The organism is Tumebacillus algifaecis (genome assembly GCF_002243515.1).
GTDB classification, from domain to species: domain Bacteria; phylum Bacillota; class Bacilli; order Tumebacillales; family Tumebacillaceae; genus Tumebacillus_A; species Tumebacillus_A algifaecis.
Window position 1 is genome coordinate 606,221 of the sequence record NZ_CP022657.1, and the last position, 461,373, is coordinate 1,067,593.

General features: G+C 53.6%; 390 protein-coding genes, 3 tRNA genes, 7 pseudogenes, 3 riboswitches and 1 other annotated feature (2 of these 404 only partly in view). Of the genes and pseudogenes, 294 read left to right on the forward strand and 106 right to left on the reverse strand.

Annotation, left to right across the window (positions count from 1 at the left end; translation table 11 throughout):
- The 10 genes from CIG75_RS02785 to CIG75_RS02830 form a co-directional block, all read left to right on the forward strand.
- Positions 1–500 carry the 3' portion of a non-ribosomal peptide synthetase/type I polyketide synthase gene (locus tag CIG75_RS02785; RefSeq protein WP_172844397.1) on the forward strand. The gene continues 8,353 nt to the left of window position 1, outside the view, so 500 of the gene's 8,853 nt are visible here — the last part of the coding sequence; the start codon falls outside the window, past its left edge; the stop codon is at positions 498–500.
- 35 nt (positions 501–535) lie between these two features.
- On the forward strand, positions 536–1,807 hold the full coding sequence (gene fabD / locus CIG75_RS02790; protein ID WP_094235270.1) for an ACP S-malonyltransferase: 1,272 nt from the start codon (positions 536–538) through the stop codon (positions 1,805–1,807).
- Entirely contained in the window at positions 1,807–6,531 is a 4,725-nt protein-coding gene (locus CIG75_RS02795; RefSeq protein WP_094235271.1) for a beta-ketoacyl synthase N-terminal-like domain-containing protein, read from the forward strand. Before fabD ends, CIG75_RS02795 begins: the two co-directional genes overlap by 1 nt.
- Positions 6,528–11,399 carry an SDR family NAD(P)-dependent oxidoreductase gene (locus CIG75_RS02800; protein WP_094235272.1) on the forward strand — a complete coding sequence of 1,624 codons (4,872 nt, stop codon included), beginning with the start codon at positions 6,528–6,530 and terminating at the stop codon, positions 11,397–11,399. The genes CIG75_RS02795 and CIG75_RS02800 overlap by 4 nt, the downstream gene beginning before the upstream one ends.
- The gene (locus tag CIG75_RS02805) at positions 11,389–18,228 is read left to right on the forward strand and encodes a non-ribosomal peptide synthetase (protein ID WP_094235273.1); all 6,840 of its coding nucleotides are present in this window, start codon (positions 11,389–11,391) and stop codon (positions 18,226–18,228) included. The genes CIG75_RS02800 and CIG75_RS02805 overlap by 11 nt, the downstream gene beginning before the upstream one ends.
- 19 nt (positions 18,229–18,247) lie before the next feature.
- Positions 18,248–21,463 carry a non-ribosomal peptide synthetase gene (locus CIG75_RS02810; protein WP_172844398.1) on the forward strand — a complete coding sequence of 1,072 codons (3,216 nt, stop codon included), beginning with the start codon at positions 18,248–18,250 and terminating at the stop codon, positions 21,461–21,463.
- Entirely contained in the window at positions 21,460–28,584 is a 7,125-nt protein-coding gene (locus CIG75_RS02815; protein ID WP_094235275.1) for a type I polyketide synthase, read from the forward strand. Before CIG75_RS02810 ends, CIG75_RS02815 begins: the two co-directional genes overlap by 4 nt.
- Entirely contained in the window at positions 28,571–29,281 is a 711-nt protein-coding gene (locus CIG75_RS02820; protein ID WP_157729350.1) for a thioesterase II family protein, read from the forward strand. Before CIG75_RS02815 ends, CIG75_RS02820 begins: the two co-directional genes overlap by 14 nt.
- Before the next feature lie 405 nt (positions 29,282–29,686).
- On the forward strand, positions 29,687–30,409 hold the full coding sequence (locus CIG75_RS02825) for an NlpC/P60 family protein (protein ID WP_157729351.1): 723 nt from the start codon (positions 29,687–29,689) through the stop codon (positions 30,407–30,409).
- Between the two features lie 198 nt (positions 30,410–30,607).
- Positions 30,608–31,225 (forward strand): LysE family translocator, encoded by a 618-nt coding sequence (locus CIG75_RS02830; protein ID WP_407701279.1) that lies wholly within the window; start codon positions 30,608–30,610, stop codon positions 31,223–31,225.
- 55 nt (positions 31,226–31,280) lie between these two features.
- Here CIG75_RS02830 and CIG75_RS02835 read toward each other — a convergent pair whose 3' ends face one another.
- Positions 31,281–32,366 carry a ferritin-like domain-containing protein gene (locus tag CIG75_RS02835; RefSeq protein WP_094235279.1) on the reverse strand — a complete coding sequence of 362 codons (1,086 nt, stop codon included), beginning with the start codon at positions 32,364–32,366 and terminating at the stop codon, positions 31,281–31,283.
- A gap of 231 nt (positions 32,367–32,597) precedes the next feature.
- Between CIG75_RS02835 and CIG75_RS02840 the strand changes: the two genes are divergently transcribed.
- The 10 genes from CIG75_RS02840 (at position 32,598) to CIG75_RS02885 (ending at position 49,169) form a co-directional block, all read left to right on the forward strand.
- Complete coding sequence (locus CIG75_RS02840) at positions 32,598–32,984, forward strand: YmaF family protein (RefSeq protein ID WP_227874333.1); 387 nt, start codon at positions 32,598–32,600, stop codon at positions 32,982–32,984.
- 313 nt (positions 32,985–33,297) lie between these two features.
- The gene (locus tag CIG75_RS02845; RefSeq protein ID WP_094235280.1) at positions 33,298–33,957 is read left to right on the forward strand and encodes an NUDIX hydrolase; all 660 of its coding nucleotides are present in this window, start codon (positions 33,298–33,300) and stop codon (positions 33,955–33,957) included.
- A gap of 81 nt (positions 33,958–34,038) precedes the next feature.
- Entirely contained in the window at positions 34,039–35,277 is a 1,239-nt protein-coding gene (locus CIG75_RS02850; protein ID WP_094235281.1) for an MFS transporter, read from the forward strand.
- A 159-nt stretch (positions 35,278–35,436) separates the two neighbouring features.
- On the forward strand, positions 35,437–37,302 hold the full coding sequence (locus CIG75_RS02855; RefSeq protein ID WP_094235282.1) for an IucA/IucC family protein: 1,866 nt from the start codon (positions 35,437–35,439) through the stop codon (positions 37,300–37,302).
- Positions 37,299–38,537 carry an MFS transporter gene (locus CIG75_RS02860; RefSeq protein ID WP_094235283.1) on the forward strand — a complete coding sequence of 413 codons (1,239 nt, stop codon included), beginning with the start codon at positions 37,299–37,301 and terminating at the stop codon, positions 38,535–38,537. Before CIG75_RS02855 ends, CIG75_RS02860 begins: the two co-directional genes overlap by 4 nt.
- 14 nt (positions 38,538–38,551) lie before the next feature.
- Complete coding sequence (locus tag CIG75_RS02865; RefSeq protein ID WP_094235284.1) at positions 38,552–40,408, forward strand: IucA/IucC family protein; 1,857 nt, start codon at positions 38,552–38,554, stop codon at positions 40,406–40,408.
- A gap of 1 nt (position 40,409) precedes the next feature.
- A complete protein-coding gene (locus tag CIG75_RS02870; RefSeq protein ID WP_094235285.1) occupies positions 40,410–41,192 on the forward strand; it encodes an HpcH/HpaI aldolase family protein in 783 nt (260 codons plus the stop codon).
- Between the two features lies 1 nt (position 41,193).
- Positions 41,194–41,952, forward strand: coding sequence for a ParB N-terminal domain-containing protein (locus CIG75_RS02875; RefSeq protein WP_157729352.1), 759 nt, complete (start codon positions 41,194–41,196; stop codon positions 41,950–41,952).
- A 317-nt stretch (positions 41,953–42,269) separates the two neighbouring features.
- The gene (locus tag CIG75_RS02880) at positions 42,270–46,568 is read left to right on the forward strand and encodes an AAA family ATPase (RefSeq protein WP_094235287.1); all 4,299 of its coding nucleotides are present in this window, start codon (positions 42,270–42,272) and stop codon (positions 46,566–46,568) included.
- A gap of 156 nt (positions 46,569–46,724) precedes the next feature.
- Positions 46,725–49,169 carry an S-layer homology domain-containing protein gene (locus CIG75_RS02885; RefSeq protein ID WP_094235288.1) on the forward strand — a complete coding sequence of 815 codons (2,445 nt, stop codon included), beginning with the start codon at positions 46,725–46,727 and terminating at the stop codon, positions 49,167–49,169.
- A gap of 339 nt (positions 49,170–49,508) precedes the next feature.
- Here CIG75_RS02885 and CIG75_RS02890 read toward each other — a convergent pair whose 3' ends face one another.
- Both CIG75_RS02890 and CIG75_RS02895 read right to left on the reverse strand, forming a co-directional pair.
- A complete protein-coding gene (locus tag CIG75_RS02890; protein ID WP_094235289.1) occupies positions 49,509–49,901 on the reverse strand; it encodes a 2Fe-2S iron-sulfur cluster-binding protein in 393 nt (130 codons plus the stop codon).
- Between the two features lies 1 nt (position 49,902).
- Positions 49,903–50,367 (reverse strand): hypothetical protein, encoded by a 465-nt coding sequence (locus CIG75_RS02895; protein WP_094235290.1) that lies wholly within the window; start codon positions 50,365–50,367, stop codon positions 49,903–49,905.
- 142 nt (positions 50,368–50,509) lie between these two features.
- Between CIG75_RS02895 and CIG75_RS02900 the strand changes: the two genes are divergently transcribed.
- From CIG75_RS02900 to CIG75_RS03020, 25 genes are all read left to right on the forward strand, one after another.
- On the forward strand, positions 50,510–50,827 hold the full coding sequence (locus CIG75_RS02900) for a hypothetical protein (protein WP_094235291.1): 318 nt from the start codon (positions 50,510–50,512) through the stop codon (positions 50,825–50,827).
- Between the two features lie 61 nt (positions 50,828–50,888).
- Positions 50,889–51,707 carry a family 1 encapsulin nanocompartment shell protein gene (locus CIG75_RS02905; RefSeq protein ID WP_172844492.1) on the forward strand — a complete coding sequence of 273 codons (819 nt, stop codon included), beginning with the start codon at positions 50,889–50,891 and terminating at the stop codon, positions 51,705–51,707.
- 289 nt (positions 51,708–51,996) lie between these two features.
- Positions 51,997–52,593 carry a TerD family protein gene (locus CIG75_RS02910; protein WP_094235292.1) on the forward strand — a complete coding sequence of 199 codons (597 nt, stop codon included), beginning with the start codon at positions 51,997–51,999 and terminating at the stop codon, positions 52,591–52,593.
- A gap of 30 nt (positions 52,594–52,623) precedes the next feature.
- Positions 52,624–53,205 (forward strand): TerD family protein, encoded by a 582-nt coding sequence (locus tag CIG75_RS02915; protein ID WP_094235293.1) that lies wholly within the window; start codon positions 52,624–52,626, stop codon positions 53,203–53,205.
- Between the two features lie 78 nt (positions 53,206–53,283).
- Positions 53,284–53,865, forward strand: a complete 582-nt coding sequence (locus tag CIG75_RS02920; protein WP_094235294.1) for a TerD family protein — start codon at positions 53,284–53,286, stop codon at positions 53,863–53,865.
- Positions 53,866–53,928: 63 nt separating this feature from the next.
- Entirely contained in the window at positions 53,929–55,191 is a 1,263-nt protein-coding gene (locus CIG75_RS02925; RefSeq protein ID WP_094235295.1) for a TerD family protein, read from the forward strand.
- 26 nt (positions 55,192–55,217) lie between these two features.
- Positions 55,218–55,949, forward strand: a complete 732-nt coding sequence (locus CIG75_RS02930; RefSeq protein ID WP_094235296.1) for a TerC family protein — start codon at positions 55,218–55,220, stop codon at positions 55,947–55,949.
- Positions 55,950–56,046: 97 nt separating this feature from the next.
- The gene (locus CIG75_RS02935) at positions 56,047–57,201 is read left to right on the forward strand and encodes an HpcH/HpaI aldolase/citrate lyase family protein (RefSeq protein WP_094235297.1); all 1,155 of its coding nucleotides are present in this window, start codon (positions 56,047–56,049) and stop codon (positions 57,199–57,201) included.
- The gene (locus tag CIG75_RS02940; RefSeq protein WP_322348600.1) at positions 57,179–58,549 is read left to right on the forward strand and encodes a phosphoribosyltransferase family protein; all 1,371 of its coding nucleotides are present in this window, start codon (positions 57,179–57,181) and stop codon (positions 58,547–58,549) included. Before CIG75_RS02935 ends, CIG75_RS02940 begins: the two co-directional genes overlap by 23 nt.
- Positions 58,550–58,571: 22 nt before the next feature.
- A complete protein-coding gene (locus tag CIG75_RS02945; protein WP_094235298.1) occupies positions 58,572–59,705 on the forward strand; it encodes a cysteine protease StiP family protein in 1,134 nt (377 codons plus the stop codon).
- The gene (locus CIG75_RS02950; protein ID WP_094235299.1) at positions 59,702–60,517 is read left to right on the forward strand and encodes an HAD family hydrolase; all 816 of its coding nucleotides are present in this window, start codon (positions 59,702–59,704) and stop codon (positions 60,515–60,517) included. The genes CIG75_RS02945 and CIG75_RS02950 overlap by 4 nt, the downstream gene beginning before the upstream one ends.
- Positions 60,518–60,592: 75 nt before the next feature.
- Positions 60,593–61,261: a hypothetical protein gene (locus CIG75_RS02955; RefSeq protein ID WP_094235300.1), complete on the forward strand. Its 669-nt coding sequence runs from the start codon at positions 60,593–60,595 to the stop codon at positions 61,259–61,261.
- 12 nt (positions 61,262–61,273) lie between these two features.
- Positions 61,274–62,374 carry a toxic anion resistance protein gene (locus CIG75_RS02960; protein ID WP_094235301.1) on the forward strand — a complete coding sequence of 367 codons (1,101 nt, stop codon included), beginning with the start codon at positions 61,274–61,276 and terminating at the stop codon, positions 62,372–62,374.
- A gap of 295 nt (positions 62,375–62,669) precedes the next feature.
- The gene (locus CIG75_RS02965) at positions 62,670–63,230 is read left to right on the forward strand and encodes an FAD-dependent oxidoreductase (protein WP_094235302.1); all 561 of its coding nucleotides are present in this window, start codon (positions 62,670–62,672) and stop codon (positions 63,228–63,230) included.
- A gap of 119 nt (positions 63,231–63,349) precedes the next feature.
- Positions 63,350–64,030, forward strand: a complete 681-nt coding sequence (locus tag CIG75_RS02970; RefSeq protein ID WP_094235303.1) for a response regulator transcription factor — start codon at positions 63,350–63,352, stop codon at positions 64,028–64,030.
- Complete coding sequence (locus CIG75_RS02975) at positions 64,027–65,403, forward strand: sensor histidine kinase (RefSeq protein ID WP_094235304.1); 1,377 nt, start codon at positions 64,027–64,029, stop codon at positions 65,401–65,403. Before CIG75_RS02970 ends, CIG75_RS02975 begins: the two co-directional genes overlap by 4 nt.
- Before the next feature lie 70 nt (positions 65,404–65,473).
- The gene (locus CIG75_RS02980; protein ID WP_094235305.1) at positions 65,474–67,648 is read left to right on the forward strand and encodes an MMPL family transporter; all 2,175 of its coding nucleotides are present in this window, start codon (positions 65,474–65,476) and stop codon (positions 67,646–67,648) included.
- Positions 67,649–68,098 carry a hypothetical protein gene (locus CIG75_RS02985; RefSeq protein WP_094235306.1) on the forward strand — a complete coding sequence of 150 codons (450 nt, stop codon included), beginning with the start codon at positions 67,649–67,651 and terminating at the stop codon, positions 68,096–68,098.
- A gap of 167 nt (positions 68,099–68,265) precedes the next feature.
- Positions 68,266–69,333 (forward strand): Fe(3+) ABC transporter substrate-binding protein, encoded by a 1,068-nt coding sequence (locus CIG75_RS02990; RefSeq protein ID WP_094235307.1) that lies wholly within the window; start codon positions 68,266–68,268, stop codon positions 69,331–69,333.
- Entirely contained in the window at positions 69,333–70,979 is a 1,647-nt protein-coding gene (locus tag CIG75_RS02995) for an ABC transporter permease (RefSeq protein ID WP_094235308.1), read from the forward strand. The genes CIG75_RS02990 and CIG75_RS02995 overlap by 1 nt, the downstream gene beginning before the upstream one ends.
- Positions 70,976–71,623: an ABC transporter ATP-binding protein gene (locus CIG75_RS03000; RefSeq protein ID WP_094235309.1), complete on the forward strand. Its 648-nt coding sequence runs from the start codon at positions 70,976–70,978 to the stop codon at positions 71,621–71,623. The genes CIG75_RS02995 and CIG75_RS03000 overlap by 4 nt, the downstream gene beginning before the upstream one ends.
- Before the next feature lie 156 nt (positions 71,624–71,779).
- Positions 71,780–72,391 carry a class I SAM-dependent methyltransferase gene (locus CIG75_RS03005; protein ID WP_094235310.1) on the forward strand — a complete coding sequence of 204 codons (612 nt, stop codon included), beginning with the start codon at positions 71,780–71,782 and terminating at the stop codon, positions 72,389–72,391.
- 442 nt (positions 72,392–72,833) lie between these two features.
- Positions 72,834–73,478 carry a dTMP kinase gene (locus CIG75_RS03010; protein ID WP_094235311.1) on the forward strand — a complete coding sequence of 215 codons (645 nt, stop codon included), beginning with the start codon at positions 72,834–72,836 and terminating at the stop codon, positions 73,476–73,478.
- Between the two features lie 96 nt (positions 73,479–73,574).
- Positions 73,575–73,733: riboswitch (cyclic di-AMP (ydaO/yuaA leader) on the forward strand.
- A gap of 211 nt (positions 73,734–73,944) precedes the next feature.
- Positions 73,945–74,328 (forward strand): Na-translocating system protein MpsC family protein, encoded by a 384-nt coding sequence (locus tag CIG75_RS03015; protein ID WP_094235312.1) that lies wholly within the window; start codon positions 73,945–73,947, stop codon positions 74,326–74,328.
- A gap of 123 nt (positions 74,329–74,451) precedes the next feature.
- Positions 74,452–76,269, forward strand: a complete 1,818-nt coding sequence (locus CIG75_RS03020) for an APC family permease (RefSeq protein WP_094235313.1) — start codon at positions 74,452–74,454, stop codon at positions 76,267–76,269.
- 132 nt (positions 76,270–76,401) lie between these two features.
- Here the strand turns inward: CIG75_RS03020 and CIG75_RS03025 are convergent, their stop codons facing one another.
- On the reverse strand, positions 76,402–77,529 hold the full coding sequence (locus tag CIG75_RS03025; RefSeq protein WP_094235314.1) for an MFS transporter: 1,128 nt from the start codon (positions 77,527–77,529) through the stop codon (positions 76,402–76,404).
- A gap of 102 nt (positions 77,530–77,631) precedes the next feature.
- On the opposite strand from CIG75_RS03025, the gene CIG75_RS03030 reads away from it, so the two are divergent.
- Together CIG75_RS03030 and CIG75_RS03035 are read left to right on the forward strand one after the other, a co-directional pair.
- Positions 77,632–78,054 (forward strand): acyl-CoA thioesterase, encoded by a 423-nt coding sequence (locus tag CIG75_RS03030; protein ID WP_094235315.1) that lies wholly within the window; start codon positions 77,632–77,634, stop codon positions 78,052–78,054.
- 226 nt (positions 78,055–78,280) lie between these two features.
- A complete protein-coding gene (locus CIG75_RS03035; protein ID WP_094235316.1) occupies positions 78,281–79,924 on the forward strand; it encodes an MDR family MFS transporter in 1,644 nt (547 codons plus the stop codon).
- A 46-nt stretch (positions 79,925–79,970) separates the two neighbouring features.
- On the opposite strand, the gene CIG75_RS03040 is transcribed toward CIG75_RS03035, so the two are convergent.
- On the reverse strand, positions 79,971–80,738 hold the full coding sequence (locus CIG75_RS03040; protein WP_094235317.1) for a DODA-type extradiol aromatic ring-opening family dioxygenase: 768 nt from the start codon (positions 80,736–80,738) through the stop codon (positions 79,971–79,973).
- 130 nt (positions 80,739–80,868) lie between these two features.
- Positions 80,869–80,974: riboswitch (guanidine-I (ykkC/yxkD leader) on the forward strand.
- Positions 80,975–81,036: 62 nt separating this feature from the next.
- Here CIG75_RS03040 and CIG75_RS03045 point away from each other — a divergent pair.
- Genes CIG75_RS03045 through cls form a run of 3 tightly spaced genes read left to right on the forward strand, consistent with a single transcriptional unit; the run spans position 81,037 to position 83,151 of the window.
- Positions 81,037–81,375 carry a DMT family transporter gene (locus tag CIG75_RS03045; RefSeq protein ID WP_094238314.1) on the forward strand — a complete coding sequence of 113 codons (339 nt, stop codon included), beginning with the start codon at positions 81,037–81,039 and terminating at the stop codon, positions 81,373–81,375.
- Positions 81,376–81,377: 2 nt separating this feature from the next.
- Complete coding sequence (locus tag CIG75_RS03050) at positions 81,378–81,692, forward strand: DMT family transporter (protein ID WP_094235318.1); 315 nt, start codon at positions 81,378–81,380, stop codon at positions 81,690–81,692.
- 13 nt (positions 81,693–81,705) lie between these two features.
- Positions 81,706–83,151 (forward strand): cardiolipin synthase, encoded by a 1,446-nt coding sequence (gene cls / locus CIG75_RS03055; protein WP_094235319.1) that lies wholly within the window; start codon positions 81,706–81,708, stop codon positions 83,149–83,151.
- A gap of 232 nt (positions 83,152–83,383) precedes the next feature.
- On the opposite strand, the gene CIG75_RS03060 is transcribed toward cls, so the two are convergent.
- Entirely contained in the window at positions 83,384–84,532 is a 1,149-nt protein-coding gene (locus CIG75_RS03060) for an MFS transporter (protein WP_094235320.1), read from the reverse strand.
- 319 nt (positions 84,533–84,851) lie between these two features.
- Here CIG75_RS03060 and helD (CIG75_RS03065) point away from each other — a divergent pair, with 319 nt between their 5' ends.
- Positions 84,852–87,113, forward strand: a complete 2,262-nt coding sequence (helD, locus tag CIG75_RS03065) for an RNA polymerase recycling motor HelD (RefSeq protein ID WP_094235321.1) — start codon at positions 84,852–84,854, stop codon at positions 87,111–87,113.
- Between the two features lie 117 nt (positions 87,114–87,230).
- Here the strand turns inward: helD (CIG75_RS03065) and CIG75_RS03070 are convergent, their stop codons facing one another.
- Positions 87,231–88,733, reverse strand: a complete 1,503-nt coding sequence (locus tag CIG75_RS03070) for an MDR family MFS transporter (RefSeq protein ID WP_094235322.1) — start codon at positions 88,731–88,733, stop codon at positions 87,231–87,233.
- Between the two features lie 175 nt (positions 88,734–88,908).
- On the opposite strand from CIG75_RS03070, the gene CIG75_RS03075 reads away from it, so the two are divergent.
- Both CIG75_RS03075 and helD (CIG75_RS03080) read left to right on the forward strand, forming a co-directional pair.
- Positions 88,909–89,715, forward strand: coding sequence for a M15 family metallopeptidase (locus CIG75_RS03075; protein ID WP_227874335.1), 807 nt, complete (start codon positions 88,909–88,911; stop codon positions 89,713–89,715).
- Between the two features lie 412 nt (positions 89,716–90,127).
- Complete coding sequence (gene helD / locus CIG75_RS03080; protein ID WP_094235324.1) at positions 90,128–92,440, forward strand: RNA polymerase recycling motor HelD; 2,313 nt, start codon at positions 90,128–90,130, stop codon at positions 92,438–92,440.
- 79 nt (positions 92,441–92,519) lie between these two features.
- On the opposite strand, the pseudogene CIG75_RS03085 reads toward helD (CIG75_RS03080), so the two are convergent.
- Positions 92,520–93,446 (reverse strand): annotated as a pseudogene (locus CIG75_RS03085) (IS3 family transposase); the annotation flags it as partial.
- Positions 93,401–93,655, reverse strand: a complete 255-nt coding sequence (locus tag CIG75_RS21115; RefSeq protein WP_265415075.1) for a helix-turn-helix domain-containing protein — start codon at positions 93,653–93,655, stop codon at positions 93,401–93,403. The pseudogene CIG75_RS03085 and the gene CIG75_RS21115, both read right to left, overlap by 46 nt.
- A gap of 263 nt (positions 93,656–93,918) precedes the next feature.
- Between CIG75_RS21115 and CIG75_RS03095 the strand changes: the two genes are divergently transcribed.
- Positions 93,919–100,347, forward strand: a complete 6,429-nt coding sequence (locus CIG75_RS03095) for an amino acid adenylation domain-containing protein (protein WP_094235327.1) — start codon at positions 93,919–93,921, stop codon at positions 100,345–100,347.
- A gap of 353 nt (positions 100,348–100,700) precedes the next feature.
- Here CIG75_RS03095 and CIG75_RS03100 read toward each other — a convergent pair whose 3' ends face one another.
- Positions 100,701–107,078: a non-ribosomal peptide synthetase gene (locus CIG75_RS03100; protein ID WP_172844399.1), complete on the reverse strand. Its 6,378-nt coding sequence runs from the start codon at positions 107,076–107,078 to the stop codon at positions 100,701–100,703.
- A 512-nt stretch (positions 107,079–107,590) separates the two neighbouring features.
- On the opposite strand from CIG75_RS03100, the gene CIG75_RS03105 reads away from it, so the two are divergent.
- The 25 genes from CIG75_RS03105 (at position 107,591) to CIG75_RS03225 (ending at position 128,863) form a co-directional block, all read left to right on the forward strand.
- The gene (locus CIG75_RS03105; protein ID WP_094235329.1) at positions 107,591–108,382 is read left to right on the forward strand and encodes a hypothetical protein; all 792 of its coding nucleotides are present in this window, start codon (positions 107,591–107,593) and stop codon (positions 108,380–108,382) included.
- 13 nt (positions 108,383–108,395) lie between these two features.
- Positions 108,396–108,590 carry a YqzN/YkzM domain-containing protein gene (locus CIG75_RS03110; protein ID WP_094235330.1) on the forward strand — a complete coding sequence of 65 codons (195 nt, stop codon included), beginning with the start codon at positions 108,396–108,398 and terminating at the stop codon, positions 108,588–108,590.
- A 32-nt stretch (positions 108,591–108,622) separates the two neighbouring features.
- Positions 108,623–110,035, forward strand: coding sequence for a phage tail sheath subtilisin-like domain-containing protein (locus CIG75_RS03115; RefSeq protein WP_094235331.1), 1,413 nt, complete (start codon positions 108,623–108,625; stop codon positions 110,033–110,035).
- Positions 110,036–110,071: 36 nt separating this feature from the next.
- Positions 110,072–110,524, forward strand: coding sequence for a phage tail tube protein (locus tag CIG75_RS03120; protein ID WP_094235332.1), 453 nt, complete (start codon positions 110,072–110,074; stop codon positions 110,522–110,524).
- A gap of 84 nt (positions 110,525–110,608) precedes the next feature.
- Positions 110,609–111,046, forward strand: a complete 438-nt coding sequence (locus CIG75_RS03125) for a phage tail assembly chaperone (protein ID WP_094235333.1) — start codon at positions 110,609–110,611, stop codon at positions 111,044–111,046.
- A 172-nt stretch (positions 111,047–111,218) separates the two neighbouring features.
- On the forward strand, positions 111,219–115,064 hold the full coding sequence (locus CIG75_RS03130; protein ID WP_094235334.1) for a hypothetical protein: 3,846 nt from the start codon (positions 111,219–111,221) through the stop codon (positions 115,062–115,064).
- Positions 115,064–115,786 carry a LysM peptidoglycan-binding domain-containing protein gene (locus CIG75_RS03135; RefSeq protein WP_094235335.1) on the forward strand — a complete coding sequence of 241 codons (723 nt, stop codon included), beginning with the start codon at positions 115,064–115,066 and terminating at the stop codon, positions 115,784–115,786. Before CIG75_RS03130 ends, CIG75_RS03135 begins: the two co-directional genes overlap by 1 nt.
- A 13-nt stretch (positions 115,787–115,799) precedes the next feature.
- Positions 115,800–116,831, forward strand: coding sequence for an XkdQ/YqbQ family protein (locus CIG75_RS03140; RefSeq protein WP_094235336.1), 1,032 nt, complete (start codon positions 115,800–115,802; stop codon positions 116,829–116,831).
- A 14-nt stretch (positions 116,832–116,845) separates the two neighbouring features.
- The gene (locus CIG75_RS03145; protein ID WP_157729354.1) at positions 116,846–117,184 is read left to right on the forward strand and encodes a hypothetical protein; all 339 of its coding nucleotides are present in this window, start codon (positions 116,846–116,848) and stop codon (positions 117,182–117,184) included.
- Positions 117,181–117,633 (forward strand): DUF2634 domain-containing protein, encoded by a 453-nt coding sequence (locus tag CIG75_RS03150; protein ID WP_094235338.1) that lies wholly within the window; start codon positions 117,181–117,183, stop codon positions 117,631–117,633. Before CIG75_RS03145 ends, CIG75_RS03150 begins: the two co-directional genes overlap by 4 nt.
- A gap of 1 nt (position 117,634) precedes the next feature.
- A complete protein-coding gene (locus tag CIG75_RS03155; RefSeq protein ID WP_094235339.1) occupies positions 117,635–118,789 on the forward strand; it encodes a baseplate J/gp47 family protein in 1,155 nt (384 codons plus the stop codon).
- Between the two features lie 14 nt (positions 118,790–118,803).
- Positions 118,804–120,129 (forward strand): putative phage tail protein, encoded by a 1,326-nt coding sequence (locus CIG75_RS03160; RefSeq protein ID WP_094235340.1) that lies wholly within the window; start codon positions 118,804–118,806, stop codon positions 120,127–120,129.
- 41 nt (positions 120,130–120,170) lie between these two features.
- Positions 120,171–120,743 carry a hypothetical protein gene (locus tag CIG75_RS03165; RefSeq protein ID WP_094235341.1) on the forward strand — a complete coding sequence of 191 codons (573 nt, stop codon included), beginning with the start codon at positions 120,171–120,173 and terminating at the stop codon, positions 120,741–120,743.
- A gap of 11 nt (positions 120,744–120,754) precedes the next feature.
- Complete coding sequence (locus CIG75_RS03170; protein WP_094235342.1) at positions 120,755–122,146, forward strand: hypothetical protein; 1,392 nt, start codon at positions 120,755–120,757, stop codon at positions 122,144–122,146.
- 15 nt (positions 122,147–122,161) lie between these two features.
- Positions 122,162–123,658: a hypothetical protein gene (locus CIG75_RS03175; RefSeq protein ID WP_094235343.1), complete on the forward strand. Its 1,497-nt coding sequence runs from the start codon at positions 122,162–122,164 to the stop codon at positions 123,656–123,658.
- A 61-nt stretch (positions 123,659–123,719) separates the two neighbouring features.
- Positions 123,720–124,640, forward strand: coding sequence for a hypothetical protein (locus CIG75_RS03180; RefSeq protein WP_094235344.1), 921 nt, complete (start codon positions 123,720–123,722; stop codon positions 124,638–124,640).
- Positions 124,641–124,661: 21 nt separating this feature from the next.
- Positions 124,662–125,048 (forward strand): hypothetical protein, encoded by a 387-nt coding sequence (locus CIG75_RS03185; protein WP_094235345.1) that lies wholly within the window; start codon positions 124,662–124,664, stop codon positions 125,046–125,048.
- Positions 125,049–125,095: 47 nt separating this feature from the next.
- The gene (locus CIG75_RS03190; protein ID WP_094235346.1) at positions 125,096–125,419 is read left to right on the forward strand and encodes a hypothetical protein; all 324 of its coding nucleotides are present in this window, start codon (positions 125,096–125,098) and stop codon (positions 125,417–125,419) included.
- Between the two features lie 21 nt (positions 125,420–125,440).
- A complete protein-coding gene (locus CIG75_RS03195; protein WP_094235347.1) occupies positions 125,441–126,184 on the forward strand; it encodes an N-acetylmuramoyl-L-alanine amidase in 744 nt (247 codons plus the stop codon).
- Between the two features lies 1 nt (position 126,185).
- Entirely contained in the window at positions 126,186–126,566 is a 381-nt protein-coding gene (locus CIG75_RS03200; RefSeq protein ID WP_094235348.1) for a hypothetical protein, read from the forward strand.
- Between the two features lie 89 nt (positions 126,567–126,655).
- The gene (locus CIG75_RS03205) at positions 126,656–126,991 is read left to right on the forward strand and encodes a hypothetical protein (protein ID WP_172844400.1); all 336 of its coding nucleotides are present in this window, start codon (positions 126,656–126,658) and stop codon (positions 126,989–126,991) included.
- Positions 126,992–127,155: 164 nt separating this feature from the next.
- Positions 127,156–127,743, forward strand: coding sequence for a sigma-70 family RNA polymerase sigma factor (locus CIG75_RS03210; RefSeq protein WP_094235350.1), 588 nt, complete (start codon positions 127,156–127,158; stop codon positions 127,741–127,743).
- A 124-nt stretch (positions 127,744–127,867) separates the two neighbouring features.
- Positions 127,868–128,173: a hypothetical protein gene (locus CIG75_RS03215; protein ID WP_094235351.1), complete on the forward strand. Its 306-nt coding sequence runs from the start codon at positions 127,868–127,870 to the stop codon at positions 128,171–128,173.
- A 37-nt stretch (positions 128,174–128,210) separates the two neighbouring features.
- Positions 128,211–128,582, forward strand: coding sequence for a sigma factor-like helix-turn-helix DNA-binding protein (locus CIG75_RS03220; protein WP_227874402.1), 372 nt, complete (start codon positions 128,211–128,213; stop codon positions 128,580–128,582).
- Complete coding sequence (locus CIG75_RS03225) at positions 128,582–128,863, forward strand: hypothetical protein (RefSeq protein ID WP_094235353.1); 282 nt, start codon at positions 128,582–128,584, stop codon at positions 128,861–128,863. The genes CIG75_RS03220 and CIG75_RS03225 overlap by 1 nt, the downstream gene beginning before the upstream one ends.
- A 71-nt stretch (positions 128,864–128,934) precedes the next feature.
- On the opposite strand, the gene CIG75_RS03230 is transcribed toward CIG75_RS03225, so the two are convergent.
- Entirely contained in the window at positions 128,935–132,330 is a 3,396-nt protein-coding gene (locus CIG75_RS03230) for a ferritin-like domain-containing protein (RefSeq protein WP_094235354.1), read from the reverse strand.
- A 153-nt stretch (positions 132,331–132,483) separates the two neighbouring features.
- Here CIG75_RS03230 and CIG75_RS03235 point away from each other — a divergent pair, with 153 nt between their 5' ends.
- From CIG75_RS03235 to CIG75_RS03285, 11 genes are all read left to right on the forward strand, one after another.
- On the forward strand, positions 132,484–133,068 hold the full coding sequence (locus tag CIG75_RS03235; protein WP_094235355.1) for a TVP38/TMEM64 family protein: 585 nt from the start codon (positions 132,484–132,486) through the stop codon (positions 133,066–133,068).
- Positions 133,069–133,228: 160 nt separating this feature from the next.
- Positions 133,229–133,633: a FixH family protein gene (locus tag CIG75_RS03240; RefSeq protein ID WP_157729355.1), complete on the forward strand. Its 405-nt coding sequence runs from the start codon at positions 133,229–133,231 to the stop codon at positions 133,631–133,633.
- 147 nt (positions 133,634–133,780) lie between these two features.
- Positions 133,781–134,578, forward strand: coding sequence for a prolipoprotein diacylglyceryl transferase (gene lgt / locus CIG75_RS03245; RefSeq protein ID WP_094235357.1), 798 nt, complete (start codon positions 133,781–133,783; stop codon positions 134,576–134,578).
- Complete coding sequence (locus tag CIG75_RS03250) at positions 134,559–135,179, forward strand: SCO family protein (protein WP_094235358.1); 621 nt, start codon at positions 134,559–134,561, stop codon at positions 135,177–135,179. The genes lgt and CIG75_RS03250 overlap by 20 nt, the downstream gene beginning before the upstream one ends.
- A 160-nt stretch (positions 135,180–135,339) precedes the next feature.
- Positions 135,340–136,137: an undecaprenyl-diphosphate phosphatase gene (bacA, locus tag CIG75_RS03255; protein ID WP_094235359.1), complete on the forward strand. Its 798-nt coding sequence runs from the start codon at positions 135,340–135,342 to the stop codon at positions 136,135–136,137.
- A gap of 183 nt (positions 136,138–136,320) precedes the next feature.
- Positions 136,321–136,671 (forward strand): hypothetical protein, encoded by a 351-nt coding sequence (locus CIG75_RS03260; RefSeq protein ID WP_094235360.1) that lies wholly within the window; start codon positions 136,321–136,323, stop codon positions 136,669–136,671.
- 33 nt (positions 136,672–136,704) lie between these two features.
- The gene (locus CIG75_RS03265) at positions 136,705–137,352 is read left to right on the forward strand and encodes a PspA/IM30 family protein (protein WP_094235361.1); all 648 of its coding nucleotides are present in this window, start codon (positions 136,705–136,707) and stop codon (positions 137,350–137,352) included.
- Positions 137,353–137,450: 98 nt separating this feature from the next.
- Positions 137,451–138,200, forward strand: a complete 750-nt coding sequence (liaF, locus tag CIG75_RS03270; protein ID WP_227874403.1) for a cell wall-active antibiotics response protein LiaF — start codon at positions 137,451–137,453, stop codon at positions 138,198–138,200.
- Positions 138,197–139,285, forward strand: a complete 1,089-nt coding sequence (locus CIG75_RS03275) for a sensor histidine kinase (protein WP_094235363.1) — start codon at positions 138,197–138,199, stop codon at positions 139,283–139,285. The genes liaF and CIG75_RS03275 overlap by 4 nt, the downstream gene beginning before the upstream one ends.
- Positions 139,260–139,892 (forward strand): response regulator transcription factor, encoded by a 633-nt coding sequence (locus tag CIG75_RS03280; RefSeq protein ID WP_094235364.1) that lies wholly within the window; start codon positions 139,260–139,262, stop codon positions 139,890–139,892. The genes CIG75_RS03275 and CIG75_RS03280 overlap by 26 nt, the downstream gene beginning before the upstream one ends.
- Positions 139,893–140,151: 259 nt before the next feature.
- The gene (locus CIG75_RS03285) at positions 140,152–141,285 is read left to right on the forward strand and encodes an acyl-CoA dehydrogenase family protein (RefSeq protein WP_094235365.1); all 1,134 of its coding nucleotides are present in this window, start codon (positions 140,152–140,154) and stop codon (positions 141,283–141,285) included.
- A gap of 61 nt (positions 141,286–141,346) precedes the next feature.
- Here the strand turns inward: CIG75_RS03285 and CIG75_RS21575 are convergent, their stop codons facing one another.
- Both CIG75_RS21575 and CIG75_RS21580 read right to left on the reverse strand, forming a co-directional pair.
- The gene (locus tag CIG75_RS21575; RefSeq protein WP_407701280.1) at positions 141,347–141,583 is read right to left on the reverse strand and encodes an SH3 domain-containing protein; all 237 of its coding nucleotides are present in this window, start codon (positions 141,581–141,583) and stop codon (positions 141,347–141,349) included.
- A 105-nt stretch (positions 141,584–141,688) separates the two neighbouring features.
- Positions 141,689–142,123, reverse strand: a pseudogene (locus CIG75_RS21580) (M23 family metallopeptidase); the annotation flags it as partial.
- Positions 142,124–142,340: 217 nt separating this feature from the next.
- On the opposite strand from CIG75_RS21580, the gene CIG75_RS03295 reads away from it, so the two are divergent.
- From CIG75_RS03295 to CIG75_RS03310, 4 genes are all read left to right on the forward strand, one after another.
- Positions 142,341–143,633 carry an alanine--tRNA ligase-related protein gene (locus CIG75_RS03295; protein ID WP_094235367.1) on the forward strand — a complete coding sequence of 431 codons (1,293 nt, stop codon included), beginning with the start codon at positions 142,341–142,343 and terminating at the stop codon, positions 143,631–143,633.
- 26 nt (positions 143,634–143,659) lie between these two features.
- Entirely contained in the window at positions 143,660–144,880 is a 1,221-nt protein-coding gene (locus tag CIG75_RS03300) for an ATP-grasp domain-containing protein (protein ID WP_094235368.1), read from the forward strand.
- Between the two features lie 19 nt (positions 144,881–144,899).
- Positions 144,900–146,093, forward strand: coding sequence for an ATP-grasp domain-containing protein (locus tag CIG75_RS03305; RefSeq protein ID WP_094235369.1), 1,194 nt, complete (start codon positions 144,900–144,902; stop codon positions 146,091–146,093).
- 86 nt (positions 146,094–146,179) lie between these two features.
- Complete coding sequence (locus CIG75_RS03310) at positions 146,180–146,791, forward strand: TetR/AcrR family transcriptional regulator (protein WP_094235370.1); 612 nt, start codon at positions 146,180–146,182, stop codon at positions 146,789–146,791.
- A 20-nt stretch (positions 146,792–146,811) separates the two neighbouring features.
- On the opposite strand, the gene CIG75_RS03315 is transcribed toward CIG75_RS03310, so the two are convergent.
- Positions 146,812–147,135, reverse strand: a complete 324-nt coding sequence (locus CIG75_RS03315; RefSeq protein ID WP_094235371.1) for an ArsR/SmtB family transcription factor — start codon at positions 147,133–147,135, stop codon at positions 146,812–146,814.
- A 388-nt stretch (positions 147,136–147,523) separates the two neighbouring features.
- Between CIG75_RS03315 and CIG75_RS03320 the strand changes: the two genes are divergently transcribed.
- Positions 147,524–148,195 carry a GNAT family acetyltransferase gene (locus tag CIG75_RS03320; protein ID WP_094235372.1) on the forward strand — a complete coding sequence of 224 codons (672 nt, stop codon included), beginning with the start codon at positions 147,524–147,526 and terminating at the stop codon, positions 148,193–148,195.
- 291 nt (positions 148,196–148,486) lie between these two features.
- Here the strand turns inward: CIG75_RS03320 and CIG75_RS03325 are convergent, their stop codons facing one another.
- Positions 148,487–149,821, reverse strand: a complete 1,335-nt coding sequence (locus tag CIG75_RS03325) for a helix-turn-helix transcriptional regulator (protein ID WP_094235373.1) — start codon at positions 149,819–149,821, stop codon at positions 148,487–148,489.
- A 298-nt stretch (positions 149,822–150,119) separates the two neighbouring features.
- Between CIG75_RS03325 and CIG75_RS20560 the strand changes: the two genes are divergently transcribed.
- From CIG75_RS20560 to CIG75_RS03355, 7 genes are all read left to right on the forward strand, one after another.
- Positions 150,120–150,266, forward strand: a complete 147-nt coding sequence (locus CIG75_RS20560; RefSeq protein ID WP_157729357.1) for a hypothetical protein — start codon at positions 150,120–150,122, stop codon at positions 150,264–150,266.
- Positions 150,267–150,413: 147 nt separating this feature from the next.
- Positions 150,414–150,641, forward strand: coding sequence for a hypothetical protein (locus CIG75_RS03330; RefSeq protein ID WP_094235374.1), 228 nt, complete (start codon positions 150,414–150,416; stop codon positions 150,639–150,641).
- A gap of 133 nt (positions 150,642–150,774) precedes the next feature.
- Positions 150,775–151,188 carry a methylaspartate mutase subunit S gene (gene glmS, locus CIG75_RS03335; protein ID WP_227874336.1) on the forward strand — a complete coding sequence of 138 codons (414 nt, stop codon included), beginning with the start codon at positions 150,775–150,777 and terminating at the stop codon, positions 151,186–151,188.
- Between the two features lie 2 nt (positions 151,189–151,190).
- The gene (gene glmL, locus CIG75_RS03340; protein WP_094235376.1) at positions 151,191–152,594 is read left to right on the forward strand and encodes a methylaspartate mutase accessory protein GlmL; all 1,404 of its coding nucleotides are present in this window, start codon (positions 151,191–151,193) and stop codon (positions 152,592–152,594) included.
- Entirely contained in the window at positions 152,584–154,035 is a 1,452-nt protein-coding gene (locus tag CIG75_RS03345) for a methylaspartate mutase subunit E (protein WP_094235377.1), read from the forward strand. Before glmL ends, CIG75_RS03345 begins: the two co-directional genes overlap by 11 nt.
- 63 nt (positions 154,036–154,098) lie before the next feature.
- Positions 154,099–161,043, forward strand: a complete 6,945-nt coding sequence (locus tag CIG75_RS03350) for a non-ribosomal peptide synthetase (RefSeq protein WP_094235378.1) — start codon at positions 154,099–154,101, stop codon at positions 161,041–161,043.
- 203 nt (positions 161,044–161,246) lie between these two features.
- Positions 161,247–162,473, forward strand: a complete 1,227-nt coding sequence (locus tag CIG75_RS03355; RefSeq protein ID WP_157729358.1) for an MFS transporter — start codon at positions 161,247–161,249, stop codon at positions 162,471–162,473.
- A 61-nt stretch (positions 162,474–162,534) separates the two neighbouring features.
- Here the strand turns inward: CIG75_RS03355 and CIG75_RS03360 are convergent, their stop codons facing one another.
- The 4 genes from CIG75_RS03360 to CIG75_RS03375 form a co-directional block, all read right to left on the reverse strand.
- Positions 162,535–163,749, reverse strand: a complete 1,215-nt coding sequence (locus CIG75_RS03360) for an aminotransferase-like domain-containing protein (protein WP_094235380.1) — start codon at positions 163,747–163,749, stop codon at positions 162,535–162,537.
- A gap of 26 nt (positions 163,750–163,775) precedes the next feature.
- The gene (gene hppD / locus CIG75_RS03365; RefSeq protein WP_094235381.1) at positions 163,776–164,894 is read right to left on the reverse strand and encodes a 4-hydroxyphenylpyruvate dioxygenase; all 1,119 of its coding nucleotides are present in this window, start codon (positions 164,892–164,894) and stop codon (positions 163,776–163,778) included.
- Between the two features lie 30 nt (positions 164,895–164,924).
- Entirely contained in the window at positions 164,925–166,295 is a 1,371-nt protein-coding gene (locus CIG75_RS03370; protein WP_094235382.1) for an FAD-binding oxidoreductase, read from the reverse strand.
- Between the two features lie 307 nt (positions 166,296–166,602).
- A complete protein-coding gene (locus CIG75_RS03375; protein WP_172844401.1) occupies positions 166,603–168,387 on the reverse strand; it encodes an SgrR family transcriptional regulator in 1,785 nt (594 codons plus the stop codon).
- 115 nt (positions 168,388–168,502) lie between these two features.
- Between CIG75_RS03375 and CIG75_RS03385 the strand changes: the two genes are divergently transcribed.
- Positions 168,503–170,227 (forward strand): ABC transporter ATP-binding protein, encoded by a 1,725-nt coding sequence (locus CIG75_RS03385; RefSeq protein ID WP_172844402.1) that lies wholly within the window; start codon positions 168,503–168,505, stop codon positions 170,225–170,227.
- On the forward strand, positions 170,224–172,032 hold the full coding sequence (locus CIG75_RS03390; RefSeq protein ID WP_094235384.1) for an ABC transporter ATP-binding protein: 1,809 nt from the start codon (positions 170,224–170,226) through the stop codon (positions 172,030–172,032). The genes CIG75_RS03385 and CIG75_RS03390 overlap by 4 nt, the downstream gene beginning before the upstream one ends.
- Positions 172,033–172,200: 168 nt before the next feature.
- Here CIG75_RS03390 and CIG75_RS03395 read toward each other — a convergent pair whose 3' ends face one another.
- The 6 genes from CIG75_RS03395 to CIG75_RS03415 all read right to left on the reverse strand — a co-directional run bounded on the left by CIG75_RS03395 (position 172,201) and on the right by CIG75_RS03415 (position 176,947).
- Positions 172,201–173,844, reverse strand: a complete 1,644-nt coding sequence (locus tag CIG75_RS03395) for a b(o/a)3-type cytochrome-c oxidase subunit 1 (RefSeq protein ID WP_094235385.1) — start codon at positions 173,842–173,844, stop codon at positions 172,201–172,203.
- Between the two features lie 35 nt (positions 173,845–173,879).
- A complete protein-coding gene (locus CIG75_RS03400; RefSeq protein ID WP_094235386.1) occupies positions 173,880–174,347 on the reverse strand; it encodes a cytochrome c oxidase subunit II in 468 nt (155 codons plus the stop codon).
- Between the two features lie 39 nt (positions 174,348–174,386).
- Positions 174,387–174,554: a cytochrome c oxidase subunit 2A gene (locus CIG75_RS20565; RefSeq protein ID WP_227874337.1), complete on the reverse strand. Its 168-nt coding sequence runs from the start codon at positions 174,552–174,554 to the stop codon at positions 174,387–174,389.
- 195 nt (positions 174,555–174,749) lie between these two features.
- Complete coding sequence (locus CIG75_RS03405; protein ID WP_094235387.1) at positions 174,750–175,406, reverse strand: response regulator; 657 nt, start codon at positions 175,404–175,406, stop codon at positions 174,750–174,752.
- Complete coding sequence (locus tag CIG75_RS03410; protein WP_094235388.1) at positions 175,378–176,457, reverse strand: PAS domain-containing sensor histidine kinase; 1,080 nt, start codon at positions 176,455–176,457, stop codon at positions 175,378–175,380. Before CIG75_RS03410 ends, CIG75_RS03405 begins: the two co-directional genes overlap by 29 nt.
- 1 nt (position 176,458) lies before the next feature.
- Entirely contained in the window at positions 176,459–176,947 is a 489-nt protein-coding gene (locus tag CIG75_RS03415; protein ID WP_094235389.1) for a GAF domain-containing protein, read from the reverse strand.
- Positions 176,948–177,199: 252 nt separating this feature from the next.
- Here CIG75_RS03415 and CIG75_RS03420 point away from each other — a divergent pair, with 252 nt between their 5' ends.
- From CIG75_RS03420 to CIG75_RS03450, 7 genes are all read left to right on the forward strand, one after another.
- The gene (locus CIG75_RS03420) at positions 177,200–177,838 is read left to right on the forward strand and encodes a TVP38/TMEM64 family protein (protein WP_094235390.1); all 639 of its coding nucleotides are present in this window, start codon (positions 177,200–177,202) and stop codon (positions 177,836–177,838) included.
- A 144-nt stretch (positions 177,839–177,982) separates the two neighbouring features.
- Positions 177,983–180,700: an AAA family ATPase gene (locus CIG75_RS03425; RefSeq protein WP_094235391.1), complete on the forward strand. Its 2,718-nt coding sequence runs from the start codon at positions 177,983–177,985 to the stop codon at positions 180,698–180,700.
- 168 nt (positions 180,701–180,868) lie between these two features.
- Positions 180,869–182,368, forward strand: a complete 1,500-nt coding sequence (locus CIG75_RS03430; protein ID WP_094235392.1) for an argininosuccinate lyase — start codon at positions 180,869–180,871, stop codon at positions 182,366–182,368.
- A 28-nt stretch (positions 182,369–182,396) separates the two neighbouring features.
- Positions 182,397–183,458, forward strand: coding sequence for a PLP-dependent cysteine synthase family protein (locus CIG75_RS03435; RefSeq protein WP_094238316.1), 1,062 nt, complete (start codon positions 182,397–182,399; stop codon positions 183,456–183,458).
- Positions 183,433–184,677: an ATP-grasp domain-containing protein gene (locus CIG75_RS03440; RefSeq protein ID WP_094235393.1), complete on the forward strand. Its 1,245-nt coding sequence runs from the start codon at positions 183,433–183,435 to the stop codon at positions 184,675–184,677. Before CIG75_RS03435 ends, CIG75_RS03440 begins: the two co-directional genes overlap by 26 nt.
- A gap of 16 nt (positions 184,678–184,693) precedes the next feature.
- A complete protein-coding gene (gene ltaE, locus CIG75_RS03445) occupies positions 184,694–185,746 on the forward strand; it encodes a low-specificity L-threonine aldolase (RefSeq protein WP_094235394.1) in 1,053 nt (350 codons plus the stop codon).
- A 408-nt stretch (positions 185,747–186,154) separates the two neighbouring features.
- A complete protein-coding gene (locus CIG75_RS03450) occupies positions 186,155–186,658 on the forward strand; it encodes a hypothetical protein (RefSeq protein ID WP_094235395.1) in 504 nt (167 codons plus the stop codon).
- A gap of 67 nt (positions 186,659–186,725) precedes the next feature.
- Here the strand turns inward: CIG75_RS03450 and CIG75_RS03455 are convergent, their stop codons facing one another.
- The 5 genes from CIG75_RS03455 to CIG75_RS03475 all read right to left on the reverse strand — a co-directional run bounded on the left by CIG75_RS03455 (position 186,726) and on the right by CIG75_RS03475 (position 192,365).
- Complete coding sequence (locus CIG75_RS03455; protein WP_094235396.1) at positions 186,726–187,904, reverse strand: ABC transporter permease; 1,179 nt, start codon at positions 187,902–187,904, stop codon at positions 186,726–186,728.
- Positions 187,901–188,635 (reverse strand): ABC transporter ATP-binding protein, encoded by a 735-nt coding sequence (locus CIG75_RS03460; protein WP_094235397.1) that lies wholly within the window; start codon positions 188,633–188,635, stop codon positions 187,901–187,903. Before CIG75_RS03460 ends, CIG75_RS03455 begins: the two co-directional genes overlap by 4 nt.
- Positions 188,636–188,787: 152 nt before the next feature.
- A complete protein-coding gene (locus CIG75_RS03465) occupies positions 188,788–190,398 on the reverse strand; it encodes a gamma-glutamyltransferase family protein (RefSeq protein ID WP_094235398.1) in 1,611 nt (536 codons plus the stop codon).
- 15 nt (positions 190,399–190,413) lie between these two features.
- Positions 190,414–191,376 carry an ABC transporter ATP-binding protein gene (locus CIG75_RS03470; RefSeq protein WP_094235399.1) on the reverse strand — a complete coding sequence of 321 codons (963 nt, stop codon included), beginning with the start codon at positions 191,374–191,376 and terminating at the stop codon, positions 190,414–190,416.
- Positions 191,373–192,365: an ABC transporter ATP-binding protein gene (locus tag CIG75_RS03475; RefSeq protein ID WP_094238317.1), complete on the reverse strand. Its 993-nt coding sequence runs from the start codon at positions 192,363–192,365 to the stop codon at positions 191,373–191,375. The genes CIG75_RS03470 and CIG75_RS03475 overlap by 4 nt, the downstream gene beginning before the upstream one ends.
- A 186-nt stretch (positions 192,366–192,551) precedes the next feature.
- Here CIG75_RS03475 and CIG75_RS03480 point away from each other — a divergent pair, with 186 nt between their 5' ends.
- Genes CIG75_RS03480 through CIG75_RS03500 form a run of 5 tightly spaced genes read left to right on the forward strand, consistent with a single transcriptional unit; the run spans position 192,552 to position 197,087 of the window.
- Positions 192,552–194,105 carry an ABC transporter substrate-binding protein gene (locus tag CIG75_RS03480; protein WP_094235400.1) on the forward strand — a complete coding sequence of 518 codons (1,554 nt, stop codon included), beginning with the start codon at positions 192,552–192,554 and terminating at the stop codon, positions 194,103–194,105.
- 35 nt (positions 194,106–194,140) lie between these two features.
- Positions 194,141–195,097: an ABC transporter permease gene (locus CIG75_RS03485; protein WP_094235401.1), complete on the forward strand. Its 957-nt coding sequence runs from the start codon at positions 194,141–194,143 to the stop codon at positions 195,095–195,097.
- Complete coding sequence (locus CIG75_RS03490) at positions 195,094–195,993, forward strand: ABC transporter permease (RefSeq protein ID WP_094235402.1); 900 nt, start codon at positions 195,094–195,096, stop codon at positions 195,991–195,993. The genes CIG75_RS03485 and CIG75_RS03490 overlap by 4 nt, the downstream gene beginning before the upstream one ends.
- Positions 195,994–196,028: 35 nt before the next feature.
- Complete coding sequence (locus tag CIG75_RS03495) at positions 196,029–196,517, forward strand: chromate efflux transcriptional regulator ChrS (protein ID WP_094235403.1); 489 nt, start codon at positions 196,029–196,031, stop codon at positions 196,515–196,517.
- A 36-nt stretch (positions 196,518–196,553) separates the two neighbouring features.
- Positions 196,554–197,087 carry a chromate transporter gene (locus tag CIG75_RS03500; RefSeq protein ID WP_094235404.1) on the forward strand — a complete coding sequence of 178 codons (534 nt, stop codon included), beginning with the start codon at positions 196,554–196,556 and terminating at the stop codon, positions 197,085–197,087.
- Between the two features lie 44 nt (positions 197,088–197,131).
- Here CIG75_RS03500 and nfsA read toward each other — a convergent pair whose 3' ends face one another.
- Positions 197,132–197,869 carry an oxygen-insensitive NADPH nitroreductase gene (gene nfsA / locus CIG75_RS03505; protein ID WP_094235405.1) on the reverse strand — a complete coding sequence of 246 codons (738 nt, stop codon included), beginning with the start codon at positions 197,867–197,869 and terminating at the stop codon, positions 197,132–197,134.
- Between the two features lie 821 nt (positions 197,870–198,690).
- Here nfsA and CIG75_RS03515 point away from each other — a divergent pair.
- From CIG75_RS03515 to CIG75_RS03550, 7 genes are all read left to right on the forward strand, one after another.
- Positions 198,691–199,278, forward strand: coding sequence for a GNAT family N-acetyltransferase (locus CIG75_RS03515; RefSeq protein ID WP_094235406.1), 588 nt, complete (start codon positions 198,691–198,693; stop codon positions 199,276–199,278).
- A 1,033-nt stretch (positions 199,279–200,311) separates the two neighbouring features.
- Positions 200,312–201,544 (forward strand): sensor histidine kinase, encoded by a 1,233-nt coding sequence (locus CIG75_RS03525; protein WP_157729360.1) that lies wholly within the window; start codon positions 200,312–200,314, stop codon positions 201,542–201,544.
- Complete coding sequence (locus tag CIG75_RS03530) at positions 201,541–202,227, forward strand: response regulator (RefSeq protein WP_094235409.1); 687 nt, start codon at positions 201,541–201,543, stop codon at positions 202,225–202,227. Before CIG75_RS03525 ends, CIG75_RS03530 begins: the two co-directional genes overlap by 4 nt.
- Positions 202,228–202,357: 130 nt before the next feature.
- Positions 202,358–203,287 carry an ABC transporter ATP-binding protein gene (locus CIG75_RS03535; protein WP_094235410.1) on the forward strand — a complete coding sequence of 310 codons (930 nt, stop codon included), beginning with the start codon at positions 202,358–202,360 and terminating at the stop codon, positions 203,285–203,287.
- Between the two features lie 12 nt (positions 203,288–203,299).
- On the forward strand, positions 203,300–203,536 hold the full coding sequence (locus tag CIG75_RS03540) for a hypothetical protein (protein WP_094235411.1): 237 nt from the start codon (positions 203,300–203,302) through the stop codon (positions 203,534–203,536).
- Positions 203,515–204,519, forward strand: coding sequence for an ABC transporter permease (locus CIG75_RS03545; protein ID WP_157729361.1), 1,005 nt, complete (start codon positions 203,515–203,517; stop codon positions 204,517–204,519). The genes CIG75_RS03540 and CIG75_RS03545 overlap by 22 nt, the downstream gene beginning before the upstream one ends.
- 13 nt (positions 204,520–204,532) lie before the next feature.
- Positions 204,533–205,690, forward strand: a complete 1,158-nt coding sequence (locus tag CIG75_RS03550; RefSeq protein ID WP_094235413.1) for an ABC transporter permease — start codon at positions 204,533–204,535, stop codon at positions 205,688–205,690.
- Positions 205,691–206,226: 536 nt separating this feature from the next.
- Here the strand turns inward: CIG75_RS03550 and CIG75_RS03555 are convergent.
- Both CIG75_RS03555 and CIG75_RS03560 read right to left on the reverse strand, forming a co-directional pair.
- Positions 206,227–206,709 (reverse strand): hypothetical protein, encoded by a 483-nt coding sequence (locus CIG75_RS03555; RefSeq protein WP_094235414.1) that lies wholly within the window; start codon positions 206,707–206,709, stop codon positions 206,227–206,229.
- Between the two features lie 129 nt (positions 206,710–206,838).
- Positions 206,839–207,708 carry an SDR family oxidoreductase gene (locus CIG75_RS03560; protein ID WP_094235415.1) on the reverse strand — a complete coding sequence of 290 codons (870 nt, stop codon included), beginning with the start codon at positions 207,706–207,708 and terminating at the stop codon, positions 206,839–206,841.
- A gap of 88 nt (positions 207,709–207,796) precedes the next feature.
- Between CIG75_RS03560 and CIG75_RS03565 the strand changes: the two genes are divergently transcribed.
- A complete protein-coding gene (locus CIG75_RS03565; RefSeq protein ID WP_094235416.1) occupies positions 207,797–208,072 on the forward strand; it encodes a DUF1294 domain-containing protein in 276 nt (91 codons plus the stop codon).
- A 28-nt stretch (positions 208,073–208,100) separates the two neighbouring features.
- Here CIG75_RS03565 and CIG75_RS03570 read toward each other — a convergent pair whose 3' ends face one another.
- Entirely contained in the window at positions 208,101–209,240 is a 1,140-nt protein-coding gene (locus CIG75_RS03570; RefSeq protein ID WP_094235417.1) for a glycerate kinase, read from the reverse strand.
- Positions 209,241–209,402: 162 nt separating this feature from the next.
- Between CIG75_RS03570 and CIG75_RS03575 the strand changes: the two genes are divergently transcribed.
- The 6 genes from CIG75_RS03575 (at position 209,403) to CIG75_RS03600 (ending at position 213,574) form a co-directional block, all read left to right on the forward strand.
- Positions 209,403–210,617, forward strand: a complete 1,215-nt coding sequence (locus tag CIG75_RS03575; RefSeq protein WP_227874338.1) for an MFS transporter — start codon at positions 209,403–209,405, stop codon at positions 210,615–210,617.
- A gap of 140 nt (positions 210,618–210,757) precedes the next feature.
- On the forward strand, positions 210,758–211,132 hold the full coding sequence (locus CIG75_RS03580; RefSeq protein WP_172844493.1) for a VOC family protein: 375 nt from the start codon (positions 210,758–210,760) through the stop codon (positions 211,130–211,132).
- Between the two features lies 1 nt (position 211,133).
- Positions 211,134–211,796, forward strand: a complete 663-nt coding sequence (locus CIG75_RS03585; RefSeq protein ID WP_094235418.1) for an MOSC domain-containing protein — start codon at positions 211,134–211,136, stop codon at positions 211,794–211,796.
- Positions 211,789–212,271: an SAM-dependent methyltransferase gene (locus CIG75_RS03590; RefSeq protein ID WP_172844403.1), complete on the forward strand. Its 483-nt coding sequence runs from the start codon at positions 211,789–211,791 to the stop codon at positions 212,269–212,271. Before CIG75_RS03585 ends, CIG75_RS03590 begins: the two co-directional genes overlap by 8 nt.
- A gap of 54 nt (positions 212,272–212,325) precedes the next feature.
- Positions 212,326–212,667 carry a hypothetical protein gene (locus CIG75_RS03595; protein WP_094235419.1) on the forward strand — a complete coding sequence of 114 codons (342 nt, stop codon included), beginning with the start codon at positions 212,326–212,328 and terminating at the stop codon, positions 212,665–212,667.
- 88 nt (positions 212,668–212,755) lie between these two features.
- A complete protein-coding gene (locus CIG75_RS03600; RefSeq protein ID WP_094235420.1) occupies positions 212,756–213,574 on the forward strand; it encodes a DUF2785 domain-containing protein in 819 nt (272 codons plus the stop codon).
- A 56-nt stretch (positions 213,575–213,630) separates the two neighbouring features.
- Here the strand turns inward: CIG75_RS03600 and CIG75_RS03605 are convergent, their stop codons facing one another.
- Positions 213,631–215,760, reverse strand: a complete 2,130-nt coding sequence (locus CIG75_RS03605; protein ID WP_094235421.1) for a HelD family protein — start codon at positions 215,758–215,760, stop codon at positions 213,631–213,633.
- Positions 215,761–215,947: 187 nt separating this feature from the next.
- On the opposite strand from CIG75_RS03605, the gene CIG75_RS03610 reads away from it, so the two are divergent.
- The 9 genes from CIG75_RS03610 (at position 215,948) to CIG75_RS03650 (ending at position 228,192) form a co-directional block, all read left to right on the forward strand.
- Entirely contained in the window at positions 215,948–218,236 is a 2,289-nt protein-coding gene (locus tag CIG75_RS03610) for a M20/M25/M40 family metallo-hydrolase (protein WP_094235422.1), read from the forward strand.
- 204 nt (positions 218,237–218,440) lie between these two features.
- Positions 218,441–219,841 (forward strand): TerB N-terminal domain-containing protein, encoded by a 1,401-nt coding sequence (locus CIG75_RS03615; RefSeq protein ID WP_157729362.1) that lies wholly within the window; start codon positions 218,441–218,443, stop codon positions 219,839–219,841.
- Positions 219,834–221,171 (forward strand): ATP-binding protein, encoded by a 1,338-nt coding sequence (locus CIG75_RS03620; protein ID WP_094235424.1) that lies wholly within the window; start codon positions 219,834–219,836, stop codon positions 221,169–221,171. The genes CIG75_RS03615 and CIG75_RS03620 overlap by 8 nt, the downstream gene beginning before the upstream one ends.
- Positions 221,172–221,300: 129 nt before the next feature.
- A complete protein-coding gene (gene pyrH / locus CIG75_RS03625) occupies positions 221,301–222,044 on the forward strand; it encodes a UMP kinase (RefSeq protein ID WP_094235425.1) in 744 nt (247 codons plus the stop codon).
- An 85-nt stretch (positions 222,045–222,129) separates the two neighbouring features.
- On the forward strand, positions 222,130–223,191 hold the full coding sequence (locus CIG75_RS03630; RefSeq protein WP_094235426.1) for a MerR family transcriptional regulator: 1,062 nt from the start codon (positions 222,130–222,132) through the stop codon (positions 223,189–223,191).
- Positions 223,192–223,271: 80 nt separating this feature from the next.
- Positions 223,272–224,576 carry an amidohydrolase gene (locus tag CIG75_RS03635; protein ID WP_094235427.1) on the forward strand — a complete coding sequence of 435 codons (1,305 nt, stop codon included), beginning with the start codon at positions 223,272–223,274 and terminating at the stop codon, positions 224,574–224,576.
- A 138-nt stretch (positions 224,577–224,714) separates the two neighbouring features.
- Positions 224,715–226,904 (forward strand): DEAD/DEAH box helicase, encoded by a 2,190-nt coding sequence (locus CIG75_RS03640; protein WP_094235428.1) that lies wholly within the window; start codon positions 224,715–224,717, stop codon positions 226,902–226,904.
- Positions 226,905–227,115: 211 nt separating this feature from the next.
- The gene (locus CIG75_RS03645) at positions 227,116–227,409 is read left to right on the forward strand and encodes a YerC/YecD family TrpR-related protein (RefSeq protein ID WP_094235429.1); all 294 of its coding nucleotides are present in this window, start codon (positions 227,116–227,118) and stop codon (positions 227,407–227,409) included.
- A gap of 66 nt (positions 227,410–227,475) precedes the next feature.
- Positions 227,476–228,192: a geranylgeranylglyceryl/heptaprenylglyceryl phosphate synthase gene (locus tag CIG75_RS03650; protein WP_227874339.1), complete on the forward strand. Its 717-nt coding sequence runs from the start codon at positions 227,476–227,478 to the stop codon at positions 228,190–228,192.
- Between the two features lie 45 nt (positions 228,193–228,237).
- Here CIG75_RS03650 and CIG75_RS03655 read toward each other — a convergent pair.
- From CIG75_RS03655 to rseP, 4 genes are all read right to left on the reverse strand, one after another.
- Positions 228,238–228,314 (reverse strand) — tRNA-Pro (locus CIG75_RS03655).
- 27 nt (positions 228,315–228,341) lie between these two features.
- Positions 228,342–228,418 (reverse strand) — tRNA-Pro (locus CIG75_RS03660).
- A 38-nt stretch (positions 228,419–228,456) separates the two neighbouring features.
- Positions 228,457–228,533 (reverse strand) — tRNA-Pro (locus tag CIG75_RS03665).
- 147 nt (positions 228,534–228,680) lie between these two features.
- The gene (rseP, locus tag CIG75_RS03670) at positions 228,681–229,718 is read right to left on the reverse strand and encodes an RIP metalloprotease RseP (RefSeq protein ID WP_094235430.1); all 1,038 of its coding nucleotides are present in this window, start codon (positions 229,716–229,718) and stop codon (positions 228,681–228,683) included.
- A gap of 198 nt (positions 229,719–229,916) precedes the next feature.
- Here rseP and CIG75_RS03675 point away from each other — a divergent pair, with 198 nt between their 5' ends.
- The 7 genes from CIG75_RS03675 (at position 229,917) to CIG75_RS03705 (ending at position 238,979) form a co-directional block, all read left to right on the forward strand.
- On the forward strand, positions 229,917–231,059 hold the full coding sequence (locus tag CIG75_RS03675) for an AAA family ATPase (RefSeq protein WP_157729363.1): 1,143 nt from the start codon (positions 229,917–229,919) through the stop codon (positions 231,057–231,059).
- Between the two features lie 141 nt (positions 231,060–231,200).
- Positions 231,201–233,438, forward strand: a complete 2,238-nt coding sequence (gene pcrA, locus CIG75_RS03680; RefSeq protein ID WP_094235432.1) for a DNA helicase PcrA — start codon at positions 231,201–231,203, stop codon at positions 233,436–233,438.
- 23 nt (positions 233,439–233,461) lie between these two features.
- Positions 233,462–234,664 carry a bifunctional 3,4-dihydroxy-2-butanone-4-phosphate synthase/GTP cyclohydrolase II gene (locus CIG75_RS03685; RefSeq protein ID WP_094235433.1) on the forward strand — a complete coding sequence of 401 codons (1,203 nt, stop codon included), beginning with the start codon at positions 233,462–233,464 and terminating at the stop codon, positions 234,662–234,664.
- Between the two features lie 12 nt (positions 234,665–234,676).
- The gene (gene ligA / locus CIG75_RS03690) at positions 234,677–236,716 is read left to right on the forward strand and encodes an NAD-dependent DNA ligase LigA (protein ID WP_227874340.1); all 2,040 of its coding nucleotides are present in this window, start codon (positions 234,677–234,679) and stop codon (positions 236,714–236,716) included.
- Positions 236,713–237,228, forward strand: coding sequence for a TlpA family protein disulfide reductase (locus CIG75_RS03695; protein WP_094235434.1), 516 nt, complete (start codon positions 236,713–236,715; stop codon positions 237,226–237,228). The genes ligA and CIG75_RS03695 overlap by 4 nt, the downstream gene beginning before the upstream one ends.
- Positions 237,229–237,398: 170 nt before the next feature.
- A complete protein-coding gene (gene murA / locus CIG75_RS03700) occupies positions 237,399–238,679 on the forward strand; it encodes a UDP-N-acetylglucosamine 1-carboxyvinyltransferase (protein ID WP_094235435.1) in 1,281 nt (426 codons plus the stop codon).
- Between the two features lie 42 nt (positions 238,680–238,721).
- On the forward strand, positions 238,722–238,979 hold the full coding sequence (locus CIG75_RS03705; protein ID WP_094235436.1) for an IreB family regulatory phosphoprotein: 258 nt from the start codon (positions 238,722–238,724) through the stop codon (positions 238,977–238,979).
- Positions 238,980–239,051: 72 nt separating this feature from the next.
- Here CIG75_RS03705 and CIG75_RS20915 read toward each other — a convergent pair whose 3' ends face one another.
- Entirely contained in the window at positions 239,052–239,195 is a 144-nt protein-coding gene (locus CIG75_RS20915; protein WP_172844404.1) for a hypothetical protein, read from the reverse strand.
- A gap of 415 nt (positions 239,196–239,610) precedes the next feature.
- On the opposite strand from CIG75_RS20915, the gene CIG75_RS03710 reads away from it, so the two are divergent.
- Both CIG75_RS03710 and CIG75_RS03715 read left to right on the forward strand, forming a co-directional pair.
- On the forward strand, positions 239,611–240,603 hold the full coding sequence (locus CIG75_RS03710) for an MraY family glycosyltransferase (protein WP_227874341.1): 993 nt from the start codon (positions 239,611–239,613) through the stop codon (positions 240,601–240,603).
- A gap of 120 nt (positions 240,604–240,723) precedes the next feature.
- Positions 240,724–241,038 carry a YbjQ family protein gene (locus tag CIG75_RS03715; protein WP_094235437.1) on the forward strand — a complete coding sequence of 105 codons (315 nt, stop codon included), beginning with the start codon at positions 240,724–240,726 and terminating at the stop codon, positions 241,036–241,038.
- 234 nt (positions 241,039–241,272) lie between these two features.
- Here CIG75_RS03715 and CIG75_RS03720 read toward each other — a convergent pair whose 3' ends face one another.
- On the reverse strand, positions 241,273–241,803 hold the full coding sequence (locus tag CIG75_RS03720) for a helix-turn-helix domain-containing protein (protein WP_094235438.1): 531 nt from the start codon (positions 241,801–241,803) through the stop codon (positions 241,273–241,275).
- Between the two features lie 235 nt (positions 241,804–242,038).
- On the opposite strand from CIG75_RS03720, the gene CIG75_RS03725 reads away from it, so the two are divergent.
- Complete coding sequence (locus CIG75_RS03725) at positions 242,039–242,677, forward strand: FMN-dependent NADH-azoreductase (protein WP_094235439.1); 639 nt, start codon at positions 242,039–242,041, stop codon at positions 242,675–242,677.
- 77 nt (positions 242,678–242,754) lie between these two features.
- Here the strand turns inward: CIG75_RS03725 and CIG75_RS03730 are convergent, their stop codons facing one another.
- Complete coding sequence (locus tag CIG75_RS03730; protein WP_094235440.1) at positions 242,755–243,555, reverse strand: ion transporter; 801 nt, start codon at positions 243,553–243,555, stop codon at positions 242,755–242,757.
- Positions 243,556–243,631: 76 nt separating this feature from the next.
- Positions 243,632–245,164, reverse strand: coding sequence for a methyl-accepting chemotaxis protein (locus CIG75_RS03735; protein ID WP_193791328.1), 1,533 nt, complete (start codon positions 245,162–245,164; stop codon positions 243,632–243,634).
- A gap of 459 nt (positions 245,165–245,623) precedes the next feature.
- On the opposite strand from CIG75_RS03735, the gene CIG75_RS03740 reads away from it, so the two are divergent.
- Complete coding sequence (locus tag CIG75_RS03740) at positions 245,624–247,774, forward strand: putative bifunctional diguanylate cyclase/phosphodiesterase (RefSeq protein WP_172844405.1); 2,151 nt, start codon at positions 245,624–245,626, stop codon at positions 247,772–247,774.
- Positions 247,775–247,977: 203 nt separating this feature from the next.
- Here CIG75_RS03740 and CIG75_RS03745 read toward each other — a convergent pair whose 3' ends face one another.
- The 3 genes from CIG75_RS03745 to CIG75_RS03755 form a co-directional block, all read right to left on the reverse strand.
- Complete coding sequence (locus CIG75_RS03745; protein WP_094235443.1) at positions 247,978–249,453, reverse strand: protein adenylyltransferase SelO; 1,476 nt, start codon at positions 249,451–249,453, stop codon at positions 247,978–247,980.
- Between the two features lie 267 nt (positions 249,454–249,720).
- Complete coding sequence (locus tag CIG75_RS03750; RefSeq protein WP_094235444.1) at positions 249,721–250,281, reverse strand: GNAT family N-acetyltransferase; 561 nt, start codon at positions 250,279–250,281, stop codon at positions 249,721–249,723.
- Positions 250,282–250,496: 215 nt separating this feature from the next.
- Complete coding sequence (locus CIG75_RS03755; protein ID WP_094235445.1) at positions 250,497–250,895, reverse strand: hypothetical protein; 399 nt, start codon at positions 250,893–250,895, stop codon at positions 250,497–250,499.
- A gap of 118 nt (positions 250,896–251,013) precedes the next feature.
- Between CIG75_RS03755 and CIG75_RS03760 the strand changes: the two are divergent.
- Both CIG75_RS03760 and msrA read left to right on the forward strand, forming a co-directional pair.
- Positions 251,014–251,211 (forward strand): annotated as a pseudogene (locus CIG75_RS03760) (DUF6530 family protein); the annotation flags it as partial.
- A 241-nt stretch (positions 251,212–251,452) separates the two neighbouring features.
- Complete coding sequence (msrA, locus tag CIG75_RS03765; RefSeq protein WP_094235446.1) at positions 251,453–252,433, forward strand: peptide-methionine (S)-S-oxide reductase MsrA; 981 nt, start codon at positions 251,453–251,455, stop codon at positions 252,431–252,433.
- A 97-nt stretch (positions 252,434–252,530) separates the two neighbouring features.
- Here msrA and CIG75_RS03770 read toward each other — a convergent pair whose 3' ends face one another.
- The gene (locus CIG75_RS03770) at positions 252,531–253,172 is read right to left on the reverse strand and encodes a hypothetical protein (RefSeq protein ID WP_094235447.1); all 642 of its coding nucleotides are present in this window, start codon (positions 253,170–253,172) and stop codon (positions 252,531–252,533) included.
- Positions 253,169–253,834 (reverse strand): DUF3298 and DUF4163 domain-containing protein, encoded by a 666-nt coding sequence (locus CIG75_RS03775; protein WP_172844406.1) that lies wholly within the window; start codon positions 253,832–253,834, stop codon positions 253,169–253,171. The genes CIG75_RS03770 and CIG75_RS03775 overlap by 4 nt, the downstream gene beginning before the upstream one ends.
- A 265-nt stretch (positions 253,835–254,099) precedes the next feature.
- Between CIG75_RS03775 and CIG75_RS03780 the strand changes: the two genes are divergently transcribed.
- On the forward strand, positions 254,100–254,501 hold the full coding sequence (locus CIG75_RS03780) for a PH domain-containing protein (protein ID WP_157729364.1): 402 nt from the start codon (positions 254,100–254,102) through the stop codon (positions 254,499–254,501).
- A gap of 76 nt (positions 254,502–254,577) precedes the next feature.
- Here CIG75_RS03780 and CIG75_RS03785 read toward each other — a convergent pair whose 3' ends face one another.
- The 3 genes from CIG75_RS03785 to CIG75_RS03795 form a co-directional block, all read right to left on the reverse strand.
- Positions 254,578–254,802 (reverse strand): hypothetical protein, encoded by a 225-nt coding sequence (locus tag CIG75_RS03785; protein WP_094235450.1) that lies wholly within the window; start codon positions 254,800–254,802, stop codon positions 254,578–254,580.
- Positions 254,803–254,887: 85 nt separating this feature from the next.
- Positions 254,888–255,343, reverse strand: coding sequence for an SRPBCC family protein (locus CIG75_RS03790; RefSeq protein WP_094235451.1), 456 nt, complete (start codon positions 255,341–255,343; stop codon positions 254,888–254,890).
- On the reverse strand, positions 255,340–255,651 hold the full coding sequence (locus CIG75_RS03795) for a YciI family protein (RefSeq protein WP_094235452.1): 312 nt from the start codon (positions 255,649–255,651) through the stop codon (positions 255,340–255,342). Before CIG75_RS03795 ends, CIG75_RS03790 begins: the two co-directional genes overlap by 4 nt.
- Positions 255,652–255,767: 116 nt before the next feature.
- Here CIG75_RS03795 and CIG75_RS03800 point away from each other — a divergent pair, with 116 nt between their 5' ends.
- Positions 255,768–256,214 carry a hypothetical protein gene (locus tag CIG75_RS03800; protein WP_094235453.1) on the forward strand — a complete coding sequence of 149 codons (447 nt, stop codon included), beginning with the start codon at positions 255,768–255,770 and terminating at the stop codon, positions 256,212–256,214.
- An 85-nt stretch (positions 256,215–256,299) separates the two neighbouring features.
- Here CIG75_RS03800 and CIG75_RS20575 read toward each other — a convergent pair whose 3' ends face one another.
- Positions 256,300–256,926 (reverse strand): transporter, encoded by a 627-nt coding sequence (locus tag CIG75_RS20575; RefSeq protein ID WP_157729365.1) that lies wholly within the window; start codon positions 256,924–256,926, stop codon positions 256,300–256,302.
- Positions 256,927–257,067: 141 nt separating this feature from the next.
- On the opposite strand from CIG75_RS20575, the gene CIG75_RS03805 reads away from it, so the two are divergent.
- Positions 257,068–257,979 carry a MerR family transcriptional regulator gene (locus tag CIG75_RS03805; protein ID WP_094235454.1) on the forward strand — a complete coding sequence of 304 codons (912 nt, stop codon included), beginning with the start codon at positions 257,068–257,070 and terminating at the stop codon, positions 257,977–257,979.
- Between the two features lie 22 nt (positions 257,980–258,001).
- Here CIG75_RS03805 and bluB read toward each other — a convergent pair whose 3' ends face one another.
- Positions 258,002–258,661: a 5,6-dimethylbenzimidazole synthase gene (gene bluB / locus CIG75_RS03810; RefSeq protein WP_094235455.1), complete on the reverse strand. Its 660-nt coding sequence runs from the start codon at positions 258,659–258,661 to the stop codon at positions 258,002–258,004.
- Between the two features lie 67 nt (positions 258,662–258,728).
- Between bluB and CIG75_RS03815 the strand changes: the two genes are divergently transcribed.
- From CIG75_RS03815 to CIG75_RS21135, 17 genes are all read left to right on the forward strand, one after another.
- Positions 258,729–258,893 carry a hypothetical protein gene (locus CIG75_RS03815; RefSeq protein WP_157729366.1) on the forward strand — a complete coding sequence of 55 codons (165 nt, stop codon included), beginning with the start codon at positions 258,729–258,731 and terminating at the stop codon, positions 258,891–258,893.
- 70 nt (positions 258,894–258,963) lie between these two features.
- Positions 258,964–260,034 carry an FG-GAP repeat domain-containing protein gene (locus CIG75_RS03820; RefSeq protein WP_094235457.1) on the forward strand — a complete coding sequence of 357 codons (1,071 nt, stop codon included), beginning with the start codon at positions 258,964–258,966 and terminating at the stop codon, positions 260,032–260,034.
- A gap of 99 nt (positions 260,035–260,133) precedes the next feature.
- The gene (gene gatC, locus CIG75_RS03825) at positions 260,134–260,424 is read left to right on the forward strand and encodes an Asp-tRNA(Asn)/Glu-tRNA(Gln) amidotransferase subunit GatC (protein ID WP_094235458.1); all 291 of its coding nucleotides are present in this window, start codon (positions 260,134–260,136) and stop codon (positions 260,422–260,424) included.
- 6 nt (positions 260,425–260,430) lie between these two features.
- Positions 260,431–261,876, forward strand: coding sequence for an Asp-tRNA(Asn)/Glu-tRNA(Gln) amidotransferase subunit GatA (gatA, locus tag CIG75_RS03830; RefSeq protein WP_094235459.1), 1,446 nt, complete (start codon positions 260,431–260,433; stop codon positions 261,874–261,876).
- Positions 261,877–261,889: 13 nt separating this feature from the next.
- Entirely contained in the window at positions 261,890–263,335 is a 1,446-nt protein-coding gene (gene gatB / locus CIG75_RS03835) for an Asp-tRNA(Asn)/Glu-tRNA(Gln) amidotransferase subunit GatB (protein ID WP_094235460.1), read from the forward strand.
- 90 nt (positions 263,336–263,425) lie between these two features.
- The gene (locus CIG75_RS03840; RefSeq protein WP_094235461.1) at positions 263,426–264,352 is read left to right on the forward strand and encodes a diacylglycerol kinase; all 927 of its coding nucleotides are present in this window, start codon (positions 263,426–263,428) and stop codon (positions 264,350–264,352) included.
- Complete coding sequence (locus tag CIG75_RS03845) at positions 264,349–264,936, forward strand: cyclodeaminase/cyclohydrolase family protein (RefSeq protein ID WP_094235462.1); 588 nt, start codon at positions 264,349–264,351, stop codon at positions 264,934–264,936. Before CIG75_RS03840 ends, CIG75_RS03845 begins: the two co-directional genes overlap by 4 nt.
- 13 nt (positions 264,937–264,949) lie before the next feature.
- On the forward strand, positions 264,950–266,335 hold the full coding sequence (gene rlmD, locus CIG75_RS03850) for a 23S rRNA (uracil(1939)-C(5))-methyltransferase RlmD (protein ID WP_094235463.1): 1,386 nt from the start codon (positions 264,950–264,952) through the stop codon (positions 266,333–266,335).
- A 239-nt stretch (positions 266,336–266,574) separates the two neighbouring features.
- Complete coding sequence (locus CIG75_RS03855) at positions 266,575–267,702, forward strand: ABC-three component system protein (RefSeq protein WP_094235464.1); 1,128 nt, start codon at positions 266,575–266,577, stop codon at positions 267,700–267,702.
- Complete coding sequence (locus CIG75_RS03860) at positions 267,699–268,199, forward strand: three component ABC system middle component (protein ID WP_094235465.1); 501 nt, start codon at positions 267,699–267,701, stop codon at positions 268,197–268,199. The genes CIG75_RS03855 and CIG75_RS03860 overlap by 4 nt, the downstream gene beginning before the upstream one ends.
- Positions 268,162–270,108 carry a DUF3732 domain-containing protein gene (locus CIG75_RS03865; protein ID WP_094235466.1) on the forward strand — a complete coding sequence of 649 codons (1,947 nt, stop codon included), beginning with the start codon at positions 268,162–268,164 and terminating at the stop codon, positions 270,106–270,108. The genes CIG75_RS03860 and CIG75_RS03865 overlap by 38 nt, the downstream gene beginning before the upstream one ends.
- 532 nt (positions 270,109–270,640) lie before the next feature.
- Positions 270,641–271,447, forward strand: coding sequence for a hypothetical protein (locus CIG75_RS03875; RefSeq protein WP_094235468.1), 807 nt, complete (start codon positions 270,641–270,643; stop codon positions 271,445–271,447).
- Positions 271,448–271,558: 111 nt separating this feature from the next.
- Positions 271,559–272,416 (forward strand): DUF5677 domain-containing protein, encoded by an 858-nt coding sequence (locus tag CIG75_RS03880; protein WP_094235469.1) that lies wholly within the window; start codon positions 271,559–271,561, stop codon positions 272,414–272,416.
- A 417-nt stretch (positions 272,417–272,833) separates the two neighbouring features.
- Positions 272,834–273,214 carry a recombinase family protein gene (locus CIG75_RS21120; RefSeq protein ID WP_265415076.1) on the forward strand — a complete coding sequence of 127 codons (381 nt, stop codon included), beginning with the start codon at positions 272,834–272,836 and terminating at the stop codon, positions 273,212–273,214.
- Between the two features lie 75 nt (positions 273,215–273,289).
- Positions 273,290–273,778 carry a recombinase family protein gene (locus CIG75_RS21125; RefSeq protein WP_265415060.1) on the forward strand — a complete coding sequence of 163 codons (489 nt, stop codon included), beginning with the start codon at positions 273,290–273,292 and terminating at the stop codon, positions 273,776–273,778.
- An 87-nt stretch (positions 273,779–273,865) separates the two neighbouring features.
- Positions 273,866–274,090: a hypothetical protein gene (locus CIG75_RS21130; RefSeq protein ID WP_227874343.1), complete on the forward strand. Its 225-nt coding sequence runs from the start codon at positions 273,866–273,868 to the stop codon at positions 274,088–274,090.
- Between the two features lie 13 nt (positions 274,091–274,103).
- Positions 274,104–274,253 (forward strand): DUF4368 domain-containing protein, encoded by a 150-nt coding sequence (locus tag CIG75_RS21135; RefSeq protein ID WP_407701270.1) that lies wholly within the window; start codon positions 274,104–274,106, stop codon positions 274,251–274,253.
- 157 nt (positions 274,254–274,410) lie between these two features.
- Here CIG75_RS21135 and CIG75_RS03890 read toward each other — a convergent pair whose 3' ends face one another.
- Genes CIG75_RS03890 through CIG75_RS21140 form a run of 3 tightly spaced genes read right to left on the reverse strand, consistent with a single transcriptional unit; the run spans position 274,411 to position 277,251 of the window.
- Positions 274,411–275,211 (reverse strand): ExeA family protein, encoded by an 801-nt coding sequence (locus CIG75_RS03890; RefSeq protein ID WP_094234888.1) that lies wholly within the window; start codon positions 275,209–275,211, stop codon positions 274,411–274,413.
- Positions 275,204–276,559, reverse strand: a complete 1,356-nt coding sequence (locus CIG75_RS03895) for a DDE-type integrase/transposase/recombinase (protein ID WP_094234887.1) — start codon at positions 276,557–276,559, stop codon at positions 275,204–275,206. Before CIG75_RS03895 ends, CIG75_RS03890 begins: the two co-directional genes overlap by 8 nt.
- A 44-nt stretch (positions 276,560–276,603) precedes the next feature.
- On the reverse strand, positions 276,604–277,251 hold the full coding sequence (locus CIG75_RS21140; protein WP_227874229.1) for a DUF6431 domain-containing protein: 648 nt from the start codon (positions 277,249–277,251) through the stop codon (positions 276,604–276,606).
- Positions 277,252–277,327: 76 nt separating this feature from the next.
- Here CIG75_RS21140 and CIG75_RS20980 point away from each other — a divergent pair, with 76 nt between their 5' ends.
- Complete coding sequence (locus CIG75_RS20980; RefSeq protein WP_193791329.1) at positions 277,328–278,398, forward strand: hypothetical protein; 1,071 nt, start codon at positions 277,328–277,330, stop codon at positions 278,396–278,398.
- Positions 278,399–278,590: 192 nt separating this feature from the next.
- Here CIG75_RS20980 and CIG75_RS03910 read toward each other — a convergent pair whose 3' ends face one another.
- Positions 278,591–279,103, reverse strand: a complete 513-nt coding sequence (locus tag CIG75_RS03910; protein ID WP_094235470.1) for a P-loop NTPase family protein — start codon at positions 279,101–279,103, stop codon at positions 278,591–278,593.
- A gap of 497 nt (positions 279,104–279,600) precedes the next feature.
- On the opposite strand from CIG75_RS03910, the gene CIG75_RS03915 reads away from it, so the two are divergent.
- From CIG75_RS03915 to CIG75_RS03925, 3 genes are all read left to right on the forward strand, one after another.
- Positions 279,601–281,085, forward strand: a complete 1,485-nt coding sequence (locus CIG75_RS03915) for an Lsa family ABC-F type ribosomal protection protein (protein ID WP_094235471.1) — start codon at positions 279,601–279,603, stop codon at positions 281,083–281,085.
- A gap of 242 nt (positions 281,086–281,327) precedes the next feature.
- Positions 281,328–282,359 carry a Cfr family 23S rRNA (adenine(2503)-C(8))-methyltransferase gene (locus CIG75_RS03920; RefSeq protein ID WP_094235472.1) on the forward strand — a complete coding sequence of 344 codons (1,032 nt, stop codon included), beginning with the start codon at positions 281,328–281,330 and terminating at the stop codon, positions 282,357–282,359.
- Positions 282,360–282,869: 510 nt separating this feature from the next.
- On the forward strand, positions 282,870–283,862 hold the full coding sequence (locus tag CIG75_RS03925; RefSeq protein WP_157729674.1) for an alpha/beta fold hydrolase: 993 nt from the start codon (positions 282,870–282,872) through the stop codon (positions 283,860–283,862).
- A gap of 804 nt (positions 283,863–284,666) precedes the next feature.
- Here the strand turns inward: CIG75_RS03925 and CIG75_RS03930 are convergent.
- The 6 genes from CIG75_RS03930 to CIG75_RS03955 all read right to left on the reverse strand — a co-directional run bounded on the left by CIG75_RS03930 (position 284,667) and on the right by CIG75_RS03955 (position 290,421).
- Positions 284,667–285,320, reverse strand: coding sequence for an alpha/beta fold hydrolase (locus tag CIG75_RS03930; protein WP_322348601.1), 654 nt, complete (start codon positions 285,318–285,320; stop codon positions 284,667–284,669).
- On the reverse strand, positions 285,317–286,045 hold the full coding sequence (istB, locus tag CIG75_RS03935) for an IS21-like element helper ATPase IstB (RefSeq protein ID WP_094234918.1): 729 nt from the start codon (positions 286,043–286,045) through the stop codon (positions 285,317–285,319). Before istB ends, CIG75_RS03930 begins: the two co-directional genes overlap by 4 nt.
- Positions 286,042–288,000, reverse strand: coding sequence for an IS21 family transposase (gene istA, locus CIG75_RS03940; protein ID WP_227874344.1), 1,959 nt, complete (start codon positions 287,998–288,000; stop codon positions 286,042–286,044). The genes istB and istA overlap by 4 nt, the downstream gene beginning before the upstream one ends.
- 15 nt (positions 288,001–288,015) lie before the next feature.
- Positions 288,016–288,456, reverse strand: a complete 441-nt coding sequence (locus CIG75_RS03945) for a DUF1330 domain-containing protein (protein WP_094235474.1) — start codon at positions 288,454–288,456, stop codon at positions 288,016–288,018.
- Positions 288,457–288,516: 60 nt separating this feature from the next.
- Positions 288,517–289,125 (reverse strand): DUF2239 family protein, encoded by a 609-nt coding sequence (locus tag CIG75_RS03950; RefSeq protein WP_094235475.1) that lies wholly within the window; start codon positions 289,123–289,125, stop codon positions 288,517–288,519.
- A 303-nt stretch (positions 289,126–289,428) separates the two neighbouring features.
- The gene (locus CIG75_RS03955; RefSeq protein ID WP_094235476.1) at positions 289,429–290,421 is read right to left on the reverse strand and encodes an arsenic resistance protein; all 993 of its coding nucleotides are present in this window, start codon (positions 290,419–290,421) and stop codon (positions 289,429–289,431) included.
- 227 nt (positions 290,422–290,648) lie between these two features.
- Between CIG75_RS03955 and CIG75_RS03960 the strand changes: the two genes are divergently transcribed.
- The 4 genes from CIG75_RS03960 (at position 290,649) to CIG75_RS21145 (ending at position 297,774) form a co-directional block, all read left to right on the forward strand.
- Positions 290,649–291,191 (forward strand): bifunctional transcriptional activator/DNA repair enzyme AdaA, encoded by a 543-nt coding sequence (locus CIG75_RS03960; protein WP_094235477.1) that lies wholly within the window; start codon positions 290,649–290,651, stop codon positions 291,189–291,191.
- Between the two features lie 272 nt (positions 291,192–291,463).
- On the forward strand, positions 291,464–292,654 hold the full coding sequence (locus CIG75_RS03965; RefSeq protein ID WP_094235478.1) for an oxalate decarboxylase family bicupin: 1,191 nt from the start codon (positions 291,464–291,466) through the stop codon (positions 292,652–292,654).
- A gap of 176 nt (positions 292,655–292,830) precedes the next feature.
- A complete protein-coding gene (locus CIG75_RS03970; protein ID WP_157729367.1) occupies positions 292,831–297,141 on the forward strand; it encodes an RHS repeat domain-containing protein in 4,311 nt (1,436 codons plus the stop codon).
- Between the two features lie 15 nt (positions 297,142–297,156).
- Positions 297,157–297,774, forward strand: coding sequence for a hypothetical protein (locus tag CIG75_RS21145; RefSeq protein ID WP_227874345.1), 618 nt, complete (start codon positions 297,157–297,159; stop codon positions 297,772–297,774).
- Between the two features lie 439 nt (positions 297,775–298,213).
- On the opposite strand, the gene CIG75_RS03980 is transcribed toward CIG75_RS21145, so the two are convergent.
- Entirely contained in the window at positions 298,214–298,636 is a 423-nt protein-coding gene (locus CIG75_RS03980) for a DUF4362 domain-containing protein (protein WP_094235480.1), read from the reverse strand.
- A gap of 86 nt (positions 298,637–298,722) precedes the next feature.
- On the opposite strand from CIG75_RS03980, the gene CIG75_RS20580 reads away from it, so the two are divergent.
- Together CIG75_RS20580 and CIG75_RS20585 are read left to right on the forward strand one after the other, a co-directional pair.
- On the forward strand, positions 298,723–298,881 hold the full coding sequence (locus CIG75_RS20580; RefSeq protein WP_157729368.1) for a hypothetical protein: 159 nt from the start codon (positions 298,723–298,725) through the stop codon (positions 298,879–298,881).
- Between the two features lie 277 nt (positions 298,882–299,158).
- Positions 299,159–299,263 (forward strand): annotated as a pseudogene (locus tag CIG75_RS20585) (formylglycine-generating enzyme family protein); the annotation flags it as partial.
- A 45-nt stretch (positions 299,264–299,308) separates the two neighbouring features.
- On the opposite strand, the pseudogene CIG75_RS03985 reads toward CIG75_RS20585, so the two are convergent.
- Both CIG75_RS03985 and CIG75_RS21150 read right to left on the reverse strand, forming a co-directional pair.
- Positions 299,309–300,235: pseudogene (locus CIG75_RS03985) on the reverse strand (IS3 family transposase); the annotation flags it as partial.
- Positions 300,190–300,444: a helix-turn-helix domain-containing protein gene (locus CIG75_RS21150; RefSeq protein WP_265415075.1), complete on the reverse strand. Its 255-nt coding sequence runs from the start codon at positions 300,442–300,444 to the stop codon at positions 300,190–300,192. The pseudogene CIG75_RS03985 and the gene CIG75_RS21150, both read right to left, overlap by 46 nt.
- A gap of 109 nt (positions 300,445–300,553) precedes the next feature.
- Here CIG75_RS21150 and CIG75_RS03995 point away from each other — a divergent pair, with 109 nt between their 5' ends.
- Together CIG75_RS03995 and CIG75_RS21670 are read left to right on the forward strand one after the other, a co-directional pair.
- The gene (locus CIG75_RS03995; RefSeq protein WP_407701281.1) at positions 300,554–301,162 is read left to right on the forward strand and encodes a formylglycine-generating enzyme family protein; all 609 of its coding nucleotides are present in this window, start codon (positions 300,554–300,556) and stop codon (positions 301,160–301,162) included.
- Between the two features lie 170 nt (positions 301,163–301,332).
- The gene (locus CIG75_RS21670) at positions 301,333–301,806 is read left to right on the forward strand and encodes a hypothetical protein (protein ID WP_094235481.1); all 474 of its coding nucleotides are present in this window, start codon (positions 301,333–301,335) and stop codon (positions 301,804–301,806) included.
- A 452-nt stretch (positions 301,807–302,258) separates the two neighbouring features.
- Here CIG75_RS21670 and CIG75_RS04005 read toward each other — a convergent pair whose 3' ends face one another.
- Positions 302,259–302,807 carry a methylated-DNA--[protein]-cysteine S-methyltransferase gene (locus tag CIG75_RS04005; RefSeq protein ID WP_094235482.1) on the reverse strand — a complete coding sequence of 183 codons (549 nt, stop codon included), beginning with the start codon at positions 302,805–302,807 and terminating at the stop codon, positions 302,259–302,261.
- Complete coding sequence (locus CIG75_RS04010; protein ID WP_094235483.1) at positions 302,791–303,411, reverse strand: bifunctional transcriptional activator/DNA repair enzyme AdaA; 621 nt, start codon at positions 303,409–303,411, stop codon at positions 302,791–302,793. Before CIG75_RS04010 ends, CIG75_RS04005 begins: the two co-directional genes overlap by 17 nt.
- Positions 303,412–303,557: 146 nt before the next feature.
- Here CIG75_RS04010 and CIG75_RS04015 point away from each other — a divergent pair, with 146 nt between their 5' ends.
- From CIG75_RS04015 to CIG75_RS04045, 7 genes are all read left to right on the forward strand, one after another.
- Complete coding sequence (locus CIG75_RS04015) at positions 303,558–304,514, forward strand: DNA-3-methyladenine glycosylase family protein (RefSeq protein ID WP_157729369.1); 957 nt, start codon at positions 303,558–303,560, stop codon at positions 304,512–304,514.
- Positions 304,515–304,683: 169 nt separating this feature from the next.
- Positions 304,684–306,519, forward strand: a complete 1,836-nt coding sequence (locus CIG75_RS04020; RefSeq protein WP_157729370.1) for a DUF4135 domain-containing protein — start codon at positions 304,684–304,686, stop codon at positions 306,517–306,519.
- Positions 306,520–306,555: 36 nt separating this feature from the next.
- Complete coding sequence (locus tag CIG75_RS04025) at positions 306,556–307,113, forward strand: GNAT family N-acetyltransferase (protein ID WP_094235486.1); 558 nt, start codon at positions 306,556–306,558, stop codon at positions 307,111–307,113.
- A 134-nt stretch (positions 307,114–307,247) separates the two neighbouring features.
- Positions 307,248–308,096 (forward strand): DUF72 domain-containing protein, encoded by an 849-nt coding sequence (locus CIG75_RS04030; RefSeq protein ID WP_094238326.1) that lies wholly within the window; start codon positions 307,248–307,250, stop codon positions 308,094–308,096.
- 334 nt (positions 308,097–308,430) lie between these two features.
- Positions 308,431–308,913 carry a GyrI-like domain-containing protein gene (locus tag CIG75_RS04035; RefSeq protein WP_094235487.1) on the forward strand — a complete coding sequence of 161 codons (483 nt, stop codon included), beginning with the start codon at positions 308,431–308,433 and terminating at the stop codon, positions 308,911–308,913.
- Positions 308,914–309,068: 155 nt separating this feature from the next.
- The gene (locus CIG75_RS04040; RefSeq protein ID WP_094235488.1) at positions 309,069–309,569 is read left to right on the forward strand and encodes a GNAT family N-acetyltransferase; all 501 of its coding nucleotides are present in this window, start codon (positions 309,069–309,071) and stop codon (positions 309,567–309,569) included.
- Positions 309,569–310,192, forward strand: a complete 624-nt coding sequence (locus CIG75_RS04045; RefSeq protein WP_094235489.1) for an NUDIX hydrolase — start codon at positions 309,569–309,571, stop codon at positions 310,190–310,192. The genes CIG75_RS04040 and CIG75_RS04045 overlap by 1 nt, the downstream gene beginning before the upstream one ends.
- A gap of 26 nt (positions 310,193–310,218) precedes the next feature.
- Here the strand turns inward: CIG75_RS04045 and CIG75_RS04050 are convergent, their stop codons facing one another.
- Complete coding sequence (locus CIG75_RS04050; protein ID WP_094235490.1) at positions 310,219–310,800, reverse strand: GNAT family N-acetyltransferase; 582 nt, start codon at positions 310,798–310,800, stop codon at positions 310,219–310,221.
- A gap of 85 nt (positions 310,801–310,885) precedes the next feature.
- Between CIG75_RS04050 and CIG75_RS04055 the strand changes: the two genes are divergently transcribed.
- Positions 310,886–311,326, forward strand: coding sequence for a GNAT family N-acetyltransferase (locus CIG75_RS04055; RefSeq protein ID WP_157729371.1), 441 nt, complete (start codon positions 310,886–310,888; stop codon positions 311,324–311,326).
- 2 nt (positions 311,327–311,328) lie between these two features.
- Positions 311,329–312,270, forward strand: coding sequence for a DMT family transporter (locus CIG75_RS04060; protein WP_094235492.1), 942 nt, complete (start codon positions 311,329–311,331; stop codon positions 312,268–312,270).
- A gap of 292 nt (positions 312,271–312,562) precedes the next feature.
- Here the strand turns inward: CIG75_RS04060 and CIG75_RS04065 are convergent, their stop codons facing one another.
- Both CIG75_RS04065 and CIG75_RS04070 read right to left on the reverse strand, forming a co-directional pair.
- Complete coding sequence (locus CIG75_RS04065; protein WP_094235493.1) at positions 312,563–313,198, reverse strand: response regulator; 636 nt, start codon at positions 313,196–313,198, stop codon at positions 312,563–312,565.
- Positions 313,173–314,999, reverse strand: a complete 1,827-nt coding sequence (locus CIG75_RS04070) for a GAF domain-containing sensor histidine kinase (RefSeq protein ID WP_094235494.1) — start codon at positions 314,997–314,999, stop codon at positions 313,173–313,175. The genes CIG75_RS04065 and CIG75_RS04070 overlap by 26 nt, the downstream gene beginning before the upstream one ends.
- 307 nt (positions 315,000–315,306) lie before the next feature.
- On the opposite strand from CIG75_RS04070, the gene CIG75_RS04075 reads away from it, so the two are divergent.
- The 9 genes from CIG75_RS04075 (at position 315,307) to CIG75_RS04120 (ending at position 324,774) form a co-directional block, all read left to right on the forward strand.
- Positions 315,307–315,939 (forward strand): nitroreductase family protein, encoded by a 633-nt coding sequence (locus CIG75_RS04075; RefSeq protein WP_094235495.1) that lies wholly within the window; start codon positions 315,307–315,309, stop codon positions 315,937–315,939.
- 126 nt (positions 315,940–316,065) lie between these two features.
- Positions 316,066–316,611 carry a GNAT family N-acetyltransferase gene (locus tag CIG75_RS04080; protein WP_227874348.1) on the forward strand — a complete coding sequence of 182 codons (546 nt, stop codon included), beginning with the start codon at positions 316,066–316,068 and terminating at the stop codon, positions 316,609–316,611.
- A 75-nt stretch (positions 316,612–316,686) separates the two neighbouring features.
- On the forward strand, positions 316,687–318,192 hold the full coding sequence (locus CIG75_RS04085; RefSeq protein WP_094235496.1) for an aldehyde dehydrogenase family protein: 1,506 nt from the start codon (positions 316,687–316,689) through the stop codon (positions 318,190–318,192).
- 3 nt (positions 318,193–318,195) lie between these two features.
- Positions 318,196–318,645, forward strand: a complete 450-nt coding sequence (locus tag CIG75_RS04090) for a dual specificity protein phosphatase family protein (RefSeq protein ID WP_094235497.1) — start codon at positions 318,196–318,198, stop codon at positions 318,643–318,645.
- A 49-nt stretch (positions 318,646–318,694) separates the two neighbouring features.
- Positions 318,695–318,815, forward strand: a riboswitch (SAM riboswitch).
- 135 nt (positions 318,816–318,950) lie between these two features.
- A complete protein-coding gene (locus CIG75_RS04095) occupies positions 318,951–320,840 on the forward strand; it encodes a bifunctional homocysteine S-methyltransferase/methylenetetrahydrofolate reductase (RefSeq protein ID WP_227874349.1) in 1,890 nt (629 codons plus the stop codon).
- 14 nt (positions 320,841–320,854) lie between these two features.
- Positions 320,855–321,889 (forward strand): LLM class flavin-dependent oxidoreductase, encoded by a 1,035-nt coding sequence (locus CIG75_RS04100; protein ID WP_094235498.1) that lies wholly within the window; start codon positions 320,855–320,857, stop codon positions 321,887–321,889.
- Positions 321,890–321,994: 105 nt separating this feature from the next.
- Positions 321,995–323,095 carry a GGDEF domain-containing protein gene (locus CIG75_RS04105; RefSeq protein WP_172844407.1) on the forward strand — a complete coding sequence of 367 codons (1,101 nt, stop codon included), beginning with the start codon at positions 321,995–321,997 and terminating at the stop codon, positions 323,093–323,095.
- A gap of 181 nt (positions 323,096–323,276) precedes the next feature.
- Entirely contained in the window at positions 323,277–323,822 is a 546-nt protein-coding gene (locus tag CIG75_RS04110) for a YiiX/YebB-like N1pC/P60 family cysteine hydrolase (protein ID WP_094235500.1), read from the forward strand.
- Positions 323,823–324,180: 358 nt separating this feature from the next.
- On the forward strand, positions 324,181–324,774 hold the full coding sequence (locus tag CIG75_RS04120) for a TetR/AcrR family transcriptional regulator (RefSeq protein ID WP_094235502.1): 594 nt from the start codon (positions 324,181–324,183) through the stop codon (positions 324,772–324,774).
- Positions 324,775–324,946: 172 nt separating this feature from the next.
- Here the strand turns inward: CIG75_RS04120 and CIG75_RS04125 are convergent, their stop codons facing one another.
- Positions 324,947–326,269: a helix-turn-helix transcriptional regulator gene (locus tag CIG75_RS04125; RefSeq protein WP_157729372.1), complete on the reverse strand. Its 1,323-nt coding sequence runs from the start codon at positions 326,267–326,269 to the stop codon at positions 324,947–324,949.
- A gap of 244 nt (positions 326,270–326,513) precedes the next feature.
- Here CIG75_RS04125 and CIG75_RS04130 point away from each other — a divergent pair, with 244 nt between their 5' ends.
- From CIG75_RS04130 to CIG75_RS04155, 6 genes are all read left to right on the forward strand, one after another.
- The gene (locus CIG75_RS04130; RefSeq protein WP_094235504.1) at positions 326,514–327,803 is read left to right on the forward strand and encodes a helix-turn-helix domain-containing protein; all 1,290 of its coding nucleotides are present in this window, start codon (positions 326,514–326,516) and stop codon (positions 327,801–327,803) included.
- An 87-nt stretch (positions 327,804–327,890) separates the two neighbouring features.
- Complete coding sequence (locus CIG75_RS04135; protein ID WP_094235505.1) at positions 327,891–328,214, forward strand: nucleoside triphosphate pyrophosphohydrolase; 324 nt, start codon at positions 327,891–327,893, stop codon at positions 328,212–328,214.
- 4 nt (positions 328,215–328,218) lie between these two features.
- Complete coding sequence (locus CIG75_RS04140; RefSeq protein ID WP_094235506.1) at positions 328,219–330,426, forward strand: MrcB family domain-containing protein; 2,208 nt, start codon at positions 328,219–328,221, stop codon at positions 330,424–330,426.
- Positions 330,398–332,305 (forward strand): restriction endonuclease-like protein, encoded by a 1,908-nt coding sequence (locus tag CIG75_RS04145; protein WP_094235507.1) that lies wholly within the window; start codon positions 330,398–330,400, stop codon positions 332,303–332,305. Before CIG75_RS04140 ends, CIG75_RS04145 begins: the two co-directional genes overlap by 29 nt.
- A 77-nt stretch (positions 332,306–332,382) precedes the next feature.
- On the forward strand, positions 332,383–332,685 hold the full coding sequence (locus CIG75_RS04150; protein ID WP_227874350.1) for a LysM peptidoglycan-binding domain-containing protein: 303 nt from the start codon (positions 332,383–332,385) through the stop codon (positions 332,683–332,685).
- 152 nt (positions 332,686–332,837) lie between these two features.
- Positions 332,838–333,368, forward strand: a complete 531-nt coding sequence (locus CIG75_RS04155; RefSeq protein WP_094235509.1) for a hypothetical protein — start codon at positions 332,838–332,840, stop codon at positions 333,366–333,368.
- Positions 333,369–334,005: 637 nt separating this feature from the next.
- Here CIG75_RS04155 and CIG75_RS04160 read toward each other — a convergent pair.
- On the reverse strand, positions 334,006–334,542 hold the full coding sequence (locus CIG75_RS04160) for a histidine phosphatase family protein (protein WP_094235510.1): 537 nt from the start codon (positions 334,540–334,542) through the stop codon (positions 334,006–334,008).
- A gap of 97 nt (positions 334,543–334,639) precedes the next feature.
- On the opposite strand from CIG75_RS04160, the gene CIG75_RS04165 reads away from it, so the two are divergent.
- Entirely contained in the window at positions 334,640–334,939 is a 300-nt protein-coding gene (locus CIG75_RS04165) for a hypothetical protein (protein WP_094235511.1), read from the forward strand.
- 42 nt (positions 334,940–334,981) lie between these two features.
- Here CIG75_RS04165 and arsC read toward each other — a convergent pair whose 3' ends face one another.
- The 4 genes from arsC to CIG75_RS04185 all read right to left on the reverse strand — a co-directional run bounded on the left by arsC (position 334,982) and on the right by CIG75_RS04185 (position 337,707).
- Entirely contained in the window at positions 334,982–335,410 is a 429-nt protein-coding gene (arsC, locus tag CIG75_RS04170) for an arsenate reductase (thioredoxin) (RefSeq protein ID WP_094235512.1), read from the reverse strand.
- Positions 335,411–335,423: 13 nt separating this feature from the next.
- Positions 335,424–336,716 carry an arsenic transporter gene (locus CIG75_RS04175; RefSeq protein ID WP_094235513.1) on the reverse strand — a complete coding sequence of 431 codons (1,293 nt, stop codon included), beginning with the start codon at positions 336,714–336,716 and terminating at the stop codon, positions 335,424–335,426.
- Positions 336,717–336,912: 196 nt separating this feature from the next.
- A complete protein-coding gene (locus CIG75_RS04180; RefSeq protein WP_094235514.1) occupies positions 336,913–337,242 on the reverse strand; it encodes an ArsR/SmtB family transcription factor in 330 nt (109 codons plus the stop codon).
- A gap of 9 nt (positions 337,243–337,251) precedes the next feature.
- Entirely contained in the window at positions 337,252–337,707 is a 456-nt protein-coding gene (locus CIG75_RS04185) for an ArsI/CadI family heavy metal resistance metalloenzyme (protein ID WP_407701282.1), read from the reverse strand.
- A 378-nt stretch (positions 337,708–338,085) separates the two neighbouring features.
- Between CIG75_RS04185 and CIG75_RS04190 the strand changes: the two genes are divergently transcribed.
- From CIG75_RS04190 to CIG75_RS04235, 11 genes are all read left to right on the forward strand, one after another.
- Positions 338,086–339,414: a helix-turn-helix domain-containing protein gene (locus CIG75_RS04190; protein WP_172844408.1), complete on the forward strand. Its 1,329-nt coding sequence runs from the start codon at positions 338,086–338,088 to the stop codon at positions 339,412–339,414.
- A gap of 6 nt (positions 339,415–339,420) precedes the next feature.
- Entirely contained in the window at positions 339,421–339,549 is a 129-nt protein-coding gene (locus CIG75_RS21385) for a hypothetical protein (RefSeq protein WP_265415061.1), read from the forward strand.
- Positions 339,550–339,639: 90 nt separating this feature from the next.
- Entirely contained in the window at positions 339,640–340,308 is a 669-nt protein-coding gene (locus CIG75_RS04195; protein WP_094235517.1) for a C39 family peptidase, read from the forward strand.
- Positions 340,309–340,399: 91 nt separating this feature from the next.
- Positions 340,400–341,611, forward strand: a complete 1,212-nt coding sequence (locus tag CIG75_RS04200) for a DEAD/DEAH box helicase (protein WP_094235518.1) — start codon at positions 340,400–340,402, stop codon at positions 341,609–341,611.
- Between the two features lie 77 nt (positions 341,612–341,688).
- Positions 341,689–342,054: a hypothetical protein gene (locus CIG75_RS04205; protein WP_094235519.1), complete on the forward strand. Its 366-nt coding sequence runs from the start codon at positions 341,689–341,691 to the stop codon at positions 342,052–342,054.
- A 127-nt stretch (positions 342,055–342,181) separates the two neighbouring features.
- On the forward strand, positions 342,182–342,754 hold the full coding sequence (locus CIG75_RS04210) for a spore coat protein (RefSeq protein WP_094235520.1): 573 nt from the start codon (positions 342,182–342,184) through the stop codon (positions 342,752–342,754).
- A 194-nt stretch (positions 342,755–342,948) separates the two neighbouring features.
- Positions 342,949–343,374, forward strand: a complete 426-nt coding sequence (locus CIG75_RS04215) for a spore coat protein (RefSeq protein ID WP_227874351.1) — start codon at positions 342,949–342,951, stop codon at positions 343,372–343,374.
- A gap of 95 nt (positions 343,375–343,469) precedes the next feature.
- Positions 343,470–345,005, forward strand: a complete 1,536-nt coding sequence (locus CIG75_RS04220; RefSeq protein WP_094235522.1) for a hypothetical protein — start codon at positions 343,470–343,472, stop codon at positions 345,003–345,005.
- Positions 344,998–345,738 (forward strand): DUF6063 family protein, encoded by a 741-nt coding sequence (locus CIG75_RS04225; RefSeq protein ID WP_094235523.1) that lies wholly within the window; start codon positions 344,998–345,000, stop codon positions 345,736–345,738. Before CIG75_RS04220 ends, CIG75_RS04225 begins: the two co-directional genes overlap by 8 nt.
- Complete coding sequence (locus CIG75_RS04230) at positions 345,731–350,152, forward strand: coiled-coil domain-containing protein (RefSeq protein ID WP_094235524.1); 4,422 nt, start codon at positions 345,731–345,733, stop codon at positions 350,150–350,152. The genes CIG75_RS04225 and CIG75_RS04230 overlap by 8 nt, the downstream gene beginning before the upstream one ends.
- Positions 350,153–350,447: 295 nt before the next feature.
- On the forward strand, positions 350,448–351,776 hold the full coding sequence (locus tag CIG75_RS04235; RefSeq protein ID WP_094235525.1) for a helix-turn-helix domain-containing protein: 1,329 nt from the start codon (positions 350,448–350,450) through the stop codon (positions 351,774–351,776).
- Between the two features lie 117 nt (positions 351,777–351,893).
- On the opposite strand, the gene CIG75_RS04240 is transcribed toward CIG75_RS04235, so the two are convergent.
- Both CIG75_RS04240 and CIG75_RS04245 read right to left on the reverse strand, forming a co-directional pair.
- Positions 351,894–353,054: a winged helix-turn-helix domain-containing protein gene (locus tag CIG75_RS04240; protein WP_227874409.1), complete on the reverse strand. Its 1,161-nt coding sequence runs from the start codon at positions 353,052–353,054 to the stop codon at positions 351,894–351,896.
- Positions 353,055–353,117: 63 nt separating this feature from the next.
- A complete protein-coding gene (locus CIG75_RS04245) occupies positions 353,118–353,582 on the reverse strand; it encodes a hypothetical protein (RefSeq protein WP_094235527.1) in 465 nt (154 codons plus the stop codon).
- Between the two features lie 379 nt (positions 353,583–353,961).
- Here CIG75_RS04245 and CIG75_RS04250 point away from each other — a divergent pair, with 379 nt between their 5' ends.
- The 6 genes from CIG75_RS04250 to CIG75_RS04275 all read left to right on the forward strand — a co-directional run bounded on the left by CIG75_RS04250 (position 353,962) and on the right by CIG75_RS04275 (position 358,942).
- Positions 353,962–354,174: a hypothetical protein gene (locus CIG75_RS04250; RefSeq protein WP_094235528.1), complete on the forward strand. Its 213-nt coding sequence runs from the start codon at positions 353,962–353,964 to the stop codon at positions 354,172–354,174.
- Positions 354,171–355,613 carry a dynamin family protein gene (locus CIG75_RS04255; protein WP_094235529.1) on the forward strand — a complete coding sequence of 481 codons (1,443 nt, stop codon included), beginning with the start codon at positions 354,171–354,173 and terminating at the stop codon, positions 355,611–355,613. The genes CIG75_RS04250 and CIG75_RS04255 overlap by 4 nt, the downstream gene beginning before the upstream one ends.
- 3 nt (positions 355,614–355,616) lie before the next feature.
- Entirely contained in the window at positions 355,617–357,587 is a 1,971-nt protein-coding gene (locus tag CIG75_RS04260) for a dynamin family protein (RefSeq protein ID WP_094235530.1), read from the forward strand.
- A gap of 17 nt (positions 357,588–357,604) precedes the next feature.
- Positions 357,605–357,802: a hypothetical protein gene (locus tag CIG75_RS04265; RefSeq protein ID WP_094235531.1), complete on the forward strand. Its 198-nt coding sequence runs from the start codon at positions 357,605–357,607 to the stop codon at positions 357,800–357,802.
- Positions 357,803–357,919: 117 nt separating this feature from the next.
- Entirely contained in the window at positions 357,920–358,771 is an 852-nt protein-coding gene (locus tag CIG75_RS04270; protein ID WP_094235532.1) for an SPFH domain-containing protein, read from the forward strand.
- Between the two features lie 9 nt (positions 358,772–358,780).
- A complete protein-coding gene (locus CIG75_RS04275; RefSeq protein ID WP_094235533.1) occupies positions 358,781–358,942 on the forward strand; it encodes a type II toxin-antitoxin system antitoxin in 162 nt (53 codons plus the stop codon).
- A gap of 22 nt (positions 358,943–358,964) precedes the next feature.
- On the opposite strand, the gene CIG75_RS04280 is transcribed toward CIG75_RS04275, so the two are convergent.
- Positions 358,965–359,321, reverse strand: a complete 357-nt coding sequence (locus CIG75_RS04280) for a globin domain-containing protein (protein ID WP_094238329.1) — start codon at positions 359,319–359,321, stop codon at positions 358,965–358,967.
- A gap of 198 nt (positions 359,322–359,519) precedes the next feature.
- Here CIG75_RS04280 and CIG75_RS04285 point away from each other — a divergent pair, with 198 nt between their 5' ends.
- The 4 genes from CIG75_RS04285 (at position 359,520) to CIG75_RS04300 (ending at position 363,271) form a co-directional block, all read left to right on the forward strand.
- Positions 359,520–359,954, forward strand: a complete 435-nt coding sequence (locus tag CIG75_RS04285) for a MarR family winged helix-turn-helix transcriptional regulator (RefSeq protein ID WP_157729373.1) — start codon at positions 359,520–359,522, stop codon at positions 359,952–359,954.
- Positions 359,938–361,563 (forward strand): MDR family MFS transporter, encoded by a 1,626-nt coding sequence (locus CIG75_RS04290; protein ID WP_094235535.1) that lies wholly within the window; start codon positions 359,938–359,940, stop codon positions 361,561–361,563. The genes CIG75_RS04285 and CIG75_RS04290 overlap by 17 nt, the downstream gene beginning before the upstream one ends.
- Before the next feature lie 84 nt (positions 361,564–361,647).
- The gene (locus CIG75_RS04295; protein ID WP_094235536.1) at positions 361,648–362,214 is read left to right on the forward strand and encodes a DUF2087 domain-containing protein; all 567 of its coding nucleotides are present in this window, start codon (positions 361,648–361,650) and stop codon (positions 362,212–362,214) included.
- 97 nt (positions 362,215–362,311) lie between these two features.
- A complete protein-coding gene (locus CIG75_RS04300) occupies positions 362,312–363,271 on the forward strand; it encodes an aldo/keto reductase family protein (RefSeq protein ID WP_094238330.1) in 960 nt (319 codons plus the stop codon).
- Positions 363,272–363,366: 95 nt separating this feature from the next.
- Here CIG75_RS04300 and CIG75_RS04305 read toward each other — a convergent pair whose 3' ends face one another.
- Genes CIG75_RS04305 through CIG75_RS04315 form a run of 3 tightly spaced genes read right to left on the reverse strand, consistent with a single transcriptional unit; the run spans position 363,367 to position 366,024 of the window.
- Positions 363,367–364,995 carry a GMC family oxidoreductase gene (locus tag CIG75_RS04305; RefSeq protein WP_094235537.1) on the reverse strand — a complete coding sequence of 543 codons (1,629 nt, stop codon included), beginning with the start codon at positions 364,993–364,995 and terminating at the stop codon, positions 363,367–363,369.
- The gene (locus CIG75_RS04310) at positions 364,988–365,587 is read right to left on the reverse strand and encodes a gluconate 2-dehydrogenase subunit 3 family protein (RefSeq protein ID WP_094235538.1); all 600 of its coding nucleotides are present in this window, start codon (positions 365,585–365,587) and stop codon (positions 364,988–364,990) included. Before CIG75_RS04310 ends, CIG75_RS04305 begins: the two co-directional genes overlap by 8 nt.
- A 26-nt stretch (positions 365,588–365,613) precedes the next feature.
- Positions 365,614–366,024: a hypothetical protein gene (locus tag CIG75_RS04315; RefSeq protein WP_227874352.1), complete on the reverse strand. Its 411-nt coding sequence runs from the start codon at positions 366,022–366,024 to the stop codon at positions 365,614–365,616.
- A 128-nt stretch (positions 366,025–366,152) separates the two neighbouring features.
- Here CIG75_RS04315 and trmB point away from each other — a divergent pair, with 128 nt between their 5' ends.
- The 15 genes from trmB (at position 366,153) to CIG75_RS04390 (ending at position 383,460) form a co-directional block, all read left to right on the forward strand.
- Positions 366,153–366,824: a tRNA (guanosine(46)-N7)-methyltransferase TrmB gene (gene trmB / locus CIG75_RS04320; protein ID WP_407701283.1), complete on the forward strand. Its 672-nt coding sequence runs from the start codon at positions 366,153–366,155 to the stop codon at positions 366,822–366,824.
- A gap of 295 nt (positions 366,825–367,119) precedes the next feature.
- On the forward strand, positions 367,120–368,328 hold the full coding sequence (locus CIG75_RS04325; RefSeq protein WP_094235541.1) for a S8 family serine peptidase: 1,209 nt from the start codon (positions 367,120–367,122) through the stop codon (positions 368,326–368,328).
- A gap of 42 nt (positions 368,329–368,370) precedes the next feature.
- Positions 368,371–369,534, forward strand: coding sequence for a S8 family serine peptidase (locus CIG75_RS04330; RefSeq protein WP_157729374.1), 1,164 nt, complete (start codon positions 368,371–368,373; stop codon positions 369,532–369,534).
- A 319-nt stretch (positions 369,535–369,853) separates the two neighbouring features.
- Positions 369,854–371,044 (forward strand): S8 family peptidase, encoded by a 1,191-nt coding sequence (locus CIG75_RS04335; RefSeq protein WP_227874353.1) that lies wholly within the window; start codon positions 369,854–369,856, stop codon positions 371,042–371,044.
- Positions 371,045–371,278: 234 nt separating this feature from the next.
- Positions 371,279–372,223, forward strand: coding sequence for a DUF4097 family beta strand repeat-containing protein (locus CIG75_RS04340; RefSeq protein ID WP_094235543.1), 945 nt, complete (start codon positions 371,279–371,281; stop codon positions 372,221–372,223).
- Between the two features lie 151 nt (positions 372,224–372,374).
- A complete protein-coding gene (locus CIG75_RS04345) occupies positions 372,375–373,010 on the forward strand; it encodes a hypothetical protein (RefSeq protein WP_094235544.1) in 636 nt (211 codons plus the stop codon).
- A 247-nt stretch (positions 373,011–373,257) separates the two neighbouring features.
- Positions 373,258–373,524, forward strand: a complete 267-nt coding sequence (locus CIG75_RS04350) for a DUF6154 family protein (RefSeq protein WP_227874354.1) — start codon at positions 373,258–373,260, stop codon at positions 373,522–373,524.
- A 122-nt stretch (positions 373,525–373,646) separates the two neighbouring features.
- Positions 373,647–374,528, forward strand: a complete 882-nt coding sequence (locus CIG75_RS04355) for a cation diffusion facilitator family transporter (RefSeq protein ID WP_094235545.1) — start codon at positions 373,647–373,649, stop codon at positions 374,526–374,528.
- A gap of 178 nt (positions 374,529–374,706) precedes the next feature.
- A complete protein-coding gene (murC, locus tag CIG75_RS04360; protein WP_157729375.1) occupies positions 374,707–376,071 on the forward strand; it encodes a UDP-N-acetylmuramate--L-alanine ligase in 1,365 nt (454 codons plus the stop codon).
- Between the two features lie 105 nt (positions 376,072–376,176).
- On the forward strand, positions 376,177–376,734 hold the full coding sequence (locus CIG75_RS04365; RefSeq protein ID WP_157729376.1) for an RNA polymerase sigma factor: 558 nt from the start codon (positions 376,177–376,179) through the stop codon (positions 376,732–376,734).
- Positions 376,701–378,041, forward strand: coding sequence for a hypothetical protein (locus CIG75_RS04370; protein ID WP_094235548.1), 1,341 nt, complete (start codon positions 376,701–376,703; stop codon positions 378,039–378,041). Before CIG75_RS04365 ends, CIG75_RS04370 begins: the two co-directional genes overlap by 34 nt.
- A 133-nt stretch (positions 378,042–378,174) precedes the next feature.
- On the forward strand, positions 378,175–379,710 hold the full coding sequence (locus CIG75_RS04375; RefSeq protein WP_094235549.1) for a fumarate hydratase: 1,536 nt from the start codon (positions 378,175–378,177) through the stop codon (positions 379,708–379,710).
- A 145-nt stretch (positions 379,711–379,855) separates the two neighbouring features.
- Positions 379,856–380,095 (forward strand): YkvA family protein, encoded by a 240-nt coding sequence (locus CIG75_RS04380; RefSeq protein ID WP_094235550.1) that lies wholly within the window; start codon positions 379,856–379,858, stop codon positions 380,093–380,095.
- 48 nt (positions 380,096–380,143) lie between these two features.
- Positions 380,144–380,370: a binding site (T-box leader), on the forward strand.
- Between the two features lie 61 nt (positions 380,371–380,431).
- Positions 380,432–382,147 (forward strand): arginine--tRNA ligase, encoded by a 1,716-nt coding sequence (argS, locus tag CIG75_RS04385; RefSeq protein WP_094235551.1) that lies wholly within the window; start codon positions 380,432–380,434, stop codon positions 382,145–382,147.
- Between the two features lie 170 nt (positions 382,148–382,317).
- Positions 382,318–383,460: a two-component system sensor histidine kinase NtrB gene (locus tag CIG75_RS04390; RefSeq protein WP_094235552.1), complete on the forward strand. Its 1,143-nt coding sequence runs from the start codon at positions 382,318–382,320 to the stop codon at positions 383,458–383,460.
- Between the two features lie 89 nt (positions 383,461–383,549).
- Here the strand turns inward: CIG75_RS04390 and CIG75_RS04395 are convergent, their stop codons facing one another.
- Entirely contained in the window at positions 383,550–385,145 is a 1,596-nt protein-coding gene (locus CIG75_RS04395; protein WP_094235553.1) for a M2 family metallopeptidase, read from the reverse strand.
- 110 nt (positions 385,146–385,255) lie between these two features.
- On the opposite strand from CIG75_RS04395, the gene CIG75_RS04400 reads away from it, so the two are divergent.
- The 10 genes from CIG75_RS04400 (at position 385,256) to CIG75_RS04445 (ending at position 396,973) form a co-directional block, all read left to right on the forward strand.
- Positions 385,256–385,807: a hypothetical protein gene (locus tag CIG75_RS04400; protein ID WP_094235554.1), complete on the forward strand. Its 552-nt coding sequence runs from the start codon at positions 385,256–385,258 to the stop codon at positions 385,805–385,807.
- 355 nt (positions 385,808–386,162) lie between these two features.
- Complete coding sequence (locus tag CIG75_RS04405) at positions 386,163–387,509, forward strand: lamin tail domain-containing protein (protein WP_094235555.1); 1,347 nt, start codon at positions 386,163–386,165, stop codon at positions 387,507–387,509.
- Positions 387,510–387,704: 195 nt separating this feature from the next.
- The gene (locus CIG75_RS04410; protein WP_094235556.1) at positions 387,705–388,478 is read left to right on the forward strand and encodes an SDR family NAD(P)-dependent oxidoreductase; all 774 of its coding nucleotides are present in this window, start codon (positions 387,705–387,707) and stop codon (positions 388,476–388,478) included.
- 75 nt (positions 388,479–388,553) lie between these two features.
- Positions 388,554–389,621, forward strand: a complete 1,068-nt coding sequence (locus tag CIG75_RS04415; protein ID WP_094235557.1) for an HD-GYP domain-containing protein — start codon at positions 388,554–388,556, stop codon at positions 389,619–389,621.
- Positions 389,622–389,886: 265 nt separating this feature from the next.
- Entirely contained in the window at positions 389,887–390,597 is a 711-nt protein-coding gene (locus CIG75_RS04420) for a response regulator transcription factor (protein ID WP_094235558.1), read from the forward strand.
- Positions 390,594–391,607: a sensor histidine kinase gene (locus CIG75_RS04425; RefSeq protein ID WP_094235559.1), complete on the forward strand. Its 1,014-nt coding sequence runs from the start codon at positions 390,594–390,596 to the stop codon at positions 391,605–391,607. The genes CIG75_RS04420 and CIG75_RS04425 overlap by 4 nt, the downstream gene beginning before the upstream one ends.
- A gap of 76 nt (positions 391,608–391,683) precedes the next feature.
- Positions 391,684–392,385, forward strand: coding sequence for an ABC transporter ATP-binding protein (locus CIG75_RS04430; RefSeq protein ID WP_094235560.1), 702 nt, complete (start codon positions 391,684–391,686; stop codon positions 392,383–392,385).
- Positions 392,382–395,177 (forward strand): ABC transporter permease, encoded by a 2,796-nt coding sequence (locus CIG75_RS04435; protein ID WP_094235561.1) that lies wholly within the window; start codon positions 392,382–392,384, stop codon positions 395,175–395,177. The genes CIG75_RS04430 and CIG75_RS04435 overlap by 4 nt, the downstream gene beginning before the upstream one ends.
- 75 nt (positions 395,178–395,252) lie before the next feature.
- Positions 395,253–396,140 carry a nitroreductase family protein gene (locus tag CIG75_RS04440; RefSeq protein WP_094235562.1) on the forward strand — a complete coding sequence of 296 codons (888 nt, stop codon included), beginning with the start codon at positions 395,253–395,255 and terminating at the stop codon, positions 396,138–396,140.
- A gap of 5 nt (positions 396,141–396,145) precedes the next feature.
- Positions 396,146–396,973 carry an enoyl-CoA hydratase-related protein gene (locus CIG75_RS04445; protein ID WP_094235563.1) on the forward strand — a complete coding sequence of 276 codons (828 nt, stop codon included), beginning with the start codon at positions 396,146–396,148 and terminating at the stop codon, positions 396,971–396,973.
- Between the two features lie 179 nt (positions 396,974–397,152).
- Here CIG75_RS04445 and CIG75_RS04450 read toward each other — a convergent pair whose 3' ends face one another.
- The 3 genes from CIG75_RS04450 to CIG75_RS04460 all read right to left on the reverse strand — a co-directional run bounded on the left by CIG75_RS04450 (position 397,153) and on the right by CIG75_RS04460 (position 400,644).
- Positions 397,153–398,529 carry a hypothetical protein gene (locus CIG75_RS04450; protein WP_094235564.1) on the reverse strand — a complete coding sequence of 459 codons (1,377 nt, stop codon included), beginning with the start codon at positions 398,527–398,529 and terminating at the stop codon, positions 397,153–397,155.
- Positions 398,530–398,647: 118 nt separating this feature from the next.
- Complete coding sequence (locus tag CIG75_RS04455; protein WP_094235565.1) at positions 398,648–400,132, reverse strand: hypothetical protein; 1,485 nt, start codon at positions 400,130–400,132, stop codon at positions 398,648–398,650.
- On the reverse strand, positions 400,129–400,644 hold the full coding sequence (locus CIG75_RS04460) for an RNA polymerase sigma factor (protein WP_094235566.1): 516 nt from the start codon (positions 400,642–400,644) through the stop codon (positions 400,129–400,131). Before CIG75_RS04460 ends, CIG75_RS04455 begins: the two co-directional genes overlap by 4 nt.
- Before the next feature lie 167 nt (positions 400,645–400,811).
- On the opposite strand from CIG75_RS04460, the gene CIG75_RS04465 reads away from it, so the two are divergent.
- The 12 genes and pseudogenes from CIG75_RS04465 (at position 400,812) to CIG75_RS04510 (ending at position 411,861) form a co-directional block, all read left to right on the forward strand.
- A complete protein-coding gene (locus CIG75_RS04465) occupies positions 400,812–401,699 on the forward strand; it encodes a 5'-3' exonuclease (protein WP_094235567.1) in 888 nt (295 codons plus the stop codon).
- Positions 401,700–401,850: 151 nt separating this feature from the next.
- Entirely contained in the window at positions 401,851–402,684 is an 834-nt protein-coding gene (locus tag CIG75_RS04470; protein ID WP_094235568.1) for a hypothetical protein, read from the forward strand.
- The gene (locus CIG75_RS04475; protein WP_094235569.1) at positions 402,677–404,593 is read left to right on the forward strand and encodes a RecQ family ATP-dependent DNA helicase; all 1,917 of its coding nucleotides are present in this window, start codon (positions 402,677–402,679) and stop codon (positions 404,591–404,593) included. The genes CIG75_RS04470 and CIG75_RS04475 overlap by 8 nt, the downstream gene beginning before the upstream one ends.
- Before the next feature lies 1 nt (position 404,594).
- Positions 404,595–404,951: a nucleotide pyrophosphohydrolase gene (locus CIG75_RS04480; RefSeq protein ID WP_227874355.1), complete on the forward strand. Its 357-nt coding sequence runs from the start codon at positions 404,595–404,597 to the stop codon at positions 404,949–404,951.
- A gap of 19 nt (positions 404,952–404,970) precedes the next feature.
- Complete coding sequence (gene rlmD / locus CIG75_RS04485) at positions 404,971–406,491, forward strand: 23S rRNA (uracil(1939)-C(5))-methyltransferase RlmD (RefSeq protein WP_227874356.1); 1,521 nt, start codon at positions 404,971–404,973, stop codon at positions 406,489–406,491.
- Positions 406,492–406,736: 245 nt separating this feature from the next.
- Entirely contained in the window at positions 406,737–406,868 is a 132-nt protein-coding gene (locus CIG75_RS20985) for an FDLD family class I lanthipeptide (protein ID WP_193791330.1), read from the forward strand.
- 646 nt (positions 406,869–407,514) lie between these two features.
- Positions 407,515–407,646, forward strand: a complete 132-nt coding sequence (locus tag CIG75_RS20990) for an FDLD family class I lanthipeptide (protein WP_193791331.1) — start codon at positions 407,515–407,517, stop codon at positions 407,644–407,646.
- 821 nt (positions 407,647–408,467) lie between these two features.
- The gene (locus CIG75_RS04490) at positions 408,468–408,938 is read left to right on the forward strand and encodes a VOC family protein (RefSeq protein WP_094235570.1); all 471 of its coding nucleotides are present in this window, start codon (positions 408,468–408,470) and stop codon (positions 408,936–408,938) included.
- 512 nt (positions 408,939–409,450) lie between these two features.
- Positions 409,451–409,705 (forward strand): helix-turn-helix domain-containing protein, encoded by a 255-nt coding sequence (locus CIG75_RS21165; RefSeq protein WP_265415075.1) that lies wholly within the window; start codon positions 409,451–409,453, stop codon positions 409,703–409,705.
- Positions 409,660–410,586: pseudogene (locus CIG75_RS04500) on the forward strand (IS3 family transposase); the annotation flags it as partial. The gene CIG75_RS21165 and the pseudogene CIG75_RS04500, both read left to right, overlap by 46 nt.
- A gap of 529 nt (positions 410,587–411,115) precedes the next feature.
- Complete coding sequence (locus CIG75_RS21595) at positions 411,116–411,307, forward strand: NUDIX hydrolase (protein ID WP_407701271.1); 192 nt, start codon at positions 411,116–411,118, stop codon at positions 411,305–411,307.
- 8 nt (positions 411,308–411,315) lie between these two features.
- On the forward strand, positions 411,316–411,861 hold the full coding sequence (locus CIG75_RS04510) for a histidine phosphatase family protein (RefSeq protein ID WP_094238335.1): 546 nt from the start codon (positions 411,316–411,318) through the stop codon (positions 411,859–411,861).
- 633 nt (positions 411,862–412,494) lie between these two features.
- On the opposite strand, the gene CIG75_RS04515 is transcribed toward CIG75_RS04510, so the two are convergent.
- On the reverse strand, positions 412,495–413,310 hold the full coding sequence (locus CIG75_RS04515; protein ID WP_094235572.1) for a hypothetical protein: 816 nt from the start codon (positions 413,308–413,310) through the stop codon (positions 412,495–412,497).
- Between the two features lie 893 nt (positions 413,311–414,203).
- Between CIG75_RS04515 and CIG75_RS04520 the strand changes: the two genes are divergently transcribed.
- Positions 414,204–414,731 carry a GNAT family N-acetyltransferase gene (locus CIG75_RS04520; protein WP_094235573.1) on the forward strand — a complete coding sequence of 176 codons (528 nt, stop codon included), beginning with the start codon at positions 414,204–414,206 and terminating at the stop codon, positions 414,729–414,731.
- Positions 414,732–415,070: 339 nt separating this feature from the next.
- Here CIG75_RS04520 and CIG75_RS04525 read toward each other — a convergent pair whose 3' ends face one another.
- Complete coding sequence (locus CIG75_RS04525) at positions 415,071–415,949, reverse strand: GNAT family N-acetyltransferase (RefSeq protein ID WP_094235574.1); 879 nt, start codon at positions 415,947–415,949, stop codon at positions 415,071–415,073.
- Between the two features lie 568 nt (positions 415,950–416,517).
- Here CIG75_RS04525 and CIG75_RS04530 point away from each other — a divergent pair.
- From CIG75_RS04530 to CIG75_RS04535, 3 genes are all read left to right on the forward strand, one after another.
- Positions 416,518–416,844 carry a thioredoxin family protein gene (locus tag CIG75_RS04530; protein ID WP_227874357.1) on the forward strand — a complete coding sequence of 109 codons (327 nt, stop codon included), beginning with the start codon at positions 416,518–416,520 and terminating at the stop codon, positions 416,842–416,844.
- A 74-nt stretch (positions 416,845–416,918) separates the two neighbouring features.
- Positions 416,919–417,059, forward strand: a complete 141-nt coding sequence (locus CIG75_RS20925) for a hypothetical protein (RefSeq protein WP_172844410.1) — start codon at positions 416,919–416,921, stop codon at positions 417,057–417,059.
- Between the two features lie 113 nt (positions 417,060–417,172).
- Positions 417,173–417,700 (forward strand): GNAT family N-acetyltransferase, encoded by a 528-nt coding sequence (locus tag CIG75_RS04535; protein WP_094235575.1) that lies wholly within the window; start codon positions 417,173–417,175, stop codon positions 417,698–417,700.
- Positions 417,701–417,932: 232 nt separating this feature from the next.
- Here CIG75_RS04535 and CIG75_RS04540 read toward each other — a convergent pair whose 3' ends face one another.
- The 4 genes from CIG75_RS04540 to CIG75_RS04555 form a co-directional block, all read right to left on the reverse strand.
- Positions 417,933–418,343, reverse strand: a complete 411-nt coding sequence (locus CIG75_RS04540; RefSeq protein ID WP_227874358.1) for an NUDIX hydrolase — start codon at positions 418,341–418,343, stop codon at positions 417,933–417,935.
- 16 nt (positions 418,344–418,359) lie between these two features.
- Positions 418,360–418,866, reverse strand: coding sequence for a DUF6886 family protein (locus tag CIG75_RS04545; RefSeq protein WP_094235576.1), 507 nt, complete (start codon positions 418,864–418,866; stop codon positions 418,360–418,362).
- The gene (locus tag CIG75_RS04550; protein WP_094235577.1) at positions 418,850–419,557 is read right to left on the reverse strand and encodes a phosphopantothenoylcysteine decarboxylase domain-containing protein; all 708 of its coding nucleotides are present in this window, start codon (positions 419,555–419,557) and stop codon (positions 418,850–418,852) included. The genes CIG75_RS04545 and CIG75_RS04550 overlap by 17 nt, the downstream gene beginning before the upstream one ends.
- 106 nt (positions 419,558–419,663) lie before the next feature.
- Positions 419,664–420,404 (reverse strand): YwaF family protein, encoded by a 741-nt coding sequence (locus tag CIG75_RS04555; protein WP_227874359.1) that lies wholly within the window; start codon positions 420,402–420,404, stop codon positions 419,664–419,666.
- 119 nt (positions 420,405–420,523) lie between these two features.
- Between CIG75_RS04555 and proC the strand changes: the two genes are divergently transcribed.
- From proC to CIG75_RS04570, 3 genes are all read left to right on the forward strand, one after another.
- Positions 420,524–421,333, forward strand: a complete 810-nt coding sequence (gene proC / locus CIG75_RS04560) for a pyrroline-5-carboxylate reductase (protein WP_094235578.1) — start codon at positions 420,524–420,526, stop codon at positions 421,331–421,333.
- A gap of 4 nt (positions 421,334–421,337) precedes the next feature.
- Complete coding sequence (locus CIG75_RS04565; RefSeq protein ID WP_094235579.1) at positions 421,338–421,652, forward strand: hypothetical protein; 315 nt, start codon at positions 421,338–421,340, stop codon at positions 421,650–421,652.
- Between the two features lie 315 nt (positions 421,653–421,967).
- Positions 421,968–423,776: a DUF2334 domain-containing protein gene (locus CIG75_RS04570; protein ID WP_094235580.1), complete on the forward strand. Its 1,809-nt coding sequence runs from the start codon at positions 421,968–421,970 to the stop codon at positions 423,774–423,776.
- A 170-nt stretch (positions 423,777–423,946) separates the two neighbouring features.
- Here CIG75_RS04570 and CIG75_RS04575 read toward each other — a convergent pair whose 3' ends face one another.
- Both CIG75_RS04575 and tenA read right to left on the reverse strand, forming a co-directional pair.
- Positions 423,947–425,863, reverse strand: a complete 1,917-nt coding sequence (locus CIG75_RS04575; RefSeq protein WP_094235581.1) for an ABC-F family ATP-binding cassette domain-containing protein — start codon at positions 425,861–425,863, stop codon at positions 423,947–423,949.
- Between the two features lie 116 nt (positions 425,864–425,979).
- On the reverse strand, positions 425,980–426,660 hold the full coding sequence (gene tenA, locus CIG75_RS04580; RefSeq protein ID WP_094235582.1) for a thiaminase II: 681 nt from the start codon (positions 426,658–426,660) through the stop codon (positions 425,980–425,982).
- Positions 426,661–426,765: 105 nt separating this feature from the next.
- On the opposite strand from tenA, the gene CIG75_RS04585 reads away from it, so the two are divergent.
- On the forward strand, positions 426,766–428,025 hold the full coding sequence (locus CIG75_RS04585) for an MFS transporter (protein WP_094235583.1): 1,260 nt from the start codon (positions 426,766–426,768) through the stop codon (positions 428,023–428,025).
- Between the two features lie 31 nt (positions 428,026–428,056).
- On the opposite strand, the gene CIG75_RS04590 is transcribed toward CIG75_RS04585, so the two are convergent.
- Positions 428,057–428,287, reverse strand: coding sequence for a DUF3006 domain-containing protein (locus tag CIG75_RS04590; protein WP_227874360.1), 231 nt, complete (start codon positions 428,285–428,287; stop codon positions 428,057–428,059).
- Between the two features lie 183 nt (positions 428,288–428,470).
- On the opposite strand from CIG75_RS04590, the gene CIG75_RS04595 reads away from it, so the two are divergent.
- From CIG75_RS04595 to CIG75_RS04620, 6 genes are all read left to right on the forward strand, one after another.
- Positions 428,471–429,379, forward strand: a complete 909-nt coding sequence (locus CIG75_RS04595; RefSeq protein WP_094235584.1) for a ComEC/Rec2 family competence protein — start codon at positions 428,471–428,473, stop codon at positions 429,377–429,379.
- A gap of 126 nt (positions 429,380–429,505) precedes the next feature.
- Positions 429,506–430,378: an NAD-dependent epimerase/dehydratase family protein gene (locus tag CIG75_RS04600; RefSeq protein ID WP_322348602.1), complete on the forward strand. Its 873-nt coding sequence runs from the start codon at positions 429,506–429,508 to the stop codon at positions 430,376–430,378.
- 200 nt (positions 430,379–430,578) lie between these two features.
- Entirely contained in the window at positions 430,579–432,120 is a 1,542-nt protein-coding gene (locus CIG75_RS04605) for a DNA-binding protein (protein ID WP_094238340.1), read from the forward strand.
- A gap of 226 nt (positions 432,121–432,346) precedes the next feature.
- A complete protein-coding gene (locus CIG75_RS21170; protein WP_407701272.1) occupies positions 432,347–435,313 on the forward strand; it encodes an OmpL47-type beta-barrel domain-containing protein in 2,967 nt (988 codons plus the stop codon).
- 132 nt (positions 435,314–435,445) lie between these two features.
- On the forward strand, positions 435,446–436,963 hold the full coding sequence (locus tag CIG75_RS04615) for a carboxypeptidase M32 (protein ID WP_094235586.1): 1,518 nt from the start codon (positions 435,446–435,448) through the stop codon (positions 436,961–436,963).
- Positions 436,964–437,135: 172 nt separating this feature from the next.
- Positions 437,136–437,339, forward strand: a complete 204-nt coding sequence (locus CIG75_RS04620) for a cold-shock protein (protein WP_094235587.1) — start codon at positions 437,136–437,138, stop codon at positions 437,337–437,339.
- A 118-nt stretch (positions 437,340–437,457) separates the two neighbouring features.
- Here CIG75_RS04620 and CIG75_RS04625 read toward each other — a convergent pair whose 3' ends face one another.
- Positions 437,458–440,526, reverse strand: coding sequence for an efflux RND transporter permease subunit (locus tag CIG75_RS04625; protein WP_094235588.1), 3,069 nt, complete (start codon positions 440,524–440,526; stop codon positions 437,458–437,460).
- A gap of 428 nt (positions 440,527–440,954) precedes the next feature.
- Between CIG75_RS04625 and CIG75_RS04630 the strand changes: the two genes are divergently transcribed.
- Positions 440,955–441,599, forward strand: coding sequence for a YjbE family putative metal transport protein (locus CIG75_RS04630; RefSeq protein WP_227874411.1), 645 nt, complete (start codon positions 440,955–440,957; stop codon positions 441,597–441,599).
- 16 nt (positions 441,600–441,615) lie between these two features.
- Here CIG75_RS04630 and CIG75_RS04635 read toward each other — a convergent pair whose 3' ends face one another.
- Positions 441,616–442,500: a 4Fe-4S binding protein gene (locus tag CIG75_RS04635; protein ID WP_094235590.1), complete on the reverse strand. Its 885-nt coding sequence runs from the start codon at positions 442,498–442,500 to the stop codon at positions 441,616–441,618.
- Between the two features lie 69 nt (positions 442,501–442,569).
- Between CIG75_RS04635 and CIG75_RS04640 the strand changes: the two genes are divergently transcribed.
- Entirely contained in the window at positions 442,570–442,830 is a 261-nt protein-coding gene (locus tag CIG75_RS04640; protein WP_094235591.1) for a DUF1292 domain-containing protein, read from the forward strand.
- A gap of 67 nt (positions 442,831–442,897) precedes the next feature.
- Here the strand turns inward: CIG75_RS04640 and CIG75_RS04645 are convergent, their stop codons facing one another.
- From CIG75_RS04645 to rpsF, 5 genes are all read right to left on the reverse strand, one after another.
- On the reverse strand, positions 442,898–443,461 hold the full coding sequence (locus CIG75_RS04645) for an isoprenylcysteine carboxyl methyltransferase family protein (RefSeq protein WP_227874361.1): 564 nt from the start codon (positions 443,459–443,461) through the stop codon (positions 442,898–442,900).
- Between the two features lie 49 nt (positions 443,462–443,510).
- Positions 443,511–444,572, reverse strand: coding sequence for a type III polyketide synthase (locus CIG75_RS04650; RefSeq protein ID WP_094235593.1), 1,062 nt, complete (start codon positions 444,570–444,572; stop codon positions 443,511–443,513).
- Positions 444,573–444,702: 130 nt separating this feature from the next.
- A complete protein-coding gene (locus CIG75_RS04655) occupies positions 444,703–445,524 on the reverse strand; it encodes an MltG/YceG/YrrL family protein (RefSeq protein ID WP_094235594.1) in 822 nt (273 codons plus the stop codon).
- Positions 445,525–445,678: 154 nt separating this feature from the next.
- Positions 445,679–445,960, reverse strand: coding sequence for a 30S ribosomal protein S18 (gene rpsR / locus CIG75_RS04660; protein WP_087455294.1), 282 nt, complete (start codon positions 445,958–445,960; stop codon positions 445,679–445,681).
- Between the two features lie 32 nt (positions 445,961–445,992).
- The gene (rpsF, locus tag CIG75_RS04665) at positions 445,993–446,280 is read right to left on the reverse strand and encodes a 30S ribosomal protein S6 (RefSeq protein WP_094235595.1); all 288 of its coding nucleotides are present in this window, start codon (positions 446,278–446,280) and stop codon (positions 445,993–445,995) included.
- Positions 446,281–446,534: 254 nt separating this feature from the next.
- Here rpsF and CIG75_RS04670 point away from each other — a divergent pair, with 254 nt between their 5' ends.
- The 8 genes and pseudogenes from CIG75_RS04670 (at position 446,535) to CIG75_RS04705 (ending at position 453,716) form a co-directional block, all read left to right on the forward strand.
- Positions 446,535–447,482: an isopenicillin N synthase family dioxygenase gene (locus CIG75_RS04670; protein ID WP_094235596.1), complete on the forward strand. Its 948-nt coding sequence runs from the start codon at positions 446,535–446,537 to the stop codon at positions 447,480–447,482.
- A gap of 269 nt (positions 447,483–447,751) precedes the next feature.
- Positions 447,752–448,108: an arsenate reductase family protein gene (locus tag CIG75_RS04675; RefSeq protein WP_094235597.1), complete on the forward strand. Its 357-nt coding sequence runs from the start codon at positions 447,752–447,754 to the stop codon at positions 448,106–448,108.
- 149 nt (positions 448,109–448,257) lie between these two features.
- Positions 448,258–449,624 (forward strand): annotated as a pseudogene (locus CIG75_RS04680) (MATE family efflux transporter).
- Positions 449,621–450,676 carry a PucR family transcriptional regulator gene (locus CIG75_RS04685; protein WP_157729378.1) on the forward strand — a complete coding sequence of 352 codons (1,056 nt, stop codon included), beginning with the start codon at positions 449,621–449,623 and terminating at the stop codon, positions 450,674–450,676. The pseudogene CIG75_RS04680 and the gene CIG75_RS04685 overlap by 4 nt, the downstream one beginning before the upstream one ends.
- A gap of 88 nt (positions 450,677–450,764) precedes the next feature.
- Positions 450,765–451,874 (forward strand): ABC transporter ATP-binding protein, encoded by a 1,110-nt coding sequence (locus CIG75_RS04690; protein ID WP_094235599.1) that lies wholly within the window; start codon positions 450,765–450,767, stop codon positions 451,872–451,874.
- Between the two features lie 98 nt (positions 451,875–451,972).
- On the forward strand, positions 451,973–452,917 hold the full coding sequence (locus CIG75_RS04695; protein ID WP_157729379.1) for an ROK family glucokinase: 945 nt from the start codon (positions 451,973–451,975) through the stop codon (positions 452,915–452,917).
- A 65-nt stretch (positions 452,918–452,982) separates the two neighbouring features.
- Positions 452,983–453,420, forward strand: a complete 438-nt coding sequence (locus CIG75_RS04700; protein WP_157729380.1) for an HNH endonuclease — start codon at positions 452,983–452,985, stop codon at positions 453,418–453,420.
- The gene (locus CIG75_RS04705; RefSeq protein WP_094235602.1) at positions 453,417–453,716 is read left to right on the forward strand and encodes a hypothetical protein; all 300 of its coding nucleotides are present in this window, start codon (positions 453,417–453,419) and stop codon (positions 453,714–453,716) included. Before CIG75_RS04700 ends, CIG75_RS04705 begins: the two co-directional genes overlap by 4 nt.
- A 149-nt stretch (positions 453,717–453,865) precedes the next feature.
- Here CIG75_RS04705 and CIG75_RS04710 read toward each other — a convergent pair whose 3' ends face one another.
- On the reverse strand, positions 453,866–455,761 hold the full coding sequence (locus tag CIG75_RS04710) for a DUF2334 domain-containing protein (protein WP_094235603.1): 1,896 nt from the start codon (positions 455,759–455,761) through the stop codon (positions 453,866–453,868).
- Positions 455,762–456,033: 272 nt separating this feature from the next.
- Between CIG75_RS04710 and CIG75_RS04715 the strand changes: the two genes are divergently transcribed.
- From CIG75_RS04715 to CIG75_RS04725, 3 genes are all read left to right on the forward strand, one after another.
- Positions 456,034–458,388 (forward strand): immune inhibitor A domain-containing protein, encoded by a 2,355-nt coding sequence (locus CIG75_RS04715; RefSeq protein WP_094235604.1) that lies wholly within the window; start codon positions 456,034–456,036, stop codon positions 458,386–458,388.
- A 178-nt stretch (positions 458,389–458,566) separates the two neighbouring features.
- On the forward strand, positions 458,567–459,505 hold the full coding sequence (locus CIG75_RS04720) for a carbohydrate kinase family protein (RefSeq protein WP_157729381.1): 939 nt from the start codon (positions 458,567–458,569) through the stop codon (positions 459,503–459,505).
- A 148-nt stretch (positions 459,506–459,653) separates the two neighbouring features.
- Positions 459,654–460,607 (forward strand): phosphotransferase family protein, encoded by a 954-nt coding sequence (locus CIG75_RS04725; protein WP_094235606.1) that lies wholly within the window; start codon positions 459,654–459,656, stop codon positions 460,605–460,607.
- 15 nt (positions 460,608–460,622) lie between these two features.
- Here the strand turns inward: CIG75_RS04725 and CIG75_RS04730 are convergent, their stop codons facing one another.
- Together CIG75_RS04730 and CIG75_RS04735 are read right to left on the reverse strand one after the other, a co-directional pair.
- Positions 460,623–461,225: a CHAP domain-containing protein gene (locus tag CIG75_RS04730; RefSeq protein ID WP_094235607.1), complete on the reverse strand. Its 603-nt coding sequence runs from the start codon at positions 461,223–461,225 to the stop codon at positions 460,623–460,625.
- 74 nt (positions 461,226–461,299) lie between these two features.
- Positions 461,300–461,373 carry the 3' portion of an ABC transporter permease gene (locus CIG75_RS04735; protein WP_094235608.1) on the reverse strand. It continues 676 nt past the right edge of the window, so only the last 74 of its 750 coding nucleotides appear in the window; the start codon falls outside the window, past its right edge — the gene reads right to left on this strand; the stop codon is at positions 461,300–461,302.

Below are 461,373 nucleotides of genomic sequence, written 5' to 3' on the forward strand. Positions count from 1 at the left end.
TCGAGGTCATGCTCCGACCAGAGTTGAGAATGGCGATCGGCGAGTTGGGCGCTACGTATCGACTGGATTTTGCCGAGACGTTGCAAGCTCTGTTCGCCCTGTATCTGCAAAAAAGTTTGCAGCAAGACCAGATTCCGATCTGGCTGTTGGGAGATGCTGAGCAAATCGCTCGCGTCGATTTCAAGTTTGCAGGGGATATGGAACTGGCTCAAGTCTTCAGCGGTTTTGCGGCATCGCTGCCTAAACTGCGCGATTTCCAACCGCTTCGGACGCTCAATCTGACGGTGAATACGGATGGATTCGCACGAGTCGGCTTTGCGTATGAGCGCGGCTTGGATAGCCGCCGAGTGCTGAGAAAATTAGATTTTTACCTGTTTGCGGAAGAAAGCGATGGAAGTGTCCGCTTGACCATCGAATACAGCGGTCGCTTATCAGGCTCCGCACTGCGGAACCATTTGATGCGGTTTAAGAAACTGCTCAAGCTTGTGGCAAGTATGTGAAGAGAATAGCTACTGAATACGGGAGGGGCAACCTTATGAATAAAATCGTCGCGATGTTTCCGGGACAAGCGTCTCAATTTGTCGGCATGGGGAAATTTTGGATTGAAAATCACGAATCGGTTCGCCAGCGTTTTGCGGAAGCTTCGGAGATTCTGGGCTTTGATCTGGCCGCTCTCTGCTTAGGAGGGCCGGCCCTACAGCTCAATCAGACAGAAAACACGCAGGTGGCTTTGTTGACATCGAGCGTCGCCATGTTTGAAGTGTTCCAAAAAGAGACGGGCATCAAGCTCGATTATCTGGCGGGACACAGCATCGGTGAACTGTCAGCTTTGACGGCAGCAGGTGTGTTTCAGTTTGCAGACGGCGTGCGGATCGCGCGCGCCCGCGGTGAAGCGATGTCTTCCTGCAATGCTGGCGGGACGGCGAGCATGTCGGCGGTGACGCGGATTAAGGGCGAGCTGGTCGAAACGGTGGTTGCGGCGCTGGATGGTGCCGGCCACGATGTGCAGGTCGCCAACTACAACTCCCCGACGCAAACGATCTTGTCGGGAAGCAAAGCGGGTCTCGCCCTTGCAGGTGAGCAGTTGGAAGCATTGGGCGCAAGAGTGGTCGCACTGAACGTGAGCGGGCCGTTCCATAGCCGCTATATGGCGGACGCATCCGAAGCGCTGGCCAATGTGTTGCAGTCGGTCACGCTCGGTACGATGGCGATCCCGGTGATGAATGGACAGGAAGGCCGCCTGTACACGGCGCAAGATGATGTGAAAGCAGCACTGGTCAGCCAACTGACCGCGCCTGTGCGCTGGACCTCCGTACTCGATCAACTGTCGGCGCAAGGCGTGCGCAACTGGCTCGAAATGGGCCCTGGCACCGTCTTGAAAAAGCTGGTTTTGCAAACGGTGCCGGAAGCGAGCGCCTTTACGTACGATCAGGAAGCGGATCGTGCGGACTGGGTGGCTCAGGAAGCGAAGATTCGCGAGAGCATTCTGCAAGCGCCGAACGCAGTCGGTCTGTGCCTTGGCGCTGCGGTGAGCACGCGCAATCTCAACTGGGATGAGGCGGCATACCAAACAGGAGTGGTTCAACCCTATAAAGAGATTCAAGCGCTCCATGAAAAGATCGAACAGGAAAAGCGCCTCCCGGAAACGGCCGAGATGGTGCGGGCTTTCGCTTTGCTGAAAACCATTTTTCAGACGAAAGGTACACCGCTGCAAGATCAAGCGTATCGCTTACAGCGCATCGTCAAGCAAAGTGGCACCGAGGAACTGTTCCCTGAGCATCTGGAAGTGGTGGAGGGGGGACGATAATGGATCGTCCTACGCTTAAACTTGACGACCTGATCCTTGACGATTGGGAGGATGAGGAGCAGGACGAGGAACAGGCACCTGCTGCTGAGCCGCCCGACACGGACGAGCACGCCGTCGCCATTATCGGCATGGATGGCCGGGTCGGTCCTGCCGAAAGCCTCGAAGAATTCTGGGGACTTTTGACCGGAGAGCGGGAAGGAGTGCGCGACCTCCCAGCCGAGCGGCGCATCGATCTCGATGCGTTCTTGCAGGCAAAAGGTATCAAACTGCCGATTCAGGAGGACTTGTACCTGCGCTCGACCTATCTGCAAGATATTGCTGGCTTTGATGCGAACTTCTTCGGCCTCTCGCAACAAGAGGCGAACTTCATGGACCCCAACCAACGGATTCTGTTGGAGACGGCATGGAAAGCGCTGGAAGACTCCGGCTATGCCGGAGCGGAGATCAGAGGTTCGGACACGGGGACCTTTGTCGGCTATTCCTACGATTTCGGTGAAGATTACCGCCAGTTGCTCAACGTCTTGGCGCCGAATGCACCTGAAATCTCGGTGGCGGGCAATGTGAAATCGATCATCGCCAGCCGTCTCGCGTACCATTTGGATTTGCGCGGACCTGCGCTGTTGGTCGATACGGCCTGTTCCTCCGGCTTGATGGCGATGTATCTCGCTTGCCGCGCCATTCGCAACGGCGACTGCTCGATGGCGGTCGTAGGCGCGGTGAAAACGCAAGTGCTGCCCTTGCTCAATGATGGCAAAAGCGGATTTGGCATACGCGACATTCAGGACATTCACTCGGAAGACGGCCACACGCGGACGTTTGACGACAAAAGTGATGGGACGATCACCGCAGAAGGCTCTTTTGCCTTCGTGCTGAAGTCGCTGTCGGCGGCCAAGCGCGATGGCGATACGATTCGGGCTGTCATTTTGGGCGGGGCTGCCAATCAGGATGGCGCTTCCAATGGCATCACCGCACCGAACTCGGAGGCGCAAAAGGATCTGATCGCCCGCGCACTCGACGATGCTGGGATCTCAGCCGAGCAGTTGAGCTATATCGAAGCGCACGGCACGGCGACCCGACTGGGTGATCCGATCGAAATCAGCGGCATTCGTCAGGCATTGCGGCAGTTTACAGATAAAAAGCAATTTTGTGCGGTCGGTTCCTTAAAAAGCAACATCGGACACATGGACAACGCGGCCGGACTCGGGGGCATGGCGAAGTTGGTGCTGGCGATGAAAAACAGAGTGTTGCCCGCCAGCCTCAACTTTCAGGTGCCCAACCGCAACATCCAATTTGTTGACTCTCCGGTCTATGTGAACGACAGGACGACTGCGTGGTCGCACGATCCGTCCGAAGTATTGCGCGCGGGGATCAACAGCTTCGGTCTGAGCGGCACGAACTGTCATCTGGTTGTCGAATCGGCTCCCGTTGAGCCGAACCGTGTGTCCGGCGCGCTGAGTGCACCGCTCTTGCTCCCGTTGAGCGCCAAAACGCATGAGGCGTTGCGGAGCTTGGCAGCCGACTATCAGAAGCGGTTGCGTGATCCGAACGTGAATTTGGCCGATGCGGTCTTCACAGCGGCGCGCGGTCGCCTGCATCATCACATCCGCGCCGCGATTCGCTTCGAGACGCGCGAGCAGTTGTGCCACGCATTGGGGCTTGTTGCCGCACTCGGGACAGGGGCGGCAGAGGAGGCGGCCATCTGGTACGGAGCGCATCGCATCATCGAAAGCGAAGCGAAACGTCGCCGCCCGTCCGATTTGACCGAAAACGAACGGGAACAATTGGGCACTGAAGCGTTCGAATTGGTCAGCCAAGCGGGCGGTCAGATGACCGTAGACATTTTGGATCGCTGGGGCGAGCTCTACACGGCAGGCGCAGACCTGCCATGGGATCGTTTGACCAAAGGGTTGAACGCGCGGCGCATTCCGCTTCCGACCTATCCGTTCCAACATCGGCGTTGCTGGGTCGAAGCCGATCAGGTGGCACAGGAAGACGAAGGGCACGCACATCCACTGCTTGGCGCACCGCGCGCGAAGACGCTCGGACATACCGTCTACTGTCAGACTTTCAGCTGTGAGTCGTTCTGGGAGTTGGCAGAACATCGCGTGCAAGGCGTCGGGTTATTGCCGGGCACCGCGCTGGTCGAGATGATGGTGGAATGGGCAAACCAGTTCCACGGCGCAGAAGGTTTGCGTTTTCGCGATATCACCTTCCTGCAACCTTTTACCGTGCGGGATGGCATGACAAAAGAACTGCATTTGTTGGCGGAGGACGAAGACGGTCAGACGCGGTTGCGCTTTGCCAGCCTGTCAGCAGACGGGCAGTGGGCGGTGCATGCGGAAGGCGTGTTCCAAGAGGCAGGCAATTCGCCAAGCGGACCCGATCAGATCGATCTGCAAGCGCTGAACGTGGAACTGCACCACCCGATCGACACGAACGCAGCGGAAAATATGGATCGCGGCTTGATCGTCGGTGAACGCTGGTCTGGCTCCTGTGTCGGCGGTTGGCGGGACGAACAGGCGGCGCAATACCTGGTCGAACTCCATCTGCCGAAAGAGTACCGCACCGAAGGGGATGTGTATCATCTGCATCCAGCGCTGATGGATCTCAGCGTCAATTCGGTCAACCATCTCATGGATGAAAAAGAGCTGTACCTGCCGCTGTCCTATGGCGAGCTGTTGATTCACAGACAGTTGCCGACCCATCTGTTCGCGCACATGAAGAAGACGGGTGGCACGCAAGGTTCGAAGATTCACAGCTTCGATATTGCGCTCTATGACGCGCAAGGCTCGCTCGTTGTGGAAGTCAAAAACTATTGCATCAAATCGGCTTCTCAGGCCCTACAACGCGCCGACATCGCCGGACAGTACGGCTATGCGCAAAGCTTCCGTCCGTATGAGTTGCCGACGCAACGCGAGCTTCCTCCCGGCGCGGTAGCCATCGCAGGGAAAAAATCGAGCACATCTGACGCCTTGGCCGATGCACTGCGCAACCAAGGGCGCAAGGTGATCGAGCTGAACGCAGGTGTGGCGAACTGGAGCGATGCGCTGAACGCAGTGGCCTCAGAGGACTTGGCGCTTGCCATCTTTATGTGGGAGCCGACCGCAAGCATCGGGCAGGATGCGGAAGCTTGGCAGGTGGAAACGAATGAGGCGATTTTGCAAGGCTTCCGGTTTGTGAAAGCGTGGTCGCTTGCGAAACAGCGGACCAAGGCAGGTCTTGTCGTCCTCACGTATCGGGGCTGGTCGGTAGCAGAGCATGACCAGCACATCCATCCAGGACAAACTGCGCTCGGCGGGCTGTGGCGTGTCGGCAGTTTGGAGTTTCAATCGGACGGGATGCGATGCATCGATCACGATGGCAGCAACTCGATCGAGTGCTTGCTCGGAGAAATGGCCGATCGGGCACGACCCGCTTTTGTCGCCTACCGAAACGATCTGGCCTATGAGCCTGTCCTGATCGAGAGCCCGCTCCCCGCGAAAGCACCAGATGACGCTGTCCCAGGTGATGGGGTCTATGTGATCAGCGGAGGAACGGGCGGACTGGGCACGGAAGTTGCGGAGCTCCTGACTCGTCACGGTGCACGTCGCGTGGTGTTGTTCGGCCAACAGCAGGTTCCGCCGCGTGAGATGTGGGAGCAACTGGCCGCCTCTTCGGACGACCGACAAACAAGTCTCCGTTATGAAAGCTGGCTCAAGCTGGAGCAACGATTGGACGTGCTCGACGTTCGGGCGGTGCAGATTGAGGACGGTGCCCAAGTTGCGGCAACGCTGCGTGAGCTTCGTGCCGCACACGGGCCGATTCGCGGAATTTTCCACCTTGCAGGTCGGGCGGGAGACGGTTTCCTGTTGCAAAAGCAAGAAGAGACGTTCTTCAATGTCTACGCACCGAAGGCGGACGGCGCAGTCAATCTGCATCTGGCCACTTTGCAAGACCAACTCGACTTCTTTATCGTCTTTTCCAGCATTTCGTCCTTGGAGCTGTATCCCGGCCAAGGAGATTATACGGCGGCCAACCTGTTTCTGGACGCGCTCGCCACCTACCGACAGGGGATCGGCTTGCCAGGGCTCAGTTTACAGTGGCCAGCTTGGCGCGAGACGGGAATTGCAGCGCGGATGGGCGCGGTTGACCAAAGTCAGACCTTTGCCCCGCTTGACAGCCACGAGGCGCTCGGGCTTTTGGAGCGTGCGCTGTGGAACGGGGAACCACTGCCTGCTGTGCTGATGCCAGGTCAGAAACTTCGCAAGCAAGACACGGTAAACGAGCGGGCCAGACAGCCCGAATCGCGCAAAGGGTCTGTTGCCAATCAATCGAAAAAGGTCACGCTGCTCGGCGTGGCCGAACCGGATGAGATCGATCTCGCGGTGGCTGATCTGTGGGCGAGAACGCTCGCGATGAATGAATTGGATGCGGATGAGGGATTTGACAGTCTCGGCGGCAACTCGCTGTTAGCTTCGCAACTGTTCAGAGAGTACGAACTGCTCTATCCGGGCGTCATGCACATCGCCGATCTCTTTAACCACACGACCATCCGCGAGCAGGCGGCCTACGTGCGAGCGCAGACTGTCCCAGTGGAAGCTGTGGAAGAGGTTGCAGTGGCAGAAACCAGCGGTGACGTATCGGCGGACGACTTGGACGAACTGCTCGAGCTGGTATTGCGGGGCGAATTGACGGTGGAAGAATCTGCCGACAGACTATCTTTGGAAAGGGGTCGGGGTAAGTGACAGCACAACTGAAAAAGTACATTTTGACTCAGGTCGCCAATCAGCAATTGTCAAAAGAAGAGGCGAAGAGTCTCCTTTTGGATCTGGCCGAAGCAGAAGCGGCGGGCAATAAGGACATCGCGATCATCGGGATGGCAGGCCGCTTCCCCAGAGCGAAGGACGCAGAAGAATTTTGGCAACTGTTGCGTGATGGGGAGAACTGCATTCGGGAATTTCCTGCCGACCGGGTGAAAGACAGTGCGCACGTGCTGTCCAACCCCTATTTTGCAGAATTTATTCTGGGCAATGCGATCAAGCCGGAAGATCTCCCGCACATTCACGCGAAGGCAGGCTATCTGGACGAGATTGATAAATTTGATGCGGCGTTCTTCGGCATTCCGCCGACAGAAGCGCACTATATGGACCCCCAGCACCGCATGGCGTTAGAGGTAGCTTGGGAGGCGATGGAGGACGCGGGCTACGGCGGCGACGCGTTGGTAGGCAGCCGGACGGCCGTCTACATCGGGAAGGACAATACGAACTACCCGTACTATCGCCAGAGCTCGGAGAAGCATCCGATGCAGTTGACCGGGTCGTGGGAAAGCCTGATCGCCAGCCGTATCTCGCATCTCTTCGATTTTAAAGCGCCGTGCATGATGATCGACACCGCCTGCTCCGCAGGCTTGATCAGCGTGCATCTGGCGGCGCAGGCGCTGGTGGCAGGCGATTGTGAAATCGCGATCGCAGGCGGTGTGAACTTGTCGGTCAACGGGGAGATGAAAGCCCGTTATCTCGAAGGCGGCGCGAGCATGGGCGATGTGGAGTCGGGCGATAGCAAAATCCGCACGTTCGATGCGAAAGCGAACGGCACCGTCTGGGGAGAAGGTGTCGGGCTGGTCGTGCTCAAGCCGCTGCAACAGGCGATCGCCGATGGCGACCACATTCGGGCGATCATCAAAGGGAGCGCGATCAACAATGACGGCGCCTCCAGCAGCATCACGGCTCCGAAGGCGGAAACGCAGGAGGCTGTCATCATCGATGCTTGGAAGAAGGCGGGCATTCCTCCGGAATCGATCTCTTATATTGAAGCGCACGGCACGGGGACGGTGCTCGGCGACCCGATTGAAGTCAAAGGGTTGAGCAGTGCATTCCGCCGCTATACGGCACGCAAACAGTTCTGTGCGGTCGGTTCCTTGAAAACAAACACAGGACATATGGTCGGGGCGTCCGGTGTCGCTTCGCTGATCAAAGTCATCAAATCGATCGAACACAAACAGATGGCGCCGACGATCAATTTCGCGACGCCAAATCCGTACATCAATTTCCCGGAAAGCCCGCTCTACGTCAACGATGTCCTGCAACCGTGGGTCACCGATGGCACGCCGCGCCGTGCTGCGCTCAGCTCCTTCGGCTTTAGCCGCACCAACTGTCACATGGTGATCGAAGAGCCGCCGCAAGCTCAGGTGGCGGAAGCAAAACAGCCTCGCTATTGCCTGACCATCAGCGCCAAAAATGAAGAGGTCATGCAGGACTACCTACAACGCTATGCTCAATTTGTCGAAGGCGATGAGTGGAACGTAGCAGACCTCAGCTATACGAGCAACATCGGCCGCGGCCATTATGAATATCGCACCCTCATCGTGGCGGAGACGAAAGCAGAATTGCGCCACCGCTTGGCGCAATTGCTCGCTACGGACAGTGCGACCACCGCGATCGAAGGCGTGTACAGCGGCTATTATCGAATCGTCAGCGAGAAGAAAGAGCATCGCGAAGCAGGCGAGATCAGCAAGCATGAGCGTGTGAACCTGAGTAAGTCGGTCAATGAAAAACTGACCGCCTATCTGCAACAAGGTTCTAACGATTTGTCCGCTCTGGACGAGATCTGCAAGCTGTACGTCCAAGGGGCCGATTTGAAGTGGGAGTCCTTCTATCAGGGCGAAGCGCGACGCAGAATTCCGGCGCCCGTCTACCCGCTGCAAAGAACCAGATACTGGGCCAATCCGAAAATTAGCAAAGTGCGCCCGCAACAACAGGTGGCCTTGCATCCGCTGGTGGAACAGCAAGTCTCCAGTGCGGATGGGGAAATCTGCTACGAAACGACATTCCGCGTAAATGAAAAATGGGTCCTCAAGGACCATCGTATCGGCAACAAAGCGGTTCTGCCGGGCACCAGCTACTTGGAGATGGTGCGGTTTGCGGCAGCCAAAGCGCTCGGGACGGAAAGCGTGGAGTTTACCGATGTGTTCTTCCTCGCTCCTTTGGTGGTGGAAGACGGAGCGGAGGCGCTGGTGCGCTTGACGCTGACGAAAAACACGACCGGATTTGCCTTTGCTGTGAAAAGTCTCCACGGCTCGAACGACTGGATTCCGCATGTCGAAGGTCGGGTAGCGGGGATCGCCCAACAGCAGGAGCTGGCTGTGACCGACCTCGCCGCGCTGAAAAGCAAAGCCGATCAGGTGTTAGATCCCTATTTGGAAAAGAACAGCAACGAAGTCTTTACGTTTGGCCCGCATTGGGATACCACGCGTGCCGTCTGGCAGATCGGCACCGAAACGCTGGCCCGTCTGCAATTGCACGACAACTTGCAACATGAGCTCGATGTCATGCATCTGCATCCTTCCGTGCTCGACAATGCGGTCAACCTGACCAGCCAGAGCACAGGTACGTTCCTGCCGTTCATGTACAAAAAACTGCGCTTCTTCTCGCCGATGACGACTGAACTGTATACGCACATCCGCCTGCATACGGAGAAGACCAACAGCGAAACGATGACCTACGATGTCGATCTGCTGGACGGTGCAGGGAATGTGTTGGCGCAAATCAGCAACTACACGACGAAACGGATGCATGACTTCTCAACGCTTGGCAGTGCGGACGAATCGGGCGCCTGCTTGCAACTGGCTTGGGTGCCGCGTGGAGAAATCACCAATACTGCGACCGACTATGACGGTCCGTGGGCGTTGCTGGCCACCCCTGGCAAGCGAGCAATCGCCTTGGAACAGGCGCTTTCCGCTTCGGGCATCGAGGCGACCACCTACTATCTCTCGCCGCTCGCCGACGAGACAGGCGGCACGTTCACGCCCGATGAAGCAGGCTTGGATGCGATTTTGGCCAACGCCGAAGCGAGCGGGATCAAACGCATTCTGTTCGCCTGCGAGTACACGATGGAGGACGAAGAACGCGATCTGCTGTTGACCTCCGATGACGTGTTCCGCGCGCGTCGCCAAGTCGGTGTGGATGCGCTGTTCCATTTCTGCAGACGTTTGCTCAAGCGCAAGACGAAAGAGATGAACACGTTGAAAGTGTTGGTGCGTGATGCGTATGTTGCCGATGGCAGCGAGTCTGCAACTGCGCCGTTGTCTGCCTCCACCGCGGCGTTGGCCCGGGTTATCGGTCAGGAATATCGCCATCTGAACGTGGACATTCTCGATGTTTCTGGCGCGGTGTCCGCACTTGATGTCATCCGCGAAAGCTTCCAAGGCGCCGGGCTGCGTGCTCTGCGCACGACAGGCGTGTACGTCGAGGAAATGCGCCCGCACCGTGTGGCACTTACCTCTGAGTTGGAACTGGAAACGGACGGGGTCTATGTGATTTCCGGCGGTTTAGGTGGACTGGGTCTGGCGATCGCCGAATTCTTGGCCGACAAAGGCAAGGCGAACGTGTTGCTGCTCGGACGCAGTCAGATCGCAGCTGCTGAGGACTGGGCCGCTTTAGCCACCTCCGAAGACCTGAAAACGAGCGAACGCTACGACCGTCTCCAGCGCTTGCAGTCGCGACTCGGCGCGCTGGAATACAGAGCGGTCGATGTGACCGATGCTGTTGCTGTCCAAAAGGTACATCAGGAGATCGAAAACCGCTTCGGCACGATTGCCGGGATCTTCCATGCTGCAGGCGTGGCTGGCGACGGATTTATCATGCTGAAAGAAGAACGCCAATACCATGATGTGTTAAATCCGAAGCTCGAAGGTTCGATGAACCTGATGCGCATCCTGCCGAACAACGGCAAAAGCTTCATGGTGCTGTTCTCGTCGATCCTCGGGGTCACAGGCGGCGAAGGGCAAGGGGACTACAGCGCGGCCAACGCGTTCCTCGACTCTCTGGCCGACCTCGGCAGATCGGCTGGCTTGCAAGTGTCGGCGATGAACTGGCCGGAGTGGGACAACCTCGGCATGTCGGCCGGGTTGAACCAACAGCGGGAGAACACCGTGTTCCATTCGGTCGACACAGACGTCGATTCGGTTGTGGCGGCGCTGGCGTTCCTCGACGAAAGCCCGTTCACCCCGATCTCGGTGGAAGCCGGTATGAAATGGCTGGAAAACTCGATCGTCAACCCGCAACGCCGCGTACTGCCGTCTGCGCTAAACGCCGCACTGGGCGCGCAACTTGCCGAAAGCTTGCCGTTCCAATTGGCTCCCGAACTGCGGAAATTGCTGAGCGGTGCTCCGCAAGAAGTCGCCGCTGGAGCGGATGCGCAGCAGATGGAAATTCGAGAAATCACGATTCGCGGTGCGATGAATCCGACGGAGACGCAAGTGCTGCTCGGGAACGCGTTCGGCAATCTGCTCGGTTTGAACGAAATCGACATTTATGCGAGCTTCCAAGACATGGGCGGCAACTCGCTGATGACCACTCAGCTGTTGAAACTGATCGACAAACACTTCCCGGGGATGGTCGATATTTCCGACCTCTTCTCCTACCCATCGGTGAAAGAGATGGCCGATTTTATCGACGAAAGAACGGGCAAATCTACTTCCACCGAATCCGCTTCGACTGCGGATCAGCCGGACGAGGATGATCTGATGAGCTTGATTGAACAGGAATTGGAGGGGACGGAGTATTTGGATGAGTTCAAAGCTCATCTAAACGGGAGGAAAGAAGATGGCAAATGAGAAGGTTGACCTCAAGAAAGAGCTAACACGTTATCTTCTTGCCAAAGTGAAACAAAAAGATTTGGCACTCGATGTGGCGGTTGAGTATATCAAAGAACTGCAATCTATGTCTGGCCGCGAGTCGGAGTATATGGCGGTGGTGGGGTTGTCCTGCCGCTTTCCCGATGCGGACAATCCCGACCAGTTCTGGGAAAACCTCGCCGCCGGCCGCAATTCGATCGGGAAGTTTCCTGCTTCCCGATCGGAGGATTGCCGTCGCATCGGCGAAGATCCTTCCCAGTTTATGCGTGCGGGCTTTCTGGAGTCGGTCGATCAGTTCGACCCCGAATACTTTAACATTCCGCCCCGTGTCGCCGTCAAAATGGACCCGTACCATCGATTGCTGCTCCAAGTCCTCATCGAAACGATCGAAGATGCGGGCTATCATCGCGGACAGCTAAAGGGTCGCGACATCGGCGTGTTCATCGGGAACGACCATACGCACCGTCTTGTCAATTCCTACCTGTCTTTCTTGTCGGAAGCAGATTTCACCGTGCTGACCGGGTCTTGGACAGGCGTGCTGGCCAGCCGTCTCTCCTATCTGTTAAATCTTCGTGGGCCTGCGCTGGTCGTGGACACCGCCTGTTCTTCCTCGCTGGTCGCTTTGGATTCGGCGATCAAAGCGATTCAACAAGGGGACTGTGAATCGGCGCTGGTCGGCGGGGCCAACCTGTTGCTCACGCCGGGGAATTTTGGAGTGGACGATATTCAGTCCGATCAGTTCATCGTGCGGGCGTTTGACTACCGCGCCGAAGGCACCACTTGGGGCGAAGGCGTGGCGGCCGTCTATATCAAGCCGCTTTCAAAAGCGCTGGCCGACCGCGATCACATCTACGGTGTGATTCGCGGGGTGGCGCTGAACAATGACGGCGCTTCGAACGGGATGACCGCGCCAAACGCCAGAGCACAGCAGGATGTGCTGTCCAAAGCGTGGGAGCGGGCCGCGATTCCGCCGGAGACGATCTCCTATATTGAAACGCATGGCACGGGGACGAAACTGGGAGACCCGATCGAAATCAAAGGTCTGGCCGGAGCGTTTTCGAAACACACCAAAAAGCGCCAATTCTGTGCGATCGGCTCGATCAAAACGAACATCGGGCACACGGTCGGCGCAGCAGGCATGGCGTCGCTGATCAAAGTGCTGTTGTCACTTCGGGAGCAAGCACTGCCGCCCAGCCTCAATTTTAGTCAGCCCAATCCCTTGATCGACTTTTGCAACAGCCCGGTCTACATCCAAGATGCGCTGTCCGACTGGAAGGCAGGGGAAACGCCGCGCCGAGCTGGGATCAGCTCGTTCAGTCTGTCGGGAACGAATGCGCACGTTGTTGTCGAGGAAGCACCTGCCGATACGAGAAGCGCAGGAAGTGCGGGATGGCAGCTCCTGCCTTTGTCCGCACGCTCCGAGGAACTGTTGCGCGAGACGGTGCTGCGCTACCTGCAACATGTGCGCAAGCATGCCGGACTGCGTTTGGAAGACATATGCTTTACGGCCAGCACGGGACGGGAGCATGAGCCCGTTCGTGCCGCCTTGCTCTGTCAGGATGCGGAGGGACTGCGCGCTGGGTTGGAGTCTTTGTTCGAGACGCTGGCTTGCCGCGGTCAAGACGCAAGCAACGAGTCGGGCATCGTCAAGCAAGGGGACAAGTTCTCGCTCTTTTTATCGCCTGATGGAGCGGTTGCCCATCAAGAAGCAGATGCGGAAGCGAACCGTCTCCTCACCATTTTGAGCGCACCTGAAGCGAGCAACGAGCGGAACACATGGGAAGCGTTATCCACAAGCTATGTCAAAGGCGCCTATGTACATTTCGACGCGCTGTACGAAGGACAGGCGGTAAAGCGCTGTTCCTTGCCGCCCCGCGTGTTTAAGAACCAGCGCTATTGGGATGAAACGCCGAAGGAAAAGGTGGCAACCCGTTCCCGCGATGCTGAAAGCGAACAGGAGCAGGTGCTCGACCCCGCGCAGCTGTGGGCGGAAGCGCAAACGGCTGCCTCCCGCTTAGCGGAAGGGGAGGCGTCTACAGGCCAAGTCGAGCAGTTTGTGGCCTGGGTTTGGTCGGAAGTGCTCGGGTATCCGAAGATTCAGCCGGGCGATGATTATTACGCGCTGGGCGGCGATTCGGTGACCGGACTGCGGATCATCCAAGGGATTAACGTCACGTTTGGCGTGGAACTGCCGATTTCGGTGCTGATGGGAACTCCGGTTTTCTCCGGCTTCGTCCAGCGGCTGAAAGATGAATTTGGCGTTGACGAGAAAAACTTGTCGGCCATCCAGCAGGTTCGCGATCAAACGGCCTCACCAGCGGTGAACCGTGCAGAACCGTTCCCGCTGTCCCCGGCACAGAGCAACATTTTCCTGACGGCCAGCTTACAGCCGTCCTCGCTCAGCTACAACGTGACGGGAACGAAGCGGATGAGCGGTGGCGCAGAATTGGCTACGGTGGAGGCGATTTTGCACCAACTGATCGAGCGACATGACAGTCTGCGCACCTCGTTTTATCTGGATGGTGAAACGCCCGTGCAGCGCGTGCATGACCGTGTCGATTTCGCAGTCGAGCGCCGCGTGATCCAAGCGGACGATCAGAAAGCGCGGACGGAGCAGGTGCAGGACGAATTGAAAGAGTTTGTCCGGCCATTCGATTTGAGCAAGGCTCCTTTGATTCGAGCGAGATTTATCGAATTTGACGATGGCGAGTCCTATCTGGCCATCGATATGCATCATATCGTGACGGACGGAACTTCGATGGGCGTTCTGTTTCACGACTATATGACCATAGAGGCGGGCAGGAAGTTACTGCCGCTTACGATGAGCTATCAGGATGCGGTGGAGTGGCTGATCGGTCGCCAAGCCGAACCGCGTTTTATGAAACAGCGCCAATGGTGGATCGATCAATTTGCAGAGGGCGTTCCGACGTTGAATCTGCCGACCGATCAACATCGACCGACTGTGCGCGATTACCGAGGCGACCGGGTCTTCCATACGATTCCGAGCGAATTGACCCTGCAACTCAAGTCACTGGCGAAAACGTCGGGAGCGACTCTGTTCATGGTCTTGCTGGGCGCGTTCCATCATCTTTTGGCGCGTCTTGGCAACGAGCGAGATGTGGTGATCGGCACGCCCGTTTCGGGACGGACGCGGATGGAATTCCAAAGCTTGGTCGGCATGTTTGTCAACACCCTGCCGATCAGAACGACATCGCAGGAAGCGGACACGTTCCTCGAATTTTTGGGCCAGTTGAAAACCACCGTTTTGGGCGCTTATGAGCATCAGGATTATCCTTATGAATCGCTCCTTGAAGACATCAAGCCGGAACGCATTCCGGGACGCAATCCGTTGTTCGATGTGTATTTTGCACTCCAAAATATCGACATGGGATTGACCGGAAATGATGAGCAGTTCATCAGCTTCGAATCGGGAAGCTCCAAGTTCGACATGACGGTCAGCGCGCGGGAAACTGCCGATGGACTGCTGATCGAATGGGAATATGCGGAGTCGTTGTTCAACCGTCAGCGGATCGAGCGCATGGTGCACCAATTCCAAACACTGCTTGAAGCGATCGTCGCTAGCCCCAAGCATACGCTCGGCGAATTGGAGTTTATCGCAGACAGCGAACGCAACCTGCTCTTGCAGGAGTGGAATGAGACGGCGACCGCCTACCCGGGCGCGCGCGGGATTGTGCCGCTGTTTGAAGAGATCGTGGAGCGGCAGGGACAAGCGGTAGCGTTGCTCATGGATGAGCAAAAGATGAGCTACGCCGAACTGAACGCGCTCAGCAATCGGATCGCCAGAGCGATTGTTGCACAAGGAGCACAACCGGGCATGGCTGTGGCTTTGCTCTTTGAGCGCTCGTTTGACATGATCGCAGCGATCCTCGGCGTGCTGAAAGCGGGATGCCACTACGTTCCGCTCGATACGGGATATCCGGCCGTCCGTCTGCAGGACATGATGAAAGACAGCAAGGCCGCCCTGCTCGTGACACATCGTGCACTGGAAGCAACCGTTTTGGAAGGACAGGTCGGGGAACTTGCCGTGTTGAGTCTCGACCAACTGCCCGCTACGTTATCCGATCACAATCTGGGGATCGAATCGGACGGAGCAGACCTCGCGTACATCGTGTATACGTCTGGTTCCACCGGTGTTCCGAAAGGCACGCTGATCCGTCAAGACGGCGTGGTTCGCGTGGTGCGCGATGCGGGGTACCTCACCATCGCGCCAGAAGATGTCTTGTTGCAGTTATCGAACTATTCATTCGATGGTGCGACATTCGATCTGTTCGGAGCGCTGTTGAACGGTGCTAGTCTGGTCCTGCTCAACAAGCAGGAAGTGGTCGATCCCAAGCGGTTAGGTCAGGTCATTTCGCGACATGGCGTTTCGGTATTTTTCATCACGACGGCGCTGTTTAATGCGTTGGTGGATGCAAGTCCCGCATCACTGGACGGTGTGCGTGTGATCCTGTTTGGCGGGGAAGCGGCATCGTTGCACCATGTGCAGAAAGCGTTCGAACGCCTAGGCCCGAACCGTTTGTTCAATGTCTACGGTCCGACCGAGACGACGGTGTTTGCCACCTATTATCCGATCCAAGAACTGCGTGACGATGAGGCATTGCCGATCGGCAAAGCGATTGGCAACACCACGCTGTATGTGCTCGATGATCAGATGCGTCTGCAACCGATCGGCGTGCCAGGCGAACTTTACATCGGCGGTGCCGGGCTCGCGGTCGGTTATCTGAACCAGCAACAGCTCACAGCTGAACGTTTCGTCGAAAATCCGTTCCGAGCGGGCGACCGCTTGTATCGGACGGGCGATTTGGTCGCTTGGGGTGAAGATGGCTACCTCAGGTATCACGGTCGTCGCGACCAGCAGGTGAAGCTGAGAGGATTCCGCATCGAATTGCCGGAGATCGAAGCGGCGGCGCGCAAACATCAATCGGTGCGCGAAGTCTGTGCTGGCGTTTACGAAAGCGCGACCGGGGCGCGCACCTTGACCTTATGGGTCGTCCCGGAACAGGAGCAGTCATTCGATGGGGACGCGTTGCGTCAAGCGCTGTCACTGCTGCTGCCGGAGTATATGGTGCCAACCTTCGTCGTCACCTTAGATGTCCTGCCAATCAATAAAAACGGAAAAATCGACAAAGCCGCACTGCCAGCACCTGAGCTGCGCCCCGATGCGGAACGTCGAGAGCCGCGCAACGAGCAGGAAGCGTTGCTGGTCGAAATCTGGACCGGAGTGCTCGGCGTGACACCAGGTATCGACGATAACTTCTTTGCGCTCGGCGGCGACTCGATCAAAGCGATCCAAGTCGTGGCGAAAGTACAAGCGGCTGGACTCGGCCTCGAGATGGGCGAACTGTTTCAGTATCCGACCGTCGAATCGCTGGCCCCACACCTGCAAGCTCAGCGCCAAACGGAAGCGGAACAAGGCGCGGTCACAGGCCCTTGCGCCCCGACTGTGATCCAATCTGCATTTTTGGAGCAAGAGACCCGAGCGGATCACTTCACACAAGCGATGTTGATCCAAGGTGTGCCGAGCTTGGATCGAGCCAAGCTTCAGACCGCATTGACAAAGCTCTGCCAGCATCATGATGCGTTGCGAATTGCCGTTGCGACAGATGGTAGCATGCGTTTACGTGAGCCAGAAGAAGGAACGCTGTTCCATCTGGCCGACCTGCCTTCAGGCTTAGCGGAAAACGAACTGCGCGACGTGCTGGTTGAAGTTCAGCGTCAGATCGGTCTAGCGGATGGTCCGCTGGTCGTGGCTGCGATGAACGCTGAAGAAGGCAAACTTCTGCTCGCCATTCATCACATCGCGGTGGACGTCGTGTCTTGGAACTCCCTGTTGGAGGATTTGGTGTCCCTGTTAGCCACTCCTGACCAGCCACTGCCGCTGAAAACGACGCCATTGCCCGTCTGGACCCAGTCTTTGCATGAATGGGCACAAAACGGAGGCGCAACAGATGAATTGCTCTATTGGCGTGAAGTGGCGGCTGCGGCAGAAGCTGAGACTTTGCAAGACCGCGTAGAGACTTTCCGCCACGCTGAGACGGCAAGTGTCACTTGCACGATCGACGGCGAAACGGGTGGCGCTCTCTGTGGCGATGCGAACCGCGCTTATCATACAGAAACGGTGCACCTTGTGCTCTCCGTCTTAACGCAAGGTCTGTGCACATGGTTCGACTCTTCTGCACTGCTGCTCAACCTCGAAGGTCACGGGCGTGAAGAGTTTGCGACCGGACTCGATGTGAGTCGGACGGTCGGCTGGTTCACGAGCAACTATCCGGTCTTGTTCCGCACCGATGCGGAAGTGGGCGAGATGGTAAAAGCGGTGAAAGAGTCGATGCGCAGCGTCCCGCGCCGCGGATTTGGCTTTGGCGTTCTAAAAGCGCTGACTCCCGATTTGGCACCAGAAGATCGAGCCCTTTTTGATCAATTGCGTCCGATCGTCAACTTTAACTACCTGGGTGTCCAAGGCGGCCGCAATGAAGCGGGCATCACCGTTGAGACACTGCCGGGCGAGCTGACCGTCGATCCAAATGTGGAGAGCGCTTGGGCGCTAGATATTGTGGGAAGTCAGATCGGTTCGGCCGTCTCCTTGGAGATCAGATATCCCAAGCCGCTGTATCGTGCAGAGCAGATCGACGACTTGGTGGGGATCTTAACGAAAACGGCGAACGAAGTCGTTCAATTCCTGAGCGCACGTCAGGACGGAGAAAAGACAGCTTCCGATTTCTCGGTGACTCCGCTGCGGCAAGATGAGCTGGAGAGCATCTTGGACGATTTGGATCTGGATTTCTAGGAAGGAAAGGAGCAGGAACATGACTCGCAAAGAGAATATCCAAGATATTTACGGCCTGTCCCCGATGCAAAAGGGGATGTTGCTCAACCATGCGGTAGATCCGACATCTTCCGCCTATACTGAACAATTTGATTTCCGGATCGGCGGCGATGTCGATCCGGAGCGCATGGAGTGGGCGTTGAACCGGCTTTCCGAACGCCATGAAATCCTGCGCACCGTGTTTTCCTATCGCAAAACGGACGAGCCGCGCCAAGTGGTGCTGAAGTCGCGGCCGCCCGAATTTACCGTCATCGATCTGCGGGAGGAGCAAGCTCCGGAAGCGCTCGTCGAGCAATTTAAAACAGAGCAGCGGGAGAGAGGCTTTGATCTGAGCGCCGAAGTTTTGGTGCGCGGCGCCTTGTTGCGACTGGCCGACCAGAAATGGAGCTTCGTCTTCACCTTCCATCATATTCTGTTGGACGGCTGGTCGCTGGCTCCGCTCTTTCAGGAACTGTTTGGCTTCTATGCCAGCGCGACAGACGTTGAACAGCGTGCTGTACCGCCGTACGCCGATTACATTCGCTGGCTGCAAAAGCAGGACGAGACGCTTGCGGTCAACTATTGGCAGCAATATCTGGACGGCTATGAAAAAGCGGTCACGCTGCCCGCTTCCGCTGCGACCGATTCGTATGCGCACGCGACCCATCGCTTTCAGTTGCCAAACGAGCTGTCTGCCGAGCTGAGTGCGTTTGCACAAGCGCGCAACATCACGGTCAATACGATTTTTCAAACGGCGTGGGGCGTTGTGTTGCAAAAATACAACCACACGCGAGATGTCGTGTTTGGCAACGTCGTGTCGGGCCGTCCGACTGGGTTGCCCGGAATCGAAGCGATGATCGGTCTGTTCATCAACACCCTGCCGCTGCGCATCCGCACGGAAGCAGGGGACAGCTTTGCCACATTGTGCGCGAAGGTGCATAAGGCAAACTTTGACTCGTTCCCTTACGAATATTTCCCGCTGTACGAAATTCAAAGCCATTCCCAACTGAAAAATAACCTTTTGAATCATGTGGTGGCTTTTGAAAACTATCCGTTGGCCGACCAGCTTCGCGAACTGGGCTCCGATCAGGAAGGCGGTCTGCTGATCGAGCAGGTCAACGTGTTCGAACAGACCAACTACGACTTCCACATCGTGGTCAATCCGGGAACCGATTTTGTTGTGAACTTTACGTACAACGAACATCGCTATTCCAAGGAGACGATGGAGGCGTTGCAGCGCAGTCTGATCACGTTGCTAACAGCTGCCTCCGCCAACCCGGACCAATTGGTCGATCAGTTGGCGCTCTGCTCTGCAGAGGATCGCTCCCTCGTTCTCGAGCGCTTTAATGATCGTCGTCAGGACTATCCGGCCGAGCAGACGGTGGATCGTGTATTCCGCCAAGTAGCGGCTGCGAATCCGCAAAAGACAGCATTGGAGTGGAACGATCAATCGTTTACCTATGCAGAACTGGATGCATGGTCCGATCGGATCGCGCAACAATTGCGGGCAAAAGGTCTGGGGCCGAACAACACGGTCGGGCTCTTTGTACCGCGCTGCCCGGAGATGGTGGTCGGGATGCTCGGGATTTTGAAAACGGGTGCTTCGTTTGTTCCTTTGGACATGGCCAACACGGCAGAGCGGTTGCAGTACATGATCGGGGATGCTGGGGTGCAGGTGATCTGCACGCGCTCCGATTTGCGCGTACAGCTTCCACAAACTCTCGACTGCCTCCATGTCGATGAATTGAAGCAATCTTCTTCAGCGGAAGTGACCGAGGCCGCGCATCAGGCGGAGAGTCAGGCCTACCTGATGTATACGTCCGGCTCGTCCGGTCAGCCGAAAGGATGCAAAATTACGCACCGCAACATTTTGCGACTGGTGTTTGGCCCTGATTTTATCGACTTCGGGCCGCATCAGGTCATTCTGCAAACAGGCTCCCCCGCTTTTGATGCATCGACGTTCGAAGTTTGGGGCGCATTGCTGCACGGCGGCAAGCTGGTGCTGGTCGGTGAAGAGGATCTGCTCGATGCGGAGCGCCTCAAAGCAGCATTGGTGCGTCACGGGGTGCGCAGCATGTGGTTGACGTCGCCGCTGTTCAACCGCCTCTGTGAGGAAGATCCTGCGATGTTCGCTTCTTTGGAAAGTTTGATTGTCGGCGGGGACGCACTATCGGTCCGCCACATTCGCAAAGCGCAGGAACAGGCGCCAGGTCTGCGGGTGGTCAACGGATACGGACCGACCGAAAACACCACGTTTTCAACGACGCATCTGGTCACAGAAGCTGACCTTTCTGCCGAACGCATTCCGATCGGACGACCGCTGGCCAATTCTTCTGTCTACATTTTGGATCAAGGCTTGCAGCCGCTCCCGGTTGGCGCGATCGGTGAAATTTGCGTCGGCGGTGACGGTGTCGGCTTGGGCTATCAAAACAAACCGGAGCAGACAGCCCGCCATTTTGTGGCCGATCCGTTCGTTCCGGGCGGTCGGCTCTATCGCACCGGCGACCTTGGCCGCTGGCTGCCAGACGGGACGGTCGATTATATCGGGCGCACCGATTTCCAAGTGAAAATCCGCGGCTATCGGGTGGAGCTGGGCGAGATCGAACGCGCGTTGGAGAAACTGCCGAACATCAAAGAAGTGACGGTACAGGTCAAAGAGCTCGGACAGGATAAGCAACTCTGCGCGTACTACACGGCCGAAACGACCGTTGAAGTCAGCGAGTGGAGAAAAATCCTCTCCGCCAAACTGCCGCAGTATATGATTCCGTCGTTCTTCATCTTACTGGATACGATGCCGCTGACCTTGAACGGAAAGATCGATCAGCACGCGCTCCCCGACCCGGCATCAGCCCGTCAGGAAGCGCGCACACCGTCTCGCGCTCTCAATGCGGTGGAACGCTCGATCACCGACATCTGCGCGTCCGTCTTGGGCGTTCAAAGCGACGACATCGCACTCGATGACAATTTCTTTGAGATCGGGATCAACTCGTTGAACATGATCACGATCAACAATCGCCTCAAGGCGAAGTTCGAGAAGAACATTCCGCTGACGGCGATGTTCGAACATACCAGTGTGGCGCGGTTGGCCGAATATCTGGAGTCCGATGCAGGAGACAATTCGCAAGCGGAAGCAGCTCAAGCTGAAGAAGTCTCCAAATCGAGAGGCGTGTTAGTCAAAACGAGTGCATTGCTGCGCAGAAGGGAGGACAATTCGTGAAAATCAAAACGAGCTATTCCGGACTGGAGATCGCCGTCATCGGCATGGCAGGTCGCTTTCCCGGTGCGGAGAACGTGGCGAAATTTTGGGAGAATCTAGTCGGCGAGAACGAGTCGATCACGTTTTTTGAAGATGAGGAACTGATCGCGGCCGGTCTCGACCCGGAGTTGCTCGCCAAACCCAATTTTGTGAAAGCGAAAGGTGTTTTTCCTGATCTGGAGCGCTTTGACGCAGAGTTCTTCAACTACACGCCGCGCGATGCTGCGATCTTAGACCCGCAGGTTCGCGCCTTGCACGAAGAGGTGTACCATGCGTTGGAAGATGCAGGATACACGGCAGAGAACCAGCAGAACAGCATCGGTCTGTTTCTGGGGGCGACAGGCAACCTGACCTGGGAGTTGGAAACGTTACAAGCGGAGATGGAAAAAGGCGGGCACCGCTTTTCGACGACGCAGTTGAACGATAAAGACTTTGCCGCGACGCGCATCGCCTACAGTCTCAACCTGCACGGGCCGAGCATCACGATGCACAGCGCTTGTTCAACATCGCTGTACGCCATCGATTTCGCGTGTCGGCAACTTTTGACCGGGGCCTGCTCGATTGCGGTGGCTGGGGGTAGCGGATTTACCATCCCCAGTCACAACGGATACCTGTTCGAAGAGGGGATGATCAATTCCCCGGACGGTCACTGCCGCCCGTTCGATCAGGATGCGAAAGGCACCGTCGAAGGAAATGGCGTCGGCGCTGTCGTGCTCAAACTGCTCGACGATGCGATTCAGGATCGCGATCACATCTATGCGGTGATTCGCGGCACAGCTGCCAACAACGACGGCAACCGCAAAGTTGGCTACACGGCGCCGAGCGTCGAAGGCCAAGCGGAAGTGATCAAGCGGGCGCTGTTCATGGCCGACGTGCCTGCTGAAACGATCTCCTATGTGGAAACGCATGGCACAGGCACCAATCTTGGCGATCCGATCGAAGTGGCCGGTCTGAAAAAGGCGTTTCAAGGGGTCGAGACTGGTGCTTGCGGCATCGGTTCCTTAAAAGCGAGCATCGGGCATCTCGATGTGGCGGCGGGCGTTTCCTCGTTCATCAAAACCGCTTTGGCGTTGGAAAATCGGGTACTGCCCGCGAGCATCAATTTTTCCAAGCCGAATCCGGAGCTCGATCTGGAGAACAGCCCGTTTTATGTGGTGGACGCAACGAAGCAGTGGGAACGCAAAGCGGCCGATCCTGCCAATGACACGTACCATCCGCTCCGAGCAGGGGTCAGTGCATTTGGCATCGGCGGCACGAACATTCATGTGATTCTGGAAGAAGCGCCGGAGCGAGCCGCCTCGGACGCGGGGAGAGACTGGAACTTGTTCAGTCTCTCCGCGCATACCGATACGGCCCTGCAGAAGATGAAAGAGGAGTATCTCAGCTTTCTGCAGCGCGGAGGCGGAGCGGTGCATCCTGCCGACTTAGCTTGGAGCCAGAAGACTAGACAGCGTAATTTAGCGAAGCGCTTTACCTTGGCCTATCAGGGCATCGAGGATTTGGTGCGAGCTCTGGAGATGGACGCTGCAGAGGGCGACCAGTCCAAAGGGCAGTACACCACCGCTACTACAGCAAAACCGAACGTGTACTTCCTCTTCCCCGGACTGGGTTCGCAATATCCGGCGATGGCAAAAGACCTGTACGAAGCAGAGCCTGTGTTTCGGGAGGAGTTGGAAGCCTGCCTGAAAGTGGTCGAAGCGGCGGGCAACCATGACCTGCGACGGGTGCTGTTGAACCCGGTGGCGGGCGATGAAGAACTGCTGCGCGAAGTCGATTTGGCGCAACTCTCGCTCTTTGTGATCGAGTATTGCATGGCCAAGTTGCTGATCTCCTGGGGCGTTCAACCGTCCGGTCTGATCGGACACAGTCTGGGTGAATATGCGGCCGCATGTGTGGCTGGCGTGTTCACGCTGCCTGAAGCGATCAGCGTCGTGACGGCGCGTGGAAGCCTGATGAAATCGATGCCGCGCGGCGGAACGATGCTCAGTGTGAATGCGTCCGCCGAAGCGGTCGAGCCGTTGCTCAGTGCCGACCTGTCGATGGCAGCTGTGAACAGCAGCAGTCATTGCACCGTCTCTGGCCCCGTCGAATCGATCCTTGCGCTGGAATCGAAGCTGGCGGCGAACATGTTGAGCTTCCGCAAGATCCATGCGACTCATGCGTTCCACTCTCCGGTGATGGAAGGGGCGCGGGAGGCGTTTACCAAAGCGGTTGCTGACGTTGCGCTGAAGGAGCCGCAGATTCGCTATCTCTCGAATGTGACCGGAACCTGGATCACCAGTCAGGAAGCGCTGAATCCGTCTTACTATGCGGATCATATGAGCGGTTGCGTCAAATTCAGACAAGGCATGGAAGCGATCTTGAGCGATGAACGGGCGGTGCTCGTCGAAGTCGGGCCAGGGCGGGCATTATCGACCTTTGCGCGCCAGACGGAGGGACATCAGCCCCTGGGCATCGTCAACATGATCCGCCATCCACAGCAAGACGGGCCGGATGATATGGTGTTGGCCGAAAGCGTCGGGAAATTGTGGGGCCTCGGCGTGAAAATCGACTGGAAGGCCTACTATCAGGGACAAGAGCGCAATCGCATTCCGCTCCCGCTCTATCCCTTTGAGGGCCGGAAGTTCCCGATCGGTGGGGGCGTACAATTTGCGGACCTTCGTCAGGAGACGACGCAACAGATAGCTGCTGGGCAAGAGGCTTTCGATTCGTACAAGGGGTACGAGGAACAGGCAGGACAGACGGGTGGTGGGATCACAGCCGGACAAGTCCTGTGGGAATCGACGCTGTTGCCCGCATTGCACAATGTGGAGCAGAGCCGAACCTGTCTGGTGCTGACCGACACAATGTCGGAGGCAGAGCAGTTGATGAAAGAACTGCCGAAGTGGAGAAGCCTGATCTCGCGTCACGGCAGCCAGTATCGGTACGACGGAACGCTCGGCTCGGTCACCAGAAACACGAATGCGATCGATCTGCGTCTGTTGATTCAAGACCTGCGCAATCAGGCGTTGCTCCCGAACACCATTTTGCTGGTGCAGTCTACGGTTGAACAGACAGCAACCGCACTGCGGGCGCTCGTCCATGCGCTAGCCACGGAGTGGAAGGACAATCAGCCTGAAGTGGTCGTGCTGAGCCCGGTGACTCCACTTTCGAGCCATTCGGGTCTGGTCACGCTGGTGCGCGGTCTGTCGTCGGCTCATCCCAAATTGAGTCTGCGTTTGCTAGATGCGGGGTTGCCGTTGCAAGTCGAAGGGGCTGCGAAAAGCTATGCCACGCACTTGAAACGCGAACTGGCGTCAGACATCCGCCGACCGATCGTCTCCTATGTAAACGGATTGCGTCTCGTTCCGAAATATCGACCGATCGAGGTGGAGACGGAAAAAGCTGGGCAAGATCAAAACAGACATCTGGTGGTCGTAAGCCAACAGGAGAAGCTTCCGCAGGCGCTTGCACTGACCGAAAGTCTGAGCAAGCAGTTGGGCGCGCAAGTCCGTGTGTTGCCGTATCAACTAGCTCAAGCTTCGTTCGATGCGAGAACGGTCGCTCGTTTCGTCGAGGAACTGCGCGTCGCACAAGAAGAATATTTGACGCGACACAGCATCGCGGACCATGCGGATGCACACCGTCTCGTCGATGAGTATTCGGCACGCCTGACCTATGATTTTCTGAACACGGTGCTGCCGTTCGCGCCTGAGGCGACATTTACCAGACAGGAACTGGCGACAGGGCTCGGCGTGATCAACTCATTGGAGCGCTATGTCGATTACTTCCTGCACATCCTGCTGGAAGACGAACTTGTGCTGTCCAGTGCAGAGGGCAGCTACACCGTGACCGACCGCGTGCTGTCCCTGCGCGCGCCGCAAGCGATCCGCTCTGACATCGAGCGTTTGACGCCGCTGTTCACAGGTCAGCTCGACTTGCTGGAGCACTGCTTTGCCCATATGGGGCCAGCGTTGCGCGGCGATCTTCCGGCGCTCGGCGTGTTGTACCCAACAGAAGCCGGACAAGAAGATCTGCTCATCCGTTCCTACAAAGATTCGGTGCAGGAACAAGAGGACGAATTCATCAAAGAAATCTACGCAATGTTGCTGACGAAAATCGTCGGGCAGAAGAAAAAAATCCGCATCCTGGAAGCGGGCGGCGGTTATGGCGCGATCTTGCGCAAAGTTGCGCCGCTCTTGAAAGGGATCGAGGTCGAGTATTATTTTACCGACATCGGAAACACCTACATCCAGTCCTTCCAACAGTTTGCCTTGCAGGAACAGCTCGATTTCTTGCACTTCGGCCTGTTCGATGTGACCAAGCGGCCGGAAGAGCAGGGGCTTGATCCCGCTTCCTTCGATTTCGTTTTCGCGTACAATGCGGTGCACGCGACCGAATCGATTGCGGGCAGTTTGCGCAACCTGCAACGTCTGTTAAAACCGGGCGCGATCCTCTGCATGCTGGAGCGCACCCGCGTCCGCCGCTATGTCGATTTAATCTGGGGCTTGGCCGACGGTTGGTGGCATTTTGACCGGACGGAACGGGAATTGTCGCCGCTGATTGCAGTTGATGCTTGGGAGCGTCAGTTCGCAGCGCTCGGATTGAAACAGGTCACCGCGTATCCAGCCCAAGCCGATCTGCGTGAGCGTTTGGACGTCGGGATCATCTTCGGTCAAATGCCTGCCGATGTACAGATTGCACCGTATAGCGCGGGACAACAGGTCTTACCGCTTGTCTCCACAGCCGATGGTGCATCAATCGAAGCGAAACTGGGGAACGCGTTGCGCAATGTCCCTGCGCTCGATGGCATTATCGTCTGGGATCAAATCGGCGCTGGCGAGCGTGGGTTCGACTCGATCGTGCCTCGCGTTCCGCAGGAGGTGCAAGTGGCCGCTCGTGTGAATCGCGTTGCGGTGCAGTTCGGCTCCGAAGCCAACATCCCGGTCATCTCCGTCTCAGCTTTCCCGCGCGCGAGCCAATTCAATGCGATGCTGACCGAGTGGGCGGTCGCCCATGCGAAACTGGACGCCGCTACTAGCTCCTATCGCCTGTATCTGCCTGTGGACGGAGTGGTCAAGACAGAAGGCGTTCCACAGGTGATCAAAGCGATGATGGAATCGGGCATCAAACAGCTGGCGATCAACCCGGGGAACCATCCGTTCCTTTCCTTGAAGCAACTCAAGTCGAACAATGCGGATGAGCAACAAACGTCAGAGTTCCAGAACATGGAGCTTGTCGTTCGGAAAATTTGGAGCGATCTGTTCGGACGCGATGAGATCGACCTCGATGCGGATTTCTTCGAAATTGGCGGCGACTCATTCAAAATGATCCAAATGACTTCCCACTTAGAGCGTGAAGGCTACAAAGTGTTGATGAATGAAGTCTACAACTATCCGACGATCCGCTCGCTCGCCCGTTATCTGCACGATGACAGCCAGCTGAACAATCGACTGGAAACGGCAGCCGATGTGGAAGCGCGCCTGCATGAACTGACCGGCTTGCGTTGCCGTCTGGTGACAGACGCCGGAGCGGAAGCGCAGAATCTGCTGTTCGTGGAGCAAGGGACAGGCAATGTCGAGTTGGACACCGTGCGCAAACATCTGCGCAGTCTCGGCCTGCCGAGCGAACTGCTCCCGCATCATCTGTTTGTGCGGGATCTGGAGCAGCCGCTGCCAGAGCTTGCCGACCTGTTATCCACCTCGGAAAAAACCGTACTGGAGCAGCTACAAGGTCGCTTGAGCGCAGAACGAAACGCATTTGAGCAGGAGATCATCGGTCAGCCGATCACCAAACGCTACGGTCTGAGCAACACGCAGCGCATGCACTTCCGGGGCGAGACGCGTCTGCAACTGTACTTGATCGAGTTCTATGAGATGGTTGACATCGACATGCTCGAACAGGCCTTTAGCGATCTGGTCGGCAGTCATGGACTGCTGCGCAGCTGTCTGGAAAAGCGCTTGATCGGGTATCGATGGCGCGAGTACGCACCGCCGCAAAAAACGCCGCTGCCGAAGGTGGACTTGTCCGCCTTGACAGCAGAAGCGCAAGGGCGCGTGATGGATTGGTTGACCAACGAGGAATGGAGCGCCGACTTCAAAGTCTCGGGCAAACCGATGTACCATGTCAAACTGATCAAACAAAACGAGCAGCGCTACGATCTGTTTTTCCAGTTTGACCACTCGATTTTTGACATCTCGTCCGGTCAGATCATTCGCCATCAACTGTTGCAGCGCTATAAAGATCTGAAGCGCGGCGTCAAACGGGCGATGGACATTTCCACCGGATATGAGGAATATCTGGAGCAAATTCACCGCGGTCCGGTCGGGATCGATGCGGACGGACTGGCGGAAAAATTTGATCTGGCTCGCTACGGCAAATACTTGGGTATTGTCAAAGAACGGATCGACGAGCGCAAGCACCAGCGCATTGAGAAGGTGCTTTGCGAGATCGACCTGACTGCGTTCGACTTCACAGACGATGATGAAAACGGGCCGTATGAGATTGCATTGCAAATGTATATCCTCGTTATCTCGAAACTGCTGAACATCGATGCGGTGCCGTTCGTGCTGCTGTCCCAAAAGCGCCGTTACGGCGGCAAAAACTTCTCCGACGTCGTCGGCCTCGTGCTGGACGGTCTGCCGATGCTGGTTCCGGTCGATCGGGAACACCCGTCTCGCATGACCGGACTGATCCGCGAGCGCATGGATCTGGTCGGGAAGCACAATATCAATTTCATGAATCTGGTGCGCAACCTTCCGTCCTTGTTGAAGTGGGGCAAGCTGTACAAGAAGACAAAAGAAGGCTATGGCATCATGCATACCTCGCTCTTGTTGAACTATGCGGGCAACGCCGAAACGGAGTACGGGAAGATCTGGGAATACAGCTTGTCGCAACTGGATGGCGAAGATCAGGCGAAACTCGACTACGGTGATTTTTACGGACTGGTCAAAGGTCAGAAGGATAAACTGGAGTTTCTGATCTTGTGCAAGTTCGAGTCCGATGTGGAACGCGTCCGCCAGGTATTTAACGAGGAAATAGCGCACTTGATTGTGGCGCATGCAAAAAAAGAGACTGAGGGAGTCGCACATGGAACCGATTAATCTATTTTGTATTCCGTATGCGGGTGGTTCGGCCAGCGTCATTTACGGCAAATGGTCGCAAAAGCTCGACCCGTCGATTCAGGTGAAGCCACTTGAGTTAGCGGGACATGGCAGACGAATGTCGGAGCCTTTTTATCCGACGATGCAAGCGGCTGTAACTGACGTGTTGAACACGATACGGCCTCAGCTCACAGAACGTCCGTATGCGATCTACGCCCATAGCATGGGCACGATCATCGCCTACGAACTGGTGGCAGCCATTCGGGCCGCAGGTCTGCCCGAGCCGAGCACAGTCTTCCTGTCCGGTCGTCAGCCGCCGCATCACCAGTATGAAAACAAAAACATGCACCAGATGACCGATGATGACTTTCTCGAGGAAATTTGGAGCATGGGGGGAACTTCGCGTGAGGTGTTCGAATCGAAAGAGTGGCGTGCGTTGTTTCTCCCCGTCCTGCGCAATGATTATCGGATCATCGAGACCTACCGTTTTCAAGAGCCTGTGATCCGCACCAATGCCGATCTCGTGTTTTTTTACAGCGATCGAGATCATCTCGTATCCAAGCCTGGAATCTACGAGTGGGATCGTTATACGACCCAAGGCATCGAGCATCATGAGTTTCCGGGTGGACACTTTTTCTTGAACGATGCGTGGATGGAAATCTGTGCGCTGATCAACCAAAAGCTTCGCAACGGCTGAACGTAAAGCGCGCAAAAGCATGAACATGGAACCGCCAATCACTTGCCTTCAGGTGATTGGCGGTTTTTCTTTGCGGAGTATGGGGAATTGAAAGCGATCTGCAAGCTGTGTCGAGTTGGCGAAAAACGTACTGCAGACCATTCGAGCAATGACAGGTTGGGGGATTTGATGCGCGTGACTACCATCTCGACCAGTCTGGTCCTGATCGGCTGAGTGATCATTTTTGGAATCCGCATCGCAAAAGCTTCGCCAGTCGCTCGGTAGCGCGAACTGCTTGTTCGTCTTCACAATTCGGCAGTTGGGTAGGTTTTTTATTTATAATGTTGAATGTGGATAATATATATTGAAATCTCATTATGAAAATGATATATTCACAATATATTTAAAATGGGAGGGTTTTCACTTATGAAGAAGTTACTATCCTACGCACTGGCGGCAACGGTCGCGATGACAGCCATCGTTGGCGTCCAAGGTTTTACAACCCAAACAGCTTCGGCAGCCGATCCGCATGCGGTTAGTTTCTCAGGGATCACCGCATCGGCAGGGGTCAATGTTCGTTCCGGTCCGGGTACGGGCTACTCGATCGTTGCTTCCAAACCGGGCAATGTGACGGTACAATTCGCTGGGATCGAGTACGGCACGATCGTACCGGACGTCTTTCTGAACAAACCGGACCCGCGTTGGTACTACTATTTCGAGAACGGTGTGAAGCGCTACATCGCATCGGCTGTGGTCAATGGTAATGCGCCGACCTCCAAACTACGTCCGAAAGATCGCGCGATCGCGTGGGCGATCGATGCACAGGGCCGCACCGACTACAACGGCTGGTGCCAGATGTTTGTCGAGAACGCCTATGGTACGACCGGACAGTACGCTTCCGCTATTGCTGCGTCGAACAATTTGAACACTGGCAAATCGCTGGCGACAGCGCCGATCGGCTCGCTCGTCTTCTTCGCACCTGCGGCTGACAACGGATATTACGGTCACGTTGGGATCTACATTGGCGAAAACACGATGATCAACGGCCGACAGTCCGTGATCGCCGATAACATTGTGACTTCTTCTTATTTCTCCTCGCGCTATACAGGCTGGGGCAATCCACCTGCTTCTTGGCCAGGCCATAACTAAGCAAACGACGCGATCCCTTGGGGGTCGCGTTTTTTGATCCACAAAGGTCACCTGCACGCTGTGCTGTGACGCTTCGTCGGCTCAGATTTTCACAGGCCTTCCACTAAAAAGTGCTTCCACCTGACAGGTTCCCATGAGATACTCATGGTTATAGTTTATATCGATAACTGTAAAGTGGAGGGACAAGGCGTGTTCGAAATGTCTACGTTAGCTGCGTTTGTCGCGGTCGTGCTGGGTCTGTTTCTGATCCCAGGTCCCGCCGTTTTGCTCACCGCGACTCGTACGGTGCAAGGTGGGCGCAAAGCGGGCATCCTGGCGGGCCTTGGCATTGCCACGGGCGATCTGATCCATACGTTGTTCGCCGCCGTTGGACTGTCTGCGATTTTGCTGACTTCCGCCTTCGCGTTCAACTTTATCAAGTATGCAGGGGCGGCTTATTTGCTCTATCTGGGCATTCGGGCGCTACTTGAAAAGCCTGCTGACCCTACTTTGCCCAAGGTAGCGCAAGTGTCGCCGCTGCGAACGTTCGGGCAGGCGATCGTGACGGAGGTGCTCAATCCGAAAACGGCGCTGTTCTATCTGGCCTTTCTGCCGCAGTTCGTACATCCGGAGCGCGGGGCGTCGATTGCGCAGTTTGTGGTGCTTGGACTGCTCTTTGTGGTGATGGGCACGATCTATACGACGCTGATCGCATTGAGCATGCGTCCGCTCGGACGCTTGGTCAAGCGGGTCGCGTGGATCGGGCGCTGGAGCGGCAAGATCGTCGGGGCGGTCTATATCGGACTCGGGTTGAAGGTGGCATTGCAACAGCAATGAGCAAAGTAAAAAGGCTGTCCGCACCTGTACATGCAGGTGTGGACAGCCTTTTCAATTACTTGTTGGTGGAACTGGTCGCTGCGATATATTCGAAGCTCGGGCCAACAAACACGCCATCCAGTCCCGGATAGGGAGTCTGCATCAGAACGGCCGCCGTCTTGGAGACAGCGCTCATGTAGTCTGAACCTGGTCCCGGATAGGCGAGCAAGCTGGGCTGTCCATTGAACGCGTCATGCAAGGTGTTGAGCAGCTTGCTGTAGGCAAAGTTAAACTCCTCCAGCGCTTCGTAGGCAGGCGAACCTTGCGGCAGATCGGCCAGCTTGGTGTTGGTCTTGATGTTGTAGACTTGGCTCCAATCCACAGGGAAGGTCGGGCCGGTCGGAGCGTTCGGTTGGTCGCCCGCTTGATAGGTGCGTCCGAGCACGATCTGTTGAAAGCGGTAGTAGTGCGCGACCTGCTCTGGCTGATGGAAGTTTACATCATCACCGTTCCAGATCGAATCGTGAATGCCTTCCCCTTGTTCGACAATCTCATCGATCGCCAGCAGCGCCGTTTTCAAATCGGTCACCACGATGACCTCACCGCCATCTGCTGGATCATAGATGTCCGGAGTGACTTGACGCGAGGAGTCTTTGACAAAAAGCTCATTCGGGTAGCGTTCAGCCAAGTAGATAAATCCGTCCTTGATCGCTTGGTAAAACTCGCCGATCGTCGGATAGGTGTCGCCTTTGGCCAAGATCAGGCCTTCCCGCTTGCGGCGTGGAACTTGACTGACTCCCTTTTCTTGGGAAGCGGGCATCTCGATCTCCATAAACGTTTGAATCGCTTCAGGAGAGAACTTCATCAGGTTAGCTTCAAAGGCGGTCTCACCGTCCGGGAGATAGGCCGGATAGCTCGGAATGAAGCCTGGGGTGTTGACCTGCGGCACGCCGCCGATCGCATTGAGGAGATTGGCCGCCAGCGTCATGTGTAACATTTCCTGAACGGCGATGTTAAAAATGATCTGACCGGCTTGCTCATTGACCGAGTTCTGCGGGATGCTGAATACGGCAGTCAGATAGGTCGGGATCGTGGAGTGCTCCAGTTCAATTGCACTTTGCAAGTGGTCCTTCAGTTGTTCAATCGTAGTAATGGCCATCATGTCTCAACAGGGGTCGTACAAACCCCTGTTGCTACCCTCCTTCGGGATGTTGTTAATAAATAAATAAAATTATTAACATTATCATTTTGTATAACTATATCAATAATTTTCAACAATGTCAAAATTTATAGATGGAATTTGTGTGCGAAGAGAGAGGGCTGTCTGCGCCCTTCCCTTTCAGGAAGGCTCGGCATAATCTGCAGGAAGAGCAAGGGGGAAGGGGGGAAGAAGGTGGATCAAAACGTTTTTGGAATCGTCTATTGCTCGGGTCAGGAAGCGGAGGGCGAGACGCATGAGCATACGATTCTGTTGGCCACTTGGGATGGGCGCGCCGTGCATGTACACAATTTTGCGGGCACGACCTCTATTGATGTGCATCACGCCCACCGTTATGCGGGCAAGACCGCACCTGCGATCAGTGGGCGGCCACATACACACCGCTATGTGACGATCACCTCTGTTGACGATGGGCATCAGCACAAGATTGAAGGGGTCACAGGTCCAGTCGTTCCGTTGCCAGGTGGCGGGCATTATCACCTGTTTCACGGCGTTACAACTGTCAATGGAAGAACGCCACACCGCCATACGTACAGTGGACGCACAGGTGGGGAAGTGTAAAGGCCAGCAGCTACCTATCGCTGTCTGGTCGCTTGTTGCCGCCATCATTTGATCGCGATGATGATCGTGGGCTGACTGGAGGGTCGAGTGGTTTACCAGATGAATCGACCTCTCACAGCCCTTTTTCTTATGGCTGCGAAACTTGGGTCGCCAGGTCGTTTACATAGGGGAAGAATAAAATTGAAAACGAGCATGACCTTTTGGCGGGTAGAGCGAACGGCAAGATTTTGTTGGTGCCAGCGCTGGAGCAAAGTGGTAGACTAGGTTTACATTTTATTGGAAGAAGTTCGTGCGAAGAGAGGGTGCTTGCAGGATGAAAACGGAACTGTTTCAGTGCTTTGACGAGGAGATGAATCCGACCGAATGTTTGCCGCGGCAGGTGGTGCATCGCGAAGGGCATTGGCACCAGGCGATTCATTGCTGGGTTGTGGGGCTTGAGGAAGGGTCGAACAAACCGTACGTTTTGCTTCAGAAGCGCCATCCTGATAAAGATACATACCCGAATTACTACGACATCTCAGCGGCAGGACATCTGGTTGCCGGAGAGACGGTGGAGGACGGTTTGCGAGAGGTCAAGGAGGAGCTGGGAATCGAGATCGACCCCGCGATGCTGAGCTCTCTTGGCATGGTGAAAGAGGTGGCGGTGATCGCAGAGGACCTGATCGATCGGGAATTTTGCTTTGTGTACTTGTATGAAGCGAGCCTGCCATTTGCGGCCTACCGCTTGCAAGAGGAGGAAGTGATCGGGCTGTATCGCATCGACCTGTACGAGTTTGTGGAGTTGGTGAGTGCAGGCAGGGCTGAAACGCTTGGTGTGGGGATCGAACTCGATGGGCAGGGAAATTGGGTGGAGGTCAGCCGACCGATCACCTTTGCCGAACTGGTGCCCTTTTCGGCCGCCTATTTTGCTTTTTTGAACGAACATCTGCTTCAATTTGCAACGCGGAAGAAAAGTCTTCCTTTTCTGGACTAAGCGTGCTACGATGACTGTGAGAATCATTCTCAATGGAATGGAGCTATTCAATCGAGTCATGAGCAGGTGGGTTAATCGTACATGGGCACCCTAAAAATCGGAAATCGGGTTCAAAAAAATCGCCAACTCGCCTTTCATTATAAGAACTACAATTGGTTTCTCGCCGGAAGCTTTTTGTCAGAGACGGGTGACTGGTTGAATCGAATGGCGTTAAATTGGTTGGTGTTTACGCTGACCGATTCGCTCCTTTACATCGGGCTGGTCGAGTTTTGCAGGATGATTCCGATCCTGGTCTTCAGTATTTTTGGCGGGGTGGCGGCCGATAAGTGGGAACGGCGCAAGGTGATCATCGTGACGCAGCTCGGGGCGATGTGCACCACGGTGGCGCTCGGCTTTGTGGTACTGTCCGGCGTGAGTTCTTTTCTCTATCTCGCCATCTTTCTCTTGATCTACGGCATGTTTTTAGCGTTCGAAATTCCGGTGCGCAATGCGCTGATGCCCAATCTGATCCCCAAAGAGGCGATGACCAGCGGGCTGTCTTTTTTCAGCGCGACGCTCAATCTGTCCCGCATCATCGGACCTGCAGCGGCTGGTATCCTGCTGGGGGTCTGGTCGGCGCCAACGCTGATTTTTCTCAATGCGCTCAGCTTTTTGGTCAGCATCGGGACGCTGTTGATCATCCGTCCGGCCACGGACGGGGTGGTTGCGGTGCGCAAACAAAAATTTGGCGCGAGCATCAAGGAAGCGCTGTCCTTTTTTCGCACTCATTCGATCGTATTCAGCGTGTTCGTCTTGGGCATCGTGCCGATGATCTTCGGTTTTTCGTACTCGACCGTCATGCCCGCTTTTGCGAAAGATGTCCTGCAACTCGGCCCCGAAGGATTCGGTACGCTGATGTCGTTTGCGGCACTCGGGGCGATCCTCGCTTCGGTCGCCTTGGGCTTTGGGAGATACCCGTTGCCCAAAGGTTGGTTGATGTTGGTCTGCATCTTTCTGTTTGGCGGGGGCTTGGTGCTCGTTTCGCTGTCCAGCTCCTATCTGTGGGCGGTGCTGTCCATGTTTGCCATCGGCCTGTTCAGCCAAGCCTATCGCGTGATCGAGCGGGTGATCATCCAAGAGACGATTCCCGATCGACTGCGCGGACGGATTCTCAGTATTGTGATGATGGATTCAGGATTTATACCGTTTGGCAACCTGCTGATCGGGTTTCTCGGCGGGAAGGTCGGCACGGTGGCGACGCTGTGCACGATGGGTGTGATTTGTATGTTCGCTGTGCTTGGAGCGCTTCTCATCAAGCGCCAGATCACAACCGTTCAATAAGGGATTGTAAAAGCTGTTTGGATAAATCCAGACAGCTTTTACTTTTTTTCGGCAAATTTATTGACTTGAGAATTGTTATCAGTCATAATGTTGAGAATGATTATCAGTTGCAAGTGATATATTGTATGGAATTTGGTGCATAAGGTGGGACGTCAAACGATGAAGAGCGTAGCGAACGATAGCCTGCATCAGGTCGCAAGCGACATGGTGTTGGAGGATTTGGTCAATGCGGTACTGCAAGAGAATCTGTTGGGCATCGTCGAGCGGGCAGCTTTTGTGGAGCAACTGCCGGACGCTTGGGTGGACGCTTGGGGTGAAGTTGGCAGTTTCGACCGCAGCGATGCTTTTGCGGAGCGCTATTTGGTCGTCACGCTGGGCCAGCGTGGCATTCTGGCGATGCGAGTGCGGCCTCAGCGTTTCTTGCAGCAATACAAGCTGAGCCGCCTGCCGATCATTTTGGTCGGGGAGGACGGCGCACAGCAACTCGACCCGTTGCAGTTCATGCAGGAGTTGGCGCAGTTGGCCAGTGCGGAAGAGCGTGCGGAAGTCCTGCCGAACTTGGACGGGTTTCTGGCCGAGCTGCAAGATTCGGTGGAGCACACCGCCCTGTCCTTGGAAGCGGGGGAGCGCTTTCGCGCGCGCGCAAGCCACTCGCTGCTTGAGATGGAGCAGCTTTCCGCCTTGCGCGATCGACCGTTTCATCCGACGGCCCGGGCGAAGCGCGGTTTTTCAAACGAGCAGTACCGCGCCTACAGTTCGGAGTTTGGCCGTGCGTTCGAACTGGTCTGGCTCGCCTTGCACCGTGACTATGTACAAAAAGGGGAGCGTGCCGCCGCAGAGATTGCAGACTTTGCGCTGACCGAGCAGGAAAAGGGCCGCCTCTATCGCGCGATGGAGCAAAAAGGATTGTCGGCGCAAGAGTATCTGGCGATTCCGGTGCACCCGTGGCAGATGGAAGTGGTGTTGCCGCAGGTGTATGCGGAGGAGTTCAAAAGCGGTGTGCTGGTTGAACTCGGTGTGAGCACAGGCCGCTTTGTCGCCACCTCGTCCCTGCGCGCCTTATCGCGGGAGGAAGGCGGCGATCTGCATGTGAAGGTGCCGATCGGCATCTACTCGCTGGCCGCCCTGCGCATCTTGCCGCTGCGCTATCTGCACAACGCAGAACAGGCGCAGGGAGTTCTGCAGCAGGTGATCGAGGCTGACCCGCTCTTGAGCAACCGTCTTCAGCTCTGCGATGAAAGTCAGTGGTGGGGCTTTCACAACCCAGAAGAGGATGCGTTCGCAGATAAGCCAGGGCATCTCGCTTGTCTGATCCGTCAGTATCCGGCGCGCTTGCTGGAAGATGAGCAGTTGCAACTGCTCTCGATGTCATCGCTTGCCGTATTCGATCGGCAGGGACGGATGCCAGCTTTGGAAAGCGTGCTGGCTGTGCGTGGCGGGGACATGGCCGCCGAAGCGCTCCAGCTGTTCGGGGAGATCGCAGACTTTTTCATCGCGACGGTGGTGCAATGCTTCCGGTACGGCATGATGCCAGAGGTGCACGGGCAAAACGTGGTGCTGAGCTTCCGCGATGGACGCGTCGAAGGGATGTTGCTGCGCGATCACGATACGATCCGCCTCTATCTGCCGTGGCTGGAGCGCGAAGGGTTTGCAGATCCAGGGTATGTGGTGATGCCGGGCACGCCGAACAGCTTGCAAAATCGCTCGCCCGAAGCGCTGATCTCCTATTTCCAGACGCTCGGGTTGCAAGTGAATCTCTATGCGATCGCCGATGCGATCGCGCGCACTTATGGCGTGGCCGAAGCAAAGCTTTGGGCGGAGATGCGCCGCGCGGTGGAAAGCAGTCTGCAACAACAGCTGCCCGCCGATGTCAAGGCGGTGCTGGAAGCGACGCTGTTGCAACAAGCGACTTGGCCGACCCGCACGCTGATCGCACCCTTGTTGCGTCGAGTCGGCTCGGGCGGAGGAAGCATGCCTGCAGGTGTCGGGGAGACGGCCAACCCGTTGCTTGAGGCGGGAAAATGAGTTGGACCGCAGTACAGCGCCGCCAGAGCCTGCGCATTCTGTGGAGTGGGCAGTTTCTCGCGATCGCTGGACTGACCGTGCTCGTGCCGCTCTTGCCGTTTTATCTGCGCGAACTGGGCGCTACGGCGGGTGAGAACAGCTTTTGGACCGGGATGGCGCTGGCCGCTCCGGCGGTGACGCTCTGTTTGACCTCACCGCTCTGGGGGCGGGTCGGCGACCGTCATGGACGCAAATGGATGGTGGCGCGAGCGCTGTTCGGACTGGCGCTCAGCCTCTTCTTGATGGCAATGGTCCAGTCACCGCTCGCCTTGTTTCTCTGCCGCTTGTTGCAGGGGGCATGCGGTGGGGTTGTCGATGCCGCTTCGGCCTATGCGGCATCGGAAGCGCCCGAGGAAGAGCGCGGCCAAGTACTCGGAAAACTCCAAGGGGCGACGGCGGCCGGTTCACTGTTCGGGCCGCTGATCGGTGGACTGTTGGCCGATGTGATCGGTTTCCGGCAACTGTTGTTGCTGATGGCGGTGCTGACGGCGGCAAGCGGTGTTTTGACATCGGTCGCCCTGCGCGAATCGAAGCCGAAGCGGGTGGCGAAAAGCGAGCAAGGTAGGGTGCATCACTCTTTCACCCGCGTGTTTGTCGAGATGTTGCAACACCGACGCCTGCGGGCGTTTCTGATCGCCGGGCTGTTGGCACAGACGGGCATCTATGGGCTGGTCACCGCGTTTGCGCCGCATGTCGAACTGCTGCTTGGCAGTTCGGACAGGGCGGCCTCATGGGTTGGCATTTTGCAGGCGCTCACTTGGGGGGCGGGCCTGCTCGGTGCCGCCTGGTGGGGCAAGCGCAATGACAGGCACTCGATCGAGAACAATATGTTCTGGGCGCTGGCGCTGTGCGGCTTGAGCATCGCCCTGCAAGCACTGCCGCAGGAAGCGAGCGGACTCATTCCGCTGCGCCTGTTGCAAGGGTTTGCGTTCGCCGCTCTGTTGCAGTCGGTCTTTCTGGCGGTCGCACAAGAGACGGGACGGCAAAGCCGCGGTGAGCGGATCGGAGCGGCCAATTCGTTTCTGGTGCTCGGGCAGATCATCGGGCCCTTGCTCGGCGGTGTGTTAGGTGGAATTTGGACGACGGGCGCTGTGTTCGTCGCGATGGGCGCGCTGTTTATCGTCGGTGCGCTGTGCATGATGTGTGCGCGGATTCACATCCGCCCTTTAGGGTCGGACCGTTCAACTGCGCTGTAGAGAGGAGAAAGCAAATGACAGTACAAATCAATCAGGTGGACAGTGACCACGCCGATAACCCGGTGGCGGCCCTGCAATCTGTTCAATATGTGGAAGTGCGACGTCGAATTTTTCGTCAGTTGCTCGAATCGCTGATCTATGAAGGGGTGTTGCCCGCTGAAGAGACGGAGGTTGGGGGCGAGCCCGGCTTTGCGATCGAAGGGCGGACGGAAGGCGGCGAAGTGGTCACCTATTTGGCGCGCGGAAAGCGTAAGTTGACGTTCGATCGGATTCGCTTGAGCCGTCAGTATCCAATTTTGCGACAGGTTGGCAACGCGCTCTCCGAAGCTGAATCGCTGGCTCAGTTCCTGCTCGAAGTGCGAACGACGCTCGGTGGTGATCAGCAGATGTTGACGCACTTCATCAATGAGTTGGAGCAGACGCACGCCAAAGACACGCTGGCGCAGTTTTACCGTCACCAAAAGGGCATCTCGCTCCGAGATTGCGGGTATGACGAGATGGAAGGCAACGTGATGGACGGCCATCCCTACCATCCGAGTTACAAATCGCGGATCGGGTTTGACTTTGCGGACAACTATCAATACGGGCCGGAATTCACGCCCGACCTCTACCCGATCTGGGTCGCGGCCCACAAGAGCGCCACGCGCTTTTCGATTTCGAAGGAGTTGCACTACCCTGCGTTTTTAGAAGCGGAGTTGGGGTCCGAAACGTGGCAGGGCTTCACTGAGCAGGTGCGCGCGGCAGGGCAGTCGGTGGACGACTATTATTTCCTGCCCGTTCATCCTTGGCAATGGCAAAAGCAGGTCGTGACCGCCTGGATCGACGATCTGCGGGCGAAGCGCTTGATCGTGCTCGGTCCTGCCAAAGACGCGTACCGCCCTCAGCAATCGATCCGCACCTTGGCCAATCACAGTGCGCCACACCGTAGCTACATAAAACTTTCGATGAGCCTGATCAACACGTCCACGACCCGCGTGCTCGCGCCGCATACGGTGCAGAACGCCGCGCTCGTTTCCGACTGGCTGAAGCGGCTGGCGCTTGACGATGCCTTTTTGCGCGATGAACTGCGCACGATCATGCTCGGTGAGGTGATGGGCATCTCGTATGACCCACCTGTAAAGTCAGACCTGCTCCATGCGAAAACGTATGGCATTCTCGGCTGTATCTGGCGCGAAAGCCTGCACCGCCATCTGTTGCCCGGCGAAGCGGCGATCCCGTTTAACGCGTTGACCGCGCTCGATTTGGATGGGCGTCCGCTGATTGAGCCGTGGGTGAAGCAGTATGGCGCAGAAGCGTGGTTGCGTCAGTTGTTCACAATAAGCGTCTTGCCGCTCGCACACTTCCTGTACGCGCACGGCATCGCCTTGGAGACGCATGCGCAAAATGCGATTCTGGTTCATGAACAGGGCTTGCCGTCCCGCTTGGCACTCAAAGACTTCCATGACGGCATCCGCTTCTCGAAAGCGTTGCTCGGCAAGCCGAACGAGTTGCCCGCTCTGCATCGCACGCCGGAAGCGCACACGCGGATCAACGTCAACTCGTTTATCGAAACGGAGGATCTCGGACAGGTGCGCGACTTTATGCACGACGCCTTTTTCTTTATCAACATCGGGGAATTGGCCTTGGTGATAGATGAGTTCTACGGCGTGGAGGAAACCGATTTCTGGCGACTGGTGCGCGAGGTGCTGGAAGGCTACCAACAGCGTTTCCCAGAACTGAAGGAGCGCTTTGCACTGTTCGACCTGTTCACACCGATGATCGAAGTGGAGCAGTTGACCAAACGCCGCTTTTACCCGGACACGGAACTGCGGATGCACAAAGTGCCCAATCCGCTGGCAGTACCTGCCAACGTGGGACAGGGAGTGAAATAAGATGCTTCGCGAGAACGTATTGAAACGTAAACTTCAGCAGGGTGAGACTGTGTTCGGTCTCATCTGCTCCGTTCCGCATCCGACGATGGTCGAGATGATCGCGGCGGCCGACTATGATTTTGTGATCATCGACACCGAGCATGTGCTGATCAATCCGGAGACGCTGGAGAACATGTTGCGTGCCGCCGATGCGTCTGGAATCACAGCGTTGGTGCGCGTGCAAGACGCAGCTCCGAACACGATTTTGCGCGTGCTAGACGCAGGCGCGCACGGGGTGGTCGTCCCGCACGTCCGCACCAAGGAAGAGGCGGAGGCGATCGTCAAGGCGAGCCGTTACTATCCGCAAGGCATGCGCAGTTTAAATGGTGGCCGCCCCGCCGATTTTGCCAAAATCGATCTGCAAGGCTACTTGACGTATGCCAATGAGCAGGTGATGGTCGTGCCGATGATCGAAAATCGAGAAGGGGTGGACAACGCGGCCGACATCGCCTCGGTGCCCGGCGTGGACATGATTCTCGAAGGGGCGGCCGACCTGTCACAATCGTATGGCCTGCCGTGGCAGACCCGCTCGGAAACGGTGCAAAGCGCGCTGGCACAGGCGGCGGCTGCGGTGCGCGCACAAGGCGTTCCGTACTGTGCGATTCCGCGCGCGCTGGAAGATGTGGCGCTCTGGCAGGAACGCGGTGTCACCGCGTTTGTGCTGGGGGAGGAGCGCGGCACTGCGTTTCGCGCCTTGCGCACACATCTGAGCACATACCGCGATGCAGGGACGGGGAGGAGATAGGATGATCGGGGTATTATCCAATTTGCATTTGGTAAAAGCGGATGACATCTGCCTGCACGAAGCGCACGAATCGAAGCGGCTGCATCTCACCTCGGAGGCGATCCGCGAAGAGGGCGTGCTGCGCCATCCACCGCTTGCCGTGCGGATGCGCGACGGTCGCTGTCTGATCATCGACGGCGCACACCGCACCTGTGCGCTCCAGCAACTGGGCTGCCGCTACATCCCGCTGCAACTGGTGGAAGCGCACGACTTCACCTTGGAGGCGTGGCACCACCTCGTTCCGGTCGGCCCGTGGCTTGACGATCTGCAGCTCGACCCGACCTTGCAATTTACGACGGAGCGTCCGGACGGTCAGCCGTTGGCCGAACTGGTGAAAAGCGATGGAAGCGTGCTGTATCTCTCCTGTGGTGCAGAGGAAAACCGCTTTCAAGCCTGGCATCGGATCGTCGGTGCTTACAGCGAGGAGTACCGAGTCAACCGCCTCGCTCCGCACGCATCGTATCAGCTTGATGCGCATCACGTCGTGCTGCGCTATCCGGCGGTCCGCTTGGATGAACTGGAAACGGCGGTGTTTGCCGGACAGTTGATGCCGGCCGGAGTCACTCGATTTTCGGTGCGAGGCCGCCTGTTGAACCTGCGCATCCCGCTTTCGCTGTTGTTCGATGAAGAACGGGCGCATGAAGAGTGGGCAAAGCTGTGCATGTATTGGTCGAACACGTTGCGCCTCTATTCGGAAGCGGTCTATCTGTGCGAAGTGTAGAACTAGAAAACCATCAAGGAAATCGAAACGAACGTTGCCTACCTGTGATTTTGGGGGCTGCTCGAGCAACGAGGGCGTTTGTCTGCAATCTGGGAGCCTATCCGATATGGATAGGCTTTTTTGCTGAGCGTTTTTTCAGAGACTGAACACGACCTGGATTGAATAAGAGGGAGCGATGTTGAGGGGCGAGAAGTGCTTTTCATGCATCTTAAAGCGTTAGGTAGGACTAATAAATTCCCACTTCTGTGTTGAGAACATGTTATAGTAGTAAATGGAATTAGGATTTTTCTTCAATCATACTGTTAAGAGGTAGTGATATGTTTACTAACAGTGAAAAGCAGTTGACCGAATGGTTGCCGATGGCTCCCTTCGAAGAAAAAGCTTTTTTGCAAATCGCCATCACGCTATCTGAGATGGTGTACCGAATACATCGACAAAATGTGCGGATCGGGGGCTTGAGCCCTGCCAACGTTCGAATGAGTGCTGATCGAACGCTGGCGGAGCTATCCGAAACGGTAGAGATGCACGATATCTATCAAGCCCCGGAGCAGACGGGTCGAATCAATCGAACGCCGGACGGACGCAGTGATCTTTATTCGCTCGGTGTCATCTTCTATGAGCTGTTGACCGGAGTGTTGCCGTTTCAGGCGCAAGGGGAGACGAACTGGAGCTATCTACATATTTCTGCACCCCCGCGACCTCTGGGCGAGATGCGACCAGAGTTGGAGGGACCGCTGCAAGACATCGTCTTGAAGCTGTTGGCGAAGTCGCCAGAAGATCGCTACCAGAGCGCTTATGGGCTGCTCGCTGATCTGAAGCAGTGTGCGAGGATGCTGGAGCAAAATGGTGTGCTGATGCCCTTTCTGATTGGTCGCGTTGACGAAATCCGTGAATTCCGGCTGCCGCACAACCTGTTTGGACGGGATGAGCAAATGCAGTGGTTAGTAGCGGGCTTTGAGCTGGCAGCAGCGGGAAAAAGTGTGTTTCGATCGATCAGAGGTGTGGCAGGCATCGGTAAGACGGCGCTCATCAATCAGTTTCAAGAGACGGTGGCCAGACGCGGTGGTCGTTTTGTAGGAGGGAAAGGCGATCCTCGCGATCAGGACAGGCCATATGAGCCCGTGTTGCAAGCGCTGCGGCAATGGATAGAGGAACTCTGGAGCGAGCCGACCGATACGGTCGCCAGTCTGAAGGAACGGTTGAACGCGAGGCTAGGCGAGGAAGCGCAAACGATTGTAGCGTGTTGGCCAGAAGCGTGCGCATTGCTGGGTGATCCTGCAGGGGAGGCGCCAGCGTGTGGTCCAGCCGTTGCGGCCCGCTTTGGCGAGCTGCTGCCCGAGATGATCGGCTGTATGGCGGAAGGCGAGCAATCGCTGGTCCTGTATCTCGATGATCTTCAATGGGCGGATGTGAGCACGATTCGTCTTCTTCATCGACTTGCTCGCGACGAAGAGATAAAAGGCTTGATGGTGATCGGCGCTTCACGGGAGGAGGCAGATTCCAATTGGATCGCAGATACGGCCGACCAGACTGAGCTACCCCCTCTGCTCTATGAGGATGTGCGACTCTGGGTCTCCTCCGTCCTGCATGAGGATACGGCTCGCGCTCGCCTGCTAGCAAGATCGATGTACCTTCAGACGCAAGGAAATCCCCGTTCGCTGCGCCTGCTGCTGGAGAATTGGCGGAACGAGAAAAAGCTGATCTACGACGAAAAACAGCATCGGTGGATGTGGGATGCGGAAGTGACCAAGCGGATGAGCGAATCGGAGGAGAGCATTCGCTTGGTCAAAGCTGGCTTCAGCAGGCTTTCCGAAGAGACGAGAGCAATGCTTGCGATCGCCGCGGCGATCGGTCCTTGCTTTCCTCCTGAGATGCTCGCCGAAGTGAGTGGACATTCCCTCGAACAGACGCTTCATCTCTTGCAGGCGGCCGAACGAGAGGGGATGATCTGTTATGAAGAGCAAGCGAAAGATCGCCGCGGCGAGGAGCGCCTCTATCTGTTTTTGCACGATCAGGTGTGGCAGATGGCCGACAGCATCTATGCGGATCGCCGTGCCGACTGGCACCTGAAGATCGGTCGTCTGTTGCAGCGGCAAAATTCGAACTGGCACGATGACGCCCTCTATGAAACGATCGATCATCTTAATCTGGGCATGGCGAACATGTCGGATGGAGAACGGGCGGAGCTGGCTTGGCACAATTATCGGGCAGGAAGCAAAGCGATCTCATCGATTCAATATGCGAAAGCGAAACGTTATTTCGAAACCGGATTGCAGCTTGTGGAATCGGAAGTGTTCGAGTCGGGATCGCTCGTCTGTAAGCTCACGATCGAGTTGATCGAGTGTGAGCATATATGTGGGAACATCGAGCGGGCACAATCGCTTCTGCGCCGAGTAATGATTCATAAACAGAAGCTGAATCTGGAAGATCGCATCCGTGTCTACACCTATCTGATTCATCTGGCCACATATGATCAAAACGACAAAGCGGTGCAAACGGGGCGCGAGGCTTTGGCAGAACTTGGCTGGAAGCTTCCAGAGAAGGTTTCGACAGCGACTGTGATCAAGGAAGTCCTGCTGACACAGGCTGTCCTGTATCGGATGCGCGATAAGTTCGATCGACTGCCTCCGAATGAGGAGGTAGAATTTAAAGCTGTATCAGGTCTGCTTGTCGATCTGTTCACTCCACTCCTGATCCAGGATGACAAGTCGTTGATCGCACTGTACGCCAAATTTATTCGCTATGGTGCAAAAAAGGGGATTAATGAACCGTTCGTCTTGCTCCTTAGCGTCTATGAACTGCTACTGCAAAGAGGATTACCGCAATTTTTGGAAGGTTACTGTCCCATAAAGTTGGAACATCTGCAAGCTACTTCCCAGCTCAGCCAAAGATTTCAACCCAAACTCCCCTTTATGATCGGGTTTTCCAAGCAGTTGGAGAATCCGATCGAAGCTTCGATCTATCTGGAAAAATCGTTGCGCTTGGGAGTAGAGATAACAGACCCAGCGTTTGTAAACCTGGCGATTGCCATGTGCCTCCTCAACCACTGCGGAGATGTGCACGCGTTGTCCAAGCTGCTTGCCTACATGGAAAGGGAGCCTCGACCGTTCACTGTTGACAGGGTGCTCGAACTGATACAGGTTGCTAAAGCATATCTGGCAGCACTTCAAGATGCTAGCTTGCAAGACGCTTTCGTGGCGATTCCAGACCCGGATCGTATGGATCGAGCGCAGGATGAGGAAGACAACTTCAGCTGCGGCTGCAGGCTGGAGGTTGCGTATCTGTCGGGAAAATACAAGGAGGCGCAGTACTGGGCGAAACGCTGTCGAGAGAATGAACTGGCACCCGATTTGTTGCAAGTTCGCAAGCAGCGGTTGTACGAAGCGTTAACTTTTGCCGCATGTTACGTGGATGCGACCCCCGATGAACGCAAACGCACCCTTCGGATGCTTACGAAGCAGATGCGCTTGATGAGGAAGCGAAAGGGCTATTTGGGTGCTGATTCTGCCGCTCATCTGCTGATTCGCGCAGAGTGGAAGCGCATCTGCGGTGATCGACAGGAGGCGATGCAGGAATATGCAGCCACGATTGAACGGGCGCGGCAGGAAAAGCAGGGGCTTTTTGAGGCGATCAGCTATGAACGGCTTGCCGTTTGCTATCAAGAGGCTGGCAGTCGAACGGGCGTGACGATTTCGTTGATGGATGCTTGTACTGCGTACACGGTCTGGGGAATCACCGCCAAAGCGAAGCAGATCAGCAGCGAGCATGCTGATGTAAGTGGATACTTGTCAACGCCATTGGAGGCGCGGGCGACAGAGATGGAGAGAGAAGGTCAGGATCTTGTGAGGACTGATGAGAACAAGGTCGTTGACAGCCCCGCTTCGCTCGCGGAAGAAGATCTTCTCCATCAGATTGTCAGATGGTCGGTCAAGCCGAATGATCCCAATCTCCTGGAAAGTTTCCTGACGGCCACGCTCCGTCAAGCAGGGGCCGATCGAGGATTGGTGATCAGAAGTCTGAGCGGGAGTTTTCAAATTAAGGCGCAGACTGGGAGTGTCAATTGCGAAGGAGCTGCCAGCACCTACTCGGAAGCTGTGCTTCGCCATGTGCGGATGACAGGTGAAGCTTTGATGATCGACGATGCAGCTCGCAGCTATTTTCAGAAAGATCCCTACATTCGGCAGTGTGCACCACGTTCGATCATCTGCATGCCGATCGTCTTCCCGGGTAATCAACCTAGCGATCTGCTCTATCTGGAAAATACGCAGGTGACAGGCGTTTTCACGGAGACGACTCGAAACGTCCTCGAACTGATGATCACGCGGATGACATACCTGAGGGTGCTATCGGGCACAACAGCCGAAGCAGGAGGGGAGGTTCCTTTCCCTGTTGTGCAGCCCGAACCGCAAGCGCTGATCGAGCCGTTGACGAATCGTGAGACTGAGATCCTGATCGCCCTGTCGGAAGGGCTATCCAACCGAGAGATCGCAGAGAGATTCAACATTACCGAACCGACAGTGAAAACACATGCCTCCAACATTTATGGCAAACTCGGCGTGAGGCGTCGCGGACAGGCTGTGGTTCGAGCAAAGGAACTGCAACTGATCAGCAGATAATCGAAGTTCAACGCATCGAAAGCTGGGCCAATGGGTGCCCAGCTTTCTTTTTTTGCTATTTTTGCGGTCTACAACTTTTGGATGATACGATTTTTTCCCCTAAAGTCTATACTTTCACGAGTGTTATGGAAATCAAACAGCTAGGAGGATTGAGAGATGGGTCGTTTCGGGAGAAGGGGATCGCTAAGGAACTGGATCACCAGTGTCATGCTCATTTTTGCATTGTTGATCGGTTCGGTAGCGAATGCGGTTGCTTTCAAAGATGTATGCGAAAGTCACTGGGCCAGCAAACAGATTCAGGAGTGGCTAGACAAAGGGCTCGTAAAAGGGTATCAAGATGGAACTTTTAAACCGAACGGCAAGGTGACGAGAGCAGAATTTATGGTGCTCGTGAACGGCGGTTTTGGTTTTACCGAAGAGCAGGAAATTAACTTTTCGGACGTGAAAGCGGGAGCATGGTACGAAGGGGCTGTCAAAAAAGCGGCAGCTGCAAGCTACATCGACGGATACGAAGATGGCACCATGCGTCCCGATCAGCAGATCAGCCGGATCGAAGCGGCTGCTATCGTGGCGAAAATCGCCAAGCTACAAGGAAATGAAGCGGAGGCAGACGCATTTCAAGATGCGATCCCCAAATGGGGCAGAGCGGCTGTCGGCGCCATGAAGGAACATGGCTATATCATCGGCTATCCGGATGGAAGCTTCGGTGCAGCCAAGCCGATGACGCGCGCAGAAGCGATCGTCGTTCTCGACCGGGTCGTAAAGGATCAGGAAATCAAAGCGCCGGAAGTGTGGACGATCGACAAAGCGGGGACGTACGGTCCCGTTGAAGGAAAACAGGTCGTAGCAGGCGATGTCAACATCACGGCTGCCGGCGTGAAACTGCAAAATGTGACGATCAACGGGAAGCTGAACATCTCCGAGTCGGTCGGCGAAGGCGATGTCGAACTGAAAGGCGTCACCGTCAAGGGGGATTCCTTCATTCAGAGTGGAGGGGAGAACAGCATTCATATCGAAGACTCGGTTCTCGACACGGTGAAGGTTCTCAAGAAAACAGGCACGATCGGAATTGTCGTCAAGGGAGTCACGAAGATCGAAACCTTGAAGATCGATTCGCTCTCCATGCTGGATGTTGGCAAGAACGCAACGATCGAGGAGATTATCATCAACGCCGTTACCAATGTAATCGGTGAAGGAACGATCCATCAAGCGTTCATCAACATTTCGGGAGTCAGCTTCGAAAAAGCACCGACGATCATCAAGACGGCGGAAGGTGTTCAACCTCCGTCGATCAAGTCGACAACACCTGGTACAGGCAGTGGTGGCACTGGCGGCAGCGATGGTGGCGGCGATGGTGGCGGCGATGGTGGCGGCGATGGTGGCGGCGATGGTGGCGGCGATGGTGGCGGCGATGGTGGCGGCGATGGCGGTGGCGAAACGCCTCCCGATACCACAGCGCCCGAACTGTCGAACGTATCCGTTAAAGCTTATATTGGAACAGCGGTTTCGGCGACGAGCAATGAAGCGGGAAGCCTGTACTTGGTACCGCACGCGACAGAAGCAAGTCTCGCCGCCTTGATTGCAGCGACGGCAGCAAATAAAGGCACTACAGTGCCGGCCGAAGCTAACGTGTCGGTCGACCTAGGCACGACAGGTCTTGCAGCAGGAATCTATGTGGTCTACGCAGTCGATGCGGCTGGAAATCTGTCGGCGAAATCAGCAGATATCATCGTGGCACCTGTTGGGTATACACTCATTATGTCTGCACAGGATCTTGAAAACATGCGAATGGATCCGGACGGTAAGTTCATTCAGCTCATGGACATCGATTTCGAAGGCAACAACTGGGAGCCGCTTAATTTCTGGGGCACATATGACGGAAATGGTTACACAATTTCGAACCTGAAAATTGAAAATACTGCAGGCCAATTCGTGGGCTTCTTTGGATTTGTGGATCAACCGGATCAAGGTGCTGTGATCAGACAGGTTCAACTGTTGTCTGTATCGATCAATGGTAACGGTAACGGTAACGAATGGATCGGCGGCTTGGTTGGTTACCTCAAAGAAGGATCTGTAGTAGTAGACAGCCATGTCACAGGTAGTGTGACAGGAACAGGAATAGCAAAAGCAGTCGGTGGTTTGGTTGGTTATAATGAAGGCTCCATCACAGGCAGCTCTGCTTCAAGTGATGTAACTGGATATGACTCTATCGGCGGCCTTGTTGGCGAAAACCACGGTCAAATCACCAATAGCTTTGCCTCTGGAAATGTGGAAGGGCATACACGGGTCGGAGGCCTTGTTGGCAATAACTTCGGTCAAATCACCGAGAGCCATGCAACTGGTGCTGTAACTGGATTATTCAATAATGTTGGTGGTCTTGTCGGTTCCAGCGAGGGTGAGATTGTTGATAGCTATGCAACTGGGCATGTAAAAGGAGGAACGTTTGATATCGGAGGACTTGTCGGCACTAACCACGGTCAAATCACCAAAAGCTCTGCCTCTGGAAATGCGGAAGGGCTTAAACGGGTCGGAGGCCTTGTCGGCACTAACTTCGGTCAAATCACCGAGAGCGATTCAACTGGTACTGTAAGGTTGCTGTAACTAGATATTTCAATATCGGCGGACTCATCGGCTCTAGTGAGGGACCGATATCTGATAGCTATGCGGAAGGTGCTGTAACTGGAGATGACTAGGAAGATCTTTCCGAAGTGAAGGCAAAGAAAGTAGGCACCTTTGAAGCAGTCAATTGGTCGATCATCGAATCTGACAGCACCTGGGTCATCAAAGAAGGGAAGTACCCGATTTTAAGGTGGCAATTGTCGAGGGAAGCAGAATAAAAGGATTACGAATGGAACAGGCAACCTGTCGCCCGATAGCGGCAGGTTGCCTGTTCTTTGCTGTTCTTGAACTAAAGTGAATGCGGAACACAGGTGTACAAGCTTAGCAGCAGAAGCGGGCTTGGCAACTCAAGCGTAGGCCGCTTGTGCGTGACGCACTGAGCGTTTGCTGTTCGAGCGGCGTGGGCGGGCTGAGTTGCTCAGCCCCTGCTATCACTTGCACCGCACATTGGCCACAGGTGCCCTTTTGACACTTGTAGGCGATCGGTTGGGCTTGGCGCAATCCGGCTTGCAACAGCGTGGCACCGGAGAGGGCGGACACGACCAAGCTGCGCCCAGACTGCCGCAGTTTGATCGGGCGCGGCGGCGTGGCCACAGGCGGCACAGACGATGTTCGAGGCGCGAGACCATGCGAGGCAAGACGTTGGGCTACAGGTCGCGATTCCGGGCCACGCTTTGATTCGATCAGCGAGCCCACGGTCAGTTTTTTGCTCATCTCAGCCAACAGCTTTGATCGCAGGTTGCGGCTTCTCGGTTGGCACTCGTTTCAGCGACAGATTCGTCGTCTCCTCCATGCCCAGGTCATTCAACAGCGTCTGCAACTCTTTTTGATACGACGAGGCGGCGGCCCCTTGGCTGAATTCTAGCAGGCGTTTGGCGCGGGCGCTTTTTTGTGCAAAGGCCCACGCTTGGTACGCTTTGTTGTTCACATCGGCCACGCGCTTATGAACGGGTCGCAGCACCAGCGTCAACTGATCGACGTTGACCACGCGCACCGCGCCTTGCTCATCCATAAAGCCAAGTGAATAGAAGCGGTGTCCGGTGTAATCGACGCGCACGATCACCGCGTTGTCAAACTGGCTGCCATCGGCCAATGTGATCGATTCCGTCTCGATGCAACCGCCGATCTCTTTGCATTTTTCTAAGCCATTATAAAAATCAATCAGTCCGAAAAGGTTCATCTTCGGTACCTGCCTTTGTTGTATTTGAGAATGAATATCATTTACATCTATCTTAGCAAGAAACTGACCGTTTGTATATTCACAGAAAAAAATGGAAAGCATGGTATGGACGTAAGTTGCGAAGTCAAGGAAGGGTGAAACGATGCAGGAGATCGAGCAAATCTTGCAGATGTTGGAACGGGAGCGCGGGAGCATCCATACGTTCATCGAACACATGGGCATCATCATGAACAACACGGAAGACCCGCTGACCAAAGAGCTGCTCGCCCACCTGGTGGAAGAGGAAGAAGAGCACCTCTCACGCTTGGAACAACTGCTTCCGTTGCTTTCGGCAGCCGATTGGCAAGCGGGATCGACAGAAGCGGAGCGTGTGATGTCAGATGCCGAGCACACGGGCAGGCAGGTCGGAGTTCGTGAGAGCGGACGGACGCTGAGCGTGGGCAGCATGATTTCCTACTGATCCAAGGTCGCGACGTGAGGAGGAAGCTGAAGTGAGCATCGCAAGAGCGATTGATAATGACATGCCGCTGCGCGGTGATGATGAGGAACGCTTGTTGCACGAGTTGATTCAAGCGGCACGCCGCCAACTGGTCGGACGACGCTTTATTGAAATTTACGGTCCGCTGGGCGCTGGTGTGCAAGGCGTGCCTGCCGAAAGCTATGAACAGCAGGCCGAGCTGGCCGAAGTTGACCAACTCGGGGAAGAAGAAAATGAAGCGTTCGGCACAGGCGTTCGTCGGCAATTGACGATTCCGATCTTGTACAAAGATTTTATTTTGCATTGGCGGGATATCGAGTTGGCGCGGCAGTTGGAGACGCAAATCGACTTCAGTGCCGGTGCGGGCGCAGCAGCTGTGGTCGCCGCGAAAGAGGACGATCTGATCTTTAACGGCAATCAAGCGCTGGATATCGAAGGGCTGGTCAACGCCCGCGGCCGCCTGACCCATCTGATCGAAGACTGGGCGGAGCATGGCCGTCCCTACGCCGATGTGGTGCAGATGACGACCAAACTGGTCGAGGCAGGGCAATACGGACCCTACGCGATGGTCGTCCACCCTGTTCTCTACGCGAAGATGCTGCGCGTGCACCAAGGGACGAACGTGCTGGAGATCGAGCACATTCGCGAGTTGGTGACGGCAGGTGTGTTCCAATCTCCGGTGTTGCAAGAGAATTCGGGTCTGCTCGTCTCGGTCGGGCGCCAAAATTTCGATTTGGCCATCTCGGAGGATCTAAACGTTTCCTATTTGGGGGCTGAGCGCATGAACCATCCGTTTCGCGTCTATGAATGTCTGGTGCCGCGCATCAAACGTCCGTCGGCGATCTGTGCGTTTGCGCTCTGATTCTTGAAAAGCGACCGCTTGTCATCTCAAACAGGCAAGCTGTCGTTTTGCGCTGTGCAAGGCTGGCTGCAAACGAACGCGGTCCGGCCATTTTGCACGGTTTCGGACGCGTTTTGGACAGAGGCTGACCTATTTTTATCGAATCTAGATAAATACCGCTAAGATTTAAGGAATTATACGAAAATATGCCAAAATCTAGTGTGTATTTGTCGAACAGAATGTAGTACGATAGAACTAGAATTCGAAATCTCTCATTCTTGATTCGATGAGAAAAAGGAGGTGACCAAAGATGGCTATCTCGCTTGTAAAAGGTCAGAAAATTGACCTGACGAAGTCGAACGCAGGGCTGACCAATCTGATCGTAGGTTTGGGATGGGACCCCGTTCAACAAAAAAAGGGGCTCTTTGGTTTCTTAAAGGCGGAGGCGAACATCGACTGCGATGCGTCTGCACTGCTTTTGGATGCCAATGACAGGCTGACCAAAGACGGGAATCTCGTTTGTTTCTATAACAAAAAGAGCAAGTGCCAATCGGTAATCCACTCTGGAGATAACCTGACGGGTGAAGGGGATGGCGACGACGAGCAGATCTTTGTCGATCTGAAAAAAGTGCCGTCCGATGTAGCAAAAATCCTGATGGTGGTCAACATTTACGACTGCGAGAAAAGACGGCAGGATTTTGGCATGATTCAGAAGGCGTACATTCGCGTTGTCAATAGAGCGAACAATCAGGAATTGGTGCGCTTCAATCTCTCCGATAACTATTCGGGTAAAACGGCATTGATCGTGGCCGAAATCTATCGTCACGACGGCGATTGGAAGTTTAATGCGATCGGTGAAGGCGCTTACGCCGCGCATATCGACCTGTTGGCAGCGAAATACAAGTAACACTATTTTAAGGAAAAGGGGTTTTTCACAATGGCAATCTCTCTTTCGAAAGGTCAAAAAGTTGATCTGACTAAAACCAATCCGGGTCTGAGCAAAGTGATCGTCGGTCTTGGTTGGGACACCAACAAATATGACGGCGGCAACGATTTCGACCTCGATGCGTCCGTATTCTGCACGAACGGTGCGGGCAAAGTCAACTCGGAGAAAGACTTCATTTTCTACAACAATTCTCAAAACGAAAACGGCTCGATCGTACATACTGGTGACAACAGAACTGGCGAAGGTGAAGGCGATGACGAGGCGGTCAAAGTTGATCTGTCCGCTGTTCCGGCCGATGTTGAAAAAATCGCGTTTTGCATCACGATCCACGATGCTGATGCGCGCGGCCAAAACTTTGGTCAAGTCTCCAACGCATTTGTTCGCATCGTGAACGAAGCGACGAACGAAGAAGTGATCCGTTTCGACCTCGGCGAAGATTTCTCCGTGGAAACGGCAGTCACCGTTGGCGAATTGTACCGTCACAACGGCGAGTGGAAATTCAACGCGATCGGCAGCGGCTACAAAGATGGCTTGGCTGGCCTGTGCCGTGACTACGGTCTGAATATCGCGTAATCGTGTTCAACGAGAGGGGCCGTCTTATTTGCGGTCCCTGTTTTTCTAACATGTAAAGATGGAGAGCGAGGGAATTTTATGACGATCAGTCTTGCCAAAGGGCAACGAATTGACCTGACCAAAACAAATCCCGGTCTGAAAAAAGCGATCATCGGCTTGGGGTGGGACACCAACAAGTATACGGGTGGTCACGATTTTGATCTGGATGCCTCCGCTTTTTTGCTGCATGAAGACGGCAAAGCAAAAGGCATTCAGGACTTTATCTTTTACAACAACCTGACCGGAGGCAATGGGTCGGTCGAACATACGGGCGACAACCGCACCGGAGAAGGCGAAGGCGATGATGAACAGATCCGCGTCGATCTGAGTGCGGTTCCATCCAACATTCACCGCATCGGGATCACCGTGACCATACATGATGCGAATGCGCGCGGGCAAAACTTTGGACAGGTATCGAACGCCTTTGTGCGCGTCGTGGATGAAGAGACGAACCGCGAAATCTTGCGCTTCGATCTGGGCGAAGAGTTTTCCGTCGAAACGGCGGTCGTGATCTGCGAACTGTACCGTCACGGAAGCGAGTGGAAATTCCAAGCGATCGGCAGCGGCTTCTCCGGCGGTTTGCAGTCGCTTTGCAAGAATTACGGACTGGACGCGCAATAATTTGCGCGAGCAGGGGGTGGCGAAACTGTCACCCTCCATTCTTCATTTAAAGGGTGAACACAGATGACCACTACAGTTGTGAAAGGCCAGCGGGCCGATTTGACCAAGCATACGCCTGGCCTGTCGCAGATCACAGTTGGGTTAGGATGGCAAGCGGCCGCTCAGCTCGAACTTGATACATCGGCGTTTCTTTTGACAGCAACTGGAAAAGTAGCGAAAGATGAAGATCTCATCTTTTACAACAATCCTTCCACACCTTTTATCTCCTATCAAAATGCACAGGATCGACAGGATCAAAAGCAATTTAAGATCAACCTCAGCCTGATTCCGGCTAGCGTTGACAAGATCGCCTTTTCGTTGACCATCTATGATGGTGAGAAACGGGGGCAACATTTTAGCAGTGTACGCAACATGCACTTCCGCGTACAAAACGATGCAACTGGGCAGGAAATCCTGCGCTTTGACCTCGAAAATCTGTTCTCCGTTGAAACTGCGGTGGTCATCGGAGAGTTCTACCGATATAACGGCGAATGGAAGTTCAACGCGGTCGGGGCGGGCTTTTCTGACGGCCTGCACGCCTTGTGTGAAAACTTTGGCATTCAGGTTCAGGAAGAGCCGACATCAGCCCCGGAGCCTGCGCCAATGCCGAAAGCGGAACCGAAGCCAGCTCCCGTGCCAGTACTACCACCAACTCCAGCACCAACTCCGGCACCGCAGCCTGCGATCAACCTGACGAAAATCGTCTTGGAAAAACGCGGAGACAAGATCAACCTCGAAAAGAAATCGGGAAATCTGGGCGAAATCTTGATCAACCTCAACTGGAATCAAAAACAGTCGGGCGGCGGCTTTTTCCGGAAAAGTACGGGTATCGACTTGGATCTGGCTTGCCTGTACGAACTGAAAGATGGCCGCAAAGGTTTGATTCAAGCGCTTGGCAACAGCTTTGGTTCCCTGACCCGCCTGCCCTATATTGCGCTGGATGGCGATGACCGCACTGGCTCTGTCTCGTCGGGTGAGAACTTGCGTATCAACGGCAATCATCTCAAGGAGTTCAAACGCTTGCTCGTCTTCACGTTCATCTATGAAGGGGTCACGCGCTGGTCGGAAGCGGACGCAGTCGTGACGATCAAACAACAAGGCGGCCCAGACATCGTCGTCAACTTGAACGAACATGATAACCGCAAGGCGATGTGTGCGCTCGCGATGATTCAAAATGTCAACGATCAGACGATGAGCATCGAGCGCTTGGTACAATTTTATAAGGGACACCGCGAATTGGACCATGCGTACGGTTGGGGCATGGACTGGGTTGCCGGTCGTAAGTAAATACAATCACTTTGGAGGAAAGCAGCATGGATTGGTTCACAAATTTTGTTTCAAGCGCCATTGAGAATTATGGGCATTTCTTCTCTTGGGATGCGATCGTCGCAACCCTTTCCGATCCAGTAAGCTGGGGTATCATCGCAAGTTTGGTCCTGCTTGAAGGTTTGCTCTCGGCAGACAATGCGCTTGTGCTGGCTGTCATGGTCAAACATCTGCCGGAAGAACAACGCAAGAAAGCGCTGTTCTACGGGATTCTTGGCGCCTATGTGTTTCGCTTCTTGGCGATCGGACTTGGTACCTACCTCGTCACGTTCACCGCGGTCAAAGTGCTCGGTGCGCTTTATCTCCTCTATATCGCCTACACTGGATTGTTTAAAGGCGGCGATGATGAAGAACGGGAAAACAAACCGATGTCGTTCTGGAAGACTGTACTCATGGTCGAGCTGATGGATATCGCGTTTAGTATCGACAGCGTCGTGGCAGCTTTTGGTCTGAGCAATGAAGTTTGGGTCTTGTTCCTCGGCGGTATTCTTGGCGTCTTGATGATGCGTGGCGTCGCACAAGTGTTCCTCAAACTGATCGACAGGTTCCCGGAATTGGAACAAGCTGCGTTTATCCTGATCGCAATCATCGCGGCGAAGATGTTCATCGCTGTGTTCGGCTACCATGTTCCGCATGTCGCATTCTTCGGAATTTTGATCGCTGTGTTCGTAGGTACGATCATCTACAGCTCCCGTCGCAAATCGAAACATGCGCAGTAAGACTCCATAAGGAGATCATGAAGAATGAATCCCTCATGTTTGAGGGATTATTTTTTTCCAGAGGCTGTTGCTCGTCAGACAGAAGGGAGGCGATTTGTTGCGGTATTTCAACTATCTATCACCAGAGGAAGAACAGGCGGTATTTCACAAGCCTCCTACATCATTCAACAATGCTTCGAGCCGAGAGATTCTCTCTTATGCAGCAGGGGCTGCCCTCTACTCACCTGCGACTCGTTTGACGATTGCAGATGATCTTGTGAACCGAAAATATGAAGGGCTTGTGTCGATGGTGTTTGATCTGGAAGATGCGATCGGAGATCATCAAGTGGCAGAGGCGGAGGAGTCTCTGCTGAAGCACATCGACAGCTTAGCGTCCGCGATCGAACGCGGTGTGTTGCCACAGAGCCACGTTCCACTGCTGTTCATCCGTGTCAGGAACCCGGACCAGCTAAAAAGACTGATCGTTCGGTTCGCGGAACAGATCGTCCTGATCACAGGCTTTTTCTTTCCGAAGTTCTCGCCGCAAAATGGCTGGGAATATTTCCAGATCCTCGACGAGTACAATCGGCAAAAATCGACCGATGCGCCGACGCTCTATGGATCACCGATTCTGGAGAGTGCGGATGTCATCTATGTGGAGCGGCGGGCGGAAACGCTCCTGGGCAGCAAAGCGATCCTCGACCATTTCCCAGATTATGTGCTCAACGTGCGGGTCGGGGCAACCGATTTTTCCAGCCTGTTTGGCGTTCGGCGCAGTGTCCACCACACCATCTACGAGATTGCGGCGATCCGGGATTGTCTTGCCGATATCTTGAATGTGATGGGACGGGCTGAGGACGGCTATGTGATCACGGGTCCGGTGTGGGAATATTTCTCCACCAAGCAGGCGGAGACGATCGCAGGCGATGAACGCATTGCCTGCCTGGCGCGGAGCTATGGCTTGGACCCGAAGACACAGGCCGAGTATGGATTGATTCGCGAAGTCTTGCTCGACAAAGAGAACGGCATGGTCGGGAAAACGATCATTCATCCGAGCCATCTCAAGATCGTCCAATCATTATTTCGCGTCACACATGAAGAATATCTGGACGCGCTCAGCATTTTACAAAACCATGATGGCTACACGGGCGTAATCAAAAGCGAGTATGCCAACAAGATGAATGAAATCAAGCCACACCTGAGCTGGGCCAAACGAATTCTTGCCAAAGCTACTGTATACGGGGTGTTACATGAGCAGGAAAACAGCAACTGACACGACAAGTCAACAGGACAAGCATACGTATGACATCATCGGTGATCTGCAGGTGCAGGTGACCGTCACGGAAAATCCGTTCGATCTGCCGCTGGATGCAATGTTTGCGATGGCAGCCAGAATCAACAAGAAACGAGCCTTTCTATTTGTCAGCAAAGTGTTGGGCAAGCATCTGCCGGTTCAACCTGCCGTATCGCTCGTCAGCGGGTTTGCGCTGGCTTTGCTTTTGCAGCGGGAACTGAGCGGTGTTGCGCCCGATCCGCGATTGATTGTCGAAGGACTGCTCGAGCCAGCAACGGCTGCCGATGCGTATCGCAAGCTCAAAGCGCAGAAATGGACGCCGCCGCGCCGACTGGCCTTTATCGGTTTTGCCGAGACGGCCACCGCGCTGGGACACAGCATGTATGATGCGTTTGCTGAAGGGTGTCGTTATCTGCATACAACGCGAGAGCTGATCCCCGAACTCACCTCCACGCTCAATTTTGAGGAAGAGCATTCGCATGCGACGGCACATCGCTGTTATGCTGAACATCCCGTTCAAGGGCAGGAAGCGATCGTCTTGGTCGATGACGAGATGACGACCGGCAAGACGGTGCTGAATATCATCCGCGATCTGTACCGCCAGTACCCCGCACACAAGAACTACTATGTGGCGGCACTGTTGGACTGGCGAACGGAGGAACATCGCGCGCGCTTCTCCGAACTCGAACAGGAGCTTGGCATCACGATCAAGACGCTCGCGCTGATCAAAGGGGAGATGAGTTCGGCGGGCGACCCGCACCTGTCAAGTCGGTCAACAGACATCGGCCAACGTTCGGCTCCGGCCGCTTTGGAAATCATTCGCCTGCCCGACCTGTTCGAGCGCGTGTCGGTGTCATCGCTTGATTCGGCGGGCAATCGTCATGCCGCTCCGTTTCTTCGCGGCACGGGCAGATTTGGGATCGAATCGGCCGACAACGAGCAACTGGACCGATGCATCACGCAAGCGGCCGAGTGGTTGCGAGCGAAACGGACGGGCGACAAAACGCTCTGTCTGGGGACGGGGGAGTTTATGTACCTTCCGATGCGCATCGCAGCCGAAATGGGAGCGGGTGTGCATTACCAATCGACCACGCGCAGCCCGATCTACCCAAGTTCTGAGGGTGCGTATACGATTTGGGAAGCGTTCCGCTACCCAAGCCCTGAGGATGCGAACGTGCAACATCATCTCTACAATGTGACGAGGTACGACTATGACGAGGTGTTTGTCATGCTGGAAAGACAGGTAGAAGCGGAACAGCTACAGCCGTTTCTCGACGTGCTCGTCCACCTCGGCATCAAACGCGTGTATGTGGTGATGGTGTCTTGAAACAAGGAAAGGAGCGGTGTCGATGAATCCTGTGCGGGTCAGCCAGATTTCTGAACCGGAACCGATCGGCAGTTATTCACCTGCCGACGTGCGCTTTTTATTGAAAAATTTACAGCACATTCGCTTAGAGCAATCGAATGAAGACCGTGAAGAAGCGATTCAAAACGGGACACACTACTCGGAGATGCTACCTGTCGAATATCGCCCGTCTCCCGCCTATCTGCAACTGTTTCATCAGACGTTGCAGGACTCGGCCGAACGGGTGGCGCTGGCGGCGGGCACCGTTGCGGAACTGATCATCAGCAAGCGTGGTCGGGAGGTCGTCTTGGCTTCTTTAGCCCGCGCGGGCACGCCGATCGGCATTTTGATCAAACGCTATCTGGAGCAAATCCATGGGCTCTCCCTGCCGCATTACAGCATTTCGATCATTCGCGGGAAAGGGATCGATGAGAACGCGCTCCACTATATCTTGCAACATCATCCTGGGATGCCGATTCAATTTGTGGACGGCTGGACGGGCAAAGGTGCGATCCGCAACGTGCTGACCGCCGCTTGTGTCGATTTTGCAAACGCTTTTGGTGTGACTTTATCTGACGACCTTGCTGTGCTGGCAGACCCCGGTTTCTGTTCGGAAACGTTTGGGACGCGTGATGATTTTCTGATTCCGAGCGCCTGCTTGAACGCGACGGTGTCCGGGCTGGTCAGCCGCACCGTTTTGCGTGCTGACCTGATCGGCCCGCACGATTTCCACGGGGCCAAATTTTACGAAGAATGGCGCGAGGAAGATGTGTCCTTGCTGTTCGTGGACACGGTGAGCTCCTATTTTGCGAAGATCAGTTCGGAAGCCAAACGCCTAGCGATGCAGCACTTGGCAACACAGGCTCCGGCCGATTGGCAAGGAAGTAAGAGCATCGAACAGATTCAAGCGCATTTTGGGATCGAGGACATCAATCTGGTCAAACCGGGCGTTGGCGAGACGACCCGCGTCTTGCTGCGCAGAGTGCCGTGGAAGATCCTCGTCGATCGCTTGGACAATCCGAACTTGACCCATATTATGCTGCTGGCGAGCGATCGTAACGTTCCGGTCGAAGTGTATCCGGGGATGACCTACTCTTGTTGTGGGTTGATCAAGCCGTTGAAAGGGGAAGTGGAATGATCTTTGCAAGCGACCTCGATCAAACGCTGATCTACTCACAGCGTTCCAAGGGCAGCGACTGTGCGGAGTCGATGTTGATTCCGGTCGAAACCAAGAACGGGCAAACCGTTTCCTACATCGCGGTGCAGGCGCTCTCGTTGTTACAGGAGTTGTCCGAGCGCGCGATGTTCGTCCCTGTGACGACCCGAACGATCGAGCAGTATCAACGCATCCATCTGTTTCAGGAGCAGATCAAACCGAAGTATGCGGTGACGAGCAATGGCGGTCACATCCTGATCGACGGTGTTGCTGACCCGAACTGGCATGACGCGATCCGCCGCAACCTCGAGCACAGCTGTACGCCAAGTGATCAGGTGCGCCGCCTGTTCCACGAGATCGCCACCCCCGATTGGGTGAGTGCGGAGCGCTTTTGCGACGGGTTGTTTTATGCGTTCCTGATTCAGCGCGACCGACTGCCCATCGCAGAGATGCAGGGGTTGGCAGCCGAACTGGATGCGCTCGGGTGGGATACGTCGGTGCAAGGGCGCAAGGTCTATCTGGTGCCGCGCGTGGTGAGCAAACGCGACGCGCTTGTGTATCTGCAAGAGCTGGAAGGCAAGACGGTGCGTTTTGCCTCGGGTGACTCGTTGCTCGACCGTTGTATGTTGGACGTGGCCGAGCATGCGTTTGTGCCTCGACATGGCGAACTGTATCGCGAACATCAGGGGCGTTCCGATCAAGCTCCTGTTGTCTATCGGTTTACCGAAGGGTCAGGGGCGCTGGCGGCCGTGGAGATCCTACAGGCGATCTCCGACCTTTTGAACGGCTCTTGATTGGGGATGGGGTGGTAAAAATCTACAAAATCCCCTATACTTTTAGTAGAGTTAGGTTCTGGAGGTGACCGTTCCATGATAAAGAAAAAAGTCGTGCTTTGGACCTCTGCGGGGTATCTCTTCGCCTTGATCACCAGTCCGATCATTCCTGAGCTCTTTTCGCTGTTGATCCCGCTCGCGGGGTTGGGGACAGGGGTGTATCTGGAAGGAAAGAAGAAAACGACCAACATCCCAGATGTGGTTCCGATTGAGTCGGCGGAGCAAAACGTGCCGCCGGAGCAGGACCTGCCGCCGAAGCAGCAGCCGGAACAGCGTTCTAGACGGCATGCAGAGCAGGTGAGCCCAGAATTTGCACCCGTGTTGGAGTATTTGGAAATCCTCGAGGACATGATCATCTCGGAAGGTCAAAAGAACAATCTTGATGACGAGATCGTCGATAAATCTTTGGCATTGTTCGCCCGTCTACAACGTGTGATTCCGCTCTTACAAGAATTGAACAATGATTCGATCAATCATACGATTCGCAGGCTGGTGCTGAAAGATTTGAACGGATTCATCACGCCGTTCTTGCGACTGAGCAGCGAGACGAAAACGAAAAACCGCCGCATGTTATTGAATGGTTTGAAGGACATCAATATGAAAATTACGTCGATCGTCGAAACGATTGAGCATAAGGATCTTATTGAACTACAGACGAAAGCCGATCTGATTCACAGCCGCTACAGCGATTCGGATCAATACTAAGGAGGAGACCGCATGTCTACGTTAGCTATTGAACTGAAAAAAGAGGACGAGCAAAAAGTTGCCCAAGAGGCGTCGCAGCTGATTCAACGCGTCTCTTCCACCGGTACGCTGGAATTGGATGCGCTGATGGACGATATCGGCAAGTTGGGCATGAAAACGCAGGAAAAGGCAGGCCAGACCTTGCAGATGCTGGACCGCCCGGTCAACGATCTGATGTCGGGCGATCGGGTGGAAGTGTCGAACATGATTCTCAAACTCCGTTCGGAGTGCGAAGGGCTCCAACAAAGCAAGAATGTCGGGCTGTTTGGGAAATTGCTTCGCAAAAGCCCGTTCAAAAACTATGTCTACAAATACCAATCGGTCAAAACGAACATCAACTCGATCGTGGGTGGACTGCGGGACGGTAAAGACACCCTCCAAGAAAACATCGCCTATATGCGCCAACTGAAGCGCACGTCGATGGAGGAAATCTACAACCTGCAAACCAAGATCGCGTTCGGTGACAAGCTGAAGGATCTGTTCGAAGTGGAGATCAACAAAGCGGACAACCCTTCGCGCAAAGCACACTTGGAGCGTGGACTGCGCAAGGTCGTGTCCCGCATCCAGTCGATGACCGAAATGATCATGCTGTACAACCAAGCGATCGCAGCCACCGATATCATCAATGACAACAACGACAAGCTGATCGATGCGGTCAACAACGCGATCGACAAGACGGCCAACCTGATCACCGTCTCGGCGATGATCGCGATGGCGCTGGGCGATCAGGAGAAAGTGATCGCGGCGGTCGATGCGACCAACAAGACGTTGGAAGACCAGTTTAAAGAAAACGCGCGCCTGTTGCGAACCACGACTGAGCGCACCAACGAACTGCTGAGCAAGCCCTCGATGTCGATGGAAGCGGTCAATCAGGCGATTGGCGATCTGATGGCGGCACTCGATAGCTCGGAGCGTTCCAACCAGCAGATCATCCAGAGCTGCAATGATTACACGAGCAAAATGGCTTCGATCAACCAGCAGATGAGCCAACGCTTAGGGCTGGAAGCGGGTAACCAAGCTCCTGCTGCTGGCCGCGAGCTCGGCAACAATCGGATCAGCAACTTTTTAGAGTAAAGACATCCCTTTTTAGCGTAAAGACGTCTAAAGAAATGACACCCCCTCATACACTACGGTAACTGCAAACCTCAGGTCGAACCTGCGAGGAGGGCGTCGTTGTGGTTGAGGGGATTTTTATGGGGGGACTGATTCTGTTGCTGATCCTGGTCAGCAGCTCAGCGCGCGCCGAGTCGATCGCCGAACTGAGTGAGCAAGATCGGGATTAAGTCATGTTGCCAGCAGTATCCGAATCCTTTCTTATGTGCAGACTGGAAAAGATCATGATTGTGTTCAACCGAAAGGAGCATAAACGATGTATGACATTCTGATCGTCGGTGCTGGTCCAGCCGGAGCGAGCGCCGCATTGTTTGCAGCCAAAGCGGGAAAGAAGACAGTGGTCATCGACAGCGACCAGAGCATCACCAAACGCGCTTGGGTGGAAAATCATTACGGTGTGATGGAAGTCACAGGTCCTGAACTTGTGGAGACGGGCAAAAAACAGGCGGCCAAATTTGGTGCCGAACTGGTGACAGGCAAAGTGGAAAACATCGTGAAAACGGACAACGGGTTTCGTGCCGAAACGGAAAACGGCCACTATGAGGCGGCCCATGTTCTGCTCGCCACCGGCGTGATGGCCGATCTGGTTGACAAGATCGGCTTGCAGGTCAAAGCGGGCACCGAGCCGCATATCAAGACGAACATCGAGGTTGATCGGGATGGCAAAACGAGCATCGATGGCATCTGGGCGGCGGGGACGATCGCCGGGGTCAGCGTGCATACGATCGTGACGGCAGGTGATGGCGCACGAGTTGCGATCAACATCCTCAGTGCGATCAACGGCACTCGCTATGTAGACCATGATGTGATGAAGTAATACCCGACCCGGATGCTTGCTGTCTCGCGAAAAAGCCTTGGCAGTTGCCAAGGCTTTTTCGCGAAACAACAGGCGTCTATTTGTTATCATGGAGTGGATGTGAATGTGGAGGGAAGCGCATGAGAATCGCCATTTTGATTGCGGATGATGATCCGCACATTCGGAAGTTGGTCGCGTTTTATTTACAGAAGGAAGGCTATCAAATCTTGCAGGCTGAAGATGGACAAGCGGCATCGCTGCTGTTGGAATCGGAGCGCGTGCACTTGGCGATCGTCGATGTGATGATGCCAGGCAAAGACGGGCTCGAGCTGTGTCGGGAAATCAGAGATCATTATGACATCCCGGTCATCCTACTGACCGCCAAAGGGCAAGTGGAAGATAAGGAGCGCGGTTTTCTGTCGGGCACCGACGATTATCTGGTCAAGCCGTTTGAGCCGCGCGAACTGCTGTTGCGGATCAAGGCGTTGCTACGGCGCTATCAGGTCGCGGCGGTGCAGGCGATCACCATCGGCGGGACGCGGATTGACCGGTTGAGTCATGAGGTGCACATCGGGGAGCGCGTTCTGTTGCTACCGCGGCGGGAGTTTGAACTGTTGTTTCAACTGGCCAGTCATCCCGATCGCGTGTTCACCCGTGAACAATTGCTCGATCTGATCTGGGGTGCTGGGTATCAAGGCGATTCGCGGACCATCGATGTGCACGTCAAACGCCTGCGCGAGCGCTTTGCCGATCTACCGCAAGATTTTGTGATCACGACGGTGCGGGGCATCGGATATAAGCTTGAGGTGCAGTCCGCATGAAGTCGCTCTACGTGCGGACTGTGCTGATAACGGTGGTGATCGTATGTTTGAGTGCGCTGTTTGGCTTTTGGTTGACCAACCTGTATTACCAGTTCAACATGAAGGGCTACAACGAACAGAAATTGTACGAGATCGCTTCAGAGACGGTCGCTTTGTATGAGCGCAATCCGCAGATCGATCTCGATTCCTATCTGAAAAGCATCGCAAAATTGAACTATCAGCTCTATCTGGTCGATGAACAGTTGCAGGTCCGCACGTACGGCGACCCGTTCCGTGAGCAGAGCCTCGACACCGAGGTGATGTTACAGGTGCAGGCGGGACAGACCTATTTCGGGTCGGAGCATGTGCGCGGCCTGTTTGTGACCGGATTTTTTGAAAATACATTGGCGAACTCGATCGGAGTGCCGCTGCGGGCGGAGCAGCAGACCTATGCGCTGTTTCTGCGGCCGAATCTTGAACGGATGTTTGGCGAAGTGCGGGTGATGTTTGCCCGACTGCTGTTGTATACGTTTGGCTTTTCCTTGCTGTTGATCCTGATCTCGACTCGCTATTTGGTCAATCCGATCCAGAAATTGACCGAAGCGACGAAGCGGGTGGCAGAAGGCGATTTTGAGATTGAGATGGACGTGACGCGGGGCGATGAGATCGGACGGTTGGCGCGTGATTTTTCGAAGATGGCAGCTTCACTGCGGCAGTTGGATGAGATGCGGCAGGAGTTCGTCGCCAACGTCTCGCATGAAATTCAATCGCCGCTGACCTCGATTCAAGGCTTTTCGCAGGCGTTGCGCACAGAGGAGATGACGGCAGAGGAGCGGGAAGCGTATCTGGAGATCATCGAGACGGAAAGCCGTCGCTTGTCGTCGCTCAGCAAGCAGTTGTTGACGCTCGCCTCGCTCGATCATGACGTGCAGTCGGGCGAGATCGTATCGTTTCGCCTCGACGAGCAGATTCGGGACGTGGTGAAGCTGGCCGAATGGCAGTGGTCGGAGCAGGACTTGAGCGTCGATCTGCGCTTGCAGCCTGTCACGGTGACAGGTCAAAAGCATTTTCTGAATCTGGTCTGGACCAATTTGATCGCCAACAGCATCAAGTTTACCGATCCGGGCGGCCAGATCACCGTCTTGCTGCGCGCTGAAGAGCAGGCGGTGACGGTGGAGGTGCGTGACACGGGGATTGGAATTGCCGAGGAGGATGTGCCGTACTTGTTCGAGCGCTTTTACAAAGCGGACAAGACGCGCAATCGCAACCGAGCGAGCAGTGGGCTTGGCCTGTCGATCGTGCACAAGATCGTGCGGATGCACGGCGGGCAGGTGGAAGTGGCAAGTCTTGTCGGGGTGGGTACGACTTTTTGCGTCCGACTGCCGCAGATGTAATGTTCCGTTCATCTTCTATTCATCTGACTTGCTTATGATGCAGGTAAGAGATGAAGAGGGGGTTCCCAAGATGAAATGGCTGCATCGAGTGGCCGAGATGTCAAGTACCTCGAAGGGTGCCAAGTGGGTGATCAGCATCTGGCTTGTGCTGGCGATCGTTATGAGCATGGTGGCTCCGTCCGCCAAGGAGTGGTCGGTGTCCGAAGGGACGGGGTTAAACGACGATGCGCTGTCCATGCAGGCTCAGCAGTTGCTCGACCGCCAGTTTCCGACCAATGATGGGCTGAGTGCGCTGTTAGTATTTCAAGACCAAGCGGGTTTGAAGCAGGCAGATTGGGAGAGCATCTTTACGGTCTCACGCTGGCTGGCTTCCTCCGACAAACCGGGGGAAGTGCTCGGTGCCGTGCCGTTGCACGAGATGACGGAACCGAGTATGTCCTCACTGATCGATGAACATAAAACGACGCTGATGCTGCCCGTCCGACTGGAAAAAGGACTGGAAAATGATCAGGTTCGCGATGTGGTCGAAGCGATTCGCGTGCATGTTGAAGCGGGTCTCAACAGTGAGTTAACGTTTGCGATCACCGGTCCGGCCGGGATTGCGGCCGATTCGCTGTCCGTTTTTCGGAATGCTGATTTTGTGCTGATGACGGCGACTGTGGTGCTGATTCTGGTCATGCTGTTGATCATGTACCGTTCGTTTGTCTTAGCTGTGATCCCGCTGCTTGTCTCTGGGTTGCTGTACACCATCACCAACCACTTGCTCGGGCTGATCGGTAAAAATGGTTGGGCAGAGGTAGAGACCCAAGCGCTGTCGATCATGATGATTCTGTTGTTCGCAGTGTTGACCGATTACTGCATGTTTGTGTTCTCACGTTACCGAGAGGAGCTATTACAGACCGAATCACAGTATGCGGCGATGCAAAAAGCGATCTCTCGCGTGGCGGAACCGGTGTTTTTCAGTGCCGGAACGATCTTGCTGGCTGTCGCGACGCTGTTTGTCGCCGTCTATGAGCCCTACCGCAACTTCGCTCCCGTCTTCATGACGGCGATGGCGGTGATCCTGCTGGGCGGTGTTACGTTGATTCCTGCAATCTTTGCCTTGTTGGGACGACGGGCATTCTGGCCGTACATTCCGAAGATCGGTGGAAAGGCGGAGCGGCCGAGCAGGCTGTGGGAGCGGGTGGCCAGGTTGGTGACCACTCGTCCGAAGCGCACGTTTTTCCTACTGTTGACAGCTTTTCTGCTGCTGATTCCGGTGACGTTTCAAATCGACTATTCGTTCAATCTGATGAAGTCGTTCCCCGAAGCGACCTCGTCACGTCAGGGATTTGAAATGCTGGAAACTTCCTTTCCCAAAGGGGAATTGGCGCCCGTTACGGTACTGTTGCAGTCGGAGCAGGATCTGAGCGCGGACGATTTCCAACAACGCCTCGTTGCACTGGCTACCGCTCTTCAGAACGAGGAGGGCGTGTATTCGGTAGCTGCTCCGGCGAACTCGGCTCAGCTATCGGAGGATAAGCACACCGCGCGCTGGCGGATGGTGCTCACCGACAATCCGTATGATGTCGAAGCGCTAGATGCGCTCCAACAACTGCGGGATCGCCAAAAAACGCTGTTAGAAGCAAGCGGGCTCAATCCGCAGACGAACGAGCTGCTGTTTAGCGGACAGACGCCTATACAGAGCGATGTCCGCGAACTGAACGGGCGCGATACGTTTTGGGTGATTGCAGTTGTCATCGTTTTGATCGCCGTTTTGTTGACAGTAGCGACCCGTTCGCTGATCGCGCCGCTCTATATGTTGGGTACAATCCTGCTGACGTATGGGGCAACGCTAGGTATAACCTGGCTTTTGTTCCATCACGTGCTGGGCTATGAGGCCATTTCGTATCGCATTCCGCTGTATGCGTTCGTGTTTATCGTGGCGCTGGGGGTTGACTACAATCTGATGCTCTTTGCCCGCATCCGAGAGGAAGCACAACGCGCAACGGTCGCAGAAGCGATTCGCCGTGGCGTAAGCAAGACAGGCAAGGTGATCACGTCGGCCGGATTGATCCTCGTCGCGACCTTCTCCGTGCTGATCACCCAGCCACTGTTGGAGTTGAAAGCGTTTGGCGCGGTGGTGGCGATTGGGATCCTACTCGATACGTTCTTGGTTCGCGGACTATTGATGCCATCTTTGATGATGATGTTGGGCCAGTGGAACTGGTGGCCTAGTAAAATGCAAAAAGAAAAGGGGAGATAGATGATGTTGTCGAGCGTGCTGTTATTTCTTCATTTGAGCGGACTGGCTGTGTGGCTAGGGGCTGCTGTGCTGTTGACCATTTTGTTTGCCGTCTTGAAAAAACAGAGTGACAATTCGCTGTTGCTGCTCTGCACCAAACTTGTCAATCGTTTGCTCAGCGTTGCCGCCTTGACCGTGTTGATCTCCGGAGGCGGGCTGATCGAACTGCTCGGCTGGCGGGGGATGGACAAACCGTTCTGGCTGTCGTTTATGGAACAGGCTGGAGGAACGGTAATCCTGCTGTTTATCGCTCTGTTCACATGGCAGAGCCGTCGCTTAGTCAAGCGCTTGAAGCAAAGCAAAGAGCAAGGGCAGGCTTCGAAAATCGCTGGCTGGTATGCAGGGGCGATGGGTATTTTCACCGTCGCGATCACGGGCGTGTTGCTGGTGGTCAGCCTGCGGCTGGCATAAAAAAGGGCTGGGGTCGCGGTTGCGATCTCGGCCCTTTTTGCTATTATTTTCTGACATTTAATTGTTTGAATGAAATGGGTTGACAGATCGAGCGTTTCGAGTGATAATACAAACGGTGATAATGATTATCAATTACAACTAGAGCACAAAAGGAGATACATAGACTTATGAAACGTTACAAATTGATCCCGACTTTGCTGGCCGGCGTGATGGCAGCAGGGTTGTTGGCAGGCTGCGGTACAAAAGAAGAAACGACACCGGCTGACTCCGAGCCGAAAAAAGAACAGATCGTCAACGTCTACACGGCGCGAAACTATGAAGTCGATGGCGTTCTCTATAAACAATTCACCGATGAGACGGGCATCAAGGTCAACGTGGTAGAAGGCAAAGCGGAAGAATTGATCGAACGGATGAAGCGCGAAGGACAGAGCTCGTCGGCCGACCTGTTCGTCACCGTTGACGGCGGTGTGCTGAACAACGCGAAAGAAGCGGGCGTGCTGCAAAAGGTGGAATCGAAGGTGATCGACGAGCAGGTTCCGGCGCATCTGCGCGATACGGACAACCAATGGATCGGTTTGTCCACTCGCGCACGCGTCATCGTGTATTCGAAAGACCGCGTCAAGCCGGAGCAGTTGTCCACCTATGAAGATCTGGCAACTGATAAGTGGAAAGGGAAAGTGCTGGTGCGCTCCTCAACTTCCCTGTACAACCAGTCTCTGGTCGCGTCTCTGATCGAATTGAACGGTGAGCAAAAAACGGAAGAATGGGCAAAAGGCATCACAGCCAATCTGGCGCGCAATCCGGAAGGCGGCGACCGTGACCAAGCGAAAGCGATCGCGGCAGGCGTCGGTGATGTAGCGATCATGAACACCTACTACTTCGGCGCGATGCTGAACTCGAAAGATCAGGAAGAAGTGAAAGCTGCTCAGCAACTCGGCGTCTTCTTCCCGAACCAAGACACGAACGGCACGCACGTGAACATCTCGGGCATGGGCTTGACCAAGCATAGCAAGAACAAGGAAAATGCGGTCAAACTGATTGAATTTATGACCAGCGAGAAATCACAGACGACGATAACCCAAGCCAACTATGAATTCCCGGTCAACGCAAAAGCGGATCGTCCGGAACTGCTCAAAACTTGGGGCGACTTTAAGGCACAGAAAGTAGACTTTGCGAAGCTTGGTACTTATAACAAGCAAGCGCTGCTGATGATGACCAAGGTTGGTTGGAAATAATGAAATCGACAATACGTCGGCGCATTAACTCACTCACAAACGGCTGGCTGATCGTCAGTCTGGTGGGGGCAACAGTTCTACTGTTGCCCGTTTTTGCGATTCTGTTCAGCGTTTTCTCGGCGCCGAGTGAAAATTGGCAGCATATTAAGGAGTATTTGCTGGCCGATACGATTGGGCAGACGCTGCTGCTCGTCACGCTCACCGGACTGTTTGCGACGCTGATCGGGGTCGGGCTCGCTTGGCTCGTCGCGGCGTATCAGTTTCCAGGCAAACGGTTCTTCCGCTGGGCGCTGGTGTTGCCGCTAGCAGTTCCGCCCTATATTGCCGCCTATACGTATAGCACGATGCTCAGTTATACGGGGATCGTGCAGACCACCTTGCGCAATCTGGGCGTGACCGTCACGCCGGGACTGATCGATCTGCTGTCGATGCGGGGCGCAGTCTTTATTTTTACGATGTTCCTGTTTCCGTACGTCTATCTGATCACCCGATCGTTTTTGGAGCGGCAGAGCGGGTCCTATCTGGAGAATGCGCGCTTGCTTGGCAGAAAGCCTTTGGCAATCTTTTTCCGCGTGGTGTTACCGATTTCACGTCCGGCGATCATCGGGGGCGTCTCGCTTGTCGTGTTTGAAGTGATCAGCGATTACGGTGTGACCAGCTACTTTGGGATCAATACTTTTTCAACGGCGATCTTTCAAACGTGGTTTGGGATGTACGATCTGAGCGCGGCTGTGCGCTTGGCCGCTTGGCTGATGGTGGGGCTGATCGGGTTCTTCTTGATCGAGCGTCTGCTGCGCCGCCAACAGCGGTACAGCACCTCGACAGGCAAACTCAATCCGCTCGTACCGAAGCGGTTGCGCGGATGGCGTTCGGTGTTGGCGGTGCTGTTTTGCTCGGGCGTGTTTTTGATCGCGTTCTTGATTCCGGTCGTGCAGTTGGTGCAGTGGGCGATGTGGAGTTTTCAGGATGTGTGGCACGCTGAGTTCTTGCAGTTGGCGACCAACACGGTGCTGGTGGCGCTGATGGCGACTGCCGTGATCATGGTGTTTGCGGTGATCGTCGCCAATGTGATCCGGATGCAACGCAACGGGTTTAGCTTTACGCTATCCAAGCTGGTGACGGCAGGCTACTCGATTCCGGGTGCGATTTTGGCAATCGGGGTGCTGTCGCTGTTCATCTGGCTGGATCGGGTGCTGGCACCTGTGTATGCACAATTCGGCATGGTGGAGGCACCGCTGGTGCTCAGTTTGTCGCTGGTGATGCTGGTGTTCGCCTATGTCGTTCGCTTCATGGCGACAGGGTACAATGCGGTCGAGAGTGGATTTGAAAAGTCGGGGACGAAGTACACCGAAGCGTCGCGGATGCTCGGGCATGGGTTGACCTCGACGTTTCTAAAGGTGGATTTGCCGCTGATCAAAGGGGCGGTGTTGAGCGGGGCGATCTTGACGTTTGTCGAGATCATCAAGGAACTGCCTCTGGTTTTGCTGCTTCGTCCGTTTAATTTTGAGACGCTGGCGACCAAGACCTATCAGTATGCGAGTGATGAACGTATCGTGGAAGCGGCAGTTCCGGCGCTTTGCATCATTTTGGCAAGCTCGCTCTCAGTCGCTGTTTTTCATCAAATTGGAAAGCGGGTGGAACGATGAGCATCGTTGAGATTCAACAGCTGACCTTCTCGTATGCGAAAGGTCAGTCGCCAATCCTCGATCAAGTATCGATTGCGATCGAAAAGGGAGAGATCGTCGGCATCGCCGGTCCCAGCGGCAGTGGCAAGAGCACGTTGCTCCGCCTGATCGCCGGACTGGAGACGCCAAACGCCGGGTCGATCGCAGTATCGGACCGCATCGTGACGGACGCGCGCACGTACGTGCAGCCCGAAAGCCGCGGGGTCGGCATGGTCTTTCAAGACTATGCGCTGTTCCCTCATTTGACCGTAGCCAAAAATATTGAATTCGGATTGCACCGCCTAGCCAGAGCGGAGCGTAAAAAGCGGATGCAAGAGATGTTGGAACTGGTCGGACTGACCGGATTCGAACAGCGTTATCCGCATGAACTGAGCGGCGGCCAGCAACAGCGAGTGGCCTTAGCGCGCGCCTTGGCCCCACAGCCGATCATCCTGCTGATGGACGAACCGTTCAGCAATTTGGACGCCGATCTGAAAGCTTCGATCCGTCGCGACCTGCGGGACATTTTGAAAAAAGCGGAGATGACCTGCCTGTTCGTCACGCATGATCAGCAGGACGTTGAGGCGATCTGTGATCGGACGATCGAGTTGAACGGCGCTCGGTAGACGGGGAGCAGTTGTTCGGCCCTGTTTTGCAACCGCTCGGCCACTGGATAGCTCGGTCGTTTGGTAGTTTGGCTGACAAAAGCGGCTGTGCATTCGGCAGCGCCTCGTTTTTGTATTATAATGAGGTCATGATCTTTAAAAAGGTTGTGAGACAAGTTGCTGGAAGATACCGGGGAACGCATCATACCGGAATTGATGAAACCGACCAACGGGATGCTGCTTGAGCATCTGGCTCGCTATTATTTTGCCGCACCTTATGTCAATGGCACTGTGCTCGATTTTGCCACGGGCGCTGGGTATGGTGCACATATGATCGCCAAGCTGTGCAAAAGCAGGACGGAGGCGGTGCTCGGCGTTGACATCGACCCGGCGGTGGTTGAATATGCGCGGCAGACCTACTATCATCCGCTGGTCAGCTATGCGGTCCACGATGTGCTCGATCCCAAATTGAGTCAGCAGATCGGGCCGTTTGACACGATTTTGTCATTTGAGACGGTCGAACATATTGCGGACGATGAGCGTTTTATGCAAAATTGCTATGATCTGCTCAAACCAGGGGGCACGCTGGTCCTCTCTTCTCCGTTTGGTGCGGGTCGAGGCAAGCCGTGTCTGAGTCCGTGGCATGTCCACCAGTATACGGAAGATGAATTTCGCCAGTTGTTCCGGCAGTTTGACTCCGTCGAGTATTACTACCAACACGGTGTGCTGTTCGAACCGAAGCGGGAAGGCGTTCGCTATCCGTTTGGCATCGCAGTTTGTAAAAAATAAGGGCTGTTTGAAGCGACCTCCGCTTCGACAGCCCTTTTTTGACGGCCAATCGCCTGTGTGACAAAGCGCTGTGACCGCTTTGGGTCATAAGCGCAGTGAGAACTTGCAGCATGCGTTGGGATGAATTTTGACGTCGTCTTGGTGGTCGTGCTGTGGAACATCGTGCGCACCGAGCGAAAAAACAAGCGTAAAAATGCATAACCATGTGAAACTACAGAACAAGAAGAGTGCAGGTCATCATCGACCCTGCGCTCTTTTTTTGTGCAAACGACGTGACAACTTGTCCAAACAATGACGTTACAATTTGTCCAAACAATGTGGGTCCCGAAATAAGTTAAGTGTAGAGTTGTTTGTTTATTAGTCGGATTAGTGAGATAATAATTTAATAACTCATGGAACGCTTCAGATGTTTTTTCATCTGTAGCAAAGAGAGGAGAAGGACATGTCGCAAGAAAAGGGATTGTTGATCGCATTTGAAGGAGCAGGGAGAAGTGGGAAGAGCAGCTTAATTCGTCTGTTACGGGAAAAGCTTGAACAGTCAGGAAGGGATACGGCCTTTACCGAATGGAACTCCTACCCTGGGACGCAGGAGTTGATCGATGATAAAAAGTTGCATTTTACTTTCAATCCGCTGACCTACTCGGTGCTTCATCTTGCCGATTTTGCGCTCCGTCATGAGGAAATCGTGCGGCCGGCACTTGAGCAGGGTCAGGTGGTGCTCGCAGACCGTTGGATCTATACACCGTTGACTCGGGACGTCGCTCGCGGTATCTCCAGTGAGTATATCAGGCAGTGCTATTCCTTTGCCAGCTCAGCCGATCTGGTGTTTTATGTGGAGGTGCCCGTCGAGGTGGCATTGGAACGACATCGGACCACCAAAGGATATTACAATCACAATGCAGGCACAGACATTTGGCCGGATGTGTCGCACGAAGACGCATTTCGCCTGTATCATCGTCGCTTGACCGATTTGTACGGTGAACTGCTAGTGACGGAAGGATTTGTGAAGTTGGACGGGTTGAAAACGCCGGAGGAACTGCTCGTCGACATGTGGACGCATGTTGAGCGCCTGCTCGGTGAGCGATGAGCGGTGAGCAACCACGCGCTGCCGGAAAATGCACGATGGGTAGGTGCGCATTTTTGTTGCCAAACTGCCAGTCATGGGAGTATGATGATGTCAACAACTTACACACGGCCTAATCTCGGTCCCTGCGCGGGACCGAGAACGGAGGAACCAATCAATTGGGGTTAATCTTGCGCTTTGGCGCGAGAGGGATGAGGAACTGACTTCTCTGCCATCCTACCCGTCAGCTAACTTCGTCGGCTTATGCAGGGAAGGTCAGAAGACCTTCGATGATTGATGGTCTTTTTGTGTTGCCAACACACGGAAGACCGTTCTTCGCGAGTCTTCAACCTCTGACTAGGATGATAGTCGGCAGGGCGGTGCCATCATGGCCGCCGGGCAGACCGTGACCGATGCAGATCTGACCTCCAATCATGCACCGCGTGCATAGTGTGGTTCGAGTTGCATCTTTTTTATTGGGGGAATGAAGATGAGCCAACCGATCAAAACCAAGATGGAAGCTGACATCTCAGACGCGTACATCAAATTTCAGCGCGAAGTGTTAGGCCGAGGCCCGCAAGAGACGAAGACCTACATCATGAAAGACATGGTGATCGTCCGGCTGAAAGGCGTGCTCACACATGAAGAAAAGACGCTGGTCAAAAGCGAAAAAGGCAAGCGGCTGGTCAAAGAGATGCGGCTGACGATTCGGGAATCGCACAGCGCGGAAACGGAAGCGCTGATCTCGCAGATCACAGGATGCAAAGTGATCGCCAGCCATTGTGATATTTCGACCAACATCGGCGAGTCTGTGGAAATGTTTATCTTGGATGGCGATCTGGAAAAGAAGATTCGGGAAAAAGAAACGCTTTAGCGGAGGATCAATCACAGGGCAGCCCTGAAAAGGGCGGTCGGGTGTTCGGTAGGCCGGGAACGACTTCAACAAACAGTTGAAGTGCGTCCCGGCCTTTTCTTATGAAAAAGGGAGGGTTCTCACATGCTTGTCAAATTCAAACGATTCCTGATTGGCCGTCCGATGAAATCAACAGAACTGGCCGCCGAAAAATTGACGAAACGAAAAGCGCTGGCCGTGCTTTCCTCCGATGCGCTGTCCTCGGTGGCGTATGGCACCGAGCAGATTTTGATGGTGCTGATGGCGGTGGGGGTGGCTGCGCTGTGGTATTCGATTCCAATCTCGTTTGCCGTCTTGCTGTTGCTCGCCATCCTGATTTTGTCCTACCGCCAGATCATCTATCGCTACCCGTCGGGTGGAGGGGCGTATCTGGTGTCCAAAGAGAATCTGGGCGTGCCGTTTGGCTTGTTGGCTGGCGGGTCGCTCTTGGTCGATTACATCCTGACGGTGGCGGTCAGCGCCTCGGCCGGAACGGATGCGATCACGTCCGCCTTTCCCGCTTTGCACGATGATCGGGTGCTGATCGCAGTCGTGATGATCGGGGCCCTGACCTTGTTAAACTTGCGCGGGGTCACCGAGTCGGCCTCGATCCTCGCCTATCCGGTCTACCTGTTTGTCGGGGCGATTGGGCTTTTGATCGTCTGCGGTCTCTTTCAGATCGTGACCGGGCAGGCGCAGGCGACAACGCCCGAGTATGGGACGTCCGTTCCAGGGTTGACCTTATTTTTGCTCTTAAAAGCGTTCAGTTCCGGCTGTTCGGCGCTGACCGGAGTGGAGGCCGTATCGAACGCGATCCCGAGCTTCAAACGTCCGGCAGAAAAAAACGCCGCCACGACGCTTTTGATGATGGGGCTGATCCTCGGTAGCATGTTTCTCGGTATCAGTGTGCTCGCCTATTGTTTTGGCATCGTGCCAAATGGCCGAGAGACGGTCGTCTCACAGCTCGCGTCGAGCGTCTTTGGGCGCGGAACTGTCTACTACGCGGTGCAGTCGGTGACGGCGCTGATTCTGTTTTTGGCGGCGAATACTGCGTTTGCCGCGTTTCCGGTGTTGGCCTTTATGCTTGCCAAAGATCGCTACCTGCCCAATATGTTTACGGTCCGAGGCGATCGGCTCGGATTTTCGAACGGGATCATCATGTTGGGTTGCCTGTCCGCCTTGTTGATCGTGCTGTTCCACGGCCATACCGAAAATTTGATTCCGCTCTATGCGATCGGCGTGTTCATTCCGTTCACCCTGTCGCAAACGGGGATGATGCGGATGTGGCTGCGTTCCAAACCGTCCGGCTGGTTGCTACCGTTTCTGATCAACACGATCGGGATGCTCACAACGCTCACGATCACGCTGATCTTTATCTGCACCAAATTTTCGCAAGTCTGGTTGGTGTTTCTGTTCCTGCCGCTCGCTATCTGGGTCTTTTTGCAAATCCAACGCCACTATCAAAGCATGGCGGGTGAATTGCAAATCGATCTCGCGCACGACAAGCCCTACCAAAAAGGCACCGTCATCGTCATCCCGGTGGCAGGTATCACCCGCGTGGTCCGCAATTCGATCTCGTATGCCACTTCGCTGACCGATCAGGTGGTCGCCGTGTATGTCGGATTCGATGAGGAGGAGATCGCGACGATGGAGCGCAGGTGGGCCGAGTGGAATCCCGGTGTGCGGCTGATCATCCTGCGCTCGCACTACCGCAGCATCGTCAGACCTTTAATCAAATTTATCGACACGGTCGGCTGGAAAGCGGCGGAGACCGATCATGTGACGGTGCTGATCCCGCAGTTTATCACCAAACGTTGGTGGCACAACATCTTGCACAATCAAACCAGCTTTTTGATCCGTACCTATCTGTTCGCGCGCCGAGATGTGACAGTGACAACAGTTCCGTATCATTTACATCAGTAGTAGAGCCGAAGAAAAAAACACCACTGGAGCGAAAAATGGGCTCCTCGTGGTGTTTTTCTACCAAGCGGAAAACGTTGGCCCGCGCACGGAGCGCGAAAAAAGGAGCCGCAGACTGGCTGCGCGCTCCTTTTCTCATTTGGCTCGATAGGTGATGGCATACAGAAAGCCGATCAAGGACAGCCCGGCCATGACCAGATACAGTGCAGGGCCGCCCAGCCAGCCGAAGATCCAGCCGCCCAGCCATGAGCCGATCATGCCGGAGACGCCGAAGAAAAGGATGGCCAACAGCGTGGTGCCTGTGGCTTGCCATTCTGGCGGGACGGTGCGGTTGAGGTATTGCAGGGAGGCGGTGTAGAAGATGACAAAGGTCACGCCTTGCGTGAGTTGGAGCATAATGATCGCATAGGGCGTCGGAAAGAGCGAGCAGAGCAGGAAGCGCAACGTATAGAAGAGCGCCGCACCTGCGATCCACATCCGTTCACTGCCTTTGGCGAGCAGGCGAGCGCTCAAGGCGAAAAAGGTGATTTCGCTGATCGCCGCCACAAACCACGCCAGACCGATCAGCCCGGTCGAAGCGCCGAGGCTGTGCAGATAGACGCCGAGGAAACTGTCGTTCATGCGGTGCGGCAAGGCGGTGATCATCATGAGTACGAAAAAGAGCACCGTCTCTCGATTGCGCAAAAAGCGGAGCAGATCTTGAAGCGCGAACGACTTGGATTGCGCCGTCACGTCGGGCAGGCGAAGCGCGATCAACAGCGCGGCCAGCCCAAAGCCCAAAAACAGCCAAGCAAAACTGGTAATGCCCAAATAGGTCGAAACCGCGCCTGCGATCAGCGAGGTCGTTGCATAGCCGATCGCGCCGAACATGCGGACCGAGCCGAATGACACGCCCATCTGTTCGGAGAGGCGGTAGTTCATGCTCTCGGTCAGCGGGTCGGAGGGCAGGAAAAAGAAATAGAGCAAGGCGACCAACAGCAACAAAACGATACCGTTGCTCACAGAAAAGGTGATCGTGCCGATCAGCACGGAAATGGCGAGGGTGAGCAGCAGCATTTTTTTGACGGTGCGGTATTTGTCACTCATAAAACCCCAGAAGGGCTGTGAGACGATGCCGATCATCGACCCGATCCCGATGATGGCCCCGATCTTGGCCGCCGAAACACCGCGAGCGGACAGGTAGACGGGCAGGAACGAGATGAACAGCGAGAGCAAAGAGAAATAAGCGTAGTTATAAGTCTTTAAAGCGCGCAATGAAAGCATGTGAGAAAGACGCTCCTTTGAAAGGGGACTAAAATTTATTGTAACATAAGGGTATGATAGAGAGGGAATCACGACCGATCATCACCAAAGGGGGAACCGCTTGTGTATCAAAATGAAGTTCATGTGCGCTTTTCAGACTGCGATGCGTTGGGACATGTCAACAACGCCGTCTACTTTACATACTTTGAGGAGTCGCGAAAAGATCTGTTCCGCATCTTCAACCCGGAGCTGGACACGCACAATTGGAATCTGATCGTCGCTTCGACCCGTTGCGACTTTCTGTCCGAAGCGATGTACGCACAAAAATTGACCGTCTACACGTGGATCGGCAAGCTGGGCTCGTCCAGCTTTGAAGTGGAACATGCGATGGCCGATGAGTTGGGCAACTGGGTGGCGCGCGGCAAGGCGACTATGCTCGGGTTTGATTTTGACCAAAAGAAAGCGGTCGCGATGACCGACGACATCCGCAACAAACTGCTTGAACATAGCACAGGCCCGGACGGTGTACCTGCGATCCGCGGCTAGGAATACGAGCGATGCTGGCGAAGCAGATGATGCTAGATCGAGCGGGACAGAGACTGAGGAAGAGACTGCACTTCATTAGGAAGCGCAGTCTTTTCTTTGTCACAAAGTAACAATTTATGCGGATCTTTGCGGATTGACAATGACTTGTGGGTCATTGTATGATTTCTGCATGCCATGACTGACCCGTCAGTCATTAGAACGTTTGAAGGAAGAAGAGGTGAGTGAAATGACTACAGCACAAACGGTAGAGCCAACCGATTTGACACAACCCAGCCGCAAGCGGACGTTGGTGATCATCGGTTTGATGCTCGGTCTGTTTTTTGCATCGCTCGACCAGACGGTGGTGGGTACGGCGATGCCGACGATCATCGGTCAGTTGGGCGGAATCGAATTGCTGACTTGGATTACAACCGCGTACCTGTTGACTTCGACAGCGGTCGTCCCGATCGCGGGGAAGCTCGCCGATCTGTTTGGTCGCCGCGTGATCTACATGATCGGCATGGGCATATTCATCATCGGTTCGGCGCTGTGTGGGATGGCGGAGAGCATGACACAGCTCGCAGTCTACCGCGCCATACAAGGGCTTGGCGGCGGGATCTTGATGCCGCTGGCGATGACGATCATCGGGGACATCACGACCGGGGAGTCCCGTGCGAAGATGCAAGGGATGTTTATGGCTGTCTTTGGCCTGTCTTCGTTGGCTGGCCCGCAGGCGGGCGGCTGGATCGTTGACCATTGGCACTGGAATTGGATTTTTTACATCAATCTGCCGTTCGGTCTGTTGGCAATGGTGTTTATCGCCTTGGGTTTGAAAAATGTGCATGTCAAGAAAGAAGTGATCATCGACTGGGCGGGCATCGGCACGCTGATCGTCGGGATCGTCTCACTGCTGTTGGCGCTGTCGTTTGGCGGCAACAAGTATGCGTGGGATTCGGTGGAGATTCTCGGCCTGTTCGGATTGGCGGTCGTCTCGCTCGTGTCGTTCGTCTTCGTGGAACTGCGGGCGAAAGACCCGGTCATCCCGATGGGGCTATTTAAGAACAGCGTATTTACCTCGGTGAACATCATCGGGTTCTTGATGAGTCTCGGCATGTTCGGCGCGATGATGTTCATTCCGCTCTTCATGCAAGGTGTGGTCGGGATGTCGCCTTCGCAAACCGCGTCGGTCATGACCCCGATGATGCTCGGTTCGATGGTCGCGTCGATCATCGGTTCGCGCTTGTTGCTCAAGATCGGTCTGCGTCCGCAGTTGATCATCGGCATGGGGATCATGCTGATCGGGTTCATCCTGTTCCTGACGCTCGGTCTCGAAACGACGCAACTGCGCGCCAGCCTATACATGATCATCATGGGGGCCGGGATGGGTATGATCATGCCGTCGCTTGGGATTGCTGTCCAAGAAGCGTTTCCGGCTGAGATTCGCGGGACGGTCACGTCGGCGACGACGTTCTTCCGCTCGATCGGCGGCACGGTCGGCATCGCGGTGCTCGGCACCCTGTTCAACAGCAAGTCGATCGAAATGATCGGGACCAAGCTCGACATGACGTTACAGAGCTTCGGTCCGCAAGGTGAACAGCTGCTCGACATGGCGCACAACAGTCCGCAGGGTCTCTATTCCTCGCTGCTCTCCGACACGTTCCTGAATGGACTGCCGCAAGAGGTGGCCGGGATGTTCAGCACGCAGGTCGTGCCGGTGCTGAAAGACGCGCTGTTGACCTCGATTCATTCTGTGTTTTCCATCGCGGTCTGGTTCCTCGCCGCAGGGCTTGTGGCCGCATTCTTCGTAGGCAAAGTGAAGATCAGTGGGGCAAAGGCCAAACCGACGAAAGCGGAGGAAACGATCAAGGCGGAAGAAGCTGTACAAAGTTAAGATGATGAGAAAAGGAGTTCTGCCAACGGGCAGAACTCCTTCTTTTTTAAAAGGCGAGCGATAGATAGCTCAGCGTCCCCAACTCATAACTGCGGTGGATGACCTGAGGGGCGGTGGACGGGTCGCCACTGCCGGCTGCAATGAACAACGGGACAAAATGTTCGGGGCGCGGGACGGCGAGGCGGGCGTGGGGCGCGAGTTGGTCGTAGTGGAACAGCGCCTCTTGGTCGCCCGCATTGAATTTTTCTAACAGCCAGTCGTCAAATTCGACCGCCCACGGTTCGGGAGTCGTTTGCTCCCATTTGATGATGCGCAGGTTGTGGACGGTGACGCCGCTACCGATGATCATGATGTCTTCCTGTCCCAAGCCTTGTAGCGCCTGCCCGATCTTAAACTGTTCTTCAGGAGACAAGAACGGGTGAATCGAAATTTGGACGACCGGAATGTTGGCATCTGGATACATGCGGCGCAGGAGCACCCAAGATCCGTGGTCAAGTCCGCGGGTGGTGTCTTTTTGGACAGGGATGTTGTGCGCAGCAAAACGGGCGATCACTTGGTCGGCCACTGCGGTCGAGCCTTTCGCCGGGTACTTGATGTTGTACATCTCCTCTGGGAACCCGTAGAAGTCATAGATCGTGTCGTAGGACTGATCCATGTAGGAAACGGTCAGAGTCTCTTTTTCCCAGTGGGCGGTGAAGATGATGATCGCTTTGGGTTTATATTGAGAGCCGAGTTGAGTAAGAAAACGGGCATATTCATTGTCTTGGATGGCAAGCAACGGCGATCCATGTGCAAGAAACAGTGCGGGAACCATGAGCAGTTCCTCCTTTGAGATGTAGTTTCTTTCTTGTAGTTAGTTTACAAAAGAAACGTATAGGCGGTCAAGTGATATCCTGTTGACAGGAGTTGTAGATGAAGCTACAGTATAGGGAAAATTGCATGCTTCAATCGTTCTCTAGGGTTCCGCGAAAGATGATATTTCAGTCGGTCAGGTCCAAGAGAGAACGCACAGCTGAGCTGTGTACACGGAGGGATAAAAGCCCGGGAGGATATCGATGTTGATATTCGACTGGGCTTTTTGCATGCTTTGCGGAAAGGGAGTGTGGGGAAAGATGAATCGCAACTGGATGATCGTATTGATCGCCGCTGTCTTCGAGGTCGCGTGGGTGATGGGGCTGAAACATGCAGAGACCCCGAATCAGTGGTCGGGAACAGGCATCGCCATCTTGGTCTCGATGGTGCTTTTGATCAAAGCGTCGCAAAAATTGCCGCTTGGAACGACCTATGCGGTGTTTACCGGGCTTGGTACGGCGGGGACGGTCGTGGTGGAGATGGCCGTTTTCGGTGAGCCGTTTCATATTGCGAAAGTGCTGTTGATCCTGCTGCTGCTCGGCGGCGTCGTCGGGCTGAAAACGGTCACGCCGGACAAGAAAACGAAAGGAGGAGCTTGACGATGGGATGGCTGTATTTGATCCTCGCAGGTTTGGGAGAAGTGTTCGGGGTGGCAGGGATTAATCGGATCAACGAGAAGAAAGATTGGCAGTCCTACGCGATTTTTACCGTCGGCTTTCTATTCTCGTTCGGCTTCTTGACCCTGGCGATGGAGTCGATTGCAATGAGCACCGCCTATGCCGTCTGGACTGGGATCGGCACGGTGGGCAGTGTGGTGTTAGGCATGCTGTTTTATGGAGAATCTAAAGAATGGCGAAGAATGCTATACATGAGCATGGTGCTGGCGGCCGCGGTAGGGTTGAAATTGATTTCGTAACCGAGGTGTTGGGATGGGGATCGGAACGGGGTATTTTGAGTCATCGGCGATCCTGACGTGGATACCAGTTATCAATTTATTTTTTGCATTTGCCATCATTTTTCTGGAACGAAAAAATGTCACTTCGACGTGGGCCTGGCTGTTGGTGTTGGTCGTGCTGCCCGCTGTGGGATTTCTGCTCTACCTGTTGATCGGGCAGAATCTGCGACGGCAAAAGCTGTATCGGGTGCGAGACATCACAGAATCGAGGCTGATCGAAAGCGTACATCTGCAAGCGAACCATCTGCAACATGCTGAAGGTCTAGATGCCTATCGCTCGCTGGTGCACTTGAATCTGGTCAGCAACTACTCGTTTCTGACCCAGGACAATCGGGTGACGATCTTCGCCAGCGGACATGAGAAGTTTGAAAGCTTGCTCCTCGAGATTCGTGAAGCGAAACAACACGTCCATCTGCTCTACTATATGATCAAACGCGACCGCCTGGGGATGAAACTGCTCGATCTGCTGATTCAAAAGGCGCACGAGGGGGTCGAGGTCAAATTGATCTATGATCATGTCGGCTCTGGAGGTCTGTCGCGGCGTCAATTCCGGCGTTTGACCGAAGCGGGCGGGGAAGTCCGCCCCTTTTTTCCTTCACGGATCCCTTACTTGAATTGGCGTATCAACTTTCGAAACCATCGCAAAGTGGCGGTGATCGACGGTCGGGTTGGGTATGTCGGCGGGTTTAACATCGGGGATGAATATTTGGGGTTGGACAAGCGTTTTGGCCATTGGCGCGATACGCACTTGCAGATCATCGGCAGTGCCGTGTACCAGTTGCAGGGCCAGTTTTTTCTCGATTGGTTTGCGGCGGCGCGGGAAGAGGTGCGGTTGGATCAAAAATTTTTTCCGAAATTGGAACCGGCGGGCAAGACTTCGATTCAAGTGGTCGCCAGCGGTCCGAATTCGGAGCTGGAGTACATTCGCAACGGATATCTCAAATTGATCTATGAGGCGAAAGCGAGCATCTGTCTGCAAACGCCCTATTTTATTCCTGATGATGATGTGCTCAACGCGTTGAAGATTGCGGCGTTGTCCGGCGTAGAAGTGCGGCTGATGCTACCGCGCAAGGCCGATCACCGCTTGGTGCAGTGGGCCTCGATGTCCTATCTCGGTGAACTGCTCAAAGTCGGAGTGAGGTGTTTTCTGTATGACCGCGGCTTCCTGCATGCCAAAACGATCGTGGTGGACGGCAAAGTGGGCGTGGTCGGGACGGCGAACATCGACAACCGCAGCTTTCGATTGAATTTTGAAATCAGCGCTTTTCTCTATGATGAACAGCAGGCATCCAAGTTGCAACGCCTGTTCGAAGCCGATCTGGCCGACTGCGTGGAGTTGACGTACGATCTGTACGAACGTCGCTCCCGAGCCGCACGCATCTTAGAATCCCTAGCCAGATTGTTATCGCCGTTGCTATAAGGTGGCAATCCGCGCATTGATAACGTTTCTCAGTCATGCTATACTAAAATCAATGAGAATCGTTATCAATTAAGTGAGGTGATCACCATGGATTGGACGGTCGTGCATGATCTACTGCCTGTGTTCTGCGCATGTGTCTTGGTGTTTGTGGTCTATGGCACCTATCGACACATTTTTACGACACCATAATTAAACCCCCGGCGACGGGGGTTTTGTTTTGCTGTTCGGCAGGCTACGCAGGGCTTTGCAGTTTGCTCCGTTGCTTTTTGACTAAGAACAGGGTAAAGAGGAGTCCGGCGATGCCGAAGACGGTGCAGACGGCAAAGAGCACGCGATATCCGAAGAGCTGTGAAACATAGCCGAGGATGATCGTACCAAGTCCGATGCCGAGGTCTAATGCGGTGAAGAACGATGCGTTGGCCACGCCTTTGCGATCGGCGGGGGCCACGCGGATCATCGCCGACTGCAAGATCGGCTGAGCCGAACCAAAACCGAGGCCGTACAGGATGGCAGTCGCCACGACGCCACCCGTTCCGTGGGCCAGCGACAGCACGATCAGGGAGCAGACTATCAGCGATACGGTCGGGATCAGCACGACCAATTCACCGAAGCGGTCTGACAACTTCCCAGCGATCGGACGGGTGAGCGTCAAAGTGATCGCGTAGACGATGAAGAAAGTGCCGGCGTTGACGTGGATCTCTTCAGCAAACAGCGGAAAAAATGAGGTGATGCCGCCATAGGTGACGGCGAGTAAGAACCCGAGTACCATCATCGGCAATACCGATTTTTCAAACAGGACGATCTTGCCGCCCGTCTTTTGTCGCGCAAACGGCATTTTGGTCAGCAGGGCCAGCACGAAGGCGGCGAGGCCAAGTCCGGTGGTAACGAGAAACAACAGGTGAAACGAACTGTTGTCGAGCACGATCAGCCCGAACATCGGCCCGAGCGCCATGCCGACGGTCATCGACAACCCAAACCAGCCCATGCCTTCACCACGGCGGCGAGGGGGGATGATGTCTGTCACCGCGGTGCCGATCGCAGTGGTGGAGACGGCCCACGAGAGGCCGTGGAAAATGCGCAAGGCGATGAGCGCACCGATCGCAGCTGTCCAGTTGTACAGATACATCGTCAAACCGAACACGAGCAAGCCGATCAAAACGAACGATCTTCGTCCGACTCGGTCGAGCAGTCCACCGATAAACGGTCGGATCACGACGGCAGACAGAGTGAAGATCCCGATCACGATGCCGACCTGCGAAGCGGAAGCGCCCATCTCGCTCACAAATAAGGGCAGGGTCGGAGTGAGAAAATAAAAACTAGTAAACAGCAGTAAATTTGCAATCATCATGCGAACAAAGTTCTGCGTCCATAATCGTTCCATGGGAAGCCTCCAGATAATATTTCTATACACTAAATATATACGAATATATAATAAATCGATAAGAGGGGCAATCATTCAGCCGTAGTGTACCTTGTTGTGTCAGTAATATGCGTTTGTTTCCCGCAGGAGACGGCGTGTAGGACGTGAGGAACGATCGCGGCTACATGCTTGTCTGAAAAAGTGAGGGAATCGAAAGGAGAAGCAGGCGCGCCTCGTTCGATTTGATAAGAATTGGAAGAAGAGGCTGTTGCGGCAGGAGGTTTTTTGATATACTGATGAGACGTTTTTTTGAATTCATAAAGGGGGAAAGTGAATCGGTATGACGATTAAACTCCACCGCGATTATGGTCAGGAATGTACTCGATTGGATGAAACGAAAGATTACATCGAGTACGTCTTGCATGAAAGCGAGCACAACGAGAAGGCGATTCGTGAAAACATCAAAGAGGCGTATGCCAATCTCAACTCGCTCGACGCGTCAGAAGGCTACATCGCCTTGCTGACCAATGTGAAGTTTTTTGAAATGACGCGCGGCAATATCCGCCAGTTGCAGCAAGTGAAGAAGCGGCCATACTTTTGCCGCATCGACGTTCAACCGGACGACACTGACAAGATTCAACCGCTCTACATCGGCAAAGCGTCGCTGTTTCGTCCCGACACGCAGGAGCCTGTCATCGTGGACTGGCGCTCTCCGATCGCCAACGTGTATTACGAAGGCCGCATCGGTGAAGTCAGCTATGAGACGGCAACTGGCACCGAACGGGCAGAATTGCATCTCAAACGCCAGTACACAATCGAAGAGGGCAACCTGCTCGACTACCGCGACATCGACATCACGACGCGCGACGAACTGTTGCAGGAGTCGCTCGGCGGCAGTGCGGACAGCCGATTAAAGGACATCGTCTCCACGATTCAGGAAGAGCAAAACCGCGTCATCCGCGCCGACATGCACCGCCCGATGATCGTCCAAGGGGCGGCGGGCAGCGGCAAAACCACCATCGCCTTACACCGCATCGCGTATCTCATCTACACCTACGGAGACCGCTTCAATCCCGACCAATTCATGATCTTAGCCCCGCACCAACTGTTCCTGAAATACATCGCCGACGTCCTGCCCGAGCTTGGCGTGGAGGCCGTTCGCCAGACCACGTACCTCGATTTTGTGCAGGAGAACATCGGCAAAAAGCTCAAACTCACCGACCCGAACCTGCGCCTGTTTCACTTTTTGGAAGGTGGCGACGATCTGGAGCAACTGCGCTTCATCTCGCGCTTTAAAGGCTCGGCCACCTGCAAACAGCTGATCGACCGCTACCTGGATCGCGTGACGCTGCGGTTGCTGCCGCAAGACAACTGCATGCTAGGCAAGCGCGTGATTGCAACGGCGGAGGAGATCGCGAAATTTTTGCGCGAAGACTATGTGCACCTGCCGATCTACAAGCGAGTCGAAAAGGTCAAAAAGATCTTGCAAGACCGCTTGAAGGTGAAAAAGAAACAGTTGCAAAAAGACATCCTCGACCATTATGACGAGCGCTTGGAAGTCGCGCTCGCCATGCAAAATCCGGTCCAGCGCAAAGCGAAAGTCATCAAGTTGATGGACGATAAAGAAGCGCTGTTGAAAAAGATGGAAGCGGACGCCAAGACGTTGGTCAAAACGTATATGGCGCAGTTTTCCAAGCTGGATTTGGCGGCGCACTATCGCGAGTTTTGGCAGGACGAGGTGTTGCTAAGCACTGCGATGTCGGAGCTGGAACTGCGCGGTGTGCAGGAGCACTCGCTGGCACTGCTCGGGAAGAAACGGATGGAATTGGAGGACACGGCCGCCCTGCTTTACTTGCAGCATAAGCTGTTCGGGTTGCTGACCGAAGTCAAAGTGCGCAACCTTGTGATCGACGAAGCACAGGATTACAGCATCTTCCAACTGTTGGCCCTCAAAGAGGTGCTCGGCTCGGAGATGTTCACGATCTTGGGTGACCTGTCACAAGGGATTCACTCCTATCGCGGCGTGGAGAGTTGGGAGAGCGTGCTGGAGACCGTGTTTCCGAACGGGAACTGTCAGTTCCTCGTGCTGGAGCAAAGCTATCGGACGACGGTGGAGATCATGACGCTCGCCAACCGCGTGATCGTCCATTCCAAGACGCCCAATCTGGTGCTTGCCAAACCTGTGGTACGTCATGGGGAGGAGCCGAAGCAAAGCGTGTTCGCCACCGAGCAGGAACTGATCGCTCAGGTGCTGGCCGACTCGGAGCGCTACAGAGCGGAAGGGCTCAATTCGCTTGCGGTGATCGGCAAAACGATGGCCGAGTGCAAGCGGATCAAGCACTGGATCGACCATTTTGACACGGGACTTTCCGTCACGGTGCTCGATGAGAAAGAGGACTACTCCGGCCATGATCTGGTCATCGTGCCGTCATATGTGGTCAAAGGGTTGGAATTTGACGGGGTGTTTATCGTCAATCTGGAAGAGGAGTACACGACCGAGGAGTTGGATGTGAAGCTCCTGTATGTGGCGATGACGCGTCCTTTGCACCGTCTGGCCGTCTACTCGATGGAAGGAAAAACGCAACTGCTGGATCTTATCTGATAGAGGGACTGTGTTGTGTGATCGCAATCAGTTCTGAAAAAGCCTCCGACGTGTCGGAGGCTTTTTCACGATATGGGGATGGAAAGGCTGCCAACCGATGGCAGCCTTTTGTTCTGATCAATTCGTTTGTTTCAAATCGCTCAACCGACTTTTGCTCATCGCCAGGATAAAGACAAAGGCTAACACGGCGGCCAACACCGTCCACAAGAAGGTCGTAGCGATCGAAGCGGAGAGCGCATCGGTGATCTTTTCCAAAATCGGGGCGGGGATCTCCACACGCTTTTCCGGAGAGAGGATCGTTCGCGGGTCGGCCGTTCCGCCGGGCGCTTGGCCCATGCCGGAGAACGTCTCTTCCAACTTGGTGGTGAACGCATTGCGCTGAATGATCCCAAAGATCGAAATGCCGAGCGTCATCCCGAGGGTCCGCAAGAAGGAGTTGGTGGATGTCGCCTGCCCGCGTTGGCGGAAGTCCATGCCGTGCACCGCAGCGGCAGGCAACACGGAGAAGGACATCCCGACGCCAAGCCCGGTCAGCACCATGAAGACGCTGAGCATCAGGTTGGACAGATCGGGTGTCACCGTGGACAGCAGGTAGGAGCCACCGATGAACAAAATGCCGGAGATGATCATCACGTTGCGGTAGGACATCTTCCCTGTGATCATACCGCCAATCGAGGCGGCGACGACAGATCCGATCGTCATCGGGAGCAGGATCAGGCCGGAGTTGGTCGCCGACCCGCCCAAGACACCTTGCACGAAGATCGGGATGTAGATCGTCGCCACGATGAAGGCCGCGCCGTAGAGCACGCCGATCATGTTCGACGTGAAGAAAAGGCGATTTTTGAACATCGAGAAGTTGATGACCGGCTCGGCCACTTTGCGTTCGATGAGCAGGAAGGCGATCAGCAGGACGGCAAATCCGGCGAACAGTGTGAGGATCTGCGCAGAACCCCATGCGTATTGGTTGCCGCCAAGCTCAAGGCCGAACATCAGACAGATCACAGCACCGACCAGCGTCATCGAGCCGAAGTAGTCGATTTTTTGTTTCGAGTGCTCGACCGATTCTTTGTAATAGAAGATGATCAAGAACAAGGCGATGATGCCGATCGGCACGTTGACATAAAAAATCCAGTGCCAGGAGAAGCCTTCGGTGATCCAAGCGCCGAGCAGCGGTCCGAAGATGCTCGATGTGCCAAAGACGGCGCCGAACAGTCCGGTCATCTTGCCGCGTTGCTCCGGTGGGAACAGGTCAAAGATGATCGTGAAGGCGATCGGCATCAAGGCACCGCCGCCGATGCCTTGAATCGCTCGGAAGACGGCGAGTTGTGTCATCGTCTGTGCGATCCCGCAAAGCACCGAACCGATCAAGAAGACGATCAGGCCAAAAATAAAAAATCGTTTGCGCCCGTACATGTCGGACAGCTTGCCAAAGATCGGCATGCCGGCCATCGAGGCGACGAGATAGGCGGAGGTGACCCAGACGAACTGTTCCAAACCGCCGAGGTCACCGACGATCGTGCCCATCGCGGTCGCCACAATCGTGTTGTCCATCGCAGCCATCAGAATGCCAAGCAACAGTCCTGCTACGACAAAGCCCATTTTATTTTCTCTTGTTACCATCAGATCATGACCTCGCCCTTCGAATGGTATGTATAGACTGGTTCATTTTTCCGGATGTTTCATTATATCCTTTGGAAAGATGTCCCTGCAACTTTCCTAGGCGTGGCACTGCTACCTTTTTACTGGTATCCTAGTAGACAAGAACACGTACGTGAACAACAGGAGGTACCAGACCTTGACAAATAGAATTCGCACGGCCGGACTGGCCGCTGTACTCATCGCCACCTTAGCCCTAAGCGGTTGTGATCCGCTGACGGCGCAGACCAAAGTGCCGACCAATCCGGTCGCTCAGCAACCGAACCAGACCGAATCGCCTACTCAAGAACCGCAGAAAGATCCACAACAGACAGAGCAGCCAGGCCAAACTGACCCGACCCCGCCGCAGGAGCCGAGCAAAGCGACGGCCGGAGCGCCGGGCAGCATCTCCGTGCTGGTCAACAAGCAGCTCGGGTTGCCTGACGATTTCCAGCCCTCCAACCTCGTCGATGATCCCGACTTGCACTTCCTTTCTGGCGGGGGCGGGGAAAAGCGCCTGATGCGCGGCGAAGTTGCCAACGCTCTCAAGCAGATGTTTGCCGCTTCGGAAAAAGAGGGCATCTACTTGAGCGTCGCGTCCGCTTATCGTTCGCATGCGACGCAGACGCAACTGTTCAACTACTACGTCTCGACGCAAGGGGAAACGGAAGCGCGCCGCTACAGCGCTGTGCCAGGCCATAGCGAGCATGAGACGGGACTTGCTGTCGATGTCTCCGGCCGCGATGGCGCCTGTGCGGTCGAAGATTGCTTTGCCGATACGAAGGAAGCGAAATGGATCGCGAAAAACGCCGTGAAGTTCGGCTTCATCATCCGTTATCCGAAAGGCAAAGAAGCGGTGACCGGGTATGCGTATGAACCGTGGCACTTGCGCTACGTCGGTCAAGACCTGGCCGCTGCGATCACGGCGAAGAATGTGACGATGGAAGAGTATTTTAACGTGAAGTAAAGCATGAAGAAAGCCGACATCTGCTCTTGACAGATGCCGGCTTTCTTTATTTTTGTCAGATGATGCGTTAGGGACTCTCATGTCCGATGGCCAGCTCTTCTGTTTTGCATGTGCTCGATCGTGGTGAGGTTGTCGTGTGTCAAAAAATCAATGTGACCGACGCACTGTCCCCCGTTGTATCTGTACGGTGGTCAATAGTAACGATTTAAACTTCGAGAGAATAACGATTTTTGAGCGCATGAAAAAGCGGAGGCGCTATTGCGCCACCGCTCGACTTGTATTCAGGAAGAGGCTGTGCTAAAATAAAAGATGGTCACCAAGAATTTACTATTATAAAATAATTACCCAATAATATCTTACCACAAAACTCCAAACAATGTCAACCTTTAGACAAAGAGAAGGAGCGGATCGCATGAGTATTACGGAGCAAGAGTGGAAAAAAGAACAGAAGCGCGTCGATCTTGTAAGGCGCGAGGTAAAAAAGCGGACGGAGCAACTGCAAGCGCAAGTGGGCACTGTCAAAGCTGACATTGTGGAGATTCGTAAAAATTTCTGGGATGATGTGAAGGTCAATTTTGAAAATGCGATCGAAGCGGCTGAGACGGTGGCGAGCATGAGACAGCAGTCGGAGGTGCTCGGGGAGCGCGAACGCCTGCATCGCCACGCACAGAAGGAAATGAAAAGTCTGTACCGTCTCGAGCAAACCCCCTATTTCGGTCGCATCGATTTTGTCGAACCGGGTGAACCGTTGCAACAGATCTATTTGGGCACAGCCTCTTTTCTCGATGAGAACGACGAGCATTTTTACGTATATGACTGGCGGGCCCCCGTCTCCAGCCTTTATTATGATTACTCGCCCGGCCCGGCCGAATATGAGACGCCCGGGGGCACAGTAGAAGGCACGATGGAGTTGAAGCGTCAGTTCATCATCCGCGACGGCGAGATCGAAAGTCTGTTCGATACAGGTGTGACGATCGGGGACGAATTGCTCCAGCAAGTGCTTGGACGCCATTCGGATGCGCAGATGAAAAGCATCGTCGCCACCATTCAAAAGGAGCAAAATCGGATCATCCGTAATGTGCGCAATCGCTTGCTCGTCGTGCAAGGGGCGGCGGGGAGCGGCAAGACGTCGGCGGCGCTACAGCGTATTGCCTATCTGCTCTATCGTGATCGGGCTTGGTTGAGTGCTGAGCAGATCGTGCTGTTTTCTCCGAATGACATGTTCAACAGCTACGTCGCCACCGTTTTGCCAGAGCTTGGGGAAGAGAACATGCAGCAGGCGACCTTTCAAGAGTATCTTGAGCGCCGCTTGGGTCGAGTGTTCGATCTGGAAGACCCATTTTTGCAGATGGAGTACGTGCTGACCGCGATGAACGAGCCAGGGTATGCGGCGCGGATCGCAGGCATTCAGTATAAAGCGTCCGTTCCGTTCATGCGGCTGTTGGAACAGTACGCCAATCGGTTGGGGCAGGAAGGCTTGATTTTTAAAGGCTTGAAGTTTCGCGGGGAACCGTTGCTGTCGGCTGCGCGGATGCGGGAGCAGTTCGCCACGTATGATCCTGGCATGTCGATTCCTAACCGCTTGCGTCTGCTCAGCGAGTGGCTGTTGAGCGAACTGAACGAGTTGGCGCTCGCACAGACCGATCAGGATTGGGTGGAAGAAGAGATTGAACTGCTCGACAACGAAGAATATCTTCAAGCCTATCAGAAGTTGCGCAGACAGAAGCGCTTTCGGGAAAATACGTTTGACGATTTTGACCGCGAGCGCAAAATGCTTGGCGAAATGCTGGTGCAGAAGCGGTTCAAACCGCTGCGCAACGGGATCAAGCGCTTGAAATATGTGGATGTTCCGGCGATGTATCGGCAGTTGTTCGCCGACCCCAAGCGGGCGGTCAGTCTGGGGGCGGAACTGCCCGCGATGTTTGCCGAATTTGCCGAGCAGACGGTGGAAAAGATGTTGCAAGGTGAGCTGTTCTACGAGGATGCGACACCGTATCTTTATTTGAAAGAACTGCTCGAAGGGGTGGAGATGAACACGCAGGTGCGGCATGTGTTTGTCGATGAGGCGCAGGACTATTCACCGTTTCAGTTCGCCTTTTTGAAGCGCCTGTTTCCACACGCGAAGATGACGGTGCTCGGCGATCTGAATCAGGCGATTTATGCGCACGCCGAAAAAGCGGACGGATTCGGCCCGCTGGCCGCTCTGTATCCGGCGGAGGAGTCGGAGTTGATCGTGCTGAAGCAAAGCTACCGTTCGACCCGACAGATCGTCGATTTTACGCGCAAAATGATGCCGGGTGGGGAGGAGATCGTCCCGTTCAACCGCGAAGGGGAGGAGCCGACGATCACCAGAGCGGAAAACACCGCCGATCTGATCGCGAAGATCATCGACCGCATTCGCAATTTGCAGGCGGATCAACACCGCACGCTTGCGGTGATCTGCAAGACGGCGGAGGAAAGCCGCGCTGCCTATGAACGGCTGAAAGATGCGCTCGACGTGAAATTGATCAGCAAGGAGACGGTGCATTTTGAACCCGGGCTGGTCGTGATTCCGGCCTATCTGGCAAAAGGCGTGGAGTTCGATGCGGTGATTCTGTATAACGCTTCGCAGGATCAATACGGACGGGAAAGCGAACGCAGGCTGTTTTACACGGCCTGCACGCGGGCGATGCATGAGCTACACCTGTATTATCTGGGCGAGCAAAGCCCGTTTTTGGAGTCTTGATTTGAAGTCTTGAGCAGACCGACCTCTGATTGAACATATCCCTGTCAAGTAGACAGCGGGTAAAAAGCCACCCTATGAATTAGGCACAGACCTGAGTTCGGTATTCTACTGGGCTCAGGTCATTTAATTTCCGTTGTATTCTTTGCTGGTTGTAAAATCGAATGTAGCTAGCCACAGCGTTCATCACCTCTGCCTTGGTGCGAAACTTGTTGAGATACATGAGTTCCGACTTCAGATGACCAAAGAAGTTCTCTACGCAGGCATTATCCAAGCAGTTTCCTTTTCTGGACATACTCTGCGCTATGTTGTATGTTTGAAGCAACTTGTTATATTGGTGAGATGTGTACTGGAACCCCTGATCACTGTGAAGAAGGGTGTCGGTCACATCTCTTTTTTTATTGGCGAGCTTGACGGTATCAAGAACCAGTTTAAGATCGTTCCGCTCTCCGATGCGGTAGGCGACAATTTCGTTGTTAAACATGTCGTAGATGACCGACAGAAATAGCCTCTGTCCATTGAAAAGCAGGTAGGTGATATCTGTCGCCCATTTTTCATTTGGCCGCGAGGCCTTAAAGTTTCGGTTCAATGAGTTTGGTGCTGTATAATTCTCTGATTTCTTGCCAAACCAGCGTTTCTTCTTCCTTGCAACGCACTGGATACCTAGTTCTTTCATAAGCCGGTACACACGTTTGTGATTGATCTTGAGATTGTGTTTTCGACGTAGCCAAGCACGAACACGATAGTAACCGTAGGTTCCTCGGACTGCTTTATGACATTGCAAAATAAGTTTTTTGAGCTGCCGCTCCTCCTTTTGTTTGGATGTAATCATTTGTCGACGTTGAACCCATTTGTAATACCCACTCCGTGATACTCCTGCGGTTTCACACAACAGTGACGTTGAATAGCTACCAGTAAGATCTTGGATGACTTGGTAGCACTGACGAATCTTCGCTTTACCTCTCACCTCCTTTGCAAAAGCAACAGCTTTTTTAAAAAGTCGTTCTCCGCTCTCAACTTTTGCACTTCTTGTTCGAGCGTAAGCTTTTTCGTTCTCGGACGACCAGTGAACGGTGTTCTCGTCTTTCCTCTGCGCTCCTCTAAGCCCTCCGCCCCAAGCGTTTTGTAGTTTTTGACCCACTTCCTTACCATGCTGTGGTCGGGGATCTGCAGCTCACTTGCGACCGATTTATAACCCATTCCTTTTTCCAAATACATCTTTACCGCAATGAACTTGAATTCTCGTGAATACGTTTTTCGTTTCCGCGCTGTCTTTTCCAAAAGAAAATCCCCCTTGTGTAGTAACAGTAAGGGGGCTTGCTTCCTACTGTCTACACAAAAGGGATTATCTCAGATCGCAATCAGGGGTCTTTTTTTGTTGTATGAACGTTTGGGCTCCGTTCGATCGAGGATAAATTCTCAAATATTTACTTACTATGATATGATTATGTTGTAAATAACAGATCGTGAGGTGCGCGCTGATGAGCAATCTGAAGGAGAGGGCAAGCGTTCACCGCTTGTTCGAACAGCAAGCGGAATGGAGGCCAGATGCGGTCGTTCTGGTCGGTGAGCAAGAGACGGTGACCTATGGGGAGTTGAACATGCGGGCGAACCGTCTTGCTCGCCATCTGCGCGCAAAGGGCCTGCGTGAGGGGCAGTTGGCTGCGGTGCGCTTGGAGCGCTCGGTGCAGATGGTGGTCAGCATGTTGGCCATTTTGAAAGCGGGTGGCGCTTATGTGCCGCTCGATCCCGACTATCCGAGTGATCGGCAGGAGTTCATGCTGGAGGATGCGCAGGCTGCCGTCGTGCTGTTTGAACAGCAGTTGCAGTTGACGACCGATGCGGTGCGGGTGCAGCTTGACCGGGAAGCGGAGCAGATTGCGGCGCAGAGCGGGGACAACCTCGACTTCGACGGCGATCCGGAAACGCTCGGCTATGTGATGTACACGTCGGGCTCCACAGGCAAGCCTAAAGGGGTGTGCATTCCGCATCGAAGCATCAAGAGCTTGGTGCTCGACCCGAACTATTGCACGATCGGGCCGGAGGATGTGATGCTGCACTGCGCGTCTGTGTCGTTCGACTCGACGACGTTCGAGGTCTGGGGCGCGCTCTTAAACGGCGCGAAACTGGTGGTGCTCCCTCCGCAGATTCCGTCTTTGGCAGAGCTTGGCCATGTGGTGCGCACTCAAGGTGTGACCGTGCTGCTTTTGACTGCGGGTGTGTTCGCAGAGATGGTCGCCCATCATCTCCAAGATCTGCGCGGGGTGCGGGACCTTTTGTCTGGTGGCGATGTGCTGTCTACGTTTGCGGTCAATCAGGTGCAGGAACACCTGCCCGCCACTCAGATGATCAACGTGTATGGCCCGACCGAGTGTTCGACGTTCAGCACGTACTACCGCACGGCACGCGAGGAGCGCTTTAGCACATCGGTACCGATCGGTTATCCACTGCAAAAGCGGGTGTTGTATGTGCTGGATGAGCATGGGGAACAGGTTCCGTCTGGCGAGGCGGGCGAGCTGTACATCGGCGGCGAAGGGCTGGGAACCGGGTATTGGCGGCGTCCCGAGCTGTCTGCGGAGCGATTTATCGACAATCGCTTTGGGTCGGGCAAGCTCTATCGCACAGGCGACTTGGTGCGCGTGCGAGCGGACGGTGTGATCGAGTTTTTGGGGCGGATCGATGGGCAGGTCAAAATTCGCGGGTTCCGCGTGGAAACGGGCGAGATCGAATATGCACTGATGTTGCATCCGGCGGTGAAGCAGGCGGTGGTGATCGCCCGTGAGGACACTCCGGGCGATAAGCGTCTGGTCGCTTATGTGGTGCCAACCGCGGAAGGGGTGCTGTCCGACGTCGACCTGCGCGCCCTTTTGCATGGATCGTTGCCCGATTATATGCTTCCATCAGCGTTTGTCGAGCTGGAGCGCGTACCGCTGACACCAAACGGGAAGGTCGATCGCAAGGAACTGCCCGCCCCAGCTGTGCTGGTGCGCGCGGAGGCGGAAGTGGTGGCGCCGCGGACCGACTTGGAAAAAGAACTGACGGCGCTGTATGAGGAAGCGCTTGGTGTGAAGGGTGTCGGCGTGTTGGACAACTTTTTTGAGTTGGGCGGGCACTCGTTGATCGCGATGAAGATCGCGGCGCGCCTGCGCGACCGTTTGTCGATTGCCGTGCCGCTGCAATGGCTGTTTGAGGCGGGCCATGTTGCCGAGTTGGCGCGGCGCATTGAAGAGCAGGGCGCTGTGGAGCGGGAGCGCGTGGGTATGGGACTGGTGCGCGTGTCTCGCGAGCAGACGCTGGAACTGTCTTTTTCACAGGAGCGGGTGTGGTTTTTGCGCAAACTGGCACCGACCAACCTGTCGTACAGCTTTCAAGCGGAATTTCGCTATTACGGACCGTTGCAGGTGGATGCGTTGCAACAGAGTCTGCAAGCGATCGTCGATCGTCATGAAATTTTCCGCACGACGTTCCCGGAAGCGAATGGCCGACCGTATCAGGTGATCCACCCGTCGTGGCAGGTACCGCTACCTGTGCTTGATTTGACCGATTTTCCTTCAGAGGAGCGGGAAGCGGAAGTGCAGCGTTTGATCAGCGAAGAGGTACAGCAGGCGTTTGAGATGTCGCAATTGCCACTGGTGCGCTGGAAGCTGTTGCGATTGGGAGCGGAAGAGCATGTGCTGATCCATGTGGAAGATCATCTGGTCCATGACGGCTGGTCGCTGACCGTGTTTGTCGATGAATTGCAAAAACTGTACGACGCGGCCGTTCAAGGGAGGCAGGCGGAACTGCCCGCACTTCCCATTCAGTTTGCCGATTTTGCCCATTGGGAGCGGAACTGGTTGCAAAGCGAAGAGGCGCAACAGCAGTTGGCCTACTGGACGAACCAACTGGCTGGGGCCGAGTATGTGCTCGATCTGCCGACCGATCATCCGCGCCCGCCCGTGCAACGCTTTAAAGGGAAGGTGTTCCGCTTTGATCTGGAAGCGGACTTAGCCGATGCGCTGCGCTCGTTCAGCAAGCGTGAAGGTGTTACGCTGTATATGACCTTGTTTGCGACGTTCAATGTCCTGCTGCACCGCTATACAGGGCAGGAGGATTTGCTGGTCGGCTCCGCACTGGCGAATCGCAGACTGCAAGAGATGGAGCCGATGATCGGGATGCTCGTCTCCAATATCGTGTTGCGGACGCAGGTGCAAAGCGCTCAGTCATTTGACGAATTGCTCGAGCAGGTCAAACAGACGGCGCTGGCTGGGTTTGCCCATGTCGGTTTGCCATTTGAAAAACTGGTCGAAGCCCTGCATCCAGAACGTGATCTCAGCCGCAACCCTCTGTTTCAAGTATCGTTCTCGTTCCACGATTCACGCATGCCGACGCTGGGAATGGCCGGGTTGGACGTGCAGTTGACCGAAGGGCTGAGCAACGATACGTCCAAGTTTGACATGAACATCATCGTCCTCCCCCGCAAAGAGCAACAGGCGGGCGAAGGGATTACGATCTGTTGGGAGTACGATGTCGATCTTTTTGCGGCAGAGACGATTGAGCGGATGATCGCCCACTACCAGCAGTTGCTGCGGGCGGCGATCGCGGAGCCGCAGATGGCTGTTGGCCAGTTGCCGCTGCTGAGCGAAGCGGAGGGCGAGCTGTTGCTGACCGAGTTTTCGGGAGCGGGCTTGGCCTTGTCGCGTCAGGAACGGGTGGAGCCAGAAGCGGTTGCTGAGCAGGCGCTGGCACAGACAGTGGTGACCAGTGAGTTAGGCAAACAGGCGCTTCATGGTGCAGAGTTTAGCCATGCTCGTGCAGATCGGCAGGAGTTTGTCAGCGCGATCCAACGCTTTGAACAGCGTGCAGAGCAAGCGCCCGACGCGCTTGCGCTCACAGCTGATGGAGAGGAATGGACGTATGGAGAGCTGAACCGACGGGCGAATCGCTTGGCGCACCGCTTGATCGAGCTGGGAGTGGAGGCGGATCGGACGGTCGGCATCCTTTTGGAGCGGTCGCCCGAGTTGGTGCTGGCGATCTTGGCGGTGGCCAAAGCGGGCGGGGCGTACGTGCCACTGGATGTGGCTTACCCAGCGGAACGACTGGCGTTCGTGGCGGAAGATGCGACACTGACCGCACTGGTCACGACGCGCGAACTGGCGGGCGAACTCGCATCATCTGCGCCGACCGTGCTGATGGAAGCGGAGCAGGAGCGGGGTGGTGTTTGCGAGGACAACCCCAACCTTGTTATGGCAGCCGACCAACTCGCCTATGTGATCTATACGTCGGGCTCGACCGGGACGCCAAAAGGAGTGGAGGTCGAGCAGGCGGCGCTTCGCAATCTGGTCGAATGGCACAATGCGACCTACTGCTTGACGTCAGCAGACCGCACGACGTTGCTCGCCGGAACCGCTTTTGACGCTTCGGTGTGGGAACTGTGGCCGAGTTTGGCGGCCGGGGCCAGCTTGCACCTGCCGCGAGAGGATACGCGATTGTCGCCTGAGCAACTTTTGACTTATCTGGATCGGCAGGAGATCACAGTCAGCTTCCTGCCGACGCCGCTGGCCGAGCGGGTGATCGCGCTGCCGATGCCGTCCACGCTCCGCTTGCGGCAGATGCTGACGGGTGGCGATCTGTTGCACCAGACGGAGCGCCCCTTGCCGTTTGCGCTGGTCAACCATTACGGACCGACCGAAAATACGGTCGTCACGACCTACGCCCCCGTTGCGGCTGGCGTGGTTCCGCCAATCGGCAGACCGATTCAAAACGTGGAAGTTTATGTGCTCGATGCTAATGGGAAGCCGACACCGATTGGTGTGCCAGGAGAACTGTACATCGGGGGGGCGAGCTTGGCGCGCGGGTATCGCAATCGACCCGATCTGACGGCGGAGCGCTTTTTGCCCCATCCGTTCCGAGCGGAAGGACGCGTCTATCGGACGGGTGATCGAGTGCGCTTTTTGGCGGATGGGAACTTGGAGTTCCTCGGGCGGCTCGACGGTCAGATCAAAATTCGCGGGCATCGGATGGAGCGAGGGGAAGTCGAAGCGGCTTTGCTCGCTCATCCGCAGGTGGAGTCGGCGGTGGTCATCGCACGTGGCGAGCAGGAGAAGCACCTCGTCGCTTACATCGTCGGCACAGGTTGTGTGGTCGAGGAACTGCGCGCCAGTCTGGAAGCGAAACTTCCGGTGTACATGGTGCCGTCCGCCTTCGTCCTGCTCAGCGCCCTGCCGCTCACGCCAAACGGGAAGGTCGATCTGCGTGCCTTGCCTGAGCCGATCTGGGCAGAAGAAGCGGGCCGGCGCTTTGCCGCACCGCGCAATGAAGTGGAGGAAAAAGTGGCCTTGGTGTTTGCCGAAGTGCTCAGCTTGGAAAGGGTCAGCATCCACGACGACTTTTTCCAGCTCGGCGGTCATTCTCTGCTCGTGACGCAGGTGATCTCCCGCCTGCGCGACCTGTTCGACGTCGAAGTGGCGTTGCCTAGCTTTTTTGCAGACCGCACGGCGGCAAACGTAGCGTTGCGGCTGGTCGGGGCAGGCTTGCACGAAGGGCGATTTCCGAAGTTGGTGCGCGTCGAACGCGCCGACGAGATGCCCGTGTCGTTCGCCCAGCAACGCCTGTACTTCCTCAATCAATTGGCGCCCGACAATCCCGTCTATAACATACCGCTCGCCTTGCGCCTCTCTGGGCCGCTTCAGTTGCCCACCTTGGAGCGGAGCGTTCAAGCGATCGCACAGCGACATGAGGCGATACGCACCGTGTTTGCTGAGCGCGACGGGGAAGTGGTGCAACGCATTCTTCCAGAGGTGACGATTCCTTTTGTGGTGCAGGATGTGAGCAGTTTGCACGGGCGGGAGCGTGAAGAGAGGGCCGCACAATTGGTCGCAGCCGAAGGACAGCATAAGTTCGACATCAGCCAAGGGCCGCTGTTGCGCGTTCTCGTCGTGCGCTTGACCGAAGCGGAGCATGTGTTGGTGGTGAACGTGCATCACATCGTCTTTGACGGTTGGTCGTTTGGCACTTTCGCACAGGAACTATCTGCGCATTACACCGCTTTTGTGAATGGAGAGTCGGCGCGGCTGCCCGAGCTGGACGTGCAGTATGTGGACTTTGCGCTGTGGCAGCGATCCTATCTGCAAGGCGAGGTACTGGAACGTCAACTCAGCTTCTGGCGCGCGTTCCTCGGCGGTTCCCTACCGCACTTGTCACTGCCGACCGATCATCCGCGGCAGGAGAAGCCGAACCAGCGGGGCGCGATGGCGCGCTTCACCCTGTCGCCGGATCTGTCGCATCAGGTACGGCAACTTGGCGAACAGGAAGGGACGACGCTGTTCATGACACTGCTTGGCGCCTTCAAGGTGCTGTTGCATCGCTTGAGTGCCGAGACGGACATCTTGGTCGGCACCCCGGTCGCCGGGCGAACCCAGTCGGCTATCGAAGGAATGATCGGCTTTTTCGTCAACACGCTGGTGCTGCGCAGTGACTTGTCGGGCAACCCGACGTTCCGCGAACTGCTCGGTCGCGTGCGCGAGATGAGCTTGCAGGCGTTCGCCCATCAGGAAGTGCCATTTGAAAAATTGGTCGAAGTGCTCCAACCGGAACGTTCAGCCAGCCTTTCGCCGTTCTTCCAAGTGATGTTCGTCTTGCAAAATCTGCCGACCGAGCCGTTGCAGTTGCCCGGCTTGACGATCACCAACGAAATATCGCACCACGGCGGTGCCAAGTATGACCTGACCCTTAGCTTTCAAGACGGGGCGGACGTGCTGTCCGGCCAGATCGAATACAGCACCGAACTGTTCGAGCCGGAGACGATCTCGTGGCTGATCGATCAACTGCAGTCACTGCTGGCAGGCATCGTGGCCGATCCTGACACACGCCTTGCCGCCTTGCCGATGCAAACGGTCCAAGCAGATGAGCTTGATGAGTTGTTTCTGTGAGTGAAGAAAAGCCCTTGGAAGTGGCAAACGCCATTCCAAGGGCTTTTTCTTTAGCTGATGTGTTTGGCATCGGTTGCTTGCTCTGAGCATGGACCAACTGCACGTTCGAGTGCAAGGGAGAGGTCTGTCGGGCAGGCAATGGCTCGCTCGGCACGGCCATGCAGGGAACAGGAGGTCGATCTCGCTTCGAACTCCGCTTCCGATGCAGGTCGAGCAGAGCGTCGCTTTGCTATTCGGTGGTCAGTCAATGGCTCGCTCGGCACGGCCTTGCAGGGAACAGGAGGTCGATCCCGTTGCGAACTGCGCTTCCGATGCGGTCGAGCAGAGCGTCACTTTGCTATTCGGTGGTCAGTTTACTTCTTCTCTCGATGGGCCGTTCGGGTGCGCTTGGTCAGCGCAAATCCGATTTCCGGTTCGGATGGTGCCGCGTCGGCAACTGGCGCGGTTGCGGACGATTCGATCAGGGCGGCCAATTGGGCGATGGTCGCCGCGCCAAACAGGGAGAGCATCTTGATCTCCACTTGGAAGTGTCCACGCACGCGGGTGATCAGTTTGGTGGCGAGCAGTGAGTGGCCGCCGAGCGTAAAGAAGTTGTCATGCACGCCGATCTCTGCTACCCCGAGCAGTTCCGACCAGATCGTGGCCAACTGCGCTTCGATGGGGTTGCGCGGTGCGACAAACTCGGTTGCCAAATCGGCTCGCGTCCGCTCCGGCGCGGGCAGCGCTTTGCGGTCCACCTTGCCGTTTGGCGTCATCGGCAGGGCATCGAGCATGACGATCGCCTGTGGCACCATGTACTCGGGCAGCCTGTTTTTCAGGCTCTGGCGCAGATCGTCTGCGCTCGGTCGGTTGTCGCCTGCGCTCACCGTGTAGGCGGTGATGCGCTGATCGCCTGGCTGGTCTTCGCGAACGATCACCGTCGCTTCTTGCACCTGTGGGTGTGCTAAGAGCACCGCTTCGATCTCGCCAAGCTCGATGCGGAACCCGCGTACTTTGACCTGATGATCGATCCGGCCAAGATAGTCGAGCGTTCCATCTGGCAGGTAGCGCACCGAGTCGCCTGTGCGGTACAGTCGTCCGCCCGCTACGAACGGATTCTCGATAAATCGTTCGGCGGTCAGATCGGGTCGATTCAGGTATCCACGGGCCAAGCCGTCGCCGCCGAGGTACAGTTCGCCAGCCACGCCGATCGGAACCGGCTGTAACTGCGGATTGAGGATATAGGCGAGCGTATCGGGAAGTGGGCGACCGATCTTCGGATGCACCGTATGCCGCTCCACCAAGGCGAAGGTCGAGTAGGTCGTGTCTTCAGATGGCCCGTACAGATTGTACACTTTTGCCACGGTCGGTACAGCGTACAGCGCTTGCACCAACTGTCCATTTAGCGGTTCGCCCGCAAGGTTGAGCACACGGGCGTTGGCAGGCAGAGCTTGTGCGCGCAGCAGTTCAGCGATCGCCGACGGGACGGTGTTGATCAATGTCACTTCATTCCGCGCCGGGAGCTCAGGCAATTGCAAGGCATTTTCGGCGAGGATGATTTTGCCGCCCCACGAAAGCGGAACGAACATCTCGAAGATCGACAGGTCGAAGCAGATCGAAGTGGAGAACAGCATGCCCGCATACTCGTCCGCTGTGTACTGATCTTTCGCCCAGTGCACCAAGGTGCTGGCGCTGTGATGCTCGATGGCGACACCTTTGGGCCGCCCCGTCGAGCCGGACGTGTAGATCACATAGGCAAGGTGGTGCGGGGCGGCGTCACTGGTCGGGTTCGCACCGCTCATGGCTAGCAAATCTGCGCCGATCGCATCGATGCAGAGCGTCTCGCCTCGGTGCTCTGCAAAGCGGTCAGTTAGATTTTCTTGGGTGATCAACAGCGAGACGTCCGCATCTTCCAGCGTGTAGAGGATGCGCTCGGGCGGATAGTTCGGGTCGAGCGGCACATAGGCCCCGCCCGCTTTGAGTACCGCGAGAATCGCCACAACCAGTTGCGGCGTGCGTTCGAGGCAGATGCCGACCAGCGTTTCTGTGCGGATGCCTTTTTGCTGCAAGAGGTGGGCCAATCGGTTCGCACGACCGTTCAGCTCCTCGTAGGTGAGGCGCTGTTCGCCGTACACGAGCGCGATCTGATCTGGTGTTTGGGCCGCTTGTGCTTCGACCAATTGTGGCAAGGTCAACTGCGGATAGCCGGATGCTGTCTCGTTCCATTGCACCAACAGCTGCTGGCGCTGACCCTCGCGCAACAGCGACAGTTCGCCAATCGGTGTCGTGGGCTGTGTCACGATCTGTTCCAACAAGGTGCTGAACTGGATGGCCAACCGCTCCACCGTTTCCGTGGCAAAGAGATCGGTGTTGTATTCGAAGGCCGCGTTCAGCACATCGTTTTGTTCCTCCACAAACAAGGTCAGGTCGAACTTGGTCGTCCCGCTGTCCAGATCGAGGCGGCGCAGAGTCATGTCGGACAACCGGAACTCGGGCAACGGTGCATTTTGCAAGGCGAACATCACTTGGAACAGTGGTGCGTGGCTCATGTCGCGAGCAGGCTGTAGCTCCTCGACCAACTTTTCAAACGGAACGTCTTGGTTTGCATACGCGCCGAGCGTCGTTTGCTTGACGCGACCGAGCAGTTCCAAAAAGGACGGATTGCCCGTCAGATCGGTGCGCAAGACCAGCGTGTTGACGAAAAAGCCGATCAGTTCCTCGAGCTCGGGCTGACCGCGGCCTGCCACGGGGGAGCCGACGAGCAGGTCGGTCTGTCCCGTGTTGTGATGCAACAGCGCGTTGAACGCGGTGAGCAGTGTCATGAACAGGGTGACCCCTTCTTGACGGCTCAAGCTGTACAACTGCTCGGTCAACGCGGCAGGCAGAGTAAAGCGGTGCATGCGGCCAGTGTAACTTTGCACCGCCGGGCGCGGATGATCGAATGGCAACTGCATGATCGGCAATTCGCCAGCGAGCTGTTCCTTCCAATAGGGAAGCTGGTTATGAAGCACGTCGCTCGCAAGGCGTTCATGTTGCCAGTTCGCAAAGTCCGCATATTGCACGGCAAGCTCAGTAAGCGGGGAAGGCTGTCCAGCGACAAACGCTTCACATAAAGCGATCAACTCACCGACGAACAGGCCGATCGACCAACCGTCCGAGATGATGTGATGGAAGGTGATCACCAACAGATGATCCAAATCGTCCAGTTTGACCAGCGTCGTGCGCAGCAGTGGGCCGACCGCCAAATCAAACGGGCGCTTCGCTTCCTCCTCGGCCGCCTTGATGGCCGCCTGTTCACGCGTTTCGGCAGGTTCGCGGCTCACGTCGATCTGTGCAAGCCGCAGGGCTGGTTCGAGGATTTTTTGTTCGACACCTTCCAAAGCAGGATGGAACGTGGCGCGCAACACTTCATGACGGCGGATGATCTCCGCGAGGCTGTTTTCAAGCGCTGTCAGGTTGAGCGATCCTTGCAGGCGGACGGCGCCTGGCATGTTGTAGACCGGATGGCCGGGCATCAGCTGGTCGAGAAACCACATGCGCAGTTGGGAGTAGGACAGCAGGCTGGCATCACCTGTGCGCGCAATCGGTTGGATCGCAGGTTGTGAAGACGAACTCTCCTCTTGACCGATCGCATCCAAGTAGGCGGCAAACTCGGTAAGGAGCGGTTTTTCAAACAGCTCATGGAGTGCCGCGTCCACAGCAAACTGTTGGCGTACGCGAGCGATCAGACGCGTTGCCAATAGCGAATGACCGCCCAAGGCGAAAAAGTTGTCATGGAGGCCGACCTGTTCCACGCCGAGCAGATCGGACCATAGGAGCGCCAAACGTTGCTCAGTCTCGGTGCGCGGCGCGATGTAAGCCGTGCTTGCCGATCCGGTCAAGTCTGGCATGGGTAGTGCCTTGCGGTCGATCTTGCCGTTCGGTGTCAAAGGCAACCGTTCCAGCATCACGAATGCGGACGGCACCATGTAGTCGGGCAGTTTTTGTTTGAGGCTGTTGCGCAGGTCGGAAGCGGTCGGTTGTTCGTCACCGCTCGACACGATATAGGCGGTGATACGCTGGTCGCCAGGCTGGTCTTCGCGCACGATGACGGTCACTTCCTGCACCTGCGGGTGTGCGGTGAGCACCGCTTCAATTTCGCCTAGTTCGATGCGGAAGCCGCGGACTTTGACTTGGTGGTCGATGCGTCCGAGGTAATCGAGCGAACCGTCCGGCAGGTAGCGCACCAGATCGCCCGTGCGGTACAGACGAGCCGAATCGGCAAACGGGCTGGCGATAAATTTCTCAGCCGTCAGCTCGGGTCGATTCAGATAGCCGCGAGCCAGTCCGGCACCACCGAGAAAAAGTTCGCCTGCGACCCCGAGCGGAACGGGTTGCAGTTCAGGGCTTAACACGTAGGTCAACGTGTTGGGCAGTGGACGACCGATCAAAGGCTGTCCTGTCAGGTCGCGCTCGATCAGCGCATAAGTCGAGTAGGTCGTGTCCTCCGTCGGGCCGTACAGGTTGTAGACTTTCGCCACCGTCGGCACGGCGTAAAGAGCCTGCACAAGCGACCCTTTGAGCGGCTCTCCGGCGAGGTTGATCACGCACGCGTTGGCGGGCAGAGCTTGCAGGCGGAGCAGTTCTGCGATCGCCGACGGCACGGTGTTGATCAGCGTCACTTCGTTTTGTGCAGCCAGTTCTGGCAGTTGCAACGCATTTTCGGCCAAGATGACGGTGCCGCCGCCTGCGAGTGGCACGAACAGTTCGAAGATCGACAGGTCGAAGCAGATCGACGTGGAAAAGAGCACGCCCGCATACTCGTCCGGCGTGTAGGTGTCGTGCGCCCAGTGGACGAGCGTCGCGGCGCTGTGATGCTCGATCGCCACGCCTTTTGGACGACCTGTCGAGCCGGACGTGTAGATCACATAGGCGAGGTCGTGCGGCTGTACGGTGGTGCGCAGATTCTCCGTCTTTTCCTGGGCCAGTTCGGCCGCGATCTGATCGACGCAGAGGATCGCACCGCCATGACCTGCCACGCGATCGAGATGGCGTTCTTCGGTCAACAGCACAGCGACGTTGGCATCTTCCAGCGTGAACAGCACGCGCTCGGTCGGATAGTTCGGGTCGAGCGGCACGTAGGCCGCACCCGCCTTTAATACGCCAAGCAGACAGGCGACCATGTCGGCCGAACGATTCATGTACAGGCCGACCAGCTTGTCCGGACCGATGCCCAGCGCGACCAAACGGTGCGCGATCCGATTGGCGCGGTCGTTCAGTTCGGCATAGCTCAGGCGCGTCTCACCAGCGATGAGCGCGACGGCAGTGGGCGTTTGTGCCGCTTGCCGTTCGACGAGCTGATGGAGGCAGAGATCCTGCGGGTAGGCGACGGCGGTGTCCGTGAAGGTGACCAGCAACAGTTCGCGTTCCGCTTCCGATAAAAAGGGAACTTCGGCGATCGAACGGTCTGGGTCTTGCAGCAACGCGGCGAGCAACGTGGAAAAATGACTGGACATCCGCTCGATGCTGGCCCGCTCGAACAGGTCGGTTTTGTATTCCAGTTCGCCGCGCAGACCGTCTGCCGTCTCGTTGATCGATAGCGTCAAGTCAAATTTGGCTGTGCCGCTCGTTAGTGGCAAGAGGCTCCATTCGAGTCCGACCAACTCCAAGTTGGCAAGCGGCGTGTTTTGCAAGACGAACATCACTTGGAACAGCGGCGACACGCTCAGGTCGCGTTCCGGCTGCAACTGTTCGACCAGCATTTCAAACGGGATCTCTTGGTGCTGATAGCTGGCAAGTGCAGACTTGCGCACGCGGCGCAAGACTTCTCGAAATGAGGGCGTTCCTGCCAAGTCGGTGCGCAACACCACATTGTTGACGAAAAAGCCGATCAGCCCTTCGACCTCTTCCGCATCGCGCCCCGCGACCGGAGTGCCGATTCGAATATCGGTCTGGCCGGACAAGCGGTACAACAGCGTTTGAAACGCGGCGGCCAGCACCATGAACGAGGTCGCATTTTCATGCTGACAAAGAGTTTGTAACGGCTCGTTCAGTTCGCGGGGGAGCGCAAATGTGATCGTATCCCCGCGCACGCTCGCTCCTGCCGGGCGCGGATGGTCGGTCGGCAGTTGCAGGGCGGTCGGTCGCTCGCCCAGTTCGTTTTTCCAAAATGCGAGCATGTCTTCGAGCGCCTCACCTTGCATCCATTCGCGTTGGTAGTGGGCGTAATCGGCGTATTGCACGGGCAGTTCTTCCAGCGGGGAAGGGACATCGCGCACGAACGCTTCGTAGAGCACAGACAGCTCGCGCACCAGCACTCCCATCGACCAGCCGTCGGAGATGATGTGGTGGAGGTTGAGGAGCAAGATGTGTTCCTCTTCCTCCAACTTGTACAAACTGGTGCAAAACAGCGGACCTTGGCTGAGGTCGAACGGCTGGCAGGCTGCGGCACGCACCGCTTCCCACATGCGTTCCTCGCGTTCGGTTGCGGGCAGAGCAGTTAGGTCGAACAGCGGCAGGTCGTGGTGACGGGCGCTCTTGACCACCTGCATCAGTTCCTCCTCCTGTAGGCGGAAGGTGGTGCGCAGCGTTTCATGACGGCGCACGATCTCTTGCAAGGCTTGCATCAGCGCCGCAGTGTGCAACACACCGCGCAGACGCAGCGCGGCCGGCATGTTGTACAGCGCCTGTCCTGGGGTCAATTGGTCGAGAAACCAGAGCCGCTGTTGGGCGAAGGAGGCAGGAAAAGCGTACGTTTCAATCGAGGGGATCATCGACGGTACCATCCTTTCAGAGTTGTGTTGAAGCGAGCCGCTTTACAGCGCGAGAGAGTTGACCGAGCGATTGTACGAGGTGAACACCGTCATGCCAATTGGCAGTCACACTCACTTTTCTTTCAATCAATGTAGTCGATTGAAAGGAAGGGCGTCAATCATTATTAGAAAATTCCATAATTTAAGTGTTGCTTGGTTTGTTGATCTCGTTTTAATGAAAATCAGAGGATGATTTCGCTGATACGCTCGGGCACGAGCGCATCGATTGCGCAGAACGAATTAAGAAGAATCGCGATTGGCTCAAAGCGTTTTGAACATCGATCACACACGATGAGTTCGATTTCAAATTCAGCAGGACCTCCATTAAATAAAAACAATGAATCCGTACTGGAACCTACCTATATAAATGTCGCGCTTTCCCGATTATAGCACTGCGCTGAAAATTTTGTATATCTATCGCGCCTCAAGAAAACAGCGCCCTTGCGGACTAGAGAGTAGGGAGGTGAGCAAGCATGTCGCTCGATCTGGTCTCACAGATCAAAAGCATCATGCGCTTCGTGGAAGAACAGTGCCCCGGCATTCCGCTACAAACGGAAAAAAGCCAGGCGGCCACTCTTGCCCCCGCCCTCTTAGCAGAGCATGTGCGCTCACAGGCCGCTCCGATGATGGCGACGGCACAGCAGGACATCGCGTACTGGAAGATCACCTTTTTCTCCCCCGATTATTGGGCGAGCAAAAAGGTGATCGGTGATCTGAAAGATGCGATTCAGCAGTTGCGCGAGATTCCTGCCTGCCTGTTCGACTTCAGTTTTCCAGCGCCTACCGGTGCGACGGCGACAGACGGTCATCTGCCCGCAGGCGTCTACCGCTTGCAGGTGACGGGAGTTGGTCGCGATGGGGCGGAGAGCTTGCCGAGTCAGCCAGTCGATGTGACCTTGGCCGAACCGGGCAGCATTCGGCTGACCATTCCGCGCTTGGAGCACGGGGTGGGCCCGTTCGTCAGCTACCGCGTCTATCTGGGCGGCGCGTTGGCGGGGGAGGTAGAGCAAGATGCGGTTGGCAACACCAGTTGTCAAGTCGCTGACTTGCCCGCGAACCATGCGGCCGCCCCGCCCGACACATCGGTGCTCTTGGAGCGCTTCTTCTATGTAGAAGACGTGCAGGCGGTCACGTTCGGTGAGCGAAACGAGCTGGGTCTCTTCGAAGGCATCGTCCGGCTGAAGACGCGGCTGACCATTCCGAAACGAGCCGTTTTTGCGGAAAAAGTAGCTCAAGTTTCGGCGGTCGTAGCGGCTACTAAGTAGGGAGGTGAGCACGATGGAACAGCTTCAAAACGAAACGGTGTTTCGACTTCAAGAGTTTTTGGAGATCGATTCGCATGAGGTGCTGCAGGTAGCACCGTTTGTTCTGAAAGGTGCGATTGCACATGCCGGATTGTCGGCAGATGACCAAGCGACATTGTCGCAGGTGAAACAAGCAGTTCAAGCGTTTTTGCAGGCTCCGGCGAAGTAAGCGGAGCGATAACTCTCGGAGGTGAAGGTAAGATGGCAGGAGGAAAATGGACGATTCTCGATACTCTCGATCCGTCTCAACGTTCTGGTTTTTATATTAACTTTGTGGCAGATGCTGCAGCCGGCGTACAAGCGGGTGTGCAAGGCATCGTCGCGATTCCGGTCACCGCGCCGTGGGGCCCGGAAGGTCAGCTGGTGAAAATCACCTCGGACCTGGAATTTGCTGCTACGTTCTCCAACCTGGAAGAAGGTTCGGCAGCTGCGTTGATTCTGCAGGCGCTCAAAGGCGGCGCCAGCACCGTGCTGGCCTACCGCATGGCGACTGGTGCCATGAAAGCGAAAGCGACGCTGAAAGAGGGCGCGGAAGATCTGGTCAAAGTGGATGCGAAATACAGCGGTGCCTACGGCAACCGTTTGACTTTGTCGATCAACGGCTCGCTGGCCGACGCATCGGAGAAAGAATTTAAAATCTACGATGGCGCGAAACTGCTGGAGAAGTATGCGTTTGACGGCACCGCTACTGGGCTGGTCGCAACAGTTGGCAATAACTCCAAATATGTGGTGCTCAGCAAAGTGGCAGACGGCACGTTCAGCACGATCGCCAACCAACCGCTGACGGGCGGCGTTTCCGGGCTTACGGTGACCAACTCCGAGTATATGGATGCGTTTGCGGTGTTTGAAGGGCACGCGTATGAGTTTAACATCCTCACCATCGGTTCTGGCGAATCCTCGCTACAGCAGTCGGCAGCAGAGTTTATCCGCCGTCTGCGCGGGGAAGGCCATTTTGTCCAATTGGTGCTCGGTCATGGCGAAGCGGATGAATTTGATGCGGCGAAGGCGGCAGCATTGAACCTGAACCATGAAGGCATCGTCTATCACAACATCGGGGTCAAACTGGCAGGTTCGGAGCTGACTCCGGCCGAATTCTCGGGCCGGATCGCCGGGATGATCGCCGGAGCGGGCCCGGATGCTTCGATCACCTATGCGCAGGTGCGTGACATCGATAGTCTGACCAATATGCTCAACCACAACCAAGTCCGCGAAGCGAACAAAGCAGGTCTGGTCACTGCCTTCTATGACGGTGAAATCTACCGCATCGAAAAAGGCATCAACACCTTGACCTCCTATTCTGAAAGCCAGCACGAAGGCTACAGCAAAATCAAAAACATCTCCGTGCTCGATGCGATCGGCAATGCGCTGACCATCTCGGCGAACAAAAACTACATCGGCAAAGTGCTCAACGATGTGGTGGGCCGCGACGCCCTGCTCGGCGCAATCCGTGCGGCGTTTGACATCTTCGAACAAGGCCGCCTGATCCAAAAAGGCTCTCTGGTCGGCCTTGACCCGACCCGTCCATCGGTGGGCGACCAAGTGTTCCTCGACCTTCGCGTCACCCCGATCGACGCGATGGAAGAAATCTATACAACCATTCGAGTGGGCCGCTAACAGCGGTCCGCTCTCATCTTAGGAGGGTGATCTAACATGGCGATGAACGCGGGCTACGCGATCAACGGTTCCTTCGGCACACTGTACGAAGGCGATACCTTTATGGCGAACTGTAAGAAAGTTGAAGCAAAAGTGACGATCGATAAAGAGGAGCTCAAGCTCTCATCCACCCGCCGCACCGGCTTCAAGTCGAAAGGCGTCAAAGGCGAAGGTACGCTGGGCCTGTACAAAGTGGACAGCAAATTTTTGGAGCGTGTCACTTCTTACATGAGCAATGAGCGCTCGGTGCAGTTTGTCGGCCAACTCCTCGTCGTGCTCGACGATCCGGAATCGCTCGGCGTGGAGAAAGTGCTGTTGAAAAATGTCAAGTTCTGGGAAGTCAACTTCGGTTGGTCGCTCGACACGATCTTGGAAGAAGAAATTCCGTTCACGTTTGAAGACATTCAAATCTCTTCTGCGATCAAAGGCGATTCGACGAAAGCTCGTTAAGTTTTGGACCGACTTGTACGATATTGTGGCTGGGAAGGGAATTTCGGTTCCTCCCAGCCACTATTTTTCTAGGAGGTTGTACTGATGAAAAAAGAAGAAAGCAAAGCGATGACCCAAGACCTGTATGTCGATCCGCTCGAAGCACTGCTCGCGGTGGATGCAGAACGAGCACCGGAAGATGATGTCTACCTGAAACGCCTCAACGCCAAATTCCGCGTGCGCGGGCCGAAACAGTCCGAATACAAAGCGACCTTGGAGCGCTGCGTCAAGGAGACGGGCAAAGGCAAAAACTTGCGCCGCTCGCTCGATACGGACATGTTCCAAAAGCTGATCGTCTACACGTTCACCGTCACGCCGAATCTGTCCGACCCGAAACTGATGGAGAAATACGGCGCGCTGGTGGCCGAAGAGGTGATCGAAAAAGCGTTGTTGCCGGGCGAGGTTGACAAGTTGGCGGAGCGCATCCTCGAACTTGGCGGTTACGGCGATGACGACGACATGGTGGAAGACGCAAAAAACTAATTCGCGAAGGGCACGGCGAGGCGGTGCTCCTGCACGCGATCTTTATCGAAACGGGCCGTTTCCCATCTGAGGTTCAAAAGTTACCTCGGGGGAAAGGGCCTTTCTTTATGCCTCCATCATGGTTGAAATGGAAAATCGCCAAAAAGCGGTCAAGTAAGGAGGTGAACGACTGATGGCAGACACGATGCAGACAGTGGGACAGCTTAGCCAACTGGAACGAGCGCTCGATCGAGTCCAGCGGGGCTGGTCCAGATTCAACGCGGAAATGCAGCGTAGCGATGGAGTTATGCACCGCGTGTACCAGACGGGGAATATGGCTTCGGATGGGTTGATGAAGCTGAGCAACATCAGCTTGGGCCTGGTGATCGATCAGGCGACCGCGCTGGCTGGCAAGATGAAAGAGATCGGGCAAGAGGCGCTCAATGTATCGGCCGACACGGAAGTGATGGCCGTCACGCTGCGAAAAGTGTACCAAGCTGAAGGCCCTGCGATCTATAAGCAGTTGAACCAGATTGCAGAAGGCTCGTTACATGATAAGAGCGACATCCTCAAAGCGCTCAAAACGTTGCATGCGAGCGGCATGGGTGATGACAAGTCGGTGAAGATGGTCGGGGACTGGGCAGCTGCCAAGGGCAAGACGATGTCAGAAGTAGCGGACGTCTTCAAAATGATCAACGGTGGCGACTATGCCCGCGCGGTGCAATTCGCAATCGACAACGGGATCCGTCGGGATGATTTGATCAACACAGAAAAGCTGGAATTTGGCGGCGTTAACAATGCCGATTATCGAGGGAAAGCGGGCGCTGATAAAACGGAAGCGCTGAAGACTGCGATCATCAACCAGATCGGTGAAAAGTATATCGGTACGATGGATGAGCAAGCCAGCTCCTATCGCGGGATCTGGGGCACGATCGGGTTACAGGTGGAGAAACTCTACCTGAAAGCGATGGGCTTTGATGAAAACACGCTGAGTTTTCGCAGCGACTCGCTATTTATGAAGATCAAGGAAGCGAGCTTGGCGGTACAGGAGGCGATGAGCTCTGTCCTAAGCCTCGGTGCCTTGCAGGATGACAGTTTGAGCATCTGGGAAAAGACGGGTGCTGTGCTGAGCGAATTGAACACCAAGCTGTGGGAGTGGTACACGAAAAGCGGGAAGAAGACGATCGAAGACATCGCGTTCAACTTGGGCGAAGGGTTTGGCAAGCTGTTGATGAGCGTGTTCGGGATGAGTTTAGATTCCGACCAAAATCTGTTCATCTCGGCGGGCAAGACGATCGCAACCGGGTTGTACAACGGTTTTAAAGAGTCGTTCGATCTGAGCGGTTTGATCGACACGAGCATGGGGCAACTGACGGCCACGCTCGGAGGAGCTTGGCTTGGCGGGAAACTATTTGGTCCTGGCGGTGCGCTTATCGGAGCTGGGCTGGTCGGTGGCGGTGCGACTCTCTTCAATGGGAAGAATGACGGTTGGGGAGATGTCGTCGCCGCTGGTGGGCTGGCTACTGCCGCCTTCATGGGGCTGAAGGGCGGGAAGAATCTGCTTGGCGGCGGACTGATTGGGTCGCTGAAAGACAAGTTCTTCAAGAAAAAAGAGGTAGACTCCGGCAAATTGATGGTCGGGAAGATGGATAAGGTCATCTCGCGTCTCGATAAGATCATCCAATGCGTTTGCGCAAGATGTGACTGCGACAATGTGAAAAATCGCAATGGATCACGCAACGGTGGTGGGAATCGCTCACAAGCGAGAGGAGCGACACGGGCCTTGCCTAGCGCAGCGACACGGGCCTTGCCAAGCGCAGTGACGCGGGCCTTGCCAAGCGCAGTGACGCGGGCCTTGCCAGCAGGAGCGACACGAGCTCTGCCAGCAGGAGCGACGAGAGCATTGCCAGCAGGAGCGACGAGAGCGTTGCCAGCAGGAGCGACGAGAGCGTTGCCAGCAGGAGCGACGGGAGCGTTGCCAGCAGGAGCGACGAGAGCGTTGCCAGCAGGAGCGACGAGAGCGTTGCCAGCAGGAGCGACGGGAGCGTTGCCAGCAGGAGCGACGAGAGCGTTGCCAGCAGGAGTGACGGGAGCGTTGCCAGCAGGAGTGACGGGAGCGTTGCCAGCAGGAGCGACGAGAGCGTTGCCAGCAGGAGCGACACGAGCTCTGCCAGCAGAAGCGACACAAGCTCTGCCAGCAGGAGCGACACGAGCTCTGCCAGCAGGAGCGATGCGAGCCTTGACGGGCGGTGCCGCACTTGCTCTACCAGGAAGCGTCATGTTGGACGCGCCGGACCGTGCGCCGCGCTTGATGCCAAATGGTGCCACACAGGTACTGCCTGGCGCTGGGGCCGATCGAGCAGGAAGCGGGCGACAATCTTCTATCAACCGCCCACAAGGACCTGGCCGCTGGGTTCCGACGGGACAAGCTGGTGTCGATGTATGGGAGCCTGAAACCTCCGCTCGTTCCGCAACTGCGCGTTCCGGTGCGACCAGAGGCGGCGGCATGAAAGGTGCATTTGGCAAAGTCGCTCGAAAAATTCCATTTCTCGGAGCCCTGCTGGGCGGACTTGCGGTCGCAGAGTCCTCCGATCCGCTCGCCACGGGCGCACAAGTGGCCGGTAGTCTAGCTGGCGGTTTTGCAGGCGGTCAGGCTGGAGCGGCCCTTGGAGCGGCGATCGGTTCGATCGTGCCGGGCGCGGGGACAGCGATCGGCGCGGTGGTAGGCGGAGGCATTGGCTCGATCGCGGGTGCGATCGGTGGTGAAGAGGCGGTTGTTTGGATCCAAACGCACATGGATTCGATCAAAGGCGTTCTCTTCGACGGTTGGGAAGGCATCAAAAACTTTTTTGGCGGCATTGGCAATTGGTTTGGCGGTCTATTCGATACGATCGGTACGGCCGTCACCGACGGTTTCTCCGCGGTCACAAACTTTTTCACCCAGATTCCAACTTTCTTTTCCGACACGTGGGACCGTGTGATCGAAGGTGTGACTTCGTTCGGTTCCAATCTGTGGAACGGGTTGACCGGATGGGTTGACCGCGCGATCAGCTCGCTCGTCGAAATCTTTTTGGACATCCCGTACTATGTCGGATACGGCATCGGACAAGCTGCAAAGTTCATCACGGAAACATTGCCGCAAATGTGGATGCAATTTCAGACCTGGATCGGTCAACTGCCTGCGAACATCTGGAACTGGATGCAAGGGGTGTGGACCAACTTCAGCACCTGGCTGACCCAGACGGCTGTCGATGTGGCAGTTTGGGCGGTGAACATTTGGAACCAGTTTACGACGTGGGTCGGTCAATTGCCCGCTGCAATCTGGAATTGGATGCAGGCGCTTTGGACGAACATGACGACGTGGCTCGGACAATTGTGGACCGATGCTGGCATCTGGTTGTCCAATCTGGCCACCTCGTTTAGCACGTGGTTTGAAACGGCGGTCACAAACGCGGTGCAGTGGGTACAGGAGTTGCCAGGCCGGATCGCCAGCTTTATCCAGTCGATCCCCGAACGGGTCGAAGCGTTTATCGCAGGGGTGGGCGAAACGTTCCTGAAGTTAGGTGCTACGATCATCGACAGCATCGCCAGTGGGATCACCTCCGCACTCCAGAAGGTGACGGGCGTTGTGAGTTGGGCGATCGAAAAGGCGTCGGCAGGTTTCGATTTTGTCGTTTCGTCCGTCTCCAAAGGGTACTCGGATGGCAAAAGCGGCAAGTCGGCCACAACGGGAGGCGTTGCGAAGCAGTATCACGGCGGCGGTCTGGTGGATGAGGAAGGCTGGGCGATCTTAAAACGCAAAGAGATGGTGCTCGATGAAAATCTCTCCTCGTTCATTCGCACGTCCGCTTCACAGGCGACAGGAACTGCCCCAGCGGGCGCTGGAACTGAGGTCAATGTCCAGATCGGCGCACTGGCCAACACGCTGAACGTGCGGGAAGAAGCGGACATTCAACAGATTGCATCCTCCTTGTCGGCTGAGCTGCGGCGTGTGCTGTCCAATCAAGGTGCATACCGATTAGGGGAGGTGGCGAGGTAATGTCGATCGGCCCTTTTTTGTTGACCTATTGGGATGAGGTCGGTTCACAGCGCGCGCTGGTCTTCCCAGTTGCGCCGCAAAACATCAATGTCAAATACGCGCATGAATATCATGAAGTCAGTGTGTTAGGCCAAGGTCAAACGGCATTTCGAGGCGGGGATCAACTGGCGGAGCTTTCCTTCTCCAGCTTTTTCCCCCGCGATTATGATCAGACGTTGGTCGATACTTGGTTTTACAAAAATGCTGGGTCACTCAAGTCCCCACAAGAGTTCGAACGGATCATCCACGAGATTCGCCAAGTCGGCAAACCGTCGCGGCTGATGATCGGCGGAACTTTTTTTAACGCCGATGTGATGATCCGCTCCTTCGATGTGGAACATCGCGGCGGCGAACCGGGTGATGTCTATTTTACGATCACGTTTAAAAAACACCGGGCTTTGTCGGTGAAAAAGACGGAACCGAAACAGGCTGCCGATCCGGCGAGCGGCGCGGGACGCCCACCGAGCGCTCCAGCCCCGAAGACGCATACGGTGGTCTCAGGCGATACGCTGTGGGCGCTGGCCAAGCGCTATCTGAGCGACGGAGCGAAGTACATGGAGATCTACAACCTCAATGTCGGTGTGATCGGAAAAGATCCCAATCTGATCCGTCCAGGGCAGGTGTTGAAACTGCCGGAATCCGCGGCTGGTGGCGCGCCAAGCTTGGCTGGGGCGATGAAGTAAGGGAGGGAGCCTTGTGCCGATCATCAAACTGGAAGAGCGCAAACTATTCGGATATACGTTGCTCGCCTATAACGAAAAAGGTGTCAAAGTCGAACTCAACCCCTTGGTGCAAAGCTTTACGTGGAGTGGGGATCTGGATCAGTCTGCGATGCAGTTGGAAGTCACGCTCTCCCCGCACGACGAGATGAAGACGTTGGTCAAACCGGGCGATCGCTTGGTGCTCTATGTGTTTCAAACCGATACGGGAAATACGATCCAACTGTTTTCCGGCATGGTCATCGATCAGCAGTTACAAGGCGGCTTTGCTGGCAGTACGCGGTTGGTCGCGCATGACCTGATGTACTTTTTGCTGAAAAACAGCGATGATTTCGTGTTTCGCAACATGAAGGCGTCCGACATCATCAAGTCGCTCTGCGGTCAATTCGGTGTGGTATGCGGAGTTATCGACGACTCCGTGCATCGCATTCCAAGCCTCGTCTGCCGCAATCACACCTTGTATGACACGATCGTCAAAGCGCTGCAGATCACGCGCGATGCGACAGGTGATAAATTTTTCCTGCGCGCCGATGCGAGTGGGATCATTTTGCGCAAGAAGCCGAAGGACCCGTCAATGTGGCTTTTTCAGGGCGGCGATACGTTGCTGTCGGCCAATTTTTCGGAGAGCATCGCCAACCTGCGCAATCATGTCAAGGTGGTGGGTCATGCGGCCAATGAAGAGACGAGCCCGATGCTGGCTGAGGTCAAAGATGATGCGAGCATCAAGCGGTTCGGCAGATTGCAGGAAGTGCACACAGCCGAAGAGACGGGCAAAGACAAAGCATCGGCCCTCTCCGTCGCGCAGACCGTGCTGAAAAAATTGAACAAACCGGAGCGCACGGCGCGCATTCAAGCGGTCGCGGTGCACGGGCTGTATCCAGGCGACCCGGTACAAGTCTATGAGCGCTTCACCGGGCTTTCCGGCGTGTACTATGTGAAAAACATTCGGACGACCGTTTCCTCAGGCAGTGCGACGGTCGATCTCGATCTGGTATTTGATGAAGCATAAAGCGGGGTGAAGAGATGGGAGTAGGTGAATTGGCCGGGCTGATGGCAGACATCGCCGACCGCCAAGTCGGCGTTCAACTGTTGCCGGTCGAACTCGGCACGGTGCTGGAAGACACGATCAACGGCTCTGACCTGCGGATGAAGCCCGACTCGATGAAGATCGATCTGTCGTGGAAGCACAAAGAGCTGTTGGTCGCGGACAACTTGATTTTGCGCAAAGGTGACCGCGTGTTGGCCGTCGGGATCAACGGCGGGCAAAACTATGCCATCCTCTGCCGCCTCAGCAAAAATCCGGCGCGGGCTGTGATCGGCAACGGCCAGTATCGGGCCGGGGATCGGACGGTGGTCGAATGAGCATCCTGCCGCAATTTGCGATGATCGAGGAACCGACTTTGATGGCCTCGAACCTCCAGACAACGGTGCGCTCGGGCAAAAATCCGGTGTTCGATTATCAAAAAGGCGAATATGTCCGCACTGCGACCGGGCGGATCGCCGAGGTGGAAGGTCTGGAGAGCTTGAAAGGATGGGTTCTGAAAGCGCTGATCACGGCGCGCAATCGTTTTCTCGTCTATACGAGCGAGTACGGCAATGAGGCGCACGAACTGATCGGGGTCGATCTGCCCGATGAGATTTTGTTTATGGAACTGCAGCGGCAAATTACGGAAGCACTGATCTACGACCCGCGCATCACCTCGTGCACCGACTTTCGTTTTGAAAGGGAGGCGGAGCGGGTGTCCTGCGAGTTCGCGCTGATCACGCCGCTTGGCACGGAGACGATGCACTATACGTTGGAGGTGAGTTGATGTGAGTGAAAAAGCAGGGTTGACAGTCTTTCCGTACCGCGATCAGAGCGAAGAGGTAATTCGCGAGCGGATGATGTCCAAAGTCAATCAGACGTGGGATCGCACGGAAGGCAGTTTTATTTGGGATTCGCTGTCTCCGCCCGCCATCGAGTTCGCACTCGCCTACATCCGCGCGAAAGAGGTGTTGGAGTGGGGGTTTGCAGCGACCACGTTTGGTCTGTACCTAGATGCGCGCGGTGCGGAGCGCGGCGTGTTCCGTCGGCCGGCGCAAAAGGCGACAGGCGTGATCACCCTCACTGGTGAAAAGGACGTCTACGTGCCAAAAGGGACGATGTTCGCCACTGAGATTGACGAGTTGAGCGCGGAGAATTTGCAGTATTTTGTGACGACAGAAGGCGGCACCTTCTCGGCTGAGAAAACGCTGAACCTGAAAGTGGAATGCACGGTCGAAGGCAGTTTGGGCAATGTGTTAGGCGGCACGATTTCGATTGCGGTCAGCAAAATTGCCGGACTCACCTCGATCACCAACGACCATCCGATGGCAGGTGGGGTCGATGAGGAGACCGATGAGGCTTTTTTGGAGCGCTACCTCAAACATGTGCGCAACCCGGGAGCATCGGGCAACATCGCCGACTACATCCGCTGGGCGACCGAGGCAGACTCTTCGGTCGGCAAGGTTCGCGTGCGTCCGCTGGTGGGTGGCAACGGTCATGTTCAGGTGTTGATCGTCGATCTGAAGGATCACCCAGCGACCCCCGAACTGCTCGAAAAGGTGCAGACCTACATCGATCCGGACGGCAGTGGTTTCGGCGCAGGGGTGGCACCGATTGGAGCTAAGGTCACGGTGATCACGCCGTTAAAACTCGATTTGCAGCTCAAACTGAAATTGACGGTGATTCGTGGGTACGACGCGCAAAAAATCAAACGTGATGTGGTGCAGAGCATCGGGGAGTATCTGCGGACGCTCGTGCTGAACACGGAGGATAACGATGTTCGGCTCTCCAAAGTCGGGCAGGCGATCATGATGACCCAAGGTGTGCAGGACTTTGATCAGTTGACGATGACGCTGGGTGAGGAAATCGATGTGACACACAATTTAGACATTCCAGATGATGCGATGGTCGTTTTGGCCTACGACGACGTCGTATGGTTGTGAGCGGGTGATCGGCGATGAGTGAACGAGATGCGATCACCCAAGCGAAATTGTCAGCCTTGATGTCCTATGCGCCCGATCATTACCGCCGATCCGAGCTCTATCAGGAGCTGATGGAAGCGACGGCTGTGGAGACGGTCGCACTGCGCAAGGTGTTGGAAGATGTGTTCGCCCAGTTTTTTGTGGAGACCGCCACATGGGGGCTCGCCTATTGGGAACTGGAGTATGGCCTGATCACCAATGAGTCGTTGTCTTATCCGTTGCGTCGAGCTCTCGTCTTGCAAAAGATGCGAGGGACCGGAACGCTGACCTACGAAAAGATGGCTTCGATCTTAAGCTCGTATGGTGCGCGGACGGCAGTGATCGAATCTGATTTTGAAAACTATCATTTCGATGCGGTGCTCGTCGATTTTCTGTTGTCACCAAAGCGGCCACACGACGATGTGGGGGCGAACATACGCGATACGATCGAAGCGGTCCGCCCGGCCCATCTCGGGTTTTTGGTGCATTATCGCGAACATCTTGCCGATTCCTTTCGCGATTGGTTTAAAGACAAGACCGGACTGGAATTTGAACAAAGTGACCAGTTGCTCGGTCTGCACGTGACCTCGCAATATGCTGAAATGAAGTTTGGCATGAGCGAGAGTGATGAGTTTCGCTTAAATCACTCGCGGCTCGGCGTGGACAAACTGGGCGGCTCGAAGCGATTGGCTGATACGGTCGCCACCTATTTTGAGCGTTTGCAGGATCAGGAGTATTACGAGTTGCAAGGGAAAGAAGGTCGCGCATTCCGAATCAACCAGTCGCGAGTGAATGCGGCCCGAACGCTCGACGTGCCAGACGCTGTCCTGTTGGAAGCCGAGCAGATCAATGCGGAGCAGGTAGCGGCGGCTGTCGATCTCCATCGCGGCATGCAGATCGATGTGGTGAGTTCGGAACTTTCTTATCGCGTGCTGCCTCAAGCTTTCCGTTTTTCCACGTCCACGCAGGACGAGCCACTGATTGCGGAGCGGCTCGAAGCTGGGTCAGAAATCGAGCAGACGCAGAGCGCTTCGGAAAGCCACCCGCTTCAACTTTTGGCAGGGGAAGCGGCTACTACAATAGGGACGACTTCCGTAGCAGAGCGTCTAGAAACGCCGCGTGAACAACCGGCCGCCTTGGTAGCGGAGCTCCGAGCGAGCGAACTGGCGTATGCCACAGATCAAGCGGAGACCTTCCAATTGGGTCAAGTGTTGATGAACAGAGTCTTGTACAAACAGCGCTATGCGGACGTCTCGACCTGTGTGCTGTATCAGGCAGATCAAAACGGTGTGGAAACGGTGTTGGAACAAAGAGTCCTGTAGAACGCAGGGCTCTTTCATTTTCCCAAGGGAGGTTGACTTGAATGAAATTGGAAGAGAACAAAGAAAAGCTGGCGATCGGTGATGTGACGATCCAGATGTACAAAGTGGACGGTACGATCCTCCAAGAACAGGAACTGCGCAACTTGATCGTGAAATCGGCCAGCGTGCTGATGGCCCGCCGGATGGCGCCGAGCGACAATGCGGCGACGTACAACGGCACCTTTCAAAATCACGTGGCCAACGGCTTTCAGTACCTGGCGCTTGGCAAAGGGGTCGGTACGGGCAACCTGCAAGCGCCGCAAGCGGAAAATCCCGACTTGGCTGGGCTGCGCGATGAAGTCTATCGGAAGAAGATCTCGTCCTGGCGCTTCTTGAACAGCGATGGCACCGCTTCGACCGCGCCGACCAACATTTTGGAATTGACGACCGAGATTACCGAAGCGGAAGCGATTCCGGACGGTCAGAACAACGTGCCGCTGACCGAGATGGGGTTGTTTGGCGGGGACGCGACCGACAGCAAAGGAACCGGTTTTCTGTTTAACCACAAAGTGTTCCCGGTGTGGAACAAGCCGAACGATGCACGACTGCGCATCATTTGGAAAATCACGTTCTAGGAGGGAGAAACATGACCTACTCGCCTAGCTATAGCCGATCTGCAACAGGCGGGTACCATCCGGACAAGGCGTTCAGTCTTGTCCGGGCTGGTACATCCGCTTACCTGCTAGAAGATGAAGTGAATGAAATGCAAGTCATCCTCCGCGAGCAGACGCGCGACGTTGTGCGTACCCTGATCTCTTCTGGTCTGCTTAATCAGGTGAGCGCTTCTGTTGACCCGACCCGGACCAACACGTTGCTCATTCCGCCGTTTGAAGCGATTCTTGACGGGATGAAAGTCAAAATGTGCGGTGCCAATCTCGGAACTGCCGAGCGCCTGCCTGCCGACGGTGAAGCGAATCTGGTTGAATTGCTTCCGCATCGCTTTTCGGACAGTAACGACCTGCTGTACCTCGAGGTGTATGAAGAAGAAGTGACAGGTGGACAGAGCTTGTTCAAGTACGGCGTGCAAAACAGCGATTTTGTGATGAGCAACGATGTGATCGATCCCCGAGTGGGCGTGGAGTCATCGCGCCGCATGCAACTGAAAAGCGTCCTTTGCCTGCAAAGCCGCACTACAGTGTTTGCGCCGAGCACCGACTCGACGAACAGTCCGTACACCGAAATCGCGCCGGGTCTTTACCGTTCTGGGAATGCTCGTTACGCCATCCCGCTATTCTACATCCCGCGCTCCGCAAGCGAAACAGGGCTGAGCACGCCCGTTCCGGTCTATCCGCAAGCCGGGTTGAAAAATGAGGTGAGCTCCAATCGCGGTGTGGGAATTCCTGTCCATTCGTCTGGAACGCCAGGTTTTATTCCGATCTTGCGGTTTGCCACAGTTCCCAACTACCTCAGCGGCTTGGTCGGAAATGCGGTGAGTTGGGGCAATCTCCTGCTCAGCAATACGACCAGTCCGTGGGCCGCTTTTACAGGGATCGAACCGATGAGTCCATGGCAGGGATTCAATGATCCGGCGCAGTATGTCAGCCTTCCGCATGCGGACATGTTTTGGGAAAACGTATCGGTATTGTGTATGCAAAACACGTCCAATCAAGCGGTGAATTTCCGCGCACAATGTCGCTATTCGGGTGACCCTGCAAAATCGCCGCAGTATGACGCGAAGGGGTCGCTCGCCTATAAGATCTTTGCGGCAGATGAAAAGCCATCGCTCGCTGCCGATTTCATCAATGGCTGGACGACGGAGATGCCTGCCACAGCCACTGGGCTCGTCAGCGTCAGTGTTCCAGCTGGAAATGTGATCGTGCTCGTGTTGCGTACCGTGCCATTGTTTCAAAGCAAGGAGACGGTCACGCACTGGTACTACAACTATCATGGCATCAACAAGTTGGACCCGACAACGTTTGCCAACTTCAAGCCGCATCTGGCGACATACCGTCGCTTGTTGACCGGGAAATGGGAGTAAGGGAGGGGGAATTTCATGACGTACAACCCGCAGTACAACCGTCCTGTTCAAGGCAACTTCGACCCGGACAATGCATTCAGCCAAGTCCGGGCTGGGACGGGCGCCTATTGGCTGGAAGATGAAGCCAACGAAATGCAGGCGATCTTGCGTGAGCAGAACCGCGATACCGTTCGGCGCTTGTTATCGAGCGGTGTGATGCAGCCGCTCACCACGAAGGTAGACACTGCACGAACCAATACTCTGAAGATTGCGCCATTTGAAGTGGTGCTCGACGGCCTCACCATCAAAGTGAAAGGGGTCAACACCACGGGCACTGCGCGCACCGGGCCGGATGGGGAGGACAACTTGATCAAGCTGGGGGCGAAACCGACCAGAGGATCTCGCACCGACCTGATCATCTTGGAAGTATTTGAAGAAGAGGTGCAGAGCGGTCAGGTTCTGTACAAGCATGGGGCGCAAAATAGCGATTACAAGGTTGCCAACAACCTGCTCGATGAGCGAATCTCCGCAGAGACGGCGCGCCGTGTACAGGTGAAAAGCGTGCTCCGCGTCATCGAGGACGAGTGGAACGGCTGGAAAAATGATTTGAACGGCAGTCCGTATACGGAGCTTTCACCGGGCGTGTTCCGTTCGGCTGCAGGTCGTCTGATGTTGAAGTTGCTGTCCGTGGCCCGTAGGTCGGATGAGACGGGACTGTCTTCCATCTTCGGAACCACCCCGCGGGCGACCTTGATTTCGCAGATGATTCCAAGCAGTTCGATCACATCGGATAAGCTCGCCAGCGCAAGTGTCACGTATGACAAACTTGCATTGGATACAAAGGATACGCTCCATCCGTACGAAAATTTGAAAGTTCCGTTTGGAGCGTGGAGTGAGGGAGGGTTCGTTCCGATCCTGCGCTTTTTCCAATGGTTTACCATGAGTTCGCCTGTAAATGAAAATGTCTCCTATGGTTCGGCTAAAAACTGGGGAGAGAACTTGCAGAATCGAACGAGTCCCTGCTGGACTACTTTTGAAGGATTCAAGTACATGCCGTCGCGGGCGGAGCATTTTCGCGACAGTAATCAACAAATGATGACCTACAACGGTCCCTACTACAGTGAGAACGTTTCCCTAATCTGTCTGCAAAACAAGTCGAGTTTGACAAGGACCTGTAAGTTAGGGATTTATTACTCAAGCAATGCAGTTGAGAATAAGAATGCCGCAGCATCCTTTGCCACTGCAATTATTGACCCCAATATAAAGCCGCAATTATCAGGTCGATTTGTCGGAAATTGGGAGGCAACAGCGACAGAAAGCAAAATTGACAACAATATCTCTTTCGAAGTGCCTGCCGGTCATGTGATCATCTTCATTCTCAAAACAAGTCCGCAATTTTTTGCGAACAATGCGCACGACTGCTACTGGTATCACAATTACCATGGAATTACCTATTCACACGATGACACGACAACATACTTTAAACCCCACTTGGGTACCTATCACCGTCTGTTGACAGGTGTATGGTCCTAAGTGTCGTCCTACAGGGAGGGGAAAGTCTCCCTCTCCCTCACATATCAGGAGGTGATCGAACATGACCACACATCCCAAATTCAACCGCAACCCGCAAGGAAATTTCTCTGCAGATCATGCCTTCACTCAAGTGGTGATCGGCTCCGATGCTGTGCTGCTCGAGGATGAACTCAATGAAATGCAGGCGATCCAGCACCATCGGATGAAGGCCTTTTCTGACCAGAATGGTTACGACGGGGTAAAGACTCCCCTGTGGCATTTCGTTTTTGAAACGTTACCAGGGGTGATTGTGATCCCCGAATTTACGGTGCAAGTTGCTGGACATCAGGTCCGTGTGGCGGGGATTGGCAATGACGGTCAAATTCCTCCGGAAACGTGCAATGTGATCCGGATTGTACATGACGAGATACCGACTTTCCGGTATGACTTGTTATTCCTCGAAGTCAAAGAACAAATGGTGTCCGTTGCAGACATGTTATACCGTGACGGTGCCCAAGGCTCACAATTTCAACTCACGAATCGTTTGAACGATCCTCGCCTGAATGAGGAGACAGCCCGTCGTGTTCAGGTGCAAAGCACGCTGCGGGTCGAAACGATCACTTCACAAAACGTGGGGGCATCTGCCCTTAACGACATGCGAGATCCACAAGGCAGCCCCTATGTATACCATCAAAACGGGCGTTGGCGTTCAACGAATGACTACTACGCCATACCGATTGGCCGTATCTGCACGGAGGAGCCTGACCCATTTACCCCGATGAACTCAACTTTGTACCCCTTTACCACCACATACAGTCCTTCCTATGACACCAAAGGCGATCTCGTCCAGATGGTGACGAAGATCGACGATGTCGAACTGGCTAAGGTCAAGGTTACCTATAGGGAATACGACGTCAATGTGGTCAACATCTACAAAGATGGTCGTGAAGTCACGAGTTATAGGAGTCAGGGCGACGGAAGTTTCGAAAAAAGAGGAGAATAACTTCTCGAAGGAGGTTTCAGAATGTTCCAAATTGTTGCAGGTAAAGTGAGCGTCGGTGGTGGAGTCCGGCTCGCTCGTGAAGCCGAAAAAAATGTGATTGCTGCCGATACGAAAGATGTCACAGCGGTCAATACAGTATTGGCTACAATCACAGTGCCTCAGTGGAAAACCTACCACCTATCCGAGATCAGCGTAGGCGGCGATGCGGCCAACCGCGTGGACATCATGATCAATGGCGTGCTGGTGCAGACCATGTATTACCCGGCCTACGGGATGAGCAACAAAACGTACGCGGCAATGCCGAAAGCGAGCGCTGGACAAACGATTCAAGTGATTTCCAGACAAGCCGTTTCCGGCAAGCATTCCGCGACGATCATCACCCATGAGGGCGCGATTCTGCCCTCCTAGCGGTGGCTTGCCACAGATACGAACCGAACAAGCGAGGTGAAACACCTATGACGATCAACATCGAAGCGCTGAAACAGGGGTTGGACGATGTGAGAGAACGGCACTTGCAGTTTGAAAGCGAGGTCAAAGATGAACTGAGCAAGATCAAAGACACGCTGGTCGCCCAAGCAGTGGCCAATTCCCGCAATGAGACGATCCTCTCTTCGCTGGTCGAGGAGATCAAAAGCTTTCGCAGTGAATTTATGAACCTGCTCACCGAAAGCGTCAAAGCATCGAACAGCCAAAACTCCGGCTGGCACGAGTTGGCGGTCAAAGTGGTGATGAGCGTCCTCGCCCTCGCCGCTGCTGCTTATGGCGTGTCCAAGCTGTAAGCAAAAGGAGGTGTAGGCGCGATGAACATCATCGACCTGCTCTTGACCAACCCTGACGCCCGATCGCGTCGCGCGATCACGCCAAAAGGCGTAGTCCTGCACTGGGTCGCCAACCCAGGCAGCACCGCGCGCAACAACCGCGATTATTTTCAAAACGGAGTCAGTGCCGCCAAGCAAAACTGGGCATCGGCCCACTATGTCATCGATGATCGCGAGACCGTCCGCTGTATCCCGGAGATGGAGATGGCCTACCATGTCGGCGCTACTTCGTACAACCAAGCGGCCCTCAAGCAATTTGCCACCACTTACCCGAACGACTGTCTGATCGGCATCGAACTCTGCCATGCCGATTGGACAGGCACGTTTGGCACAGGCACGTGGTCGCAGGCGGTGGAGTTGGTCGCCGACATCTTGCGTCGCTACAAGCTGCCCGTGTCGGCCATCGTGCGCCACTACGACATCACGGGCAAGGAATGCCCGCGGGTAATGGTCCGTGATCCGGCGGTGTTCACCGCCTTTAAAGCGGATGTCGAGCGCTTGCTCAACCCGCCGTCCGCACCGCCCAAACAGCCGAAGTCGCCCGGTCCGGCACCAGATGTATCTGGGGATCATTTTGCGGCCGAAGCGGTGGCCTGGGCCTACAAACACAAGATTTCGGCTGGCATCGACAGTCAGAAAAACTTCGCGCCAGACCGCCCGGTCACGCGCGCGGAGATGATCGTACTGCTCAAGCGCACCTTCGATCTGCTACAAGGAGGTGAATAACATGACCGAATGGCTTTCCTACCTGCAAGAGCCCCTCGTGCTGATCAGCATTGCTGGGGCTTTTGTCGTCCTCACCCTCTTTCTCGATCTCAACCACAACACGCATCGCCTGCGCCAAGCGCTGTTGCAACTGATGCTGCGCGCGGAAAAACAGGCGACCTCGGGTGCATACGGCTCGGTCAGCGGCCCGGAACTGATGGATCTCGTCGTCAAAAAAGCGGTGGCGTCCGTCGTTCCGCTGTTGCCGATCTACCTGCGCCCGTTTCTCACCGAAAAATTTGTGCGTCACATGGCCCAACTGCTCTACGAAAAAGCGTATGACTATCTCGATGACGGGCAGCTCAATCACTCGTTCGTCTTGGATAAACGGGACGAAGCGTAACCGAACCTGCCTGCCTCTTTCAATGAGGCAGGCATATTTTTATTGCGCATTGTTGGATCTTATATTATATTCAAAATGAGAACATAGGTTTGTATCGATTATGGAAGGTGGCCGCGATGTACGACCTAAAGGACGTCTATGGCGAAACGGTGCGTGATCCTGACTTCATGAGAGCGACCCGGCAACAGATGCTTTCCGAATTTCGAAAACGCAGTCTTGAGGCCGGTTATCCGCCGATTGTCGCGGACTTTTTCCTCGAAGTCGAAGGGCCCGACCGTTCGGATCGCGCGCTTTTGGAATTATTTAGCAAGCTGCGAGCACGATGGATGCTGGAGGGCCGCTGGTTGACCACAGAAGAAGCACAAGCAGCAGGGACTTGGGACGACATGCTCCAAGTCGCCCACAATATTTACGATTTTGAATAGTCGTACGAAGACCCACAACTGCCGGGTCTTTTTTTTATGTCCATTTGTTAGCGGTTACAACCGTTTCGATTAAATTAGTCATTGTACTGTGCGGCTAGATCGTTTAAGATAAGAACATACGTTCGTGTTTTTGTTTGGCGCAAGCAGCGTGCAGGAGGAAAAAGATGGAGAAACAAACAAATCACTTAGATCAATTGGCAGAAGACTGTAAGCGCGGCATGATTTCATTTGAAGAAGTGGTACGGTTGATGCATAAACGAATCAAAGCGATCGCGTGGCAGGCGGCCAGAGCCTACGAGCGCTTTAAACCGATGTACGATGTTGACGATTATGAGAACCGCGTCCTGTGGGCGCTCGAGAAAGCGATCAATAGTTGGAATCCACACAAGGAGGCCGGTTTTGCGACCTACTTTGAGCGGGTGGCGCAATACGAATTAAATGCGGTGCGCAAGGAGATGAACGCCTTGTCTCGCCAAAGCAACCTCGACGCGTTCTCTTATGAGTTTCATCTGCAAGAGGGCCGAGGCACTGAGCTTGCTTGTGCAGATGACGGATATAAAAGCGGCGAATTTCGCGCCGTGCTCGACGGCGTTCCCCTGTCGGAGCAACAGCGGAAAATCTGCCGGCTGGTCATGCAAGGATACAAAAATAAAGAGATTGCGGCTGGCCTTGGCGTCACCGAAGCGGCGATCTCGATGACGCTGAAGCGGCTTCGTCCCAAATTTGCTGATGCCGAATTGTCCGGCTATTAAGATACGTGAAGTGGTGGCAGAGAGGCAGGTTCTGTTTTTAGAACCTGTCTCTTTTTGTGTTAATTTGGAATGTTTATTGGCCTATATAGATGGCACAAGGAACTTGACGAAAGGAATGATTACGATGAGTCAAAAGATCATTTTACCGAACCAACAAGAGATCGAACGCGTACAATCTGCCGTCGCCAACAATGGGAAGCGTCTGGACAGCGTGCAACAAAGCCGCTACTGGAACGAACCGATCACACGCGGCGAAGCGCAGCAGGCGATGGGACAGATCGTCAACGAGGCTTTGCAAAGTTTTGTCCACTTTTTAGGTGAAAATTTCGAACTGACAGCCAAGACACCGCTTGGCGAACAGATTTTGCAAGAACTTGAAACGGTGCAATCGACAGCAGGAACGGCAGCAGATGAGCCTTCCGACCACTAAGCGGCCAGGATTGAGAGGGGGCAAGATCATCGTGGGGATGGTGAAACGCGATATCGACAAAGGAAGACGGATGGCCGATGTGTTTGACTATGGATCGACCGCGGCGCTGAAGACAGCTTTGCGCTCCCTGCACAAGTTGCGCTTGAGCGCTGAGCAGGGCTGTCCGACCGCGCAGGCGATCCTGATCGATTTGAAAACGGCGCTGGGTGAGTACAAAAGTGACGAGGTGTTGGGGCGCGTGGTCGTAACCGATCGCCAGAAGGAGGCGATCGTCCTACACCTGATCGACGACCGGAGCCTGCAAGAGACGGCGCAACTGCTCGGCGTCGATCCGACGGCGATCTCGCATCGCGTCGCCTCGGGGCTCAAGCGCATGATGCACTTTTTGCAAACGGGCAGGGCGGCTTGATGAACCGCTCGGCCACCAGCCGCCCGGCACGCACCCGCCAAGAGGTGGAGGAGTACCTGCGCAACCCAGACAACGTGCTTGGCGCAGATATTTTGGAGGAGCTGGCCAACGACCTGCTGGCGCCGATCCTCAAAGACAAATCGCGCACCAAGTCGGCCCGCCAAGAGTACTCCATCCTCTCCCCGCGCCAACTCGAACGCCGCTGGGAGCGGGAAATCGTCTTCACCAGTCTTTCCAAAGGTGCCAAGGTACTGCTGGGACTTACGGTGGAGGATGACTGAACAGAAGGAGGCTACAAACGTGTCGCCGTTGGTTCGAAAAAGAGCTCTGCCGATCGGCAGAGCTCTTTTGCTTAACGCTGTACGGTCGGGGCAAAGTAGCCTGTCATGCTGTCTGTCATCTGCTGGCAGGCGTTGCCAAAATGGGTGACCGTGGCGAGGATCGCTTGGGGAGTGGAAGCGTGGAAGGAGATCTTCCAGTTCAGCGTGAACTGCTCGTCCCCGCGTTTCGGCTTGCTCACCGTGAAGCTGGCGGTGTAGGCGCTGACACCTTCAAGGCCCGTCATGGCGTAGCTGTGCGAATCGCCATTTTTCTTGAGCAGCGTTTCGGTGATCTCCGTTTTGTTCGGGAGTTTCAAGGTGCGCGATTTGCCGTCTTTCGAAACTTTGTACGCGGCCCAAAACGGGCTGTCAAAGTGGCAGGCGAAGTCGGTGACCAACTTTTGCATCGCGAGCGGGAAGGACCAACTGCGGGTCAGTTCGATCGGCTCTGTGGACGCTTGAACGTGGATCGGGATGTACATCTCACCGAAGACGAGGTCGCGAATCGCGTCGGTGTCCATGACGCCTTTGGTGTACTTGACCAGCCAGCGCGAGTTGGCGGCGTCGCGCTGATCGCTTTCTGCCAGGCTGAGTTGCAGGTTGGTTTTCTGGGCCAGAGCGGTCAGAATCGGATTCTCGCCATCGCCTTGTGCCAGATGGCCGCTGACAGTGTGCCCGTAGTGCAGCAAGAAGTTGAGCCAGATCATCGTCTCCATGCGTGGGACGTTGATCAGGCGCATCCGCTCGGCCAGCGACACGGCCTGATCGACCGTGCTTTGCGAATCGACCGACCCTTGGAACTGTTGCTCCAGCGCTTGGCCGAGCTTGCGCGAACGGTTGACGAGATACGACATCGGATAGCCCGGGCATTCGAATAGCTTGCGGTCTTTTTCTGGCATTGCGCCCATCACCCACGGCGGGATGTTGTGCACATCGTCAAATCCGCACGGTCCGCGCGAGGTGGAGATGCGTTGCAGTGGTTCCATCTCCATCATTGTCAAGCCTTGGTTGAAAATCTCACGCTTGAACAACAGCTTTGGATCGTCCGTTTGAGCTCCCGGTTTTGGATCGGCAAAGAGAGCGAGGATGAACGGGTCGATCGGCTCGCCATCCTTCCAGACGAGATGGTTTTGGCCATTGAGAAACGGCTTTTGTCCGTTTTTCTCGAGCAGGTCGATCCGCAGTTTGCGGTTGTCGCCCAGAATGTCCTGCGGCGTCAGGTTGAGCAGATCGAAGAAGCCGTCAACGCGCAGTTCCTGCTGAACACCGGACGTCTGCACGGCGCCCAGCGAGTTCATCACCTGCAGCGGGACGAAGCCAGCGTTTGCTGTGCCGTTGGTGACGACAAGCGATACCTCTTGCGCGTTGACCCCAAGCTCCGGCAGGTCGTGGTGCGGCCCGCGCACGATGTCATGCTGTTTGTCGTTGTTCTGCCAGACCAAGGCGCGGTCGAAGCGCTTGTTGCCGTCAGATGCATGCATCATGTGTGTCCCGCTGGCGCCGACTTCGTCGCTCGGCGGGTCTGGGTCGGTCGCCATCTGCACGAGCCCCCAGCCGGAGAAGCGAATGCGAAGCGCCAAGGTCTCTTCGAACAGGGCAGGCACTGCGGTCGGGTCTTCTTCGTATCGTCCACTGTCCGGATGCTTTTGCTGATAGGTCAGGTCGGGCATCTTGTTCGAATAGCCGCCATGCACGCGGAACGGGAACTGTTTTTGGAACTCGTCGAGCTGAGAGAGGATGGTCAGGCGCGAGAGCAACATGTCCTTGGTGTGGTCATCGAGGGCGATGCCTGCAAGCGCCGCTTTTTGCGCTTCGGCCCACTTGGCGACATCGGAGAGCACGCGCACCGCCAAATAGTCCATGCGGGCGTTGATCGCTTCGGAGCGCTCCGCCATCGCGTAGACCTGATGCAGTTGTTGCGCGTGGATCGGCAACAGTGGCAGGGCGGTCGGATCGAGGCGATACAGATCGTGCAAGTCGATCGGGAAGAAGGAGGCGAGTTCAAGGAACGGCCGGATCGCAAGTGACATCAACGGCCAGGAGGCGAGCATTTCGATGGCCAGACGGCGCGGCTTGTCCGCTTCCCAGTGTGGGATTTCGTACATGCGAGAAAGCCAAGCGAGCATGACGAGATAGGTCGCGTTAAATTGGGCGGGCAGCTCGGATGTGATCTGTTTCAGGCGCACGTTGTCTTCCACGGCGAGCGGCTCGCGAGATGCGGAAAATTCCAATCCGGACTCGCGGGCAAGCTCCTGTTCCTGCTCCAATTCGGTCATGATCAGCGCAAAGCGGTACAGATGTGATTTGCGCAGTCGCTCGCCAAGTTGGACGATCGGAGTGGATGGCTTGCGGCGGTTCGGGTCGCGCAACACTTTGGTCAGGTAGTTGCGAACGCCGCCGATTTTGTCCACCTGTTGTAAAAACGCTTCCGCATTGCTTTCAAAGTGGGAGGCCCCTTCGCCTTCTTCGACGATCTCTTTGATGATGTTCTCGACATGTTTGTAATTTTGCAGCGGGTTCTCCAGGTTGCCGCGGGCAAAATGGTTGAAGTTCATGTCGCGATTGACCGGGCCGATCGGCAAAAAGCCTTCCGCCGCATAATTGGTGTCGAGCATTTCGTTGTTCAGGTCTCGGTTGTCGTGTTTGACCCAGTTGAAGTCGAACGCTTGCTGATACAGCGGCAAGATGCCGCGCAGGTAAAAGTCGGCGATCGATTGGAAACGTAGCTCTTCCACCGCAGGCAGGCCGACCTGTTTCATCGCCGCGAACAATCGTTCCTCGACGTGCCGATCTTCAGGTGCCAGCGGGGTGAGCAAAGTGTAGAGGTCGTACAGCTTTTGCTTCAGTTCGGCACGGCGCGCTGCGTTTTCGATGTGATAGAGCATGCTTTCGAAGCGGTATTCCAATTCGAAATGGTGTAACCGTTTAAATAAGAGCGTCGATTGCTCACCAAAGGGATTCTCGTCTTGCAGGGAATCGGTCGCTTCGTAGAGCACAAAGCGGCGGATGTTTTCCAGACTCAATGGCCCGATCGGAACTTCCACACCCGTTCCGCCGTCCACATCTTCGCCGGCGACTTGCGCTTTCCAGTTCGGAATCTGCCAGTTGCCGCTCTCTTGGCTGCGATTGGGCAAGCCAAAGCGTGGAGCTTCTCCGAGGGCGCGAAGCAGACATTGGACATAGTGGAGATGCAGCATCTCTTCATGGGCGACCAGAAGAATGCTCTGTTTCCACGAGCGTGCCCGCTCAAACTGCACGGCGCGGCGCCTGTTTTCCTTACCGCCTACAACGGCGAACTCCTGTGGCGTGCTCTTGATCGAGCAGGCTGTATAGAGGTAGGCATCGAGTAGACTGTGCTCAAGTTCTGCCGCTTCGTGCAGCAGAGCGACCAGCAGGCTACGTGCCTCATGATTTTGATTTTCGCTCATGGTAGGAATGACCCCCTCTCCGCTTAATTGTTTACAAAATTAAATCTAACAGATTGAAGTTATAGACACAAGAAACAAATGTGTATATATTTTAATTGATATTATTCGTTAGAATTATCCTTGAATAAGCGTGATTAACTGGAGGAAATAGGAATGGAAATGGGCGATTTGCAGATCATCCTCGATCAATACAGGGCGTTTGGTCCGTTGCCAGGCATCGTCTTGGCGCTGTTGGAAACGTTTTTCCCAGTGTTGCCCTTGATTCCGATCGTGATGGCCAACGCGATGGCGTTTGGACTGTGGGAAGGGTTTTTCTATTCGTGGATCGGGGTCGGGCTAGGCCAGAGCCTGCTGTTTTTACTGGTGCGACTGTTGGGTCATCGCTTGCGTGATCGGATGATGAAAAAGTATCCCGATTCGCGTCGCTTTTTGCGCTGGGTGGAACAGAAGGGCTTTACGTCTATCTTTATCTTGTGCGCCTTTCCGTTTTCACCGTCCACGACGGTGGCGGTGGTCGGGGGCCTGACGACCATCTCGATCCGCACCTTCATCTTGGCGACATTTGCTTCCAAAGGCGTGATGGTGTTCATTCTGTCGTACATCGGGCATGACCTGCCGACTTGGCTGGAGCACCCGTGGAAATTTGTGGTGGTCGCCATCGTGATGGTCGGTCTGTGGTATGGCGGGAAATGGGTGGAGAAGCGTGGTGATCGGCAAACCCTAGAAAAAGCGGCCTAGTGTAGTAGGTCGTTTTTTTGCATTTCCGGCGGTGTTTTGCGATGATGGAGGGAAGTGTTGCCATCGGTGTCACAGATTTGAAAGAAGATAGCCCGTTCGAGTTATGCAATCCAGCCTGATAGTCTGGTATCATTGCCCTTGTAAGCAGGAGGTGCAGAAGATGACAGGAAAAGTATGGATCGCAGCATTCTTGATCGCAGCATTCGCAGGCTTCGGCTGCGGCACGAACGGAGCGGATGAGCATGAGAACCATCAAGGGGCAAACGTTCCGCAAAAGCTGACCATTACCTTTGCCACCAATCCAACCCCCGCGAAGACGGGCGGTGAGACGGAGCTCGTCGCGACGATCGCCCAGGTGGGCAAACCGGTTCAAGGGGCGAAAGTAGAGTTTGAAATCTGGCAGGGTGAAGAGGCTCATGAGACGCTCGAAGCTCATGCAGGTAAAGACGGTGCGTATTCGGTGAAAAAAACGTTTACCAAGCCGGGCACCTATCAAGTGACGATACACACGACAACAAAAGAACTGCATCAGATGCCGACCGAGACATTTGAAGTTGTAGAATAACCTGTCCAATGCGCTAAGCGTTGGAAACAAGTCGGGAAGTTGCGTTGCGACGCGCGTGTGAAACGTGAGCTGTCCTGCGATGAAAATCGGTTTGTGCGAAGTTGCGAGGACGGGCCGTGGTCAGGCTTTTTTGAAGGAGGTGCTTGGGTGAGGGAGTATTTGTTTACGATTTTCGGCTTTGGGATTCCATCGCATTCGGTGCTGTCGGCGTTGGCGATTTTGCTCGGGCTTGGCGTGACCGCCTATTTTGCGAAACAGGAAGGCAAGGACCCGGAAAAATTGAGCGAGATGGCGTTTGCCGTCATCTTGGGCGGGCTGTTAGGCGCCCGTCTGTGGGAGGTGCTGTTCTTTCAAGGCGGCTACTACCTGTCCAATCCGCTGGAGATTTTGGCGGTCTGGGATGGCGGTATGTCGGTGCAGGGCGGCTTGATCGGCGGCATTTTGACCGGAGCGTGGTATGTTCGCAAGCTGAAATGGTCGTTTTGGGACACGGCAGACATCTTCGCGCCCGGCCTGATCCTCGGACAAGCGATCGGCCGAGCGGCCTGCTTTATGAACGGAGACGCGTATGGAGCGCCGACTAACAGTGGATTTGGCATCGTCTATCCGCCAGGCACCAACGCCTACGCCGAATATGGCGACCAACCGCTCTGGCCGGCAGAAGTGTTTGAAAGCATGTGGTGCATGGTCGTGTTTGCCGTGCTGATCTTGCTGAAGTTCAAACCGCTACCTAAAGGTATGATCTTTGTTATCTATGTAACACTTTATTCGATCGCGCGCTTCTTCCTCGAATATCTGCGCGGCGATACACCTGAATATCTGTTTAATTGGACAGCAGGCCAATGGACCAGCATCGCTGCCATTCTGGTGACGCTCGTGCTGTTTGCTGGAACGCGCCTGCTGACGAAGAAAGGGCTGGGAAGCGATGGAACAAGCAAGTACTAAACGAAACAACCAGTGGGTCAATGGTTTGATCATCCTCTTGATTCTCGCGTTTCTAGGCGGGGTCGGCTACTGGTTCTGGTCGGGCTATACCAAGTTGCCCATCTTAAACCGCGCCCCCGACTTTACGTTGCAAAATCTCGCCGGACAAGATGTCAACTTCACCGACTACAACGGTAAAGTACGCCTCGTCGAATTTATCTATACCAACTGCCCGGACATCTGCCCGATCACGACGGCGAAGATGGTCAATGTGCAAGATGACTTAAAAAAGAAAGACCTGTTCGGAAGCAAAATCCAATTTGTCTCCGTCACGTTCGACCCTGAATTTGACACGCCTGAAGTGCTGCAGAAACATGCCGAAGCGATGGGTATCGACCAAAGCGGCTGGGTGCTCTTGCGCGGTACGGAAGAGGAGACGCAACAGGTCGTGGAAAGCTATGGCAACTTCGCCGAAAAGCAATCGGACGGCACGTTCATCCATGCGACCCGCTCGCTCTATCTGGTCGATGCGAAAAACAACGTCCGCAAAGTGTACTACATGGGCGATGAGATGCCGATCGACGAAGTGCAGAAAGATCTGGTCAAATTAGCCAAAGAATAATCGTGCTAGCGGAGTGAAGTGCCGAGCAGGTGCTTGTCGCCCGCTTGGAGGTGCTGAAGTTTTACATGCGCCGATTCCTGGGTCGGGAATCGGCTTTTTTGTTTTTTAAAAATGAGGTAGAATGCTAGATGGATACTTTGAAGAGGAAAGGACGGACTGTATGGATTACATTACAGCGCTAATTATGGGCCTGATTGAGGGCTTGGCGGAGTTTTTGCCGATCTCCTCGACAGGGCATCTGATTTTGACGGGCGAACTGCTCGATTTCCACGGGGAAGCGGCTAAGACGTTTGAGATCTTCATTCAGCTTGGTGCGATTCTGGCGGCGACCGTTTTATATTGGAAACGGATCTTGGGGCTGTTTGGGATACGTGGAGCGAAAACACCGAAATATAAGATCAACCTGTTGCATGTGTTCTTGGGCATTTTGCCGGCGATGATTCTGGGGCTGATCTTCCATGATTTCATCAAAGATGTGCTGTTCTCCCCCGAGACGGTGGTCGTCGGTTTGGTTGCCGGAGGGGTGCTGATGATCTTGGCGGAGTGGTACGGTGACAAGCGCGAGATCAAGGCGCCGACGATCGACGATATCACCTACAGACAAGCGCTTACGATCGGCCTGTTCCAGTGCCTCGCGATGTGGCCGGGCTTCTCTCGCTCCGGTTCCACGATGTCGGGCGGTCTGATGTTTGGCGTGCACCGCAAAGCGGCTGCCGACTTCTCGTTTTTCATCGCGATCCCGATGATGGTCGGTGCGACTGGCCTCGACCTGTTCAAAAGCTGGGATCATCTGTCGTCAAATGACATCGGCTACTTTGCAGTCGGCTTCATCACCTCGTTTGTCGTCGCCCTGTTCGCGATGGTCGGTTTCCTCAAACTGCTCGAGCGCGTCAAACTGGTACCGTTTGCAATTTACCGTTTTATTCTGGCCGGCGTCTTCTGGCTGTTCGTACTGTAAGCAAAAGACCTTTGCAGTTCTTGCAAAGGTCTTTTTTTGTTGGCGAGACCTTGTCCTACTCGCACTACGACCAAGGTCGTAGTCGAAGATTCAACTCTGGTACATGAGAAAAAGAAACGATATCCCGTAAGATAAAGACATAACAAACAACCACACACGAACGATGAAAGGAGTGAAACAGAAATGGGCGGTTTGATAAGCTTTTTGATCTCCCTGATGTTCTTCTACTTTGGGGTGAAGAAATACAGACAGCACAAAAAAATCCAAGCTGTCATTCTGCTGCTGCTCGGCGTGATGTTCACAGGCGGCTGGCTCCCGGCACTGATCGGGATGGTGTTCTCCTTGATCATCACCTTGGCGCTTCTCGCAGGCGGCGTGTACCTCGTACTCAAGCTGATCAACAAATTGAAAGACAACGATCCGGACTTCACCTTTCCCGGAAGCAGAACTGAGACTCGTCACGCAGGACAAGCCAAAATGGATGACGGCTTTGACGACGATTGGAAAGCATTCCTGAAAAAGCAAGGCAAATAACAAATCGAACGCACATCCTAGGAGGAATCTCTCATGATCAAACGCATTCTCAACATCATCTCTGCTGCGATTCACGAAGGACTCGACCAAATCGAAGACCCGAAAATGATGCTCAACCACACCTTGCGCAACATGGAAGACGAGCTGTCGAAAGCGCGCCACGCGATCGTGAAACAGCAAGCGATCGCCGCATCCTACGAAAAGAGTTTAGATGAGGCGCAGGCGCTCGAAGATAAGCGTCGTCGCCAAGCGGAACAAGCGTTCAACGCTGGTGCAGAAGACCTCGCTCGCAAAGCGCTGAGTGAGATGAAGCACTACGAAGCGCGCGCCCAATATTACGACGAGCAGGCTGAACTTGCGTATGGACAAGTTCGCGAGCTGAAAGAGCAGGGCGTTCTGCTCGAACGCCGCTACGAAGAGCTGAAAGACAAAAAACAAGCGTTGATCGCTCGCGCCAACGTGGCACAGGTGAAAGAGCGCATCGTCACCGCTTTGCACAGCATCGATACGGACAGCTTCTGCCGCGAGTTTCAACGTCTGGAAAACCGCATCCTTGAAAAAGAGATCCGCGCGAAAGCCGGCACCTCCTTCGCCACTGACGAAATGTGCTATGCACGCGTCGAGTATGCGGACGAGGTTGAAAAAGAGCTGGAGCGCATGCGCAAAGAGAAAATCTCCTAAGTCTCGTGCGCAAAAATCGAGAGGGTGCCCAAATGATGGGCCCCTTCTTGTGTTTTTGGTTTATAATAACAGCTAGAAAGGGGGGTCACCTTGTGCGCATGCCTCAAAATCCTGTTCTTATCATTGGTGCAATCCTTTTAGTCGTCATCATTCTGAGCGCCTTGGGACTGTTTCTCCCGTTTCTACTCGCCGGGGTCGGCTACTGGCTCTATCACAATCGTTCGAAAAAAGTGGGTCTGGTGCTGATGATCATCGGCGGTGTCCTGATCGTACAGCAGTTGGTCGGCGTGGAGATCATCGGAATTTTGGTGGCTGCACTGCTCATCTACATCGGCTATCGAATGATCAAAGGTCAGGAGATCAAGTGGCCGGATCAGTGGAACTTCGCTTGGAAAGAAGAGCCAGAAGCCAAGACGGCGATGGACGCTACAGCGGAGCAGGCAACAGAGCCTGAGCACGATGAATCTGGCTGGTCGAGATCGACGTATGGCGGGACGATGATCGGCAATCTGCGCTTGATCAACGGCCAATTTGACCTCGACGGGATCAACGCCTCCTATGGGGTCTGCGATGTGAAGATCGACCTGTCCAAAGCGATCATTCCGGAAGGCGAGACAACGCTTGTCATCTCCGCGCTGATCGGTGACATTGACATCTATGTGCCGTATGATCTGGACGTTACGGTAAGCACCTCCGTCACGGCCGGCAACTTGGAAGTGCTCGGCAGCAAACAGGGCGGTGTCAACTGCAACCTGCAAAAAACCTCAGCAGGCTATTCGAGCGCCGCACGCAAAGTGAAAATTTCGATTTCACTGCTGCTCGGCGATGTGGATGTGAGGTACTTATGAGCCGCAAACGCTTAATGAACATCCAATGGCGCATGACGCGCTTTACGCTGAGCGTTGGCTTGATGGCAGCACTCCCTGTACTGACGCTGTTCATCATCTTTTTCAAAATCGATCTGATGGAGTTGTTCACCGCCACCTGGCTCGACATTCCGGTGCTGTTGATCGGGCTGGTCCTGATCGTGATGGCAGGGGTCGTGTCTGGATTTACGTTTGGCACCGGTTTGAAGCAGCGCTTGGAAGAGCTGGTTGAAGCGACGCTGCGCTATGAAAAGGGCCAGTTTGCCCATCGCGTTCCACCGCTTGGTGATGATGAGATCGGGCTTGCAGGCGATCGGTTAAATGAGATGGCACAGCGCATCGAAAAACAGGTCGCCTCTTTGCAGCGCCTATCGACCGAAAAAGCGGAGATGCAGGATCAATTGAAAAAATCGGTGATCCTCGAGGAGCGCCAGCGTTTGGCGCGCGAGTTGCACGACGCGGTGTCACAGCAGTTGTTCGCCATCTCGATGATGTCATCTGCTGTGCAAGAGAATCTGACGAACACCGATGAGGTTAAGATTCAAAAGCAGATCGCGATGATCGAAAAAATGGCCGGGCATGCGCAAAAGGAAATGCGTGCGCTCTTGTTGCATTTGCGACCGGCGACGCTGGAAGGCAAGGGGCTGCGCGAAGGGTTGGAAGAATTGTTGCAGGAGTTTCAAGCGAAGCAGCCGATCGACATTCGCGCGGAGATCACCGACATTCCGCCACTGCCAAAAGGGGTGGAAGACCATCTGTTTCGCATCGTGCAGGAAGGCTTGTCCAACGTGTTGCGCCACTCGCAGGCCACCTCGGTCAACATTCGGCTCGGAGCGACCGATGCGCAGGTGTTTTTGCGGATGATCGACAACGGGGTCGGCTTCGAGATGAACGGGCAGAAGGCAGCTTCATACGGGATGCAGATGATGCAGGAGCGGGCCGACGAGATCGGCGGCGTGCTCGATCTGATCTCAGCGCCGGGGAAAGGCGCACAGCTGTCGTTGAAAGTTCCAATCGTTGAAGATAAAGGGGAGCGAGCAGATGATCCGCGTGTTGCTGGTAGATGATCATGAAATGGTGCGCATGGGTCTGGCCGCCTATCTGGAAGCACAGCCGGACATCGAAGTGGTCGGGGAAGCGGCAGACGGTCGAGAAGGCGTGCGGCTGGCGGTCGAGCACAAGCCGGATGTGATTATGATGGATTTGGTGATGGAAGGGATGGACGGCATCCAAGCGACAAAAGAGATCTGCTCGTTGCTACCCGACCCGAAGATCATCGTCCTGACCAGCTTTTTGGATGATGACAAAGTGTATCCGGTGATCGAAGCGGGGGCGCTGAGCTATCTGTTGAAAACCTCGAAGGCGCAGGAAATCGCAGAAGCGATCCGTTCGGCTAGCAAAGGTCAGCCTGTGCTGGAAGCGCAAGTGACGGGTAAAGTGCTCTCCCGCATGCGACGCGCCGACGAAGCCAAGCCGCATGAGATGTTGACCGCACGGGAGCTGGAGATCTTGCGTTTGATCGCAGAAGGGAAAAGCAACCAAGAGATCGCCGACCAACTGTTTATCGCGGTGAAAACGGTCAAAGCGCACATCACACAAATCTTGGCCAAGTTGGAGGTCGATGACCGCACGCAGGCGGCCATCTATGCCCATCGCAACAAACTGGTGGAGTGAGCATGTGTAGCACGAGCCTTGGCGATTGCCGAGGCTCTTTGTGTGGGCGGAACAAGCGTTGTTTTTGGGCATCGTGCATCGCAGCGAAGGAAAATCGCATCTATTTTATTTTCTGAATTTTTAGTATTGAGTTAAGCTATTTGCCCTGATACAACAACGTGACTCGGTCAGGGCTCCCGATCCAGTTCGTATGCTTAACGAAAAAGGTGTTGATTTAAGTAAATAAAGTTTGTACGATAAATTCTAAGAGGTGAAAAAAATGAGAACCGAACTGACTGCAGAACAACTTGCTAGAAAAGAAGAGTTTCGCGCATTTGCTGATCAACATGTGGTTCCATACGCAGCTTGGAACGACCGTGAAGAAAACCTGCATGAATCGATCATCCCGAAGATGATCGAACGTGGATACATCGGTTCGATGTTGCCCGCAGAGTATGGCGGCATGGAACTCGACAATGTGACGCTCGGGGTACTCAACGAAGAACTGGGCCGCGCCTGCTCCTCGACCCGCGTGCTGCTGACCGTACACGGCATGCTGGCTCTGGCCTTGCTGCGCTGGGGCACACGTGAACAGCGTGACTACTATTTGCCGAAACTGGCGAAAGGTGAAGTGATCGGCGGCTTCGCACTTTCTGAGCCGGAGGTCGGTTCTGACGCGAAAAGCGTGAAGACCACGGCGGTGCTTGAAGGTGATGAATACGTTTTGAACGGCAGCAAAAAATGGATTTCGATGGGGATGCTCGCCGATCTGTTCTTGGTGATCGCAAGTCTCGACGGCAAGCCGACCGCCTTTCTGGTCGAAGCGGACCGTGCAGGTTTCTCCCGCACACACATGAAGGGCTTGATGGGCTCGCGTGGCTCGCTGATCGCGGAGTTGCATTTTGACAACTGCCGCATTCCCAAATCGAACCTCGTCGGTCGCGAAGGCATGGGTTTGACCGGGGTAGCGCTCTCCTGCCTCGACTATGGCCGCTATACGGTAGCTTGGGGCTGTGTCGGATTGGCACAAGGTTGTCTGGAAGCGAGCGTGCAATACGCCAAGACTCGCCAACAGTTTGGCGCACCGATCGGGGACAACCAGTTGATTCAAAAGATGATCACCGAGATGGTCGTTCAGGTCAAAGCGGCTCGTTTGCTTTGCTACCATGCGGGTCATCTGAAAGACGTGATGAATCCCGATTCGATCATGGAAACATGGAATGCCAAATACATGGCCTCCGTCATGGTCAACAAAGTGGCCAAAGATGCGGTGCAGATTCACGGCGGCAACGGCGTACACCCCGACTACCCGGTCGAACGCTATTTCCGCGATGCGAAAATCAATGAAATCATCGAAGGCTCGACGCAGATTCATGAGTTTTTGATCGCCAAAAACGTACTGCGGTCGATGTGATAAAAAGACCTTTGTGACACATCGTCACAAAGGTCTTTGTTCATAAGATCGAATATGGAGATCAATTACAGAGCGGTGCGACCAACCCGTCCGATCCTGTGTAGACATAGGTGTCGGAGATGTATTGGCCGGTGCCGATGCGATTCCAGATGTTCGAAGTGCCATAGGTTCCCGTCACGGTCGTGCCGTACGTTTGGCAGTAGATCGTCACTTGTGCGCCGTTCGCCACCGAACCGACAATCGAGTATGAGGTGCCTGGGCCGGAGCGCACGTTCAAGTCGGCCCCTGCCGTTTTCACTGTGCCTTTGGCGGTAGAACTGCCGCAGGAATTTTTCGAAGTGTAGTTTTGCGTGCCCCAGTACAAAGCTTGGGTGCCGTTGAAGACGATTTTCTGTGCGCTTCCGTTCAGGCGTTGTTCGAAATGCAGATGCGGGCCGGTCGAGCCGCCGGTCGAGCCGACGGTGCCGACCTTTTGACCTTGAGAGATCTTTTGGCCTACCGAAACGCTGAACGAATTGAGATGCGCATAGTAGGTGGTCCAGCCGCCACCGTGGTCGATCACGACATACTTGCCGTACGACGTGCTGCCCAAGTCTTTGACGGTAGTGACCGTACCGCCTGCCGAGGCGACGACCGGATCACCCAGATCGTCGGTGCGGTTGAAGTCGATCGCGTTGGCCGGGCTGTGGTCGGAGCGAGTCTGTCCGCTCCAGACTTGGCCGCATGGGAACGGCACTTGGAACGCCGGAGCTGCAGACGCGGTCTGTGGTGCAAGGCTGATCAGCAAACCGAAGATCAGAAACACCGGGAAGAACAGCGTGTTCATCCACTTTTTCATTTCTTATGGCCTCCTCTTTCTGTTAATGATTGTTTATTAAATGGTGCAAATAAATTATATAATGAATCATCTACTAGATCAATCCTCCCAGGCGACCAGTAGGTAAAGAAGGTTCAGATGATTTCGAAAAAAATGAGCAAAGGTCCGTTATTTATCTTTAACTTAAATTGGAAATATACTATAATGAAATGAATACAAGGAGGCGGGTGAATTCAGGATGAAGGCATTGGAATTGCGGGAACGATATGCGGATTTTTTTCTGAAAAAAGGCTATCACAGCTTGCCAGAGCATCGTGTGGTGAACACAGAAGGGGATGGGCCACATTTTAACGGGTCTGCACTGACCCCCAATCTCGGTTATTTTACGGGAGCGAAGGCGCTCGAACATACGCATCTCTTTACCCAACAGCGGGTGTTTTGGACTTCCTATTCCTATACGCAGATGCCTTCCTCGCTCTGGACGATCTTTCAGGTGATGATGAGTTACTACCAGTTCGGACAACCCGATCTGCGAGAGGCGCTGACGGTGGGCTGGGAGTTGCTGACCGAAGGACTGCACTTGCCCAAAGACGATCTGTTTGTCATCTTGCCGCAGGATCGCCTCGATCTGCAGGACACGATGCGAAAGATTGGAATGCCTGAGCAGAATATGGTGCTTTGGCAATATGCGCCGCGATTTGCGATCGATGGGCTGATGAACGGCTTTTATTGCAAGTTCTTCTTGCGCCACCAGCACGCGTTTCTGCCGATCTTCGATGTGGTGAACATCATCGGACCGGATGGGCAACTGAAGACGGATAGCTGCCTGTTGCTGGAACGGATGTCGTTCATTTTGCAGGGGAAGAAGACGTGGTATGAGACGGAGATGTTCTTGCCGCTGATGCAACGATTGGAGGCGCTGGAAGGGACGAAAGTGAATGATCCCTTTGGGCAACGGGTGGCGGCGACAGTCAGGTCGCTGGTTGCAGCTTTGGCTGACGGTGCGCAGATGACAGGGAAAGGGCAGGGGCATGTGTTGAAGAAAATACTGCGCGAACTGCTGCATGATCGCTATCGGATGGGCTACGATTCGGAAATCGTGCAGTTGGTGGAGCCAGGGCTTCGGTGCTTGCGCGAGATCGGCTATGACTGGATGGCAGATCGAGACCGTATTGAAGCGATCTTTGCCGGAGAGGAACACAGCTACCAGAAGGTGCATCGCGAATCGTTGAAATTTTTGGAAAAGCAAGTGAAATTGGCGGAAAACGGCAAGCGCGGGCCGTTCACGCAGGAGGACCTCGATGTCTGGAAAGACTCGCGCGGCATCACCGTCGAGTTGGCGCTCGATGTGTTGCGAGCGCAGGGATACGATGTGCAAGTGGCCGAGGCCAAACCGCGGCAGTTCATGACCTTCTCCGATGCGTATGACCATGAGGAAAACGTTCACGATGTGAAGGGCTGGCTGCTGGAGATGGAGGAAAGGACTTTGGCCCAGGCTAGGGCGAGGGCGCAGGCGCAGGCAAAAGCCTAGTCCGATCGAAGGAGGAGAGATTGCAGATGGCCATCTTGATTTTGAATGTGTATCCCGCGAAGTTGGTGCGGTTTAAGGAATGGTTGGAGGCGTTAGACGAGGAATTGTACATCTTTACTCCCGATGTTTATGTCAATGATTTTTCGGATTACGATCTGGTCAAAGGGTTTGCAAACTATCTGAGCAACAGTCAGGTCGAGATCGAAGCGTTGAAACTGCATCAGCAGCACCCGTTCCGAGCGGTGGTGGCGCTGGATGAGGTTGATATCAACCGCGCGGCGCGGATTCGGGAGCGTCTGGGACTTGACGGGCAGCTCACGGAGAGCGCGCTGGCGTTTCGCGATAAAGTGGTGATGAAGACGCTGGTGGCACCGCATGTGCGATGCCCGCACTTCCGACGCTTGGAGACGGGGCTTGATCTCTATGATTTTGTGACCGAGCACGGTCTGCCCGTCGTGATCAAACCGGTGGATGGCATGGGGGCGATGAATACGACGCTGGTGCGGGACGAGCAGCAGTTGGAGGCGTTCTATCGCAAAGGCAGACTGACTGGCATGATGGTCGAATCGTTTGTCGAGGGCAAGATGTACAACATCGACGGGCTGGTCGTAAACGGTGAGGTCAAGCTGGCGTCTGTTGGGACGTACAACGATGCCTGCCTCAATTATCGGGACAACCAAGGCTTGTACATTCGCCTGTTGACGCCAGAACACGAGATGTTCACACGGTTGCAGAACCTGACGAAACAGGTACTAGCCGTGTTGCCGACGCCAACGTTTACGACCTTCCATTGCGAGGTCTTTCACACGCCGCAAGATGAACTGGTGTTTTGCGAAATCGCGTCCCGCACAGCGGGCGGTCGCATCTCCACCTGTGTTCGCTTAGCGTACGGTGTCGAGTTGGATGAGGCGTGGACGAAGCTGTCTTGCGGTCTCGATGTGGAACTCCCGACGTCTGGGGAACCGCAGGTGCTGTCGGCCGTGTACTTGATTCCCAAACAGGTCGGACGATTGGTGAAGTTTATCGACCAATTTCCGTTTGACTGGGTTGCCGAATACCAGCCTCGCCTCAAGGTGGGGATGGAATCGAAAGGCCAGATGGCCGCAGCCGATACGGTCGGCTCGGTGGTGTTTTATGCCGAAAGTGAAGAAGAGCTCGAGCAGCGCTATGCGCAGTTGCTCGCCTATATCGATGAAAATGTGATCTGGTCGGTGGAAGAAGAGGCTGTGGTCGCGGCCGACAAGTAAGGGAAGGGAGGCGTGAGCGGTGGCGATTTTGTTGATCAATCGGTTTGCAAGAAGTGCGATCGATTATACGGAGTGGTTGACCGGGTTTGAGGAAGAGGTGTACATGTTTGCCGCACAGGAGGTTGTTGATGACTTTCCGGAGTTTCCGGTGCGAAAAGCGTTCGACGTGTTGGCACGGGACGGACGCGTGGAGGTCGAGGCGGTCAAACTGCATCAGGAACGTCCGTTTCGACAGATCATTGCGCTGGAGGAAAGCGAAATTGTGCGGGCCGGACGATTGCGCGACCGACTAGGACTGGCTGGGCAGGGCTATCAGAGCGCGCTGGCCTTCCGCGACAAGGCGGTGATGAAAGAGACGGCACTGCGCGGCGGGTTGGAGGTGGCGGCGCATCGCAAGTTGGAGAGCCCGCTCGATCTGTATGATTTTGTGGTGGAGCATGGCTACCCGGTCGTCGTCAAACCGCTGCGTGGGATGACGTCGATGTACACGCATGTGTTGCGTACAGAAGCGGAGATGGAAGCATGGTTGAAGACGGGCGCATCGGCAGGGATGCTGGCCGAGGCGTTTGTCGAAGGCGACATGTATCAGATCGACGGTGTGGTGCTGGACGGCGTTGTGAAGTTCGTCTCCGTCGCTTCCTATGTCAACACCTGTCTGTCCTACACCGATCAGCTCGGAGTCGGCAACGTGCTGTTAGAGCCAGGCCATCCGCTTGGCGAGCGCTTGGTCGCCTATGCGCATCAGTTGATGGCTGCGATGCCGCGGCTTGACGCAGCGACGTTCCATGCGGAAGTTTTCCTTACGCCTGATGATCGCATTGTGCTGTGTGAGGTAGCGTCCCGCACGACAGGCGGGCGCGTCAACGATATGATCGAACTTGCGTACGGGCTGCACCTCGACCGCTACATCATGCGCGCACAATGCGGCATGATCGATCCACTGCCGAATCGGATGGACGTGACCCGTCTCTATGGCACATTTTTTATCCCGCCGAAAAAAGGCACTTTGGTCAGCTTTCCGCAGACGGTGCCTTTTGACTGGTGTGTCGAAGCATCTGCATCGGGCGAGATCGGCAAGCGATACAACGGGGTGACCCGAAGCACAGAGAGCTATGTGACGGTGATGGTCACAGGCAGTACGGCAGAAGAGGTGCTTGCGAGGTTGCAGGAAGCGGTAACTTATGTGGAAACGAATACGGTCTGGGAAGACTAAAAACTTTCACTAAAATACAGCAGTTCGTGGAAAATGCATCGGGTCTGCTATAATAGAGGGAGTGTATTTTTTCCCGGAGGTAAGAGATGGAGCGTGTGGACAAGCGACAGGCGATACTAGAAGCGGCCGCGAAGCGTTTTAGCACGAATGGGTTTCACGAAACGAAAGTTGGGGAGATTGCGGAGGATGCAGGGATCGCTAAAGGAACGGTCTATCTGCATTTTAAGGACAAGGAAACGCTGTTGTCCGAAGTGGTTCACTATCAGATGGTTCGCTACCACCGATACATTTGCGAGGCGATCGAACCTTATGAGTCGGCGACAGACAAACTCCGCGCCTTTGCCCGCTTTCAAATATCAGCTTTCCCTCAGATGATCAAGTTCTATAAGCTCAACTTCGAGCACATGATGAAGTTTAAAGAGAATAGCAGGTTAGCTGAACGGCAGACGGAGCAACATCGCCAGATGATGGAGACGATCATCGATGTGATCCGGTACGGAATTGAGCGTGGAGAATTTCGCGAGATGGATGCGACCGATGCGGCGCTGATCTTACGCGGTACGATGCATGCGTACATGCAGTCAGCGATCAGCGGAGTGGTCGCTGAGAAGGATCAGGCCGGAGCGGACGCGCTGGTCAATCTGCTGATTCAAGGATTCGCTCCCTCGTGTAAAGGAGAAGTCCGTTTCGATGTCTGACATCGAAACGGACTTCTTATTTAGTGCGGATCTTCGAACAGTTGCTTGAGGTTGTTGAGCTTTTGATTCCATAAGCGCTCGTATATATCGAGCCAGTCGCGGATTTCCTGCAAGGGTTCCGCACGTAGTTGATAGAGGCGCTCACGGCCTGATTTGGTTTCGGTGACAAGACCTGCTTGGCGCAGGACGTGCAAGTGCTTGGAGATCGCAGGACGGGAGACGGGAAAGTGCTCGGCCAGCCGGGTGACCGACCGTTCCCCGTCCACGAGGATTTCTAACAGCTTGCGGCGGGTCGGATCGGCGAGTGCCGCATAAACGTCGTAGCTTTGACCTTCTGAGGTCATCTCTCAACTGGCCCTCCTTATCGTAGATACGTAACTAAATGGTTACCTATATCATTATAGTGAGCAGAGCGGTGCTTTGTCAAGGTCGGTCGCTCTTCGTTTGGGCGGTATCGGCAGCTGCTTCGCTCTTAATTTATGTGCACGGCTGGAGCTCGGAGCTGTCTCGTCAACCGTTTGAGATCAGCATGTGGCCGCAGTTCTGCGGAAAGCTTGCGCGCGGAACGGGAATGGGGTACTTTGTTAGCAGACCGTGCTGTCTTGACTTCCTGTGGGAAGCCGATTGAAAGGAGCCTGCGCGATGACGAGCGGCCGGGTGAGAAGGATGTAAACAGCAAGCATCGCCTTGAACATGCTAGTCGGGCGGTGGCGTTAGAGGAGGTTTTCTAGGATGGAGTACAAGCGCATTACGAGCATTGACGACCCGTTGTTCAAGCAGATGCATGAACTGATGGGCAAGGTGTTTCCGAAAGAAGAGGTGTTGGAATTTTCGCTGTGGGCCGAGCCGCTGCAAGACCCAGGGATTCGCGTGTTCGTCGCTGTGGATGCAGGTCAGGTTGTCGGTGCGACCGAGTATCGCTATTATGCGGACATGCAGGTGGCGATGACCGACTTTACGATCATCGGCGTTGATGGCAAAGGCATCGGGCCGTTCTTGGCGAACAAGCGCCGCGAAGACCTGCTCACGGTGGTACAGGAAGCGGGCCGCGAACTAAAAGGCATGTTTGCAGAGATTTACAACCCGTATCTCGTTGAAGAATACGGTTTTGGCGGCGTGAAGTCGATGAACCCGTATGTGCGCCGCGAAGTGTTGTCCCATCTGGGGTATCGCAATCTCGATTTCCCTTATGTTCACCCCTCGTGGGAAGGTGACGGCGAAGCGGTGTCTGGGCTCGATTTCTGTTACTTGAGCTACGAGCAAGGCGTGGAATCGCTGCCTGCCGAGTTGATCGTGCAGTTTTTGACGACCTACTACGCCATTTTGCCGAACAAGCCGGAATCGTGGCTGAAGATGATCGAGACCCTGCAAGGACAGGATACTGTCGCTCTAGCGGCAATTTAGCAGATCGCAATTTAGCAGAATAAAGGAAAGGGCGAGTGTGTATACTCGTCCTTTTTACGTTCCAGCGCTTCTATTCACCAGCAGATACGCCAAGCCGATGCTCATGTTCGGCTTGGCGTTTTCCTATTTTTCATTCGATCGGCGAGCGCGCCTGCCTGTCACGAATGCTTGGATCGCAGCCAAGACAAGCGGAGGGCAGAGCGAGCACCACCTAATTGAAACGAGCAGAACGGAGCAGAGGTGCTCTTGAACAGGTGTCATTTTGACGTACAAAAAAAGACTCCCTTGTCATTAGAACAAGGGAGCCGGATTGGTTCTGGTCGTTTCGAGACGCTGTTTGTAGAACTGAGCCGCTTGTTCGAACTGGCCCAATTTGAAATAGGTGTCGGCAAGTTTCTCTTGCAGTTCGGCGATCATCTGGCGGTCGGTACCTTGTAAAAAGAGGGCGTAGGAGGCTTTGAAATTGAGCAAGGCCTCGGTGTAGCGCTCGCGTTTGAAATCGACGCGACCAAGGTAGAGGTGCGCGTACGCTTTGAATTTTGGCTGGTGGTCTTCACGGATGATCGTGTTGCAGATCTGCAGCACTTGCGCTGTCTCGCCAAGTAACAGGAAGGCGCGGGACATTTCGAGCCGGGCATTGGTCGCGCGTGCTTCGAGGCGTGCGGCTTCGACCAGATCTGACTTCACCTGCGCGAGGCGCAGTTCTTCATAGATCGTGATCGACGATGCCAACGCTTGCAACGCTTTTTCCCCTTGGCCGATATTGGTGTAGAGGATGCCGAGGTTGGTGATGACGCCCGCTTTGTTTTCGCTGTGTTCCGCATATTCGTAGAAGTCGATGGCGCGGCGGAATAGTTCGATCGCCTGCTCGGTTTCCCCGATCTGCATCTGGCAGGTGCCCAGCGTAAAGTAGATGTGTCCCGCCTTGTAATGCACGTTCATCGCATGGTTGAGGTAGTTGGCTTCATTCAGCAAGCGAATGGCCGAATGATACTCGCCAAGCTTGGCGTGCGCCACCCCGGTGTTGATCAGCACGGAAGTTTTCACGAGGCCGCCAAGCTGGGAGCGAATGATCAGCTCGTTCGCTTGGTTTAGAATGCGCAGCGCTTCCTGATTGTCACCGAGTTGCAAATAGCAGTAGGCAAGCGAGTCGTAGGAGCGGACCAACTCTTTGGAATCCACATATTCCTTCAAATGCTCGCGGCTCGCTTCATAAAACGGGATCGCTTCTTTGAACTGATGGGTCTGTTCCAGCAATCGACCTTGTACCCATGACAAGATACCTAAATCGAAGTCGTTTAACTCATCCTTTGATGCATGGTTTAAGTTATCGACGATCTTCTTGGCCTGTTCAAATTGGCCCGATTCGGCATGACCTTCTGCGAATCGCACAAATTTCTTCCAGTCCGTGATGAGCATCGCTTTGTTTTCTGGTTCTTTGAAAAAATCTTCGACAGAACATTGCAGCTTTTGTGACAGCTTTTCCAACGTGTCATAAGACGGTTGAATTAAGCCTTTTTCGATCTGGCTGATATAGCTGCGCGTGACTACCCCTTCGGCTAACTCTTGCTGTGTCAGTTTGGAGGCTTTACGCAACTCTTTGATTCTTTGTCCAACTCCTGCCATCCCCGATAACACTCCTATGTCAAGTCATTGTATGCAAACAAGACGCCTCTATCTATTAAGTAAGTATAGCATACTAGTACAAGAGCCAATTGTCCTTCTTTTAAAGTCGCAATGTAAGTATCGACAACAAAATGGTCGAGATAATCATTTAGACAAAACGATACATTATTCGGATTGTATATAAATGTTCAAAAATGTCATTGACTAGATGGGGGAATCCGTCTACTATATTTGTAACAATACTAAACAATTGTTCTATGTTTTAGAAATGTATATTTGTGTATGTATAGGAGGAACTATGATGAGAAAGAATAAGATGCTGAATGTATTGGCTTGCGGTTTGTTGGCAGTTGCAGTTGTTGTGGCAGTTTCAGCTATGGTTGAACCGAATGCAGTTTTGCAGGCTGAACTGGTGTGGCCGATCGGCAACGCTCCGGTGCGCTAAGCTCAAGCTTACATTTGGATCGTTGAGTAAAACGGGACGACAAGAAGTATAGAATCCAGCAAGAACGCGAAAGTGCTCACCTTCAAGCAAAAGTGGAGAGTGGACGGGCTTTCGCGTTTTCTTGTTTATCAGCAGGAGGGAATCTCGATGGTAGACACGGCAGACGGCGGGCAGCAGATGGCGTATGTGGCAGCAGTTCAGGAAGAGGAGCTGTGCCGGACGCTGCTGGAACAATTGCGTCGTGAGTTGAGCGATGCAGGGGCGGGGGCAGAACGGATCAGACCGCTCTACGCGCAGGTTGAAGTCGGTTGGCGCACAGCGGTCAATCGGGTCGAGTGGTGCAAAAGTGAACTTGTGAGAATGGCTCAGCGTTAGTTGCTGGCCATTTTTTTTATTCAGGCAGATTAAAGGTAATTTTTCGAGGAGAGGGGAGGAATCGAATCACGCTGATAGAAATTTTATTTATATGATTAATTGTTCGCAATTTAATGCGAAAGGATCGATCCAAGTGAAGGCAACGGTCGTTATCGGGGTCATCGGGGCAGATTGTCATGCGGTAGGTAATCGAATATTGGATCACGTGTTTCGTGAAGCAGGGTTCGATGTTGTGAATATTGGTGTGCTATCTTCGCAGGAAGATTTTATTGCGGCGGCGATCGAGACCGGAGCGAAGGCGATGCTGGTCTCTTCGCTGTACGGGCATGGTGAGATCGACTGCCGTGGATTGCGCGAGAAATGTCAAGAAGCAGGACTCAGCGACATCGTGCTATACGTCGGCGGAAATCTGGTCGTCGGCAAGCATGATTTTCCTGAGGTGGAAGCGCGCTTTTTAGAGATGGGTTTTGACCGGGTGTTTTCACCGGAGACCCCCCTCGATGTGGCCGTTCGCAATCTGCATGAGGATTTAGGGCTGGTGGTGTAGACATGGAAGCGATACTTTGCATCGATTTTGGCAGCACGTATACGAAACTGACGGCGATCGACTTGCAAGGCGAGCAAATACTGGGCACGTCGAAAGGTCTGACCACTGTGGAAGACGGGATTATGGTCGGGTTTGAAAAGGCGCTCGCGTCGCTGACCGCCCTGATCGGCCCTGTGGAATTTACTGAAAAATTGGCCTGCTCCAGCGCGGCCGGAGGATTGAAGATGGTCGCGGTCGGGCTGGTTCCTGAGTTGACGGCAGAAGCGGCCAAGCGCGCTGCGCTCGGTGCGGGTGCAAGAGTGCTCGGCGTCTACTCCTACGAGTTGACGAAAAGCGATCTGGCAGAGATCAAAGCGGTAGAGCCCGATCTGCTGTTGCTGGCAGGCGGTACCGATGGCGGGAACCGCGATTGCATTTTGCACAATGCGCGGATGATCGCCGAGCATGTGCCAGGCGTGCCTGTCGTTGTCGCCGGGAATAAGAACGCGCGGGATGACATTGAGGCGGTGTTTGACCAACAGGGCATTTATTACAAGCTGGTGCCCAATGTGATGCCACGCTTAAATGAACTGCAAGTCGAACCGGCGCGCGAGGCGATCCGCGGAATCTTTATGGAAAAGATCGTCGAGGCGAAGGGGCTTGCGCAGGTGGAGGAACTGGTCGGCGGGATCTTGATGCCGACTCCGGCGGCGGTGTTGGCAGCGGCGCAAGTGCTGTCCGACGGCACCGACCGAAGTGTCGGGATCGGGCCGCTGATCGTCGTGGACATCGGCGGCGCGACCACCGATATTCACTCGATCGGCAGTGGTGAACCGACCAAGCCCAGCGTGGTTTGGAAAGGATTGCAGGAGCCGCACGCCAAGCGGACGGTCGAAGGCGACCTCGGCATGCGCGTCTCGGCGGTGTCGCTCTGGGAGACGGCCGGAACGCGGCGGATCGCCAAGCACCTGCCAGATTTTCAAGGCTCGGTCGAAGCACGGTGCCGAACGCTGCAAGATGAGGTGAGCTTTGTGGCTGATACGCCAGAAAGCGTCGCTTTCGATGAAGCGCTCGCCAAGACGGCGGTGGAAATTGCGATGGAGCGTCACTGTGGAGTGGTCGAGAGCGTGTATACCCCGATGGGGCTGTTCTTGTCTCAGACGGGCAAAGATTTATCAGAGTGTAAAACGGTGATCGGTACGGGCGGGGTGCTGGTGCACAGTGCCAATGCGTCGGAGCTGGTCGGGGCCGGTTTTTATACGGAGGACAATCCGACCTGTCTCAAGCCGCTGGCCCCGCACGTGCTGATCGACCGATCCTATATGTTGTCGGCGATGGGGCTGTTGGCGGAGCGCGATCCGGAATTGGCGCTTCGGCTGATGAAAAAATACCTGATCCAAAGCGCGGAGGTTCGACATGGAGCTTAAAAATGTGAAGTGGAGTCTGGATCAGTTCATGGAAGTGCGCAGCGGAGTGCTCGGACAGTGGGAAACGGGCAGCGGTGTCGATTTGCAAGATGCGGTCGAGTATCAAAACGGAGTGGCGCCGGAGAAGCGCTTTGCCCCCGCCTTGATGCGCGCCAAGGAAGCGGGGATCACGTTAGCCCAGCCCCGCGCTGGCGTGGCGACGGTGGAAGGGCAGATCGAACTGTTGCTCCATTTGCAAAATGTTGGCTTGGCCGACCTGCTTCCGGTTACGATCGACAGCTATACGCGGCAAAATCGCTATCGGGAGTGCATCGTCGGGCTGGAAGAGAGCAAGAAGACGGGCCGCTCGATGCTGAACGGATTCCCGGCGGTCAATCACGGAGTGGCCGGATGCCGCGAGCTGTTTGAAGCGGTTGGGCGGCCTTTGCAAGCGCGTCACGGTACGCCCGATGCCCGCTTGCTGTCGGAGATCGTGCTGGCCTCTGGCTGGACATCGAATGAAGGCGGCGGGATTTCCTATAACATCCCCTATGCGAAAAGCGTAAGCCTGGAGCGTTCCCTGCTCGATTGGCAGTATTGCGACCGTCTGGTCGGGCTGTACGAGGAGATGGGGATTCGGATCAACCGCGAGCCGTTTGGTCCGTTGACCGGTACGCTGGTGCCGCCGAGCATGTCCAACGCTGTAATGATTCTGGAAGGGTTGCTGGCGGCAGAACAGGGCGTGAAGAGTTTGACGCTCGGCTACGGACAAGGTGGACATCTGTTGCAGGACGTGGCGGCAGTGCGGGCCTTGGAAGAGCAGGCGGGTGCCTATTTCCGCGAATTTGGATATGACGACATCGAGATCACCACCGTGTTCCACCAGTGGATGGGCGGCTTCCCGCAGGATGAGGCGCAGGCGTTTGGAGTGGTCTGCCTGGGTGCGCAGGCTGCCGCTTTGGCCGGAGCGACGAAGGTGATCGTCAAGACGCCGCACGAAGCGGCTGGCGTTCCGACGAAAGAAGCGAACGCGCAAGGCATTTTGGCGACACAGCAGACTTTGCGGATGCTACGAGGGCAACGGATGGCGATGTCCAAGCAACTGCAGGAAGAGATCGCCTTGATCAAGGCGGAGACCAAATGCCTGCTCGACAAGGTGCAGGAGCTTGGCGAAGGCGATTTTGCCGTGGGGGCGGTGCGCGCGTTTCAGGCGGGCGTGCTCGATGTGCCGTTTGCACCGAGCAAACACAACGCTGGACAAATGCTCCCCGCCCGCGACAATTCGGGGGCGATTCGCTATTTGGAGTTTGGTCAGATCGCGTTTTCACAGGACATCAAAGATCACAACCGCGCACTGCTCGAGGAGCGGGCGCAGTTTGAAGGCCGTTCCGTGTCGTTTCAAATGGTCATCGATGACATCTACGCGGTGAGCAAAGGGACGCTGGTCGGGCGGCCCGTATAGGACTTGAAGTGCAGCCGGGACTGATAATCTGTGGTTTGGCTAGAGAAAAGGAGGCTGTTAGTGATGGCAGATGAGTTAACAAAACAGGGCGAGTTGTTGCTGGAAGCGGACGGGGAAGAGATCGAGTATTACGAATTTCCGGCATCTTTTGCGCAAAATCGGATGTGGCTGATCAACCAGATGAACGAAAGCAGCGGGATGTACAACATGCCGATGGCCGTGCGCTTTGAAGGCCCGTTGCACATCGAAGCGTTAGAGAAGAGCTTGCAAGAGATCGTCGAGCGCCATGAGACGCTGCGCACGACGTTTGCGATGGAGGACGGTGAACTGTTTCAGTTGATCGCCTCGCAAGCAAAGGTCAAGATTCCACTGCTCGACCTCACGTCTCTGTCCAAAGCGGAGCAACAGGCCAAAGTGGAGGCGCTGTCCTCACTGGAGGCGGAGACGCCGTTCGATTTGGAAGAAGGGCCGCTGTTGCGCTCGACACTGCTCAAACTGGGAGAGCAGGAGCACGTGTTGCTGTTCGCCAAACATCACATCATCTCCGACGGGATGTCGATGGCGGTGATGATTCATGAGCTGGTCATGCTCTATGAAGCGTTTATCGACGGCAAACCGTCACCGCTGCCACCGCTGGAGATTCAGTATGCGGACTTTGCCGCTTGGCAGCGCGATTGGTTCACCGGATCGGTTTATGAGAAGCACATCGACTACTGGCGTGGCCAGCTTGGCGGCTCGATCGCTCCGCTGCAACTGCCGACCGACCGAGCGCGCCCTGCGGTAGCGAGTCCGGAAGGCGGTCATGTGTTGCTGCCCTTGCCCGATTCGCTGATGGAGCAAGTGAACGCGCTGACCAAGCAGTTCAAAGGCTCGACGCTGTTCATGACGATGCTTGCGGCGTACAAAGCGTTTTTGTACCGCTACACCGGGCAGGACGATCTTGCTGTCGGCACGCCGATCGCCGGGCGCAAACAGCCGGGCATTGAGCATCTGATCGGCTTTTTTGTCAACACGCTGGTGTTGCGCACCGACCTGTCGGACGATCCGACGTTCCGTGAACTGCTCGAGCGCGTGCGTCGCGTAACGCTCGATGCCTATACCTACCAAGAGATGCCGTTTGAAAAATTGGTCGAGGAGCTACAGCCGGACCGAAGCGTCTCAAATCCATTTTTCCAAACGATGTTCGTCGTGCAAAATGTGAGCACGCCCGATTTGACGTTGCGCGACTTGAAGATTTCTGCTGTCGAAGTTCAGCGCAACACGGCCAAATTTGACCTGATGTTCACCGTGGACCAGAAGGATGGCAAGCCGATCTTGTTTGCCGAATACAGCACCGATCTGTTCGATTACGAGACGGTCGAGCGGATGATGGGCCACTACCTCAATCTGTTGCAAGCGGTGGTGGACAATCCTGATCTGCCGATTTCACAGCTTTCTATGCTGACCGAAGCGGAGATTCATACGCTTACGGTAGACTGCAACCAGACAGAGCGCGACTTCCCGACCGATCGACTGGTGCATGAGCTGTTTGAGCAGCGGGCGGCAGACAATCCGGACGCGATCGCGATCCAGTACGAAGAGGAGCAAGTGACCTATCGGGAACTGAACGAGCGTGCGAACCAGTTGGCTCGTCTGCTCAAAGGAGAAGGAGTTGGCCCGGAAAAAGTGGTCGGCATCTACTTGGAGCGCTCTCCGAACATGATCGTGGCGCTCTTGGCGATTCTGAAGGCGGGCGGCGCCTTTGTCGCTTTCGATCCGGCGTTCCCACAAGATCGGATCGGCTTCATGATGGAGGATTCGGAAGTGCCGGTCATCTTGACACAGCAGTCGCTGGCCGGTCTCTTGCCGCAACATGAGGCGAAGACGTTCTGCTTGGACGCGCAGTGGGATGAGGTGGCAGGGAATGGCACCGACAATCTGCCGAATGAAGCGACGCTTCAGAACCTCGTCTACCTGATCTTCACCTCGGGCTCGACTGGACGTTCCAAAGGGGTGCAGGTCGAGCATCGCAACTTGCTCAACTACCTGTACGCGATCGAAGAGGTCGCCCAGCTTGGCGACGGGGCTAGCTACGGCAACGTTTCGACGCTGTCTGCAGACGTCGGTCACACGGCGATCTTCCCGGCGCTCTGCCGCGGCGGCACACTGCACATCATCGCGCAGGAGCGCCTGACCGATCCCGATCTGATGGCCGAGTATTTTGAGAAGCATCCGGTGGACTGCCTGAAGATCGTCCCGACCCACTTGGCGGCGCTGATGGCCTCGCAGCCGCTGAAGGTTCTGCCAAAGCATGGGGCGGTGGTCGGCGGTGAGACGTTGCGCTGGGACATGATCGAGCGCGTTGAACAGTACCGCGACGATGTCTGGCTGATCAACCACTACGGGCCAACCGAAGTGACGATCGCAGGCGTGGTGTACAAAGTGGAAAAAGACCCGGCGATGCGTCAGACGGTGACGGTGCCGCTCGGACGTCCGCTTGGCAACGTGCAGGTCTATGTGCTGGACAAACATCTTCATCCTGTGCCATACGGGGTGGCAGGCGAGGTGTATTTTGGCGGCGCAGGCATCACGCGCGGCTATATCAAACGCCCCGATCTGACGGCGGAGCGCTACTTGAAAGACCCGTTCAAAAGCGATCCGGACGCGCGTTTCTATCGCACCGGCGACTTGGCGAAACGCCATCCGGATGGGCGCTTGGAGTTCCTGACCCGCGCCGACACCCAAGTCAAGATTCGTGGCTACCGCGTCGAGCTTGGCGAGGTAGAAACGGTGATCGGTCAGCATGAGCTGGTCAAAGAAAACGTTGTTGTCGCTCGCGAAGACGTGCCGGGGGATCGCCGTTTGGTCGCCTATATCGTCAAAAATGAAGGCGTTGAAGGCGGCACGACCGATGTGCGCAACTACCTGAAGGAAATTCTGCCCGACTATATGATTCCGGCCGTGTTCGTCTACCTTGATGCGATCCCGCTGACCGCAAACGGTAAGATCGACCGCCGCATCCTGCCCGACCCGGAAGCGGAGTTGATGGAGCAAAGCGAGTACATCGCGCCATCGACCGAACTGGAAGCGAAGGTTGCCCAAATCTGGGCGGAAGTCCTGCATGTCGAGCAGGTCAGCGTCGTTGACAACTTCTTTGACCTCGGCGGGCACTCGCTGATGGTGACCCAAGTCGTCTCCCGTGTGAACAAAGAGTTTGCGATCAAGATCCCGCTGCGCACGCTGTTTGAAGCGCCGACCGTCGTCGATCTCGCGTTGCGCGTGGAAGCACAGATGCAAGAGACGCTCGCACCGACCGCGTCCGAAGCGCCGATCAAGCCGGTCGCTCGCGACACCAAACTGCCGCTCTCCTTCTCGCAGCAGCGCTTGTGGGTGTTGGAGCAGTTGATCCCAGGGCTTACAGCGTACAACATTCCGTACGCGGTGCGCTTGACGGGCGCGTTGCACAACGAGCACTTCGAACGGGCGCTCAACATGATGATCGAGCGGCACGAGTCGTTCCGCACAACCTTCTCCGATGCGTCCGGCGAGCCGGAACAGCTGATCCATGAAGCGGTGTGGACGCCACTGCAACTGGTCGATCTGCAACATTTGAGCGGCACGGAACAGGAGGCGGAAGTCGCCCGTCTGGTGCGGGCGGAGAACGATACGCCGTTCGATCTGCGCAAAGGTCCGTTGATCCGCAACCAACTGCTCAAGCTTGGCGAGCAGGAGCACGTCCTGTTGCTCACCTTGCACCACATCATCTCTGACGGCTGGTCGCGCGGCATTCTGACCAAAGAGCTGACTCACCTCTACGATGTGCTGGTCACAGGAAAGGAGTCGGCACTGTCACCGCTTCCGCTACAATATGCAGACTTTGCGGTATGGCAGCGTGAGTTCTTGGAGCAGGAACTCGGTTCGCAACTCAGCTATTGGAAAGAAAAGCTCGGTCAGGACCTGCCTGTCCTGCAACTGCCGACCGATCGTCCACGACCGCCGATGCAGACACACAATGGCGCACAGTTGACGTTCCGCCTGCCGCAGAAAGTCGGCGATCAATTGACAGCGCTCAGCCAGAAGCAAGGCGCGACGCTGTTCATGACCCTGCTCGCGGCGTTCCAAACGCTGATCTTGCACTACTCCGGTCAGGAGGACTTTGCGGTCGGGACACCGATCGCCAACCGCAATCGTCAGGATACGGAGTCGATCATCGGCTTCTTCGTCAACACGCTCGCTCTCCGCGCCGACCTGTCGGGCAACCCGACGTTCCTCGAACTGATCGGACGGGCGAAAGATGCGGCGCTCGGTGCGTATGCCAATCAGGACGTGCCGTTTGAAAAGATCGTCGAAGAGTTGGAAACGGATCGCGATTTGAGCCGCAGTCCGGTCTTCCAAGTGGTATTCGGTCTGCAAAACTTTGAGCAGAGCAAAATCGAGCTGGCGGGCCTGACCTTTGAACCGGTGGCGGACACTGGCACCACGTCCAAATTTGACCTGTCGCTTCTGATGTCTGAACACGAAGATCAAAGCATCGGCGGCACGTTCGAATACAACTCCGATCTGTTCGAGGCGAGCACGATCGAGCGGATGCTCCACCAGTTTGTGCAGTTGACCGCGGCACTTGTCGAGAACCCGGCTCAGCGCGTCGGCGAGCTGTCCTTGCTGACCACAGCAGAGCGAGAGCAGCTGGTGGTCGAATGGAACCGCACAGCGTCTGCATATCCGGGCGCATCGCTTCAGGAGCTGTTCGAGGCGCAGGCCGCGGCGATACCTGATGCGGTGGCCGTCGTATCTGGCAACGATTCCCTTACCTACCGCCAGTTGAACGAACGCGCCAACCAGATCGCTCACCATCTCAAAGCGCTTGGAGTCGGACCAGATGCGTTGGTCGGTCTCTGCATCGAACGCTCGCTGGAGATGGTGACCGCCCTGCTCGCCATCATCAAAGCGGGCGGTGGTTACGTGCCGATCGACTCGGACTACCCGCAGGAGCGGATCGCCTTCATGCTCGAAGACACCAACGTATCGGTGCTGGTCACCCAGTCGGCGCTGGCAGAAAAACTGCCTCTGCCAGACAGCCACGTGATCTGCCTCGACCGCGACATGCAGTTGTTTGCCGATCAAAGCACCGACAATCCGAACTGCGCGACGACGCAGGACAACCTCGCCTATGTGATCTACACATCCGGTTCTACCGGGCGTCCCAAAGGCGTCTTGGTTCCGCAGCGCGGTGTGGTGCGTCTCGTCAAAAACACCAACTACATGCAGATGACAGCCGATCAAGTCTTTTTGCAGACGGCATCGCTCTCCTTTGACGCGGCGACCTTTGAAATCTGGGGGCCACTGCTGAACGGAGCAAAACTGGCGCTGATGCCAGTTGGACAGTCCTCGCTGGAGGACTTGGGCCGTCTGGTCAAAACGTACGGTGTCACCGTGCTGTGGCTGTCAGCAGGTCTCTTCCATCAGATGGTCGAGTTCCGACTTGATGACCTGCAAGGCGTCAAATACTTGCTCTCCGGCGGCGATGTGCTGTCGGTGGCGCACGTGAAAAAGGCGCTGGACAACCTGTCCGGCTTGACGATCATCAACTGCTACGGTCCGACCGAAAATACGAGCTTTACGACCGTTCATGCGATGACCGATGTTGCGCAGGTCGGGAACACCGTCTCGATCGGCGGCCCGATCTCGAATACGACCGTCTATGTGCTCAACCAGCATCTACAGCCTGTACCAGTCGGGGTGCCGGGCGAACTGCTCACCGGAGGTGATGGGCTTGCGGTCGGCTATCTGAACCGACCCGATCTGACGCAGGAGAAATTTGTGGAGACTGCGTTCGGGCGTCTCTACAAAACGGGTGACCTTGTGCGTTGGCTGTCAGACGGCACGCTGGAATTCATGGGTCGAATCGACCAGCAGGTGAAAATTCGCGGCTTCCGCATCGAAATCGGCGAGATCGAAACGTTACTCAGCAACCTGCCGGGAGTGCGTGCGTGTACGGTTATCGCCCATGAGGCGGACGGTGATAAACGTCTGGTCGGATATGTGGTGCCAGAGCCGGGCGAGCAAGTGCAAGTCGAAGAGTTGCGCACGCTCTTGCGCAAGCAACTCCCGGACTACATGATGCCGTCCTTCCTGGTCCTGCTCGACGAATTGCCGCTCACATCAAACGGCAAAGTGGATCGTAAACGCCTCCCATCTCCGGAAGGGACGCTGAGCGACCGTGACGACTATGTGGCCCCGCGCACGGAAGAAGAGCAAAAAGTGGCGCAGATCTTTGCCAATGTTCTCCGCGTCGAAAAAGTGGGCATGCATGACAATTTCTTTGCCCTCGGCGGTCACTCGCTGTTGGCGACGCAAGTCGTTTCTCGCATCGCGGAGGAGTACGGAGTGGCTGTGCCGTTGCGTCTGCTGTTCCAATTCCCGACGGTCGCGGAGTTCACCGCCGAACTGCTCAGAGCGCGTGCGGAAGGCACTGTCCAAACGACGGGTGCCATGGAGATCCAAAGGGTCTCCCGCCGTTCGGAAGTGCCGGAGATCAGCGCCGTGCCGCGCCGTCGCGGCGGTTCACCACGCTCAGCAGATGCGCAGCGTGCGGAGGAGCCGAAGCATACAGGCGAACCGTATGTGCATCCACTGCGAGAAGCGGTGCGCCTCGACTTGATGGAGCGTGCCCAATACGAGCTGTTTGCCGCCCACGATGTGCTGCGCACCTTGCTTCACGGGACGGAAGACGAGTTGGTCAAACAGGTGAAAGACGCCAAATGGAGCCCGCTGCACGTCATCTATCTGCGCGATCTCGAGGAGCAGGCGCTGGAAGCGAAGCTTCAAGAACTGCTGCAAACGGAGCGTCAAAAACCGCTTGAGCCGCAGAGTGAAACGGTGCGCTTCTACCTGATCCAAAAGGGAGCATCCGATTTTGTCTTCGTGCTCAACCTCCATCCACTGCTGGCCAAAGAGGTATCGGCTGCCGAATTGGTCAAGGAGTTGCTCACCAAGTACCAATCGTATCTACAAGAGCTTGCCCAGTAATCGTTTAACCGGTTCTCTGCATCTGAGAACCGGTTTTTCTTCTTTCGAACACTTCCCCTTGACGTTACTCTAAATAATTAATCATGAATCATCATTTAACAAAGGAGAAATCAAACGATTGTCGAAGTTTGAATTTGTTGACAATACGGAGCAGAAATATGAATCGCATTCAGAAGGAAATGCGACGTGGAGGGAAGTCCGGGATGTGGGCGATACTGCAAAGCAACCCGAAGTTCGTTAAATTTTGGCTCGGGTTGTGGTGTTCGGAGTTGGGTGACTGGATTCGGAAAATGGCGCTGATGTACCTTGTGCTCGACATGTCGGGCGGTTCGGCGGTCGCCGTATCGATCAATCTATTTTGCGAGTTTGGCCCGTTGGTCGTCCTCGGTCTGTTCGTCGGAGTGTATGCGGATCGCTGGGATCACCGCAAGACGATGCTCGGCGCGATCGTGTTGCGCGTCGTGCTGATGGCGTTATTGATTCTTGCCGTCCTGATCGATTCACTTATGATCGTCTATGCGGTCTCGTTCTTCTCCGCGATCGGCACGGTGCTGTTCCGAGCGCCAAGCTCAGCGTTTACGATGCGCCTCGTGCCGAAGGAACAGTTAAAATCGGCAGCCAGCCTGCGTCAGATGGCAACCAGCTCGATGTTCTTGATCGGTCCGCCCGCCGGAACGCTGCTTTATTTCTGGTTGGGCACGGCGGGGGCGCTCGCGATGGCCATCGCCTTCCTGCTGTTGAACTATGCGTTATTTGGTGCGATCAAATTGGCGAAGCTGGAGAAGACTGGCACCGCATTGCGTGGGCCAAGCGGCGTGCTGTCTGAGATGAAGGACGGTCTTCGTCAGGCTTGGCACAACAAGATGGTGCGTCCGCTCTTGTATAGCAACGTGCTGTTCGGGATCAGTTCGGGGCTGTCCAACGTGCTGAGCATCTTTATTCTCACAGAGTTTCTCGGGCAACCTAAAGAGGCCTTTTCGATCTTCGTCGCCGTACAGGGCGGAGGCATGTTGCTCGCCACCTTCGTGGTGCCGAAATTGAAAGTGTCGCGGCAGGCGCTGTTGTCGGGCGGGATGCTGGTGATGGGATTGGGAGCGCTCGGCATGGTCTCCTATCCGCATTTCTTGCTGCCCTACTCGTTTGTCGTGCTGTTTGCCTTCGGGATGGTCGCCTTTAATATCTCGTTTGCCACAGTGTTGCAGACGACGGTTGACATCAGCTATCAAGGGCGGGTCTCGACGACGCTGATGACCGTTGCCACCGGGGTGATGGCGCTGACGATGCCGATCGCCGGGTGGTTGCATGAACTGTTCCCAGTGCAGCCGATTCTGCTTGGAGCAGGCTGCTCGATCCTACTAGGTGGGCTGTTGTTGCTGGTGATGTACAAGCGTGTGCCGATCGATTCACAAGAAAAACCGCTGGCTCTTTAAGAGTCCAGCGGTTTTTTGTCGTCGCGTGATTTGGGCGGATCGCGTTCTGTACGTAAGGTTGCTACTTGGTGCGTTGCGCTTCGATCAGCTCACCGATCGCTTGGATGCCTTGTTCGATCTGCTCATGAGTGGCGTTGGAGAAGTTGAGGCGCATCGAGTGCTTGCCGGCCACACTGCCCGCCGTCTCAAACGCCTGACCGGGGAAGAAGGCGACGCCCTTTTGCTCAACCGCGTCGCGAAGCAGGGTCGGAACATCGACGAAGTCGGGCAGTTGGACCCAGATGAACATGCCGTTGGACGGCTGTTCGGCGCGCGTCTCAGACGGGAAGTGCGACTGGATCGCCCGGAGCATCGTGTCACGGCGGGATCTGTATTCGCGGCGCAACAGGTCGAGGTGGTCGGCCAGCTCGCCCGTCTCCAAGTAAGCGGCCACCGCATGCTGACTCCAATTGGCCGTGTTGATGTCATACGATTCCTTGACGATCGACAGCTTATTGGTCAACGCTTCTGGGACGATCACCCAGCCGATGCGCACGCCGGGAGCGAGGATTTTCGAGAAGGAACCGACGTAGAACACCCACTCGTTTTCCAGCGCTTTTACGGGAGGAATCGTCAGCTCCTCATAGGCGAGGAACCCATAAGGGTCGTCTTCGATCACCGGCACGCCGTACTCGCGGGCGAGACGGGCCAATTTTTCACGCTTCGCTTGGCTCATCGAAGAGCCGAGCGGATTGTGACCATCGGTGATCGCATAGATGAACGATGGCCGCTGTCCAGCCTGCAGAATCGCTTCAACCGCATCGACATCCATGCCCGTCTTGGGGCAGGTCGGCACGGTGAGCAGTTTTGCACCGAACGGCTCCAGCACCTGCAAGAAGCCGGTGTAGATCACTTCTTCGGCCAGCACTAGACCACCTGGCTCCAAGAGCAGGCGGGCCAGCATGTTGATCGCTTGCTGCGCGCCTGTGGTCAGGAAGATCTGCTCCTCGCTGGTCGTCACCCCACGCTGTTTCATCAACTGAACGATCGACGCCTTCAGGTTGTGCGCGACCCCAGCCGGACCGTATTGCAAGGTGTGCGGTTTGTTGTGCAAAACTTGCATCGAGGCATGAGCGAACGCAACACGTGGGAACAGCTCTTGGTTCGGCAGTCCCAAACCAAATGAGATCAAACCTGGACGCGCAGTCAGGGCCAGCATGTCCTGCATCGGCGAAGGAGCTGTTTGTTCGGCCCAACTGGCCAGGCGGAGCTTTTTATCGGTCGGGATCGTCGTCATGTTGGGGTCATCTCCTCTTTGGGTAGCTACAGGTTGCCGCGCTTCTCCTGTTCACGCTCAACCGCTTCAAAAAGTGCGCGGATGTTGCCGTTGCCAAATCCGTTCGAACCTTTGCGCTGGATGATCTCAAAGAACATCGTCGGGCGGTCTTGCATCGGTTGCGAGAAGATTTGCAGCAGATAGCCCTCCTCATCGCGATCGACGAGAATGTTCAGGCGATTCAGCTCGTCGAGCGACTCGTCGATCTCACCGACCCGCGACGGCAGCAATTCATAGTAGGAATCGGGCGTGTGCAGAAAACGGATGCCGTTTTTCTGCAAGTTTTCGACCGCTTTCAAAATATCGTCCGTCTCAAGTGCGACATGTTGCACGCCTGCGCCAAAGTTGTAATCGATAAACTCTTGAACTTGCGACTTTTTCTTGCCCGGCGCTGGCTCGACAATCGGCATCTTGATGCGGTGGTTGCCATTGCTCAACGCTTTGGTCATCAAGGAGGAGGAGTCGGAGGAAACCTCTTCTTTGCGGAACTCCTTAATCATCGTGAACCCAAACACCTTTTCGTAGTATTCGACCCATTCGTCCATCTGTTCCACGTTGATGGCGAGATGGTCGAAACGGGCGATCGCCGTGTCGATTTCCGGTTCTTCCTCATCGACCGAATCATAGCCGGGTACGAAGCTGCCAGTGTAGCCGCTGCGCTCGATCAAGGTGTGCACCGTGTCGCCAAACGTGCCGATCACCGCTTTTTTCACCGTGCCAAGCTCATCTACCTCCACGAATGGCTCACAGATCGCGACCCCACCCCGCTCGATCGCTTGCTGGTAGGTCTGTTCCAAATCATGGACGCGCAGTGCGATGTCTTTGACCGCATCGCCATGCTTTTTAACAAATTCGGCGATCTCATGGTCAGGTTCAAACGCTCCGGTTATCACCAAGCGGATGTCGCCTTTTTCCAACACATAGGAAACGTGATCGCGGCAACCCGTCTCTAGGCCCTTATAAGCAACTACCTTCATCCCGAACAGCTTGCAATAGTAAAAGACAGCTTGCTTGGCGTTGCCAGAATAGATTTCTACATAATCGATATCCTCGATCGGCAATACGTCACGCATCAAATCTAGGCTCTGCTCCTGTTGGATGACCATGTGTAGTTCCTCCTCGGAAAAGGTTGAGTGTCACTGAAAGATTTTACCGGGGTTCAGAATGTCCTTTGGGTCGAGCAATCTTTTGATCGCCTGCATCATCTGCACGGCACCAGCCCCATGTTCAGCGGGCAGGAATTTCGCTTTGCCAAGACCGATGCCGTGTTCGCCCGTGCAAGTGCCGCCGCGCTCCAAGGCGAAGCGGACGATCTCTTGGTTGACATGGCTCGCCCGGCGCATGTCCTCGGGGTTCTCGGGATCGACGACGAGCACGGCGTGGTAATTGCCGTCACCAACATGTCCTAAAATCGCCCCGTCCAGTCCGTTCTCATCGATGGCGATCCGCGCTTCGACGATCGCGTCTGGCAAGGCCGACAAGGGCACGCAAACATCGGTTGTCATCAGCTTTTTGCCAGGCTGCGAAGCGGAAAAGGCGAACGCCGCTTCGTGACGCGCCGTCCACATTCTCGTGCGCGCCGCCCCGTCCGAATCGAACTCCAACTCGAGACAGCCTTCCTCGGTCAGAATTTCTTGAGCCAGCAAAAAGGAATGGTCAACGGCCGCTTTGTTGCCGCTCACCTCAACAAAGAGGGTTGGCGCTTCGGTGAACTCAGTTCCTTTGAACTTGTTGACCACTTTCACGGTGTGCTCATCGACCAGTTCGACGCGGTCGAGCGTGACCCCGCACATCATCATGCCCATCGCGGCCTGCGAGGCGGAGCGGACATCGGGAAAGACGGCGCGCGCCGCCAGCGTGTACTCGGGGATGCCGTAAACGCGCAACGTCAGCTCGGTAAAAGTGCCGAGCGTCCCTTCAGAACCGACAAAAAGTCCGGTCAAGTTGTAGCCTGCCGAAGATTTGGCGGCGAGGCCGCCAGTCGTGATCACCGAGCCATCTGCCGTCACGACGGTCAAGCCCAACACGTTGTCGCGCATCGTGCCGTAGCGCACAGCCGTCGTGCCCGACGCATTGGTGGCAGCCATGCCGCCGAGCGTCGCATCTGCGCCAGGATCGACAGGAAAGAACAGTCCGTACTCTTTTAAATGCTGGTTGAGCTGCAGGCGGGTCACCCCTGGTTGCACACGCACGAGGAAGTCCTCTGCGCGAACCTCCAACACGCTGTTCATCTGCGTGAAATCCATAGAAATGCCGCCTCGGATCGGCACCACTTGACCTTCGACCGATGAGCCAATTCCGAAGGGCACGACCGGAATCCCGTTTTGGTCCGCATGCTGCATCACCAGGCTGACCTCTTCGGTGGTGGTAGGGAAGACAACGACGTCGGGCGTCACGCCAGGATGATAGGAGGTGACATCTTTGCTGTGATGTTCGAGCACCGTTTCGTTGACTGACACCTGCTCAGGTCCTGTTAAAATCGTCCTCAGCGCCTCTGCTAAACTCAAGCGGTTCAACTCCTGTGATGAGAGATTCTTGCATCAGTTACTGTTGCCGTTCGTTAGGTAATATTCATTATTGAAATGAAACGTTTCCAATATTATAAAATTGTGCCTGTACTCTGTCAATTCTAATAGTAACAGATTTAAGCCATCTTACAGTTAGCAACTTGATCATAAGATCGCAAGCGGGGTGCGCAGACTCGTCTGGCTACACTTCCCCGTTTGGAGAAAAGAAAAAGGGGGCGGTACCTGTTGCTGGAACCGTCCCCAAAAATCAATCAATTATCAACAGATCGCGAGATATTGTTGCACGCTACTTTTGCCTGAACCACAAGTTGCGGTAATCGACCCAACCCTGCGAGTTAAGCGTGACACCGTGCACAAGTGGGTGCGTCGAGACGGTGACCCACGTTCGGTACAGCGGCAGGACGACGTGCTCGGCGAGCAGGCGAGATTCGATCTGGCGCAGGAGGTCGAGCCTTGCCTCCCGCGAGGTTTGGGATAGCAGGTTGTCGATCGTCCGAGCGGTGTAGGCGCGCAGTTCCGGGCTCAAGTGCGGAGCGAGGAAAGAACACGAGGAGAGAAAGAGGTCGAGGTAGGACAGTTCGAGATTGTCCTCGATCGTCGCACCGTCGAGGATCAGATCGGCCGCTGCGATCTGTTCAGGTTGGATCATCTCGCGGTAGGGAAGCGGTCGGATGGTGATGGCGACACCTGCCGCTTGGCAGGTCTCTGCGATCCACATGGCGTCTTCGAGATGGTCAGGATCGCCAAAGGTGGAGAGGAGCAAGGGCTCGCCGTCGTAACCGCTTTGGGCAAGCAGCGCCGCAATCTGCGAACGATCGGACGGGGTGTCTGTCGTCATCTGCTCCAAGACGACATCGAAGCGGGTGGCCGGGGCATAGCGGTCGCCGCCGAGGTCTGCGATCAACTGCCTTTTGTTGAGCAACAGGGAAAGCGCCTCGCGAAAGGCGAGGTGCTGCTGGGGGCGGTGCGGCTTGTTCAGGTTGCAGGTCAGCATTTGAAACGACGTCTCTAACTGCTCGGTCGTCGCCCAGTCGGCGCTGGCTGTGCCGTATTTGATCGTATCTTCGAAAACGGCTACAGGCAGGTCGAGGTCGGACACGATCCAGATCTCAATGCGGTCGAGCAAAGCCCGCTCGCGGAAGTAAGGAAGGAACGCTTCGCAGACGAGCATCGTCTCATCGTTGCGGATCACTTTGAACGGACCGCTGCCGACCGGAAGGCGAGCGAAATCGGCGCCGATTGCTGTACAGTAGTCCTCAGGAACGATCGAAGCGCGCGCCGTGCTGAAAAATTGCAGCAAAAGCTGATTCGGCGCATCGAGCGTAACCTGTAGCGTGAGATCATTGAGGGCGGTAATACTGCGGACGCCTGCGAACATCCAAGGGTAGAGCGAGTCGTTTTGCAGGCGCTTGATCGAAAAAACGGCATCGCGAGCGGTGAGCGGGGCTCCATTATGAAAGAACACCCCTTTGCGCAGATAGAACGTGTAACAGGTCTCATCGTCGCTGATCTCCCAGTTGTGAGCGAGATGAGGGCGGATCTCAGCAGTTGTCGGGTCGCAGATGACGAGCGTGTCAAAAATGTGATTGAGCACATGCAGTTCGGAGCGCAACATCGCGATGGCCGGATCGAGGTAGAACAAAGGATTGGAGTGGGTCAAGCGCAGCGTGTCGAGCGCCTCGGTGCCGCTCTGGTCGGCTGCATGAAAGCCGAAGTGCGAGGACAGCCATGTCTCATAGCGAGTGTGCAGCGCGGGATACTTGCTGCGGTAGGGCTCGATCAGTTGTGTGGCGGTGCGGAGATCGCCTGCGCGGACAAGCTCTTGGGCAAGGGAAAACAGCAGATCGGCAGGTGCGATCTGCAAGGTGAGCTGGGAGGTATGGCCGCGTCCACGCCCAGGTTGCCAGTGCAGCCAGTTGTGCTCGGTCAGCTTTTTCAAAATCAGTTTGGCGTTGCGCGGGGTGCAGCAGAGCATGTTCGCCACACCGGCAGAGGTGATCGGTACGGACTGCCCGATCACACAGCTTTGGAGCTGTTCGGTCAAACGGATATAGTGATGGACAGCTTGCATGTCTCTTCTTTCCACTCCTTGTGCAAAAAGGTGAAACTTCAGTCTACAAATCTTACCCTTTTTCCAAGCGGCCTGCCAGCTTACGATGGGAGGCAAGGAAAAGGGGGCGGTCTTTATGTATGGCGAGCTGTTGAAAAAGGGACTTGGGCAGCAAAAGGGCAATGTGGTGGGACTTGGCGCCTTGCTGGCAGGCGGAGCGCTGGTGCAGATCGGCAGTCCGCTGTTGCTGCGCAGGTACATCGATACCGCTCATGTTGGCGGCGCGCTGGACGTGCTGATCTGGGCTGCGTTCCTGTTTTTGGTGTTGCAGGCGGTGCGGCAGGTCTTGCAGGTCGCGGGGACGTATCTGGCTGAGACGGTGGGGTGGACGGCGACCAATCGTCTGCGGACGGAGCTGTTTTTGCACAGCTTGAAGTTGGATCTAGGCTGGCACAAAGGAAAGACGGCAGGCGAGATGATGGAGCGGGTCGATGGAGATGTGACGGCGCTGGCCAACTTTTTCTCGCGGTTTGTGTTGAATGTGGCGGGCAATGTGCTGTTGCTCGCCGGGATGGTGGTGGTGCTCGCGCTGGTTGATGTGTGGGTGGGTCTGGCCTTTCTACTGTTTGTCGGCGGCGCGTTGTGGGTGCTCAATAGGATTCGGGAGATCGCAGTGCCACATTGGGTAGCGGCGCAGGCATCCCGTGCCGAGCTGTACGGATTTTTGGGGGAGCGGCTGGCCGGGCTTGAGGAGATCAAAGCAAACGGTGCAAGCGGGCATGTGCTGCGGCAGTTTTGGGCGCGGATGGCTGCACTGTTTGGCAAGGAGCGGTCAGCCTATGTGCGCGGGCGGTCGTTGTGGCCGATGACTGTGGCCCTTTTTGCGGCGGGCTATGTGATGGTGTTTGTGCTGGGCAGTTTTCTGTACGATAGCGGACGGATCACGCTGGGCACGTTCTATTTGATGTTTAGCTATGTTGAGCTGTTGCGCGGGCCGCTCGATCAGATCACCGAAGAACTGCAGGATTTTCAAAAGGCGGCGGCGAGCGTGAAGCGGGTCGAAGCGTTGCTCGCGGTGCAAAGCAACGAGCAGGATACGGGTGATGCCGAGCTTGGCACTGGGGCGCTCGGGGTAGCGTTTTCCGAGGTGGAATTTGGCTATGGTGCGGAATCGGCGCTGGCAGGCGTGTCGTTTGCGGTGCGGCCAGGCCGCGTGCTCGGAGTGTTGGGGCGCACCGGAAGCGGCAAGACGACGCTGACGAGGTTGCTGTTGCGACTGTACGAGCCGCGGGCGGGTGCGGTGCAGGTTGGCAGTGTGGATGTGCGGGACGTGCCGCTGGCCGAGCTGAGACAGAAGATCGGCGTGGTGACGCAAGAGGTGCGCCTGTTTCGAGGGTCGGTGCGCGAGAATGTGACCTTGTTTGACGCGATGGTGAGCGATTCGCGGATCGTCGAGGTACTGGAGGAGCTCGGGCTTGGCGAATGGCTGAACGGACTGGCGCAGGGGCTGGACACGATGCTGGAGCCGGGGGGCGGGCTGTCGGCGGGGCAGGCGCAGTTGTTGTCCTTGGCTCGCGTCTTTTTGCGCGACCCGGGGCTGGTGATCCTTGATGAGGCGTCATCGCGGCTCGATCCGGCCACGGAGCGCTTGTTGGAGCAGGCGGTGCAGAAACTGCTACATGGCAGGACGGCGATCGTGATCGCGCACCGGATGGCGACGCTGCAGCAGGTCGATGACGTGCTGGTGCTGGAAGCAGGCCGCGTGCTGGAGTTTGGCGAGCGCGAGATGTTGCGTTCAAAAGCGGGCTCGCGGTACGGGGAGTTGGTGCAGGTCGGCCATGAGGAGCGGGGACAGGGATGAGCAGGACAGAGACGAGTGCGCGCGGCTCCAAACGCGTCAGCTTTAAGCAGGGGGTGTGGCGGGTGAACATTTGGCGATTAGTGGGATGGTTGGTTCAGTTTCGGAGCGGGTGGTATGCGCTCGATGTCGCGCTGTGGGCGATCATTTTTGGGTTGCCGCTGTTGGCTGGGTGGATCGTGAAAGTGCTGTTTGATGCGGTCAGTGGAGCGGCTGATGTCGGCGTCGGCCCGTGGGGGCTGATCGTGGTGCTCCTGATGACGCTCTTGTTGCGAGCGATCGCGCTGATCGGTGGATTGTATGTGGATGCGACGTTGACGCTGACGTTGAAGTCGATTCTGCGCCGCAACGCGCTCTTTCATCTGCTACAAAAGCCGGGCGCTCAAGCGCTGCCCGACACTGCGGGCGACTCATTGGGACGATTGCGCGATGATGTGGACGAAATTGCCGATTTTACCTCGTGGACGGCCGACCTGATCTACAAGCCCTTGCTGGCGCTGACAGCGCTTGGGGTGCTGTTTTGGATCGATCCGATGCTGACAGCGGTCGTGTGCATCCCATTACTGGGCTTGATGGCCGCAGCCAATTTGGCCAAGCAGCGCTTAGAAAAATACCGCGTAGCCAATCGGGAGGCGGCGGGGCGCGTGGCCGGTTTTGCTGCGGAGTCGTTTGCGGCGGTCGGTGCGATCAAGTCGGCCGGAGCGGAAGAGCGGGTCACAGCGAAATTTCAGGAATTGAATGATCGGCGTCGCCAAGCTGCCGTAAAAGATCGTCTGTTCGCCGACCTGCTGGGGTCGATTTTTGAAAATGCGGTCGGGTTGGGCACGGGCCTGATCCTGCTGTTTGCCGCTCGGTCGATGCAGGACGGCAGTTTTTCGGTCGGGGACCTGGCTTTGTTCATCTTTTATCTCGACTGGCTTGGGAACATTCTGCACTTTCTTGGCCGTCTGATCGCACGGGTGAAACAGGCCGAGGTGTCTGTCGATCGCTTGGTCGAACTGCAAGGTGCGCCTGCCGAGCAGTTGGTCGAGCATGCCGATGTCTATTTGGACGGCAGACTGCCGGAAGTGCCTTTTGTCGAAAAAAGTCAGGAGGATCGCCTGCAAGTGATGGAAGCAAAAGGTCTGACCTTTCGCTATCCCAGCTCAGGGCGCGGCGTGGAGAATGTGTCGCTCTGCCTGCACAAAGGGAGCTTCACGGTGATCACTGGGCGTGTGGGGGCAGGTAAGACGACCCTACTTCGCGCCTTGCTCGGGCTGGTCGCTCGCCAAGGTGAGGTGCGTTGGAATGGCGTAGAGGCCGCCGAGTTGACACCGCCGCGCACCGCCTATACCGCGCAGGTGCCACAACTGTTTGGCGAGTCACTGCGCGACAATCTGTTGCTCGGCATTCCAGAGGAGCGAGCCGATCTGGACGCCGCGATCCGTTCGGCAGTGCTGGAACAGGATGTAGAACGGATGGTGGACGGGCTGTCCACCGCGATCGGAGCGTCTGGAGTGAAGCTGTCTGGTGGACAGGTGCAACGGGTGGCGGCCGCGCGGATGTTTGTGCGAGATGCAGAACTGCTGGTGTTTGATGATCTGTCTTCGGCGCTCGATCTGAAAACGGAGCGCGCGCTGTGGGAGCGGGTCATGGCGGGGCAGGATATGACATGTCTGGTCGTCTCCCACCGCCCGGCGGCGCTGATGCGGGCCGATCACATCATCTTGCTGAAGGAGGGCAAGGTGGAAGCGGAAGGGACGCTCGATCGGTTGCTCGCCGAGTCGGCGGAGATGCGAAAGCTGTGGGCTGAGCAACAGATGGAGTGAGCAGTTCTGCCGTTTTGATCGCGTGCAAGCCACTTTTTTTGCAAGCGGGGTGAATGATTTCAAGAGCCAGGGAAATGTGTTTCGATTTTGGCACTGCCTGTTCGCTCTAGCACCTCTTTTCTCAGGCACGAAAAAAACCTTCGCAAATTGCGAAGGTTTTCGTGTTGGTTACCAAGTGCGCAGCGGAGGCGAACCAGGTGCCGGATTTTGTAGGATGTCGAAGATCGGATATCCGTAGGCGAGCAGGATCAGCACAGCGGCGACGGTGAGCCAGATTCTCCATCTTTCGAGAATGCGTGGCGTTTGCTCTGCATTTTGTTCCATCTCTGCGATCGGATACTCCTCTTGTCCTTTCGGAGCGAAGCAGAGCAGGTAGATGAAAATGCCGATCATCAGCATCCCGCCGACGAAGAGCAACGCTCCGCCGATCGCCATCTGCTGGTAGTACGGAATCCAACCCAGCGCCATCTCGCTGTCCATGTAGGTGGTGTAATCGGTACGGCGCGGGACGCCGAGCAGTCCCATGAAATGCATCGCACCCGACATGAAGAGCATGCCGACCGACCAGATCAGCGTTTGGATGATGCCGAGTCGGTTCACCCATTTGGTCAGCTTGCGTCCGGTCAGCGCCGGAACGAGCCAGTAGGAGATGCCGAAGAAGGTCAGTACGACCGAGGTGGCAACGGTCAGATGGAAGTGACCGACAACCCAGATCGTGTTGTGCACGACCGCGTTCATCTGGTTCGACGCGTTGATGATGCCACCGATCCCAGCCGGAATGAACATCAGCATCCCGACCATCGGAGCGAAGAAGCGCACATCTTTCCAAGGCAATTTTGTAAACCAGCCGAACAGCCCTTTCGCCCCTCTGCGACGACCTGCCGTTTCGAAGACGGCAAACATCGAGAACGCGGTGAGCAGGGAAGGAACAACGACCGCCAGCGTCAGAATGACGTGGATAAACTTCCATTTTTCCGAGATGCCCGGCTCCATCAGCTGATGGTGGAAGCCGACCGGAATCGAGAACAGCACGAGCAGGATGAAGGCGAGACGCGCTAGAGAATCGGAGAACAGTTTGCCGCCGATAATTTTCGGGATGCAGACATACCAAGCGATGTATGCAGGCATCAACCAGAAGTAGACCAGCGGGTGACCGAAGTACCAGAACAGCATCCGCGAGAGCAGGACGTTGACCTCTGCGACCCAGCCGAACGACCACGGGATCAATTGGAACAGAACTTCGGCCGCCACGCCGAGCGTCGCGATCATCCAGAGCACAAGCGTTGCGATCGACATAAAGGCAAACAGAGGCGACATTTTGCCAGGGTTGTTTTTGCGCCAGCGGCGGTAGGCCGAGAACATGCCGAGTGCCGCCACCCAAGTGCCGACGATCAGGAGCGCCGCCCCGATGTAAAACCAAGGCGAGGCTTTCAGCGGTGCATAAAACGTATACAAAACGGAGGCGTCATTCAGCAGGATGGTCGCTACGACCATCGCCGTGCCGAAGAACATCAGCGCCCAGCCGATCCAGCCTGCTCGAAACGAGAACGTGCTGAGTCCGCCCGTTGTTTTGGAAATTCCAGAGATCATAAAACCGATGATGAAGAACGTGGTAAATACTAAGGCCATCAATACGCCATGAGCGGTCAAAATCTGATAGTAGTTCATCCAATCGGGAAGTTCGATCATCCCGCCGCGCACCAAGCCTTGCAGCAGGCCCGCGATGGCGCCGATGCCAAATGCGAAGAAGGCGATGACGATGTAGGCCAGACTCATGCTGGCGTCGCGTTTGGGAATTGCTGTCGTCGTCATGTAAGTTCACATCCTTTTCTCAAGCTGCACTTCTGCTATTTCACTACGAGCTTGGCCATCATCATGTGGTGTCCTGCGCCGCAGTACTCGTTGCAGATGACCATGTATTCCCCCGCTTTCGTAAAGGTGGTCGTGGCGGTGTTGACATGGCCAGGCACGACCATCATGTTGACGTTGGTGCCGGGAATGGCAAAGCCGTGAATGACATCTTTGGACGTGGTGCGAAACGTGACTTCTGCGCCGAGCGGAATCACTTGTTCCGCCGGAGCATAGCCGAACGCGAAGGACGGCATGTTCAAGTCGTATTTGTTCTCGCCCTTCTTGACCAGACCTGGCTGATCGAACGGCGCGGTTTGATCGACCATCGCCGGGACGACTCGATTCAGATCGCTTGGCGGATGATGGCCGTGGGAAAAGGCATTGATCGCCAGCACGATGATGAAAGCGACCAACGTCACTCCGCCAAAGATCAACCAGATTTTTTCAAATTTATGCAAGTGCATGTCCGTGTTCCTCCCCTCAACTGTTCTCCCAAGGGCAGCCTATTGCCGCTCCAGGAAGAGGAAAAATACGCTCAGCCAACTGAGGATGATGAGCGCACCTAAAATCATGACCGAAGCAAACGTGCCGCGCAGGGACGTCTCTTCTTCCGTCCGATGCGCAGTGGGCTTGTTCATTTCAGCATCCGTCTGCTTTTGCATCTGAGCCATCTTCGGTTCCTCCCTCCGGTGAATCTGCAACGAATTTCATACTTTGAGTATAAAATTCACCCGAATCGGGCGGTATCGGGGAACTCCCCGAATGGCGAGGGGGGAACTCCCTGAATCAACTTCGGAACTTCGGGCCACAAAAAAACAGCCAGCTCCGCGCGGGAGCTGGCTGTAAAACAATTAGCTGTACAACAACTATTCAAAATCGAGCAGACCCTTTTTCAGCGCATAGCGCACCAGTTCCGGCCTTGTTCGCATTTGCAGTTTCTCCATGATCTTCGCCTTGTGCGTCTCGACCGTTTTGACGGAGACGATCAATTGCTCGGCGATCTCTTTGTTCGAATAGCCTTTGGCGATGTATTGCAGGATCTCCTGCTCGCGGTCGGTCAGCACATGGAAGTTCTCCACGTCCTGCCCTTTTTGCACGCGCTGGAGAAACTCGGTGATCAACGATTTGGTCGCCGTCGGGTGGAGATAGGCTGCCCCGACATGGACGGTGCGGATCGCGTTGATCAGGTCGAGGTCGGGTGCGCTTTTCAAAATATAGCCGGACGCGCCCGCCTGCAAGACGCGAAACAGATACTCTTCGTCATCGTGCATCGTCAACACCAAAATGTCGATCTGCGGAGCTGCTTCCTTTAGTCGAGCGGTGGCAGACAGACCGTTTTCGCCAGGCGGCATGCTGAGGTCCATCAACACGATGTCCGGTCGCAATTCCAGCGCTTTATCGAACGCTTCTTTGCCATCGGCCGCCGTGCCGATCACTTCCATGTCGCTTTGCGCCCCGAGCAGCATCGACAGGCCGGAGCGAACGATCGCATGGTCATCGGCGATCAACAAACGAATGGACATGCTTAGGTCCTCCTTTCTCATCGAGTGGTATTGTTACCCCGATACGGGTGCCAGCGCCAGGCGCCGAGTCGATCTTGACGGTGCCGCCGAGCAGACTGGCCCGCTCGCGCATCCCAAACAGGCCGAGCCCCGTGCCTTTGATCCGCAGATGTTCAGGGTCAAAGCCGACTCCGCTGTCCTCGATGCAAATTTCGATCTGGTCATCCTGATCGGTCAAAGTGATCGCGAGCTGATCGGTGTCAGCATATTTGGCCGAGTTGGTCATCGCCTCTTGTAAAATTCGATACAGCGCGGTCTCCACCGTCGTCGCATAGCGGCGGCGTTGCCCGACCACAGTCAGTGTTGTTTCGATGCCAAACGTCTCTTCGAATCGCTTGAGGTAGGAGCGCACGGCAGGCACCAGACCCAGGTCGTCGAGCGCAGAAGGGCGCAGCTCGACCGACAGGCTTTTCACCTCTTCCAGCGTGCGCGACGTGAGCTTCTGCACTTCGTCGAGGTGTTCCTTGTAGGCCGGTTCCAGCGGCAATTGATTGACGACGCGAAGCCCGACCAAGATCGAATAGAGCGCCTGTCCGATCCCGTCGTGCAAGTCGCGGGAGATCCGTTTGCGCTCTTCTTCTTGTGCCTGGATCACATAGTTGGTCAACTGTCGCTGATGGCGTTCGCGTTCCATCCGCTGTTGTTCGGTGATGTCGCGCAAAATCAAAACCAGCGCGCCCAGCCCATCGGTTGGCAGGCGGGTGGAAGAGGCGGCGACAGGAATTTGTGCGCCGTTTTTGGTGCGGACGAACATTTCAAAGGATGGCATCTTCTGGCGTTTGGCGAAGCACTCGACACAGGTCATGTCCTCCGAGCAAGTCGCCATGCCGATGCAGACCTGACACAGGTTGAGGTTATGGATCAACTCTTCGGTCGAGTAGCCGGACAACGCTTCGAAGGCGTGGTTCGCGGCGATGATCGCCCCGTCTTTGTCGATGACGAGAATTCCATCGCTAACATTTTGAAACAGCGATTCCAGAAAAGGAGTCGTTTCAGTAAGCGGAAACTTCATTTTATGGATTCACTCCCTCGTGTCCTTTTTCCTTACTATACACGGGGAAGTCGTGTCTGTGTATCCATGCGCGCAGTTCATTCGCTTTTGCCAAGATGCGCGCGACATCCTCGTTCGAAAATTCACGGTAGGAGCGGCAGCCGACCAGCATCATGCTGGGCACACACCCGCCGTCCGCTTCCATCGGGACCCCGACCAGCGACTTCAGCCCTTCGGCCAGCAGAATCGAGTATTCACGAGGGTCGTCCAAACTTTTCGGTTCGGTAAATTGCATCAGGAGCGGTCGGCCCATGCGGATCACGGTCCCGGCCAGCCCTTTCCCGGGGCGCAGCACGATGCGCTTGTAGCGATCGTTGCGGTTGCCGGAGACAAAGCGAAAGCGGATGACGTGCTCGGTTGGATCGGTTAATGCGATGGCGACAAAGTCCACTTCGATCTCCGTCCGAAGCCGATCCAGTTCTCGTTGAATCCTCGTATGCACATGCAGCATCGACTTCACCCCCTCCCTGCAAATTATAGCGATTTCCTGCCGGGAATGCTCTCGGGGAACTCCCTGATCTTCGGCCCAAGGAGCACTGGCAATGCAGCAAGGGGCGTGAAAGCATCTCTGGCAAGCGGTGTGGGGGAGAGTGTATACTGGTGATACATCAGTGTTGGCATCCTGTTTCATGCTGCTGGGTCCGTTCTGCTTTTGAAGAGGCTGAATGCCAAGGCGAATTGAGAAGGAAGGGGAACGGCTCTTTTGGTTAAAAAGATTCTGGTCGCCGCCTTGTGCGTCGCGATTATTGTGCTAGGTTATCAGTATAAAGATCCGTTTTTGGAAATCATTGAGGCGGGCGGCGCTTTGTCGGTGCTGGTTTCGGTCGTGCTGGTCAGCATCTGCGTCTTCTTCCCGGTCGTGCCGTTCATTTTCCTGGTCGGCGTGATCGGGGCGGTGTTTGGGACGTTTACTGGGGCGGGGATCACGTTGGCCGGTCTGTTGCTCGGCACCTCGGTCATGTTCTTGATGGCGCGCTACGGCTTTCGCGGCTTTGCGCAGGGGATATTGGACAAGTATCCGAAAGCGAAAGAGTATGAAGGGTTTTTTGAGAAAAATGCATTTCTCAGCATTTTAGCGGTGCGTATCGTCCCGGTCGTGCCGACGCAGGTGGTCAACATTTTGTGCGGCATTTCGAAAGTGCCGTGGGCGCTGTTCTTCGGGGCAACGGCGATCGGAGCTCTGCCGCGGATTTTGGTCTTCGCGTTTGTCGGCAACTCGTTTGAAGACAACAAACTGACCTCGATCCTCACCTATGCGGCCTACATGCTGATCATCATGGGTTTCACCTACATCTTTATGAAAAAGCGCATGGCTGAGCAGCAAAAGAAACAAGCGGAATAAGTGGAAAAGGCAGGCTCCTTCTGGGAGACCTGCTTTTTTTTGTGTGGTGACAGGTCAGCTTCCATCAGTCCCTTGCGCACAGGCGTTTACCCAATCGGCATAGGCTAGAGCAACGAGAATGCAACAGGGAGGAGTCAACCGACTATGGAAGCAGTGAAAGTGAAAGTCGCCGCCGCACATTGGCTGTCAGCCGTTCAGGATGTCACCGTGCGCGCACACCGCCAAGACCGTGAGCACAGCGTTCGGTTGCGCCTCGACGCCGCATTGCACACCTTGTCGCTGTGCGAGGAGGATGCGGACAGCGTCTATCAGATCACGATGCCGATCGACACCGAAACCAACACGGTTCGCCACACCTTGACCTGCAAGCTCACCGCCCGCAAACTGGCACCGCTCGTGGAGTGGTTCGCGCAGGCCCAACAGGGGGCGGTCACGATCACCGTGCGGAAAAATACACTGTCCTTGAAAAAAGCCGACCAGCATCTGTTGCTCCCAAGCCAACTCATCGCCAAGCCGTTTGCTGAGACGGAGCGCCTGTTCGCCGCCAAAGCAAGCACCGACCCAACGCAACAGGTGCGTTTTCTCATCGACGATCTTCCCGCGCTGCGCCGCTCGCTTGAACAATGCACCGACACCGCCCTGCGCGTCCGCGTCGGCGCAGGTCCTGGCGGCGGTGTGACCGTGTGCGACCACACCTACCCGGCCGAGTGCCGCGCCTCCGCCATCTACCTCTGGCCGCGTGGCGCTTTGCTCGACAGGCTGTCACAACTGCCTGTACCAAGTAAACTGTACGTCACGCTCTATGGGCAGACGGCGGTCAGCTTCTCCACCGCTGAGCCGTTTGCCAAAACGGGCCTGCATCGCGAGTTCCTGATCAAGCCGTACCCGCTGACCAACCTGTACATCGCCACGAACAGATCGACCAGCAAAAGCGAGGATTCCGCTCCGTGGAAGAGCATCTACCTGCCGCCTGCTCCCGACAACAAGCGCGTCAAAAGGACTCCACCGCTTCGTGACAGCCAGGAGGAGCGCGAGAACGAGTTGGCCGAACTCGCTTTGCGGCCTCGCCCTGAACGGCCAACCGATTCGGCGGCCCCAGCACCAAACAAAAGCGATCAACCGAAAGCGACCGCCGAACTGCTCACAACGCGGGAGATGAGCGAACAGACTGACGGTGTCATGACACGGAGCGCGTCCTCGCAAGCCGCCCCGCCTCGCGCGACCGCACTGGAACAGCTCGAGGCGCTACCCGGCCTCGCACATGTCAAAAAGCAGATCGCCGACATCGCACAGTTTGCCGCTTTTGAAAAAGAGCGCTTCCACGCGCTCGGCATCGCTCGCCAACGTCCGACGCTACACATGGCTTTTCTCGGCAACCCTGGCACTGGCAAAACGATCGTTGCTCGGTTGATCGGCAGGATCTGCCAAGAGCTGGGCCTGCTTTCCAAAGGTCATCTGGTCGAAGTGGACCGCAGTGCGCTCGTCGGCGCCTACATGGGTCATACGGAGCAAAATTTGAACAAATACACCAAACGCGCGCTAGGCGGAGTCCTTTTCATCGATGAAGCGTACACCTTGTTCAAAAAAGATTCGGCCAAAGACTTCGGCCTCACCGCGATCAACGGTCTGGTCAAACTGCTCGAAGACCACCGCGAAGATCTGGTCGTCATCGTCGCTGGCTATAAAAAGCAGATGAACGAATTTTTCGCCTTCAACCAAGGCTTGCGTGAACGCATCCCGTTCCATCTCGATTTTCCAGATTACGACAACGATGAACTGCTCGCCATCGCCGATTATCTCGCCAAACAGGATCACTATCACCTGACCTCGGAGGCCAAAGACGCCTTGCTCAAGCGCGCCCAACGCGCAAAGCTCGATGACTCGTTCAGCAATGCGCGCACGGTGCGCAACCTGCTGGAAAAGGCGAAGATCAACCATGCGGTTCGTTCGAGCAATCGTACGGGCGAGCCATCAACGGAAGCCTACACCACGCTGACAGCCGCCGATTTTGAAGCGGGTGGACTGCCCGATGCGGAGACGCTCGATGATGTGCTGCGCGACCTCGATCGCTTGGTCGGTCTGTCAGAAGTCAAACGCCTGATCAAACGGATGGTCGCCATGCTTGCGCTGGAGCAACAGCGGACCGCGTTTGGACTCGCAGACAGCCCGCTCACCCTGCACATGTCGTTCACAGGCAATCCAGGCACCGGCAAGACGACGGTCGCGCGGCTGATCGGACGTCTGCTGCGAGTGCTCGGCCTGTTGCCCAAAGGCCATTTTGTCGAAGCGTCACGCAAAGATCTTGTCGCAGGCTACATGGGGCAGACGGCGCTGAAGACGGGTGACAAAATCAACGAGGCGCTGGGAGGCATCCTCTTCATCGACGAAGCGTACGCCCTCGCCCGCAGCAAGCGCGAAGAGTTTGGAGCAGAAGCGCTCGCCACGCTGATCAAAGAGATGGAGGACAAAAAAGAGCATCTCGCCGTCATCTTCGCAGGCTACACCAAAGAGATGGAAGAACTGCTCAAGCTCAATCCTGGTTTGAAAAGTCGGATTCGCTTTCACCTGCATTTCCCCGATTACACGGCGAGCGATCTCGTCGAGATCGTCAAACGCAAAGCGGAGCAGTCTCAGTATGTGTTGACCGAAGCGGCCGAAGAAAAGCTGTGGCGGTACATGATTCGCGAATGCTCGCTGGCCGATGCTGATTTTGGCAACGGACGCTTGGCGGAAAGCGCTTTTGAACGGGCCAAGATCAATCTCTCCACCCGGCTTGTGCAAACGGAAGGGGAGATTGAAAAAACGATGTTGATGACGCTTACCGAAGATGATTTTCATGCGGAGACGGGACCCTTGGCGTAGGGTCCCGTTTTTGTAATCATTTATAATTTACTTTGAAAGATTCTAAAAGCGGCAGGTTTCTATTGATAGATGTAGAATGTTGTGAAATAACGAAACTGCCTAAAAAGTAAGGTTAATTTAAAATCATTTCGTATCGAGCAAGCGCTACGCGAGGAGTGATTTACCGATATGACGAATTCATCCGCACCGCAACAGGCGACGCTAAGCGGACGCATTAGCTCCGGCCCGAGCCAACTTTTACATGAAGAGATTTTGGAACCGCAATTTAGCTATGAATTGCATCATTTTTTACCGTGGTACCTGTTGGTAGAAAAAGTGATGACGCTCGAATATGAGCGCCTCGGGCTCGTCTCTGCCGAAGCGCGCCGAGAGATCGGCACTTTGCTTGCACAGATCAATACAGAGACGATCACCGCAGATCCGCAAGCGAACATGTCGGACATCGCCTTTGCGATCGAACGATTTGTCGAGACCCGCATGACCGAGGAAGCTCCGGCGTGGCACATGGATCGCAGCCGCAACGATTTTCAAGCCTGTGCGCAGATCATGTTCGGGCGCGATCAACTGTTGCAGGTGATCGACGAACTGTTCCATTTTTCACACGCTCTGCACCAATTGGCGCAGAAGACGGTCGATCTTCCGATGCCTGGCTACACGCATTACCAGTCGGCCCAAGTGATCTCGCCGGGCTTTTATCTGGCGGCCGTCAATGAGCAGGTCTTGAAGACGATCTCTCGCCTGTCGTCGATCTATGATGACATCAACCGCTGCCCACTCGGCTCCGGCGCGATGGCAGGACTGGAACTGGCGTGGGACCAGAAGCGCATGTCCGATCTGCTCGGCTTTCACGAACCGGTGCGCCATGCGCTGATCGGCGTGGCCAACCGCGAATGGAGCCTGCGCATCGCAGGCGAGCTGTCCACGTTCTCCGTCAACCTCTCCCGCGTCGTGACCGATCTGATCGCGTGGGGCAGTACCGAATATGGCCTGATCGACCTGCCAGACCAACTTGCAGGTATTTCGTCTGCCATGCCGCAAAAGAAAAATTTCCCGATCCTTGAGCGTATCCGAGGCCGGATCGCACACATTTCGGCGTACTATATGGACTTTGCGATGGGGCAGCGCAACACCGCCTACACCAATCTGGTCGAAACGTCCAAAGAGGCCGGTTCGAACGTCCTGACGATGTTCAAAACGATGCGCTCGGCACTCAAGCTGTTCACCGCCGTCATCGAGAATCTGACCTTTAAGGAAGAGCGGATGCGCGCGATCTGCGAACGCGAGTATTTTGGCGGTTTTACGCTGGCCAACATGCTGGCTTTGCACGGCGGTGTGCCCTACCGCAAAGCGCAGGTCCTCTCTGGGCGCTACATCATGGCTGCGATCGAGAACGGGCTCAAGCCGACCACCGTCGATCTCAACCTCCTGCAGACGGCGGCAGGGGATATGGGTCTCGATGTGTCGCTGACCGAAGAACAGCTTCGCCAAGCGTTCGATACCGATTACAACCTACAGGTCAAAAAATCGGTCGGGGCGACTTCGCCCGAGCGGATGCGCGAACTGTTAGCCGTGCAGGAAACTGAAACGCAACAGTTACAGCAGATGATCGAGGAGCGCAAGGTGGCCGTGCAACATGCGTTCGATCTTGTGGAAGAGCTGCTCAAATAGACCTGATCGACAGAAAGGACTGGACTCCATGCTTCGTCAAGATATCATCGATGCGATCGGCAAGACCCCGCTTGTCAAACTGCGTTTGAACGACCGTGCCAAAGGGCAGGTCTATGCCAAGCTTGAACTGCTCAACCCGTTTGGGATGAAAGATCGCGTGGCGAAAAATGCGATTCTCGAAGCGAAGCGCAAAGGCATCCTGCAAGATGGCGCGCCGATCATCGAAAGCTCCTCCGGCACGATGGCAGCAGGCGTGGCGATCGTCGGCACCTACCTAGGCCACCCCGTGCACATCGTTACCGACCCGCGCATCGACCCGATCACGGAGGCCAAGCTGACCTCGCTCGGCTGTCAGGTGCACATCGTGGAGAAAATGTCTCCAGACCGTGGCTGGCAAGGTTCCCGCCTCGAACTGTTGGAGCAGCTCTTGCAAGAGCATCCGGGCTCTTTCTGGCCGCGACAGTACGAAAATCCGGACAACCCGGGCGCATATCGCGAACTGGCAGCCGAAGTGATGGAAGACATCGGCCCTGTGGACATCCTCGTCGCCGCCGTCGGCTCGGGCGGTTCGCTCTCCGGCACGGCGCGCGCTTTGAAAGCGTACAACCCCGATCTGAAAGTGGTAGCTGTCGATGCGACCGGATCGGTCATCTTCGGTCAGCCTGACAACCCCAAGCGCTTGCAAGGCGGCCTTGGCAACTCGCTCGTCGCACCCAACGTCGATTTTGCCGTGATGGACGAGATTCACTGGCTGAACGATGAAGAGGCGTTCGCCGCCACCTTGCAACTGGCTCAGGAAGAAAAAATCTTCGCCGGGAATTCCTCCGGTTCGGTCTTCGCCGTCGCGCGCTGGATCGCAAGCCAAGTCGGGGAGGACCAAAAAGTGCTCGCCATCTTCCCGGATCGCGGCGACCGCTATGTAGACTCGATCTACAGCGAAGCGTACCGCATCGATAAGGGCGTCAACCGCCTGCATTTGCCAGACGACCCGGCTCACGTTTCCTATGACACGGTCGTCACCTCCTGGTCCTACGCCAAGATCGAAGTAAAAGGAGCCAACGTGAATGAAGAAGAAACTGCTGTTCGTTGAATCGAACACCACCGGGACGGGCATGCTCGCGCTGAAAAAAGCGGTGAGCTGGGGCCTGACACCGATTTTTTTGTGCAACAAACCGGAGCGCTACCTCGGTCTGGAAGAGACGGGGAGCGAAGTGATCGTCTGTGACACGAACAGCATCGAAGCTCTGAAACAAACGATCGAAGCAAACGTTGCCATCGAAGAGATCTGCGGATTTGCGACCACCTCCGAGTTTTACCTCGAAGCGGTGGCGACGCTGGCTACCGACTACGGTCTGCCGGGCAACCCGCCGGAAGCGATGCGCACCGCGCGCAACAAATCGCTGACCCGGCAAGCGCTGGACCAAGCGGGCGTCGGTCAGCCGCGCTTTGCGATCGTCAAAGGGCAGAGCGACCTCGAACAAGCGCTGGCAAGCGTCCCCGTTCCCTGTGTGGTCAAACCGGCCGACGACTCCGGTTCCAACGATGTGCTGCTCTGCAACACGCTGGAAGAAGTGGAGCAACACACGCTGAAAATCCTGGCGGTCACCACCAATATGCGTGGACAAGCGACGGCGCAGACCGTGCTGATCGAAGAGTATGTGGATGCACCCGAATATTCGGTTGAGATGTTCACGTGGGAAGGGAAGACCACCTGCATCGGCATCACCGAAAAGAGCTTGACCGGGTTCCCTTACTTCGTCGAATCCCGCCACATTTTCCCGGCGAAACTTGCCCCGGAGGTCGAAGCGGAGATTCGCGCTACGGTCAGCAAAGCGCTGGCCGCAGTCGGCGTGAAAAACGGCGCGACCCACACCGAACTCAAGCTGACGGAGGAAGGTGCGAAGATCATCGAGATCAACGCCCGTCTGGCAGGTGGGATGATCCCGGAGCTGATCCGCTTGGCGACAGGTGTGGACATGCTGGAACAGCAGATCCGTTGCTCCGTTGACGGCCCGAAAGACCTCGTCGTCGCTTATCAGGGACATGCGGGCATCAAGTTCATCATGGCGCCCGAAGAAGGGGTGCTTCGCGAGATCAGCGGCGTAGAAACGGCACAAAACTCTGCGGGCGTACAACAGGTGATCGTCACGGGCAAACCGGGCCAAGCGGTCCAACCGCCGCAGAACGCTTACCACCGCCTCGGTTCGATCATCGTCAAAGGCGACACGTATGAAGAGACGACGACCGCTTTGGATACGGCGCTGGAGAAAATCGGCGTCGTGCTGGAAGCAGCGGTCGTCAAGAACTAGGAAACGGAGGCTCACCATGATCGAATTACGCAGTGACACATTTACCTTGCCAACAGAAGAAATGCTCGAAGCGATTCCGAAGGCGGCGCTAGGCGATGACATCTACGGGGAAGACCCGACCGTCAAACAGCTTGAACAGCTCGCCGCCGAAATGCTCGGCAAAGAAGCGGCCATCTTCATGCCGAGCGGCACGATGGCCAACCTCGCCTCGCTGATGGCGCACTGCCCGCGCGGCTCGAAAGTGTTGGTCGGCAACGAGACGGACATCTACATCTACGAGGCGGCGGGCGCATCTGTCTGTGGCGGGATCATGTACGAGCCGATCCCGACTCAGCCGGACGGAACGCTGTTGATCGAAGACTTGGCCAAAGCTTTCCCCGACGACACGAGCGACCCGCAGTTTGCGCTCCCTTCGCTGATCACCATCGAAAACCCGCACAACCGGATGGGCGGCAAAGTGTTGCCGTTATCCTATCTGGAAGAGGTGCATCAGTTCGCGGCCAGCAAAGGACTGCCCGTGCATATGGACGGTGCGCGCATCTTCAATGCAGCGATCGCGCTTGGCGTGCCAGTTTGCGAAGTCGCGCAGTATGCGGACTCGATCCAATTCTGCCTCTCCAAGGGGCTGTCCGCTCCGGTCGGCTCGATGGTGGTCGGCACGGCCGAGTTTATCGAAAAAGTGTACCGCCTGCGCAAAATGCTCGGTGGCGGCATGCGCCAATCGGGTCTCTTGGCAGCCGCTGGGATCATCGCGCTGGAAAAAATGGTGGATCGCCTCGCGGATGACCATGCGAACGCACGCCGTCTGGCCCAAGGTTTGAGCCAGATCGAAGGCATCGAAGTGGACATGGACGTCCCGACCAACATCGTCTTCTTCCGCGTCACAGCAGAAGGATATACGTGGCAGCGCTTTGTTGAAGAGTGCCGCCAAGCGGGTCTGAACATCGCGGAACTCGGACATGGCCGCATCCGTGCGGTGACCCATTCGGGCGTGACAACAGAGGATATCGACACGGCACTGGACATCATCCGCCATGTGCTGTCAAAAGAAGAAGTCCTGAGCGTATAGCTCAGGACTTCTTTTTCGATGATTTGTTCCAATATTTGCGAAGGATAAAATAGAGCAGTACGAGAAAAGCAACATTCGACAGCAACCAAAAAATTATGACTGGCCAAGGCTGAAATTCCATTGTCTCACATCCTTACTGAATATCTATTGTGTTTCAGTATATCATAAAGTAGATATTTACTAAGACGTCTCTGGAATTGACAGCTTCAAGACGTTGTTTTTCACGATAAGCTAATTGATTTCAAATGCGTAATAGGTAGCCGTGAGCGAAGCATTGAAACTATAGGAAGCGGGTCTCAACAAAGCCTTAGAGGTCATCTGCCACGTGCTGTCGAAACAAATAGTCCTAGCGTCTATTTTCCCATCTGGCGTGAGACTTGAACTCGAAAACAAGGAGATCGAACAGCTATGTGGGGTCTGCCCAAACTTTCTTCCATCAGAACAATCTTTCGTAACTTGAGAGGCCAAGCGATAGATTTTAAAACGATATCGGTCTATGTCACAGCACAAGAAGAGGTGTTGATCATTCCTTTTGGCACCTCAAAAAAGCTTTGGGGTGGCGCGTACAATCTAGACATCGTCCATGTGTTGGCGGCCGGGTTTTCTGATGAAAAGTTAGAAGCGAAAGCCTTTCAAGCGCTGGACGAATGGAACAGCATTGAGCCGGACGACAGCTCGTCACGATCGGTGCTCGAAAAACATCTCAACGTGAGTAGCTTTGCGGAGGCGATCCGCGAGATGAAACTGGTCGATGTCGGTTGGACTCCTACAGATGGCTACTATGTGGTTCCCACCAAGAACGAAGGCCCCAGCGGCTTTGTTCATCTGGAGCAGAAGATCCACTTAGGAGAAGACCTTGCGCCTGGACAACTGGCGACGGCGATTCGCACAGCAATCCAGCATTCCGAGTAGGCGAACCGAAAGTCGAGTGTGCTGGGAGCCATGCACACAAAAAACCTGAGCTGGTCGTTCACCAGACTCAGGTTTTTTTCTCGTCCATCCGTTCCCGGAATCTTGTCGGTAGGTCATAGAACGCCAGCAGATAAGCAAGCGCCAGCCCGCTCGGTAGATACCACCAAGGGAGCCCCGCGATCAGCACAGGCAGGATCAACAGCACAGACTGCACGACCATCACGCCAAATGCTAACTGTGAATATCCCTTCAACTTCGCCTCTTCTTCCAGCGGATATAAGGCTAGTACGTCGGGATACTTTCGCTCCGTCGCGAGGTTCGGCATCTGCTTCCCGGTCACATACAGGGCCAGCAAATACACGCCCAGTCCCACCCACAGATTCGTCACAAAAAACAACCCGACAAACGCAGTCAGCGTGATCCGCAGGGCAATCCCGGAATACTCGCTATGTCGTAAAAATGTCCGCGTGTACAAAAACAAATACGGGTTCCCGCGTTCCCACGGCAACTGACGCAGCTTCCACTCGCGCACACGGTTCTGAATTTCGGGCACATCCACAAAGAAGTTGGCAAACGCGAGATACTTCGCCACCACCTTTTTCTCCAAGGTGAACAGCTCCGACCATGGATACCCATCCGGCCAGCGCCTGCGGACAAGGAACAGCAAGATTGGGAAGAACACCGCATACCAGAACCCTTGCAGGATCAACCACACCACTCCGACATTTGCCAGAAAGCGCAGCCCGGTCTGCCAAGCAGGCTGTTTCCAAGCGATGCTCCGCCATTGTTCTTGCACGTTCCAGACTTTGACGACCAACAGCAACAACCACACGAAGACAAATCCTGTGAGATCACCAATTTCAAATAAGTAAAAAGGTAGGGCAAGCCCGATCACAAACGTAAAACTTAGCGCTCCCATCCAACTGCTATACCGCACCGCGCGTTGAAAATAGGTGTTCATGCGCGCCTCGGCAGGTAGCAAAAACACCAAATCAGGCTCCTTGATGAAAGTCCGGATCGTGCATTTTGTCAAATAGTAGGCCAGCACCACCGCCAAGAAAAGCTCCGAGGGAAACGAAGCGGGCACCCATTCCAACAAATACCGATAGACAAAAGCCACTCCGACCGCCACAAACGGCACCGACATCGGCAAGGCGACATTGCGACCCGCTTTCAAGAGGTAGACCAGCCCGTTCGTCCAGGAGGTCTTCAAGCGGTGGGAGAACAAGTCCGGCAAGTTCCTCATTGCGACGACTCCTTCACAACACGCACAAACAGCTCATCAAGCGTCGCTCCAGGCATCGCGGACTGGGCCCGCATCTCGTCCATCGTCCCATACAGCGCGACCACACCGCGGCTCATCATCACAAAGCGATCGCAATACTTTTCCGCCATGCCGAGAATATGAGTGGACAGCAGAATCCCCGTCCCTTGCGCTTTCATCTCCTCCAGCAACTCTAATAGTGCATGAATCGCCAGCGGATCGAGCCCGACAAACGGCTCATCGACGATCAGCAGGGCGGGCTGGAGCAAAAATGCGCAGAGGATCATCACCTTCTGCTGCATCCCTTTTGAAAACGTCCCTGGAAATGCGTCCAAATGATCCTTCATCCGAAAAATTTGCAACAGCCGCTCCGAACGCTCCTCGTAGACGGCTTCATCCAACCCGTAAGCCATCGCGGTGAGCTGCAAATGTTCACGCAGCGTCAACTCGGGATAGAGCTTGGGCGTTTCTGGCACGTAGGCGATCTGCGACCGGAACAAAGCCCGATTGCTCGCTAACGTCTCACCATGTAAGGAAACTGTACCCGCCAACGGCTCGATCAGCCCCAGCACATGCTTGATCACCGTCGATTTTCCGGCTCCGTTCATCCCGACCATCCCAACCAACTCGCCGGCCTGCACGGTCAGCTCGACATCTTTGATCACTGGAACGTCTGCCTTATAGCCACCGGTCAATCCTGTTACTTCTAACATATGTACCTCCTGAATGCGCATCTAGTACCCACATTGTACCAGAACACAAATCAAAAGCGGTATGCCGAATGAACAGATCGGCATACCGCTTTGTTGAAATAAAATGTGTCGATCATCTTGAGCGAGAAAGCGAAGTCTATCGGTGTTCGCTTCTAATAAGAAGCGACACATCCGTCCGTCCGCGCTTCTGTCCCGCCCATCAGCACGCCCGTCTCCGGATTGCGCCAGATGATCTGTCCGCGTCCGAAACTGCCCGAACCGACCGCCCAACTCACGCCATGACCGCGCGCCGCCAGCGCCTGAACAATATGATCGGGCGTGGAGTGTTCGATCTCCACCTGCTTATCTTTCATCCATTGCCAGCGCGGGGCATCGAGTGCTGCCTGCGGGTTCAGTCCGAAGTCAACCGTGTTCATCACGACCTGTACGTGACCTTGTGGCTGCATGAAGCCGCCCATCACGCCAAACGGTCCGACCGCCTGATCGCCTTTGGTCAAGAAGCCTGGGATGATCGTGTGATACGACTTTTTCCCTGGCTCCAAGCGGTTGTCATGCGTCGGGTCGAGGGAGAAGTTGTGACCGCGGTTTTGCAAACCGATCCCTGTGCCAGGCACGACCAGACCGGAGCCGAAGCCCATGTAATTGCTCTGAATGAACGAGATCATATTGCCTTCGCCGTCAGCCGCCGCCAGATAGACGGTCCCACCGCGCGGCGGTTCGCCTGCGACCGGAGTCAGTGCCGAGTGGCCGATCAAATTGCGCCGCTCATCCGCATAAGCGTCCGACAGCAAGTCCTCGACGCGAACGGTCATCTTGGTCGGATCGGTGATGTACTTCTGACCGTCGGCAAACGCCAGCTTGATCGCCTCGATTTGCTTATGATACGTATCGACCGAATCTCGCTGCGTAAACTCATAGCCCTTCAAGATGTTCAACGCTTGCAGTGCGACCAGCCCATGCCCATTCGGCGGAATCTCCCAAACGTCATAGCCGCGATAGTTCACACCGATCGGCTTCACCCACTCCGGATGATATGCTGCCAGATCTTCCTTCCGAATGTATCCGCCATACTCCCGCGAATACGCATCCACTTTATCCGCCAACTCGCCGCGATAAAAAGCTTCTGCCTTCGTCTCCGCGATCAGTCGCAGTGTCTCTGCATGACCTGGCGACTTCCAGATCTCCCCGACTTGCGGCGCACGACCGTCCGGCGCAAATGTTGCAAACCAAGACTCATATTCCTCACCTTTCAACTGCTTGGAGAACGTGGCAAATGCGCGTTCCCAATAATAGGCCAAAATAGGGGAGAGCGGATACCCTTCTTCCGCATAGCGAATGGCCGGGGCTAACACTTCGGTCAGCGGCAGTCGCCCAAACTTTTCGGACAGCGCGGCCCACGCACTGGGAGCTCCCGGCACGGTGACGGGAAGAAAGCCATATTTCGGCATCTCTTTGACGCCCGCCTTTTCCAGCGCTTCAATCGAAATCCCTTGCGGAGCTGGACCGCTCGCATTCAACCCGTGGAGTTCACCTTTCACCCAGACCAAGGCGAACGCATCGCCGCCAATCCCGTTCGAAGTTGGCTCGACTACGGTAAGTGCGGCAGCTGTAGCGATCGCTGCATCGATCGCATTGCCGCCTTTTTGCAAAACTTCTAACCCCGCCTGTGCCGCCAACGGCTGTGACGTAGCGACCATCCCATTGCGAGCATATGCGGTCATTCGCTTCGATCCGTATGGATGATGCAAAGCATCAAAATTCATCGGAGATTCCCCTTTCTAATACAGGTGGCAGGCTACGAAGTGCCCTTCCTGTGTTTCTTTCATCACCGGGCGCTCCGATTTGCACGATTCGATCGCAACCGGGCACCGTGTATGAAACGCACATCCTGTCGGCGGATTGGCCGGACTCGGCACATCGCCCGTCAAAATGATGCGTTCCCGTTTTTCACGCGGATTTGGACTTGGCACGGCCGACATCAGCGCACGCGTATAGGGATGCAGCGGATTTGCATACATCAGCCCTTTAGGGGCCAACTCCACCAGCCGTCCGAGATACATCACGCCAACGCGGTCCGAAATGTGTCGCACGACCGACAAGTCATGAGAGATAAAGAGATAGGTCAGGCCAAATTGCTCCTGTAGGTCTTTCATCAAGTTCAAGATTTGCGATTGAATCGACACGTCGAGCGCCGAGACCGGCTCGTCGGCGATGACCAGCTTCGGTTTGGTGATCAGCGCTCTGGCAATCCCGATCCGCTGGCGCTGACCGCCGGAGAACTGATGCGGATAGTACGACGCATGCTGTTCGGTCAGACCGACGATCTTCAAAATCTCCAGCACGCGCTCTTTGCGTTCAGCTGCCGAAGCCAAGCCATGAATCTTCAGCGGCTCCTCCAAGATCGCACCGACCGTCATCCGCGGATTCAGCGAGGCAAACGGGTCCTGAAAGACGATTTGCAAATCGCGACGCATTTTCCGCATCGCATCGTCCTTCAATTCGATCAAATTTTGGCCTTGAAACCAGACCTCGCCCGCCGTAGGTTCTGACAAGCGCATGATCGCACGCCCTGTGGTCGATTTGCCACAGCCAGACTCACCGACGATGCCGAGCGTTTCACCCTCCTGCACTACGAAGGAAACATCATCGACCGCTTTGACATGGCTTTGCACTTTCGACAAGACCCCGTCGCGGATCGGAAAATATTTCTTCAATCCTTTTACTTCTAAAAGGGCACTCATGCGGATACCTCCTTGTCTGCGTTGCCAGCATGCAACCAACAACGGCATTGCTGTCCATGATCCAACTTGATGAGGGGAGGCATCTCGGCCAGGCAGCGCGCTTCCACATAAGGGCAGCGTGATGCAAAGCGGCAACCGCTCGTTACTGAGCCTGGCAAAGGTACGTTGCCTGGGATCGAATCGAGTCGTTCTTGATCTTGATCAATCTTGGGGATCGAGCGCATCAAGCCTTGTGTGTACGGGTGAGCGGGAGCGTCGAACAGCGTATAGACATCCGCTTCCTCGACCACTTGACCTGCGTACATGACCACCACGCGGTCACACATCTCGGCCACGACGCCCAGATCATGTGTGATCAGCATGATCGACGTGCCTTGCTTCTCTTTCAGTTCGCGCATCAGATCCAAAATCTGCGCTTGGATCGTCACATCGAGCGCCGTCGTCGGTTCGTCGGCGATCAAGAGCTCCGGCTCACAGCTCATCGCCATCGCGATCATCACCCGCTGGCGCATCCCGCCAGAAAGCTGATGCGGGTATTCATCTAGAATCTTCTCAGCGCGTGGGATGTTTACCTTCTTCAACATCGAGACGGAATGCTCCCGCGCCTTTTGTTTTGAATAACCAAGATGCAACATGACCGACTCGGACAGCTGTTGTCCGATCGTATACACCGGATTAAGCGAAGTCATCGGTTCTTGAAAGATCATGGCAATCTCATTTCCGCGCACCTTGCGCATCGAAGCTTCGGAGAGCTCCAAGAGATTGTTCCCTTTATAACGGATCTCACCGCCTGCGATCAAGGCACCCGTCTTTGGAAGCAGGCGCATGACCGACAGTGAGGTGGCGCTTTTTCCGCATCCAGATTCACCGACGATCCCCAGCGTTTCGCCTTTGCGGACTGCAAAATCCACGCCGTCTACGGCAGGGTTGACGCGACCTTCCCCAATAAAATGCGTCTTTAGTCCAGTGATCTCCAGCAGGTTGTTCATCTTCATCTCGACCCCGCTCTCCAACTTTTTCTTAAAAGAATTACGAATACTTTCTCAAAAACTTTTTGTTTAGTCAAGGTTGAATTTTCTGATTGATTTATCTTTTCGGTGCGTGTATAGTGATACGAAACGAAAGCGATTCTTTGTTTTTGATTACGCATCGTAATGAAAGGGTGTAGAACAAAAATGAAAATTAAACAAGGTAAAATCGCACTTTCCATCCTCTTGGCGGGCTCCCTGCTGGCCGCTGGCTGCGGTGATAAACCTGCCGCATCCGATCCGAAATCAGAAGGTAGCGGCACTGCGCAAAAAACTGGCGGCACTTTGAGCATCTCGCTTGACTCAGATCCGCCGAAACTGGACCCGTTCTCCTCCACGGCGCTTGTCGATCGCATGGTCTTCCAAAGCATCTTCGACAAACTGGTCGATCTGGATGAAAAAGGCGACATCATCCCGATGCTGGCTGAAAAATGGGATGTTTCACCCGATCAAAAATCCTACACCTTTACGCTCAAACAAGGCGTCAAATTCCACGACGGCACCGATTTTAACGCCGAAGCGGTCAAGTTCAACTTTGAGCGCAACATGGACAAAGCGTCGAACCGCAAGAACGAGTTGAATTCGGTCGAGAAAGTAACGGTTAGCGATCCGTACACCGTCAAGGTCGATCTGTCACAACCTTACGCACCGTTCCTGTCTGTACTCACCGACCGTGCAGGGATGATGGTTTCCCCGGCGGGCGTTGAAAAATACGGCGAAGATTTCCTCAATCATCCGATTGGCACTGGCCCATTCGTCTATAAAGAGCGCCAAAAAGGTTCTTCGATCACGCTCGAGAAGAACGCGAACTATTGGCAAAAAGGCCTTCCTTACCTCGATAAAGTCGAATACAAGATCATGAATGATGCGAACGTGGCGCTGATGAACTTGAAGAGCGGTCAAGTAGACATCACCAACAAATTCCCGTTCAAAGAGATCGAAAATGCGAAAAATGATACGAAGATCTCGGTCATCAACGAATCGGGTCAAGGTTACCAAGGTCTGCATCTGAACACGACCAAAGCTCCGTTTGATGTCAAAGAGCTGCGCCAAGCGGTTGACCTGCTGATCGACCGCGATGCGATCGTTAAAGTTGTGCTCTCTGGGGCAGGTTCTCCGGCCCACTCGCCGTTTGCGAAGAGCCAATTTGCATACGGAGATTCTGACAAATCGGAACAACCGAACGTTGATAAAGCAAAAGAGCTTTTGAAAAAAGCGGGTAAAGAGTCTGGCTTCACCTTCACCTTGAAGATCGGTACTTCTCCGACCAACCAACAAGTAGGTCAAATGATCCAAAACATGATGAAGCCAGCTGGCATCACCGTCAACCTGGAAAAAGTGGAGTTCGGGACGATGCTCGAACAAGCGAAGACTGCCAACTATGAAGCGGTTGCGATCGGCTGGAGCGGACGACCGGACCCAGACCTCAACATCTATGATTTTGCAGTGACTGGCAGTTCGAACAACTACCCGCGTTACAGCAACAAGGAAGTTGACCGAATTTTGGGAGAAGCGCGTGTAGAAGGCGATCAAGCGAAACGCAAAGCGAAGTACGATGAAGCGATGCGCATTCTGAATGATGAAGTGCCGTACATCTACTTCTACCATGATCACAACGTCTTCGGTCTGTCCAATTCGGTTGAAGGCTTCACCTACGTGCCGGATGGTTTGATCCGTACCGTCAAACTTTCGAAAAAATAATCCGGCTTGAGTATTGAGAAAGGAGGAGGATTTTCATGACATTTCTGGTCAGGCGGCTGTTGCTCGCTGTTCCAGTCATTCTATTGGTAACGATCATGGTCTTCTCTCTACTTCATCTGCTGCCTGGCGACCCGGCGACTGTCATCTTGGGGCAGGAAGCGACGCCGGAAGCGATCGAGGCGATGCGTGCCAACTTGGGGCTGAATGATCCGATCGTGGTGCAGTATTTGAAATGGCTCGGCGGTGTGTTGCAGGGCGACCTCGGTCGATCGCTGGTCGATCGGACCCCGGTAGCCGAACTGATCTGGCAGCGCTTGCCTGCCACGCTTGAATTGACGCTCGGTACGTTTGTGATCGCGCTTTTGATCGCCGTACCGGCGGGAATTCTCTCGGCGGTCCGACCGAACTCCTGGGTCGATTACACCTCAACGTTCTTCGCTTTGGGCGGGATGAGTGTCCCACACTTTTGGCTGGGTATGATGTTTATCGTCTTCTTTGCGGTCAAGCTTGGTTGGCTTCCCGCGTCTGGCTATGTGCCGTTTACGGAGAATCCGTTGGCAAACTTGGCCGCGATGATCATGCCGATGTTGGCGACCGGTTTGCGCGAATCGGCAATCTTGATGCGGATGCTGCGCAGTGCGCTGCTGGAGGTCATGCATGCCGATTACATCCGCACCGCCTATGCGAAAGGGCACAAAGAGTCGTTTGTCATCTTCCGTCACGCGCTGAAAAATGCGCTGGTACCGGTCGTGACCACTTCCGGTCTGATCGTGGCCGGGCTGCTGGGGGGTCTGGTCATCACTGAATCGATCTTCTCGATCCCAGGTTTCGGTAAGTTGATCATCGAATCGATTTACAATCGCGACTTTGTAACGGTGCAAGGTGCAATTCTCGTGTCTGCGCTGATGGTTGTCGTCGTTAACTTACTCGTCGATATTCTGTATGCGGTGATCGACCCGCGCATTAAAGTTGGGAAGGGGGCGGAACAATGAGTGGAACAGCAGTCGGTCAATCTGAGGCGGTCGTGCAGAAAGCGCCCGCTTCGGAAAGCCAATGGAGGCTCTTTTTCCGCCGCTTCGCCAAAAATAAACTGGCGATCGTTGGCGCCTTGATCATCGGGATTCTGATTCTGACGGCCATTTTTGCTCCCTTACTGGCCACTCATGACATTTATGAGCAGGATTATAATGCCATTCTCGCGAAACCGGGAGATGGACATCTGTTTGGTACAGATGATCTGGGACGAGATGTCTTTTCCCGTCTGGTATACGGGTCTCGTCTCTCCTTGGAAGCAGCGGTGATCTCAGTCGGCATTGCGGTGTTAATTGGCGTGCCGATCGGACTGTTCACCGGATACTATCGCGGCTTTTGGGATGAGTGGATCGTCATGCGAATTGTCGATGCGTTGCAAGCATTTCCGTCCATGATCTTGGCTCTGGCGATGGCCGCAGCGCTTGGCGGTGGATTTTTAAATGCGATGGTTGCGATCGGACTCGGATTTTTACCGTCCTTTATCCGCATTACGCGGGCACAGGTCCTGACAGTCCGGGGACTGGAATTTGTGCAGGCGGCAAAAGCGATCGGGGCGAGCAACATGCGGATCATGTTCCAGCATGTGTTGCCGAACTCGATGGGCCCATTGCTGGTCCAAATCACGCTGGCGATGGCTTCGGCGATCATCGCAGAGGCGGGCCTGTCCTATTTGGGACTTGGTGCCTCTCCGGAAGAGCCGAGTTGGGGCTCGATGCTGCACATCGCACAGGGATATTTGAACATCGAACCACTGCTGGCAGTCTGGCCAGGGATTGCGATCTTCCTCGTTGTGCTCGGTTTTAACCTGTTGGGGGACGGGATTCGTGAAGTGCTTGATCCGAAGCTGAAGCGATAGAAATTTCAGCAATGGGAGCAGGGGGATATTGAACTATGGTCTATGTCTATTCGGAGCAAGAGCAGATGCCACCATTTGAAATGGATGAACTCGACAGGAACATACTTGAAGCACTGCATGAAAACGGTAGGATTTCGTACACAGATTTAGGGAAAATGATTGGCGTCTCGCGAGTGGCGGTGCAGGCGCGAATCAATGCAATGATGGAAGCGGGCGTAATTGAGCGTTTCACGGTGGTGATCAACCCGGCAAAGGTGGGAATTCAGGTCTCGGCGTTTTTCAACGTCGATATTGAACCGCAGTTTTTGGACCATGTGGCGGAGGAGTTGTCCAAAGAGCCAGCGGTAACCAGTTTGTACCACATGACGGGGCCGAGCACACTACACATGCACGGAATTTTTACAAGCAATCAGGAGTTACAAAAGTTTTTGCTGGAAAAGCTCTATGCGATGCCGGGGATATCTCGCGTTGACTGCCAGATGTTGCTCAAGCGGTACAAGAGCCGAATGGGTATGAAATTATAAGGCAGTGATGGCTGTACTGGGAGGGAGGTGAGGAGTATGTCCATTTGGGACCTATTTATCTCGATGGCGCGTGCAGGCCTGCTCGGGTATGGCGGGGGACCGAGTGCGATCCCCTTGATTCGAACGGAAGTGGTCGAGCGATACCGTTGGTTGACCGACCAGGAATTCACTGACGCGCTGGCGATCGCCAATACCTTGCCCGGGCCGATCGCGACGAAGTTGTCCGCGTTTGTTGGCTTTAAAGTTGCTGGAATTCTAGGCGCTGTCTCTGCACTGATTGGTATGGTGGCTCCGACGGCGATCGCGGTGATTGTTCTCGTCAAACTGTTGTTGACGTACAAAGACAGTCCGTACCTCAAGGGATTGATCAATGCGGTTCGTCCCGTCGTCGTCGTGCTTCTCTTGCAAACGGCATGGCAGTCCTCTCAAGGAGGCACGTTCATCGACTGGAAACCGATCGCGATGGGTGTGATCGCAATGCTTGCGATCTTCTGGCTGAAGATCGACGCAGTGTATGTGATCTTAGCGGCGATGGTGCTAGGCGTGCTATTTTTCAGACCGGCTGTTTAATGAAGAAAGAAGGGAAACGGAGAAGCGGCCGTTTCCCTTTTTGTTTACTCAAATCCAAACCCTTGATCGTCGAGAAACGCGCGTAGATGAGCGCGGGATGGATGGGCATATTTTTCGGAAATCTGTTTCGACCAATTGGTGTCGAGCTTGCCGCCGCTGCGTTCGCGGTAGTAGTCGTGCATCGTTTGATCGTAGTTGTCGATGCCAGCCGTGATTTGGCTTGTCCGGTATGTATTTTCATGGTACACCGCATCGCGGGACAGGCGCGGACGAGGTGAAGGCTCCTGGTCAGGAACGCCTACACACATGCCAAAGACCGGGAAGACCAACTGCGGCAGGTTGAGCAGTTCGGTGACGCCGGCCGGATTTTGGCGGATGCCACCGATATAGACGATGCCAAGGCCCAGCGATTCGGCTGCCAACGCCGCATTTTGTGCCGCCAAGGACACATCGACAGTCGCGACGAGAAAGCTTTCTACATATTGTTTTTGCATCTCCACGCCATGTTTGGCACAAGCCTGTTGCAAGCGATAGAGGTCGGCGCACCAAACGAGGAACAGACCGCACTCCTCCACATAATTCTGGTCGCCTGCGAGGTGGGCGAGTTGCTTTTTCAACGCCGGATCGGTGACGCCGATGACGCTGTACGCTTGGATGTTGGAACTGGAAGAGGCCATCTGCGCGGAGTGAACGATCGTCTGGATCTGCTCTTCAGTCAGTGCTGTTGGTTTGAATTTGCGAATGGAGCGATGACCCTGCAACAGGTCGATCGTCTGGTTCATGAGTATTCCTCCTTGGCTGTTGGTAGCATTTGCTTTTATTATAGCCTGAAACGGTTCGCTTGACTTGAAAGGACTTGAAGTTGTTGTGCGGGGGAACGGCTACTCCTCGCATGGCGGTGCGGTGGTAGAGAGTGAAAGAGTGAAAGAGTGAAAGAGTGAAAGAGTGAAAGAGTGAAAGAGTGAAAGAGTGAAAGAGTGAAAGAGTGAAAGAGTGAAAGAGTGAAAGAGTGAAAGAGTGAAAGAGTGAAAGAGTGAAAGAGTGAAAGAGTGAAAGAGTGAAAGAGTGAAAGAGTGAAAGAGTGAAAGAGTGAAAGAGTGAAAGAGTGAAAGAGTGAAAGAGTGAAAGAGTGGCTTGTAGCTCGGATCGTTTCGGTTGAACCGCAAGGGGGCATGAGCGACAGAACGAGGACGAGGAACAAATGCAGTTACTAGCTATAACAACATGGTACTGCTCCTCGCACCGCAGATCGACGAATGGCTGGAAGCGGTGCAAAGATCCTGCCGAGAGTTGTACAGTTGTTTCTTTTGGGGATAATTTACAGAGGGTGTACCTGCAATTGCGACTGGTAGTAAATGGACGTTATAATGAGGGAACGAGAGTCGATGTTACATCAAAAGGCCACAAGGTAGCGTTGATCATGAACGTGCAACTGCTGCTACGGACGACTGACGAAGTGGGAAGAATCAGCGTGTGTACCTGCGAACACTCGGGAATCAGGAGATGGTCGCGGACAAGTGCAGGTCTGGTGAACTGCCCCAGATTGGGGAGGGAGCCGATCTAATGAACGGCAAACCTGCTGGCCGAAGAGAGGATGAGGAAGATGAGCGTTAAACTGGAGCTGATCAGCATGACTGGGTCGCATGTTCGGCTGGAACCGATCACACTGGAACATGCGGTAGGGCTGTATGAAGCTGCCCAAGCGGAGGAAATTTGGACGTACTTGCCCTATCCGATCGATTCGCTGGCAAAGGCGCAATTTTTTATTGAAGAAGCGATCGAACAGGTGGCGAAAGGCACGGAGCTGGTTTTTGTGATCATCGAGCAGGGAACAGATCGTATCATCGGCAGCACACGCTATCTCGATATTTCGATTCCCCACCGAGGGCTTGAGATTGGCTGGACGTGGTTACATCCTAGCGTGTGGCGCAGTCAAGTCAACTCGGAATGCAAATATCTGCTGCTCCGCTATGCGTTTGAAACGCTCGGTTGCATCCGTGTGCAACTGAAAACGGATGCGCGCAATCTCCGCTCGCAAGCGGCGATCGCCCGTCTTGGAGCGGTGCGCGAGGGGACATTACGCAATCACCGCATCCTACCAGACGGTTACAGACGAGACTCCGTCTATTTTTCGATTCTCGACACTGAATGGGCCGACGTGAAAGCTCGTTTGGAAAGCTGGATCGACTGATGTGTTCTCATATGCTGATAGGTGAATCGGGCCTCGAATGTTTCGAGGCTTCTTTCTGTTGTTGATACTGAGAACTTTTCTGTCAATGGAAGTAGAAGCTACTCCGGTGGAGATGGAAAAGTGCAGGAAGGAAGGCGCTGTCGCTGGATGGGAAATGGTTTGATTTCGAGACGACCGCAACCAACCCTGCGTGGGAAGCGTAACGGCTGAAAGGCTGAAAGGCTGAAAGGCTGAAAGGCTGAAAGGCTGAAAGGCTGAAAGGCTGAAAGGCTGAAAGGCTGAAAGGCTGAAAGGCTGAAACTGCTGAAACTGCTGAAACTGCTGAAACTGCTGAAACTGCTGAAACTGCTGAAACTGCTGAAACTGCTGAAACTGCTGTAGCGGGCCGGGGAATTACGCGCATTTTTCTACAATGGCGGGAGCATTCTGCACGTGAACCCAAGCGCTTATGCGAAGTGGATTTGCATCGGCAAAGAATAGAAGAGGGGCTAGCTATGTTCTACTGATATTGAGCGACCTCGCAGACAAGTAAGATGTGAACTTGCCTGATAGGAATATGAAGACAAAGGACAGATTTGTTTTTCTAAAAGTAGATGATTTGACAGACAGCTGAGCTACTTCGTTCATTTTCGACAAATTATTTCTCGGGAAATGAAATATGCTGAGAGTAACGGTCGGACAGGCACCTGAATCCAGAGTCTTTTGTAGGAGAAATTATTGAAGTTGGCCACTCGATTGGCACAACGATCAGTGACATTCTAGCGGTAACAGCCCACCACAGAAAGTGTTGCCTTGCTGGAGTGTGGTGTGATTATCTGGTCGCGGTGTGCAAGATCAATCCAAGCGGCACATTAAATTTGAACGTCAACAGGCGTTTGAGTCGCAAGTTCCTCCTGCGAATTTCCATTCTAATCAAGACCCACCTGTAGCGATTCGCTCCACGCTTTTCCAAATTCCCCATTGCCTCGGAGCTCGTTTCCACTCTACACTGATGCTAGACCTACCATTCTGTTCCACTTGTGAGGTGATCCCTATGTCTTTAGTGGCGCGAAACGAATCGGAGCATCAACGGATACCGTTCGCGTTTCGACTGTTGTCGATGACAAGGATTGCAATGATTTTGTTGCTGTGCGGGACCTATTTTTTCTACAGTGAAGGCCCGAGCGGGTGGCAGAAAGTGTATGTCATCGTGGCGATGTGTTTGTTTTGTGTGAATCATGTATCCTTTCCTCGATTCTCTTTTCAATATGTGTTGTGGTTTATCGCGCTCGATTTTCTGCTTGCGGCAGGATTTGGCATCGTTTTTCTCGGACAAGGCTATCCCTATGAACTGTTCTTCGGCATCGTCGGGGTGACCTTGATGCTTGTGACCGACAGCAAGCGGATTGTGCTGACCGCATTGAGCGCGCTGGTTCTGGTCTGGAGCGGCATTTTGGTCGCCGAGTATCAGGTGATTGGTAAGCTGCATTGGTTGGCGACGGGGATGAACATGGGGTTTGTCATCTTTGCCTTTCTGGTCGGTTCACTGATTCGTTTCTTTATGCAGTCGCGGGAAAAGGTTGGCGTGTTGTATGAGGAATTGGAGGAATCGCACCGCGCCCTTCGTGAATATGCTCGACAGGTAGAGATGTTGACGACAGTTCGCGAGCGCAACCACATCGCCCGCGAGATTCACGATACGGTTGGACATTCGATGACAGCGTTGCTTGTGCAGTTACAGGCGGCGCGAAAAATGCAGGAACGCGATTTGGAGCAGAGCGGGGAGATCTTGGTGCGTTGCGAGGATGTGGCGCGCTCCGCGTTGCAACAGGTGCGTTTGTCGGTGCAGGCGTTGCGTGAAGAGGAAACGCAGCAGAGCACGCTGGTGGAATCGCTGCGCCAATTGCTCGGAGACTTTGCTGATCTGACCGGGCTGGAGACACAACTGCAAGTGCAAGGGCAATTGCAGATCGTGCCCGAAACGCTGAAGCCGACCATCTATCGCATCGTCCAAGAATCACTGACCAATGCAAAGCGCCACGGAAACGCAACGAGCGCCAGCGTCTCGGTGCAGGTCTCGGAGCGAGAAGTGCGGCTGCGCATCTTCGACAACGGGACAGGTACGGCAGAAGTGGTGCCAGGGTTTGGCTTGATCAATTTGCGGGAACGGGTGCTGGAATTTGGGGGAACTGTGCTCTTTTCCAGCCAGCAAGGGACTGGATTTAGCACGGAAGTCAGCTTTCCGCTGCAAGAGCAAACGTGGAAGTTTGGAGGGAGAAGCGTATGATTCGTGTGATCGTCGTCGATGATCAGAAGCTGATGCGCGACGGGTTGAAGACGATACTAGGCTTAGAAGAACAGATTGAAGTGGTCGGCACGGCGGCGGATGGTAGGCAAGCGCTGGAAGTCGCCAAAGCGACCGAGCCCGACATCGTGCTGATGGACATCCGCATGCCAGAGGTGGATGGGGTCCAAGGTGCCCGCATGATCCGCGAGCAACTGCCACAAACGAAAGTGCTGATGCTGACCACATTTAATGACAGCGAGTTGATTATCGATGCCTTAAATGAGGGGGCATGCGGTTATCTGCTCAAAGATATGCCGACCGAGGTGATCGTGCAAGCGATCATGACGGTGAGCGCAGGTGGCATCGTTCTCCCACCGGAGAGCACGGCACAGGTGGTGGCCGAATGGAAGAAAGCGCGGGAGTATACAGCGGTTGGCGAGCGAGAGCAGGGCCGAAGTGCATCACAGCCTTCGCTTGCTGATGACTTGACCGAACGGGAGCGCGAGGTGCTTCGATTGCTCGGGCAGGGAAGGAACAACAAAGAGATTGGCGATACGTTGGTCATCACCGAAGGCACGGTGAAAAATCACGTCTCCAACATCATCTCGAAGCTTCAGTTACGTGATCGGACGCAGGCGGCGATCTATGCGGTGCGCCACGGCATGGCCTCTTTTGATACATGACTTTTGGCATAGCAAGCGGCCCGTGGGTCGCTTTTTTCATGCTGCAAGATCTATCGCACGAGGGATGGGAGACCGCTGTCGGCGAGGTAAAATGAAGTCAGCAAGCGAGAACGAAAGGAGTTGGCAAGTGATGATTCAAGTGCAAGAGTTAACAAAAAGTTTTGGCAGTCGTGATGTGGTGCGCGGCGTTTCCTTCGCTGTCGAAAAAGGTGAATCGTTCGGTCTGCTCGGGCCCAACGGTGCTGGAAAATCGACGACCATCTCGATGATTTGCGGGTTGCTGAAGATCGACAGTGGTGATGTGATCGTCGGCGGCCAATCGGTCAAGCAAAACCCGGTCGGAGTAAAAGGGAAAATTGGAGTGGTGCCGCAGGATATCGCGTTGTACCCGACGATGTCAGCGTATGAAAATCTTGTATTTTGGGGGCGCATGTACGGGTTGAAGGGTGCGGAAGTGAAAAAGCGCGCCGACGAAGTGTTGGCGATCGTCGGCCTGTCAGACCGCGCCAAAGATGCGGTCGGGCAATTTTCCGGCGGGATGAAGCGGCGGATCAACATCGGGGCGGCGCTGATGCACCGACCGGAGCTTTTGATCATGGATGAGCCGACCGTAGGGATCGACCCGCAATCGCGCAATCACATTTTGGAGACGGTCAAAGAGTTGAACGTGCAAGGCATGACGGTGATCTATACCTCGCATTATATGGAAGAAGTGGAGTATCTCTGTGAGCGTGTGGCGATCATCGACCATGGGCAGGTGATTGCCATCGGAAGCCAGCAGGAACTGTGTGACCGTTTGACCAACGGATCGGTGATCAAATTGACCGTCGAAGGCGATCCAGACCTAATTGCTGAGCAGCTTCGCAACTTGTCCGGTGTGCAGATGACTACAGTCGAAGAACGCTCGGTGCTCGTGTTTGCCAAAGCAGCACGACAGATGCTTGGGGAAGTGGTGACAGCGGCGCTGGCGAACGGTGCACAGATCGCCGCAGTCGATGTACAGGAACCAAATCTGGAAACGGTGTTTCTGCAACTGACAGGGCGAACGCTGCGGGATTAGGAGGTGAGCGGGATGAAACTCTGGCAAATCGCATGGAAAGACGTGCGGATTCGCATGCGCGACCGCAAAGGTCTGCTCTCGATGATCGCGATGCCGCTTGTGCTGACCGCCATTTTGGGCGCGGCGCTCGGTGGAGTGTTCGATCAGGGGTCGGGCTCACTTCCGCAATTTGAAGTGGCTGTGTATCAAGGAGATCAAGGGGCATCGGGAAAGAACTGGTCGAAGGCGTGTTGCAAAGCGAAGACCTGAAGCGGTCGATCAAGGTGACGAAGGTCGATTCGCCAGCGGCTGTCGAGCAGAGCGTACAAGACGGTACTGCGCAGGTCGGGTTGGTGATTCCACAAGGGTTTACAGAGCAGGTCAATACAGGAGGCAAAACGGAGCTCTCTCTGCTCCAAGACCCCGGTAAGCCGCAGACGGCACTGATTATGAGAAGCATTGTCAAATCCTATACGGAGCGAGTCTCTGCCGTCAATATCGCATCGTCAGCGATCATCGGCGATCTGGCTCAGCACGCGGCTACGTCCGGTGGTGTCAATCAGGACCTGGGCAAGATCGCGCATGAGGTGGTCGAGGAGCTCACCGCTACGGTGACCAATCCGAATGCGGGGGTGCTCGAGAAGCCGGTCGGGGAAAAAGAGGTTTCGGCGAAGCAATATTATGCGGCCGCGATGGCGGTGATGTTCTTGCTGTTCAACGCGACGGTCGGTGCAAAATCGATATTAAACGAACGTTCTACCGAAACGCTGTCTCGCCTGCTCAGCACGCCGACGAGCAAACTGTCCATCTTGCTGGGCAAATTTTTCGGAACGCTGTTTTTTGCCGTGTTGCAATTTGGTGTGTTGTTGATCGCCACCACGTACGCGTTTGGCGTGGAATGGGGTGATAATCTCGGACAGACGCTCGCCATCGCACTCAGCTATGCGGTCGCAGTCTCCGGCTTGTCGATGGCGCTGGCTTCCGTTTTAAAATCGGAGCAGTCTGCCGATGTGGTTTCCGGAATTGGGGTGCAAATCTTCTCCATCCTCGGCGGGTCGATGTTGCCGCTCGCACAGTTCCCCGAACTGTTGCAAAAAGTGGCGCTGGTCACTCCCAACGCTTGGGCGTTGATCAGTCTGACCGACATCATGACAGGCACCGAATGGCAAGCGTTGTATCTGCCGCTTGTGGTATTGCTCACACTTGGAGCGGCTGCGCTGAGCTTTGGTACCTGGCGCTTGGCGGCGCGATAGGAGGGAAAACGAAATGAATCAGATACTGTCCTTGGCGATGTTTGAAATCAAAAAAGTGTTCCGCAATCGACGTTCGTGGATCATGATGTTTCTGATGCCAGTGTTGTTCACCTTTATCTTTGGTGGCTTATCGACAGGTGGCTCCTCCCAAACGCCGCTCGCCATCGTCGATCTTGATGACAGCAAGCTGTCCAAATGGCTGGGCCACCAGATCGCAGCTGATGAATCGCTGGACATCCGTCCGATGGAACGGTCAGCGGCCGACACAGCTCTGCACAATAAGAAAATCGCAGGCATTCTCGAAATCCCGCAAGGCTATGAAGCGGCATTGATCGCGAAACAAAAAGTGGACGTCACCTTCCGCCACGGACCAGACCTCGCCATCGCTAAGGCGATCCGCGGGACGGTGGAAGATGTGACAGCAAGGGCTGCGGTGCAGGTGCAAGCAGCAATGACGTGGAGCCAGCTTGGGGGCGGGGGAGATTGGCAAGCGCGTTTCGATACGTTAACAGCCAAAGCGGAAACTCCGCTGATCACCGTCGAGGCGCAAACGGTCACGCAAAACGGCCTGGCTAAACGGATGGAATACAAAAGCGAGCGATCGATCGGGTTTACGATCATGTTCGTCATGATGAGCTTACTCACCGTGACGGGCACGATCCTGGAAGCTCGCAAGACGGGCGTTTGGTATCGACTGCTCGCAAGCCCTAGTTCGCGGCTCCAAGTGATGAGCGGCTATCTCCTCGCCTTTTTCCTGATCGGTTGGATTCAATTTGCCATTCTGATGGGTCTTTCCTCGCTGTTGTTCGGTGTCATCTGGGGGGATTGGATCGCGCAGATCGTACTCGTATCCGCGCTGCTCATCTGTGTGGTCGGCCTCGGACTCTTGATCGCAGGTATCGTAAAAACGCAGGAGCAACAAGGGGCGATCGGCAGTATTGTCATCATCTCCACCTGTATGCTCGGCGGTGTGTACTGGCCGCTCGACATCGTGTCCGAAACGATGCAGAAAATCGCCAACTTTGTGCCGCAGACTTGGGCGATGGAAGGATTTACTGAGCTGATCGCACGCGGCGGAACATTGGCCGATATTGGACTGCAGGTCGGCGTGTTGCTCGCCTTTGGCGCAGCGTTTCTGTTCGCAGGCATTACTCGTGTGAAATTCGAGTAGCGGGTGGTGAAGGCCAGCCGGGATTGCGTTAGGTCTGACCTCCACCGTTCATTCGCTACCCGAGATGGCAACTGCACTTGCGTGTGATCGCGATACTTGTAGAACGGTGGTGGAGTCGTGCAACAAGACGTCTCCGCTTGCCGTACGGAAGGCATTTGCGACCTGTTACTGCTTGGAGTCTCAATCTCTGCGACGGTGAGCACAGTGAGCGATGATGTCAGACCTCATTTCAAATGAAAGTCAGCGATGATACGCAGGAATCTGTTTGCACACAGGGTGGTTTGACCGATCCGATCAAATCCAAATGAGACTCCTTCGCAGAGCGGAGGAGTATGGGTTGATCGGCGATCTAAGGTGTGTGGAACGGGAGTTACTGAAAAGGGCAAACCGGGCTGTGCTGTGCAGGCTGGTGTGAGGGGTTCTAAGAGGTGGCTGTTGACCGGATTGGATTGAGCGCTTGATGGGGCAGGCGGTTTACACGGTGTTTTTGCCAAGGGAATGCGGTTGCGAGGCTTAACCACAGAGGGGCAATGCGATTACAAGGCGAGTTTTTGCTTGATGATCATAATCTCCTGATCCTGCATGGCGTTTTTGAGCAGCTGGCGTTTCTCCGCTTCTTGAAACCGCTTGTCCAGCGCATAGACCTCCTCTTTTGTCGCACAAGTTTCCAGCACCAGCGCGATGTCAGTTTTGGTGGCCATGACCGCTTTCAACTCGGAGAACTCCGCTTTTGTCACCATGTTCTCCTTGACCTCGGCCAATGACGCTTCCAACGCGTCGATCCGACCGTCCAAGCGTTGTTCCAATGCATCGATCCGATCGTCCAAGCGTTGTTCCAACGCATCGATCCGATCATTCAACCGCCTTTCCAGCGAATCGATCTTATCATCCAAGCGCTGTTCCATCGTGTCAATGCGGACGATTAACGTGTCAAATCGTGAGGTCAATGCAGCCAGTGCGGCGTTGGTTTGCTGGAAGTTCTCGAGCAGGGCGCGCAACAGCTTTTGTGTTTCATCCATTGTGATCAGCTCCTTTGCAAGACCAATGTAGCAGACGAATCGAAGGAGTAGCAAACTTTTTTTCTTTTACAATTTGCCTAAACAGAAAAGCCGATCGCTTCTCGATGCGATCGGCTTTTCAGGCACAATTTACCCGTTCACAATCTCTCCACCATTCACATGAATCATCTGCCCAGACACGTAGGAGGCGTCATCTGAAGCCAAATACACATAGGCACCCGCCAACTCCTCTGGCTGCCCGGCGCGCCCCAACGGTGTGTCAGACCCGAACTTCGCGACCTGCTCCGCGCTAAATGTCGAGGGGATCAGCGGCGTCCAGATCGGCCCAGGTGCCACTCCGTTGACGCGAATGCCTTGCTGAGCCAAATTGAGCGCAAGCGACCGGGTAAAGGTCACGACCGCCCCTTTGGTCGCTGAGTAGTCGATCAGTTCCTTGTGTCCTTGATAGGCGGTGATCGATGCCGTGTTGATGATCGAACTGCCCGCCTGTAAGTGGGGCAAGGCTGCTTGCGTCAAAAAGAATTGCGCAAAAACATTGGTCTGAAAAGTCCGTAGCAACTGCTTTTGTGAAATGTCCAGCAAACTTTTCTGCGGATGCTGTTCACCCGCGTTGTTCACCACGATGTCCAATCGTCCAAACGCCGCCAGTGTCTGCTCAACAATTTTCTGACAGGTGCTGGCATCGGTCACATCTGCGGCGAGGATCAAACAACGTCTGCCGATCGCCTCCACGCGCTGTTTCGTTTCTTGGGCGTCGACATGCTCATTCAAATACACGACCGTCACATCGGCGCCTTCCTTGGCGTAGGCATACGTGACTGCACGCCCGATCCCGCTGTCGCCGCCTGTGATGATCGCGACTTTGCCTTGCAGTTTGCCGCTCGCTTGGTAGGCAGGATTCTCCGAGATGGGTCGAGGTTGCATCTCCTGTTCAATGCCTGGCTGACTGCTCAGCGTCTTGGCTGGAAAAGAGGTGGGGTAGTTTTTCATAGCGCTCATGACACCGCTCTCCTGTCGAAAAAGATTTTCACCCAATATCTATTCCCAAACCTGTTAAAATAAACACCAGAAGGGAGGGAACACCGTCATGAGCATCGGAATCTTTTTCAGCGTCGTTCTGCTCTGTAATCTGTACGGCTACAACTTGATGTATCGCGACAAAAAACGAGCGCAGCAGAAGCGATCGCGCATCCCAGAAAAAACGCTCTTTCTTTGCGCCTTCCTCGGGTGCGGACTTGGCGTGTACCAAGGCATGAAGCATTTCCGCCACAAAACCAAACACGTATCCTTTCGCATCCTCTTGCCGATCGCAGCATTTTGGAACCTGATCCTTTACGCGGGCATCCTCTACCTGCTGCTGTGAGGCTGTGCGGCGACAACGGCTCGACCATTCACTTCGCTTGAGCTATCTTCCAGACGCGAAGCAAGCGCTCGGCCGCATCGGCTGTCCACTCGGCCGTCCGACCCATCGCTTCGGCCAGTGTGCATGGCCCCGGTACGATGGAGAAGGCGGCTACCACACCGAGCCGCTCCAACTGTGCGGCTGACAGCGCCAACTCCCCGCACAGCGCGAAAACGGGCACACCTTGCCGTGCCGCAGCCCGACTTACCCCCGCGATCACTTTGCCGGACAAGGTTTGCTCATCGAGCCTGCCCTCGCCGGTGATCACGAGGTCCGCCCCCTGTAGTCGCCGTTCCAACTCGACAGCCCCCGTCATCACCTCAATACCCGACCGCAATGTGGCGCCCAAAAAGACGGCCAGGGCTGCTCCCATCCCGCCTGCCGCACCGCCGCCTGGCAATTGGCGCATCTCCAAACCCTTTTGTGAGAACACGACCTCCCCAAACCGATCCAACGCTGCATCGAGCAGCGCGGTCATCTCCGGTGTAGCTCCTTTTTGCGGGCCGAAGATGACGGACGCCCCCTCCGGCCCGACCAACCGATTCTGCACATCGCTAGCCACCACAAAGGACGCTTTTGCAAGCCTGTGGTCCAACTCGTCCTCCGTGAACCGCGCCAGTCGGCCGAGTGCGCCACCACCCGCTTCCAAAGCCTCGCCGCGCTCATCGAAAAAGCGCATCCCCAACGCTTGCAACATTCCTGCGCCACCATCATTGGTCGCACTACCGCCAAGACCGATCACAAAGCGACGATAGCCGCTGTCAAGCGCATGTGCGATCAACTCGCCTGTGCCTCGGCTGGTCGTCAAAAGCGGATTGCGCAGCTCTTCTGGCACTAGAGTTAACCCGGACGCTTGTGCCATCTCGATCACCGCCGTCTTCTCGTCGCCGAGCACTCCATACATCGCCTGCACAGGTATCCCGAGCGGCCCGGTCACCGTGGCCATCTGCATGGTGCCGCCTGTGGCATGCACCAACTGCTCCGCGGTCCCTTCACCGCCGTCAGCCAGCGGAATTTCGATCAGTTCCGCGTGCGGATCGACACGCATGACCCCTTCTCGCACAGCTGCACAAACGGTTTTCGCATCCAGGCTCCCTTTAAATGAATCCACCGCTACGACCACTTTCATCTCGGACCCTCCGCTTCCATTTCTGCAATGCCCACTTCTTACCACGCTAGCTGGCCAAAATCCTCCTGTTGAGCGGCACGCCGCCAATTGTCGGACCTTTGCACATTTGAAAGGAAGGGAGTAAGATTGAGCTTGTGAGAGAGATTGTAGGTGAATTTACAGATGACGCAACTTGCAACAAATCTACCTTCCCAAACGAAAAGCATGCGCCCGTTCAGGCTTTATCTAGGCGGTAACTTTCTCGCCGCATGCGGCGAGTGGCTCGACATGGTCGCGCTCAATTGGGCTGTGCTTGCGCTGACAGGCTCACCCGTTCACCTTGGGATCATCAACGCCTGCCGTTTGATTCCGGTGTTTCTATTAAGCGTCCCCGCCGGAATTTTGGCGGATCGCTTTGATCGCAGGAAACTGTTGATCGGCATTCAAACGGCCACGATTCTGCTCACGCTGCTCATCGGTTGGCTGTTTTACATCAACAGTCCGTTTTGGCTGTTCGCGGTGGCTGTCTGCTTGCGCGCCATCTTCCAGACGATGGACCCGCCGATTCGCAATTCGATGATTCCCAATCTAGTCCCAGAACATTTTCTGGGGCGCGCCATCGCGATGAATACTGCGGCGCTCAACCTGTCGCGGATCATCGGGCCTGCCATCGCCGGTGTCCTGCTCGCCACTTTGGACACACAGGAAGTGATCTGGCTGGGCGCGGGGGGACTGCTGATCGAATGGATCGCCCTGTATGTCTTGCGCCCTGTGCAAAAACAGGTGCGGAGCAAGAATGGTATGCTCAAAGACGATCTGCAAGAGGCTTATTCCTTCATCAAGAACCAGCGCACCGTGCAATCACTGTTGCTGCTAGCGGTGGTGCCGATGGTGTTTGGTTTTCCCTATACTTCGATGCTGCCCGTCTTCGTCGATCAACTGATGAATTTAGGACCGGGCGGCTTTGGCGCACTGCTTTCCGTCTCCGCGGTCGGCGCAGTTCTCGGATCGCTTTGGCTGTCCCTGCGCAACGAGCAAGCGCGGGCGGGGCGGTTGTTGATCCTCTCCGTACTCGGATTCGGTTTGTCTCTGTTGCTGTTTGTGCTGTCCACCAACTTCTGGCTGGCCGCAGCGATGATGTTTCTCGTCGGATTGACCGGTCAAACTTACCGCACGATGAGCCGCATCACGATGCAGAAACAAGTGCCTGATCACCTGCGCGGGCGGATCATGAGCATCGCTCTGATGGACCGCGGCTTTATCCCGCTTGGTGCGATTGTGATCGGTGCGGTCGCAGGTACCGCCGGAGCATTGTGGGCCGGAGTAATGATGGGGGCGGGCTGCCTGCTGGTCACGCTCGCTGTACTTTTCACGCGCCGTCAAATTTGGCAGATCTAAAAGTGGTGTCGGGAAGCGTCCCGGCCCCTTTTTTCTATCGAAAAATCAAATAGCCCCTTATTCGATTTCGATAACGCAAACCTCTCGAGATGGAGTAAAATGTTGTCAAACAGATTCGGGAGAAATTGGGGGGACTGATGATGAGCTACACCTTTTCTGGCATCGACCACGTCCAGTTGGCCGCACCGCGAGGCTGTGAGGAAACGGCCCGAAAATTTTTCACCGACCTGCTCGGCATGCAGGAATTGGAAAAACCAGAACCGTTACGGGCGCGGGGCGGCGCTTGGTTCATCTGTGGTGCTCAACAGATACACATCGGCGTCGAAGCGGAGTTCGCCCCGGCGAAAAAAGCGCATCCGGCCTTTGTTGTGCACAACCTCGATGCCTTGCTGGCCCGCTTGGATGCGCACGGTGCTGAGTATCAGCTCGATACGGCGCTTGACGACCGCAAACGTTTTTTTATGAACGACCCGTGGGGGAATCGACTCGAATTTATGGAACTGGAGGGGAACTGAGATGGAAGTAGTACGTGTAAGCGTTGGTCGACCGCAGTCATTGACGCATAACGGGCAGACGCTCAAGAGCGCGATCGATAAGCAGGCGGTGGCCGAGCGCGTCTTTTTGTCCCGCGTGAACTTCGAAGGGGATGAGCAAGCGGACCTCGTCCATCACGGCGGACCGGACAAAGCGGTCTGCGCCTACCCCGATGAACATTATGCGTATTGGGAAGAGACCTTGGGTGTCAAGCTTCCTGCCAACGCATTCGGTGAAAATTTGACATTGCGCGGCCTGCCGGAATCAGAAGTCCGCATCGGCGACACGTTCCAGATCGGGGAGGCGGTACTGCAAGTCTGTCAGCCGCGCATTCCATGTGGCAAGATCAATATGCGAACTGGTGTGCCGAACTTTGTGAAAAAGTTTAAAGAGAGCGGCTTTACCGGTTACTACCTGCGTGTCCTGCAGGAAGGCTTTGTGGAGGCCAATCCGCAGATCAGGCGCTTGGAGCGTGGAAAAGGGCTGTCTATCGAAGCGATCAACCGCGTGCTTTTCCAAGAGCAGCAAAGCATCGCGATGTTAAAGAGCATCATTGCTGATGAAGTGCTGGCCGACTCGCTGCGCGATCATCTCACGCGCCAATTGGAGCAATTGGAACGAAAAGGGGCCGATGCGAATGCATGATCGGGACCAAGAGATCATCCTGCGACCGATTGGCATCGTGCGTTCCCCGCGCGAGGAAGCGATCGACGATTTCTGGGGTGGTGTCGAGTCGGTGATCGAACTCGACCCGGCACAGTTTACCGAAGATGTGACCGCAGGACTTCGAGATTTTTCGCATGTGGACGTCATCTTCTTTATGAACCGTGTGGACCCCGCGCGGATCGAAACTACCGCTCGCCATCCCCGCAATAACCCGGACTGGCCGAAAGTGGGCATCTTCGCTCAGCGCGCCAAAGGTCGTCCGAATCGTCTTGGCGTCACCAACTGCCAACTGATCAGCGTCGAGGGTCTCCGCATCACCGTTCGTGGGCTGGACGCGATCGATGGCACTCCGGTGGTGGACTTGAAACCGTACATGCTGGAGTTTGGCCCGCGTGGGGAAGTCAAACAGCCAGAGTGGTCGCATGTGCTGATGAAGGAGTATTTTCTCGGATAACTTTTCGATCACAGGATACCCTATGAGCAGTAGGTGCAAAGGGGGTTTCTTCCAGTGACCGACGGAAAAAAACAAAGCTTTCGTCACTTCACCAACCAAAAACAGCTCAGGCTGACCGATGATCCCAACTATGACGTCAGCAAACTGTCGGGCGACAAGTCAACCGACAACCGCCAGTCCATCACTGAGCCTGCGGAAGATCGGATTGCGATGGAAACCGTTCAAGGCAATAGCGGCATGTTTATGCATCCGATGCATGACGTAACAGCGACCGAACATGTTCATGGCGACAAAGTTCTGGAAGCGTTACAGCAAGAGCTGGACGAGTTCGAACTGGAAGTCGAAGGCGGGGATGGTCGCATCGATCCGCAAGAAGACGGTGGCCAGAACCTTTGATGCGTTGCCTACAGAGTTGAGTTGAGGAAGTTGAGCAAGGGCCGAGCGTAAGACCTCGGCTCTTTTTCCCATTGAAGGAGATGACCCTATGAACCTGCTACAAGAACTCGAAATCATCAAACAAAATGAGTATCAGCTTGCCGAATACCAAGACCTAATGTCCCTTACCAACTCGATTTTGGATCACTTAGGTTCTGCCGATTCCTATCTGCGTGACGACCTCGGCTACCTGACTTTGTCCAACTGGATCTATCAAAAAGACCTGTTCAGTGCAGAGCAGCTGGGGGAAATTCTGTCTCGGGTGGTAAGCGACGAGATGTGGTTTTACAAAATTGGCGAAACGGGTACCGACAGCGTGTTTTTGCGCAGCTTCTCCAGCCTCGTCATCGCGTTGTTGCTGTTGCGTGATAACAAGAACCCCTTCATTACGCCAGACGAGTTTCGAATGATTCTTTCCCGTATGGTCGACTATTGCCAGCAAGAGCGAGACCTCCGCGGTTTCGTCGCGCACGGAGGCTGGGCGCATGCGGCAGCGCACGTCGCCGATGCGGTCGATGAATGTGTAAAGCATCGCTATGCCACAGCGGCAGACTGCGAACAGCTGTGGGGCGCTCTGCAGGCTTTGATTCGTCATGCGAAAGCTGTCTACGAAGCGGAAGAGGACGAGCGCATCAACAACGCGCTGTTTGCCATGATCGAAACGGGCAAGGTCTCGCTCGAGCAAGTCTGCGCCTGGCTCGAAGCTGAAGAGTACGAGGGAAGCGACTACAACGAAAGTTTCACGTTGCGCATCAACTGGAAACACCTCATCCGTAGTCTCTACTTCCGATTGAAGGACAACAACCTGCTTGGTGACAGCGAAGAGAGCCTGCTTGTGATCCAACGTCGTTTCGCACCCCCTTACTAGGTCCCCACACAGCAAAAAGCCTTCGCTTACCAGCAGCGAAGGCTTTTGTATCTCGATCAAATCTCCAGTTCTGATGCATAGAGCTCCTCATCCAAATCGGCGATCAACGGCGAGGGTGCCCCTTCATACAACAACCACAGTTCATGCAACGCCCGGGTGCAACCGACATAGAGCAGTTTTGCATCCTGCGGCGAAAGTTCATAATGTTGTTCATCCACATCGGTGATCAGCACCGCATCAAATTCCAGCCCTTTGGTGAGGTACACGGGCAGCACCGACAGGCCGCCTTTGTATTCGCGCTGCTTGGAGTGGATCAGCGTGGCCGCAAGCCCGGCTTGCAACAATGCTGCATGCAGTTCCCGCGACTCCTCTTCGGTGCGGGCGACCACCGCCACGGTGCTATGCGTTCCGCTTTGCAAGCGCTGGACGGCTGCGATCACCGTCGGCAGGCGATCTTGTGCCGCCACTTGCGCCACGCGCACTTTTTCCCCGCTGCGGAAAACGGGAACGGCCAGCGTCAGCGCTTGCTGGGAGCGTTCCAGCACCACGTTGGCGAAGTTGATGATCTCCGTCGTCGAGCGATAACTGCGTTCCAACTGAAAGTAAGCCTGCTCCTCTTCGGCAAACAAATCGAGAAACTCCTGCCAGGAATGAACGCCTTGATAGGCATGAATTCCCTGCGACAGGTCGCCCAGAATGGAAAAGGAGTTGCCCCTGGTCTGATTTTTCAACAAAGCGACCTGAAAAGGGGAAAAGTCCTGCGCTTCATCGATCACCACATGGTCGAACATCTGCGCGCTATCGATGCCCTGCAAACGATTGCGAATCAGAAGCAGCGGTGCCAAATCTTCGAGATCGACGATCTTCTTCTTAAACAGTTTGTTCGAAGCTTTCACGATCGCTTCGGGCAGATCGGTTGCCTCGCTGAACAGCTTTTTATAAAACGCAAACGGCGTCAGATCGGGCATTCCTTTTAAATAGGAGCGCAAACGCGCGTTGGCCTTCTTCTTCAATTCTTTGCGTTGCATCCCATCCCAAACCTGCTCAAGCTCCATCTCCAACCAGCGCTTGATCCGGCCTGTTACTCGCTCTCGGCGCTTGGCGATCGGGTAGTGCTTATACTCGGTGTGGAACCATTCCTGCACGGTCGTTGCATCCAGCACGTGGCCGTCCCACGCTTCAAAGGATCGCTGTGGCACGTAATTTTGTTCGAACGCATCCAAGCGCTCCTCCACATATCGATAAAAACGCATCGAACCTTTCCAACGCCCAGGGGCGTTTTCATCGAGCACAGGACGCTTCGGTCCGATCGCAAACCACGTGGCGAGTCGCTCTGCCGGGTCGGCCAACTCCACGTCCCGCTCGAGCAGGTCCAATGCCCAATCGCTAAATGTCGTCTGCTGAATTCCACCGACGCCAAGCTCTGGCAAGACGCCCGAGATGTAATCGAGGAACATCGAGTTCGGTGCAAAGATGATCATTTTCTCCGCCCGAATGTTCTCCCGATACTGATAGAGCAGATAGGCCAAGCGATGCAGGGCGACCGTCGTCTTCCCGCTGCCTGCGACCCCTTGAATGACCAGCGCGGTGTTCTTGGCGGAACGGATGATCTTGTCCTGTTCCGCTTGAATCGTCGAAACGATGTCCCGCAAGCGATTGTCCTTGTTTTCGCCAAGGCGGTAGAGCAGGAACTCATCGGCCACGTCGAGGTTGTCGCCGCCTTTGACATACGCATCGACGACGCGTTGCAAGATTTGCTTTCGGATCACGAGGTTGCGTTTCAGATAGATCAGCCCTTCGATCAGCCCTTCTGGCGAATCGTATGACGCCGTTTCATCTCCACCTGTGAACGAGTAGAACATCGAAGCGACGGGCGCCCGCCAGTCGATGACGAGCAGTTGTCCGGTCTGTTCATCCTCGACGCCAACCTTGCCGATATATAGCGGTTGCGGCGCATCGACGCCCGCTTCTTGAAAATCGAGGCGGCCAAAATAAGGCTCAACACCTGCGATCTGCAAATTGTGGCGCCTCGCCTCGCGAATGTTTTCCAAGGCTTGCTCGGTCAGATCGTCTCCATAATAGCGGGGGATCGTTTCGAGCGACTGCAACTGGCGGTCAATCTCGGCAGCGGCCTTTTCGAGCTGCTGCAGTTCTTCTTGATAGGCACTTTGAATCTCAGCTTCCAAGATCAGTTACCTCCATATGAGATATTTCGCCATTCAGACGAGATGTTTCAATATATCACAGCGTCAGAGCAGAAACAAGAACGTTTGACTAGCCTAACTATTCGGATTATGATGTGTGTAAGATAGGTAAATTCGATTCCGTTCAATGATTTAGGGTAAGTGAAATCATACAGAAGGGAAATAGCAGATGAATAATAACATCATTCGTTCACTCGTTGTGTTGCTGATTTTGTCACTGACCGCATTTCTCGGCCTGAATCAGATCGCAGCACCGAACGTGCTTCCGAAAGACGCTCCGGCCGATCAATTCTCCGCCGAGCGCGCGGCCTTGCACGTTGAGCAGATCGCCAAAGAGCCGCATTCGACTGGTACGGTCGAAGCGGCAAAAGTGCGCGATTATCTGCTTTCTGAATTGAAGAAAGCTGGACTCGATGCGCAGGTGCAAGAAGCGGATTCGGCCCGCGTCTCGCACGGTACAGTCTATTCGGGTCACATTCAAAACGTCATCGCGCGCCTCAAAGGGACGGCAGGCGGCGACAAAGCGATCCTGATCGCTGCCCATTACGATTCTGTCCAGACTGCTCCTGGTGCGAGCGACGACGGTGCGGCTGTCGGCGCGATGCTCGAAACGCTGCGTGCATTACAAGCCGGCCCGCAGTTAAAACAGGATGTGATCTTCCTCTTCACCGACGGGGAGGAGGCAGGTCTGCTCGGTGCCAACGCGTTTGCGAAAGAGCACCCGTGGGCCAAAGATGTCGGCATGGTGCTCAACTTCGAAGCGCGTGGCTACAAAGGGCCGTCCTTCATGTTTGAGACCAGCGACAGCAATGGCTGGCTGATGAACGAGTTCGCCAAAGCGGCCGAGCATCCGGTGGCTAACTCGATGCTCTATGATATGTACAAACTGTTGCCGAACGATACCGACCTCACCGTCTTCAAACAAGCGGGGCTGGGCGGCTTGAACTTCGCGTATGCGATCGGTCTGAACGCCTACCACAACACGCTGGACAGCGTGGAGACGATGGACCGTGAAAGCTTGCAGCACCACGGCTCCTACATGCTCTCTTTGACCAACCATTTTGGCAATCTGGACAGTTTGGAGAATCCGAAAGAGCAAAACCACGTCTACTTCAACGTGTTCAAGCATGTGCTCGTTGACTATTCGCAAGCATGGGTGCTCCCGCTGACCGCTGTGGTCACGCTGTTGTTCCTGTTTGTCCTGATCACAGGACTGCGCCGTGGCGATGTGTGGGTGGGTGGCCTGTTCAAAGGCTTCCTCGGCTTCCTGCTCGCTGTGGGTGTTACGGGCGGCGTGGCGATGGGCGCGTGGACGCTGGTCAACATGCTACAGTCCGACTTAGCGTACAACTTGGTCAACGACCCTGATTTCTTTAGCGTTTATTCGTGGGGCTTTGCCCTGCTCTCGATCGCGGTGTTCGCGATGATGTACGTCTGGATTCGCCGCTGGACGACGACGTCCAACCTGATGGGTGGTTCGATCATCTTGTTCTGGCTGCTCACGCTCGCTGTCACCTTCCTGCTGCCAGGCGGGTCCTACCTGTTCGCGTGGCCGCTGTTCTTCTCCTTGATCGGTTGGTACTTCTTGATGAAGTCCAGAGATGGCGAGATCAAGACGCTGCAAGATGCGGTGATCCAAACATTGTTCGCCGTACCGGCGGTGCTCCTGTTTGTGCCGATCGTCTATCTCGTGCTAGTGCTGGTCACGCTCGAACTGGCAGGTGTGGTCTTCGCGCTACTGGCGATCATGATGGGCCTGCTCGTACCGCACCTCATCTCGCTACTGGAAGTGCGCACTTGGCGCTTCCCGATCGCGATGGTCGGGTCTGCGTTGGTCATCTTCCTGATCGCAGGCTTTACGCTCGATATTTCCGATAAGAATCCGACGTTCGCCAGCGTCTTCTATGGGAAAAACCAAGACACTAACAAAGCGGTGTACGCGACCGCTTCCCCGCTCGACGATCCGTGGCTGGAGCAATTCCTCAGCGACGACCCGGAGAAGGGAAAACTCTCCGATATCTTCAACCCGTTGTTCACGCGTGACTATCGCTATGCGGAAGCGCCGGAGATCAAAGACGAGGCACCGAAGCTCGAAGTGGTTTCCGACACGACACAAGGGGATGTCCGCACCTTGAAGGTCAAATTGGAGCCGCAACGCAAAGCGACCGAGTATGCGGTCGCCGCGAAGACGGAGGCCAAAGTGATCGGAGGCAGTGTCAACGGCAAGTCGTTCCAACTTGACGTGGCGGAAGGCAAGACGTTCTTGGTCAACTACACGGCAGCGCCTGAAAAACCGCTGGAACTGACTTTGCAGATTCAACCGGGAAGCAAAATCACGCTCAACGTGTTCGATACCACCTATGGCTATCCGAGCGTTCAAGGCAAATCCTACACCGAGAATCCGAAGACGATCATGGCTACCAAACGCGTCATGATCAGCAAGAAATACGAATTGTAGGATGCTGAAGTTTCTAGATCCCTCTGCCCAGAGGGATCTTTTTTTGCGTGCGCCATGAGTTTGTCCAGTGCTTGTCCTGATGGCGAAAACAGCAGATTCAGCGTCTTCCGGTCGATGGGCGCATGCAATTTCTGTGCAAATGATGTACGATGAAGAGTAGGACATCGGATAAAGGAGGTGTCAAGGCCTCTGGAACTCGGGGAAGTGAAAGCAAAAGAATTCCGTGCTCAAGTGGCGAGATGGAAAGAGGTAGCGGGAACACCAGCCCCAGAAGTTGAGTTCTTTCACAATTGGCCCAAGCACGAGCACTTGAACAAGGCGCAATTGCGTTGGTTTTTGTACTGGCGCAGGCTTTGGGAACGCGGAGTTGTGAAGAAGACGAGCCTGTCCTATATGATGATACACATTTACGAACTGCTCAGTTTGGAATATATCAAGCAACCGGAGAAGGCGGTCGAGCGGCTGATCCATTTTTACACAGAGTTTCATAACATCCAGCCCAAGCTCGACGTGACATTGGTGCGCTGGATTGGTGATCTCTATCTGAAGCTGAATGATCTGGACAACGCCTTGTATTGGTATACGAAAGGACCACTTGGCGACCTCTATGAAAAGCTGTCTTGGTACCGCTTTGGCGATCTGGACATCCCGATGCCAGTATTGCTCAAGGTGGCGGGGATGGCCAAGACCGGATTTTACCGCGAGCGGATGCCAGGGATCGAAGAGGAGATCGAAGCGATGATGCATGTAGCGTTTCGAGCGTTTTACCGCCGCGAAGGGATGCATCCGTTAGATAAGTTCGCACGCTACACCGACGACCCAGTGATCTATCTGTTCTCAAACACGCCGATTCACGAAAAATACGTTCTTGATGGTTATCGCCGCTACGACTATGCAGGCTCCTTCGTCCACTGGGTCAAGAACGGGCTACGTTGCGCCGAAAATTTGATCCGCCGTACGGAAGGCAAGCCTTTGCTCAAATATGACGAAAGCGTCACCATCTATTTCGCGGAGTTGGAAGCGGACTACCCGGCCAAGCCAAAAGTGCGCGAAAAAGCTCCGCAGTTGCCAGAACCTGTGTTGTCGCGCGAACTTCCCGAGCAGCCGATCGAACTGGACCTCTCCAGGGTGCGAGCGCTTGCACAGGAAACGGACTGGCTGGTCGAGATGATGTACGAAGGCTCGAAGGAAGAACTGCTGTTTGTTAAAAACGAGAGCGTCACCTCGAGCGCGATGGGGGAGTCGAACGAAGCGGAACAGGCTGAAACAACTGCCGACGACAGCAGTGCGGCTGTTTCCGAATCGCTCCTGCTCGCCCCGCTGTTTGCTGTGCCGGAAGCGGGCCAATTTGAAGATTTTTTTGCATCGCTAAGCTTTGCGGAGCAGGACTTCCTGCGGCATCTCAGCAGAAGCGGAGAGCAGCCCAGACGCACGCTGTCCGACTGGCTGAAAGGCAGGCGGATGTTTTTAGATGCGGTCGTGATGAGCATCAACGAGCAGGCGATCGACGCCGGGCTTGATCCGATTGTGAGCGACGACGGGGAAGCGATCGCTCTGGAGGCGGAATATGATGATGCGATGAGGAGGAGTTGCAACGATGAGTGAAGCCACAGCAAGCAAACTGACGAGACGGCAAGCCAATGCCATCATCCAATCGATGGGCGGCGGCGTCGTGCCACAAGACGGCATTGAGCACGTCGTGGTCGGACGGGTCAAAGAGATCAGGCAACTGGTCGAAGATCTCCATCGTGCTGGCGACGGCCTGTCCTGTATGAAGTTTCTGATCGGCGATTATGGCACGGGCAAAAGCTTTATGGCGACTTTGACCCGCTTTATTGCCTACAAAGAAAATTTTGTCGTCGCCTACTCCGATCTGACTGCCAACCGCCGACTTTACGCCCATGATGGCAAAAGCGTGGCCACCTACTCCGATCTGATGCAAAACCTCTCCACCAAATCAAAGCCAAATGGCAACGCGTTGCGCTCATTGATCGAGCGCTGGCTCTCCGACCTCCAGCATAAAGTGGCGGTCGAGCACGATTTTGACAGCCTGCCGGACGCATCGGACAGCCGCTTCACCCGTCTGGTCAGCATCGAAGTGCAAGCGGTGATCCGCGAAGTGCAGGAGCTGTCTGGCGGATTTGACTTTGCCACCGTGCTGACCAAATACTACCAAGCGTACTTAAACGGTGATGAGCTCACCCAAGAGCATGCGATCAAATGGCTGCGCGGGGAATACCGCACCAAAACGGAAGCGAAAAAAGACCTCGGTGTGCGCGATGTGATCAATGATGACAACTGGTTCGACTATCTGAAAGTGATGACCAAGTTTATCGCGTCGATCGGATATGGCGGCTTGCTCGTCCTGTTTGACGAAGCGGTCAATCTGTACAAAATCGACCACGCGGGGGCTCGAGGCAAGAACTATGAGCGCGTGTTGGAGTTCTACAATGAATGTACGCAAGGCCGTGCGGAGCACCTGATGTTGCTGTTCATGGGCACGTCCGATTTTCTCGAAGATGAGCGCCGTGGGCTTTTTTCCTACAAAGCGCTGAAATCACGGCTACAGCCCAACCAATATGAAACGCAAGAATACCGCGACTTGCGCCAGCCTGTGATCAAATTGGCTCCTCTGTCGGCCGAAGAGTTATTCGTGCTCTTGCAAAAAATCCGCGACATCTATGCGGCACTCTATCAGGTCGAGCAAATCGCGGTGCTGGTCAGCGATGAGAACATCCTCGAAATTGTGCAAAAAGCGCTCTCCCGTCCTGGAGGTGTTCAGTTTATCACGCCACGGGAACTGATCCGCGAATTTATCGGCATCTTGAACGTTCTGCACCAAAATCCGGAGATGGACAAAGGCGACATTTTTATGGAGCGCCTCGAACTTGCCGGACAAGAATCGCGCCGCTTTGTGGGACGGACGCTTGACTAAGTGGAAGAAAAGGCAAGCTTACCGAATAAAAATCAGTAGGTAGGCTCATAGATCCGCTTTTTTTTCCGTGCAAATCCTACGCGTTGCGGATATAATATTGCAGGAACTTGAAGGGGAGGGACAGTTTGGATGACATTACCGAGATACAAACGAGTGCTGATTAAATTGAGCGGAGCTGCGGTGGCTGGCCAAGACGAGTTTGGTTTTGACCCTGATTCGTTGGAGCATATCGCCCGCGAAGTGCTGTCTGTGATCGACCTTGGCGTCGAAGTGGCAATCGTGATCGGCGGCGGAAATATCTTCCGCGGCAACGTTGCCGAGACGTGGGGCATCGATCGAGCGGAAGCGGACAACATCGGTGTCTTGGGCACGGTGATCAACTCGCTGATGCTGCGCGGCGTGCTGAAGGCGCGTTCTGACAAAGAAGTCCGCGTCATGACCGCCCATCAGATGAACTTCATCGCCGAGCCGTTCATTCGCCTGCGTGCGATCCATCACTTGGACAGAGGCTATATCGTCATCCTCGCTGGCGGCACGGGCCAACCGTACGTCACCACCGACTATCCGGCCGTGCAGCGCGCGCTCGAACTGCAATGCGATGCGATCTTGGTGGCGAAAAACGGCGTGAACGGCATCTTCTCCGCCGATCCGAAAAAAGACCCGCAGGCGCGCCGCTACAACTCGATCTCCTATGATGATGTGGTCCGCGAAAACCTCAAGGTGATGGACCAGTCGGCGATGATCCTCGCGCGAGACTTCGGCATTCCGCTCCACATCTTCGACTTCGATCAAGTTGACTCGATGCGCAGCATCTGCCTCGGAGAAAACATTGGCACGCACCTCTCTCCCACGACCACGTTGAGTCTGGAGTAGTCCCTTTGCAAAAAGGGGCTTTTTTTTATGCTTTACCTTTCCGTTACGTTAAGGTTTAGAATGAACGCTATGGAGGTGTTGCCCGATGCGAACGGTACAGATCAAAGAGATCGCCGACAAGTTGCAAGTGTCAACACGGACGATTCGCTGGTATGAGGAGAAGGGATTGATCACGCCGCAAAAAGATGAAAACAACGGATACCGCTCTTTTTCCGAACATGAGGCCTGGCGCTTGCAGACGATCATCTCCTTGCGCGAAGTGGGGATGGGGATTCCGGAGATCAAAAAGGTGCTCGATCAAATGGACGCAGGCGATGAGCAGGACGTGCTGTATTATCTCGAACTGCAACGCGCCGTGATGTTTTCACAATGGATTGAACTGAAAGGGATGATTGAGACATTGGATCGCATGATTGGAACTGCGAAAAAGAAGCAAGAACTGGTCTGGGAGGACATCCACCAATTGGTGGACAGTGCCAAAGGTTTTCGCGACTTGCGCAAAACGTGGAAGGACCGCTGGGGCTTTGATCGCCAAGCGGCGCAGTATGACGAAGCGGTGTTGCGCGAACCGGAGTTTAACCCGCACCAAAACTACAACGAAGCGCTCGATCTGACCTGCCAACTGGTCAGTCCGCGCCAGGGCGAGCGGGGTCTTGACATCGGCACGGGGACGGGCAATCTGGCCGGACGTTTCTTGGCCCAAGGGATCGAGATCGCAGGGATCGACCAGTCGCGAGAAATGCTGCGGCAGTGTCAGGCCAAATACCCGCAGATGGAGACGAAGCTCGGCAATTTTTTGGCAATCCCTTACTTGGATGACCAGTTCGATTTTGTCGTCACCTCGTACGCGTTGCACCATTTGACAGACGAACAAAAGCTGCTCGCCTTCGAGGAAATGCGTCGTGTACTCAAGCCGCACGGACGGATCTGCATCACCGATCTGATGTTTGAAAATAAGGCAAAGCGTGCAGAAGTGCAGGCGGCGTTCTACGCTGCGGGCCGAGAGGACCTGTGGGCGCAGATCGAGGATGAATACTACGCCGACCGCTCGTTGCTCCTGAAGTGGTTCGAAGACAACGGCTATCTCGCGCAGGCCAAGCAGGTCAACGACTTTTTGCACATCCTATACGCCGTCCCGATCCGCTGACTCGAACAGGCTTGCGTTTGACGTAGCGTCAAGCCTTACAATCGGCTCGACACCAACTTTCCGAAAGGGGTAGTGAGAAGATGAGCCTATTGATTGAAAATGCGAGGATCGTCACGATGACAGGGGATACGGTCACGCCCGTGCTGGGGGACTTGCTGATCGAAGGAGAGTTGATCACAGCGGTGGGCGAGGTGCCGATCGAGAAAAAGATACAGGCAGATCAGGTGATCGACGCAACCGGAATGATCGCCATGCCCGGTCTGGTCAACTGTCACAACCATGCGGCGATGAGCATCCTGCGCGGGTTTTCCGAAGATTTGCGACTGATGGAGTGGCTGTCTCAAAAAATGTGGCCGGCCGAAGCGCGCATGACAGCGGAGGATGTGTATCTCGGGACGTTGTTGTCCACAGTCGAGATGATCAAATCGGGCACGACCACGTTTGCCGATATGTATGTGTTTACAGATGAGGTGGCGCGGGCGGTTGTCGATTCGGGGATGCGCGGGGTGCTAACACGCGGATTGATCGAGATGGATGAAGGGCGCGAGGAGCGTTTCACCGAGGCGAGGTCACTCTTCGAAACATGGAGCGGGGCGGGAAATGGCCGCATCTCCGTCATGGTCGGCCCGCACGGTCCGCACACCTGCCCACCCAGCTATTTGAAACGGGCGATTGCGCTCGCGAAAGAATTCGACGCGCCCCTGCACATCCATCTGGCGGAGACGACAGAAGAAGTGACGTTGATCAAGCAGGAGTACGGCCTGACGCCGACTGCCTATTTGCAAGAAGTCGGGCTGTTTGACCACCATGTGGTGTTGGCGCACAGCGTACATCTGAGCGCAGCAGACATTGAAATTTTGCGCCGTGCACAACTGCGAGGCGGCATCGCGCACAATCCGGTCTCCAACCTCAAACTCGGCTGTGGCATCGCCCCGATCGTCGAATATATGCAGGCGGGTCTCACCGTCGGTCTTGGCACTGACGGGCCGGGCAGCGCGACGACGCTCGATCTTTTTGAAGAGATCAAAGCGGCGGCCTGGATGCAAAAAGTGCGAACGTTCGACCCGACTGCGCTGAATGCCAGCCAAGTCCTGCAGATGGCGACTCGCGAAGGCGCAAAGGTCCTCGCCCTCGAAGATCGTATCGGCACTTTGGAAGCGGGCAAGCGGGCGGACGTGATCTTGGTGGACCTGAACGCTGCTCATCTTCGACCTCATCATGACGTCTCCGCGCTGCTCGCATACAGCGCCAACGGTGCGGACGTGCATACCACGATCATCAACGGTGAAATTCTCATGCGCGACCGCAAATTGACAAAACTTGACGAGCAAGCGCTGCTCACAGAAATCGAAACGCGCGCCAAGCGGATTGTGGAAGGGATTTAAGTGCGCAAACAGAAGGATAGAATGAGAAAGTAATCTTGATCGTCAACAGGAGCGGATCGCGCTTGCACCGACAGCCTGTCGAACTGCTCGCACCGATCAACTGACGCTCTTCTGCACGAGGAATAGGAGGAAGCCGGAATGACCTTTGAACTGCTCAGCCCGACCATCCAAAAGAAAATCTGGGATCTGGAGTGGCGCCAGTTCACTCCGATTCAGGAAGCGGCCATTCCGGTCTTGCTCGAAAAGCGCCACTGCCTGCTGATGGCAGGAACCGCTTCGGGGAAGACCGAGGCGGCTTTTTTGCCGATCTTGAGCGCTTTGGAAAAGGCGGGGCAGACCGGGGAAGGTCTTAATGGATTGAAGGTCCTCTATCTGTCGCCGCTGCGTGCCCTGATCAATGACCAATTTGAACGGATCGAACGCTTGACCGACACGCTCGACATCCCGCTGCTCAAATGGCACAGCGATGTCTCGCGCAGCAAAAAGATGACCTGGCTCGACAACCCGCGCGGCATTTTGCAGATCACCCCGGAGTCGCTCGAATCACTCCTCGTCAACCATACCGAGAAAGTGCCTCGCCTGTTCCAAGGCGTGGAATTTATCATTCTCGACGAATTGCACGCCTTTCTGGAAAGCGACCGCGGCCTGCACGTTCAATCCTTGCTCCACCGCATGCGCCGCTATCTGTTGCAAACTCCGGTCATGGTCGGCCTGTCCGCCACGATCGGATCGCCCGAAGTTGCACAGCGCTACCTGTATGCGGATGATCCGGATGGCGTGGCCGTGCTCAACCCGGGCGACGAGAAGCGTCAGATCTTTTTGCAAGCCGACTATTTTGGAAAAGAAAACACCACCCTTCCCCAAGCGCTCGTGCGCGACATCTACGACCTGACCCGCTCGAAGAAAACGATCCTTTTTTGCAACTCCCGCGGCCAAGTCGAAGAGTTGACTCACAAGCTGAACGAAACGGGGAAACAGCTCAGCGGAGCGCTGTACACCAAGCGCTACTACCCGCATCACTCCTCGATCGACAAAGGAGAGCGTGAGTGGATCGAGGAGCAGATGCGCACGACCGCACAGCCGCTTACTGTCGTCAGCACCAACACGTTAGAGCTTGGGATCGACATCGGCTCGCTCGACCTCGTCGTGCAGCTTGACGCCACTTCTTCCGTCTCTTCGCTCAAACAGCGGCTTGGCCGCTCGGGACGACGCGCAGGGACCGACTCCTACCTGATGATGTACGCGACCGAAGAGGAGGACTTGGTGCAGGCGGTGGCGGTGACCGAACTGCTTTTTGACAAATGGATCGAGCCACCAGAGCCCAGAACGGCAGTCTACGATCTGCTGTTTCACCAGCTGCTCGCCCTCTGCACCGAGCGGCAGGGCGTGTTTCGCGACGAACTGCTTGAGGAGATCGCAGCCAACCCGACTTTTGCAGAGCTTGAGTCAACTCGTGTCCGTGAACTGCTGCAGTGGATGCTGGAAGAGGATTGGTTGGAAGTGGTCGAAGGCAGATGCATCCCCGGCATCCAAGGGGAACGACTTGTGCGCTCGCGGGATTTTTACTCCGTTTTCCAAACGCCGGTGCTCTACAAAGTGATGCACGGCACGCGGCTGGTCGGCACGATCGAAGCGTCCCCGCTCGTCATGGCGGGGGAGACGGTGTTGCTCGGCGGGGCGACCTGGGAGATCACGGAGATCGATGAGAAGCGGGGAATGGTCTATGTCATCCCCGCGTTTGATGGCAAGCGTCCGCTCTGGCTGTCCGGCGGGCGTCAGGTGCATCCGCAGATCGCAGAGCAAATCTACGCGGTCTACACGGGCAACGAAGAGTACGACTACCTGAGCCCCCGGGCGTGGCATCGTTTGCAGGAAGCGCGCCTGCTCGCGAAAAGGCAAGGGTTTGAAGCAGGTGTGTGCGTGTTGCAAGAAGGGGCGCGAGCGTTGACCTTGTACGATTTTGCAGGCACTCGCCGCCAAAACGCTTTGGCCACCCTGCTGCGCGGCTGGCTTCGCGAACAAGGCTTGGGGCTTGTGATCAAGCAGAGCACTTTTTCGATCACGCTGGAAGGCGGCGAGATTCCAAAGGGATTTGCCAAAAAGCTGGTCACCTTTCTGGTCGAAGTGCTGACCCGCCATACGGAACTCAAATACTTGATGATGGGTCGCAGCGCCGAACCGGAAGGGGGTCCGGCCAGCAAATTTGCTGCATACTTGCCAATGAACTTTCAGCGTTGGATCGAAGACGAGATCGAACGCGATGTCGAAGGGCTGCGCGTCTGGGTGCAGGCGCAGAAGTGGAAAGCGGTGCGCGTTGGCGGTCGCTGAGCGAACAGAGCAGCGAGCGAGTTGTGATTTCGCTTCGAACGACAGGAGGAATCTTGCATCGCAGAGCTTTCTAGTCAATAATAGGAAAGAGCAACTTTGTGGCAGGAATGTTGATTCCGATTGTCGAATAGTATAGCGTCATAGGAGTAAAGCGTTACTGCTGTACCGCCTGTGCACCGCAAACATTTGGGGGTTTTGGAGGGGATAGCTCATGCAACTTGATAAACTGCGCGACAGAACGGTCGATCAGCTCTTCGACTCGATCCTCCAACTGCGCACGCTTGAAGAAGCATATAAGTTTTTCGATGACCTCTGCACAGTCAACGAAGTGCAATCTTTGGCCCAACGACTGGAAGTAGCCCGCATGCTCCGGAAAGGTCAGACTTACAACCAGATTGAAGCAGAAACTGGGGCCAGCACTGCTACCATCTCCCGCGTTAAACGCTGCCTCAACTACGGCACGGATGGCTACAAGTTTGTGCTCGATCGTCTAGAAGAGAAATAGTGCACAGAAACCCTTGCTACTCTAGCGGCAGGGGTTTTGTTATGACAAGTGAGAGGAGGCACCAGCATGATGATGAGTGAACAGCTGTCATCACCTTGGCGCCACTGGCGGCACGTCGTCAAACTCGACCCAGCCCGCACGATCTGCGACCAAGCTTTGCAAGCGATCGCGGCCTCGGGTACTGACGCCGTCTTCCTCGGCGGCACCCAAGACATCACCTATGAAAACACCAACGCGCTGCTTGGCCGCCTCCGCCGCCTCGCACCCAACCTCCCGCTCTGGCAGGAGATCTCAACTGTCGATGCGGTGGTTGACGGAGTGGACGGCTATGCTATCCCGCTCGTGCTCAACACTGCCGACCCGCACTGGCTGATCGGTGCGCACGCCGAAGCCATTGAAAAATACGGATCATGGATCGACTGGAACAAAGTGTTGGTCGAAGGCTATCTCGTTTTGCATCAGGCGGCGGCTGTGGCCAAACTTACCAAAGCCAATGTCAACCTGACCGCTTCGCAAGCGGCAGCCTACGCGCTTGCAGCCGAGACTCTTTTTTCCATCCCTGTGCTGTACATCGAATACAGCGGCACGTTTGGCGACCCTGCACTGCTCGCCGAAATCGCCCGCACCACTCGTCGGGCTCATCTCTTCTACGGTGGAGGCATCGACTCCTACGAAAAGGCGGCCGCGATGGCCGAACATGCGGATACGATCATCGTCGGCAATGCCCTGTATGCAGACAATTGGCGCACCGTTCTCGCCGACACGATCCGCGCTGTTAAATAGGAAAGCATAAAAAAACCACCGACATCACATCGGTGGTTTTCACGTTGGTCGGAATGCAGGGATTCGAACCCTGGACCTCTCGCTCCCAAGGCGAGCGCGCTACCAAGCTGCGCTACATTCCGGCGTATGAACTTGGTGGGAAATAAAAATGGTCGGAATGCAGGGATTCGAACCCTGGACCTCACGCTCCCGAAGCGTGCGCGCTACCAAGCTGCGCTACATTCCGATCCTACAAAAAGCACGATGACAATCAAAGAGTAAAGATGGTCGGAATGCAGGGATTCGAACCCTGGACCTCACGCTCCCGAAGCGTGCGCGCTACCAAGCTGCGCTACATTCCGATATTACCAATTTCGCAGTTGTTCGAGTGTGTGTTGCTCACCCGTCAACGAGATATAGAATAACATAGGGCGAAGAAGAGAGTCAATAGTTTTTTCGGTAAGAATTTTGGAGGAAAAGAAAATCCCCTCCGAAGAGGGGATCATCGACTAATTCGAGAAGATGTTGAACACGTCTTTAAACGTCACGACCACCATCAACGTCAACAGGAACAGAATGCCAACGAAGTTGATGCTCGCTTCTCGTTCCAGCGAAATTCGCTTGCCGCGGCGTACCCATTCGACCAGCAGGAACACCAGTCGTCCACCGTCAAGCGCCGGGAACGGCAGGATGTTGAGCACTGCGAGGTTGACCGACAACAGGGCTACAATATACATATAATGCGGAACGCCATTATCGGATGCCTGTCCTGTGATGCGAATGATCTCCACGGGACCACCGATCTCTTTAAACGAGACCGCACCGGTCACCAACTGTTTAAAGCCATTAAAAGTAAGCGCGGTGAGCTCTCCGGTGCTGCGCAGCGCCTGCCTGGTGTTCTCACCGAAGCCGCCAGCTTTGACAAAGCTTGTCTGCTGTTGGAGGCCAATTCCGATCATCGGACGATTTTCTTCCACATTCATCTTCGGTGTGACCGTCAGATCGACACGATTGCCATCGCGCAGCACGCCGATCTCCATCGGGGTGTCCGCATGTTTTTGCACAGCGCTGTTAAAATCGACTGGCGACTTCAGCTCTTTGCCTTCGACCCATTTGATCTGGTCGCCGGCCAACAGACCGGCTGCCGCGCCCGGCTTGCCTTCCTGTACGCTGCCGACAAAGAGATTTGGCGTTGGTGCGCCGTAGATATTGAACAGCAAGGCCAAAATCACGAACGCGCCGATGATGTTCATGATCACGCCTGCGACGATGACGAGAATCCGTGCACCGACGGGACGATTGTTGAAGTTGTCAGGTGCGGCTGCCGCTTCCGGGTTGTCCTCTCCGTACATCTTCACGTACCCGCCAAGCGGTATCCAATTCAATCGATACAAGACACCGTTTCGCTGGTGCTTGATGATCGACGGTCCGAAACCGACGGCGAATTCATCGACGCGGACGCCGGTGGCACGCGCAGCCCAGAAGTGACCAAGTTCATGGATGAAGATAAGGAACCCAAGTGCGAGTAGGGCCATCACGATGTTCATTTCGAGTCATCACTCCCATTCCTTCTATAATATGCAGGCAGTAGCATCCGAACATACTTATGAGCCGGATAAACAGAATATTCACGACCCATTATAACATAAGTTGGGACTTCTTGACTGTACGCCGCGTGCGATGATGTGTGTACTTTTCGAGAACAGCGCATGATAATGAAAGAGAACAAAGGAGGGAGCGCCTCAATGACTGTCCTCACGGTGCTGGTCGGCATCCCGGCCAGCGGAAAATCAGCAGTCGCCCGCGAACTGATCGAAGCTACGAACAGCATCTGGATTCAGGGCGACAGGTCCCATCATGCGACATCTGGTGAACAGGATGTCCGCACAAACAGCGGAGATCTGGTGTTTCGAAAGTTGCAAGACCAACTGCGTACCGCGATGCAAAGCGGTCGCAACATTGTGCTCGACGCCAAGCTTCGCACGCCCACTTACCGCAAACCATACCTCGAACTCGCGCGAAAGCACGGTTATGCGACCGAGGCAATTTTTCTAAACGATCCGCTTGAGACGGCGCTCGCCAACAACGAAAAGCTCCGCGAGCAGGGTGAACTGTCGCTCTCAGAAGAGCAGCTTCGCCGTGCTGAACGTCTCCTGCAAATCCCGACCTATGCGGAGGGTTTCGACAAGATCAAAGTGCGCACAAAAGAGCCGATCGACGAGGAAGCGGCCGCATTTTTCCATGCGCACAAAGCGCGTCTAATCAAGGAGCCGTGCAAATTGATCCGCGAACTGGAGGCGGACGGGCGTTTAGAAAAATGGCTGCCAGAACTGCACAACGCAATTCCGGTCGATCAGCACAACCCGCACCATCATTTCACCGTCTATGAGCACATTATCAAAGCGAGTGAAACGGTTGCCGGCAGTTCGTTAAAAATGGTCTGGACGATGTTGCTCCACGACATTGGCAAAGCGTACCCCGGCATCAAACAGTTCCTCGGTGTCGTCACCACCCCGTTCGGGCGCTGGCAAGCGAAAGACCGCGTGCTGATCGACAACGGTGCCGACATACGGGAAGGACGTGACCTAGGCGATTTTTATAGCGTGCAAGGTGAAAAAATTCCCAAGGCGCACATTAAAACCGATCTGAACGGACATTTCTACGACCACGAAAACCTCGGCGCGCAACTGTCTTATCGCATTTTGACACGTTTTGGCTACTCGCACGATTTTGCGCTGAACGTGGCGACCTTGATCCAATTTCACATGCTGATGCCCCGCGATATCGTCACGGTCGAACTCGCGCAACTTCGCAAATTCTATGCAAAAACTGGCCCGTACGCTGCCGATCTGATGCTGGTTCGGCTCGCCGATACGCGCGGCAAATAGCAATTCCTCACGAGACGCGGCTCAGAGAACATTTTTGCTGCGTCTGTTTTTTTGTGGGCGAGAGTGCTTGGTTGGGAGAACTTATGTTTGCTATAATTAGCTACGATAAAAGAAGTAGAACTGACATGAGGTGTTGCTCACATGTTTTCAATACAAGGCGGGGAGAAGATGCTTGAAAATCTCAATCCGCAGCAAAAAGAGGCGGTGTTGCACAGTGCAGGCCCGCTGTTGATTATCGCAGGGGCAGGCTCGGGCAAGACGAGCGTCCTCACCCGCCGCATCGCCTATCTGATCGAAGAGCGCCGCGTTGCGCCGTGGCAGATTCTGGCGATCACATTCACCAACAAAGCGGCCCGCGAGATGCGCGAACGAGTCGAGAACCTGATTGGACCGACTGCGCATGACATCTGGATCTCGACGTTTCACTCGATGTGCGTGCGCGTTCTGCGCCGCGATGCCGATAAGCTTGGCTACACCAATTCCTTTACCATCCTCGATGCGGGCGATCAACTCACCGCCGTCAAGCAGTGCTTAAAGGAACTGAATCTCGACCCGAAAAAGTTCGACCCGCGCGGTCTGCTCGCCACGATCTCCAATGCGAAAAACGATCTGCTCACCCACGAGCGCTTCGCTTCCACCGTCCGGGACGGCGACGTGTTTGGCGGCGTGGCTGCCCAGGTGTACGAAGCCTACCAAAAGAAACTCAAGTCGAACAATGCGCTCGACTTTGACGACCTGATCATGAAGACGGTCTATCTGTTTCAACATCACGAAGATGTGCTGTCGCTGTACCAAAATCGCCTGCATTACATCCACGTCGACGAGTATCAAGACACCAACAAAGCGCAGTACAAGCTGGTGCAGATGCTGGCCAAGAAAAAGCGCAACATCTGCGTCGTCGGCGACTCCGACCAGTCGATCTACGCCTGGCGCGGTGCGGACATCACCAACATTCTCAATTTCGAGAAAGACTATCCGGAGACGACGGTGATCAAGCTCGAGCAAAACTATCGCTCAACCGGACGGATCTTGGAAGCGGCCAACCATGTGATCGCCAACAACCGCGAACGCAAAGAGAAAAATTTGTGGTCCACCAAGGCTGAAGGCGAACTGGTCAAGCTCTACAAAGCGTATGATGAGCATTCGGAAGCCCAATTTGTGATCCAACAAACTCTCGAACATCTCAAGGGCGGGGGCAGACATTCTGACATCGCTGTGCTCTACCGCACCAACGCCCAGTCCCGTGTGATCGAGGAAGCGTTGCTCAAATCGACCGTTCCCTACACGATCTACGGCGGGGTCAAGTTCTATGAGCGCAAAGAGATCAAAGACATCTTGGCCTACCTGCGCTTGATCGCCAATTTGAATGACGACCTGTCGCTCACCCGCGTGATCAACGTGCCCAAACGCGGGATCGGCGATACGACGGTCGGCAAGATTCTCGACTATGCTGCGACGCACGGCATCTCCGCCTTTCAAGCGCTGATGGAGATCGAAAACGTCGGCATCCGCGGCAAAGCGAACGGGGCGATCAAAGAGTTCGTCCTGCTTTTGCGCAACTTTGCGACGCAAATGCCGTATCTTTCTGTCACGGACTTGGCTGAAGAGGTGATGAAGCTCACTGGGTACCGCAAAGAGCTGGAGCTGGAAAAAACGCTGGAAGCCGATGCGCGTCTGGAAAACTTGGACGAATTCCTCTCCGTCACCGCAGAGTTTGACAACAAGCACGAAATGACCGAAGAAAATCGCCTCGTCGAGTTCCTGTCCGATGTGGCGTTGATCGCCGACAGCGAACAGTCGGAAGGGGAGACGGGACCGGAGTCGATCAAACTGATGACACTGCATGCGGCAAAAGGCTTGGAGTTTCCCGTCGTGTTCCTCGTCGGCCTCGAAGAAGGCATGTTTCCGAGCAATCGAACGCTGACCCAAGGCGATGAACGCGACGTCGAGGAGGAGCGGCGCCTGATGTATGTCGGAATCACCCGCGCCGAAGAGAAACTGTTCATCTCTCATGCTGGGTCACGGATGATGTACGGTCAGATCAAAGCCAATCCACCGTCCCGTTTCATTCGCGAAATTCCACCGAGCCTGTTGGAAGAAGTGGGCATCATCCGCCGCCAGCCTGCACAGGAGCGCGTTCGAAGCGACATTCCGGGCCTGCAAAACGGAACCCGCGTGCCGAGCGGGTTTGGTGCCGATCCCAATTTGACGTGGGAAGTGGGCGAATGGGTCGCACATCGCAAATGGGGACTTGGCGAGATCGTGAAGTCGGAAGGCGTTGGTGACAACTTGGAGCTGTACATCCAGTTTGAAGACCTCGCCATCGGCATGAAAAAGCTGTTGGCACGCTTTGCGCCGATCGTCAAGGTGGAGGACTAGAGTTTTGGAGGGAGAAGAGTCAGATGGCACACTTTCATCGAATCGAAGAAGCGCTTGAAGACCTGCGCCAAGGAAAAGTGGTCATCGTCGTAGACGATGAAGACCGCGAAAACGAAGGCGATTTCATCGCACTTTCCGAATATGCGACTCCGGAAGTGATCAATTTTATGATCACCGAAGGACGCGGACTCGTCTGTGTTCCGATCACCGAGGCGCGGGCCAAACAGATTGGGCTGAGCACGATGGTCGAGGATAACACCGACACGCATGGCACCGCGTTCACCGTGTCGGTCGATGCGAAAGATGGGACGACCACAGGCATCTCCGCCTTTGAGCGCGCCGTGACGATCCAAGCATTGATCGATCGCGCGACCAAGCCGGACGACTTCAAAAAGCCGGGCCACATCTTCCCGCTGATCGCAAAAGATGGCGGCACCCTGCGCCGGGCTGGACACACGGAGGCGGCGATCGACCTCGCACGCCTCGCAGGTGCGTACCCGTCCGGCGTGATCTGCGAAGTGCTGAATCAAGACGGAACGATGGCTCGCGTGCCCGACCTCGAACAGATCGCACACAAGCATGATCTGAAGATGATCACCATCGCCGATCTGATCGCCTACCGCAAACAGAGCGAAGTGCTGATCAACCGTGCGGTCGATGTGCGGATGCCGACCGAGTTTGGCGATTTCCGCATGGTCGCATACACCAACTCGATCGACGACAAAGAGCATGTCGCGATCATCAAAGGGGACATCTCGCCTGACGAAGCGGTGCTGGTGCGCGTGCATTCGGAGTGTTTGACTGGTGATATATTTCATTCCTTCCGTTGCGACTGCGGCCCGCAAAAAGAAGCGGCACTGCGCCAGATCGATGAAGCGGGCAAAGGGGTTCTGCTCTACATGCGTCAAGAAGGACGCGGCATCGGTCTGATCAACAAGTTGAAAGCATACCAGTTGCAAGACCAAGGCTATGACACCGTCGAAGCGAACGAACAGCTTGGATTCAAAGCGGACCTGCGCGAATATGGCATCGGTGCCCAGATTTTACGCGACCTTGGTGTGCGCAGGATCAGACTGCTCACCAACAACCCGCGCAAGATCAAAGGTCTTTCCGGCCACGGGCTTGAAGTGGTCGAGCGCGTCGCTTTGCAGATGGAATCGAACGAAAACAACGAAGGTTACTTAAAAACGAAACAAGCCAAACTCGGCCACATGCTGAAGTTTTAGGAGGGGCAAGCCGTGACGGGACAGGACAAAGAGAAGCGTATCCGTGAACTGATCGAACTGATCACCGATTACGACTATCAGTACTACACCTTGGACAACCCGAGGGTGACCGATGCCGAATGGGACCGACTGTATGACGAACTGGTCGCCTTGGAACAAGAGACGGGCCTGATCTTTCCCAATTCGCCGACCCACCGCGTCGGCAGCGGCATCTTGATCGATTCGTTCCCGGAGCATAAACATTTGGCGCGCCTGTGGAGCCTCGACAAAGCGCAGAATGCAGATGAGCTACGCGACTGGGATAAGCGAGTCCGCAAGCTGATCGATGATCACAACAAAAACAACCCGGACGATCTCCTGCCCGAGCCGATCTATGTGTTGGAACAGAAATTTGATGGACTGACTATCAATTTGACCTACCAAAACGGTGAGCTGGTGCAAGCGGCCACTCGCGGTCGTGGTGTCGTCGGCGAATCGATCCTGCCGCAAGTCAAAACGATCAAGTCCATTCCGCTGACCATCCAGTTCCAAGGGCTGGTCGAAGTGCAAGGGGAAGCGATCCTGCCGCTTTCGGTGTTGGAAAGCTACAACAAACGAGCGCTCGAAACGGGTGCCGAACTTTTGAAAAATGCGCGCAACGCTGCGTCTGGCGCACTGCGGCAGAAAAATGTGGAGATCACAGCGAAGCGAAATCTGGACGCCTATCTGTACGGGATCGGCTACGCGGAAGGTATCGAGTTTGACACGCATGAGCAGACGATCGCTTTCCTGCGCGAGAACCGGATCAAGACCAGTTCCTACAGCCAAACGTATGCTGACATCGACGCGGTGGTTGCGGAGATCACCCGTTTTGACAGCGAAGACCATCCACACCTCGATTACCTGATCGACGGGATGGTCATCAAAATCAACGACCTGCGCACGCGCGAAGTGCTCGGCTACACCGACAAATTCCCGCGCTGGGCGATCGCATTCAAATTTGAAGCGGAAGAATACTCGACCATCCTGCAGGAAGTCATCTGGGATGTCGGACGCACCGGGAAGCTGACTCCGACCGCCTTGCTCGAACCGGTCGATATTGGAGGAGTCACCGTGCAGCGAGCCACGTTGAACAACTGGGGCGACATCCAGCGCAAAGGCGTCGCGGTCGGCTCCCGCATCGCGATTCGCCGCTCCAACGACGTGATTCCGGAGGTGCTGTTCGCGTTTGAAGACGAGGACCTGACGACCACACCGATCGAAAAGCCGCTGATCTGTCCAAGCTGTGGCTCCGAGCTGATTGAAAAGGGTGCCCACATCTTCTGCCTCAACGTCGATGGTTGCCGCACCCAAGTGGTCAATCGCATCGCGCACTTCGCGAGCCGTGGCGGTATGGACATCGAGACGTTCTCGATCAAGACGGCCGAACAGCTTTTTGACGAACTGGGCGTCTGTGACCCTGCCGATCTATACGATAGTCTGAGCCATGAAAAACTGCTCGCTCTGCCGCGTTTTGGAGAGAAGAAGGCACAAAACCTGCTGGCTGCCATCGAAAAGAGCAAGAGCAAAGATTTGGCTTCCTTCTTGCACGCCCTCGGCATCCCGAACACAGGAGCGCGCATGGCCCGCGATCTGGCGGAGACGTTCGGTTCGTTGGAGCGCGTGCAAGCGGCCAGCTTCGAAGAGCTGGTCGAAATCCCAGGCTTCGGCGAGATCGTAGCCGAAAGCATCACTTCCTACTTCAAACAGGAGCGCGTGCAACAAAGCATCGCGCGGATGCTCGCAGCGGGCGTCGATCCGACTCACGAAGCGCCGCAGATCGCAGAATCAGCAGCGGAGAGTCCCTTTTTCGGCAAGACGGTCGTCCTGACCGGCACGCTCACGATGATGGGACGCAATGAGGCAAAAGCCAAGTTGGAAGCGTTCGGTGCGAAAGTTGGCAGCTCCGTCTCGAAGAAAACCGACTTTGTCATCGCTGGTGCAGAAGCGGGCTCCAAACTGACCAAAGCGCAGGATCTCGGTGTCGCTGTGCTCACCGAGCAAGAATTCCTCGCGGTCATCGGAGAAGCATGAGCAGGCGTTGGCGTTCCTTGCTCCTCCTGCTCAGCCTGACGCTGTTTCTGGCGGCCTGCGGTACGGGGCAGGAACCGAAAACGGTTCCGCTCAAGCCCGGCCAACTCGCTCCCGACTTCACCTTGACGACGATGAGCGGTCAGAGCGTCACCCTCTCCGAACTGCGCGGACAAAAGGTGTTCTTAAATTTCTGGGCCTCCTGGTGCCCGCCGTGCAAACAGGAGATGCCCGACCTGCAAGCGATGTCGCGTCAGTATGAGGACCAAGTCTTGCTCTACGGTGTCAACATCACCGCCGACGACACGCTGGAACGAGCTGAGATGTTCGTGCTGGAGCAGAAGCTGACCTTCCCGCAATTGGTCGATGCACAGGGCAAGGTGCAAAAAGCGTACAACGTGATCACCGTGCCCGTTTCAGTCACGATTGACGAGGAAGGCAAGATCGTCGAGAATCGCATCGGACAGCTTAGCAAGCAACAGATGGAGCACATGTTCCAAGCGTTGCTCAAATGATCCAGAAAAGCCCTGACAGCGGCGCGGTCAGGGCTTTTTGATTGAAGACCCTTAAAATTGACGCGGCTCGTTCGATCACTTATAGTGAAAGAAAAAGAGCCACAGAGAACCCATTTTTTGTGGTAAAATGTGTATATCGAGCCAGAATTAACGGATGGGGTGTACAACGAATGGAAGTACTTCGCGTAAAAGGCGGGGCTCCGCTGAATGGCGAAATTCAGGCATCGGGGAGCAAGAACTCCGTCCTGGCAATCATGTGTGCCGTTCTGCTCTGTGACGGCGAAACGATTTTGGAAAACGTACCGAACTTGAGCGATGTAAATACGTTGATGGAAATTTTGGAAGAGACGGGTGTCAGCTGTGAATGGGCAGCTCCGAACACGCTGCGCTTTGTCAATAACGGTTTGACCAATTGGACGGTCTCCGAAGATCTGGTTCGCAAGATGCGCGCTTCTTTCTCCATCTTTGGCCCGCTGCTGGCGAAAGCGGGGAAGGCACAGATTCCGCTTCCTGGCGGCTGTGTGATCGGGGCGCGCCCGGTAGACCAGCATCTGAAGGCGATGCAGGCGCTTGGCGCTGAGATCAAGATGCTCGATGGAAGCGTCTATGCTGAGTGCAAGGGCGGCCGTCTGCAAGGCGCTGCGATGTTTCTCGGCACGCGCTTTGGCTCGACAGTCGGCGGCACCAACGCAGCGATCATGGCGGGGGCGCTGTCCAGCGGCACGACCGTCATCTACAATGCAGCCCGCGAGCCGGAGATTGTCGATCTTGTGATGTTCCTGAACAAAGCGGGGGCGAAGATCCGCGGCGTCGGCACCGATATCATCACGATCGAAGGTGTCGAGAGCTTGAATGGCGTGCGCTACACCTGCATGACCGACCGCATCGAATCGGGTACCTACCTGTGCGCAGGCGCGATCACCCGTGGTCGAGTCACCGTTAAAGGCATTCCGCCGCAGTCGCTGGCAGGACTTCCGTCTCTGCTGTTCGACATGGGTTGTGACATCTCGCTCGAAGGCGACTCGATCACCGTCGATGCTCGCGATCGCGACCTGCGTGCGACACATGTGATCACGTTTGCCTACCCTGGTTTTGCCACCGATCTGCAGCCGGCGATGCTGACGCTGCTCACGACGGCAAAAGGCATTTCCTATGTGAAAGAGACCGTTTTTGATGCACGCTTTGGTTTCACCCAAGAGCTGACTCGCATGGGCGCAGATATTAAAATTTCTGGCGATACGGCGATCGTCAGCGGCGTGGAGCGCCTGACGGGTGCACGTGTCGTCGCAAGCGACCTGCGCGCAGCAGGCGCGATGATTCTCGGTGGCTTAGCTGCTGATGGCACGTCCACGGTCGAAGGTTTGCAATATCTGGACCGTGGTTATGAAAACCCGGTCGCGAAACTGCAATCGATCGGTGCGCAGATCGAGCGCGTAACACCGGGAACGTAGAGAAAAGAATTTGTCTTGACCAAGAACAGGAGGGGCTTGACCATGTCCAACCTCGACAAGACCATGATTTTCCGACTTGACCAAGAATCAGAACTGCTCAATGAAATCATCACGTCGGTCGTTCCGGCACTTCGTGAACAAGGCTACGATGCGGCGCGTCAACTGGCTGGCTTTATTGTGACCGGGGAGAGCAACTACATCACCTCGGCGAACAATGCGCGCGCGACTATGGCCAAGATGGACCGCTTGCTGGCGGTCGAACAGATCCTCAACGACTACTTCAAGCTGAAGGGTCTGTAAGCGTAAAAAGCATTTCTCCGAGCGGAGGAATGCTTTTTATTTGTCAGCCACCCGACTCATTGCACGGTACGATTATTCTTTACCGCGCAGGAAGTCTGGTACGGTGGAACGGTTCTCTTTCTTGACGCGAACAAATGCGATGCGGTTCGACATACGCCCGAGCATGAACACCGCCGGGATGGCGATGAGATGGAACAACAGGATGCCGCTAATCATGTTCAACTACCTCCTATGGTTCGTATTGCTAGATTCTATGAGCCATTTTTGCCAAGTAGAACCACGACTGCAAGCGGGCGGGAACGGACAGAAACGATCGAACAGCCCGTATTTGTATGACAACTGCCAAACACTGTAACCTTTCTCGATTCCTCGACGTCTAATCTACAGGAAACGGATGAGATTGTGGACAATCTGTAAAAGAATGACGAAAAACGACGCTCTGTGGAGAATTTCGTGCATTGGAACTTCCGTTTTGGCTGAGTTTTTTGGTATAATAAGTACGTTTCACGGGCGCCTACTATCCGGCGCTCGTTTCTCTGAGTGGAGTATCCAACCTTTTTGGAAATAAAAGTGGAATTTTGCGCACACTACGTATATAGACTGTGGCGCAGAGGGAGGCTTACGAAAGAAGATGCAATCCCCACAAATGCTGACCTTGACTTTGGTCGTCTCGTTTGCGCTCGTGTACTTCATGGTGCCGTACCTGCGCAAGGTGGCGTTGAAGACAGGGTTCGTAGACATGCCGAACCCTCGGAAACTGCACAAAGAGCCGATTCCGGTACTCGGCGGGGCGGCGATTTATTTCGGATTTATCGTCTCGACCTTATTGATTCAACTGATCTTTTTCGGGAAATTGGACGACACGTTTTACGGCATTGCGCTCGGCGGCTTGCTCCTGTTTGTGATTGGAGTGCTCGATGACTATTACAAGACGCGCGGCAAAGACTTCCCGGCTTGGCCGAAACTGTTGACTCATATTGCAGCAGCTTTTGTTCTGGTCGGCTTTGATGTGAGAGTAGAAGCGGTGACGATCCCTTGGCTGGACCTGCCCTACTATTCTTTCACCGACCACGGGATGGGCTGGGTGTCCATCTTGGCCACCGTGCTTTGGGTGGTTGCGCTCACCAATATGCTCAATTTCTTGGACGGTGTAGACGGTTTGGCCGCGGGCATCTCGTCGATCTCCGCGATCACGTTGCTGTTTATCGCCATCCTGTCTGGCAACGGCCCGGTTGCGTTCTATGCAGTGGCGGTGATCGGTGTATCGCTGGCCTTCCTGAAGCACAATTTCCACCCGGCCCGCATTTTCATGGGCGATGCGGGTGCGACCTTCTTAGGCTTCGCGCTTGCAGCTCTGGCAGTCGATGGAGCGTTCAAGTCCGCGACGTTCGTCTCGTTGATCGTGCCGGTATTGGCGCTTGGCGTACCGATCTTTGACACGCTGTTCGTGCTGTTCAAGCGGATCAAAGAACGCCGTCCGTTGCACCAGGCTGACAAATCGCACACGCACCACACGTTGATGCGCAGTGGGATGAGCCAAGTTCAGACCGTTTCATTCATGTATCTGCTCGGCATTTGCTTCTCGCTATTGTCGATCGTAGTATTGCTTGTCAACTACAATTAAAACGTCCCAATCACTCCTTGTCCGCATGCTGGGCAGGGAGTTTTTTGTTCAGGGTAGCAACTTCTCCGATCTTTTGCCATACTACTAAGCAGAACGAAGCTTGAGGAGGCTGAAAGACAGATGATCATCACCACAACCTCGATTGTACAAGGGAAAGAGATTACCAAGTATCATTCGGTAGTTACCGGAGAAACAATAATGGGGGCCAACGTCGTGCGTGACTTTCTCGCGTCGATCACCGACATCGTCGGCGGGCGTAGCGGGGCATACGAGTCCAAGTTGAAACAAGCCCGTGAGATCGCGTTTGCAGAAATGAAAGAGGAGGCGCTGCGCCAAGGGGCCAATGCGATCGTCGGCGTTGACATCGACTATGAAGTGATCCGCGATGGCATGCTGATGGTGGCCGTTTCTGGAACCGCAGTCACACTCCAATAAATGCATAAAAAAGGCCGCCCTTGTGTCGAAAGGCGGCCTTTTTTATGGTGGGGGACTTCTCATAGGTAGTTGCGGACTAAGAGTTGTCTTACCATCATCATACATCGGGAAAACAAAATTTTACATAGTTGATAAGTATCATTTTGATAATGGTTCTGTAGTCATAATCGCAAGAATTTGGGAGCGCTGTGCGGCCCAGATGAGACTAGAGTCACAGAAGACGGCAGCGCTGACTTATTGGCTCTTATATTCAGCAAGTAAAATCAATGCCGATTCAGCTCCCACATTGACCACGCGATGCGGGACGCACGATTTCCAACTAAACGAATCGCCTTCGGAAAGCTCGACCTGATCCTCACCTTGGATCGCCAGCACCTTGCCGCGCAGGATGAGATGGCTTTGTTCCCCTTCGTGTGACTGCGACATCTCTTCGGTCGAAGCGTGTGGTGGTAACTCGATGATCTTCATGCCAAGCCCGATGTCGCGCGTCAATTTTTCCACTCTCAATTGATCTGCGCCAAAAGTCGAATACTCCCGCTCCTCTTTGCGCACCACATGAATACGGTGTTCCTTCTCCAACAAAAAGTAAGCCAGCGGCACCTGCAAAAAGTTGGCGATGCTTTGCAGTGTGGCAATCGATGGCGACGTTTTATTATTTTCTAGATTGGAAATAAACCCTTTGGACAACCCCGTTCCTTCGCAGAGCTGGGGAATGGTGATGTTTTTGCGCTTGCGAATTTCTCGTACCATCAACCCGATATCCATCGTTTGCCCTCCACGCTCGAAAGTGATCTAGATTACATTTTAACAAAAATAGGATTGACGCGCTATCTCTGGGGGTGCTATCTTCATAGTAGCCTAATACGAAACAAAGTTCAATATAAGAAAACAAAGCGACTCGCATGATTTCGCACCCGGTATCGCACCCTAGATATGTTGGGGACGGAAGGACCTAAGTCGTGTCGCAACATACTTTCCACAAAAGAGAGGATTGATAAGAATGGCAACTGTACTGTACATTACTGTGAACCCGAAGGCGGAAGAAGAATCTTTCTCCCTTTCCGTTGGCCGCGAGTTTGTCAACGCCTACCGCGAAGCAAACCCGAACGACGAGGTGATTGAACTCGACCTCTACAAAACGAACATTCCGTTGATCGACCCGGACGTTTTCAGCGGATGGGGCAAGCTGCAATCGGGTGCTGCCTTTGACGCGCTTTCCTCGGAAGAACAAGCGAAAGTTGCTCGCCTGAACGAATTGGCAGACCAATTTGTTGCGGCTGACAAATATGTATTTGTGACCCCGATGTGGAACCTGAGCTACCCGCCGCTACTGAAAGCATACATTGACGCATTCTGCGTGGCAGGCAAAACGTTCCGCTACACCGAGCAAGGCCCGCAAGGTCTGATGGGCGGCAAAAAAGCGCTGCACATCCAAGCTCGCGGCGGTTTTTACTCCGAAGGACCGGCTGCTGACTTCGAGTTTGGCGACCGCTACCTGCGTGCGATTCTCGCGTTCGTCGGTATCACCGACACGACCACTCTGGCGATCGAAGGCATGGCAGCTCAACCGGACAACGCAGGCCGCATTAAAGAAGATGCGATCGTCAAAGCGCAAGAACTGGCAAAAACGTTCAACTAAGCACTCATCGCTAGACTCGATCATGACGGATGCAAGGCAATCTTTGCCATGCATCCGTTTTTTGTTGTTCCCATCCGCTATTGTTTGCGGTCGTATTCACGCAACAACTCCAACGTCCTGAGCAGCGTCTGATATTCGGATGAACTTAACGACTCGATATGATGTACCCAGTTCATCGCCGATTGTTTCATGTGGTGCTGTACGCGGTCATCCTCATACAGCAGTTGTTGTTCGATCAGATCGAGCAGGTCATCTTCCCGTCTCGGAGTTTCAAAAAAGGTTATCCAGTGGTTGGCGAGGTTGGCGGTGAACGTACCGATCAACCCGATCCCTGTGATCATCAGAAAAGCCGCGATGATCCGACCGCCCTCTGTGACCGGCGAAATATCTCCATAGCCCACAGTTGTCGTCGTGACCACCGACCACCATAGCGCATCGCCCCAGGTCTGAAACGAATCGTTGTTGCCCTGCTCAAGGAAAAAAACTGCCGATGAACTCCACAGCAAGATCACGGCTAAAAATGCGAAGATTTTGCGCATCTGCACCGATTTTAGCACGCTCCACAAGAGTGGGGAAGCTTTCAAAAGCCGAATGATGCGCAGCACGCGCATCAAACGTGCCAACGGAAAGAGCAGATCAAAGGGGATGATCGCGATGATGTCGAACCAATTTTCCCGCACAAAGCGCGGTTGATCTTTCGAGAGCGACAGACGAACCAGATACTCGATGCCAAAAAAGAAGATCAGACCGACATCGACACGTCGGATCAATTGTTCGGTCAGATAAGGATGGTCGGCCGGATCTGCGAAGATGAGAATTGCGTAGGTGATCACCGCAAGCAGGATGATCATCTCGTAAAAAAATCGCCAGAAAGACATCGGACCCCTCCTCTGGTACTGCTTAGACTATATGAAAAAAGGAGGGGTATCATCCCTCCCTTTAGTAGAATTTCTATTATTTTGCGGTAAATTGCTCCTTCAGCGAATCGGCCAATTTGTTCAAACGGTGAAGTTCCGCATTGACCATCCGGTTCGATGAGACCTGCGATTCGGTGATCGCGTACACCTCTTGCAGCGATGCGACCGACTGCTGCGTCACCGCTGTGATATTTGCCATCTCGTCATTAATCTGGCGGGAGTTATGTTCGATCTTCTGAATCGATCCGTTCAACTCGCCAACGCCTTCGACCAGAGCGGTGGTCACCTCGGTCAGTTGGTGCAGGCCGTTCATCGAGTTCTCCGCCTGTGTCACGGAGCGCGACGTCGCCTGCTTGCCGATGTCGATCTGGGCGACAGATGCGATCGAATCCTGCAAAATCTTCGACAAGATCGCTTTGATCTCATCGGTCGATGCCTTGCTTTGCTCCGCCAATTTGCGAATCTCTTGTGCGACGACCGCAAATCCTCGTCCGTGCTCGCCAGCGCGTGCCGCTTCGATCGAAGCGTTTAACGCGAGCAGATGCGTTTGTTCGGCAACTTCTTGAATCGTGTTGATGATCCCGTCCACTTTTTGCGAGGAATTGTTCAATTCATTGATCGCCTGTGCAGACGTTTCGATCGTCTGCGAAACGACGACGATCTGGTCGTACAGCGAGTGGATGTTGGTGATCGTGTGATCGATGATCTGCTCGGTGTTGGTCGCCTGTTCGCTCATTTCGTGCGAAGCGCTTGCCGTATGCTCGATCATCTGGTTGATGCTGCTCAGATCCTGCTCGATTTTGCTGACCGAGTGGCTCTGGTCTTCCAGACCGGACGAAACTTCTTTGAACGCGATGAGCATCTCCTCGTTGGAGCGGTTGATCGTATCCGACTTTGCGGAAACAACGGTGGACGTTTGCTCCAATTCGTTGGAGAGGTTTTTGACACTCTCGACGATCGAAAGAAGCTGTTCCTGCTTGTGCTCCTTATCCGATTCCAGCTCCAAGGTGAATTTTCGCTTGGAAAGGATTTGCAGCGAGGTTGCACCTGAAGTGATGACCAGAAAGATCGCGTGCAGTGCCAGCATCGTGATCGTGTACTCGTGTACCCCAAACACCAGTTCAGGGATGATGAAAAATCCGAGCAAGTGCTGGACGGCAAAGATCGCTGTCATCACGAGCAGCAACCGTACATCCTCATAGTAGGCTGTGATGGCAACAACCATAAAGATTGAAAAATGCAGCTCGACCATCCCGCCCCCACCGGCGATGAGCGATATGGAGCCAAATACTTGCGCCAACATCACCAGCCAAGGAATGGCTTGGTGGTCGTTTCTCTTGCGGTACAGCATGTAACTTAATAGAAGCAAGAGCAGCGGAACTGCCAAAAGCAGATTGAGTGTATTACTAAACGATTCCGCGATGGTGGTCGCTGTACCATCCACATGCCCGCTCGACATCATCGAATGATCGAGCACATGCCAGACCCGATTGAGCAGATGGAACAGAATCATCAATCCAACTGTACCCATTGTCAGCAGGATCATGATGCGGTTTTTAAAACCTGTCACTGAAAGCACACCCCTGTCCCCACAACATTGTTTTATTCCTGACATTTCGAGTGATCGAAAGTCCCCCTCACATTATAGAATACTTGAGTAATATCACTCAACAAGAGTCTTTCGTCCTTTTACGAAATAAATTTAAAGATTCATTCTCAGTTTGCTCTACTTGGAACAGGGAAATGACGAATCATGTCGAACTATGACGTACAACATTAAAATACCTCTTCCTGAGAGGGGATTCGCATGAGTCTGACCTACATAATTACTATCATCCTGCGATTTTTCGCTCTCGTATGGGCACTTGTTATACTGCGGAGGACTTCCGATTGGCGAATCGGATTGTTGGCGGTCATCCTCACCGCCATGATGGTCTATCAGATGGTATCGCTTTTTCAAGCCCCCTCCGATCAGTGGGTCTTGCTAACCGACCACAAGGACCTGTATAGGCTGGCAGCAAGCGGCACGATGTTACTGATAATCGTATTCCTTGGTCGTGTCATGACCGAAAATCGAGTGACGCGCCACTTGTTGTTCAAAGAAGTACAGGCTTTCAAGTCATTCTATGAGCACAATCCGAACGCTTTTTACACGTTGGACCTCGAAGGCCGCGTGTTGGCTACGAACAAAGCTTGCCGCAAGATGTTCGGCGACTTAGGTACAGATCGTGGTGAGTGGATCTTTTTTGATGTGGTCGCGGACGAGGAACGTCAACGTGTGCATGCTCATTTCCTCGAAGCAGCGCAGGGCGATCCGCAGTCTTTTGAAGCGACCGTTTTGCATCAGGATGGGCGCCGTTTGCAGGTGAACATCACCAACATGCCGATCTTTGCCGATGGGTCTGTGGCTGGCGTATACGGCATCGCCAAAGACATGACGGAACAAAAAGCGGCTGAGCAGGAGCGGATGCTGTCTGCGCAACGGTATCAGGAACTGATGGAATCGATCGAGGCGGTCGTGTGGGAAGGCGATCCGGAGACGTTCGAATACACCTTCATTTCTCCCCAGTCGGAACGAATTTTGGGATACAAGCCGGAGCAGTTGATCAAGGATCACGATTTTTGGAAAAGTCGAGTGCACCCAGACGATTATGAAACGATGATCACCTTTTGCCAAGCGGAGTTGCAAGCGGGGCGCAACCATATGCACGAATATCGGATGCTGGCGGCGGATGGACGCGTCGTCTGGCTCAAAGAGTGTGTGACGGTGGTGCAGGAGGATGGTCGCGTGACCGGTTGTCGCGGGATCATGGTGAACATCACCGATCGCAAACTGGCGGAGGAGCGTTTGCAACATATCGCCTATTATGACGTGCTGACCAGCCTGCCCAACCGAACGCGGTTCGAAGATCGTTTGCAACTGGAGATGACGCGGGCGCAGAGTCGGTCGCAACCGTTGGCCGTCCTGCTGCTCGACCTCGACCGCTTCAAATATATTAACGACTCGCTAGGACACTGCATTGGTGACGAGTTGATCCGCGCCGTCGCCGAGCGGCTGAAAACGTGCGTGGATGAAAAGGTGATCGTATCGCGCATCGGAGGCGATGAATTTACGTTGATCCTGCCCGGCCTCCACTCGCAAGATGCGGGGCAAGTCGCTGAAATGATCTTGCAGCGCATGGCCGCACCTTTTGTGATTGAGCAACATGAGCTGTTTGTGACGTGTAGCATCGGCATCTCGTTTTTTCCGGAGCAAGGCAGCGATCTGACGACGTTGATCAAACATGCGGAGTTGGCGATGTACCGAGCGAAAGAGTTGGGGCGCAACAATCACCAGTTCTACGCCACGTCGATGAACGAAGACGCGCTGCAAAAGCTGTCTTTGGAGCGATTCCTGCGCAAAGCGTTGGGACTGAACGAATTTGTGCTGTTCTACCAACCGCAGGTCAACGTGAAAAGCGGGAAAATCTTCGGCTTCGAAGCGTTGTTGCGCTGGAAGCATCCAATACTGGGGATGGTATCGCCCGCAACCTTTATTCCGCTGGCAGAAGAGACCGGTTTGATCGTGCCGATCGGGGAATGGGTGTTGGAGTCTGCATGTCGGCAGATCAAAGGGTGGCACGAGGCGGGCAATCCGCATCTGACCGTAGCGGTCAATCTGTCAGCCCGCCAGTTCCAGCAGGACAATCTCGTGGAGATGGTGGAGCGAGTGTTGGCAGAGACGGGAGTCGAGCCGCAGTGTCTGGAATTGGAGATCACCGAAAGTGTCACGATGTATGACGTGGAGCGGGCGATCATGATCTTGCACGAGTTGAAGAACCTCGGCATCCGCATCTCGCTCGATGATTTCGGTACCGGGTATTCGTCGCTGAGCTACCTCAAGCATTTCCCGATTCACACGCTGAAGATCGACCAATCTTTCGTTCGTGACATCACGACCGATGCGGATGACGCGGCGATTGCCACGTCGGTCATCGCACTGGCCCATAGCCTGAATCGCCAAGTCGTCGCCGAAGGTGTGGAGACGGAAGCGCACCTGCGCTACCTTGCTGCCCACGGTTGCGTGGAGATGCAAGGCTACCACTTCAGCGGCCCGCTGCCTGCACAGGAGATCGAAGCGCGATTTTTAAGCGGGAAAGCTTTCAAAATGCCTGCATTACCCCCGTTGTCAGAAAACTAGAGACGAATAATCTATAAATGGGAGGCTTTCCTGAATAAATAAAGTTCGACCATACAGGGGCCATAATAAAAAGGAGACAGCATCCACAGGATGACTGTCTCTTCTATTTTGCGAGTGGGAGCACAGCGGGAGTAAGTTCGCTAGACGTTCTGAACAGCTCGATTCATATAGTTTGTAGCGCTGAACCTGCGACGATTGGCAGGTCAGGTACCACAAAAGGTTTGGTAAGGACTGGACGAAGGGTCGGGCAGTTCGGCGTATTCCGCCTGTTCAGGGGAGTGCGCATAGGGGTCGGAAAGAACGGCCAAGAGCTTCTCCATCACGCTGTAGTCCCCTTCTTCCACGGCGCTTTCCAAGGCAGCCTCTACTCGGTGGTTGCGTGGGATGATCGCCGGGTTGCTGTCCCGCATCAGCTGATGCGAGCTGGCTTTCGATTCTTGCTGTCTGCCGAGTCTCGCTTGCCACAGTTCATGCCACTCTGCCAATTCCGGGGTACCAGACAGAACCGTTTCCTCCACTCGATCAAACGTTAAGGCGAGGAAGGTGTTGGTATAGTCGGCTCGATACTTCTGCATCATCGTGAGCAGATTTTCAATCAGGGATTTATCCGCTTCTTCTTCATTGAAGAGCCCCAATTTGGCGCGCAGTCCGGCAAACCAGTTGCGGTGATACAGCTCAGAAAAACTGGAAAGCGCATCCTGAGCGAGTTGGACAGCTTGCGACTCCTCGTCGTGCAACAACGGCACCAGGGTTTCAGCAAAACGAGTCAGATTCCACACGGCGATATACGGCTGGTTGCCATACGCATAGCGACCTTGACTGTCAATTGAACTGAAGACCGTTTTCAGGTCATACGTATCCAAGAAAGCGCAAGGACCATAATCGATCGTTTCACCGCTGATCGTCATGTTGTCAGTGTTCATCACACCATGAACAAAGCCAACCAACTGCCATTTGGCGATCAGTGCGGCTTGACGTTTGATAACCTCCTGAAGCAGCGCAAGATAGCGGTTCTCTGCATCATCAGCTTCGGGAAAATGACGTTGCAACGCATAATCTGCCAGAGCGCGGAGTTCCTCGCCGGTGCCCCATTGGGCCACATACTGAAAAGTGCCGACGCGCAGATGGCTCGCAGCCACGCGGGTCAGAATGGCACCGGGCAGGTAGGCTTCACGGATGACAGTCTGCCCGGTTGCCACGACGGCCAGACTGCGGGTGGTCGGGATGCCTAGCGCATGCATGGCCTCACTGATGATGTATTCGCGCAACATCGGGCCGAGGGCCGCTCGACCATCGCCGCCGCGAGAGTACGGTGTACTCCCCGAACCTTTGAGCTGAATGTCGAAGCGTTCACCTGAAGGCGTGATCTGTTCGCCGATCAGCAGGGCCCGACCATCGCCTAACTTCGTAAAATGCCCGAATTGATGTCCCGCATACGCTTGCGCCAGAGGGAAGGCACTTTCGGGAAACTGGTTGCCAGCAAACACGGCTAGCTCTTCTTCGCTTTGTAGTGCCTGCACGTTCAATCCGAGCGATGAGGCCAGCGGTTGATTGAGCATGATCAACTTAGGCGAGCGGACTTGGCTGGGCGTGACGGGCGAAAAAAATGATTCGGGCAAACGTGCATAGCTGTTGTCCAAGTTCCATCCTGCTTCACGATTTGCTGTTCCCATGGTCATCATATCTCCATTTCTTACTGAAGTAATATGTATCTTGTCTCGTGTTTGTTGCTTTCAGAGGATTACGTTTTGCACAAGTTATTCGGATCATGTTGGCATTTGCTGAAACAAGAAGCCCGCGGCACGAAGCGTTGTCGCATTTCACGGTTCGCTGACAACCAGAAATCTTCAGGTAGTAGTATCCAGATCCAATTAATTGTACCACGGTTGAGTATAAAATATCCCTGTCACCAAGGCGGTGGCGGGGATTACGGATCTAGCATCTTTTTATTTCATGTACTCTGCTTGGAGGATTCCATAAACTGCGCAATCCTTGTATTGATTCTTGGCATTGCGAATCATATGACGGATCGTTCCTTCCTGCACCATGCCAATTTTGCGCATCACTTTCCCTGAAGCGGGATTGTCGAGGTTATGCGCGGCAGAGATCTTATGGATGTTCATCCGTTCGAAGCCAAATTCCACAACGGCTCGCAACGCTTCGGTGCCATAGCCTTGATTCCACCACTTGTAACCAAGTGCATAGCCCACGTCACAGTTTTCCGTAGTGGTGTTTAAATTGAAGAAATCGATGGCACCAATCAGTTCACCACTGCCTTTCAGTTCGATACCCCAGTAACAATATTCGGGGCTGTCATATCCGCCGACAATCACAGTTACCCTTTCGATAGTCTCGAAAACTGTTTTGTGTGCTCCTCTAATGAGATTGTCGGTTACCCGTTCGTCGGAGAGCCAATTGTCGAACACGCTTTGGGCATCGGAGAGTTTCAGTTTTCTTAGGATCAAACGGTCAGTTTCTATCGTGGGTGTTCCTAAATAGGTAATCATCGCACCATCTCCTTGTGTATGTACAGGATAACATTTTTGGATATGAAATTCGGATAAATACGTTCTGCGGAGAGAATCACTTTGCCGGTTCACGTTCACTCGTTCTGCAATTTCGGTGATCGAACAGCCGTCGTGTTCACACAAAAATAAAAGTCCCTGAACCAATGGCGGCGGCAGGGACTCTCATGCGCTGAACAAGACGGTGAATGCACGTACTAGATGTTGGAGATCGCTACGAGTAGGCAGGAGATAAATGCGATGCTCGTCAGAGGAGTCATGACGAGCTTCTCTTTTTTATTTTTGGACGCCAAGTTGCCCAGCGTGTTTATCCCCATGAAAATTGTGAGCACCCAGATCAGCGCCTGTGAAGGAAAAAAGCGCAGGTCTGAAGCTAGCACGTTCGTATGTGACAACATCACATATGCCATAAATAAGAGAATGCCTGCAGCAGCGAGGCTTGCAAAACGCAGACGCGGGGGCAAAACTCCAGGGTGCGTGCCGCCCCAACTGAACGCTCCTAATGGGAAGCCTAACGCGAGCAGTATTTGAAAAGCGGCTACAACGAAAAAAGAAACGGAACTGATGATCGCTGGAATCTGAACATTTATTTCCATGCTCTGTTGCTCCTCCTATCACGATTTACTGAGTGCACAGCTCGGAGAGGAACATCCGTCTCAACCAATCGTATGATGCTTGACTAGATAATTGTACGATTTTCAAGCCGGAAAGTTTCATGACCGTGATCCGCAAAATCCTATGATCGATAGAGTCGGTTTGCAAGGGGACGCGATGACAGTGGCTGTATGTATCGATAACGAAAGAATACGTGAGGATATCAAACTGCTCAGCCAAACGCTCAGCGATGATGATGAGCTGAACGGAGAACGGTTGAGCACCTTGTCCCGTATTTTAAAAGAGATGGGATATTGATCAACAGCAGAAAAGTGCTATTGCTGCTAGCTCCGCTCCGGTAAAGGGGGCGGGGCGATCTTTCCAGTACGATCGGAGAGACGAATGGTCCGAGGTACGTGAAGCTTGGAGCGATCACGATGGAGCGTTTTGTCATTTTGGTTGTCAAGTAACTAGAGAGGTATCGGACTCAAAAACTGTAGCCGCCTCATTTTTCTCAGCCGATGGAACATGCTACAATACCAAGAAAAGGAGGGATTCAATGAACGGGAATGAAAAGACGGGTCGTCGCGAATTGGCGACATTTGCTGGAGGATGCTTTTGGTGCATGGTGACACCGTTTGAAGAACTTCCAGGGATTGAAGGGATTGTGTCCGGCTACACCGGGGGGCATAAGGAAAACCCTACGTATGAAGAAGTATGCTCGGAGACGACTGGACACGCTGAAGCGGTACAGATCACGTTTGACCCAGACGTTTTCCCCTATAGCAAATTGCTCGAACTCTACTGGCGTCAGATCGACCCTACAGATGCGGGCGGACAATTTCATGATCGTGGTGGCTCCTATCGCACGGGAATCTTTTATCACAATGAAGAGCAAAAACGCCTAGCCGAAGCGTCGAAAAGGGAGTTAAGCGAGAGCGGACGGTTCGATCGACCGATTGTGACGGAGATCGTGGCTGCGGGACCGTTTTATGCCGCAGAGGAATATCATCAAGATTTTCACAAAAAGAGCCCGACCCGTTACAAACAGTATCGTCAAGGGTCGGGACGCGATTCATTTATCGCGCAGAATTGGACCCTACGGAAGAACGAACAGGAACTTCGCGCACAACTGACGCCGATGCAGTATACGGTCACGCAAGAAAATGGCACAGAGCCGCCATTCCGAAATGAATTTTGGGATCATCAACAGGAAGGCATCTATGTCGATATCGTCTCCGGCGAACCGCTGTTCAGTTCGTTGGACAAATTCGATTCGAACTGTGGCTGGCCTAGTTTTACCAAACCGCTACTCACCTCCAATGTACAGGGCAAAATGGATACCAGTCACGGCATGGTGCGGATGGAAGTGCGTAGCAAGGAAGCAGACTCGCACCTCGGTCACGTTTTTGACGACGGTCCTGGACCGGACGGTCTGCGCTTCTGCATCAACTCCGCCGCGCTCCGCTTTATTCCCAAAGAGGAATTGGAGCAAGCAGGGTATGGAGAATACTTGCAACTGTTCTCCGACAAAGCATAATCGAGACCCCTCACCACAGGTGAGGGGTTTTTCTAACGAGGTCTTTCACAGGGCAACAGGCGTTGGATTTCCGACTATGTGGGGCATGTGCAAATGGTCAGTGCGCGTTCTGACAAGCTTTCTGCAACTCTTTTGCCGCTTTTTTGACGACGCCTTTGGCATCTTGGAGGTAATCTTCGACCAATCCGCTCATTTCGAAGGCTAGACTCGGTAGGTGGGTGACGACGTTGGCCAGACCTTTTAGCGCCCGAGCGCGGTGTTTGCCCACCCAGAGGGTGAGCGCTTCTCTGAGCAAAGGGTGGGCGAGGTGGGCCGTTTCGCCACCCGCTTTGGCGTAGTTGCTCAGCGTTTCCACCGCATAGTCGCGGACGATGACGCTCTTGTCGTGTTCGATGATCGTGCGCAAGGTCGGCAGAAGCGGCGTGATCCTCTCGGCGATCAAATGTGCGATCAGGGCGATAGCATGCATCGCCTCCCAGCGCGCACGCGTCGTTTTGTGAGTGAGTAACGGCAGCAGTGCGTCCGCATAGGGCACGACCAGTTCGGGTCGCTCTTCCGCCACTTTGGTGAACACTTCAGCACAGTCTGCGATCAGGGCAGCGTCGGTTTCAGGGTGGTGCAGTCCGGCCGCGATCTCTTCGAGTCGTGTGGGAGATGCAAGACATTGGGTCGCCACGTTAATGTTGGACGCTTGAGTCTTTTCTCCCTTCGCAGTTGAGAGTTCTTGTAACAGGGTCATGAGAGTCTCCATTCTGGTTTTAAGATGTTGGACAGCTTGGCGTACGGGATTTGAAAGTTTTGAAAGCTCATGTAATACGGCGTGTACTTGATGGGCGGAAAGTAGATCACCAAATATTCGGGGGTCAAAAAGAAGCCTTCGTCCGGATCGATTTTTTCAAAAGGGTGGAACGTGTCGAGGACATGTGTTTTGTCCTGTTGTTTGATGACGTCACTGATCTCCGTGACATAATCGACGCCCGGTTGGAACAGGTCTTTCAAGGCATAGCGGGTGCCATCTTGGAGATTGAGCAACAGACTTTTGCGATGCGACATGCCGTGCGCGCCACCTGTGAACTCGTAGTTGTCATACAAGACGTTGAGGATCGAGCCGTGACGCAACGTGATTTTGTACTCGTTGATATAGGTGACGAGCGGACGGCTGTCCGGTTGCGGCTGGTATTGCGCCGCTTTGCGAAACAGGTGGTTGAGCTTCTTTTGCACGGCAGCATCGGGCAGACCGGACAACTGGGGATAGGCGATTTTGATCTCCGGTTTTTGCTGTGTGAATTGTGCTTTGGTGATTTTGAAGTCGGATGCTCGCTCGGCTGCGGTCGCCGCAGATCCGCTTAACAGCAGCACGCTGGTTAGTACGAGGAGAAGGCGTGTTTTCCAACTGCTCATCTCGATTCCTCCCTGCCAATTTCTCGATTTGGCATAGTTTTCCCTGCGCGGAGTGGAACATGTGTCTGGCAGGGCGCAGCGAGAGTTTTTCGTGACCGAGGATTTTATGAACATGATGGGAAAGGTTTGAGGGGGACGCTCCTTCGAATCTTCGAACGCATCATCACGTATCCGGTTGCTAGGCGGTGAAGTAGAGGCAACCGCTTCGCTTCTCTCCCCTCTCAAATAGGCACATGCTATAATGAGAGGGGAGGTGGATGGAAAGATGCGGTATCCGAGCAAAAAAGGGTGGTTCTCCTATCTTTTTGTCATCGGTCCTTTGCTGTTTCTGCTCGGGGTAGCTGTGATGGCGATCCTCGACCGAGAATGGTTGGCTTTGCCGATCTTAGCACTGGCCGGTGTCTTGAACGTATGGCTTTGGGTCGGGACCTATTATGAATTTCGAGAGCACGAGCTCTTTGTAAAAGGTGGACCGTTCCGTTGGAAGATCCCCTATGACCAGATCAAGACGGTGCAGAAAACGAGAAGTCTGGTGTCAGGACCGGCGTTATCGCTCGATCGGATCGAAATTATCTATAAAATGGGAGCTTGTCTGATCTCTCCGGTGCGGGAAACGGAATTTCTGGAGGAGTTGCAGAAACGAAATCCGCTGATTCGCCAGCTGTGAGGGTTCAGGATCGAAAAGAAGCATCGGGAGCGCCGACGCTTCTTTTTTGCGAGCACAGACCGTAGGGCAAGGTCAACTACCCGACGAAGTTCAGATACAACGCAATCGCGCCCATCAACAGCAGGCAGCCTGCAAACACAGAACCGAACAGTTGCAGCCAACGAGGCAACAGCTCAAGATTGACCGGCTTCAACGGTCCTCCTTGGACGCGTTGAATGATCTCGCTGTGCTGGTCGAACGGCTCGGGCGTCACTTCAATCGGTCGAGAAGGTTGCGTTTCATGCACATGCTTCAGTTGCATTGGCGTCCCTCCTAGGTGTAAAAAATTGTAACTCTAACTTCAGCATAAGAAAAACCTTACCATTTGGCAAGGTTTTTTGCTTTGGCTATGCGGAGGCGTCCGCTTCGAGCAGTGCTTTTAACACGATCAGTTCTTTGTCTTGACGTTTGGTCATCATCTTGCGGAGAATCGGGCCCATCGTCTTGAACATGATCGAGGTGATCCACCCGTCAGCACCTGCGTAGATCGTGTTGGTGATTCGCGTACCGTTGCCATCCGCTTCTAGCACGATCAGGCTTTCAAACGGAAAGGGACCGGACGTAGCTTTTATGCCGTAGCGGTAGGGTCGCTCGAAGTCGGTGACGATGTAGGTGATCTCATGGACGCCGTTATAATGGTACTTCGTCGCAAATTCCATGCCTTCTTGTGGGGGACCGGAGGTGATGGCGACCGGATCGGTCACGCCGGACACCCAAGTGCCCATGTTTGCAGGGTTGGAGATATAAGCAAACACTTCTTCGAGCGGACGATCGATAGAGAGTGGATTGGAAGATGCTCTCATCTGTCGTCTCTCCCTTCCATTAACGAGACGCGGAACGGATGGACTTCGGCGCTCATCACCGCTTTCACGACGGCCGGATCATTCTGCATGATCGCAGCCGCAGCTTCCGGTGAGTCGGCGCGAAAGATCACGACGCCATAGGCCGCGTCCAAGCAGGGGCCGGCGAGGATCAACTGGCCTGCTGACAGCAGTTGTTGCAGGTAGACGAAATGCTCCCCCATGACCGCCTGTTCCGCTTCGGTCATCGTGGTGATGAAGTCGGGGCGATTCGGGCGGAGCAGGTAGCTGTATTCGGTGGTTGTGGTCATCTTGGAAGGGCCTCCTTTTTGGCGAAACAAATTTCATTATAGCAGAACCTTTTGGGCGCTTGACGCATATCCTGACGATGTCTGGATCAGGTTGATTGTCAAAGGAGTCGATTCTGATGCGAAATTACATCGGTTGGATCTGGAGCAGTTTATCACGCAGACGGTGGAAACGCTACACCAGCCAGTCGTTTAAACTTGCTTTTGAGTACCCGCCGAACTGGATTCGGATTGAAGAGGAGCGCTATCAGGGGCGGGACGGATTTTTCCAGATCGCAGCGGCGAGCGGGGAGGATGGCTTGGACGCAGTCTGCCAGCGCGAGGCCCATCACAAGTTCAAACCGTATGGTACCAATCCCAAGCTCAAGCCAGTCCGACATGCTGGGCGAGCGGCCTGTTACGTGTTTCCGTCCGTAGATCAGCCAACCGAGATGAAAACACAGTCGGCATTTATTGTTGAGTATCCTGCACCTGTGCAGATCGCGGGTCAGACCTGCCGCTTTCTGGTGCTCTGGGCAGATGAGGAGCACATTCGGAACATCGTGAAGACGCTCACATTTAAGTAGAGCCTGAGGCCGATCTCTGTCGGGCTCTTTTTCTTTTGGAAGCGAACAGCAAAAACGCCGGACTGCTACGTCCGGCGTTTTCCTGTCACACGCATTGGAAAGTCGCGATCTGTCTGAGGTCGATCCCCATGTAGCTCCAGCTAAATCCATTCCAGCGGAAGCCAGCCACGGTGCGGCGGTCGAGATAGATCGGGTAGAACCAAAAGGAAGCCCCGTTGTGTAGCCAGATATAGACGTAGCGGCGCAGACAGGGACGAAGCGAAGTGGGACTGACCGCCAACGGTTGCGGGGTGCCTGGGGCGTGATACGGCTTTTTCGGAATGTAGCTGGGCGGCGGGGTGGTCGGCGCGTGGGCGATGCCGGCGCCGGGAGCACCAGGAGCGCCGGGGAAACCACCAGCGGGCGGATGCGGAACTGGATGATGTGGAACGGGCGGATGCGGAACTGGATGATGTGGAACGGGTGGATGCGGAACTGGATGATGTGGAACGGGCGGATGCGGAACTGGGTGTTGCGGAACGGGCGGATGTGGTGCTGGGTGATGGCCCGGCTGTTGGCCCGGTGGAAACGGGTCTCTTCCCGGCTGGTGGATGAAAGCGGGAAATACAGGATAACCGGGTGTGCCGCCCGGAAAAAATCGCGGATCGTAAGGGATCAAAGCAGGAATTACACGGTACTCTTGATCATAGCGCTTCTCTTTACGTTTCGACATGTTGGGTCAGCTCCTTTCGCTCATTGCTTTTCAGCCTATTCAGCAAGTGGGCGATCGGCTACAAGGTGTCAAAACGGAAATGGCAAATCGCGCATCAGAGATGTATAATCATTGTATAACACTCAGAAAGCGAGTCGGGTCATGTACAACATCAAATCGGTCGCTCAACTGCTCGACATGCCGGCCGTCACGATCCGCGCGTGGGAACGGCGCTATCAGGTGGTCAGTCCGATGCGCTCCGAGTCGGGACATCGGTTGTACAGCGAGCAGGATATCGAAGATCTTCGCTGGTTGAAAGTCCAAACGGAAGATAAGGGCATCAACATTTCGCAAGCAGTCAAAATGCTGGAGAAGAGGCGCGCTGAGCGATCGGTGGTCGATCCGCAAGCGGAGTTAGACCTACCTGCACAAAATGCTGAACAGCTGCGTCATCAGTTGTTTCAATCGTTGTTGGCCTTTCAGTTCGAAAAGACAAATGAGCTGCTCGGCCTGGGTTTTGCCATGTTTAATTTTGAAAAAATGTTCCATGACGTGCTCGCCCCGCTTTTGCAGCAGATCGGGGATGGGTGGGAGCGCGGCACGGTCAGCGTGGCGCAGGAACATTTCGCCTCCAACATCATCTTGCAGCGCTTCAACCAATTTTTCCAAATCTTTCAGATCAACCCGCGCCTGCCGAAAGTGTTGGCTTGTTGCCCGCAAGGTGAGCATCATCAAATCGGCCTGTTGCTGTTCACGCTGTTTTTGCGCCGCAACGGCGTTGAGGTGATCTATCTGGGGCCAGATATGCCGCACGACGGCTTGGCAAAGGTGATCGAACGAAACGATGTTCAGGTGTTGGCGATGTCGCTTAGCGACCAGCAACTGCTGGGACAGACCGAAGCGATGCTCGATCGTCTGCACGAACGCTTTCCACATCTGCGCGCGGTGCTGGTCGGGCATGGTTTTCAGAACGTGTCCGCGCGCTGGAAGCCGAAGCGACTCGATGGCGGCACCGACGCTTGGGCGCAGTGGTTTCGCCAAGACATGTCAGGCGTAGAGAGCAGGGAGCGGTAGGTTTGAATGAAAAAAGGCACTCCTAGCGAGCGCCTTTTTTCGTGTTCCAAGTATTCAGATGCAGCAGATCGTCAAACGATTGGCGTTTGGCCCAGCCCGACTTTTCCAGAATCGGTTGGTTCGGGTAGTCGTCAGTGTAGCCAAAGGAGAGCAAAGCGGTCGGGTCGATGTGCGGCGGAATGTTCAGGATGCGGCGAACGTCCGACTTTTTGTAAAAGGAGACCCAGCCCATCGCGATCCCTTCCGCATAAGCGGCCAGCCACATGTTTTGAATAGCACAGGCGACCGACAGGATGTCCGTCTCAGGAATCGAGTTGCGGCCGAGCACATGGTCACCGCCGCGCGTCGGGTCACAGGTGATGCAGACGGTAAGCGGTGCTTCGCGAAGCCCTTCGACTTTGAGGGCGAGGAACTGATCATCGCGCCCCTCGGCCGCAAAATGGATCGCGAGCGCGCGGCGCTCTTTGTCGGCCGCTCCAGCAAGTTGGTTTTTCACCTCGGGCGCGGTGACGAGGATGAAGTCCCACGGTTGCATGAAGCCGACCGAAGGGGCGTGATGTCCAGCCATCAGGATGCGGTGAATCTTGTCTTCTTCGAGCGGGGTGGAGAGGAATTTGCGGATATCGCGACGGTTGTGAATCGCTTCGTAGACCGCATCGCGCTGTCCGTCGTTAAAGTTCATGGGTTACGCCACCTCCGTTTGGGTTTCGTTGGTCGGTGCTTTTCTTTACTATATTGTGTGGAAGCTGGTGCTGACAATCCTCCCGGAGCAAAATACGGTTGTGGGGACGTTGGAGACGATCGTAGACATTGCGCGCGAACAGGAGATCGCCAACCCCTCGATCATTTTAGTCGGCGATGTGGTGAACTTGCGGAATGGCATTCGGTGGTTTGAAAGTGACTCTGGCAGTTGAAGCCAGAGTTTTTTTATATGGGCAAATGTTCCCCGCCCTACATACGATGATGGGAATGGAGGGGAATGGCATGGAGTTTGCGGTGATGCCAGATTATCTCTACGGGGCGTCTGTCCGCATCAACGACAAGTGGCTTGGAATCGTGGAAGATGACCGTCCGCTGTTGTTTCGGGTACGCGATACGGGACCGTTTACGTTGCTTGTGGAACTGGCACCACTACGCACCGATCTGACCGGAGATGTGATCGCAGTGCCTTTTGCACGGGTGATCAAGATTCAAGATGGGGAGATCGTACCGCCCGATGTGGAGACCGATGACGCGCTGCATATTCGCAAGTCGGGGTCAGGCTTTCAACTGCACTTTGTGTATCCGAAAGTGGAGGTGCTCGGGCAAGGGCTGGAAACTTTGATGATGCCGCTACAGACCGAGACGGCCGACTTCGATCATGACGGGAGGCTCGACGTGGCACAGACGTTTGCCACCAATCTGCGCGGACATGTACGACTGAAGTCGGCGAAGGGGAACATCTTGCTACAGGAGGTGTACCCCGACAACGCGCTACAGATTGAGGCGGCCGATTTGACCCGAGATGGGCGGCCCGATCTGCTGATCTTTTGGCGGGGGGCGCACGATGAACCTTTTCTGCATCTGTATGACGGCGCGGACGGGTCGCTGAGCACCTATCCGGGATTTACAGGCATGCGCCGCACGGGACTTGCCGATGTGCTGTTGGAAAACAAGGTGCAGACGGGATTTCGAGAGGTCGTCAAGCTCTACCGCTATCTGCCAGTACCGTATGAATCGGCCCAGTTTCAACTGATGCGCACCGAGACGAAAATCTTACAGCTTGCAGCTGACGAGGAAGATACGGTCGAAGCGTTTCTCGCGGCGATCGCAGTGGAAGATCGGCAAGGGGCTGAACTCTATCTGGCCAAAGGCGTCAGGCTGCCTGACCTGTCTTGGTATGCGCATGAGATGCATTCGGCGAAAGATGGGGTCGCGACCGCTTCGATTTTTCAATGGATCGTGCCCGGCTATTATGATCGCGAACTGTGGCTGGAGCTGGAACTGGTTCGTCAGCCGGACAAAGTCAGTGTCTGGAAAATCGGTGCGGTCAAGATGAGGGTTCATGGCAACTAACGCCATGAGCCCTTTTTCAGCAAGTTGCTGGTAAAATTGGGGTTGTGTTATAATTTCGTAATGGTCTCCAATGACTGTACGGTTGCGGAGGTGTGACACATGAGCATCACAAGGCAAGATATTGAACAGATCGCGAACCTGTCACGTCTGACGCTGACAGAAGGTGAGAAAGAGCATCTGACAGTAACGCTCAGCCAAATCCTGAATTTTGCAGAAGAACTGCAAGAACTGGACGTAGAGCACGTTGCACCGACCACCCACACGCTTCCGCTGAACAATGTGTTGCGCGACGACACGGTTCGCCCGTGGCTTTCCCAAGATGAAGCACTTTCGCACGCTCCCGATCAAGAGAACGGGCAATTTCGCGTGCCAGCGGTGATGGAGGGATAGTCGGAAATGTCGCTATTGAACGCTTCCATTCGTGAATTACATACAAAGATTGTCAGCCGAGAAGTCAAACCGTCCGAATTGGTCGGAGCCTCTCTCGCGCGCATCCAAGCGACCGACCCACAAGTCAAAGCATTCCTGCACGTCAATGGCGAGCAGGCGCTGGCGGCTGCTAAGACGATGGATGACAACATCCCGTCTGACGCAGGTTTGCTTTTTGCCATGCCGGGTGCGCTGAAAGACAATCTGAACACCAAGGGCATTCCGACCACTTGTGCATCGAAACTTTTACAAAATTATATCTCGGCGTATGACGGCACCGCCGTCGCCAAACTGCAAGCGGCGGGTGCGATCTCAGTTGGCAAAACCAACATGGACGAATTCGGGATGGGCTCTTCCGGCGAGAACTCCGCCTTTTTCCAGACGCGCAATCCGTGGGATCTCGAACGGGTGCCGGGCGGTTCTTCCGCCGGGTCTGCTGCCAGTGTGGCGGCTGGACAAGTCCTGTTTGCGCTCGGGTCGGACACGGGCGGCTCGATCCGCCAGCCGGCCGCGTTTACCGGAACGGTGGGATTGAAACCGACGTATGGCCTCGTCTCCCGTTTCGGTCTGGTCGCGTTCGCCTCGTCGCTCGATCAGATCGGCCCGCTGACCCGCACGATAGAAGACAATGCGATCGTGCTGCAGGCGATTGCAGGCTATGATCGGCAGGACTCGACGTCTGCCAACGCGGGGGTTCCCGACTACGCAGCAGCGCTGACTGGGGATGTCAACGGGTTACGCGTCGCCTTGCCCAAGGAGTATTTTGACACAGGTCTCGATCCGATTGTCCGCGAGCAGATCGAACAGGCGATCCAGACGTTCGAAGCGCTGGGCGCTACGTTTGGCGAAGTGTCATTGCCGCATTCCAAGTATGCGGTGGCGACCTACTACCTGATCGCCACCGCTGAAGCATCGTCCAACTTGGCGCGCTTTGACGGCGTGCGCTACGGTGTGCGCGTGGAAGCGGACAACCTGCTGGACATGTACAAACAGACGCGTGGAGAGGGCTTCGGGGCTGAGGTCAAGCGCCGCATCATGCTCGGCACCTATGCGCTTTCTTCCGGCTATTACGACGCCAACTACCTGCGGGCGCAAAAGGTGCGCACGCTGATCAAGCAAGATTTTGACCGCGTGTTTGCCGAGTACGATGTCGTGTTGTCCCCGACTGCGCCGACCACGGCGTTTCAGTTCGGGGCGAAGACGAGCGACCCGCTGACGATGTACCTCAATGACATTTACACCATTCCGGTCAACTTGGCGGGCATTCCGGCGATCTCCGTCCCGTGCGGGCTGGCGAACGGACTGCCAGTCGGCCTGCAACTGATCGGGAAAGCGTTTGACGAATCGACACTGCTTCGCGCCGCGCACGCCTTCGAACAGGCGGCAGGTTTTACGGCGCGACCGTCGCTGTGAGGAGGTCGAGACGATGACTGCGATCCCGTCCAAGTTTGAAACGATCATCGGACTGGAAATCCACGTCGAGATGAGCACGAACTCGAAAATTTTTTGCAGTTGCTCGACCGCGTTTGGTGCGCCTCCCAACAGCAACGTCTGTCCGATCTGTCTCGGTCATCCGGGCGTATTGCCCGTGCTGAACCGCGAAGCTTTGAACAAGGCGATGAAGGCTGCGTTGGCGCTGAACTGCCAGATCGCAGCGGAGAGCAAATTTGACCGCAAGAACTATTTCTACCCCGATTTGCCCAAAGCGTACCAAATCTCGCAGTTCGATCAACCGATCGGCGAGCATGGCTACTTGGAGATCGAAGTGAACGGTGAAACCAAGCGCATCGGCATCAACCGCGTGCACTTGGAAGAGGATGCGGGCAAGTCGAGCCATGCGGCAGACGGTTCCGCCACGCTGGTCGATTACAATCGTGTCGGCGTTCCGCTGATCGAGATCGTCTCCGAGCCGGACATCCGCACGCCCGAAGAGGCGAAGGCCTACTTGGAGCAGATCAAAGCGATCATGCAATACTGCAAGATCTCCGACTGCAAGATGGAAGAAGGGTCACTGCGCTGTGATGCCAACATCTCGTTGCGCCCGTGGGGGCAGGAGCAGTTTGGCACCAAGCGCGAGTTGAAAAACATGAATTCCTTCTCCAATGTGCAAAAAGCGCTCGAGTACGAGCAGGCGACACAGGCGGAGATGATCGAATCAGGTGAAGCGATCAACCAGAGCACGTTGCGCTGGGATGATGCGGCCAAGAAGACGCAGACGATGCGTTCCAAAGAGGATGCGCACGACTACCGATACTTCCCGGAGCCAGACTTGGTGCAACTTGTGATCGACGAGGCGTGGGTCGAGTCGATCCGCGAGACGATTCCAGAACTTCCGTCGGCGAAGAAAGCACGCTTTATGAATGAACTTGGCCTGCCGTCCTACGATGCGGACGTGTTGACCGCCTCGAAGCGCGTCGCCGACTTCTTCGAAGCGACGGTGGCGAGCGGGGCGGATGCAAAGTCTGCTTCCAACTGGATCATGGGCGATCTCCTCCGCTATCTGAACCAGAACAACGTGGAGATCGGCGCGGCGAAAGTCCGCCCCGAGCAGCTCGCGGGGCTGATCAAGATGATTGCTACAGGTAAGATTTCCGCGAAGATTGCCAAAGATGTTTGTAAGGACATGTTGGAAACAGGTCAAGATCCAGAAGCGATCGTCGCGGAAAAAGGTCTGGTTCAGATCTCCGATGAAGGGGCGCTGACCGCAATTATCGAGGACATCCTCAAGCGGCATCCGAAGTCGATAGAAGATTACAAAGCGGGCAAAGATCGCGCGCTGGGTGCGCTGGTCGGCCAAGTGATGAAGGCGACCAAAGGCCAAGCCAATCCAAGCCTGGTGAACAAACTCATCTTAGAGCACATCAATGTATAGTCAGACTCGTATTCTTTAGTAGCGGGGAACCCCAAGCGTTGCGTGGCTTGGGGTTTTTCACAGCATGTCTATTACAGGAGGTGTCGCTCGATGACGCGACGACCGCGCGCAAGGCTGATCTATAACCCCAGCGCCGGTAAGGAAGCTCTGCGGAACCACTTGCCGGATGTGTTGGATCTATTAGAACTTGGCGGTTTAGAAGTTTCTTGTGCCATGACGCACGGAGCGAATGACGCGATCATCGCGGCGCGCCAAGCTTCGATTGAGCATTTTGATTATGTGATTGCAGCTGGCGGTGACGGTACGATCAACGAAGTGGTCAACGGCCTGTCCAATCTTGACTATCGCCCGACGCTCGGGATTCTGCCTGCGGGCACCACCAACGACCTTGGACGAGCACTTGGCATCCCGCGCGATTTGAAAAAAGCCTGTGAGATCATCGTGAAGCGCAATGCTGTCCCGATGGATGTTGGCAAGATTGGCGAGGACGGCTATTTTATCAACATCGCGGGCTGTGGAAAACTGACCGAATTGACCTATGAAGTGCCAAGCAAGTTGAAAACGCACCTCGGGCAGTTGGCCTACTATGTGAAAGGCATGGAAAAATTGCCAGGTCTGAAAACGATCCATTTGGAGATCGACTCGCCCGATTTTGCCTATGAAGGCAAAGCGATGCTCTGTCTGATCGCCAATTCGAACTCGGTGGGCGGTTTTGAAAAACTGGCGCCAAATGCGAAGTTGAACGATGGATTGTTCGATGTGATTTTGGTGAAACAGGTCAATTTGCCAGAATTGATCACGTTGGCGCGATTGGCATTAAAAGGCGAGCATGCGAACAGCGATCGTGTGATCTATTTCCAAACCGAGACGCTGACCATTTCCTCACCAGAGCTGGTGGAGTTGAATCTGGATGGCGAGTTCGGCGGACACCTGCCGCAGAAGTTCAACTGCTTAAAGCACCATCTGAAAGTGCTGGTCGCAGATCCGGCAGACGGCGGGAGGTTGGCATTGCCATGACCCGAACGCGCAAGGGCAGGTTCGTCGATGAGCCCTTTCCCAACCTCTGTGACTGGGTCGCCCACCCGGAAGTGCCAAGCCCAGCGGGTGGCACGGTCGTCGCGGCATGCAGTGCGCTTGCCGCGTCTTTGGCCGAACTGCTGCTTCGCGTGACGAAGAACCGCCTGCACAAGCGGGGGGAAGGGACAGAAGGCATCGATCAACTGCTCACCGAAGCGGCTGAGTTGCGCGTTCGCCTGCTCGATTATGGCGAAGGCGATGTCTATGAGGCACAAAAGATCATCCAAGGCGAGCGTGCCGCTTGTGTGCGCAAAGATGTCGGGAGTCCGGCGAAGATCGCAGGCACGATCGTCAAAGTATTGCGCTTGACGAAAGAACTGGCCCCACAGGTGGGGAGCGCACTGCACAGCGATGTGCGCGTGATCGCCTATCTGGCCCATGCTGGGGTGATGGGCATCACAGAAATCTGTATGGCCAACATCCGCTTCGCTGGCGGGGCGGACGACAAACTGATGACACGTATCGAACGCTGGCGGCACGAAGCGACCGAACTTCGCGACGAAATCCTGTCGCGCACCACGTAAGGAGACTTGTTTGATGGCGAAACCGAAACTGCAGGTACCTGTAGAGAAAAATCAATATATCGAGCTGGACATCACTGGGCTCGGACATGAAGGCGAAGGCGTCGGAAAGTATGAAGGCTTCACCGTGTTTATCCCGCGCGCCTTGCCGGGCGAGCGTGTGAAAGCTAAAGTGATCCGCGTGCAAAAGACATATGCCAACGGGCGGTTGATCGAAGTCCTATCCGACACAGCAAGCCGCACCGAACCGCCCTGCCCAATTTTTCACCGTTGCGGTGGATGTCATCTGCAACATATGACCTATGAAGCACAGTTAAAGCACAAGCGCCAGACGGTGGTCGATGCGCTGACTCGCATCGGCAAGTTGGAAGGTGTGACGGTGCATGAAACCTTGGGGATGGACAACCCTTGGCAGTACCGCAACAAGGCGCAAGTTCCGATTGGCGAGATCGACGGGCGACTGGCGGTGGGCTTTTATGCGCCGCGGACGCATGAGATCATCGAGATGCAGAGCTGCGACATCCAGCATGCGTACAATGATCAGATCGTACATACGACAAAAGCGATCTTGCAGGAGCTGGCGATCCCGCACTATGAGGAAGCGAGTGGTCGCGGGCTGGTGCGCCACATCATCGGACGAGCTGGGTTTCATACCGGGGAAACGATGCTCGTGCTGGTGACGAACGGACGGAAGATCCCACATCAAGAGGTGCTCATCGACCGCTTGCGGGCAAGAATCCCGCATTTGGTGAGCATCGTGCAGAACATCAACCGCGAGCAGACCAACGTGATTTTTGGAAACGAAACGCGGACGCTCTGGGGAAAAGACACGATCACCGATACGATCGGGGAGATTCGGTTCGAAATTTCGGCGGGGTCATTCTTCCAAGTGAATCCGGTGCAGACTGAAGTGTTGTACGGGAAGGCGCTTGAGTATGCGAATCTGTCTGGCTCGGAGACGGTGATCGACGCCTACTGCGGGATCGGAACGATTTCGCTGTTCTTGGCGCAAAAGGCAAAAGAAGTGTATGGCGTGGAGATTGTGCCAGAAGCGATCGAGGATGCGCAGAAAAACGCTGCGCTCAACGAAATTCGCAATGCACACTTCGCCGTGGGAGAAGCCGAAACGGTGATTCCGCAATGGCACCGCGACGGGGTCCGCGCCGATGTGCTGGTGGTGGACCCGCCGCGCAAAGGCTGTGATGAGCGCCTGCTGGCGACCATCGCGGAGATGCAGCCAGAGCGAGTGGTGTACGTGAGTTGCAACCCAGGGACGCTGGCTCGGGATTTACGCTATTTGGAGGATCACGGGTATAAGACCGTGGAAGTGACGCCGGTGGATATGTTTCCACATACGTTCCATGTGGAGTGTGTGGCGTGGCTGGTGAGGAAGGACAATTAAGAGGTGTGGCCTTCGAGAGATTTGAGTTGTGTAATCCCCCTTGGAAAGGGGGATTTTTTTATTACTGTGATGGAAGCAATCGTAGTGGTTTATATGCGCTATTTTAGTAAGAAAACAAAATGATGACAATTGTAAGATCTATTTCTATTACCTGTGATATAATAATTTATACAATACTCTCAATGAATATATAAAACCTAACTTGCTTGTCTTCAACTCTGAGCTTAGGAGCGTCAATTATGAACGGATTGAAAAATGATGCTACAAAATCGCAATTAGGTAATACTTTTCAACTGTTAGTAGCATTAGAGGCTTGCTTCAGTTTGCAAGAAGGCGAGAAGATTCATATTGAAATGTTTGGAGACATCTCAAAGGAATCTGATCATGACTCATATCAGGCCGAAGCCAAACATCATCTTGAGGAGCACAACTTATCCAATCGCCATGGAGATTTTTGGAACACCTTGAAAAACTGGGTTGAAAATAAGGACAAACTTATCATTTTTAAAAAGTTTATCTTATACACAACTTCTAGCTATACCGAAGATTCTATTTATCATGAATGGAATCAATTGCAAAACGTTGAAAAATTAGAACGTATAAAGAAGGAAGGCGAGAAAAAAAAGTCCAGAGAAGCAGCTTTCCGGAAACTATATGAATTCATTTTTGCAGATGAGGACGTCCTACTTGATGTATTAGAAAAGGTGGTAATCGATAGTGATCAGGTAAATGTGCATCAAAGGTTAGAATACTTGAAACGTGACCGGGCACTGTTTACTGTGGATGAATCCGACAAGGTAAGTTTTATTAGAGGCTTGTTGGGTGCAATTATTCTGATTCCAACAGATCCGCCACATAGATGGGACATATCTTATGAGGAATTTAAAGAACTCGTAACTGATCATATCGAGAGATACACCAGAGGTGATCGATCATTAGTCGATCATTATGCGTTAAGATTACCGGCAACAACTTCTGGATATGAAACACGTTGCTTTGTACAGGAGATAAGGAAGATAGAGCACCATAAAAGAATTGATGAAGCGATAACTGACGTATGGAGAAAAAATACTACAGTTATTGACTTTTACAGCGAAGATGCGATTTTCCATAAGGACTTTCAGTTGTATAAAGACAACATTATGCAAGAACTTAACTACCGTAAGGATAATTTTCTAGAGGACTGCCAAGGGGAGGCTGAGATAGTTATCTATAAAAATTCTAGAAAATTCTATAATGATGCTATGATTATTCCTCCAAAGCCAATAGGCAGGATAAAGTATAATCAAGATTTTTTCCAAAGAGGAACAATACATGAAATTGTTGATGAAGGCAAACTAAAATGGTACTTGGGTGATGGCGTATGAGTGTAAGAGCAATCAGTCATATTTCTCTGAATCCGTTTCTAGGTAGCGAAATTATCCAGCATTTCTTAAGTGGGTGCAAGAATAAGGAGATGGATTTGCCAGCGATCTATCTAGTTTTTCCATTAGTTTACTACGGGGCTTCGCGTGATGGCCTATGTTCGTCTAATCAAAAAAGTTCCTTATACGAAAAGTTTTTCAAGGACCCAAAGAAGCGTTTGATGTTAGGTGGCCTTGAGGAGCGATACTTCTATTACAAGAAGCTTACCCAAAAGTCGTTAATTGTTGGGCATAATGAGATGTGTTTTAGGGTGTCTTATAGTGTTTCACTACTTGAAACTGTCACGTTTAAGGATGAAAAAAACTCGGAACTGTTTGATTACTACAAAGCTGCATACTATTTGGGAGTCATCTTCTCTAAGGCGGAGACAAAACACGTACTATCTTATTTCGGGGTGATAGATGATGAAAGCATACTTCAAGGGCGTTCTATTGTTTAATGAGCAAGGGGATAAACGTCAAGTTCCTCTAGATGAAGGGGTCAACATCATAACTGGGGATTCTAAAAGTGGAAAAAGTGCTTTGTTGGACATCATTGATTACTGCCTTGGTAGTACACGTTCGACAATCCCCAAAGGGAAGATCACTAATTTCGCATATTTATATGCAGCTATTTTTGTTGTTAACTCTCAAGCACTGGTAATTGGAAGAAGAGCATTTGACATTGATGGTCGAACTCATATGTATTTAAGAAGCGAAAACATCGGCATTAAACTAGACGACGTAAGTCTAAAATACTTTAATGAGAAATCGCTATATCGAATTGAGGAAGTAAGACAAGTGATCGAAAGTTCACTTGGTTTAAATGTTACAGATACTACTGAAGAAGTAGATATTAAGAAAGAAGGCAAGGCCAGTATCCGTAATATGATGTCATATCTTATGCAACATCAAAACTTGATCGCAAGTAAATTTGCGCTATTCTACAGGTTTGATCATTTTAAGAAGAAGGAACAAGTAATTAAGCAGTTCCCAGTTTTCGCTGGATGGGTTGATCAAGAGTACTATTCCTACAGAATTACTCTTGACCAACTTGAAAAACAAAAAAAGCAACTAGAAAGGGAAGAAGAGCGTGACAAAAAACTGCTAAAAGAAACAACGTTTGATCTGATCAACGCCTATAAGAATTACTATAACTTGATAGGTGTTAGATTTGATCAAGATGGATTGTCACTAGAAGATCTTCTAAAGCTCCGAGATAACTTGCCAGACTTCACTAGAGAAAGTTATCTTTCAGACGGTTTGGAACAAAGGTACGCTCAATTAACAGCGGAATTGGAAGCAAAGGTTCGAGAAAATCAGGCATTAGAGAGAGAAATAACCAATTTGAACCGTAGTGAAAATTATGGAAGAGAGTACTCAGAACGATTGAAAACCTTAGCATCAAAAGGGGCAAAATCGCGACCGAAGCTCAAGAAATATGCTTGCCCTTTATGCGGCCAAGATAACACAGAAATAAATTCTGATATAATAAATCTACAAGAATCTCTGGAATGGCTAGAGGATGAGATTACTAAAATTCCACCTTATAGAAAATCATTTACAGAGCAAATAACTCAATTGAAGAACAAACAAGAGGAAATCCAGAAGTTAATACGTGGACTGAGTTCGGAAGTCAAAAAAATTGAGGAGATGAGGGAGAATCTAAGGAACAACAAAAAATACACCGATCAAGTAATTTACGCCAAGGCACGAATTGATACAGAGGTAAAGTCACTATCGCAAAGACGTAATTTTAAGAGTATCGATATGACAGCCCTCAACAAACAGATTGTTGAGCTTAAGGGCAAGATAAAAAAATACAGTATAGAAACGTTGTATCAACGGGCTGCATCGGATCTTAGTTACAATATGAATAAAATAGCAAAAGGATTGGATTTTGAAAAAGAGTTCGATCCAGTTGACTTAGTTTTCGATTTGCAGAAGTTTGAACTCTATCACAAGGACAAGTCAGGCGAGATATATCTAAATGAAATGGGGAGTGGAGCTAACTGGTTGTCATGCCATATTGCACTGTTCCTGAGCTTGCTTCGCTTCTTTGCTGTTGAAAGAAAGTCGGTGATGCCTAGTTTGTTGTTCCTTGATCAGCCGAGCCAGGTGTATTTTCCGAATATTTTATTCTTTGATGAAGAAAAAGATTCTACTTCTGATATTGTAGAGCAAGAAGATATTCAAGCGGTGAAAAGGATATATTCAACAATACTCGACGAAGTAGAGGAAATTGGCCGCATAGTTGGTTATAAACCACAAATAATCATTACCGATCATGTCGACAATTTGGATCTTGGGAAATACAATTTTGAGGATTACGTTAGAGAGCGATGGAGAGATGGAGTTGCATTGATATAAGTTGTAAATAAATACTTAATAAAAATCTTTCTGGAGGTCTTTTATTAGTTTTGATTCTAAGATTATGTGAGCAACGGTTGCAAAATTCCAAATTTAAACGGTTGAAAATTTCCCCGCTTCCAATGGACAATCTCTCCGAGAGGAGAGATAAATTGGTCAAGAATGGGGAATTCTTTATGATTCAAGAAATTAGACAGCGAGGGATGAGCATCACATCCATCGCGAAAATGGTTGGGTCGTGACCGCAAGACAATAAGAAGGTGGATACGAGAAGGCATCCCGGACCATTAGTGACATTCGGTGGCGAATCTTGAAAAAGTACATTAGACAGCGGGGGAAGAAGGTTCCCGCAATGCGGTTGTCATTGTGGTTTGGAATGAAAGGTTTGCACGATTTGCAGTACACTATGGGTTTCGGGCACGTACTGAGAAAATTCAATCTGGTGATGATGATTATATTACACGAGCTCGAAACTCCTTCAAGAAGAAACTAGCAACTAATGAATAACTTCAATAAAAGTGGAGGTTTTGGAATGAGAGAAAATCCAGATTTCGGACCAAAAAACGTTTATGTAGCATTTCTCGATATTTTAGGATTTAGTGAAGCTCTGATGGCGAACAAAATCGAAGATATTGAGAAACTGTACAGAACTATAGAGCAAGTTTTTATTGTTGATAACTCCAAGGCTATGAATAGAAACAAAGAAGGTATCCTAGATGCGTTTGGTAAGATCGGATTGGATCATCTGTTAAACGAATTCGAGGATTCGTCGATAGATGCTCATTCTGTTTCAGATAGTCTTTTTTTGTGGACTTCTGACGACTCAGCGCTTAGTTTCCAGCAACTTACACACTACGTAAATAGACTACTTACCCAATTCCTAATATACGGCTTCCCAGCTAGGGCTGCAATTACCTATGGAGAAGTAGCAGTAAGAACTGTTAAGACTGGTTTCCATCCGCAAAGAAATGTTTTTGGCAGAGGTATAGCGAAGGCCCATACACTAGAAGGACTTCAAGTTTGGTCGGGAGCAATCGTGGATGATGTTGCCCTTTCCCATGTCTTACTAAGAAAGTCATTTGGCGAAACGATGGTAAATTCCCTTTATCGAGAAAAATTCCTTGTTGAATATGAAGTACCTATGAAAAAGGGGGAGGTGAAGAGTTATACAGCTTTGAACTGGACAGTAAATTTTAATAAGAATGAATTTGGAAAAATGGGGCGGGGAATTGTAGAGAAATTTACTGATCACAACAAGAAAATTGATGACTGGTCAGTTAGAGTGAAAATTGACAATACGGTGAAATTTTTCAATGATATGAAAACCAGGCAACGTTGATGTAGTTGGCGAGATGTAAAGAAATCCCAGCACAAGGTCCTGGATACTTTTGTTAGGGACTGAATGTTGAATAATACGTACAACTTCATTTAAAGGGAGGTAGACAGACTAGTGAATTTGTCCATTCCAAAAATTGATGCAAGGATATCTGATTATACAGAGACTGTTGTTAGATCATTCTTTGAGAGGCATCAAGAGGAAAAAATCTTGCTTGTTCAACGTACGAGTCATCTTACAAAGTATTATATTTTCACACAATATTTAATAGATATAGGAGCACTTGACGAGTGTCACAATGCTGAAAGAACAATACTTGCAAATTCTATCTCAGATTTTTTTGGAGTTAAGGCTTTGGTGGAAGCTGCTTCTTTAGGTGGTGCACTTACATTGGTAAGGAATCTTCTTGAAAGATTAATCAACCTGAGATACATTCATAAGAAGTTCCCAGAGTATGCAGATACCTTTTACTATCATGCTGAATTCGAACAGTATTTAATGTATGAGAGGGATAGAGCCAATGGTGAGGTAATCATTGATGAACCATTGATTACACGTATCACACAGCGATACCATGAAATAAAGCATTTATACGAAAAAAAGAGGAGCTGGTATCAAGTTCCATTGGCGAGAGACCTTAACTATCAAAAAATTAATGGCAAGACAAGGAAAGTGACCGTTGGAGATCTGGCCCGATACACCGAACTTAGTTTCGAATATGAACGGATCTACAGCCTTCTCTCTAAGGTATCACATGGACAAGCTGTTACAAAGAATATGGTAATTGCAGATGGTAACTTTACTTCAACTCCAGTTTATGATAGTCCACATATTAGCGTAACTTGTGGTTTTGCTCTAGAGTATTTCTCGAAAACTGTACAAAGTATTCTAGAGAGAATTGGAAGGAATGATTTCAATGATTATTCAAAATGGCTGGTACATGAGGCAATGATAAAAGAATATCTAAAATAAAAAAATGCCCATCTATCCACCTTGGTTAGGGGGCTTTTTGTTATGAACTGTTACCACCGATCAATTATGTCCGAAAACTGACGACATCTAATGTCCAAAGATTGATGGATAAAATGGACATTTTTCATAGCGAAATAAGAAGATAGAAAAACGGGAGAATTAAGCAAATTCTCCCACAATCATCTGTTTCACAATGTGGTCGTCAACGATTCGGTGCATGTGTGAACAACGGTTGTAAAATACCCAATATAAGCGGTTGAAAATTCTCCATTTCTAACGGACGATCTCTCTGAGAGGAGAGATAAGGACACACCAACTTTTACCTATTCGGCTACACCTCATGAGGAGGTAGCGTAAACTCATGAGGTGTAGCCGTATCTGCGGGTTTCCACGAATAAGGAAGAGCAGAAAACGAGTATTGAGAATCAGGAGTCGCTTTTCTACAGTTTCATTGCCCAGAAGGGGTGGGAACTGCATGACTTCTACATTGACATTGAGACAGGGACGACAGACAAACGTGAAGGTCTGAAACGCCTGATCGAAGATGCTGAGCAGTGGAAGTTTGACTGTATTCTTGCCAAAGAATTGTCGCGGTTGGCTCGGAACGGGGAACTCTCGTACAAGATTCGCCGCGTGTTGGAGGAGAACAGAATCCACATCACCACTTTAGATGGTGCTATCAACACGCTCGAAGGAAATATGGACAAGTTCAGTCTGTACGCATGGCTGTACGAAGAGGAAAGCCGTCGCATTTCCAAGCGGATCAAGACGGTGTTCCGGCAGATGGCCGCACGGTGAGAGTTCAAATACGGGTACGATGTACGGAACAAACGACTCGTAAAGCGTCAAGATGAGACAGTGGAAGCAGTCAGGATGATTTTCCAACTGTACCTGCAAGGGAGAGGTGTCGAAGCGATTGCCAAACAGATGGATGCCCTGGGTTTCCCAACTCCCGCTCAGGTTGCGGGGAAAAGAAATGCGGGTTTCTACTGGCAAGGATCGTCGATCAAACTGATTTTGCAGAATCCGCATTACGTCGGTGATCTTGTGCAAGGCAGAAGTCACACGAAAAGCGTCACAAACAAGGCGCGAGAAACAGTTCCCGAAGAGGACTGGGTTGTGATCTCGGATGCCCACGAACCAATCATTTTGCGAGAGGATTTCGAGGCTGTTCAGAGCTTGATGAAAAGCCGATCTGTGAAGCGCCCTAAGATGAAGAAACACCTGTTTACGAACTATGTGTACTGTGCCGACTGTGGTACTTCGCTTTGGTATATACAATTTAGAAAAGGGTACGTCTGCGGAAGTTTCAAAAAGCACGGTGCAACGGCTTGCAGCAGTCACGCGATTAAGGAAGAGTAACTGAAAAACCTAATCCTCCATGACCTGCGGGAAATCGTCCGTATCGGCTTGGACAGGGAACGAGTTCTATCCAAGGTCGAGGCGAACATGTGCAAAGCCGAACGCGAGCAAGAAAAGCGAATCCTCCAATTAGAAAAAGGGATCGACAAACTCAAGGCAGAGAACAGGAAGTACTTGAAACTTCTCGCGGATGAAACGATTACAAAAGACGAATACAAGGAAATAACTGAATATAACCGCCTGAAGATGGAGCAACTACAGAAGGATATCGTTGTCGCCAAGCAATCCATGTATCAGCAAAGTAAGAATTAGGATGTGGGGCAATATGATTTCTAAGGAGTTGGGGAAGGTCGTGGAAATGGATGACCTGACACCGGAACTTTTGCATCGGCTGGTGGAGAGAATTGAGGTAGGGGAGAATCAGCGAATTATGATTCACTACAAGTTCGCTAATCCCTTACATGGTGTGAGTTAGAGTTGTAACAGCATCCCTGAATCAATCACAAATCGGTGAAGGGGGAGTGTTACTACTGCCCTATAATGTCCGTAAACTGACAGGCTTTGCTGTCCAAGAGTTGACGGAAATGATGACCGCGTTAGCGGTGCCACCCCTGAAAGGAAAAGCGGGAGAATTAAGTCAATTCTCCCTCGATCACCCGTTTTATCATGTGGTCGTCAATGATCCGGTGCTTGTTCGCTGCACCGTAGATCAGACTATGTGTCGCCGCTTTGTTCACCAAGCGAACTGTACCGCTCGAATAACGGTAAATCTCATCGATCGCACCGTCCGTAAAAAGATCCCGGCTAACGCCGGCATATTCCAAATGACGTGAGATATATGCTCCCACTTGTGAGCGGTCGTAGTGAACAAGTTTGCATTGCAGATCAATTCTTTGGCGAATAGCCGTGAACGTCTGCAGTTGCAGACGTTCCCACAACTCATTTTGCCCGACCAGGATCAAGGCCATAGGACTCTGAGCGTCCATTCTGAAGTTGAGCAAAAATCGCACTTCTTCGAACATCTCCTTGTCCAACAAATGCGCCTCGTCAACCACCACTACAGGCTGTAAGCGATGAACTCCTCGCATCAATTCAATTTCCCGATGCAATTGTCGCTTACTGTCTCCTCGATAAAACTTCGCTTCACACCCCAATTGTTCGAGCAATCCTTTGTAAAAATGGCGTGGCGTTAGCTTCGAATCAGATAAATAGAGCAATTTGAATCTCGATGAGTCAAGTACATCTGCAAACCGGCGGATCGTCGTTGTTTTACCCGTTCCGCAGTCACCTGTCACAACTGAAAACCATTGCCTTTCGGCGGTATATGCCAACCTCTCCAGCGTTTCTTCCAAAACATCTGAAGCATACAACTCATGAGTCGGCATGTCGCGTGAAAAAGGTGTTCTCGTCATTTCGTAAAACGCTTCAAACATCCGGCTGTGCCTCCTCCCGCATCTTACGGAACGAGACAGCGCGTGTCTGACGTTCTTTTCGAACTTGATTCTTCTTCTCTGCAGCGACCAATAACCGCGAACCATTTGCTGAAACTGTTTCAATTGTCGATGGCAACGAGGGGCGTTGTCCTGCCCATTCACCGATGGTCAGCTCTTTCGCCTGCCACGGCGTGTGATTGCCATATTCAATGGTAATTGTTGAGATGTCACGCGGGTCGTAGACGACTTCCACTCTATGCCCGATGAACGGGAGCCCAACCTCGTATTTTTTACCCATAAAGCTGATACAACCAGCCTTGTCCACTTTTCGGGATTCGCTGTGTAGGAACGCATCCGCGATAATTGATTCTTCGACGAGTCGGAGCGGTGTCGAGTCGCTACGGAACGCTACCTGAGGGCTTGAACTGTCATCAAGTGCGGAGTGGGGCTTGGTCTGGTAACATTCGGTGAGCCAAACTTGAAACAATTCATTGAGTTGGTCGAGTGTTTGCGGCTTTTCCAACATCACTTCCGCAAGGAAACTGTCTATGACTCGGTTGAAACGCTCGATCTTCCCCTTGGATTCGGCTGCATATGGTCTCGTAAAGCGAAGGCGAATACCTAGTTTGGCGCATGTGCGAGTCATGCTTTTGGTTCGAAATTGCTTGCCGTTATCAAAGTAGACAGATTCAGGAACGCCACTTGTTTGGATTGCGTAACGGAAACAGTCTTCCACAATCGTTTGATCGAGTGTCGGATAGAATGCGGCATGTAACACATAACGTGTCGCATCGTCGATGAATGCAACGAGGTACACCTGCTTGTTAGCTCCGCCTTCACCAATCGGTAGATAGGGCCCGAACTTGATATCGCTTTGCCACAAGCGGTTGCGCTGTTTGTGTTGAAAGCGTCTGGCCGCAAGGCCGGCGGTTGAGTAAAGTCGCATATGGCGAGTGCTGTAGCCGCGCTCCATCAATTTCTCTTGCAACGTGCTACGCTTAATCTCACCGGGCTTGGCCAAACCTTCCCATTCGAGTATCTGAATGATTTGCGCGACACTGCGACTTGGTACTTCTCGACGAAGCAGAATCGCTTGCTCTAGCAGATAAGGAGTGATCGCTTCGGCTGATCGCCGCTTTCCCATTCCTTGAGGTCGAAGTCCAGCGAAGCCGTCGGTTCGATAGGCAGACAAATAGCGTCGAAGAGTTCGCTCGGATAAGCCCGTCTGTTCACAAATGGCTTTCTTCAGTTCCTTGGCTTTGCCAGGGTCAATCCCTTCGGCTACTAGCGGAGAGATCAGTTGCATGCGCTCTGCGGCGACTTCTTCCGCCTTTTTTTCGTTATTCATAGGAGTCTACAGTCCTTTCCAATAGGATGTAGATCCACCATATATCAAGGGATGTCGGACAAGAAGGCAAAACGGGTATGTACCCATAATTGAGAATGAACGATGGGGCGGACAACTCTCGCCAGCCATCCGACGCCTTGTCCGACAAAATGTCCGATCCGTTGGAGTGCAGATGATGAAGGTACGGACAATGCCTCCACCGGATTTCCTGAACGCGACGCAATTGTTAATAAACAATTCACCCAATACTGCCAACACTTCCCGAACCAAACGCGCCAGCGGTACAAGGTCGATTCATCTGCTGCTACGTCTGGAGCCTGTCTATTAGACACAACTGATTCGAGGCATTCGGTTTCATAACGTTTGTAAGGGACGAGCAAATCCGGTAATTCATGATGAATCCGCTCGCAACCTTTGCAACGCAAACGACGAATTATGTAGGTGATCTGATCGCCGGTTGGCTTTCGCCCGACGCGCCTCCGACTCCCGATTGTGTACAAGTCATCTTCACATATTGGGCAAATATGCTTCTCTGCACTCCGTATGAAAAACACCAAGCTTTTCTTCAATTTGATAATGAGATACAATAACCATATGGTTTTTTTGGGGGACGACTCTGGTGCAACTGTTGGCGCAGTGGCACATCTTTCAGAGGCGTCCTTTTCCTGTTCTAGGATATGTATGGTGGTCATTATATCCGTCAACCTTTGGACAGGCAATAGCGTCAGCTTTTGGTCATTTAGAATCGGCTGTTACAGGGGAGTAAGGATGCCCACAATTTCTAGTGCTATGTTACCCGCGCCAAAGAGTTGGGATGAATTTGAAGAAATCACACGAAGCTCTTTTAAGATAAAATGGAGCAGCCCAAACCTTACGCGGATTGGAAGACAAGGTCAACCGCAGGATGGAGTAGACATTTATGGGGAGAATGACCTTGGGCAGAACACAGGTGTTCAATGTAAGTTGGTTCAAGATCTATCTTTAAAAACCATACTTGATGAAGTGGAACAAGCTGAGAATTTCACTCCGAGTTTGGACGTCTATTACATTGCCACAACTGCACCAACGGATTCCAAGTTGCAAAAGGAACTACGAATAATTTCTAAAGAGCGGGTTAGTCAAAACAAGTTCCCAATAGGTATTTTCTTTTGGAACGATATTATTCAGGATTTGATTACAAACGAAGCAGAGTTTCAAAAGCATTATCAGCAGTTTGTTTTGAAGCCTCAGGAACGTCCAGCAGGAGGTAGAGGCAACCGCCAAATTTCTCTCTTGGATATCGCTTATTTCGGTAGACATATCCATGATAATATGAATTTGTTGTTTCATGAGTTTTCTTGGGAACCCGAAGGATTTACTAGGTTTATCACTGATCTTGATGCCTGTGTGAAGGTTGTCATGGAAGGACAAGAGAGAGCAAATCTTGTTCAAGAAATTCAGGCTCTTTCTGATTATACTCTGCCAGTTGTAACTGGGAAGGAGGCGCGTCCGAAGGGGTGGGGTCCCGCGAAGGAAATGGCCACCTCGATTGAGAATAAGATTAAGGCTTTAGAATACAGGTTAGAGGGACAGGAATCGATCATTTTTAAGCTGGGACAATACTTAGGAAATTGGAATCATGCCGAGTATCACTTTGGAAATGGTCAAAAACTCAGTGAGCGGCATGAGCGAATGATTTGTTCCTTTATAGAAAAGATATCAAACGATGGCGCGGTACCACCTGAGGTGGTTGAGAAGTTCAAGGAATACCGGGAAACGGACAGTATAGCAATCGTCCACATCCCTCATAGCGTGTACAACCGCGTTCGCTCGATGATTTATGAGCAAATGATGCCTTGAGTTATAGACAACAAAGTAGTGACCGACACACCACACATGTGGAGTGTGTGGAGTGGCTTGTGAGGAAGGACAATTAAATCAGAGATGTATTGGCGGAAATAGCAAAGAGGGGCGGTTAACCCCTCTTTTTTGTTGGATTATGTACGATGAACAAAATAAATACCATTAGATTTCGAGCGGATATAAACTGTCCTATGTAGTTGGATTATGCAGGCGTGAAGCAATGTTCAAGTCATTGTTATCATTAAGTCTAATAACTTTTCCTTTGTATAACCGTAACCGGGATTCGAAATCATCTCGACTTCTTTCAAAATCTCTTGTCCATTTATACATCATTTTTAACATCTCAATATCAGGCTTGTAGTTACACTTTTCAATACCAAGAATTTGTTTGAGAAACCGGGCTAAGATTCTTATTCTACGTTTCCACAAAGGTGTATCTAGAAATATGATCGTATCCGCCATTTCAAATAAACAACGATATGATGGTCGGTCTGTCCCTTCGAATATCCATACTCCAATTTTATCAATGTTCTTAATGACCTCAATCTGCTCATAAGCGGTACGTTTATACCTTCCGGTCTCAGTTTGATGATGAACGATACTATCCAATTCATACCAAGGAATATTAAATCTTTCAGATAGTCGCTTGGCAAGTGTTGTTTTACCGCTAGCTACAATTCCAATAATGAGAACCTTTTTCAAGTTATTACACCTCACATTGACATTATGGTTGTGTGTTCCCTATTTACGAGTTAGAAACTTGTTGGAATAATTATAATGTATCATAGGGAACCACCATAGGAAGGTTATTTACGTCAAGCCGACATTCAGGAAAATTTCAGGCGCGTCAGATGACCGTAAACCGGTTCAACACCCTTAAACTTGAGTTGAGCAACCTTATCCATAGAAAAGGTAATCCATCGTAATGTTTGCAATTCAAAAGGGGGTATGCTAATATCGTGCTGACACTAAAATGATTGGAGTGAAGAGGATTATGTAATTTTTCTTGCCATTTTTTTGAAGAATATAACAGAGTTTGTTTTATTCTTCATGGGCAAGAAAGTTACCTGATTCTTTTCACTCAAAAAATATATCCTTTTCATACCCTGCATTGGGTAGGATTTGCCGTATTTTTTGAGCTACAAGAAAGGTAACTTTCTTGTAGCTCTTTTTATTTTGACAAAGGAGGTTGAAGACATATGTCATTGATCAAGGTAACGAACCTGACGTTTGCTCATGACGGCAGTTACGACAACATCTTTGAGAATGTAAGCTTTCAAATTGATACCGACTGGAAGTTGGGCTTTACGGGGAGAAACGGCCGGGGCAAGACCACGTTTCTCAATCTACTGCTGGGTAAGTACGAATACAGCGGAACGATTTCGGCCAACGTCAGCTTCGAGTACTTCCCATTCCACGTTGAACACAAAGAGAACAATACTATCGACGTCGTCGCCGACATCGATCCGGACTTTGAGCACTGGCAGCTTCTTCGCGAGCTTTCGCTGCTGCATGTGTCGGAGGACGTGTTATACCGACCGTTCGAATCGTTGTCCAACGGAGAGCAAACGAAGGTGATGCTGGCGGCTCTGTTTTTGAAGGAAAACCGTTTTTTGCTGATTGACGAACCGACCAACCATCTGGATCTGCATGCTCGGAAGCTGGTCAGCGATTATTTGAACGACAAGAGCGGGTTTATTTTGGTGTCGCACGACCGGGCGTTTCTCGACAACTGCGTGGATCACGTTCTTTCGATTAACAAGACGAGTATCGATATCCAGAAAGGGAATTTTTCCGACTGGTGGGAGAACAAACAACTACAGGACAACTTTGAGATGGCCGAGAACGACAAGCTGAGGAAGGACATCAAGCGGCTGTCCGAAGCGGCCAAGCGGACGAGCAGTTGGTCGCACGATGTGGAAAAAACAAAAAACGGCACCCGCAACTCCGGCTCCAAGGTCGATAAAGGGTACATCGGTCACAAGGCCGCCAAAATGATGAAGAGGTCCAAATCGATCGAGAACAGACAACAATCTGCGATCGAGGAAAGATCCCAGTTGCTTAAAAACGTTGAAAGCTCGGAAAGCCTGAAAATATCTCAATTGTCGTATCACAAACAGCAATTCGTCGAGGTTGACCGCGTTTCGATTCAGTACGGCGAGAAGGAGGTTTGCCGCGACGTCAGCTTTACGGTGGAGCAAGGGGATCGCATTGTGCTCTCCGGTCCGAACGGTTCAGGTAAATCCAGCTTGCTCAAACTGATTTGCGGTGAGGAAATTCCTTATTCCGGCACGTTGCGAATAGGGAGCCAATTGAAAATATCATACGTTTCGCAGGACACTTCGCACTTACGGGGCAATTTGTCGGAATTCGCCAGAAACTGCGGGATTGATGAAAGCCTGTTCAAAGCGAATTTGAGTAAACTCGATTTTTCGCGCGTGCAATTCGAAAAGGACATCGCTTCTTTTAGTGGCGGTCAGAAGAAGAAGGTGCTGATCGCGAAAAGCCTCTCCGAGAGGGTTCATTTGCATGTTTGGGACGAACCGCTCAATTTTGTCGACGTCATTTCCCGGATGCAAATCGAAGAGCTACTGCTGGAGCATTCTCCAACCATCATTTTTGTGGAGCATGACAGCGAGTTTTGCAAGCATGTCGCGACCAAGATTGTGGAACTGAAAGACTAATAATTTTTAGGAGATGAAAACGGTGATGGATGAGATTGTAGATGATTGTGTGAATCGGTTCCTGTTAGCTGAAGCGGTTCACGAAAAAACAAATCGGTTGCCGGAGGTTTACCAATCTATCGACAGGTGCACGTAGCGATCCGTCTGCAAGCGTCTGCCTTTTTCTGTATAGTTGGTTTGACGTGTCAAAGCGCCAACTGACGGTTGCTTTTTTACGTTTTCTCCGGCGGTAAGGAGAAGACATGAGACCAATCTCTAAATATGAGACGATTCGGCGAATGTTGTCCGACTCCAAGCAGCCCGAGTATCGGTATGCTCAGATTATGGACGCGATTTTCAAGCAAAACGTCGGCGAATACGAACGGATGACCTTACTGCCCAAAGTTTTGCGCGATGAGTTGACCCGGATGCTTGGTCCGAACGTCTGCAGCATCGTTCCGGTAAAGGAACTCACGTCGAAACAGGTCAGCAAGGTGCTGTTTGCCATTGCGGGCGACGAACGCGTGGAGACTGTACGTCTTACTTATGAGCGGGGGTGGAATTCGTATTGTATTTCCACGCAGTGCGGCTGCGGATTCGGGTGCAGGTTTTGCGCCACTGGTACGATCGGCCTGAAACGAAATCTGACCGCCGACGAAATTACCGACCAATTGCTACACTTTCGCTTGAACGGCCACGCCTTGGACAGCGTCTCCTTCATGTGCATGGGGGAGGCGCTCGCCAACCCGCATATTTTTGATGCAATGACGATTTTGACCGACCCGCATCTCTTTGGTTTAGGACATCGACGAATTACGATTTCCACCATCGGCCTGTTGCCGGGGATCGACAAGTTGACACGGGAGTTTCCACAGGTCAATCTCATCAACTCGTTGCATTCGCCGTTCGACGATCAGCGAAGCGAGTTGATGCCGATCAACGACCGATTCCCAGTCCGCGACGTGATGAAGGCATTGGATCGTCACATCAGGCATACAGGGAGAAAGGTGTATATTGCGTATACTCTTCTTCAAGGAGTCAACGACTCAACGGAGCATGCGGAAGCAGTTGCCGAGTTGTTAAGGGGTAGGGGACCTGGGGAACATCTCTACCACGTTAACCTGATTCCCTTCAATTCGACCGAAATTTTGCCAGACAGCTATCGTCAATCTGATTCGAATCGGATTAAAGCGTTTGCTCGGATCTTGAAGTCAAAGGGTATCAGCTTCACGGTCCGAACTCAATTCGGATCGGACATTAACGCGGCATGCGGCCAGCTATACCGCTCCGAATAAACAATGTCGGAAATTAAATTTATTTCGCTGGACCAGCGGGTCATGCAAGGAGGAAGCCCTTCGAGAAGTAATTTAGCGTTTGATTGTATGTATTGAGATTGAGTTACAGGGATGGAATTATTATCCACAATAATTTCGGGAATCCGTTGTCTGCGGGGGTGTAATTCGCCTCTCTGTATTGGCGTAAATATTAAGCACTCTATACATGTGGAGTGTGTGGCACAACTCGTAAGGAAGGAAATTTAGAGGTGTGGCTTTGAAACGTTGTTGCGTGATCCCCCTGTGAAGGGGGATTTTTAATTTATTGTGCATTTCACGATTAATTGGAGGTGGCTTAGCGCAATCGAATGGCGGATAATATTAGAAAGAGGAGATTAATATGGAAAAATGGAAATGTGACAAAGGAGAGTCAGGAAAAGGTGAAGCGGGTAATCTGAATATGAATGAAGGAGCCGTCAATTGAAAAGAAAATACATCAAGATAACAAAAATAAGTATTTTTATTATTGTTATGCTGCTTGCAATCGGAATGGTTTTTCCAACATGGACACCTCGAATTGAAGGAGATAATAGCATAAGTTCTTTAAAACAGATCGAGATTAATGGCACTGATCATGAAGTCATGATTAGGGGAGTGGATCGACGCAATCCGATAATAATCTTTGTGCATGGCGGTCCTGGCTGTTCTGAAATTCCTTATGTGCGGAAATATCAAGATTTGCTTGAAAAAAACTTTACAATTGTACACTATGATCAACGTGGAAGCGGGAAGTCGTATCACTTTTTTGAGGATTACTCTACACTATCCGCAGACTTGCTCGTAGATGATTTGTTGGCCTTAACAGATTATGTTGAAATGGAATTTGGACAAGAAAAAGTGTTGCTGATAGGCCATTCTTTTGGCACATATATTGGGATGAAAGCTGTCGCAAAAGCGCCTGACAAATTTGTTGCTTATGTTGGAATCGGGCAGGTTGCCGATCATAGGAAAAGCGAATTGGATAGCTTGAATTATTCAATTAAACAAGCAAAATTAGCCGGTAACCTAAAGGATGCGGAACGATTAGAACAGCTTCGAGGTGCAATCGAAAAAGGGGAGCAACTTACGCCAAGAAATATGGTTCGAAAATATGGCGGAGCAGCTAGATTAATTGATGATAATTGGGATTATTACACAGGGTTTCTCTTTAATCCGGAGTATAATTTGCTCGATGTTATTCGTTATTTAAATGGAGTTTCATTATCGCAAGAAATTTTGTTGGAGGAAGAGTCGAAAAATAATATCACAAGCATTGTCGATAAAGTAGATATACCCGTTTATTTTGTAATGGGACAATATGATTATATGACATCTGTAAAGGCGGCAAAAGAATACTTTGAAGTACTGGAAGCGCCGAAGAAGGAATTTGTAATTTTCGAAAAATCCGCTCATTATCCTCAGTTTGAGGAGGAAGAGTTATTTGCTGAATGGTTGAAAAAAACATGGAGTCAGATTAAATTCTGAGGAGCAGTCAGTTCGACAGGTGAATGAGGGTACTAATAATTTTCTAAAGGGATCTACTGGATAATAAAAATTTACTTACCGCCACTGCTCTTCATGCGGCTTAAATTGCAGTGACCGACACTCAAGTCATGTGGAGTGTGTAGCGTTACTGAAATGGCACGGAAATAACCAGTAGACCCATTGGGTTATGAGGGGTACGGAATGGCTATTCCGTGTCTTTTTTGTGCTTCAAAATCGAATCATGACGCGGACATATCGCCGAATCCTGATTCAATACATAGCCTAAATTAGGCAGATGTATCGGTTACAAGTTCGAAACGTCGAAAACGAGGAGGTGCGAATGATTTGGAAAATGAAAAATTCCTCTTTTTGGAATCTGGACGAAATGGCATGGTTGTTACAAATACTGTCAAGCTTGCTACTGGGGATAATACCAGCGTAGTTGTCATTAGGGGTCATGTAGATGGATATAAATATAAGAACCCTCCATGTATGGAGGGTTCTTTTTGAGTAATAAATGTACCAATTGCATTCTGTTCGTTGGACGATCGTGCCCGTTACTTGAATAATTCGTTTCTGAATCTGACCACCGTCTGTTTGGAATAATCCCCACAAAAAAAAGCGCCGGCTCACGATGTTATCATGAACCGGCGCTTATTCCGTTTCCACAAATACGTTCAAATTGAGCTGCTTTAACAACCGTTCCAAGAGCACCGCTGCTTCCACCCCAAGGGTGAAAACAGGGCCTACTCGTCCCATTGGTCACCGCGGGACTCCGGCTGGTTGCTATTCAGGAAGCGCGTGTCATTTGCGACGAGCCGTTCGCTCGATGCCATCAGCGGTTACTTTGTACAGTTGGTGCGGCAGGTCGTGTCCCATGCCGTCAACCAACATGAGCTCGGCGCCCGGGATGGCAGAAGCTGTGTCCTCGCCACACGCCGGGACGAACAGGGGATCGTCCGTCCCATGAATAACAAGTGCTGGTACTTTTATGGTCGCCAGCCGCGGACGACGGTCACCGGAGATAGCGATCGCAGCAATTTGTCGTCCGACACTGCCTGGATCGTAGGCTCGATGGACTTCCTCCAGAATGAGTGCCCGATAAGCGTCTTCTTCAAACGGATAGCCAGTGCCGGCGATGCGTTTGGCAAAAGAGAGGCGTTGCGCCAAAAATCCTGCTTCATCCTCAAAGGGGTTCGGCGCCGGTTTAGTCATCATCGCCATGACTTCCGGGGAAGCTTGCGGAAGGGTGGGATTACCGGAACTAGACATAATGGAGGTGAGTGATAAAACCCGTTCCGGGTACTCACTGGCTGCAATCTGGGCGATCATTCCGCCCATCGACCTGCCAACGAAATGTGCCCGGTCAATTGAAAGGGCGTCGAGTGTGTTTCGCAACTGAAAAGTGCAGAGTATCGCGGCCATTTTGTGCATAGCACCGCCAACATCGAAATTCATGAATTTATGCTCGACAGAGCATGACGCAAGCGATAACTCTCGCCCGTAAAACTCAGGATGTGCGCGTGGTGAACTAAACGATCCACCAGCGCTTTCGTTAATCTAGTATCACCAAACACGCTGTTCCATTGCCCAAACTCCAGATTGGAGGTCACTATGAGACTTCGCTGCTCGTAGCATTCCGAGATAACGTGAAACAGAAGTTCAGCACCCGTTTGGTGAAACGGCACGAAGCCCACCTCATCCAAAATCAACAGATCGCACTTCATCAGTTCTTTTTGAAATCTCGTCAGCGTCCCGCTCGCATGTCTTTCCTGCAATTTGGCGACAAGCTCCGAGACGCGATAAAACCTCACATCAAGCCCCTGCCGACAGGCTTCCACCCCTAACGCAATTGCCAGATGGGTTTTCCCAGTTCCCACCTTTCCCAACATCAAGATGTTCTCTTTATGTTTCAGGAAGTTAAGCTCACGTAGAGACTGCTCCGTGCAATGATTCGGAAACGTGATCTCCTCAAAGTTGTATCCTTCGAACGTTTTCAATTGAGGGAATCCGGCGCGCTTCATCAATCTCTTCATTTTACTGGACTCACGTCCTTGGATCTCTGACTGCAGGATTGCCAGCAAGAAGTCAGTACGACTCTCGAACGGAACCGATTCGTAGTGGTTCATTACATGTGCCAGATGGAGCGTTTTGCACGCCTGCGCCAACATTTTTCGATTCATAATGTCACCCCCAACAGATCGTTGTAATTGGCCAAGTCACCTGGATGATAGCCTTGAATCTTCGATGGGGTGTGTACCTCTTGGAACGGTTCAGGATGAAACTCGGGATATCGTTGTTTGTACAAAGCGTGCTCCAACGCTGTTTCGACGCGAGAATCCCAAGGCATGAGTTCGTGCAGGCCTTTAGCGATCTCCCCCATCGTGTAGTTCTCCAACAAACGCCTCACAAGGGACAGGCGTGCCTTGCACGTCTCCGACTCAACTTCCCTCAGGAAGTGTTTCAGTGTTTCTGGCATCATCGACACAAAAGTCGAATATCTGACGGAGCGAGGGCGTCGCTTGAGTCCATCTAACACAGCTCTCCACTCGATCTCCATCGTCTTGTCCGTATAAGGCCGAGGGAACTCGAAGATTTTGCTGTACGACTCGTCCAATACCTCGATCAGATCCCACTTAATCTTGAGCAACACGCGCTGCTCTGCCTTGCATTGCGGGAGTGGGTACTTGATGTTCTCGAACGACAGTTCACGAAATTTGTTCAATCGACCTGTATCCAAACGAAATACCTCTAGCGGTTCAAGCGGCAGGGAATAGAGCATTTTCTGCTCCTGTCGCCATAGATCGTCCACTTTCTCCTTCTTCGAATAGTGAATGCGCTGACGATCCTCCAGTGCCTCCATTTCAAGATGTACTGCGAGTTCATCGAGCGATTGAATGACTGGGATCGGGACACACCAGTTCCGCCTTCCGTAACCAACCTTGTTCTCTACATTGCCTTTCTCGTTGCCTCTCGCCACATTACAAAAGACAGGCTCGAAGCGGTAATGAGCACAGAACCTTGTGAACGCATCAGTTTGCTTTCGTTCTCCGTTTTTCTCGATAGATGCAACCGCAGCCGCGAGGTTATCGAACCAGATGCGTCGCGGTACTCCGCCCATTTGTCCGAACAGCCGCTTCAAGGCTTCGAGAAAGCACTCGCCATTCTCAGATGGAACGGGGAAAGCGAAGGCCGCATTGCTAAATGGGAAGGACGCGGTAAGAATCTTACGTTCCACGAGCCTCCCGTTCTGCGCAACCTGTACGGTTCCAAAGTCTACCTGGGCTTCGCCACCTGGATGCTCCAGCCGTTCGTAGCTCTTCGCTCGGTCATGGGCGTAAGCCGCCCGCCATTTAGCCACGTACTCCTGTACCGTTCGTTCGCCACCAGTAAATTCATACTCCGCTTTGAGACGGTTAAAGATCCGCCGAGCGGTGTGGCGCTGTTTGCGGGGAAGAGCCTCGTCCTCCAATAGCCACGTATCTATGATTTCGAGAAACGGACCGAGAACTGGGTAACGACCGAATCGTTTTCCCACCGTCTCGTTCCAATCGTCTTTGTCCGCATATTTTTTGGCAGTTCGCCAATTCAAGTTCATTCGTTCTGCAATTTCGGTTATCGAACACCCTTCGTGTTCGCGCAAAAATTTGATATACTGTTGTTCAGGCACTTTCAACATCCTCTCGATCCCCCTTGGTCGTCGCAAACCGTAGGGTAAGTTAGTAGATCGATGTTGGCAAGTGCTTTTTTTATGCCAAAATGTCGCGGGCAAAGTCTGCACTTTTACGCCGCGACATTCTGCAATTTCATTATGCGATAAACAGTCGAGCAGTCCGATAGCATCATTGGACATGTCATCGAGTGTGTAAGGGATGTCTGGTCGCTGTCCTGACATGAGAGCAGTCGCCAGTGCGTCAAAATCCAGCGTCGGATGATGGCTAAAGTGTGTCGAGCAACCTACGTCGCGATTGTCAAAGCGGATTACGCGAAAGCCCCGCGCCGCTAATATCTGACAAAACGGAACCGTCCATCGAATCATCTGGCTTCCAAGCCCGGCGATTAGGATAATTGCCTCGTCATTTTCGTTACCGAAACTGTCATAAGCCAATTCAACACCGTTGACTTTCAGAATGTTCATGATCATGTTCTCCTCTTATTTCGGTATCGGAAGTTCTGCCATAGGCAGAAGGCGTGAATCTTCGATCGCTGCAGTCCGATGCCCGATACCGGCCAGGTAGTCTTGGTGACTTGAAAAAGCAAGAAACGACTGCGCGCTGCTCTGGCGGATCAGCATAACAAGATCCCATCTTTCGTCTTCTGGTCCGATAAGAAACTCACCGCCATCGCCAAGAAACATGATTTCACCTCCGCTTTCACGGAGATATGGGAGGGTGTGCTCAATATAGCGGTTGAAAGCTTCGGCACCGCTGATTGGCTCCTCTGGTGTTAGTTCAGGATTGGCTGTGTAATCGGCAACATCACGAAAACGCAGCAGGTTCAACATGATGATGCTGCCCTCAATGCCTCGTTGCATGAACCTCATGCCAGCGCGTTGCGATGGTTCGATGTAACGAATAGATGCAAGCTCTGTCATAGCGTGGCTCCTTTCGTAGTTCCTTTAATAATTCTTTTCGCCTCCAAATGCTTTCATTCATTAGTTCCCTTCAGGGAATGCAGTAGCGGCTAATCTTTTGACATGGTTTCTGATATCAGGTGCCCAGTCATCTATGAAGTGGTAGAAACGATCCAGATCACCAGCATACAGTGCCCGCAGAGCTTCTTCGTATTTAGGGAAGTTCCCGGCCATAGCTGTCATAAAGGTATATGTTGCTTCTTGTGACTCTCGGATATTGCTCTGTTTTTCTCCAGTACGGCGAGCCTCATCAATGAGTTTTCGTAATGTTACCGACGCCCCTCCAGGTTGACTCTTGAGCCATTCCCAATGCCGTGGCAATAACGTAACCTCACCGGATACAACCCCCAGCTTGGGTCGACCGACCCGCCGCGTAGACAGGTGATTCACTTCCGTATCGGGTACGTCACCAAACTGTTCTCCTAATCGTTTGAGCACATCATCTGTCTTCCCACGAAAATCAATATCCACTTGCTTCCCCGTGGAATCGTCAAATAAAAGCAACTGTGTGAGGTCTCTGTCTTCCAGAGCATCCTTCACTGTAGTAACAACGTGCTGTAACGAACCACTGGCGACGACTCCCACACCCAAAAATGCCGTGCAGTAAAAGCTTGTTAGGGCATTACTCATGCTGATCTGACCTCTTCTCTTATTGTTTCACCTATTATACCCGGGTAAAAATAAAAAATCAATATTACCCGGGTAAAAAACACGACCTAAGAGGAACCGCGCTCAGGCTATTGATTCATTCAAAAGACAACCCCCAGTTTCCAACCAAAAACTGGGGGGTTACAATTTGGTGAGGAAAAATTCCTTTTATTTTTGCGTTTCGTTTGAATTTAGCTAGTGGGTCATTTTTTGGATAAAGCAAAAAAGCCGCTGCGTTTGCAACGGCTTCAGATCGTAGGATTGTGCCACAAATCCGTCCTTTTTTTATTCAGAAGTCAGCTTAGCATTGTTGTCACGCAGGATCAAATTGGGAACAATGCGAACATAAATAAGTTCACCTGCAAGCTCGACGATGGTCTGCGTTACAATAATTGCTGCTACAAGTGTGCTCCAGTTTTCAGGCAAAGCTAAAGCAAGGGGAAGAACTACAAGGGAATTACGTGTTCCTGCACTAAAAATAACTGCTCGTCCTGACCTAACATCTAATCGCAGCCATTTTACGATAAAACGTGAAATGAACGGCATTATGAACATAAATGCAATATAAATTGGAACAACTTTGATAAGTAGATCCCAGTAGGCGGATAGCTTACCAATTTGTGATGCCACAACGATAAAAAGCGTAAGAGCCATCAGGGGAACAGGAATCCATGCAGATGCATCTAACAGCACTTGACCGCTACGATTATTTTTGGAGAAAAGTTGTGTGCCAATTGCCAAGAGAAGCGGTAATACGATGATGATAAGGAATGCTTCAATAAAAGGTCCAGGGTTAACAACTTCTGATGCTTTATTGCCCATGAAAATCCATAGGTACACAGGTAATAAGAGCATTTGTGTCACAAAAAGAACAGGCGTTGATAAGAGCATTAGTTTTTCATTGCCGCGGCCTAAATGAGTAAATACAATGACGTAGTCAATGCAAGGTGTCAGCAATACAAGATACACGCCCAGTAATACTGGAGCTTGCTGAGGCAAGAAGTGAGATAACAACCAAACGACAATCGGTACTGCAATGTAATTTGCAGTTAGGATCGCCAAGAGAAAACGACGATTTCCAAAGGATTCTTTTATGGATACAAAAGGAATCTGAGTAAACATCCCGTACATTAGGACAGCGATTACGACTGAAATAAGAATGTGATTATCTAATGCCAACATGAGTTTAGGGGCAAACAAGCCAAGTCCCGCTGCTAGAACTAAGATCATGACGTATAGCCAAATCTGATTCTGTTCAAGTTTCTCACGAGATATCATTCCTTCACCTTCTCCGTTATCTACTAATTTTGCTGTGAAACAGTGTTCAAAGCTTGGTCTTTATTTTCTTGACATTCAATAGGAAACAATGTTAGACCAGAAACAGCGGCCACTATCTAGCTTCCGATCTTACCAACCAGCCGTTTTGTACACCTATTTTATCTACTTGCCCAGCATGAATGCTTTCATAAAATTGACGTCTAATTCAAAAAAACAGGGGGTTAGCAATGGATAATACCCAATGGAAAGCCATCTTTTCCTGTGATTCCAGATATGACGGAAAGTTTTTTTATGCTTTATCAAGTACGGGAACGTTTTGCAAGCCATCATGTTCGTCTCGCACACCCAACCCTAAAAATGTTCGTATTTTCTATAACGAAGAGGCGGCCAGATCGAGTGGATTTCGTCCTTGTCAACGTTGTAGACCAGATCATGCAGATTGGGAAGGGTTAAAAAGGGAATTATTCGTCAAAACAAAAAAATATATCCTTCATCACTATGATCAAAAATTGACGCTGAAGGATATTGGCGACGCTTTAGAAAAAAATCCATACTATATTCAACGTACTTTTAAAGAGATGATGGGTATCAGTCCTTTACAATTCCTACATGACGTTCGAATCGAAAAGTCTAAAGGGTTACTAAAAGAAGGACATTTATCAACGACTCAAATTAGTTTTGACGTTGGTTTCAGTAGCCTGTCCCATTTCTCGAAGGTTTTTAAGGAAAAAACAGGGATGACCCCGAAACGTTATCGTGAGGTAAACTGAAAATTTTACTGGTAGGGAAGGTCCGTCAAATTGATTCGGCAAAATCCTCACTATGAAGGAGACCTTGTACAAGGTATAAGCCAAATCAGGAGATAACCAGTAGACCCAATGGGTAATGAGAGGCACGGAATTACTATTCCGTGTCTTTTTTGTGCTTTGAGAATGAATCACAACGCGGACATATACCCGAATCCTGGTTCAATACATAGCCTAAATTATGCACATGTACCGGCGTCATGTACGAAACGTAGGAAACGAGGGAGGCGAAAGAGTTGGTAAGTGAAAAACGGATTGGACAGATCCCGCAACCGATCGGGAGTGATGGCAGCGGATGGTGGGATTTAGGCCCGCGGGACGTCATTCGAGACCTTCAAAACCCCGACCTGCTAGTTCCACCTCCCACCGATGCCGGAACGATACCGAACCTAAAGTTTTCTTTTTCGGATGCCCATAGGCAGTTAAGTCACGGCGGTTGGTCGCGCGAAGTGACAATTCGGGAGCTTCCGATTGCGACCACGCTTGCCGGGGTGAATATGGCTCTGACTCCGGGCGGTGTACGCGAGTTACATTGGCATCAACAAGCGGAATGGGCGATCATGCTTGTAGGGCGGGCTCGCATTACATCGGTGGACCAGCACGGGAGGAACTTCATTGCGGACGTAGGCGTGGGTGATCTGTGGTTTTTCCCTCCAGGAATTCCACATTCGATTCAAGGTTTGGAAGAAGGTTGCGAGTTTTTGCTTGTCTTTGACGACGGTAAATTTTCGGACCTCAATACGTTATCGATCTCAGATTGGTTCGCACATACGCCACGGGATGTGCTATCGGCCAATTTTGGTGTGCCTGCGAGCGCTTTTGCTGAGATCCCGAAATGCCAGCGATACATTTTTCAAGCAAACGTGCCCGGTTCCCTTGAAAGCCAAAAAGTAGCAGACCTATGCGGTACGGTGCCACAAACCTTTTCTCATCGACTGCTGGCACAAAAGCCGATTGTAACTCCGGGCGGTACGGTACGGATCGTTGATTCCACCAACTTTCCGATTGCGAAAACAATAGCCGCTGCTTTGGTCGAAATCAAACCGGGTGCGATGAGAGAAATGCACTGGCATCCAAACAACGATGAATGGCAGTATTATATCTCAGGCACGGGACGCATGACAGTTTTTGCTCCCGATGGTACGGCCCGCACGTTCGATTATCGTGCGGGGGATGTAGGATATGTACCGTTTGCATTTGGGCACTATATTCAGAACACGGGCGATCAAAGTTTGTGGTTTTTGGAGATGTTTAAGAGTGACCGCTTTGCAGATATTTCACTGAATCAATGGATGGCGCTCACACCTCAGCAATTGGTACAGGAGAACCTAAACGCTGGCCCCGAAATAATGAACGCATTGCGGACTGAAAAATGGCCAGTCGTCAAATACCCTGGGTTTTCTTACTTCCCAAGAACGAGTAAATAAATCGTGCAACATTGGGGGCGAATGATCGTACCCTCCGTTATGCCCCGATTGCTGTGACAGGAGGCGGGGCCGAGCTGCGCCGACTGCAACGAGCGTGTCCATTTTGAAGACATTCTTTTCATAACTCTCCCTACAATCGGTAAGGATGTTTTGCGCTAAGTGCATACACTTCCACTTTGGCAACTTCGCCGTTTGCGACGTACAGTGAAGCCGATTCCTTCCGTTCAAGCGTAATTAGCAAAAAAGGAAGCGTCTTCTCCTCCACTTCCTGGAGTGGGGACTCGACCTACATCAGTGCGCGGGAAGTGACCTACTTTAACGACTCCTCTCCAACTATTCAACCGATTGAGGTCGGATCGTACACCAACTATTACAACAAAACGGTTAAATCAAACGAAGAAGCCCTCTATCCAATCGGTACCGGCTGGTCGTGGAAGATGCCGTCCGTCGAATCGAAAGATGGCAAGAAATATGTTCATCTTGCCGATGGCGGCACTTATGAGGTGTCGGGATCCACGTTGAAAGGCTATACCTGGAAGGATCTTACTTACGCTGCAGACACGTCTGTCGTTGTCAATGGCGTAACATCAGCATCTGTGCTTAAATCGGAAAACTCCGGCATCAAGGACTATTTTGACTCCACAGGCCGTCTGATCAAGAAGACAGACACCTATGGCAACTATGTGCAGTTTCTGTATACTACACATGCAACGTACGGCAAAGTCTTGTCCCGCATTGAGAACTCGGTGGGCAATGCGATCACGATCACCTATTCCCCGCAGGAAGTCCGACTGACCCAAGGCGACCGCACGGTTGTCTACACCAAACAAGCTTCCTCTGCGGCGGAGAACAAAGAGCTACTGACCTCCGTCACCGACGAGGCGGGGCGCCGCACCACGTACGACTATGCGATCAAAGCGGCACGATTTAACCTGCTCGGAAGCACGCCGAACACGTCCAACCCGTATGCGCTTGTCACTGGGGTCACCCATCCGACCGGCGCGAAAACGGTCTACCAATACGAGCCGAACGTAACCAAACGTTTCCTTGGTTCTTCGGCGGTGAACGAAACGTACCGTCTTGCATCCGTTTCCGATCAACTGATCTACAGCAACGGAACGGTGGAGAACAAAAACACGAAGACGATCTCTTACACCGGCGATATGGGCAGTTCCTACTCCACCAAAATGACGTTCGCCGTCTCGATTCTAAAAGAGGGCGTTACCACCAAGTTTGATCAAAAGAAAGACTACATCAATTCTTCAATTGGGGCTGTCTACTACAACACAAAAGTCACCCAAAGTGCAGGCGATGAGCAGCGCGTCGTTACCAAGACATACGATGAGGCGCGCAGACTTCCGGTCCCGAACCAAGTCAGCAACCAATATATCAAGGCGGGTAATGCAGCGGAAGAGACTACCTCCTCCCAGACTTACGATGACTATGGCAATGTCTTGACTGAGACCGACCCGAACGGCACCGCCAAAACGTACGTTTACGATTCGACGACGCATCTGCTGAAAAGCGTTTCCGAGCCGATCAGCACGACACAGTCGAAAAAGACCGAGTACACGTATAACGCTCAGCGCAGCCCGGTGCAGGTGATCATCAAAGAAAACGATCAACTGCTCCGCCAAAAGAACTACGACTATGACAGCTACGGAAACGTGATCACCTCTCGTGACAAAGGCACGACCGGCGATCGGGTGCAGCAGGTGGAGTACGGTGCGCAGTACCAATCTGCTTTCCCGACGAAACTTTCCGTTCAAACAATCGACATCGACGGCACTCCGCAAAACAGCACTCAGACATTTGAATACAGCCTTCCGCTCGGCACGATGACCAAGTGGGCCGATGGCAGAGGCAATATCACCATGTACGAATACGACAAGCTTGGCCGCACGATCAAACAGACTAGCCCAGACCTTTCGACGCAGACGGTCACGTACCGCGATCTGCAAAACGAGGTCGAGGCAGTTGATGAGCTTGGGCTAAAGACCATCACGAAATTTAACCAGCTCGGCTGGAAGACGGATGTAGGTGCTGTGCTTGACGGTGTGTACCAAGCGAAAGTCAAATACGGCCACGACAACGCCGGCAACCCGATCTGGGAAGAAGATGCGCTTGGCAATCGCACAGCTACCAAATATGATCCCTGGTCGCGTCCGATCGAGCTGACGTACGCCGACCTGACCAAATCGACCATCCTCTACAACGACGCCTTGCGCAACAAATCGATCACAGATTCGGACGGCGCCACACAGCGCGAGACGTACGACAAATTAGGACGTGTTGTGCTCAATGAGTCGGTTGATGCTGTCAAAGGCAATCAAGTGATCCAAAAGACCGGCTATGACCTGGTCGGCAATATGATCTCTGAAGAGGATGGAAATGGAAACCGCACCGGATACACGTACAATGCCATCGGAGAGTTGAAGAGGGTTGCTAATGCAGACGGGCAGGTTGTTACTTACGAATATGACTTCTTAGGAAACCTGACAAAGATTCTGTATCCTGATGGGAAATTCGTTGAGAAGAAGTATGATACATTAGGAAATGTCATCCAAAAGACTGATCCGCTCGGCCAGATAGACAAGTATTTTTACGACGCTGCAAATAATCTGATCAAAACGATCAACCGCACAGGCCAGCCGAAGACTTTTGGATATAACAACCGCAATTTCCTCATTCAAAAATCAACTCAAAATAGTACTGTCTCCTACCAATACGACCTAACCGGCAGACGTACGGAAATGATAGATGGAACCGGTGATACTTTGTATGCTTACTCAGAGCTTGGATTCCTGAAATCCATTCAATTACCAGATGGCAAAACCTTATCCTACGCTTATGATTCAAACGGGAATCGGACGAAGATGACAGATCCTTTTGGACGTGAAATTTTCTATGGGATCAATGAAAGATATCATCTTAGCACCATTTCAGTTGGAAGCGACAGCGTCGCTCCCGAAGCGGAGTATACCTTTAATGCCGCAGGACAAGTAAGAAATACGAAGTTGCAGAACGGAACTCTACTTGAACGAACGTATGATGATAACAAACTGCTTGTTTCTCAGATTCAAAAGAACTCGAACAGTGCTGTTGTCAATCATTTTACGTATCAGTATGATGCAGTTGGAAACCAGACGCAGAAAATTGAAAACGACAGTACGTACACGTATACCTATGATCGTCAAAATCGCATCAAGACTTCGAATTTGTTCACCGAGACATACTCGTATGACACACGGGGCAATCGTGAATCACTTCAAACGGACCGTCCATTAGAACTTTCTGATGCAACCTACGAATACGATGAATGGGATCGATTGGTTCGTGCAACAACTGCAGAAGGCGCTGTCGTTGAATATGTGTACAATGGCGATGACCAGATGGTAGAACGAAAAGAAGGGGAAGGGATAACTCGTTACTATTATGACGGTCATGATATTATTGCTGAAGCAGATGGTACAAATAACAACGTTGCGTTAAAAGTACGTTATATCCGAGGAAATGGTCTTGCGGCCCTGGAAACTGCAGATGGAAAGAAAGCGTACTATACGCTCAACGGCCATGGCGATGTTACCGAGTTGCGTGATGAAAATGGCAATCTCCTTAACCAATACACGTATGACATTTGGGGCAATGTGTTAAGCAAAACTGAGCAGATTGAGAATTCATTCCGTTATACGGGGGAATTTCAAGATGATGTAACGTCCCTGATATATCTGCGTGCACGTTGGTATGACCCAAGTCAAGGGAGATTTATGAACGAGGATACTTTGGAGGGGAATGTTAACGATCCGTTAAGCTTAAACCTCTATACGTATGTTTCGAATAACCCGCTCAAATATTCCGACCCGTCAGGACATGCACAAGCGGACAGCGGCTATTCGTACTCACAACATCCTAGTCAAAAGTATGACTACATGTTAAACACGCCCGCTGCACTTGAGATTGGACGACTTGGGACTCTATGGCAAATTGCGTATAAAGCCAAAGACAAGAAAAGTATGGATTCCTATCATGCTCAAGCTGAGAAAGTCCGTTCTAATGCTTGTAGCTACCTTCCAAGCGGATGTTCGATCTATGATATCAATGCATACTTCGTCTTTGACACGTCCGGTTTCTTCGTGGTTGGAGCAACAGCAACGTTTACGTATGTTGCGCATTCTACTGGTCAGATCCATCATTTGTTGTCAAACCAAATAATGCGTGAGTTAAAGAATCATATTACATTGAAGGGGGTGTTCGATCGTGAGGATCCAGCCTTTAAGTACCGAGCAACAGATGCGGATGCTCATAAAGGATATCAAACCTGGCACAGGGAATATGATAAGCGGGTAGTTCGATGGTTGCAGGACAATCCTAAGGCTACTCCTCAAAGCTTTAGAAATTTTTTGCACGCATTGCATCAAGAGCCTGCTATCCGACAAAGGATACCCGGTGTAAATCTGAGATACAAAGGTGGACAAGGAGAACAATAAGGCAGGAGGAGCTGTATGAAATTTTTCGTAATCGAAATGAATCTTTTTGATGATCGACTGTTTGCTTACACGGAGCAGGTCGATTTTGAAACGGGAGAGGCCCCGCGGTGTCCGGAATGCAACGATGCAGTTGGTCAGCGAGAATGGTTGCCTCCCTACCATATTAAGCTCTCCAAGCCATCGTACGGGGATTTTGCGTATGGTTCGATTGCCCCATTCGTTGTAACGGAACGAGTTGTTAGGCTGTACTCAGAATCGGGATTGAAGGGGATTGAAAGCTTCCAGCCTCTAGAGGTGGTGAAAGTTGCAAGGAAAAGAAACACATCACAGGAACCACCGATGTACTATCAAGCCATAATCCCCTACGGCGGCAGTCGTACTGAGATAAACCCAACACTTTCACATATAGAATATATGAGCGAGCCGACTTGCCAGTTTTGCAAACTCGGGACAATCTACAAATATCAAAATGTTGTTATCGACGAGGATACATGGGACGGTATAGATGTTTTTAAACCAATTGGATTGCCAGGTACGATTGTCGTAACGGAGAGGTTTCGAGATTTTGCAGAACTACACGGGTTTACCAATTTAAAGCTTGTTCCTTCAACCGAATACGAATGTCCATATTAAAGCGTGTTCCTTCAACCGAATACGAAGATCCAAGTGCTCAGCCCGTAACATGAACCATACAATGGATGCCCTGAATGTTCCCAATTCTGATTTTAGTGACCGACATACTACACATGTAGAGTATGTGACGTGGCTTGTGAGAAAGGGAAAGTAAGAGGTGCGGTCTTAGAAAATTGTGCTGTGGAATCCTCCTTGGAAAAGGGGGATTTTTTTATGTATGCATTCGAAAACACAGCGATCTATATCGATGGCGAATAGGTAATAGGCTTACCCGGTACATGTCCCACAATTGGGTTTCCTTGTCTGACTATAAACAGAAGTGACCCACAAAATGTCACGTTTTTTAAAGTGTCCATCTTGTGGGTCACAGTTCAACTAACCGAGGGCTTTTCCTGCAATCTGATAGCGGACTTTTATCGGCCAGTATTCGTCGTATTGTTCATTTCTTTTCCACGATCAGTATGTTTAGCGGGGAAGAGATATCGCATCCGGTAAGTGAATATTCGGTTTCATATGCATGTTCATCCTTTTCGATTGACAGGCACTGAAAAGTTTGGGTACCACCACCAAACTTATCTTTGGAAGAATCTATGAAGACTTTGATTTTTTTACCATCATATTGCATAGTGAAGAAGATCGGGTCTCCTTCTTTTGTATAGCGGGTAATCTTCACGTCCGATGGCTGCTGTGATTCCATATCCGATAAGAACTTATAAAACTTGTCGAGATTCCCAGTCTTAGGTCCTTCCGAGATGACATCTCCATTTTGAATCGCTGTCTCAGAACTATATTGTTGAGTTGACGAACAGCCTGTCGCTAACATAAGGAAGCAGAATAAAACTAAAAATTTTCGCATGTTCATCCTACCTTTCTCCAGGCAATGGAAATGACGTAAAGATGCATACAGTATAACAGGAATTTCTAGACGGTTTACTAAGGAGGAGACCTATGGACACTTGGCTCTCCATGGTGTTGGCTTCGGCCTCGATTGTTACGGTAAAGTATCTTTTTAGCCCCAAAGCGGAGAGGCTGCGTCCGACACACTTATTCATTGAGTTTCTGGGAATCACTTTTTTTATCGGGCTGTTTCAATGGCTATTAGAATAACTGACGTAGCGATTTCCCGCCGAAGGTGTAGGTTCAAGTAGGCTATGAACGTCAACTCGTAATTAACTTTTTATTGTCGCAGTGGAGTTTTTTATTGTTTGTTCCGTAGTTCCGTACCAATTTTTTATGCAAGTCGTCGTACATACCTAACCGATCCGTAACTGTAAATTTATGTATCCCGATGATATAATTGTTAGAATAGATAATCTACCGAATGATACGAGAAGTTTACTTGAGGGTGATGAACTAGAAGATAGACGGAACAGGAGGAAGATCGGTGTCAAAAGCAGTGCATAGCCATGCTGAGTATCCAATGGTGAAGATTCCTGCAGGTGAAGTTGAATTAAGGGACGATCGAATCAAGACTACATGGACGGTTGAACATATCCCTGTCAAGTAGACAGCGGGTAAAAAGCCACCCTATGAATTAGGCACAGACCTGAGTTCGGTATTCTACTGGGCTCAGGTCATTTAATTTCCGTTGTATTCTTTGCTGGTTGTAAAATCGAATGTAGCTAGCCACAGCGTTCATCACCTCTGCCTTGGTGCGAAACTTGTTGAGATACATGAGTTCCGACTTCAGATGACCAAAGAAGTTCTCTACGCAGGCATTATCCAAGCAGTTTCCTTTTCTGGACATACTCTGCGCTATGTTGTATGTTTGAAGCAACTTGTTATATTGGTGAGATGTGTACTGGAACCCCTGATCACTGTGAAGAAGGGTGTCGGTCACATCTCTTTTTTTATTGGCGAGCTTGACGGTATCAAGAACCAGTTTAAGATCGTTCCGCTCTCCGATGCGGTAGGCGACAATTTCGTTGTTAAACATGTCGTAGATGACCGACAGAAATAGCCTCTGTCCATTGAAAAGCAGGTAGGTGATATCTGTCGCCCATTTTTCATTTGGCCGCGAGGCCTTAAAGTTTCGGTTCAATGAGTTTGGTGCTGTATAATTCTCTGATTTCTTGCCAAACCAGCGTTTCTTCTTCCTTGCAACGCACTGGATACCTAGTTCTTTCATAAGCCGGTACACACGTTTGTGATTGATCTTGAGATTGTGTTTTCGACGTAGCCAAGCACGAACACGATAGTAACCGTAGGTTCCTCGGACTGCTTTATGACATTGCAAAATAAGTTTTTTGAGCTGCCGCTCCTCCTTTTGTTTGGATGTAATCATTTGTCGACGTTGAACCCATTTGTAATACCCACTCCGTGATACTCCTGCGGTTTCACACAACAGTGACGTTGAATAGCTACCAGTAAGATCTTGGATGACTTGGTAGCACTGACGAATCTTCGCTTTACCTCTCACCTCCTTTGCAAAAGCAACAGCTTTTTTAAAAAGTCGTTCTCCGCTCTCAACTTTTGCACTTCTTGTTCGAGCGTAAGCTTTTTCGTTCTCGGACGACCAGTGAACGGTGTTCTCGTCTTTCCTCTGCGCTCCTCTAAGCCCTCCGCCCCAAGCGTTTTGTAGTTTTTGACCCACTTCCTTACCATGCTGTGGTCGGGGATCTGCAGCTCACTTGCGACCGATTTATAACCCATTCCTTTTTCCAAATACATCTTTACCGCAATGAACTTGAATTCTCGTGAATACGTTTTTCGTTTCCGCGCTGTCTTTTCCAAAAGAAAATCCCCCTTGTGTAGTAACAGTAAGGGGGCTTGCTTCCTACTGTCTACACAAAAGGGATTATCTCAGGTTGAGGTGAAATCTTTTTTGCTTGCACCGGTTCCCGTTACGAAAGAGTTCTATTTCACGATCATGCAACCATCAGTTGGGTCTATTGATGAACCTCAGGCTCCGGTTGTGGAAGTCTCATGGAATGATGCGATCTTATTTTGCAATTTGCTTTCACAGCACTCGGGTCTAAAGGAATGTTACTTGGTAAGTGATGATGGTGAGAACGTCGTCTGTGACTGGGAGGCTGATGGGTATCGTCTTCCTACGGAAGCGGAATGGCAGTATGCGTGTAAAGCAGGAACAAGTGGTTATCGGTATGGAGAGCTTGATGACATCGCTTGGTATCAAGACAATTCTGAGGGCAGGGCACATCAGGTAGGGAAAAAGCTACCGAATGTGTGGGGGCTCTATGATATGTTAGGGAATGTTTGGGAGTGGTGCTGGGATTTATACGATGTGAAAGTATACGGCTCCTACAGAATTTTCCGCGGTGGAAGCTGGGCGGAAGAGGAGCGGGGCTGTGGGGCGACTTGTCGCCGCCGTAGTCACCCAACATTTCGAATCGATGATCTTGGCTTTCGACTTGCCAGATCTCTATAAGTTGGCGAATTCAATAAGTTACGCCTGAAAAAGATCGCCTATCGAGGGGGTCTTTTTTAGTGTACTATGAATCTGGATTTACAATGGATTTATAAGGGAAAACTTGCAGATATTAGTAATTGTGTTATATTGGTAGAGTATGAAACTTATATCAAAGGTGAGGGATTTTAATGATGAAGTTGTTGGGTTATTTTTTTGCGATTATTTTTGTTGTGGCTATGATTGGTAGTTGCGGTGATGATGAGGCTGCACCGACAAACACTGAGCCTGCAAAGACAGAACCTGCTAAAACAGAACCCGCGAAGACAGAGCCTGAGAGGACAGAGCCTGAGAAGACGGAACCCGCAAAATCGGAGCAGCCGGCTTCCGAATCATCCGGTATTGGTACAGGCAAGGATGGAGTTCTTAAACGGGATGTTTTCGTTGGTGTCGGTGAGACTAAAAAAAACTATGACGAGATGTTTGATTATATTGTAGCGAAAAATCAGGATGCCTTGATGAGAATGGTAGTAGATGGTCGAGTCGTGGTGGCCACAAAAGGAACAGCCTTCACCGTTGTCAACATGGGGTTTATAAGTGCAATGATTGAAATTCATGAAACAGGAGTCAGAGGCTGGATTCCGATCGAGTATCTGGCACAATAAAGACTGGATGATTTGACGAGTTTATGGTGGAAACTAGGCGGTTAGGAGCGGGGCTGTGGGCGACTTGCCAGATCCCTGTAAGGTGGCGAATTCAATAAGATACGACTGAAAAAGATCGCCTATCGAGGGGGTCTTTTTTAGTGTTCTCGTGCAAGGGAAGGAGCTTTTTAAAATTTCCCTACTCCTACCAAGACGTAACGAGCAGAGTGTGTGCCGTATACAGCATGTTATCTTCGTTGTTTATGAATGAAAACGACACTTGCCACAACCTCACTCAACGGGCCACTATCTGATCACGAAAAAAGTCCCCCTTTCTCAAGGCGGACTTTTTTGATGGAGAGATCACTTTGCCGCTTACAACTTGAACGGGAAGCCTTCGTTGCTAGCTGCTGCCATCGCACCATCACATACCGCAACTTGCTCGTCTCGCAGGCGCGTGCTTGGCAAATAGCTTAGACCTGCCAGGCCAACCGATCGTGCGATAACGCGTCGTGTTCCAACTGGAGCAATTGTTTTTTCATTTCTATGCCGCCTCTGTATCCGGTCAGCGCACCATTTTTCCCGATCACGCGATGACAGGGGATGGCCAGCAAGAGTGGATTGGCACCGATGGCCGTTCCGACTGCGCGCACGGCAGACGGCTTGTGGATGTGTTCTGCTAGCTCCGAATAGGAACGAGTTTGTCCGTAGGGGATTTCGCACAAGGCGTTCCAGACGGCGCGTTGAAAGGGCGTCCCGTGACAATCGAAAGGCTGGTCCAGGCGCAGGCGTTTCCCTTGAAGGAACTCGACCAGTTCATCCGCATAAGGTTGCAAGATCGCTTCATCCTGCACCAACCTGTACTGTGGCATTCGTCGGGCCACAAAGCGGGATAACTCTTCAAAGGGCTTTTGCGAGGAGCCGACATAGCAGAGCCCTTTCGAGGTGGCCGCGAGATAGAGGCGCCACTGATCGTAAACCAACAAAGACCAATAGACAATTGCATCAGATGTCGCTTCCATGATCCGTTTCCTCCTCGGTGCTGAGATTGCTGTTGATCAGGCGATACGCAGCCGGCGTATGACCTGTGATCTTCTTAAACAACGTGACAAAATACGCCGTGTTGGGGATGCCGACTGTGCACGCGATATCTGAAAGGGAGCGATCGGTGGTGAGCAATTGCTCGATCGCTCGGTTGATTCTCGTCTGTTGGACATAGGCTGTTGGGGTAGAACCGGTGATCCGTTTGAAGGTGCGGTGCAGATGATAGGGGCTGCCATGAAACAGATTCGCCAAGGCTTCCAATGTGATCGGTTCCGCGTAATGGGTCTCGATGTATCGCGTTATTTGTGCAACCCACTCTTCTTCGGGCAAACGCTGGCCGCTCGGTTTGCACCGTTTGCAGGGGCGGTATTTCGCTGACAGCGCGGCTTGTACGTTGTGAAAGATCCGCACATTCTCAAGCTTAGGCGGTCTGGATTTGCAAGACGGTCGGCAACAGATTCCGGTGGTCTTGACCGCATAGATAAATTTGTCATCGTAGCAGGCATCGTTGCACAGGATCGCCTGCCACCGTTCTTCTGTCAATGGCAACTCAGCTGTCAACTTGACATCAGGATCTTTCATCTGGGCCACCTCCCTCCCCAGTATACATCGGTCGCGTAGCTGCTGTGTGCAGGAGCGAATGGAAAAGCAAGATCGCGAAACGAATGGCAACTCTGCTATGGTAAAACTAAGAAAGTAAGATTTGCATACAGGTCGGGAGGATGTACATGAAAACGAATCCACTTGCGCAAGAGCCATCCATCATAGCGGGAGGCTGTTGGGAAGACAATGGGCAAGAGATCAAGTTGGGTGTGCCCAAAGAATACAGCTTTGCCGAAAATTTGCGATACCTGTCCAAATCTCCAAACGAATGCTTGTTTCAGATCAAAGATCAAAAGATCTATCGCGCCCTCGCGATCGAAGATGAAACGCCGATTCTGGAAATCAGCATGGAGCACGAGCGCGTGTTGACCATACGCTTTTTGGCGGGCACTGCCCCGACCCGCCAATCGGTGCGGCTCGAGGTCGCGCGCTATGTCAGCGAGTGGTTCGATTTGGAGACAGACTTGCTTCCGTTTTATGCGTTGGCCCAATCGGATGTTCTGTTGCAACGGGCAGTCGAGTCGTTTTATGGGCTGCGGATGATCGGGATTCCCGATTTTTTTGAAGCGATCTGTTGGGGAATCATCGGGCAACAGATCAACCTACCTTTTGCCTATACCTTAAAGCGCCGACTTGTGGAGTCGTATGGCCGTCGAGTACATGGGGACGGCACAGACTATTGGCTGTTTCCGACACCGCAGGCGATCGCCGCCTTGTCGGTTCATGATCTGGCAGGCTTGCAGATGACGACCCGAAAATCGGAATATCTGATTGGCGTCGCCCAACTGATCGTCGCAGGGAGATTGAGTAAAGAGCTTTTGAGTGGCGCTGAGGAGAAGCAGGCGGAAAAGATGCTGACCAGTATCCGCGGCATCGGACCGTGGACGGCCAACTATGTCCTGATGCGCTGTCTGCACGTACCTTCCGCGTTTCCGATCGATGATGTCGGACTGCACAATGCGATCAAATATGTGCTCGGCACCGATCAAAAACCGACGAAAGAGGAGATTCGGCAATTCGCCCTCCCTTGGAAAAATTGGGAATCCTACGCCACCTTTTATCTCTGGCGATTTTTGTACTAAGCGCAGTGAACGGGAATTGGGGAAAAAGGAGAGCGAGCAGAACAGGCTGAGTCGGTTATCCCATGCCTGTTTGCTTTTCGACATCTGGAGTGTCGAAGGTAGGGTTTATCGTGCTGTTTGTCGTATCTGTTAGGGTACGTTATGTTCAGGAGGTTATGGGGTGCTACAGATGAATCAAACTAAAATGCAGAACCATCCGCAAAGAACTGACCAACGAGCAGATGCGCGACACCCCGAGACCTCGACCACCGAGAAAATGCAGTCTGCTCAAGGCCACCTTTTACAGATGCAACGCCAGTACGGGAATCGAGCGACTGCCCAATTTCTGAAAGCGCACATGGCGCAACCGCTTTCGATGCAAGCACCGATTCAACGAGACGATGATCCTGCTGCCAAGCAGGAGATCAAAAATGGCCTGCATCAAGAACTGGCAGCTGAGCTGACCCAATTGGCGCAAAATTATTACTACCATTCGTATCGGTTTCGTAAACAGGCAACGATCGATCTGTATCTCGATCAGAAAATCGACACGCTGATCGCCAAGCACGGCACGAAAAACTACGAGCTGATCAAAATGTCGATCCTAGGTGAGCTCGATACATTGGGTGCGCGCCAAAAGCAGATCTTGGCTGTGATCGAACAGACTTTTGCCGCGATGCCAAAGGAAACGTTGACCAGTAAAAACAAGGAACTGATCAAAAACGCACTCAATCCGCCTGCGATGAGCGACCCGTTCGATGAGGCCAACCTCTCCGATTATGCGATCACGTTTGCACAGGAACAAAGTAGGGCGATCTTGCAGAACCTGACCACGATCATAGGTCGAGTGACAGCAGACTGGGCACAGTTACAGGCTGAACTGGGACTGGGCGGAGCGCTCGCCTGGATTCATCTGACCGGGTCCGATTTTCACAATCAAGGACAGCAGGTCTGTCTCCTCGAAGCGGCAGATGGCTCGAAAGCGGTCTATAAACCGCGAAGTGTCTCGCCCGATCGAGCGGTGCTCGGTCATGACACGGGGATGTTTCCCGCGTTGAACAAGCTAAGCGGTGGCCGCCTGTTACTTCCGTCGATGAAATTTATCGAAAACGCGCAGGCGGGCTATTCCTATGTAGAATTTCAGAAGCAGGAAACGGTGAAAGATTCAAAAAGTGTGTTGAATCATTATTATAAAATGGGGCAAATTACGGTCGCTTCCAAACTGCTAGGTGCCAATGATTTACATCAAGACAACGTGATGAGCACCAGCGCAGGACCGAACGTGATCGATGCGGAAACGTCGTTTTTGCCGTATCTTTGGCAAGCAGAAAGTTATGCCGAGACGGGGATTCAAGGTGCGCTGAAATCGTTTACGACGACCGGAGATGATCTGACGAATAATCATTTTGTCACGCCGACGGAGAAAGCGACTTGGGACAGTATGAGTGACGCTGATCGTAAGGCGCGGAGGTTGCATAGCTTTGGAGATTTTATCCGTGAGCGCAGGCGGAACGACCTGACGGGCGAATGCAACTATTTGGCCGCGTTTGAATGGGGCGTAGCTGATGCTGTGCAAGTGATAGAAGCCAAACAAGATGAAATTGTCAAAATGATCTTGACTCGGATCGGCGGCATCAAAAACATCCGCGTGGTGCCGCTTGCCACGCAAGAGTTTACGCAAATGATCGCCTCGTTTCAAGATGATCTACGCAACGGAATGGCTGCAGATATGAAAATGATCGACCATATGAAAAGTCAGATCGTGAAAAGTTTGCAGGCGAAAGGGTTCCAAATGGAGGGCGGCAGTGATGCGACCTTGGGCAAGGGGCTGTTACAAGACTTCCAAATTCGAGATACGCCGATCTTCCATTTCGAGCCGACGACGAACGAATTGACCTACCATCATACAAAAGTCGGCAGCCATATCGAATGGGCGGCCCCTGATGTGCTGTTACGAAAAGCGGTGGGACGGGTGGCGGCAACCGATGTGAAAAAGTTAATCCGTGAATTACAGATCGGGAGCTAGCGTTCGAAAAGTTTGAAGAGAGCGGGTGGAGAAGCGATGATCCATGTACCGGAGAAGTTTGAAACGAAGCGACTGTTGATCCGGGCACCGAAAGATCAGGATGCACAGCCGCTATATGAGGCGATATGTGAGAGCTATGAGCTGTTAAAGCCGTGGATGCCGTGGGCGCAGCAGAAACCGATTTTGGCGGAGACGCAGGCCAACATTCGCAAGGCACGGCAGCAGTTTTATGATCGCGAAGATTTGCGCCTCCATCTGTTTGAGAAAGAGACGGGGGCGCTGATCGGCTGTAGCGGGCTGCATCGGCTCGATTGGAAGTTGCGCAAGTTTGAGATCGGGTATTGGGTGCGAGCAACCTGTGTCGGTCGCGGGCTGATCACAGAGGCGGTGGCCGGAATCACCGAGTTCGCAAGTCAGAAGTTGGATGCGAATCGCATTGAGATCCGCACCCATCCCGATAATGTTCGCAGTATCAAAGTGGCGGAGCGCCTCGGCTTTACACGGGAAGGCGTGTTGCGTCGCGACCACTTCGATATGCAAGGTGAACTGTGCGACACGATCGTATTTGCGAAGGTGAGAGGCGTGGAATTTTAGCAGTGCTTGTCCGCTTGGTGGCAACCTGTTGCACGATGTAATGATTCGATTGAGCGATGAGCCCGAGGTCACATGGATGAGCTACATGGCCTGCCACCGCGTAACTTCATCTAATGATCTCTGGGAGGTGAGTGCTGTTGCTGTTCGGCTTGTCAGGCTGGAAACATCATGCGGCTGTGATCGGCGGAGAAAAACTCAGCGAGTATTCGGTCCATTTTCCGATCGTCGAATCGGAGAGTTCGTTCTACGCGGTGCAGCCGATGCGCAATTATGAGAAGTGGGCGAACGAAACGCCGCCCGATTTTGGTTTTGTGATCAAAGCGTATCAAGGGATGACTGGTCACCTGCGGGGCAAGCATCCCTTTGCCGACACAGCGGCCATGTTTGAGGCGTTTATCGGCTCCTTGGCCCCATTGATCGCGGCAAAAAAGTTAAAAATGGTCCTCTTTCAGTACCCGCCGTGGTTTGAATGCAACCGCCGCAATGTCGATGCCCTGCGCTACACCAAAGACAAGATGGGCGATCTACCCGTGGCATTGGAGTTTCGGCATCAGAGCTGGTTTGCGGTCGGCATGCGCGACAAGACGTTGCAGTTCATGGAGCGGGAAGGCTGGATTCACTCGATCTGCGATGAACCGCAGGCGGGCCAGGGCTCGGTGCCGACCGTGTTGCATGCAACTCATCCAGACCTTACGTTGGTGCGCTTTCATGGGCGGAATCTGAGCGGCTGGTCGGGCGAAGGCAAGGAAGACGAATCGTGGCGGGATGTGCGGTATCTGTATCGCTATAGCATGGAAGAGCTTGCAGAATGGAAAGCAAACCTGCTCGCTTTGCAGAAGGCCACGAAGGAGATCTGCGTCATTTTTAACAACAACTCGGGCAAAGATGCTGCGCCAAACGCCAAGGAATTGATGCGGCTACTTGGCATCGAGTATAGAGGGGAAGCGCCCGGGCAGATCAATCTGTTCGATTCGATGCTGTAAGGCAGGCATTTCTAATATGATCAGTTGGGAAAGGCAGCCGTTATGGTAGACGATCTGGAGCCCATCCTACTGAGTGCAGAGCCAGACCGCGGAACACGCGGTCTTTTTGTGTTGTCCAAAAGGTGACTTAAAGTCTCGTCGTTTAAAACGTTTGCTTGTGCTAGTGGGCCATTGCGGGTCCAGTAGGTAAAAAGAGCGTTGCGCCGCCCGTGGTGATCTTTGGAATGGAAGGGTTTCCCTCTAAAAGACAGAATCCTATAAAAATGGAGGCGGCTGGCGCTAGAGCGGTCGCATCTTCGGACAGGCAAACGGTTGAAGTTGAAAAGGAGCGATCATGATGGAACCGAAAGTTGTGACGAAAAATAGCATGAAGTTGGTCGGAATCGCTTGGTCTGGTGCATACGCAGATGCCAAAGAGATTCCGGCACTGTGGATAGATTTTGTGGCCCGCGCTGAGGAGATTTCCGAGCGCGTTTCACCGGAGGCGTTCATTTCACCGTGCCACGGGCGCCAAACGGAGTTCACCTGCTACCTCACAGCCGAAGTGGCAGACTTCACAACGTTTCCCGAGGGGATGAAGGGCATCACCATTCCGGCGCAAACGTATGTGCAGATCACGCACCGCGGCCCGATGACTGCGGTGGAAGCGACCTACACCAGACTCTATCGCTGGATCGAAGAGAACGGCTATCAGCCGAATCGTGCAGAGCTGTGGCTGGAAGTGTACGATGAGCGCTACAACTCGGCCAAGCACGACCCCAACCGAGCAGAAAACGAATATGATATTTTCATGCCGATCATCGAGAAACAAGGATAGACCAAACGCTTACAACGCGCGAAGAATCCAATTTGCCAGCGGCAACAATTTTTCTCCTGTCTCTGGTAATTGTTTGCGTATTTTAGTACAATTTCCTAGAACTAAAAGTGAACTCGGATTGCTATGCTTGCTACATGATCGAGGGGGAGTAGAGATTGCGTTTTGAATTGGAGAAAGTGACAGTCGAACGGCAAGAAGCACTGCTCAATCTGGCGGAGTTTTACATCTACCATTTTTCGCAATATAAAGACATCGATGTCAATGAACAGGGTCGCTGGGACTTCCGACCGGTGTTAGAGTTTGTGGAGGCCGAAGCAGAGGGGCGCTATGCGTACTTTGTCCGTGTCGAAGGTAAGTTGGCCGGGTTTGTGCTCGTCAACAAGGACGTGGATGAAGGTGTGGACGTCTCGATGATCAATGAGTTTTTCATCATGGCGAAATATCGACGTCAAGGGCTTGGACAAGCGGTAGCGATCGAAGTATTCAACCGCTTCCCAGGCCGTTGGAAAGTCTATGAATTGCACAACAACGAGCCTGCGATCGCGTTCTGGCGTCGCACGATCGACGTGTACACGAACAACAACTATCAAGAGACGCGCGTGCAGTCGGGCGATTACGATGGCTATATCCAGCGCTTCACCACGGAAACCAAGTAATGACCGCACCGAAATGGTTGGAGTGGGCGCAGCAGCTGCAAGCGGTGGCCCAGGCGGGCCTCGAGTATTCGAAGGACATGTTTGACATCGAGCGCTTCCAGCAAATTCGCGAGCTGTCGGTGGAGATCATGGCCGAGTACACCAACACACCGCTGGAAAAGGTCAGCGAGTTGTTCGCCAACGAAACGGGATACCAGACACCCAAAGTGGACGTGCGGGTCGTGGTGTTTAATGAGGACGGCAAATTGCTGATGGTCAGAGAACTGCTCGATGACTGCTGGTCAGTCCCCGGCGGGTGGATCGACATCGGCTTGACACCTGCTCAGGCAGGCTTAAAGGAACTGCGCGAGGAGACGGGGCTGGAAGGGCGCGTGGTCAAACTGATCGGTGTGTGGGACAAGCGCAAGAATCAGATCGTGCCGCATCCCTATCACATCTACTCAATCGTGCTGCTCTGCGAAATCACGGGCGGCAGTCTGACCGGAGGGCCGGAAACGACGGCAGCAGGCTGGTTCGGGCCGGATGAACTGCCCGAACTGTCGCATTCCCGCGTTTCGCCGGATCAGATTCGGCAGATGTTCGAGTTTCGGGACGACCCGCAGAAAGCTGCCGTTTTTGACTGAGGCGAAGCAGTGAAAAACGACCCGATTTAGCGGGTCGTTTCTGCATTCTCCAGCCGATTCTGCTTATATTTGGTACGGAACTCGTCTTCGAGGATAGACATGACGATCACATCGACCCATTGGTGGTCGAAGTACCACGCGTCACGCATCACGCCTTCCCGCCGAAATCCGACCTTTTCATAAGTGTGGATGGCCCGCTCGTTGTAGGAGTAGGCGTGCAGTTCGATCCGATGCAGGTTGCGGATGCCGAATCCGTAGTCGAGGATCAGGGTCAGCGCCTCGCTGCCATACCCTTTGGAGTAATTTTCGGGATGGAAGATCGCCAGACGGACGCCTCCGCTGCGATTGTTGCTGTCCATGCTGTTCAGCGAGATTTCACCGACCGCTTCATCCGTTTCTTGTGAGCAGATCAAGAGATCCACGCGGGTCTTATCTGCCGCGAAGTTTTGGAGCGCGCTTTCAATCTGGGAAAGCGTGTAGACGTTCTGAGCACCTGTATAATAGCGACTCGTCGGTTCATAGAATGAAGCATAGAAGATTGCAGTGTCCTGAGCGGTGTACGGACGCAGGTAGATTTTTTCAGATTGCAGGAATTTGACTGGTTTCATCTGGAAGTCCCCTTTTGCAGTTTCTTTCCAGTTACTGTAATGGTCGGGGTGATATCTGTCAAGAGAAGTCGAGGAGGCAATGCACATGGAGATCGTACGAGCAGTCGGAGTGGATCTGGAATTTGTCAAAGATCATGGTGTTGAATCGTTGCAGGATGGCACGATGGGGACATTTGACGCAACGGGCCGCGAGGAACGAGCAAAAGAGATCATGAATGCGGTGTGGGAGCGGGGCGGATACGCGTTCGTCGCTAAGAAGGACGAACAGATTCTCGGCTGGATCATCGCTGGGCTCAACGTGGACTATTTTTCTGGCGAAGAGGTCGGGTTCATCTATGATCTGTATGCCTTTGTAGAGCACCGTGGCAAAGGGGTCGGCAAAGCGTTGCTCCAACATGCGATCGCCGACCTGCGCGACAAAGGGTATGCTGAAATTCGTTTGAACGTCTTTGCGGGCAACCCCGCTCAAAAATTGTACGAGTCGCTCGGCTTTGCCGTGCGTAGCTCCCAGATGGTCTTGAAGTAGGGATGTTGCAGAAAACATCGTCACCTTCTGTCGCTTGGCAACAAAGCGGGGTCTTGCTGGTCGCGCTCGGGGCTGCGCTCTGGGGGATGGATTCGCTGTTGCGCGTGCCGCTGATGGGCGCCTTTACTTCGACAGAGATCGTGTTGGTGGAACACTTGCTGTTGCTCCTCTTTGCGGTGCCAGCAGTCTGGATCGGCAGGCGCCAGTTCCAAGGGTTGTCCCTGCGCCATTTTGGTGCCATCCTGTTCATTTCGTGGGGAGGATCGGGGCTTGCCACCGTCCTGTTCACGATGGGCTTTGAGTATGGACACCCCAGCGTGGTGTTGCTGTTGCAAAAATTACAGCCGCTCTGCGTCCTGCTGACAGCGCGCTGGATCTTGCAGGAACATCTGCCCAAAGGATTTGCCTTTCATCTGATGATCGCCCTTTTCGGTACATACCTGCTGACGTTTGGCTTTCAAGCTCCGTTTGTTGGCGTCTCCGGCGGTCAGTTGACCTCGTCGCTGTTATCGATCGGGGCGGCTTTGCTCTGGGGCGGTTCGACCGTGATGGGGCGCTACTTGCTGACTCGCGCCAACATGAGTTTTGAGACGTTGACCGGGGCCCGCTTCCTGTTCGCCGTCCCCTTTCTGTTCGGCATGGTCGCCTGGTCGAGCACCGGGTTCTCGACCATGTGGAGCAATACTTTACATCCGCAGTATCTGAGCACGCTGGCTCTACTCGCGCTACTGCCGGGCTTGTTCAGCCTGTTGCTCTACTACCGCGGGCTGTCCACGACCAAAGCGTCCTATGCGACGCTTGCCGAGCTGGCCTTTCCAGCGACCGGGGTACTGCTAAACTGGTTCTTCTTGAAAGAAGGGGTGACGATCCCACAGGTGATCGGATTTGCTCTGATCTGGTGGGTGGTGTTTCGCATCAGCACGAGTCGCGCTGGGGAGCGCTGATCGGGTAGAGCTTAGGCGGGCCAGAATGGAAGGTTGGGTGCTGGGAGTTCCTAACACAGAGTGACTCCCGCTGTCAACTATCCTTAGGTACAGTTTTTTCTATACGTTCGTCTACTACCGTTCGAACGTGTACTGCGTTACGATAAAGACAGGACAAAGTCCGCGCGAAATAGGCTGTCCCCAAGGCGCCTGCCAGTTGTGCGGCAGGTACTGCGCTGCTGAGGGTGACGGCATAACCCGAGAAAAAAACCGCTTCCGTATCGGAGGCGGTTTTTTCATATCCATTTCTGGCCTAGATGATCACCAATTTTTCTTTGACGGCATGAATGATCGCCTGCGAGCGGGTTTTCACACCGAGCTTGCGGTAGATGTTGGAGATGTGCAGTTTGACGGTGGGCTCGGAGATGAACAATTCCTCGGCGATCTCTTTATTGGACAGCCCGTTGACCAAAGTGGTCAGGACTTGGTGCTCGCGTGGGGATAGTTTCTCTAATTCCGGATTCTCTTTCTCGCGGTAGGAGGCGAGCAGTTTGTGGGTCAGATCGGGGTGTAGCACCGACCCGCCCTGTATCACAGTGCGGATCGCTTCGATCACCTCGGTAATCGGTGAATCTTTGAGCAGATAGCCGCAAGCGCCGGCCTGGATCGTGCGGAAGAGATATTCATCCTGATTGAACATCGTGAGGATCAGGATGCGCAGTTGTGGATGCTCGGCGGTTAAGAGTTCCACCGCTTCCACGCCGCCAAGCTCCGGCATGTTGATGTCCATGATCACCACGTCTGGGTGTAACGAATTGACCAACTCGATCGCCTGTTTCCCGTCGGCCGCTTCTCCCACTACTTCCATGTCATCTTCCGAATTGAGCAGATTGCGCAAGCCGTCACGCAGTATGGTATGGTCATCACAAAGCACGATGCGTACCGTCATCGATTCGCTCCTCCTTCAGCGGAATTTCAAGCATGATTTCCGTCCCCTGTCCCGGCGCGGTGTTGTATTCCAAAGTGCCGCCCGTCTGATCGGCGAGCAAATGCAGGTTCTCAATCCCAAAAGAGTGGCGATTGACCGCTTCTAGCATCGCTTGTCCGAAATGAAAGCCAATCCCATCATCCCGCACGATCAGTTGTAAATTTGCCTGTGTGACGCTAAGTCGTACCGAGATTTGCGTGGCCCGCGCGTGTTTGATCACATTTTGCACACTCTCTCCAAACACCTGATAAACGGCGTTCATCACCTCGGGCGCCACTTGCAACGTGAGGTCGGTCGCATCGAACTGGAAGCGTAGCCCATGCGTTTTTTCCACCTCTTCCAGATAGGAGCGCATCGCCAGCCCCAGCCCGGCGTGCAAATAGGGGGCAGGGCGTAGGGAGTAGATCGAGTGGCGCAGGGTGGTCGCCGTCTGGCGCAGCATTTCTTGAAGTTTGATCACTTCGTCGCTCATCTCTTCATTCCCACTTTTGCGCTTTAGCATCTCCAATTGAAAGATGGCGGAGGCCAGATCCTGTGCGATCCCATCGTGGATTTCACGGGCTAGACGGTTGCGTTCTTCGACCAGCAGGCGTTTTTCCCGCTCCACCATGTACAGCGCGTTTTTCATCGCCACCGCTGCGTGTGAGGCGAAGACCTCCATCACTTGTAGCTCAGCAAAGACAAACGAATAGGAGTCTCCCTTGCCAAGCGAGATCACGCCGACCACTTTGTCGGCGATGATGATCGGCATGACGAGCAAGGTGCGGGTGCCTTCCAGCGTTTCACCGGGCCAAAAACGCACGTCGCGTTCAACGTCGTGGACCAGCTCCGCTTTGCCGCTCAGCGCAACAGCCCAGGCGATCGAGACACCAGGAGGGATCTTTTGATGGTTCAGTTCATTGCCACAGGTACAGACTTTGCGCCGCAGTTCGCCTTCTTCAAGCAGATAGAGAACGCCGCAGTGACCGCCGACCATCTCGGTGGCTCGTTCGATCACTTGTTCGAGCACGGTCGGCAGGCTCTGCTGTTGCGAGATGCTTCTCGACACTTCGAACAGCGTGACCAGACTTTGCTTGGCACGGGTCAAATTGTTAAAGAGATGGAGCAGAACGGAGACCGCTCCGAGCGGCAGAAAGTAGAACACCAAGCCAAGCAAGCCGAGGTCACCAACGTTTGTGGTCAGCAACAAGTAGATCATCAGCCAGGTATAGACGATACTGACAATGAGGTCGATCGCCGTCAGCTTGAAGACCAGATTGCGATAGTGTTTGTGGGTGAACGATTGGCTGTACCAAAAGAAGATCAACACCGATAAAAAGGAGAAGATCAGCAGAGTCGTCAGCATCTGAGTCATTTCAAACCAGAAATCGCCCGCTGTGCCGGGCAAATAGGGCAAGAAGTGCGCGACCGTCCATCCTGAGCCGACGACAGCGCTGATGCGGACGAACAAATTGAACAGCATCGCCTTCCAAGATCTTCGATTGACCGATTGCACAACGATCATCACAGAGGCGGAGATCAGAGCGGTTGCTTCATACCCGGTATTGAGGATCATCGCGTATAAGAGTGAAAACGAGAAGGTGATCAGCAGGCGGCCGACTTTGATTGGAAAAGCTTCGATCACCAGCAAGAAAAACGTTAAGACGATTAAATAGTCGATGTTCATAAGCGTAGCGTTACGCATTGCATAGATGGCTCCGATCGAGCCGAGAAAACAGATCCAAAAAAATTGTTTATTGAGAAACTTCTGTATGAGCTCCATCCGTCCTCCATTTTGAGCAGCTGCTAGAGATGAAGACTAAAGCCTAAACTACTTCAAGGTACAAGAAAAAATCCCTCTTTACAAGGTTCGCACAAAAAAGCCTTCCTGTGCTGGTCGGAAGGCTGTTCGATCACTATTTAATGAAAGGGGGCGTCTCCCCATGCGTTCACCTCAATTTTGTAAAAAGCCGATCTTGTATTATCATAGTGGGCATGGGACAAGTTGACAACTGGGTGAATTGTAACTTTACTAAAGGAAGTAACTTTGTTATGATAACTCCAGTACATATTTTGAACAAGGGGTGTTTTTGATGACGCAACATCAACTGACTGCTGAAGAGGCAATGCTTACTCGTCGTTCGGTTCGCAAATACGAGCCGACGATGCCGCAAGAGGACCTGAACAAAATCTTGGAACTGGCGGCGTCCGCGCCGTCGGCGTGGAACTTGCAACATTGGCGTTTTCTCGTTGTGACCAACCCAGAGAACAAGCAAGCGATTCTGCCGATCGCTTACAACCAACAGCAAGTGGTGGATGCAGCGGCTGTGATCGTGATCTTGGCTGACAAAGAGGCGGACAAAGCGGCCGACATGATCGTCAACCAATCGGTGGAAGCTGGCACGATGACTCGTGAGATCGCCGACATGCTGCTTGGCCAAATCAAACCGACTTACGAAAACAGCCCGCCGCAGTTCGGGCATGATTCAGCGCTGATCAACTCTTCGTTCGCTGCGATGCAACTGATGCTGGCTGCAAAAGCGCTCGGCTACGACACCTGCCCGATGGCCGGTTTTATCCGTGACCAACTGGTCGCTGAGTTGAACATCCCGTCCCGCTTCTTCCCGACGATGCTCATCACGCTTGGCAAAGGCACCGAAGAGGGCCATGCGTCCGTTCGTCTGCCGCTCTCCGAACTGGTGATCAAAGAGCGCTTTGAATAGAAACACAGTCAAAAACGACCTGCTCCTCGGCTGAGCGGGTCGTTTTTTGTTCGACAGCCTGTTCTCCTTTTTCGCTGACGAGCGCGTTATAATGTGGGGATACATCGTGAAAAGGAGTCTACCCACATGGAAATGACACGCGCCATGACGCTGAAAGACGGCCGCACGCTCACCATCCGCCAAGCGGTTGCTGAAGATGCGGCTGCGATCCTCCGCTACATCAAACGAGTTGCAGGCGAAAGCGAGAACATCCCTTTTACGGCCGACGAGTTTACCACCACCGTCGAGCAGGAAGTTGAAATCATCGAAGATCATGCGCTCACTGACAACAAGATTTTTCTGATCGGGCTGATCGATGGGGAGATCGCCTCGGTGCTCAATTTTGTAGGCGGCCAAAGACAGCGCGTACGCCATGCTGGCGAGTTCGGCCTGACCGTCCGCGAAAGCTTCTGGGGGCTTGGCGTGGGCACGCAGATGATGACCCTGCTGATCGACTGGGCGAAATCGACCGGAATCATCCGCAGGATCAATCTGATAGTGCGTGCCGACAACCGGAACGCCATCCAGCTGTACCAAAAGTTCGGCTTCGCGGAGGAAGGCGTGAAACGCCGGAATTTCTTGATCGACGGGGTCTTTTATGACTCTCTTTACATGGGAATCGACCTCGACTAGGCATACATCGGTTCGACTGCTCATAGTTTGGGAGTGGGACATTCTACTACTTACCCGACTGAGGAGGCGTATCACATGGAAACCACCGCATTTCAACTCAATCCGCGAACGGCGGATTTTGTAAAATCGAAGACGATCAAGAAATTGTTTATCGGAGGGCAATTTGTCGAAGCTGTCAGCGGCAAGACCTTCCCGACGTACAACCCGGCGACCGGAGAAATTCTAGCCTATGTGGCGGAAGCGGAGCAAGAGGACATCAACCGTGCGGTCGTGGCGGCCCGCGATGCATTTGAAGACGGCCCGTGGTCGCGGATGCTCCCACAGGATCGCGCTCGCCTGATCTATACGCTGGCCGATTTGATCGAACGTGACGCCGACGTTTTTGCGGAGATCGAAACGCTCGACAACGGCAAGCCGATCCGCGAAGCAAAACATGTGGACGTTCCGCTGACGGTGGAACATTTCCGCTATTATGCGGGCTGGGCGACGAAAATCACAGGCGACGTCATCCCCGTCAATGTACCGAATCTGCACAACTATGTTCGCCGCGAGCCGATTGGGGTCGTCGGGCAGATCATTCCGTGGAACTTCCCGCTGTTGATGGCCGCTTGGAAACTAGGTGCCGCGCTGGCTACGGGATGTACGGTCGTGTTGAAGCCGGCCGAGCAAACGCCGCTCTCTGCGCTGTATTTGGCAAAATTGATTCAGGAGGCCGGATTCCCGCCGGGAGTGGTCAACATCGTGCCTGGCTTTGGCGAAACGGCAGGCAAAGCGCTGGCCACCCATACGGACGTTGACAAAGTGGCATTTACCGGATCGACCGAAGTCGGCAAGTTGATCATGAATTATGCGGCCGACAGCTTGAAGCGCGTCTCGTTGGAACTCGGCGGCAAAAGCCCGAACATCGTGTTCCCGGATGCCGATTTCTCCCGTGCTGTGCCGGGCGCGATGCAGGCGATTTTCTTCAATCAAGGTCAAGTCTGCTCGGCAGGTTCGCGCCTCTATATCCACAAGAGCGTCTATGACAATGCGCTGGCCGACATGGTCTCCTATGCGGACAAAAAAGTGCGCCAAGGCAACGGCCTCGATCCGAAGACAACGATGGGGCCGCTCGTGACGGGAGAGCAGTTGAATCGCGTCACGGGATACATCGAAAAGGGCCTCGAGCAAGGCGCGAAGGTGGCGACTGGCGGCGCGCGTGCAGATGGCGACTTGGCGAACGGCTATTTTGTCCGTCCGACCGTGTTTTACGATGTGCAAGATGAGATGACGATCGCGCAGGAAGAGATCTTCGGCCCGGTTGTGGCGGCGATGCCGTTCGATGACATCGACGATGTGATCAAGCGCGCCAACCTGACCACCTATGGCCTCGCAGCGGGTGTCTGGACACAAAACATGAGCACCGCATTCAACGTCGCGCACAAGTTGAAAGCAGGTTCGGTCTGGATCAACTGTTACAACATGTTTGATGCTGCTTCTCCGTTTGGCGGTTTTAAGCAGTCGGGCATCGGGCGCGAGATGGGCGAATACGCACTGGAAAATTACACGCAGATCAAGAGCGTCTGGCTCAACTACAACTAAGCGGTGGACTACGACACCATCATTCCAGGCCGCCTGTACGGGGGCGGGAGGATCGATCAACAAGGCTGGCAAAAGCTGCGAACGCTTGGGGTCAGCGCCATCCTGAATGTTCGCCAAGCTGAAGACCAGATCCCCGCAGGCGGCCCGATCCCGATCGCGATGTACTGGTTTCGGTTGGGTGACAAAAGCAAACCAGCGCTGAGCGAACTCGTGCAAGCTGTGGAAACGGTCGTCTATTGGCTGGAGTGTGGGCGGATCGTTTATGTGCACGATGAGGAGGGGCGCAATCGGCTCGGCTTTCTGCTCACCGCCATTTTGATGCGCCTGTACCGTTTGCCGTGGCAGAGCGCGCTGTCCAAAGCGCGGGAACGGCGTGGGGTGCTGGCACCTCGCGCTCAGTTTCGGGAACTGCTCGCCGATTATCAACGCTACTTGCAGATTCCGAACGGTTGACAGTTTGCTAGGTGCAGTGGTATTCTATCTGCAATCAAATACTTGAAAGCTCTTATCCAGAGAGGTGGAGGGACTGGCCCTTTGAAGCCTCGGCAACCTGTAGCGTTATGCTACCAATAGGTGCCAATTCCAGCAAGACTGCACAGGAGGTGCGGTTTGGCAGATAAGAGAGGTTCGCAGTTTTTCGTATGCGTATACAACGCCTCTTCTAATGCCAAGGAAGAGGCGTTTTCTTTATCTGCTGGGACTTTATTCCGTTATCGCAGTACCATGACAGAACTCTGAGCGGAAAGGGAGGATACAGGGTGAGCAGTCAGCATGAATTGTTTCGGCAGAAAATTGGCACAGAGGTGTTGATCGGCGACGGTGCGATGGCGACGTGGCTGTATCAACAGGGTCATGCGGTCGGCTCTTCAACGGAAGAGCTGTGTTTGAAAAATCAGGAATGGGTGCGCGAGGCTCATCTCGCCTATCTGCACGCAGGTGCGCAAGTGATCGAAACCAACTCCTATGCGGCGAATCGTGAAGCGCTGGCCCGCTACGGGCTGGAGCGCAAGACGACGCGGATCAACCGTGCCGCTGTGCAACTGGCGCGGCAGGCGGTGGAAATGGCCGAAGCGGACGCTTTTGTCGTCGGCAGCATCGGTTCGATCGCGGCGGCCCGCGTGATGACCAGCAATGTCGAAGAGTTCCGCGACATTTTTGAAGAACAGGCAGTCGCACTGTTGCACGAAGGTGTGGACGGCTTGATCTTGGAGACGTTTTTCGATCTGGAAGAACTGCTGTTGGCGCTCGATGTTGTGCGCCCCTTGGTCGCTACATCGGGTGTGCCGATCATCGCCCAGTGCTCTTTGCTCGACGTGGAGCGCACTCGGGACGGTTATCTGCTCAGCGATGCGTTTTATCAATTGAAAGAAGCAGGGGCAGATATGGTCGGCCTCAATTGCCGCCTCGGGCCTGCTGAAGTTTTGCGGGCGATGGAAAAAGCGGTGGTGCCAGCAGGACTTAGCTTGTCGGCTTTCCCGAACGCAGGCCGCCCAGCGATCATCGACGGAGAGTTTGCCTACAAGCCGAACTATCAGTATTTTGGCGACAACGCCATCAAACTGTGGGAACAGGGCGTTTCGTTGATCGGCGGTTGTTGTGGCACGACTCCTGAGCACATTCAAGCGATCGCCGGGGCGGTGGCCGGGCTGAAACGGCTGCCTCGCATCAACCCGGAACATACGCCGCGCATCGAAGTGTTCGAGCGAGAAGTGGTGCGCTTTCAGCAAAGCGAGCAGCCGACCATCGTCGAGCTCGCGGAGAAACGCCACACGGTCATCGTCGAATTTGACTCGCCGCGCGACCTGAACGTGGAGCGTTACGTCGAAGGAGCACATGAACTGTATAAGGCGGGGGCGGATGCGATCACCATCGCTGACAACTCGCTGGCCACGACGAGGATGAGCAACATGGCGCTGGGTTCGATCATCAAGCGCGAGTTGGGCATCGAGCCGGTCGTACACGTCGCCTGCCGCGACCGCAATCTGATCGGTCAGCAGTCGCATCTGATGGGGTTGCATGCGCTCGGGATCAACCAGATTCTCGTCATCACGGGCGACCCGGCCCGCGTCGGTGATCTGCCGGGGGCGAGCACCGTGTTCGATATGTCGTCCTTCGATCTGATCCGCATGGTCAAACAGCTCAACCAAGGCATCGCCTTCTCGGGACGCCCGATGAACAACCAAGCGCGCTTTGTCTGCGGCGCGGCGTTCAACCCGCACGTGCGCAACCTCGAAGCGGCGGTGGCCCGCTTAGAGCGCAAAGTGGATGCGGGGGCCGACTACATCATGACCCAGCCGGTCTACGATGTCGAGACGATGCTGGCGATCAGAGAAGCGACGGCGCATCTGAAAGTGCCGATCTTCATCGGTATCATGCCGCTGACCTCGACGCGCAACGCAGAGTTTTTGCATAACGAAGTGCCGGGGATCAAGATCTCGCAACAGTCACGCGAGCGCATCAAAAAATTTGAGGGTGCGGCGGCACGGGCAGAAGGTGTCGAGATGTGCAAAGAGCTGCTCGACGAAGCGGTCAAATCTTATAATGGAATCTATCTGATCACGCCGTTTTCCTATTTTGAGATGACGGTAGAACTGACCAAACACGTCCGTGAAATCACACAGGTCAGTTCGCGTGCAAGCAACTTCTAAGGGAGATGACGGGAATGAATTTCGGGTTTTGGCTGCCGCTCTTTGGGGGCTGGCTGCGCAATGTGGAACATGAAAACATGCCACCGACCTTTGACTATGCGAAAACGGTGATTCAAGCGGCGGAACGTTGGGGATACAGCACGACGTTGATCGCCGAGCTGTATCTGAACGACATCAAAGGCCCGGAGCAAGACGTGCTGGAAGCGTGGAGCACCGCGGCGGCGCTTGCGGCGGTGACCGAAAAGATCGAGATCATGACGGCGATCCGCCCAGGCTATCACAACCCGGCTGTGGCGGCCAAGATGGCGGCGAACATCGACCAGATCTCCGGCGGTCGCTTCACGTTGAACATCGTCTCGGCGTGGTGGGCAGAAGAAGCGCGCCAGTATGGCGGCCATTTTGCCGAGCATGATGAGCGCTACGAGCGCACGCAGGAGTTTGTGGACGTGTTAAAAGGCATGTGGACGCAGGATTCCTTTTCCTACAAAGGGCGGTTCTACAACCTCGAAGACGCCAAACTGTCTCCCAAACCGCTTCAGCGTCCCAACCCGATTTTGTATGCGGGCGGGGAGAGCGAGCGCGGCAAAAAGCTGATCGCGGAGCACTGTGATGCGTACGTGATGCACGGCGGTACGCCGGAGGAAGTGAAGAAGAAAATCGACGATATGAAAGCGCGCCGTGCAGAAGCGGGACTTGAGCCGTTCCAATCGTTTGGCATGGCCGCCTATGTGATCTGCCGCGACACGGAAGAAGAAGCACAAGCGGAGCTTACGCGGATCACCACGGTCAGCGAAGATGCGATGAAAGGATACGCAGGCTTTGGCGACTTCGTGAACAAGTCTCAGCTTGAGCAAAAACTGACCCTGCAAGATTACAGCGTTTCCAACCGCGGGTTGCGACCGAACCTCGTCGGCACGCCGGAGCAGATCTCCGCACGCGTCAAAGAGTATGAGGAAGCGGGCGTCAATCTGCTGCTCCTGCAATTCTCTCCACAGCTGGAGGAGATGGAGCGCTTTGCTCGTGATGTGATGCCGCGATTCCAATCGTAAATCTGGACAACACCGCCGATTCTTGGTGATTTGGTGGTGTTTTTTTATGCATAATTATCGTACAATGAATCCAATCTTAAAATAATGAGGAAAGAGGGGCGAAAATTGGGTCTCACGTTTCTCAGCAGTCTGTTTGTCAACATGAGTATCATGATCTCGATGATCTTTCTGGCCGGGTCTGCGGCGATCGTGCGCAGGCACAAGCCATTTGACGTCCATGCATCCAAGCTGAGCCAAGTGATCACAGGTGGGGTCGCTGGTGGAATCGGTGTGCTGCTCATGGTTTACTCGGTGCAGATGCCTCCGATCATCATCGATTTGCGACAAATTCCCGTGGTGCTGACCGCGCTGTGGGGCCGACCACTTTCAGCCATCATTGCCGCCTCGATTATCACGATTTATCGGTTGACGATGTACTCATTCAATGAAGCGTCGATTTGGGCCTGTGCAGGGTTGTTTATCATCTTGACCTTCACTTTTCTGCTTCGCAAAACGAAACTGTCCATGCTGCAAATTGGGCTCTTCGCGAACCTATTTGGAGTCCTCTATATTTCGGCGCACATGTACTATTTTGTAGCCGATCATTCGATCTACTGGAGTGTTATCATGCCGGGCTACTGGATCGCCTCTTGGTCAGCCTTTCTGATCGCGGGCGTTCTGATCCTCTTTCTCCGCAGGGTGTATACATCTTTTTCGCACTTGGAAGAGACGGCCAGCATCGATTTTCTCACTGGCTTACATAATGCGCGTTCCTTTGACAAGGTGATCAATGCTTCGGTGCATAAGGCGCAGGAGCAGAACGAACCGTTGGCGCTCCTCTTGATCGACATCGATTTCTTCAAACGCACCAACGATACATACGGTCACCCCGCCGGAGATGCCGTCCTCGCTCAACTGGGCCAAGTCTTGGCGGAGACCTGCCGGGCGGTAGATACGATCTCCCGCAACGGGGGAGAAGAGTTTAGCGTGATCCTGCCGGGATGCGCGCTGGAAGATGCGACCCAAACGGCGGAACGAATCCGCAAAGCGGTGGAGGAGCGGGCGTTTGTTTTGCCGGATAACAGCCAGATCAACATCACCGTCTCGGTCGGTGTGTCATTGCTCGCTGGGACAGGCATGACGACCGAACAGCTCATCAAACAGGCTGACGATGCGCTCTACCACGCGAAGAAATCCGGACGGAATCAAGTTCAGGTGATGGCGTAGAAGTAAACTACCTTCATAAAAAATGCCCCTTCTAAGTTGTGTGTGGCTTAGGAGGGGCATTTTTGTTTCTGTTATTTGATTGGGTGGATAAATTTTTCATTTCGTATTATTGACTTAATATCATTCATCATGTAGTATTTTAAATACCGACTAGTTGGAATTTAAAAAAGAGGTGTTGTGGGTGAGCTTCCTAAAAACTACAGGTATGGCCTTAGCGCTGACGGGTATCTTCACAACGAGTGCATTGGCGTCAGGTTCAGTACAAGATGCAATTCCAGGAGATGGTGGTTCTTTTAATTTTATTAATGGGGACATCATCGTAACAGACATCAATCGATTGAAGGACTTCAACTATGGTCATGCAGCGATCGTCTACAATGGTAAAACAGCAGAAGCGTGGCCGAATGGTGATGGAGGTTTGCAAAATAAACCTTTGTCTAGCTGGACATCGTTAAGCCGCTATGCTGTTCTTCGCCCGAAGTCGGGTGGCTCGTCTGCTGCTATTTGGGCGCAGTCAGAAGTTGACCGACATTCCATGAATTATTTGATTACTGCAAACCTGTATGACAAGACCAATACATACTGCAGTAAGTTTGTCTGGCAGTCCTTTTATTACGGAGCAGGTATTACCTTGAATTCAACGGGAGGGATGGTAACGCCACAAACTTTGTATAACAATACAACACAATTCACACGTGTTTATAATACGATTGGAACTTGGCAATAGGATACGAATCCATAGGAAAAAGAGAGCTGATGTGCTCTCTATTTCCTTATTTTCTGTATTTTCTATTAGGTACTATTAAGGGGGAGATCGATTGAAAACGAGGTTTTCTGTCCTGACTATTATCTTGCTCGCGATCCCAGGCGCTGTCTGTTACTTTGTGGCTGGGATCTATGGTAGCGCGTACATGAATATCAAGCCAGAAGCAAGTGAATGGGAGAAAATGCTCTACGCTTTGCAAAACTCATATGCGGCTTGGTTGTTCGTGGTAATTTTGCTGATTATGGTCGGTATAGTGATCTATGAAATAAAGAAGAGAATGGCACGATAGCTCAATGTAGGGGACAAGGGGGCATGTAACATGGTGACAAAACATGAAATTCGAACGACTCAGACCATCGAGAAACTAAAGCAAGCTGCCTTTGAATTATTTGCACAAAAAGGGTATACCGCGACGACCATAGACGACATCACAAAAGCGGCAGGTTATTCGAAAGGAGGCTATTACTCACACTTCAATAATAAAGAAGAAATCTTCCTTCTGATTATGGAAGAGCGCATGATTGAGCAACATCAGAGAATTGCTCAATCTTTCCAGAATCGTTCCGTTCCATCGGAGGATGTTGAGCAGTTGTTACATGAACTTTTCCAATACATTTTTGAGATGGCGCGAGATCAATACTGGGTCCCTATGTTTATTGAGTTCATCGCCAATAGCAATCGATCGGAAAAAGTCAGAGATGGATTGACTCAGATGTATATGAATTGGCGTCAAGTCATCGCGCAACTCTTACACGACCTCGCCGCGAAAAATTTGATTCGTCCTCGACTTCCAATCGAGGTGCTAGCTACAACCATCGTCGCGATCTTTGATGGCTATAACCTGCAATCCCATATCGATGGCACGGTTGATCCTACTCAGCAGTTCATCGTGGTGCGGGATTTGTTATTTTAATGGTCGCAAGCAAAAGAAACCACCTACTCCAAGCGGGGTAGGTGGTTTCTGCTTTATCTGTTGGATATTACAAGTGGACCAATTGGTGGATCAATTGCTTGTTGGTGCATCTGAATCGAAGAAATCGTTCCAAACAACGCGACTGCAAACAAGAGAATACATACCATTTTTTTCATATGATGCTTTCTCTCCTTCCGCTTATACTTTGTAGCAACAAGTTGCTTTTTCGCTCCAAGACAAAAGCTTGCTTATAGTCGTCAAGGGCAGTGTAAGCGTCGCATGCAATCTGTAACGTTTGAACTTGTTCAGCTACTAGTCCGATTGTATCAAACATAGAGGCAGATTTTAATGCATATCGGATCGAGTCTTCGAAATTATTAGAAAGAAGATGATAGCGAGCAAAGACTTGATTGAAAAAACCTACCTCTTGTGAGGCTCCAAGTTCAAACATACGAATAAGTTCCTCACCTACAGCAAGAACATGGGCGGCATCACCGAAATTTTTTGTTTGTAAATGAATATCTGCAATCTTTGCGTGAACTAATACCACAGATTGAAAGTCTTTTTCTTTTTCGAAAGCCGAGATACATTCCTGAAGCTGTTCTAACGCAAGACTTGGGTGTTCTTTTGCTGTTATGGTAGACGCAATGGTGCGCTGGACAGTGAAAGCAGCTTTTCGAAAATTGAGGGCGTTAAAAAGACCTTTTGCATGACTCAAATGATCGGCTGCGAGGCTGTAATTTCGCATATTTTTGTAGGTAATTCCTTGTGCAAAGATTGTAGCCGCTACTTTATAAATATCGTCATGGTTCTTGAAATAATCGTACGCCCGATCTAAAAAATAGATCGATTCATTAGAGTGGCCGATAATTTGGAGTGTAATACCTACGTTATAGGAGATACGTGCTGCTAAGGCATCAACTGTCCCGAAGCGAAATGTGTAATCATATGCTTTTCGATAATTATAGTTTGCATTTGTGAAATTCTGAATTCCATAATACACATTCCCAATCGTATACCGAATCAAGGCCAGCACATGAGCATCATCATAATTCACTGCTTCCAATTCTTCTGCGAGCGGCAACAGAACTTCGAGTGCCTCATCATACCGCCCCTGCTGGTAAAAACACTCCCCAAGCTCCACCGTCAGTTCAATGGACTCCACCTGTGACAGATCGGTTCTTTCCCGCAAGAGATACAACAGCGGTTCTGCTTCTGCCGCCTGCTTCGTCTCCAAGTAGACTTTGATCAACTTTTGCTGACAAGCTTTCTCCATTTGTTCAACTTCATCTTCAACTAGTTCATGCAAAGCAACTTGAAGCTTCCGGGCCAAATGCTGTAAAAGTTCCACCGATGCCGTATTACGATCCCGCTCGATCTGGCTGATCATCGAGACCGTCACAAAACCGTCCGCCAACTCACTTTGGGTCATGCCCTTCTCCAATCGCAGCCGCTTTACCTTCTGACCAATCGTCTCGATCAACCCAGAATCCACAGCACTCAACCTCCGTTTCTCCACTTGCAGTAGATCTAGTATATACCACACTATAAACAATTGGGATATATAAACTAAATACTTCCTCACCAATCCGTTATATTTTTCACAGTTACCAATTTCAAAGTTCACCTCATTAATTGTTGTGTCCACGCAGATCAATTTCCTATACTGATTTTAGTAAAAATTGACACTCATATTTGTGCAAGTCACTTACTAACCAATCAGACAGGAGTGAAAGAATATGTATTCACTTGGTCAAAAAATTAAACAGATGCGCCTTCAAAAGCGCATGACCCAGATCGATCTAGCCAAAAAACTTTGCACCCCGAGCATGATTTCCCAAATTGAATCTGACCGTGCTCGACCCTCCTATAAAATCCTGCACGGCATCGCCGATAAACTCAATGTCCCGCTCGACCGTCTTTTAACAGATGTCGATCTCAACCAAGAATTTATCAGCACGTATAAGTTGGCCAAAGCGATGGTCTCAGGTCAGGAGTATTCGTCTGCCATCCCATACTTGGAACAACTGCTGTCCACCTCGCAATCCCAAATCTCGGAGACGGACATCATGTTAGAACTGGCAGAGTGCTATATCCATACCAAGCGCTACGAAGAGGCCGACACTCTGCTCAGCAGTGTGCTCGAAATCGCGTTTCTCCGCCAGGACAACCACCTTACCGCCTGTGTCTACAAAAGCCTGGGGAAGCTCGAACTTGGCCGCAAACGCTACCAACTCGCCGCCTTCCATTGGCACAAAGCATACGATGAATCGGAGAAGATGGAGGAGCCCGACATCTACTTCCAAGCGAGCATTCTCTACGACCTTGGTGATGCCTATTTCAAATCGGGCAAGCTGACCGACGCACTAGACTACTATGGCAGATCGTCCGCGCTGTACGATAAAATGGATAGCCTGCAAGAGATGGGCAACGTCTATCTCAATCTGGGGATATCCTACCGCAAGCTCAACGACCTCGACAAAGCATCCGAATACTCCGAGAAAGCCATTCACATCTTCGAAGGGCTCAACAACATCGTCATGACCGTCAGACTGCAAGTCACCTGCGCCGTCCTCTACGGTCAAACGGGCCGAGAAGTGGAAGCGATCTCCATGCTACAGCGTGCAATCGACAACCTACTCACCCTTGGCAAAAAAGAAGAAGCGGGCATGGCCTCCGTCGAACTCGCCGGGCTGCTCTTGGGACAAGATGACCTCACATCCGCCGAAGAAGCCTGCTATCAAGCCCGCAAACTCCTTCCCGAACTCCATTTTTACCAAGCGCGTGTACATCGCCTGTATGGACGTATCGCCGTCCAACGCGGGCACCGCGAGGAAGCGATCCGCCGCTTCCAAAAGTCGGCCGACCGCTTTAAACATACAGATGAACTTGGCGAGTGGGGCGATACGATGAGTGAGCTTGCCGATCTGTATAAAAACGAAGGGGATTTGAAAACGGCGGTCGGTGTGATGCAAGAGATTCGCGGCTATACGAGACAAGTGATGTTGAAGCGAGGGATTGCGTTGTAAAATTCAGTGTAAGCCTGACAGTTCTTGTCAGGCTTTTTTGTTATACTAATCTTAATCGCGATCAACAATGATGAAGGAGCAGAATACATGCCAACTTACAATAAACTTGTCCGCGACCGCATTCCTGAAATTATTGAAAAGAGTGGTCGTACCCCGATATATAGCGTTTTAGATGAAGAAGGCTACCTTAGCGAACTTCGACATAAACTCCAAGAGGAGATGCGAGAGTACCTTGCTACTGAAGAGGCGAGTGAAAGTGTTGAAGAATTGGCAGACCTTTTAGAGGTCATCTTTGCGTTAGGAAAAATTCATTCGGTATCTGAAGAAGACTTGTTAGCTGTCCGTGAGAAAAAGGCAGTAGAGCGTGGAGCATTTGAAAAAAGACTGTACTTAGAAAGGGTTGAGGAGTAGGAGTATGAGTTTGCCTGTCGTATTGCAAAATCTGTTCAAACAAAGAAACAAAACATACAAAATGGTTCTCATTTTGTCTTTGCTCAAGAATTTAAATTTATCTACAGGTATGGCCTCCTACTCGAAGGTAAGGGATAGTTTTGCATCATTTTATGCAGATCGAGAGGCTCAAGGTCTCCCTGTGGATGAACCTTTGAATGAGATGAAGAGTTGGGGAGAAGCAACGATTGGGCAACTCAATCTGGTTCTGGATTCCCCGATAAATGCATTAAAACGTGTACTTGATGTTGAGAGGGGTTCGGATATCATTCGCTTTCGTTCGGATGTTTGGGAGCAAATGAATCCTACAGTTACCGGAACACTTCGGATATTAGCAGAAGAGGAACTTGAACTTGACCTAACAAAAATGGAATCCTTTTTGCTCAATAAGCTCTTTGAAAAGGTTCTAAACGAGTATCCTTCCGCAAGAAAATCTGCGAGAGCCGGACATTCGATTGCAGATGTGATTACAAAACAGATTCCAACAAGATTACAAGACCTAAACTTTTTTAGATTTAATGAATGCAGAATTCAAGGATCAGCAGGAAGACCAGCTTGGGCAACTATGCCTTGGATCGCGATTATGGACACTCGTATCACTGAGACGACACAGCAAGGATACTACATATGCTATATCTTTTCAGCAGACATGGAATCTGTCTATTTGACGCTTAAGCACAGTGACCAGCCAATCAAAGAATTTGGCAAAGAGTTTGGACGAAATATTCTAAAGGAAGAAGTAAGAAATCTTCGTGACAAGATACATCTCGAAGGCTTTGAAAAAAGTGATCTTGTACATGCGGAAGAGAAGTATTCCGATTCCAACTACCTAGTTGGCGTGATCGCACATAAACGCTATGACAAGGGACAAGTTCCAGAAGAAGATCAGATTAAGAAGGATCTATTCGAGCTAGTAAGGGTCTACAAAGAACTTGTTGACACAGATGCCCCTAGGTCAGAAAATATCCCGCCCGAACCAGAGTTACGAAGAGTTGATGATGAAGACATAAAGGGTATTCTTAGTAGCGTAAAACTGTTCATCAAGCAGCAGGGTTTTTCTTATCCAGACTATTTATTCGAGAATTTCTACCTTTCTTTGAAGTCCAAACCTTTCGTCATTCTTGCGGGAATCTCTGGCACAGGTAAGACAAAACTTGTGAAGCTCTTTGCAGAAGCATTGGGTGCAACTAAAGACAATGGACAATTTGAGTTGATCCCTGTACGCCCGGACTGGAGTGACCCATCGGATCTGATTGGGTATCGAGACTTATCTGGTAATTTTGTATCAGGGCGACTTACAGAAGTGCTGGAGAGAGCTTCTAAGCCTGAGAACCATGCAAAGCCCCACTTTATCTGCTTGGATGAAATGAATTTGGCGCGGGTAGAGCATTATTTCAGCGATCTTCTAAGTCTTATGGAAACAAAAGAGTGGATCGATGACGCGAACCAAGGGAAGCGTATCACAACTGGAAAAGTTGTCTCCTTGCCATGCGAAGAAGGGGAAGTTGATCTCTGCATCCCCGAAAATGTTTACATCATCGGCACCGTCAATATGGACGAGACGACGCACCCGTTCAGTAAGAAAGTGCTCGACCGTGCTAACACGATTGAATTCAATCATATCGATCTTACTGATATGTACAATCTAACCATTGAAAATAAAACAGGTGCAGAAGCTGTTCATGTTCACCAATCCTTCATTCGAAGTGATTACCTCAACATTAAAGATGCTCAAGAGTATCATGCCAATCTTAGAGGTTACGTGGAACAACTCGCTAAGGTCAACAAAATACTTGAGCAGATTAACGCACATGTGGGGTATCGGATTCGTGATTCGATTTGCTTCTATTTAATCTACAACAAGCGGTTTGATTTACTAGATCAACATGACGCTTTTGACATCCAACTTTGTCAGAAGATTCTTCCGCGGATACAGGGAAGTAGCGTCAGTGTGAGAAAAACTCTAGTCGATCTCCTCAAAATTGCAACATATCAGAATAACAATTTCAATTCAGATCAGTTGATGGACGACAGCTCCGACCTCAATAAGCTTGTCTTCGGAACGGATGAAACTCGCTTTGACAACTGTCTCTATAAACGGAGTTCTGAAAAAATCGCATTCATGTTGCGGAGGTTAGAAGAGGATGGATTCACCTCGTTCTGGCTTGCCTAGACAAGATGAAACCTTGTTGTTGGTCGAGACCAACCTGTTCAGTCTCTACTTAATAGGAAAACCATTTCATCCCACCGTTGAAGCGTTGCAACTGCACCGAGAAGAAGATCATTGGGTGGAGGCAGCCTTGTCTGTAGTACCCATACCGGAGCGGATCGAGATCGAGAAACAGCAAATTTATTCACCTGCAACTGGTCACCTAGAGGATATTGACTCCCAACGAGCGCTTCCGTGTTTCTTTGAGCATCAAGGGTATGAACTCCTTATTGAAAAGAAGTTGGATGTGCCTCTTGAGTTCTTTCACCAAGACCAAGCGCTGCGACAAGTAGTCAAGCCACGTGGGAAGATGATTCTCTCTGGCGTGCTCAACTTTCGAAATGAGGTAGGGTACACCGACTTTGAAGTTCGTCTTGCAGGGGAGACCTTATTAAAAGTCCAACTCGAAATCTTTCCCTCCAAGATGGACTACAAAAAAGACTACGAAACCATCCGTGAAGATGTGAATCGTCAAGTGCACAATCTCGCGTTTGACTTCATGCGAAAAACGTACAGTACAACTGGCATTCGAGATACGCAAAGCCAAAGCCTAACCGAGTTTTTCTCACTTCTTCGACCTCATTTTGATGAGTTGGTCCGAGCGGTTGAGCGAGTAAAGAAGATGCCTCACCATCGGTTGGAAAAGGAAAATCGAGTGGTTTCCGCAAACAAGGTCAAACGTGCAGGGAAAGAGAACATCTCCTACCTATCAAAGCGCCCGCATCTTCTCTCCAAGGATGCACAAGGGGTACTTAAGATCGGAGCAGACAGTTACCATCCTGCCAAAATGATCGAGACAAGACGCCGAATCGACTACGATACTGTTGAAAACCGATTTGTGCGTTGGGCGTTGACGAGAATTGCTGATCGTTTGAAAGAGCTTCGCAAAGGAGTATCAGGCAGTAGTTACAACCGCCGTGGTAATGCCCTTTCGCCAACTCAAAAAGACAAACTCGGGCTGATCGACCGCTTCCACGAGCAGTTACAACGCCTGCTCCGACACGACTTTTTGCAAGAAGTTGGAGAGATGCGGCAAATGTCACTCACACTCGTCCTGCAAATGGCACCGGGGTATCGCGATGTGTATCGACTCTATTTGTTGTTGATGAAAGGACTCACTCTGCAAGGTGACTTCTACCAAATGTCTCTCAAGGATGTGGCCCAACTATACGAGTACTGGTGCTTCCTGAAGATTCATGATTTGTTGAAAACGAAGTACACTCTCGTCTCACAAAACATCTTGCGAGTGGATCGCAGAGGCGTTTTTGTCCGCTTGGACAAAAAGCGAAGCGCAAGCGTCACCTACCTAAATACTCAGAACGGGGAAAAGTTCACACTGTTTTACAACGCATTACCGCAGGGGGACATCTCTCGCAACCACCCGACATTATCCCAGAGACCCGATAACGTATTTGCACTAAAAAAACACAATTCACCGATCGAGTATAAATATGTCTTTGACGCAAAATATCGCCTGAACCCAGCCTACAACGGAACCGACTACCAAAGATGGTATACAACACCTGGGCCGGAGGAGGATGACATCAACACGATGCACCGATACCGAGATGCGATCATGAGTGTAGAAGATGGAGTCTTTGAACGGAGCACATTCGGCGCCTATGTCTTATTCCCGTATCATAACGAAGTGGAATTTGCAGAGCACCATTTTTACAAAAGCATCAAAAAGGTGAACATCGGTGCAATTCCATTCCTGCCAAACTCAACCGAACTGATGGAAAAATTCTTGGACGAATTAATTAATGACACACCGGACCAAGCATTCGAACGTTCGGTCTCACAGCGTGGAAGTTCAGCTTACTACGCCAACAAACTCACATAACAAGAGCCCCCTTCCAAACACCCAACCTCCTCCCAACACATACACTACAAGGACAGATGAACTGGGGAGGTAATCCAGTGGATTATACAGTGCAGCCGGGGGATTCTTTGTTTGCGATCGCGTCGCGGTTTGGGGTGCCGGTGGAGACTCTATTGTCGGTAAACCGCATCCCCGACCCGTTGCGACTGTTCGTGGGGCAACACCTTTTCATCCCGCTGGGCCACAAAGTTCCCGTTTCGGCGCCAGGGCCGGGGTTTCCACCGCCGCGACCTGGTACCGAGCTTGGGGAGCGCGTGGAAAAGTTGGAGCGACAAGTGGAGCGCCAGAAGCGGGAGATCAAGAAACTGGAGCGTCGCGTTCGTCGCTTGAAACGTCCGTAAGACTGCAAAGCCGAGCTGGATCAGCTCGGTTTTTCTGATTGGAAACGCAGCCCCCTCATGGACGGCAAGGAGACTCGATTGACTGTATCGAATTTTCTGCTAGAATTTCAGTCAATATCGTAGACTCGAATGGTAAAGCTTGGAGGATCGAGATGGGGCAGAAATGGGTTCCGATCATTGGGATTGTGCTTGTGTTGGGTTTGTCCGTTCTGTTTGGTTCGTTGTTCAGTGGGACTTCTTCGCCTGCTCCCACGTCTACACCAGTTACGCCAGAGCAAGAGATGATCGATGATACTGAGGGTGTAAAACTGGTCGGTCTAAAGGCGAGGCTCGGGGAATTGAGAGTGAAAGCAGATGAAGAGGAGCTTCTGCGTGGCGTGGAGTATGAGTTTACGATTCTGGTGCCAAGTAAACTCGCCGTTCCAAAGTGGTTGTCTCGCATGGAAGTAGAGGTGGCTTTCTCCGGGAAAACAAGCGAAATCGTCGGCATCAATAGCAGACGGGAGAAGTTGCAAACGGTGCAAGTAGTTGGAAAGGATGGCACCTTGTTCGACCTGCAGGTCGCATCTGTCTATGGCTCAAGCTATACGGACGCCGATCTTGAGTATGCGATGGCCCATCGCGATAAAGAGGTGCTTGTCAGTCTGTACGTGGATGGGAAAAAGGTGAAACAGCTACAGTGAGCAAATAGCGACCCGAGGTGCCAGCAGCGCACGCGGGTCGCTTTTTTAGCGCTCGAACACATACAGTTTTCCATTCTGCGGTGTGCCGAGTTTGGGGCACTTGCCGTGCTCTTCTTCAATCGCTTCGATAGATTTATTGTATAGGACAAGATGTCGATTCTCAATTTCAATTTAGGGGCTTCATAGGATTTTCTTTCTTTTCTTGCGGACCCATCGAATAAGTAGTTCTATTATCACAACAATCGTGAAGCAGTAAAAAACATTGGATAGCAAAGCAACTAATATGGATGGAGAAGCTTGTGGTGAAATGTTCAAAGAAAATAGTAAAAACATCAGAATAAATACTAGAATTGGACGGATCACATTAGTTTTCAAGTCGGCCACCTCTTTTAGAAAAAATTGTAACTATCTTACTTATGGTCGTCAAGTTTAACAATCGAAATATATAACTTAAAAATTATTATTTTATTTACATACATAGAGGTTTTCGAATAGAATGAAATCACTTTAATGGTGGGTATGTCAGTTTATGGACATTATAGGACGACAGTAACATCTGTACGTGGATGGGAAAAAGGTGAAACAGCTAAAGTGAGCAAAAAGCGACCCAGGGTGCCAGCGCACACGGGTCGCTTTTTTAGCGCTCGAACACGTACAGTTTCCCATTCTGCGGCGTGCCGAGCTTGGGGCCGCTGAAGCCGCGCTTGCGCAGTTCTTTTTGCATGAACATCATGCAAGCGGCGTGGCTGACGATGAGCACGTCCTCGTCGCCTTGCTCGATGATGTGGTCCAGCACTCCCGCGAGCCGCGCTTCAATCTCGGTGCGGAGCTCCGGCTGTGATTTGTGATTGAGCAGCCAGGCGACGCGGACGAGGAGGCCCCACATCATGAACGGGAGCTTGATGTTCCGTGTGGTGACCGGGTTGGGGCGCACTTCGCGCAGCCCGGCCAGTTTGGTGATCGGGCCGTCATAGATGATCTCAGCTGTCTGCGCGGCCCGCGGGAGATCGCTTGCGTAACAGTGTCCCCAATCGATGCCGCCGAGGTCGGCAGGGGCAGGGTCGATGTCTGTAAACTCGTACTCGTCCAGCCACTTTGTCACTTCGCTCGGGGTGACCAGTTGGGTCGGGTATTCTTTTTTCACTCGAAAGTGTCGGACCAATCCGATCTTCATCGTGTCTCCACCTTCCAATCTATCGCTGTAGTAATTGGAGATTATTATAATAATTTCCAGTCCTTTTGCATAGTTTTTTGCAAAGGGGTGGTAGCATGTGATCGACGGGATGATTCGGAATGCGGGGCGCTATGGGCTCCCGCTTCAATTGATGAAGATCGTACAGGAGCCACAAACGGAGGCGCCGCAAACGTCAGAACCGCTGATCCGTGCGGTGGAAAAAGTCAACCGTTCGGTTCCGCCTCGCGCCTCAGCGGTGCCGCGGGAGGAATGGGTGCTATACGCGGAGTTGCGAGTGCAGATGAAGCGGTTGCGGTGTCCCGATCAACGTCGCTCGTATTCGCATCGGACAGAAGGGGGAGTCACTTCTGCTCGCCATGTGGATGAGAAGGTGTAAAAGGGCCCTGCCATTGATTGGCGGGCCCTGAACAGGATCAAACTAGCTAGTAAGTTCGGTGACAAACGCTTGGATGCGCGCTCCGATCTGATCGCGGATTTCTTGGAATTTTGCCCAGACTGCTTCGTCCGTTCCGGTCGCTTGGGCCGGGTCTTCAAACCCCCAGTGCAGGCGTTTGACATGGGGCGGGGTGATCGGGCACTTGTCGTTGGCGTCGCCGCAGAGTGTGATGACGTAGTCGGCGCGGTTGAGAAGATCAGGATCGATCTTGTCGGACGTTTGGCCGGAGATGTCGATGTTGATTTCTGCCATCGCGCGCACCGCTTTCGGGTTGAGACCGTGTGTTTCGATGCCTGCGCTGTAGACTTCAACGTTGTCGCCACCGTAGTATTTGCCGTACCCTTCCGCGATTTGACTGCGGCAGGAGTTGCCCGTGCAGAGGAAGTAGATCAGCAGTTTTTGGTCAGTCATGTTGGGTGCCTCCTTAGTCGATCATCGTCAGCCAGAGTGCGAGGCCGAGCAGTGTAATCAGCAGTGTGGGTAGGGTCAGTGCGATCCCCGTCTTGAAATATTGCGCCCAGGTGATGCGAACGCCTTTGCGGGACAGGACGTGCAGCCAGAGCAGAGTGGCCAGCGACCCGATCGGGGTGATTTTCGGGCCGAGGTCGGAGCCGATGATGTTGGCGTAGATCAACGCCTCGCGGACAACACCTGTGGAGACGGTGTTTTGGATAGCCAGTGCGTCGATCATCACGGTCGGCATGTTGTTCATGATCGAGGAGAGGAGAGCTGCAAGGAAGCCCATGACAAGCGTGGCAGAGAGCACGCCGCCATCTGCTGCCAGTTGGATCACTTGGCTGAGCAGGTCGGTGAGGCCAGCGTTTTTCAACCCGTAGACGACGACGTACATGCCGAGGGAAAAGAGGACGACCGCCCACGGAGCCTCTTTGACGAGACGCATGGTTTGGATGGTTCCGCTTTGCCGGGCTGCCAGCAGGAAGAGCAGAGCAGCCGCACCTGCCGCCAGCGATACCGGAATGGCCAGCGTTTCGCTGAACAGGTATCCGGCAAGCAGGAAGGCGAGGATCACCCACCCGAGCTTGAACAGGCGCATCTCTCGGATCGCCTCTCGTGGCCGCTTCAAGCGGGTGAGATCGTAGCGCTTCGGGATGCTTTTGCGAAAAAAGAAGTACAGCACCAACAGCGACGCTCCCACGGAGAACAAAGTAGGCACGATCATGCGGGAGGCATATTCGACAAAACCGATGCCAAACACGTCGGCCGAAACGATGTTGACGAGGTTGGAGACGATCAGCGGAAGGGACGCGGTATCGGCGATAAATCCGCTCGCCATGATGAACGGCAGGATCATCCGTTCGTCAAACTTCAGCGCGCGCACTTGCGCGAGCACGATCGGCGTCAGGATCAGCGCCGCCCCGTCGTTGGCGAAAAAGGCGGCGACCAGTGCGCCGAGCAGGACAACATAGACGAACAACAGCCGTCCGTTGCCGCGTGCTAGGCGCGCCATGTGTAGCGCAGACCATTCGAAAAATCCGATCTCATCCAGTACGAGCGAGATCAGGATGATCGCGACAAAGGCCAGCGTTGCGTTCCAGATGATGCCTACAACGCTCCACACGTCTGCTAGGCTGACCACCCCGGCGGCCAGTGCGAGCAGGGCGCCCGCCGTTGCCGACCAGCCGATCGACAGCCCTCGCGGTTGCCAGATGACAAACAGCAACGTCAGTACAAAAATGACAACGGCCAAAGCGGTCATGTTAGGCTCCACTCCTCAGTCTTGATGGCGATTGTCAGGGAAACTGGTGATCTGCCAACTAAGCGTGCTAGGCTCCAGTTGTCACCGCTTTCTCTGCTTGCAAAGCATACGCAGCGCTACGTGAGTGACGAGCAAGGTGTGCCGAGTCGTTGGTAGCGGAAGGGTCTTCCGTCTCGTTCCACCCGTTTCCTGCGCTTTACTCACAGCAGACCTTTTGTCCGGTCGCATGAAGCATCTTGATTTCATCGCTCAGGTCGGGAAGGGACTGCAGCACGCTTTCTAAAAACGGGTAGGCAGTTCCGTCCAGCGAGTAGAAAACCCATTGTCCGGCACGGCGTTCTTTGACCAGTTTGGCCGTTTTGAGCTTGCGCAGATGTTGCGAGATCGCGGGCTGGGTTATTTTTAAAATCGGCACCAGTTCGCATACGCACAGCTCGGAGGTTCGTAACAGCGCGAGGATTTTCAGGCGCGTTTTGTCGCCTAACGCTTTGTGGCACTCGGCCAACAGTTCGAGGTCAAGTTGCATGCGAATCACCTACTCGAGTGTGATCAGATCAGATGCGGATGGGTCGGTTGGACAGCAGGCCGATTCGGGGCGCAGACCTTCATCGGCCGATTCAAACTCGGAGTCGGCCATCGTGTAAAAGATTTCCCACGCGTTGCCTTCCGGATCGGATACCCAAATCTTATCCTGTACCGCATAGCAACAGGTGGTGCCCATTTCATCGACGGCGACGAGGCCCGCCGCTTGCAGGCGCTCTTTGATGGCCAGCACCGCTGCTGTGTTCTCCACTTGGAAACCGAAATGGTTGATCACCCCGCCCGCTTGGTAAGGGCGCACGTTCAGGGAAAAATGCAGCCCTGGGTCGGTCAGTTCGAACTTGGCATAGTTGTGGCGGACTTTGGTCGGTGCGGCGTTGAAAAACGTTTGATAAAAAGCGAGGGAAGGCTCGAGGTCACGGACGTTGATGGCGACATGCATGTTCATCAGGATCACGTTCCTTTCGGATGGTATTATGATATTTTTATATAAGCATATACTTATAAGGTATCGCAGTCAAATCTTTTTATGCATCTTTAGATTGCCCGATTGAACGCAGTGTTGCCAAATGTGTTTCGGAGTCGTCCTGAGCTCTTGACCGATTTGTCCGTGGAAAACGACAGGTGCAACTATAAGGTTTATTTAACTAATTCACCCTAATAAAACTATTTTACTATCTTTTCCATAGCTGTAGGTCAAATTCCTGATTGGTTTTCGTAAATTTTTTCATCTGTATCCATTCCTTTACTTCATCAGGGTATAGGCAACTCTTTTCGCATTTTGTTATAATTGTTACATAATTGATAAGTGGAAGTTGGGGGGAGTTCGGTGTCACTAGATCTGGACATAGATGCACGCAATCGGGTCATTGGCGAGAATCTGCGCAAATATCGATTGCTCAACGGGCTGACACAGGACGAATTGGCGGAAGGTATTTGTAGTGTGAGTCAATTGAGCAAGGCTGAGAACGGAAAGACCTACATCAAACGCACTTTGCTCCGCATGATGGCTGAACGGCTCGGGGTGACGGTGGAGCGCATCGAGACGTTGGATGCGATGCATGAAGAGCTCAGCGAAACGTTGCAATTGGCCAAAGATGCGACGACGGCGAACAACTTGGAGAAAGCGTTTCAATATGTTCGCGAGGTGCTGGTCCAGAGTGAGGAGATGGGGTACCAGAGTTTGTATTTGGAAGCGTTCTTGACCGAATGCAAACTGCTCAACCTCACGCGTCAACACAATGAAGTGATCGCCAAGGTTCATGAAGTATTCGATCTCGGGCTACCACTGGATTCGGCACACAAACTGTTGCTGATGTACGAACTGGGACATGCGTACGAATTGAGCGGCAACATGGTCGCCGCCTACGACTATTACTGCCGAGCGGATGAAGAGTTTGAAAATGTGGAAGGCAAGGACGATGTGCGGCTGAGCGTGCTGTTCAACCTCGTGCGCTGCCATAACATCATGCAAAATTATCGCGCTGCGCTACGTTATGCGGAAAAGGCTGAGCAGCTCGCCCTCGAATATTCGAAGCATCTCTATCGCTTGCGCATCTCCTATATGAAAGCGACTCCGCTGCGCAAGCTCGGGGATTATGAGAAGGCGGAGAAAATCTATCTGGCCTGTCTGCGCGAGGCGCAGGAGAACTCGTTTTTGCTCGATGTCGGCTTGATCAACAACAACATCGGCAACCTGTACCAAGAGATCGGTGAACCGCGAAAAGCATTGGCTCATTATCAACGAGCTCGCAAAGTTTATGAAATACTTAATGAAGAGGCTTACCTTTGTGAAACTCTAGTTCATCTTGCTGAAATTTCGCGTTTAGAAGGTGATTTAGAGAATGCTGTCGAACTTTGTAAGCAAGTTCTTTCGATTACCGATAAGATTCAGACAAATGTTTATCGAGAAAAGGGGCAAGCTACACGCCTGATCGCGTGGGTATTGGCTGACCAGGGTAAGTTCGATGCGCATATCGCGAAGTTGGAGGAAGTGCTGAACATCTATGATCAGCATCAACTGGTGCGTGAAGCGTACGAAGTGGCCGTTGAGTTAGCCGATAAACTCTATGAGAAGAATGACCCACGGGCGGTTGACCTTTATCGAAAGGCTGTCGAATTCAACAAGAGAAGTCAGCAAATTGGTATGAGGAGATGACAGTTCGTGAAAAAGTGGGTACTGGTTGGTACAGTTCTGATGTTTCTCGTGACTCTGACGACAGGGAACAGTGTCCAACAGCAAGCAGAAGCGATGCCTCCGACACCAGCGACGATTGACGTCCAGCAGAGTTAAGTACATGCGAAAGAAACCAGTTCCTTTTGGGGAGGAGCTGGTTTCTTTTTTCCTGTTCAGGGAACGGTAAGGGGGAAGGAGGGATTGGCGATGTGGGGTGCGGTGGTACTGGCTGCTGCGGTGTTGGGCTCGCCTCCATTTTGGCCCGTGTGGCCTCCGGTGGCCGATCAGGTACAGATGACCGTTCCGGTGCAATGTCAGATGCCGGAGCTGGACAACGGCTGTGAAGTGGTCAGCCTCTCGATGCTGTTGCAACATGCAGGCAAGCCGATCAGCCGGATGCAACTGGCTGATGAGGTCGCCAAAGATCGGACGGAGCTACAGGTCGATGGTGCGCAACGCATCACCTATTGGGGTGATCCGAACCGCGGATTTGTCGGCGACATCACGGGCAAGCAGAAAGGGTATGGTGTGTACCATGGCCCGCTGACGCAACTGCTCAACCGTCATCTGCCTGGCCGAGCGCATGATTTGAGCGGAGGTCAATTTGACAGTGTGCTCGCCAGTCTGACGTCGGGGCGGCCGGTGGTGGTGTGGACGACCAGCATGTTCGACACGACCGAGCAGTGGGTGCGCTGGAACAGTCCGAGCGGGCCGGTCTCGGCCACGTTTCATGAACATGCGGTGCTGCTGGTTGGTTTCAATCGGGAGACGGTCACGCTCAACGACCCGCTGGACGGCAAACGAAAAACGGTCAATCGCGAACAGTTCCGCCGTTCGTGGGAGATGATGGGCAAGCAGGCGGTAACCTATCGATAAGCGCAGACACGGGACGTCGTGACCCCGTGTCTTTTTGTTTGCTCGCGTTTCGGGTATGATAGCAAAGAGTGGCAAGAAAGGGGAATAACAGATGACAACATCTTTTCATACATACGAATTGCCAGACTACCAGTTGCAAGCGTTGCAAAAAGCGGGGATCACCGCTCCGTCACCGATTCAGGAGCAGGCGATCCCGCTGATCTTGAGCGGACAGGACGTAGTCGGCAAATCGCGCACCGGAACGGGGAAAACGCTGGCCTATCTCTTACCGCAGTTGATGAAGATCGAGGTGGAGAAGCGCTCGCTTCAGGTGCTGATCTTGGCGCCGACCCGGGAGTTGACGATGCAGATCGAAGGCGCGATCAAGCAATATACGGAAGGTTCGGAGATTCGATCGCTGGCGCTGGTCGGCGGCGGGAACATCGACCGCCAGATTGAAAAATTGAAGGAAAAGCCGCACATCGTCGTCGGCACGCCAGGGCGAATCAAGGAAATTATCGGACGCAAGAAGATGAAGGTGCATGAGGTCAAATCGATCACGATCGATGAGGTCGATCAGACGCTGGAACTCGGCTTTTTGAAAGATGTGGATGCGATCATCAAAAGCACGATGCGCGACCGCCAACTGCTCTTTTTCTCGGCGACGGTGTCTGCGGAGACGAAGAAGATCGCCAACGAGTGGATGAAAAGCCCTGTCTTCCTCGAAACGGAGACGGGTGCGATGATCGGTACGATTTCGCACGTCTATTTCTCGACGGGCAAGCAGGACAAGCCGGACACGCTGCGCCGTCTGGTGCGGGCGTATGATGTGAACCGGGCGATGGTGTTCGTCAATGAAAACAAAGGGCTATGGTGGCTGGTGCAGGAAATGCGCAAGCTGGGCCTGACTGCAGAAGGTCTGTCGGGAGAAGCGGCGAAAATTCAGCGCGAACAGGCGTTGAGCGCATTTCGCGATGGCAAGGCGCAACTGCTAATCACAACAGATGTCGGGGCGCGCGGTCTCGACGTGGAAGGCGTGACGCACGTCTTCCATTATGACCCGGCGATCGACGCGGACCATTATGTGCACCGTGCAGGTCGCACAGGGCGTGGCACGCAGTCCGGTGTGTCGGTGTCGATCCTGACGCCCGATGAGAAGTTTATCATCAAGAAGTTCGAGAAAGCGCTCGACCTGCGCATCTTCGCAAAAGGCCTGGAACAGGGCAAAATCGTCACGCGCCGTCCGGGCACCGCTCCGAAGCCGGAAGTGGCGACTGGGCCGAAGAAGGGCAAGCGCAATCCGAACAAAGGGAAAAAGAAGTAATTAGACACTCGCCGTATTCCCCCCTCATACAAAACTTGCATACGTTGGTACTACCAAGGTTGTAAGGGGGAGTGAAGATGAGCGAATCGGATAAGCAAGAGCAGCAATCACAAATGGGTCATATCACCAAAGGGATGAGCGAACTGCTCATTGCCGATTTGTTTAACAAGCATGGCATCTCAGATGAGCAACGTCGGCGGTTGACCGCTGAGCAGAAGCAGGAGATCATCGACCTCGTACAAGATTTGCAGCGGCAAGTCGATCAGTATATGCAAAAAAGCCAAGTGGAGCAACAAGTGCAGGTCGTACCGCGGACACCGCCAAGTCCCGCGAAAACCCGCGCACCAGGACCGATCTCTTCCCCTGCGCCAACGATGAATCGCGTGGAAGGCGCAGGTGCGCCAAAGCGTAAGCGCCGCATGGTGTTGCGCAAAGACAAATAAGCCAGCAGTACCCTGAAGCCGTGATGGATGACCATCACGGCTTTTAAATTAGGCATTTCCATCAGGGTGTATGTCCATACGGTTTCGCCCTTCCAGACATAGTGTATAGCAAAAAGGAGGGTTCACATTGAAACCGAAAGCACGCAAACGTTCTGGGGTTACCGCTTTCCCCAAAAAAGCAATCAAGCACAGAGTGGAGGCGCCTGTAGATCGTTATTCGGCAGAGGAGGATATTGTCATGAGCGAAGACACCGAACAGCGTTGGTCTGCCCTGGATCTTGATATGGAACATGCCGGAAGCCGTGGCCGAGCTCCCTTGCTCGAAGATACGATCGTGGAGCAGGAGGCCGATGTCATCTCGGAAACGGATCAATTTTCCAGTGAATCGATCCACATCAAAGACTCTTGCGATATTGCGGTCCGAACGACCGATGTCCAGGCGGCTGTCAATTTGCAGGCAGCTTTGCAACTGGCGATCGCGCTCGTGCTGTCGATCTCGATCGCGGACAACAATCGCGCCGAAGCGGTGGCACAAGAACTGCTGCAACGAGTCCAAGTCAAGCAGGAAAACCGCCAGAGACTGATCATTGACAACTCCAAGTGCGTGCGCGTAAGCACCCTTGATGCGGACGTTTCGGTCAACATTCAGGTGCTGGTGCAAGTTCTACTCGCTGTGGTCGCTAAGATCGATGTGCTGTAACGAGTGCTGGTAGTGGCCCCAGTCGTACGCAGGGGCCCTGCCATTCTTGGCGCCAGATCGGGTCAAACGCATACGAAATGTGTGGATGCCCAGTGCGTTTGTCCATACCAAATGAAACGCGCTCCCATATCATGTAAGCAAACGGCGCAAACCGTTGTGATAACGAGCAGAAAAGAGGAAGGAGGCAGTTTATCGTGGCGAATTGGTCTGCACTCGATTCGAATGCCAAACATCCGCTTTGCAATCGGAACGAGGTCGAACAAGAAGCGGAGCAAGTTTCGAGAACTCTGCAACGGTCGGAAGAGGTTATCATCATCAGAGATTCTTTTGGCGTAGAAGTCTCAACGACCGATACAAAAGCGGCGGTCAATCTGCAAGTCGCTCTGCAACTGGCGATCGCCGTCGTGCTGAGCTTGACGATTGCAGATGGCGATCGCGCAGAAAGGATCACCCAAGAACTTCTGCAAAAAGTTCAAGTGAAACAAGTCAACAAACAGCGCACCGTGATCGAAAACTCTCGCAACGTCGAAGTGATCACCACCGACGTCGATGTGGCGGCGAACATCCAAGTGCTGGTGCAAGTTCTGTTGGCACTGGTTGCGAAAATTGAAGTTCTGTAAAAAGTTCACAACTCACCAAACTGCCCGAAAAGGGCAGTTTTTTTTGGTGAAATGAAGTAGAATCGGTAGAGTGATAGAAGAAGGAGGGACTCCTTTTGCACGGTGCTTTGCTAAATTTCCATGACCGCATGAAAAACGTGGCGGAGTTCTATCCGCTGTTTCGGCTGCGCGAACTGCGCAAATATCAGGAATATGACCTGCTGGCGTTAGGCGTCGGCGTGATGCTTTTGATCTTGGAGCACATGCTGATCGGTCGGCTGGAATCGGACCATCATGACGTGGCACGCTTTTTGCGCGAGGTGATCGCAGAATCGTACGGTAAGGTGCTGACCGAGGAGGAAAGCCGCGATCTGGCCAGCTATTTGTTGGCCAACCTGCGCAATGACGGACGCCCGTTCGAATTTACCTACCGCAATCTAGCAGCGGGTGCGGAGGACAAGCATACGTTTCACCTGATCGAAAACGGAACGTATCATGTCGCCAGCGGCCAGATTCGCTTCAAGCTGTCCGATGCCGGGCTGGATCTACTCTTTAAAACGCGCGAGATGTACAAGGAACTGCGGATCACGATCTCGCAGATTTTGTTGCGGCAACAGATTGAAAAAGGCGTGTTTGAAGATGCGATCCGCACGGTCAGTTCGCTCGGGCTTGATGTGCGCCAGCTGCGCGAGGAGTTAGAGCGGATGAAGATGTCGATCAAGCGCGACGTGTCCCAATTTTCGCTACCCGCCTATGAAGCGATGCTCTCGGCGATCCGTGAGCAGTTTCAGAAGGAAAAGCAGATGTTTGACGACCTGAACAACCTCTTGCGTGAGACGCGCGCCAACTATGAGCAGCGCGGAACGGCAGGCGAGGAGCGCACGCTAAACCAGCTCGTCGAGATTTCTCAGCGGCTCAATCAGGTGATGAATCTGCACAACAAGCTGCTCGTAGACAAGCTCGATCTGCAGGGCATGGTGTTGGAGGCGTTGGAGGAAGGCATCGTGCAAGGCTTTCGATCGAAGGTCAACTTTGAGCGCGAGTTTCTCGACCCGGTCTTGCGGGAAGGCACGTCGCTTGAAAATATGAAGCGGCTGATCGAGCCGATGCTCTCGCTTAATTTGAAAAAGCGCTTCAACATTCACAAGGCGTTTGCGCCGCAGCCGGTACCCAAACCAGAGACGGACGTAAAGGAGAAGGAACCGGACATTCAGGAGGAAGCGGCAGTGACGGTGGACGATCCCAAGGCGAAGCTAAAGGCGATTCGGGATGCGCGCTATACTGAGTATCTGAAGATGATCTTCGCCCCTCTACTAGACGAGCAGTCGATCACCTTGCATGAACTGCTGGGCCAACTGCCAGCCGATCGGCTGTATGATGTGGTGAACTCGCGCGATTTCTATCCATTTTTGGTGCAGTTGCATCAGATGAGCCCGATCAATTTCCGCCTCGATGCGGAGACGAAAGCGAAAATTTTGGACGGGGATGAGACGAACGTACCGTATCTGCTGATTCAACTGCTCGGTGCGGAGCCCGATCTGGAACTGCTCGGCACGGTGATCGTGACTGTCGAAGGAGACGGCTTGCGCATGGCGGAAGAGGAGTGGACGGTGTCCGATTTCCGTTTTTATAAGGAGGGGTTGTATGTATAGCAAAGAGAGCGTCGAGCGGGCGATCAAACTGTTTGTGTTGCTGCTTGAAAAAGGCGAGACGGATGAGTTGGACCGCGACCTCGTGTTTGCCTATAAGGAAGACCCTGCTGCGCAAGAGATTGTCGCGCAGATGATCGAAAAAGAGGCAGGCATTAAGATTTTGGGTGTCGGTGACAAGCTGTATGTCACTCCGGCGATTGACAATAAAGTATTCGGCTATACGAATGAAGAGTTGCGCGTGAAGCTTGGCCTGCGCTCCGACAATGTGGCGATGGGGCTGAAGCTGTATGTGGCCTATTTTATTATTTTGGCGACGCTCGCCATGTTTTACAATTCGGACGATCTGAACACCAAAGTGCGGCAGTACGTGCCGATCGAAGAGCTCGAGCAGTACATCACGGAAAAGCTGCAGATGACGGGCGAAGGGGAATATGGCGCGTACTTGTCGCAGGAGTATGAGTTCAATTTCCAGCAGGTGGCCGAGTTTTGGCAGAACATGCCGGCCTTCGATGAGACGCTGACCAACCAGCGGATGGGGCGCAACTCGCGGGTGTCCTACATTTTGAAAGTCTGGTCGTTCCTAGAGGGAGAAGGGTTGGCCAAGCTGGCGATCGATTCGGAACTGCATCCGACCGACAAGCTCGACCATATGGTGCGCAAATATTATTCGCATCAGAAGCGGAAAAACGACCTGTTGGCACTGATTTCGCAAAAGGAGATTTTCTATGCCTAGCATTAATCGGATTCGATTGGTCAATATTCAGTACGACAAAGGCGGCAAGCAGTACGCCGATGAACTGTTCAAACTGCACGGCAAGAACACCCTGTTCAACCTCGCTAACGGAGGGGGCAAGACGCTGTGGTTGCAGTTGGTCACACAGGCCGCGCTGCCAGGTGCGATGTACGGATCACGGCGGATGGTCGATCTGTTGGCGCATGAGCGCTACACCGGCCATATTTTGGTGGAGTGGAAGCTCGACAATTTTGCGGAGCGCGAGTTTTTGCTGACCGGGTTTTGTTTTACCAAGTCGGCCGATGAGGAAGGCGAACTGAAGTATTTCACCTACACGCATCAGTATAAGATCGCCGATGAGTTTGGGATTGTGAAAATGCCGCTGGTAAACGAGGGGCGCGTCTTGTCCTATGGCGATTTCTACAATCTCTTGCGCAAGGAAGGAAGTGCTGGCGGACGCAAGTTGCAGACGTTTTCACAGCATGACCGCAGGAAGTACATCAATCATCTCGCCCCCTACAACATCTATGAAAAAGAGTGGCTGGCGATTCGCACGACCAACGGATCGGAAGGCGGGATGGACGGCTTCTTTGCCCGTTCGAAGACGGAGCAGTCATTGCTTGAGAACCTGCTGATTCCGACAGTCGATCAGGCGCTGTTTCAGGATGACGATGAAGCGCAGGACCTGGCCAACTCGTTTATGCGCTACAAGGACAAATTGCTGCGCATTCCGCAGATTGAGAAGAACTTGGAAGAGTTCCGCGTGATCGAAGAGGCGGGGCGCACCGTGTTGGAGAAGGTCGAGCGCTACTCGGAGTCAGGTGCCTTGAAGCGTGAACTGGAAGGGCAGTTGACCTCGCTCAAAGGCCGGCTGGAAGAGATGGTGGTCGAGCGGACGGAGGAAGCGGAGGCGCTGGAACTGATCGTGGGCGGCTTGAAAGAGCAGATTCGCGAGGAGGAATTCAAGCAAGCGTCGCTCGATGTCAATGCGCTGCAGGAGCAGTTCCGCAAGGCGGAAGTGGCGGTGCAGGCGTTTTCGCAACGGCTGTCCGAGCTAGAGGAAGCGGAGACGGAAGCAGAACAGCAGGTGCGTTTGCACCGCGCGGTGCCCAAGTTTTTGCAGATCAAGGAGTTTGAGAAACGACTAGCCCGCGACCAAGAGACGCTGGCCGGGTTGGATATGCAAAATGAGGACCTGTTGACCGAACTGTCAACCTATCGCGGGCAGTTTTTGACTTTGTGGCAGGAGCGCGTCGAGACGCTCCAGGCAGAGCTTGCCGCGAAGCAGGCTGACAGTCACAAGTGGAAAGAGGTCGAGCGGGCGGCCGATCAGCGGCTGGTCGAACTGGCCGATGCGCTCAACGACCTGTCGAAAACGAGCGGTGAGATCGCGGTCTGGTTTAAGCAGTTCGAACAGCAAAAGCGTGCGGTGATCACTTCACTCGGTGAGGAAATCGCTGAGGAGCCCGTCCTGCATCGCGATGATCTGCGCTGGAAGGAGATCGAGTGGACCAACGCCGTGCGCGAGTTGGAAGCAAAGATTGAGCAAAACGAGGCGCAGATCGAAAAAGGGCAAGCTGACATCGAGACGGCCAAAGATGAGCAGCGTACGGCCAAGCGAGATCAGGAACGAACAGAGTCAAAGATCGCCGAGTACGAGGCGCGCAAGATGCAGGTGCAAGGCCGCTTGGAACTGCTCGATCTGTCGCGAACCGATCTGCACGGGTCGAAGGCCGATCTGGAACTGGCCCTGACGCAAAAGCGAGAAGGCTATGCGCGTGAGTATGCCAAACTTGCGGCGAAAAAGGGTGCGGTCGAAGAAAAGGTGGAGCTGCTGAAAAGCGATCATTACATCCCGAGTCAGGATCTGCTCTATTTTCAGCAGGTATTGGGAGATTGGGGCATCGAAGCGGTGCTCGGGTCGCAGTGGTTGCAAGAGCAGGAGGAAGCGTTGCGCGAGTCGTATGTGCGAGCCAATCCGCTACTGCCGTATGCGCTGTTGCTTGGCGACGGGGAGATCAAGAAACTGCACGATCCCCGTTTGGACTGGGAAGGCGTGCGCGTCGAGAGTTTGGTGCCGCTGTTTGCCATGTCGTCGCTGACCGCTGTGGAGACGGCGGGCGACAGTCAGGTCATGCCGCTTGGGGCGGGCGGATTTGTTTCCCTGCACGGCGGATATTCGCCGTTCCTGTCCCAAGATTCGCTGAACAAGCGCCGCGCTGGGCTGCAAGACGAGGAGCTCGATCTGATCGCGAAGATGGAGGTCGTGGAGAAGTCGCGCCGCCACATCGAACAGGTGATCGACGAACTGAGCCGCTATTTTGACACGTATGGGAAAGACCCGCTCCACACGTTGCAGACTAAGCGCGATGCATGGCTGCTGAAATGTGCGGAAAAAGGGGAGGAGATCGAACGCTTGTCCGCTTCGATCGCCGAACTGCGCAGTCAAGTTGCCGAAGCGAAACAGGACATCAAGCGGCATGCGGAACAGGTGGAGGGGCTGCGTGAACAGTTGCGCCTGCTCGACCCGTTTGCCGGACTCGCCGCCGAACGCAAGGAGCGAGAAGCACAGCGCAGTGGACAAAAGGAGCAGGAAGCGGCGTTAAAAGCGGAGCAGCGTGACGTGGTCAAATCCCGTCAGGAAGCGCGCGAGCAGGAAGAGCGTTTGATGCCAGCCTTGTTCCAGCTGGAGAACGAGACGACCGCTTTGCAAAAGGAGCGCGAGAAGTACGTCGGGACGAGCGATCTCGAAGCGCTTCCGGCAGAGGCGGGTCTGACCTACGACCAAGTCCAAGGCAAGCTCGATTCGCTGGAAGACCTCTTGGCCCAAAAGTCGGTCGGTCGCGACGAACTGGTGCGGCTGATTCAAAACCATGAGGAGTCGATCAAACAGAACCTGGACTATATCGCGGAGCAAAAGGTGACAGACGCAGAACTGGCCGCTTTTCAAAGCGCGCCGCCCGCATCGGAACTCACCTACTGGGAGAGTCGGTTGAAAGCGACGCAAAGCGAGCAGAAGCTGGTTGAAAAGGACCGCTCCGCTGTGCAGGCCGAGCAAAAGAAGCTCGAAGGCATGATTGAGACAGAAGAGAAAAAAGTACAAAAAGAGTATGAGCGCAAGCCTTATCGCTACGGTGATGATGTCGATTTGGGTGCAGAAAAGGAGCGCTTGAAGCTACTGCTCAGCGACCTGTGGATGCAGCGCAAATCGAACGAAAGCGCGCGCGAAGAGACGAAAACCTCTCTAGATGTGGTGAAAAGTCTGTTGCAGAAAGCGGAGACGCTGTTGTCTGCCTACTCGATCGAATGCGAACCGCTGGAACTGCCCGAGGAGCGTGCGAACAAACTGATCCATGAGCCGACTGCGGTGGTCGCCGAGATCGACAAAGCGCTGCAGAAGACGACCAAGCAGACCGAGGAGCGCCGTCGCGAGTTGGACGATGAATTCTACCGTTTCGAGCGCTCGATCGACAAGTATGAGTCGAAGATCGTGCAGAAGTTCATCCGTTCGGTGATCGATTCCAAATCGGAAGGCGACATGAACGACATCGAGCAGGTGCGCCCGGTGTTTGAGAAGTGCTTTGAGATGATGAACCTGTATATCGAAAAAGCGCACTTGGAGCGTCAGGAATTGGAAGAGGCGAAAGAAGAGCTGGTCCACCGCTGTCTGCAACATGCGGATCGCGTGTATGACAACCTGAAAAGCATCGCGCAGTACACCAAGATCGACTACCGTGGGAAAAAAGTGCAGGCGATCGACATCCAGCTCAAAGAGAAGTGGGAAGAGCCGGAAGGGTTGCGCGTGATGAGTTCGTACCTCCATGCGCTCACCGAGGAACTACAAGCGAAAGTGGCGAAAGGCGAAGATGAGGACGACATCGAAAAATGGCTGTTGATCAAGCTGTCGTCAAAACATCTGCTCAACGTCACCGCCCCGATTGGCGAAGCGCGGATCAAAGTGTTCAAGCCCCAGCAGGTGCCGGGGGAGAAGGTGCGCTATGACCACTGGTCGGAGATCATGAAGTGGTCGGGTGGCGAGCAGTACACGGGCTGTTTTGCGATGTTTATCGCCGTCTTGTCCTACTTGCGGGCGAAGATGTCCGGGATTGAAAATGCCAGCAAGGTATTGCTCGCTGACAACCCATTTGGGGTGGTGTCCTCACCGCATCTCCTGCAGGTCATTTTCAAACTGGCGCAGGCCAACCGTGTGCAGATGATCTGCCTGTCCGACCACAACAAGCAGTCGATCTACGACCTGTTTGAAGTGGTGTACTCATTGAAACTCGTACCTGCGCTGGGCCGTTCGATCATCCAATCGACCGAGCGTCGTCCGGAAAGCGTGATGGAAGCTGGTTTCTACGAGATCGATTTCGATCAGGAAGTGGAGACGGAGCAGAAGTCGTTGCCAATTTAAGTGCAACATGAGAGAGTCATCGTGAAGATGGCTCTTTTTGTTTCCCCAAGCGGTCGGCCAAACGGGGTAACACCTGCTGGATACTCAGGATGCGTGACCACTTGTCGGACAGCGCTTTTTCCCCAGATGAAGGCGATCAGCGCATCGTTCGATGTCACTGGCACGGCCAGAATTTTAGTAGAGAAGTAAACTTGAACACTATGATTTGATTGAATGATACGTTAGATCTTTTTATCTAAGATAAGTTCAGTATAATAGTTATATGTAGGAGTTATCTGAATCGAGGTGAACAACGGTGCTGGTGTTTGATGGGGAAACCAGAAACCGGATCATAGGTGATAATTTGCGCCGCTACCGTTTACTGCGCGGGTATACGCAGGATGAGGCGGCGGAAGGGTTGTGCAGCATCTCACAGTTGAGCAAAGTGGAAAACGGCAAGACACAGCTCAAGCCGTCTCTGCTGAAAATTTTGGCAGAGCGTCTCGGCGTGACGATGGAACAGTTGGAGTCGGCCGATTCGCTGCTCGATGAATTGAACGAGTCGCTCGAACTAGGCAAGGCGGCTGTGACGGCCGGGCATTTTGAAAAGGCGTTCTCCTTTTATCAAAATGTGATCAGTACCAGTCGCGAGCACGGGTATCAACAGGTGTTCGTGGAAGCGGTGCTTGGAGAATGCAGATTGCTCAACCGTCTGCATGGTGGTGCCGGAGTGGTGGAGCGAATCGGTGAGGTGCTCGAAGATCCGGACGGTGCGAGTGAGGCGAAACAGCGGGTTGAGCTGTTGATCGAACTGGGTAAAGCGCACCGTTTGAACGGCAATATGATGATGGCGCATGACTGCTATTGCCGGGCTGATGAGGAATTTGAACATGTGAAAGGCAAGAAGGAGACGCATCTGCGAACCTATTATGAATTGGCCGACTGCCATTTTTATATGCAGAATTATCGTACAGCGCTTCGCTATATCGAGAAAGCGGAGCAACTGGCGCAGGAGCTGTTGATGCATTTGACCCGCATCCGCTGCACCTATTATAAAGCGACCATTTTGCGGAAGATGGGTCATGATGAGAAGGCGAAAGCGTTGTTTTTGGGAGCGCTGAAAGAGGCGCAGGACAACCAATTGCTGTTCGATGTGGCGACGATTAACAACAACCTCGGCTGCTTGTATAAGGCATCCTGCGAATACGGACATGCGATTATGCATTTTCAGCGGGCGATACAGGTCTTTGAACTGCTCAATCAGGAGCAGTACTTTTGCGATCCCTATCTGAATCTGGCCGAGATTGCACTGGCCATGCAGGACGTGACGAAATGCCAGCGCTATCTTAGTGAAGTGATGAACATCGTCGAGCGTTCTGGCGGTCAACAGTACATGGAGCAGGCACGGGCCTTGCAAATCCTCAGTTGGATCGAGCGGGATGCCGGGAATTTTGAACGGTATTCTGAGCAGGCGCAAGAGGTGCTGGCGCTCTACGAGCAGCATGCAGTCGTTGGCGAGGCGTATGAACTTGCGGTCGAACTGGCGGATGCATACTACGAGCGCCAAGATGCGCGAGCGGTCGAACTGTACCGCAAGGCGATCGAGTTGAACGCACATCTGATCGCGTTTGGGATCAAGAGATAGAAAGCCGCGCGTCTGAAAACGCGCGGCTTTGTTGTGTCCGAAAGAGGTGCTTGGCAAAAGCTTTGAAAGCTCATCCTGTCAGGTGCGAGCGGGTCGCGATCGGTCGGCACCGTCAGATCACTCCGCTTGCTGAATAGTGTCTAAGCGGAGAAACGCGGTCAGGCGGTGGAGAATGCTTTCGATCACTGGTAGTTGCTCCTGCTTTTTGGCGGGATCGAACAGCACGAGTTTGTTGATGTGTAAAGTCTTATGCTTGCGCTCCGCTTTGAGGTCGATCGTGCCAATCAGGTTGCCGCCGACCAGGATGGGCAGGGCAAAGTAGCCGAATTTGCGCTGCGCTTGCGGAACGTAGCTTTCGAGGCGGAACTCGGTGTCGAATATTTTTTCCAAGCGCGGGCGATGCCAGATCAGATTGTCGAAGGGGGAGAGGAAGGTGGCATGGGTCGGCTCCTCGGACAGTGGGAGCAGATCGGCGTCTTCGGGCAGCATGTAGTAGGGCTCCGCATCCCCTTCCACGCGCACTTGCAAAAACTCAGCGAGCACGGGGCGCACCGTTTCGCGTTTGAAGCGGAAATAGTCGGCCACGTCGCGCTCGGTCGCTGCGCCCAGCGCAGACAAAGCCAGCCGGACGTAGCGGCGCACCGTCTCCTCGATCGTCACGTCTTGGTGCAGAAGTTCTGCGGGCACCTGATCTTCGATGCGGACGTAGACTTTGTGAAACTTGGTGTCGCGCACCACGCCGATCTCGCCGCTGCGCCACAGCTCGTCTAAGGCGCGGCGCACCGGGCTCAGCTGCCAAGTGTCTTTGGACGTCTTGGGCAGATCTAACTCGCTGGCCGCTTGCTGTCCGGTCAGCGAGCCGCGCGCATGAATCGCTGTGAGCAGGCGGTCGTGCAGCTCGGTGCGTGCGACCCGAGATGTTTGGAAGTGCTTCAAGAACGGTTGCATGTAGACGTGCTCTTTCATCGGCAACACCGACAAGGCGTGCAGATAGTGCTCAAACATCTGCCCCTGCTCGTAAAATTGATGGAACCACTCGCTTTGAAACTCTTTCATTCGCGACCAGAAGATCAGATGTTGGCTGCGCGTGACCACATTGAGCGTGTCGAGTTGCACACAGCCCAATTTTTCAAAAATCTGTCGAGCTGCTTCTGGTGTGGCAGCAGTCGGCGTGTGGTACAAGCCTTGCTTATACAGCGCGAGTCGTTTGACGTCTTCTTTGGTGAGTGTCAGCAAAAAATCCTCCCCTTGTGTATCTGATAAGGGGAGGATTTCCATTTCCAAGTCATATCTTCCTGCTTGCGGGCCGCTCAAAACGGTTTGGCGCGGCTCAAGATGTGCTCACAGCGTTTCTTTTTTCTTTCTTGGCTTGGTCTTGCGTCTGGACAGGCGGACCCTGACAATCGTTTCGGTCAAGGTGTGCTTGGAGATCATGTCGGGAGTCAGCTTGCCTTGTGCGGTCAGGATCGAGTAGTCGAACGGTGTTTTCAACTCATCTTTGGCGATGAGCAGTTCTTGGGCGAGCGCGTCTTTGTCAAAATTGTCTTTGACGTATGCTTTCTTCGACAGGACCGCATATTCGCCATTGGGAAGTTGCAACACCATGTCGTCTTCTTCGGAGTCTTCAAAAAACTGCTCGATCTCTTCGAACAGGAGCTTATTTTCTTCTTTGCGCTCCTTCTCGATCTCTTTGTTTTGGAAATAGCGAAGGATTTTATCTTCTAATTGAAGCTTGCGAGTTGCCTGTGCTTCCTCTTCAACGGACAGGTCCTGCACTTCGATATCGGTTACATCCACATCTGCCATGCGTTTGATCACTCCCATTTATAAGGGTACAAGTTCCATCATAACGGAGATCGTTTCGGAAGAAAAGACTATGCAAAAGTTAGGTCTTGCGGAATTGTTAGAATATGAAACTGTGATTATTTAAGGTTAAAAAATGATAATATAAAGCGAGTGGAGGTTTTGTGAAGAAAATTGTTTGATCTGGATCTGACTGTCGAACAGCTTTCGATCACTCCGGAGGCGCTTGTGTTGCTCGGGATGCTCGATCGCGGGCAACACGAGTGGGATGCTGTCTTTCTGATCACGTAAAGTGACCTTTTCCAAAAGGGTCGCTTTTTTTCTTGTAAGAGGAATGATAGAATTTATAGCGATGATTCTTGAAGAGAACGGGGCTACGTGAATGAGCACACTAACCATCGATCAAATAGAACAAGTACAAGCCAAGGCGCAACAGGACAATCTGCCGCGCGCCTTGACCCTCCTCCGCGAACGGATGGAGGTGGCAGGGGATGAGAAAAATGCCGCGAAGGTGGCGGAGCTTGCCGCCAAGTTGGCGGGGGAGACTTTGCTGTCGCTTTCTGCGGGCATTTCTCCGCCGGAAAATCGAGCATGATCAATCAACTGCTCGGTGCGGATATCTTGCCGTCCAGCCCGATTCCGACATCGGCTAACATCGTGGAGATCAAAGGCGGCGCGCACAAGCAGGCGCTCGCCTACCTCACCGACGGCGATGCGATCGAGTTTGACCTCGAGACGGAGCTGGAGCAGATCAAGAACTACGCCGCTGACGGCAACAAAGTGGTGAAGATCGAGATCACCCACCCGAGCAAACTGCTCAGCGAGCACGTCTCGGTGATGGATACGCCGGGGATCGACTCGACTGATGATGCGCATAAAGTATCGACCGAATCGGCTTTGCATTTGGCCGATGTGATTTTTTATGTCATGGACTACAACCATGTCCAGTCGGAGTTGAATTTTTCATTTACCAAGACGCTGAAAGACCGTGGGAAACCGGTCTATCTCGTCGTGAATCAGATCGACAAGCATATGGATTTTGAGCTTGATTTTGAGGAGTACCGCGACAGTGTGCGTGAAGGGTTTGCCACGTGGGGCATCGAGCCGGACGGGTTGTTCTTCACCTCGTTGATGGAAGCGGACCATGAGGAGAACATGTACGACCAACTGGAGGACAAGCTCCACCAATTGTTTGCCGACAAAGCGGCTTTGCTGTCCAACAGCGTGGTCGCTTCCGCTCTGTACCTGATCGAAGAACATGCCAAGGTGCGGGCCGCCAAAAATGCGGAACGCAAAGCGGAACTGCGCGCTGTGCTGGACAGCTTTGGCGAAGATACTGAGGAGATTGTCGGTCAGGCTCAGGTCCTGCAAGAGGAGTACTCAGTATGGCTTGCCGCACCAGAAGCGCTCGCCGAAGATCTCAAAAAGGCGGTCGGGTCGCTGCTCGACAACGCCAAGATCACTCCGTTCCAAACGACCGAAAAGGCAGGTGCTTATGTAGCCAGCCGCCGTCCCGGCTTCAAAGTCGGCTTTCTTTTTGGCAACGCCAAGAAGACGCAAGAGGAGATCGACAACCGCCTGCAAGCGCTGTACAGCGATTTGCAAGACAAGGTGCAGACCAACATCGACTGGCACATCCGCGGAATTTTGGTGCAAGCGGTCGAACGCTTCAACCTGCATGATGAAGCGTTTCACAAAGCGGTCGCCGATACGTTCCATGTTGACTTCCAACCGGAACTGCTCGCGGCGGCGGTCAAAGAAGGCGGTCTGTCGTCCGATGAATACATGTACCAGTATGCAAAAGACATCGCAGCGGAGATCAAGTCGCTCTACCGCCGCGAAGCGCAGCGCTTCATCGAAATGGGGGTCGCCCTCGCGAAACGCCGTGCCGAAACGGATGGCGCACAGCATCGCGACCTGATCGCCAAAGCTGAGCAGATCGGGGCGGCGTTGACCGAGATCGAGGCGCTCAACCGGGCGGAGCAAGGCGATGTAGACTCGTTAATCGGTATTTTGTCAGGGAAGGGTGCGTAAGTCATGGAAGATTTCAAATCACAACTAGGCGCCACCGCCAACCGTCTGCGCAGCGCCGCAGACAGCATCGGTGCGATCACTGGCTTTAAAGGTATGGCAGCGGGGATGAACCAGCGGGCGGAGCGTTTGGAGCAGAACTTGTTTACCGTTGCGCTGTTTGGTGCGTTTTCGGCGGGGAAGTCGTCCTTTGCCAACGCCTTGATGGGTGAGATGGTGCTCCCCGTCTCGCCCAATCCGACCACCGCAGCGATCAATAAGATATTACCGCCAACCTCAACCTACCCGCATGGTGCGGTGCGCGTGAAGCTCAAAGCGGAGGCGGACATCACCTTGGACGTGCAGCAGTCGCTCGCCGTCTTCGGCCTGTCTGCACCGAGCGTGGAGGAGTCGTTGGCGGTGATCGCAACGCTCGATCCGAGTCGGGTGTTGCCCAATGCCAAACCGCACTTTTCGTTCTTGAAAGCGGTGTCTAAAGGGCTGGCTGCGCTGCAGGAACAGCTCGGGCAAGAGGTGATCGTCGATCTCAAGGAGTTCAAGTCGTTCGTCGCCAAAGAGGAGAAAGCGTGCTTTGTCGAGTGGATCGAACTCTATTACGATTGCCCGCTGACCCGTCAAGGCATCACGTTGGTCGATACGCCGGGGGCGGACTCGATCAACGCACGCCACACGGGCGTTGCGTTCAACTACATCAAGAACGCCGATGCGGTGCTCTTTGTCACCTATTACAACCATGCGTTTTCCAACGCGGACCGCGAGTTCCTGATTCAGTTGGGCCGCGTGAAAGATACGTTTGAGATGGACAAGATGTTCTTCGTCGTCAACGCGGCCGACTTGGCCAAAGACGAGGAAGAAATGCAGGGTGTGGTGCAACACGTTCGCAAGAACCTCGTCTCCTGCGGAATCTCGATGCCGCGCATCTATCCGGTTTCCTCGCAAACTGCCCTGCTCGCTCGCCTGCATGAAAAGGGCGAGTTGAAAGGATCGGCAGAAAAAGTGTACCGTCAGCGCACCGGCTCCGGAGAAGGTGAACTGCTGTCCGCACAAGCCGCGTTAAAGCTGTCTGGGATCACCGAGTTTGAAAAAGATTTCCTATCCTTCACCATCTCCGAACTGACGCAGATTGCGGTCGGCTCGGCGGAAGCGGAGATCGGGCGCGCCCTGCACGCCTTGGAGGAACTGATCGCTTCGGCAACCGAAGATGAGTCGGTGCGCCATGAGAAACTGCGGGCGGCAGAGCAGGCCCAAGCGCAGGCCCACCTTGCGATCGAAGCGCTCGATGCCTCGCCGGAAGCAAAAGCGCTGCAAAAAGAGGTCGATGAGCTGATCTACTATGTCCGCCAGCGGCTGTTCTTCCGCTTTGGCGACCTGTTCAAAGAATCGTTCAACCCGGCGGTACTGCAAGATGACGGGCGCGACCTGAAAGCGGCGCTGAAAGGGTCGCTCGATGAGTTGGCACGCTTCATCGGGTACAACTTGGGGCAGGAGATGCGGGCGACATCGCTTCGCTTGGAGAAGTTTATCAATCAGAACGGCAAGCGCATCCGCGACCGTCTCTGCCAAAGCGTCGTCGATGCGGGCGCTAAGACCTCATTCGAAGCGTATGAGGCGCGCGCGTTTGAAACGCTGTCATTTGGCGACACGATGGAACAGTACGACTCGGCCCATTTTTCCAAAGCGCTCGGTCTGTTTAAGAGCGCCAAAGACTTTTTTGAAAAAAATGGTCGTCAGGCGGTGCAGGAAGCGTTGGAACTTGCGATGCAAGCACCGGTCGGATCGTATCTGGAAGCGGCCGCTGTGCGGTACAAAGGCGAGTACGGCGCAGAGCTTAACGGGGTGGCCGGAGCGTTGCAGCGTGAGACATCGCAACAGGTGGATGAATATTTTGCCGGACTGTTCGAGGCGCTCTCTGCTCAGGTCGATGTGGTACAATTGAGCAGTGCGCGTGACCATTTACAAAGCTTGACCCAAGCGTAGCGAAAGGGGTAACTCTTATGATCAAACGTTTTGCTGCCATCTGGTTAGGATTGGCGCTGGTCTTTTTCTTGTTCAGTTTCTTTAGCTCAGATGAATTGCCGAACACATTTGGCGAAATCTACGGGATCTTGTACATCTGGTTGTTGTGGATGTTCCCGGTTGCCTGTCTGATCGAACTGGTGATCAATCTGGTGAAGAAGCGCAAGCAAAAATAACTGCCACAACAGGGCACACTTTCTAATGCGAAGGTGTGCTTTTTTACTGGACAGAATCGGAATCAAAATGATATCATGTGTGTATAGAATTTAGACAATTTAGAGGAGGTTTTGTTCATGCAAGAAAAGCGGACGATGGCATGGAACGGCTTCTTAGGGCTGTTGCTGATCGTGGTGTTGCTGGTAGCTGGCGTACTGGCGATTGCGACCGAAGAGCTTGCCCTAGGCATCTTGGGTGGCATTGCGATTTTCGCGGCGCTTGTGCTGTTTACTGGCGTCTTCGTCGTACAGCCCAATCAGGCCCGCGCAATGGTGTTCTTCGGGAACTACAAAGGTTCGGTGCGCGAACCTGGCTTCTACTTGACGATTCCATTTACCTCGAAACCGAACGTATCGCTGAAGGTGCGCAATTTCAATTCCAAACAGCTGAAAGTAAACGATGTGGTCGGTAACCCGATCGAGATCGCAGCCGTGATCGTCTTTAAAGTGGTCGATTCGGCCAAAGCGCTGTTTGAGGTCGATAATTATATGCAGTTTGTGGAAATTCAGAGCGAGACGGCGCTACGCCACATCGCTTCGCTCCATCCGTATGATAATTATGACACGGATGGCACGTCCTTGCGCGGCAATACGGAAGAAGTGGCGGTCGAACTGCAGCGCGATCTGCAAGCGCGTCTGGCCGTAGCAGGTGTGGAGGTGTTGGAAGCGCGTTTGACGCACCTCGCCTACTCGCCGGAAATCGCCGGTGCGATGTTGCAGCGTCAACAGGCGGCTGCGATCGTGGCAGCTCGTGAAAAGATCGTGGAAGGTGCGGTCGGAATGGTGCAGATGGCAATCGACAAGCTGAAGGCGGACGGGGTCATCGAACTTGATGAGGAGCGCAAAGCGGCGATGATCAACAACCTGATGGTGGCGATCGTCTCCGAGAAACCGTCTCAGCCGATCGTCAACGCGGGGTCCATTTACTAGGTCCTGCCGATGACGAAGAAAAAGCAGTTTCCGCTACGCCTCGACCCCAAGCTCTATGAGGCGCTGGAACGTTGGGCGAACGACGAGTTTCGAAGCGTGAACAGCCATGTCGAATATCTGTTGCAGGAAGCGGCCAAGAAAGCGGGCCGTCTGAAAGAAAAAGGGAACTGATCTTGTGATCAGTTCCCTTTTTTCATTGATCTGCCGTATTGACCATATGGTGGGCAGTTTGGATGAAGCGTTCGTACATATAGTCGGCAATCGGGCCTTCCAACCCGATTTCGTCCATCGCTTCCCGCATGCAGCCGAGCCAAAATTTGGCGCGCTCCGGGGTGATGGCAAACGGCATGTGGCGAGCGCGGAGCATCGGGTGGCCGTGCTGTTCGGAGAACAGTTGTGGACCACCGAAAAATTGGGTCAGGAACATATATTGTTTGTCGGCCGTCTCGGTCAAGTCTTCAGGAAACAGGTCTTTGAGTCCGGGGTGTGCCCCGACTCGTTTGTAAAAGGCATCGACCAGACGACGGATCGTCTCGCCGCCACCGATCATTTCATAAATCGTTTTTTGCGGATTGTCCAACAGGGTAGACTCCTTTCGCTAACGAGCTGATTCCTACATTTTAACACAGTTCGAAGGGGATGATGTGAGGGGAAGGAAAGGAGCGTGGAGAATGTTTCTGGTCTCAAATATTTGATTGACTAAAACATTTAGTGGCTATATCATATTCCAAGGGGAGGCGATGGCGCTGTGCGTGAGAAGCTCGAAGCACAATTTGTGAAGTTTTTCAGGCGAGCAATCGCCGAATATCGGCAAGAACTCAACCGGGACTTATCGGGCCCGCAAGTGCAGATACTCGAGCTTTTGGAGTGGTATGGTCCTTCCAATGTATCGCACTTGGCCGAGCGATTGTATGTGACGTGCGGTGCTGTGACGCTGTTGGCAGATAAGATGCAGAAAGCGGGCTATCTGACTCGGGAGCGCTCAGAGCAGGACCGTCGCGTGGTGATGGTGTCGCTCACCGAAAAAGGGCGCGAGCTGCTGACCGAGGCGAGAGAGATACGCGCGCGATTGTTTACAAGATACTTTGGCAGATTGACCGCAGACGAGCTGAACGATCTGGCCAATTTATTTAACAAAATGGAACACTACATCGAGGGGGAAGATCATGGAAGAGTTAGATAAACGCACAAAAATCATGATCATGCTCGCGATCATGGCGAGCATGCTGTTTGCATCGCTCAACCAGACAATCGTCGGCACCGCCTTGCCGCGCATTGTCGCAGAGCTAGGCGGCATGGAGTATTATTCATGGGTCTTTACGATCTACATGCTGACCTCGTCGGTGACGGGGCTTCTAGTTGGTAAGCTGTCCGACATGTATGGACGCAAGCCGTTTATTTTGGTCGGTTTGCTCTTGTTTATGATTGGTGCATTTTTGACGGGGACGTCCCAAGATATCATTCAAATGATCTTGTACCGTGGTTTGCAAGGCTTTGGCGGCGGCTTTATCATGTCCACCGCATTCTCGGCGATCGGTGACCTGTTCCCGCCCCGTGAACGCGGGAAATGGCAAGGCTTGATGGGTGCGGTGTTCGGGATGTCTGCTGTGATCGGGCCGTTCCTGGGCGGTTGGATCGTTGACAATGCAGACTGGAAATGGGTGTTCTGGGTCAACCTGCCGATCGGTGTGATCGCGTTCTTGCTGATCATGCGCCTGTTCCCGAAAAAGACGGGGAATGTCTCCGGTCGCGTGGACTATGCAGGTGCTGTCTTCGTCTCAGGGTTACTCGTGTCGCTTTTGCTCGCCTTCTCGTGGGGCGGATCGAAGTATGAGTGGAATTCGATGATGATCATCGGTTTGTTTGCAGCTGCGGTCGTCGCTTTGCTGTTGTTCATCTGGGCGGAAAGCCGCGCCGAACAGCCGGTGCTACCGTTGTCGCTCTTTAAAAACAGTATTTTCAACATCGCGAATCTGATCGGCTTCCTGACCGGGGTGGCGATGTTCGGTTCGATCATGTATATCCCGCTGTTTGTACAAGGTGTGGTCGGCACTTCGGCGACCGCATCCGGTTTGGTGACGATGCCGATGATGATCGCGATGGTGGCCGCTTCGGCGCTGTCTGGGCAACTGACGAGCCGCACGGGCCGCTATAAGGCGATGGCGTTGGTCGGCGGCGTGGTGCTTGCGATCGGCATGTTCATGTTGACCCGCATGTCTACCGAAACGACCAACCTGATGGCTTCGATCGACATGATCGTCGTCGGTGCAGGTCTTGGTTTCTCGATGCCGATCTTGATGCTCGCCGTGCAAAACGCTACACCGCAAAAACTGCTCGGCGTCACTTCGTCTGCCGTGCAACTGTTCCGTCAGATCGGCGGTACGGTCGGCGTGGCGATCATGGGCACGCTGATGAACAACAAGATTCAAGAGGAACTGACGACGATTATGCCTGATCAAGTCAAACAGTTCTTGGCTGCTCCTGAGATGGCTACACATGCTAAAGCGCTGACCAATCCGCAATTGTTGGTCGCACCGGCACAGTTGGAAGCGATTCGCTCCGCATTGCCAGCGCAGGTACTGCCGATCTTTGATCAGTTGATCGAGGCGTTGAAGACGGCGCTGGTCGGAGGTCTGGATGTGGTGTTTTTCGTCGGCTTTATCATCGCGCTTGTGGCGCTGGTCGTCACGTTCTTCCTGAAAGAGATTCCGCTGCGCACTTCGAATAAAGATCCGGAACCGAATGCGAAGCCAGATTTGAACAAACCGGATATGCAACCGTCCGGCTCCTGATGGAGCCGGGCTTTTTTTGTTATTGACAATGAAAAGTGATTTGATTATCTTCTAATTAGAAGTATATCGAAGGAGATGGTTGGTTTGCAACTCGACCGCATGCTGGAATTTCATAAGGCGCTGGCCGATGCGAATCGTTTGAAGATCGTGATGTTGCTAGCTGCGGGGCCGCTGAGCGGGCAAGAGATCGCAGTCAAGCTGGGACTGACGCCAGCGACGGTGACGCATCACATGAACCTGTTGCGCAACGCGATGGTGGTCAAAGGTGTGCGGGAGAAGAATACGATCTATTTTTATTTGCTTGAACAAGAACTGGAAAGAAAGTCGCAGTCGATTTTGAGGAGGGTGCAACAAGTGAAGCGAACAAGCGGTGGTGAGCGGGAGAAAGTGGTGCAGAATTTTTTGGATGCGAACGGGCGGCTGAAGAGCATTCCGTCGCAGCGGAAGAAGAAGTTGATTATTTTTGAGCATCTGTTACAGGGGCTGGAAGTGGGGCATCCTTACAGTGAAAATGAGATCAATGAGTACATCAACCAGTACCATGAGGATCACTGCACCATTCGTCGCGAATTTGTGATGAACCATTACATGTACCGTGCGGATGGGGTGTACACGTTGAACCCGCCGGAGCTGTGGACGAAGATTGAGTGAGCTAGGTTACAGACAGAAGATCGGGGCAGGGAGAAGTGTTTCGCAAGGCGAAGGATATGGAGGGAATGAACTACAGGAGGTGCTTGTGATGACACAGATGAAGTACAGACGTTTGGGCCGCTCGGGGATGAAAGTTTCGGAAATCGCGCTCGGCTCTTGGCTGACGTACGGCGGCTACACAGAAGATCAGGCAGCGACCGCTTGTATTGACCGGGCGTATGAACTGGGCATCAACTTCTTTGACACGGCAAACGTGTATCGCCGCGGCGATGCAGAGATCGTGGTCGGGAAGGCGTTGGCCAAGTATCCGCGCGATTCCTACGTGTTGGCGACCAAGGCGTTTTGGCCGATGGGTGATGGTCCGAACGACCGTGGTCTTTCGCGCAAACATATCTTTGAGCAGGTTCACGCGTCCTTGAAGCGTTTGAATGTGGAGTATATCGATCTGTGGCAATGCCACCGTTTCGATGTAGAGACACCGCTGGATGAAACGCTTCGCGCGATCGACGACCTGATCACACAGGGGAAAATCCTGTACGCAGGCGTTTCGGAATGGACGGCGACGCAGATTGCCGAAGCTTTACATACCGCAGATAAGCTGTTGTTGGATCGCATCGTGTCCAACCAGCCGCAATATTCGATGTTGCAGCGCTATATCGAACCGGAAATCATTCCGCTGTCTGAACGTGAAGGTGTAGGCCAAGTCGTATGGTCGCCGCTGGCACAAGGCATGCTGACCGGAAAATACAAAAAAGGTGAAGCACTCCCGACAGGCTCCCGTGCAGCGGTCGAAGATCCGAGCGTCTCCGGATCGGTACAACGGTTCTTCACCGACGAGAACTTCAGCAAAGTTGAGCAACTGCGTGCGATCGCCGAGCGCAACAACTGCTCGTTGGCGCAACTTGCGCTGGCTTGGATTCTCCGTCAGCCGAATGTCTCATCGGCCATCATCGGCGCCTCGCGTCCGGAACAGGTAGAAGAGAACGTCAAGGCGCTGGACGTCGTGTTGACCGCCGAAGATCTTGCTTCGATCGAAGCGATTTTGCAAGCGAAATAAGTGCAAGCAGGCAGGCTACCGCAAGGGAAGCCTGCCTTTTTCTGTCTGCTGCATCTGTCAGTGTTTATTGCATCTGCCAGCCAAGGCAACCCTACTCAATGCTCGCGAGTGCGAAACTGCTCCTTGAGGTAGGCGGCCGTTCTTGCGGCCAACGCCATGACGGTGTTGGTCGGATTGCCACCGCCGGAGGTGACAAAAGCGGCGGCGGAACAGATGTAGAGGTTGGGAATGTCGTGGGTTTGGCACCATTTGTTGACGACAGACGTGTCTGGATCGTCCCCCATGCGGCAACCGCCCATCAGGTGGGCTGAGTCGTTGACCACAAACTCAGGTCTGCCGCCTGCCGCTTTGATGATCTCTTTCATCATATACACCGCATGGTCGATCAACTTCAGATCGTTGTCGCCATATGAAAAAGTCACCTTGGGCACGGGCAGTCCATACTCATCCTTATGATCGGTCAACGTCACTCGGTTGTCCGCATGCGGCAACACTTCCCCGACCAGCGTCACCCGAGAGTAGTAGTTGTAGTCGATCATCGTTTCGCGCAACCGTCTGCCCCACAAGCCCGCCTGCACGGCCAAGCCTTTGCCCATCGAAACGGGACGTGCTCCGTGCGCATGCAAGGTGTAGCCGCGCATGAAGCCGCGATCCAAACGCGTCGCATACATCTCCTGTGTCGTGGCAAGCACGGGCGTACCTTTGTACAGGCGAACCTCGTCCTCGAATCTCCCATACACATCATGTGACGAGTGTGGCATGATGTAGCGTCCGACCGTCCCACTGGAGTTGGCCAGACCGTCCGGGTGGCTAGGGGTGGCAGAGGCCAACAGCAGCCGCGGAGTCTCGACGACAAAGGAGGACAGGATGATCACTTTGCCGCGCTGGCGGTACTCCACGCCGTCATGGTTGAAGATCACACTCTGCGCAATGCCTGTCTGATCCAACTCGATCTGCGTGACCATGCAATCGGTCAGGATCTCCGCCCCAGCTGAAATCGCTTTGGGTATGTGGTGCACCAACCCCGAATACTTCGCATTCGGCATACAGCCTTGGTTGCAAAAGCCGCGATTGATACACGGCGGTCGCCCGTCAAACGGGGCGGAGTTGATCGCCAGCGGAGCGACCACGCTTTTGATCCCCAGCGCTTCACACCCGATGCGAAACAGTTCCGCATTGGCAGACAACGGCTCTCGCTCCGGCATCGGGTATGGTCCGCGAAATGGCCCCCACGGAAATTTTTTCGGCCCCGACACGCCGATCGAGCGCTCGATATAGTCATAGTACGGTGCCAAATCGGCATAGCGGATCGGCCAATCCTCGCCGACCCCATCCTGTGTTTTCGTCACGAAGTCGCTTTCATGAAATCGTAAAAACACACCTGTAAAGTGTGTCGTGCCACCGCCGACCCCGCGACCCGAGTTGTTATGCCCCATCTGAAGCGGGTCGTTGCCGCCGACGATGCGCGTGTCTTGCCAGCTTAGTCGCGCCATCGCCAGTTCGTCCGAGGCGAAGTCGGACTGCGGATTCCAAAACGGCCCCGCTTCCAGCACGACCACACGCAATCCGGTCAAACTCAGCTCATACGCCAATACGCCGCCAGCCGCCCCGGCGCCGACGATGACTACATCCGCTTCATCGGGGTATTTGCGGTGGTCGAGGTCATCGAAACGGTGCCCTTCGTAATGACAGACATTGTGATGGATCGGATCGTGACTACGCATCTTGTCTCGCCTCCCAAGGGTCGGTCAAGCCGCGCTCGCTGCGCACATACCCGCGCGGATAGGCCGGTCCCCCGTATCCGATCTCCGACCAGATGGTTGGGTGCGAGTAGTAGGCGCTGACCGTTTCGGAGAGCATGTTTTGAAAAAACGCCTTGGCGGGGATGGGCTGGCCTTCTTGAGCGGGAAGCGCCAAGGTCTCATTTTCCAGCCCGACCAACAGCGCGATTTGTTGCTCGGGCCGAAGCGTCGCGAACAGGTCGCCATGCTCGGCCTGTGCCAACTTGTCGAGCGCGGCCAATCCCTTTTTCACCAGCTCTTGAAAAGGCGGGACTCCTGCCTGGCGCTGCGATTCGCCGACGTCGCTGCTCAATTTCGTGTCCAGATGCTTGACGATAAAATCGAGCAGCTCCTTGCGCCCATCATCGACCAGCAGGTTGGCGATCGCGCGAATCTGCTCTGCTTCCGCCCCGGTCAAGTTGTGCAGCGTGCCGACCACCTCGAACCGCTTTTGTACGATTTCACGCGTGTGATCATCCCATTGCTCCTGCTCTTGCATCACTTGATAACGCGGATAATGCGTTCTGCGTTCCATCCTCCTGCCTCCTTGTTGCGTCCGCTTTACGCCCAGTACAACAAAATCAGCCCGATCACACTGGAAAGGGTGATCAGCCCTGGCAGTGTCGCTGGAGGGCCGACCAGAAAATTGCGCATTTCATACCCGCCGACGCGCTCGCCGACGCCGCGTAGGTGCATGAACGAGCCAAACGCGCCAGCCAGAAGGGAAGCGGCTAGCAACACAGACAGTGCAGCCCGCAGCCATGACAAGTTGGCAAAGGTAAGCGTCACCAGTGCCAGCCCGTCGATCGGGGTGGCCAGCACGGGAATCCACATCGACCAGTGGCGAAAATTTTGGCGGTAGTGGTACATCGTGACCTGAACAAAAATCATGAAAAACATCAGGCCCAGGAGCAGGATCACGACCCGCTCGATCGGCCATCCATACCAGCCTGTCACCATCTTGAAAAACACCTCCACAACCCCTAGGATTGCCAAAAATTCATCCGAATAGAAGACTATTCCTTGCGAAGACTAGACCTACACTCTATAATTCAGGAGAATGCAGAAAAAGAGACAAAGGTGAGATCGAAAACATGCGTATTCGGGGACGTGACAAGCTCATCCGGCAGTACAACTTGCACAAAGAAGCTGGACGGATTGTAGAGATGGCAAGCAATCATCAAGGTCGCTGGCAAGAGCTGTTTGGCAACGACAATCCGATCTATATTGAAATTGGAACGGGGCGCGGCCGCTTTATTGCGACGCACGCAGCCCAAAATCCGGACATCAACTATGTTGGGATCGAGTTGGAACACGAACTGCTTGGCAAAGTTGGCAAAAAGGCGGAAGAGCTTGCGGTCGGCAAAAATTTGCTGTTGACGCCTGCCGACGCTGTGCGCCTGACCGATTTTTTTTCACCGGGCGAGGTAGCACGGATCTACTTGAACTTCTCCGATCCGTGGCCGAAAACACGCCATGCGAAGCGACGTCTGACCTATCGCGACTTCCTACAGTCCTACCGCAGTGTTTTGCAGGCAGGGGGCGCGGTGCACTTTAAGACGGACAACCGCGATCTGTTCCAATTTTCCTTGAACGAATTTGCCGAAGATGATTGGAAAATGTCGGCGATCACACTCGATTTGCACAATAGCCAATGGATGGAAGGCAATGTGATGACCGAGTACGAGGAAAAGTTCTCCTCGCAAGGTATGCCGATCTATCGACTGGAAGCTAGGCCATATCCGAAGCGTCCGGAACACCCCTCTGAGTAGGGGTGTTTTTGCTTGAGCAGGCAAGGCGATTTTTATTTGCTGCAGGATCAGCATAAATGATGGAATCACCCATATATTGAATCCTGTAAGTCGTAAAAGCGACTACATAAATAGAGAGATGGGAAGCCTGTAATGATGTAAACCTGGTGATCGTCCGAGAAAAAGCACTCCGCACACGTTGCGGGGTGTTTTTTCATGCCCAAATATACAATTTGAAATCATAACTTGACATTTGATTCTTTGTTTTATATATAATAAAAATGTAATTTATTAAAATAGAAAGGGAGGATTCGTAATGAATTGGAACAAAAAAGCGGTAGGAGCAACTTTGGCACTTGGGTTGGCTGTATCGGTCAGCCTGCCCGCCTATGCGGGGTCTGCTACCTATGTGGAGCAGGGCCGAGTCGGTACTCCGATCAATCTGCTCGATGAGACGAAGGGGAAAATTGCCACAGCCAACGTTTTGGTAAAAGTGAAGTCGGGTAAGAAAGCCAGCAATATCGCTTTGAAGCATGGAGTGCGGCTCGGTGAACAGCTTGGCACAGGTGACTGGTATGTCTTAGAAGTGCCGAGCGGACGACTCTCCCAAACGCTCGTCAAGCTCAAGCGGGACAAGGAGCTTGAAGCGGTGGAAGTGGACCAGCAAGTCGGCATCACCGGGGAAGAACAGGCTGGCATCATGTTGACGCCGAACGACCCCGCTTTTTCAACTCAGCCCTATCTCAACCTGATTCAAGCCCCGGCAGCGTGGGATGTGACGACCGGCTCCTCCTCGCGCACGATCGCGATCATCGATACGGGTGTCGATCTTGATCATCCCGATCTGATCGGTAAAATTCTGCCGGGCTATGACTTTGTCAACGGTGATAGCATCGCGGACGATGATAACGGTCACGGCACAGCGGTCGCCGGAGTGGCCGCAGCCAGCTCCAACAACTTGACCGACATCACGGGTGTCGATTGGCAGGCCAAAATCTTGCCCGTCAAAGTGTTGAACGCAAGTGGAGCAGGCACTTATTCCAATGTCATCCAAGGTATCTATTACGCAGCCAATAACGGGGCGAACGTGATCAACATGTCGTTCGGTGGTGGCGCCAGCGTATCGCTCCAAGATGCGATCAACTATGCGTACAGCAAAGGATGCATCATCGTCGCTGCGGATGATAGCTACGGGGGCACCGTCATGTATCCGGCCGCGTATGCCAACGTGGTCGGGGTCACCGGACTCAACGCGAGCGGTGTTCCGACAAGCGCGGGAAGTCACATCGACATCGCGGCTCCAGCCACTATGATCAGGACCACCCAGATGGGCGGAGGTACGGCGATTTACTCGGGTGTCTCTTACTCAGCGGCGATCGTCTCCGGTGTGATGAGCCTCGCCTGGTCGTGCAACTTGTCCTATACGAATAGCGTTGTGCAAAACCGTGTGCTCACACAGGTTGACCCGATCCCAGGCAAGCCGTTTGGGCGTGTCAATGCCTATCAAACGGTCTTCGGATTCTAAATGCTACACTGCATTGACAAACGACAAGGGAGGTCATATACGGTGAAAAGCGGGAACAGATGGGCAGGTTTTTTCCTCACGTTGGCGATGGTGACAGCGGTGGTGCCGGCAAGCGGTGCCTCTGCTGAGCAACCGAGCAAGGATCGAGCGGGGAATTCCTATGTGGAAGGCCAGATCCTCGTGAAAGTAAAACCGGGCAAGGATGCTGCTGTGCTTTCGAAAAAACTTGGCGCAAGCGAAGCGAAGTCGCTCGGCGGCGCGGAGTGGAAACTAGTGAAAGTGCCAATGGGGAAAACGGAAGAGTACCTTGCCAAATTCAAAGGGGACTCGGACGTGGCGGCAGCAGAACTTGACTATATCTATACGGCACTTGCTACCACCCCGAACGACCCGCTCTATAGTAGCCAATGGCACTTGCCGAACATCGGCGCTGACGTGATGTGGGATACGAACAGAGGCAGCGCTTCGAATGTGATCGCGATCATCGACACGGGGGTTGACCTCACCCATCCCGATCTGGTCGGCAAGATCGTACCAGGCTACAATTTTGTGGCCATGAATACGAATGCCAACGATGATCAGGGACACGGTACCTTCATGGCCACGCTCGCGGCTGCGAACACCAACAACGCGGTGCTTGGCGCAGGTGTGGACTGGTATGCGAAAATCATGCCAGTCAAAGTGCTTGATGCTACGGGCGGCGGCACGACCTCGACGATCATCAGCGGCGTGCAGTGGGCAGCCGACAATGGCGCGAAGGTCATCAACATGTCGATCGGTGGTGGAAGCTACTCGACAGCGTTTCAAAATGTGATCGACTATGCGTGGAGCAAAGGCGTTGTGCTGACCGCAGCGGCGGGCAGTAGCGGCAGCACGTTGGCGCAATACCCAGCCGCTTACAACAATGTGGTAGCTGTGGCAGCGACCACATCTTCCGATTTGAAAGCATCCTTCAGCTCCTACGGCAGCTGGGTCGATTTTGCCGCACCTGGTTCGAGCATCGTATCGAGCAAGATGGGCGGCGGCTGGACTACCATGTCCGGTTCTTCGACGTCCAGTGCGATCGTCGCTGGTGCTGTCACGCTGGCGTGGTCGAAGTATCCGACTTATACAAATGCAGGCATCATCAGTTATCTGGGCAGCCGAGCGACACCGATAGCAGGCACTGGTACGTATTGGAACTACGGCAAGATCAATTTGCGTTAACAAGCAGGGTCGAGCAGAACACCTCTGATCAAGAGGTGTTCTTTTCTTGTTTCCATAAGCGAATCATCATTTAGGAAAATAAATTTAAAACAAATTCAACGAACGAATATACAAATAAAAGGTTTGTTCCATTAGATAAGTAGAAAGTAAAATAATTAGAGATAACGAAAACGGCTGAAAATTGGCGAAACGATAAGAAAACAGGTTCAATGGTGGGTGTATTTGAATAATTCCTGATTTGTATTAATGAATTATAAGATATACAATATAGTCAGAAGGTGAAAAAACCTTCACAATATAAATAAAGGGGGCCATTAAAATGGCGAAGTTCAACAAATTCGCAACTGCGTTCGTGGCAGTCGCAATGACCGCATCCCTGCTTCCGGTAGCAGGCGTTTCCGCAGCATCTGCGGACGTAAAACCGGCTGTAGTAGCAAACACCACCGGTACTGACCAACTCATCGTTACGTTCAAAGCTGGCAAAACAGACGTATCTGCGTCTGTAGCAAAAGCTCACGGCGCATCGGTGAAGAAAACCACCGCTACTGGCAAGAAGATCCTGAAAGTTGATGCTGACAAAGCGGCTGACGTTCTCGCTCAACTGAAAGCTGACCCGAACGTTGAATCTGCAGAATTCGACCAAATCCTGTCGGTCGATGTAACTACGCCGAACGATCCGTCCTACGGCAGCCAATACCACTTGACTCGCATCCAAGCGAACTCCGCTTGGGACTTCTATACAGGTTCTACTGCAGTTAAAATCGCAATCGTTGACACCGGCGTTGACTTGACTCACCCGGACCTGTCTTCCAAAATCGTTGCTGGTTACAACTTCGTAAGCGGCACTACGAACGCGAACGATGACCACGGCCACGGTACGCACTGCGCAGGTATCGCAGCTGCTAACACCAACAACTCCACGAACGGTGCAGGTGTTGACTGGAACGCTCGTATCATGCCGGTTAAAGTTCTGAACGCAGCTGGTTCGGGCTACACTTCCGACATCTCCGCTGGCGTACGTTGGGCTGCTGACAACGGCGCGAAAGTAATCTCCATGTCCTTGGGCGGCGGCAGCTACTCCGCTAGCTTCCAAGCGGATATCGACTACGCATGGGGCAAAGGTGCTGTTATCGTAGCGGCTGCTGGTAACAACGGCAACACGGCTGTTCAATACCCGGCTAACTACAACAACGTTGTGTCCGTTGCTGCAACCACCAGCACTGACGGAAAAGCTTCCTTCTCCACCTACGGCACTTGGGTTGACATCGCTGCTCCGGGCAACGCGATCCTCTCCACTGCTAGAGGCGGCGGCATGACCACGATGTCCGGTACCTCGATGGCTACTCCGGTAGTTGCAGGTGTTGCAGGTCTGGTATGGCAGCGCTACGGCACTTCCGCTTCCCCGGCAACCATCGTTAACAAGATCCATTCGACTGCTGACGTGATCACCGGCACCGGTTCCTGGTGGATCCATGGCCGCGTAAACGCATACAAAGCGGTTACTCTGTAATCGATCTATATGAGCGGAAAGGCACCCTGATCATCAGGGTGCCTTTCTATTATGTAAACCAATTTCGGCGGCATGTGCACCATGTCCGGTACTTCACGAGCAACAACCGAAAGCCACCACTTAGCCTTTCGTGGCAAGTGGGTCGTTTTTTTCTGATTGATTGAAGTAGTAATGACCAAACGTGCGTCTACATAGATGGAGAACTGAGATGAAACTGTGGAAGGAGGAGTCTGAATGAAAGCGATCAAAATCACAGCAGCGACCGTGCTGATATGCTTGATACTAGGTGCGGCGCTCAGCGCGTACACTTGGTTCAACCGAGAAGCGCGGGATTATGACGAACATACAACGTTTGACGGAAACAAAGTGACAGCGGTTCAAGTCCGAGCCTTTAGCACCGATGTCAACCTTTTGAAATCGAACGATGACAACGTACATGTGGATTTCACCGGCCAAGTGCTGCGCGGCGGAATTGGCGGCCGGGAGTACGAACTGAACACAGACCTGCAAGGAGAAACGCTGTCGATCGAACTCCGGCACAAATCGCATTTCCAGCTCGGAATCTTGGAGGAGCGCAATCTCCGCCTTGAGGTGCGCGTCCCGGAGAAATTGTACAATGAGCTGAGCGTCACCACAGCTTCTGGGGATGTGCAAGCAACAGGGCAGCAAGCTGAGACCATGACGATCAAAACGTCATCGGGCGATATTCGAGGGCGGGACCTGCAAGGCAAGCGTTTGCAGGTTAGTAGCACGTCGGGCGAACAGGATTTGCAAAATATGATCGGGGAAGTGCATCTGGAAAGCACGTCAGGCGACATCACCTTGCGCAAATGGACCGGAGAGCGGATCGAAGTGCAGTCCAGCTCAGGTGAGCAACGCCTGCTCGATCTGACCGGGAAAGTGCGCGCGCACGCCACCTCTGGTAATCTCCGCATCGGGATGATCGCGCTACATGAAGGAATCGATCTGTTGACCACTTCTGGCGATGTCGAACTGCTTCTGCCGACCACAGCCTTTTACAAACTGAACTTCCGCTCCGCGTCAGGGAATGCGAGCGTTGCTTTCCCGATGGATGCGTCTGTCAAAGAGGATCATCGGCTGACGGCAACCATTGGCGATGGCGGACCGACAGTCCAGATCGAAACGTCGAGCGGAGATCTGCGCATTCTGAAAGATTGAGTTAGCAGGCGGGGACATGAGCGCCCTGCCTATTTTTACTCTCGACCGTCAGATCACACGAGTTTACTACGTATCCATTAGTAAGAAGCGAGCAGGTATGGCAAAAAGTCAGAATATTGAGTATAATAAAACAAAGAAGGGGGGGATGTTGATGGCCAAGCAGAATTGGGACGCCGAATACTGCGATGTCAGCATGGAACTGCAGAAGTCCGATCTGGAGCAATTTTTGGGAAAGCTGGTGCAAAGCGGTGCCAGCATGCACTGGCGGGAAGGGCAGGACGGCGTGATCCTCAAGGTGATCACCGCCATCGATAAACAGGAGTTCCGCTTCGCTCAGCAAGCCGGAAAGTTTATCCTGACCGGAACGTATCACCTGCATGATATGGGGTTGATTCAAGCGTTTCAATTTACTTTGTTTCGTGCAAGAGGATGTGCCGTGATCAAACATTTTACGGAAGGGCCGATCTTGATTTCAAAAATAACGAATGGGGAGGCGCAATCGATTATGGAACTCAATGGACCACGTAAAAAAGTTGTGTACGAAAAACCGATTCATGTGTCGAGTGAAGATGTGATCAAAGCGTTTAAAAGCCAAGCGATCGCCAAACGAATTCCTGTGTTGCGGCTGGAGTTGGACTATGAACTGGTCTCGTTGCAAGATGCGATTGCAGCGGAAGATCATGTGGAGATGAATCGTGTCAAAGTTCGGCTCGAAGAACTGCGGCGCGAGATGATGATCTATGAGGTGTTTCCACAAAAAATTGCCGGAGGTACACAGCCGAAGTGATGGAGCTTACAATTGAATGCCAGCTGAAAAGGTGACAGGGACGTTCCAAACTCGCGTGGAGAGGAAACCCTGTCGCCTTTTTGTCTGTCAGGCTTCAAGCTGTGGGATGGCCTTGTCGTGCTCGCCTAGCACGATAGCATGTTGTCGAGTACGATAGCAAGAGATAGCAAGATATGTAACAAATTTTTCGCAGAACCGGCGGGGAAACTATCCCTGTGTAGCTTTCCCAAAAGGAGCGTGTAAACAGATGACGATGAAGTTTGTGAACGATCTCTACAGCCACTACAGAGAACAACTGGTCGGTGATGAGGAAGATGCGGTCGTCATCGTCTCTGGGATCTTGGAAGAGTTAAAAAGCGATCATTTGCTCGACATCATTCGGCAGATGAATCGCCAAGAACTGTACGAAATGTTAGGGCGCTATCTGGTCGAACAACTGCGTGAGAAAATGACCAAAGAGGGGGTCGGCAAGCACCGAGGAGAAATTACCACCTCGAGCGGTGACATCCATTGAGCGTGCAGGGACGGGAGCCCAAGGCGTTTGTTGCCCGCGCCCAACAACGTTTCCGTAGACTAAAACGGGGTTCAGAGGGTACCATCTTACATGCAGAGTCTAATGAGATGGGAGCGGGGACGATGGATGACAAGCAAGCGATGATGAAACAGGGAGAACGTGGTGCATGGATCAGCATAGTGGCCTATCTGATTTTGTCTGCACTGAAGCTGTTCATCGGCTACGTGTCCGATTCGAAAGCTCTGTTTGCCGACGGGTTGAATAACTCGACGGACATCGTAGCTTCAGTCGCCGTGCTGGTGGGTCTGCGCATTGCGCGCAAACCTGCCGATGAAGACCACAAATACGGTCATTATCGGGCGGAGACGGTGGCGACGTTCATCGCGGCGCTGATCATGGCGGGCGTAGGCATCAATGTGTTGTGGGATGCGATACAGAGCATGATCCACCGCGACTTTGCCGTGCCAGATCCGATTGGGATGTGGGTGGCTCTGTTCTCGGCTGGCGTCATGCTGTTTGTCGGGCAGTACAATCTACGCCTTGGCAAGCGGATCAAGTCCCAGGCGGTGCTGGCCGCAGCAGCGGACAACCGTTCGGACGCCTTCGTTTCGATCGGTGCGTTTGTCGGGATTTTGGGTGCCCAGTTCGGATGGCATTGGCTCGATCCGATCGCTGCGCTGTTGGTGGCAGTGATCATATTAAAGACGGCCTATGGGATTTTCCGAGAAGCGACGCACGCCTTGACCGACGGGTATGATGAGGAACATCTGAAACTGCTGGAAGGCATGATCCTATGCGTGCCACAGGTGCGCTCGATCATCGACATCAAAGCCCGCACGCATGGCAGCAATGTGTACGTAGATGCGGTGATCGGTGTCGATGCAGAGCTTACGGTTGGCGAATCGCATGATATCACCGAGCAGATTGAACAGTTGTTGTTTGAAGAGGAGCAGATCGAATATGTCCACATCCATGTCGAACCGGTGGATGATTCGTTAAAATAGGGACACCCTGAGGGGTGTCCTCTCTTTATTTCGGCGGACTGCTCGTGTTGCACGAACAATCAGACATATGATTGTAATAATTCTACAATTGCATTTTGTTCAGGTTTTGCCCATACTAAGACTGTTATCCCCATTTCGCGATATTGCGATTGGGAGAGGATCATGGGAGGTACGTCCAGTGCAGAAAATTCACTTCGTGGGAATCAAAGGCTCAGGGATTAGTGCGCTCGCACAAGTGTACGCACGCATGGGCTGCGAGGTGACCGGTTCGGACACAGACGCGGTTTTCTTTACGGATGAACTGCTGCGCCAGGCTGGCATCACGCAGATCTCCGGACCGTCTGCCCACAATGTACAAGACGCAGATATCGTCTGCCACTCTCCGGCATACGGAGATGATCATATCGAGATTAAAACAGCAAGAGAACTTGGCATCGAAGTGCTGACCTACCCGCAGATGCTTGGCCGTTTGATGGAAAGTCGGATGGAATCGACCGTCACCGTCTCCGGCACGCATGGGAAGACGACGACCACTTCGATGATCGCCAACATGCTCTTGTTTGCCGAACTCGATCCGCTGGCCATCATCGGCAGCAAGAACTACAACATCGGCACCAACGGTCGGTATGGAACTGGCCATCTGGTGGCTGAGGCGTGCGAGTATCGCCGCAATTTTCATAACTATAGCCCTAAAATTGCGATCATCAACAACATCGACTTTGACCATCCGGACTATTTTTCAGGGATCGACGATGTGTTCGATGCCTTTCAGACCTTTGTGGACAAAGTGCCTGAAGATGGTCATTTGATCACTTGGGGAGATCAAGCGCTGTGCCGTCAACTCGTCTCCACAGGTAAGATTCTCTATTTTGGATTGAATCATACAAATGACATCTATGCGACCGATGTGACAGAGCAGCGCGGGATGATCAGCTTCATGGCATGGGAACGCGGACAGCAGCTGGGAACGATTGAGGTGCGCGCGATCGGCGAACATAACGTATTGAATGTGCTCGCTGCGATCACCTTGTCGCGAATCTTGCAGGTTCCGTTCGAGGCGGTACAAAAGTCGTTTACCAATTTTGGCGGGGTGTATCGTCGCTTCGACTATCTCGGCCGTCTGGGCGATGTTGAGGTGTACGATGACTATGCGCATCATCCGAGTGAGATTGAGGCGACGCTCAAAGCGGTGAAGCGTTCGTTCGCACGCGATCACCTGCTCACCGTGTTTCAACCGCACACGGTCTCGCGGACGTTAGCATTCCTCGACGAATTTGCCGACGCGCTGACGCTTTCCGATGAAGTGATGCTGGTCAAGATCTATCAATCGGCTCGTGAAGTGGGCGATCGTGCGGAAGAATTGACCAATCTGCTCGCCGAGCGAATTGCGGCGCGCGGCAAGACCGTTCATCTCGTGAACACACTGGAAGAGGGCACAGAATGGATTTTGCAACAACGTGCCGGAAAAGCGGGCTTGGTGCTGACGATGGGCGCGGGCGACATCCGCGGCATCGGCGAACGATTGATCGCGGTACATGTATAACGAGAAGCAATCATCTGATCATCAGAACCGGGGGGAACCCCGGTTTATTTTTTTGTAACGAAAATCGTTTTCGTGACCACCAATAGTCAGAAAGGGGGCGAGCGCGTGAAAGGAGAGACGGAGAGACTCTTCCGCGAGCTGTACAACGATCATTACGGGGATGTCTACCGTTTTGTGCGGCAGTCGGTACAGCATCGCGAAGAGGTTGAAGATCTCGTGCAAGATATTTTCATTCAAGCATATCGCAATTTTGAAAAATTTCGCGGCGAGTGCGGATATAAGACTTGGCTTTTTGCCATCGCTCACAATCAGCTCAACTCGATGTGGCGCAAGTTTTTCCGGCGAAAACGCATCGCAAAGCAGTATGAACAGGACATCAAAGCGGAAGCAGAAGCGAGCTACACGATGGAGGCCGAATGGGAGCAGCGCTTGCTCAGCAGCGAATTGCATGTGGCGCTTGAACAGTTGTCCGAGCAGTATCGGGAAGTGATCGTGCTGCGCTATCTGCATGATTTTTCGGTGTCCGATGCGGCGATCATCATGAACACGAACGACACGAGGGTGCGTGTGCTGACCCACCGCGCCATCATCAAACTGCGCGACATTTGGGAACGAGGGGAGGAACTTGCATGCAAGATCGAGTCGAACTACCAGAAAGTTTAGAGCGAGCGTTCGAGCAATTGAAAACGACCCCGACCGATTTTGAACTGGCCAAGGAACGGGCGGCCGCTTGGGAGCAGGTGCGGCAAACAGGGCGGCGCCGACTGTTTTGGTCAAAATGGAATCATTTGCTGACAGGAGTTGTCGGTCTTGCCGTGGTAGCACTGGCCATTTTCATCCCCGTGCGGATGGAAGGCTTTCTGTCGAGTGGCCAGCCTCTTCCACCCGAGACCAAAGTGCCGAGCGTCCAATCGGGTGATCAGGATGATTGGAAGCAGAGGGAGACCAAGTACAAATCGCTCGGGTTCACCATGTTCTATCGGTCCCCTGAGCGCAACGTAGAGCTGATCTATAACGCGGAAGCAGTTTTTGTCGTTCAGGATGGCGAGTGGACGCAGTTGTTTGCCTTTACGCCCGACGAGCAGATCAGTTTTTACGGGGAGCGTGACGATTCGATCGCGCTGCTTGTCAAAAATGTTACAAAGCAGCGCGCGAATGTTGAGGATCGCCTGTATCTGCTCGATTTCAACACCTTGCAGGTACAAAAGCTGGCGACAACAGGTGAGATTCTGGTGCAACGAGAAGGGGATATGCGGACAGACAAGGTGATCTTCGCGCAACTCGACCACTCGACCCTAACTCAGCAAATCGTGGCGGCGGAGTGGAAGAGCGGCAAGCTGGACGTTCTGCTCGAAACGAAGGAACGCTATTATAACCAACTTGTGATGGAAGACGAGTATGTGGTGATCAGCAACGGGTATCAGATTCTGTTGAAGCAGGGCGACAAAGAGTGGGTAACGCTCGCCGAGTCGAAAAATGGAACGGCTAAAGTGGTGCGCGCAGAGCAGGGTGTCCTGCATTTTCTTGCCGACTTCGTTCGCGACGAGCCGAACAAGAAAATGACGGGCTGGCAGCATACTTTCTATCAGTACCGCCTGCGAACATATGAATTGATACCGATCATGGCGGCAGGCTCCGAGACGAGAATCATCATGACCGAGACGCCTGGGCCTTACGAGTATCTGGTCTCGACCTGGGGGGAGAATGAACCTTACGAACCGACGACCAGTTCGAAAATGCGCTATGGGAGGTTGCAGTTGTGGCAGGTTGGCGCCGATGGAAAAACGTCGCAAAAAATATGGGATCGGCCCGACGTGAGTTATATGGATCGCGTTCCGATGATCACGGGGCCAGAGACATACCCGACTCGAGTGCTCAAACTGATCCCCGGCCCGGAGAGCAATTGGTCCCTGTCTGTGGACCTGGAGAGCGGAGTGGTCAAAGAAGAAACAAACGTGAAGCAAAACTAGCAGATTGGCACCTCGCGTCTCGTTGCGGGGTGTTTTTCTTTTGCAAGATTGAGGGAACTTTTCTATAATGAAGGGGTTGAGAGTTTACCACGGAACCTGCGGGCAACCGCTTGACAAAGGGGATAGATAATACATGCAACAATTTAAAGAGAGCATGCTGAAACTGATCATCGAAACCTCGACCAATCTGCCGTCAGACGTTCGCAAAGCGGTGACGAAAGCGCGTCTGGAAGAGGAGTTGGGCAATCGTTCCTCGCTCGCACTCGATACGATCGCGGAAAACATCGTGATGGCGCAGGAAGAAGAGCAGCCGATCTGCCAAGACACCGGCATGCCGACCTTCCACGTGCACGTTCCGGTCGGTGCGAACCAGATCATCATGAAGAAAGAGATAAAGGAAGCGATTGTCGAAGCGACCAAGATGGGCAAACTGCGCCCGAACTCGGTCGATTCGCTGACCGGAACCAACTCGGGCGACAACCTCGGCCCGGGCACTCCGGTGATCCACTTCGAACAGTGGGAACGCGATGAGATTGAAGTGCAGTTGATCCTCAAAGGCGGCGGCTGTGAGAACAAGAACATTCAATACTCGCTGCCGACCGAACTGGAAGGGCTCGGCAAGGCGGGCCGCGACCTAGATGGCATCCGCAAGTGTATCCTGCACGCGGTCTATCAGGCGCAAGGGCAAGGTTGCTCGGCAGGCTTCATCGGTGTCGGCATCGGCGGTGATCGCACCTCCGGCTACACGCTGGCCAAAGACCAACTGTTCCGCCGCACCGATGATGTCAACCCGATCGCAGACCTTGCGAAACTGGAAGACTATATCATGGAGAAGGCGAACCACCTCGGCGTGGGCACGATGGGCTTTGGTGGCAAAGTCTCTCTGCTCGGCTGTAAAATCGGTGTGATGAACCGTCTCCCGGCATCGTTTTATGTTTCGGTCGCCTACAACTGCTGGGCGTTCCGCCGTCTGGGTGTCGTGCTCGATGCAGAGACTGGTGCGATCAAAGACTGGCAGTTTAAAGAAGCGGTCGATCCGATCGATGTGTCGAAGAAAGAAGCGGTGGAGAGCGATGATGACACGCGCACCGTGGTATTGCAAGCTCCGATCACCGAAGCGCAAGTGCGCGATCTGAAAGTGGGCGATGTGGTGATCATCAACGGTGAGATGCACACTGGTCGCGATGCGTTCCATAAATACATGATCGAGCCGGAGCACACCTCCCCTGTTGATTTGAACGGCGGCGTGATCTACCATTGTGGCCCGGTCATGATGAAAGATCACAGCGGTGAATGGCATGTCAAGGCGGCTGGCCCGACCACCTCTTCCCGCGAAGAGCCGTACCAAGCGGACATCATCAAAAAGTTCGGCTTGCGCGCCGTCATCGGCAAAGGCGGTATGGGTCCGAAAACGCTGAAAGGCTTGCAGGAGCACGGCGCAGTCTACCTGAACGCGATCGGCGGCGCCGCGCAATACTATGCACGTTGCGTGAAAAAGGTAAAAGGCGTAGACCTGATGGAATTTGGTATTCCAGAAGCGATGTGGCACCTCGAAGTCGAAGGCTTCGCAGCGATCGTCACCATGGACTCGCACGGGAACTCGTTGCATGCTGACATCGATAACCTCTCGCTGAACAACCTCTCCGACTTTGCAGAGAAAGTGTTCTAAGCTCGCTTGATCACAAGACAACCCTTCCCGATTGGAGGAAGGGTTGTTTTTCTTATCGTAAGAAATATTGCCAATCTCGTGTCGTCCCTTTCATTTTCACCGTCCGCTTGGTTATAATGGTAGCAAAAGAGGGAGGGCGTGCGAAATGGATAAGCCTGGTTTTTTCCAAAATGTTGTTGGCATGTTTAAGGACCCACACACGCCGCGGCGTGATAAACTGTTGATCGCAGGTGGTATCGTCTATATCATCTCCCCGATCGATCTGATTCCCGATTTTCTGTTTTTGGTCGGCTATGCTGACGATCTTGCCTGCCTGGTCGGGACGGCCAGCCTGTTCTATAAGACGTACAACCGCTATGTCAAACGCAACCGCATCGTCGGCTAAACGGGATCGGTTGCAGGATGGAAATCTTTGCGTTATAATATGAAAAATATACAGTCTGTGATGAGGCGAGTATCTGCTTGCGGAACGCCAGCGAGTCAGGGATGGTGGAAGCCTGACGGGGAAGCATGTGGAGAAGCGCACCTCTGAGACGCTGCCTGAACTTTTTTTGTAGGGTGTGCCGGGACTGCCCGTTACAGCAGATGCAGAAGTTGGCTCGTGTCGATGAGACGGGCAACAAGAGTGGTACCGCGGGAGCAACAGCTCTCGTCTCTTTCCAAGGAGACGAGAGCTTTTTTATTTGATTGAACTATTCTGATAAAAAGGTGTGTGTGGAAGATGCCGTACAAACATAAGATTGCAGAACAGATTGCACAGGTGGTCAACCTCGATTTAGCGACCGTCACCAAAATGCTGGAAACGCCAAAAGATCAAAAGATGGGTGACCTTGCGTTCCCTTGCTTCCAATTGGCGAAAACGCTGCGCAAAGCGCCGCCTGTGATCGCGGCAGATGTGGCGGCCCAATTGACCCCGGCGTTGCAAGAGGCGGGCGTGCCGGTTTCCAACTTGCAAGTGGTCGGTGCGTACATCAACTTCTTCCTCGACCAGCAAGCGGTCGCCCGCGATGTGATCACAGCGGTGTTGACGCAAGGTGAGAACTATGGCGCCCAAGACCTCGGCGGTGGCGCGCATGTGACGATCGACCTGTCGTCGCCAAACATCGCCAAGCCGTTTTCGATGGGTCATCTGCGCTCGACCGTCATCGGGAACGCGCTTGCAAATCTGCTGGAAAAGATGAACTACAGCCCGGTGCGGATCAACCACCTTGGCGACTGGGGCACCCAGTTTGGCAAACTGATCGTCGCCTATAAACTGTGGGGTAGCGAAGAGGCGGTGCGCGAGAATCCGATCCCTGAACTGCTCCGCCTGTACATCAAGTTTCATGAGGAAGCCAAAGCGCATCCGGAACTGGAAGATCAAGGTCGGGAGTGGTTTAAAAAGCTGGAAGATGGCGATGCCGATGCCGAGCAGCTCTGGCAATGGTTCCGCGATGAGTCTTTGCAGGAGTTTAACAAAACGTATGAACTGATGGGCATCAAGTTCGACTCCCTGCATGGCGAAGCGTTCTACAACGACAAGATGGATCGCGTCGTCAACGAACTGGAAGCCAAAGGTCTGCTCGTAGAAGACGAAGGGGCGATGGTCGTCAAGCTCGACGAGTATGACATGCCGCCGTGCCTGATCAAAAAATCGGACGGTGCGACGCTGTACGCAACTCGCGATCTGGCCGCAGCTCTTTATCGTCAGGATACCTACAAATTTACCAAAGCGCTCTATGTGGTCGGCAATGAACAGCGCTTGCACTTCCGCCAAGTGTTTAAAGTGCTGGAAAAGATGGGCTACGAGTGGGCGCAAGAGATGCATCACATCCCGTTTGGCATGATGCTCAAAGACGGTAAGAAAATGTCAACCCGCAAAGGCAAAGTCATTCTGCTCGACGAAGTGCTGCAGACGGCGGTAGACGATGTGAAAAAAGTGATCGCCGAGAAGAACCCGCAACTGGAGAACCAAGACAAAGTGACAGAGCAAGTCGGGGTAGGCGCGATCATCTTCCATGACTTGAAAAACTACCGCATGAACGACATCAACTTCTCCTGGGAAGAGATGTTGACTTTCGAAGGCGAAACCGGGCCGTATGTGCAGTATACACATGCGCGCGCCAACTCGATTTTGCGCAAAGCAGGCTATGTGGAAAACACAGCGGTCACTCTGCCTGAAGGGGCGCTGGAAGGGCCGGAGTCTTGGGCGGTGGTCACGCTCTTGCTCAACTTCCCGCATGTGATCAAGCGTGCAGCAGACGAGTTCGACCCGTCGGTGCTTGGCAAATACATCATCGACCTCGCGCAAGCATTTAACAAATTTTACGCGAACGTTCGCGTGCTCGCCGAGGATGAAGCGGTGAAACAGGCACGCTTGCAACTGGTGGCCGCGACGGCGATCGCGCTCAAGGAAGGTCTTCGCCTGCTCGGGTTGGAAGCACCTGCTGAGATGTAAGGAATAAGCCAGCGGAACGCTACCTAGTTCCTTTTATTAAAAAATGCAAGGTATTTTCATTCGTTGTGTACAAAATTAAGAACAACGAAGGAGTTCTAGTAAAAAACGCCGAATTTCTTCTAAAGCGGGCCTATACCCCTGTGGACGAACCCGCTTCTAGGAGGGATTCGATGGACTTCTTAGTTCTCGGTGTGTCTTTGGCGATTGCGGTAGTTTGTGTGGCAGGATCTGCCTTCTTTTTCAATAGATACAGCCCGTATGGAAGACATGGACGCAGGCAAAAAGAAGGGGCTCTGCTCCACGCCCGCTACCATTATGTGATCGAAGCGGACCCGCGGGCGATCCTGCTGTTTCAACCTGATCTGACCTTGGTCGAGATCAACCAGCGGGGACGCGATTGGCTGAAAGGAACGCTGGCCGATCTGCAAGGCAAGACGGCGCTCGAGGTGCTCAGCCGTCTGCAGCCCGAACACCCACAGGCCTTGTTGGATCAGATCATGCAAAAGGGCGCGATCGAGCTGAAGGTTGGCGAGCGCATCTTGAGTGATTTTGAGTGGTCCGATCTGTTCGATGAACAAGGGCTTCGGGTCGGCGCAGTGCTTTGTTTCCGCGATGTGACCGAGGAGAAAAAGTTCCAGCGTGAGATCATCCAGTCTGAGAAGCTAGCAGTTGTCGGGCAGTTGGCAGCTGCGATGGCGCATGAGATTCGCAACCCGCTGACCTCGATCAAAGGTTTTTTGCAGTTGTTGCATCGGCTGAAGACGATGGAGCAGGAAGGCGAGATCAAGGAGTACACGCGCATCATGGTCGAAGAGGTCGATCGGATGGAGAAGATCATCCGCGACTTCCTCTTGATGACGAAGCCAAGCGATGTGATTCGGGAGACGATCTCTTTAAATACGGTGATCGAACGGGTGCTGATCCTTGTGCAGAACCAAGCGATCTTGCGCAACATTCAGGTGGTGACAGAACTGAGCGTGCTGTCGTCCGTGCAGATGCACAAAGAGGCGATCCAACAGGTCGTGCTCAACCTGATGCAAAATGCGCTGGAAGCGATGAACGTCGGCGGTACGCTGACGGTGCGCACAGAAGAGGACGAAAAGTATGTCGTCCTACAGGTGATCGACACGGGTATCGGCATGACCGACGAGGAGCTGCACAACCTCGGCAGCCCGTTTTATTCCACGAAAACGGAAGGAACGGGGCTTGGTCTGACCGTATCCTCGAAGATCATCAAAGAGCATCGCGGCCATCTGGACGTCCAATCGAAAAAAGGTGTCGGTACGACGATCACCATTCGCTTACCCAAATAATAGCGGCTGGGGGAACACGCCACAGACCGTCAAGTATACGTAAAGGCCGGGGAGATTCCCCGGCCTTTTTTGTCGATTATGTTGTTGATTTATGCTTGTACGAATTGGGTGACGAAGTATTGCGGGCTCAGCGGTTCTCCAGTCGCCTTGGCGATCTTTTCGTTCCAAGACCAGCGAGCACCTGGTTTGAAGAATTTTTGGGTGAGCCATTCACCGATGCGCGTGTCGCTTGTGATCGAGGTGATGTTCAGGTCGCGAGAGAGCGCCGCTTGCAATTGCGAGGCGGTCAGTTCGCCCAGCATGTAGTTTTGGTAATAGACCGGCACGACGGCGAGGTGAATTTTTGCCGCCCAGTCGGGGAGGTTGCGGTCTTCCGGACGGGTGACAAGTTGGAAGCGCTCAACATAGTCCCACCACAGCTTGTTCAGGTCTTGTTCCGGATTCTTGTACAGGTCGCGCTCGAAGTGCGTCATGACGAGGTTCCAACGCACGAAGATCAGCATGGTGCGCGTTAGTTGTTTGTTGAACTCCGCTTCTAACGAGTGGGCTTCATCAGCCGGAACGCCGGCGATTTGGATTAGGAAGTCTGCGCTTTTGGTCAGGCGGCCGAACAGCATCGCGATCGCCTCAGTGGTTAGCGTATGCGCCGCATCACGCAGCACATACGGAAGCGACGGGTCGTTGTAGTAGTCATACACCGCATGGCCCGCTTCGTGCAACATCGTAGACATCCAGTAGTCGTTGTTGCGCACGTTGCACAGCATCCGCGTATCGCCTTCACGGTCGATGTTTGTGCAATAGGCATGCTGGTACTTGCCTTCGCGCTCGTACAGGTCGGAGTTGTCGATGATCTTTTGCATGTCGGTCAGACCGATGCTGTCAAAATACTTTTTGGTCAGCGCCACCACGTCCTGATCGACAAAATACTTGTCGAGATCGAGGTCGGACATCACCGGGACCTCTTGGAAGAACGGATCGGAATAGTGCCACGGGAGCATCTGCGACGGGTCGATGCCGTAGCGCTGTGACAGTTCCGCATCCAGTTCCTGCTTCATCGCGGCATAAGGAGCCAGCGTCTGGCGCTCCAGTTCGCCAAGTAGATCGAACAGTTCGCTTTCGTTCAGTTCCTGCAATGTCAGGTTCATCGTGTAAAAATTGTCATAGCCGAGCTTCTTCGCGATCGCGTTGCGGAAGCGAACCACGTCCAGCACTTTGTCGGCAACAGCGACGCCGATCTGCTTGGAACCTTCCCATGCCGTTTGGCGTTTGGTGTTGTCCAGCTCTTGGCGCAAGATGTCGCTGATTTCGTTGTCCGATTTTTTCTCGCCGTCGATCGTGGCGCGGAACGTGTTGTAGATGCTCTCGATTTCCGTTTCCATCGCGACTAGCTTTTCGATGTCGGCATCGTCCATCTGCTGTTGCTCATATTGGTTATAGAGGATGACCAACTGACGGGCGAGCAGTGGATCGGTCACCGCGCCGCTCTCTTTCAATCGCTTCAGTTCTGCGAAATCTTCACGGTTGGCCAGCAGTTTCATATATTCTGATTTCAGCGCGCTGTAGCGTGCTTCCGCTTCTGGATTGCCGTGATTGGTGGCTTCCCAGTAGGCGATCGAAGAATCGATCGTCAGTTTGCGATACGTTGGAATCACGCGATCCAGAAAATTTTGCATTTCGGTGTTCAATGTATATCCCCCTCTATATAATTAGATTCTGTAGAAGTGTTACTTGGTTGTATTCCCTTATTGTACCATAGGAAGTAGAAGAATTCTCAGCAGAAACGGAGGGACGAAAGGTGTTCGATCCGACCATCTATGACAATTTGAAAGTGGTGTTTGAAGGGGCCTTGTACGATCTTGACCGCGAGGGGCGAATCTTGGTCTCCGGGCGTGAGGATCTGGTCAATCTCGCCACGATGGCGCGCACGTTTGTGATGAAGGTAGAGAAACCGGAACATGCAACCTGTATCGGCAAGTTGGAGCTGACCTCGACCTTGGTCGATTTTGCTTCCGAGCTGCGGCTGATGCGGCTGGCCGATGAAGTTCCGGGCGTGCTTTTGACTATGTCATTCGAAATGCCGGAGCGGATGGTTGTGCAAAGTCCCGCCTTGGATGATCATTTTCAAGCGGTGTGGGCCGAAGTGGCGGAGGTGGTGCATGAACGCCTTGCGCCATTTGAGCCGCAGCCCGAAAAGCGCAAACATATGGAGGAGCCAGATGGGATCTACCGCATCACCTTATCTTTTCGCGGCAAGATCGATGAAGACAACATCGAGGATGTGGTGCCGCTCTTGGAGCATTTTGTCTCCTCATTAGAAACGATTGAAGACATCGGGAACTCGCTCTGAGCGGGTTCTTTTTATTTGGTCAGATGTCTGACTTCTCGAAAAATGAATTTTATTAATGATTTCTTAATGATATTTGAACATCTCTGATATATAATTACGTTTGGGCCGATAAAACTTTTACTAGGGTCTTAGCAGGCGTGTGTGTTTTGATTCTGCCTGAGCCGAACACAAATTTCACGGCCACTGAGCAAACGGTGACTCTTCCCCGCACAATGACGGAAGCGGTTTGACATCTGTGGCCAACTACAACTCTTGGCCACTATACAGCATCTCCAAACTCGCGGTGAACACCGTGGAGTGGTTGGCAAAAGACCTGTAAACACAGGCTAAATCAGAATGATCGGGAGGTAATCTTATGAAAAAGAACAAGCTGTTAGGCGCTGCGATGCTGGCCGTTGCTTTGGTGGGCACGGCCGCTCTTCCTACTGGTTTCAACCATGCGAACGCGGCGAGCAACATCGTGATCAACGAAGTGATGTGGAATCAAACTTCGGGCGGGGAATGGGTGGAACTGTACAATCCGACGTCCGCTGCGATCGACGTATCCGGGCTCCTTCTGTCGGACAACGAAGGCACCGACACCGCGGAAGGTGAATATTGGATTCCGACAGGCACTTCCATTCCGGCAGGCGGCTATCTGACCATCGGGGCTTCCAATTCGTCCGCTACGCTGAAGTGGACTTCGACCGGACCTGCTTTTTCCAACTCCGGCGACGGCGTGTATCTTGTGCGCGACAGCAACAAAGACGGCATGTGGAGTGCTGCCGACAAGATCGACGGCTTTGAATTCATTACTTCTTGGGGCGGCAATGGCAACGGCTACTCCTTGGAGCGCAAATCGGCAGACGGTACTTCTACACTGCAGGCTACCTGGGGCCAATCGACCGCGCTGAACGGGACACCGAACGCGAAAAACTCGATCAGCACCGACAGTGGCGGCGGAGATGGTGGCACGACTCCACCTCAGACTGGCGGCAACAAGGTCGTTCTGTTTGACAACGCGCACTGCAACACCTGTGGCAATGCGGACTGGGTGATCAACGGTGCGTACTCCGATTTTGCAACCGCGCTGCGCAACGCAGGCTACACCGTTCGTGAAAATACGGCGCCGATCACCTCTACCGTCTTGAGCGGTGTGGACGTGCTTGTGTTGCCGGAGCCGAACACGAACTTCACAGCGGCGGAGAAGACTGCGATCAACAACTTTGTTTTGAACAGCGGCAAAGGTCTTTACATCATTTCTGACCATATCGTGTCCGACCGCAACAATGACGGATGGGACTCGGTGGAGATTTTCAACGGGTACCTGCAAGGTCAGTACAATGCTGCGAACGAGTGGATCGGCAAGTCGTTCGGTTTCCGCGTCAATGAAAATGACATCACGCAAGAGCCGATGACCGATGTGCGCGCCCACGCGATTACAAATGGCGTGACAAGCGTTGCCGCTTGGAACGGAGCGACATTCACAATCACCAACTCGACCTATGCCAAAGGTCTCGTCTACCTGACCGACACATCGGTCGGCCCGTATGTGGTGGCGTCCCAGCTTCCGTCTGGCGGCCGTGTATCTGCGATTGGCGACTCCTCGCCCTACAACGATGGCTCCGGTTTGACTTCGGTTGCGAACTACAACTCTTGGCCGCAATACGGTCATGCCAAGCTTGCTGTGAACACGGTGAAATGGCTGGCGAAAGACCTGTAGGATTTGCGGAACAGCACAAGAACTCCCGGCTCTGGCTCGGGAGTTCTTTTCGTTTGGCAGGGCCAGGGTGTTCCGTTCGTGCTCGCGCTGAGTGCTCAAGTGGAATGCAGAATGCAGATTTGAGAAAAGGAATCGCCGTTTCTTGCGCGAATTGGTCAATCTATAGCAAAAGGATGCAAAGGAGAGATACTGAACATGAGCAGAGGCAAGGGGCAAGTAGCGGTGATCACCGGGGCGTCGAACGGAATTGGTGCGGCCAGTGCGCTGGCTTTGGCGAGCGAAGGATTCCAAGTCGCGCTGGGCGCACGCAGCGTGGACAAACTGGACGAAGTGGCACAGGCGATCGCAAAGGAGACCGGAGTGCAGCCGTTTGTCATGACGCTCGATGTGCGCAACGAGGCGGATGTGAAACATTTTGTCGCCGCCGTGGTTGAAAAGTATGGGCGCATCGACGTGTTAGTGAACAACGCAGGTCTGGCCAAAGGCGTGTCGAACGTGATCGATGAAGCGGATACAACCAATTGGGATCAGATGATCGACACCAATGTCAAAGGCTTGCTGTTGATGACCCGGGAGAGCGTGCCGCATATGATCAAAGGCGGCAACGGGCATGTGATCAATCTCGGTTCGATCGCCGGGCATCAAGCGTATGCGGGTGGCGCAGTGTATTGTGCGACCAAGTTTGCTGTGCGAGCGATCACCGATTCGCTGCGTCAGGAACTGCTTGGACTGCCGATTCGCGTGACGACTGTCGATCCAGGCATGGTCAACACCGGATTCTCGTTGGTCCGCTTGGGCGATCAGGAGCAGGCAGATCAGGTCTATGCCGGGATGACGCCGCTAACGGCGGAAGACATCGCAGACTGTGTTGCCTTTGCGGCGACCCGTCCCAAACATGTCAACATCGACACGATCATCGTCAAGCCGACCGATCAGGCAGGAGCGGGGAAAGTGGCACGTCGCTTGTAAATGTGGTAAATTAAGAGATAGTAGAATTTGTCGTTTTATGAAGATGATTTAGGAACGTATAAAGGGGAGACTCTTATGCGCCATGTAGCGATTGATATGGTGCAGGCAGGCAATGTGCTCGCAAGATCGATCTATACAGCTGATGGCCGTCCGTTGTTGAATACAGACGTCCAGCTTACGGTCGGGATGATCAGCACATTGCGCCGCCTGGGTGTGACGATGATCTATATTCAGGATAAACGCTTCCAAGACGTTGTCGTCGAAGAGGTAGTATCCGAAGAGACGAGGCGCGAGGCGTTAGGCAATTTATCCATTGCTGTACAGTGCATCCAAGGCGGAAATGAATTCGATTCCAAGATGATGTCGCAAACGACGAGTGGGATCATCGACGAGCTGATCAAGAACAGAAAGGTTCTGGTCAACTTGACTGACATCCGCACGGTGGACAACCGTCTGTTCGTCCATTCGCTCAACGTCTGCATTCTGTCGGTGGTCGTCGGGATCGCGATGCGTTTCAACCGCGCGCAGTTGTCCGATTTGGCGGTCGGTGCCTTGTTGCATGATATCGGCAAGGTCGAAGTGCCAGACACGGAGAAAAAGCAGGAAGAGAGCGATATGCCAAAAGGGCTCTCCAACGACGAAAAGCATACGTGGCGCGGTTACAAGCGGTTGCGCAAGAAGAATGACATCTCGATCGTTGCCGCGCACTGTGCCTTGCAACATCACGAGTTTATTGATGGCTCCGGATTTCCGCGCGGGTTGAAGGAAGAAGAAATCCATCTGTTTGCCAGGATCGTCGCTGTCGCCAACGAATTTGACAATCTGATCTCTGGTGACGAGGATCGACTGCCCATGCTCCCACATGAAGCGACCGAATATTTGATGAGTCTGGCTGGTAAGCAGTTTGACCATGAGGTGGTCATTCAGTTTCTGCGGGCGGTGGCCGTGTTCCCAACTGGGATGTCGGTGCGCTTGGATACGGGTCAGATCGGTGTGGTCGTCGGCCAGCACAAAGGGCTGCCGACCCGTCCCGTCGTGCGCGTCTTCACCAAGGAAGATGGCGACTGGGACTCGCACAATGTCAAGGAAGTCGATTTGGCGCAAGAGACTACCGTATTTATTAAAAAAGTACTGCAAGAGTAATTTCTATGGTACGATCTGCAAAAGCCACCGTAACGGGTGGCTTTTTGCGATTCGGTTGTGACGGCGGCACTGTGCGATGCACTGTTGATCTTGCTGGAGGTGCTGGTGTTGCAGATCGATCTGGTGCGCTATGTGTAGCTTGGATGTGGGATCTTGTTTTTGTTTTATATAGCGTGGGTGATGTGGCGCGGAGCAGATCAAGCGGTGATTATGTAGGTTAGCGCGCTCGATCTGGGCGTCAGTTTGATTTGAGGAGGTGTGCGGGATGGCTGGCACGATCTTGGTGGTTGATGATGAGGCGACTTTGCGGGGGATTGTGCGCAACTATATGGAGCAGGAAGGGTTTACTGTATTGGAATCGAGCGACGGTGCAGAGGCGCTCGCCGTGCTTCGACAGCGTGAGGTCGATCTGGTCTTGCTCGACTGGATGATGCCAGGGATGAGCGGGCTGGACACCTGTCGTAAGGTGCGTGAATTTTCGGAGGTGCCGATCATCTTTTTGACGGCGAAGACGGACGAGTTCGACAAACTGCTCGGGTTGGAACTGGGGGCAGACGACTATATCACCAAACCGTTTTCGCTCAGGGAGTTGGTGGCCCGCGTGCGGGTCGTGCTACGTCGGCTACAAAAAGCGAATCAAGGAGGAGCTCCTACGCAAGAGAAACAGAAGGAGCAGTTGGTGCGCGGGCCCTTGCTCGTCGATCTTGGCAAGCACGCAGTTTGGCTCGATGGTGCGGCAGTGACGCTCACGCCGACCGAGTTCAACCTGCTCGTCACGCTCGCATCTGCACCGGGCCGCGTGTACAGCCGACTCCAACTGCTGGAGAGTGCGCTGGGTGAAGAGTATGCCGGATATGAACGGTCGATCGATACGCACATTTCCAATCTGCGCAAGAAGATCGAGCGCGATCCCGGTCAGCCCAAGCTGATCTTGACCGTGTTCGGGGTGGGCTACAAGTTTGGGGAATCGATATGAAGCTGAAGAAACGGCTGGTCAACATGTACGGTGGCCTGTTCACCGGTGGTGTGCTCGTCTCGGCTTGGGTCGGGGTAGCGGCGGGACAGCGGACGTCTGGGAGCGGTGAGTTGCTCTGGGTGCTGCTGTTCGTGCTGTGGATGATCGGGATGACGGCTGTGTATCTCATGGCCCGCTGGAGCGCACGCCCGTTGGAAGCGCTGGCGGAGCAGACCACAGTGAAACTGGCGCTAGCGGATCACGCGCCGAGATGGAGCGCGGACGGGATGGAAGAGTTGGAGCCGATCGCTCAGATGCTCAACCGGATGGAGCAGGAACTGTCGCGCGGTTCGCGCTCGCGGGATCAGTTGGTCGCCGATGTGGCGCATGAACTGCGCACGCCGCTTGCGATCTTGCGCGGACAGTTGGAGTCGATGCTGGAAGGCAAGGTGGAACTGGCGCCGGAGCAGTTGGTGCCGCTGTTGGATGAAACGACTCGTCTGACCCGGCTGGTGCAGGACTTGCAGCAGTTGTCGCTGGCCAAAGCGGGGGCGTTACCGTTGCAGCGGACGTGGGTACCGTTTGCCGAACTGCTCGCGGAGATCACCAGCGTGCTGGAGCTGGAAGCGGAGTTGAAAGGGACGACGCTTGCCATGACCGGGTCTGTACAGGAAGAGGTCTATTGTGACCGCGTGCGGATCAAGCAGGTGCTGATCAATCTGCTCGGCAATGCGATCCGTTACACGCCGCCAGAAGGCCGAGTGGAGGTGAGCGTGAGCGTGGGTCTGGGAAAGGTGCAGGTCGTGGTGCGCGACGATGGGCCGGGTATTCCGCCAGAAAGCCTGCCCTATCTGTTCGACCGCTTCTACCGCGTCGAGGGCTCGCGCAACCGCCAGTCGGGGGGAATGGGGCTCGGGCTTGCGATCGCCAAAGAGTTTGTCGAAGCGCACAGCGGAAGGTTGCAGGTGAAAAGTGAGCTCGGTGAAGGCACTGCTTTTACGCTGATCCTGCCGCTGTTTCCCGTATCTTGACAATTTCTTGATAACTTTCTGAAACGAACTGAAACCCGCTGCGCTACAGTTAGGAAAACAGGGGAGGTGCGGCACGATGTTTGAAGTACACAAACTGTGGAAGCTGTATGGCAAAGGGGAAACACAGGTCGAAGCGTTGCGCGGTGTGTCGCTGACGATCGAGCCAGGTGAGATGATCGCGGTGATGGGTCCATCCGGATGTGGCAAGACGACGCTTCTCAATTGCATGTCGGGCATCGAAACGGTTACGTCAGGGCAGGTGCTGATCGAAGGCCAGAATCTGCAGGCGATGCGCGAGGTGCAGCGCGATCTGTATCGGGCGGAGCAGATGGGCTTTGTTTTTCAAAATTACAACCTGATTCCGGTGCTGACGGCGGTGGAAAATGTGGAGTTGCCCTTGCTGACTCAACGAGTTCCGGTCAAAGTCGCTCGCAAGCGGGCGGAGGAGGCATTGACCCGCGTAGGGTTGCACGAGCGATTTCAGCACCTTCCGAGCGAGTTGTCCGGCGGCCAGCACCAACGGGTGGCGCTGGCTCGGGCGATCGTCAACCGACCCAAAGTGATCTGGGCCGATGAGCCAACCGGGGCGCTCGACCGTGTGACGACCGAGTTGGTGCTCGATCTGTTCGACCATCTGAATCGGGTGGACGGCATCGCCTTTGTGATCGTGACGCACAATCCAGAAGTGGCAGAGCGGGCGCATCGCGTGATCTACATGGACAGCGGGCAGATTGTGCAGGAGCGGGTGACGAAGCGTGAGAGGAGTGGGCCGCGATGATCTTCACTCTGCTCCTGAGCCTGCTGTTGTTGTGGGTGCTCTGGAAGACCTATCGCACAGCGGGCAACGCGCCGCATCTGCGGCGGATGGCGTGGCGCAATCTGGTCCAGCACAAGCAGACGACTGTGCTGACCGTGCTCGGCGCGATGATCGGAACGGCGTTGATCACCTCCGCCCTGTTGTTTCAACACTCGATTGAACGCAGCGGTGACGACCTGTTGGAACAGCAGTTTGGCCGCATCGGGTACGATGTGCCAGCAACGGGTCAGCTCAAGCTTGGCGCTGACTTTTTTGATGAACAGGTGGTCGATCTGTTACGCCGATCGATTGAACAGGATCAAGTGCAGGATGTGGAGCGGTTGCTTCCGACGATCGGCTTGGTGACGGAGCTTCGCAAAACGGATACGTTCGGACGAACGGTGTTGTTGCAGCCGGGCATTTATGTGCAGGGATTTGATCAGCAGTTGGCGCGGGAGTTTGATGCGCGGGCGATGCAGGACGTGCCGGACATAGGAGCGAATGAGATCGTTTTGTCTCAGCCAGTGGCGAAGCGGTTGGAGGTCGCAGCAGGCGATGTGGTGATGCTGCAAGGGGCTGCATATCGCGTACGGGCGGTGGTGGCGGAGCGCGGGTTGACCGGGTATCGCGGCATCGGGCAGGCGCAAGGGACAGCGCTGGTCGCGATGGAGACCGCTCGCAAGCTGAGCGAAGTGCCGGAGGGGCAGTATACGAATCTGCTCTTGTCCCACAAACAGTACCTGTTCAGCTCAGGGCGGATCGGAAACAGTTCGGCTGTTCTGTTCATGACGGACCGCGACCTACATGGCGTAGAGGTGCGCGGGCTTGCCGAACAGGGTCTGGATCATTCGATGAAGCTGTTGCCGATTTTCACCATCGCGTCGTGGAATGCGATTGCGATCGGGATGATGCTGATTGTGAACATCTTTAAGATGATCGCAGAAGAACGCAGGCAGGAACTTGGCGTCTTGCGGGCGCTGGGCATGACGCGCACAGACCTCGCTGGGCTCTTGCGACTGGAAGGAACGTACTATGCCCTGCTGTCCGGCACGATAGGAGCCCTCGTCGGGATTGGGATCTCCTATGGTATGTTGCTTACGACTGGCGACCTGTTCGCCAGCGCGTTGACTCAGTTGGAAGGCTTGCAGATCGAGTATCACTTCAAGCTAGGTTTCTCACCGCTGATGAAGGGCTTTGCGTTGGGTGTACTCCTGATCGAATTCTGCTCGTGGCGGGTGGCTAAACAGGTGTCCGACATGTCGATCATTGACGCGCTGGATGCCACAGTAGACAAGGCGGGTGGGCGGATCGGCCATGACAGGCGCACCTTGCTTCACACCAGTCTGTATCTGGTTGCGGCTGTCGTGACGGTGGGCCTCTTTTTCCTGACGCTTACCGATTCATTTCGGACGGGGTTGCCAGAGCAGGCGCCTGGTATGTTTCCGCTGTTGCTGTTTGTTCTCGGTTTATTCTGGACGATGGTCGGCGCGGTGTTGCTCACAAGGTCGTTTGGTACGGTATCAGTGGTAGTGCAACAGTTATTGGCTCCATTTGGGCGGACGGTTGCCTTGTTGCGGCTGGCGCTACGCTATCCGATTCTGCAACGAACGCGGACGATGTTGGTGGTCTTGATGTTTGCACTGGTGTTTTTCTTGACCGCACTGTCTGGGGTGTTTAATGAGACGTTATCCGCGCAGTTTGCCGCCTACGATGTCCGTCCCATTTTGGGCGGGTATGATCTGATGGCATCTGTGGAAGGAAAGCGCCTGAGTTCCGTAGAACTGCGAACCGCGCTCGACAGATCGTGCGAGTTGGACGACAACAGTGTAGAGGCGGTTGCGTCGGTCTGGCAGGTGGCGTTATCCGGAGCGAGTGATCCGGTGCCGATCGACCAAAACGATCCGAAGATCAACGGGATCGATCTTTCGTTTGCTGAGCAGACCACGCTGTCTTTGAGCGAACGCGATCCACAGTATCGGAGCGATCGCGAAGCGTGGCTAGCAGTGGCGAGCAATCCGAATGTGATGATCGTTTCACAGCGCGACGTCCGAGGGCATCAGGTGGGCGATCTTGCGTATCAGCGATCGAGTACGGACGGTTGGATTCACAAGCGCATCATCGGGATCGCTGCGTATGATGTAAAGAGCTATACTTTCTCGAGCTTGTCAGGCGTGTTCGTCAAGCAGAGCGAGATCGAACAGTACGCGTCCGATCGGAAGTTGATCGCAAGCGAGCTACTGCTACGCTTGCAAGAGGAGCAGGCTACAGCCGAGACGCTAAGTAGTGTTGAAAAAGCGTTGGCCCTGCAAGGCATCTATCCACTGCGCATCCCGAAACAGGAATTTGCGCTCAACGCTGCGTATCCGCAGATGCTGCTCAATCTGTTCGAAAGCTTCTCGTTGTTGGCCGCTTTGATCGGGAGCGGCGGTCTGACCATCATCATGATGCGAGTGATTCGCGAACGCAGGCAACAGATCGGGATGCTCAGGGCGATCGGCGTGCGGCCGAGCTTGATCTACTGGAGCATTTTGGTGGAAGGCTTTTTGATCGGGATGCTCGGGATCACGCTGGGAACGGTGATCGGCTCCTATGTCGGATCGATCATGAGCGAACTGTTTGCCAATGGTGATGCGGTGACGATCTTGTTTCCTTACGGCAAGCTCAGCCTGTATGTTGGCGGTACTCTCTTGATCGTGTTGCTCGGAACGATGTTGCCTGCGCGTCAGGTGTTCCGAATGCCACCAGCCGAAGCGACAAAATATGTCGGATCGTGACCTGTGTACACGATTTGACAGAGTCTTTTGTGATATGCTAGGACAGGGGGAATAGCAACGAGAGGAGCCGCATTCATGGAAGTAACGACAGGGCAGATGAAGCGGGAAACTGCGATTCAATTATATGAGGCGATTGAACACCGACACTCGGTGAGATCTTATACAGGGGAAGCACTCCCCGCGATGGAACGGGAGAAACTGGTTCAATTTTTGCAAAATGGCTGGGAAGCGTATCCTGGTGCGCGCACGAGAGTTGTGTTGCTCGAAGGCGTGGCGACGACCGGGAAAATTTTCAAAGGATTCCTCGGCAGTTATGGCGCGGTGCAGAACGCTCCGGCCATGATCTGCATGATCGCGAATGTGGAAGACCCATTTTTCTATGAGGCGACCGGCTATATGGGCGAGCAGTGCGTGCTCTACGCGACGCGACTCGGCTTTGACACTTGCTGGATCGGCGGTTTTTTCCGACCAGAAGAGGCCGGGAAACTGATCGGACTGGAAAAAGGCGAGCGGGTGCTGGCCGTGTCACCTGTTGGCTTTGCGAAAAAAGATGGCATGAGTTCGCTGTACGAAGGCTTGTTTAAGTTTGGGACGAAGCGAGGCGCCAGAAAGTCGCTGGACAAAATCTCCTATTTGGAAGATGTGGTACCGCCGCGTTGGTTTGATCGGGGCTTAGAAGCGGTGCAGGTCGCGCCGTCGTCCTATAACAAGCAACCGTGGCAGTTGTTTTATCATCGGGATGGGCGCATTTCGATGTCGAGCTTGGAAGCGTATAAGGATAAGAAGCCAGTTTATCGTGGTGCACCCAATTCGAGCCGCCTGTGCTGTGGGATTGCGATGTTGCATTTTAAAGCGACGGTGCGCGCGCTGGGGATTGAAGGGAAATGGATACCGGACGATGAGTTCGCCAATCCGATCGCGACCTATTTTCTGGCGGAGCATGACATGGAATTGGTGGAGTGAGGTGAGTGGCGTTGGAACATTTATTGTTTGAGGTCAAGGATGGCATCGCAACGATCATCTTGAATCGGCCCGAGGCTCGCAATGCCTTTTCGATCCCGATGATCGAGGCGTGGGTGCAGGCGCTTGAGGAGTGCCGCGACCGCACAGACATTCGCGTGGTCGTGCTGACGGCGAACGGCAGGGCGTTTTGTGCGGGCGGCGATGTGAAGGCGATGCGCGAAGGGCGCGGCTTTTTGGAGCCGGGCGAGTCGGAGTTGGATACGTACAGCACAGGCTTAGCGCGGAAAAATTCGCTCTGGAAGCTGATCCAGCGCGTACCGCTGACACTGGAGCAGGTCGATAAGCCGGTGATCGCGGCGGTGAACGGCGATGCGATCGGCGCAGGTTGTGATATGGCGCTCATGTGTGATTTGCGGGTCGCGGCCGATACCGCACGCTTTGCGGAGGCGTATGTGAAATTGGGCATCGTACCGGGAGATGGTGGGGCCTATTATCTGCCGCGTTTGGTCGGGATGCCAAAAGCGTTGGAGTTGCTGTTGACCGGAGATATGATCGATGCGCAGGAAGCGTTGCGCATCGGCATGGTCAACCGCGTCGTTTCGGCAGACCAACTGCTGGAAGAGACGTATCGCTTGGCGCGCAAGATCGCAGACCAGCCGCCAGTGGCGGTGCAGTTGATCAAACGGGCGGCTTATCAGAGTGCCACTGCCGATCTGCGGACGGCGCTCGATCTGGTGTCTTCGCACATGGCTGTTGTGACCGAGACGGAGGACCACCAAGAAGCAGTACAGGCGTTGCTTGAGAAGCGCCCCGGCGTATATAAAGGGAGATAAGCTTGCCTTCAGCAGGAGGCGTGAGGATGGCGATGGCATCTACTGTGCCCGAGTTCTGCTGGCCAGCGTTTGGGGAATGCGGGCCGAAAGCGTACCCTGTTGCAAGCGATGTGAAGAGGATTCGCTTGAATGAACAAGACTTCCAATCGAGAACTGGAAGTCTTGTTTGCGTTTCTTCCTCACCAGAGGCGCAAGATGCGCTCCGCCTGCTCGCGCTTCGGGTAGGCGCGAGCGATCGCCGCCGCAGCAGCGGCGAGGTGCGTCCAGCGGTCGGGGTGAGTGGAGAGCTTCGTTTCGCGCCAGAGGCCCCAGATCATTTTGGTGATATGTAAGGCGCGAAACGGGCCGCCGACTTTGAGGCTTTGGTGCATCAGGGCTTGGGTAAGCTGATCGATGTCAAAGCCTTGTTGCAGGTAAGCCCCGGTCAACGCCGCCGCTTCAAGACCTGTTGGATCACTAGCGATGGTTGAGAGGATCGCTTCGAGCAGTTCCTCTTCGCTCCTGCTTGTGACGTCAGACGGGGTCGGCATTGCTAGCCAGTCGTGACGCGTATCTTTAAAGGTGCGAGTGCGGGCGCTCTCTAAGGAGATCAGGAGGGCCGGAAGTTTCAGTGCTGCGGGGATCGTCACGTCGCGCAGGATGTTGAGCAGGCAATGGATGCCGGTGACGATGTGCTCGTCATATGAGCCGCTTTGGATCAGGATACGAGAAGAGGCAAGTGCCAGCGCTTCGTATAAGGTCGGCAGGTTGACGCCTTGTGCCAAATGCCTAGCAAACAGACTCGCCTCCGTACCGTGTTCCGCTTCGATCAGCTGAGGTACGAGCGTCTCGACCAATTTGCTGCCCACTTCGCCTTCCCATCTCATCTGCTGTTCGGCAAGGTTATGGGTGCTGATTTCCGCTTGTACGCGTTCCCAATAGAGGGTGTTTTTCGGCAGGGAGGAAAGATATTGCACAGCTGGACGGAGTAACGATTCTCCGTACTTGGCAAAATCATCGATGGCTAGCAGGTCGAGAGTCCGCAGGGCGATCAACAGTTTGTGTTCGTTGCGGCCGTATTCTTGGATGCCCATCTGGAGCATAATGTCGCGGACATCGCCGTTCGTCTGACGATAGAGTCCGACGAAGAGGTTTTCGGACAGGTTTTGATACGTGCCGTCCGCAAACTGTTGGATCAGGTCTTGGCGAGTTTCTTCTGGCGTTGCGCGTTGGACGCCTGAGACTTGCGGCTGCATGTACGGACCATAGTTGGGGGCTTGAAAGAGATCGAACACGTAGACGGCCGCTTGCAGCATCGCTAATCGCTGATGGCGTGCGTCCATCAAGGCGGAAGCGTGAATCATCGGGCCCATGTTCAGCGTCCCATGCCCGATCCACGGACCGTGGTGATCGATCCAGCGTGCAGAGGCTAGAGCAAACAGGAGGTAGATCTGATGGTCTGTCAAACCATCCGCTTGCAGACTTGTGATCAAACGCCCAGCGTCTTCAGCCGTGCCCGATTCGATTTTGGCCAAGCCCGCTTCAATTTGTTTTTCATAGCGGACAACTTGATACATGATGATCACTCCTTAATTCGAATTTGTTATCCAAATTATAACATATACTTTTTATATCCGTATATATAAAAAGTAACAAAAGAAAACCAGACGCCAACTTGCGTCTGGTTTTGTCTGGTTATTGCGTGGAGAAGACGCGTAGCAAAGTCACCTGATCCCAGATTTCTTTGGGCAGGTAGTTGATCGTGTAGTTTTCGATCTCGATCGTGGCCGAACCCATGCTGCCCGGTTGACCAAAATGTTTTCTCGCTTCTTCTTGGTTTCGAAATTCGAACATCAAGCCGCCGCGATCGATGCGCTCGGGGAGCGGGAAGAGTTTGCTTGACTCTTTGTCCGGATAGAAGAAGACTTTGTTGCCCATGAATTCGGTGGTGTCTTCAAAGTATTGGTAGCGGCCACTGACCTGCACTTTGCCAGAGAAGGCGGCGTAGACCGAGAAGTTCTGTCCGTCATCTGTCACTTGCAGCTCCTGCAAGATCATCGTGCCGATCTTGTCCCCCACTTTGGCGGTGGATGCCTCGAAAGCGAGTCCCGCTTCGCGCTGGGCGCTGCCCGGCTGGTTGTCGGCAGGTGACGGATTGGAGGAGGAGAAGCTTTTCACAAACCAATGCCCACCATTTTTGATCACCGTCACTTTGGCGTTTTCAAGATCTTTTTGCGCCTTGTCGTAGGCCAGAGATACGGTGTATTCCAGCACGTCATTCTTCAAGTTGATCGGTTCACCAATTTTCCAGCTTTGCACGATCTTGCCTCGGGTGTTGAGCAGCGTCCAGTTGGCCGCTTCGTATTCTTGCCTTAGTTTCTCACGGACGCTGTAGTCGAGCGTCGCCCATTGCAACACTGCATTTTGGTCGTGCAGGCTTTGCGCCCAGTACGTGAGGATCTGCTCCGGTTGATCGGCGAGATAGTGGTTGGAGAACGTTTCGACTTGTAGTTGGCCGTTTTGATCGCGCAGGAATTGCACGACTGTCGTCTGTGCGCCCATTTGAAACAGATCGCTCGACTTGCCTTCGCGATTGCTGATCTCCAAGTTGACATAGGCGACGATGCGGTTATCGCCAGGCTGGATGACCGCTTGGATGTTGTTGATCACAATTTTTTTCGTGACGGAAGGTTCCGCTTTTGTTGCGAGGTAGTCTTGGAGAGCGGTGACCAAGTTCGTTTTGTCTTTGGTGATCAGCGATCCGACTTCGATCTCGACCTTTTGGCTCGGTGTAGGATCGGGAGTTTTTTCCGGCGTTGGTTGCTGTTCTTCTTGAAGTTGTGGTTGCTTCGGGCTAGCCGGAGTCGATTCGGTCGGTGGTGTGCTGAGCTGTTGGGTGATCAGGGCACCGGCGGTCAGCAACGCGGCCAGGCTGGCTGCGATCGAAGTCCAGCGCAGATAGGGCAGACGCTTGTTGTTGCGCACCGCTTTTTCAATTTCATCTCGGCTCGGCTTGAGCGAGCGGGAGGGTTGCGGCGTTTCGAGCGAGGAAAAGTCACGGACGATTTTATTCATCAGGGCGTGATCTCCTTGGCAGGCCGGGCAAGTGTTGATGTGGGCGGTGTCGTCCGCCGAGAGCAAAGAGGACCAGATCGCTTTTTGCACATCTTCGCATTTCACAGCACTTCACCCCCCTGTAAAAATAGACCTCTCAGCCGGTCTTTGATACGGAACACTCGCGTTTTGACGTTCGATTCGGACAGGTTCATGATCTCGGCGACCTCGCGGACGGAGAGATCGTTTTGAAAGCGAAGAATCAGGATGTTGCGGTCGGTCTCAGGTAAGCCTCGTAACGCTTCTTCAAGCATCATGCGGGCATCGGCAGCCGCTTCAAAGGAAGAGACCGGCGTATGTTCAGGCAAAGGTTCGGTCATGCGAATCTTTTTCTTGCGCAGCGAATCTTTGTATGCATTCATCAATAAGCTGTAGACCCAAGTTTGCAGCGAGGAGTCGCCACGGAATTTGGAAAGTTTGGTACAAATTTTATAGAGAACGTCCTGGGCAAGATCTTCGGCGTCCTGTTGATGGCGTGTCAGGGAAAAAGAGACTTTGAACACAAACGGTTCAAGTTCGTCGAGCAGGTCGGACATTGCATCGGCGTCGTACAGTGCTCGTTTGACGATCTCATCCATGGGGGCCGCCCCCTTTCTATCAAAAGCAGTTGTTTTGATCGTAGCATATCATCTGACGCAGTGGGGAAGGGAGGGGTTACAAGCCTGATCAATTTTTGACAAAAAGTTGGTGGGAGAGGGTCTGTGGTATACTAGAGCTGATACAGAGAGAGCGGAGGAGATTCATTGTGAAGAACTCAGACTTTTTGATCGTCGATGGTAGCTCGATGCTGGTGCGGGCTTATTTTGCTTCGGCGTTTTCGGGACGCATCATGCGTTCGAAGCGCGGGGTATATACAAATGGTGTGTTTGGCTTTTTGAACATGATGTTGAGCGCGGTGGAGAAGATGGAGCCGACTCATCTGTTCGTGGCGTGGGATGTGTCGCGCGATACGTTTCGCCGTGAACTGTACCCGGCGTACAAAGGCACGCGCGGGGAACTGCCCGATGAGTTGCACCCACAGTTTGACACGATGAAGGAAGTGCTGGCCGCCATCGGCGTGCCGCAACATTTTGATGAGCGCTATGAGGCGGATGATATTATCGGCACGCTGGCCCATCAAGCGGCTGATGACGGGCATAAGGTGTTGGTGCTGACCGGGGATCGCGACGCGATGCAGTTGGTGCGCGATGGTGTGACGGTGGCGATCATGAAGAAGGGCATTACGGAGATGGAGATGTACACGCCCGCTTCCTTGCTGGAGTCGTGGGGGTTGACCGCCTCGCAGATCGTGGATCTGAAAGGGCTGATGGGCGACACGAGCGACAACATTCCAGGCGTGCCGGGGATCGGTGAGAAGACCGCGAAGAAGTTGCTGCTCGAATATGGCACGGTGGAGAATTTGATTGAGAACCGTCATCTGCTGAAAGGCAAGATGAAGGAAAAGATTGAAATGCATCAGGAGATCGCGCTGCTCAGCAAGCAACTGGCGACGATCGTGACCGAGGTGCCGCTTGTGCACACGCTGGATGAATGCAAGCTGTCGTTCCAGATGGATTCGGCCAAGGAGAAGCTGGCCGAGTTGGACCTGAACCGCTTTGTCACGCATTTGGAGCGCTTGGTACAGGTTGGCTGAGTAAGATAGAGGCAAGCACCGCGGACGGAAAATTGGGTCCGTTGTGGATGAATTGTGCAAATGCTACGGGTAGACCATCAAGGAAGTTGCTTGGTGGTCTTTTCTATAGGTGTTGAGAAATGGTAAGGTGGAAGGTAGAGGTGATGAACGGATGAGCGGAGAGGTTGCGAATTTGACGTTGGGCAAGGTGGCAGTCGCCGCACTGCAGATCTTATCAGAAGCTGTGGAGCAGCAGAGTTCGCGCAGGGAAGAGTTCGATTGGCCGCACGGAGCAGAGGAACGGCTGGCAGGACAGGTCCTTTCGTGGATGGAGCAGTTTGTTGGTGGATCGCTTGGCGAGCGGCGCAAGGAGTTGGGTCTGCAAATGCGGGCAGAACTGATGGCGTTGCTCGGCGAGATCGAACCGCAACTGGCGATGGCTCTGCTTTGCAGTTTGCCAGGCGCTGAGCGGCGTGGTTATACGTGGTCACGACTGGCTGTCAATCTTGGCGTCTCCGATGCGCAGATCGCAACATGGGAAGCAGAAGCACAGGCGCAACTGGGTGAACGAGTGACAGAACGGACGCCGTTCTTAGCCTATTTGAAGGGTCAGGCCACAGCTGTTGGCGGGCCTGCTTCTGAGCACATCGAGCAGCAGGCTTTGCGCGTTGAGCGGTTGGAGCAGGAGGAAGTCAGCTTTTCGCCTAAACGTTCTGCTGAGGAGCGCTTTTCACAGGAACAGGTGGGAAAAATGGATGCCGTAGCGCATGCAGACTCGCTTGAGGACCTCGTGGAGATGGCGCGGTCGGAGGCTTCTTTTGATCTGCGTCGCTATGTCGGGGCTGACATCGAACTGCGGATTCGGCAGGCGTTCCATCGTGTGGGCGTGGAGGAGTTGGAGCAGGTCGCGGCGCTTTTTGCAACGGAAGACCGTCTGGCCGTGACGTTGATTGGCGCGCGGTTGCAATTGGAACTTGGCGGTGAGGAGGGACGGGTGCATGGTTGATTTGCAGGAACAGTTGCAACGGCTGTTTGGCTTTGCGGATTTTCGCGGGGCGCAGCGCGAGATCATCGAGTCGCTGATCGACGGTGCAGATGTGCTCGGCATCATGACGACCGGGGCTGGCAAATCGCTGTGCTATCAGTTGCCAGCGATGATTTTTCCGGGCGTGACGCTGGTCATCTCGCCGTTGATTGCGCTGATGCAGGATCAGGTCGATCAGTTGCATCGACGGGGGCTGCTGGAAGCGACATACATCAACTCGGCGCTACCGCCATCGGAAGTTCGCAATCGAATGGAAGGCATGCGCCTCGGCGGGTACAAAATCGTCTATGTCGCGCCGGAACGTTTGAAGAGTCAGGAGTTTTTGCGATTGCTGTCCGACATTCCAATTTCGCTGTTGGTGGTTGACGAAGCCCACTGCATTTCGGAGTGGGGGCATGATTTTCGTACCGACTATCTGCAGATCGGCGCGGTTCGAGAAAAACTTGGGAATGTGCCGGTGTTGGCGCTGACCGCCACTGCAACGCGCGAGGTGCAAGAAGACATCCTGATCCACTTGCGGATGCGCGATTGTCAGCAGTTTGTGACCGGCTTTGACCGTCCGAACATCACGTTTGTCTTTCGCCGCGAAGAAACGCGGGAGGACAAGTATCGGGAAGCGTTAGCGTTTTTGCGAAAACAGCGCGGGGCGGGGATCATTTACAGCTCATCGCGCAATGAGTGCGAAGAGGTGGCGCGCTTTTTGCAACGAGCATTGCCGGACGACCCGATCGCTTTTTATCATGCCGGGCTGTATCCAGAAGAACGTAAGCAGGTGCAGGACGGGTTCATGCAAGGGCGGATTCGGATCGTGGTGGCGACTAATGCGTTTGGCATGGGGATCGACAAGCCCGATATCAGGTTTGTGTTGCATTTGCATGTGCCGTCTTCGGTGGAAGGCTTTTACCAAGAAGCAGGTCGAGCAGGGCGGGATGGCCAGCCGTCTTTGTGCATGACGATCTATAATGAGCAGGATCGGGCGATTCACCATTTCTTTATGAAGCGAGAGTTTCCGACCGAGCGCGAATTTGATACAGCCTGTGAGATGTTCAATTCTGGAATTGGTGAGGACGGGCTGTTTCGCGGGTCGTGGCGGGAGATGATTCGTTGGAACGGGCTGGATGATGATAAGCTGTCACAGCTCGTGTATCATTGGGAGAACATCGCGGGGCTTGAGATGATCGATTTTACCGGGGATCAGGTGATCGCCCGCGTCGATTTGGAGCGGATTCGCAGCAGGCGTTTGGACGTACTGCATTCGATTGAGCGTTTGAAACTGCGGCGGCATGGGAAGTTGAACCGCATGATCGAACTGTTGCGGACACCACTGTGTCATCGCGAAGGAATCTTGAATTATTTTGGTGAGCATTTGCGGGGGAGGCCGCGCAGTTGCTGCGATGTCTGCAACCCGGAGTTAAAATGGAATCCGACCTTGATCGATGCGACGCTTGCGGCGATGGATTGGCAACGGATCTTGGATGATCTGTTGCCTGAAGAGATGCTCGATCCACGCTTGGCTGGAAAGGTGTCCTTATCGATGACCGAGGGTGAAGAGGCGTATCGGGTCGGTCAGCAGAAAAATTTGGACGAGTTGCCGAGGCTCTATGAGCTCTTGCAAGCGCCGTCGGTGACGACCCGCAGGATGGCGTGCTCAGCGATTGGGAAAATCGGTGCCCCGCAGGCGACACCGTATCTGTTGCCGATGTTGCAGGATGGCAATCCGCAGGTCAGGCAGTATGCATTAAAGGCACTGGAAAAGATCGGGGATCGCAGGTGTGTCCCGGCTGTGATTGCGCTTTTGCGGCGTGAGGAGAAAGAATATAACATCAGACAGGCTCGGCAGATGCTGGCAGCTTGGGAAGAGGGGTTTTAGCGTGGGTAAGTATACGGATCAAGTGACGACAGTGGCTGAGATGAAGACGTTGGTGCAGAAGTTTATGGAAGCGCGCAAGTGGGAGCAGGGTCATACGCCGAAAAATTTGGCGATGTCGATCGCCATTGAGGCGGCCGAGTTGATGGAGCATTTTCAATGGGGCGACCGCGAAGATTTTACCGCTGAGAAGCTGGGGCCGGAAAAGATCGACGAGATTCGGCTGGAAGCGGCCGATGTGATGATCTATATGCTGAGCTTTTGCAGATCGCTAGGGATTGATCTGGCCGAGGCGGTTCAAGATAAAATGGAGAAAAATGAGATTCGGTTCCCAGCCGATGTGGAGCGCAAAGCGGATTAGTTGTGGAGGAGGTTAGGCTGTGAGCAAAGGGCAAACGGTTCAAGGCAGCAAGGGCAAGAGCGAACGGAATCAGCAGGATGGACGTAGGAAGCAGGGCACGAGTGCGGGCGGTGCGTCGTCGGGCGGCGGGAAGCGCGGTGGAGTACAGGCGCGGGACGATCGCGCGGGGTCGAACATCAAACTGCGTGTGGGGCAGGTCGTTGAGATTGACGTGAAGCGCATGGGGATCAATGGCGAAGGTATCGGCTATGCGGAGCGCCAAGTGATCTTTGTGCCCGGCGTGCTGCCAGGGGAACAGGTCGTGGCAGAAGTGGTGAAGGTTGAGCAACGACATGCGATCGGCAAGTTGGTGCGGGTGAAGCAGAAGAGCAAGGATCGTGTGGAGCCGCCCTGTGCGGTTTATGACCAGTGTGGCGGCTGTACGTTGCAACATTTGAGCTACGACGCGCAATTGGAAATGAAGCGCGAGTTGGTGCGCGAGAGTTTGTCCCGATATGCTGGGCTGAAAAAACCGCCTGTCGAGCCGACTGTGGGCATGCAAAACCCGTGGAGCTATCGGAATAAAGCGCAACTGCCGATCGTCGAGCACAAAGGCGATGTGGTGGTCGGGCTGTTTCAGGCAGGCTCCCACCAGATCGTCGATGTGAGCGGATGTGCGGTGCAGCATCCGATGACCAATCGAATCGTGCAGGAAGTCAGAGATATCGCGAAAGAGTTGGGCATTTCGCTGTATCAGGAAAAAGTACATAAAGGCGAACTGCGCACCGTGGTAGCGCGTGTTGGATTTGAAACGGGACAATGTCAGTTGACGCTGGTGACACGAACAAGAGAATTGTCGCAGAAAAAAGAGTTGGTGAAACGAATTGTCGAGCGAGTGCCGGAGATCACGTCGATCATGCAAAATGTCAATCCGGCCAAGACGTCGCTGATTTTTGGGGAGGAGACCCTTCCATTGTGGGGGACGGAGGATCTCTTGGAGCGCTTAGGCGAGGTCCAGTTCTCGCTGTCGCCGCGAGCCTTTTTCCAATTGAATCCGGAGCAGACACCGAAGTTGTATGACCTCGTAGCCGAGGCGGCCGCACTGACTGGGAACGAAGTCGTGGTCGATGCCTACTGTGGTGTCGGCACCATCGGCCTCTGGCTAGCTCCAAAGGCCAAAGAAGTCCACGGGATGGACATCGTGCCAGAAGCGATCGCCGATGCGAAGCGGAACGCCAAGATGTCCGGTGTGGATAACGCCCGATTTGTGGTAGGAGCAGCGGAGAAGATTTTGGTCGAGTGGATGCAAAAAGGCCTGCGCCCCGATGTGGTCGTGGTCGATCCACCGCGAACAGGCCTGCATCAGGACTTGATCGAGGCCTTGTTGAAAACTGCGCCCAAGCGGATCGTCTACGTTTCCTGCAATCCATCCACATTGGGGAAAGATTGTGGGCAACTGTTGAAGAAATATGAGGTAAAGAAAGTGACCCCTGTGGATATGTTCCCGCAGACGGCGCATGTGGAGAGTGTCACACTACTCGTGCGAAAAGTTACTTCCTAGATGTAGTCTTATAGGAAAAGCGCCTACAAGAAAAGGCGCTTTTTTATCTACAATCATATCGATGAAACGAGTGCTTCAGCCTCGATGTAAAATCATAAGCGACATAAGTATCCTCAATGCACACCTTACTATATAATCCGTATTTAATTTTGCTAGAAATTCACTGGTGAAATATGATACAATAATATCACTAACTGAGACATACATCCTAGGTCAATTCCAATTCTGAAGGGAGGTAGTTTCCCATGGAAAAATTTTTTGATCTCGATGTGCAAGTGAATTCGGTCGCTCCGTCTGCTAATGTAAGTCCTGAGGTTTGGTCGGGCGGGTGCTTCAGATCGATCTTCGTCAGTGATTGCATCGAAGACCAGATGTAAGAAAAACCCTGCCATCACTTGTTCCCAACGGGTGATGGTTTTATATTTATATGGAAATTGGAGATTGGAAGCTACGCGGAAAAGGCGCGGTTGATGCTGTAGTACGATCGTCCGGCAGTAGGGAAGGTGTATTGGGTGTGGGTATTCTTTAGAGAAGACGCACTATTTTGAAAATTAATATCGAAGAGATAAAAGACTTGCAAAAAAGGATATGATTTATCGGATTACTATAATCATTGTGGATGAATCCTTATACGAAGTGTACTGGGGACTGAGGGGATGTAAGAGAGTTCTATGAGAGAGATTTGTTGCGGTACCTTTTTGAGCTGAGTATGAATTGGCAACGGCATATCACACATGTGGAGAGTGTGATGCTGCTGGTGCGAAAAGTTACTTCCTAGATGTAGTCTTATAGGAAAAGCGTCTACATGAAAAGGCGCTTTTTTATCTGCAACCATATCAAGGAAACGAGTGATTCAGCTTCGATGTAAAAATGATAACGACATAAGTACCATCAATGAGAAACTTATTATATAACTCAGATTTAATTTCTCTAGAAATTCACTGGTGAAATATGATACAATAAAATTACTATCTGAGACATACATCCTAGGTCAAATCCAATTCTGAAGGGAGGTAGTTTCCCATGGAAAAATTTTTTGATCTCGATGTGCAAGTGATTTCGGTCACTCCGGCTGCTAAGGTAAGTCCTGAGGAATGGACGAGCCAGTGCTTCAGATCGATCTTAATCAAAGACTGCATCGAAGACTCGATGTAAGGATAACCCTGCCATCACTTGTTCCCAACGGGTGATGGTTTTGTATTTTTATAGAAATTGGAGATTGGCAGCTATGTGGAAGAGGCGCGATTGATACAGCCGCACGATCGTCTGGCTGTAGGGAAGGTGTATCGGGTGTGGGTATTCTTTAGAGAAATTGCACTATTTTGAATACTAACAGCAAAGAGAATAAAGACTTGCAATAAAAGGTATGATATATCAGTTTACTATATCTTCATGGATGAATTCCTCAACGAAGTATACTGGGCACTGAGGGGATGTAAGAGAGTTCTATGATAGATTTGATGCGGTAAAGTGGTTCGCGAATGAAAAAGACCGTCATCGAGGTGTTTACTTGGATATTCGAGCAAGAAAGAAATATGGTCATCGTTGGTATTTTCGTGGACAAAGAATCGAAGCACTAGGCTTCCATCAAGCCATGACTAGTTTAGAAGAAATCATGTGCGACGTATCGGACGTTGCATGAAGGGATAGAGTTGTAGTTAGGGCATACATGGTTTGGCATCGAGAATATGCGGGGGTCGCCCAGGATTTTGGGATTTTTCCGTCATGCCAAGGGGAGGGATATTAGCATTTTCAAATGGAAATGCTACGGAGTGGGAATAAACACCATACGCATTTAATCACAACTTCTATGCATGGGTACGTATATTTCTTGCACTGATTACGTTGTCTTTTTACGAATCAATGATAAATGCAACTGGCTGAAAGCGATCGGATCGTTTGTGACAAGTCTACCAGTTGCAAGTTCAGCCGATCGTAGACTGGCCACATCAACTTACGACAAGGAGTCAAAATGGATGCAAAAAATCAACCCGTTCTTATGGTTCGATGGCAATGCGGAAGAGGCGATAAATTTTTATATCTCCATTTTTAAAAACTCAAAGATTACGAGTATTTCTCGCCATGGAGAAGATGAGTCTGGTGCGGAAGGAGCGTTTATTTCCGCGACATTTCAACTCGATGGACAGGATTTTATGGCATTAAACGGTGGCCCACACTTCACTTTCTCTCCTGCGATCTCGTTTTTCGTGAACTGTGAGACACAAGAAGAAGTAGACGAACTGTGGGAAAAGCTCTCCGCAGATGGTGAAAAACAAAGATGTGGTTGGCTTCAGGACAAATTTGGAGTGTCCTGGCAGATCATTCCTACCGTTTTAGGTGAATTGTTGCAATCCCCGGATGCAGTGAAAGCGGAAAAGGTCATGAAAGCCATGCTTCAAATGGACAAAATTGACATCGCAAGTCTGAAGCAAGCCTACGAGGGATAGGGGCACGTGGTTCAGCAAGCGGGTCAATCTAATCACATGAACCATTTTGATTACTAGTTGAAACAAGAGGGACTGTGTACAAATGTGCACAGTCTCTTTTCATTATGTACACCACCAAACCGCAGTATTTGTCCCACCAAACAGCACCCGCGTCAATGTGGCTCCTACGCTCCACGACTGCCACATGGAGAGAATGTCCAGCGTTCCTTTTCATCTTCCTACCGTTGCTGTTCATTGCCGTTTTGCGAGAGATTGGCAGGCGGGTATGGCGGAGATTTTTCACGGGCCTATAGCTCAGTTGGCAGAAGCCTACGGTCACGGGTTCGAGTCCTGTAGACGGCACCATAAGAAAAGACCACCTGCCGCGAAACCGCGTATGAGATAATCCCTTTTGTGTAGACAGTAGGAAGCAAGCCCCCTTACTGTTACTACACAAGGGGGATTTTCTTTTGGAAAAGACAGCGCGGAAACGAAAAACGTATTCACGAGAATTCAAGTTCATTGCGGTAAAGATGTATTTGGAAAAAGGAATGGGTTATAAATCGGTCGCAAGTGAGCTGCAGATCCCCGACCACAGCATGGTAAGGAAGTGGGTCAAAAACTACAAAACGCTTGGGGCGGAGGGCTTAGAGGAACGCAGAGGAAAGACGAGAACACCGTTCACTGGTCGTCCGAGAACGAAAAAGCTTACGCTCGAACAAGAAGTGCAAAAGTTGAGAGCGGAGAACGACTTTTTAAAAAAGCTGTTGCTTTTGCAAAGGAGGTGAGAGGTAAAGCGAAGATTCGTCAGTGCTACCAAGTCATCCAAGATCTTACTGGCAGCTATTCAACGTCACTGTTGTGTGAAACCGCAGGAGTATCACGGAGTGGGTATTACAAATGGGTTCAACGTCGACAAATGATTACATCCAAACAAAAGGAGGAGCGGCAGCTCAAAAAACTTATTTTGCAATGTCATAAAGCAGTCCGAGGAACCTACGGTTACTATCGTGTTCGTGCTTGGCTACGTCGAAAACACAATCTCAAGATCAATCACAAACGTGTGTACCGGCTTATGAAAGAACTAGGTATCCAGTGCGTTGCAAGGAAGAAGAAACGCTGGTTTGGCAAGAAATCAGAGAATTATACAGCACCAAACTCATTGAACCGAAACTTTAAGGCCTCGCGGCCAAATGAAAAATGGGCGACAGATATCACCTACCTGCTTTTCAATGGACAGAGGCTATTTCTGTCGGTCATCTACGACATGTTTAACAACGAAATTGTCGCCTACCGCATCGGAGAGCGGAACGATCTTAAACTGGTTCTTGATACCGTCAAGCTCGCCAATAAAAAAAGAGATGTGACCGACACCCTTCTTCACAGTGATCAGGGGTTCCAGTACACATCTCACCAATATAACAAGTTGCTTCAAACATACAACATAGCGCAGAGTATGTCCAGAAAAGGAAACTGCTTGGATAATGCTTGCGTAGAGAACTTCTTTGGTCATCTGAAGTCGGAACTCATGTATCTCAACAAGTTTCGCACCAAGGCAGAGGTGATGAACGCTGTGGCTAGCTACATTCGATTTTACAACCAGCAAAGAATACAACGGAAATTAAGTGACCTGAGCCCAGTAGAATACCGAACTCAGGTCTGTGCCTAATTCATAGGGTGGCTTTTTACCCGCTGTCTACTTGACAGGGATATGTTCACGTTTGAGCGGGGTCCTACTTGTTATGATACGATCATCGATACAAAATCCTAACACAAATCCTAACAACATCTGAATTCTTGTGTGTACCCGTGAATACATGAACCCCCGCAATCACAGCGTGTAGATACCCTTGTATCCCCCTGAATACCACGGAAATGTATGGATTGTATATGGCGCTCATGTCACAGTCGGTACTGTACAGAATCCCGATAGGTAATGAAAAACTTGTGCACTGTCCAAGTTTTTCGTTCTCCCGCGCGGTCGGAATCTAGTAGCTTCAAGGGCCAAGTTTGCTTGCTACCGTGCCTGTCAGGATTGTGATACGCTTGATTTAGCATACGTGGCGCAAGTAGCAGCGGAGATCGTTTCACTTCATCATGAAAGGGAGTGGCACGACCTTGTTGGCGAGTAGCACTCGACTCCAGCGTGGATGGTTGCAATTCGCTGACCCTTTGGCGCCTATAGCAGAGCGAACGTGGTGAGCGCACCACAGTGCAATGTTAAAAACATGGTCTTTCTATGCGTATATGACAGAGGTACAGCACAAAACAAAAGTCCTGATGAGGTTGAAGCCGTACATTGGATGACCTACGATGAAATAATGAATCATCCCAAAGCTCCTCCTTGGACAAAAGAGAGTATAAGAAAAGTAGCGCTAGCGAGGAGATAAAAATGATGATCAAAAATGTTTATGTTGTGCGACATTGCAAAGCAGATGGGCAGGAGCCTGATGCTAGGCTAACTGAACTAGGTAATCAACAAGCTGAGAATATTGCTAATTTTTTCTTAGGTAAAGATATTGATTTTATCATTTCAAGCCCTTTTGAAAGGGCTTACAGGACCATAGCACCATTGGCTGATCAAATTGGCGTTGAAGTTGTTTTGGATGATCGATTGGCTGAGAGGGTTTTATCAAGCAAGAATCATCCTGATTGGCAAGATATGCTTCGTAAGACATTCGATGACTTAGACATCTGTTTTGAGGGTGGGGAATCCAGTAACACGGCTATGAGCCGTGCCATTCGTGTAATCATGGAAGTTCTGAATAGTGAGAACAAAAACATTGTGTTAGTTTCACATGGAAATCTGATATCACTCCTTCTTAAGCATTTTGATGACCGCATTGGGTTTAAGGAGTGGGAATCTTTATCCAATCCTGATGTATTTCATCTTACCTTCTCAGGAGAGAACAAGCCTAACATTCATCGAATATGGGCAGAGTGATATTATTTTAGAGCAAACACAATTCCTTCGGACACGTACATGTTTGTTGCCACCGTCTACTTGTCACATGTGGAGAGTGTGACGCAGCTTATAAGGGAAGTGTAATCGAGGCTGTCATGCAGACGGATACCGAAAAGATATAGTAAGAGAGCCACACGTTAAAGACTCCTTTCGAATGAAAGGAGCCTTTTTTGCTACTACGCCGACCAACTCATCGGGTCGTCGAAGCGAAGCAATTGAACACTTTCGTGTTCAACTTTCCGAATGGGTGGACTCTTTTCTGTAAAGGTGTACGACCTAAGCCATGCAGTTTGCACAGTGGTCGGAAGGGCAAGAAATAAGTCCTCTTGTACCAAAACGGTTTCCGACATGCACTGAAGTATCCTTGCCAAAGTGGAAGAAACTTCGATCATTTCCGATTGTGCAAGACCTTTGATCAAATTGAGAATGACTGACGTATTACCTCTCGATTCTTTCTACAGTCCGCGTTGGTACATTGCACTTCTTTTGAGGAAGATCGTGAACCCTTTGAGGTTCATCCATTAATTCCCCATAGTCGGGTCTTGTATGTATGATCCGTTCAACGAGTTCCCCAAGTTGTGGTTGGGTGCCGAAAATGTAATGCTTGGGATACTACATGTAATTTCCTTGTCGCTTGACTTTCTTTAGTTTCCGATTTTTCGTAACTCTATCAAGCAGGAAAATCACAGCGCAAATTACGATTAGCTTGTAGACCCACCAAGTAAAGAAGAACGTTAGCAAAAAGCCCGCGGGGATAATTTTTTGCAATAACGTTGCCTTAGTTCGATACTCTTTACTACTTATCAAACTGTAGGCAAAAAATACAAAAAAGCATAAAGAGATTAGGGAAAGAATGATTGATGCCCTTTGTTCATTGGGTACATCCATAGTACCCAGGATAAAAACGGTTAAAATAGAGCCGACACACAGCCAAAATAACGTGATACCTATAGCTTTCAGTTGGGGAGCAATCATTTTAATCCAAAAAAATGTTTCATCGAAATTTGTGTGGATCTCGGGAATTCTTTCTTCGTATTTTGTTCTGAGCCTTGGAGTTTCCTCCTGAATTTGCCCAAGGCAATAACGCAATTGTTGCATATCTAGCGACCTGATGTATTTTGTCAACTCTTCAAATAGAGAGTCGGAGACATATGGATACGACTCACCTATTTTTGCTAATAGTTCATTTTGAGCATCTTTATCTTTTGTATCTCTCAATACGCGAAGCATAAGAGTTTCTAGTGCACCATATATTTCAAGTGTTTTATCTGCCCGTTCGACAGTTTGGCTCGTATGACTTACAATCGCATCGTAAATTCCCTTATATACCCATCCAATCAGCCAAATTCCCATTACTGTTGCAAGTACATATTCGGGTTCACCTACCCAATCTCTTAAGGCCGTTCCGATTGCCGCCCATGGAAACATGAGGTTCCTCACCTTTCTAATTTTGTTTGCTCATTTCGCGGATAACATGCGTTGTCACATGCTGATCAACCAACTAGTGTACTACTTCCATTGAATCTAGAATCATTAACTTTTCGTTGGCGAGTGTGTACTATCATCATAACAGTTTTGTAAATGTAATAATACAAACGATAATCTCCTTCAAAATAATAATGCAATAATGGTCATTTGCAAAGGAAATCATAGTCATCGGACAGTATTCATTGCATCACTAAGGCAGCTCAATAAGGTTGTAACAAGAGGGACTGTGTGCATGAGGGCACAGTCTCTTATCTTTACGCATACCACCAAACCGAAGAATTTGTCGCACCAAAAAGCACGCACTTCAATGTGGCTCCTCCGCTCCAAGACTGCGATATGGTTTTGTGGCTTTCAAAGTAGGTACTGTACAGCATCGCGATCCGTTCAGCATCTGTTGGCCCTCACTGAAGATGCCTCATCCCTGCACGGAATGGGAACGGAAACATAGGCACTGTCTAATCACACAATTGGCCCCCACGATTCCTTTTCGTTCTCCCGTACGCACGAAAATTAACAGCTTCAAGTGCCTTCTCAGCTTGCTACCGTGCCTATCAGGTTTGTGATACGCTTTATTTAGCATAATTGGCGCAAGGAGAAGCAGAGATCATTGCACGTTCATCATGAAAGAGAGTGGCACGACCCTTGTTACTTTGACGAGGGGCGATTGACTCTGGCGTGGACGGTCGCAACTTGCTGAACCCTTTGGCACCTGTAACAGAGCGAATTTGGTGAGTACACCACAGCTGCCGTTTCTGAGCTTGCTTGAATGCAAAAGTAGCACAGACAGTACCTGTGGTGCTTTTATTTCCACTTGTAAAAAGGAGGAGCTTCGCATGATCGACATCAAGTTGTTGGAACTGGAAAATGCCCATGCGCTGTTGGAGGTGCTTCTGCGAAATAGGGAGTTTTTCAAGCTCATTGAGCCTACGCAGGATGAGGAGTATTACACGCTAGAAGGACAGTTGAAGGTCTTCGAACACAGTTTTGCGCGCAGAGAGTTAGATCAATATTACTGGTTTGGCATTTTTCTCAAGGAGAGCGGGGAACTGATCGGGACGGTGAGCTTGATGCAAGTGATGCGCGGGCCGCACCAAAAGTGCTTGATCGGTTATTTTCTCGACCAGTCGCAAAATGGCAAGGGCTACATGAGCGAGGCGGTTCGTTTGGCGGTGGATTATGCGTTCCAAACGCTGCGCTTGCATCGGATTGAAGCTGGCGTGATGCCGCACAACATCGGGTCGATCAGAGTGCTGGAGAAAGCAGGTTTCCACACCGAAGGCATCGCCAAGAAAAACGTGAAGATCAACGGCAAGTGGGAAGATCATCAGCTGATGGCAATTCTGAACCCGAACGAATCATAAGCATCGCCCCCTGCCCGGCACCGCAAAGGCGGACTAACGGCGTTCGCGTAGTCTGCGGGAGGTGGATCGGCTGCGATGAGTGGGAAGATCATCAGCTGATGGCAATTCTGAACCCGAACGAATCGTAAACATCGCCCCCTGCCCGGCACCGCAAATGCGGACTGACGGCGTTCGCGTAGCCTGCGGGAGATGAATCGGCTGCGATGAGTAGGAAGATCATCATCTGATGGCAATTCTGAACCCGAACGAATCGTAAGCATCGCCCCCTGCCCGGCACCGCAAATGCGGACTGACGGCGTTCGCGTAGCCTGCGGGAGGTGAATCTGCCGCGATGAATCGCTAAAACTCGGCAGTTGGCGGAGGTTGAAAGATCAGCCTCTCTGGAAACGATCCGCGCACCATGAGCTTTGCGTCGGTCGTCAATTCCAGTGCGGTATATTCGGTTTGCAACTGATCGGGAGTAAAATACACTTCGACCCGCTCAACCGCTGTCGGCAAGCAGCTGAGAATGACAGCGAGGCTGGGAATCTGCTGGCTCACGATGTCGTACAGGTGGAGCACTCCGTCTTGTAAGCTGTAGGCGATCGCAGCAGCTTGGTCGGGCAAATAGGCAATCTCGATCTCCGCATCAGCGAGCAGGGCGAAGAAGAACGAAGAGCTGTGATTGATCGGCCCGAGGACATCCGATACGGGGCGGCGTGTCGCAAATAGGTTTTTCAGCAGCCGACTGTCCTCTGCATTGTGCACGTTAAGCGCTCGCAGCGGTGTAAAAGAGTCAGGCGCTCGCGTGATGTTGTCACAGCAAAAATGGCTTTGCGGCACCAAGCGGAATCCGAACTTTTCATACATTTCATGGTCGCGTGCATAGAGGAAAAACAGCTCGTACTGTGCTTCACACCTTTGAAACAGTTCATCAAACAACCGCCGGATCAGCCCTTGCCCGCGATGATCGGGATGAGTCATCACCGATTGGATACCTGCCGCACGCACCGTTTTTCCCTCGAGGCGGATCGGGAAATCGAACAAGCTGATGTTGGCAACCGCATTGCCTTCTGCAAAAAAGGACAGCGGTCGATAGCTAGGGTTCCAAAAGCCTTTTTCCAATAAATCTGCAAAAAATTCGGGCGGGATGCCGAACGCAGATTGAAACAGGCCGATCAAACTGGCCCGTTGTGCCGACTGATCGCTGTAGGAATGGAGAAACTCCAACTGACTCATTCAGATAGCCCCCTTGTCAGAATAAATATAGGTAGTATAGCAAGGGATGAGCGAATTTTCCAATGATAACGGCGATTTGCACATCTCGTTGTGGACGTAGCATAATTTTCACTTGGAAGGCGGGCTTGGCCGAATGGATGATCAACGGGGGGAAGCGCTTAATGGAACAGCAGAATGTTATGTAGCGGACGGCTTCTCGACCGTCATGCGATCCGCATTTGTACCAAGTGCCTCATCCAAGCAGGTCTGCACGTGGTTGCGTGCATCATGGAGTTAGCGTTATTGCGCGGGAAATGCGCGGCTCTGCACACAATGGCCGAAGACGGACAGGATCTGTGATCGATGAACTGCTGAGACGTTCTCGGCGGTTTTTTAATGGGAGACAACGATCTGCATATGCAATCTGGAACCTTTTCCCTGGTGTGTGCTATGATGAAGTTCATCTCCTGATCGGACGACCGATATGAAACGGGAGCAGTCGTTTGGGTGGCACCATTCTTTTCGGTCGCTATGCCAGTATCTAGCTGATGAAACACGATGCAAATCGGTTTGAACAAGGAAACAAAGGGTGATCAAAGTGAAACATCTGATCGGATTGCAAGAGGTCCAAGCACACCTCCATGCTCATGAGCAAACTCTATTGTTGATCAAAACGGTCAATTGCGGAGTCTGCGATGTTATCTATGAAAAGACGGAGCGGCTGCTTGAGCAGTTTCCTCAAGTCCAAGCGGCGGTCGTTTCTGCAGATGAATCGCCCAGTATTGCCGGGGAGTTTCTCGTGTTTACAGCCCCGACGATCTTGCTGTTTCTCCATGGAAAAGAGGTACATCGCCAGGCGCGCTTTGTGTTGGTAGATAAAGTGGAGGCGGTCTTGCAGGCTTTGAGCGAAGCGTGAGCAAAAAGATCGCTATTCTGAAGGTGGCGTTTATGGTACGCTGGTGTATGAAAATGGAGAGGAGGTGCTCAATCTTGAAGAAAAAATCGTTGCAGTCTTTGTCAAAAGGGATTGGGTACTCGACCGCCGTTTTCTTTGCATATGCGAACCACGGGAGCAGTCTGTCCAAAAACGGATACTTTTGCGACTCGTCGCCGTCTCTTCGCATGCAATAAGGTACATGTGGAGATCAGACCACGGGTTGCTGGCCTGTGGTTTTTTTCGAGCGGAACGCCACAGGCAGGTGCCTGTGGTTTCTTAATTTCCACGCCAAAAGGAGGAACTGAACATGATTCGAATCAAGCTGTTGGAACTGTCTGACGCGGAAGGTTTGTTGGCGCTGAATCTGCGGAACCGGGAGTTTTTTAAGCCGTTTTTGCCGACGCGGGCGGAAGAGCTTTATACGTTGGACGGTCAGCTGAAAGGCATCGAAAACAACTTGGCGAAGCGAGAGTTGGATCAACACTACGCGTTTGGGATCTACCTCAAGGAGAGCGGTGAATTGATCGGGACGGTGACCTTGATGGATGTGCTGCGCGGGGCGTTGCAAAGTTGCTTCATCGGCTATTATCTCGACGAACAGCACAATGGTAAAGGCTATATGAGCGCAGCGGTTCGGTTGGCGGTCGAGTACGGTTTTCAGACGCTTGGCTTGCATCGAATCGAAGCTGGCGTGATGCCGCACAATCTCGGTTCGATCAAAGTGCTGGAGCGAGCCGGTTTTCAGAAAGAGGGCATTGCGAGGAAAAACGTGAAGATCAACGGCAAGTGGGAGGATCATCAGGTGCTGGCGATCCTCAATGAGGATGATCTGTAGAATGCGCGTCAGCTTGCCCGTTGCGACAGGGGACGATTTTTCATGGATGTGAAGCAGGCGGAGGTTCTTGCTGGCTCTCTTTTGGCCCGCGGTTGCCTGTGTACGTGGACATGGGTCGCATCTACCAAATGCGTAATCGGGCGAGCTTGGCAGAAGCGAGGATCGACGGGGCGAAGCGCCTCAGCGAACTGTGAGATGAAAAGCGGTGAAAAAGGCTCCCAGCCGGGAGCCTTTATTCTTCGACCGCATAGCGTGCGAAGTTGGTCAACAATGGGCGGATGTCCTGCATAAAGGGCATCAATGCTTCCGCTTCGGCAATCGACTTCCATTCGACGCTTTGGATTTCGGAGTCTTCCGTGCTGATTTCTCCCCCGGTTATCTCTGCAAGGAAGGTGACGAACAGCACGTGCTTGCCGCGAATGTGACGTTCGGAGACGTGTACGAGGTTGCCGACTGCGACATCGAAGCCCGTCTCCTCTTTGGCTTCACGTCTTGCCGCTTCGATCAGGGTTTCGCCGTCTTCACGCTTACCGCCGGGGAGCCCCCAGTACGTTTCGTTATGCACCATCAGCACTTGGTCGGTCTCGGCGTTGTGGATCAGTACGTAGGCGACATCATCGCGGGTCAGTCCTTTTTCAAACATGGATCAAGTCCCCCTCTTAACGGAGCGCATTGCGCATCCGGATCATCGAAAAATGCAAGGTCGTCTGAAGCAGTGTATCATGCAGTGGAAACAGGGACGGTGTCAGGCGCAATTCGACGTCGGCAGCACAGAGACGGGCGAGCAGGTTGCCGACCGGTTCGACACGTTGTGGCGTGACCGGGAGGAGGGAAGTGAAGTAGCCAGGTCCGTCCTCTCTACAGGTGAACGTGTCAGCGGGCATGTGATAGACGTAGAGTTTGGTGCTTTGCATCTTTTCCAGCCAGCCGCTTTCGATGGCGATCACCTTGCGAGCGGACGTTTGGGCGTGGAAGCGTTGACGATCTTCCGCCGAAGTGTTCGCTGTGGGCCAAAAGGCGACGCGCGGGCAGTCACGTGGGAAAAAATAAAGCGGCGCGCGCAGCTCATCGATCGCCCAGACCATCGCTGGTAAGTTCGGGTGCGCTGGATGCTGGCGCGGTATAAAATGTCGAATCGAGTCGTCCTCGCTAAAATGATACATCATGTGAAACGGCCTCTCTACCTTGCTGGCTCAGTCTGTCCAACAGCTTGTGGGCGGTCGTTTTTTTGTCCGCGCAGACTTCGACTTCGCCTTGGCGCGGGACGATGTAGTGCGGTGTCGTTTCGGTGTACAGCGAATGAGATGCATTGGCGACGACAAGGTCGGCGCGCCACGCGTCCATGCGCAGGCGGGAGCGCTCTAGCAAATAGTCCGGGTCGGCGTTGTGCTCAAGTTTGAAGCCGACGAGAAATGTAGCAGGTTGCCACGCTTTGATCTGGGTGATCACTTTGGGCGCTTTTTTGAAATGGACGATCGGCGGGTTGTCGCTGGAGATCTTGCCTGTATCGGTGATCAGATTGCCGTCCTGATCGAGCATCTTGTCCACGATCCAGTCGGACACGGCAGCCGTCATGATCACAGCGTCGATCTGCTCGGCAGTCAGTGTGCTCCGCAGTTGATCGGTGAGGTTTTCAATCCCAAGAAACGGCAACAGGCGCAGGTTGGGATGGCTCTTGGGCACCTTGGCAAAATAGCCATGCAAATAGATGACTTTGGCGCCAAGATCCAAAGCTGTTTCGGCCAGATAACAGCCCATCGTGCCGCGCGCGAGGTTGGTGTGGCCGCGCACTTCGTCCCATTTTTCCAACGTGCCGCCGCTGGTGATGAGAATGGTTTTGTTATGTAACGTTGTCAAATCGATCCCCTCCACGAAATCTACTATATCACCCCTTGTATACACTTCCAAGCTGTGGGTAACGCAGCGCTGGACGAACCGTCTTCACCTAGAAAAGAGAGGGGAATCAATTCCCGCTCCCTTTTCGTTTGCGTCTGAAATCTTGCACGCCAAACGGCAGATAGAAGAGCAACACCGACACCAACACCACCGCTTCGAGCCAGATGATGTAGTACGGCCACGGCCCGAGCAGATCTAACAGTGATGCGGCGCCTGGCTTGTGTGCGAGGAACATGTAGTTGCCTCCGGTCAGCCAATTGGCAAGCCCGACCAAGAGAGCGATGATGTTCAGCATCAAGATCGACCGCCAGATCGAGTGCAGCGTTGGGCGGAATCCTTCGACAAACACCATGTAGAACCCGGCCACCAGGATCGCACCGTGCGCGATGAAAAACTGATACGTGCGAAAATGCGGGTAGGAGAAGTGCCCGAGATCGGGTGTCAACAGCGCTTGCAACGCGCCGCCAATCCCGATCAGAAAGGCGAATTCGAATAGCGCCAGACTGCGCGTGATCAGCATGAACGCCGATAGATACAACGAAATCGTACAGAGTTGCAGCGGCAGATTGTAGTCGAGCGTCCAAGACCCTTCGACGAGAAACCAGACGTTCAACGCGAGGTCGGACAACAGCAACAGCCCGGCCAAACAGTAGCGCGTCAAGCGGTTCACCCGCTCCTGTTTCAACTTGTCGCGGTACCGATAGAGGAAGACAATCGCTGTGAAAATAAGAAATAATGAGAAGAGATGCCCAAAAGAAAACATCACAAACGGCTCGTCCGTTCCACTTATATCAAAAAATTCAAACAATTATCTTCACCTCAATTCTTTACAACCTTTCACCTCAATTCTTTACAACCTATTATTGTACAGGCTTGCCATTCATTCCTGCTTTATAAGACAATAGGTTGAAAAGGGGGCGTGCACGGATGAAAAAGCAAACGATCTTATTTTTAGGCGCTGGCCGGATGGCGGAAGCGATCCTGTCCGGACTGTTGACACGAAAGCGAGAGAACATTGAGGAGATCATCGTCACCAACCGCTCGAATCAGGAGCGTTTGGCGGAACTGCGCGACAAGTATGGTGTGACCGCGACGAACGACTGGCGGGCGCAGGTGGAGAAAGCGGATACGATCGTGTTGGCGATGAAGCCGGGTCAGGTTCGCGAGTCGCTGATCGAACTGGGGCCGCTGGTGAACGGGCAGTTTGTGTTCACGGTGGCGGCAGGCATAGGGACAGGGATGATGGAACAGCATCTGCCCGCAGGCACGCCTGTGGCCTGGGTGATGCCAAACACGGCCGCATCACTCGGCGCTTCGGTTTCGTTGTACACGTATGGTCAAGCGGTCAAGGCGGAGCACAAAGCGGTGCTGGAAATGATCCTCGATGGCATCGGCATCTATGAGGAGTGCACCGAAGAGCAGATTCACCAACTGACGGCGGTGACAGGATCTGCTCCAGCCTTTTTATATCGCTTTGCTGAGGTGCTGGAAGAGACGGCACGTGAGTTTGGCGTGTCTGAGGAACAGGCGCGTCGGATGATCGTCGGCATGTTCTACGGATCGGCGTTGATGCTCCAACAAGGCCAGTCGCCCGCCATTTTGCGAGATGGTGTCACAACGCCGGGCGGGGCGACGGCAGCGGGGCTTCGCGTGATGGAAGAGCGCGAGTTTCCGGCGTTGCTCAAGTCGGCTGTAGAGGCGACCAATGCACGTGCCAAAGAGATGGCAAAGGAGTAGTGCGATGATCGACAAGATTCAAGCAGCGTATGACGAGATGATCGCCAACTGGAATACGATGCAGTCGAGCGACATGGACAGTGCGGGCGATGATGCCGATCGTTTTCAAAGCTCATTTTACCGATTCATCGAGGAACTGCAGGAGTGGCTGGTGACTGCGGAGCCAAAACCACGCACGGTCGATGCGGCGATGGCGTTGCCATGGCTTGCTGAGCTATACGAAGAACTGCCAGCGCCGTTGATGCTAAATTTTGAGACGGAATTGGAATTGATCGTCGAAGGCATCACCCGCGAGGAGGACGCAAGGTACGACGAATGACGAATGACGAATGACGAATGACGAATGACGAATGACGAATGACGAATGACCAAGCGGTATTAGCAACTGAGCGCATCCCGCTGCTTTTTGGCAGTTGGTGGGGCTATGAGCGGTTGAAGGGTCTGTAGGAACTGACCGTAACCGCACAGGAAGAAGGCGATGTGTATCTGCATCGCTCGGTCTTGCAACAACGCTGCAACTGTCAGTGCCGTTGCAATCAAGAATCATAGCAGCACTTGAAATCGCGTAGACGTCTCCCCAATCGCATCTGGTTCGCATAGGCTGGTAAAGCGAACGCAGATGAGGTGATCTGGGATGAAAAAAGCGCTGCTGCGCTTGGAGGATGTAGGGCCAGGCGGACATTATGAGTCGGAGGAAAGCCTGTGGAAACTGCGGGTGATCGCCGACTTTTTGTCGTCGTCCGACGTGCCGTTTCATGTGGCGATGATTCCGCGGTTCGTCAATCCACAGACCGGCTATGACAAATCGATCGCTGACCGTCGCGACCCGTATGTGCAGACATTTCTTGCGACCATGCGATATCTACAAAAGAGTGGCGGGTCGCTCGGCATGCATGGATACCGTCATCAATATGGGCAGGCGGTGTCGGGGGACGGATTTGAATTTGCTTATCGAGGATGTGCTAGCGACTGCCCACCAGACGATGCAAAACGGTCGTTTCAGGAGCGCGGTGCATTTGAACGGGCCTATGCGTCGGAGCGGATGCGGCAGGGTTTCTTGGCGGTGTTCGCATCGGGGCTTGATGTCGATTGGTTTGAAGCGCCACACTATACCGCATCGCCGACTCAGCGGCGGGTGCTGGAAGCGTGGACAGGATTGTTTTTTGAAAATGATCCGCACAGCGGCGAGATGTATCGTCGGGTGATCCACGATACGGATACTCCGCTCTATCGTGGTGCCGTGTATGTGCCGACCCCGCTGTATTATCTGGATGCGAGCAAACCGGAGCAAGACTTGAACCGGATGTGTACGGAGATCAAGCGCTTTCAGGAGCAGGACCTCGCTGGATTTTTCTATCATCCGTATCTGGAATTTCCCTTTATTCGCAAGGTGCAGGGGCGGGTGGTGTATGATGAGCGATCCTATTTGCATCGCTTGGTGCGGTGCTTTCAGCAACAGTCGTTCCACTTTGTTCCGCTGTTGTCTATGGTCAGCCTCGTTCCGTCGATGCGCCAGACCGACTTTTTCCCAGGGCTCGAAGTGTTGACTGCCGATCTGAACGGGGATGGGGTCACCGAACTGCTGGTCAGGGAGCCAAAGTCGGGGAATTGGTATGCGGCGTTCGGCAGTTTGGGCATGTACCCCTGTCGGCAAAGCGCGCCGTTTGAACCGCGGCTGGTCGCTACGGACGGTGGGAAGGGACGCGCGCTGATCGGCGATGTGAACGGAGATGGCAAGGACGATCTCGTGCTGTGGGACGCAGATGCTGGCAGGTGGCAAGTGGCGCTGAGTGACGGTGTGCGTCTTGGCCAACAGGAGCTGTGGTTGGAAGGATTCGCTAGCGGAGGATCGTGGGAAGCGTTTCTCTGCGATTGGAACGGTGACGGGCGCGATGATCTTGCCGTCTGGAACAAGCGGTCGGGCGAATGGTTTCTCGCTGTGAGCGAGGGGAGCACGTTCCGTCCGCTTCAAACTGGTGCGATCGGACATATCGATTGCGAGTGGGTGGCGCAGTTTGGCGATGTGGACGGTGACGGGCGGGATGAATGGGTGCTTTGGCACCCCCGCACAGGAACGTGGCAGGTCGGCGTGTTTCGAGGCACCCGCTTGCAGTTCAGCGACCCGCCGTGGCTGGAGCATTGGGCGGTCGGTGCGGATTGGACCGTGTTGCTCGGAGATTTTGACGGTGATGGGAAAGATGATGTGCTTGTGGTCAACCCGGAGCGCGGTGACTGGCAAATCGCACGCAGCACAGATCGCAAGTTGGTGCCAGTAGAGGCGGTGCTGCAACCGTGGGCGGCAGAGCAGGGGATGGTGCCGCTGGTCGGGACCTGGACGCGCGACGGTCGGGCTGGCGTCTGCGCTCGGCACCCGTTGTTGCATGGAGGCACGCTCGATTTTGCCGTCTCGGTGCTGGGCAAAACAAAGTCTGGATGGGACTGAAAGCACTCGGTGTGCGGCGCAGTTCGAACAGGCCTGACCAATCAAAAGAGCGCAGGGCCATTCAGCGGTCCACTGCGCTCTTTGTTTGCGAAAGGATCGGACAGACTCCTCTGGGAAATGAGGAGATCATTCGTACAGGACAGGTCCGAGCTTGTCCGCACGGTGAGCGGTCAGGCTTTCGCTTTGTTGCGTTCGATCTCTTCGGCGACTTCGTTCAGTTCGGCCCAGCGTTCGACTGCCGCTTCGAGGTCGTTTTGCAGTTGTTGCTCTTGGTCGGTCAGCTTTTGCAGATGGGTGTAATCGGTGCCGCCTTTTGCGAGTTCAGCTTGGACGGATTCGATCTGCGCTTCGATTTCGGCGATGCGTTCCTCGATCGTCTCAAACTCTTTTTGCTCTTTGTAGGTGAACTTGAGCTTTTTCGCAGGCTGGTCGTCTGCGGGAGCTTTGCTGACCGCTTTTGCTTTGACAGGTTTTTCTTTGTCGGGGAGGGTGGTTTCGCGTTCCGCCTGGTACTCGGAGTACATCCCCATGTAGGTGCGGATGTGGGCGTTCCCTTCAAAGCAGATCAACTTGTCTACCACGCGATCGAGAAAGTAACGGTCATGGGAGACGGTGACGACAGTGCCGTCAAAATGGTCCAAATAATCTTCGAGGATCGTCAGCGTCTGGATGTCGAGATCGTTGGTCGGCTCGTCCAGCAGCAGGACGTTCGGTTCGTCCATCAGTGTGCGCAACAGGTAGAGTCGGCGCTTCTCACCGCCAGAAAGTTTGGCGATCGGCGTCCATTGTGCGCTTGGCGAGAACAAAAAGCGCTCCAGCATCTGGCCAGCCGAAATCGTTTCGCCATCGCTTGTGCGGATGTAAGGGGCCGCTTCACGGATGTATTCGATCACGCGCAGTTCTTCGTTCATCTCGATGCTCTCCTGCGTGTAGTAGGCGAGCTTGACGGTGGTGCCAGTGTCAACTGTGCCGCTGTCAGGCGTGAGGTTGCCAGCGATGATGTCCATCAGGGTCGATTTGCCGCTACCGTTCTTGCCGATGATGCCGATGCGGTCGCGCGGGCCGATCAAGTAGGAGAAGTCGGAGATCAAGGTGCGGCCATCATAAGCCTTGCTGATGTGTTCCAGTTCGAACACTTTATTGCCGAGGCGTTGTGAACCGATGGCGATGTCCATCTTGCTCGCCGCTTTCTCTACCTTTTGATCGCGAAGGTTTTCGGCAAATTCGACACGGGCTTTCTGTTTGGTGGTACGAGCTTTCGCGCCGCGATGAAGCCAAGCCAGTTCACGGCGGAGCAGGTTTTGACGCTTGTCTTCGCTGGCCAGCGCCTGTTCTTCGCGTGCCGCTTTGTGCTCGAGGAAAGAGGCGTAATTGCCTTGGTAGTTGTACAAGTTGCCTTTGTCCAACTCGATGATGCGATTGGTGACGCGATCGAGGAAATAGCGGTCATGCGTGATCAAGAGCAGGGCCGATTTGCTTTTCGCCAAATAGCTTTCCAGCCACTCGACCGTTTCGTTGTCGATATGGTTGGTCGGCTCGTCGAGAATCAGCAGGTCGGACGGGCGGATCAAAGCGCGGGCCATCGCGACGCGCTTGCGCTGCCCACCGGAAAGCGTGCCGACGATGGCGCTGTAATCGGTGATGCCCAAGCGATTGAGAATCGTTTTGGCGTTGGCTTCCAGTTCCCAAGCATTGCCTGCATCCATCTCTTGGGAGAGTTTGACGAGGCGCGCTTGCAGGGCTTGGTCTTCTGGACGCAGTTCTAGATCGGCCAGCAACTGCTCATAGTCGCCAAGCAGACGCAGCAGTGGGGAACTAGCTTGGAAAACCGATTGCAGGACGGTGAGTTGATCATCAAAAATTGGGTTTTGTGGCAGGTATTCGATCGTGGTGCCGTTGGCGGTGACAATCTGGCCAGAGTCGGCCTGTTCGACGCCTGCGATCGCTTTGAGCAGCGTGGACTTGCCGGTGCCGTTGACGCCGATCAGTCCGATGCGGTCGCCTTGGTCAACGCCGAAGGTGAGGTCTTGAAACAGAACTTTTTCGCCGTATGTTTTGGTGAGTCCGATGACAGAAACGAGATTCATGTATCTCAACCTTTTCTTGTGTGCATTTTTGTAGCGTGTACTGTCTACAGTTTAGCATGAAAAAACCCGCATCGGTTAGCCCATTCGTGCAGCACACCGTTTGCGGGTCGTGATCGTTACAGAATTTCGACTGTGGGAGCGGGCCATTGTTCCAACGAATAGGCCATGCCCCAGAAAGAGAGTTCATATTGCGACGAGATCAAGAAATGTTGTTCCATACGGGCACGTTCTTCGGGCGATGCCAGTTCGGCAAGCTGGTCGAGGCGGTCGATCTGCTCTTTGACGAGCGTGTCAAACCAATCGCCGCCGTAAGCCTGAATCCATTCATGATAGATCGGCTGATCGGGCGTTGCGCCTTGCAAGCGCTGACCGATCTCCGCGTACAACCAGTAGCAGGGGAGAATGGCGGCGATGATTTCACCGAGCGTACCCGTGTAGCCGACAGACAGCAGGTGAGTGGTGTAAGCATAGGCGGTCGGAGCCGGCTTGAATGCGGCATGCTCTTCTTGACTGATACCAAGGCGGGCAGAGAAGTTCTCATGGAGCGATAATTCTGCCTCATAGGTGCCTTGCGCGTGAGCCGCCATGCGTGATGCGGTGTAGAGATCGTTTGCTCTTGCTGCACCGAGCGCTTGCACTTTGGCGTAGATCGACAGGTAGTAGGCGTCGTTGAGGATGTAGTATTTAAAAGATTCTAAGGGAAGACTGCCATCTGCGATTCCTGTGATGAAGGGGTGGTCGAAGCTGCCCTCCCAGCTTGCAGAAGCTTTGGCGCGCAACATTTCGCTAAATTTCATGTAATGATCCTCCTTAGGTTTACAATCTTAGGATGATTCCCTCCTACAAGAATAAAACAAATTGCATTACAATGGAGAGACGAATTAGGAAAGGGTTGTCCGGGCATGAAAAAGCAAACAATTTTTACCCCGCTCAAGCAAAGGTCGTTTCGGACGCTGTTTTCGGCACAGGTGTTTTCGGACACGGGGAACTGGTTTGATATTATCGCATTAAATCTGCTCGTCGCCTACCATTGGAAGATGGACATCATCGCCAACGCGGCGATCGATTTGGCGGTGGCCGTACCCTGGGTATTTTTGGGGCCACTGCTCGGGGTGTGGGCCGACCGCCTGCCGCGCAAGCCGGTGATGCTGATCTGTACGCTGTTGCGAATTGCGGTGGTGATCGGCTTTATCTTCGCTCCGAATCTTCCGGTGCTCTTGGCTTTGGTGTTTGCCAAGACGGTGTTTAGCGTGCTGTTTGATCCGGCGCGCCAAGGGTTGTTTCGACAGGTGGTGCCAGAAGCAGAACTGGCCGAAGCGACCGCGCTCAGCCAAATGTGCTCCAATGCGACCAAAATTCTCGGTCCGACGATCGGCGGCCTGTTGATGGCGGTGGCGTCGCCGACCTACGTGTTTGTGACCGAAGCGATCCTGTACGGAATTGCGTTGATTTTCCTGCTGCGCTTGCCAAACGTGAAGCTGGCAACAGTTGAGGGCAAGCAAGAGGAGAAAAATTTCTGGCGGGAATTAAAGGAAGGCATCCAGCATGTGCGGAAAAAACGGATCATGATGGTCGCGATCACGTTGGCTGCGCTCAACCTCTTTTTCGTCTTTTTGTACGATGCGTTTTTCGCACCGCTCACGCTCGCCTTGCAACTTGGACAAGTCGGGTACGGGCTGATCGTCAGTTCGTTTGGGATCGGAGCGGTGGCTGGGGCGCTGTTGTCTGGACAGTGGACGTGGTGGAAACGCAACCCGCTGCACATGATGTGTTTTGCCCTCTTGTTCGGAGGATCGATGGTGGTGGTGATCGGTCTCGGTGGAATGGGGATCATCAATGGTAGCATCGCGTTTTGGTGTGTGGTCTGCTTGTTGGTCGGTGCTCTTGGCGCTGGTAATGCGGTGCCATTTGGCTACATCTTACAGTCTGAAACACCGCCTGAATTGATGGGGCGCGTGTTCTCCGTCTCCAATGCGATGCAGGGCGTGATGCTTTTGTCAGCTCCGATGCTCGGCGTGGCGCTTGGACGATGGTTGGGCATCGGTGCGGTGTTTGCTTTTTCCGGCGTGATGCTGGTACTGACGGCGATCGCCTTCCTGATCTATATGAAGAAGAGAGACGTCCGCCCGACGCAGCCCGCACCAGTAGAGGGTATCTCGTAAGCAAAACCCTGCCAAAACTGGCAGGGCTTCTCTATTCCTCAGTCTTCATGAGCTCTTGGAGCATCGCTTCGGCCTGCTCCTGGCGGCGTTTGGTCTCCTCATGGTCGATCGTGATCGCCAAGCGGAGGACATCGCCTTCTGCCGCACCTGCTGGGAGCAGCGAACGGGGCAGATCGAACGTGCTGCGGCCTTCAAACTCGATCACTGCATACGCTTCTTCAAAACGGTCGATGATGCAAAGTCCTTGCAAAGAATTGTCCATCACAAAACACCTCCGTGACTCCGAGCATAACATGCTCTGCCTGCGAAAGTCGAACCGTTTACTAAAATTCGTCTGCGTCGTGCGGGCGTTGTTTTTTTGAACCAGCCCAGCCAGCCTGTGGTAAAATGAAGTTTATCGTTTTACGATCTAAAACAATATTATCCATCGGAGGATTTACTGAAAATGGGGATTTTCCGCAACCTGCAACGCTCCTTGCTGGTACTGTTGGCCCTGCTCGTCGTGGTTGTCAGCGGCTGCAACCTACCACAAGTTAAAACGGAAACCGAACAGGAATCTGTTGCATCCGACCTGCAATTGCAGGTACACGTTCTCGATGTCGGACAGGCCGACGCCTTCCTCATACAACTGCCAAACGGTCAAAACATGATGATCGATGCGGGGAAAAACGGAGATGGCGCAAAGGTTGTCAACTACTTAAAAGACCAAGGAGTCAGCCGCGTCGATTACTTGATCGGCACGCATCCGGATGAAGATCACATCGGCGGTCTGGACGAAGTGATCAAAAACTTTACGATCGGCAAGCTCTATATGCCGAACAAAAGCAAAACCACGGTCACCTACACCGATGTGATCAGCGCGGCTAAAGCAAAGGGGCTGACGATCACGCCTGCCAAAGCGAACACCGAGATCGTGAGCAGCACGGTGAACGACATGTCACTTCAGGCGACCTTAGTTGCTCCTGTCGCCCCGTCCTATTCGATTACCAATGATTACTCCGGTGTCATTCGCTTGAGCTATGGCACGGCGAGCATACTGTTTACAGGTGATGCGGAGCAGGCTTCTGAAGCGGATATGCTCAACTCTGGGCAAACGCTGTCGGCCAACATTTTAAAAGTGGGTCACCACGGTTCCCGCACTTCGACCAGCGATGCTTTTTTGAAAAAGGTCAATCCGTCGATCGCGGTCATCTCCAACGGCAAAGGTAATTCGTATGGCCACCCGCACGCAGAAACGATCAAAAAACTGAAAGCCCAAGGCATCAAAATTTTCCGCACCGATCAGCAAGGTACGATCATCTTCACTTCGACCGGCAAAGATTGGTCGGCCAACCAATCGCCTTGGTGGCAATAGCACAACGCATCGATCCACAAACCGTCTCGTATTCGAGGCGGTTTTGTTTTATTTCGTGACAAAAATTTCATCTATCGCACTTTGAACTATAGTACAATTGAGAAAATACTGGAAATGAGGAGTCGAATGATGAAAACAGCATTAGTCTTTGGTGGAACACGTTTTTTTGGTAAGCATCTGGTCAAAGGGTTGTTGGAGCAAGGCGTGGATGTGACGATCGCAACTCGTGGGCAAACGCAAGATGAGTATGGTGATCGTGTGCGCCGTCTGATCGTGGACCGCGGGAACAAAGAGTCGATTCTGGCGGCAGTGGGCGATCACAGCTATGATGTGGTATTTGATAACATCTGCTATTCATCGAACGAAGCGCAGATTGCGGTGGAAGTGTTTGCTGGAAAAGTTGGCCGTTACGTGTTCACCTCGACGCTGTCGGTGTACGGGCTGTCGGAAGAGCCGCACGGAGAAGCAGATTATGATGGGCGGCAAGAGCCGATCAAGTGGGGGAACGCAACCGATTTTACCTATAATGAAGGCAAACGTCAGGCCGAAGCGGTCTTTTTCCAACATGCAACGTTCCCGGTGGTCGCTCCGCGGTTTCCGGTCGTGCTCGGCGTGGATGATTACACCAAGCGTCTGAATTTGCATGTCGAGCGCGTGCAGGAAGGGTTGCCGATCGGGATGCCGTATCCCGAGTCGCGACAAGGCTTTATCAATTCGTCAGAAGCAGGGAAATTCTTGCTGTGGTGCGCGACGGCAGACATCGAGGGACCGGTCAATGCAGCGGCGAGCGGCACGGTCACGCTGCGCGAGATGATGCAATGGGTGGAGGAAGCGGTCGGCAAGCAGGCATCGATCGTGCCGGATACTGCGCCTGAGGTGCGCTCGCCCTTTGGTCTGCCCGGTTCCTATTATATGAATCTTGAGAAAGCGGAACGGGCAGGGTATGAATTTTCCAAGCTTGAAGAGTGGTTGCCGCAGTTGATTCGGGAATTGCTCTAGTCGGCAACGGTGTGGCACAGGAAAATCGTTTACAAAACAGGGAAATTATGTTTGAAATTTATTTTGAATTTCGTAGTAATTTATTTACGAAAAGATCACCAAACTTGTTCACTTTGATGTTAAAATGGAGTTAGTCTTATTCCATATGGAGGTGTTCCAGTTTGTTTTTTAAAAACAAAGCATTGAAAGTCTTGTTGACGATGGCGGTGGCGTTGCCTTTGGCTCTGCCGGTCAGCGGTGGACAAGCAGTTTTGGCAGAAGGTCCGTCCGACCCGGCTCCAGAGATCACGGCGAAAGTGGCTAACCAGAACTACGGGAAGAAAGTCCTGTTTGACAACACGCACGCGCAAACGGCGGGTGCGGCCGACTGGGTTATCAACGGCGCGTTCTCCGATTTTGGCAATGCGTTGGCAAACGATGGTTTCTATGTAAAAGAACTGCGTAAATCCACACCGATCACGTTGTCCGATCTGCAAGCTTATGATGTATTTGTTATCCCGGAAGCGAACATCCCTTATAAACAAACGGAACAAACTGCAATGTTGCAATACGTGCAAGGCGGTGGTTCGATCTTCTTCATTTCTGACCACTACAACGCAGACCGCAACAAGAACCGTTGGGATGCGTCTGAAGTGTTCAACGGCTACCGTCGTGGCGCGTGGACCAACCCGGCAAAAGGCATGAGCGCCGAAGAAGCAGCTTCCAGCGCGATGTCAGGGGTTGTTTCCTCCGACTGGCTCGGCACGAACTTTGGTGTGCGTTTCCGCTACAACGCGATTGGCGATGTGACGGCAAACAACATCGTGGCACCTTCCCAGGCGTTTGGCATCACAGCAGGCGTTTCAACCGTGGCGATGCATGCGGGTTCCACCGTGGCGATTCTCGACCCGAACAAGGCAAAAGGGATCGTCTACCTGCCGAATACTACCGCAAAATGGAGCAGCGCAGTAGACCAAGGCGTTTACAACGGCGGTGGCGTGGCGGAAGGTCCTTATGCGGCCGTCGCCAAAGTCTCGCTCGGAAAAGCTGCTTTTATCGGTGACTCCTCGCCGGTCGAGGACGTTTCGCCGCGTTACCTGCGTGAAGAGAATGGGTCCAGCAAGACCACCTACGCTGGCTGGCAAGAGCAAAACGATGCGACCCTGATGGTCAACATCGTCAACTGGCTGGCTACCAAAGAAAACTACACCGCACTGAACCAAGTGTCTGGCTTGGTGCTCGATACAGCGACCACACTGCTGTCGATGGAAACTCCTTCCCTTTCGACCGAACCGATGACCGAGCCGTGGGCTGCTCCGGCTGCTGGCTACAAATGGTGGGACCCGACGACCTTTAAAACCGGCTCCTACGGTGCAACCTCTTCGACACCGCCTGTGACTTCCGGCTTCTCGTTCGTACGCCAAGCAACACTGCCGAACGCTTATGAGTTCCAGATCAAAGTGGTGGCAGACGGACTTGCTGCGAACTCCACGACCTCTAACTACAACATCGGGATCTACAACGGTAGCGGCACACAAGTAGCTTTGACCAAAAACAGCAGCGGTACTTGGCCGACCACGTATGGCTACAGCGAGAACTTTTCGCTGACCGCTAACAGTGCCGGACATGCAGAAAAAATCTTGACCATGAAAATCAAGCCGGGCACGACAGGTGCTGCCAACCTGCGCCTGCGTCAGAACACCACCGCGAAAATCACCGAAGCGGTGACCATTGGCAACGTGCTGGCAGAACCGCTGCCGTAGAACACCAAAAAGCCCTTCCCTTTGACCTGGGGAAGGGCTTTTTTTGATGATCGGATCATGTCGAATCGATTGAAATTTACATTACTACGTTAACTTTTAGTAATACTGTCCTGCGAAATTCTCTAATTTACAAAAAACTCACCAATTCTGTCACGCGAGATGCTAGAATAGTAACTGAGGGTGCTTTTGGATACAATACAAGCACAACTTATTGTGGAGGTGTAGGATGTTTACCTTTAAGAGCAAAGCGATGAAGGTGCTTCTCGCGATGACCCTGGCGTTCCCGCTCCCGGCTGCTGCAACGTTGACCTATGGCAACGTGGCATTGGCAGAGGGCCCGAACGATCCAGCTCCGGTGATCGCAGCAAAAGTGGTCAATGAGAATGCTGGCAAGAAGATCCTGTTTGACAACACGCACGGTCAGACGGCCGGCGCGGCAGACTGGGTGATCGACGGCGGGTTCTCCGACTTCGGGAACGCATTGGCAAACAATGGGTACTACGTGAAAGAACTGCGTAAGACCACCCCGATCACGTTGGCTGATCTGCAAGACTACGATGTATTTGTTATTGGGGAAGCAAATAATCCTTACAAGAACTCTGAGCAGGCTGCAATGCTGCAGTACGTGCAAAACGGCGGCTCGATCTTCTTTATCGGCGACCACTACAATGCAGACCGCAACAAAAACCGTTGGGATGCGAATGAAGCGTTCAACGGCTACCGTCGCGGTGCATGGGAAGACCCGGCGAAGGGCATGAACGCTGAAGAGCGCGCTTCTGCTCAAATGCAGGATGTCACCTCGTCCGACTGGCTCGGCAGCAACTTCGGGATTCGCTTCCGCTACAACGCGCTGGGCGACTTGAATGCAAGCAACATCGTAGCACCGAGCCAAGCGTTTGGTATTACGCAAGGTGTGAACAGTGTCGCGATGCATGCTGGTTCGACGCTTGCCATCCTCGATCCGAACAAAGCAAAAGGTCTCGTCTACGTGCCGCAAACCAACCAAAAATGGGGTAGCGCGGTAGACCAAGGCGTATACAACGGCGGCGGCGTGGCAGAAGGCCCGTATGCGGCAATCTCCAAGGTTGGCGCGGGCAAAGCAGGTTTCATCGGCGACTCTTCTCCGGTAGAGGATGCAACTCCGAAATATGTTCGTGAAGAAAATGGCTCTAAGAAAACAACCTATGATGGTTTTAAAGAGCAAGATGATGCTAAGCTTCTTGTGAATATGGTAAACTGGCTGGCGAAAAAAGAATCCTACACCTCTTTCGCTGATACGGGCATCACGCTCGACCAGCCGACCAAACTGCTGCCGATGGAAAACCCGCAAACTTCCACCGAGCCGCAACCGGAACCGTGGGCAGCTCCGGCAGCAGGCTATAAATGGTATGATCCGTCTACATTTAAATCAGGTTCCTATGGCGCGTCGGGCACCACAACGACTCCGAACCCAGGGAACGCATCTTATTCGACTGTACACCAAGCACAACTCCCGGCAAACGCAGTGTTCCCGGTGCGTGTTGTCGCTGACAACCTCGCTCCGAACTCGACTGTGTCGGGCTTCAACATCGGCATTTTCTTGAACGGTGGCACGCAGGTTGCACAAGTGCAAAATGCGGACGGCACCTGGCCGACTGCTTATGGCTACTCGTCCCAGTTTTCGATGACGGCTGATGCGCTCGGCCACGCTTCGAAAGTACTGAATGTTCGTCTCAAGCCGGGCACAGCGCTTGGCGCTGCCAGCCTGCGCCTCCGTACAGCTTCGACCAACCTGATGACCGAAGCGGTCACTATCGCAGATGTTCCGGCCGAAACACTGCCGGATGATCAAACGCCGGTACCGGCGAAGATCACGCTTGAAGAAGCGCGCACCAAAGCGGCTGGCACCATCGTCACCGTTGAAGGTGTGATCACGACCGAACCGGGCGTATTTGGCGGCCAAGGTTTCTACCTGCAAGACGAAACGGGCGGCATCTACGTGTTCCAAACCAAGTCCGGTTTCCATGCCGGCGATCGCATTAAAATCAGTGCAAGCACCGAAGTATTCAACACCGAACTGGAATTGATCGATCCGATCGAGATCACCAAGATCGACACGACCGAGATTCCGGCTGCTAAAGTTGTGAACGCAGTAGACGCGACCAACCAAGGACAACGCGTCACCCTTGAACAAGTCCGTATCGAAAACCTGCACGAAGTAATTACGGGTGGAACGTTTGAATTTAACGTGGTTGGCGCAAACGGCACTACGCTCGTTCGCGTGGATGGCCGCTCCGGCATTACGCTCGGCAACTTCCCGTACCAAGACGGCCAAGTTGTTAACATCTCCGGCGTGTCCGCGATCTTCAAAGGCGCGTTCCAACTGAAGCCGACCTCGCTGAACGACTTTGTTGTTGCTGACTCTGTGGCTCCGGTTACAGAAGCTGCAACTTCCGGTACTGCGAATGCGAACGGCTGGTACAACCAAGATGTAACGATCACCTTGACCGCTACTGACAACTCGGGCGTAGCACGCACCGAGTACAAAATCGCAGATGGCGAATGGACGGAGTACACCGCACCGATCGCTGTGACGACCGAAGGCACTCACACGATCGCGTACCGCTCTGTTGACGTGAACGGCAACGTAGAGGCTGACCAGTCTCTGACCGTCAAGCTCGACAAAACCATCCCGACCATCCACATCAAACAATCGGGTGGCGATCTGCGCAACGTGTCGATCGACGAGAGCGTTTCCTTCTCGGTAGATGCGACCGACGCTACTTCTGGTGTTGCTTCTGTACAGCTGTACCTCGATGATCACCTGATCAACCAGAACTCCGAACTGAGCGCGCAAAGCCTCGGCCTCGGCGTCCACACACTGCGCGTGCGCGTGCTGGACAACGCTGACAACCAGTATGAAGGCACCTTCCTCTTCCTCGTGGAAACCAGCTTTGCTGCCACCGAGAAACTGGTCAATCAGTTGTACAACAACGGCGAGATGAAAAACAATGGTATCAAGACTTCGATCCTGGCTCGCCTGGATGCTGCAAAACATCTTGTTACCCTGAAGAAAACCGATCTCGCAAAACAACAACTGCAATCCCTGCAAGACAGCATCAATCAATTCAAAAAAGTGGGTCATATCTCCGCTTCTGGCGCTGACCTGCTCAATGCGAGCCTGAAAGCTTTGATCGCAAGCGATCTGAAGTAAGGCAATGTCTTGAAGCGAAGCCACGCAGCAACAACTGCGTGGCTTTTTCATATTGCTACTGGACAATTCGTATTATTTTCTGTAAATTTAAACAGTAAACACAAGTTGTAAATGGGAAACGGAGGTTAATGGATGTCAACCGAAAAGATACACCAGACAGCGAATGATTTTAACACCTACGTGCGTCGAATGAAGCAGCTGCACGAAGCGATCCAACTCATCCAATGGGACATGAGCGCTCTGATCCCGAAACAAGGTGTCGCACAGCGGGCAGAAGTGGTCGGGATGTTGTCGGGCGATCTGTTTCAGATGCAGACGTCCGATCAGATGGGCGAGTACCTCGACGTTTTGAGTCGCCCTGAAGCGATGGAACTGCTTGATCCGATCACACGGGCCTCCGTTTTGGATCGCAAGACAGAATATGACCGCGACAAGAGCATTCCGCCTGAGAAATTTCGTGAGTATGTCGTGCTGACTCAGACGGCTGAAAGCGCTTGGGACGATGCCAAGCGGAACAACGATTTTGAGATCTTCCGCCCGTATCTGGAGCAGATCGTCGCGATCTTGCGCGAATTTATTGAGATTTGGGGCTATAAAGAGAACAAGTATGACGCTCTGCTCAGCAAATATGAGCCAGGTCTGACCGTCGCCAAGCTCGATACGATCTTCGGGGGACTGCGCGAGAAGACGATCGATCTCTTGCGCCGCGTGACGGAGCAAAAACAGGTGAACCGCTCCTTCCTGCATCAGCCGTTCCCGCGCGACGTGCAGTACCGGTACTCCCGTCATATGCTCGATGCGCTCGGCTTTGATTTTAGCAAAGGGCGCTTCGATGAAAGCCCGCATCCGTTTGCGATCGGACTTAATCCGAACGATGTGCGGATCACGACGTTTTATTATGACAATGACATCACTGCGTCGCTGTTTGGCACGATCCACGAATTCGGCCATGCGATATACGAGCAGAACATTTCGCACGACCTGATCGGCACGTTCTTGTGCACAGGTACGTCGATGGGGATTCATGAATCACAATCGCGTTTTTGGGAAAACATGATTGGTAGAGGCCGTGAGTTCTGGCAACATCATTTCGCTTCGTTAGTCGAGCATTTCCCGGCGCAGTTTGCAGGTGTGAGCGCAGAGGATTACTTCAAAGCGATCAACTTTGTCGAGCCTTCCCTGATCCGTGTTGATGCGGATGAATTAACATACAACTTGCACATCATGCTCCGCTATGAGATTGAAAAAGACCTGATCAATGGCAAGATCGAAGTCAAAGACCTGCCGGAGATCTGGGCCGATAAGATCGAGGAGTATGTGGGCGTTCGACCCGATTCGCACGCGACCGGAGTCTTGCAGGACATCCATTGGTCTGGCGGCGCGTTTGGCTACTTCTCCTCCTACTCGCTTGGCAACATCTATGCCGCACAGCTCGAACATGCGATGCAAAAAGAGATTCCGAACTATCGTGAGCAGGTGGCAGCAGGTGATGTGACGCAGGTGCTGGCTTGGATGAACGAAAAAGTCTACAAGCATGGCAAATTGCTCACGCCTGGTGAAATCATGCTGCAAGCGACTGGAGAAGAGATTAACTCTGAGTATTTGGTCGCCTATCTTGAGAGCAAATTTAAAGAAATTTATGGAATTTAATTCCTAATTGATTTGACACTCTTTACAAACAGTGGTACACTAGTATTGTCTCAAAAAGCACCATTATTAGTTCGGAAATTGCAGTGCTCGAAAGTGAGTCGGTGCATTTTGAATCGGGCGAAATGGTAGCTAATATTTCGTCTTTTATGGACGTATCAGGAGGTCTATCACCATGGAAACAAAAGGTACTGTTAAGTGGTTCAACGCAGAAAAAGGTTACGGTTTCATCACTGCTGAAGGTGGCGAAGATGTATTCGTACATTTCTCCGCAATCAAAGCAGACGGCTTCAAAACCCTCGAAGAAGGCCAAAACGTTACTTTTGAAATCGTAGATGGCAACCGCGGTCCGCAAGCATCTAACGTTGAAAAAGCGTAAGCTTTCGTCAAATGACAAATTTTAACCAGCGAATCTTTGGATTCGCTGGTTTTTTGTATAGCCGATGCTGGCAATCTAAAGCAAAGCGCCGTTCCCACAGGGAACGGCGCTTGTTGTGTTAGTGTAGCAATTGTTGTTGTTCTTTACGGTGTGTGCGCAGGAAGAACAGTTCGTAGATGACCGGGACGATGATCAAGGTGAGCAACGTCGAGGTCGTGAGGCCACCGATGACGACGACGGCGAGACCTTTGGAGATCAGACTGCCCTCTGCGGTGGTGAAGGCCAACGGCAGAAGCGCACAGATCGTGGCAAAGGCGGTCATCAGGATCGGACGCAGACGGGTCTTGCCGCCTTCGATCAAGGAATCACGGATAGTCAAGCCGCGTTCACGGTTTTGCACGACACGGTCAACGAGCACGATGGCGTTGGTGACGACAATCCCGATCAGCATCAGAATACCGATCATCGCTGAGACGGACAACGGTTCATTCAAGAGGTACAGACCGATGAATGCGCCAGTCGGCACGAACAGCAGCGAGGACAGGATGACGAATGGAATTCGAGCTTGCCCGAAGGTGAACAGCATCACGAGGTAGACGAGGCCGACTGCGATTCCCATCGCCATGCCGAGCTCTTGGAACGTTTTCACCGTCTCGTCGGTGCCGCCGCCAGCTTCCAGTGAAACATCATCGGGCAGGTCGAGATCGGCGACCGCCGCTTTGACTGCGACTGCTGTCTGTTGCACGTTGTCGGTGGTTACGATGGCCGAGACGCGAGCAAACACTTTGCTGTCTAGCTTTTGAATCGAGGTGACGCTTTCCACCTCTTGGATGTTGGCGATCTCTTTGAGTTGAATCGGGCCTTTGGTGCCAAAGACGATCAACTCTTCCAGTTCGCTTTTCGAAGCGAGCGGCTTGTCGTAGGTCAACTGCAAACTACGCTCTTCGCCATCCAGTTTCAGTGTGCCAACGGAGACCGGGCGCGTGCGGTCGGCGGTGATACCAAGCACCGTATAGGCCGCAACGCCTGCTTCGGACGCTTTGTCCGGATTGATCTTGATCACCCATTGGCGTTGTTTTTCTTTCATGTTGTTGGTGACATATTTCAGGTCATCGCGCTGTTTCAACTGTTCTTCTACCAGTTTGGAAGCGGTCATCAGCGCGTCGATGTTGTTCGAGTACAAGTCGATGTCGAGGTTGTTGTTGGACGTTGGGCCGCCGGTGGACATCTCTTGCACGGAGACGATCGCTTTGTCGGAGATCCCTTTGGCGAGGGTGCCGATTTTCTCTTCGATCGTCTTGATCTCTTCGGCGGTGTTCGCCGTTTCGTCAAGCATGATCACGTAGGAAGCGATATTTTCCTTTTTCAAGCCGGTCATGTAATCGCGCGAGCCGATTCCGACGAACACATCGGCGATCGCGTCGCGTGTCTTCAGCATCTCTTCGATCTTCAAGGAAACTTCGTTCGTTTTTTCCAAAACGGTAGAAGCGGGCAAGGTGACGCTCGCAGAGACGATCTTCACCTTTTCGTTCGGCAGGAAGACAAAGCCGAGCTGGGTGGTCAGGCCAAGCGAGCCAACCAACAGCGGGATACAGATGGCGAATACGACCCACTTTTTGCGGAGTGAGAAGCGCAGTACACGCTCGTAAAAGCGCTGCAACGGCCCTTCTGTCTCCTCATGCTTGATTTTGGAGAACGAGAAGCGGGCCAGCACTGGCGTCAGGGTGATCGAGACGACAAGCGATGCCAACAGCGCGTAGACGATGGTCAGCGCAAACGGCAAGAAGAACTCTCCAGTCATGCCGCCGACAAAGCCGAGCGGCAGGAAGACGACCACCGTTGTCAAGGTGGAGGAGGTGATCGCTTTGAGCATCTCTTTGGTCGCCACGATGGTCAATTCGGTCTTGTCGAGACCTTCTGTGTTGTGTTTCATGCGGCGGAAGATGTTCTCGATGACGACGATCGAGTCATCGACGACACGGCCTACTGCGACGGCCATCCCGCCCAGCGTCATGATGTTCAACGTGATGTTCGACTGCGCAAGGAAGATCGACGAAACGAGGAGCGACAGCGGAATCGAAAGCACGGCGATGATCGTCGCGCGCAGATTGCGCAAGAAGAGCAACACGGCAAGAGAAGCGAACAGCGCGCCGAGCAAGCCTTCTTTGATCAGCGAGTTGACCGACTGTTCGATGCCTTCCGATTGGTCAAACACGATGTCATACTCGACTCGATCACTGAAGTCCTTGAGCATTTCACGAGTCTTTTGTGCGATTTCCACCGTGTTGGCATCTTGTTTTTTGGTCACGGTGATCGCGAGGCTGTCTTTGTCATTAAAGCGGTTGATCTCCGGCTTTGCGGTGATCGTTTTGATGTTGGCAACATCTTTCAAGGTAATGATCGGCGCGGTGGGGGCCTTTGCAGATCCGCCCGGCGTAGTGGGAACAGCTGGGACTGGTACGTCGAGCTGTAAGTTTTTCAGATCATTAAGCGTTGACAGTTCTTCGACCACGCGGATTGGGATCAAAACCGAATCATCGGTGACCGATCCAGCTGGCATCGAGACGTACTTTGCTTTGATCTGTTCCTGAATCTTTTGCAGTGACAGACCGTATTTGCCAGCCTCTGCTAAGTTAACTTCGATCTCAACCAGTTCTTCTGCAGTTCCACCGAGGGCGACTGACGCAACACCCGGAATTTTTTCCAAAGCTGGTTTGAGCTCGTCGATGAGCAGGCTTTGTAGGTCCTGACCGTCATTTGCAAACGCGACGGCGCTGAGGATCGGGAACGTGCCAAAGGAAAAGCGTTGCACGGCCGGTTCGACCCGCTCCGGCAGATGAGTTTCGCGCAGCAGGTCCTGCACCTTTTGTTCCATGTCATCCATGTTGGTGCCGATTGGGAAGGTGAGTTGGATGAGCGAGGCGCTTTCGAAGGACTGCGAGGTCATCTTGTCGAGACGATCTAGCTTTTTCAACTGCGTCTCCAACTTGGCAGTAACCTGCTCATTAACATCTTCCGGCGAGGCGCCCGGATAGATCGCATTGATCGATAGCTGGGGGAACTCGATGTTCGGCAGCATCTCGACTTTTAAAGTTTGAAACGCATACGTTCCGCCAAAGATCAGCAGAAACGAAAGAATGAAGATTGCCACAGGGTTTTTCAGCGAAACCCGCGTTAAGAAGTTCATGTTTCCGAACCTTCCTCTCCGAACCAGATTCATATGTGTATGCTCACATAATTTCGTAAATATCATAACATTGGAGTCAATTGGAAGCAACTTATTATGTATAAGATTTGTATAGGATATTGTCGTTAGATGTATAGATTCTTAACACCGGGCAGGGAGGCCGGCGTGTCACGGACAGAACAAAGCTTCTCCGATGCTGATGTGGGTCGAAGCGCTACGGGTCGAGTATATGAGCGAGGGGAAAGTTGAGATTCCAGAAAATGGTGGAAAAGACGCTGACACAGGGGAGGTATGTGATTCAATAATGGATGAGTAAGCGGTGCTGATCGGCGTTTTTCCGCACATGGGGCAGAATCAGACAAGTTAACGGCGGAGTTGTCATAGTCTTTCTTGAGGGACAAACAGGGGAGGTCTGTGACGTGCAAGAGATGTTGCTTGCCTTGGAAATCTTTTTGGTCTCCGCCATCTTGTCGGTGGATAACGCCTTGGTGATCGGCTTGGCGACGCGTCAACTGCCGAACGGGCTTCGTCAGCGGGCCATCTATTGGGGAACGTTCGGGGCGGTGGCGATGCGTATCGTCCTGTCGCTGTTGGCCATCTATTTGATCGATCTGCCGTACATCAAGCTGATTGGCGGCATTTTCCTGCTCTACATCGCCTACAAGATGCTTGGTGATACGCAGGAAGAGCACAGCGACATGCGCAGTGTGCAAGGGCTTTGGAATGTGGTGCAGCTGATCGTGATCGCCGACCTGATGGTGTCGGTCGATAATGTGCTCGCCGTCGTCGCCATCGCGGATGGCAATTGGATCTTGGTCAGCCTCGGGGTGCTCGTCTCGATCCCCTGCATCCTTTGGGGCAGTTGGATCATCGCACATCTGCTCTACAAGTATCCGGTGTTGCTGTTTCTTGGCATCGCTGTGCTGTCGTGGACAGCCGCTTCGATGATTTTGGCAGAAAAAATGATCGAACAGTATCTAACACCGCTTGCGATCCCGACAGGAGCTTTTCATGCGGTGGTGCTGGCGGCGACCGGGGCGGCCTGGCTGACAAAAAAACGGACAACCTCCTAATCGGATATCCGCTTTTTTAGACGCCAGAAAGAGAGAACGAGAACGTCTGGCATCTGTTTTCCCGTTGTGGGCAAACGTCAAAGTACACCTCTTCTGTCTTTTGGACTTGAAACGTGAACGGAATTTTGACCGCATCGCCAGGTTGGACGATCAGCGGCTCGGAAAATGGATTTTCGACCGGTTGCAGTTTACGAAAGGTGACGGTGACCGTCTCCGCTTCGCTTTTGTTGTTGATCAGCCGCAGTTCGTAGGTGTAGACCATGCGGGTACCAGCGTTGATTCTCGCCACCGTGCCCAGATCGATTTCTAACCCCGAGGTGAAAAACACAGAGAGCACGGTGGCCCCGCCGAGCAAAACCAAAAGCGAGCCGGTGACCACTTTGCCTAAGACGGTGGTGCGCTCCGGTCGAAAGAGCTGTTGAAAATAGCCGTAGGGACAAACTGTGCTGCAAAACTTGTGGCGCATTCGGAGCAGCAGAGCACCGATGAACAGGCAGAGCACGAGGAAAAAGATCAGGATCATTCGGGAGGTATCCTGCGTGATCGCCGACCAGACGGTGCGCGGGTCAACAAAATAGGCGATCAGGGTGAAGGCGACGATCGGCGTGAGGACGATCGCCAACACCCAGTCCAGTTTATAGCGCTGCAACTTGCGCAGCCACTGTGACAACGTGTTATGCGGGCAAAAGTGCGAGCAGAACAGGCGCGGTTTGAAAAAGGACAGACCGAGCACGAGAAAAACCATCCAGAGTACGGTCAAAAGCAACGGCATCGCTTGGGAAAAGGGAAGCTGTCGCGTAAACCAATAGTAGTGGCCAGAAGGTATGTCGATGCGAAACAGATCAAAATACGGGACGATAAAAAAGAGCACGACAATGATCGGCTGCAGCCATCTGCGCATGAAGGCACGCTCCTTCCTCTTTGGCTAATGTGCGCCAAAATGGAAACGCTAATGCATGGGGGTGATCAAATGATCAGAGACCGCATTCTCGTGGAAGACGATCAAGGCGTGCAGCAGGAGTTTGGTGTCGAAGGCATGTTTGAGATGGACGAGCGCAACTATGTGCTCCTGACCAATGAGGAAGACACGATCCTCATGCAGATTGTCGGTGAAGGAGAGCATCAAGAGTTGGTCGGCATCGACGACCCAGAAGAGGCTCAATCGCTGCTTGACGCCTACCAAATCGCGGTGGATGCCGCTCCCGCCGAAGGGGAAAACGACTTCGCGTAGAGGAGCGCCACCACGGAATCACCCACGCCAAGCGCCGTTCGGCAACCTGCCCGAACGGCGTTTGGCATCACTTTTTCAAGGTGGGCAAAAAGCGTTCGCGCCTGCCCATCTCTTCTGCATAGCTGGTCATTTCAAGCAGTGCACGCTCTTCGGCCCTAATGCGTATGGAAAGCACCCAGGCGTTCAGCGCAGTAAAGAGCAAAGCGGTGCTCCAGGCACCAAACGAAAGCGGAAGTGTAAACAGTTCGATGGCCACCACCACATAGTTTGGATGGCGCAAAAAGCGATAGGGCCCGCGCGCGATCGGGACACTGCCGGGCAGGACGTAGATGCGCGTATTCCAAAACTTCCCGAGCGACAACAGCACCCAGACGCGCAGACCTTGGGCGAGGCAAAACAAGGCGAACGGAGTGCCATAAGGGGGGAGCATTTCTCTGTTGCGGGCGAATACCTCGAAGAAAAGAGCGAGGAGAAAAGAGACATGCAAGAGCACGATATACTTGTAATGCTCAGCTCCAACCTCCACGCCGCCAAGCGCTACTAGATGCTTACCGTTGCGCTTGGCGATGATAAGTTCGAGCAAGCGCTGCAAGACGACAAAAGCAAAGACGACCGAAAACCACGTTACCACAAGCGCAGCACCTCCAGAGCCTGTAGCTTCAATCTGAGCGAATAAGGGTCTACCACCGCAAGAGCACCTGCTCAGATGAAAATCCTGGTCCAAGTGCAAACAGGAGTCCATAGTCACCAGCATGATGCGGGTCGTTCAGTTCGCGCGCTAAAACGAACAGCACGGTGCAGGACGACATGTTGCCGTGGGTGCGCAGAATGTCGCGGGCGTGGCGCAGGGCGTCTGCAGGCAGGGCGAGCGCCTCTTCATACGCATTGAGCACCTTTGTGCCACCTGGATGGGCGATATAATGCGAGAGGTCTGCGCGGGTCAGGTTCTGTTCGCCTAAAAACGCTTCGGTGACCGGACGGATTTTGGTGGCGACGATCGTCGGGATGTCTTTGGAAAAGATCACTTTTAAGCCTGCCGTCTGCACATCCCAACCCATTACGTCGAGTGTCTCCGGCCAGATCGTCGAGCGGGCGGCGAGCAATTGCGGGCCGCGGATGCCCTTTTTGGCGGCCGCTTCATCCCCGCAGATCAACACGGCGGCCGCTCCATCGGCGAACAGGGAAGTGGCGATCAGGTTGCTTTTGGAACGGTCACCGTTTACGAAGGTCAAGCCGCACAGTTCCAGCGCGACCACCAACACGAGGCTGTCCGGGTCGGCCATGGCGAGATCGCAGCCACGGGCAAGTCCTGCAGCACCCCCTGCACAGCCCAGCCCCCAAAGGGGCAGTCGCTTGATGTCACTGCGCAGACCGAGCGCATTGAACAAATGAGCATCGATGCTCGGCGTTGCCACGCCCGTCGAAGAGACAAAGAGAATGCTGTCCACATCCTGTGGGCCAATTCCCACTTGTTGCAGACAGTTCTCAACCGCCTCCTTGCTGAGGCGCACCGCATGCTCCAGATACAGTCGATTTTTCTCTTCCCAGGTCGGCGACGTGGCAAACCATTCGAGCGGTGTGCAAAAATGGCGTTGTTCCACTTGGGCCGACTCGAACACAGCTAATAGCCGGTCTATATCTTTGAACGCCTCGGCAAACAGATTGCGGGCAAACTCCTGTGAATCGGCCTGAGCGATGAGATAGGGCGGTACGGCAGTACCGACAGCTGCTAGTACAGGCAAGGGATATCCTCCTCGTCACGTATCCAGTATCTACCTGGTATGATTTCCAACTCCCTGTGCCTTTATGTAAAAACAGCAAAAAGCCACCCAGGGATGACCCCAGGCGGCTCTTTGTTGTCTGTTAGATGACCTATTTTTTTAAGGCTTCGATCACTTCGTCCTCGGTCATTCCTGATTGGAAGGCGTATTCCTGAGGGCGGAGTTGCACATCGAGACCGAGCGAGACCAACTTTTCACCGAACTTCATCTGATCTTTGATCAGCCCTGCTTCTTTGAGGAAGCCGGTCAGGTCCCAAGTGGTCATGCCTTCTTGGAGGTGAAAGGTGATTGCTTTCCCTTTCGCTTGGTCGGTAGCATTTTTTTCTCCCGTTTTCGCATCGCCTGACTTGGTGTCTTCTTTTATGGCAGACGGATCTTGGGTAGCGATTGAGACTTGGCTTTGTCCAGTCTGTTCCGCATATTGCTGTTGGGTCAGTACGATGTAGCCTTCTTCTTTAGCTTGGGCCACGATGTCATCACCACTGCCAAAGTTGATCAGCAGTGCAAACAGTGCGGTGGCCGCTGAGCCGATCAAGCCGCCAAGCAGCAGTTTGCCGATCTCTGTGCGGCGCGTCTGAACCGCATCGATCGCTTGTAGACTCCATTTTTCGGTCGTGTACGCCAAGGTGAGCACACAGCTCGACTTGATCAGCGGCACGCGCACTGTAAACAGGTTTTCCCCAGTTGGTGCTTGCCCGGTGCGCAAAACTTTGCCTTTGCTGACGTTTTGCAACAGTAGGCTTTCCAGCGCACTGTTATCATCTGGCAGGTCGTCCGTCTGTTCCTGTAAAAAGGACAGTTGTTCGTTGGTAAACAGACCTGCTGACAGTGCCGGAAGCCCGTAATCGGAGAATACCTGTCCAAAGCGTTTGCCCACTGTTTCTTTTAATAGATCGAAATTCGTTTGTTGCATCAGTTCGTCCCCTCCCTGCACAAAAAGCGATCCCCATAACCATATATCTATTCAATATAACATTCTATCTTTTTGGGGGTCGGGATGAAAGTGGAAAATCTATCCGAAAGAAAATAAAAAAGGAAGTGGCACTTGTCCACTTCCTTTTATTATCTTACACCTCAGCGGTGTACGGCATCAGAGCAACGATGCGAGAGTTCTTGATCGCAACGGTGACTGCACGTTGGTGAGCTGCGCAGTTGCCAGTGATACGGCGCGGCAGGATTTTGCCACGTTCAGATACATAACGACCCAGACGGTTGATGTCTTTGTAGTCTACGACTTTTACTTTGTCAACACAGAAGTTGCAAACTTTGCGGCGTTTGCCACGGCGTTTCTTATTGAAACCGCCGCCACGCGGCTCGCGGTGTTCGCGTTGTTCACGTTGTTCGCTCATTGGAATGTCCTCCTCGTTGGTTAGAATGTGGATTACTGTTCTTTTACGACGGTCAGGTAACGGAGTACGTTGTCGTCGATTTTCATCAGACGCTCAAGCTCAGCCGGAGTGGTGTTGTTCGCTTCAAAGTTCAACAGAACGTAGAAGCCCTCACGGTTTTTGTTGATTTCGTACGCGAGCTTACGCTTGCCGTACTTCGTCGATTGTTGAACAGTACCGCCTTCTTTAGCAACGATACCTTCGTACTTCGCGATGAGCGCATCACGAGTTTCTTCTTCGAGATCCGCTTTCAGGACCAGCATTGTTTCATAGGCTCTCATCATGTACCCTCCTTTTGGACTTTTGGCCCCCGTAGGAGCAAGCAAGGTGTAAATAACACAAGGACTAGTATAGCATAATCTCGGACTCTAGGGCAATAGTCTTAATTCGCTGGAGGAAAGCGATTTTTTCAAGAGGACAGATGTCTGACATCCTACAAATTTTGATTGCCTGTGCGCCCTCAACATGTTACAGTATTTAATGAAAGCGATTACACATACTAATCAAGTTCGGATCTAAATTCGAGGAGGCTGTCATGAGCGAGTTAGTTCGTACCCTTAACTTAAAGTCCTATACGCACGGTTCCAATCAGGAACGCATCAAGTTTGCCAACGAGTTTGGCGCTGGTCTGAAAGACATCGGTTTTATCACGCTCGAAGGACACGGCATCAACCCGAAGCTGATCGAAGACACCTATGCGGCGATCGAGAAGCTGTTCTCCTTGTCGCCAGAATTGAAGCAAAAGTACACGGGTGAATCGGGTGGTCAACGCGGTTACACCGGTTTTATGAAAGAGCATGCCAAACAACGCAAAGTCGGCGACCTGAAAGAGTTCTACCATGTCGGTCAAGAACTTCCGATCGGCCATCCGATGGCGCTGGATTACCCGGCCAACGTTTGGTCGGATGAAGTGCCGGAACTGAAACCGTTGACCCTTTCGCTGCACCGTGAGTTGGAGCGCGTGGCTCGCAACATGCTGGAAGCGTTGGCGATTCACTTCGATCTGCGTCAAAACTTCTTCGCCGATATGATTCATAACGGCAACTCTCTGTTGCGTCTGATTCACTACCCGCCGCTGGAAGAAGGCATGCCGCAAGATGCGGTGCGCGCAGCGGAGCATGAGGACATCAACCTGATCACTTTGCTTTGCGAAGCGACCACCTCCGGTCTGGAACTGTTGACCAATGAAGGTGAATGGTATCCGGTAGAAGCGTTGAAAGGCCAGATCGTCGTCGATGCTGGCGACATGTTGCAACGCATCACCAACAAGGTGATCCCGGCGACGACGCACCGCGTTGTCAACCCGAAAGGTGAGAATTCCTCGCGCTACTCGATGCCGTTCTTCGTGCATCCGTACAGCGGCTACCTGTTGGAGACAATCCCGTCCACGATCACTCCGGACAATCCGGAAAGATGGCCGGCAATCACCGCAGGCGACTTCCTCTATGAGCGTCTGGTGGAAATCGGCCTGATCAAGAAATAATCGAATCGTTGATAGAAGAAAGCACATCGAGCTAAGGCCCGATGTGCTTTCTATGTTTGCGCTTGTAAAACTTGACGCAGGGTGGTTTCATCGATTTTGCCTTGGATGAATTGCTGGATGACTGCGAGTGGTGTTTGGTGTTGCTTCATGATCGGGCACGCTCCCTTTTCGATGCTGGTTGTTATCCAGTCTATTCCGAAAGTTGCTAGATCATACGTCGTATTTTCTTATGTGATAGAATAGTGAAAAACCATTCTGAGGTGAAGTAGATGGACGTGATCATGATGTATCACCCGACCTGTAGCAAAAGCAAACGGGCGCGAGAGGCGCTCGCCGACCTAGCTGTACCGGAGCGCAATTTGGAAGAGAACATGTTGACTCAGCAGGAAATCTTGGAGTTGGCAGGGGAGTTGGGGGTGAAGGTGCAAGATTTGTTGCGGGCCAATTCGCCGGTGTATCAAGAGCGCACCGCTGAACTGTTCGCGATGGAGGAGGCAGAATTAGCGGCGCTGATGGCAACAGAGCCGACGCTGATTCGGCGGCCGATCTTGAAAACCCCTCACGGATATGTAGTTGGATTGGATGAGGAAAAAATGAAGGAACTGATCGGCGCTTCGCAGTCTTAACAGAGATGCTTTGCTGGAAAACACATCGGATGTCGATGTGTTTTCTGCTTCCTCGACAGGAATTGAGTATTTCCTGGGAAATGGAGGATTTTGTCGCCAAAACTCTGTATACTTATGATTACTTTGAACGGAAGAGGGACGGGGAATCGATGACCAAAAAGCAAAAACAATTGACCCTGTTCGCACTGACTTGGCCAATTTTTATCGAATTGGGCTTGCGAATGTTGATGGGGAATGCGGACACGCTGATGCTCAGCCGTTATTCGGATGATTCGGTGGCCGCGGTCGGCGTGGCGAACCAGTTGGTCGCAGTCTTGCTGGTGATGTTCGGCTTTGTCGCGATGGGGACAGGAATTGTCGTTTCGCAATATCTGGGCGCTGGTGAAAAACGAAAAGCGTCGGAAGTTGCAGTTGTCGCGCTGGGCGCGAACTTGTTGTTCGGGCTGCTGTTAAGTTTGCTGATGATTGTGTTTGGACGGACGTTCTTGAAATGGATGGGGCTGCCCGATGAGCTGATGAGCGACGCTTTGACCTTTTTGCGGATCGTCGGCGGCGCCTCGGTGCTACAGGCTGTGATGATGGCGATCTCGGCAACTGTGCGCAGTCACGGGTTTGCCAAAGATGCGATGTTTGTGACGTTTGGCATGAATATCCTGAATGTGATCGGGAATTATTTGTTACTATTCGGTCCGTTTGGACTTCCTGTGCTCGGGGTGCTCGGCGTGTCGATGTCTACTGCATTCGCACAGGTGGTGGGCGTTGTGGTGATGTTTATCATTCTGTTCAAGCGGATGGAGGGAGCTTTGCCGTTCCATCTGTTGTTGAAGTTTCCGCGCTATGCGCTGAAAAACATTTTGAAGATCGGCATTCCGTCGGCGGGGGAGCATCTGTCCTATATGTCTTCGCAAGTGATGATCACGTTTATCATCACGATGATCGGCGTCGGAGCGTTGACGACGAAGGTATACACCAGCAATCTAATGATGTTTATCTACCTGTTTTCGATGGCGATCGCGCAGGGGACGCAGATCTTGATCGGTCGTTTGGTAGGGGCCCAAGAACAAGAGACCGCCTATCGAACGTGTCTGAAGAGTTTGAGGATCGGCTTGCTCGTATCGCTTGGCATGGCAGGCGTGATGTCGTTATTTCGTGAGCAAATGCTCGGGCTGTTTACAGATGACCCAGAGATTCTCGCGCTTGGGGGACGTTGATTCTGATGACGATTTTGCTGGAGCCGGGGCGGGTCTTTAATTTGGTCGTCATTTCGTCACTGCGGGCAGCGGGGGACGCAAAGTTTCCGGTGTATCTCGGCATTTTGTCGATGTGGGGTGTGGCGGTGCCGCTCGCGTATCTGCTCGGCATCTACTATGGCTACGGATTGGTCGGGATCTGGGTGGCCATGATCGTCGATGAATGGTTACGCGGCTTGTTGATGCTGTGGCGCTGGCGGTCGAGGAAGTGGCAGCGTATGGGCCTGATCGAACGAACAACCGCTCAAGACGGGGTGGCCGGATGAAGGAAACGGAGCGTCTGGCCGCAGCACTTCTGGAGTATGGGTCGGTCGAGCGGACAGAAGAGGTTGCAAATGCAATCGATTATGTTAACGGCGTGTGGTACATTCCGCTGGCACAGGGGGGCCGACTACGCCTCGAAGCGGCGAGTTTGCCGCATGCGGTAGGCGAATTGTTGGCGCTGTATGCCAAAGCTGTATCGGGTGGAGAGGATGGGCAACGTCTGGTGCAGGCATGGCTTGGCGGTGAGCGCGACGTGGAAGGCGAAACGCTGATCGGCTCGCTTCAAGAGCTTGGCTGGCGGCAGGAGCTTGGTGTCGTGGTGTTGCTAGAGCTGGAAAGGGCCACCGAGCCGGGCACAGGTGCAGAAGCGGTCGCGCTGTTGCGAGAGTTGATCGAGCCGGAGCAGGCTGTCCTCGCGGTGCAAGGGACGCAGCGTGTCTGGCTGTTGGTGCCGGTGAGTCAGCCAGCTGCAAAGGAACAGCGATTTGCTAAACGAACAGCGGTGCTGAATGAGCTGGCGACACAGGATGTGCGCAGGCACAGCTACTCCGAGCAAGAGTTGGAAGAGACCGTTTCGGCTTGGATCGCAACGCTTGGCGCGGAGTTGTTTTTGCTGGGCCGTGGCGGTTTGTCGAGCGTGCGAAGTCTGGAAGAGCTGGCGTTGGCGAAACGGGAAGCGGAGTTTGCTTTGGAGGCGGGAAAACGGTTTCGAAGCAAGGATGTGCTCCATGCCTATCATCGGCTAGGAATGGCCCGCTTGCTGTATGGGACGCCGCAGACGGTGTGTCAGGAGTTCGTGCGGGAGATTCTGCCTGCTGGCGTGTTGGAGGCGCTGACCCCGGAGTTGCGGGAGACGGTGGTGACATTTGTGGAGCATGGACAGCAGGTTGCTGATACGGCTCGAGCGCTGTTTGTCCACCGCAATACGCTGTTGTATCGCTTGGAGCGGATTCATGAACTGACCGGTTACGACCCGCGCCAACCGCAAGAAGGTTGGACGTTGTGGTTGGCGCTGCTGTTGCTTCGGGCAGATTGCACAAACGGGCGCGGATAGTTTTGTACAATCTGTCCAATCGTCTGTACGACCTCGACGCGATATACTGAAGCTATCAATCAGAATCGTGAACTGGAGGTTACATAAAATGGCTCGTGTGCAACTCAAGCATGTATACAAACGCTACTCTTCCGATGTCGCGGCGGTCAAAGATTTCGATCTCGATATTCAAGATAAGGAGTTTCTCGTCCTCGTCGGTCCTTCTGGCTGTGGGAAGACGACGACGTTGCGGATGATCGCAGGTCTGGAAGACATCTCCGATGGTGAACTGTGGATCGGTGACCGTCTTGTCAACGACGTGCATCCGAAAGATCGCGACATCGCGATGGTTTTCCAAAACTACGCTTTGTATTCGCACATGTCGATCTATGAAAACATGGCATTTGGCCTGAAAATGCGCAAAGTGCCGAAAGCGGAGATCGATGCCCGCGTGCGCGAGGCGGCGAGCATCCTCGACATCGAGCATCTGCTCAACCGCAAACCGAAAGCGCTCTCCGGCGGTCAGCGTCAGCGTGTCGCCCTCGGTCGTGCGATCGTTCGTGAGCCCCAAGTCTTCCTGATGGACGAACCTCTCTCCAACCTCGATGCCAAATTGCGGGTGCAAATGCGCGCAGAGATCGCCAAACTGCACCACCGCCTGCAAACCACCGTCATCTACGTCACGCATGACCAGACCGAAGCGATGACGATGGGAACTCGTATCGTCGTCATGAAAGACGGTATCATCCAACAGGTCGGCACTCCGCAGGAGATCTACAACCGACCGGACAACATGTTTGTCGCTTCCTTCATCGGATCACCTGCGATGAACTTTCTGCGCGGCTCGTTGCAGGAAGAAGGCGACGATATCTATTTCCGTGCTCAAAGTGTGAACATCTCGATCCCGAAACATCGCCATGCGATCCTGCGGGAAGCGGGTGTTGTCGGACAAGCGGTCGTGCTCGGCATTCGTCCCGAAAATCTGCATGACGATCAGGTCCAACAACAAGGAACTTATGGTGCACAGGTGACCGCCGCTGTCGAAGTGGTCGAATTGCTCGGCGCTGAGTCGTACGTCTATCTGAACGTGCAAGGTCAAACGCTGATCGCCCGTGTACCGGCGCGCTCGGAGATTCGAGCGGGCAGCACCGCTACGCTTTCGATCGACACCGAAAATCTGCACATTTTCCACGCCGAAACGGAACAGACCATTTATTAATAGGCAAATCCCGCCATCTTGATGAATAAAATGAGAAACAGCCACTGGCACGCCACATGATCGATCATGTGGCGTTTTCTCTGGAAGGGGCAGCGGTCATGCGCCATTTCATCGGGATTGATGTCGGCGGGACGACGATCAAAGGGGCGGTGGTCACCGAGACGGGCCGCCTGCTCGCTCAAGCGGAGTGCGAAACTTGTCCGGAGCGGGGTTGGGAGCAGGTATTGAATGCGATTGCCGATCTTGCTCAGCAGGTGGTGCGACGAGCGGATCGTGGATGGAGCGACATACAGGGGCTGGGTGTTGGTGTTCCTGCATTCCTCGATCTGGAGAGCGGGGTTGTCGAGACGGCGGTCAACCTCGGGTGGAGCGATGTTCCACTTTTGTCAGAACTGCAAAAGCGCCTGGACACGATCCCGCTGCGCATCGACAACGACGCCAACGTCGCAGCGCTTGGCGAGGCACGGGTTGGAGGCGGACGCGGTGCCAAAGATGTGTTGTGTGTGACATTGGGCACCGGGGTCGGTGGCGGCGTCATCGTCGATCACAAACTGGTGCGCGGCATAACTGGCATGGGCGGTGAGATCGGCCACATCACGCTAGAGCCAAACGGGCGCCTATGCAACTGCGGACGACTCGGGTGCTTGGAGACGATCTCCTCGGCCAGCGGCATCTTGGCCGCCGCGCAAGAGCGATTGCGCACAGGGAGCGCAACGACGCTACAACAAGAGTGTGCGCTGACGACTCGGCTCATTTTTGAACATGCGGCGAAGGGCGACAGGGTGGCGCGCGAGGTGATTCACGAGGCGATCGACCGCTTGGGATTTGCCTTGGCCAACATCGGGGCTACGCTCAATCCGAACGTGATGGTGATCGGTGGCGGTGTGTCACAAGCGGGAGACGCTTTGTTGGTACCGTTGCGCGCTGCGTTTGCTCGCTATGCACTGCCACGGGTAGCGCGCGGCACCGACATCCGTCTCGCCGAGCTTGGGACCGAGGCGGGCGTGATCGGAGCCGCTTTGCTTTTTTTGGAAGGGAACTAAGGAGACCTTTGCGGGTCTCTTTTCTTTTTGGTAGTGTAGAGGGAAGAGACGGGGAGGTGATGGCGATGGATGAAACGCTTTCCAAACGGGATCAGCGCGACAAACGGCAGGCTGATCACAAGCGCAATGATTTTAGCGCTTTGGTGCGAGCCCATATCCGTGAGCGCGATGGTGAGCGCTGCGTATTGTGCGGTCGGCCAGGGCGGGAAGTCCATCACATCATCCCGCGGGCACATGGCGGGCTTGGCACAGCTGACAACGGGATCTGTCTCGATGCGGGCTGTCACCACCAAGCCCACCGCTCGAAACAGGTGGCCAAACAATTGCTGCGTTACCGGGAGCGCGTGCTGTTGCCGCTGTACGGAATACGAGCGGACGAATATGTTTGGCTCGACCCGTTGATGGACGGAACCTGTCGCTGCGGTGGACAAGTTGCAGACGGAGCCTGTGACAAAATGTGCGGGCTGAAACTGCTCAATCGAAGAGAGGAGTCGAGGGGATGAGAAACGAGATCGGGTTTATGGAGGATAATCTGGAGGTTATCATTGGACAGCAACTGCATTTGGAAGTGCCAGATCAGGGCGTCTACGATTATGAAGCGGTGCGCGTGTTCGTTGCGAACGAAACCTCATACATCCTATGCCTGCGTCTGTCCGAAAACAGAGAAGCGTACCTGTTGAAAGCGGACGATCTGGGCGATGGTTGGTGGAATATCATCGACATCATCGATGACGGTGAGTGGGGGACGGCACGACATGCATCGGATTACACAGCTATTACAGACGTGTTGCACCGCTAAAACCTGCCAAGCAAGAAACGGAGACCGAACGCCGGTCTCTTTTTTTGTCCTCGGCAAACAGACAGCAAATCGAGCGATCAAAAAAGGAGTGCGACGAGAACGCACTCCTTTTTTGATCGAGCTGGCTGTTACGCTCCACCGATCGGCTATTATTTTGCATGGCGGAAGGAAAGCGAGAGGTCGAGCAAGCTTTGCTTCGGATCGAAGGAGACGATGTCCGCTTTTCCGTTCCCATCCAGGTCGGCAGCAAAGGCGACCCGTTTACCGTACGCCCATGGTCCGTACAGCGTATCGTGCCGCTTCAAGCCAAGCTTGGCATCTCCTTGCCAAATCTCCCAGATGCCATTGGTCGGATCGTAGATGACTAGATCGGCCAGGCCGTCGCCGTCCGTATCTCCGAGCACCACTTGCCCATTGCGCTTTGGTTGCGGGACGGAAAAGTTTCCAGCGATATGAAATGCACCTTCAGGGGTGACCGTGTAGAGCTCAATTTCACCGTTGGATGGTGAATAGAGGATCACTTCTGGCTGTTTGTCTCCGTTCACATCACCAGACAGCAGAATGGCGTCGTCGTGTTTGAAAACAAGGGCCGCTTCGCTCTTGGGGCGGAAGTGAGATCCGTCTTGAAACAGGGCGGTGACCATCTTGCGATTCTGCACTAGCAGATCGACCTTGCCGTCTTTGTTCAAATCGACTGGAACGATTTTCTCCAAATCGGGCTTTAGTGTTCCGTAGCTCTGACCGGGATCAAAGCTGAGCGTGTTAGACGAATAAGCTTTCAATTCGCCGCTCGTCTTGTGGTACGCGAGCAGGTCGGTGACGCCGTTCCCGTCTACGTCGGCGAGCAGCGGAATGTCATCGGGGTCCAGCCCGCTTTGCAGCCACGTGGAAAACGGCGATTGCGAGCGGTTGCGCGGCCAATTGTAATTGCCTTGTAGGACGGAGACGTGTCCGTCATGATCGACGACCACCAGCGAGTCTTGGCCGCTGCCACCGACATCACCGAACAAAAGATGCTCGGTAGTCGTGCCGAGCGGCAGTTGAATCCGGTGGGCGGGAGAGAAAGGGAGCACATCGTGCAGCGACATCCATTCCCAGCCGCGAGTGCGCATGCCATCAACGATCTGATGCAGATAGGTGTCCGCACCTTGTTTGTATCGGTAGACGGGCAGGCCGTCCCGAATTTCGGGTTGACCGTCTGCTCCGAGCACCGCTTCCATCGCTTCATACTCTAAAAATGAATGATAGAACACAGCGCCAAGTCCTTGAAAATGGTCGCTTTTCTTCAAAATGCGCTCCACATCCTGCGGTCCGGTCACATAGCTGAGCGGGGCGGGTACATAGACCGAGCCGAGTGTCGTTTCGCCATATGTGTTCTCACTCTGATAGTAGATCTCATCTTTGAAAGACTTTAATGAAAAATAATCGGGCTGATAGAGCACGCCGATAAATGAACGGAACACTTCTTCTTGTTGGCGCGTGTCCTGATAGTGCGGCGACTCCCAAAAGCTTGGCTTCAGTCCCGCTTTTTCAAAAGCGGACAGGCTTTTGGAAATCTTTTCGACCGCATAGGGGACGGTCGAAGTTTCTGGCGCGTCCTGTAGATCAAACTCATATCCGACTCCGGTATCATGCCAGCCGTCACCGCGTTTGCGATCGCCATATTGATGAGTATAGCCGTGCATGCCAAGCACGGCGCCATTTTGCTGTGCGTCTTGAAGCAGTTTGATAAAGGCATGCAAATGCTGATCCGGATGGGGATCATCGATCCCTTTTTCGATCCACGTACCGTCCGCTTGTAGCAGTTTCGAACGTGGAATGACTGCAAGATGAATCGGAACGTTCTCCGCCTGTAAATAGTCAAATACGGCGCGGAGGCGCCCAAGGTCGTCCAGTGTGGCGTAGCTGCCGCCGGGCGACACATCTTCTAAGCGCAACAGCGCGTGATGCTTGTCGTGGTTTGGAAAGGAATTGGTGCGCGTTTGGTCTTGAACCGGCAACGCGATCACGGCAGCCAGCAAGACGGCGAGCAGGACTTTCTTCATCCAAGATTCCCCTTTTGTTGATTTACAAATTCTCCATTATACACTCTACGCTAGTTCCCGATATTTATCTACCTATTAAAACAGAAAAGAAAATTCCCACAAAATGTTATTCTAAACCCGTAATCACGAGGTAAAGTAGTGGCCTAATAATTGTAATGATAGTATGATTATTTAATAGGTTTTGAATAAAATCAAAATATCGTTGACTTAGAAGATTCAGTCTATTATACTCAGATCGTAGGAAATGAGATACAAAAAGGGGGAGCACTTGAATGAAAAAGTTTTTGGCACTTAGCGTCTCTGGCGCGCTGGTCGCCGGTAGCTTGTTCACCGGCACTGCAATGGCAGCTGGCACGGTCCAAAACGGGCCAGTGCAAATGTCCGAAGGGGGTACCCTCGACGTTGCGATCATGAACGAAGATCGCCTGATCGAGTCTTTGGAAAAGCAAGGCAAGATCCCGGCTGGGGCTACGCAAGAGCAAAAGAAAAACATCCTGAAGTCGTACATCGGGCTCAAGAACAAAGAGGTAAACACCGGCATTAAAGCACCGGCTGACCCTTTGGCAAGCAAAGTAAAGGCTTCTAAGTCTAATAAGCATAAAGCGTTTGTGAACGGCAAGAAGAAAGTCAAAAATGTGGGCAACTTCCTGAACCGTCTGGACCCGGTGCAAGAAACTGCATACACCGGCCCGGTGCGCAAGGATAAAGTTCTCGTGCTGAATGTCGAATTTGCTGACTTCCCGCACAATAACATCGACCCGAGCGAAACGGACAACTATTACAGCGACTACACGCTGGGACACTTTGAAGACATGATCTTCGGCGACAACGGATATGCTGGTCCGAATGGCGAAAACCTCATTTCGATGAAGAAATTCTATGAGCAACAATCTGGCGGCACTTACTCTGTCGAAGGTAAAGCGTACGGCTGGCTGAAAGTGCCGGGCACTGCAGCATTCTACGGTGCGGACGCGGCTTCCGGTGGCCACGACAACGTTCTGCCGGGCGGCTCCAAGAAACTCGTTCGCGATGTGTACGACGCTGCGAAAGCAGCGGGCATTCCGTTGCATTTGTACGACCAAGAAGATCCGCACGATCTCGACGGCGACGGCAACCTGTACGAGCCGGATGGCCTCGTCGATCACCTGATGATCATCCACTCCGGTGTAGGTCAAGAAGCTGGCGGCGGTTCGCTTGGCGACAACGCGATCTGGTCGCACCGCTCCGCAACCCTCTATGATCCGGATGGTTTGGGCGCAGGACTTCCAGGATTCTATGACTACACGATGATGCCGGAAGACGGCGCGGTTGGCGTATTTGCACATGAATACGGCCACGACCTCGGTCTGCCGGATGAATACGATACCGCCTACTCCGGTACTGGTGAAGCGGTCGCCTATTGGTCGATCATGGCTTCCGGTTCTTGGGCTGGTAAAATCGGCGGTACTGAGCCGACAGGTTTCTCCCCGTTTGCGAAGTCTTACTTCCAATCCACGATGGGCGGAAACTGGACTGCTCCGACCGTTGTTGACCTGAACAGCCTGCCGAAAAAAGGCTCTTCCTTCTTGCTTGACCAAGCGAACTCGCCGAACGGTAAAAACCACCAAGCGATTCAAGTCAACCTGCCGGAAAAGAAAACTCTGGTCAACAAGCCGACTGGAAAATATGAGTACTTCGGTGGCAATGGCAACCAAATCGACAACACAATGATCACTTCTGTCGATCTGACCGGTAAATCTTCTGCTACCTTGGAATTCGATTCCTGGTACAAAATTGAAGAAGATTGGGACTTCGCATTCGTTCAAGTTTCGGAAGACAACGGTGCTACCTGGCACTCGCTCTCCAACGCGAACACTGTATCGACTGCAGTTCCGCAAGCATATCCGACCGTTCTGTCAAACCTGCCGGGTCTGACTGGCCATTCCAACGGTTGGGAAAAACAAACGTTTGACCTGTCTGCATACGCTGGCAAGAAGATCCAAGTATCGGTTCGCTACATCACCGACTGGGGTGGCTTCGAAGAGGGTATCTACGTTGACAACGTGAAAGTAACCGCTGACGGCGCTGTCTTGCTCAACGACGGTGCAGAAGGCGCTACTTCTCCCTTCACGCTCAACGGCTTCTCCAAGTCTGACGGTTACATCTACTCCGACCACTACTACCTGCTTGAGTGGCGTAACCATGCAGGCGTTGACGTGGGTCTGAAAAACATCCGTCGCGGCGCTTCCTTGATGAGCTACGATGGCGGTCTGGTCGTATGGTATGTTGACCCGTCCTTCACCAATAACTGGACCGGTATCCACCCGGGCGGCGGCTTCCTCGGCGTTGTCGATGCTCACAACGAAGAAAACCTGAAGTGGAGCACGGGCATTCAAGCTTCGACCCGTTACCACATCCGTGACGCTGCGTTCTCGTTGAACCCGACGTCCGCGCTGAACCTGGTATATCCGACTCAAACCATGACTGCAGCAAGCAAACTGCCGGTGCCGCTGTTCGATGACAGAAAATCGTACATGAACACCAACATGCCGGATGCAGGTCGCGACCTGACTTCCTACGGCCTGAAAGTGCTTGTTACTGGTCAATCTGCTGACAAGTCGGTAGGTCAAATCCACATCTTCAAATAAGTTGCGTTTGTGAAAAGATCTCTCCCGCATCTGCGGGAGAGATCTTTTTTTGCAGACTCTTTACCTCTTTTTTGCAAAATGCAAAAATGTGTAGGGATTTGAGATGGAGTCAAGTATAATAGAATCACGATATTTCAATTTGTACTTACTATATTCAGCAAAAGTGGGGGACTTTGCCTTGGCGATAACAGTGATCGGCACCGTATTCGTAGACATTAAGGGATATGCGAACGGGAAGGTCAATTCTGATACTAAAAATGTTGGTCATGTCGAATTTGCGCACGGTGGCGTTGGCCGCAATGTAGCGGAAGCGATTGGCCGTGCCGGAGGCAGCGTAGAATTTATCTCCTCTGTCTCCAATACAGCGCAAGGGGATGAGGTTGCCAAACGCCTCAATGACATTGGTATTAAGACTGCGCGTCTCGTCAATACGGACAACGGCATGGGTCAATGGCTCGCGATTTTGGACGGAGCAGGCTCACTTGTCGCTTCCGTTTCGCAAAAGCCGGACCTTTCGAAGTTGGAAGACCTGCTGTTGCGCCACGGGGAAGAGATCATCAAGAACTCGGAAGCGGTCGTCGTCGAGCTCGATTTGAACGACTTGGTGGTGCAGGCGATCTTTGCATGGGCGAAACTGCATCGCGTTCCGGTATACGGTATCGTCGGCAATCTCGATGTGCTGATGGGCAAGCGTTCGCTGATCGACGAAATGGCCATGTTCATCTGCAACCAACAAGAGGTGGAGGAAGTGTACGGCATCACGATCACCTCGATCGAAGAAGCGAGGCTGGCCGCGCGCGATTTGACGTCCGGTGGCTTGAAGACGGCGGTGATCACGATGGGCTCCGATGGCTGTGTGTTCTACTCGCGTGAAAAGGACGAATTTGGTTACGTGCCGATCGTGCCGACGAAAGTCATTGACACCACTGGAGCAGGTGACTCTTTCTTTGCGGGCACCGTTTTTGGCTTGGTGCACGGCCACTCCCTGCAGCAAGCGGTCGAATGCGGCACACATCTGGCTTCATGGACGATCTCTTCGAAGGAAGCGGTCGATCCGCAGATTACCACCAAAGCGAAAACCCACCCGCTGTTTCAAGGCGAGGTTGTCCTGAAATAAGCAAGAATCGTTCCGTTCTTTCATTTTTAACTGAGCAACCAGTTGAACTTGCAAGCCAAGTGAAACGCGGTGAGCGATCAGTAGATGACTATTCAAAGCTGCCCGGCGCATCGGGCAGCTTTTTTACGACAGGAAGCGAGGGCAGGACATGGACGGATGGCAAGCGTTGATCCGCGATAAAGGCTGGCAGGTGCTAGCGTCAGACAAGCTGAGCGGCGGTTTCACAGGTTCCTTGTACCGACTGCACCTGCGCGATGAAGCAGGGCAGGACGTGCGAGCTGTCTTCAAGCGGTTTGCTCCAGATCGCAAAGCGGAACTTGCCTTTTATGAACGGGTCGTGCCGCATTTGCCGTCTGGGGTGCCGAAGCTGTATGGCATCGTACCGGATGAGGGAATTCTGATCGAAGACGCAGGGACGGCACTCAAGCCCATTTTTATAAAAAGTGACCTGGGCCGTCAGCGCGGCCTGTTGGAGCGGGTCGTGACCGTTCTGGCCGACATGCATGCTACCTTGGCAGTCAAAAGTCAACTCTGGTTGGTCGAGGGAATCGTGACCCCCTATCCGTTCGACTCATCGATCGCCTTTGCACAAGAGGCGTTGGCTGAACTGCACAGACAAATCGAGCAACTTGCGGGCGTCAACGAGGCGTTGCTTGCAGAACTACGTATGATCGAATCATTTTTCTATCCGCGCTATCCAGACTATGTATCAGATAAGCAAACGTTTACTCACGGTGATCCGCACATGGAGAACATTCTGCTCGATGCAGGACGCATTCGCCTGATCGACTGGGAGTATGCATCGCTTGCCGTGCCTGAGCGCGACTTGGCGATTCTGTTGCAGGATGTGTTGGATGTACGGTTGCACTCATTTGCGCTGACCGTCTTCCGCCAAGAGTTGGCCAAACGGGGATGGGTGATCACGGACGATTTTGAGCGCTCGTTCACAGCTTGTCTGCTCGATAACACGTTAATGATGCTCGGGTTTGAACTGTGGAAATATCGGCATGGTCATCTGTCGAAGGCGGAGATCGAAACGATTCTTCCGCTGAAAATCGCTTGGATTCGCAACGCCTATACCCGATTAAAAAAGGAAGACTGACCGTGAATTTCTGGGTCAGCCTTCCTTTTTTTGCGGCGAAGATTCCTGCTGATCGTTCGCTTTCAGTCGAATCACGCCTTTGACGCCTCGGTCAAGAATGCGATTTTCGACCAGCGGGAGAACTCTTTTCGTATCCCAGCCGCTGTTTTGTTCGAGGATGACGACCGCTGTCGGGTACACTTCAGCGATGATCGCGATGTGGCCCCAGCCTTCGCCGCGCGTGCGGTCATAGAGCAGCATGTCCTCCGGTTGTGGACGAGATGAGCCGTTTTCGTAAGCGACAAAGTGCTCGCGATGCGTCGGCCATCCGCCTACGTCTGTAGCAGCGGCAACCCCTTCCCAGATGTCGAACGCGCCCGGCCCTGAGTTGTGATAGGGAAACGTGCCGGGATAGCGATTGACATAGTAGCGTTCTGCATACTCCACACATTGTGGGCCGCGCTGCGTCTCCACGCCATGAAAGGCATACAGTCCTGCCTCCAGCGGTTGGATCGGCCCACCGCTTCCAGCGGGGAACTCGGCCAGAACCGCTTCGGGTGTCGTGGCCGCTTCATGTGCCGTGTTGGGCGCAAGAGCGAGCAAGATGAGAAGCGCAAGTGAGAATAAGGTGCGGCACATCAACGAGTTCCTCCTTCAATCCTGTCTTCCTAGATAGTCGGAGGTAGTATTTCGTTTGTTACATCGTTTTATGTTTAGTGCGCGACATCTTTACGCTTGAACATCACCGTCGTCAGCAACAACCCGCCCAAGCCGAGCGTGACAAGCA

Excerpts from the sequence above, each read along its gene's own strand:
- fabD (WP_094235270.1), top strand. The coding sequence starts at position 536 with ATGAATAAAATCGTCGCGATGTTTCCGGGACAAGCGTCTCAATTTGTC.
- CIG75_RS02795 (WP_094235271.1), top strand. The coding sequence starts at position 1,807 with ATGGATCGTCCTACGCTTAAACTTGACGACCTGATCCTTGACGATTGG.
- CIG75_RS02805 (WP_094235273.1), top strand. The coding sequence starts at position 11,389 with ATGGCAAATGAGAAGGTTGACCTCAAGAAAGAGCTAACACGTTATCTT.
- CIG75_RS02810 (WP_172844398.1), top strand. The coding sequence starts at position 18,248 with ATGACTCGCAAAGAGAATATCCAAGATATTTACGGCCTGTCCCCGATG.
- CIG75_RS02820 (WP_157729350.1), top strand. The coding sequence starts at position 28,571 with ATGGAACCGATTAATCTATTTTGTATTCCGTATGCGGGTGGTTCGGCC.
- CIG75_RS02825 (WP_157729351.1), top strand. The coding sequence starts at position 29,687 with ATGAAGAAGTTACTATCCTACGCACTGGCGGCAACGGTCGCGATGACA.
- CIG75_RS02830 (WP_407701279.1), top strand. The coding sequence starts at position 30,608 with ATGTCTACGTTAGCTGCGTTTGTCGCGGTCGTGCTGGGTCTGTTTCTG.
- CIG75_RS02835 (WP_094235279.1), bottom strand. The coding sequence starts at position 32,366 with ATGATGGCCATTACTACGATTGAACAACTGAAGGACCACTTGCAAAGT.
- CIG75_RS02845 (WP_094235280.1), top strand. The coding sequence starts at position 33,298 with ATGAAAACGGAACTGTTTCAGTGCTTTGACGAGGAGATGAATCCGACC.
- CIG75_RS02850 (WP_094235281.1), top strand. The coding sequence starts at position 34,039 with ATGGGCACCCTAAAAATCGGAAATCGGGTTCAAAAAAATCGCCAACTC.
- CIG75_RS02855 (WP_094235282.1), top strand. The coding sequence starts at position 35,437 with ATGAAGAGCGTAGCGAACGATAGCCTGCATCAGGTCGCAAGCGACATG.
- CIG75_RS02860 (WP_094235283.1), top strand. The coding sequence starts at position 37,299 with ATGAGTTGGACCGCAGTACAGCGCCGCCAGAGCCTGCGCATTCTGTGG.
- CIG75_RS02865 (WP_094235284.1), top strand. The coding sequence starts at position 38,552 with ATGACAGTACAAATCAATCAGGTGGACAGTGACCACGCCGATAACCCG.
- CIG75_RS02870 (WP_094235285.1), top strand. The coding sequence starts at position 40,410 with ATGCTTCGCGAGAACGTATTGAAACGTAAACTTCAGCAGGGTGAGACT.
- CIG75_RS02875 (WP_157729352.1), top strand. The coding sequence starts at position 41,194 with ATGATCGGGGTATTATCCAATTTGCATTTGGTAAAAGCGGATGACATC.
- CIG75_RS02880 (WP_094235287.1), top strand. The coding sequence starts at position 42,270 with ATGTTTACTAACAGTGAAAAGCAGTTGACCGAATGGTTGCCGATGGCT.
- CIG75_RS02885 (WP_094235288.1), top strand. The coding sequence starts at position 46,725 with ATGGGTCGTTTCGGGAGAAGGGGATCGCTAAGGAACTGGATCACCAGT.
- CIG75_RS02890 (WP_094235289.1), bottom strand. The coding sequence starts at position 49,901 with ATGAGCAAAAAACTGACCGTGGGCTCGCTGATCGAATCAAAGCGTGGC.
- CIG75_RS02895 (WP_094235290.1), bottom strand. The coding sequence starts at position 50,367 with ATGAACCTTTTCGGACTGATTGATTTTTATAATGGCTTAGAAAAATGC.
- CIG75_RS02900 (WP_094235291.1), top strand. The coding sequence starts at position 50,510 with ATGCAGGAGATCGAGCAAATCTTGCAGATGTTGGAACGGGAGCGCGGG.
- CIG75_RS02905 (WP_172844492.1), top strand. The coding sequence starts at position 50,889 with ATGCCGCTGCGCGGTGATGATGAGGAACGCTTGTTGCACGAGTTGATT.
- CIG75_RS02910 (WP_094235292.1), top strand. The coding sequence starts at position 51,997 with ATGGCTATCTCGCTTGTAAAAGGTCAGAAAATTGACCTGACGAAGTCG.
- CIG75_RS02915 (WP_094235293.1), top strand. The coding sequence starts at position 52,624 with ATGGCAATCTCTCTTTCGAAAGGTCAAAAAGTTGATCTGACTAAAACC.
- CIG75_RS02920 (WP_094235294.1), top strand. The coding sequence starts at position 53,284 with ATGACGATCAGTCTTGCCAAAGGGCAACGAATTGACCTGACCAAAACA.
- CIG75_RS02925 (WP_094235295.1), top strand. The coding sequence starts at position 53,929 with ATGACCACTACAGTTGTGAAAGGCCAGCGGGCCGATTTGACCAAGCAT.
- CIG75_RS02930 (WP_094235296.1), top strand. The coding sequence starts at position 55,218 with ATGGATTGGTTCACAAATTTTGTTTCAAGCGCCATTGAGAATTATGGG.
- CIG75_RS02940 (WP_322348600.1), top strand. The coding sequence starts at position 57,179 with ATGAGCAGGAAAACAGCAACTGACACGACAAGTCAACAGGACAAGCAT.
- CIG75_RS02945 (WP_094235298.1), top strand. The coding sequence starts at position 58,572 with ATGAATCCTGTGCGGGTCAGCCAGATTTCTGAACCGGAACCGATCGGC.
- CIG75_RS02950 (WP_094235299.1), top strand. The coding sequence starts at position 59,702 with ATGATCTTTGCAAGCGACCTCGATCAAACGCTGATCTACTCACAGCGT.
- CIG75_RS02955 (WP_094235300.1), top strand. The coding sequence starts at position 60,593 with ATGATAAAGAAAAAAGTCGTGCTTTGGACCTCTGCGGGGTATCTCTTC.
- CIG75_RS02960 (WP_094235301.1), top strand. The coding sequence starts at position 61,274 with ATGTCTACGTTAGCTATTGAACTGAAAAAAGAGGACGAGCAAAAAGTT.
- CIG75_RS02965 (WP_094235302.1), top strand. The coding sequence starts at position 62,670 with ATGTATGACATTCTGATCGTCGGTGCTGGTCCAGCCGGAGCGAGCGCC.
- CIG75_RS02970 (WP_094235303.1), top strand. The coding sequence starts at position 63,350 with ATGAGAATCGCCATTTTGATTGCGGATGATGATCCGCACATTCGGAAG.
- CIG75_RS02975 (WP_094235304.1), top strand. The coding sequence starts at position 64,027 with ATGAAGTCGCTCTACGTGCGGACTGTGCTGATAACGGTGGTGATCGTA.
- CIG75_RS02980 (WP_094235305.1), top strand. The coding sequence starts at position 65,474 with ATGAAATGGCTGCATCGAGTGGCCGAGATGTCAAGTACCTCGAAGGGT.
- CIG75_RS02985 (WP_094235306.1), top strand. The coding sequence starts at position 67,649 with ATGATGTTGTCGAGCGTGCTGTTATTTCTTCATTTGAGCGGACTGGCT.
- CIG75_RS02990 (WP_094235307.1), top strand. The coding sequence starts at position 68,266 with ATGAAACGTTACAAATTGATCCCGACTTTGCTGGCCGGCGTGATGGCA.
- CIG75_RS02995 (WP_094235308.1), top strand. The coding sequence starts at position 69,333 with ATGAAATCGACAATACGTCGGCGCATTAACTCACTCACAAACGGCTGG.
- CIG75_RS03000 (WP_094235309.1), top strand. The coding sequence starts at position 70,976 with ATGAGCATCGTTGAGATTCAACAGCTGACCTTCTCGTATGCGAAAGGT.
- CIG75_RS03010 (WP_094235311.1), top strand. The coding sequence starts at position 72,834 with ATGTCGCAAGAAAAGGGATTGTTGATCGCATTTGAAGGAGCAGGGAGA.
- CIG75_RS03015 (WP_094235312.1), top strand. The coding sequence starts at position 73,945 with ATGAGCCAACCGATCAAAACCAAGATGGAAGCTGACATCTCAGACGCG.
- CIG75_RS03020 (WP_094235313.1), top strand. The coding sequence starts at position 74,452 with ATGCTTGTCAAATTCAAACGATTCCTGATTGGCCGTCCGATGAAATCA.
- CIG75_RS03025 (WP_094235314.1), bottom strand. The coding sequence starts at position 77,529 with ATGCTTTCATTGCGCGCTTTAAAGACTTATAACTACGCTTATTTCTCT.
- CIG75_RS03035 (WP_094235316.1), top strand. The coding sequence starts at position 78,281 with ATGACTACAGCACAAACGGTAGAGCCAACCGATTTGACACAACCCAGC.
- CIG75_RS03040 (WP_094235317.1), bottom strand. The coding sequence starts at position 80,738 with ATGGTTCCCGCACTGTTTCTTGCACATGGATCGCCGTTGCTTGCCATC.
- CIG75_RS03045 (WP_094238314.1), top strand. The coding sequence starts at position 81,037 with ATGAATCGCAACTGGATGATCGTATTGATCGCCGCTGTCTTCGAGGTC.
- CIG75_RS03050 (WP_094235318.1), top strand. The coding sequence starts at position 81,378 with ATGGGATGGCTGTATTTGATCCTCGCAGGTTTGGGAGAAGTGTTCGGG.
- cls (WP_094235319.1), top strand. The coding sequence starts at position 81,706 with ATGGGGATCGGAACGGGGTATTTTGAGTCATCGGCGATCCTGACGTGG.
- CIG75_RS03060 (WP_094235320.1), bottom strand. The coding sequence starts at position 84,532 with ATGGAACGATTATGGACGCAGAACTTTGTTCGCATGATGATTGCAAAT.
- helD (WP_094235321.1), top strand. The coding sequence starts at position 84,852 with ATGACGATTAAACTCCACCGCGATTATGGTCAGGAATGTACTCGATTG.
- CIG75_RS03070 (WP_094235322.1), bottom strand. The coding sequence starts at position 88,733 with ATGGTAACAAGAGAAAATAAAATGGGCTTTGTCGTAGCAGGACTGTTG.
- helD (WP_094235324.1), top strand. The coding sequence starts at position 90,128 with ATGAGTATTACGGAGCAAGAGTGGAAAAAAGAACAGAAGCGCGTCGAT.
- CIG75_RS21115 (WP_265415075.1), bottom strand. The coding sequence starts at position 93,655 with ATGTATTTGGAAAAAGGAATGGGTTATAAATCGGTCGCAAGTGAGCTG.
- CIG75_RS03095 (WP_094235327.1), top strand. The coding sequence starts at position 93,919 with ATGAGCAATCTGAAGGAGAGGGCAAGCGTTCACCGCTTGTTCGAACAG.
- CIG75_RS03100 (WP_172844399.1), bottom strand. The coding sequence starts at position 107,078 with ATGATCCCCTCGATTGAAACGTACGCTTTTCCTGCCTCCTTCGCCCAA.
- CIG75_RS03105 (WP_094235329.1), top strand. The coding sequence starts at position 107,591 with ATGTCGCTCGATCTGGTCTCACAGATCAAAAGCATCATGCGCTTCGTG.
- CIG75_RS03110 (WP_094235330.1), top strand. The coding sequence starts at position 108,396 with ATGGAACAGCTTCAAAACGAAACGGTGTTTCGACTTCAAGAGTTTTTG.
- CIG75_RS03115 (WP_094235331.1), top strand. The coding sequence starts at position 108,623 with ATGGCAGGAGGAAAATGGACGATTCTCGATACTCTCGATCCGTCTCAA.
- CIG75_RS03120 (WP_094235332.1), top strand. The coding sequence starts at position 110,072 with ATGGCGATGAACGCGGGCTACGCGATCAACGGTTCCTTCGGCACACTG.
- CIG75_RS03125 (WP_094235333.1), top strand. The coding sequence starts at position 110,609 with ATGAAAAAAGAAGAAAGCAAAGCGATGACCCAAGACCTGTATGTCGAT.
- CIG75_RS03130 (WP_094235334.1), top strand. The coding sequence starts at position 111,219 with ATGGCAGACACGATGCAGACAGTGGGACAGCTTAGCCAACTGGAACGA.
- CIG75_RS03135 (WP_094235335.1), top strand. The coding sequence starts at position 115,064 with ATGTCGATCGGCCCTTTTTTGTTGACCTATTGGGATGAGGTCGGTTCA.
- CIG75_RS03145 (WP_157729354.1), top strand. The coding sequence starts at position 116,846 with ATGGGAGTAGGTGAATTGGCCGGGCTGATGGCAGACATCGCCGACCGC.
- CIG75_RS03150 (WP_094235338.1), top strand. The coding sequence starts at position 117,181 with ATGAGCATCCTGCCGCAATTTGCGATGATCGAGGAACCGACTTTGATG.
- CIG75_RS03160 (WP_094235340.1), top strand. The coding sequence starts at position 118,804 with ATGAGTGAACGAGATGCGATCACCCAAGCGAAATTGTCAGCCTTGATG.
- CIG75_RS03165 (WP_094235341.1), top strand. The coding sequence starts at position 120,171 with ATGAAATTGGAAGAGAACAAAGAAAAGCTGGCGATCGGTGATGTGACG.
- CIG75_RS03170 (WP_094235342.1), top strand. The coding sequence starts at position 120,755 with ATGACCTACTCGCCTAGCTATAGCCGATCTGCAACAGGCGGGTACCAT.
- CIG75_RS03175 (WP_094235343.1), top strand. The coding sequence starts at position 122,162 with ATGACGTACAACCCGCAGTACAACCGTCCTGTTCAAGGCAACTTCGAC.
- CIG75_RS03180 (WP_094235344.1), top strand. The coding sequence starts at position 123,720 with ATGACCACACATCCCAAATTCAACCGCAACCCGCAAGGAAATTTCTCT.
- CIG75_RS03185 (WP_094235345.1), top strand. The coding sequence starts at position 124,662 with ATGTTCCAAATTGTTGCAGGTAAAGTGAGCGTCGGTGGTGGAGTCCGG.
- CIG75_RS03190 (WP_094235346.1), top strand. The coding sequence starts at position 125,096 with ATGACGATCAACATCGAAGCGCTGAAACAGGGGTTGGACGATGTGAGA.
- CIG75_RS03195 (WP_094235347.1), top strand. The coding sequence starts at position 125,441 with ATGAACATCATCGACCTGCTCTTGACCAACCCTGACGCCCGATCGCGT.
- CIG75_RS03200 (WP_094235348.1), top strand. The coding sequence starts at position 126,186 with ATGACCGAATGGCTTTCCTACCTGCAAGAGCCCCTCGTGCTGATCAGC.
- CIG75_RS03210 (WP_094235350.1), top strand. The coding sequence starts at position 127,156 with ATGGAGAAACAAACAAATCACTTAGATCAATTGGCAGAAGACTGTAAG.
- CIG75_RS03215 (WP_094235351.1), top strand. The coding sequence starts at position 127,868 with ATGAGTCAAAAGATCATTTTACCGAACCAACAAGAGATCGAACGCGTA.
- CIG75_RS03220 (WP_227874402.1), top strand. The coding sequence starts at position 128,211 with ATGGTGAAACGCGATATCGACAAAGGAAGACGGATGGCCGATGTGTTT.
- CIG75_RS03225 (WP_094235353.1), top strand. The coding sequence starts at position 128,582 with ATGAACCGCTCGGCCACCAGCCGCCCGGCACGCACCCGCCAAGAGGTG.
- CIG75_RS03230 (WP_094235354.1), bottom strand. The coding sequence starts at position 132,330 with ATGAGCGAAAATCAAAATCATGAGGCACGTAGCCTGCTGGTCGCTCTG.
- CIG75_RS03235 (WP_094235355.1), top strand. The coding sequence starts at position 132,484 with ATGGAAATGGGCGATTTGCAGATCATCCTCGATCAATACAGGGCGTTT.
- CIG75_RS03240 (WP_157729355.1), top strand. The coding sequence starts at position 133,229 with ATGACAGGAAAAGTATGGATCGCAGCATTCTTGATCGCAGCATTCGCA.
- CIG75_RS03250 (WP_094235358.1), top strand. The coding sequence starts at position 134,559 with ATGGAACAAGCAAGTACTAAACGAAACAACCAGTGGGTCAATGGTTTG.
- bacA (WP_094235359.1), top strand. The coding sequence starts at position 135,340 with ATGGATTACATTACAGCGCTAATTATGGGCCTGATTGAGGGCTTGGCG.
- CIG75_RS03260 (WP_094235360.1), top strand. The coding sequence starts at position 136,321 with ATGGGCGGTTTGATAAGCTTTTTGATCTCCCTGATGTTCTTCTACTTT.
- CIG75_RS03265 (WP_094235361.1), top strand. The coding sequence starts at position 136,705 with ATGATCAAACGCATTCTCAACATCATCTCTGCTGCGATTCACGAAGGA.
- liaF (WP_227874403.1), top strand. The coding sequence starts at position 137,451 with ATGCCTCAAAATCCTGTTCTTATCATTGGTGCAATCCTTTTAGTCGTC.
- CIG75_RS03275 (WP_094235363.1), top strand. The coding sequence starts at position 138,197 with ATGAGCCGCAAACGCTTAATGAACATCCAATGGCGCATGACGCGCTTT.
- CIG75_RS03280 (WP_094235364.1), top strand. The coding sequence starts at position 139,260 with ATGATCCGCGTGTTGCTGGTAGATGATCATGAAATGGTGCGCATGGGT.
- CIG75_RS03285 (WP_094235365.1), top strand. The coding sequence starts at position 140,152 with ATGAGAACCGAACTGACTGCAGAACAACTTGCTAGAAAAGAAGAGTTT.
- CIG75_RS03295 (WP_094235367.1), top strand. The coding sequence starts at position 142,341 with ATGAAGGCATTGGAATTGCGGGAACGATATGCGGATTTTTTTCTGAAA.
- CIG75_RS03300 (WP_094235368.1), top strand. The coding sequence starts at position 143,660 with ATGGCCATCTTGATTTTGAATGTGTATCCCGCGAAGTTGGTGCGGTTT.
- CIG75_RS03310 (WP_094235370.1), top strand. The coding sequence starts at position 146,180 with ATGGAGCGTGTGGACAAGCGACAGGCGATACTAGAAGCGGCCGCGAAG.
- CIG75_RS03315 (WP_094235371.1), bottom strand. The coding sequence starts at position 147,135 with ATGACCTCAGAAGGTCAAAGCTACGACGTTTATGCGGCACTCGCCGAT.
- CIG75_RS03320 (WP_094235372.1), top strand. The coding sequence starts at position 147,524 with ATGGAGTACAAGCGCATTACGAGCATTGACGACCCGTTGTTCAAGCAG.
- CIG75_RS03325 (WP_094235373.1), bottom strand. The coding sequence starts at position 149,821 with ATGGCAGGAGTTGGACAAAGAATCAAAGAGTTGCGTAAAGCCTCCAAA.
- CIG75_RS20560 (WP_157729357.1), top strand. The coding sequence starts at position 150,120 with ATGATGAGAAAGAATAAGATGCTGAATGTATTGGCTTGCGGTTTGTTG.
- CIG75_RS03330 (WP_094235374.1), top strand. The coding sequence starts at position 150,414 with ATGGTAGACACGGCAGACGGCGGGCAGCAGATGGCGTATGTGGCAGCA.
- glmL (WP_094235376.1), top strand. The coding sequence starts at position 151,191 with ATGGAAGCGATACTTTGCATCGATTTTGGCAGCACGTATACGAAACTG.
- CIG75_RS03345 (WP_094235377.1), top strand. The coding sequence starts at position 152,584 with ATGGAGCTTAAAAATGTGAAGTGGAGTCTGGATCAGTTCATGGAAGTG.
- CIG75_RS03350 (WP_094235378.1), top strand. The coding sequence starts at position 154,099 with ATGGCAGATGAGTTAACAAAACAGGGCGAGTTGTTGCTGGAAGCGGAC.
- CIG75_RS03355 (WP_157729358.1), top strand. The coding sequence starts at position 161,247 with ATGTGGGCGATACTGCAAAGCAACCCGAAGTTCGTTAAATTTTGGCTC.
- CIG75_RS03360 (WP_094235380.1), bottom strand. The coding sequence starts at position 163,749 with ATGACGACGATCCCGACCGATAAAAAGCTCCGCCTGGCCAGTTGGGCC.
- hppD (WP_094235381.1), bottom strand. The coding sequence starts at position 164,894 with ATGGTCATCCAACAGGAGCAGAGCCTAGATTTGATGCGTGACGTATTG.
- CIG75_RS03375 (WP_172844401.1), bottom strand. The coding sequence starts at position 168,387 with ATGCAAGCTGTCCATCACTATATCCGTTTGACCGAACAGCTCCAAAGC.
- CIG75_RS03385 (WP_172844402.1), top strand. The coding sequence starts at position 168,503 with ATGTATGGCGAGCTGTTGAAAAAGGGACTTGGGCAGCAAAAGGGCAAT.
- CIG75_RS03390 (WP_094235384.1), top strand. The coding sequence starts at position 170,224 with ATGAGCAGGACAGAGACGAGTGCGCGCGGCTCCAAACGCGTCAGCTTT.
- CIG75_RS03395 (WP_094235385.1), bottom strand. The coding sequence starts at position 173,844 with ATGACGACGACAGCAATTCCCAAACGCGACGCCAGCATGAGTCTGGCC.
- CIG75_RS03400 (WP_094235386.1), bottom strand. The coding sequence starts at position 174,347 with ATGCACTTGCATAAATTTGAAAAAATCTGGTTGATCTTTGGCGGAGTG.
- CIG75_RS20565 (WP_227874337.1), bottom strand. The coding sequence starts at position 174,554 with ATGGCTCAGATGCAAAAGCAGACGGATGCTGAAATGAACAAGCCCACT.
- CIG75_RS03405 (WP_094235387.1), bottom strand. The coding sequence starts at position 175,406 with ATGTCCATTCGTTTGTTGATCGCCGATGACCATGCGATCGTTCGCTCC.
- CIG75_RS03410 (WP_094235388.1), bottom strand. The coding sequence starts at position 176,457 with ATGAAGTTTCCGCTTACTGAAACGACTCCTTTTCTGGAATCGCTGTTT.
- CIG75_RS03415 (WP_094235389.1), bottom strand. The coding sequence starts at position 176,947 with ATGCTGCATGTGCATACGAGGATTCAACGAGAACTGGATCGGCTTCGG.
- CIG75_RS03425 (WP_094235391.1), top strand. The coding sequence starts at position 177,983 with ATGGAAGCAGTGAAAGTGAAAGTCGCCGCCGCACATTGGCTGTCAGCC.
- CIG75_RS03430 (WP_094235392.1), top strand. The coding sequence starts at position 180,869 with ATGACGAATTCATCCGCACCGCAACAGGCGACGCTAAGCGGACGCATT.
- CIG75_RS03435 (WP_094238316.1), top strand. The coding sequence starts at position 182,397 with ATGCTTCGTCAAGATATCATCGATGCGATCGGCAAGACCCCGCTTGTC.
- CIG75_RS03440 (WP_094235393.1), top strand. The coding sequence starts at position 183,433 with ATGAAGAAGAAACTGCTGTTCGTTGAATCGAACACCACCGGGACGGGC.
- ltaE (WP_094235394.1), top strand. The coding sequence starts at position 184,694 with ATGATCGAATTACGCAGTGACACATTTACCTTGCCAACAGAAGAAATG.
- CIG75_RS03450 (WP_094235395.1), top strand. The coding sequence starts at position 186,155 with ATGTGGGGTCTGCCCAAACTTTCTTCCATCAGAACAATCTTTCGTAAC.
- CIG75_RS03455 (WP_094235396.1), bottom strand. The coding sequence starts at position 187,904 with ATGAGGAACTTGCCGGACTTGTTCTCCCACCGCTTGAAGACCTCCTGG.
- CIG75_RS03460 (WP_094235397.1), bottom strand. The coding sequence starts at position 188,635 with ATGTTAGAAGTAACAGGATTGACCGGTGGCTATAAGGCAGACGTTCCA.
- CIG75_RS03465 (WP_094235398.1), bottom strand. The coding sequence starts at position 190,398 with ATGAATTTTGATGCTTTGCATCATCCATACGGATCGAAGCGAATGACC.
- CIG75_RS03470 (WP_094235399.1), bottom strand. The coding sequence starts at position 191,376 with ATGAGTGCCCTTTTAGAAGTAAAAGGATTGAAGAAATATTTTCCGATC.
- CIG75_RS03475 (WP_094238317.1), bottom strand. The coding sequence starts at position 192,365 with ATGAACAACCTGCTGGAGATCACTGGACTAAAGACGCATTTTATTGGG.
- CIG75_RS03480 (WP_094235400.1), top strand. The coding sequence starts at position 192,552 with ATGAAAATTAAACAAGGTAAAATCGCACTTTCCATCCTCTTGGCGGGC.
- CIG75_RS03485 (WP_094235401.1), top strand. The coding sequence starts at position 194,141 with ATGACATTTCTGGTCAGGCGGCTGTTGCTCGCTGTTCCAGTCATTCTA.
- CIG75_RS03490 (WP_094235402.1), top strand. The coding sequence starts at position 195,094 with ATGAGTGGAACAGCAGTCGGTCAATCTGAGGCGGTCGTGCAGAAAGCG.
- CIG75_RS03495 (WP_094235403.1), top strand. The coding sequence starts at position 196,029 with ATGGTCTATGTCTATTCGGAGCAAGAGCAGATGCCACCATTTGAAATG.
- CIG75_RS03500 (WP_094235404.1), top strand. The coding sequence starts at position 196,554 with ATGTCCATTTGGGACCTATTTATCTCGATGGCGCGTGCAGGCCTGCTC.
- nfsA (WP_094235405.1), bottom strand. The coding sequence starts at position 197,869 with ATGAACCAGACGATCGACCTGTTGCAGGGTCATCGCTCCATTCGCAAA.
- CIG75_RS03515 (WP_094235406.1), top strand. The coding sequence starts at position 198,691 with ATGAGCGTTAAACTGGAGCTGATCAGCATGACTGGGTCGCATGTTCGG.
- CIG75_RS03525 (WP_157729360.1), top strand. The coding sequence starts at position 200,312 with ATGTCTTTAGTGGCGCGAAACGAATCGGAGCATCAACGGATACCGTTC.
- CIG75_RS03530 (WP_094235409.1), top strand. The coding sequence starts at position 201,541 with ATGATTCGTGTGATCGTCGTCGATGATCAGAAGCTGATGCGCGACGGG.
- CIG75_RS03535 (WP_094235410.1), top strand. The coding sequence starts at position 202,358 with ATGATTCAAGTGCAAGAGTTAACAAAAAGTTTTGGCAGTCGTGATGTG.
- CIG75_RS03540 (WP_094235411.1), top strand. The coding sequence starts at position 203,300 with ATGAAACTCTGGCAAATCGCATGGAAAGACGTGCGGATTCGCATGCGC.
- CIG75_RS03550 (WP_094235413.1), top strand. The coding sequence starts at position 204,533 with ATGAATCAGATACTGTCCTTGGCGATGTTTGAAATCAAAAAAGTGTTC.
- CIG75_RS03555 (WP_094235414.1), bottom strand. The coding sequence starts at position 206,709 with ATGGATGAAACACAAAAGCTGTTGCGCGCCCTGCTCGAGAACTTCCAG.
- CIG75_RS03560 (WP_094235415.1), bottom strand. The coding sequence starts at position 207,708 with ATGAGCGCTATGAAAAACTACCCCACCTCTTTTCCAGCCAAGACGCTG.
- CIG75_RS03565 (WP_094235416.1), top strand. The coding sequence starts at position 207,797 with ATGAGCATCGGAATCTTTTTCAGCGTCGTTCTGCTCTGTAATCTGTAC.
- CIG75_RS03570 (WP_094235417.1), bottom strand. The coding sequence starts at position 209,240 with ATGAAAGTGGTCGTAGCGGTGGATTCATTTAAAGGGAGCCTGGATGCG.
- CIG75_RS03575 (WP_227874338.1), top strand. The coding sequence starts at position 209,403 with ATGACGCAACTTGCAACAAATCTACCTTCCCAAACGAAAAGCATGCGC.
- CIG75_RS03580 (WP_172844493.1), top strand. The coding sequence starts at position 210,758 with ATGAGCTACACCTTTTCTGGCATCGACCACGTCCAGTTGGCCGCACCG.
- CIG75_RS03585 (WP_094235418.1), top strand. The coding sequence starts at position 211,134 with ATGGAAGTAGTACGTGTAAGCGTTGGTCGACCGCAGTCATTGACGCAT.
- CIG75_RS03590 (WP_172844403.1), top strand. The coding sequence starts at position 211,789 with ATGCATGATCGGGACCAAGAGATCATCCTGCGACCGATTGGCATCGTG.
- CIG75_RS03600 (WP_094235420.1), top strand. The coding sequence starts at position 212,756 with ATGAACCTGCTACAAGAACTCGAAATCATCAAACAAAATGAGTATCAG.
- CIG75_RS03610 (WP_094235422.1), top strand. The coding sequence starts at position 215,948 with ATGAATAATAACATCATTCGTTCACTCGTTGTGTTGCTGATTTTGTCA.
- CIG75_RS03620 (WP_094235424.1), top strand. The coding sequence starts at position 219,834 with ATGAGTGAAGCCACAGCAAGCAAACTGACGAGACGGCAAGCCAATGCC.
- pyrH (WP_094235425.1), top strand. The coding sequence starts at position 221,301 with ATGACATTACCGAGATACAAACGAGTGCTGATTAAATTGAGCGGAGCT.
- CIG75_RS03630 (WP_094235426.1), top strand. The coding sequence starts at position 222,130 with ATGCGAACGGTACAGATCAAAGAGATCGCCGACAAGTTGCAAGTGTCA.
- CIG75_RS03635 (WP_094235427.1), top strand. The coding sequence starts at position 223,272 with ATGAGCCTATTGATTGAAAATGCGAGGATCGTCACGATGACAGGGGAT.
- CIG75_RS03640 (WP_094235428.1), top strand. The coding sequence starts at position 224,715 with ATGACCTTTGAACTGCTCAGCCCGACCATCCAAAAGAAAATCTGGGAT.
- CIG75_RS03645 (WP_094235429.1), top strand. The coding sequence starts at position 227,116 with ATGCAACTTGATAAACTGCGCGACAGAACGGTCGATCAGCTCTTCGAC.
- CIG75_RS03650 (WP_227874339.1), top strand. The coding sequence starts at position 227,476 with ATGATGATGAGTGAACAGCTGTCATCACCTTGGCGCCACTGGCGGCAC.
- rseP (WP_094235430.1), bottom strand. The coding sequence starts at position 229,718 with ATGAACATCGTGATGGCCCTACTCGCACTTGGGTTCCTTATCTTCATC.
- CIG75_RS03675 (WP_157729363.1), top strand. The coding sequence starts at position 229,917 with ATGACTGTCCTCACGGTGCTGGTCGGCATCCCGGCCAGCGGAAAATCA.
- pcrA (WP_094235432.1), top strand. The coding sequence starts at position 231,201 with ATGTTTTCAATACAAGGCGGGGAGAAGATGCTTGAAAATCTCAATCCG.
- CIG75_RS03685 (WP_094235433.1), top strand. The coding sequence starts at position 233,462 with ATGGCACACTTTCATCGAATCGAAGAAGCGCTTGAAGACCTGCGCCAA.
- CIG75_RS03695 (WP_094235434.1), top strand. The coding sequence starts at position 236,713 with ATGAGCAGGCGTTGGCGTTCCTTGCTCCTCCTGCTCAGCCTGACGCTG.
- murA (WP_094235435.1), top strand. The coding sequence starts at position 237,399 with ATGGAAGTACTTCGCGTAAAAGGCGGGGCTCCGCTGAATGGCGAAATT.
- CIG75_RS03705 (WP_094235436.1), top strand. The coding sequence starts at position 238,722 with ATGTCCAACCTCGACAAGACCATGATTTTCCGACTTGACCAAGAATCA.
- CIG75_RS20915 (WP_172844404.1), bottom strand. The coding sequence starts at position 239,195 with ATGATTAGCGGCATCCTGTTGTTCCATCTCATCGCCATCCCGGCGGTG.
- CIG75_RS03710 (WP_227874341.1), top strand. The coding sequence starts at position 239,611 with ATGCAATCCCCACAAATGCTGACCTTGACTTTGGTCGTCTCGTTTGCG.
- CIG75_RS03715 (WP_094235437.1), top strand. The coding sequence starts at position 240,724 with ATGATCATCACCACAACCTCGATTGTACAAGGGAAAGAGATTACCAAG.
- CIG75_RS03720 (WP_094235438.1), bottom strand. The coding sequence starts at position 241,803 with ATGGATATCGGGTTGATGGTACGAGAAATTCGCAAGCGCAAAAACATC.
- CIG75_RS03725 (WP_094235439.1), top strand. The coding sequence starts at position 242,039 with ATGGCAACTGTACTGTACATTACTGTGAACCCGAAGGCGGAAGAAGAA.
- CIG75_RS03730 (WP_094235440.1), bottom strand. The coding sequence starts at position 243,555 with ATGTCTTTCTGGCGATTTTTTTACGAGATGATCATCCTGCTTGCGGTG.
- CIG75_RS03740 (WP_172844405.1), top strand. The coding sequence starts at position 245,624 with ATGTTACTGATAATCGTATTCCTTGGTCGTGTCATGACCGAAAATCGA.
- CIG75_RS03745 (WP_094235443.1), bottom strand. The coding sequence starts at position 249,453 with ATGACCATGGGAACAGCAAATCGTGAAGCAGGATGGAACTTGGACAAC.
- CIG75_RS03750 (WP_094235444.1), bottom strand. The coding sequence starts at position 250,281 with ATGATTACCTATTTAGGAACACCCACGATAGAAACTGACCGTTTGATC.
- CIG75_RS03755 (WP_094235445.1), bottom strand. The coding sequence starts at position 250,895 with ATGGAAATAAATGTTCAGATTCCAGCGATCATCAGTTCCGTTTCTTTT.
- msrA (WP_094235446.1), top strand. The coding sequence starts at position 251,453 with ATGAACGGGAATGAAAAGACGGGTCGTCGCGAATTGGCGACATTTGCT.
- CIG75_RS03770 (WP_094235447.1), bottom strand. The coding sequence starts at position 253,172 with ATGACCCTGTTACAAGAACTCTCAACTGCGAAGGGAGAAAAGACTCAA.
- CIG75_RS03775 (WP_172844406.1), bottom strand. The coding sequence starts at position 253,834 with ATGAGCAGTTGGAAAACACGCCTTCTCCTCGTACTAACCAGCGTGCTG.
- CIG75_RS03780 (WP_157729364.1), top strand. The coding sequence starts at position 254,100 with ATGCGGTATCCGAGCAAAAAAGGGTGGTTCTCCTATCTTTTTGTCATC.
- CIG75_RS03785 (WP_094235450.1), bottom strand. The coding sequence starts at position 254,802 with ATGCAACTGAAGCATGTGCATGAAACGCAACCTTCTCGACCGATTGAA.
- CIG75_RS03790 (WP_094235451.1), bottom strand. The coding sequence starts at position 255,343 with ATGAGAGCATCTTCCAATCCACTCTCTATCGATCGTCCGCTCGAAGAA.
- CIG75_RS03795 (WP_094235452.1), bottom strand. The coding sequence starts at position 255,651 with ATGACCACAACCACCGAATACAGCTACCTGCTCCGCCCGAATCGCCCC.
- CIG75_RS03800 (WP_094235453.1), top strand. The coding sequence starts at position 255,768 with ATGCGAAATTACATCGGTTGGATCTGGAGCAGTTTATCACGCAGACGG.
- CIG75_RS20575 (WP_157729365.1), bottom strand. The coding sequence starts at position 256,926 with ATGTCGAAACGTAAAGAGAAGCGCTATGATCAAGAGTACCGTGTAATT.
- CIG75_RS03805 (WP_094235454.1), top strand. The coding sequence starts at position 257,068 with ATGTACAACATCAAATCGGTCGCTCAACTGCTCGACATGCCGGCCGTC.
- bluB (WP_094235455.1), bottom strand. The coding sequence starts at position 258,661 with ATGAACTTTAACGACGGACAGCGCGATGCGGTCTACGAAGCGATTCAC.
- CIG75_RS03820 (WP_094235457.1), top strand. The coding sequence starts at position 258,964 with ATGGAGTTTGCGGTGATGCCAGATTATCTCTACGGGGCGTCTGTCCGC.
- gatC (WP_094235458.1), top strand. The coding sequence starts at position 260,134 with ATGAGCATCACAAGGCAAGATATTGAACAGATCGCGAACCTGTCACGT.
- gatA (WP_094235459.1), top strand. The coding sequence starts at position 260,431 with ATGTCGCTATTGAACGCTTCCATTCGTGAATTACATACAAAGATTGTC.
- gatB (WP_094235460.1), top strand. The coding sequence starts at position 261,890 with ATGACTGCGATCCCGTCCAAGTTTGAAACGATCATCGGACTGGAAATC.
- CIG75_RS03840 (WP_094235461.1), top strand. The coding sequence starts at position 263,426 with ATGACGCGACGACCGCGCGCAAGGCTGATCTATAACCCCAGCGCCGGT.
- CIG75_RS03845 (WP_094235462.1), top strand. The coding sequence starts at position 264,349 with ATGACCCGAACGCGCAAGGGCAGGTTCGTCGATGAGCCCTTTCCCAAC.
- rlmD (WP_094235463.1), top strand. The coding sequence starts at position 264,950 with ATGGCGAAACCGAAACTGCAGGTACCTGTAGAGAAAAATCAATATATC.
- CIG75_RS03855 (WP_094235464.1), top strand. The coding sequence starts at position 266,575 with ATGAACGGATTGAAAAATGATGCTACAAAATCGCAATTAGGTAATACT.
- CIG75_RS03860 (WP_094235465.1), top strand. The coding sequence starts at position 267,699 with ATGAGTGTAAGAGCAATCAGTCATATTTCTCTGAATCCGTTTCTAGGT.
- CIG75_RS03865 (WP_094235466.1), top strand. The coding sequence starts at position 268,162 with ATGATGAAAGCATACTTCAAGGGCGTTCTATTGTTTAATGAGCAAGGG.
- CIG75_RS03875 (WP_094235468.1), top strand. The coding sequence starts at position 270,641 with ATGAGAGAAAATCCAGATTTCGGACCAAAAAACGTTTATGTAGCATTT.
- CIG75_RS21125 (WP_265415060.1), top strand. The coding sequence starts at position 273,290 with ATGATTTTCCAACTGTACCTGCAAGGGAGAGGTGTCGAAGCGATTGCC.
- CIG75_RS21130 (WP_227874343.1), top strand. The coding sequence starts at position 273,866 with ATGTGCAAAGCCGAACGCGAGCAAGAAAAGCGAATCCTCCAATTAGAA.
- CIG75_RS21135 (WP_407701270.1), top strand. The coding sequence starts at position 274,104 with ATGATTTCTAAGGAGTTGGGGAAGGTCGTGGAAATGGATGACCTGACA.
- CIG75_RS03890 (WP_094234888.1), bottom strand. The coding sequence starts at position 275,211 with ATGTTTGAAGCGTTTTACGAAATGACGAGAACACCTTTTTCACGCGAC.
- CIG75_RS03895 (WP_094234887.1), bottom strand. The coding sequence starts at position 276,559 with ATGAATAACGAAAAAAAGGCGGAAGAAGTCGCCGCAGAGCGCATGCAA.
- CIG75_RS21140 (WP_227874229.1), bottom strand. The coding sequence starts at position 277,251 with ATGACCACCATACATATCCTAGAACAGGAAAAGGACGCCTCTGAAAGA.
- CIG75_RS20980 (WP_193791329.1), top strand. The coding sequence starts at position 277,328 with ATGCCCACAATTTCTAGTGCTATGTTACCCGCGCCAAAGAGTTGGGAT.
- CIG75_RS03915 (WP_094235471.1), top strand. The coding sequence starts at position 279,601 with ATGTCATTGATCAAGGTAACGAACCTGACGTTTGCTCATGACGGCAGT.
- CIG75_RS03920 (WP_094235472.1), top strand. The coding sequence starts at position 281,328 with ATGAGACCAATCTCTAAATATGAGACGATTCGGCGAATGTTGTCCGAC.
- CIG75_RS03925 (WP_157729674.1), top strand. The coding sequence starts at position 282,870 with ATGCTGCTTGCAATCGGAATGGTTTTTCCAACATGGACACCTCGAATT.
- CIG75_RS03930 (WP_322348601.1), bottom strand. The coding sequence starts at position 285,320 with ATGAATTTCGATGTTGGCGGTGCTATGCACAAAATGGCCGCGATACTC.
- istB (WP_094234918.1), bottom strand. The coding sequence starts at position 286,045 with ATGAATCGAAAAATGTTGGCGCAGGCGTGCAAAACGCTCCATCTGGCA.
- istA (WP_227874344.1), bottom strand. The coding sequence starts at position 288,000 with ATGAACATTCTGAAAGTCAACGGTGTTGAATTGGCTTATGACAGTTTC.
- CIG75_RS03945 (WP_094235474.1), bottom strand. The coding sequence starts at position 288,456 with ATGACAGAGCTTGCATCTATTCGTTACATCGAACCATCGCAACGCGCT.
- CIG75_RS03950 (WP_094235475.1), bottom strand. The coding sequence starts at position 289,125 with ATGAGTAATGCCCTAACAAGCTTTTACTGCACGGCATTTTTGGGTGTG.
- CIG75_RS03955 (WP_094235476.1), bottom strand. The coding sequence starts at position 290,421 with ATGATATCTCGTGAGAAACTTGAACAGAATCAGATTTGGCTATACGTC.
- CIG75_RS03960 (WP_094235477.1), top strand. The coding sequence starts at position 290,649 with ATGGATAATACCCAATGGAAAGCCATCTTTTCCTGTGATTCCAGATAT.
- CIG75_RS21145 (WP_227874345.1), top strand. The coding sequence starts at position 297,157 with ATGAAATTTTTCGTAATCGAAATGAATCTTTTTGATGATCGACTGTTT.
- CIG75_RS03980 (WP_094235480.1), bottom strand. The coding sequence starts at position 298,636 with ATGAACATGCGAAAATTTTTAGTTTTATTCTGCTTCCTTATGTTAGCG.
- CIG75_RS20580 (WP_157729368.1), top strand. The coding sequence starts at position 298,723 with ATGGACACTTGGCTCTCCATGGTGTTGGCTTCGGCCTCGATTGTTACG.
- CIG75_RS21150 (WP_265415075.1), bottom strand. The coding sequence starts at position 300,444 with ATGTATTTGGAAAAAGGAATGGGTTATAAATCGGTCGCAAGTGAGCTG.
- CIG75_RS21670 (WP_094235481.1), top strand. The coding sequence starts at position 301,333 with ATGATGAAGTTGTTGGGTTATTTTTTTGCGATTATTTTTGTTGTGGCT.
- CIG75_RS04005 (WP_094235482.1), bottom strand. The coding sequence starts at position 302,807 with ATGGAAGCGACATCTGATGCAATTGTCTATTGGTCTTTGTTGGTTTAC.
- CIG75_RS04010 (WP_094235483.1), bottom strand. The coding sequence starts at position 303,411 with ATGAAAGATCCTGATGTCAAGTTGACAGCTGAGTTGCCATTGACAGAA.
- CIG75_RS04015 (WP_157729369.1), top strand. The coding sequence starts at position 303,558 with ATGAAAACGAATCCACTTGCGCAAGAGCCATCCATCATAGCGGGAGGC.
- CIG75_RS04020 (WP_157729370.1), top strand. The coding sequence starts at position 304,684 with ATGAATCAAACTAAAATGCAGAACCATCCGCAAAGAACTGACCAACGA.
- CIG75_RS04025 (WP_094235486.1), top strand. The coding sequence starts at position 306,556 with ATGATCCATGTACCGGAGAAGTTTGAAACGAAGCGACTGTTGATCCGG.
- CIG75_RS04035 (WP_094235487.1), top strand. The coding sequence starts at position 308,431 with ATGATGGAACCGAAAGTTGTGACGAAAAATAGCATGAAGTTGGTCGGA.
- CIG75_RS04045 (WP_094235489.1), top strand. The coding sequence starts at position 309,569 with ATGACCGCACCGAAATGGTTGGAGTGGGCGCAGCAGCTGCAAGCGGTG.
- CIG75_RS04050 (WP_094235490.1), bottom strand. The coding sequence starts at position 310,800 with ATGAAACCAGTCAAATTCCTGCAATCTGAAAAAATCTACCTGCGTCCG.
- CIG75_RS04055 (WP_157729371.1), top strand. The coding sequence starts at position 310,886 with ATGGAGATCGTACGAGCAGTCGGAGTGGATCTGGAATTTGTCAAAGAT.
- CIG75_RS04060 (WP_094235492.1), top strand. The coding sequence starts at position 311,329 with ATGTTGCAGAAAACATCGTCACCTTCTGTCGCTTGGCAACAAAGCGGG.
- CIG75_RS04065 (WP_094235493.1), bottom strand. The coding sequence starts at position 313,198 with ATGACGGTACGCATCGTGCTTTGTGATGACCATACCATACTGCGTGAC.
- CIG75_RS04070 (WP_094235494.1), bottom strand. The coding sequence starts at position 314,999 with ATGGAGCTCATACAGAAGTTTCTCAATAAACAATTTTTTTGGATCTGT.
- CIG75_RS04080 (WP_227874348.1), top strand. The coding sequence starts at position 316,066 with ATGGAAATGACACGCGCCATGACGCTGAAAGACGGCCGCACGCTCACC.
- CIG75_RS04085 (WP_094235496.1), top strand. The coding sequence starts at position 316,687 with ATGGAAACCACCGCATTTCAACTCAATCCGCGAACGGCGGATTTTGTA.
- CIG75_RS04100 (WP_094235498.1), top strand. The coding sequence starts at position 320,855 with ATGAATTTCGGGTTTTGGCTGCCGCTCTTTGGGGGCTGGCTGCGCAAT.
- CIG75_RS04120 (WP_094235502.1), top strand. The coding sequence starts at position 324,181 with ATGGTGACAAAACATGAAATTCGAACGACTCAGACCATCGAGAAACTA.
- CIG75_RS04130 (WP_094235504.1), top strand. The coding sequence starts at position 326,514 with ATGTATTCACTTGGTCAAAAAATTAAACAGATGCGCCTTCAAAAGCGC.
- CIG75_RS04135 (WP_094235505.1), top strand. The coding sequence starts at position 327,891 with ATGCCAACTTACAATAAACTTGTCCGCGACCGCATTCCTGAAATTATT.
- CIG75_RS04140 (WP_094235506.1), top strand. The coding sequence starts at position 328,219 with ATGAGTTTGCCTGTCGTATTGCAAAATCTGTTCAAACAAAGAAACAAA.
- CIG75_RS04145 (WP_094235507.1), top strand. The coding sequence starts at position 330,398 with ATGGATTCACCTCGTTCTGGCTTGCCTAGACAAGATGAAACCTTGTTG.
- CIG75_RS04155 (WP_094235509.1), top strand. The coding sequence starts at position 332,838 with ATGGGGCAGAAATGGGTTCCGATCATTGGGATTGTGCTTGTGTTGGGT.
- CIG75_RS04160 (WP_094235510.1), bottom strand. The coding sequence starts at position 334,542 with ATGAAGATCGGATTGGTCCGACACTTTCGAGTGAAAAAAGAATACCCG.
- arsC (WP_094235512.1), bottom strand. The coding sequence starts at position 335,410 with ATGACTGACCAAAAACTGCTGATCTACTTCCTCTGCACGGGCAACTCC.
- CIG75_RS04175 (WP_094235513.1), bottom strand. The coding sequence starts at position 336,716 with ATGACCGCTTTGGCCGTTGTCATTTTTGTACTGACGTTGCTGTTTGTC.
- CIG75_RS04180 (WP_094235514.1), bottom strand. The coding sequence starts at position 337,242 with ATGCAACTTGACCTCGAACTGTTGGCCGAGTGCCACAAAGCGTTAGGC.
- CIG75_RS04195 (WP_094235517.1), top strand. The coding sequence starts at position 339,640 with ATGTGGGGTGCGGTGGTACTGGCTGCTGCGGTGTTGGGCTCGCCTCCA.
- CIG75_RS04200 (WP_094235518.1), top strand. The coding sequence starts at position 340,400 with ATGACAACATCTTTTCATACATACGAATTGCCAGACTACCAGTTGCAA.
- CIG75_RS04205 (WP_094235519.1), top strand. The coding sequence starts at position 341,689 with ATGAGCGAATCGGATAAGCAAGAGCAGCAATCACAAATGGGTCATATC.
- CIG75_RS04225 (WP_094235523.1), top strand. The coding sequence starts at position 344,998 with ATGTATAGCAAAGAGAGCGTCGAGCGGGCGATCAAACTGTTTGTGTTG.
- CIG75_RS04230 (WP_094235524.1), top strand. The coding sequence starts at position 345,731 with ATGCCTAGCATTAATCGGATTCGATTGGTCAATATTCAGTACGACAAA.
- CIG75_RS04240 (WP_227874409.1), bottom strand. The coding sequence starts at position 353,054 with ATGGAAATCCTCCCCTTATCAGATACACAAGGGGAGGATTTTTTGCTG.
- CIG75_RS04245 (WP_094235527.1), bottom strand. The coding sequence starts at position 353,582 with ATGGCAGATGTGGATGTAACCGATATCGAAGTGCAGGACCTGTCCGTT.
- CIG75_RS04250 (WP_094235528.1), top strand. The coding sequence starts at position 353,962 with ATGAGCACACTAACCATCGATCAAATAGAACAAGTACAAGCCAAGGCG.
- CIG75_RS04255 (WP_094235529.1), top strand. The coding sequence starts at position 354,171 with ATGATCAATCAACTGCTCGGTGCGGATATCTTGCCGTCCAGCCCGATT.
- CIG75_RS04260 (WP_094235530.1), top strand. The coding sequence starts at position 355,617 with ATGGAAGATTTCAAATCACAACTAGGCGCCACCGCCAACCGTCTGCGC.
- CIG75_RS04265 (WP_094235531.1), top strand. The coding sequence starts at position 357,605 with ATGATCAAACGTTTTGCTGCCATCTGGTTAGGATTGGCGCTGGTCTTT.
- CIG75_RS04270 (WP_094235532.1), top strand. The coding sequence starts at position 357,920 with ATGCAAGAAAAGCGGACGATGGCATGGAACGGCTTCTTAGGGCTGTTG.
- CIG75_RS04275 (WP_094235533.1), top strand. The coding sequence starts at position 358,781 with ATGACGAAGAAAAAGCAGTTTCCGCTACGCCTCGACCCCAAGCTCTAT.
- CIG75_RS04280 (WP_094238329.1), bottom strand. The coding sequence starts at position 359,321 with ATGATCGGTGGCGGCGAGACGATCCGTCGTCTGGTCGATGCCTTTTAC.
- CIG75_RS04290 (WP_094235535.1), top strand. The coding sequence starts at position 359,938 with ATGGAAGAGTTAGATAAACGCACAAAAATCATGATCATGCTCGCGATC.
- CIG75_RS04300 (WP_094238330.1), top strand. The coding sequence starts at position 362,312 with ATGAAGTACAGACGTTTGGGCCGCTCGGGGATGAAAGTTTCGGAAATC.
- CIG75_RS04305 (WP_094235537.1), bottom strand. The coding sequence starts at position 364,995 with ATGCGTAGTCACGATCCGATCCATCACAATGTCTGTCATTACGAAGGG.
- CIG75_RS04310 (WP_094235538.1), bottom strand. The coding sequence starts at position 365,587 with ATGGAACGCAGAACGCATTATCCGCGTTATCAAGTGATGCAAGAGCAG.
- CIG75_RS04325 (WP_094235541.1), top strand. The coding sequence starts at position 367,120 with ATGAATTGGAACAAAAAAGCGGTAGGAGCAACTTTGGCACTTGGGTTG.
- CIG75_RS04335 (WP_227874353.1), top strand. The coding sequence starts at position 369,854 with ATGGCGAAGTTCAACAAATTCGCAACTGCGTTCGTGGCAGTCGCAATG.
- CIG75_RS04340 (WP_094235543.1), top strand. The coding sequence starts at position 371,279 with ATGAAAGCGATCAAAATCACAGCAGCGACCGTGCTGATATGCTTGATA.
- CIG75_RS04345 (WP_094235544.1), top strand. The coding sequence starts at position 372,375 with ATGGCCAAGCAGAATTGGGACGCCGAATACTGCGATGTCAGCATGGAA.
- CIG75_RS04350 (WP_227874354.1), top strand. The coding sequence starts at position 373,258 with ATGACGATGAAGTTTGTGAACGATCTCTACAGCCACTACAGAGAACAA.
- CIG75_RS04355 (WP_094235545.1), top strand. The coding sequence starts at position 373,647 with ATGGATGACAAGCAAGCGATGATGAAACAGGGAGAACGTGGTGCATGG.
- CIG75_RS04370 (WP_094235548.1), top strand. The coding sequence starts at position 376,701 with ATGCAAGATCGAGTCGAACTACCAGAAAGTTTAGAGCGAGCGTTCGAG.
- CIG75_RS04375 (WP_094235549.1), top strand. The coding sequence starts at position 378,175 with ATGCAACAATTTAAAGAGAGCATGCTGAAACTGATCATCGAAACCTCG.
- CIG75_RS04380 (WP_094235550.1), top strand. The coding sequence starts at position 379,856 with ATGGATAAGCCTGGTTTTTTCCAAAATGTTGTTGGCATGTTTAAGGAC.
- argS (WP_094235551.1), top strand. The coding sequence starts at position 380,432 with ATGCCGTACAAACATAAGATTGCAGAACAGATTGCACAGGTGGTCAAC.
- CIG75_RS04390 (WP_094235552.1), top strand. The coding sequence starts at position 382,318 with ATGGACTTCTTAGTTCTCGGTGTGTCTTTGGCGATTGCGGTAGTTTGT.
- CIG75_RS04405 (WP_094235555.1), top strand. The coding sequence starts at position 386,163 with ATGAAAAAGAACAAGCTGTTAGGCGCTGCGATGCTGGCCGTTGCTTTG.
- CIG75_RS04410 (WP_094235556.1), top strand. The coding sequence starts at position 387,705 with ATGAGCAGAGGCAAGGGGCAAGTAGCGGTGATCACCGGGGCGTCGAAC.
- CIG75_RS04415 (WP_094235557.1), top strand. The coding sequence starts at position 388,554 with ATGCGCCATGTAGCGATTGATATGGTGCAGGCAGGCAATGTGCTCGCA.
- CIG75_RS04420 (WP_094235558.1), top strand. The coding sequence starts at position 389,887 with ATGGCTGGCACGATCTTGGTGGTTGATGATGAGGCGACTTTGCGGGGG.
- CIG75_RS04425 (WP_094235559.1), top strand. The coding sequence starts at position 390,594 with ATGAAGCTGAAGAAACGGCTGGTCAACATGTACGGTGGCCTGTTCACC.
- CIG75_RS04430 (WP_094235560.1), top strand. The coding sequence starts at position 391,684 with ATGTTTGAAGTACACAAACTGTGGAAGCTGTATGGCAAAGGGGAAACA.
- CIG75_RS04435 (WP_094235561.1), top strand. The coding sequence starts at position 392,382 with ATGATCTTCACTCTGCTCCTGAGCCTGCTGTTGTTGTGGGTGCTCTGG.
- CIG75_RS04440 (WP_094235562.1), top strand. The coding sequence starts at position 395,253 with ATGGAAGTAACGACAGGGCAGATGAAGCGGGAAACTGCGATTCAATTA.
- CIG75_RS04450 (WP_094235564.1), bottom strand. The coding sequence starts at position 398,529 with ATGTATCAAGTTGTCCGCTATGAAAAACAAATTGAAGCGGGCTTGGCC.
- CIG75_RS04460 (WP_094235566.1), bottom strand. The coding sequence starts at position 400,644 with ATGGATGAGATCGTCAAACGAGCACTGTACGACGCCGATGCAATGTCC.
- CIG75_RS04470 (WP_094235568.1), top strand. The coding sequence starts at position 401,851 with ATGAGCGGAGAGGTTGCGAATTTGACGTTGGGCAAGGTGGCAGTCGCC.
- CIG75_RS04475 (WP_094235569.1), top strand. The coding sequence starts at position 402,677 with ATGGTTGATTTGCAGGAACAGTTGCAACGGCTGTTTGGCTTTGCGGAT.
- CIG75_RS20985 (WP_193791330.1), top strand. The coding sequence starts at position 406,737 with ATGGAAAAATTTTTTGATCTCGATGTGCAAGTGAATTCGGTCGCTCCG.
- CIG75_RS20990 (WP_193791331.1), top strand. The coding sequence starts at position 407,515 with ATGGAAAAATTTTTTGATCTCGATGTGCAAGTGATTTCGGTCACTCCG.
- CIG75_RS04490 (WP_094235570.1), top strand. The coding sequence starts at position 408,468 with ATGCAAAAAATCAACCCGTTCTTATGGTTCGATGGCAATGCGGAAGAG.
- CIG75_RS21165 (WP_265415075.1), top strand. The coding sequence starts at position 409,451 with ATGTATTTGGAAAAAGGAATGGGTTATAAATCGGTCGCAAGTGAGCTG.
- CIG75_RS04515 (WP_094235572.1), bottom strand. The coding sequence starts at position 413,310 with ATGTTTCCATGGGCGGCAATCGGAACGGCCTTAAGAGATTGGGTAGGT.
- CIG75_RS04520 (WP_094235573.1), top strand. The coding sequence starts at position 414,204 with ATGATCGACATCAAGTTGTTGGAACTGGAAAATGCCCATGCGCTGTTG.
- CIG75_RS04525 (WP_094235574.1), bottom strand. The coding sequence starts at position 415,949 with ATGAGTCAGTTGGAGTTTCTCCATTCCTACAGCGATCAGTCGGCACAA.
- CIG75_RS04535 (WP_094235575.1), top strand. The coding sequence starts at position 417,173 with ATGATTCGAATCAAGCTGTTGGAACTGTCTGACGCGGAAGGTTTGTTG.
- CIG75_RS04540 (WP_227874358.1), bottom strand. The coding sequence starts at position 418,343 with ATGTTTGAAAAAGGACTGACCCGCGATGATGTCGCCTACGTACTGATC.
- CIG75_RS04545 (WP_094235576.1), bottom strand. The coding sequence starts at position 418,866 with ATGATGTATCATTTTAGCGAGGACGACTCGATTCGACATTTTATACCG.
- proC (WP_094235578.1), top strand. The coding sequence starts at position 420,524 with ATGAAAAAGCAAACGATCTTATTTTTAGGCGCTGGCCGGATGGCGGAA.
- CIG75_RS04565 (WP_094235579.1), top strand. The coding sequence starts at position 421,338 with ATGATCGACAAGATTCAAGCAGCGTATGACGAGATGATCGCCAACTGG.
- CIG75_RS04570 (WP_094235580.1), top strand. The coding sequence starts at position 421,968 with ATGAAAAAAGCGCTGCTGCGCTTGGAGGATGTAGGGCCAGGCGGACAT.
- CIG75_RS04575 (WP_094235581.1), bottom strand. The coding sequence starts at position 425,863 with ATGAATCTCGTTTCTGTCATCGGACTCACCAAAACATACGGCGAAAAA.
- tenA (WP_094235582.1), bottom strand. The coding sequence starts at position 426,660 with ATGAAATTTAGCGAAATGTTGCGCGCCAAAGCTTCTGCAAGCTGGGAG.
- CIG75_RS04585 (WP_094235583.1), top strand. The coding sequence starts at position 426,766 with ATGAAAAAGCAAACAATTTTTACCCCGCTCAAGCAAAGGTCGTTTCGG.
- CIG75_RS04590 (WP_227874360.1), bottom strand. The coding sequence starts at position 428,287 with ATGGACAATTCTTTGCAAGGACTTTGCATCATCGACCGTTTTGAAGAA.
- CIG75_RS04595 (WP_094235584.1), top strand. The coding sequence starts at position 428,471 with ATGGGGATTTTCCGCAACCTGCAACGCTCCTTGCTGGTACTGTTGGCC.
- CIG75_RS04600 (WP_322348602.1), top strand. The coding sequence starts at position 429,506 with ATGATGAAAACAGCATTAGTCTTTGGTGGAACACGTTTTTTTGGTAAG.
- CIG75_RS04605 (WP_094238340.1), top strand. The coding sequence starts at position 430,579 with ATGGCGGTGGCGTTGCCTTTGGCTCTGCCGGTCAGCGGTGGACAAGCA.
- CIG75_RS21170 (WP_407701272.1), top strand. The coding sequence starts at position 432,347 with ATGTTTACCTTTAAGAGCAAAGCGATGAAGGTGCTTCTCGCGATGACC.
- CIG75_RS04615 (WP_094235586.1), top strand. The coding sequence starts at position 435,446 with ATGTCAACCGAAAAGATACACCAGACAGCGAATGATTTTAACACCTAC.
- CIG75_RS04620 (WP_094235587.1), top strand. The coding sequence starts at position 437,136 with ATGGAAACAAAAGGTACTGTTAAGTGGTTCAACGCAGAAAAAGGTTAC.
- CIG75_RS04625 (WP_094235588.1), bottom strand. The coding sequence starts at position 440,526 with ATGAACTTCTTAACGCGGGTTTCGCTGAAAAACCCTGTGGCAATCTTC.
- CIG75_RS04630 (WP_227874411.1), top strand. The coding sequence starts at position 440,955 with ATGTTGCTTGCCTTGGAAATCTTTTTGGTCTCCGCCATCTTGTCGGTG.
- CIG75_RS04635 (WP_094235590.1), bottom strand. The coding sequence starts at position 442,500 with ATGCGCAGATGGCTGCAGCCGATCATTGTCGTGCTCTTTTTTATCGTC.
- CIG75_RS04640 (WP_094235591.1), top strand. The coding sequence starts at position 442,570 with ATGATCAGAGACCGCATTCTCGTGGAAGACGATCAAGGCGTGCAGCAG.
- CIG75_RS04655 (WP_094235594.1), bottom strand. The coding sequence starts at position 445,524 with ATGCAACAAACGAATTTCGATCTATTAAAAGAAACAGTGGGCAAACGC.
- rpsR (WP_087455294.1), bottom strand. The coding sequence starts at position 445,960 with ATGAGCGAACAACGTGAACAACGCGAACACCGCGAGCCGCGTGGCGGC.
- rpsF (WP_094235595.1), bottom strand. The coding sequence starts at position 446,280 with ATGAGAGCCTATGAAACAATGCTGGTCCTGAAAGCGGATCTCGAAGAA.
- CIG75_RS04670 (WP_094235596.1), top strand. The coding sequence starts at position 446,535 with ATGAGCGAGTTAGTTCGTACCCTTAACTTAAAGTCCTATACGCACGGT.
- CIG75_RS04675 (WP_094235597.1), top strand. The coding sequence starts at position 447,752 with ATGGACGTGATCATGATGTATCACCCGACCTGTAGCAAAAGCAAACGG.
- CIG75_RS04685 (WP_157729378.1), top strand. The coding sequence starts at position 449,621 with ATGAAGGAAACGGAGCGTCTGGCCGCAGCACTTCTGGAGTATGGGTCG.
- CIG75_RS04690 (WP_094235599.1), top strand. The coding sequence starts at position 450,765 with ATGGCTCGTGTGCAACTCAAGCATGTATACAAACGCTACTCTTCCGAT.
- CIG75_RS04695 (WP_157729379.1), top strand. The coding sequence starts at position 451,973 with ATGCGCCATTTCATCGGGATTGATGTCGGCGGGACGACGATCAAAGGG.
- CIG75_RS04700 (WP_157729380.1), top strand. The coding sequence starts at position 452,983 with ATGGATGAAACGCTTTCCAAACGGGATCAGCGCGACAAACGGCAGGCT.
- CIG75_RS04705 (WP_094235602.1), top strand. The coding sequence starts at position 453,417 with ATGAGAAACGAGATCGGGTTTATGGAGGATAATCTGGAGGTTATCATT.
- CIG75_RS04710 (WP_094235603.1), bottom strand. The coding sequence starts at position 455,761 with ATGAAGAAAGTCCTGCTCGCCGTCTTGCTGGCTGCCGTGATCGCGTTG.
- CIG75_RS04715 (WP_094235604.1), top strand. The coding sequence starts at position 456,034 with ATGAAAAAGTTTTTGGCACTTAGCGTCTCTGGCGCGCTGGTCGCCGGT.
- CIG75_RS04725 (WP_094235606.1), top strand. The coding sequence starts at position 459,654 with ATGGACGGATGGCAAGCGTTGATCCGCGATAAAGGCTGGCAGGTGCTA.
- CIG75_RS04730 (WP_094235607.1), bottom strand. The coding sequence starts at position 461,225 with ATGTGCCGCACCTTATTCTCACTTGCGCTTCTCATCTTGCTCGCTCTT.